Origin of the sequence: Streptomyces sp. NBC_01546 (genome assembly GCF_045208355.1) — a bacterium.
In the GTDB taxonomy this organism is placed as follows: domain Bacteria; phylum Actinomycetota; class Actinomycetes; order Streptomycetales; family Streptomycetaceae; genus Streptomyces.
The window spans coordinates 4,016,142-4,470,172 of sequence record NZ_CP109379.1; the positions used below are offsets into that span (position 1 = coordinate 4,016,142).

The window sequence follows — 454,031 nt, forward strand, 5'->3', positions numbered from 1 at the left end:
GGGGCAGTGCTCATGATCGGCTCCTCCACGCTGTGGTCCACGGGCCCATGCCTGAAGACCACCCTAGGCCGGGTGGCCCTGGAGAGGGCCGAAAACGACCCGAACCCGAGCTGTGCCGGAACGCATCCGCCGGGTCGCCCTCGGCTGTGTCCAGCCTGAAATCGGTGATCGCGACTCGGATCTTGCGACTTGACTGCGCGAACTCGACGGTTCCCGCCTGGCACGCGTAGTCGCCAATTGGGAGGACGCCTCCTCCGCGGACCGCGCTCGGTGGAGGACCTGTCACTCTGCCGAACCCGCCCGGCGTCAGGGTGGGCAGGGCGCGGCCGCGGCTCGACGTCACCCGTGGGCGGGGATCTTTCGCCGTGCTAGACGTCCATACCCACCGAATGGGCCATCCTTGAGCCCGGTGCCGGACTGGCCGAGGTCCGGCCACGGCCCGTTTCCTGGCCGGAGGAGAGGTTTCCATGGCGTCCGGATCAACGCTGACAGCCTGGCTCAGCGGCCTCGACGGCCCGCGCCTGGCAAGCGTGCTCGCGACACGGAACGACACCGCGTCCCCTCCGGAGCCCCGCTCGGTGGGGGAACTGGCGGACCGCCTTCAGCGGCCGGGGTCGGTGGCACTCGCGCTGCCCCTGCTCACCCTGCCCGACTTGCAGGTGGCCGAGGCCGTGGCGGCGCTCGGGACGACCGCGTCGCGCGAGGCCCTGGCGAGGCTGCTGGGAGCGACGGCAGGCGAGGCCGACCTCGCACTGGAAGCGGTCCTGGAGACTCTGGCCGGGCACGCGCTGGTCTGGCCGGACCACAACGGAAGGCTCCACACGGCAGCACCGTTGCGGCAGGCGTGGGACGCGCCGCTCGGGCTGGACGCACCACTTGCGGAGCTGCTGGCGGACATGACCTCCGACGAGCTGCGCGGCATGTTGGCGGCGCTGGGCATCAAGCCGCCCGGCACAAAGCTGCAGCGTATGGCGGCGCTCGTCGCGCACCACAGCGACCCCGAAGTCCTTGCCGAAGTGCTGGCCCGAGCGCCCGCGGTCACACAGAAGCTGCTGGCCCACCGGGCAGGGTCTGCGCCGAGGCAGCCGCAGGCCATCGTGTTCGGGACCCCTGGCCCCGTCCTCGAACCGGGGGCGCGATGGGCACTCGACCGGGGCCTGCTGATCCAGGATCGCCGCCGATACGGTCCCGCGCGTATGCCCGTCGAAGTCGCGCTGGCGTTGCGCGGGCCCACTTGGCACGCCCCCTTCGCCCCGCTTCCGCCGTCCCCTCAGCTGGTGTCCGTCACCCCCGCCGAGGTGGAGCGGGAGGCCGCGGCCGCGGCCACGGTGTTGTTGACCCAGGCCGCCTCGGTCCTCTCGGCCTGTTCCTCGGCTCCGCCCGCCAGACTCAAGTCCGGCGGGATCGGCGCGCGTGAGCTGGCCCGAATCGGCAAGGCCGCCCATGCCGACGATGCCGTGGTCCGCATCACCCTGGAGGCCGCGTACACCGCCGGGCTACTGGCCCGGGTCGGCGACCGCGTAGCACCGACCGAGGCATACGACGTCTGGGCGGAACAGGAGCCCGCAGAGCGGCTTGCCACGCTGCTCCAGGCATGGCGCGAACTGCCGCTCACCCCCACCCAGGCGCGCGACGAGGACAACAAGGCGCTACCTGCCCTCGCGGGAGCACCGCCCTGTAACGGCTGCCGCCAGGCCCGCCACGGGCTGCTTGCCGCAGCAGCACGGCTCCCGGCCGGTCAGGGGGTGAAGAACTCTTCCGATCTCGGACCGGCGGTGGCCTGGCACCGCCCGCTCGCCGACAGCTCACCTACGGACATCACCCCGTTCGCCACGGTGATCCGCGAGGCCGAAATGTTCGGAGTGATCGCCCGAGGCGCCCTGTCGGCTCTGGGTGTTCACCTGCTCGCCTACGACGCGGAAGGACTGACCGCCACCTGCCGACGGCTGCTGCCCCCGGCCGCCGAAACCGCCAGGATCGGCGGCGACCTCACCGCCGTCGTCGCCGGCACACCGGCCGCGCGGGTCGCCGTGGTGCTCGATGCCACCGCTGACCGGGAAACCAGTGGCACGGCCTCGGTGTGGCGGTTCAGCTCCGGCAGTATCCGACGGGCCCTGGACGCCGGCCGCGCCCCAGGGGACATCGCAGCCGATCTGGCCGCCATCACAGCCGAGCCCCTGCCCCAGCCGCTGTCCTATCTCATCGCCGACACCGCAAGGGGCCACGGACGTGTGCGCATCGCCCCGGCCGCCTGCGTCCTCCACGGCGAGGAGCCGGCGCTCCTGGCCGAACTCGCCGCCCACCGGGGGCTCTCCAACCTCGGCCTACGCCAGCTCGCGCCGACTGTTCTGGTCAGTCGTAGCTCGCTCGACACAACCCTCGCAGCGCTCCGCGCCGAGGGCTACGCCCCCGTCGCCGAAACGGCCGGGGGAACCGTACGCGTCGAGAAGGTCCGACCCCAGCGAGCGGCCGCGCCTGTTCCAGCCCCTCGGCAGACCGGCGACAGGCGCGGCACCCGAAGCAAGGCCATCCGCACGTCGAAGGTCCCGGGCGGCGCCGACATTGATGATCTGGCTGTCCGACTGCTGGCCGCACCACCGACCGCGCCGGAACCCGACCCCTTGGGCAGCGGAGTCCCCTTCGGGACGGACACCGAAGAAATCGTCGCCGGATACGCGAAGCACCTGTCGTACAGCGATGTCCGCCAGCTCGCCCAAGCCATCGACGCCGGCACCGCCATCACGGTCGAGTACGTCGCGACCTCGGGCAGTCGCACCGTACGCACCCTGAGCAGCCTGGAACTCGACCCGCCCTACCTGGAAGCCTGGTGTCACCTGCGTGAAGCCGAACGCGTCTTCACGCTCTCCCGCATCCACGGCCTCATGCCCCAGTAGGCCGCTCAGGCGCCCAAGGTCAGCACTGCAGCCCGAGAATCAGCCGGACGGAATCCTCCACACCGTGCACCTCACCCGAAGCCAGCAGCACGAGCCTTCTCCGCAGCCGCGACTTCGCCAGCGTGCGAAGGTCCGCGCGCTGGCCGACATGATCGAGGCCGCTGCTCCACTGAGACACGCCGGCTTCTCGGCTGACGTCGTGGTCCGCCACGGCACCGGTACTTGAGCTGGCTCAGGCACCGGAGACCGGTCTCAGTTCTGGTCTCATTCGTACCTGTCCAGGGCCATCCGGCGAACCCTCTGGGTTAGATTCCGCCCCAGGTCAGGACGGGTACGGCCCCCTCCGGACCCCCGTACGAACATTTGGAAAGCGTGTTGGGGGCAACCCCTCACGAGTTCGAATCTCGTATCCTCCGCCAGTGCCTCACCGGGCACTTGAAGGCCCCGACCGGGAAACCGGCCGGGGCCTTCTGCGTTCCGTGGTTGCGGTTCCGCCTGCACGGTCCCGACGGCCCGCGCCTCGGGCGCGTTCGTGCTCGAGGACGACTGGCCGCAGGCCGCCGTTGATCTTCGTTTCGGCCTACTGGTCGGCGGCTTCCGGGCCGTGGCATCATCGGGCCACGCCGACCGCGTGGGGGATGGAAATGGCGGAGCAGATCAGGTCGCGTCGCAACACGATTCTCCTGGCCGGGACGGCCTTCAGTGCCGCTGCCGTGAGTACGACCGGCGACCTCATCTTCAATGTCTTCGCGCAGCCGACGGCCAGGGTGCTGTCCATCGGTGCCACGTTCGTGGCCGGCTCCCTCGTGGCCTATCAGGTGGTCAAGGCCCGGCGCGAGGAGCGGGAGGAGTCCGGACGTCTCGTGGCGTCGAGCCAGACCCGGCGGCATGAACTGCTCAGAGCGGATCCCTTGGTGGGACGGGAATCCCTCCTGGCCGGATTACTGGCGTTACTCAGGGATGTGCCCGCTCCGACCGGTGGTTCTCTGCCCGTGGACGCCGCGGAGGGCCAGGCGAAGATCGTCGTCGTCCACGGCGCGGCGGGCGTGGGGAAGACCACGCTCGCCCTGAACGCGGCACACCGGGTGAAGGACTCGTACCCCGACGGCCAGCTCTACGTGAACCTGCAGGGCGACGGTGACACGCCCAAGACGAGTGGCGAGGCGCTGGAGCGGCTCCTGGTCAGCCTCGATGTCGCTCGCGACGATCTTCCGGCGGATGTCGACGGCCGTGCCGCCCTCCTCCGCAGCCTCACCAACGACCTGCGGTTGCTGATCGTGCTGGACAACGCCCACCGCACCGAACAGGTACGGCCGCTCCTGCCGGTGGGCGCGGGCTGCTCGGTGCTGATCACCAGCCGAAAGCCGCTCGCCGGTGTGGCCCTGCGCCAGGCCGTGCCGGTCTCGCTGCCGGACGAGAGCGAGGCGTTGGACGTACTGGCCCACTACGCAGGCCGCGAGCGCATCGCCGGTGACCCCGCGGTCGCCCTGCAGATCACCCGCTTCTGCGGCAGGCTCCCGCTGGCGCTGCGCATCGTCGGTTCGAAGCTGGCGCAGCGGCCCGACCTGAGCCTGAGCCGTATGCAGGCGCGGCTGAGCGACGAGAGGCTCCGCCTGAGGGAACTCGTCTTCGACGACGACAGCCTGCACGCGTGTCTGATGCTCACCTACCGGGATCTCGAGGAGTCCACCCGGGCGGCGTTCGGACTCATCGCCTCACTGCCGGCCGGACGGCTCACCGACTGGCACTTCGAGCGCATCGGCCCCGCCGGTGGGGCGGCGTTCGCGACGTGCGACGAGCTGATCGAGGTCAGTCTGATGGAGGCGGCAGAGGGGGGCGAGGGCGAGGAGGGCGGCGAGGCGAGTACCGGTTATCGAGTCCACGATCTGGTCAGGGTCTTCGCAGCCGAGCAGTACGAGCTGCTGCCGCCGCAGCAGCGGCGCCGGCACGAGGAACGTCTGGTCAAGGCATACCGTGATGCCGCCGTCAGCCTGGCCGCGCAGCGTGCGCCGGAACTCGGGGCGGAGGTGCCCTCCGGGAGTATCGGCGATCTGGGCCCGGAGTCGGCCGCCGGCTGGGTATCCGCCGAGCAGGAGCGGCTCCGCTGGGCCATCGGCCGTGCCAGAAGCCTCGACATGAACGCCGAGGCGGCCGAGATCGGTGAAGCGGTGTCCTACTTCCTCGACGACATCGACCTTCCCCCCGCCTCCGCGGACTGGCTGTTCGACGCGTCGCCGTCGGAGACCCGGCCTCGCGTGCTGGCCAGCCTGCGGCGTGCCCGTGCTTCGGCGGCCGTGGCCGAAGGTGCGCCGGACACGGCGCTGACGCTGCTGGCCCGTAACGGACTGGACGACGGCCGGGACGACAGCGCCGACCCGGTCGGGAGTGCACGGGACGAGATGGTCGTCTCGCGCGCGTACGCGGCGAAGAAGGACTTCCGGGAAGCACTGGACCACATGACGACGGCCGTGGACCGGCTGCGTGCGACGGACGACACGTGGCACGTCCTCAACTCGCTGGAGAAACTGGGCGAGTTCCAGAGGTGGCGAGGCAGTCCCGAGTCGGCGGAGCGGAGCCAGCGGGAGGCGCTTCGGCTGGCCGAACGCACCGGTGACCTCAGGGCCAGGGCCCGGCTGCGCCGGACCCTGGCGGAAACCCTCGGATATCTGCGCCGCCCGGAAGAGGCGGCGCCGCTGCTGGAGTCCGCGGTTCACGACTTCCGGGTGCTCAACGACCGCAGGTGGGAAGGCGCCAGTCTCTATGCCCTCGGCAAGATCTACCGCCTCCTCGGCCGACGCGAGGACGCCCGCGAGCGTTACGACCGGGCTGAGGAGATCTTCGGGCCCATGGGCGAACGGCACTGGGTGGGGCGCGTCACCAATGCCCGGATCCGCGTCCTGGCCGGCATGGGACGGCTCGACGAGGCCGAGGCCAGGGCCAGGACGGCGCTGAGCCTGTTCGAACAGGTCGGCGACGAGATGTGGCAGGCGCACACGCAGCGGGACATCGGATGGCTCCACATCAAAGCGGGTCGGCCGGAAACGGCCCTCGAACCGCTCACCCACGCCATCGACGTGACCGAGCGGGCGGGGGACGCCTATGCCGGATCCATGGCCCGGCACCTTCGCGGCGTCGCCTACCGGGAACTCGGCCGGTACCCGGAGACACACGCCGACCTCGAAGCGGCACTCGGCGTCTACCGGGCCGGCTCCTACGAGTGGAACGAGGCGGCCGTCACCCACGACGTGGTCCTCGCACTCCGGGCCGAGGGGAGGACCGCGGAGGCGGACAGCCTGGCCGAGACCACTGCTGCCGCCAACCCGGTCTTCATCCGCATGCGCGGCCGCGACGGGGCCGAGGCCGTTCCCGACGAGGACTGACCGAAGCCGCCCGGTGATCGTCCTGCTCCGGCGGTGAAGCGCCGGTCCCCGGCCGTCAGAAGCCGAGGGCGAGGGCGGCCACGGCCGGGGCGGCGTACAGGAGGGGGAAGGGGACGTGCGCGTAGGAGCGGGCGCGCAGGACCGTGATGACGGCCCCGGTGAAGTAGACGGTGATGCCGACGGCGGCAGCGATGCCGATCGCCGGGACGAACAGGCCGACGACGAGGCCGGCCGCCCCAGCCGCCTTGGCCAGGCCCAGCCAGGTCCACCACGAGGCCGGGACCCCGTACGCGGCGAGCGGCTCGACGACCCACTTGGCGCGGAAGAAGACCGAGGCGGCGGAGAAGCCGACCATGAAAGCGCCGACGAGGGTGAGGACTACGGCGGTGGTGGACATGAGGTTCGCTCCCCTGGCTGGTGCCGGTGCGCTGTCGCCCGGCCTTCACTGCACTGACCCGCCCCGCCGCACGGATGTGACGGCCCGCCGGAAAAGAATTTCGGGGGAGGCCGTAGACCGGCCTCCCCCGCCTTTCATGCCGCGTACGTCGCTCATCCACCGCTACAGGCAGCGCAGCGCAGCGTAGAGATCGAGCTTGTGGTCCAGGCGGGACAGGTCACGGCCCGTCAGGACCTGCACCCGTTCGATCCGGTAGTGCACGGTGTTCACGTGCAGGTGGAGGGCCTCCGCCGTGCGCGCCCAGGAGCAGTTGTTGGCCAGGAAGACCTCCAGGGTCTCCCGCAGCATCCCGTCCCCGAGCGCCCCCAGCGTCCGCGCCCCGAACACCCCGCGCACCTCGGGCGGCACCCCGGCGAGGAGTTCCGCGAGGGTGCCCAGCTGCTCGACCGCCCGCACCGGAACCTCCTCGTCCGCCGCCGTCAGGGCGAACCGGGCCTGGCTCAGCGAGGCCCGCGGCGCGCTCCAGGGCGGCGCGCCTGGTCTGCCGGTCGCGGTAGCGCGCGAAGACCTCGGCGATCTCGTGGAGCACCCGCGGCGGCGCCGCGTCCGGGTCCGGCAGGTACAGCCGCCAGGCGTCGTACGGGGAGCTGTCGGAGCTCTCGGCCTCGATGCCCAGCGAGATCCCCTCCCGGCCGGGCGCGGCCACCGCCTGCCCGGCGGGGAGCGCCGGCGCGGACGGGGTACGGGCCACCGTGCGGTCCCGGAGGGCTGGCTCACCGGGACGGGCACGGCGGTCGCGATGATCGCGACCGGCCCCCCGGCGGCCACTACGCCGACGCGCGGGTCAGCCTGATGCGGGACGGCACGTACGACATCGCGGTGGGCACGGCGGAGTTCGGCAACGGCACCACCACCGTCCACAAGCAGATCACCGCCGGCGCGCTGAACACCACGGTCGACCGGATCGCGGTCCGCCAGTCCGACACGGACGTCGTCCGGCACGACACCGGCGCGTTCGGCTCGGCCGGCACGGTGGTGGCGGCCAAGGCCGTGATGCTGGCGGCGGGCTCCCTCTCCGAACGCCTCCAGACCTTCGCGGCCCGGCACACGGGCGTGGCCCGGCACCTGTGCAAGCTGCAGGCCGAGGCCTTCGACTGCGCGGGCCGCGTCCTCACCCTCAAGGAGCTGTACGAGGCCGCGTACGACACGGGCAAGCTCGACGAGATCGCGGCGGACGGCCACTGGGGCGGCTCTCTCTCTCCCCCCCCCCCGCTCGGTGGCCTTCAACGCGCAGTGGTTCCGCCTCGCGGTGGATCCGGACACCGGCGAGATGAAGATCCTGCGCAGCGTGCACGAGACGGTACCGGTGGACGAGCGCGGCGAGGTGACGACGACGGCGTTGCGCCGCTACCGGCTCCCCCAGTACGCCGACGTCCCGCGCACCGAGGTGCACTTCATGGAGACCTCGGACGCGATCGGGCCGCTGGGTGCCAAGTCGATGAGCGAGAGCCCCTTCAACCCGGTGGCCCCGGCCTTCACCAACGCGCTGCGAGACGCGACGGGCATCCGCTTCACGGAGTTGCCGGTCACCCGCGACGTCGTGTGGCAGAAGATGCAGGCCGGGGCCGACCGCGACCGCTAGCCCTGGGTGAAGTAGCCGAGCAGGTCGGTGATCACGTGGTTGCTGCCGCCCCAGCTGTTGAAGACGCTGACCTTGCCGTCCCCGACCGGGGTCGTGACGTGGTTCGGGACGGTGATGCCGGGGAGCGTGTTCAGGCTGCTCGCATCCGTACGCGGAGTCCCGAACCCGTGGACGGTCAGGAAGCCGGGGCCGGTGGACTCGGTCGCGGTCACGTTCAGGACCGCACCGACCGCGTTCGCGGGGAGACCGGCCACGGTGGTCGTGGCGCCCGGGGCGACCTTGCCCGTGGTGCGGGTGTCGGCCATGCGCTTGGGCACGACGGGGGTGAAGAGGGCCTTGCCGTCCTTGCCGTAGTAGCCGACCGCGTCGACGACCAGATGCGTGGAACCGGAGTTGGTGAACAGCGTGATGGTGCCGTTCGGCCCGACCGGGACGATCGCCTGGTTGGACTTGTCCTTGCCCGGCTCCACGTTCAGGTTCGACGTCGCCGGACGCTTCGCCGGGTCCGGGTAGGCGATGACGTGCGCCTGCTCGGTCGCGCCCGTACCGGTCAGGTTCAGCGCGACCGCCGTGGCATCCGCCGGGATGCCGTTCACACCGGCGACCTTGACGGTGCGGGTCTGGCCACCGCCCAGCGCACCACCGGTGGTACGGGTATCGACGACGCGGGTCGGGGTCACCGGGCCGAACCGCTCCCCGATGTTCGGCTGGTAGTAGCCCACGAAGTCCACGATCAGCGAGGCCCTGCCGGAGTTGAGCTGCGCGGCAACCTTGCCGTCAGCGCCCACCGGGACCGTGACCGTGTTGGACGAGGTACCGCCCGCCTTCACATTGACGTTCGAGGTCACCGGACGGGGCTGACCCGACGGCCAGACACTGAGGTGGGTGTCCTCGGTGGCGCCCGTGACGGTCACGTTGAGGACCGCCGCCGCCATGCTTCCCGAGAGCTCGTGACCCTGTATGGCGAGGCCGACGGGCAGGACCACAGGAGTGGCCACGCCTCCCTGCACGGGCGTGTTGGTGGTACGGGTGTCCAGCAGGCGGAACGGCTCGGTGGCCACGTAGCCGGACGGGGCGTAGTCGACCTTCACGCTCCGCTTGGCCGTGGACTTCGCTCCCTTGGCGTCCTGCACGGTGACCGTCACCTCGTAGGTGCCGGGCAGCTCGTACTCGTGCTTGTACGCCCGCAGGTCGTCGGCGTGACCCTGGGTGCCGTCACCGAAGTCCAGGTCCGTGCCGGTCACCGGCCACGGCGCCGCAGTGCTCGTGGAGTCGACGGAGACGGTCAGCGGACCGTCTCCGGAGAGCGGGTTGGACGAGGTCGGCAGGACCTGCTCGGCGGTGAAGGCCGCGGTCAGCGGACCGGCCGCGGAGGCCTTGACCGGGTGGTCGAAGGAGGTGACCTTCTCGCCGACTCCGGTGACCGCCGTCACCTTGGCCACGTAGTCGCCCGGCTTGCCGTAGACGTGCTCGGCGGTGGTGTTCTTGGTGACGACCGGGGCCGTTCCGTCGCCGAAGTCGTAGTGGTACGTGAGCCCGGCGGGCCAGCGGCTGTTCGGAACGGCCGTCGCCTTCACCGTGGTGCCGACCGGCGCCCACGTCGGCTCGAGACCCAACTGGACGCCCTTCAGGACGTCCTGGGTCTCCACGGCACCGCGTTCGATGAAGCCGCCGTCCCTGCCCGTATTGGGAACGCGCGGGTCGTCCGCCGTCGGCTTCCCGTAGATGTCGGTGGGCAGCACCCCCGGCGCCGTCGGGTCGCCGGAGTCGATGGTCGGGGATCCGTCGTCCGTGCCCGTGTCACTGGGCTTCGCCGTCAGGATGTCGTGCGCGCCCTGTCCCGTGGCCGCCGCGAACGCCGCCGGGGTCTGGTAGCCGGCGCCGCCCCACGTGTAGGGCGTCACCTTGGGATCGGGCCGGGCGATCAGGTTGTAGTCGGCGCGGGTACCCGCCGTCGCGCTCGCCGCGACCTCGATGGTCTTGCTCGGTTCGGCCGACGCGCATTCGACGGGCCAGGTGAGGATCGCGTTGTTGAACAGCGCGGAGGAGGACGAGGTGCCACGGACCGAGAGGGTCGTCCCGCAGCCACCCCGCACGGTGTTGTTGGTGACGGCCGTTTCCGGGGCGTCCACCACGTCGACGGCCCGCTCGAAGTCGCTGTCGATGCGGTTCCGGCCGAGCACGGTGCCCCGGGCCCCACCCTCGACACGGACACCGAGGAGTCGGCTCCGGGTGGCCCGTACGCCCACGCTTCCTTCACCGACCACGAGGCCGACGGCGGAGTCGTTCGAGGCGTAGAGCCGGTCCAGCTCCACATCCGTCGAGCGCTGGACCTGGACGCCACCGTAGCTCTGCAGTCCGCGGACCACCACGTGGGAGGCACCGCTGACGGTCAGGCTCCTGCCGAATTCCAGGTACGCCGCGGAAGAGAAGTTCTCCGCGTCCGCGGTGAAGGTGATCGGCTTGCCCGGCTCCCCGGAGCGGTCGATGACGACGTTCTCGTCATACGTCGTCCATGTCTTGATCCGCACGGTCTGACCGGGCTTGACGAGCTTCGCCGCCGCAGAGATGGTGCAGAAGGGGACCGCCTGCGAACCGGCCCCCGCGTCGGAGCAGTTCGAGTCGGACTCGTTGTTCACGTAGAGATTGGCCGGCGTATCGGCGGCGGTGGCGGCCGGAACGCCGAGAAGGGTGACGAGACCTGCGGTCAGCAGGACCGTCGCGCGAGTGGGACGCACGGGAATTCCTTCGGGAAAGCATGCGAAATGCATGCATTACGGTGCGGCGCCGCGCGACTGCGATGAAACTGCCCCCCAGTGGCAGTCGGGCGCACGCGAATCCGCAGAAACGTTTCGACGATAAGCCATCACCCCGCCCGTGTGGCCGCCGGACTGCCCCAGACCTTCTTGCGGCCATATCCGACATCACCGCCCAAGCTTCGCGAACTCGGCACCTGCTCGCGCCGGGCACTTTCGTTCGAACGGAAAATCCCACCGGATCGCGCGGAATCACGACCCGGTGACGCGCGATTCTTCTTTTGCTTCGCAGTAACAAGAGAAAGAAACTCCAGCCAAACCCCTCCTACCTCCCGCGGCGGCCGGTAACTCACACGAGTGACACGACCGAACTGGGTTGGATTTCGGGGCGGTTGGCTGGCATATGCTCTGGCTCATCCCACCAGAAATGAGACGGCCCCCGCCGGGACGGCAATCCCGAACGAGGGCCTGACCAAAGCGGAAGAAAGCACCTTCCTCATGGCTTCCGAGCACCTTAACGCGCGACCGGTCTTCCCGTCCGGCGTACGCCATGCCAACGTCCGTCACACGTCGCACTACACCGTGATCGGCAACCACCTCGCCCAGCACCGCGAGTTGTCACTGACCGCGATCGGGCTGGCCGTGCACATCCAGTCGCTGCCCGGCGGCGCCCTGGTCGGCATCAAGGATCTGGCCCGCCGGTTCACCGAGGGTGAGGTCCGGATCGCCTCGGCGCTGCGCGAACTGGAGCGCCACGGCTATCTGAGCCGGTCCAAGGAGCACCTGCCGGGCGGAAGGCTCATCACCCGAACGGTGTCCTACAACCGCCCGGGATCCGTCCCCTTGCCGGAACGGGACCTCCCGCCGCCACCGCCGGCACCACCCCCACCACCACCGCCGCCGCCTCCGGCACCCGAGCCCGCCGCACCGGAACCCGCTCCCGAACTCCCCGCACCCGCATCCCCAGCCGTGCCCGCCCCCGCAGTGCCCGCCCCGAATGAGGTCATCCCCTCCCGCCGCAAGGCCGCCAAGGCCCTCCTCGGGCAGCTGCGCCGCATCGACCAGCGGCTCCTCCTCGGCGAGCGGGACATCGAGCGGCTCGCGCCCGGCGTCGAAGCCTGGCTGGAGCGGGGTGCCGCTCCGCAGGCGGTGACTGTCGCGCTCATCGCGAACCTGCCGACCCCGCCGCACAATCCGGCCGGGCTCATCGCCTACCGGCTGGCCCATCAGCTGCCACCGGTCCTCGAACCGGTCCACCGCGAGCTCTCCTTCGTACCCCCGGACCCGTTCCAGACCTGCGAGAGATGCGATCGCGCCTTCCGCAGCCCCACCCGCGGCACGTGCCGCGGGTGCGCCGAGGAGGCCGCGGCCTGAGGCTCTCCGGTCCTGCCAGGTGGAAACGACCAAGACGCACGCATCTGCGGCTATATCAATCTCTCAACCTTGCAGATGAGGTTCCGGAATGAGAGGTCCCGGGCATGACATACGCATGGCCAAACTCATGCTGCACGGAGACCTGGACCACCCGGCGACCCTGAGCGTCGCGGACCTGCGGGAATGGGAACAGCACCGGGCCACGGTCACGTTCGACTGCGCGACCAACGGTCCGCAACACCATGTGTTCGAAGGCCCGCTGCTGCGCGATGTGATCGCGGACGCGGGGCCCGCGTTCGACGCCCGGAGGCGGAAGGACCGAAGCCGCTTCCTGATCGCGATCAGCGGCGGGGACGGGCACCACTCCGTCGTGTCCTGGGCCGAGCTGGACGCCGACTTCGGCGACAGCCCGGTCCTGCTGGCCACCCGGCTCGACGGGGAGGACCTCGACGAGGCGGGCAGCCAGCTGGTGGTTCCGGCTGACCGCTGCGGGGCGCGCTACGTCAGCGCGGTCACACACGTGTGGTTCGGCGCGCTCACGGCGCCGGGGGCAGGCCTGTAACGGTGCCGCGCCCTGCGGACCCCGACGGGTGATCAGACGGTCCGGAGCGAGATCTCGGTCGACTTGATCAGCGCGACGACGGAGGAGCCGGCCGCCAGGCCGAGCGCGTCGACGGCGTCGGCGGTGATGGCGGCGGTCAGCCCGCCGCCGTTCACGTCCACCTTGACGGAGGCCATGGCGGGTCCGGCGGCGACGTCGGCGACCGTGCCGGCGATCTGGTTGCGGATCGACAGGTTCTCGACCGGCCCGGTGGCGAGTGCCACTTCGGTGGCCTTGACCAGCGCCGTGACCGAGGATCCGGTCCCGATGCCGAGCTCCTTGACGGCGTCGGCGGTGATGGCGGCGGTGATCTCCTGGCCGCCCTCGAGGCGGACCTTGACCGCGGCCATGGCCTCACCGGCGGTGACGGCGGTGACGGTACCGGCGAGTTGGTTGCGAATGCTCAGGCTCATGATGCGTTGACCTCTTGCGTAGGCGTCACGTCGCACGACACGGACGGGCCGCACGGAGCGAAGGCATGCCGCCCGCGGACGGCCACCGGGGCGGGCACGCCGACGTGCCCCGGCCGTGAATCACCGGCAAGGGCACGGGGGGCGTTTCGCGCGGTCGGGCGGTTAGGCGGTCGGGCGGTCAGGCGGTCGGCCGGTCAGGCGGCTCAGCCGAACTTCGGCATCTCGCCGACCGTCGTCGACATGTCGATCACCGCGAAGGCCGCACCCTGCTGGTCCGCCACCGCCGCGAAGCGGCCGAACGGGCTGTCCATCGGGCCGAAGTGGAGCTTCCCGCCGTGCTTCTTCGCCTTCTCCACCGCCTCGTCGCAGTTCGGGACCCCGAAGTAGACCTGGATCCACGGCGGCAGGTCCGCCGGGAAGTCCTTGTCCATCTTCATCCGGCCCAGCACCGGATTCTCGGGGCCGCCGAGGCTGAAGACCTTGAAGTCCATGCCGGCCATCTCCGGGTCGTCGCCCGCGTCCATCTGCTGGGCGCTGTACGGGAAGACCTTCGGCAGGAAGGCGTCCGCCTTGGCCGGCTCCCGGGTGAAGACCTCCGCCCAGGCGTACGCGCCCGGCTCGCCCATCTTCTCGAAGCCCTTGTGGTCGCCCGGCTGCCAGACGCCGAAGACCGCGCCGCTCGGCTCCTTCGCGATCAGCATCGAGCCGAAGCTGCCCACCTGCATCGGCCCCATCAGCACCTCTCCGCCGGACGAGGTGACCTTCTCGGCCGTGGCCGCCACGTCGGGCGAGGCGAAGTACAGACACCACTGCGACGGGGCGTCGGCCCCGGGCATCGGGGGCACCACGGCCGCGACGGCCTTCCCCCCGGAGTAGGCCTGCGTGTAGTTGCCGTACTCGCTGCTGGCCTCGCCGAAGGTCCAGCCCAGCACATCGCCGTAGAAGGTCTTCGCGGCCTCCACGTCGGCGAACATCGCGTCCACCCAGCACGGTGCGCCTTCGGTGAACTCAACCATGATCGATCGACTCCTCGGACTCGTAGCTGTCGTCGTAGACACGCTAGGCGCGCGGTGTGCCTCCCGCGCGGGGAACGCGTCCGCGCGGGAGGCTGGAGCCATGGACAAGGACATCACCATTCGGCTGGCGCAGCAGCCGGACGCCGACGCGCTGCTCTCCCGGAGCCCGCTGGCCGCACTCGTCGGGATGCTGCTGGACCAGCAGGTGCCGATGGAATGGGCCTTCTCGGGCCCCTGGACGATCGCCCAGCGGCTCGGCTCCGACGACCTGGACGCGCACGCCATCGCCGCGTACGACCCGGAGGCCTTCGCCGCGCTGCTCTCGCAGAAGCCCGCCGTCCACCGCTATCCGGGGTCGATGGCGAAGCGGATCCAGCAGCTGTGCGCGTACCTGGTGGAGCACTACGGCGGGGACGCCGAGGCCGTCTGGGCCGATGTCGCGACCGGGGCGGAACTGCTGGCGCGCCTCAAGGCACTGCCCGGCTTCGGCGAGCAGAAGGCCCAGATCTTCCTCGCCCTGCTGGGCAAGCGGCTCGGCGTGCGCCCGAAGGGCTGGCGGGAGGCGGCGGGCGGGTACGGACCGGCGAACGTCTACCGCTCGGCTGCCGACATCACGGGCCCCGAGTCCCTGGCCAAGGTCCGGGCGCACAAACAGGAGATGAAGGCCGCGGCCAAGGCCGCGAAGGGCTCGGATTGACCGGCTCGAAGAGTGCTGAATTGACCCCTGAGACCGGTCTATCCAGGCCCTAGATTAGGGGACATGACAGAGATCGCGACCCGCGCCGCCACCGCCGAAGCCATCCAGGACGCCCCCGGCAGCCTCATCACGCTGCTCACGGACACCGCCGAACTCACCTGCAACACCGCCACGTTCGACGAGGGCGCGGCCGGTGCCCCGGTGCACTTCCACACCAAGGCCACCGAGTTCTTCCACGTCACCGCCGGCCGGCTCGACATCCTGGTCGGGGACGAGGTCCAGACCCTCGACGCCGGCGACTTCATCGCGATCCCGCCGGGCGTCAAGCACGCCTTCGCCCCCGCCGCCGGCCACACGGCCAGCGTGTTCGTCGGCTTCACCCCCGGCATGGGCCGCTTCGACTACTACCGTCTCCTCGGCCGGGTCAACGCGGGCGAGGCCACCGTGCAGGACATCAAGGACAGCTCCCCCACGTACGACAACCACTACGCGGAGAGCGCCGCCTGGAGCGGCCGCCGCCGCAGCGCGGAGCCGTAGATCACGTCCGCGTCGAGGCGGCGCAGTTCCTCCGCGATCAGTTCGGCGCCGCTGCGGATCTTCAGGGCAACGCTGCGGTCGGGGCTCCCCGGCAGGATCAGCGTGGCCAGCGCGCCCGCGGGCCGGTCCACCCGCATCTCGCCGCCCGTGGTGCGCAGGCTGACCCGGGTGATCACCGGGCCCTCGCCCGCCACCCGGTCCACCGGCACGCCGAGCCGGTCCTCCAGCCAGCGCGCGAGCAGTTCGGCGCTCGCGTTGCCGGGCTCGCTCTCCACCGCCGCGCCGGTCACCGGCAGCGGCTTCTGGTCCAGGGCGGCCGCCAGCAGGGCCCGCCACGGCGTCAGCCGGGTCCAGGCCAGGTCGGTGTCCCCGGGCCGGTACGCGGCGGCCCGTTCGCCTAGTACGCCGACCGGGTCGAAGGCCGCGGCCGCGTCCGTGATCCGGCGCTGCGCGAGGGAGCCCAGGGAGTCCCGCGCCACGTCGGCGGGGGCGTCGGCCGGCCACCACGCCACGACGGGCGCGTCCGGCACCAGCAGCGGCAGTACGACCGAGCCGGCCTGCTCGGTCAGCTCCCCGTGCAGGCGCAGCAGCAGGGTCTCCCCGGTCCCGGCGTCCGAGCCGACCCGCAGCTCGGCGTCCAGCCGGGTCGCGCGGAGCTTGTGCGAGCCCCGCGAGGTCCGCTTGATCACCGTGATGATGCGGCAGGGGTGCTCGCGCGAGGCCTCGGAGGCCGCGCGCACGGCGTCGTAGGCGTTCTCCTCGTCGGTGACGACGATGAGGGTCAGCACCAGCCCCGTGGTGGGGCTTCCTATGGCCCGGCGGGCTTCGAGCAGCGCCCGGTTGATCTTGCTGGACGTGGTGTCGGTCAGTTCGGTCCGCATGCACCGAGTCTGTCAGCGACGGACCGGTTCCAGTCACCCGGTTCGCTGGATTCCGCCTCGAACGGGGCTTCGGCTCACCGCCGTTTGCGGGCCGTCCCGAAGATCGAGCGCGAGATCTCCCGGCCCACCTGCGTCCCGATCGACCGGGCCAGCGAGCGGAACAGCCCGCTCCCCACCACCTGTTCGGCCAGCGAGGGATCCGGCTTCGGCGCGCTGCGCGCCGTCTTCTCGGCCTCCTTGGCCTGCTTCGCGGCCTCGGCGGCCGCCGCCGCGGCCTCCGCCTCCGCCTCGGCGGCGGCCTGCTCGGCGCTGATCTTCTCGTACGCCGACTCGCGGTCGACCGGCTCCGCGTAGCGCGACCAGAGCAGCGAGGACTTCACCGCCTGGTCCAGGGCCGTCGGCTCGATCGGCCCCATCAGCGACTGCGGGGCCCGCAGCCGGGTCGCCGCGACCGGGGTCGGCGCGCCGTTCTCACTGAGCACGGTGACGACCGCCTCGCCCGTACCCAGCTGGGTGAGCAGCTCCTCCAGGTCGTACGGAGAGTTGGGGAAGGTCTTCACGGTCGCCTTCAGCGCCTTCGCGTCGTCGGGGGTGAAGGCGCGCAGCGCGTGCTGCACGCGGTTGCCGAGCTGGGCGAGCACGTCCCCCGGTACGTCCTTGGGGGTCTGCGTCACGAAGAAGACGCCCACGCCCTTGGAGCGGATGAGGCGCACCGTCTGGGTGATGGAGTCGAGGAAGGCCTTCGAGGCGCCGTTGAAGAGCAGGTGCGCCTCGTCGAAGAAGAAGACGAGCTTGGGCTGCTCCAGGTCGCCGACCTCCGGCAGGTCGTTGAAGAGGTCGGCCAGCAGCCACATCAGGAAGGTGGAGAAGAGCTGCGGCTTGTCCTGGACCGCGGGGAGTTCCAGTACGGAGACCATGCCGCGGCCGTCCGCGGCGGTCCGCAGGAACTCGCTGGTGTCGAACTCCGGCTCACCGAAGAACTCCGCGGCCCCCTGCTGCTCGAAGGCGGTCAGCGACCGCAGGATCACCCCGGCCGTCACCGTGGACAGTCCGCCGATGCCCTTGAGCTCCGGCTTTCCCTTGTCGGAGACGAGGAAGGCGACGACCGCGCGCAGGTCCTTGAGGTCGATCAGCTCCAGGCCCTTGGTGTCGGCGTAGTGGAAGATCAGGCCGAGGGACTGCTCCTGCGTCTGGTTGAGCTGGAGCACCTTCGACATCAGGACCGGGCCGAAGCTGGTGACGGTGGAGCGGACCGGGATCCCGGGGCCGATGCCGCCGAGCGAGTAGAACTCGCTGGGGTATCCGGTGGCCTCCCACTCCTGGGCCACGTCCTTGGCCCGTTCCCCGACCTTCTCGTTCGGCGCACCCGGGGCGCAGATCCCCGAGACGTCGCCCTTGATGTCCGCGAGGAAGACCGGGACCCCGTTGGCCGACAGCTGCTCGGCGATGAGCTGGAGGGTCTTGGTCTTGCCGGTGCCGGTGGCGCCCGCGACCAGCCCGTGCCGGTTCAGCATCGGCAGGGGGATGCGGATCTGGTGGCCCGGCAGGCAGGTGCCGTCCCACAGCAGGGCCCCCAGGTCGAGCGCCGGTCCGGTGAAGGCGTATCCGGCAGCGATCTTGTCGGCCGGGCCCGTCTGATCCGCCACGACGGCCGGGTCGGTGCTCTCGCTCATGAATCACTCCCGAATTGGCGCCCTTCGCCACTTTTGCACCAACGCGGCGAGGCTGCGCTCGCAGGGCCGGGCCCGGTAGGCTTTCCGTGTGATCTTCAAGCGCATCGGTAACGGAAAGCCGTACCCCGACCACGGCCGGGAAAGCACCCGGCAGTGGGCGGATGTCGCGCCGCGCCCGGTCCGGCTCGACCAGCTGGTGACGACCAAGGGGCAGCTCGACCTCGAAACGCTGCTCGCCGAGGACTCCACCTTCTACGGCGACCTCTTCGCGCACGTCGTCAAGTGGCGGGGCGACCTCTACCTGGAGGACGGGCTGCACCGCGCCGTGCGCGCTGCCCTGCAGCAGCGCCAGGTGCTGCACGCCCGCGTCCTCGAGATGGACTGAGCCCTCAGGCGACCCCGCGCGGCGCCGCCCGGCCCTGCCCTGCCGCAGCCCGTCCACGGGCTGCGGCGCTTCGCGTGGATTGCGCCTTTCGGGTCACCATTGACCTATCAGCAGATCATTTAGTAGGCATCGCCACCGGGCGGCACTACGCTGCGCCCATGAGCATGCTCACTCCCCCCGGCATGGGCGGAAAGTACCGCGTCACGGGAGCCGCCTACCCTCGTATGAGTCGTAAGCGGAGCCGTCGTCGGATCGTCTTCGCCGTGCTCGGCTCGGTCCTCGCACTGGCCCTGCTCGGCTACGGGGCCTTGCAGCTCATCGACGTGTTCCAGGGCGACAGCCCGAAGCGGAACACGGCCGCGGGCGCCAAGGACTGTCCGACGAAGGCGGCCGAAGCGGCCGTCAAGGGCGGCCCCGAAGCCGCCTCGGCCGCCTCCCCGAAACCCGCGGTGGTGCTGCCCCAGCCCGCCGACATCACCGTCAACGTCTACAACGCGACCCCGCGCGCGGGACTCGCCAAGGCCGTCGGCGACGAGCTGAAGAAACGCGGCTTCGTCATCGGCAACGTCGGCAACGCCCCCGCCGACTTCGACAAGAAGGTCCCCGGCACCGGGATACTGCTGGGCTCCCCCGCCACCGACAAGGCCGCCTTCAGCGTGCTGGGCACCCAGCTCGCCGGCACCACCCAGCAGACCGACACCCGCGAGACCGCGGACATCGACCTGATCCTGGGCGACGCCTTCAAGGAGCTGAGCACGAAGGAGGACGCGGACAAGGCGCTGGCCCTGCTGGCCAACCCCGCGCCCGCGCCCGCCACGAAGTGCTGATGCGCCGATCCGGTGCCCAGGGCTACTCGGCCGAGCCGTACATGCGGTCGCCCGCGTCGCCCAGGCCCGGAACGATGTAGCCGTGCTCGTTGAGCCGCTCGTCCACCGCGGCCGTCACCACGGTCACCGGCGTGCCCGCCAGTTCGCGCTCCATGATCTCGACGCCCTCGGGCGCGGCCAGCAGCACCACGGCCGTGACGTCGTCGGCGCCGCGCTTGATCAGCTCCCGGATCGCGGCGACGAGCGTGCCGCCGGTGGCCAGCATCGGGTCGACGACGTAGACCTGCCGCCCGGAGAGGTCCTCCGGCATGCGCGTCGCGTACGTGGAGGCCTCCAGGGTCTCCTCGTTGCGGACCATGCCCAGGAAACCCACCTCGGCGGTCGGCAGGAGCCGCACCATGCCGTCGAGCATGCCGAGGCCGGCCCGCAGGATCGGCACGACCAGCGGGCGCGGGTGCGAGAGCTTCACGCCGGTGGTCTTGGCGACCGGGGTCTCGATGTCGGCCTGCTCCGTGCGCACGTCCCGGGTGGCCTCGTACGCGAGCAGGGTCACCAGCTCGTCGGCGAGCCGCCGGAAGGTGGGGGAGTCGGTGCGCTTGTCGCGCAGGGTGGTGAGTTTGTGCGCCACCAAGGGGTGATCGACGACCTGCAAACGCACAACATCCTCCAAAACTCGGCCTGCGACCTGCAAAAACGGCCGCGAGACGCGACCTGCAGCCAAAAGGCTACGCGCTGACGGGGCCCCTGCGCGTCCGTCTGGGGATGCGACCCGCGCGGGAGCCCACCAGGCTGGACTGGTGAGCAACGCACCGGTGATCGCCGCCGTCGACGGATCCGAGCACAGCCTCAGGGCCCTGGACTGGGCCAGGGCCGCGGCGCTGCGGCACGGTACGGGGCTGCTGATCGCCCATGTACTGCCCGACCACGCCCAGTTGTATGCGGGACGCCGGGCCGCGCTGCACGACGCCTCACAGCCGGAGGAGTTCGCCGACCCGGTCAGCGACCGCATCCGGGCCCTGCTGGGCGGCGGCCCCGAGCTGCCGGAGGGGATCACGTACGAGTCGCTGGAGGGCTCCGTCCCCGAGGCCCTGCGGGTGATCGGCGCGGGGGCCCTGATGCTGGTGATGGGCTCCCGGGGGCGCGGCGGCTTCGCCACCCTGCTGCTCGGCTCGAACAGCCGCGCCGTCGCCACGACCGCACCGTGCCCGGTGGTGGTGGTCCCGCACGCGGAGCGGCACGCGCCGGACGCCTCGGAGGAGGAGTCCGCCGGGAAGGTGGTGCTCGGGCTGCACGCCGCGGAGACCCCCGACGACGTCCTGGCCTTCGCGTTCGCGGAAGCCTCCGTGCGGGGGACCACCGTCCAGGTGGTGTCCGCGTACGCCATTCCGCCCGCGCCGACCCTGGTGATCGACAGCCCCTTCGCGGTGATACCGCCGGAGGGCCTGGCGGACGACGGGGACGCCGTACCGGCCGAGCGGGAGATGCTGCGGTCCCAGACGGAGCGGCTGGCGCCGTTCCGCACCCGCCACCCCGACGTCCCGGTCATGCAGGCCGCCGTGCCCGGGGACGCGGCGGGCCGGCTGGTCATGGCCTCCCGGTCGGCGGCGCTGGTCGTGGTGGGGCGCCACCATCCGCGGCGCAAGGCCATGTCGCTGCTGATCGGCTCGGTGGCGCACGCGGTGCTCCAGCACGCCCACGGACCGGTGGCGGTGGTCCCGGCGCTCTCCGACGACGGCACGGACCCGGCCTGACCGGTCTGACCTGCGATGGGGTGGCATCAAACGGCCCGTCCGGGGGAAGGTGGGTGCAGGGGGATGACCGACCAGCCCGGGGTGGTGGCCGATGCCCGACACGCAGCCGAGCGACGAGGTGCCGGAGACCGCGGCGCAGCGCCGAGCACGCCGCGCGCAGTTCCTGCGCGACCTGATGGAGGCGCGCGAACTGCGCGACCGCGTCCAGCCCCGCCGCGCCCGCGCCGCCCGCATGCGGCAGCAAATGCGCATGCGCACGTTCCGCTGGTAGCAATTTCAGCCCCGTCTGGGGGTACCCCCAGACGGAGTCTGGGGGAGTTTGAGGCGCGGGGTCCGGGGCGGAGCCCCGGCAACGGCGCCGCACCGTTGCGACACGAGCGGCCCGCAGGGCAAGCGACACGGCCCCGCCACCCCGACACGCCCCGGCGCCACAACCCCGCGCAGCCCCCGGCAGGGCACGGCACGGGACGACGCAAGCGCGGAAGACCTCTCGCAAAGCCGCCGTTTCTGCCACGATGCCGATTGGGCGGGGCAGTACGGCGAGCACCACGGCCGTTCGACCCCATCCTCCGGCCGGGGGGACCTCCAACCGGCACGCCTAAGACCAGTGGGAGAGTCACGGTGTATTTCGCCGCACTGCTCGCGCGCACCGAAGACGGGTGGGAAGCGAGCGACATGGAACTCGACGACGTCGAGTCCCTCAGTGATCTGATCGATCTCGCCCGGTCCGCCGCTGTCGACGACGACACGGTGGTCGCCCTCATCGAGCAGGAGGACGCCTGGTTCGGCGTCGTCCGCGTGGACGGGGAGGAGGACCCGCGGTACTTCGTGTCGAACGCCTCCGCGGCCGCCCGCAGCTCCTACGGCTCGATGCTGACCAAAGAGCTGCTGGGCAGCGACGAGGAGGACGACGAACTCGACGAGCTGGACCTGGACGGCACCGAAGACGGCGAGGAGGAACCCCTCACCGCCTTCGCCGACGAGACCGACGACGACGAGGACGAGCTGGGAGGGACCGGCGCGGAGCCGGTACCGGCCGGCCCGCTCGGCGACCCCCAGTTGCTGGACGACCTCGGCGTGACCCACAAACAACTGATGACCCTGGACGGGGACGCTCTCTCGGAGATCGCCGAGTCCCTCGGCGCCACCGAGGTCCTGGAGGCAGTCCGCTAGTGCTCCCTCCGCACGACACGCACCACACGCACGACACGCATGACACGCACGACCCCGATCCCGTAAGGGACCCGTGGCGGGACTCCATGCGCCTGGCGCTCCAGGAGGCCGCCCGGGCGGTGCCGGCCGGCGATGTGCCGGTCGGCGCCGTCGTGCTCGGCCCCGACGGCACGGTCCTCGCCACCGGGTACAACGAGCGCGAGGCGACCGGCGACCCCACGGCGCACGCCGAGGTGGTCGCGCTGCGCCGGGCCGCGGCCGCAGTCGGGGAATGGCGGCTTCCGGGGTGCACCCTGGTGGTGACCCTGGAGCCGTGCGTGATGTGCGCGGGCGCGCTCGTGCAGTCGCGCGTCGCCCGGGTCGTCTACGGCGCGGACGACGAGAAGGCGGGCGCGGCCGGCTCGCTCTGGGACCTCGTACGGGACCGCCGTCTCAACCACCGGCCCGAGGTGATCCGCGGCGTCCTCGCCGCGGAGTGCGCCGAGCTGCTGACGGACTTCTTCCGCGACCGGTGACCCGACCGGCTGACCCGACCGGCCGACGGGCCCCGCTGACCGGCCCGGCGGATTCCGATTTCAAAGAATGCGGCTCCTTAGGCTAGGATCCATCTCGGTAGTGTGTCCGAGTGGCCGAAGGAGCTCGCCTCGAAAGCGAGTATGGGGCAACCCATCGGGGGTTCAAATCCCTCCACTACCGCTCCGATCGAGAGCCCCGCCCCGCAAGGGTCGGGGCTCTCGGCGTTCCACCCGCACGTCCCTACGGATGACGCCCGCGTGACCGCCCGCCCCCTCGGCCGTTGTCACGGCATGACCAAGACCCAGCGCATGCTCGCCGCCTTCGCCCTCGCGGGGGCCGCCGCGGGCCTCGCCGCACCCGCCGCCTCCGCCGCACCGCTGGCCCCCCTCACCCTCCCGGACCTCCCGACCGCCCCGGGCATGCCCGCGGGGGCCCAGCCCGCCTCCGTCCAGGAGATCGGCGCAAAGGTCGCCGAGGGCGCGAACCAGCTCAACCAGCTGATGGAAGTGGTGAACCAGACGCAGCAGCTGACCGCCCCCGTACAGCCCGCGGTGGACCTGCTCGGCGGTCTCGAGTAGCGGTACCGCGAGCGGGAGAACGCGAAGAAGGCCCCGACCGGGGTCGGGACCTTCCACGTGTGGACGGGGGAAGTGGCATCGGGGGGACAAGCCACTTCCCCCGATGAGGACGGAACCTGCCAGCCCGAGCCGCAGTCAGGGGGAAGCTTGCGGCTCGGACCCCGCAGTGAGGTCCTGTCCCTCACCCGCCGATTTCCTGCCAGAACCGGTGGGCTCACACCAATCCTGCGCCCCCCGCAACCGCGGACGCACCGGCAAAGGACCCGGAGTACGGGGTCATTGGTCCTTAAAGGAAAGGTGAGTGTCCAAACATGACCGGTTAGACTCACCCGACTTTGCAGTACCGGTTGGGGAGGCCGTCACCGCTCATGGACACCAAGAAGCTCATCACGGGCGCCCTCACGGTCTTCGTGCTCTTCGTGATCATCACCCAGCCCAAGCGTGCGGCCGAGATGGTGGGAATTGGCTTCCAAGGCATATCGGATGCGGCCTCCGGCATCGGCGAGTTCATGACCGAACTGGTGCGCTGAACCCGTACGCTGAAGCGGCTTCCGGATTCTCCGGCCCCCCACTCCGACGGGTGGGGGGTTTTTTGCATACCCACCACTGGGCGCAATGCCCCAATATGCCCAACTTGCCCTCAACACGGTGATATACGGTGCTTGCACACAGTGCACATCTCTTGTGATGCTATGACCGCTTTTGACGGATGAGTTGACTGAAGGGGTGGCGTGACCGTGCCGGCCAGTACAGCGCCTCAGGTGCCACCCCAGCAGGACCCTCAGCAGGACTCCCAGGTGCCGCCCCAGCAGGAGCCCCGACAGGAGCCGCGACAGGAGCCCTCCCCCGAGGAGCCCCCGGCCCCGCCCACGCCCCCGAGACCCCCGAGCAGGGGCGCGGACACCCGGGCCCTGACCCAGGTCCTCTTCGGGCAGCTGAAGGGGCTGCAGCCGGGCACCAGCGAGCACACCAGGGTGCGCGGGGCCCTCATCGAGGCCAACCTCCCGCTCGTCCGTTACGCGGCCGCCCGCTTCCGCAGCCGCAACGAGCCGATGGAGGACGTGGTCCAGGTCGGCACCATCGGACTGATCAACGCCATCGACCGGTTCGATCCGGACCGCGGGGTACAGTTCCCGACCTTCGCGATGCCGACCGTCGTGGGCGAGATCAAGCGCTACTTCCGCGACAACGTCCGCACCGTCCACGTGCCCCGCCGCCTCCACGAGCTGTGGGTGCAGGTCAACGCCGCCACCGAGGACCTCACCACCCTCCACGGCCGCACCCCGACCACCGCCGAGATCGCCGAGCGGCTGCGCATCACCGAGGACGAGGTCCTCTCCTGCATCGAGGCCGGCCGGAGTTATCACGCAACTTCGCTCGAGGCCGCCCAGGAGGGCGACGGCATGCCCGGCCTCCTCGACCGCCTCGGATACGAGGACCCGGAGCTGGCCGGGGTCGAGCACCGCGACCTCGTCCGCCACCTCCTCGTACAGCTGCCCGAGCGTGAACAAAGGATCCTGCTCCTGCGGTACTACAACAATCTGACGCAGTCGCAGATCAGCGCCGAGCTCGGCGTCTCCCAGATGCACGTCTCCCGACTCCTCGCCCGGAGCTTCGCCCGACTGCGATCCGCAAACAGGATCGAGGCGTAACCGGAACGAGTGGAGATCATTCACGCGTTTCCCGACAGAACGGGCTGATCGCCCCCTGGCCTCGTCTGTCGCTGGAGATATATGTCGACTTGGCGCTACAGCGTGTTGCCGACATGTGACATTCTGCTTGAACCGCGTTTGCCGCAGCCCCGCCTCCGGTATTCAGGTGGAGGCTGCGTTCCTCCGACGGACGCGCCGTACGCGACCGTCCGCGACCTCAAGGGGGTGGCATGTCCGTAGACCAGGGCAGCTCCAAGGTGCTCACGCTCGTCAAGAGCGCGACGCCGGCAGCACCGGCAGCGTCTGACCGCTCGGAAGCCATCGACACCCGCACCCTCTCCCGCTCCCTCTTCCATCGCCTTGCCGCCCTGGACGCGGACAGCCCCGACCGGGCGTACGTACGCGACACCCTGATCGAGCTGAACCTGCCCCTGGTCCGGTACGCCGCCGCGCGCTTCCGCAGCCGCAACGAGCCGATGGAAGACATCGTCCAGGTCGGCACCATCGGCCTGATCAAGGCGATCGACCGGTTCGACTGCGAACGCGGAGTGGAGTTCCCGACGTTCGCGATGCCGACCGTCGTGGGCGAGATCAAACGATTCTTTAGGGACACCTCCTGGTCCGTCCGCGTCCCGCGGCGCCTCCAGGAGCTGCGCCTCGCGCTGACCAAGGCCAGCGACGAGCTCGCCCAGAAGCTGGACCGCTCGCCGACCGTCCCCGAGCTCGCCGCCGTCCTGGGCGTCTCGGAGGAGGACGTCGTCGACGGCCTCGCCGTGGGCAACGCCTACACCGCCTCCTCGCTCGACTCGCCCTCCCCCGAGGACGAGGGCGGCGAGGGCTCGCTCGCGGACCGCCTCGGCTACGAGGACACCGCGCTCGAGGGTGTCGAGTACCGCGAGTCCCTGAAGCCTCTGCTCGCCAAACTCCCGGCCCGGGAACGGCAGATCATCATGCTGCGGTTCTTCGCGAACATGACGCAGTCGCAGATCGGCGAGGAGGTCGGCATCTCCCAGATGCACGTCTCCCGGCTGCTCACCCGCACCCTCGCGCAGCTGCGCGTAGGCCTCATCGGCGAGTGATCCGGGCGCACGGGCTTCCCAATTGACGGACCGTCAGGAAAACTGGCGCGATGCGAAAGGGACCTCGCGCGGCCATCCTCCTCGCCCTGTGCTGCACGGCCGCCGCCGGCCTCACCGGCTGCGGCGGCCCGGCACGGGACGGCTACGTCGCCGTGGGCGCCGCGGCCCCGGGCCCCGAACGGGGCGCGGGGGAGAACGTGGCGCCGCAGGGCCAGGTGGAGTTCCAGCCGCTCGGCGGCCCGTCCGCGGCGGGCGGCTCCTCCGTGTCGTCCAGTACGTCGGCCAGTACGCCTGGGTCCCAGGTGCCCGGCGGCTCCGCCCCGGGCGGAGGCACGACCACCGGACCCGGCGGCTCCGTACGCGCCCCGGGCACCGCACCCGGAGCCGGCCCGCCCACCACCGCACCCGGCACACCGGGCAGCCCTGGCACACCCGGCAGCCCCGGCACGCCGAACACGCCGTCGAGCCCGCCCGCCAAGCCCGGCACCACGCCCCCGGCGCCGCCGGCCACTCCGGCGAAGCTGACGCTGTCCACCCCCGTCAGGGCGGCCGCGGACGACCGCTGGTGCGAGCGGGTCACCGTCACCTTCACCAACACCGGGACCGCCGCGGCCCGTTCGGGCACGGTCGGCTTCGCGACGCACATCATCGGCGCCCTCGGCATCGACTGGGCCACGATCACCACCGCCCAGCCGCTGCCCGCACCCATCGCGGGCGGGGCCGCGAAGACGCAGACCTACACGGTGTGCGTGGAGGCGTGGCGGGTGCCACTGGGCATGCACGTGGAGACCCGGCAGGTCACGGCCACCTGGAACTGAGGCCGGAACCGGAACCGGACCCGGGACCTGGCGGGGTCCGGGTCCGCGGTCCGGGTCCGGGTCCGGGTCCGCGGGATCAGTGCAGGACGACCCAGGCGGCCGCGCCGATCACCAGCACCAGCGCGACGGCCAGCCCCAGCCACATGCCCTTCTTCGGGCCTGCGGCCTGCTGCTCCTCCTCGCGGCGCTGGCGACGGGTGGGGGTCTGCCGGGCCGGTGCGGCCTCCTCGACGAACGCTCGGAACATCTGGGTGCTGCCCGCGGGGTCGTAGTTGCCCTCGGGGCCCTGTGAGTTGTGGTTCGCAGCCATGGGGCAGGACCCTAGCCGGTTTTCCGATTCTTTTACCGCCCCACCCCCCGGATTCGTTTGCCTGTAGCAACCATCCGCTTCTATGGTTGCTCTAAGCAACAAGATGGGGGGCTGTCCGGTGGGCACGCAGACGGCGGAGATCACGCGGTACGAGGAGCTGGCCCGCCAGCTCACCGGGATCGGCGCGGTCAAGCGCGACCTCGCCCGCAGCCTGCCCCCGGACTGCCCGCCCGGCGCCGCCGCCGTCCTCACCGTGCTCGACCGGCACGGAGAGATGCGGCTGAGCCGGCTGGCCGAGCTCATGGCCGTCGACATCTCGGTGACCAGCCGCCACGTCACCCACGTGGCCGAGCGCGGCTGGATCGACCGCGAGGCCGACCCGGGGGACGGCCGCTGCCGGATCCTGCGGCTCACCCCGGCCGGGCGGGCGCTCCTCGCCGAGCTCGGCGCCCGCTACACGGCCGCGCTGGAAAGAGCGCTGGCCACGTGGTCCGCCCAGGACATCGACGCACTCAACACCCTGCTGGCCCGACTCCGATCGAGCTTCTAGCCAAAGGAAAGACATGGTTCAGTCGGAGACGACGAACGACAACCCGCCCCCGTCCGTGACCCCGCCCGCGACCGCGCCCGTGGCGACGGCCACGACCATGACCATGACCCACCCGCAGATCATGAAGGCCCTCTCCGGGCTGATGCTCGGCATGTTCGTGGCGATCCTGTCCTCCACGATCGTCTCCAACGCCCTGCCCCAGATCATCAGCGACCTCGGCGGCACGCAGTCCTCGTACACCTGGGTGGTCACCGCTGCCCTGCTGTCGATGACCGCGGCCACCCCGCTGTGGGGCAAGCTGTCCGACCTCTTCAGCAAGAAGCTGCTGGTCCAGATCTCCCTCGTGATCTACGTCCTCGGCTCCGTGGTCGCGGGCATGTCCCAGAACACCGGCACCCTGATCGCCTGCCGCGTGGTCCAGGGCATCGGCGTCGGCGGCCTGTCCGCCCTCGCGCAGATCGTGATGGCCGCGATGATCTCCCCGCGCGAGCGCGGCCGGTACAGCGGCTACCTCGGCGCGGTCTTCGCCGTCGCCACCGTCGGCGGTCCGCTGCTGGGCGGTGTCATCACCGACACCGAGTGGCTGGGCTGGCGCTGGTGCTTCTACGTCGGCGTGCCCTTCGCGATCATCGCCCTGATCGTGCTCCAGCGCACCCTGCACCTGCCGGTCGTACGCCGCGAGGTCAAGGTCGACTGGCTGGGCGCCTTCCTGATCAGCGGGGCCGTCTCGCTGCTGCTGATCTGGGTCACGCAGGCCGGCGACTCGTACGAGTGGATCTCGTGGCAGACCTGGGCGATGACCGGCGGCGCGGTGGCGCTCGGCCTGCTCTTCGTCCTCGTGGAGTCCCGCGCGAGCGACCCGATCATCCCGCTGCGGCTGTTCCGCAACAAGACCATCACCCTCGCCTCGGCGGCCTCGCTGTTCGTCGGTGTCGCGATGTTCTCGGGCACGGTGTTTTTCAGCCAGTTCTTCCAGCTGGCCCGTGGCGAGTCCCCCACGATGTCCGGAATCCTCACGATTCCGATGATCGGCGGGCTCTTCGTCTCCTCCACCGTTTCCGGTCAGGTGATCACCAAGACGGGTAAGTGGAAGGCCTGGCTCGTCGTCGGAGGCGTCCTGCTGACCGCCGGTCTGGGGCTGCTGGGCACCCTGCGGTACGACACCCCGTACTGGCACATCGCGATCTACATGGCGCTCACCGGCCTCGGCCTCGGCATGATGATGCAGAACCTGGTCCTCGCCACCCAGAACCAGGTGGCCCCCGAGGACCTGGGCGCGGCCAGCTCGGTCGTCACCTTCTTCCGCTCGCTCGGCGGCGCCATGGGCGTCTCGGCGCTCGGCGCGCTGATGGCGCACCAGGTCACCGGGTACGTGAAGGACGGCCTGGCCGCGCTCGGCCCGAAGGCCGCGGCGCTCGGCCACGGCGGCACGGGCGGCGGCGCCATCCCGGACCTCGACAAGCTGCCGGCTCCCATCCGTACGGTCATCGAGTCGGCGTACGGGCACGGCGTGGGCGATGTCTTCCTCTACGCGGCGCCCACCGCGCTGCTCGCGCTGCTGCTCTGCCTGTTCATCAAGGAGGTCGCGCTGAAGTCGAAGCCCGAGGCCCACGCTCCGGCGGCCGGTTCCGCCGAGGCGGCCGCCGCCCCCGCGGAGGTAGCGGCCAAGGCCTGAGTGCCAAGACACCTACGGGGTGGCCTTGGCCTCGATGCCTGCGATCAGGACGTCGAGCGCGAGGCAGAAGTCGCCCTCGGGCGCCCGCCGGGCCGCGCCCCCGCAGCCGTGCAGGAACTGCGAGACGGCCAGGTGGGCGCCGGTCCGGGCGGAGTCCGCGAGGCCCGTGGCGTCCAACAGCCGCTGGAGGGCGGCGTCGAAGGCCCGGGCGTGCGGGCCGATGTTCGGATAGGCCGCGGTGAGCGGGGCCACCCAGGGGTGGTCCGTCAGAAGCCGGCGGTAGCCCCGGGCCAGCGACCGCAGCCGGCCGGGCCAGCCCTCAGGGGCGGGCCCGGCCGACAGGGCCAGCTCGCCGAGCGCACGGTCCAGGGCGAGTTCGAGCAGCTCGTGCTTGGTGTCCACGTACCAGTACAGGGACATCGCGGTGACCCCGAGCCCGGCGGCGAGCCGCCGCATCGAGAACCGGGCCAGCCCCTCGGAGTCGAGCAGCCGCACGGTGGCGGCGGTGATCCGCTCCCGGTCGAGCCCGGAGGGCGCCTCGCTGCGGCGTCTGGCGGGTGCGGCGGGCCTGGCGGTCAGCCACACGCTGGACTCGACCGGTAGCGGATCACCGGAATCGGCCGCGATCACCATGGAGGCACCCTCCTCACGCCAGGTGGATCAGCCCGGAATGCCCGGTCCGCCCTCTTGATGCTAGGGGGTGTGGCGCCTGTCGGGCCGGATCAGGACGTGGGAGCCGTCAGGTCGTAGAAGGTGGCTCCGCCGACCGTGCCGGCCTTGAAGGTGGCCTTGATCCAGGTCTCGATGGCGGTGCCGGTGGCTCCGCCCGGGCCGCCCTGGCGCATGCCTCCGGCTGCTTCGCCGGGGCCGCCGCCAGTGGCTCCCCCGGTGCTGCCCTGGGCGATGAACCAGTGGATCTTCCCGTCCCGCACGTACTGCTTGAACTGCTCCAGGGTCGGCGAGGGGTCGCTGCCGTTGAAGCCGCCGATCGCCATCACCGGCGCACCGGTGGCCAGCTGGTAACTCGCCGCGTTCTGCGAGCCGATGGCCGCCGCCGCCCAGGTGTACCGGTCGGCGTCGGCGCTCAGGGCCGCCTTGGCCTCGGCGCTGACCTGGGTACCGCCGAGCAGGCCGCCGGGTCCACCCTGGCCGCCGCCGGCGCGCTCGAGGCCGCGCCCGGCCTGACCGCCCGCACCGCCCGGGCCGCCGTTCTGACCCGCCTGGGGCGCCTGGCCCCCGGCATGCCGCCCTGCGGCGGGTTGTTGCCGCCATGTGGGGCGCCGCCCTGGCCCGCACCACCGGGGACGCCCTGGGGCATCTCGCCGGCCCCGCCCGCACCGCGCATCATGCCGCCGGGTCCGCCCCGGCCGCCCGCCACCGCGGGCCCCGCCGTCACGATGGAGCCGGTGTGCCCGGTGCTCACGGTGGTCAGGCAGTACGCGAGAGGTCCCGCCAGCGCCGCGCCCAGCCCCAGCGCCGCTATGGCCAGCAGCACCCGGCGCCCGGCCCGCGCGGCGAACGGCAGCGCGGCCGCTGCGAGCAGCCCGCCCACCAGCACCGCCCAGCGCAGCCACGGCAGATAGCCGGTGGCACGGCCGAGAAGCACGTACGACCAGACGGCGGTCAGGGCGAGCGTGCCGGACAGGGTGAGGAGCGCGGCCCGGGTGCCCCGCTCCTCCCACAGCACGGCGACGCCCATGCCGATCAGCGCGGCCACGAACGGCGCCAGCGCCACGGTGTAGTACTCGTGGAAGATGCCCTGCATGTAGCTGAAGACGAGCGCGGTGATCAGCATCGAACCGCCCCAGGCCAGGAACGCCGCACGGGCCATGCCCTCCAGCGAGTCGGTGGCCCGGCGGGCCCGCCAGGTGACGACCAGCCCGGCCACGAGCAGCACCAGGGCCGCGGGCATCAGCCAGGAGATCTGACCGCCGATATTGGCCGAGAACAGCCGGTCGATGCCCGTCTCACCCCAGCCGCCGCCTCCGCCGCCGCCACCGGCTCGTCCGCCGCCGCCGACGCTGCCCGTCTCGTTGCCGTTGATCCGCCCCAGCCCGTTGTAGCCGAGGGTCAGTTCCAGGAAGGAGTTGTTCTGCGAGCCGCCGATGTACGGGCGGGAGGAGGCGGGCCACAGTTCCACGATGGCCACCCACCAGCCGCCGGCCACCACCATCGCGAGCCCGGCCAGCAGCAGCTGGCCCAGGCGCCTGCGCAGCGGGGTGGGCGCGCAGACGGCGTACAGCACGGCGAGCGGCGGCAGGATGACGAAGGCCTGCAGGGTCTTGGTGAGGAAGGCGAACCCGACCGCGACACCGGCCCAGAGCAGCCACTTCGTACGCGCCCCGTCGAGGGCGCGCAGGACGCAGTACACGGTGACCGTGAGCAGCAGGGTCAGCAGTGCGTCGGGGTTGTTGAAGCGGAACATGAGCGCGGCGACGGGCGTGAGCGCGAAGGCGGCCCCGCTCAGCAGCGCGGCCCCCGGCCCGAACTGGCGTCGTACGGAGGCGTACAGCACGGCGGTCGTCGCGACGCCCATCAGGGCCTGCGGGACGAGGACCTGCCAGGAGCCGAGCCCGAACAGCCGGACCGACAGCATCATCGGCCACAGGGCGGCCGGGGGCTTGTCGACGGTGATGGAGTTCCCGGCGTCCGAGGAGCCGAAGAAGAAGGCCTTCCAGCTCTCACTGCCCGCCTGCACGGCGGCGGAGTAGAAGGAGTTCGCGTAGCCGGAGGAGCCCAGGTCCCACAGCAGCAGGAGGGCCGTGGCGATCAGGAGCCCGGTGAACGCGGGCCGTTCCCAGCGGGGCCGGCCGGTTCGGGCCCGGGCCTCGGCGGCCGGGAAGAGCGGAAGTGCTGCCGTGGTCATCGACTGTCCTTGGGCGTAGGGAACTCGGGGCCGCGCCGGTCGGGAAAGACCCAGGCGCGGAAGAGCAGGAACCGCAGCACGGTGGCGGCGAGGTTGGCCGTGATCAGTACGGCCAGTTCGGTGCTGTGCGCGGGGTGGGCCGCGGCCGCCCCGAGGGCGGCGAGGGAACCGCTGGTCAGGGCCAGTCCGATGGCGAACACCACCAGCCCCTGGGCCTGGTGGCGCACGGCCCGGTCCCGGCCGCGCACGCCGAAGGTGAGCCGGCGGTTGGCGGCGGTGTTGGCGACGGCGGAGAGCAGCAGGGCGGCGCCGTTGGCGATCTGCGGGCCGGTCCCGGCGCGGAAGGCGGAGTACAGCAGCAGGTACAGCAGGGTCGACAGGGCTCCGACGGCACAGAAGCCGAGGAGCTGGCGGGCCAGCCCGCGGTCCACCCCGGGCAGGGCGGCGCGGTCGCGCGGGTCGTCGCCGAAGGGGCGGGCGAGCCGGTCGAGCGGGAGCGCGCCGACGGCCAGGGCCCGGCCCACCCGCCAGACGCCCTTGAGGTCCTCGGTGGCGGTCCGGACGATGTGAACGGTGGAATCGGGGTCGTCGACCCAGTCGACCGGCACCTCGTGGATCCGCAGCCCGGCGCGCTCGGCGAGCACGAGCAGCTCGGTGTCGAAGAACCAGCCGGAGTCCTCCACCAGCGGCAGCAGCCGCTCGGCGACCTCCCGCCGGATGGCCTTGAACCCGCACTGGGCGTCGCTGAAGCGGGCGGCGAGGGAGGAGCGCAGCAGGAGGTTGTAGGCGCGGGAGACGAACTCCCGCTTCGCTCCCCGCACCACCCGGGAGGAGCGGGCGAGGCGGGTGCCGATGGCGAGGTCGGAATGGCCGGAGATCAGCGGGGCGACCAGCGGCAGCAGGGCGTTCAGGTCGGTGGAGAGGTCCACGTCCATGTACGCGAGGACCGGCGCGTCGGAACCGGACCAGACGGTGCGCAGGGCCCTGCCCCGGCCCTTCTCCTCCAGCCGGGTGCTGCGTACGCAGTCCAGTGCGGCGGCCAGCCCGGCCGCGACCTCGGGGGTGCGGTCGGTGCTCGCGTTGTCGGCGACCGTGATCCGGAAGGGGTAGGGGAAGGTCCGGCTCAGGTGCTCGTGCAGTCGGCGCACGCACGGGCCGAGGTCCTTCTCCTCGTTGAAGACCGGGATCACCACGTCGAGGACGGGCTCGCCGGGCACGGGCGCGAGGGGCGCCCGTGCCGGAAGGGCCCCGGGAGAGGTGTCGGTTCGCATGGTCCGACACTCGCCGGGCGGCCTGTCACCTCTGTGTGGTGAGCCTGTGGCCCGTCTTTGAATCCGGCTGCGGGTCCGGCTGCACGTCCGGCTTCGGGTCCGGCCGCGGGTCCGGCTTCGGGTCCGGCCGCGGGTCCTGCTGCGAGTCGACGGGCACCCGGCCCTCGGACTGGGCGCGCGGCAGCAGGACCTCGAAGCAGGTCCGCCCGGGCTCGCTCCGTACGCCGACCCGGCCGCCGTGCGCGGTGACGACGGCCTGGACGATGGCGAGTCCCAGGCCGGTGGAGCCCGCCGCCCGGGAGCGGGAGGCGTCGCCGCGGGCGAAGCGCTCGAAGACGTGGGGGAGCAGGGCGGGCGGGATGCCGGGCCCGTCGTCCTCGATCCGCAGCCGGACGACGCGTGTTTCACGTGAAACACGCGCGGTGACCGTGGTGCCGGGCGGGGTGTGGGTGCGGGCGTTGGCGAGGAGGTTGACCAGGACCTGCTGGATGCGGGCCGGGTCGCCGCGGACGGGCGCGGGCTCGTCGGGCAGGCAAAGCCGCCAGTGGTGCTCGGGTCCGGCGGCCCGGGCATCGCTGACGGCGTCGATGACGAGGGGGGCCAGGTCGGTGTCGGTGTCCGTGTCCCCGGCGGTGAGCGGGCGGCCCGCGTCGAGCCGGGCCAGCAGCAGCAGGTCCTCGACCAGCCCGGTCATACGGGTGGCCTCGGACTCGATCCGGCCCAGCGCGTGCCGGGTGTCGGGGCCCGGCTCCTCCCGTCCCCGGCGGGTCAGTTCGGCGTAGCCGCGGATGGAGGCCAGCGGGGTGCGCAGTTCGTGGCTGGCGTCGGCGACGAACTGCCGGACCCGCGTCTCGCTCTGCTGGCGGGCCGTGAGGGCGGCGGAGACATGGCCCAGCATCCGGTTGATGGCCGCGCCGACCTGGCCCACTTCGGTGCGGGGGTCGGCCTCGGCATCCGGAACCCGCTCGTGGAGAGCGGGTTCGCCCTTGTGCAGGGGCAGTTCGGAGACCCGGGTGGCGGTGGCGGCGACCCGGCGCAGCGGCCGCAGGGCGACCCCGACCAGGGCCTGCCCGGCGAGGGAGGCCGCGATCAGCCCCGCCAGGGTGACGCAGACCTCCACCGCGATCAGGGTGCGCACGGTGGAGTCGACCTCGTGCAGCGGGAAGCCGAGGACGACGCTTCCGTCGGGCGCGGACAGCACCCGGTACGCCCCGAGCCCCGGAAGGCTCAGGTTGACCGCTTCGGCCCTGCCCGGCCCGGCCGCGCGAGGGGCCTTGGCGAGGACGGCTGTCTGGGCCTCGGTGAGGGGCTGCTGGTTGCCGTGCTCGGGGTCTTCGGCGCGCACGCTGCGGTCGGCCCCGAACACCTTGCCGTCGGAGTCCATGCGGAATCCGACGGCGCCCAGCGGGGTGCCCGGGGAGCCGAGGACGGACTTCCCCTCCCTGAGCGCCTTCTGCATTCCCAGCGGCGAGGCAGCCATGTCGACCGAGATCCGCAGCTGCTCGTCGAGCTTGTCGACCAGGTACGAGCGCAGGGCGAGGGTGGTGACGGACCCGATGGCCGCGCCCACCACGGCGATCAGTGCCACCGCCGAGACGACCAGCCGGGTCCGCAGCGACCAGGGCCGACGGGCACGCGGTCGCCGGTTCGTGCGACGGGCCACTATTCGGCCGGCTTGATCAGGTAGCCGGCGCCGCGCCGGGTGTGGATCAGCGGCGCCATTCCCGGCCCGCTCTCCAGCTTCCGCCGCAAGTAGGAGATGTACAGCTCGACCACATTGGCCTGGCCGCCGAAGTCGTAGGACCACACCCGGTCCAGGATCTGCGCCTTGCTGAGCACCCGGCGCGGGTTGCGCATCAGGTAGCGCAGCAGCTCGAACTCGGTGGCGGTCAGGTGGATCTCCCGCCCGGCGCGGACCACCTCGTGGCTGTCCTCGTCGAGCCGCAGATCGCCGACGGCGAGCACCGAGCCGCCGCGCGCCGCCTGCGCCGCGCCCGAACGCCGGACCAGGCCGCGCAGCCGGGCCACGACCTCCTCCAGGCTGAACGGCTTGGTGACGTAGTCGTCGCCGCCCGCCGTCAGACCCGCGATGCGGTCTTCCACGGAGTCCTTGGCGGTCAGGAAGAGCACCGGGACCTGCGGGAGCTCCCGGCGCAGCTGCCCCAGGACGGCGAGCCCGTCCATGTCGGGGAGCATGATGTCGAGGACCACGACGTCGGGCCGGAACTCCCGGGCCGCCCGTACCGCACCGGCCCCGTCACCGGCGCTGCGGACCTCGCAGCCCTCGTAGCGCAGGGCCATGGACAGCAGCTCGGAGAGCGAGGCCTCGTCGTCGACGACGAGGACCCGGCATGGCCCGCCGTCGGGCCGCACCAGGGCCGTGGGGTTGCTGGTGGACGTGGACGCGTGGGTGGTGGTCGTCGCAGTCATGCATCCACGCTGTCCGGCGCCCCTGAGAGCGTTCTTGTCCCTTCCTGTGAATTTCCTGAGAAACGGAAGGAGCCCGCTGCGGCAGGGCTCAGCCGTGCCGCTGCGGCAGGACTCAGCCGTCGAGCCGGAACAGCCGGGCGCCGTTGTCGTGGCAGACGGCCCGCAGCCAGTCATCACCCAGGCCGAGCCGTTCGAGGGCGGCGAGCTGGTGCTCGTAGGGGTAGGGGATGTTCGGGAAGTCGGTGCCGAGCAGGATCCGGTCGCCGAGGTCGGCGAGCCGCCCGAGGTCGCTCTGCGGGAAGCCGCTCAGCCGCTCGGAGAAGTCGGTGAAGGCCATGGTGGTGTCGAGGCGCACCTCGGAGTACCGGTCGGCGAGGTCCAGGAAGTCGGCGTACTCGGGCATGCCCATGTGGGCCACGATCAGCGGCAGCCGCGGGTGGCGGGCCAGCAGCCGGGCGATCGGCTCGGGCCCGGTGTGCTTGCCCGGGGCGGGACCGGAGCCGCAGTGGATCACGGTCGGGACGCCGGCCTCGGCGAGCAGCCCCCAGACGGGGTCGAGCCGGTCGTCGTTCGGGTCGTAGCCCCCGACCTGGAGGTGTGCCTTGAAGACCCGGGCCCCGGCGTCGAGGGCCTGGCGCACGTACGCGGTCACGCCCTCCTCCGGGAAGAAGGTCGCCGTGTGCAGGCAGTCGGCGGTCCGGGCGGCGAAATCGGCGGACCAGGCGTTGAGCCACGCCGCCATCGCCGGCTTGTGCGGATAGAGCATGGCGGTGAAGGCCCGGACCCCGAACTCCCGCAGGAGCGCGACGCGCTGCTCCTCCTCGTGCCGGTAGGTGATGGGCCACGCGACCCCGGTCAGCGGACCGACCGCGTCGAAGTAGTCCCACACCTTGTCCAGGACCCGCTCGGGCATGAAGTGCGTGTGTACGTCGACCAGTCCGGGCAGCCCGAGCCGCTCCCGGAAGACGCGGACCACCTCAGCCGTTGCGGGCAAAGCCGTGGCTCCGCTCGACGGTCGCGACGTGCAGGGTGTAGCTCTCGTACCAGCCCTCGCGGCCCTGCTTGATGGCGGCCTGGTGCTCCAGGTCCTCCCGCCATGCCCTGAGGGACTCGTGGTCGCGGAAGTAGGCGACGGTGATCCCGAGGCCTCCCGGGTTACGCGCGGACTCGTAGCCGAGGAAGCCCGGGTTCGCCGAGACGATCTCGTTCATCCGTGCCAGGGTCTGCGGGTAACCGCTGTCGTCGTCGGTGCGGACATTGCTGAAAACGGCCATCAGGTAGGGCGGTTCGAAGGCCGGTACGGGCTGAATGCTCATGCCCACCACCCTGTGCGGCGCGCCCCGGCATGTCCATCGGAATCAGCCCCGGCAGGCCAAAGGGATCCAACTTTTGACCATGCCCGGCCAGGCCCGCCAAGCGGCGGCACTCCTCAGAACAGCCCGTCCTGCTCGGCCGGAGGGTGCATCGCGGCAGACGGGATCTCCGCCACCGGCACCGAGGTCACGGCGGCCTCGTCCACCGGGGCCACGAGCTCCCACCCGGCCAGCAGGCGGGTGTCCACCACCAGCCCGCCCGCGAAGTGCAGATCGGGACCGGCCGCACCCACCAGCTGCCCCACGACCACCCCGCCGGGAACCATCTCGGTGATCACCCGGGCGGGATCCGGCAGCCCCTCGAGCCCGAACTCTCCCGCGTGGTCGGCGACTTCGCATCCCACCCGTTCCAGCGAGTCCGGCCAGCCGGTCAGCGCGGCGGCCCGTGCGTGCAGCTCGGCGACCTGCCGGGCCCGTTCCGGCGCAGCCGGCAGGTGTGCCCGTACGGCGCGCTTACGGGCGTACGCGATCCGGTCGGGCACCCCGAGCGCCGCCCGCAGCAGCTCCTCGGTGCGCCGGGTGGCCATCAGCGGCCCGCGCCCCAGCCAGGCCCAGGCCACGGCACCCTGCTCCAGCAGCCGGGCCCGGCCGCGCTCCTCGGCGGTGATGCCGACCTTGACCATCCCGGGCCCGAACCACGCCAGGTAGACCCGGTAGGTGCGCGGATCGGCGGCATTGGTGTCGGCGGCCACGGAGAACGAGCGGTCGAGCCGCGCGCATTCGGGGCACTGCGCGTTCCCGGCGCGGCCGGGCACGGCGGCGCCGGTGGGGCAGGGCGTCCGCTTCCCGGCCCGCCGCACTCCGAGGCAGCGCCGCTCCCCCCGGGCGACGAACGCCAGCCGCTGCCCGTAGGTGAGCAGGCTCGCCCGCTCGCCGCGCCGCTCGCCGTACCAACCGATGGCGGGCTGCCCGTCGTTCCACCGGATTCCGGTGCACCACCAGCTCACAGCGGGAGCGGCCGCTCGAAGAAGGTGTCCAGGACGACGGTGGCGTGCGTACCGCTGACCCCGTCGATGGCGTAGAGGCGCCGCAGGACGTCCTGCAACTGCCCGGTCGAGGCCGTGCGCACCTTGACCAGCACCGACGCACTGCCCGCGATGATGTGCGCCTCCTGGATCTCGGGGATCGCCGCGAACGCGGCGGCGGACTCGCCCATCCAGGCGTTGGAGTCGACCATCACGTAGGCGAGCACCCCGCTGCCGACGGCCGCCGGATCCACCTCGACGGTGGTCCGCCGGATCACCCCGCGCTCGCGCAGTTTGCGGACCCGCTCGTGGGTCGCCCCCGCCGAGAGCCCCACGGCCGCGCCGAGCGCGGCGTACGACTGGCCGGCGTCCTCCTGCAGGCGCAGGACGAGCGCCCGGTCGATGTCGTCCACGCGATCTTCCTCCCATGGGCCCGTCGGCCCTCGCGAAGACGGTACCTGATCCTGCAATCCCACCATCAAACCGAACAAAATTCGGCAATCCACTCTCAGGGGGGATGCTGTCAGGTGCAGGCGACCTCACCTCGTACGAGATCCTGAACGAACCCCGCAAGACCGGCCGCTACCCCAACGGCAACACCCTGGACCCTGAAGGCCGCCTGATCACCTGTGAGCAGGGCAGCCGGCGCGGCGCTCGGCTACCGGGCGACGAACTGCGTCAGGATCGCCTGCACCTCGTAGATGTCGACACCCTTGGTGAAGGTCTTCTCGATCGGCGCCGAGCTCCCGGATATCCAGATCTTGAGCTCTGCGTCGAGATCGAAGTGACCGGCGGTCTCCACGGAGAAGTGCGTGATGCTCCGGTAGGGCACGGAGTGGTACTCGACCTTCTTCCCCGTGAGCCCCTGCTTGTCGATGAGCACCAGCCGCCGGTCGGTGAACAGGATGGTGTCCCGGATCAGCAGATACGCGGCATGCACCTGCTCGCCCTGCCCCAGCAGCCGCGCGTAGTCCCGCTGCGCCGACCCCGGATCCACACTGTGCGCGTTTCCGAACAGTCCCATGAGAGCCCCCCGTGTTCCGGTTTCCGATTCGAGCGATCTTCAAGAACCGTACGGAAGCCGACCCGTAACCCGCGTCCCTCTCCAGAGCCATCTCACCCCTGACCACCCACGGGGTACGCCTCCCCACAAAGGAGGAGACCCGCGCCGCCCGACTCCGCCAGGGCATACGACAAAGGCCCCCAGGATTTCTCCTGGGGGCCTTTGCCCTGCTGTGCACTCGGCAGGATTCGAACCTGCAACCTTCTGATCCGTAGTCAGATGCTCTATCCGTTAAGCTACGAGTGCTTGGCTGCTGGGGTTTTGCGCCCCGTTGGCCTTGCGAGAACAACAATACATGGACCTCGCCGGGACGCGAAATCCATTAGCCAAACCACTTCCGACCTGCGGAAACGCTCTGGAAGAAGATCATCCGGTTGGGCCCGGGAAACCCCGGGCGAACCCGCGCGCGGCCACCCCTGCGACGTTCGGGACGCTTCGGAGGTCGCACAGACGTCGGAACGGACGAAGCGGGCGCCCGAACGCACCGAAGCCCCGGTCCGCATGGACCGGGGCTTCGTGAAGTGCGGAGGCGGAGGGATTTGAACCCTCGATGGGGTGTAAGCCCCAAACCGCATTAGCAGTGCGGCGCCATAGACCGGACTAGGCGACGCCTCCAGCACACCCTCGCGTACGAAGGTGCGTGCAGATGATGACACAGGCGCAGGGCCCCTCACCAATCCGCTCCCACGGTACTAGGAGGGGCGGGCGGAGGGCAAAGCCTTAAACCCCCCTCGGCACGCAACGTCGGCGGACCCACGTCGTTGGTCAGGCGTACGACGTACGGACGACCTGGAGTGCCTCATGCTGCGTCTCGCCGCTTTCGCCGTCACCTCCGCCCTGGCCGCCGCGGCCGCCGGGCCACTGCCCCCGCTGCCCGAGCCCCTGGGCCGGCTGCTCTCGACGCCCGACCGCCTGACGATCACCATGTCCAACACCGGCAACCGGCAGATGGACCGCAAGTACCAACTCGAATGCGGCCCCGCGGGCGGCGACCATCCCTCCGCGGAGCAGGCCTGCGCGAAGCTGGACCGGCTCGCCCAGGAGGGGAAGGATCCCTTCGCGCCCGTCTCCAAGCGGCAGATCTGCTCCGAGCAGTACGGGGGCCCTGCCACCGCCGAGATCACCGGCACCTGGCAGGGGCGCAAAGTGGACGCGCGCTTCAGCCGGACGGACGGCTGCGAGATCAGCCGCTGGCAGGAGTTGGAACCTCTGCTTCCGCCGGGGCGTTCCTGACCTGGGAGGATGCGCGTGACGGGTGGTATCCGCCACACATCGTCCACCTTCCCGGGGGACTGTGGCCTTAGACTCCTCCCGTGACATGCCGGTAGTTGTGGTCAGGGAGGAAGCTCGTCGTGAGCAGCAGGCCATCCCGAGGCGCTGCTCGCCTCGCAGCAATACTCGACGCTCTTCCGGACGCGCTGTTGCTCGTCAACGCCAACGGCACTGTCGTCAACGCGAATTCGATCGCTCTCGAGGTCATGGAGAGCCCGGGCACCGGGCTCGTCGGCCGCGGCGTGCTCGACCTCCTGCCCGAATTCGACTCCAAGCTGATCCCCGGCTCCATGCGCCGGCCCGGCGAGGACGAGGGCGGCCGGGCCAAGCCCGCACGGATGATCGGGCGCCGCACCGACGGCACCGAGTTCCCCGTCGAGGTCACCAGCGCCCACCTCGACGGGCGCGACGCCTACCGCGAGCCGCAGCCCGCCTACACCGGTGACGAGCTGCTGATGCTCGTCGTACGGGACCTCTCGCAGACCGTGGACACCGAGGCCGAGCTGGCCCGCTCCCAGCGTCAGACCGAGATGATCCTGCGGGCCGCCGCCGAAGGCGTCGTCGGCACCGACACCGACGGACGGGTGGTGCTGGTCAATCCGGCCGCCGCCCAGATCCTCGGCTACCGCGCCACCGACCTCGGCAACCGCGAACTGCACGGGCTGGTCCTGCACTCGCGCGCCGACGGCTCGCCGTTCCCCTTCGAGGAGTCCCCGCTCGCCGACACCCTGCGCAGCGGACGCAAGCACCGCGTACGCGGCCAGGTGCTGTGGAACAAGGCCGGGCAGCCGGTCGCCGTGGACCTCACCACCTCGCCCGTACGGGACGGGGAGCAGCTCGTCGGCGCCGTCATGACCTTCACCGACCGGCGGCGCTACGACGCCCTCGCCGCGCGCCACGCACAGCTGCTGGCCGTGCTCGGCGAATCGCTGCGCGGGCCGCTGGACGAGCTGCGCGGGGAACTGGCGACGCTGGCCGCCGATGACGCGGGGCAGCTGTGGCCCGAGGCCAACCAGCTGCTGCACCACCTGGCCGCCGGGTACTCCCGGATGACCACGCTGGTGGACAACGTGCTCGGGTTCCAGCGCCTGGACTCCGGTACCGACCGGCTCAAGAAGAAGAAAGTCCTGATCAACGGCGTGGTCACGGCCGGCGTCGACGGCGCCGTCGAGCTGATCGGCCCGGGCCGTGCGCAGTTCGCCGTCCACGCGCCGACGATCGAGGCCGAGATCGACGCGGACCGGATCGCGACCGCTCTCGCGCACCTGGTCGCGGACGTCGCCGGGGTGGACGCCACCGGCAAGACGCGTCAGGGCAGCGGGTACAGCGACTCGACGATCGTGGTGGCCGCCGCGCAGCGCGGCGATGTCGTACGGATCGAGGTGCGCGGGCCCTACGAGGGCGGCAACCCGGTCCACGAGCCGATCGTACGAGGGATCGTGGCCGCGCACGGAGGCGTGCTGCAGACGGTGGAGGTGCCGGGCGCGCCCGGCGGTGCGTACGTGCTGGAGCTCCCGCTGGGCGCGGGCGCGGGGACGGTCACCCTGCCCGAGCCGCCGGAGGAGCCCCCGGCCGAAACGGCCGCCGCGGGCCGGGTCTCCGGAGGACGCCGGGCCCGTCGCGGCGTGGACGCCTTCCTGGAGGACGACGTCGCCGGTTCCGGCGCGCCCGGGGCCGAGAAGGCCGCCGAGGGCGGCGCCGCGCTGGCGCTGCCGTCCGGGCGACGCCGCGCCGGTGAGGCCGCGGCCGGGGCCGAGACGGGTCCGGAGCTCGCGCAGTCCCCGGTGAATCCGGCGGGGCTGGGCACCGGCCGGCGCCGTGGCCGCGCCGGTGACGGCAGCGGCGAAGGCGGCCCGGGGCAGCCCGTGCCCCCGCAGGGCACCGCCATGCCCGCGCTGCCTCCCGTTCCCACCGTGCCCCCGGTGCCGTTGATGGAGCATCCCGCCGGCGGCGGCGCGCGCTGGGTACGGCCGGTCCGGCGCAGCCCGGTGGTCCCGTGCCGGCGACCGGGCTCGGGCCGACGCCCGCTCCCGCCCAGGCTCCCGCACGGCCCATCGCCCCCGAGGGCGGCTTCGCCCTGCCCGCCGGCCCGACCACCTCTTCCACGGCTCCGCACGATCCCGTGATGGCCGGTTCCGCCCCGCTCCCGCCGAGGCTGAGTCCGAGGCCCCCGGCGGGCGGCGCGGACGCCGGGTGCTGGGCGCGCCCAGCACCGAGGACGAAGCCCCCGCCGTGCCGTCGGCCGTGCCCTCGGCCGCGGCCGAGGGGGACCCCGTACATCCCACCGGGCGGCGCCGGGCGCTGGCGAACGCGCCGGCCTGGCCGGTTCCGGCGGCGCGGACCGCTCCGGAGGACGACGAGGCCGCCTCCGGCCAGGTCGCGGTTCCCGGGGCCAGGCAGCCGCAGGACGCGCCGGCGGAGGGCCAGGCCGCGCAGCCGATCAGCGTGCGTGCCCTCGGCACCCTCGGACAGGGCATCTCCGTGGACCCCGGCGGTTCGGGCTCCGGGCGTCGCCGCCGGCTCTCCGAGCCCGCTCCCCAGGGACGGGCCTTCGCCATAGGAGCCCCCGAGGCGGGCTCCGACGAGGGCCCGGAGCCGCTGGACGGCCCCGGCGGAGCCGTCGAGGTGGTCAACCGACCCGTGCCGCGGCCCGTCGACGACGAGCTGCCGCCCGAGCCGCTGGACAACCCGCGACGGCTGCTGGTGTGGCCCGCACCCGACGTGCAGACGCAGCAGGCGCTCAGCGACCGCGGCTACCGCCCGGTGATCGTGCACTCCCGCGAGGAGGTGGACGCTCAGATCGCCGCGTTCCCCGCCGCGCTGTTCGTCGATCCGCTGACCGGGCCGATCACCCGGACCGCCCTGCAGTCCCTGCGCCAGGCCGCGGTGGCCGCCGAGGTGCCCGTGCTGGTTACGGCCGGGCTGGGGCACGCCACGCGCGAAGCGGCGTACGGCGCCGATCCGGCCGTCCTGCTGAAGGCGCTCGCTCCGCGGGACAGCGAGCAGCACCCCTCCCGGGTCCTGCTGATCGAAGAGCACGACGAGATCGCGACCGCCCTGACCGCCGCGCTGGAGCGGCGCGGCCTCCAGGTCGCGAGGGCGGGCGCCGACACCGACGCCGTGGAACTGGCTACGCGGATACGGCCCAACCTGGTCGTCATGGACCTGATGCAGGTGCGCCGTCGGCGGGCCGGGATCGTGGACTGGCTGCGTGCCAACGGGCAGCTGAACCACACCCCGCTGGTCGTCTACACGACGACCGGCATCGAGCCGTCCGAACTGCCGCGGCTGGCGTCCGGCGAGAGCGTGCTCTTCCTCGCCGAACGGGCCACGACGGCGGACGTACAGGGCCGCATCGTGGACCTGCTGGCCAAGATCGGCACCAACTAGTAATCCTGGCCCGATGGCCATGACCCACACGACCGAGCACACCGTCCCCGCCGACAACGGGGAGGTGAACCTGCTGATCGCACGGCAGGTGGAGCCGGGGCACGAGGAGAACTTCGAGGCCTGGGCCCACGGGATCCTGGAGACGGCCGCGAGTTTCCCGGATCACCTCGGGTACGGGCTGTTCCGCCCGGCGGCCGAGGGCGGTCCGTGGTTCCTCGTCCACCGCTTCCGCAACCAGGCGGCGTTCCAGCGCTGGCAGGACTCCGCGGAGCGGGCGGAGTGGTTCTCGAACTGCCTCGGACACCACCACACGGAAATAGCCCGCCGCGAACTGCACGGCATGGAGACGTGGTTCGCCAAGCCGGGTACGACCCGGCCCGCGCCGCCGCGGTGGAAGATGGCGATCAGCTCGGGGCTGGCCATCTTCCCGATCTCACTGATCGGCAACGCGGTGCTCGGGCCGTACCTGGTGGATCTGCACTTCGCGGTGCGGACGGCGGCCTTCGCCGTCGTCTTCAGCACCCTGATGACCTATGTGGCCATGCCCGCCGTCAGCAAGCTGCTGCGGCCATGGCTCACCAAGGGCTGAGGGCGGTCAGGCCAGCGTCGTGACGTCGAGCGCGCCGTCCGCGTACTGCTTGCGGATCACCTTCTTGTCGAACTTGCCGACGCTGGTCTTCGGGACCGCCTCGATGATCGTCCAGCGCTCCGGCAGCTGCCACTTGGCGATGGACTGGCCGAGGAACGCGCGCAGCCCCACGTAGTCGACGGTCGCGCCCTGCTTGAGGACGACGGTGGCCAGCGGGCGCTCGCCCCACTTGTCGTCGGGGACGGCCACGACCGCGGCCTCGGCGACCTCGGGGTGGGCCATCAGCGCGTTCTCCAGCTCCACGCTGGAGATCCACTCGCCGCCGGACTTGATGACGTCCTTGGCCCGGTCGGTCAGGGTGAGGAAGCCGTCGGGGCTGATGACACCGACGTCGCCGGTCTTGAGCCAGCCGTCCGCGCTGAACTTGTCCTCGGGGCGGGTGGGTTCGCCGGACGCCCCGCCGTAGTAAGCGCCCGCGATCCACGTGCCGCGCACCTCCAGCTCGCCCGCGGATTCGCCGTCCCAGGGCAGGATGCCGCCGTCGGGGCCGACCAGACGGGCCTCGACTCCTGCCGGGAAGCGGCCCTGGGTGAGCCGGTAGGGCCACTCCTCCTCGGCGCTCAGACCGGCCGGCGGGTGCGCCATCGTGCCCAGCGGGGAGGTCTCGGTCATGCCCCAGGCGTGGCAGACGCGGACGCCGAGCTTGTCGTAGGCCTCCATCAGGGAGGGCGGACAGGCCGAGCCGCCTATGGTGACGTGCTTCATCGAGCTCAGGTCGCGCGGGTTGGCGGTGACCTCGGCGAGGAGCCCCTGCCAGATGGTGGGGACGGCCGCGGCGTGCGTCGGCTTCTCCCGCTCGATCATCTCGGCGAGCGGGGCGGGCTGGAGGAACCGGTCCGGCATCAGCATGTTGATGCCGGTCATGAAGGTGGCGTGCGGCAGCCCCCACGCGTTCACGTGGAACTGCGGGACCACGACGAGGGTGGTGTCCTTGTCGGTCAGACCCATCGACTCGGCCATGTTGACCTGCATGGAGTGCAGGTAGATCGAGCGGTGCGAGTAGACGACGCCCTTCGGGTCCCCGGTGGTACCGGAGGTGTAACACATGGCCGCCGCCTGGCGTTCGTCCAGCTCGGGCCAGTCGTAGCTGTCGGGGCGGCCCTCGAGCAGCTCCTCGTACTCGTGCACGCGTACGTCCATGCCCGCGAGCGCGGAGCGGTCGCCGACGCCCGAGACCACGACGTGCTCGATGGTCGGCAGGTGCGGCAGCAGCGGCACCAGCAGGGGCAGCAGGGTGCCGTTGACCAGGACGACCCGGTCGGCGGCGTGGTTGACGATGAAGACCAGCTGCTCGGGAGGGAGCCGCAGGTTGAGGGTGTGCAGGACCGCGCCCATGGACGGGATCGCGAAGTATGCCTCGATGTGCTCCGAGTTGTTCCACATGAGGGTTGCTACACGGTCGTCCTGCTGCACACCGAGCTCGTCGCGCAGGGCATTCGCGAGGCGGGTGGCGCGGGTGCCGATCTCGGCGAAGCTTCGGCGGTGCGGCTCAGCCTCCCCGGTCCAGGTCGTGACCTGGGACTTCCCGTGGATCGTCATCCCGTGCTGGAGTATGCGGGTGACGAGGAGTGGTACGTCCTGCATGGTGCTCAGCAAAGCGTCCTCCCGGTGAGCGCTGCGGCGCTGCGGCGGCTACGGATGCTGCCGATTCTGCGCACGTACCGGTCGGCATGTCACTACCCGGGAGTAGAAACCGCGCCGTGTTTCACGTGAAACATCCTCTCGTTTCACGTGAAACATCGCCCGGCTCAAACGTCATGCTCACCTGACCGGGGTGAGCTCCGGGTCCTCTCGGAGCTTGCCCAGCGCGCGGGAGACGGCGCTCTTCACCGTGCCGACCGAAACCCCCAGCAGCTCGGCGGTCTGCACCTCGCTGAGGTCCTCGTAGTAGCGCAGGACGACCATGGCCCGCTGCCGGTCGGGCAGCCGGGTCACCGCGCGCCACATCGCGTCGCGCAGGGCCTGCGCCTCCGCGGGGTCGGCGGCCGGGGCATCCTCGGTCTCCGGGAGCTCGTCGCAGGCGAACTCGTCCACCTTGCGCTTGCGCCACTGGGAGGTACGGGTGTTGACGAGGGCGCGCCGGACGTATCCGTCGAGGGCGCGGTGGTCCTCGATGCGGTCCCAGGCCATGTACGTCTTCGCGAGGGCCGTCTGGAGCAGGTCCTCCGCATCGCACGGGTTGGCGGTGAGGGAGCGCGCGGTGCGCATCAGGACCGTGCCGCGGGTCCGGACGTACGCCGAGAACGACGGGTACGGCGTCGGGTTCGAGGCGAGCGTGCACACAGGCGTGGTCATGCCTCCACGCTAGGAGCGCCCGCCCGCCCTGGGATCGGCCGCAAGTGCCGAAGGGGGATCCGCCTCAGGTTGTAGGAGTAGGGCAAACCCCACCCTCTGAAGGTGGAGAAGGCAGGGCCCGGCGGAAGGCCGGTCTCAGCCGTCGGCTCCGAGGATCAGCCCGGAGGTCGGCACGCCGGTACCGGCTGTGACCAGTACGTGCTCCGCCCCCGCGACCTGGTTGACGGAGCTGCCGCGCAGCTGGCGGACGGCCTCGGCGATGCCGTTCATGCCGTGCAGGTAGGCCTCGCCCAGCTGGCCGCCGTGGGTGTTGAGCGGCAGTGCGTCCGCGGCCACGAAATCGCCGGCCTCGCCCGGCTTGCAGAAGCCGAACTCCTCCAGCTGCATGAGCACGAACGGGGTGAAGTGGTCGTAGAGGATGCCGACGTCGATGTCCGAGGGCCGCAGCCCGCTGGTCCGCCACAGCTGGCGCGCGACCACGTCCATCTCGGCAAGCCCGGTGAGGTCGTCGCGGTAGAAGGAGGTCATGCCCTCCTGCCGGCGGCCGGCGCCCTGCGCGGCAGCGGTGATCACGGCGGGCGCGTGCCGCAGGTCGCGTGCCCGCTCGGCCGTGGTGACGACGAGGGCCTGGCCGCCGTCGGTCTCCTGGCAGCAGTCCAGCAGCCGCAGCGGCTCCACGATCCAGCGCGAGGCGGCGTGGTCGGCGAGGGTGATGGGCTTGCCGTGGAAGTACGCGGCGGGGTTGTTCGCGGCGTGCCGGCGGTCGGTGACCGCGACGTGCCCGAAGGCCTCCGGGGTGAGGTTGTACGTGTGCAGGTAGCGCTGGGCCGTCATGGCCACCCACGAGGCGGGCGTGAGCAGCCCCCAGGGCAGTGACCAGCCGAGCGCCGCGCCCTCGGCAGAGGGCTCGCGCTGCTGGACTCCGGAGCCGAAGCGGCGGCCGGAGCGCTCGTTGAAGGCGCGGTAGCAGACCACGACCTCGGCGACCCCGGTGGCGACGGCGAGGGCGGCCTGCTGGACGGTCGCGCAGGCCGCGCCGCCGCCGTAGTGGATGCGGGAGAAGAAGGACAGGTCCCCGATGCCGGCCGCCTGGGCGACGGTGATCTCGGGGCTGGTGTCCATCGTGAAGGTGACCATGCCGTCGACGTCGGCGGGGGTGAGCCCGGCGTCGTCGAGGGCGGCATGCACGGCCTCGACGGCGAGCTTGAGCTCACTGCGGCCGGAATCCTTGGAGAACTCGGTGGCGCCGATGCCGGCGATGGCGGCGCGGCCGCCGAGTTCGTCGCGCGTGCGGACGCTCATGCCGGCACCTCCGCGGTGACGGTTCCCGTCACGTGGTGGCCGATGCCGTTGGCGCCGACCACGCGGATCTCGACCGTGGTCCCGGCCACGGCGGTCACGGTGCCCGTCAGGATCATCGTGTCGCCGGGGTAGTTGGGGGCGCCCAGCCGGATCGCCACCCCGCGCAGCACGGCGTGCGGCCCGAGGTGGTCGGTGACGTAGCGGCCGACCAGGCCGTTCGTCGTCAGGATGTTCATGAAGATGTCCGGTGAGCCCTTCTCGCGCGCCAGCGCCGCGTCGTGGTGCACGTCCTGGTAGTCGCGGGAGGCGATCGCACCCGCCACGATCAGCGTGCGGGTGACCGGGATCTCCAGCGGCGGCAGTGTGTCGCCGACCTTCATGCGTGTTCCCCCTCGGCTATCGAAGCTCCCAGCTCGGCCAGCAGCTCGCTGCCGCAGCCCAGATACGCGTCCAGCTGGCGCCCCCACAGGAAGTGCCGGTGGACGGGGTGGTCCAGATCGGCGCCCATGCCGCCGTGCAGGTGCTGGCCCGCGTGCACGACCCGCTTTCCCGCCTCCGAGGCCCACCAGGCCGCCGTCAGCACGTGTTCGCGCGCCGGAAGCCCCTCGTCGATGCGCCAGGCCGCCTCGTACGCGGTGACCCGGATCGCCTCGGTGTCCATGTACGCGTCGGCCGCGCGCAGCATGACCCCCTGGTTGGTGGAGAGCGGCCTGCCGAACTGCTCGCGGGTCGAGGTGTACTCCACCGCCCGGGCCAGCGAGCCCGCGCAGACGCCCGCCTGGAGACCGGCGAAGGCGGTTCGGGCAGCGGCGAGGACCTCGTCGTAGGCCTGTTCGGCGCCGAGTCGTTCCGCCTGGGCGCCGGTCAGGGTCAGCCGTCCCGCCGACCAGGGGGCGGTGGTCTCCACCGGGGAGGTCCGTACGCCGGGCGCGTCCGTCCGTACGATCCACAGCGCCCGGTCCGCGTCCGGGACCAGCACGTGCGTGGCCTCGCGCAGCCAGGGCACGGTGGGGGCGGTCCCGGTGAGCCTGCCGTCCTCCGCTGTGATCCGGCCGCGGGCCGGGAAGGCCCCGGTGGCCACCGCCTCGCCGGTCTCCAGGGCGGGCAGCAGCCGGGCGCGCTGCTCGGCACTGCCGTGCGCGGGCAGCGGGAGCATCCCGTACACGCAGGTGGCGGCGTACGGGACCTGCGCGGTGGTGCGGCCCTGTTCCTCCAGCAGCAGGACCAGTCCCAGCAGGCCGACGTCCTGGACGGCGGCGATCAGCCCGGAGGCGGTGAGGGCCTTCCACAGCTCGGCGTCGCTGCCGGTGCCGGCCGCGGCGAGGCGTTCGTGGGTGGCGAGGTCGCGGAAGATGCGGGCGGCGAGACCGGCCGCGGCTGCCTGCTCCTCGGTGGGGTGGAAGTCCATCAGCCCTCGCCCCCGCGGAAGACGGGGAGTTCGAGGTCGTCGTCGACGCGCAGGAACTCCAGTTGGACGGGCAGGCCGATGCGCACCTTGTCGTAGGGGACGCCGGTGATGTTGCTGACCATCCGGACCCCTTCGGCGAGTTCGACGAGCGCCACGGCGTAAGGAGGGTCGAAGGCGGGGAACGGCGGATGGTGCATGACGACGTAGCTGAAGACCGTGCCTGCGCCGGAGGCCTCGACGGTGTCCCAGTCGGGGGAGGCGCAGGCGTTGCAGCCGGGGAGCCAGGGGAATCGGAGGGTGGCGCAGGCGGTGCAGCGCTGGATCAGCAGCTTGTGGTCCCGGACCCCGTCCCAGAATCCCTCGTTGTCGCGGTTGATCACCGGACGTGGGCGCTGGGCCTTGGGCTTCTTCTGCGGTCGGGCGGCCGGCGCGTACTTGAGGATCCGGAAGCGGTGGGTGCCGGCGAGCTCCCCGTCCGCGTGGATGTCCATGCGGGTGGTCACGAAGTGGCCGGTGCCCAGTTTGGTCGTCTTGCGCGGCGACACGGACTCGATGACGGCGTCGAAGGTGATCGCGTCGCCGGGGCGCAGCGGGCGCAGGTACTCCTGCTCGCAGTCGGTGGCGACGACGGAGGTGAAGCCGGCGGCGTCGAGGAGCGCGAAGAGCTCGTCGTAGGCGGAGGAGCGGTCCGTGTGGCCGGAGAGGCCGCCCATCGTCCAGGCCTGGAGCATGGTGGGCGGAGCGATGGCGTCCGGGCCGGTGTAGGCGGGGTTGGCGTCGCCCATCGCCTCGCACCAGTGGCGGATCATCGGCTGGTTGACCACGTCCTTGCCCCGGCCCGCGGTGGCGGCGGGCTGCCCCTCGAAGGCCGTGAGCAGGGTGTGGAACCGGCCTGCCTCCTCGGCTGTGCCGGCAGCGTCTGCCGTCATCGCTTCCTTCCTTTCATGCCGAGCCGCATCATGGCGACGATCTCCCGCTGGACCTCGCTGACCCCGCCGCCGAAGGTGTTGATCTGGGCGGCCCGGTTCATCCGTTCCAGCTCGCCGCCCGCGAAGGCCGCGGGCCCGCGGACGAGGGCCTCCTCGCCCACCACCTCCTGGCACATCCGGTACACCTCGACGGTGGATTCGGTGCCGAGGAACTTCACGCCGCTGGCGTCGCCGGGGGCCAGGGTGCCGCCGCCCACGTCCTGGACGAGGCGCCAGTTGAGGAGGCGTACGGCGGCCAGCCGGGCGTGCGCCTCGGCGAGCCGGGACCGCACCCAGGGGAGGTCGGCGGGGCGGTCGCCGGTGACCGGGTCCGGGGTGCGGGCATGGGCGAGGGCCGCCTCGTAGAAGTCCTCGGCCTGCATGCCGATGGCGGCGAGGGCCACGCGCTCGTGGTTGAGCTGGTTGGTGATCAGACCCCAGCCGCCGTGCTCGGGGCCGACGAGGTTGCCGGCCGGCACGCGCACGGAGTCGTAGTACGTCGCCGTGGTCGTGAGCCCGCCGACGGTGTCGATGGGGGTCCAGGAGAAGCCGGGGGCGTCGGTGGGGACCAGGATGATCGAGATGCCCTTGTGCTTGGGGGCGTCGGGGTCGGTGCGGCAGGCGAGCCAGATCCAGTCCGCGTTCTGGGCGTTGGAGGTGAAGATCTTCTGCCCGTCGATGACCCAGCCGTCGCCGCCGTCCCTGCCGTTACCGCCCTCATTGCCCTCGCGGACGGCGCGGGTGCGCAGGGCCGCGAGGTCGGTGCCTGCCTCGGGCTCGGAGTATCCGATGGCGAAAACGATCTCGCCCTTGAGGATCCGGGGCAGGAAGTAGTCCTTCTGCTCCTGGGTCCCGTACTTCATCAGGGTCGGGCCGACCGTGTTGAGCGTGACCATCGAGACGGGTGCACCGGCCCGGTAGGCCTCGTCGAAGAAGACGAACTGTTCGTCGGGGCCCCGCCCTTGGCCCCCGTACTCGACGGGCCAGCCGAGACCGAGCAGTTCGTCGGCGCCGATGCGGCGCAGCAGTTCGCGCTGGCGGGCCGGGTCCTCGGGGGCCCCGTCCGGCAGCAGATCCTGGAAGTACTCCCGCAGTTCGGCGCGCAGCCGCAACTGGCCTTCGGTCGGGGCGAGGTGCACGGCGCTGGCCTCCCGGCATCACATCATCGAGTAAACCTGACTGTCCGTCAGATTCACCTGTGGTGTCAAGGTCGGGGAGTGGCTGGGCGGGCATGCGCGAGGGCGCCTGCGCTACCGGACCCCAGCCGGTCCGGTCGCACAGGCGCCCTCATCAGTCGGAACCGCTCAGGCCGCGGCTACCACCAGGGGTGGAAGTTGAGGGCGACGTTCGAGTTGGACTGGTCGATCGCGGTGAAGGCCGAGCCGTTGACCTGCGCGGTGTTGTTCTGGTTGGAGGCGCCGGAACCGGTGGCCACCTGCTGCGATGTGGACGAGTTGCCGTTGTTGTTGCCGCCCACGCCGCTGCCGATGATGCTGGCGACGCTCGCATTCGATCCGTCGTTCGCGAAGGAGCCGTTGTCGGCCGAGGCCGCCCCGCCGAACAGGGCGACGGCGAGGGGGAGCGCGGCGACGGCGGCGATGACGCGGGCGGTACGGATGCTTGCCATGTCTGAATCCTCCAGAAAACCGAAGTGGGACTTGCTCCAAGGCAGTTGGCCGACCGCCTCGGTCGTTCTGCGTGCTGACGACGTCGCGAGATCAGAGTTGCCCACCGAATCCCCGGCGAACCACCCCGGAGTCTGCGATTCCCCCGCAAGCATGAGCAACATCGGATAAACCCCCTTCACGCCCCCGGCGCCCCAGGTCAGCACTCAGGAACCTGCTGCAACGCCTGCCCCACAAGGGATGAAGCGTTCCACCAAACCGCCGTGTCCCGGACATGCCGAAAAGGGCCGCGCCGTCCGGGAACCCCACCGTCTCCCGGGCTTGCGGCCCTGCGATACCAAGCTTTGCGCCCCCTGCACGCCCCCGGCGCCCGCCGGGGCAATCCATCCGTGCCCCGCTCCGGGGCACCACGCGGCGCGATCCTCGGTCACACGTGACCGGGCTCCAGCGCCTGTTCCGACCGTTCTGCCCGGAGGCGGCGCGTACGCCGGCGAATCCGGATCCCGCGACTCCCGCGGGACAAGTACGAGTACAGGTACGGGTACGAGTTCGGACCTACGCCTGCGCCTACGCGGCGAGCGCGAGCACTTCCCGGGCGGCTCCGGCGGGGACTCCGGCGGTGGCTCCGGTCGGGGCGCTGACCTGGGTCAGGGCTCGGGAGGCGGTTCCCGGTCCGGCACCCATGGCCGCGGCGGTGGTCGAGCGACGGACGGACGGGGTCTTGCCGTGCGCCTCGGCGCGGATCCGCTGCTTGATGGTCGGCGGCAGCGATCCGCCCCGCATCATCGCCCGCCAGGTCCGCCGGGCCGTGAAGGCCGGACGGCGCACAGCAGCGGCCGGGGCGTCGGGGGCAGAGACGGAAGCGGCGGCCGGAGCGGCCTTCCCACCGATACCGAGGGAGCCGAGAAGAGCCACGAGGGCTGCGAGGACGGAGGTCCAGATCGAGGTGAGGATGCTGCGCTGAGCCATGACGGGTGCCTCGTTTCAAGATGTTGCGACGGGCGGATCTGAATACATTCGTCATGATGTGCCCGCAACCGCACCACCCCCACAACCCGCGCCGATCTTCCGACAAACACCACTCGGAAGGACCAGCCATCGGAGTCGTCTCCAGCGGCGAAGAAGCGCCTCCGCGGCACCCGGAACCATCCTGACCTGCGCCTTCATGCCACGTCAGGGCCCGGAATCCCGCAGCAGCACGCGCCTGGCACGTCGGCAAGTCGGAAAATACGTCGCGCCTCTTACCCCCTGGCGGGGAACGCTTCCGGCGAGGGGGACGGACATGCACGGGCTCCTCGTTCATCTGGAAGTGTTGCGGGAGCCGGGGTGCACCGACTTCTCACGGGGCTGGGGCGGCGCTCGGGCGGCGCTGGGCGTTCGTCGCCACGGGAGGGAGAGGGATATGCCGGTGATCGGAAGCACGGGCATGACCGGTCGGGGAGTCGAGATGACTCGGGTGGGTGATCGGTGGCGGGTGACCCGGCCGTGGCCTCCCCAGTTGCGCCCGTTTGTGCACAGCTACGCCGGCTACTGGGAGGCGGCGGCCTCGCCCTATCGGGTGCGGCTGGTGCCCACGGGTCGAGCCGTCGTGGTGATCAGCCTCGGGGAACCGTTCGCCCAGGTCTGCCGGCTGGGGGACGCGAGCCCGAACAGCCTGGTGACCGGCTCGCTGGTCGCGGGTCTGGAGGACGGGCCCCGGGTGTGTGACCATCCTGGCGGCCAGGAGGCGATTCGGCTCGAGCTGACCCCGTTGGGCGCCTTTCGGCTGTTCGCCGTGCCGATGAGCGAGTTGACCAACAGGGTGGTCGAGCTCTGCGACGTCCTTGGACCCCAGACCGCAGTGCTGGTGGAGCAGCTGGAAGCCACCAGCGACTGGGGAGCCCGGTTCGACCTGCTGGACATGGCTCTGTCGGCCCGGCTGGCGCATGGCCCGGATCCCGCGCCCGAGGTGAGCCATGCCTGGCACCTGCTGGCCCGTGCCGGCGGGGCGATCCCGGTCGGCCGAATCGCGGCCGAAGTGGGCTGGAGCCAGGGCTACCTCGTCCGCCGGTTCACCGAACAGATCGGCCTGACACCCAAGATGTCCGCCCGCGTGCTGCGCTTCCACCGTGCCGTGAGGCTGCTCACGCGCGAGGACGCGAACCTCACCGAAGTGAGCGCTGTCTGTGGCTTCTACGACCAGGCCCACCTCAACCGCGAGTTCCGCGCCCTGGCCGAGACCACCCCCGGCCAGATGGCCGCTGGCCGCGTGGCGGAGGGAGCCCTCGCCCTGTGAGAGGCGAGGTCAAATTTGTCCAAGCCAGGCCGTCCGCACGTCGATAGTGTCCCCGTTCGTAGTTGCCCAGAGGGGGAGTACTCGATGGAAGACCTGCTGCGCATCCTTGTGTCCGGCGCGATCACCGGCGGCTTGATCGGTTTGGCGGGAGCCCTCGGCGCTCGCAGGCGCAGGCGTCGAGAGGGCGGTGACGCCAACGGCCGCTGAGGTCCCGCTCGCGGCCTGGGCGTGTCGGCTGCTTCCTGGCCCATATGCACTGGTCAGCGCCGGGACGCGGGGGATCCCGGCGCTGACCAGGATGAACGCAGAGGGCGGGCCCCCGGATCGGGGACCCGCCCTCTGACCGGTCAGTTCTCTGACCTGCTGCGGTGGGTGTGGGATTTGAACCCACGGTGACTCGCGCCACGACGGTTTTCAAGACCGTTCCCTTAGGCCGCTCGGGCAACCCACCTGGCCGGTACAGAGTACCGGCCAGGTGGGGATGGCGGGTGCGGGTGAGGGGTCAGGCGGTCTGGGCCTTGTCGTAGGCGGCCTTCGCCTCGTTGCCGAAGTACGGGCCGTACATCCGGTTCGGCAGGAAGGTGTAGCCGAAGCTGTTCACCGAGACCTGGGTGCCGAGGCCGGTGCTCTCGTTGAAGTCCTGGAACCAGGGGCCGCCGCTGGAGCCGCCGGTCATGTTGCAGGCCAGGCTGTGGTCCTTGGTCAGCAGGAAGTCCTTGCCGCTGTTGCCGCTGCAGTAGACGAGCTTGGTGCCGTCGTACGGGGCCGCCGCGGGGAAGCCGAAGGAGTACATCTTCTTGTTGTAGCCACCGTTGAAGAGGATGCCCTGGGCGCCGACGGCCTGGCTCAGGGTCTGGCCGTTCAGCGGGGCGACGACGGCGAGGCCGACGTCCATGTTCATGTCCTCGCTGGCGGCCCACTGGTCGGTGGCGAAGGTCTTGGTGGCCGACCACTGGCCGTAGGGCGCGCTGCCGTTGTTGTAGGCGGGGACGAAGACCCAGTTGGTGTGCCAGGCCCCCTGGTACTTCACGCAGTGGCCGGCCGTGATGACCGTGCTGCCGTTCGCGCTGGTGACCGAGTCGCCGGAGCAGGAAGCGGTCCGGTCTCCCATGGTGAAGAAGACCCGGCCCGAGGTCTTCACCACCGCTCCGGCGCCCGTCCAGGCGCCGCCCGCCTGCGGGAAGGCGGTGGGGGACGCGGAGGCGGCCGTCGGGGCGATGTGGGTGGGGGCGGCCGTGGTGGCGGCCGGCGTACGGGCCGCGCCGGGGGCCGCCGTGACGTCGAGCGGGGTCGCGCCCCGCATCCGCTCGGCGGTCCAGAAGCCCTGGGTGTGCTGCTGCCGGAAGGACGCGGGGGTGTCTGCCGCGACCGAGGGGGAGGCCGCGGTCAGGACCCCCGCGATCAGGGCGCCTGCCGATAAGAGGACGGATGCGGCAATGCGATGACGATTCACGCATGACTCCTTCTGCCGTGCCCGGTCCGGTCCTGTCGGTCGGACCAGGGCAGGGTGGGGGTGAAGAACGGTCGGTGCGGATCGGCTGTGCGGTGTGCCGGGTGCGCTGTGCGGTGTGTGCCGTGCGGTGTTTGCCGTGCGCTCTGCGCTTGCCGGGCAGAGTGGCACGGCCGCGCGTCATTGTCAGGGGGCAGTCAGAACGTTCGGTCGGTTCCGGCCATGAAATGGCCAACTCCCTTCCTTCCCGCGGTCATGCCGTGAGCAGCACGCCCGCGTACGAGACCCCCGCGACCACCACCCAGGCGCCGAGTCCGAGCACCGCGGCCCGCCCGCCGGTCCGGGCCAAGGTCGGCAGGTGCACCGCGCTGCCCAGACCGAACAGGGCCGCCGCGAGCAGGGCCTCCTGCGCGGTGTGCGCCCACTCCAGTGCCAGGTCGGGCAGTGCCCCCGTGGCGCGCAGGGCCGCCGCGGCCAGGAACCCGGCCACGAACAGCGGCACCGGGGCAGGCCGGCGACCCGAGGCCGTGCGCACGCCGCGCCGCCGGGCCCGTACGGAGAAGGCGACGGCCGCCACCAGCGGGGCGAGCAACGCCACCCGCATCAGCTTGACCAGCACCGCCTCGCCGAGGGCACCCGGGCCTGCGGTCTGCGCGGTGGCCACGACCTGGCCGACGTCGTGGACGCTCGCGCCGACCCAGCGCCCGAAGGCGGGGTCGGAGAGCCCCAGGGGCCCTTGCAGCAGGGGAAGCACCGCGATGGCGAGCGTCCCGCACAGGGTCACCAGCGCCACCGAGGCGGCAACGTCCTCCTCGTCGCTGCCCGACACCTCGCTCACCGCGCCGATCGCCGAGGCCCCGCAGATCGAGTACCCGGTGGCGATCAACAACGGCTGGTCGCCGGGGAGTCCGAGGCGACGCCCGAGCCAGAGGGTGCCGAAGAAGGTGGCCGCGACCACCCCGGCCACCATGGCGACCATCGCCCAGCCGAGCCGGAGGACCTGGTCCAGCCCCAGGCCGAGGCCGAGCAGGACGATGCCGATCCGCATCAGCCGCCGCCCCGCCAGGGAGAGGCCAGGACGGGCCGTTCCCCGTACGTAGCCCCGCAGCCCGGGGAGATGCGCCACGGCGATGCCCAGTACCACCGACGCGGTCAGCATAGGCACGGCGGGCACCACCCGGTGGATGCACCAGGCCGCCAGCGCTCCGCCCGCGGCCGCCGCCAACCCCGGCCAGACGGAGGATGTTTCTCCCCCAGCTACCGCTGGGGGTGCCCCCAGTGAAACATGCCGGACCGCCGCGCTCTGGGGGCGGTGGAGGAGCGCCATCAGCCGACGGGGAGCGTGTAGACGCGGCGGATGCTGGTGCCCAGCCGGGAGACGTCGGCTCCGTACACATGCAGGGATATCGCCTTCGTACGACAGGAGTTGCGCACCTTGTGGATGTCGCCGGGCGGGGCGAATCCGCAGACCTCGCCCTGTCCGTTGACCACGTCCTCGGTGGCCACCAGCCGGGCGGCGTCCGGTCCGGGCGAGAGCCGGTAACGGCGTTCGCTCTCCTCGCCCTGGTGCACCCCGGCCACGCACCACGACACGTGGTCGTGGATGCAGGTCTCCTGGCCCGGCAGCCAGACCAACGCCACCACCGAGAAGCTGCCGTCGGACTCGGCGTGCAGGACGTGCTGCCGGTACCGTTCCGGGTCGCCTTCCTGCTGCGCCGGGGTCAGCAGGTCAGGCGCGCCCAGATGCGGGGCAAGGCGTTCGCCCACCAGGTACGCGGTGAGGTCGGGAGCCAGGCCCCGGTCCACGACCGTGCGGATCTCACTGACGAGGGCGGCCATCCTCGTGGTCGTACGGGCCGGCGTGCTGGTGGTGGTCATACCGGCAGCGTCCTGCTGCCGTTTCATCACGTCCAACGACAGTTCTGACCCAAAATCCCAAGCTCTGCTTATGGGTTGGTCAGCAGCCGACCCGGTTCGCGGCCACGCTCTTCAGTGCGCCGAGCACCACGGCCGTCGCCGGAACCCGCAGGTGGTCGCGGTAGACGTAAGCGGCGATGTGGCGGCGGGCGGCGGGCTGGAGCGCCCGCCCGCAGACGCGGTTCAGCGAGAGCGAGGGAAGCACCAGTGCGGGCATCATGGCCACGCCCAGCCCCTGTCCGACCAGGCTCTGCACCACCAGGTTGTCGTCGGTGGCGAACCGGATGTCGGGCACGAAGCCCAGTTCCGCGCACTCGTGCAGCAGGTTGGCCCGGCACCGCGGGCAGCCGGCGATCCACTGCTCCTCGGCGAGGTCGGCCAGGTGTACGGCGCGGCGACGGGCCAGCGGGTGCCCGGTCGGGAGCAGCACCGTCAGCTGGTCCTCCAGCAGCCTGACCTCGGCGACCTCCTCCGGGATCTCCTCGTGCAGTCCGGGATAGGTGAAGGCCAGGGTGATGTCGCACTCCCCGCGCTCCAGTCGGCGCAGCGACTCCGGAGGTTCCCCCTCCAGCAACTCCACCTGCACGCCCGGATGATCCTTGGCCAGGCCGCTCAAGGCCTCTGGGACGAGGGTGACGTTGGCGCTGGGAAATCCGCACAGCCGGACCCGCCCGGTGCGCAGGCGTGCGTACGCCTTCAGCTGCGCCTCGGCGGCGGAGAGGCTGCCGAGGATGGTCTCGGCGTGCCGCGACAGGGACTCCCCGGCCTCGGTGAGCTGCATCTTCCGGCCCACGCGCGTGAACAGCGGGGTTCCGACGGCGCGTTCGAGCGCCTTCATCTGCTGGGTGATGGCGGGCTGGGTGTACCCCAGCACGCGGGCGGCCGCCGAGTAGGAGCCGGAGGCGACCACGGTGTGGAACGTCCGAATGTGCCGGGAATCGAACACCTCTGAAGCATAAGCGGACGTTGGGAGGGGCCGTAGGCGGAATCCCGCCCACGGCCCCTCCCCATCAAGCCAGTCCGCGCTGCGCGGCCGTTACTTGTCTCCGACCCGCGAGCCGAGGGTGATGTCGACCGTGCTCGGCTTTCCGCCGCGCAGGTACGTCAGCTTCACCGTGTCGCCGGGCTGGTACGTCCAGATCATGCTGATGAGGGTCGGGCCGCTGTCGACCGGCTTGCCGCCGAACTCGGTGATGATGTCGCCGGGCTTGAGACCCGCCTTGCCGGCCGGGCCGTTCGGGTCGACCAGGTCGTTGGCGGCCGCGCCCTGCTCGGAGATCTTGGCGCCCTCGGCCTTGGACTGGAGGTCCACGGAGACCGAGATCACCGGGTAGACGGGCTTGCCCGTCTTGATCAGCGACTCGGCGACGTTCTTCGCCTGGTTGATCGGGATGGCGAAGCCGAGGCCGATCGAACCGGCCTGACCGCCGCCGAAGCCGCCGTTGCCCGCCGACTGGATCGCGGAGTTGATGCCGATGACGGCACCGCGCCCGTCGAGGAGGGGGCCGCCGGAGTTGCCCGGGTTGATCGAGGCGTCCGTCTGGAGCGCGCTCATGTACGAGTTCTTGCCGCCGGAGCCGTCCCCGGAGGCGACCGGGCGGTTCTTGGCGCTCACGATGCCGGTGGTGACCGTGTTGGACAGGCCGAAGGGGGCGCCGATCGCAATGGTCGAGTCGCCGACCGCGACCTTTTCGGAGTCGCCGAGCGGCAGCGGCTTGAGGCCGGCGGGCGGGTTCTTCAGCTTCAGGACGGCGACGTCGTAGCCCTGGGCCCGGCCCACCACCTCGGCGTCGTACTTCTTGCCGTCGGAGAAGGTGGCGGTGAGCTTGCCGCCGTTCGCGGCGGAGGCCACGACGTGGTTGTTGGTGAGGATGTGGCCCTGCTGGTCGTAGACGAACCCGGTGCCGGTTCCGCCCTCGCCGTCGCCGGCCGAGGCCTCGATGGTGACCACGCTGGGCAGCGCGCCCGCGGCGAGGCCCGCGATGGAGCCGGCATCCCGCTTGAGTTCCTTCGGGGTGTTGCCCGCGCTGATCGTGGTCGAGCCGGCGCCGCCGTTGCTCCGGTCGGCGGCCCAGTAGCCCACGCCGCCGCCGATGCCGCCGGCCAGGAGTGCCGCCACGAGCACGGCCGCGATCAGGCCGCCCTTGCCCTTCGGCTTGGCCGGCAGGGCGCCGTCCGCACCGAGGGGAGCGCCCCAGGCGCCGCCGCCGTGGCCGCCGCCCGCACCGTAAGCGGGCATCGTGGGCGGGGGCGGCCAGCCCTCGGCTCCGTGGGCGGCCGGGGCCTGAGTCGCCGCGGGGGACTGACCGTACGCCGGAGCAGGAGCCGCGGCCGGAGCAACCGGAGCGGCCGGAGCCGCGGCCGGGGGCTCGGGATCGTGCGGAATCTGCTGGGTCGGCTCGGTTCCGGGCGCCGCCGTATGCGGCAGCTGCTGGGTCACCGGCTCGGCGGCGGCGGGCGCCTGTCCGGCCGCCTGCGTCTCGGAGGCCGGAGCAGGGGGTGCGGACGGGGCCGCGGGGGGTGTGGGGGCCGCGGTGCCCTCGTTCTCGGTGCTCACAGCGCTCTCTCCTCGTCACACACGGCTTCAGAAATCTCTGGCGTATCGGGCCGACTGAACGTTCGACGTACCGCACAAGTTCCTGGGCAAAGCCTTTCCCATGGCCCGTCAGAGCACTGTAAGCCGGACCTGTGCATCTCCTGCCATTCTTTATATCCGGCATTTCGGACGCATCCGCAGGACCTGGTCTCGACGTCGGCCTGCCTGTCGGTGGCACCATGACCCAGTGACCCACGCAACGCCGCGCCCCATCCAGGTCGTCGCCCACCGAGGTGCCTCGGAGGATGCCCCCGAGCACACCCTGGCCGCCTACCGCAAGGCCATCGAGGACGGTGCCGATGCCCTCGAATGCGATGTCCGGCTCACCGCCGACGGCCATCTGGTCCTGGTCCACGACCGCCGGGTGAACCGCACCTCCAACGGCCGCGGCGCCGTCTCCGCCCTGGAGCTGGCCGATCTCGCCGCCCTCGACTTCGGCTCCTGGAGGGACCGCGAGGAGTCCCCCGACTGGGACGCGGACCCCGAGCTCACCTCCGTCCTCACCCTGGAACGTCTGCTGGAGCTGACATCCGATGCCGGACGGCCGGTGCAGCTCGCGATCGAGACGAAGCATCCGACCCGCTGGGCCGGACAGGTGGAGGAGCGCCTCCTCTTCCTGCTCAAGCGCTTCGGCCTGGACGCCCCCGCCGCCGAGGGCCCGCACCCGGTGCGGGTGATGAGCTTCTCGGCCCGCTCCCTGCACCGGGTACGGGCGGCCGCCCCGACGATCCCGACCGTGTACCTGATGCAGTTCATCTCGCCCCGGATGCGCGACGGCCGGCTGCCCGCCGGAGTGAAGATCGCCGGTCCTGGAATGCGGATCGTGCGCAACCACCCCGGCTTCATCCGCAAGCTCCAGGGCGCGGGCCATTCCGTACACGTATGGACAGTGAACGATCCCGAAGACGTTCAGCTGTGCGCTGATCTGGGTGTAGAAGCGATCATCACGAACAGGCCGCGTCAGGTTCTGTCCCAACTGGGGCGCTGACGTCCCGCTTTGCCCACCAACCCCCCGCGCACCGCTGGTAACAGGGTGTGCCCCGGCGCATCCGCTCCGCATCCGGTCGGCACGAATGCGTCAGGGGGCTCCACTTCGACGGTTTCCGGTCCAGGCCATTGGGGCATCCAGACCATGCGTGGGGCTAAGGAGGTTCCGGGGGTGGCGTTGGTGGTGGCACAGGAAGTGCCCACGTCGTCGTGCATGGATGTACGCCATGGTCCTGCGGGCGTGGGCGAGGCGAGACACCGGATGCGTGAGCAGTTGCGCATCAGCGGGGTGTCCGAATCGGTCGTGGACGATGCCGTACTGATCCTTTCCGAACTGCTCAGCAACGCTTGTCGACACGGCAGGCCACTGGGCGCGCGGGAAGTCGGGGACGGGGAGATACGCGCCGCATGGCGCGTCGACATAGCGGGGCGACTGACGGTCGAGGTCACGGACGGGGGCGGACCCACCCGCCCGGTCCCGGCCACGCCTTCGGTCACCGCGCGCGGCGGCCGCGGGCTGAACATCATCAGCGCGCTGGCCCAGGACTGGGGTGTCCGGGATGGAGCGGCGGGTGAGGTCACCGTGTGGGTGATCGTTGCCTGTGGGCCCCGGCACGACGATTTCGCTACGCGCGTTGCGCCCCCGGCGATCGACTTCAGTACGGCGTTCGACGACCTGGATCCGTGAACTCGGGATCCCCGACCGCGAACCGCACGACAATCGAACATCACGACATACGAAGATCACCACAGCAGTACCGGGCATCGCAGAGGCGGCCGTCCGGGAGCGCACGCCGACCGTGCTCCCGGCCGCACCCCACCGGTTCCGGCGGTACGAACGGCTAGGCTCGCGCCCAGACAAGACGCCGTACCGCCGCAACCGGGAGACACGCACGATGGCCAAGAAGCGCCCCGCAGCCAAGACTGCAAAGCCGCAGCTCAACAACGGTGAAATCCCGGTGGTGGGCGCACGCGAGCCCTGCCCCTGCGGATCCGGGCGCCGCTACAAGGCCTGCCACGGCGCAGCCGCCGCACACGCCGTCACCGAGCACGTACGCCGCCCCTTCGAGGGCCTGCCGGGCGAGTGCGACTGGGTCGCGCTGCGCGAGCTCGTGCCCGCGGCCACCGTCCCGCTGTCCCTCAAGGGCGGCCTGCCCGAGGGCGTCCCCTCCGTCACGCTGGTCACCGTGCTCCCCATGGCCTGGCCGGCGCTGCGCCGCGAGGACGGCTCCGTCCTCCTCGGCCTGCAGAACGACTCCTCCACCGGGGACCTCGGCCGCGACATGGCCGACACCCTGGAGCGTGCGCTCGTAGCGGAGCCGGGTACTCCGGTTCCGGCGCGCCGGGTTCCGGCCGAGGGGCCGCGACTTCAGGATCTCCTGGACACCGACGGCGTTTTCGAGCCGGTTGTGCACAGCGGCTTCGAATTCTGGATTCCGGAATCGGAGAGCGCCCAGAGCGCTTCCCCGGAGATCGCCGCGTCGCTGGAACGCGCCAACGCGGCCGCCATCCCCACCGTCAAGCTGACGGGCGTGGACGCGTCCTACTGGTGCGAGACCCCGGAGAAGAACCACCTGCGCTGGGTCATGCCGCACCCCGAGGAGAAGCTGCTCGACGCCCTCGCGCGGCTGCACGCGGCCGGCACGTCCTCGCTCGGCGAGGGCACGAAGCTCGTCGGTTCCTTCCGCGCGCACGGCCTGATGGTTCCGGTCTGGGACCTGCCCACCGGCGTCACGGCCGACGATGTCGAGAAGCCCGCCGCGGAGTTCGCTGAGCGGCTGGCCACGGCTCTGGCCTCGGACGCCCCGCTGACCACGGAAGAGCGCCGGGCGCGCGGCGGGCTCACCAACCGCCAGGTGACCCTCAGCTGACCTGCGACCACGCGCTGATCCGGTGACAGGAGTCACAACTCCCGCTAACCGTCTGCAAATCGGTGTCTGAATATCAGAGATCGAATTTGCGTAGAGGCGATCTCTTGTTACCGTTCTTGTAGCCCGGTCGCTGGTGCATCCCCCGTCGCCAGCGACCGGGCCCTTCCAATTCCGGCGGTACTCAACCGCCACCCGGTGCCGGTGCGTTGCTCCCGGACCGCAGGAGCAGCTGCCCTTCATCATCCGGAACTGCAAATTCCGATACGGCCGAGTAACTGTCCGGCTCCCCCGCCGAGTCCTCTTTCGGCGTCTCGCACAGACCGGGCTCGTCGCCCTCGCCGACCGCGCAACGGATCTGCACCGTACGCCCGGCGGGCCCCATCACCGTCAGCACGGCATCCAGCGCGCGGCCACTCGTGTTTCGGTAGTAACTCCGGCCCCACGTCCGGCCCTCACCGACCAGAATGCAAGTCTGCGCCTCCACACCGTGGGGCGAGGACAGCTCGGGGCCGCACCGGGAATCCGTACGGGGCTGCTCGACGGGGCCGGGCTGCTCGGGCCCGGCCGCCGGTCCCTCCGGCGCCGCCGGACGGGCGGGCGCCGTGGGAGACGTACGCGAAGAGTCCGAAAGCCCGAGGGCCGAGAACAGGCCGCTGCCTTTTCCGTCATCCTGACCGGCGAAATCCGGCCCGGCGATCGCTCCTGCGAGCGGGAGCGACAAGATGATCAGCACACCGGTGCCGATACCGATCAGGCGGAGATTCATTCGCCGAAGATAGCGATGCGGGAATGGGGCGCGGAGATCCCCGCGCCCAATTCCCTTGGAAACCCGTCCCACTGGCACCCGTACGAGTGATCCGCACGAGCGCCGCGCACCGGTGATCCGCCGAATCGGGCAGGTCAGTACGCGAGTCTGCTGCCGCCGCCGGGTGCGCCGCTGCTCGCCTCGACGAGCGCGTCCACGACCGCTTCCACCTGCGGGAGCCAAAGATCCGGCGCGCCCGCAGGCCCGGCCGGCCCCGAAGACGGCTCCCTTTCCCACCGGACCTGGCCACCGCTGGAGGCGGCGGAGGGCGGCAGCAGGAGATAGCCGCCCTCACCGTGGAAGCGCAGCGAGGACGGCACGTGATCCTTTGCGTAAAGGAGTTCGCCGAGCCGTTCCAGCGAATACGGCGACACCAGCAGCGACCACCGGGTGGGCGTCGCCACGACCGGCCCGAGCCGCATGCCTTGCGCGTCCAGCCGTACGAGGGCCCGCGCGGCCGCGGCGGCCGGGAGGCTCACCGCGCACGGAGCGGTCCCGCCGGTGGCCATCAGTACAGGTGCGGTGGGCCGGTTGGTCCACCACCAGGTCACCATCCGGGGATCGGTGGTGGCCGCGAGGAGCCCGGGGTCGAAGGGGTGCGCGCCGGGGACGACGCAGTCGGGGTCGGGGCAGGCGCAGCGCGAACCGTCCGCGGCGGACCGGCCGACGCCGGGCAGCACGGGCCACTGCCAACGGGTGGCGCAGGTGAGCGCCGCGTCGAGGAGAGCTGGCGTGGCGCCGGTCTGTCCGGGGGTGGGGCGCAGGGATTGAAAGCGATCGCGGAGCCGCTGGAGACGCCTTCCGAGGATCTCGCGCATGAGCGCTCGTTCCTTTCCGTTGAACGCCGAGGGCCACATCACACCATGTAAGGGGTGTCTCACCACACGTACACGTTTCGCGTCACTGTCCGCTATAAGCAGGTTCACACGGTTCGTGCAGTTTTCTTACAGGTCCATCAAACGTCCGGCGGGGCTGGAGCGCGACCCGCACAGTTTGTCGAGCCGGTTCGATACCGGCTGCCGCCGCTAAGGACGACGGCCCGCGCCGAACGGTTCCCGGCCCCCGCCGGGCAGGTCGCACGCCGCACCGAAGCAGTACCGGAACCGCGCCAACTGGCCCCCGGTGCTACCGATTACGTACCCGGCCCCCTTGTGAAGCCCGTCCAGTCGACCGCAAAAACCGCCCGCTTCCAGCTTTTTCCGGCCAAGTTCTAGCCTTGGCTGGACAGTGAGTTGCCGTCCCACGGACACCAGGATTCCCACCTGGGCAATGCTGGACATGCATCCGTGTGTGCGTGTAGATGTGGATTCCTTGATGGCGGCGCAGCACGATCTGGGGGTTTGCGATGCTATTTGGCGAATCGCACCAGGTGGAAAGGCGGACGCCATGAGCGCCCCGCATCTGCCGAAAGTGGCTGGAATCGATCCAGCAGTTACGACGTCACCGCACACTGTGGCGCCCCCGCCCGCCCGGACCACCCCCGACCCGGTCCCGGCACCCGGACCGGGCAGTCTCATCCAGGACCGGCTGGCAGGCATGGTCTCGGACCTCACCACCCTCCACGAACTCACCGAGCGCCTGGCCCGCGCCGACGATCTCGACTCCTCCCTCCACGAGTTCCTGCGCGCCGGTGCCGCACTCGTCGGCGCCCGCCGCGGCCTGATCGTCCTGGAGCCCTCCGACGGACTCGGCCCCACGACCACGATCGGCCTCGGCCTCGGCCACGCCGACCTCGGCCACATCGAGACCGTGCCGCGCAGCGCGACCTCGTACGGCCGCATCCTCGACGGGCTCCCCGACGCCCACGGCGGCTCCGAGATGCTCCCCGAACCGGGCGAGCCTCCCGGCGCCGGAGGTTTCGCCGCCCCCGTCGATCCCCGCCACCGCGAGGTGGCCGCCCGCCTCGGATACGCCGCCAGCTACGCGCTCCCGCTGACCGCCGAGGCCACCGGCCGGCTCGGCGCGGCCGTCTGGCTCTACGACGAGCAGGCCGAGCCCAGCGACCGCCAGCGCGACCTCGCCGGGCTGTACGTACGGCACGCCGCCGAGCACCTGGCCCGGATGCTCGAGGTGGAGCGCTCCCGATCGCGCCTGGCCACCCTCACCGAGGAACTGCTGCCCAGCCGGCTCCCCCGGGTCGCCGGGGTACAGCTCGCCGCCCGCCACCACACCGGGCCGCGCGGCGGGGGCGACTGGTACGACGCCCTGCCACTGCCCGAGGGCGCCCTGGGGCTGGCCGTCGGGTCCGTCACGGGTTCCGGGCCCAGCGCCGTCGCCGCCATGGGCCGGCTGCGGGCCTCGCTGCGGGCCTACGCCGTGATGGAGGGCGAGGACCCGGTCGCCGTCCTGTCCGACCTGGAGCTGCTGCTGCGCCTGACCGAACCGGCGCGCTCGGCCACCGCGCTCTTCGCCTACTGCGAGCCCGCCCAGCAGAAGATCATCCTGGCCGGCGCCGGGCACGCCCCGCCGCTGCTCATCGGCGAGCGCCGCACCGAGTACGTGGAGACCTCGCTCTCCGCGCCGCTGGGGATGCTGTCCTGCTGGGAGGCGCCGAGCGTGGAGATCGAGCCCGCACCCGGAGAAACGGTGCTGCTGTACACGGACGGCCTGCTGCGCCGCACCGGCGACCCGATGGACCGGGCCTACGCCCGGCTGCACGCGGCGGCCGCGGCGGTCCCCCGTGCAGCCCGGGAAGACCCGGCCGCCCTCTGCGACCACATCCTGCGGACCGTACTGCCCGAAGGGGAGCCGGCCGACCTCCCCGAGGACATCGTCCTGCTCGCCGCCCGGTTTGAGTGAGCTGGGACTGTTGCGACGAAACCGGCCGTTTGTGCGATAAAGCACACGGGCCTCCTGGCGCTCGCACATACGATGGACGAGGGCCCCACCCCGGTCCGTGCCTGTCGTAGCTGAGGAGAATGACGTGGCTGACGAGCTCACCCCGGAGACCCCGGAAGAAGAGCAGCCCAAGAAGACGCACAAGCAGCGCAAGAACGGTCTGTACCCGGGCGTCAGCGACGAACTCGCCGAGAGCATGCGCACCGGCTGGGCCGACACAGAGCTGCGCGGGCTGGAGCCCATCGCCCAGGCCTCGTACACCGCCGCCCGCCGAGCCGCGCTGTCCGCGCGCTTCCCCGGCGAGCGCCTCGTCGTCCCCGCGGGGCGCCTGAAGACCCGCTCGAACGACACCGAGTACCCCTTCCGCGCCTCGACCGAGTACGCGTACCTCACCGGCGACCAGACCGAGAACGGCGTCCTGGTCCTGGAGCCCACCGGGGAGACCGGCCACACCGCCACCGTCTACCTGCTGCCGCGCTCCAACCGTGAGAACGGCGAGTTCTGGCTGTCCGGCCAGGGCGAGCTGTGGGTCGGCCGGCGCCACTCCCTCACCGAGGCCGAGCAGCTCCTGGGCATTCCCGCCAAGGACGTCCGCGAACTCGCCGAGGCCCTCACCGAAGCCGAGGGCCCGGTCCGGAACGTCCGCGGCCACGACTCCCTCATCGAGTCCGCCCTCACCGACAAGGTGACCAAGGAGCGAGACGAGGAACTGCGCGTCTACCTCTCCGAGGCCCGCGCCGTGAAGGATGACTTCGAGATCGGCGAGCTGCAGAAGGCCGTCGACTCCACCGTCCGCGGCTTCGAGGACGTCGTGAAGGTCCTCGACAAGGCCGAGGCCACCTCCGAGCGCTACATCGAGGGCACCTTCTTCCTGCGTGCCCGCGTCGAGGGCAACGACGTCGGCTACGGCTCCATCTGCGCCGCCGGCCCGCACGCCTGCACCCTGCACTGGGTCCGCAACGACGGCGACGTCCGCTCCGGCGACCTCCTGCTGCTCGACGCCGGCGTGGAGACCCACTCCCTCTACACCGCCGACGTCACGCGCACGCTGCCGATCAACGGCACGTACACCGACATCCAGCGCAAGATCTACGACGCGGTCTACGAGTCCCAGGAAGCCGGCATCGCCGCCGTCAAGCCGGGTGCCAAGTTCCGCGACTTCCACGACGCCTCCCAGCACGTCCTGGCCGAGAAGCTCGTCGAGTGGGGCCTGCTGGAGGGCCCGGTCGAGCGCGTCCTGGAGCTCGGCCTGCAGCGCCGCTGGACCCTGCACGGCACCGGCCACATGCTCGGCATGGACGTCCACGACTGCGCCGCCGCGCGCACCGAGGCGTACGTCGACGGCACGCTGGAGCCGGGTATGTGCCTCACCGTCGAGCCGGGTCTGTACTTCCAGGCCGACGACCTGACCGTGCCCGAGGAGTACCGCGGCATCGGCGTCCGGATCGAGGACGACATCATCGTCACCGAGGACGGCAACCGGAACCTGTCGGCCGGACTGCCCCGCACCTCGGACGAGGTCGAGGCCTGGATGGCGCGCCTCAAGGGCTGACGAGCGAGTCTCGACGCCGTGATGGGCGGGGTCCCGGTGGGGGGTCCCGCCCGTCGGTGTTCCTGCGGCGTTTCCCGCGGTGTTCTACGACACCTTCAGCAGCGCGTCGTCGCGCCACTTCAGCATCTTGTCGAAGCTCACGACCGCGCCGCGGCCGGGCCGGTTGCGGAAGCGGACGTGGTCGGCGAGTTCCTCGATCAGATGCAGGCCACGGCCGTGCTCGGCCAGCGAGGGTCTGAGACGGGCCACCGTCGAGGGCGGGAACCCCGGGCCCGAATCGGTCACCTCGATGCGGCAGCAGTCCCCGTCCAGATAGGCCGTGACGTGGTACGCCTCGGCCTCGTCCGGGAATCCGCCGCACCCGCCGTGCTCCACCGCGTTCGCACACGCCTCGCTCAGCGCCACCGAGAGATCGTAGGAGATGTCCGGGTCCACCCCCGCGGTCTCCATAGTCCCGAGCAGCAGTCGCCTGGCGAGCGGCACGCTCGCGGCTTCGCGCCTCAAGTGGAGAGACCACCAGATGCTCATACGGTTACCTATTGCCGCCCATGAGGGCCCGTAAGCACGCGGAGGGCCTCCGAGAGCTCCATTGCCCCCGTTCGGCCGATGCGGCTCTCCGGGATCCGGTATATGCGACGGTGACCGCCGCCATACTCGGGCAACCCGCCGGACCAGGTCCCATGACGGACTCATGGGACCTTCCGGACCTGCCGTATGGAGGGCCTAAGCGCAGTGCGATGATGGCCCGGCCATGACTGACCCCCACGCGACGCACGCCGGAGCCGGCCTCCGGCTCATCCGGGCCGCGGTGTTCACCGCGGTCTGTGTCGTGCTGTCCGCGGCGGGGCACGCCCTGGCATCCTGCGCCACCGTGCCGTGGTGGTCCCTGTGTCTCGGCTTCCTGGCCGTCTTCGCGGTCGCCGCGCCGCTCGCCGGACGTCGGCGCTCGCTGCCCGGCATCGCCGCCGGGCTGACCGCCGGACAGCTCGCGCTGCACGTGGTGTTCGGCCTCGGCCAGCACAACGCCGCGGCCGCGTCGGCGACCCCGGCACCGGCCACCGCTGCCGACAGCTCGCTCGCCGAGCTCGCCGCCCGGCTGGTGTGCGGGGGCAACTCCGTACCGCTCAGCCCGGCGGACGCCCGGCAGATCCTGACGACCGCCGGGCTGGACCCGGCTGCCCTGGCCGCGGAGGCCTCTCAGGCCGGACAACTCGCCGCACAGGGCCACGGCGCGCACGTCCACGTGGCCCAGGTCGCCACCGAGGCCCCCTCGACCGGGCTGTTCAGCCCGGCCATGCTGCTCGGCCACCTGCTGGCGGCACTGGCCGTCGGCTGGCTTCTCGGCCGCGGCGACGCCGCGCTCTTCCGGCTCGTCGAACTGTCCCGGCTCTCCGCCGAAGCCGCCCCGGTACGCCCGTTGCGGGCCGCGCTGGCCTTCGTACGCGCCCTCGGTACCGGACTCCCGGGCGCGCCCGCCGGTACCCCGCAGGCCCTGCGGACCTCGGGCGCCCCCGCCGCTGCCACCGGCCGGGAAGCACTCCAGCACACGGTCATCAGGCGCGGGCCGCCCACGGCTCTCGCACTCGCAGCCTGAGGCGGCACCCTCCTCCCCGGACACGCCGGGAGCACCGGTGCCGCGCAACTCCGCGCGCGCCCGTGCGCGGAGCGACCGTCACCCCTGCTTCCGTGGAGTGTTCCTGCCATGAAGACCTCTCGCGTCTCCTTCGCCGCCGCCCTCGCCGCCGGTACCGTCCTCGTCCTCGTCCTCTCCGGTCCGGCCTTCGCCCATGTCAGCGTGCAGCCCGGCGAAGCCGCCAAGGGCGGTTACGCGACGATCAACTTCAAGGTCCCCAACGAGCGCGACAACGCGGCGACCACCCAGCTGGAGGTCAACTTCCCGGTCGACCAGCCGCTCACGTCCGTCATGCCGCAGGACGTTCCCGGCTGGACCGTGAACGTCGAGAAGACCAAGCTCGACAAGCCGCTGACCGTGCACGGCAAGCAGATCAACGAGGCCGTCACCAAGGTCACCTGGTCCGGCGGCAAGATCGAGAGCGGCAAGTTCCAGCAGTTCCCGCTCGCCGTGGGCAAGCTCCCCGAGAACGTCGACCAGATGGTCTTCAAGGCGGTCCAGACCTACGACAACGGCGAGGTCGTCCGCTGGATCGAAGAGGCCAAGGAAGGCGCCGCGGAACCGCAGAACCCGGCGCCCGTCCTGAAGCTGACCGCCGCCAAGGGCGCCGACCACCACGATGCCGGCGACAAGAACGCCGACAAGAACGCCAAGGACGCGCAGCACGGCCACGACCAGGCCGACGCCAAGCACGGCTCCGACACGACCGCGCGTGCCCTCGGCATCGCCGGCATCGTCATCGGGCTCGGCGGTGTCGCCTTCGGCGTCGCCTCGCGCCGTCGCTCCGCCTGACCGGCCGCGCCCCGACGCCCTGCCGTTCCCGAACGTCCGTCACATCCCCGATCCCAGGGACATCTCTCGATGCGCACCACACGCGTGACGGTCGCCGCACTCCTCGCGGCGGCCGCACTCACCCTGACCGCCTGCGGCGGCGAACCCGCCAAGACCGGCTCGGTCACCCAGATCGCCGGCGGCCAGAGCAAGAACAAGGCCGCCACCGTGCTGGACCGCCCGTTCACCAAGCCGGAGCTGGTCCTCACCGACACCACGGGCAAGCCGTGGAACCTGCGCGAGCAGACCAAGGGCAAGCCGACGCTCATCTACTTCGGCTACACCAACTGCCCCGACGTGTGCCCGCTGACGATGAGCAACATCGCCGTCGCCAAGAAGGCACTCCCGAAGGCCGACCAGGACAATCTCCAGGTCGTCTTCGTCACCACCGACCCTGAACGGGACACTCCCGACTCCCTCGGCGCGTGGCTCAGGTCCCAGGACCCGTCCTTCACCGGGCTCACCGGGGACTTCGCCACCATCCAGGCCGCCGCGCGCTCGCTCGGCATCGGCATCGAGGCCGCCAAGAAGGAGGCCGACGGCAGCGTCGTCTCCATGCACGGCGCCCAGGTCATCGCGTTCTCGCCCAAGACCGACGAGGGCTACCTCCTCTACGGCGAGGGCACCACCGTCGACGACTACGCCAAGGACCTGCCGAAGCTCATCAAGGGAGAGAACCCGTGAACGCCCGCACCACCCGCACTCTCGCCGCCGCTCTCTCCCTGACGGCAGCGCTCGCCATATCCGGCTGTTCCGGCTCCTCAGGCTCCTCCGACTCCTCCGGCTCCAAGGACGACGCGTCCAAGCCCGCGCCGACGGTCGGCGACGCCTTCATGCCCCAGCCGGTCAACGACAAGATGGCCGGCGCGTTCATGGTCATCAAGAACGACTCCAAGACCGCCGACAAGCTCACCGGAGTCACCTCCACGCTCTCCGACGATCTGCAGATCCACGAGACCAAGGACCAGAAGATGCAGCAGGTCCAGTCCCTGGACGTGCCCGCCAACGGCGAGCTGAAGCTGGAGCGCGGCGGCACCCACATCATGTTCATGGGGCTCAAGAGCACTCCGAAGGTCGGCGACAAGGTCACCGTCGAGCTGCGCTTCGAGAAGGCCGACCCGGTCAAGGTCGAGCTCGACGTGAAGGAACGGACGTACACCGGGCAGGCTCCGACATCCGCCGCCGGCAACGCCCACTGACGGACCGAGGAAGCGACACGCCATGACGGCCACCGCCCCCGCCCCATCCACGGCCCACGCCCGGGTCGCGGCACTTCTGCCGCGGCTGGTGCTGGTCCTCGCAGCCCTGCTGGCAACCCTGTTCACCGCGGCCGCCCCGGCCTCGGCACACGCCGCACTCACCGCGAGCGACCCCAAGGACGGGGCGGTGGTCGCCACGGCCCCCGCCCAGGTCACTCTCTCCTTCTCGGAGCAGGTCGCCCTGGGCGACGACTCCATCCGCGTGCTGGACCCCCAGGGCAAGCGCGTGGACACCGGCGAACTGCGCGACATGTGCAGCGGGAACACCATCCGCTACGGCACCGCACTGCACTCCGGTCTGCCCAACGGCACGTACACCGTCGCCTGGCAGGCCGTCTCCGCCGACAGTCACCCGATCTCCGGCGCCTTCACCTTCTCCATCGGAGCCCCCTCGGCGACCGATGTCACCCTGCCCACCGGGCAGGCGGGCGGCGGGCCCGTCGGCATCGCGTACGGGATCGCCCGCTACGCCGCCTACGCCGGCTTCACCGTCCTCGTCGGCGGCGCCGCCTTCATCCTGCTGTGCTGGCGCCGGGGAGCCGCCGAACAGCCGCTCCAGAAGCTCGTCGTACGCGCCTGGGTGACCCTGACGGCCGCCACCCTCGCCATGCTCGTGCTCCGCGCCCCCTACACCGGGTCCGGGAAGTTCGCCGACGTCTTCGACCTCGAGGGCCTGAAGGCCGTCCTGGAGACCAAGACCGGCGCCTCGCTGATCTCCCGGCTGCTCCTGCTGGGCGCCGCGGCCCTCTTCATCGCGGTCCTCTTCGGCGTCTACGCACGCCAGCAGGGCTCCGCGGCCACGGAGGAGGACGCGGAAGAGGGTGCGACGAAGGACGCGGAGGAGGACGGCGACACCGAGGCCAGGGACACCAGCGACCTCACCTTCGGCCTGGGCATCGGCGGGGCCGTGGTGGCCGCCGGTATCGCCGCCACCTGGGCCCTGTCCGAACACGCCTCCACGGGCGTCCAGCCCGGCATCGCCATGCCCGCCGACATCCTGCACCTGCTGGCCGTCGCCACCTGGCTCGGCGGGCTCGCCGCGCTGCTCGTCGCCCTGCACAAGATCCCCGGGATCGAGCGGTCGGCCGTCCGGCGCTTCTCCCAGGTCGCCTTCGTCAGTGTGCTGGTGCTCGCCGTCACCGGCGTCTACCAGTCCTGGCGCCAGCTCGGCAGCTGGTCGGCACTCACCGGCACCTCGTACGGACAGCTGCTGCTCCTGAAGGTCGGCCTGGTCGCCGTCCTCGTCGGCATCGCGTACGTGTCCCGGAAGTGGACCGCACGGCTCGCCGACGCCCCCGCGGGCAGCGTCGATGTTTCACGTGAAACATCGACCGCCGCAGCCCATGTTTCTCCCCCAGCTACCGCTGGGGGTGCCCCCGGCGAGACATCGCCGGTGACCGTACCTGCCGACCCGCAGCGCGCCGCTCAGCTCGCCCGGCAGCGCGCCGCCCTGGAGAGCGCACGCGAGAAGCGGGTCCGTGACGCCGACCCGGACCGCGCGGGCCTGCGCCGCTCCGTCCTCGCCGAGGCCGGCGTCGCCGTCGCCCTCCTCGCCGTCACCACCGTGCTCACGAGCACCGAGCCCGGACGCACCGTGGAACGGGAGGCGTCCCGCGGCTCCACCTCCACGGCCGTTCCCGACCGCGCCGTGAAGATCACCCTGCCTTTCGACACCGGCGGCCAGAACGGCAAGGGGAACGTCCGGCTCGAACTCGACCCGGGGCGGGTGGGCGCCAACACCCTTCATCTCTGGGCCGACTCCGCCGATGGCACGCCCCTCGACCTCCCCGAGGTCAAGGTGTCCTTCACCCTCCCGGCGAAGGACATCGGCCCCCTGCCCCTCCTGCCCGAACGTGCCGCCCCCGGGCACTGGACGGCGTCCGGTGTCCAGTTGCCGCTCGCCGGCGAATGGCGTATCGACGTGACCGTCCGTACCTCCGACATCGACCAGACGACCGTCCAGAAGACCGTGAAGATCGGCTGACCAGCGTGACCGAGAGCAACCCCGACATCGAGATTTCCCGCCGCCGGCTGCTGGGCACCGTCGGCGCCGCAGGCGCCGCCGGGCTCGCGCTGGGCGCCGCCGGTGGCGCCCTCGCGCACTCCGCGCTCGCCGGCTCCGGGAGCGGTTCCGACTCCGGGGCCGCCGCCCGCTTGTCCTCCCTCGGCGCCACCGAGGTCGCCTTCCACGGCGACCACCAGGCCGGCATCACCACGCCCTTGCAGGCCAAGGGGCACCTCGTCGCCTTCGACCTCGCGGCAGGAGCGGGCCGCACGGAGGCCGCCGCACTGCTGCGGCGCTGGTCCGAGACCTCCCGTCGGCTGATGGCGGGCGAGACCACCTCGTCCGATGACACCGGCATCGCCCTCGACGCCGGTCCGTCCTCCCTGACCGTCACCTTCGGCTTCGGCCACTCCTTCTTCGAGCGCACCGGCCTCACCGCCCGCCGCCCCTCCGCACTGGACCCGCTGCCGGACTTCTCCTCGGACCGGCTCGACGCCCAGCGCAGCAACGGCGACCTGTGGGTCCAGATCGGCGCGGACGACGGGCTCGTCGCGTTCCACGCCCTGCGCGCCCTCCAGAAGGACGCCGGGGACGCCGCCCGCGTCCGCTGGCAGATGAACGGCTTCAATCGGTCCCCCGGCGCCACCGCCTCCCCGAAGACCGCCCGCAACCTCATGGGCCAGATCGACGGCACCGGCAACCCGAAGCCCTCGGAGCCCGACTTCGGCAAAAGGCTCTTCGTGCCCGCGGCCGGCCCCGGGCCCGCCGAGCACGCCTGGATGGCGGGGGGCTCGTACGCCGTCGTCCGGCGCATCCGGATGCTCCTCGACGACTGGGACAAGCAGTCCCTCGCCCAGCAGGAGCAGGTGATAGGCCGTACCAAGGCCACCGGGGCCCCGCTGACCGGCGGCGGCGAGACCACCGAGATGGCGCTCGACAAGATCGGCGCCGACGGCAAGCCGGTCATCCCGTCCAATGCCCATGCCCGGATCTCCGCCCCCGAGCAGAACGGCGGAGCCGCCATGCTGCGACGCCCCTTCTCCTTCCACGACGGGATCGGCGCGGACGGTGCGCCCGACGCGGGACTCCTCTTCGTCTGCTGGCAGGCCGATCCGCTGCGCGGGTTCGTCCCCGTCCAGCGCAAGCTCGACCGCGGTGACGCGCTGTCGTCCTTCATCCGGCACGAGTCCAGCGGCCTCTACGCGGTTCCGCCCGGTCCCCGCACCGGCGAGTACGTGGGGCAGCGGCTGCTCGAAGGGTGAACAGCACCCCGGCGGGCAGCACCCCGGCATTAGGCTGACCGCATGTCGGCCACCCGCTTCACGTATCTCGGTCCCGAGGGCACTTTCACCGAAGCCGCCCTGCGCACACTGCCGGAAGCAGCCACCCGGGAGCTCATCCCGATGGTGTCGGTACCGGCCGCCCTGGACGCCGTGCGCAACGGCGAGGCCGCTGCCGCCCTGGTCCCGATCGAGAACTCGGTGGAGGGCGGTGTCACCGCCACCCTCGACGAGCTGGCTTCCGGCGAGCCGCTGATGATCTACCGCGAGGTGCTACTGCCCATCGCCTTCGCGCTCCTCGTCCGCCCCGGTACCGCCCTCTCGGACGTCAAGACGGTCACCGGGCACCCGGTGGCCCAGCCCCAGGTGCGGAACTGGCTGCGGGCGAACCTGCCCGACGCCGTGTGGGAGTCGGCCGCCTCGAACGCCGACGGCGCCCGGCTGGTCCAGGAGGGCCGCTTCGACGCGGCCTTCGCCGGTGAGTTCGCCGCCGCCACCTACGGGCTCGTCCCCCTGGTCACCGAGATCCACGACGCGGAGAACGCCGAGACCCGGTTCGTGCTCGTCGGACGCCCCGCCCGGCCCGCCGCCCCGACCGGCGCCGACAAGACCTCCGTCGTGCTGTGGCTCGGCGACGACCACCCCGGTGCGCTTCTCGAGCTCCTCCAGGAGTTCGCCGTGCGCGGGGTCAACCTGATGCTGATCCAGTCGCGGCCGACGGGCGAGGGCATCGGCAACTACTGCTTCGCGGTCGATGCCGAGGGCCACATCTCCGACCGTCGCGTGAGCGAGGCCCTCATGGGCCTCAAGCGCACCTGCCCCCAGGTCCGCTTCCTCGGGTCCTATCCGCGTGCGGGCGTCGCTCAGAGTGACGTCCGGGCTCCGCGGCCGGGCACCTCCGACGGCGACTTCACGGCCGCCTCCGACTGGCTGACGCGCTGCCTCGACGGCCGGGCCTGAGGCTTCGTCCACTGTCCACAGAGTTATCCACAGGCCGAGATGGGGACCTGGGGACAAGTCGACAGAGTGGCACGACAAGGTCGACAAATCGGTCGCAGGGCCCAGGTTTCGCGCTGGGGAGCGGAAGGTGAACGGCGTCACCCCCGTATCGCGGATCAACTCTTTGGGGCGAGTCATTCCCACCCGAATGAGTGTGTGAGGGTGGTTTGAACCCCGATTCGCCCCCGCCTCCCGCCGGTCGGTAATGATCTATTTCCGTGTCCACAGATGCGGCGCACAGCCTGTGGATAAGATCTGAGGGAAGGTAATTCCTGTGGACAAGGAACCCCCTCCCGCCCTGCTCAGAGGCTGCACGCCGACTGACGCTGTGCCCCTTTTCGGCGAATGGGCCCGCTTTTATTGACCACCCGAGAAGAGCCACTTCCGGCCAGCCGCCGAGACTTATCCATTTGCGGCAATTGGGACATAGTGACACGCAGCGTGATATCGGTGTGATCCCAGGAACCCCAGCCCGGTAGCCTGGAGGGGTGATTGACCTCCGGCTGCTCCGTGAAGACCCTGACCGTGTCCGCGCCTCGCAGCGCGCCCGTGGAGAGGACGTCGAACTCGTCGACGCACTGCTCTCCGCCGACGAGCGCCGCAGGTCCTCAGGCATGCGCTTCGACGAACTGCGCAATGAGCAGAAGTCGCTCGGCAAGCTCATCCCGAAGGCCTCTCCGGAGGAGCGGGCGGAGCTCCTGAAAAAGGCCGAGCAGCTCAAGCAGGACGTCAAGGCAGCCGAGAGCGAGCAGAACGAGGCGGACGAAGCCGCCAAGAAGCTTCTTCTCCAGCTGGGCAACATCGTCCACGAGGACGTCCCGGTCGGCGGCGAGGAGGACTTCACCGTCCTGGAGACCCACGGCACCATCCGTGACTTCGCCGCGGAGGGCTTCGAGCCCAAGGACCACCTGGAGCTCGGCGAGTCGCTGGGCGCCATCGACGTCGAGCGCGGCGCCAAGGTGTCGGGCTCGCGCTTCTACTACCTGACCGGTGTGGGCGCGCTGCTCGAGCTGGCGCTGGTCAACGCGGCCATCGCCCAGGCCACCGAGGCCGGTTTCATCCCGATGCTGACTCCGGCGCTGGTCCGTCCGCGCGCCATGGAGGGCACCGGCTTCCTCGGCCAGGCCGCGGAGAACGTGTACCACCTGGAGAAGGACGACTACTACCTGGTCGGCACCTCCGAGGTCCCGCTCGCCGCGTACCACATGGACGAGATCATCGAGGCCGACAAGCTGCCGCTGCGTTACGCCGGCTTCTCGCCGTGCTTCCGCCGCGAGGCCGGCACGTACGGCAAGGACACCCGCGGCATCTTCCGCGTCCACCAGTTCGACAAGGTCGAGATGTTCTCGTACGTCGCGCCGGAGGAGGCCGAGGCCGAGCACCAGCGCCTCCTCGAGTGGGAGAAGCAGTGGCTGACGAGCCTGGAGCTGCCGTTCCAGGTGATCGACGTCGCCACCGGTGACCTCGGTTCCTCCGCCTCGCGCAAGTTCGACTGCGAGGCCTGGATCCCGACCCAGGGCAAGTACCGCGAGCTGACCTCCGCCTCGAACTGCGACGGCTTCCAGGCCCGCCGCCTGTCGATCCGCTACCGCGACGGCAAGAAGACCCAGCCGCTGTCCACGCTGAACGGCACGCTGTGCGCCGTGCCGCGCACGATCGTCGCGATCCTGGAGAACCACCAGCAGGCCGACGGTTCGGTGCGCGTGCCCCAGGTACTCCGTCCGTACCTCGGCGGCCGCGAGGTCCTGGAGCCGATCACCAAGTGAGCCCGGCCCCGTTCCCGTACAAGCTCGTCGCGACCGATCTCGACGGCACGCTGCTGCGTGGCGACGACACCGTCTCGGAACGCACCCGTGAAGCGCTCGTCGCGGCCACCGCGGCGGGCGCGGCGCACATCATCGTCACCGGCCGTGCCGTGCCCTGGACCCGGCACGTACTGGACGATCTCGGCTACAAGGGGATCGCCGTCTGCGGGCAGGGCGCGCAGGTCTACGACGCGGGCGCGCACCGGCTGCTGACGTCGGTGACGCTGGACCGGCAGCTCGCCGGTCTGGCGCTGTCGAAGCTCGAGGCCGAGATCGGTCCGCTGGCGCTGGCGGCCAGCCGGGACGGCGTGGACGGCGAGGTCCTGTTCGGGCCCGGCTACCAGGTGCAGGAGGGCCTGCCAGCCGTCTACCTGAAGGACACCGCCGCGGTGTGGACGGCCCCGCTGAACAAGCTGTACATCCAGCACCCGGGCCTGGGCGACGACGAGCTCGTCAAGGTGGCCCGGGAGACGGTGGGCAGTCTGGTCGACATCGTGATGGCCGGTCCCGGGATCGTGGAGATCCTGCCGCTGGGGCTGACCAAGGCCACCGGCCTCTCCCTGGCCGCGCGCCGGCTCGGGGTGAAGGCGGCGGAGACGATCGCTTTCGGCGACATGCCCAACGACATCCCGATGTTCGGCTGGGCGGCGCACGGGGTGGCCATGGCCAATGCCCACGCGGAGCTCAAGGCGGTGGCTGACGAGGTGACGACCTCCAACGAGGAGGACGGCATCGCGGTGGTGCTGGAGCGTCTGCTGGGCGCCGCGTAGCGCGCACGACGTACGTACGAGAGGTCCGGGGCAGCCCGCGCCAGACGGCGCGCTCGAAGTGGCTGCCCCGGACCTTTTGTTGCTCCCCGCACTACTCACTCTGCCCCGGCCGGAATCCCCTTACCAGCGATTTTCCGTGCATCAGCCGTGGATGCGACGGCGGCGCCAGTAGGCGGCGGTCACGACCGCGAGGAGCGGGCCCCACAGCAGCAGCGGCGCGTAGCAGAGGGTCATCAGCCACCAGTAGGACCCGGTGGGGGATCCCGGCGCCGCCATGTTGGCGGACCAGTTGAAGATGCCGAGGACACCGGTCAAGGTGACGGCGGTGGCCCCGAGGGCGGCGGGTATGACGGCCGCGAGGGGTGGGATCCGCCGACCGCCCAGCCGCGGGATCCAGCTCGGCACCACCTCTCCCCAGCGCTGTACGAGGCCGAGGGTGAGCAGGCCGAGGCCTTCGGCGAAGGCACTGAGGGCCACCAGGTAGAAGGACCACACACCGGGGAAGAGCTCTGCCTCCAGTCCGCTGCCCGCTCCCCAGCCGACGGGTATGCCGACCGCGATCGCGACGCGCCACAGGCCGCTGGGGAGCAGGGTGAGGGCGGCCGCGTGGGCGGCCCAGCGGATGGGCCGGCTGACGGCAGGGGCGGCAGCGGCGGCGGTGGGTACAGCGTGTGCGGCGGTGAGTGTGGTCATCGTCCAAGTCCTGTTCTGGAGGCGGTGGGTGATGCCTCAAGCCTGGTCGGACGGGCCCTGCGGAACCATCCGCCGATCGGCAGGCAGGGCGGTGCCCGGGACCGGCCGGTCTCTGCCGAACGGCAGATGGCCGGTGTCCAACGGGGCTCGTAGGGTCGGGGCGTGACCTTGAAACCGAGCGCGCTGTACGCCCCCGTGCTGGCCGCGGCGGCCCTGCTCTCCCTGGTCGGTACGGCCGTGGGCATCCCCGACACGTGGACGCTGGCGGGGATGGCGGTACTGCTGCCGCTGCTGGCTCTGGTGGCGCGCTCGTCGCCTGTGCGTTCGGGGACCGTGGCCGGCGCCCTGGGCGTGGCAGCGGTGATGCTGTGGCCGGTCCCGCTGGTGTGGGCCGACGGATCGTGGCTGGAGATCGCGGGGGCGGCGGCGTTCTGGGCGGTGCCGGCCTTCGGCGCGGTGGCCGTCGGCGGCTACCTGCGCCGCCAGGCGGGCCGGATGCGGCATGCCGTCCGGGACGCGCGACGCGACCAGCAGCTCGAACTGGCCCGCGATCTGCACGACTTCGTGGCGCACGATGTGAGCGCGATCGTGGTGCAGGCGCAGGCGGCGCGGTTCGTGGCCGCGCAGGACCCCGGGCAGGCGGTGCGTGCGCTGGAGCGGATCGAGGCCTCGGGGCTGAGAGCGCTGGAGTCGATGGACCGCACCGTGCACGCCCTGCAGGAGGCCGCGGGCGGACCGACCACTCCGGTACCGGGACTGGCGCAACTGCCGGAGCTGGTGGACCGGTTCGAGGGCGGGACGCTCGATGCCGACCCGGCGGCCGTACGGGAGCTGTCGCGTGAGGCGGACACCACGGCGTACCGGGTGGCCGTCGAGGCCCTGACGAACATACGCCGCCACGCGCCCGGGGCGGTGGCGCGGGTCTCCGTACGCCGTGCCGGGGCCGACGTAGAGGTCAGCGTGGCCAACGCCGCGGCCCCCCGTGGCGCGGGCGGACGGCTGCCCCGCATGCGGCGGAGCGGGACCGGACTGGCCGGACTGCGCGGGCGGGTGGACGCGGCGGGCGGGACGCTGCGGGCCGGAGCGGACGCGGACGGCGGATGGCGGGTTTGCGCGGTCTTCCCGGCGCGGGAGCGCCCTCTCGGGTGATCATGGCGGCGTGACCACGCGCATCCTGATAGCCGATGACCAAGAGGACATCCGCAGCGGTTTCCGGCTGATCCTCGACTCACAGCCGGACATGACCGTGGTGGGCGAGGCAGCGGACGGGGAGAGCGCGGTGGCGCTGGCCCGGGAGCTGCGCCCCGACGTGGTGCTGGCGGACATCCGGATGCCCCGCCTGGACGGGCTGGAGGTGACCCGGCTGCTGGCACCGCAGACGCGGGTCGTGGTGGTGACCACCTTCGACCTGGACGAGTACGTGCACACCGCACTGCGCAACGGGGCCTGCGGTTTTCTGCTGAAACGGTCGGGGCCGGCGCTGCTCATCGAAGGGGTGCGGGCGGCGATGGCCGGGGACACGCTGATCAGTCCGCAGATCACGGTGCGGCTGCTGAGCAAGATCGCCGAGGCGGGGCCGGCCGCCACCGCGCCGCGGGCGCCGCAGCCGCATCCGCTGACCGGCCGCGAGCTGGACATCGTGCGGCTGGTGGCGCGGGGGCTCACCAATGCCGAGATCGGCGCGGAGCTGTTCATCAGCGCGGGGACGGCCAAGACCCACATCGCGAACGTCCAGGCGAAGCTCGGGGCCCGCAACCGGGTGGGGATCGCCGCGTGGGCGTGGGAGCACGGCGTGGCGAAAGCGGAAGCCGATTAGTCACGTTTCACGTGAAACAGGGGTCGTGTTTCACGTGAAACGTGTCGGGTGAGCGGCCAGGCGAGCAGGCCGACGGAGAGCGCGATGGCGTGCCCGAGGTCGGTGAAGGTGCCGCCGGTGAGGAGAGGGAGCCCGAAGAAGGCGACGGCGCCCGCGAGGTAGAGCCACCGCCAGGGGCTGGGGAGCCGGTAGGTGAGGACTCCGACGGCGGCCGCGATTCCGTAGCTGACGCCGATGTCGACGACATGGGTCATGGTGCGCGGGGCGCGGTGGTCCTGGATGGCCATCAGGAGGACCTTCTGGCTGACCAGCGTGGCGACGATGTGGGCGGTCGCGACGATCAGGAGCCAGCGCAGGGTGCCGAGCCAGCGTTCGACGGGGGCTTGGAACAGCTCGAAGAGCACGGCGTAGAGAGCGAGCGAGGCCGGGTTCTCGATCCAGAAGGCACTGCTGAGAAGCGCCCTGACGGGGTATTTGACCAGCTGGTGGATGTTGCTGCTGTTGCGGTGGAGCAGGATGTGCTCCACCCGGTCGGGCGCGATCACGACGACGATGCTGGTGATCGCGATGATCAGCAGCCAGATGTGCGTTCCGGGCGAGGAGCGTATCCAGGACCGCAGGGGCCTGGACGGCTCAGGCTCGGGGTGCTCGATCATGCACCGATGATGACGCGCGAAGCTGTGCCCCGCCTGGCCGGTGGGCCGGGCGGGGCACAGCTTCGCGCGGAGCGTGCCATGGGTCGGCGAGCGGGTCTACTCCTCGCCGGCCAGGGTGAGGCGGCGCAGCTTCTGGCCCGCGTAGACGGTGGCGCCGACGGTGACCACGATGAGCAGGACCGCGGCGGTGGGCAGGCCGACGGTGGCATCGACGTATCCCTCGCCCGCGACCTTCTCGGCCAGGGAAAGGGCCCACTGCTGGACGCTGAGGGTCTTGGCACCGGAGACCAGGCTGCCGAAGAGGGATTCCCAGATCAGGGCGTAGACCAGGCCGAAGACGACCGCGTGCCGGCTGACGGTGCCCAGCAGCAGGAACAGCGCGCTGTAGGCGATCGAGGCCACGAGGGCGGCGATGGTGTAGGCGACGGCGATCTGCTGCCCGTTGCCGTTGAGGATGAAGCCGGCGATCAGGGTGGGGATCGCGGAGAAGGCCATGGTGACGGCGATCGCCACGATCAGCTTGGTCATGATGATCGTCGGTCGCTTCACCGGCTTGGAGAGCAGGTAGACGATCGATCCGTCATCGATCTCGGGGCCGATGGCGCCCGTGCCCGCGATGACTCCGATCAGCGGGACCATCGTCGCGAGGGCGAAACCGCCGAGCAGGTCGGCGGCGACCTTGTCGTCCACACCCGTGAGGGCGCGGACGGCGATGGCGATCACGATCAGCAGGGCGGGCAGCAGGAAGAGGATCAGCGCCCGGCGGCGGCCGAGCAGGGCCCGGTAGGTGAGCCGGGCAACGGTGGGGTCGTACATGGGTGCCAGCTCCTTCAGGCCGCGACGAGGTAGGAGAAGACCGACTCGAGGGACTCGTCGGAAGGCGAGACCGTCAGCAGTCGGATGCCGTGCGCGCGGGCGACCCGCGGCAACAGCTCGGTGAAGCGCCCGAAGTCGACGGCCTGGATCCGCAGGGCGCCCTCCTTCAGGTCGACCTCGATACCGGCCGTGGACGGGTCGGCGATCAGGGCCGCGGCGAGGGCCCGGTCGTCGGAGGAGCGGACGAGGTAGCGGTGCGGGCGGTCCGTCATGAGGCGGCGGATCTTGCGGAAGTCGCCGGAGGCGGCGTGCCGGCCGGCCACGACCACCTCGATGTGCGAGGCCAGCTGCTCGACCTCCTCCAGGATGTGGGAGGAGAACAGGACGGTGCGCCCGTCGTCGCCCATCCGCCGCAGCAGGTCCATCAGCTGCATGCGCTGGCGCGGGTCCATGCCGTTGAACGGCTCGTCGAGGAGCAGCACGGACGGGTTGTGGACCAGGGCGGAGGCCATTTTCACGCGCTGGCGCATGCCCTTGGAGTACGTGGAGATCTTGCGGTCCTGGGCGTACTCCATCTCCACGGTGGACAGCGCCCGCTGGGCCTCCGCATCGCCGAGCCCGTGGAGTTCGGCGTTGGCGACGACGAACTCGCGGCCGGTGAGGAAGTCGTACATGGCCTCGCGCTCGGGCACGACGCCGATCTGCTTGTAGACCTGCTCGTTCTGCCAGATCTGCGTGCCGTCGAGGGTGACGGTGCCGGTGGAGGGGGCCAGGAAGCCGCCCATCATGTTGATGAGGGTGGACTTGCCGGCGCCGTTGGGGCCCAGGAGGCCGGTGACGCCGGGACCGATGCGCATGGTCACGTCGTTGACGGCGACGACGTTCCCGAACCAGCGGGAGGTGTGGTCGATGTCGATGATGGTCACAGCCCGGCCTTCCGGTAGCGGGCCATCAGGGCGGCGTAGGAGCCGGCGATGAGGCCGAGGACGACGAGCAGGTAGACGAAGCCGGTGCCGGCCGAGGGGCCTTCACCACCGGGGAAGGCGGAGGTCGCGCCGAGGAAGGCCGTCTGGACCCCGTCGATCAGGGTGATCGGGGAGAACAGGCCCATCCACTCGATGGCTCCGGTGTTCCCGGTGCTGTAGGCGATCCCCTGGACGGCGGTCACCGCGCCGAACGGGATCAGGAGCACGGCGATGATCGCGGCGACGCCGAACCCGCGGCGCGGGGTGAGCGCGGCCATGACGAGGCCGAGGCCCGAGAACAGCAACGACAGCAGCAGTACCGACACCAGTCCCTGCCCGAATCCCTTGGTCTGGTCACCGAAGTCGAACTTCGCCAGCAGCGAGCCGATCCACATGATCAGCAGCGGGGTGGCGGTGAGGATGAACAGGGCCGAGGCCATGGCGGCGAACTTGGCCACGACGTAGTCGACCCGCTCGATGGGCCGCGAGAAGTAGAGCGGCACGGTCTTGAAGCGCAGGTCCCGGGAGACCGACTGGGGTGCCTGGGAGGCGAGGTAGAGGCCGATGACCACCTGGGTGGTCAGGGCGTACGTCGTGTACTTGATCGGCAGTTCGGTGGAGCCGGGGACCGCGATGGCCACCGCGACGAGGATCAGCGCGGGGACGCACATCACCGCGAAGAGGATCATCGGCAGCACCTTGGACTTGGCGGAGCGGCCGAGTCCGTAGGCGCCTCGCAGGGACTGCGAGAACAGCGACTTGCGGGCGTAGCCGCGGCCGAGCCGGGGACCGTCGTAGGACCGGTAGCCGATGTTGTGGATCTGGGTCGAGGTGTCAGGCGCCATCGGAACCGGCTCCCTTCTGCTGGATGGGCTGCGCGGGCTGTTCGTTGTCGCGGAAGACCTCCGCGATGTGGTGGCGGCGCTGTTCCATGCGGACCAGGCCGATACCGAGGTCCGCGACGGTGTCGCGGACCGTGTCGTACGTGTCCTCGCCCGTGGCCTCGACCAGGAGGATGTGGCCGGCGCCGGGCAGGCCCTGCTCCTCGGCCGCGTGCAGGGCGATGCCCGCCTCGGTGAGGGCCTTGCGCAGGGCGGCGGTGCCGTCCGGGTGCGCGTCGGAGTCGGTGACCTCGACCGCGAGGGTCGTGGTGATCTGGGTGAAGTCGCTGGTGGAGCTGGAGCGCAGCAGCTTGCCGCCGTCGACGACCACGACGTGGTCGCAGGTCCGCTCCAGCTCGCCGAGGAGGTGGGAGGTGACCAGGACGGAGATACCGAAGTCGGTGTAGACGCGGCGGATCAGGCCGAGCATCTCGTCACGGCCGACCGGGTCGAGCCCGTTGGTGGGCTCGTCGAGGAGGACCAGCTGGGGGTCGTGGACGAGCGCCTGGGCCAGCTTCACGCGCTGCTTCATGCCCGTGGAGTAGCCGCCGATGGGGCGGTAGCGCTCCTCGTAGAGCCCCACGTGGCGCAGGGTGTCCGCGGTGCGCTCACGGGCGGCGGTGGGCGGGAGCCCGGACATGCGGGCCATGTGGACGACGAACTCGGTGGCCGAGACGTCGGGTGGCAGGCAGTCGTGCTCGGGCATGTAGCCGACGCGTTCACGGATGGCGCTGCCATGCGTGGTGACGTCGAGGCCGAGCACCGCGGCGCTGCCCTCGGTGGCGGGGGACAGTCCCAGCAGGATCTTGATCAGCGTGGACTTGCCGGCTCCGTTGGCACCCACGAGGCCGGTCACACCAGGCCCGATGTCCAGGGAGAGCCGGTCGAGGGCGGTCACTCGGGGGTACCGCTTGCTCAGGCTTTCGGTCGCGATGACAGTCACGGCTTCGACGTTAGTGGCGCAGCTCCCGCGAAACGTCAGACCTTGAGCTGGATCCGGTCTCAGCCTTCAGGCGTACATGCCCGTACTGGAGGCTGATGTGGACCGGACAACTTTGTCCACAGGTCTGTGCACGGCCCTTGACGTGATCTCCGGTCATTGTCACATTCATCAGTGTCAACTTACGGGCACGTACGGCGACCGAGACGGGTGCTGAACATGGCAGGGGACGATTTTCGCGGGTTCAGGGAAGTGCAGCGCCTCTCCTACGAGTGCGCGGAGACCGTCGCCGCGCAGCTGCGCCCCGGGATGACCGAGCGCGAGGCCGCGCGGATGCAGCGGGAGTGGCTGCGCGAGCGCGGGGTGCGCGACTGGTTCCACCTGCCCTTCGCCTGGTTCGGGGACCGCACCGCCTTCGCGAACTTCCGGATCCCGCTGCAGTTCTTCCCGACGAACCGGAAGCTGGAGCCGGGGATGCCCTTCATCCTCGACATGGCCCCGGTCTACAAGGGCTACGCGGCGGACATCGGGTACTCGGGCAGCCTCGGACTCAATCCGGTGCAGGACCGGCTCATGTCCGATCTGCAGGCCCACCGCACCCTGATCCTGGAGCAGGTGCGGGAGCGCCGCTCCCTGCGCGAGATCTACGAGAACGTCGAGCGGCTCATGAACCGGCAGGGGTACGCCAACCGGCACCGCGCCTACCCCTTCGGCGTGATCGCGCACAAGATCGACCGGGTCAAGGAGCGGCGCTGGTCCCCGACGGCGTTCGGGTTCGGCACCCAGTCCCTGAAGGGGCTGGCCTCCGACGCCCTGCACGGGCACCGTGAGGGATGGTCCCCGCTGTGGAGCCCGTACCACTTCTCCGACCACCCGCCGCAGCCCGGCCTGTGGGCGGTGGAGCCGCATCTGGGCTTCCGGGGCACCGGTGCGAAGTTCGAGGAGATCCTGGTCGTCACCGACTCCCGGGACCCCGAGGAGAGCGCGTTCTGGCTGGACGACGATCTGCCGCACGTGCGGCGCTGGGCTGAGGAGAAGGCGGCATGAGCAGCATGAACGGGACGGGTACGGCGGGACCGGCGGGCGCGCGCGAGCGCTGGGTGAGCACCGGCGGGGTGGAGCTGTGCGTGGCCGAACTCGGCGACGCCGACCAGCCCACGGTGGTCCTGGTGCACGGCTACCCGGACAGCAAGGAAGTCTGGTCGGAGGTCGCCGAGCGGCTGGCCGCCCGTTTCCACGTGGTGCTCTACGACGTACGCGGCCACGGGCGCTCGACCGCGCCGCAGCCGCTGCGCGGCGGCTTCACCCTGGAGAAGCTGACCGACGACTTCCTCGCGGTGGCCGATGCGGTCAGCCCGGACCGGCCGGTCCACCTGGTCGGCCACGACTGGGGTTCGGTACAGGGCTGGGAGTTCGCCACGGTGGCCCGTACCGAGGGCAGGATCGCCTCCTTCACCTCGATGTCGGGCCCCTCCCTCGACCACTTCGGGCACTGGATCAAGAAGCGGATGACCCGGCCCACCCCGCGCCGGGCGGCGCAGCTGCTCGGCCAGGGCGCCAAGTCCTGGTACGTGTACATGCTGCACACGCCCGTGCTGCCGGAGCTCGCCTGGCGCGGGCCGCTCGGCAAGCGCTGGCCGGCGATCCTCCAGCGGTTGGAGAAGGTACCGGCCGGCTCCTACCCGACGGCCTCGTTGCCCTCGGACGCGGCGCACGGAGCCTGGCTCTACCGCGACAACGTGCGCCCCCGGCTGCGCCGGCCGCGCCCGGACGCGTACGCCCACGTACCGGTGCAGCTGATCACCCCGACCGGGGACGCCTTCCTGTCCGAGCGGCTCTACGACGACCTGGAGACGTGGGCCCCGGATCTGGTGCGCCGCACGCTGCCGGCCAAGCACTGGGTGCCCCGGACCCGGCCCGACCAGCTGGCCGCGTGGATCACCGAGTTCGTCACGGCCCGGGAGGAGCCCGCCACGCGGGCACCGGAGCAGAAGGCTCCGGGGAAGTACGCCGACCGCTTCGGCGGCCAGCTGGTCCTGGTCACCGGTGCGGCCAGCGGCATCGGCCGGGCCACCGCCTTCGCGTTCGCCGAGGCAGGGGCCCGGGTGGTGGCCGTGGACCGGGACGCCGAGGGTGCGGCGCGCACGGCGGACATGGCCCGCCTGGTCGGTGCCCCCGAGGCCTGGGGCGAGTGCGCGGACGTCAGCGACGAGCAGGCCATGGAGAAGCTCGCGGCCAAGGTGGCCACGGAGTACGGGATCGTGGACGTCCTGGTCAACAACGCGGGGATCGGGCTGTCCGGGGCCTTCCTCGACACCAGCGCCGAGGACTGGAAGAAGGTCCTCGACGTCAATCTGTGGGGCGTCATCCACGGCTGCCGGATCTTCGGAAAGCAGATGGCCGAGCGCGGTCAGGGCGGGCACATCGTCAACACCGCCTCCGCCGCCGCCTACCTGCCCTCCAGGACCCTGCCCGCCTACAGCACCTCCAAGGCCGCGGTGCTGATGCTGTCGGAGTGCCTGCGCGCGGAACTGGCGTCGAAGTCCATCGGCGTCTCCGCCATCTGCCCGGGCATCGTCAACACCAACATCACCTCCACTTCGCGCTTCGCCGGGGTGGACGAGGCCGAGGAGAAGCGCCGTCAGGAACGCTCCTCGCGGCTGTACGGCCTGCGCAACTTCCCGCCGGAGAAGGTCGCCGACGCGATCCTGCGGGCCGTGGTGCGCAACGAGGCCGTGGTGCCGGTGACTCCCGAGTCCAAGGGCGCCCTGTGGATGTCCCGCTTCGCCCCGCGCACCCTGCGGCGCATCGCGAAGGTGGAGCCCAAGCTGTGACAGCGGCCTCGTACGTGATCAGCCCGCGCCGGGTGGCCTTCGACTGGAAGGCGACACCGCTGCACTGGATACCCGGCGAGCCCACCGCCACCCACGTCATCAACGTGCTGCACCTGCTGCTGCCCGCCGGGGAGCGGTGGTTCGTGAAGGTCTTCAAGGAGGGCCTGCCGCTGGTCACCGACCCCGAGCTGCGCAAGGACGTCAAGGGGTTCATGGGCCAGGAGGCCACGCACAGCGTGCAGCACTCCTACGTACTGCACCACCTCGCCGAGCAGCGGCTGCCGACGGAGGCGTACACGAGGCACGTGGACTTCCTCTTCGAGAAGCTGCTCGGGGAGAGCCCGCCGTTCGGGGCGCCGATCTCGGCGCAGGAGTGGCTGCGCTTCCGGCTCGCGCTGGTCGCCGCCATCGAGCAGTTCACCGCGGTCCTCGGGGACTGGGTACTGCGCGCCGAGGGGCTGGACCGGGCCGGTGCGGACGAGATCATGCTGGATCTGCTGCGCTGGCACGGCGCGGAGGAGGTGGAGCACCGCTCCGTCGCCTTCGACATGTACCAGCACTGCGGGGGAGCGGGCCTGCCCCGGTACGCGCGGCGCATCGAGGGGATGGTCGTGGTCGCACCCGTCCTGGCGTGGCTGTGGGTGTGGGGGGCTTCGTACCTCATGCGCAACGACCCCGAACCGGGCGGCCGGCTGCGCTATTCGCTCCGCGGACACAACCGCGCGGTGGCCAAGGGCCTGCTGCCGACGTGGAGAGAGCTCGGCACGGCCATACCCCGCTACTTCCGGCGGTCGTACCATCCCTCGCAGGAGGGCTCGCTGCGCAGGGCGGTCGAGTACCTTGCGGCGTCACCTGCCGCCCGGGCCGCGGCGGGTGCGGTCGGCCGAGCCGCGATGTCGTAGGGAGCCGGGATTGTCCGAGCAGGCGGTAGCCGAGTACCGGATCGAGGATCTGGCGCACCACAGCGGGGCGACGGTGCGCACGATCCGCGCATACCAGGACCGGGGTCTGCTGCCGAAGCCGGAGCGGCGGGGCCGCTCCAACGTCTACCGGGACACGCATCTGGCGCGGCTGCGCCAGATCGCGGACCTGCTCGACCGCGGCTACACCCTGGCCTCCATCAAGGAACTGCTGGAGGCCTGGGACGCCGGGCGCGGGCTGGGAGGCGTACTCGGGCTGGTCGCCGAGGTGCACGGGCCGTGGACCGACGAGGAGGCGGCCCGCATCAGCCGGGAGGAGCTGAACGAGCGCTTCGGCGGCAGGCCCGACGACGACGCGGTGGACGAGGCCTGCGAACTGGGTGTGCTGGAGCGGATCGCGGGGCGCCCGGACCAGTTCCTGGTGCCCTCGCCGCAGGAGCTGGCGGTGGCGGCCGAGCTGTACGCGGCCGGGGTGCCGCTGTCGGCGATCACGGGGCACTTGCGGGAGCTGCGCGGGCAGGTGGAGCACATCGCCTCGCGGTTCCTGGAGTTCACCACCGAGCACGTCTTCGCGCGCTACCTCGGGCAGGTGCCTCCGACCGACGCGGACGCGGCGGAGGCGGCGACGATGGTGCGGCGGCTGCGGCCGCTGGCCCAGCAGACCGTGGACGCGGAGCTGGCGCGGGCGATGCGGCTGTTCGCGACCCGGCATCTGCAGCGGCACCTGGGGGCGAGCGGGTCACCGCAGCCGTCGGGTCCCTCTCCGGTGGCGCTGCCGGCCGGGACGGTGCGGGCGGTGCAGGACCTCGTCGGCGCCGATCACGTGGCGGAGTTCGTCCGGGCCGCGACGGAGCGGGAGCTCCAGGCCCGGACGATGAACGATCTGGCGCGGCGGGCGGAGCCCGGTCGGTAGTCCACAGGGCGGATCACTCGTTTGCCGTCAAAACCCGCCCAAACGGCTGTGGACAAGTCCCGTTTCCCTGTGGGCAACTGAGGCTGAGAGGTCAGCCGATGGTCTCGTACGCGGCCTTGGTGGGGGTCGTCCCGTCCACCGGCCCGGGCTCGGTCAGGGTCTCCACCGGCACGGGCTTCGCGGACCGGGAGGTTCCGTACAGCAGGCTGGCGAGGGCCAGGCCGAGGATCCCGCCGATCAGCTGCGCCACCACGAAACCGGGGAGCGACTCCGGGGCGATGCCGGTGAAGGAGTCGCTGAAACTGCGCCCGACGGTGCCGGCCGGATTGGCGAAGGAGCCGGAGGAGGTGAACCAGATCGCCGCGGCGATGTACGCGGCGACCGCGGCCGGGATGAGCTTGGGACGCCCAATGCGGCCGAGGCCCTGGATGACGAGGACGAGTCCGGCGGTGGCGACGACCTCGCCGACCAGCAGGTGGCCGCCGTCGCGCACCTGGGTGGCGAAGGTACCGGGGGTCCGGCCGAACATGGCTTCCGCGAGGACCGCCCCGCCGATCGCTCCGGCCGTCTGGGCAGCGGCGTAGGCCAGTGCCTCCCGGCCGTCGAGCCCTTCCCCGCCGGTGCGCCGGGACCACCACGCGGTGAGGGTGACCACCGGGTTGAGGTGGGCGCCGGACAGCGGCCCGAAGAGCGTGATGATCAGCCCGAGTCCGATGGCGGAGGCGAGCGAGTTGGCTATGAGGGCGACACCGGTGTCGCGGCTGAGCTCGGCGGCCTGGATCCCGGAGCCGACCACGACCACGAGCAGGCCGGCCGTGCCGATCAGTTCGGCAGCCGCACGACGTGGCAGAGAGGTATGGGCTGTCATGGTTTCTCCCCCTGAGCAGAAGTGGCAGCGGAAAATGTATTCCGTATCTCGGAATGACGATAGGGGGTGTCCACACCCGGTCGGCACCCCGAAAATCCCTGCCGGAAGGCCGCCCGACCGGGCAGGCTGGGGCCATGGATGACAGACGCACCGTGAAGGTGTCCAAATACGTCTCGAAACACCTGCGACATCAGCCGGAACGGATCGGACTGGTGCTCGACCCCCAGGGCTGGGTCGAGATCGACGACCTGCTGCGCGCGGCCGCCGCCCACGGTTTCGCCTTCAGCCGGGCCGAGCTCGATCACGTCGTCGCCGCCAACGACAAGCAGAGGTTCGCCGTCGACGGCACCCGGATCCGGGCCAGCCAGGGCCACACGGTGGCCGTGGACCTGAACCTTCCGGAGGCCGAACCGCCCGCGTACCTCTACCACGGCACCGTCGCCGCCGCACTGGACGCGATCCGCGCCGAGGGCCTGCGCCCGATGGCCCGCCACCACGTGCACCTGTCCCCCGACCGGGAGACCGCGACCCGGGTCGGCGCACGACGCGGCCGGCCCGTGGTGCTCAGCGTGGACGCGGGCGCGATGCGCGCCGCCGGGCACGTCTTCCGGATCAGCGCCAACGGGGTGTGGCTGGTGGACGCCGTACCGCCGCAGTTCCTGCGCTTCCAGTAGGAACCGGCAGGACGTCCCGGACCGTTCTCGGCCGGCACTTCCCGGGCGTCTTCCCCGGACGGGAATTCACTCAGAGATTGTCGGACCATCCCCCTAATCTGTTGCCCACTCCGGGATCTGTGAGGGGGGGACCTCGCGATCGCCGAACCATCCCCGTACGCACGCGAGGTGACGCCCCATGACGTCCACACCCCACAACTTCCAAGTCGATCTGCGCGGCTTGGTCGACCTACTCTCCCACCACCTCTACTCCAGCCCGCGCGTCTACGTCCGCGAGCTCCTGCAGAACGCCGTGGACGCCGTCACCGCCCGCCAGACCCTCGACCCGCAGGCCGAGATCCGCATCCGGCTGACCGCCACCGGCGGCCGGGTGACCATCGAGGACAGCGGCATCGGCCTGACCGCCGCCGAGGCCCACTCCCTCCTCGCCACCATCGGCCGCAGCTCCAAGCGCGGCGGCGAGCACGGACTGGAGGCGGCCCGGCAGGAGTTCCTCGGCCAGTTCGGCATCGGCCTGCTCGCGTGCTTCGTCGTGGCCCGCCAGATCCGCGTCGTCACCCGGTCCGCCCGCGATCCCCAGGCCCGGCCCGTCGAATGGCTGGCCACGGACGACGGTTCGTACACCGTGCGCGAACTTCCGCACGAGGCACGCCCGGAGCCCGGGACCACCGTCGTCCTCGAGGCCCGCCCGGGCGCCACCGAGTGGACCGTCCCGTCCAAGGTCGGGCAACTGGCCCGCGACTACGGCTCCCTGCTCCCGTACGACATCACCTTCGACGACGGCGAGGGCGGCGAGCCGCGATCGGTCACCGACCGTCCCGCCGTCTGGGACCGGCCCTTCCCCACCCCCGCCGCCCGGCGCGTCGCGCTCGCCGGGCACTGCGCGGAGCTCTTCGGCTTCACCCCGCTCGACAGCATCGACCTCGACCTGCCGGTCGCCGGAGTGCGCGGGGTGGCGTACGTCCTGCCCGAGCCGACCAGTCCCGCCCACCGGGCCGGACACCGTGTCCACCTCAAGGGCATGCTGCTGACCGACCGGGCCGACAACCTGCTGCCGGACTGGGCGTTCTTCGTCCGGGCCGTCCTCGACACGGACACGCTGCGGCCCACCGCCTCCCGCGAGAACCTGTACGACGACGAGACCCTGGCCGCCGTACGGGACGCCCTCGGCAGCCGCGTCCGCGGCTGGCTCGCCGAGCTCGCCGCGAGCGACCCGGAGCGGCTGGCCGCCTTCCTGCGCGTCCACCACCTCGGTGTGAAGTCCATGGCCCGGCACGACCCCGAACTGCTCGGCCTGATGCTGCCCTGGCTTCCGTTCGAGACCAGTGACGGACCGATGAGCCTGGAGCAGTTCGCGGCCGCCCACACCGACGTCCACTTCACGCGCACCGTCGAGGAGTTCCGCCAGATCGCACCGATCGCCGCGGCCCACGGACTCGGCGTCATCAACGCCGGCTACACCTACGACGCGGACCTGCTGGCCCTGCTGCCTTCCGTACGGCCCGAGCTGAAGGTCACCGAGCTGGACGCCGGAGCCGTCACCGAGCGGCTCGACCCGGTGCCCACCGCCGCCGAACTGGAACTCGCCCCCTTCCTCGCCACCGCACGCACCCGCCTGGAGCCGCAGGGCTGCGACGTCGTGCTGCGCGCCTTCCAGCCCGTCGCCGTCCCCGCCCTCTACCTCGACGACCGGCAGGCACGGCAGGAGCGGGACCGGACCGCCGCGCTGGAGAGCGCCGACTCCCTGTGGAGCGGCATCCTGGGCGCGCTGCGCGGCTCCGCGCCCCGCGCCCGCCTGGTCCTCAACCACAACAACCCGCTCATCCGGCGGATCTCCGCGCTCCCCGACGAGGCGCTGACGGGCACCGCCGTCGAGTCGCTCTACGGACAGGCCCTGCTGATGTCCCAGCGGCCCCTGCGGCCCGCCGACTCCACCCTGCTCAACCGGGCCTTCCTCGGGCTCCTGGAATGGGCGACCCACTCCACCGAGGCCCAGGAGGACCAGAAGTGACGAGCCTGACGCGTCAGGAGATCGGGCAGGGGTTGGCGGAGAACCGCCAATCCCCGGGCGGCTCCGCACGCAACGCGCACGCCGAGACCCTGGTCGCCGCCGCCGAGGCGAGCGGCGACCGCGCGCTCTTCCGGGAGACCCTGGACAACCTGATCAACGCCTATCTGTGGAGCTCCGAGTCCTCGAAGCTGCTGGTGCCCTTCGCCCGGCTGCTCCAGGAGTACGACAAGGATCCCGGCGCCTTCTCGGAATGGGACGCGCACTCGTTGTTCTGGCAGTTCAAGTGGGTTGCCACGGCCATCTCCGACTCCCCCGGGATCTCACTGGAGTCGGCCACCGGCTGGCTGGACGAGATGGAGCGGCGATACAGGATCGCGGGCTACAGCGAGCGGCCCGTACGGGAGGCCGAACTCTGGCTCGCCGATGCGATCGGCGACGACGAGCGGGCGGAGCGGGCCTTCAAGCGCTGGCTGGCGGCCGATCGCGACGACATGAGCGACTGCCGCGCCTGCGAGCTCAACGGCCAGGGCCAGTACGCGGTCCTGCGCGGCGACGACGCCCAGGCCCTGGAGATCTGGGCGCCGGTGCTGGCGGGTGAGAACACCTGCGCCGAGGAGCCGCACCGGGTGCTGGCCACCTCCCTGCTGCCGCTGTCGCGGCTCGGCCGGACCGACGAGGCGCGCTCGAACCACCTGCGCGGCTACCGCATGGCGCGTGGCAACGAAAGCCTGCTGCCGGCGGTCGCCAAGCACATCGAGTTCTGCGCGCTGACCGGGAACGAGTCGCGCGGCCTGGAGATCCTGGCCGAGCACGCCTCCCACGTCGGCCCGCTCGCCAATGTCGACGACCAGCTGGCCTTCCACGGCGGCATCCTCGTACTGCTGCGCCGGCTGAGGGAGCTGGGGCACGGGCAGAGCCCGGCCGTCCCCTACGAGGGCGTGCCGCGCACCGTCTCCGAGCTGTACGAGGTGCTGCACGCGGGCGCGCTGGGCATCGCCCGGCAGTTCGACGTGCGCAACGGCACCACCCGGGTCTCGGACCGGTTCCTGGCGCGGATCGGGCGAGAGCCGCTGATCGGCCACCTGCCGCTGGGGGTGCGCAGTGCGGCGCTCGGGCAGGCCGTCAGCCCCGCCGCTCCCGGCTTTTCCACCGCGCCCTCGCCGGCGATGGTGCCCACCGGGTTCGCCGAGCTGGTGGAGCGCGCCCGGCAGGCGCGTGACCTGGGCCATCCAGGCGCCGACGCACTGTGGGCCGAGGTGGCCGTACGGGTGGACGCGCAGCCGGAGCCCGACCCGCTGGTCTCGGCCGACCTGGCGGACCACCGGGCGCTGGCCGCGGCGAAGCGGGGGGCCGAGGAGGCACCGGAGCTGCTGGCGGCGGTGCGCGCGGGCTACCGGGCGCTCGGGCGGGCGGAACGCGCGGCCCTGACCGACCTGCGGCTGGCGAGCGTGGCCGCACAGTCCGGGTCCGCGCCCGCGGAGATCAGGAGGCTGCTCGGCGTGGCCGTGCGGGCCGCGGAGTCGCTGGACGCCGCGGAGCCGCTGCGGACCCGGCGGATCGCGCTCGCGGAACTGACGGCGATCCGCGTGGAGTCGTACCTGCGCTCGGTCGAGGCCACCGGGGACGAGGAGCACGGGCACGGTCATGTCGAGCTGGCGGCCGAGCTGACCGCTTTCGTCGCGGCCTACGAGGGCACGCTGGCGGATCTCACGGCCGAGGCCGAGGAGATGCTGGGGCGGATCGCGCTGTCGCAGGGCGACCTGGAGCGGGCCGTGGATCTGCTGGCGGCTGCCGCGGAGCGGGCGGTCGCGGCGGGCCTGCCGTGGCAGGCGGTGGACGCGCTGGTACTGCGGGCCGGGGTGCTGATGCGGCTGGACCGGCACGGGGAGGCGGAGCAGGCGGCGCGTTCCGCGCTGGAGGGTGCCGCCGAGGTGACCGACGCCGAGGCGCAGGGCGTCGTACGGCTGACCCTGGCGGACATCCTGCTGCGACGGGGGGAGGCGGCCGAGGCCGCGGGGCACGCGTTGACGGGAGCCCACTGGTTCGACCAGGCCGGTCTCACCGCCGACGGCGGGGCGCAGGTCCGGCTGGTTCTGGCCCGGGCGTACGCACAGGACGGGCGGGCCGCCGAGGCGGCGGAGGTGCTGCAGTCGGCCCTGCCGGATCTGCTGGAGCACGGCGAGGAGCAGGCCGTCTTCGCCCGGGAGTTCCTGGGTGATCTGCTGCGGCGGCTGAACGAGTTCCGGCCGGCGGCGGAGCAGTACCTGCTGGCGGCGGAGACGGCCAAGGGGTGGGAGGATCCGCGGCCGCAGGCCGGCCTCGCCCAGTCGGCCGCCGACACCCTGTCCGACGCGGGGCTGGCCACGGAGGCGGTCGCCGCCTACGAACGGGCGCTGGAGCTGCACCGGCTGACGGGGGAGGCGCCGGTTGCCGAGGTGCGGGTCCTGCGCTCGCTGGCCTGGCTGGGGCTGCGCGAGGCGGTCACCGACGCGGCCGTATCGCGGGCCCGGACCTTGATGGACGAGGCGGTCGGCGTACTGGAGGCCGCGCTGACGGCAGAGCCCGGGGCTGCGCACCTGCGGTCCGAACTGGCCCAGACCTGGCACCAGCTGGCGCAGGTCCTCGACCGGCGTGTCAGCGCGCAGGCGGAACACTTCGACGAGGACGAGGACGACGACCGGGACGGGGATGAAGGCGGGGGCGAGGACGAGCCGGAGAAGCTGAGCGAGGCGGAGATCGAGGCGCTGCGTCTGGAGGAGATCGGCCTCTGGGACCGGGCCGCCTCTGCCTATGCGGAGCTCGGACCGGACCATCTGCGGGACCGGTTCCAGTGCCTGAACAACGCCGCCTGGACGGAGCAGGAGCGGGGCCGGGCGGACGCGGGGGCCGCACGGGTCGCCGCGCTGATCGACGAGGTCAAGGCACTGCCCGAAAGCGATGTGCCCGACTGGCTTCTGCCGTCCGCCGAGCGTCTGTTCGCGCAGCTGACCGCCTGAGCCGATTGCCTGAACCGGCTGTCTGAACCGGCTGCCGTCGGTCGTCCCCGCCCCCGCCGAGGGCAGCGGCGACGACCGCGGCAGCGTGGGATCAGCCGTCCAGCTGGGCCGCGGCCTCCGTGGCGATCTTCTCGAAGACCGCCTCGTCCGCGGCGAAGTCGGAGTCCGGGATCGGCGCATGGATCACCAGCTCGGTGAAGCCCAGCTCGAGGTGACGGCCCGCGAAGTCGACGAATGCGTCCACGGACTCCAGCACAGCGTTGGCCTCGGGAGTGAAGCCGGTCAGCAGGATCTTCTCGATCGATGCAGAGTCCCTGCCGATCTCCGCGCAGGCCTTGTCGAGCCGGGCGAGCTGCCCGCGGATGGCCTCCAGCGACTGCTCGGGCGTGCCGTCCTCGAAGAGCTTCGGGTCACCTGTGGTCACCCAGGCCTGGCCGTGCCGCGCTGCGAGCCGCAGGCCGCGCGGCCCGGTCGCGGCGACGGCGAACGGCAGCCTCGGCCGCTGCACACAGCCGGGGATGTTGCGGGCTTCCTCGGCGGAGTAGAAGGTCCCCTCGTGGCTCACCGCGCCCTCGGTCAGCAGCGTGTCCAGCAGCGGTACGAACTCGGCGAAGCGGTCGGCCCGCTCGCGCGGGCTCCACGGCTCCTGGCCCAGTGCGGTCGCGTCGAAGCCGTTGCCGCCCGCGCCGATGCCGAGCGTGACGCGCCCGCCGGAGATGTCGTCCAGGGAGATGAGCTCCTTGGCGAGGGTCACCGGGTGGCGGAAGTTCGGCGAGGTGACGAGCGTGCCCAGGCGCAGTCGCTCGGTGGCGGTGGCCGCCGCCGTCAGGGTGGGCAGCGCGCCGAACCACGGACCGTCGCGGAACGACCGCCAGGACAGGTGGTCGTAGGTGTAGGCGGTGTGGAAGCCGAGCTGCTCAGCCCGGAGCCACTGGTCACGGCCTCCTTCGTGCCATCGACGTACCGGAAGGATCACCGTGCTCAGACGAAGACTCATGCGTTCGAGACTACGGCCGCCTCATGTTTCACGTGAAACATGAGGCCTCCGGCACGGGACAATCCCACCGTGGTCCGGCCGGTCGCGGGCGATGGGCGAAGATGGAGCGGTGACCTCGGCTCCCCAGTGCCCGGACGGGCCAACCCCCACCCCCCGGCTCATCGCCACCGACCTCGACGGCACCCTGCTGCGCGACGACAAGTCCGTCTCGCTCCGCACCGTCGCCGCCCTCGCCGCCGCCGAGGAGGCCGGGATCGAGGTCTTCTTCGTCACCGGACGTCCCGCCCGCTGGATGGACGTGGTCAGCGACCACGTGCACGGCCACGGCCTCGCGATCTGCGCGAACGGCGCGGCGGTCGTCGATCTGCACGCAGGGCGGGAATTCGTGCAGGTCAGAGCGCTTCCCCGAGCTGCTGCCCTGGCCGTCGTAACCGCCCTGCGGACCGCGGCACCGGGCGCCTCCTTCGCGGTCGAGCTGACCACCGGCATCAACTACGAGCCTGCGTACCCGCCGTTCTTCAAGGACCCGGGCGCCCACGTCGCCATCGCCGAGAAGCTCCTCACAGAAGGCACGGACGAGAGCGCCGCGCCCATACTCAAGCTGCTCGCGCACCACGCCGAACTGGCTCCGGACGAGTTCCTCGCGCTGGCCCGCTCGGCTGCCGGCGAGTACGCCTCGATCACCCGCTCCAGCCCGACCGCGCTGCTGGAGATCAGCGGGCAGGGTGTCTCCAAGGCGAGCACCCTGGCGTTGTGCTGCGCCCAGCGGGGCATTTCCCCCGCCGAGGTCGTGGCCTTCGGGGACATGCCGAACGACGTGGAGATGCTCAGCTGGGCGGGCACCTCCTACGCGATGGGCAACGCCCACCCGGATGTGATCGCGGCCGCGTCCGGCCGTACGACCGCCAACAACGAGGACGGGGTCGCCGTCGTCATCGAGCGCATCGTGGCCGACCGGATCGCACAGCGACAGCAGTAGGGACTCCGAGGGGCAGGCCCCGCGGGATCCGGACGACAGCTCTAGAGCGGGGCCTCCCACACCAGGGTGGTGCCGCCGCCGTCCTCGCCGATGCCCGGGCCGTACGAGCTCGCGCCGCCCAGCGACTCGGCCCGCCGGCGCAGGTTCCGCAGCCCGCTGCGCCGCCCGCCCTCGGGGATGCCCACCCCGTCGTCGGCGACCTCCAGCCGGACGCCCGGGCGTCCGTCCGCCAGCGTGATCGTGGAGTCCAGAACCACCTCGATCCGGGACGCGTCGGCGTGGCGGAACGCATTGGACAGGGCCTCGCGCAGCGCGGCGATCAGGTTCTTGCCCACCAGTTCGCCGACGACCGCGTCGATCGGACCCAGGAAGCGGTGCGCGGGCTTGAAGCCGAGCGGCACGGCGGCCATGTTGATCTCCCGCAGCACCCGGGTGCGCAGCCCCGAGGGAGCCTCCGCCGGGCCCTGCTGGAGGGCGAAGATCGCCGTACGGATCTCCTGGATCGTCACGTCCAGCTCGTCCACGGCCTTTCCGACCCCGTCGCGGACCTCGGGGACGATGGACCGGCGCTGGGCGCCCTCCAGCATCATGCCGGTCGCGAACAGCCGCTGGATGACCAGGTCGTGCAGGTCCCGGGCGATCCGGTCACGGTCCTCGAACACGGCGAGCCGCTCCCGGTCGCGCTGCGCCTCGGCCATCATCAGCGCGAGCGCGGCCTGCGAGGCGAACTGCGTGGCCAAGGTCCGCTCGGCCTCGCTGAACGGCCGTTTGCCGCGGGCCCTCGGGGTGACCAGGGCCCCCAGCACCCGGCCGCCGCTGTGCAGCGGCAGCATCATGCAGGGCCCGTACTGGCTGGTCATCTCGCTGATCATGCGCGGATCCGACGCGGCGTCGTCCACGAAGACCGGCTCGCCCTGGAACAGACTGTGCACGACCGGGCTCTCGGCGGGGATCACCACGCCGAGCGAGGTGGCCGGGTTCTCCGCGGAGACGGCGACGATCTCCATCCCGCCTTCCTCGGCCGGCAGCATCACGATCCCGGCCGAGGAGTCGGCCAGGTGGCGGGCCTGCTCGGCCACCACCGCGAGGGCGTCGTCGGCGTCCCCGCCGGACAGCAGGGCCGTGGTGACGGCCACCGATCCGTCGATCCAGCGCTCGCGCTGGGTGGCGGCCTCGTACAGCCGGGCGTTGCCGATGGCGATGCCCGCCTCGGTGGCCAGCACCCGGACCATGTGGACGTCGTAGTCGTTGAACGGGCCGCCGCCGTTCTTCTCGGCAAGGTACAGATTGCCGAAGATCTCCCCCTGCACCCGGATCGGGACACCGAGGAACGTCTTCATGGCCGGGTGGTGCGGCGGGAATCCGGCCGAGCGCGGATCCTTCGTCAGATCGACGAGCTGGACGGTGTCGGGGTGCGAGATGAGCGCCCCCAGCAGTCCCCGCTTCCCGTCCGGACGGTGCCCGATCTTCCCGGCCAGCTCCGAGCTGATCCCGAACGTGACGAAGTCCGAAAGTCCGCGGCCCTCGGTGTCGACGACGCCGATCGCCGCGTAGCGCGCGTCCGCGAGTTCGGCCGCGGTCTCGCAGATCCGGTCCAGCGTGGAGTGCAGTTCGAGTCCGGTACCGACCGACCTCATGGCCTCCAGCAGCTGCGGTACCCGGGCCGTGAGCTCGGTGGACAGGCCTTGCAGACTCCTGGTGGCCTGGGTGGCGGCCTCCAGCGGGTCCGGCGTTCCCGGTGATGGCTCCGGCGATTCCTTGGACTCCTGCACTGACATGCCCTTGAGCCTAGTTAGTCCCGATTAGCGGGGAAAGTCGGCCTGGAGAAAGTCGGCCACGGTCCCGTCGGCTTCCCTTTCCCGCTCCAGCAGCCGCCGCAGCGGTCCCTCGGCGACGGCCAGCTCGGCGTACGCGCCGCGCTGTACGACCTCTCCGCCGTCGAGCACGAGCACCTCGTCGACCGCCTCCAGCCCGGCCAGCCGGTGCGTGATCAGCACGGTGGTACGGCCCTCGGTCGCCGCCAGCAGGTCCGCCGTCAGCGCGTCCGCCGTGGCCAGGTCCAGATGCTCGGCCGGCTCGTCCAGCACCAGTACGGGGAAGTCCGCGAGCAGCGCCCGGGCCAGGGCCAGGCGCTGGCGCTGGCCGCCCGAGATCCGCTCACCGTGCTCGCCGACCAGCGTGTCGAGCCCGTCCGGCAGTCCGTCGGCCCACTCCAGGAGCCGCGCCGCGGCCAGCGCATCCCGCAGCTCCTCTTCACTCGCTCCGGTCCGGGCCAGCCGCAGGTTCTCCCGTACCGAGCTGTCGAAGAGGTGCGCGTCCTGGGCGCAGAGCCCCACGAGCGCGCGGACGTCGTCGCCGTCGAGCGCGCACGCGTCGGTCCCGCCCACGGTGTACGTGCCTTCGCGCGGGTCCAGGAAGCGCAGCAGGACCTGCGCGAGGGTGGTCTTGCCGGAGCCCGAGGGGCCGACGACGGCGATGCGCCGGCCGGCTTCCAAGGTCAGGTCCACGCCCCGCAGCGCGTCTCGCTCCTGGCCGGGGTGCCGCGCGGCAAGCCCCGTCAGCCGCAGCGGGAAGGGCGAGCCGGGGGCTGCGGCGGCCTGCTCCGGCTCGGCCACCGGAGCCGGTGCGTCGATGACCTCGTAGATGCGCTCGGCGCTGCGGCGCACCCGCTGGCGGTACTGGACGGCGAGCGGAAGGCCGTTGACCGCCTCGAAGGCGGCGAGCGGGGTCAGTACGGCGACGGCCATGGCCACCCCGGACAGCCGTCCGTCGTGCACCGCGGTCGCGGCCGCGGCCGCCGAGGCCACGACGGTCAGCCCGCACACGAGGGCGGACAACCCACCGCCCAGCCCGGCCGCGGCCGCTCCCCGCGCGGCGATCCGCGTCAGCACGCCGTCGCTCTGCCTGGCCCGGCCCTTGCGGTCCTCCAGCGCCCCGGCGACGGTCAGCTCGGCGGTGCCGGTGAGCAGATCGGCCACCTGGGTGGCGAGCTCGCCCCGGGCGGGCGCGAGCCGACGCTCGGCACGCCGGGCGCAGGCCCCGCTGACGAGCGGAACGCCGACGCCGGCGAGGAGCAGCCCGACGGCGAGCGCGGCTCCGGCCTCCGGCAGCAGCCAGGTGGTGAAGGCGACCGAGCCGGTGCCGACGAGCACCGCGGTCCCGACCGGCAGCAGCCAGCGCAGCCAGTAGTCCTGCAGTGCGTCGGCGTCGGCCACCAGCCGGGTCAGCAGGTCCCCGCGCCGGTGCTCGCGCAGTCCGGCGGGGGCGATGCGCTCCAGCCTCCGGTACACGGAGACGCGCAGATCGGCGAGCATCCGCAGCACGGCGTCGTGCGATACGAGCCGCTCGGCATACCGGAAGACCGCCCGCCCCATGCCGAAGGCCCGCGTGGCGGTCACGGCCACCATCAGATAGAGCACGGGAGGCTGCTCGGAGGCCCGCGAGATCAGCCAGCCGGACACGGCCATCAGCCCGACGCTGCACCCCACGGCCAGCGCTCCGAGGAACAGCCCGAGCCGGAAGCGGCCTTGCCACGCCTTGGCCACGGCCCGTACCCGGCGCAGCGGATCGCTCCCGCCCGAGTCGGTCCCGCCGACGGCGCGCGCCCGCTCGGCCGCGGCCCCGAGGATCCACTCCCCGGCGTCGGACGCGGACGGCTCCGGAGCCCCGGCCCGGCCGGCCACCGGCCGGGGGAGGCCCGGACGCGGCTCCTGGCGCGGCCATCGCCACCACGCGGTCGGCGACGGCGAGCAGCGCCGGCCGGTGCACGACCAGCAGGACGGTCCGGCCCACGGCCAGCCGCCGGACCGCGTCCACCACGCCGGCCTCGGTCTCGCCGTCCAGCGCCGCGGTCGGCTCGTCCAGCAGCAGCACGGGGCGGTCCGCCAGGAACGCCCGTGCGAGGGCCAGCCGTTGGCGCTGCCCGGCGGACAGTCCCACACCGCCCTCGCCCAGGGAGGTCTCCACCCCGCGCGGCAGTGCGGCCACGAACTCCCAGGCCCCGGCGTCTTCCAGGGCCCGGGTCACCTCTGCTTCCGAGGCTCCCGGGCGGGCCAGCCGTACGTTCTCCCCGATGGTCCCGGCGAACAGGTGCGGGCGCTGCGGCACCCACGCCACCCGCTCCCGCCACTGCTCCGGCGACATCCCGGCAAGGTCCGTGCCCGCGATCCGAACCCGTCCCGCGGTCGGTGCCACGAACCCCAGCAGCACCTGGAGCAGCGTGGACTTGCCGACCCCGCTCGGGCCGGTGAGGGCCACGCACTCCCCCGGTTCGACGGTCAGCGAGACCGGCCCGGGCGAGTCCTGGCCCCGGCCTTCGTACCGGACGGCGACCCCGTCGATCTCGATGCGCAGGGGAGTGCCGCTCGGCAGGGCGGCCCCGCCTGCCGGACGCGCGACGGGGGTCTCCAGGACCTCGAAGATCTCCTCCGCGGCCGCCAGCCCCTCGGCGGCCGCGTGGTACTGCGCGCCGACCTGCCGCAACGGCAGGTACGCCTCGGGAGCCAGGATCAGGATGACCAGTCCGGTGTAGAGGTCCAGTTCCCCGTGGACCAGCCGCATGCCGATGGTCACCGCCACCAGCGCCACCGACAGGGTCGCCAGCAGTTCCAGCGCGAAGGAGGAGAGGAAGGCGATGCGCAGGGTCCGCATCGTCGCTTGCCGGTAGTCGTCAGTGATCTTGCGGATCGACTCGGCCTGGGCCTTGGCCCGTCCGAAGACCTTCAGTGTGGGCAGTCCCGCCACCACGTCGAGGAAGTGTCCCGACAGGCGTGACAGCAACCGCCACTGGCGGTCCATCCGGGACTGGGTGGCCATGCCGATGAGGACCATGAACAGCGGGATCAGGGGCAGGGTGACGACGATGATGGCCGCCGACACCCAGTCCTCGGTGACGATCCGGGCGAGCACCGCCACCGGTACGACCACCGCGAGCCCCAGCTGGGGCAGGTAGCGGGAGAAGTAGTCGTCGAGTGCGTCCACGCCCCGGGTGGCCAGGGCGACCAGTGACCCGGTCCGCTGACCGTTCAGCCAGCCCGGTCCCAGATCCGCGGCCCGGTCCAGCAGCCGGCCCCGCAGTTCCGACTTGACCGCCGCACCGGCCCGGTGCGCGGCCAGCTCCGTCAGCCATGCGATCAGGCCGCGGCCCAGCGCCACCGCCGCGAGCAGCAGCAGCGGCGTCCGGAGTGCGGCCCCGCCCAGCCCCTCCTCGAAGGCACCGACCACGATCTCGGCGATCAGCATCGCCTGACCGACGACCAGCCCCGCCCCCGCAAGGCCCAGGGCCACCACCGCGCCCAGGAAGAGGCGGGTGGAACGGGCGTACCGAAGCAGGCGCGGGTCGATCGGTTTCACGTGAAACATCCCCCAGGCAGGGTCAGTCGGTCAGGCAGGAGGGGCGGGGCGGCGGGGCTCACACGTCGGAACTCAGTGCGCGTCGACGATGTGATGCGTCCCGATCCGCTTGCGGAACACCCAGTACGTCCAGCCCTGGTAGAGCAGGACGAGCGGCGTGGCCACTGCCGCGAGCCAGGTCATGATCTTCAGGGTGTACGGGCTGGACGAGGAGTTGGTGACCGTGAGGTTCCAGGCATCGTCCAGCGAGGACGGCATGACGTTCGGGAACAGCGTCAGGAAGAGCATCGCGACGGCCGCCGCGATGGTGACCCCGGACAGTGCGAACGCCCAGCCCTCGCGGCCCGCCAGGTTGAAGCCGAGGGCCCCCACCAGCGCGAGCACCGCGACCACCATGGCGATCAGGCTCTTGGCGTCGCCGCGCGTGAACTGGGTCCAGGTCAGGAAGACCAGGGCCAGCACCGCGGTCGCCGTGCCCAGCCGGATCGCGAGCCTGCGGGAGCGGTCCCGTATGTCACCGACCGTCTTGAGCGAGGTGAAGACCGCGCCGTGGAAGGTGAACAGGGTCAGGGTGACCAGGCCGCCGAGGATCGAGTAGCCATTGAGCAGGTCGAGGAAGGTGCCGACGTACTCCTTGTTCTGATCGATCTTCACACCGCGGACGATGTTGGCGAAGGCCACACCCCACAGGAACGCGGGGATCAGCGAGGTCCAGAAGATCGCGTGTTCCCAGTTGGTCTGCCACTTGTCCTCGGGGCGCTTGTGCCGGTACTCGAACGCCACCCCCCGGATGATCAGGCAGACCAGGATGATCAGCAGCGGCAGGTAGAACCCGGAGAAGAGGGTGGCGTACCAGTCGGGGAACGCGGCGAAGGTCGCACCGCCCGCGGTGAGCAGCCAGACCTCGTTGCCGTCCCAGACGGGCCCGATGGTGTTGATCAGGACCCGCTTCTCCGTACGGTCACGGGCGAGCAGCTTGGTCAGTACGCCGACTCCGAAGTCGAAGCCCTCCAGGAAGAAGTAGCCGATCCACAGAACGGCGATGAGCACGAACCAGACGTCGTGGAGTTGCATCGTGTGGTCTCCTCAGCCTCAGTACGAGAAGGCCATCGGCCGGTCGGAGTTCTTGTCGTCCCCGCCGATCTTGGTGGGCGGGTTGAGGTCGGCCTCGGTGAGTTCGGGGGGCCCGAGCTTGACGTACTTCACGAGCAGCTTGACCTCGATCACGGCGAGCACCGCGTACAGGAGCGTGAAGCCGATCATGGACGTGAGGACCTCGCCCTGGGAGACACCCGGCGAGACCGCGTCCCGGGTGCGCAGGACGCCGTAGACCACCCAGGGCTGGCGGCCCATCTCGGTGAAGATCCAGCCCCAGGAGTTGGCGATGAGCGGGAAGCCCATGGTCCAGAGCGCGACGATCCAGTACAGCTTTCCCCACTTGGGGCTCAGCGCCTGCTTGTAGAGCACCAGGTTCGGGACCTCGTCCTCCGAGGTCCGCAGCCCCGGCGGCAGCATGAACTTCTTGCGGGTCAGCCAGAGCCCCAGCACGCCGACGCCCAGCGAGGCCATGCCGAAGCCGATCATCCACCGGAAGCCCCAGTAGGCGACCGCGATGTTGGGCCGGTAGTCGCCGGGCCCGAACCTCTCCTGCTCGGCCTTGTTGACGTCGTTGATGCCCGGGACGAAGGAGGTGAAGTCGTCGTTCGCCAGGAAGGACAGCAGGCCCGGGATCTCTATGGCGACCTTGTTGTGGCCCTTGTCGACGTCGCCGTAGGCGAAGATCGAGAAGGGAGCCGGCGCCTCGCCGTCCCAGAGCGCCTCGGCGGCCGCCATCTTCATGGGCTGCTGCTTGAACATCACCTTGCCGAGCAGGTCGCCGCTGATGGCGGTGCCCAGTCCGGCGATGATCATGACGACCAGGCCGAGCCGCAGCGAGCTGCGCATCACGGGGACGTGCTTCTTGCGGGCCAGATGGAAGGCGGCGATGCCGACCATGAACGCGCCACCGACCAGGAAGGCGGCCGTCATGGTGTGGAAGAACTGGGTGAGCGCGGTGTTCTGGGTGAGCACGTGCCAGAAATCGGTGAGCTCGGCCCGGCCGCGCTCCTCGTTGATGCGGTAACCGACCGGGTGCTGCATCCAGGAATTGGCCGCCAGGATGAAGTAGGCGGAAAGGATGGTGCCGATGGACACCATCCAGATGCAGGCCAGGTGGATCTTCTTCGGCAGCTTGTCCCAGCCGAAGATCCACAGCCCGATGAAGGTCGACTCGAAGAAGAAGGCGATCAGCGCTTCGAAGGCCAGCGGGGCCCCGAAGATGTCACCGACGAATCGCGAGTAGTCGGACCAGTTCATGCCGAACTGGAACTCCTGGACGATGCCGGTGACGACACCCATCGCGATATTGATCAAGAAGAGCTTTCCCCAGAACTTCGTGGCCCTGAGGTACTTCTCCTTCTCGGTACGCACCCACGCGGTCTGCAGGCCGGCCGTGAGCGCGGCGAGCGAGATCGTCAAGGGGACGAACAGGAAGTGATAGACGGTGGTAATACCGAACTGCCATCGCGCCAGGGTCTCTGGCGCCAAAGCTAGGTCCACGTCGTCGTCTCCTTCGGTTCGCCGTGGTCGCAGCCGCAGTCTGCCTGTTGTGTCCCACTCAATTCGGGAGGAAGCGGGACACGCTTGTGAACGCGTTCACATTCACAAGCATTATGTCGTACCGGCATCCGGCCCCTTCGGGCGGGGTCCCCCCTAGCCAACAGATTCAACAGATTGTTGAATGCGGCTCATGAAGATACGAATCTCCTGGCCTGCGGGTCAGCTCACCGCAACCCTCGACGAGACCCCGACCAGCAAGGCGCTGGCCGAGGCCCTTCCGATCTCCGCCTCCGCGAACACCTGGGGCGAGGAGGTCTACTTCGACACCGGCGTCTCCGTCGCCCTGGAGCACGACGCCCAGCAGGTCGTCGAGCCCGGCACGGTCGCCTTCTGGACCGAGGGCGACGCGCTCGCCCTGCCCTACGGCCCCACGCCCATCTCGCGCGGAGGCGAGAGCCGCCTGGCGAGCCCGTGCAACGTGCTCGGCTCGTTCGACGGCGACCCCCGCCTGCTGTCCACCGTCCGCGACGGCGATCCCATCCGCGTGGAACTGGCCTGACCAGGCCTACAGCTCCTTGAAGAACGCCTCCGCCGTGTGCAGGAAGAGGTCGTTCGCCTCGGTCTCACCGATCGTGACCCGCAGGCCCTCGCCCGCGAAGGGCCGGACCACCACACCGGCCTTCTCGCAGGCCGCCGCGAAGTCGGCCGTCCGCTCCCCCAGCCGCATCCACACGAAGTTCGCCTGCGTGTCCGGCACGGTCCAGCCCTGCGCGAGGAGCGTCTCGTGCACCCGGTTCCGCTCGCACACCAGCGCCCCGACGCGCCCCATCAGCTCGTCCTCGGCGCGCAGCGAGGCGACCGCCGCGTCCTGCGCGAGCTGGCTGACTCCGAAGGGCACCGCCGTCTTGCGCAGCGCCGCGGCCACCGGCTCGTGCGCCACCGCGAAGCCGACGCGCAGGCCGGCGAGCCCGTACGCCTTGGAGAACGTACGCAGCACGCAGACGTTCGGGCGGTTGCGGTACAGCTCGATGCCGTCCGGCACGTCCGTGTCGCGCACGAACTCGCGGTAGGCCTCGTCCAGCACCACCAGGACGTCCGAGGGCACCCGGTCCAGGAAGCGCTCCAGCTCGGCACGGCGCACGGCGGTGCCGGTGGGGTTGTTGGGGTTGCAGACGAAGATCAGCCGGGTCCGCTCGGTGATCGCCTCGGCCATCGCGTCCAGGTCGTGCACATCGCCCTCGGTCAGCGGCACCCGCACCGAGGTCGCACCCGAGATCTGCGTGATGATCGGGTACGCCTCGAAGGAGCGCCAGGCGTAGATGACCTCGTCGCCCGGGCCGGCCGTCGACTGGATCAGCGACTGGGCCACACCCACCGAGCCGGTGCCGGTGGCGATGTGCTCGACCGGCACCCCGAACCGCTCCGCGATCTCGTTCACCAGGCCGGTGCAGGCCATGTCCGGGTACCGGTTGAAGTTCCCGGCCGCCGCGACCGCGCTCTCCAGCACCCCGCTCAGCGGCGGGTAGGGGTTCTCGTTCGAGGACAGTTTGTACGCGACGGGCCCGCCCGCGGCAGCCGGCTTCCCGGGCTTGTACGTGGGAATGCCATCCAGCTCGGCGCGCAGCCTCGGGCTCTTCTCGCTCACCGCAGGTCCTCCTCGACCATCCCGTCCGACGTCGCCGTCGACTCAATACTGCTCACCTTATGAGGATTCCGCTCTCCCGAGAATGGGGGCGCCGGGAATGCGGGGGAGCGCGCGCATATATGCGCGCGCCGGTGGCCTGCGCCGTGGCGCGCGTCCCTCGTGCAGGTGAGTTGAGACCGACCCGAGACCACACCGTTTTGGCATGCCCGTGGCCGCCGACAAGCTTCACCATAGAGCTGAGGGATCAAATACCTTCATTTCCAAGGTCATTGGGGGTGGCGAACCATGCAGAAACGTGCCTGTCAACGCGTGCATATGCACACGGACCACCCACCCCACCGAGCCCTACTATCGGCTCGCCATGACAGCAGCAGGGAAGCATCAGGTGAGCCGGACCGAGACCACCCGGCGGGCCGCCGGCCGACAGGGCCGGGCAGGCATCAGGGACGTGGCCGCCGCGGCGGGCGTCTCCATCACAACCGTCTCCGACGCGCTCAATGGCAAGGGACGGCTGCCCGACGCCACCCGCCGCCACGTTCGCGAGGTAGCCGACCGGCTGGGCTACCGCCCGTCAGCCGCCGCCCGCACCCTCCGTACCGGCAAGTCGGGCCTCATCGGCCTGACCGTGACGACGTACGGGGATGAACCTTTCACCTTCACCGAATTCGCCTACTTCGCCGAGATGGCCAGGGCCGCCACCTCCGCCGCGCTCGCGCGCGGCTACGCCCTCGTCATCCTCCCCGCCACCTCCCGACACGACGTGTGGTCCAACGTCGCCCTCGACGGCACCGTCGTCATCGACCCCTCCGACCACGATCCCGTCGTCACCGAACTGGTCCGCCAGGGCCTGCCCGTGGTCTCCGACGGCCGCCCGGCAGGCTCCCTCCCCGTCACCGCCTGGGTCGACAACGATCACGAGGCCGCCGTACTGGGCCTGCTCGACCACCTCGCCGCCGCCGGCGCCCGCAGGATCGGGCTGCTGACCGGCACCACCACCGACACCTACACCCGGCTCTCCACCACCGCCTACCTCAGCTGGTGCGAGCGCGTCGGCCAGGACCCCGTCTACGAGTCCTACCCCGCCCACGACCCCTGCGCGGGTGCCGTGGCCGCCGACCGGCTCCTCGCCCGCCCCGACCGGCCCGACGCCGTGTACGGGCTCTTCGACCCCAACGGCACCGACCTGCTCGCCGCCGCCCGGCGCTACGGCCTGCGCGTCCCGGAGGACCTGCTGCTCGTGTGCTGCAGCGAGTCCACCGTGTACGCCAACACCGAACCGCCCATCACCACCCTCTCCCTCAAACCGCGCCGCATCGGCACCGCCGTCGTGCAGCTGCTCATCGACGCGATCGAGGGAGTGGACACCGGACGCCCCGTCGAACAGGTCGTCCCGACCGAGCTCATCATCCGAACTTCGTCACAGCGCAGGCAGCCCCGTACGACCGTCAGCCCGCCCCGTTCTCCGGCCCAGGACTGACCGCCAGACCGTCTGGTCGGCTTGGCCAACAGCCCGGCCGCGGATTTCCGCAACACCGATATCGGGAGAAATCGGCAGGAACGATCGGCTCCGCAAAGGATTCACCACCCCTGGTGCGTCACAGAGCGCGAGCCGCATTCCTATGATGGGCGCACGACATCACGGACCCTCCTCCCTGGAGGTCAGGAGGGTCCGCAGGTGTACGGCAGCGCGACGGTGGTGGAGGGGTCGATGACTCAGGGGGCCGGTCAGGGACCCGCGATGCGGACGGAAACGCTGCGGGACTTCCGGGTGCCGGTCACCGAACCCGTTCCGTACGCCGTATCCGCCGGGCTGCCCGATGAGGCCCCCGTCTACGGCGAGTACCCGGCGTACTACGAGGACGGCGCGCGGAGCGTTCCCCCGCAGCCGGGCTACACGCCGCAGCCGGCCATGCAGCCCGCGGCACCGCCCGTCCCGCATCACGAGGCGTACGAGGTCCACGAAGTGCACGCGGTCACGGAGCCCGAACCCGCATCCGAGCCCGACGACGACTTCGACGGGTACACCCCGACCCACCGCGACCTGCCCGTCATCGGGCGCGGCGCGCTCGGCGGCCCCGGCGACACCGTGCAGGTCCAGTACGTGCCCCAGGACGTGGCGGCCGCCGGTCCCGGCCCGCTCTACGTCGTCGGCGACGTCCACGGCTACCTCGACGAACTCGTCACCGAACTCCACGCCCAGGGCCTCATCGACGCGGAGCGCCGCTGGTCCGCCGGGAACGCCCGCCTCTGGTTCCTCGGCGACTTCACCGACCGCGGCCCCGACGGCATCGGCGTCATCGACCTCGTCATGCGGCTGTCCGCCGAGGCAGCGGCCGCCGGCGGCTACTGCAAGGCCCTCATGGGCAACCACGAGCTGTTGCTCATCGGCGCCAAGCGGTTCGGCGACACCCCCGTCTCCTCCGGCGCCGGCACCGCCACCTTCCAGGCGGCCTGGCTGCTCAACGGCGGCCAGCGCACCGACATGGAGCGCCTGCAGGACGTACACCTGCAGTGGATGTCCCGCCTGGACGCGGCCGTCCTGGAGGAAGGGCACCTGCTCCTGCACTCCGACACCACGGCCTACCTGGACTACGGCGACTCGATCGAGGACGTCAACGACACCATCCACGAACTGCTCAACCGCAACGACGCCGACATCACCTGGGACCTCTTCCGCAAGTTCACCAAGCGGTTCGCCTTCCGCGACGAGGAGACCGGCCCCGGAGCCGTACGCGAACTGCTCGGTACGTACGGCGGCAGCCGCGTCGTGCACGGGCACAGCCCCATCCCCTACCTGCTCGGCGAAGTGGGCACCGAGGACGGTGACGAGTCCCGCGGACCGGAGGCAGTGGACGGCCCCCACGTGTACGCGGCGGGGCTCGCCATCGCGATGGACGGCGGGGTCACGATGGCGGGCAAGCTGCTCGTCGTGCAACTTCCCCTGAGTGACTAAGGGTTGTCACGCAGGGGGTATTTCTGGAAAGCCCCTGTCAACCTGCGGTGTGGGCCCTCTACCATCGCTCTATCCGTAGCAGGCTCTCCTCCGTTTGTGCCGGCGCCCGGGTCTACGCGGGCAAACCGGCCCCCACGGAGCATCGGGGGATGCACATGACCAGCGCTCCGCACCTGCTGACCGAAGACCGACCGGAGTTTGATCGGCTCCTCGACGAGGCGCTGCGCACCGCACACGAACGGCCCGAGCTCGCCGCCCTCGGCGAACGCCTGAACGCCGAACAACTGCGCACCATGGCCCTGGGGGCCAGCGCCCTGCTGACCGCAGCCGCCGCCACCGAGTACGACCACTACGTGAAGGTCCGCGAGGAACGGCGCGACGAGGTCCTCTCCACTCCCGGGACGACGGGGGAGGAGGCCGGCGGACAGGCCGGCGCGGGCGGCGCGGGCCTCGGCGCCGTGATCGTGGTCCTCGCGCCCGTCCTGGCCGGCACCGCCATGCTGATCTTCCTGCTGGTGGGCTACATCCTGAAGATGATCGAGCCCGAACCGGCCTTCGCCGAGACCATGCTGACGGCGGGCTCGTTCTTCGGGGTGCTCACCGTCGCCGCCCTGGTCTTCGCCGTGATCGGCCTGCTGGTGACTGCCATACGCAACGGCGCGACCGAGGTGGCCGCGGACGGGGCCGAGGAGATACCGGACGAGGTCGCGCGGGCCCGCGAGGCCTGGCGGCACGCACTGCTGGAGCGCGGCATCATGCCGTTCCTGCGAGACGCGCTGGCCGACCCGAGCGCGGGAACCGGTTTTCCGGCCCCCCGCAGACGCGGCAGCCGAATGCCCCACCTGGGGTACACGGCTCCTGATTTCACCAGTCCGGGATCCCCCTCCGAGGGCCCCCGGCCCGGCTACACGCCGCCGGACTTCTCGAGTCCGGACTTCGGCGGCCCGGAACACGAACCGCAGTAGAGCCCGCCGGCGGCCGTCGGTGTTTCACGTGAAACCAAGGCGCCGCCCCCGGCCAGACCGGCCGTGGAGCGGCGCCCTTGTCGGTGAGCCGTGCGTCAGTCGGCCAGCGGCAGGTAGACGCGGTTGCCCGACGCCGCGAACTCGGCGGACTTCTCCGCCATGCCCGCCTGGATCTCTTCGGCCTTCAGGTCACCGCCGTGCTCACGGCGGATGTCCTGCGAGATCTTCATCGAGCAGAACTTCGGACCGCACATGGAGCAGAAGTGCGCGGTCTTGGCCGGCTCGGCGGGCAGGGTCTCGTCGTGGAACTCACGCGCCGTGACCGGGTCGAGGGCCAGGTTGAACTGGTCCTCCCAGCGGAACTCGAAGCGGGCGTCGGACAGCGCGTCGTCCCACTCCTGGGCTCCCGGGTGCCCCTTGGCCAGGTCCGCGGCGTGCGCGGCGATCTTGTACGTGATCACGCCGGTCTTGACGTCGTCACGGTTGGGCAGGCCCAGGTGCTCCTTGGGCGTGACGTAGCAGAGCATCGCGGTGCCCCACCAGGCGATCATCGCGGCGCCGATGCCCGAGGTGATGTGGTCGTACGCGGGCGCGACGTCCGTGGTGAGCGGGCCCAGGGTGTAGAACGGCGCCTCCTCGCAGATCTCCTGCTGGAGGTCGATGTTCTCCTTGATCTTGTGCATCGGGACGTGGCCCGGGCCCTCGATCATCGTCTGGACGTTGTGCCGCTTGGCGATCGTGTTCAGCTCGCCCAGCGTCTTCAGCTCCGCGAACTGCGCCGCGTCGTTGGCGTCCGCGATGGAACCGGGGCGCAGGCCGTCACCCAGCGAGTACGTGACGTCGTACGTCGCGAGGATGTCGCAGAGCTCCTCGAAGTTCGTGTAGAGGAAGTTCTCCTTGTGGTGCGCCAGGCACCACGCGGCCATGATCGATCCGCCGCGCGAGACGATGCCGGTCTTGCGACGGGCGGTCAGCGGCACGTAAGGCAGCAGCACGCCGGCGTGGACCGTCATGTAGTCGACGCCCTGCTCGGCCTGCTCGATGACCGTGTCCTTGTAGATCTCCCAGGTCAGGTCCTCGGCACGGCCGTCGACCTTCTCCAGCGCCTGGTAGAGCGGGACGGTGCCGATCGGGACCGGGGAGTTGCGCAGCACCCACTCACGCGTAGTGTGGATGTTGCGGCCCGTCGAGAGGTCCATGACCGTGTCGGCGCCCCACTTGGTCGCCCAGGTCATCTTGTCGACCTCCTCCTCGATGGAGGAGGTGACCGCGGAGTTGCCGATGTTGGCGTTGACCTTCACCAGGAACCGCTTGCCGATGATCATCGGCTCGATCTCGGGGTGGTTCACGTTCGCCGGAAGCACCGCACGACCTGCGGCGATCTCCTCACGGACGACCTCGGGGGAGACGTTCTCGCGGATCGCGACGTACTCCATCTCCGGGGTGATCTCGCCCCGGCGGGCGTACGCGAGCTGCGTGACGGCGGCGCCGCCACGGCCCCGGCGGGGCTGGCGCGGGCGGCCCGGGAAGACCGCGTCGAGGTTCTTGAGCCCACCCCGCGGCGAGGTGTGCTTGATTCCGTCGTCCTCGGGGCGCACGGGACGGCCCGCGTACTCCTCGGTGTCCCCGCGACCGATGATCCAGTTCTCGCGCAGCGGCGCGAGACCGCGGCGCACGTCGGTCTCGATCTGGGGGTCGGTGTACGGACCGGACGTGTCGTAGAGCGTCACGTCCTTGCCGTTGGTGAGGTGGACCTGGCGGACCGGCACCCGGATGTCGGGGCGGGAGCCCGCCACGTACCCCTTGTGCCAGCCCGGCTGGCGCTCGGTCTGGCCGTCGGCGTCCTGGCTGACGGCAGGCGTGCGTGCGTCCTGAATGGTCATGAGACCTATCTCCCTACGCCGGCATTACCCGGTAACAGGTTCGGCGGTCGACGCAGCCTCTTCCCGTACGCATCCGTGATGCTCGTACGGTGATCAGCGCCCTCTCAGCCCGGTGCTCCGAGCTCCCGCGTTGTGCAAAGGTGCCCCCACGCTAGCGTCATCTAGGGCGTGCTGAACAGTGGGCCCCCTCATCTCTTGCGATGATCTGCCAGTGACGACCTCGCCGCAGCCCCCCAACGAGCCCACGGATCCCGCTGGCCACACCGGCCACTCACACTCGGGTTCCGGGCAGTCCGCCGGTCATTCCCACAGCCACGGCCACGGCCCGGCGGCCCCCGTCTCGAAGCACCTGCGCAAGGTCATCGCGGCCGTGCTGATCCCCTTCGCCGCCGCCGTCTTCATCGGCATGGCGGTGCTCTGGCCGGGCGGCGCGCCCGCGCACGAGCGCACCGGCGTCGGCTTCGACCGCCAGACCCAGCAGGGCACGGTCGTCTCGATCGAGCACGTCGACTGCAAATCGGTGAACGCCTCGCAGGTGCCGCCCACCGGCGACACGTCCACCCCAGAGGGCCGCGAGGCCCAGGCCGCGCAGACCGGCGAGTGCAAGAAGGCCACGGTGAAGGTCACCACCGGACCGGACCAGGGCCGCACCTTCGTGGAGATCGTCCAGCCGGGCGCACCACGGCAGTTGACGAACGGCCAGGGGGTGGTGGTCGCGTACGCACCGGACGCCCCGCGGGACCTCCAATACTCGGTGATCGACGTGGACCGCAAGTTCCCCATGGCGCTGCTGGCCGGCATCTTCGCCGTCGCGGTCGTCGTGGTCGGCCGGCTGCGCGGGCTGTTCGCACTGATCGCGCTGGTCATCAGCTTCGGCGTGCTGACCCTCTTCATCCTCCCGGCCATCCTGCAAGGGTCGAACCCGCTCGTCGTCGCGGTCATCGGGGCGAGCGCCATCATGCTCATCGGCCTCTACATGTGCCACGGACTGACCGCCCGCACCTCGGTCGCCGTCCTCGGCACGCTCGTCTCACTGCTGCTGATCGGGCTGTTGGGCTCGGTGTTCATCGACTGGGCGTTCCTCAGCGGCAACACGGACGACAACACGGGTCTGATCCACGGGCTCTACCCGGACATCGACATGAGCGGTTTGCTGCTCGCAGGCGTGATCATCGGATCGCTGGGCGTACTGGACGATGTGACGATCACCCAGACCTCGGCGGTCTGGGAACTCCACCAGGCCGACCCCTCGATGGGGTTGCGCGGCCTGTACCGGGCAGCCATGCGGATCGGCCGCGACCACATCGCATCGGTGGTCAACACCCTGGTGCTGGCGTACGCGGGTGCCGCGCTCCCGCTGCTCCTGCTGTTCTCGATCGCGAACAGCAGCATGGGTTCGGTGGCGACCAGCGAGCTGGTCGCGGTGGAGATCGTACGGACCCTCGTGGGCTCGATCGGTCTCGTGGCCTCGGTCCCCGTGACGACGGCGCTGGCGGCTCTGGTCGTCTCGGCCGACCGGCCGGGGACCCCGGGCACGGGAGCGGCCTCTGAGCCGGTCCGCAGCGGCCGGGGCCGTCGGCGCAAGCGCTGAGAGTGTTCGGGAGGGAAGTGGCGCTCAGCGCGTCGACACGGTGAGTCCGTCAAACCGCAGGTTCAGCCCGCGTTCTGCTCGTTCTGCCGGGATTCGGCCAGGATCTTGCCGAGTGCGTCGTCAAGGTTCTCCTCGAAGTCACCCAGGTTCCGCTCCTGGCCGAGCGGAACGAGCCGGTCGGTGCGGTCGAGGAACGCGACGAGCGGTGCCGCGCTGGCGCGGAACAGGGCCCGGTCGCCGCCGACCTGGAGACGGATGTGGACATCGGACAGTTCCTCGGGATCGGTGGGGGCGATGTGCACATCGCCGTCACCGCACGGCTTGTTGATGCCGTCGAGGAGGAGCTCCCGGCCGAACGCCCAGGTCACGGGCGCATCTCCGGGAAGGTGGAAGGTCAGGCGGACTGCGTAGGGATCACGAGCTTCGTACCGGAGTTCCACCGGAATCCGGAACGAGAGCTCCTCGGAAACGAGGAAGCTCATCATGACCTCTGCCTGTACCGACTCGCGCATTGCCTACCCCGCTGTAGTGGAAGTGGCCAGGAATGGTCCCCCAGGACCCTCTTGACAAGAGTGGTGGAAGCGCTAGCAGATCACAAGGAGTGAGTTTTCAGATACTGATAGAGAACGAGAGGGTGCTCAACAGCGCGCCTACTTCACTCCGTAGCCGATCAACTGCATAGAGCAATCGTGCTTCTTGGTGCAGAGGAAGAGAAATCGCCATGGTCGCGGCGGTATCACCCGCAGTAATCGGGATGGCGGCGCATACCGTGCCGAGGGCATATTCCTGCCGCTCGGTCACTGGCTGCATTCGCTCCAGAGATCCGATCCGGTGTTCAAGAGAGCGTTGATCCGGCACGGTATAAGGGGTGATGGACTCGACCGGGTGCCGGTCGTAATAGTCCTTGCGCGTTTTCTCGTCGAGCTGGCCGAGCAGGCACTGCCCGATGGCGTGCGCGTGGCCGGTCTCGCGGAAGTCGGCCCACTCCTCGCAGGCCGGGCTGGCCGGAGTGTCCGAGACGCCCACGACCTCGATCTCACCCTCGCGGAACACCGCGAAGTAGACGGGGGCCCCGACGGCGTCGCGGAAGTGCGCGAGCGAGTCGAGGATCATGCTGCGACGTTTCTGCTGGAGTCCGCCGCCGGCGAGCCGCCCGGCTGCGTCGCCGAGAACGAAGACTCCGCTCTCCCGGCGCAGGTAGCCCTCGTGCGTCAGGGTGCGCAGCAGGTGGTACGCGGTGGGGAGCGGGAGTCCGGCCTCACGGGCCAGCTGTTTCGCCGGGGCTCCCTCGCTGTGGGAGCCCACCGCTTCGAGCAGCCTCAGCGCCCGCTGCACCGAACCGATCAGAGTCGGCACACCGGCGTTGTGAACCGAAGACAAAGCTCACCCCCAGGCGTGGCGGCGGGCTTGGGGGGCCCGCCCTGCGGGGGCCGCCCCCGCGTATGCCGTGACTCCTGGGGGTGATGCTCAGCAGCTACTTGACATAGCCGCAGTTCAGAGCGGCAGTACCGGCTTTCGGTGCCCAGGGGACGGCACAGATTGCCACTCTATCCACCGATTCCCGTGGTGTGAGCGGTTTCGCCCAGCACGTTCCCCCGCCTGGCCCAATCCGGAACCGTCCGGTCCGAGTCCTTCTACCACTCCCCGGAGGAGGACTTCGCACCCTTGCCGCTGACCTTCTTCACCAAGAAGATCAGGCCGCCGACGAGACCGACGAAGAGCAGCAGCTTGAAGACGAACGAGATCAGGGCGCCCAGGATGCTCGTGATCACACCGCCGAAGACGAACAGCGCCAGCAGCGGGACCGCGACCCACTTGACCCACCAGGGCATGCCTGCGAATACCTCTCGGATGCCGTCCATGTCTTCGACCTCTTCCTCGTCTTCCTCGTCCGTGACTTCCTGCTCTCGATGCTAGGAGGCGGCGGACTCGGGCGGGGGCCCGCGAGCCCCCGGAGTCCCCTGATCCGCCCCCTAGGGGGACCGGGGCCACGACCCTCATCCGGCAGGGAGCCGCTCAGCCCTCCGGCGGGGAGAACACCACCATCACCCGCAGGTCCTCGCTGATGTGGTGGAACTTGTGCGGGACCCCCGCCGGGACGTAGACGACGCTGCCGCGCGCCACCGTCGTCGTCTCCTCCCCGACCGTGATCGAGGCCCGGCCGCTCACGACGAAGTACACCTCGTCCTGGCGGTGCGGCTGCTGCGGATCGCTCTGTCCCGCGTCGAGCGCGTACAGCCCGACCGACATGTTCCGCTCGCGTACGAACTGCAGATAGGCGCCGTCGTTGGCGGCCCGCTCCGCCTCGAGCTCGTCAAGCCGGAAGGCTTTCATCGTTGTTGTGCCCCTTGTACTCGATCGTTCCCTCACATCCGCTGATCTGCGGATGTTCCACCGGGATCTTCTCTGCCACGATCAGACACATGACGAATTTCGTAGTCAAGACGCTCGCCAACGCCGCGGCCCTGGCCGTCGCCATCTGGCTGCTTGCCGGGATAACCCTCGACGACGGGAGCAGCCTGGGCCGCAGGACGCTCACCCTATTGCTGGTCGCCCTCGTGTTCGGCCTGGTCAACTTCATCGTCAAGCCCGTGGTGAAGCTGTTCTCGCTGCCGCTGTTCATCCTCACCCTCGGCCTGTTCACCCTGGTCGTGAACGCCCTGATGCTGCTGCTGACCTCGTGGCTGGCCGACCAGCTCGACCTCAGCTTCCACGTCGACGGCTTCTGGACCGCGATCGTCGGCGGCCTGATCATCTCCATCGTCTCCTGGGCCGTGAACATGGTCCTGCCCGACAAGAACTGAACGGGCTGCCCATGTACCGCGTGTGCTTCGTCTGCACGGGCAACATATGCCGCTCGCCCATGGCCGAGGCCGTCTTCCGCGCCCACGTCGCCGAGGCCGGGCTCGACGCCCTGGTCGAGGTCGACAGCGCCGGAACCGGCGGCTGGCACGAGGGCGACGGCGCCGACCCGCGCACCGTCTCGGTCCTGGAAGCCGCCGGATACGAGCAGGACCACCGGGCCCGGCAGTTCCGGGCCTCCTGGTTCGACCGCCTCGACCTCGTCATCGCTCTCGACGCCGGGCACCTGCGGGACCTGCGGGCGCTCGCCCCCACTGCGCACGACGCCGCCAAGGTCCGCTTGCTGCGGTCCTACGATCCGGCCCCGGCCGCGGAAACCGACGTACCGGATCCCTACTACGGCTCTCTCGACGGGTTCGAGGAGTGTCTGGAGCTGGTCGAGGCCGCGAGCCCCGGTCTGCTGGACGCCGTACGCGAGGCCGTGAAGGAGCCCACCCCATGAACGAGCACACGCACGAGACCGCCGGGCTCGGCGACGGCACGCTTGCCGTCCGTGCCGGGCTGCCCGAGCCCGTCAAGAACGAACCGCCCCTGCCCGGACCGGTCTTCGCCGCCCACTTCCACCTCCCCGGCGACGTCGAAGGCCCGTACACCTACGGCCGCGACACCAATCCGACCTGGACCCTCCTGGAACAGGCCGTAGGAGAGCTGGAAGCCCCCGGCCAGGACGTGCACACCGTCGTCTTCGCCTCCGGCATGGCCGCGGTCTCCGCCGTCCTGCTCTCCCAGGCGCGCACCGGCGACACGGTGGTCCTGCCCGACGACGGCTACCAGGCGCTCCCCCTGCTGCGTACGCAGCTCGAGGCCTACGGAATCCACGTACGCACCGCCCCGACCGGGGACGATGCCCAGCTCGCGGTACTCGACGGCGCCCGGATGCTGTGGATCGAGACCCCCTCCAACCCGGGGCTCGACGTGTGCGACGTACGCCGCCTCGTCGCAGCGGCGCACGCCGGCGGGACCCTGGTCGCCGTCGACAACACCCTCGCCACGCCGCTCGGCCAGCGGCCGCTCGAGCTCGGCGCGGACTTCTCGGTCGCCAGCGGCACCAAGGGCCTGACCGGACACGGCGACGTGCTGCTCGGCTACGTCGTCTGCCGCGACGCGGAACTCGCCGCCCGCGTCCGGCAGTGGCGCAAGATCGTCGGAGCGATCCCGGGTCCGATGGAGGCCTGGCTCGCCCACCGCTCCCTGGCCACCATCCAGCTGCGCGCACAGCGCCAGTGGGCCAACGCACTGGCCGTCGCAGAGGCCCTGGCCGACCGCACCGACGTCACCGGACTGCGCTACCCGGGCCTGGCCTCGGACCCGTCCCACAAGACGGCCGCCCGCCAGATGCGGGGCTTCGGGTCGGTGGTCTCCTTCACGCTGCCCGACCGCGCGCACGCCGAACGCTTCATGGCGGCCCTGCACCTGGTCGAGGACGCGACGAGCTTCGGCGGAGTACGGTCCACCGCCGAGCGGCGCGGGCGGTGGGGCGGCGACGCCGTGCCGGAGGGATTCATCCGCTTCTCGGCCGGCGCGGAGGACACCGAGGACCTCGTCGCAGACGTCCTGCACGCCCTCGATCACGCGGTCCGCGCGGCCGACGGCAGCTGAACGGGCCGTGGAACGGCGGTCCGAGCCTCCCCCCTCGTGGCTCGGACCGCCCTCGGGTTCTGCCCGCGAAGAACCACGTGACAAGGCTAGTTGACTCTGCGTCAGAGTCCAATCACGGTAACGACAGGGGGCTATCGGCATATTTATAGTTGAAGGCCCCCACCGAGAGGTGCCGCGATGGACCTGGCCCTGCTGCGCACCTTCGTCGCCGTACACCGGGCGGGTTCCTTCACCCGGGCTGCCGCACTGCTGGGGCTGTCCCAGCCCGCCGTCACCTCGCAGATCCGCACCCTCGAACGCCAGCTGGGCCGACCGCTGTTCCACCGCCGGGCCCGCGGTGTCACACCGACCGCCGTGGGCGACGAGCTGGCCCACAAGGCCGCCCCGCACCTCGACGCGCTGCTGCGGATCACCGAGGCGGAGCGGGAGGCCGCCGGCGCGTCGCGCACCCTCCACGTCGCCGGGCCCCCCGACTTCCTGTGCCTGCGCGTGCTGCCCGCCCTCGCACCCCTGGTCGGCCAGGGCCACACCCTGCGCGCCGCCCTTCAGACCGGCGCCGAGGAGACCCTGGACGGGCTCGCCGCCGGCCACCACGACCTCGTCGTCACCACCGCCCACCCCCGGGGCGGGCTCTTCACCGCCACCGCGCTGTGGGACGAGGAGCACGTCCTGGTCGCCGCGCCGTACTGGGCCGCCCTCATCGGCACGGACCAGCTGCGCGAAGCCGGTCCCGCCGCTCTCGCGGGCATTCCGTTCGTCGAGGTCCACGAGAGCCTGCCTCTCGTCACCCGTTACTGGGCCGCAGTCTTCGATACCCGGCCCGAGGCCGGTGACGCCGCCGCCACCGTGGTCGCGCCCGACCTGAGGGCCGTACTCGAATGCGTCGAGGCCGGTGCCGGGTTCGCCGTCCTGCCCCGCTACCTGTGCCAGGACTCCCTCGACAGCGGCCGGATCGTGGCCCTCGCGGAGCCTCCGGTGCCGCCGCTGCGCACCTGGTTCCTCGTCGTGCGGGCCGGCAGCCTCGCCCTCGCCCATGTCGCCCGCGCGCACGAGCGGCTGCTGCACGCCGCCGCACGCTGGTGAGCCTCTCTTTCCGGCCTCTGACGCGTTTCAGAAGGGTAGCCGTGGGCCACTCTTCTCCCATGACCGAACGTCCCGTGGTCAAACGCACCGCCCGCGCGATCCTGCTCGACGGTGACGACCTGATCCTCATCAAGCGCACCAAGCCCGGCGTCGATCCGTACTGGCTCACCCCCGGCGGCGGGGTGGAGTCCTCTGACGCCACCGTCGTCGACGCCCTCCACCGGGAGGTCCACGAAGAACTCGGCGCGAAGATCACCGATGTGGTGCCCTGCTTCGTCGACACCGTCGAGCACATCGCCGACGGAGGAGTGACCGGCGTGAAGGTGCAGCACTTCTTCGTCTGCCACCTCGAATCGATGGACCCCAGCCAACGGCACGGCCCCGAGATCGACCATCCCGAGGGCGAGTACGAGATCGTCCGCGTGCCCTTCAGCCGGGTGGGCATCGCCGCCGTCCACCTCGTTCCGCTGTCCCTGCGGCACTACCTCGACGGGAACATCGAGGGCGTACGCGCCATGCACGCCCCCGACCTGGGCTGAGCCCCGACCGGGACCGGCGGGCTGGCCGCCGGTCTCAGCCGGCCACGCCCGCCAGCTCCTCCACCGCGTCGTGCCGGATCCGCTCGCCGGGGATCCCGATCCGCTTGAGCTCGTCGACCCCGCTGCGGATCATCGCGGGCGGCCCGGATATGAACGCGTCGTACGAACTCCACGGCCCGTACTCGCCGACCGCCTGCGGCAGCTGCCCGGCGAGCCAGTCGCCGACCACCGGGCGCACCGACAGCCACGGGTGGGAGCGCTGCAGCCCCAGCAGGGTGTCCTTGTCGTACAGGTCGTGGTCGCTGCGTGCCCCGAAGAACACCTCCACCGGACGCCGTTCACCGTGCTCGGCCACGTCCTCGATCAGCGCCTTGATCGGGGCGATCCCGGTGCCCCCGCCCAGGCACAGCATCCCGTTGTCCGTCGTGTGGTCCACCACCATGGACCCGGCGGGCGGCCCCAGGCGCAGCACGTCCCCCGGGCGGGCGTGGCGCACCAGGGCGTTGGAAACCCAGCCCGCGGGCACGGCCTTGACGTGGAAGGACAACAGCCCGTCGGCGCGCGGCGCCGAGGCGAAGGAGTAGTGCCGCCACACCCGGGGCCACCACGGGGTCTCCAGGCTGGCGTACTGCCCGGCCAGGAAGGCGTACGGCTGGTCGGGGCGGACGGTCAGCACCGCGATGTCCGAGGTGCGCAGGTCGTGCGAGACCACCTCCGCCTGCCACCACGCCGGGGTCCTTGCCTCGTCCTCCGCCGCCGCGTCGATCATGATCTGGGAGATCGCGGTGTAGGCCCGCACCCACGCCGCCTCGGCCTCCGGCCCCCAGGTCGCCTCCGCGTACCGGGCCAGCGCCCCCACGAGGGCCTCGCCCACCACCGGATAATGGCCCGCCATGGTGCCGTACTTGCGGTGCCCGGTGCCCAGCCGCCGCAGATAGGGCACGAGCACCTCGGGATCGTCGATGTGCTCGGCCGCGGTCATCAGGGCCTTCAGCAGCCGGTCGCGCTGGACGTCCATGGCAACGGGGAACATGCCGCGCACTTCCGGGTGCCCGCTGAACACGAGGGCGTAGAAGTACGAGGTCACCTTGTCGGCGACGGGTGCGATTTCCGCGAGGGTCCGGCGGATGAGCACGGCATCCGGTGAGGGCTCGGTCGCCCCGCCCTCGGCGGGTATCCGGGCTGCCCCCCGTCTGGCCGATCTGGTGGGCGGAGCGTCCATGCGGTGCCTCGCTTCGAACATCTCGGTCGGGTTGCACACGCCACGTTCTGTGAATCCGTGGTTCCGGGTTTTACAGCGTGCCAGCCGGTCCAAAGGCCTGTGGGGGAATGCGGGAAATCCGCGTTTCGAACCCACTTTCCTCTTAAGATGCCTCAACTCCCGGGCGCGGCACCCCTGCAAGCTGGTATGCCTCGCGAAGGTCCCGGCCCTCGTAGACGTGTGTGGCGCGCTCCGCCAGATACGGCCGCGCGTTGACCGCCACCGAGACCGGCACCACCTCGAAGAGCACCGCATCGGTCATCGAGTCCCCGTACGCGACACAGTCGCCCCGGCTCACCCCGAACTGCGCGCACAGCCGGTCCGCCACCGTGACCTTGCCCTCGGGCGTCAGGATCCCGGACACCTCCATGGGCCCGGTGAACGGCACCGTCGGGAACACCGAACCGTGCGCGGCATGCGCACCCCACTCCAGCAGCAGTTCCACGAAGAAGGAAGGCGACAAGGAGATCACCGCGCAGTAGTCCCCGCGCTCCCGGATCTCCCGCCACACCTCCTGGATGCCCGCCAGCCACGGGGAACCGTCGAACGCCGCCCGGACGTGCGCGGGCGTCAGCTCCGACCACAGCGCATGGGCGGCCACCGAGAACTCCTGCGGCCTGATCTCCCGTGCGCTGAACGAGCGCTCCAGCTCGGCGATCTCGGCACTCAGGCCGAGCTGTCGGGAGATCTCGACCGGCGCCGCGGAGCCGAACATCAGGGTGCCGTCGAGGTCGAAGAGGTGCAGGAGGGCCATAGCCATCGAGGCTAAACCGTCCGCTCCACGTGCAGCGGCGTGTTTCACGTGAAACATCGGTCCGTTTCACTGGGGGCACCTCCCTGGGGGTCCCCCCGGACGGAGTCTGGGGGAAGTAGCTGGGGGAGAAACATCGGCCTGTTTCACGTGAAACATCTCCCCCCAAATCCTCTGGACGGCTCCCGACTCCATGATCCAGTCTGAGTCGGTGACACCACCACACCTCACCGAGCTGCCCATCCGAGCGCTGACCGCGGACGATCTCCGCCACTGCGCCGACCTGTCCGAAGACCGCGGCTGGCCCCGCGAGGACCACAAATGGCGCCTGCTCCTCACCGCCGGAAACGGCTACGGTGTCGACGCCCCGGACGGTCAGGGACTGGCTGCAGCCTGCATCGTCACCCGGTACGGCGGCACACCCGCCGAACCGGAGCTCGCCGCCATCGGCATGGTCCTCGTCGCCGGCCGCTACTCCCGCCGGGGCCTGGGCCGCCGCCTCATGACGCACGTCTGCGACGACGTCCTCAAGGGCATCCCCCTCACTCTGCACGCCACGCCCTACGGCCGCCCGCTCTACGAGGAGCTCGGCTTCGAGACCACCGGCCGCGCCGAGATGCTGAAGGGCACCTTCCGCCCCGGCCCCGCGGCCAACGCGTCCGGCAACGGCACCGTCCGGCCCGCCACCGCCGAGGATCTGCCGAGGATCGTCCGGCTGGACACCGAGGTCTTCGGCACCGACCGGACCCACATGATCACCAGGCTTCCCGCCTTCACCGACCGACTGCTCGTCGCCGAGGACCGTGCGGGCACCCTCACCGGCTACGCCGCGATCTGGCCCAACATGGAGACCCATGTCATCGGCCCGCTGATCGCCCGCGACACCGCCGGAGCCCAGGCGCTCGTCACCGCCCTCGCCGCCACCACCGACCGGCCGCTGCGCACCGATGTCGACGTACGCCACGAGGAGCTCGTCTCCTGGCTCAAGGACCGCGGGCTCGGCTCCGTGGCCTTCAACACCGTCATGACCCGAGACATCCCGGGCCTGCCCGGCGACTGGACCCGCCGCTGGGCCCCGCTCACCGTGGCCGCGTGCTGAGAGAGGAACACCCACCGTGACCGACACCCCCGAGCCGGCCATCCGTCCCGCCGCCGAGGCCGATCTGCCCGCCATCGTCGCCATGCTGGCCGACGACCCCCTCGGCGCCACCCGGGAATCCCCGGAGGACCTCACCCCGTACCTCGCGGCGTTCAAGCGCCTGTCCGAGGACCCGAACCAACACCTCGTCGTCGCCGTCCGCGCGGACCGCGTCGTGGGCACGCTCCAGCTGACGATCGTCCCGGGCCTCTCCCGCAAGGGATCCACCCGCTCCATCATCGAGGGCGTCCGCGTCCACGCGGACGAGCGCGGCAGCGGCCTGGGCACCCGCTTCATCGAATGGGCGATCGAGAAGTCCCGCGCCGAGAACTGCGACCTCGTCCAGCTCACCTCGGACGCGACCCGCACCGACGCCCACCGCTTCTACGAGCGGCTCGGCTTCGCCCCCTCCCACGTCGGGTTCAAACTGCCCCTCTGACCGGCCGAACCCGCAGACCGGGCCGCCGTGTCGGCGGCCCGGCCTACGATCGGGAGGATGAGCCCCAGCCTGCCTCTCGTCACCACCACCGAGCGCCGCCATCGCCTCGGCCGACGCCACCGCCTGGCTCCCTCGACCCGCGCCGCCATGGTTCCCGAGGCCGCCGACGCCGTCGTCGCCCTGCACGCCACCGACGCCGCGACCGTCTTCCTCTCCACCCGCGCCCGGCTCGCCGAAGGAAGCGCGGACATCATCGAGCAGGCACTCTACGAGGACGTGAGCCTCGTCCGGCTGCTGAGCATGCGCAACACGCTCTTCGCGGTCTCGACCGGCCTCGCCCCGCACGTCGACTCCTCCACCGCCCGCGCCATCGCCGTCAAGGAGCGCCGCACCCTCCTCAAGCACCTCGACGAGGACGGCCAGGGGCTGGACGCCGCCTGGCTGGCCCAGGCCGAGACCGCGGCGCTCGACGCCCTCGACAGCCGCGGGCCCTGCACCGGCAGCCAGCTGTCCGCCGCCGTACCGGCACTGCGCCAGAAGATCACCATCGGCAGGGGCAAGAAGTACGAGACGGAGACCGGCGTCGCCACCCGGGTCATCCGTCTGCTGGCCGCCGACGGCCGGATCCGCCGCGACCGCCCGCGCGGCTCGTGGACCTCCAGCCAGTTCCGCTGGGTCCACACCGAGCCCTGGCCCGCCGTACCCGCGACCGAGGCCCGCGCCGAGGTCGCCCGCCGCTGGCTCCACGCGTACGGGCCGGCCACCGAGGCCGACCTCAAGTGGTGGACCGGCTGGACGCTCGGCGACGTCCGCAAGGCCCTCACGGCCGTGGGCCCCGACCAGGTGCGCCTGGAGGACGGGACCACCGCCCTCGTCAGCCCCGGCGACACCGCACCCGAACCGGCCCCGGAACCCTGGGCCGCGCTGCTCCCCGGCCTCGACCCCAGCGGCATGGGCTGGGCCGACCGCGGCTTCCATCTCGACCCCGCCCACCGGCCCGCCCTGTTCGACTACGCCGGCAACATCGGCCCCACGGTGTGGTGGAACGGCGAGATCGTCGGCGGCTGGGCCCAGCGCGGCGACGGCGAGATCGTCTGGCGGCTGCTGTCAGACCCCGGCCGGGCCGCCGAGAAGGCGATCACCGCCGAGGCCGCCCGCCTCGCCGACTGGGTCGGCGACGCCCGTATCACCCCGCGCTTCCGCACCCCGCTGGAACGCGAACTCGTCGCCTGAGCCGGGCCGTCAGCCGATGCCCCGCCAGCCCTGCGGGTCCACCCCGCCGGGCACCGGGGCCTGGGCGTCGTACGGCTCCCGGGTGAACACGAAGGACGCCAGATCGAGATGGCTGACCGAACCGTCGGCGCGCCGTACCGCCCGCAGCGTCTCCCCCGCGTAGTACCCGGACAGGCCCGTCCAGGTGCCGTCCGGCTCCGCCCGGAAGCGCGCGGAACGCCCCGTCGCGCCCACCGGTCCCAGCTCCAGCGATCCGTCCGCCTTCAGCCGCACCACTTGGGCCGACGTCCCCCAGTACCAGGGCCCGCACACCTCCAGCGGCACCTGGGCGGCCTCCGCGAACGGCCGCCACGGCTGCGGGAACCGAGGCTCGGCCTCCGCGACGACCGCCACCAGGTCCGCGGCCACCGACGCGGCCGGCAACCCCGAGGTGCAGTTCGCCAGCACCACGGCCGCCACGTCGTCCGCCTCGCTCAGCCACAGCCCCGCGACGAACCCCGGAAGCGATCCGCTGTGCCCCGCCAGCCGGCGCCCGTCCTGGGCCATCAGCTGCATCCCCAGCCCGTAGCCGCACTCGGCGATGCCCGGCTCCGGCGGCGCCGCCGACGTGCGCATCTCCCGTACGGACTCCGCGCCCAGCACCCGCTCGTCCCCCCGCAGCAAGAAGTCCGCGAACCGCGCCAAATCCCTTGTCGTGGACCACAGCTGACCGGCCGGAGCCATCAGCCCCAGGTCCTCCAGCGGCTCGGGCATCATCAGGTCCGCCCACGGGTGCACCGCCCAGCCACCCGCATGCGGGGACTGCGGCGACCCGCTCGTCCGGTCCAGCCCCAGCGGCTCCAGCACCTCGGCCTTCAGCACTTCTTCCCACGGCTTCCCGCGCAGCGCCTCGACCAGCGAACCCAGCAGCGTGTACCCGGGGTTGGAGTAGTGGTGCCTGCTCCCCGGCGAGTGCCGGAACGGATCGTCCCCCAGCACGTCGGCGAGCTCGGGCCGCAGCGCACCGGGAGTGCGCTCCCACCACTCGCCGGGCGTCTCCGCTGCCAGACCACCGGTGTGGGCCAGCAGTTGGGCAATGGTCACCTCACCGGCACCGGTACCCGGCAGGTGCTTCTCCAGCGGATCCGCGAGCCCGAGCAGGCCCTCGTCCCTCAGCCGCATCACCAGAACGGCGGTGAAGGTCTTGGTGATCGACCCGATCCGGTACTGGACGTTCCCGTCCGGGCCGTGGCCCTCCACCGAGGTCCGGGAGCCCTCCCAGACCACCTCCCCGCCTCGCACCACGGCCGCCACCACGGACGGGGCCCGCCCGTCGCTCTGCGCCACGGCGATCCGGTGCCGCAGCGCACGCCGGGTGGCGGGAAGGAGTTCCAGGTCCTCAGAGATCTCATCCATGATCGGATTCTATGAACTCGCGTCCCTGAGCCGGGTGGTCATCGATCGCGCACCGATGGGTTTCCCGCGGCGCGCCGGTCTGTACGCGTGAGACCGACTCACGGAAGGCTGGCGCCATGCGGAAACTGATCTACGGCATGAACCTGACCCTGGACGGCTACATCGCCGCGCCCGGCGACGACATCGGCTGGAGCGTGCCGAGCGACGAGCTGTTCCAGTTTTGGTCCGACCAGTTGCAGGCCACCGACCTGTCGCTGTACGGGCGCAAGCTGTGGCAGACGATGAGCTCCCACTGGCCGACCGGCGACCAGCAGCCCAACGCCACCCCGGCGGAGATCGAGTTCGCGCGCCGCTGGCGGGACATGTCGAAGGTGGTGTTCTCCTCGACGATCGACAAGGTCGACTGGAACACCCGCCTGGTCACCGGCGACGCGGTCGCCGAGATCACCCGGCTCAAGGCCGAGGACGGCGGCCCGATGGACATCGGCGGCGCGACGCTCGCCGGGGCGGCCATGCGGGCCGGGCTGATTGACGAGTACGTGCTGGCCACCGCGCCGGTCCTGGTGGGCGGCGGCACGCCGTTCTTCACCGCGCTGGACAACTGGGTGAACCTGAACCTGGTGGAGACGCGGACGTTTCCCGGCGGCGTGATCCTGACCAGGTACGAGACGAGGCGCTGAGCGCCCGTCCTGGGTGACCCGGACGCTACGTGTTGGCCATGTCCACGAACCGCGAGTAGTGACCCTGGAAGGCGACCGTGATCGTCGCCGTGGGGCCGTTACGGTGCTTCGCCACGATCAGGTCCGCCTCGCCCGCGCGGGGTGACTCCTTCTCGTACGCGTCCTCGCGGTGCAGCAGGATCACCATGTCCGCGTCCTGCTCGATCGAGCCCGACTCACGCAGGTCGGAGACCATCGGCTTCTTGTCGGTGCGCTGCTCCGGGCCACGGTTCAGCTGGGAGAGCGCGATCACGGGGACCTCGAGCTCCTTCGCCAGCAGCTTGAGGTTTCGGGACATGTCCGAGACCTCCTGCTGACGGCTCTCGGGACGGCGCGAGCCACCCGACTGCATCAGCTGGAGGTAGTCGATGACCACGAGCGAGAGGTCGTTGCGCTGCTTGAGCCGGCGGCACTTGGCCCGGATCTCCATCATCGACAGGTTGGGGGAATCGTCGATGTAGAGCGGGGCGGCGGACACGTCCGGCATCCGCCGGGCCAGCCGGGTCCAGTCGTCGTCCGTCATCGTGCCCGAGCGCATGTGGTGCAGAGCCACCCGGGCCTCGGCCGAGAGCAGGCGCATCGCGATCTCGTTGCGACCCATTTCGAGGGAGAAGATCACGCTCGGCAGGTTGCTCTTGATGGAGCAGGCGCGCGCGAAGTCCAGCGCGAGCGTGGACTTGCCCATCGCGGGACGGGCGGCGATGACGATCATCTGGCCCGGGTGCAGGCCGTTGGTCAGCGAGTCGAGGTCCGTGAAGCCGGTGGGCACACCCGACATCTGGCCGCTGCGCGAGCCGATCGCCTCGATCTCGTCGAGGGCGCCCTCCATGATGTCGCCCAGCGGCAGGTAGTCCTCGGAGGTCCGCTGCTCGGTGACCGCGTAGATCTCGGCCTGGGCGCTGTTGACGATCTCGTCGACGTCCCCGTCGGCCGCGTAACCCATCTGCGTGATCTTCGTACCGGCCGCGACCAGGCGGCGCAGGACGGCCCGCTCGTGGACGATCTCCGCGTAGTACTCGGCGTTGGCCGCCGTCGGGACCGACTGCACGAGCGTGTGCAGGTACGAGGCCCCGCCGACCTTGCTGATCTCCCCGCGCCGGGTCAGCTCGGCGCCGACGGTGATCGGGTCGGCCGGCTCCCCCTTGGCGTACAGGTCGAGGATGGCCTGGTAGATCGTCTCGTGGGAGGGCCGGTAGAAGTCGTGGCCCTTGAGGACCTCGACGACATCGGCGATCGCGTCCTTGGACAGCAGCATGCCGCCGAGCACCGACTGCTCGGCGTCGAGGTCTTGCGGGGGGACGCGCTCGAAGCCGCCGCCGGCGCCGCCGCCGTCCCAGGAGCCGCCCTCACGGCCCCGGTCGTGCTGCTCGTCCCCGCGTCCGCGGCCCTCGCCGTTGCGGCGGGGACGGGGGGGCAGACGGTCACCTGGACCGCTGTCGGCCCAGGGGTCGTCCAAGGGCTCGGGCATGCTCACCGGGCCACCTCCTCCGTCCGCAACGCGGACCTCGCCGTGCCACTCTTTCTACGACACGGCTCTGACATATGGGGCACCCGAATCGGCTCTCGGCGAGTCGGGCAACGCACCACGGTAGGGCCGATGGCAGCGTCAGCCAATCTTGTTATCCACAGGCTGTGTGGATGAGATGTGGACGACGGCGCCAATGCTGTGGGTAAGTCCCCGGAAGCTGTGCACGGACCGGGGGACGACGCTGTGGACAAAATCACCTACCCCACCCTGTCACCCCATCTGACCTGGCATTTCCCACCTCGGCGACTGTGGCCCGGAAAAATCTTGGCCACTGTCTCAAGATCGCCTCCAACGGGTGGGGAGGAACGCGCAAGTCAGCGCGTTGGTAAGGATCCAAAGGCGGTTGTATCTATTACCTGTGGAAGATTAGATTGAGCACATGACACAGGCCCCCGTCGCACCGAAGGCAGCGCCGAGACGGCACGACCGAGAGATCTTCGCGCTCGCCGTCCCCGCCTTCGGCGCCCTCGTCGCCGAACCCCTCTTCGTGATGGCCGACAGCGCCATCGTCGGGCACCTCGGGACGCCCCAGCTGGCCGGCCTCGGCATCGCCGCGGCTCTGCTCACCACTGCCGTGAGCGTCTTCGTCTTCCTCGCCTACGCCACCACCGCGGCCGTCTCCCGCAGGGTCGGAGCGGGCGACCTGCAGGCGGCCATCCGGCAGGGCATGGACGGCATCTGGCTCGCTCTCCTGCTCGGCGCGGCCGTCATCGCCGTGGTCCTGCCCGCCGCCCCCTGGCTGATCTCCCTCTTCGGGGCCTCCGACACCGTCGCCCCGTACGCGATCACGTATCTGCGGATCTCCGCGCTCGGCATCCCCGCCATGCTCATGGTCCTGGCCGCCACCGGTGTCATCCGCGGCCTCCAGGACACCCGTACGCCGCTCTACGTCGCGGTCGGAGGCTTCGCCCTCAACGCGGGCCTGAACGTCCTCCTCGTCTACGGTGCGGGCCTCGGCATCGCCGGCTCCGCCTGGGGCACGGTCATCGCCCAGTGCGCCATGGCCGCCGCCTACCTCGTCGTCGTCGTACGCGGAGCCCGGCGGCACGACGCCTCCCTGCGCCCCGACCTCGCGGGGATCCGGGCCTGTGCACAGGCCGGCGCACCCCTGCTGGTCCGCACCCTGTCACTGCGGGCCATCCTGATGATCGCGACCGCTGTGGCCGCCCGCCTCGGCGACGCCGACATCGCCGCCCACCAGATCCTGCTCGCCCTGTGGAGCCTGCTCGCCTTCGCCCTGGACGCCATCGCGATCGCCGGGCAGGCCATCATCGGCCGCTATCTGGGCGCGAGTGACACCGAGGGCGCCAAGGCCGTCTGCCGCCGCATGGTGCAGTGGGGGATCGCCGCGGGGATCGTGCTCGGCCTGCTGGTCGTGCTGGCCCGCCCCGTGTTCATTCCGCTGTTCACCAGCGATCCGGCCGTCGAGGAGGCGTTGCTGCCCGCCCTGCTGGTCGTCGCGCTCTCCCAGCCCGTGTCCGGCATCGTCTTCGTTCTTGACGGCGTCCTGATGGGTGCGGGCGACGGCCGCTACCTGGCCTGGGCGATGCTGGTGACGCTGGCCGTGTTCACCCCGGCAGCGCTCCTGGTACCGGCACTGGGCGGCGGCCTGACGACGCTCTGGTGGGCCATGACGCTAATGATGCTGGTCCGGATGGTCACCCTTCAGCAGCGCGCTCGCTCGGGCCGGTGGCTGGTCGCGGGGGCCACCCGCTGAGGCGATGTTTCACGTGAAACATCGCCTCCCCTCCGGGCATGTTTCACGTGAAACATCGCCGGCACCGCTGCCGCATCCGGCAACGACGAAGGGCCGCACCCCAGCGGGGTGCGGCCCTTCGTGTGCGCAGCCCTTAGGCGGCGACGACCTCGATGCCCACGTTCGCGGCCACGTCGGCGTGCAGACGCACGGAGACCTGGTACGAACCGAGGGTCTTGATCGGGGAGCCCAGCTCAACGCGGCGCTTGTCGACCTTCGGGCCGCCCGAGGACTCGATCGCCGTGGCGATGTCGGCCGGGGTCACGGAACCGAAGAGACGACCGGCGTCACCCGCGCGGGTGGCCAGACGGACCTTCACACCCTCGAGCTTGGCCTTGATCTCGTTGGCCTGCTCGATGGTCGCGATCTCGTGGATCTTGCGGGCGCGGCGGATCTGCGCCACGTCCTTCTCGCCACCCTTGGTCCAGCGGATCGCGAAACCACGCGGGACCAGGTAGTTGCGAGCGTAACCGTCCTTGACGTCGACGACATCGCCGGCGGCACCGAGGCCAGAAACCTCGTGGGTCAGGATGATCTTCATTAGTCGGTCACCCTTTCCTTATCGCGCGGTGGACGTGTAGGGCAGCAGCGCCATCTCACGGCTGTTCTTGACGGCCGTGGCGACGTCACGCTGGTGCTGCGTGCAGTTGCCGGTAACGCGGCGGGCACGGATCTTGCCACGGTCGGAAATGAACTTCCGCAGCATGTTCGTGTCCTTGTAGTCCACGTACGCGGTCTTGTCCTTGCAGAAAGCGCAGACCTTCTTCTTAGGCTTGCGCACAGGCGGCTTCGCCATTGTGTCTCTCCTGTGAAATCAAGAAGTGGGGGTGCGAGCTGCCCTAGAAGGGCGGCTCGTCCGAGTAGCCACCGCCGGAGCCACCGGAGCTTCCGCCCCAGCCGCCACCGCCGCCGCCCTGCTGCTGCTGGCCGCCGGCCGGCGCGCTGGACGCCCACGGGTCGTCGGAGGGAGCTCCGCCGCCCTGAGGGGCGCCGCCGCTGGGGGCTCCGCCCCAGTTGCCGCCGCCGCCACCCTGCTGCTGACCGCCGCCGCCGTACCCACCCTGGCCACCGCGACCGCTGGTCTTGGCGACCTTGGCCGTGGCGGTCTTCAGGCTGGGGCCGACTTCCTCGACGTCCAGCTCGTAGACCGTGCGCTTGACACCCTCACGGTCCTCGTACGACCGCTGCTTCAGCCGGCCCTGCACGATGACGCGCATGCCCCGCTGAAGGGACTCGGCGACGTTCTCCGCCGCCTGACGCCAGACCGAGCAGGTCAGGAACAGGCCTTCGCCGTCCTTCCACTCATTGGTCTGCTTGTCGAAGATGCGGGGAGTGGACGCGACACGGAACTTCGCGACCGCCGCACCCGAGGGGGTGAAGCGCAGCTCGGGGTCGTCGACGAGATTGCCGACGACCGTGATGACGGTCTCGCCTGCCATGGATGAACCTCTCGGCGGGGATTGCTGCTGGGCTGCTGTGCTACTCGGTCCCGATTACCGCTGAACCGAAGTTCAGTGGGTCTCGGGGCGAAGGACCTTGGTCCGGAGAACCGACTCGTTCAGGTTCATCTGTCGGTCAAGCTCCTTGACGACCGCAGGCTCGGCCTGAAGGTCGATGACCGAGTAGATGCCCTCGGGCTTCTTCTTGATCTCGTAAGCGAGACGACGACGGCCCCAGGTGTCGACCTTCTCGACCTTTCCGTTGCCCTCACGGACGACGGAAAGGAAGTTCTCGATCAGCGGGGAGACAGCGCGCTCCTCGAGATCGGGGTCGAGGATGACCATCACTTCGTAGTGACGCATGTGGAACCCACCTCCTTTGGACTCAGCGGCCACGGTCGTTCCGTGGCAGGAGGGTCGTGATGCGTGCGCACGGCATCCGCAGAGCAGACACCGCGCAGACCGTACAGACTACCTGCTCGACTCCTTCCGGTTGAAATCCGGCAGGAGAGGTCCACAATCTGTATCCATCGGGTGTGCTCGGTGCTATGCCCCCGGCCCCCGCCGGAGGTGGCTCCGCAGCACCGTCTGCTTCAGCCAGGAGGTGCCTTCCGATGGCACAGGCCATGCGACCCCAGTCCTCACCCCCGCCGATCTCCCTCTTCTCGACCGACGGCAAGCCCCACCCGCTGCAGGACACCCTGATGGCGGTCACCTTGTTCCTCGGAGCCGTGGCGTTCATCACGGCGTTCTTCCACAACCTGCACCTGCTCACCTCGTGGGCCGGACTGATCGGGATCCTGACCGGCGCGTACGGACAGTTCGTCTCCGTCACGACACGCGAGCGCTTCGCGCTGATCATCGGCCTTGGCGCGTCTGCCATCGGCTTCTTCATCGGCATGTTCCACGGCGGCCTCTTCGGCGGCTGGCTGGGCTGACCGGGGTACCTCCGCGGCAGGGGCGCCGCCCACACCGGCCCGGGCCTGCGGCCCGTCCCCCAGATGGGTGGCGCCCCCGTCGCAGTAGGCTTCGCGCCATAGCCAGCGAAGCCGCCGGAGGAGACACCCCGCATGAGCCTGTCCCTGAGCACCATCAGCCGAGAGCAGCATCTGGCCTACCTCCAGAGCCTGCCGTCGGCTAGCCACTGCCAGGTCCCGGCATGGGCCGACGTCAAGAACGAGTGGCGTTCGGAGAACCTCGGCTGGTTCGACAAGTCCGGTGAACTCGTCGGTGCGGCACTGGTGTTGTACCGCCAGCTGCCCAAGGTGAAGCGGTACCTCGCGTACCTCCCCGAGGGCCCGGTCATCAACTGGTACGCCCCGAACCTGGAGGAGTGGATCCAGCCGATGCTGGCCCACCTCAAGAACCAGGGCGCCTTCACCGTGAAGATGGGTCCGCCCGTCGTCATCCGCCGCTGGAACTCCGCCGCCATCAAGGCCGGAATCCAGGACCCCGACGTCAAGCGCCTGCGCGACGTGGAGGCTTCGGTCATCGAGCCCCGCGCCTTCGAGGTGTCCGACAAGCTCCGCCGCATGGGCTGGCAGCAGGCGGAGGACGGCGGCGCCGGATTCGGTGACGTCCAGCCCCGCTACGTCTTCCAGGTGCCGCTGGCCAACCGCTCGCTGGACGATGTCCTCAAGGGCTTCAACCAGCTGTGGCGCCGCAACATCAAGAAGGCCGAGAAGGCCGGCGTCGAGGTCGTCCAGGGCGGCTACGAGGACCTGCCGACCTGGCAGCACCTGTACGAGATCACGGCCGAGCGCGACAAGTTCCGCCCGCGCCCGCTCAGCTACTTCCAGCGCCAGTGGACGGCCCTCAACTCCGAGGACCCCAACCGGATGCGGCTGTACATCGCGAAGCACGAGGGGGAGCCGCTGGCCGCCGCCACGATGCTCACCGTCGGCCAGCACGTCTGGTACTCGTACGGCGCCTCCGCCAACCACAAGCGCGAGGTGCGCCCCTCCAACGCGATGCAGTGGCGCATGCTGCGCGACTCGTACGCACTCGGTGCGAGCGTCTACGACCTGCGCGGCATTTCTGACACGCTGGACGAGAACGACCACCTGTTCGGTCTGATCCAGTTCAAGGTCGGCACGGGCGGCGAGGCCGTCGAGTACGTCGGCGAGTGGGACTTCCCGCTCAACAAGGTGCTGCACAAGGCGCTCGACATCTACATGTCGCGTCGCTGATCCCACCCCCACCCACCCACGCACCGCTGCACCCGCAGCTTTTCAGGAGAGGTTCCGGACGGGCATGGCGCTCACGCTCTACGTCGACACCGCGCGCTGGCGTGCGCACCAGAAGCAGATCCAGGACCAGTTCCCGGGAATGATCCCGGTCTGCAAGGGCAACGGGTACGGCTTCGGCCACGAGCGCCTGTGCGAGGAGGCGACCCGGCTGGGCGCCGACGTACTGGCCGTCGGGACGACCTACGAGGCGGCCAGCATCAAGGACTGGTTCGGCGGCGACCTGCTCGTCCTCACCCCGTTCCGGCGGGGCGAGGAGCCGGTGCCGCTGCCCGACCGGGTCATCCGCTCGGTGTCCTCGCTGGACGGGGTCCGCGGTCTGGTCGGCGCCCGCGTGGTCATCGAGTGCATGAGCTCGATGCGCCGCCACGGCGTCTCCGAGCAGGACCTGGGACAGCTGCACGCGGCGATCGAGGACGTCCGGCTGGAGGGCTTCGCCCTGCACCTGCCGCTGGACCGCCCGGACGGCTCGGACGCCGTCGAGGAGGTCATCGGCTGGATGGACCGGCTGCGCGCGGCCCGGCTGCCGCTGCACACCATGTTCGTCAGCCACCTGCGGGCCGAGGAGCTCGCACGGCTTCAGCAGCAGTTCCCGCAGACCCGCTTCCGCGCGCGGATCGGCACCCGGCTGTGGCTGGGCGACCACGACGCGACCGAGTACCGCGGCGCGGTCCTCGACGTCACGCGGGTGGCCAAGGGCGACCGCTTCGGCTACCGCCAGCAGAAGGCCGCTTCCGACGGCTGGCTGGTCGTCGTGGCCGGCGGTACCTCGCACGGAGTGGGCCTGGAGGCCCCCAAGGCCCTGCACGGCGTGATGCCGCGCGCCAAGGGCGTCGCCAGGGCGGGCCTGGCCACGGTCAACCGGAACCTGTCGCCCTTCGTGTGGGCGGGCAAGCAGCGCTGGTTCGCGGAGCCGCCGCACATGCAGGTGTCGATCCTGTTCGTGCCCTCGGACGCGGCCGAGCCCAAGGTGGGCGACGAGCTCGTGGCACACCTGCGCCACACCACCACGCAGTTCGACCGGGTGCTCGACGCCTGACCGGCCGCTCGCCGGCCGGTCCGTGACCGGCCGGCTCGCCGGGGTCAGTCCTTGGGGAGCGTGCCCCAGTCGACCCGCTGTCCCTCCGAGGGCGTCGCGTACCGCGGCGCCCTCGCCGCGTCCGACAGGACGAACACGTCCTCGGCCCCGTCCAGGACGCCGCCGGAGGGGTCGTCCGAGCCGTCCCGGCGCACGACGTCCCGTTCGGGCATCAGGATGTCGCGGACGATGACCGCGCACAGGTAGAGGGTGCCCAGCAGGTGGGCGGCGATCGCCACCTGGTAGCCCTCCGTGGGCAGGCCCTGGTGCTTGTCCCCGCTGCTCGTGTAGGCCAGGTAGAACCAGATCCCGAGGAAGTAGACGACCTCGGTGGCCTGCCAGATCAGGAAGTCCCGCCAGCGCGGCCGGGCCAGCGCGGCGAGCGGGATGAGCCACAGCACGTACTGCGGCGAGTAGACCTTGTTGCACAGGATGAAGGCGGCGACGACCAGGAAGGCCAGCTGCGCGAACCGGGGGCGCCGGGGGGCGGTCAGGGTGAGCAGCCCGATGGCCCCGCACAGCAGGAGCGTCAGCCCGGTCGCGTACGTGTTGGCGCCGTCCAGCGGGTTGCCCGAGCGCTGGGAGATCAGCAGCCACACGGAGCCGAAGTCGATGGGCCGCTCCTGGCTGAAGGTGTAGAACTTCGTCCAGCCCTCCCAGGCGAAGGCCATGACGGGCAGGTTCACCAGCAGCCAGGATCCGGCCGCGCCGAGGGCGGCGGCGCCGAAGGCCCGCCACTTGCCGGCCCGCCAGCAGAGCACGAACAGCACCCCGAGCAGCAGCACGGGGTAGAGCTTCGCTGCGGTGGCCAGGCCGATGAACACGCCGAAGAGCACCGTCCGGCCCCGGGACCACATGAGCATTCCGGCGGCGGTCAGGGCGATGGCCAGCAGGTCCCAGTTGATCGTCGCGGTGAGCGCGAAGGCCGGCGCGAGGGCGAACATCAGGGCGTCCCAGGGCCGGCGGCGGTGGGTCCGGGCGACGCATACGGCGATGACCGCCGCGCAGGCCATCAGCATGCCCGCGTTGACCATCCAGTACATCTGTTCGCGGTGCTGCATGGAGCCGCTGCCGGGGGTCAGCCAGGAGGCGATCTCCATGAAGAGCCCGGTGAGCACCGGGTACTCCAGGTACTCCATGTCGCCGGGGAGCCGGTCGAAGTACGGGGTCAGGTTGTCGGCGAAGCCGCGTACCGCGTACAGGTGCGGGATGTCGGAGTAGCAGGCGTGGGTGTACTGGGAAGTCGCCCCCCGGAACCACGCCCAGTCGTAGCAGGGCAGCTTCTGCACCATGCCCAGCGCGAACATGCCGATGGCGATGAGGGCCACCACCCGGACGGGCCCCAGCCAGTGGCCGCCCAGCCGGGCGTGGCGGCCGATCGGGCCGCCGAGGAACTCACTGCCCGCTGCGGCGACCTCGTCCTGCTGGGTGGGCAGTACGGGGCTCTCCTCGTGCACCTTGGTCATGGGCTCATCCTGCCGTACCGGGCCGGACATGGGGGAAGGCCGTCGCACCCTGTGCGACGGCCTTCCCCGAGTCAGCAGGCGGTCCCGGTCAGTCGGCCGCCGCTCCGGTCGGCCAGCCCGTGGTGCCGCCTGGGCGGCCGGGTTTGGCGGTGTTCGACGGGGACGGCGATCCGCTGGGGCCGCCGATGACCCCGCCGTTGGTCCCGCCGTTCGTTCCCCCGGTGGAGGTACCGCCGGTGGTGTCCGGCTCGCAGTACAGCTCCCACGGCTTGCAGGTGGGCTTGCCGCCCCGGGACGGGCTCGGGGACACCGGCGGCGGAGAGCTCGACGGCGGCATCGAGGGAGACGGGGACGGCGAAGCCGGGGCCGAGGGCGTGGGCGAGGGCGCTCCGGCGGAGTCCGCCGTGACGCCGATGTCCTCGGCTTCCGGGAACTTCTTGACCGGGGCGTCCTTGAGCGCTTCGCGCATGTACTCGGTCCAGATCACGGCCGGGATGTCACCACCGTGGATGGAGTCGACGCCACCGACGTGGTTCATGGAGATCAGCTTCTTGTCCGCCGAGTTGGGATCGGTACGGAAGAGGGCGACGGAGGTGGACAGCTCCGGCGTGTAGCCGACGAACCAGGCCGACTTGTTCTGGTCGGTGGTTCCGGTCTTGCCCGCGGCGGGCCGGCCCAGCTTCTTGACCTTGGTGCCGGTGCCGTTCTGGACCACGTTCTCGAGGACCTTGGTGACGTTGTCGGCGACGTCGTTGTCCATGGCCCGCTGTTCCTTGGGCGCCTCGAACCCGCTCAGCGCCTCGCCGTTCTTCTCGACCTTGGTCACGGAGAACGGCTCGCGGTGCATACCGGAGGCGGCGAAGGTGGCGTACGAGTCGGCCATGCGGATGGCACTCGGGGTCGAGGTGCCCAGTGCGAACGAGGCGGTGTTGTCCTTGTCCATCGAATCCTCGAGGATCCCGGTCGACTTGGCCACGTCACGCACCTTGGCGTGACCGACGTCGAAGACGAGCTGGGCGAAGGGGACGTTGATGGACTTCTCCATCGCCTCGTTGAGGGTCACGTAGCCGAAGGCCGTGGGGCTCTCGTTCTTCTGCCGGAACGGCTTGCCGTCGGGGCCCGCCAGGGGGCTGCCCTGACGGTTCTTGATCACGGTGAGGTCGTCGGCCATGTACTTGCTGTCGGGCGAGATGCCCTGGCCGTTGGAGTTCTGCGTGCCGTACTCCATCGCGGCCGCCAGGACGTACGGCTTCCAGGTCGAGCCGACGGGGACACCGATGGTGTTGGCGTTGTTGCTGAAGTGCTTCTGGTCCCAGCCGGGCCCGCCGTACAGGGCCACGATCGCCCCGGACTTCACATCGACGGAGGCGGCGCCGAACTGCACGAAGGTGTCGTACTCGGGGCGCTTCTTCTCGTCGAGGAAGTCGTTGCGGGTCTCCTCGACGGCCTTGACCAGGGCGTCCACCCTCGGCTTCTGGAAGGTGGTGTGGATCTGGTAGCCGCCCAGAGCCATCTGCTCGGCGGTGATGTTCTTGGTCTTCATCACGTACTGCTTGGCCGTCTCGACCAGGTAGCCGATCTGCCCGGTCATGCCGCGGGCCTGCTCCGACTCGACGCGCGCGGGGAAGTCCGTGTACTTCGCCCGCTCGTCCTTGGCCATCCGGCCCACCTCGACCTCGCGGTCCAGGACCCAGGCCCAGCGCTTCCTGGCCCGGTCCTCGTTGAGGGCGGGGGTGGCCGCGGCGCCGATGCCGCCGTCCGGGTTGTACAGGTTGGGGCCCTTGAGCACGGAGGCCAGGAAGGCGCACTCGGAGGGGTTCAGGTCGTGGCTGTCCTTGCCGAAGTAGGCGCGGGCCGCTGCCTGGATGCCGTAGGCGTCCCGCCCGTAGTAGGCGGTGTTGAGGTAGCCGGCGAGGACCGTGTCCTTCTCCTCGGAGACACCCAGCCTGAGCGCGATGAAGAGCTCGGTGACCTTTCGCTTGAGCGTCTGGTCGGAGTCCAGGTAGGTGTTCTTCACGTACTGCTGGGTGATGGTCGAGCCGCCCTGGGTGGAGCCGCCCGTGGCCATGTTCCACACGGCCCGGCCGATGCCCATCGGGTCGACGCCCTTGTCCGTCTCGAAGGACTCGTTCTCCGCCGCGATCACGGCGTCCCTCATCGCCCGGGGGATCTTGTCGATGGTCACGATCTGCCGGTTCATCGAACCGCCGGTCGCGACCATCTGGGTCCCGTCCGACCAGTAGAAGACGTTGTTCTGCGCCTGGGCCGCCTTGTTGGGGTCGGGCGTGCTCACCATGGCGATGCCGATGCCGGCTCCGGCGGTGATGATCGCGAAGAACCCCAGTGCCGTGCCGGACACCAGCTTCCAGGACGGCAGGAAACGCTTCCAGCCGTCCCGATCGGACCGCGGGTAGTTGATGAGGCGCTTGTCAGGGCGCCCCGTGCCACGGGCTGCCCGGCCGGAGCCTCTGCCGCGGCCGGCGGACCCTCTCTGGGCGGCCCGGCGGGCCTCGGCGCGGCTGCCGGGGGCGGACGGTTCCGCATACGGCCCGCTGGGCGAGGCGGTGGGCACGTCACGTCCGGATCCGGCGCCCCGGCCGGGACGCTGCTGGGCAGCCCGGCGGGCCGAGGCTCGCCCACCACCTTGGGGCTGCGACGGTTTGCGGCGGTGCTCGCTCATCGAACGACTACTCCTCGGGCAGGCGAGTGGCCTGGAAGCGGCAGGTGAATTCCGGATCCCCCATGTCCTGGCGCACAGACTACGCACGGTCAAAACCCGACCAGTGCCGAAGTTCACCCCAAATCAGGCAACTTGCATCGTACGAATTGGTGATGTGATGCCGGTCACCACGTCACCACTTGTCGCCGGACGCGCACCGTTCTATCGTCTGGATGTATCGAGTCGATACATCAGCTCGGCATAAAGACTCTGAGCCAGAGCTCGGAGTCAGAGTCGGAGGAGAGGCAGGCGGATGAGCAGGCGCTCAGGCATCCTCGAATTCGCCGTCCTCGGCCTGCTTCGCGAATCCCCCATGCACGGGTACGAGCTGCGCAAGCGGCTCAACACCTCGCTCGGGGTGTTCAGGGCCTTCAGCTACGGGACGCTCTATCCCTGCCTCAAGACGCTCGTCGCCAACGGCTGGTTGATCGAAGAGCCGGGCAACGCCCCGGAAGACGCGCTCGCCGCTTCACTCGCAGGGCGGCGCGCCAAGATCGTCTACCGGTTGACGGCCGCGGGCAAGGAGCACTTCGAGGAGCTCCTCTCCCACACGGGACCCGACACCTGGGAGGACGAGTCCTTCGCCGCCCGCTTCGCCTTCTTCGGCCAGACCGAACGAGACGTACGCATGCGGGTACTGGAGGGCCGCCGCAGCCGGCTGGAGGAGCGTCTGGAGAAGATGCGCGCCTCACTGGTCCGCACGCGGGAACGCCTCGACGACTACACGCTTGAGCTGCAGCGGCACGGCATGGAGTCCGTGGAGCGCGAAGTGCGCTGGCTGAACGAGCTCATCGAGAGTGAGCGGGCGGGACGGGATCGGAGACGACCCGGTCCGTCCGACGAAACAGAAAAATGAGGCCTGCATCTCGCAGACCTCGTCCGAGAACAAACAGGGAGCAACCGGAATGGGTTCGGTTCGCGTAGCCATCGTCGGCGTAGGCAACTGCGCCGCCTCGCTGGTGCAGGGCGTCGAGTACTACAAGGACGCCGACCCGGCGGCCAAGGTCCCCGGTCTGATGCACGTCCAGTTCGGCGACTACCACGTGCGTGACATCGAGTTCGTCGCCGCGTTCGACGTCGACGCGAAGAAGGTCGGCCTCGACCTTTCGGACGCCATCGGCGCCAGCGAGAACAACACCATCAAGATCTGCGACGTCCCGAACGCCGGTGTGACCGTCCAGCGCGGCCACACCCTGGACGGCCTGGGCAAGTACTACCGCATGACCATCGAGGAGTCCGCCGAGGCTCCGGTCGACGTGGTGCAGATCCTCAAGGACCGCCAGGTCGACGTCCTGATCTGCTACCTGCCCGTCGGCTCCGAGGCCGCGGCGAAGTTCTACGCCCAGTGCGCCATCGACGCCAAGGTCGCCTTCGTCAACGCCCTCCCGGTCTTCATCGCCGGTACCAAGGAGTGGGCCGACAAGTTCACCGAGGCCGGTGTCCCGATCGTCGGCGACGACATCAAGTCGCAGGTCGGCGCCACCATCACGCACCGCGTGATGGCCAAGCTGTTCGAGGACCGCGGTGTCCGGCTTGAGCGCACCATGCAGCTCAACGTCGGCGGCAACATGGACTTCAAGAACATGCTCGAGCGCGACCGCCTCGAGTCGAAGAAGATCTCCAAGACGCAGGCCGTCACCTCGCAGATCCCCGACCGTGAGCTCGGCGAGAAGAACGTCCACATCGGCCCGTCCGACTACGTCGCGTGGCTCGACGACCGCAAGTGGGCCTACGTCCGCCTCGAGGGTCGCGCGTTCGGCGACGTCCCGCTGAACCTCGAGTACAAGCTCGAGGTGTGGGACTCCCCGAACTCCGCCGGTGTCATCATCGACGCCCTGCGCGCCGCGAAGATCGCCAAGGACCGCGGTATCGGCGGCCCGATCCTGTCGGCGTCCAGCTACTTCATGAAGTCCCCGCCGGTGCAGTACTTCGACGACGAGGCCTACGCGAACGTCGAGAAGTTCATCAAGGGCGAGGTCGAGCGCTAGTCGAGCCCCAAGGGGTCCGCAAGGACACCTGGACTTCGACTGTTCTTCCGCGGAGGGTCCCCGGGCAATATGCCCGGGGACCCTCCGCGTATGTGACCCTTGCCCTCATGCCTGTCGTACGTGATCTGCGCGTACTCCTGCGCCTGAGGGATTTCCGCAACCTGCTCGCCGTACGGCTGCTCTCGCAGGCGGCGGACGGCGTCTATCAGGTCGCGCTCGCCACCTACGTCGTCTTCTCCCCCGAGAAGCAGACCTCACCGGCGGCCATCGCCTCGGCCATGGCGGTACTTCTGCTGCCGTATTCGGCGATCGGCCCGTTCGCCGGGGTGCTGCTCGACCGCTGGCGCCGCCGCCAGGTCTTCCTCTACGGCAACCTGTTGCGGGCCTTCCTCGCCTGCATCACCGGAATGCTGATCGTCGCCCAGGTCCCCGACTGGCTGTTCTACGCGTCGGCGCTGTCCGTGACCGCCGTCAACCGCTTCGTCCTGGCCGGGCTCGCCGCGTCCCTGCCACGAGTCGTCGGCCCCGACCAGCTGGTCACCGCGAACGCCCTTTCCCCGACCGCCGGCACCCTCGCGGCGACCGCCGGCGGGGGACTGGCCTTCCTCGTCCGGCTGCTGGCCGCCGACGCCGACGCCCTCGTCATCCTCCTCGGCGCCGGGCTCTACCTGCTCGCGGCCCTCGTCTCCCTGCGCCTGGCCATCGGCCTCCTCGGGCCCGACCACCCCCCGGGCGTGCTCCACCCGTCGGTCGCCGAGGGCGTCGCACTCACCGTCCGGGGCATGGCCGCGGGACTGCGCCATCTCGCCTCACGCCGGGAGGCCGCCCAGGCACTCACCGCGATGACCATGATGCGGTTCTGCTACGGAGCCCTGTTCGTCATGCTGCTGATGCTCTGCCGCTACTCGTGGTCGGACAACGAGGCCGAGGGGCTCGCCCTGCTGGGGATCGCGGTCGGCGTCTCCGGGGCCGGGTTCTTCACGGCCGCCGTCGTCACTCCCTGGCTGGTGGGCCGGCTGGGCCCCCTCGGCTGGATCACCGCCTGCTCCGCGGGCGCCGCGGTCCTGGTCCCGGCGCTCGGCCTGTTCTTCGCCCCCGCACCGATGCTGATCGCCGCGTTCGTCCTCGGCCTCGCCACCCAGGGCGCCAAGATCTCCACCGACACGGTCGTGCAGTCCCGGGTGGACGACGACTACCGCGGCCGCGTCTTCTCCGTCTACGACGTGCTCTTCAACGTCGCCTTCGTCGGCGCCGCGGCGGTGGCCTCCCTCATGCTCCCCGCCAACGGACAGTCCGTGGCACTGATCCTCTGTGTGTCCGCCCTCTACGCCGCCACCGCGGTGCTGCTGGGCCGCCAGGAGCGACGTTTCACGTGAAACATTGCCGCCCCCACGCCGCAGGGGTCGATGTTTCACGTGAAACATCGACCCCTGCGGTCCTGCGTCACGCCTGCGCGGCCCACCACTCCTTGAGGGCGGCGACGGCCGCATCGTGCCCCATCGGGCCGTTCTCCAGCCGCAGCTCCAGCAGGAACGCGTACGCCTTCCCGATCACCGGGCCGGGGCCGACGTCGAGCACCCGCATGATCTCGTTGCCGTCCAGGTCGGGCCGGATCGCGTCCAGCTCCTCCTGCTCCTGCAGCTGCTCGATGCGCTCCTCCAGCCCGTCATAGGTCCGGGAGAGCGCGTTGGCCTTGCGCTTGTTGCGGGTGGTGCAGTCGGACCGGGTCAGCTTGTGCAGGCGCTCCAGCAGCGGGCCGGCATCGCGGACGTAGCGCCGCACCGCGGAGTCCGTCCACTCGCCGTCGCCGTAGCCGTGGAAGCGCAGGTGCAGCTCCACCAGCCGGGACACGTCCTTGACGATGTCGTTGGAGTACTTCAGAGCCGTCAGACGCTTCTTGGTCATCTTTGCGCCCACCACCTCGTGGTGGTGGAAGGAGACCCTGCCGTCGCTCTCGAAGCGCCGGGTACGGGGCTTGCCGATGTCGTGCAGCAGGGCCGCGAGCCGCAGCACCAGGTCCGGGCCGTCCTCCTCCAGCGCGATCGCCTGCTCCAGCACGATCAGCGAGTGGTCGTAGACATCCTTGTGACGGTGGTGTTCGTCACTCTCCAGCCGCAGCGCGGGCAGCTCGGGCAGGACCCGGTCGGCCAGCCCGGTGTCCACGAGCAGGCCCAGACCCTTGCGCGGGTTCGCGGAGAGGACCAGCTTGTTCAGCTCGCCCTGCACCCGCTCCGCCGAGACGATCTCGATCCGGTCGGACATGGCCTTCATGGCCGCGACGACCTCGGGAGCGACCTCGAAGTCCAGCTGCGCGGCGAACCGCGCCGCCCGCAGCATGCGCAGCGGATCGTCGGAGAACGAGTCCTCCGGGGTGCCGGGGGTGCGCAGCACACCGGCGGCCAGATCCTCCAGACCGCCGTGCGGGTCGATGAACTCCTGCTCCGGCAGAGCCAGCGCCATGGCGTTGACGGTGAAGTCGCGCCGGACCAGGTCCTCCTCGATCGAGTCGCCGTAGGAGACCTCGGGCTTGCGCGACGTACGGTCGTAGGCCTCCGAGCGGTACGTCGTCACCTCGATCTGGAAGTTCCAATCAGCGTCTCCGACGCGGGCAGCCTTCTGCGCCCCGACCGTGCCGAAGGCGATACCGACGTCCCACACCGAGTCGGCCCACGGCCGGACGATCTTCAGAACGTCCTCGGGGCGGGCGTCGGTGGTGAAGTCGAGATCGTTGCCGAGACGCCCGAGCAGCGCGTCGCGGACGGAACCGCCGACCAGGGCGAGGCGGAAGCCCGCCTTCTGGAAACGGCGGCCGAGCTCGTCGGCGACAGGGGCTACCCGCAGCAGTTCACTCACCGCGCGGCGCTGCACCTGACTCAGGGCACTGGGGTTGTCTTCGTTGGCGTTCGGCACAACAGAAAAGGGTACGTGCCCCGCCCGGCGCGGGCTTCCCCGTTTTACGGCGACCCCGGTACACCGCTGCGCCGGGGCTGAGCCGATCATGTGGAGCAAGGAGCGGCACTCGCGCACAGCGGGTCTCGTTACCATGCCTGGACGCACATACGACGAACACCGACACTTCGAGGGACGGGCTAGCGCGTGGCCGAGGCGGCAGACATCCTGGGGACGCCCCCCACTCCTGTCCGGCGCCGATGGCTGCGGCGCGCGGTGGTCCTGCTCGCCGGGACCCCCGTCCTCGCCGCTCTGGTCTACTCACCGGCCCCCAAGGCCCAGGCCGCCCAGGCGGCCAGCGTCGACGTCCAGCTGGACTCGATGACCCCCGCCGCCCCGGTCAAGGGCGACACCCTGACCATCTCCGGCACCGTGGTCAACAACGGCTCCGAGACGATCAACGACGCACACGTGGGTCTGCGGGTCGGCCCCCTCCTCGCGGACCGGTCCTCGATCGACGAGGCGGCGGACCGCACCGGCTTCCGCGCCGGCACGGACCCCGGGGAGATCGACCCGGCCCACGCCGTGAAGATCGCCTCGCTGCCCTCGAAGGTCAACCAGTCCTTCACTCTCACGGTCCCGGTGAACAAGCTGGAGCTGGACAAGGACGGCGTCTACCAGCTCGGCGTCTCCCTGTCCGGGGTGACCGAGAGCCGCCCGTCCGAGCAGGTCCTCGGTATCAAGCGCACCTTCCTGCCCTGGCAGCCGGAGGCCGCGTCCAAGCGGGGCCAGCTCACCTACGTGTGGCCGCTGATCTCCACCACCCACGTGACCGCGGAAACCGGCTCGGACGAAACCCAGACCCCCGTCTTCCTCGACGACTCCCTCGCCGAAGAGCTCAGGTCCGGCGGCCGGCTGGAGCGGATGGTCGCGCTCGGCAAGGACCTGCCCATCACCTGGGTCATCGATCCCGACCTGCTGTACACGGTTGACGCGATGACCAAGGGCTACCGGGTCCGCGTCCCGGGCGGAAAGCCCGTCCAGGGCAAGAACAAGGCCGTCGCCGAACAGTGGCTGAGCTCCCTGGAAGCCGCCGTCCAGGGCAAGAAGGTCGTGGCCCTGCCCTTCGCGGACCCCGACCTCGCCTCCCTCGCCCACCGGGGCAAGGACGTCTCGGGCACCCTGGGCCAGCTGCGGCCCGCCACCGACAAGGCGAAGCAGGCCGTCGAGACGGTCCTGCACGTCCCCGCGTCCACCGACTTCTCCTGGCCCGTGGACGGCGCCATCGACCCCTCGATCGTCAACGTCGCCACCTCGGCCGGTGCCCACAACATCCTCACCCGCAGCGACAGCCTCTCGGAGAGCGGAGCCCTCGGGTACACCCCCTCGGCCGCCCGCCCCATCGGCGCGGGCGCCACCGCCGTCGTCGCCGACGCGGAACTCTCCACGGCCTTCGACGGCGACATGCTCAGCTCCGGGAACTCCACCCTCGCCCTGCAGCGGTTCCTCGCCGACACCCTCGCCCTGAACCTGCAGAAGACCGACGAGCAGCGCAGCTTCGTCGTCGCCCCGCAGCGGATGCCCAGCGTCAGCCAGGTGGAGACGATGGCCCAGGCCATCCGCGCCCTCCAGGCCGGCCGCTGGACCCAGCCCAGCGACCTCGAGGCCGCGGCCGCGGCCAAACCCGACCCCGCGGCCGCCACCCAGGTGCCGGGCGCCGGGCAGTACCCCGAGGACCTGCGCAAGCAGGAGCTTCCGGTGCCCGCGTTCGAGAAGATCCGGACCACCCAGAACACCCTCGACCACTTCAAGGTGATCCTCGCCGCACCCGACCGCGTCGAGATCCCCTTCGGCAACACCACGAACCGGGAGATGTCCACCTCCTGGCGCGGCCACCCCGTGGAGGCCGCCCTCTACCGGGACCAGGTCCAGGACTACCTGATCGGCCTCACCGAGAAGGTCAAGGTCGTCCCCAAGTCCGACGCCACCCTGTCCGGACACAGCGCCACCATCCCGGTCAGCGTCCAGAACAGCCTGGTCCAGGACGTCCACGACCTCGTCCTGCGGGTGAAGTCCGCCAACCCGACCCGCCTGATGTTCGGCGACAAGGGCGAGGCCGAACAGCAACAGCAGGTCACCGTCCAGGGCGACCACACCCAGACCGTCAAGTTCACCGCCAACGCCACAGCGAGCGGCCCCGTCGAGGTCACCGCGCAGCTCTTCACCAAGGACGGCGTCCCCTACGGCAAGGAACGAAAGTTCACCGTCGACGCCACCGAGATCACCCCCACTGTCATGCTCGTCATCGCCGGCGGTGTGCTCCTCCTCGTCCTGGCGGGCATCAAGATGTACGCCAGCCGCAAGCGCGTCGCGGCACGCGCGGCCGCCGAGGAGAGCACGCAGCCGAGTGACGAGTCCCCGGACACCGGACCGCAAAGCACCGACGGGTCCGGCACGGGTGAGACAGTGGACCGTTGAGCGATGCCGTGGCCGATCGGCCTGGGGACGATGAGGTGGGGTTTCGATGAACGCGCCGTACGACGGTGACCGCGCGCAGGGCACTGGTGGGCCCGCGCCCTCCCAGGGCACTGCCCCGGGCACCCCGGTGCCCGGGCAGGTTCCCGCGCCTGCGCCCGCGCCGGACCGCGACCCATATGTCCAGGACGCCTACGACTACGACCCGTACCGGGCGCAGGACCTGTCCGCACAGGACCCCGTGGCCGAGGTCCTCTACGACCGGGCCGCACACCCCCCGCCGCCGCCCGGCACCTACCAGGAGCCCGGCCCGCTCTACGCGGCGCCCACCGCGCCCTCCTACGCCCCCGATCCGCACGTCTGGGCCCAGACCCCGCCGCCCGAGCCGGACGGGCCCTCCCGCCACCTGCCCTACGGCGACCACGCCACCACCACCCAGTTCGTCGGCGTGGACTCCCTCGTCACCCAGGCGTCCGACGAACAGGCCGAACCCGACGCCTTCGCCCACCTGTACCGCGACCAGGAGGCGGCCCCCCGCACCCCCGCCGAGGACGCCCCCGTCGCCGCCCCGGCCCCGGCCAAGCCCGCCGGACGCGCGTCCAGCCTGCTGAAGTCCAGCGCGCTCATGGCCGCCGGCACGATCGTCTCCCGCATCACCGGCTTCCTGCGGACCCTGGTCATCGCCGGTGCCATCGGCGTCGGCACCTTCAACGACACGTACCAGATCGCCAACACCCTGCCCACGATGATCTACGTGCTGGTCGGCGGCGGCGCCCTCAACGCCGTCTTCATCCCGCAGCTGGTCCGGGCCATGAAGAACGACAGCGACGGCGGCCAGGCGTACGCCAACCGGCTGCTGACCCTCGTCGTCGTCCTGCTGGCCGCGATCACCACCATCTGCGTCCTCGCCGCACCGGTGTTCATCACGATGATGTCGCCGAAGATCGCTTCCGACCCCCAGCAGATGGACGTCGCGGTCGCCTTCGCCCGCTACTGCCTGCCCACCATGTTCTTCATGGGCGTCCACGTGGTCCTCGGTCAGATCCTCAACGCCCGCGGCCGCTTCGGCGCGATGATGTGGACCCCGGTCCTCAACAACATCGTCGTCATCGCCACCTTCGGCGCCTTCATCTGGGTCTTCGGCGGCTTCACCACCTCCGGCGTCAACGCCACCACCGTCACCGCCGACGGTGTCCGCCTCCTGGGCCTCGGCACCCTGTTGGGCCTCACCGTCCAGGCCCTCGCCATGCTGCCCTACCTGCGCGATGCCGGCTTCAAGCCGCGCCTGCGCTTCGACTGGAAGGGCCACGGCCTCGGCAAGGCCGCCCGCCTGGCCAAGTGGACGTTCTTCTTCGTCCTCGCCAACCAGATCGGGCTCGTCGTCGTCACCCAGCTCGCCACCTGGGCCGGTTCCGTCGCCGAGAAGCAGGGCCACCCCGGCACCGGCATCACCGCCTACAACTACGCGCTGCTGCTGTGGCAGATGCCGCAGGCCATCATCACCGTCTCCGTCATGACGGCCGTCCTGCCGCGCATCTCCCGATCCGCCCACGACGGGGACGCCGCCGCCGTCCGCGACGACATCTCCTACGGGCTGCGCACCTCCGCCGTCGCGATCGTGCCCTGCGCCTTCGCGTTCCTCGCCCTCGGCGTCCCGATGGCCACCCTGCTCTACGCCGGCTCCGGCGCCGGCGCCCAGAACATCGGCTACGTCCTGATGGCCTTCGGCCTCGGACTGATCCCGTACTCGGTCCAGTACGTGGTCCTGCGCGGCTTCTACGCCTACGAGGACACCCGGACGCCCTTCTACAACACCGTCATCGTCGCCGCCGTCAACGCGGCAGGCTCCGCGGCCTCCTTCTTCGTCCTGCCCGCCCGGTGGGCCGTCGTCGGCATGGCCGCCGCCTACGGCCTCGGCTACGCAGTAGGCGTGGGCGTCGCCTGGCGCCGCCTCAAGACCCGCCTCGGCGGCGACCTCGACGGCGCCCACGTGATGCGCACCTACGCCCGCCTCACGGGCGCCTGCGTCCCCGCGGCCGCCGTGGCCGGCGCCGCCGCCTACGGGGTCACTCACTGGCTGGGCAGCGGAGTGGCCGGTTCCGCCGCCTCCCTCGTGGCCGGCGGCATCGCCCTGGCGGCCGTCTTCCTCATCGCCGCCAAGCGGATGCGGATCGAAGAACTCAACTCGATGGTCGGAATGGTCCGCGGACGACTGGGGCGCTGATCCGCACAACCGTCGCCCCCCTTCGTGTGTCGTGCATAGCGTCGGACTGTGGGCACAATTGGCTTGGCTTCGCAGATTGGCCGACAGCGCGCAACGAATGGGGAGGCGGGAACGACGGTGGCGGAACGTAGCACGGCTGCCGTCGACGTGGCCGACAACAGTGGCGACAAGCCGCTGGCCGCGAAAGCGGACAAGGCCACGGCCGACGGGGTGGACACCCAGAACGGACGAGCCGCGGACGGACCCATGACCGAAAAGGACGGCGAACGCACGCCCGCGGCCCCCGCGGCCGCACCAGAACTCCACAGCGGCCACAAACTCGCCAGACGCTACCGGCTCGAAGAGTGCGTCACCCGTGTGGACGGATTCAGCAGCTGGCGTGCGATGGACGAGAAGCTGCGCCGGGCCGTCGGGGTCCACCTGCTGCCCGCCGACCACCCGCGGGCCCGTTCCGTCCTGGCCGCCGCACGTTCCTCCGCCCTGCTCGGCGACCCCCGGTTCGTCCAGGTACTCGACGCCGTGGAAGAGAACGACCTCGTCTACGTCGTCCACGAATGGCTGCCCGACGCCACCGAACTCACCGCGCTCCTCGCCGCGGGCCCCCTGGAGCCCCACGAGGCGTACCAGCTCGTCAGCCAGATCTCCCAGGCCATGACCGCGGCCCACCGCGAAGGCCTCGCCCACCTGCGCCTGACACCCAGCGCGATACTGCGCACCTCCACCGGCCAGTACCGCATCCGCGGCCTCGCAGTGAACGCCGCCCTGCGCGGGATCACCAGCGAGACACCGCAGCGCGCCGACACCGAGGCCATCGGCGCACTCCTGTACGCCGCACTCACCCAGCGCTGGCCGTACGAGAACGACGCCTACGGCCTCACCGGCCTGCCCAAGGGCGTCGGCCTGATCGCCCCCGACCAGGTACGCGCCGGGGTCCACCGGGGCCTGGGCGAGCTCGCCATGCGCGCCCTCGCCAACGACGGGGCCACCGCCTCCCGCCAGGAACCCGCCTGCACCACCCCCGAGGAGCTGGCCAAGGCCGTCGCCGCGATGCCCCGCATCAAGCCGCCGGAGCCCGCCTTCACCGCCCCGCCCGAGTACCAGCACACCACCTACCAGCAGGGCAGCTACGGCCGCCCCACGCCGGGTACGCCCCCCACCCAGTCCGTCACGGCCGTCCCCCCGCCGCCCCCGCCGCCCCCGCTGAACAGCCGCACCGGCCGGGCCCTGAAGTGGGGCGTCGCCGCCCTGCTCATCGCCGCCCTCGGCCTCGGCAGTTGGCAGCTGGCCGACACCCTCCTGCGCGGCAACAACGGGGGCTCCGGCAACAGCGGCTCCAACCAGCAGACCGAGCCCACCGACGCCCCCAAGGAGATCAAGCCGGGCAAGCCGCTGCCCATCGGCAACGCCACCGTCTTCGGCAAGGAGCCGATCAAGGCGGAGGACGCGGACAAGGCGGTCGACCGCAACGCCGACACCGCCTGGGTCACCAAGGTGTTCTACGGCTACGCCAACTTCGGCAACCTGGACAGCTACGACGACGGCAGCGGCATCGTTGTCGACCTCGGCAGCGTCCAGGACGTGGCCGGCCTCGACGTCGACCTGTATGCGGCTGGACACAAGGTCGAGGTGCGGGCCGCCTCCCCGGAGGCTTCCTCAGCCCGCTCCCTCTCGGACTTCCCCCACGAGGTCGTCAAGCCGAGCACGACAGGGAAGGACCTGAAGACCACCCTGGAGACCCCGGTGAAGACCCGCTTCCTGCTGGTCCACATCACGGCCCTGCCCTCTGACGGAAGCGGCGCCTACCGCGGCGGCATCAAAGAGATCAAGGTGCTCGGCACGGCCGAATAGGACCGGCCGCGAGGACAGCCACCGGGCCCGGGCAGGCCCTCGTATTCGTCCCGCCCGACCCGTACGCTCCCTTCCGGGAGGGGAGGTGTGATGCACGACGCGGCGACCGGCGGGGACAGCGACCAGGAATTGCTGGCGCTGCACGTCGCCGGAGACCCCGACGCCTTCGGTGAGCTCGTCCGCAGGCACCGGGACCGGCTGTGGGCGGTGGCCCTGCGCACCCTCGGCGACCGCGAGGAGGCCGCCGACGCGGTACAGGACGCCCTCGTCTCCGCCTACCGGGCCGCCCACACCTTCCGCGGGGACTCCGCCGTCACCACCTGGCTGCACCGCATCACCGTCAACGCCTGCCTCGACCGGGCCCGCAAGGCCGCCTCCCGCAAGACCTCGCCCCTCGACGACACGGAGCGCCTGGAGCGCCTCCTGGAGCCCCACGAGTCCGCCGAGGCCCCCGCGGAGCGCCAGGACCTCCACCGCCAGCTCCTGGCCGCCCTCAGCACCCTCCCTGCCGAACAGCGGGCCGCGCTCGTCCTCGTCGACATGCAGGGATACCCCGTTGCCGAAGCCGCCGACATCCTCGACGTCCCCACCGGCACCGTGAAGAGCCGCTGCGCACGCGGCCGCGCGAAACTCCTCCCGATGCTCACTCATCTGCGCACGAATGCCGGGGATAACACCGCCACCGAGCGGGGAAGGAACCGGACGCCGGGCACAGCCGTCCCACCAGCGGCAGAACCCAGGCAGCCAGACCCAGACGCAGTGAAGGGCGGAGGTGGACGACCGTGACCCCCACGACCGGCACGACCGGCACGATCCGGCACCCGGACGTCTCGGAGATCTCCGACCTGACCGAAGGACTCCTCTCCCCGACCCGCAGCGCCGAAGTCAGACACCACCTCGGCGGCTGCACCCTGTGTGCCGACGTCCGCGCCTCCCTGGAGGAGATCCGCGCCGTCCTGGGCACCCTCCCGGGCCCGGCCCGGATGCCCGCCGACATCGCGGGCCGCATCGACGCGGCCCTCGCCGCCGAGGCCCTCCTCGACTCCACCACCCCCCAGGCTTCCGACGAGGACAGTCGGCCCGCATCCGCATCCGCTGCCCGTCCCCGCCCGACCGACCGCGATGTTTCACGTGAAACATCGCCCGCCGGCCACCCGAACGGCTCAAGCGGCCCTGGGCGACGCCGCGCCCGCCGCCGGATCGCCGTACTCACGGGCCTGGCCGGGGCCGCCGCCTGCGCGCTCGGAATCTTCCTGTTCAGCGACCTGTCCGGCCCGCCCTCCCAAGACGCAACCGCTCGCCGGGAAACGACGAGCTCCGCCGCCCAGCCCCCCACCGACGGCGCCTACACCTCCCAGGGCCTGCGCAGCAGCGTCAAGCAGCTCCTCGACTCCGGGCAGGGCGCCAAGGCGGCCACCCAGGGGGAACAGAACAACACCTACGGGATGGAGAACACCCCGGCCCCCGGGATCGCCCCCAACGACCGCCAGGCGGCCTCCGTCCCCGCCTGCGTCCAGGAGGCCACCGGCCGCCCGGAGACCCCGATCGCCTCCGAGCGCGGCAGCTACCAGGGCACTCCGGTCCTCCTGCTCGTCCTGCCGCACCCGGGCGACTCCTCCCGTGTGGACGCCTACCTCGTCGACACCGGCTGCGAGAACACCACCCCGGCCACCCCCGGAAAGGTCCTGCTGACGAACACCTATCCCCGGTAACCGACACGTAAGGACTGCAGGGGACAGCAGGGGAATGCATGCGCCGTAGGATCCGTTGGGTGGGGTGAGAGTCCGAACCGGCCCCCGGTAGGCAGCACGCAGTCCGCAGAGACGAGGAAGAAACCCGTGAGCGACGTTCGAAACGTGATCATCATCGGCTCCGGGCCGGCCGGTTACACGGCCGCCCTGTACACCGCACGCGCTTCGCTCAAGCCGCTGGTATTCGAAGGCGCCGTCACCGCCGGTGGCGCGCTGATGAACACCACCGAGGTGGAGAACTTCCCGGGGTTCCAGGACGGCATCATGGGACCCGACCTCATGGACAACATGCGCGGCCAGGCCGAGCGGTTCGGCGCCGAGCTGGTCCCGGACGACATCGTGTCCGTGGACCTCACCGGTGAGATCAAGACCGTCACCGACACCGCCGGCACCGTGCACCGCGCCAAGGCCGTCATCGTCACCACCGGCTCCCAGCACCGCAAGCTCGGCCTGCCCAACGAGGACGCCCTCTCCGGCCGCGGCGTCTCCTGGTGCGCCACCTGCGACGGGTTCTTCTTCAAGGACCACGACATCGCCGTCGTCGGCGGCGGCGACACCGCGATCGAGGAAGCGACCTTCCTCTCCCGGTTCGCCAAGTCCGTCACGATCGTCCACCGTCGCGACAGCCTGCGCGCCTCGAAGGCCATGCAGGACCGCGCCTTCGCCGACCCGAAGATCAAGTTCGCCTGGGACAGCGAGGTCGCCGAGATCCACGGTGAGCAGAAGCTCTCCGGCCTCACCCTGCGCAACACCAAGACCGGCGAGACCTCCGCGCTGCCCGTGACCGGCCTCTTCATCGCCGTCGGCCACGACCCCCGCACCGAGCTGTTCAAGGACCAGCTGGAGCTCGACGACGAGGGCTACCTCAAGGTCGACGCCCCCTCCACCCGGACCAACGTGACCGGCGTCTTCGGCGCCGGCGACGTCGTGGACCACACCTACCGTCAGGCCATCACCGCCGCGGGCACCGGTTGCTCCGCCGCCCTCGACGCCGAGCGCTTCCTCGCCGCCCTCGCGGACGCCGAGAAGGCCCACGCGACCGTCTGACCCGCTTCATCCCCACACCCCACCCCGCAGGAAAGAAGGAGGCCCGCCGTGGCTCTCAAGACCGTGACCGACACCGATTTCGACGCCGAGGTACTGGCCAGCGACAAGCCGGTGCTGGTGGACTTCTGGGCCGAGTGGTGCGGCCCGTGCCGCCAGATCGCGCCGTCGCTCGAGGCCATCGCGGCCGAGTACGGCGACCAGATCGAGATCGTCAAGCTCAACATCGACCAGAACCCGGCCACGGCTGCCAAGTACGGCGTCATGTCCATCCCGACCCTGAACGTGTACCAGGGCGGCGAGGTCGTCAAGACCATCGTGGGTGCCAAGCCGAAGGCCGCCATCCTGCGCGACCTCGAGAACTTCGTCCAGGTCAAGACCGTCTGACGAGGCACATGTTTCACGTGAAACGGGGCCGCCCCTTTGAGGGGCGGCCCCGTTTCACGTATTCGGCTCACAACGGGCGCAGCACCGGCTCCTTGCGCGCCGCACCCAGCAGCCGGTCCAGCGCCAGCTCCACGTCTTCCTTCCACGACAGCGTGGAGCGCAACTCCAGCCTCAGCCGCGGATGCGCGGGGTGGGGCCGTACCGTTTTGAAGCCCACCGCGAGCAGGTGGTCCGCCGGAAGCAGGCAGGCCGGCCCCTCCCACCGCGCGTCCCCGAACGCCTCGATGGCCCGGAACCCCCGCCGCAGCAGGTCCTTCGCCACCGTCTGGACCATCACCCGGCCGAGCCCCTGCCCCTGATATCCCGGCATGATCCATGCGGTGATCAGCTGCACGGCGTCCGGCGACACCGGACTGGTCGGAAACGCCGTGGCCCGCGGCACGTACGCCGGCGGCGCGTACAGCACGAACCCGACCGGAACCTCGTCCACGTAGACCACCCGGCCGCACGATCCCCACTCCAGGAGGACGGCGGAGATCCAGGCCTCCTTCTCCATCGCCGGCGTACCCGCCTTCACGGCGGCCTCACCACTGACCGGATCCAGCTCCCAGAACACGCAGGACCGGCAACGACGAGGCAGATCCTGGAGGTTGTCCAGCGTGAGCGGTACCAGCCGACGACCCATGAACGCATCGTATCCACTGGCCCCCACTCTTTCGACAGGCACAGCTCCGACAGGCGCAGCTTCGGGGCACAGCTTCGGGGCACAGCTTCGACAGGACGCCAGAGGGGCGGACCGCGTCGGTTCTCACCGGCACGATCCGCCCCTCGGCGGCCCAGGTGTCACTCCCCGGACAGACCCTGCTCCAACACCCGGCCCTCGCCCGGCGCCAGCGTGCCCAGAATCCGCTCCAGGTCCTCCATCGACGCGAACTCGACGGTGATCTTGCCCTTCTTCTGACCCAGATCGACCTTCACCCGCGTCTCGAACCGGTCCGACAGCCGCGTCGCCAGCTCATTGAGCGCCGGAGCCACCCGGGCACCCGCACGCGGACCCTTCGGCTTCACCGCGCTGGAGGGCTCCGACGCCATCAGCGTCACGATCTCCTCCACCGCACGCACCGACAGCCCCTCGGCCACGATCCGGTGCGCCAGACGGTCCTGCTCCTCGGAGTCCTCCACAGACAAGAGCGCCCGCGCATGACCCGCCGACAGCACCCCCGCAGCCACCCGGCGCTGCACCGAAGGCGACAGCTTCAGCAGCCGAAGCGTGTTCGACACCTGGGGACGCGAGCGGCCGATCCGGTCCGCCAGCTGGTCATGCGTGCAGTTGAAGTCCTGGAGCAGCTGGTCGTACGCCGCAGCCTCCTCCAGCGGATTCAGCTGAGCCCGGTGCAGGTTCTCCAGCAGCGCGTCCAGCAGCAGCTTCTCGTCATCCGTCGCCCGGATGATCGCCGGAATGCTCTCCAGACCGGCCTCCCGGCAGGCCCGCCAGCGCCGCTCGCCCATGATCAGCTCATAGCGGCCCGGAGTCGACTGCCTCACCACCACCGGCTGAAGCAGACCCACCTCCTGGATGGAGGTCACCAGCTCGGCCAGTGCGTCCTCGTCGAACACCTCACGCGGCTGCCGCGGGTTCGGCGTGATCGCGTCCATCGGAAGCTCCGCGAACGTCGCTCCGGCCACCACATTGGCCTCCGGCGCCTCCGGCACCGGCTCGCTCACCGGCGCGACCGCGAGCGATGTTTCACGTGAAACATCGGCCTGCACCAGCGAAGCCAGCTTCGCCGCCGCGATCCCGCGCTCCGAGGTCAACACCGGCACCGCCGACGGAGACGTCGACCCGCCACCGCCCGCCGGCGGCGTCTTCTCCTGCGGGGCCGCGGGAATCAGCGCACCGAGCCCCCGCCCCAGACCTCTACGTCGCTCGCTCACTGGATCCCCTCCGCCACACTCTGCGTGCTGTTGTTCACACCCGCGCCCAGATGGGCTTGCTGGGCGTCGTACTGCATTCCGACCCCACGGAACGCGATCTCCCGCGCCGCCTCCAGGTAGGAGAGCGAACCGCTGGAACCCGGGTCGTACGTGAGCACCGTCTGCCCATAGCTCGGCGCCTCGGAGATGCGCACCGACCGCGGAATGCTCGTCCGCAGCACCTCCTTGCCGAAGTGACTGCGCACCTCGTCCGCCACCTGCGAGGCCAGCCGGGTCCTGCCGTCGTACATCGTCAGCAGGATCGTCGACACGTGCAGCGTCGGATTCAGGTGGGCCCGCACCAGATCGACGTTGCGCAGCAGCTGCCCCAGCCCCTCCAGCGCGTAGTACTCACACTGGATCGGGATCAGCACCTCCGCCCCCGCCACCAGGGCGTTGACGGTCAGCAGCCCCAGCGAAGGCGGGCAGTCGATCAGGATGTAGTCGAGCGGCTGCTCGTACGCCTGGATCGCCCGCTGCAGCCTGCTCTCACGGGCCACCAGCGACACCAGCTCGATCTCCGCACCCGCCAGATCGATGGTGGCCGGGGCGCAGAAGAGCCCCTCCACATCCACCACGGGCTGGACGACCTCCAGCAGGGGCCTGCTGTCCACCAGCACGTCGTAGATCGACGGCACATCCGCGTGGTGGTCGATCCCCAGAGCGGTGGAGGCATTGCCCTGCGGGTCGAGGTCGACCACCAGGACCCGCGCCCCGTGCAGTGCCAGCGAGGCCGCCAGATTCACGGTCGTCGTGGTCTTGCCCACGCCGCCCTTCTGGTTGGCGACCACGATGACCCGGGTCTGCTCCGGCCGGGGCAGACCCTCGCCGGCGCGCCCCAGCGCCTCGACCGCCAGCTGGGCGGCTCGGCCGATGGGGGTGTCGTTGTCTACAAGGGGAGGGGGCGATGTTTCACGTGAAACATCGTCTCCCGCCGATTCAGAGCGGGGACCGGGGACCGGGTCGGCCATCGGCCCCGCGAGGTTGGCGTCGGACCGCACGGTGTCACTCTCCTCGACATCAGGCTCGCGATGAACAGAGCCTCCCATGTCACCGGGGTCGCGAACCAGCGGGGCCCGTACTCCTGTGGATGAATCCACCGATGTGGACAACTCCGTCCCCCTCGCATCCTTGCGATTGCGGGGGGACGCAGCCGCACGACCGCGGCTGATGATTCCGTGCAGCAGAGAGCGACGTTTCACGTGAAACACGATGCCCGGGGGAAGACTTCAGGCCGCTACGACACTCCGAAATCCATACCTATAGGGCCCAACACAGCCGAAATCTCCTGCGGAACCCCAAGAATCAGAGCCTCAGCGGCGCCGACGCGTGCGTCCCACTCGGGCCGCCTTCGCCCGCTTCGCAGCGAACCTCACCCCGCCGGGACTCTCTCCGACCTCCACGCGCACCACAGTCGACAGAGGGTCCACCACACCCTCACCCACGTGCAGCACTGAGGTCTTCACCACACCGAGCTTCGTCAGCGCGGTCTTGGCCGACACCAGCTCCTCCTCGGCGGTATCACCCTTGAGCGCCAGCATCTCCCCGTACGGACGCAGCAGGGGCACACCCCAGGCGGCCAGCCGGTCCAGCGGAGCCACCGCCCGAGCCGTCACCACGTGCACCGGCTGCAGCTTCCCGAGAACCTCCTCGGCCCGCCCGCGCACGACCGTGACGTGGTCCAAGCCCAGCAGCTCCACGGCCTCCTGGAGGAAGGTCGTCCGCCGCAGCAGCGGCTCGAGCAACGTGATCTTCAGATCACGCCGCACCAACGCCAGCGGGATGCCGGGCAGACCCGCACCCGAGCCCACGTCGCACACGGTGACGCCCTGGGGAACCACCTCCGACAGCACAGCGCAGTTCAGCAGATGCCGCTCCCACAGCCGCGGCACCTCACGCGGCCCGATCAGGCCCCGCTTCACTCCCGCATCGGCCAGCAGCTCCGCGTAGCGCACAGCTTCCGGGAAAAACTCACCGAACACCGCGCGCGCCTCTTCAGGCGCCGGGGGAAGCTCAGCTGCCTCCGTCACGGGGACCGTCCCTTCCGTACCGCATGGTTCTGAAGAACCACGTCTTCAAGATGGCGCGTCGTTCACATGCCAGGCTGACAAACTTCGGCCCCGTCTGCGACACAGACGGGGCCGAACACTCTCGCTACCGGTCAGGCCGGGAGCACAACGACGAAGCGCTGCGGCTCCTCGCCCTCGGACTCGCTCCGCAGACCGGCCGCAGCCACGGCGTCGTGGACGACCTTGCGCTCGAACGGGGTCATCGGGGCCAGCTTCAGGGGCTCGCCGGACGCCTTCACGTCCGCCGCGGCCTGAGCGCCCAGCGCCGCCAGCTCCTCGCGCTTCTTCGCGCGGAACCCGGCGATGTCCAGCATCAGCCGGCTGCGGTCACCGGTCTCGCGGTGCACCGCGAGGCGGGTCAGCTCCTGCAGAGCCTCCAGAACCTCACCGTCGCGGCCCACGAGCTTCTGCAGGTCACGGCCGGCCGAGTCACTGACGATCGACACCGCGGCCCGGTCGGCCTCGACGTCCATGTCGATGTCGCCGTCCAGGTCAGCGATGTCCAGCAGACCCTCAAGGTAGTCGGCCGCAATCTCACCCTCCTGCTCGAGGCGGGTCAGGGTGTCGCCACTCTCAGCGGCGGCGGTGGTGGTGCCTTCCGTCACGGGAGGGACTCCTTCTTACTTCTTGGAGGGCTTGCTGGGGGGCGTCTGACGCTTCGACTTCGGCTGCCGCTTGGGCTGCTGCCGCTTCGTGGCGACACCACCGCTCGCCGCATCCGAATCCACGGTGGCTTCAGCACTCTTGGTCACGGAGCCGTCCGCCTGAGCGGCCATGCCCTGCTTGGTCAGCGCGGAGATGAACTTGCGCTCGTTGTCGTTGCGGTCCGGGCCCTTGGCCACGATCGCCGCGACGATCTTCTTCTTGCCCCGGCCCTTGACGTCACCATGCGAGCTGACGTGCTTCAGCAGGCGGGTCAGGTACTGGTCCTGGGCCTTGCTGCCCGGCGTCGGGTTCTGGTTGATCACGTACATCTGCTGACCCATGGTCCACACGTTCGTGGTCAGCCAGTAGACGAGAACACCGACGGGGAAGTTGATGCCCATGACCGCGAAGATCACGGGGAAGATGTACATCAGCATCTTCTGCTGCTGCATGAACGGCGTCTTGACCGACAGGTCGACGTTCTTCGCCATCAGCTGACGCTGGGTGTAGAACTGCGACAGCGACATCAGGACGATCATGATGGCGGTGACGACACGCACATCGGTGATCGAGGCGCCCAGGGAAGCGGCCTTCTCGGCGCTGTCCGTGAACTTCGCGGCCAGCGGGGCCCCGAAGATGTGCGCCTGACGCGCGCTCTCCAGCAGCTCCTGGTTGATGACGCCGATCGTCTTCCCGTTGGCGATGGCCGACAGCACGCTGTAGAGCGCGAAGAAGAACGGGGACTGCGCCAGGATGGGAAGGCACGAGGAGAGCGGGTTGGTACCCGTCTCCTTGTACAGCTTCATCATCTCTTCGGACTGACGCTGCTTGTCGTTCTTGTAGCGCTCCTGGATCGCCTTCATCTTCGGCTGGAGCGCCTGCATGCCACGCGTCGCCTTGATCTGCTTCACGAAGAGCGGGATCAGGCAGATACGGATCAAGACCACCAGGGACACGATGGACAGGCCCCAGGCCCACCCACTGTCCACACCGAAGATCGCCCCGTACAGCTTGTGGAACTGGACGATGACCCACGAGACGGGTGTGGTGATAAAGCTGAACAGATTGGCAATCGTGTCCACTAATCAGGCTCCTTGAGCATTGCGAGATCTACGCAACGCACTGCGCAGCTGCTCGTGCCAACGCGGGCGTTTACGGGGTGGGACATGGTCCACGCCGCCGGGCGACCACGGATTGCACCGCAGGATCCGCCAGGCGGTCAGGACCGTCCCCTTGACCGCACCATGCCGGTCGATGGCCGTGTACCCGTAGTGCGAGCACGACGGGTAGTAGCGGCACACCGGCCCGAGCAGCGGACTGATCGTCCACTGGTACAGCTTGATCAAAGCGAGCAGCGGGTACTTCATCGAGCCACGCCTCCCAGGAGCCGCACCAGAGCGGCATCCAGGTCCCGGGCCAGCTCGTCGGCGCCGGCATCACCCGCTCCGGGCAACGCACGTACCACCACCAGGCTACCGGCGGGCAGCTGAGACAGCCGCTCCCGGACCAGATGGCGCAGACGGCGCTTCACCCGGTTACGTATGACGGCATTGCCGACAGCTTTGCTGACGACGAAACCCGCACGCGCCGAGGGATCGATCTCCCCCGACTCGTGCGGGTCCGTTGCACCGCTTGTACGTAGGTGGACGACGAGGAGCGGGCGACCAGCCCGACGCCCTCGGCGTACCGCGCTCGCGAAGTCCTCGCGCCGCCTCATCCGATTTTCGGGAGACAGCACGACGTCACGACCTGCGTGTTGTTACGCGGAAAGGGCGGCGCGGCCCTTGCCACGACGGTTCGCGAGGATCGCGCGACCGGCACGGGTACGCATCCGCAGGCGGAAGCCGTGGGTCTTGGCACGACGGCGGTTGTTCGGCTGGAAGGTGCGCTTGCTCACTCGGGGGCTCCAGAGAATAAATCGTTGTGGCGGGACATCGCCTGGCTGTCACCGTGCGCCCACGAGGAAACTCGCGTGTTCGCCCGAGTGGCACCGCTAAACGATCACAATCAGTGATCTTCGCCCATCGGTAGGCAGGCGGCAGCAGCCATCGACAACTCGACCTCGTTACGGTACGCGCGGCTACGCCATCCGGTCAAACCGAGGCGATGCTGCCCCACACTGTGCACAGGCTGTGGACAACGACTTGAACCGTACCCGCTGGCCTGACTACCGTTGTCTGACCCTGGATTTTTTGTCCCGACCGTCCCAAAGAACCACACATTCGTGGGACCCCTGTGAGAGAGCGTGCTCTGTGGCTGACGTACCTGCCGATCTTGCCGCAGTGTGGCCAAGGGTGCTCGAAAAGCTCCTCGGGGAGGGACAGCCGGGGATCGAGCCCAAGGACAAGCAGTGGGTCGAGCGATGCCAGCCCCTGGCACTCGTCGCCGACACCGCACTGCTCGCCGTCCCCAACGAGTGGGGCAAGCGCGTCCTCGAAGGCCGCCTCGCCCCGCTGATCAGCGACGCCCTCAGCCGCGAATGCGGCCGCCCCATCCGGATCGCCATCACCGTGGACGACTCCGCCGGCGAGCCCGCGCCCCCGGCCCCGCCCGCCCAGCAGCAGGGCGGCTACGAGCCGTACCCCGGCCAGCGCCCCGGCGGCGGCCCCGGCGGCCCGGGCGGCCCCTCCGACGACCAGCTCCCCACCGCCCGCCCCGCCTACCCGGACTACCAGCAGCCGCGCCCCGAGCCCGGCGCCTGGCCGCGGGGCGGCCAGCAGGACGACTACGGCTGGCAGCAGCCCCGCCTCGGCGGCTTCCCCGAGCGCGACCCGTACGCCTCCCCGCAGCCGGGCTACCTCCAGCAGTCCGAGCCCTCCGGCTACGACCAGGGCTCCTACGAGCAGCAGAAGTACGAGCAGTCCCCGTACGAGTCCCAGCAGCAACACCAGCAGCATCAGCCGCACCAGTCACATCAGTACGAGCAGCAGAAGTACGAACAGCAGCAGTACGAGCAGCCAGCGCCCCGCCAGGCCCCCGGCCGGTCCGCTGCCGCCCCGGCCCCGTCCGGCGGCTCCCCCTCGGGCCCGCTCGAACCGACCGCCCGGCTGAACCCCAAGTACCTCTTCGACACCTTCGTCATCGGCGCCTCCAACCGCTTCGCGCACGCCGCCGCGGTGGCCGTCGCCGAGGCACCCGCGAAGGCGTACAACCCCCTCTTCATCTACGGGGAGTCGGGGCTGGGCAAGACGCACCTGCTGCACGCCATCGGCCACTACGCGCGGAGCCTGTACCCCGGCACCCGCGTGCGGTACGTGAGCTCCGAGGAGTTCACCAACGAGTTCATCAACTCCATCCGCGACGGCAAGGGCGACGCGTTCCGCAAGCGCTACCGCGAGATGGACATCCTGCTCGTCGACGACATCCAGTTCCTCGCGAGCAAGGAGTCGACGCAGGAGGAGTTCTTCCACACCTTCAACACGCTCCACAACGCCAACAAGCAGATCGTGCTCTCCTCCGACCGGCCGCCCAAGCAGCTCGTCACCCTGGAGGACCGGCTCCGCAACCGCTTCGAGTGGGGCCTGATCACCGACGTCCAGCCGCCCGAGCTGGAGACCCGCATCGCGATCCTGCGCAAGAAGGCGGTCCAGGAGCAGCTCAACGCCCCGCCGGAGGTACTGGAGTTCATCGCCTCCCGCATCTCGCGCAACATCCGCGAGCTGGAGGGGGCGCTGATCCGGGTCACGGCCTTCGCGAGCCTCAACCGGCAGCCGGTCGACCTGGGCCTCACCGAGGACGTCCTCAAGAACCTGATCCCGGGCGGCGAGGACAGCGCTCCGGAGATCACGGCCACCGACATCATGGCGGCCACCGCCGACTACTTCGGGCTCACCGTGGACGACCTGTGCGGCTCCTCGCGCAGCCGGGTCCTGGTCACCGCCCGGCAGATCGCCATGTACCTGTGCCGGGAGCTCACCGACCTGTCCCTGCCCAAGATCGGGGCGCAGTTCGGCGGCCGCGACCACACCACCGTCATGCACGCGGACCGCAAGATCCGCGCCCTGATGGCAGAGCGCCGCTCCATCTACAACCAGGTCACGGAGCTCACCAACCGCATCAAGAACGCCTGAGCCGGCCTCCCCGGACGCCCGGGGAGAGCCTCGCCGGGCCCTTTCAAACGCATCTCGAGGGCGCTCCCGGACCATGCCGGGGGCGCCCTTCTTCGTCCGCGCGCCCCTGACCTGTTCGAATACGCCCCCGGGGGAGCAACTCATCCACAGATTCACGGACTTTCTGCCGTCCACACCCTGGGGACGGCCCGCGTCGCCCACAATCTGTCCACAGGGGTGCCGGTTGAGGGCCCATCAGGCCAGGTCAGCAGCCTGTGGAATTGTGCGCAAGCTCCATCCACAGGCTGTGGACAGATTTTTCGTCCACAGCACTGTCCACGATGTTGTCCACCACCAACCCACAGGTTCGCTGATCCTGTGCACAGGATCAGATGTCTTCTCCACACCGTTGTCCACTGTTCGGCAACATGCCACCCCCTCTCACCGCCCCGAGTGAAAGCCGTCACACGGAGGTGGACGTTTGGGTTGTGGAGTACTGGGGGAAAGCTGGGGACGCACCTGTGGAGTAGTGGAGGTCGTCTGGGGACGGCCTGTGCAGAAGTTTTCGTTCTCCACAGGAACACCGTGTTGTCCACCGGTGCCACCCACAGGGTGTGGGGATAAAAAACGCGGGTTGACCTGCGAGAACAGCGTTATCCACCGTTTCCACAGGCCCTACTACTACCCCCATAGAGAGTTAGCCCGGTTTCGGTTTTCAAGCAGGACCTGTGCACAACTCGGTGGGCAGCCTCCTCGACGCCTCGCCCCCGACTTGACCGCCAGCCGCACCGAGTGTCGGCGCCGTACGTCAGACTGGTCCCCGGCATCGGTCGAGGCATCGACGAGCCGAGGACGAAGGCCGGCAGACGAGCGATCAACAGCAGGAGGCGGTTCCGGTGAAGATCCGGGTGGAGCGCGACGTACTCGCGGAGGCGGTGGCTTGGGCGGCCCGTAGCCTCCCGGCCCGGCCGCCGGTGCCCGTTCTCGCGGGCCTGCTGCTGAAGGCCGAAGAGGGCACCCTCAGCCTCTCCGGCTTCGACTACGAGGTCTCGGCCCGCGTCTCCGTCGAGGCGGACGTCGAGGCGGACGGCACGGTCCTGGTCTCCGGCCGGCTGCTCGCCGACATCTGCCGCGCCCTCCCCAACCGCCCGGTGGAGATTTCCACAGACGGTGTACGGGCGACCGTGGTCTGCGGCTCCTCGCGATTCACCCTCCACACCCTGCCTGTGGAGGAATACCCGGCGCTGCCGCAGATGCCGACCGCGACCGGCACCGTGCCCGGCGAGGTCTTCGCCTCCGCCGCCGCCCAGGTCGCCATCGCCGCCGGCCGCGACGACACGCTGCCCGTGCTGACCGGTGTCCGCATCGAGATCGAGGGCGACCGCGTCACCCTGGCCTCCACCGACCGCTACCGCTTCGCGGTCCGCGAGTTCCTGTGGAAGCCGGAGAACCCGGACGCCTCCGCCGTGGCCCTGGTGCCCGCGAAGACGCTCCTGGACACCGCCAAGTCCCTGACCAGCGGTGACACGGTCACCCTGGCGCTGTCCGGCTCCGGTGCCGGTGAGGGCCTGATCGGTTTCGAGGGCGCCGGCCGCCGCACCACCACCCGCCTGCTCGAGGGCGACCTGCCGAAGTACCGCACGCTCTTCCCGACGGAGTTCAACTCCATCGCGGTGATCGAGACCGCCCCGTTCGTCGAGGCCGTCAAGCGCGTGGCCCTGGTCGCCGAGCGCAACACCCCGGTCCGCCTGAGCTTCGAGCAGGGCGTGCTGATCCTCGAGGCCGGTTCCTCGGACGATGCACAGGCTGTGGAGCGCGTCGACGCCAAGCTGGAGGGCGACGACATCTCGATCGCCTTCAACCCGACCTTCCTGCTCGACGGCCTGAGCGCGATCGACTCGCCCGCCGCGCAGCTCAGCTTCACCACGTCCACCAAGCCGGCGCTGCTCAGCGGCCGCCCGGCGGTCGACGCCGAAGCCGACGAGGCGTACAAGTACCTGATCATGCCGGTACGCCTCTCTGGCTGATTCTTCGCAGGTCAGGCCCGGTTTCGCGCCCCGCGAGACCGGGCCTGACCGCGTTCTTCCCGCAGCCCGGGGCCGTGCGCGCCCCGTGGAGCCCGGCGGCCCGGCCGGGCGTAGGCTCGGGGCCTGGGATGTCCTCCGGGAAGCAGGAGGCCCCGGCAAAGACGGCCACAACGCTTAAGGAACCACCTGATGGAGCTTGGTCTCGTCGGTCTCGGCAAGATGGGCGGCAACATGCGCGAGCGCATCCGCCGCGCAGGCCACACCGTCATCGGATACGACCGCAACCCGGACCTTGCCGATGTCCACAGCCTGCGGGAACTTGTGGACAGCCTGCAGGCCCCCCGCGTCGTGTGGGTGATGGTCCCGGCAGGTGCGGCGACGCAGTCCACCGTCGACGAGCTCGCGGAGCTGCTCTCGATCGGCGACATCGTCGTCGACGGCGGCAACTCCCGCTGGACCGACGACGAGAAGCACGCCGCGGAGCTGGCCACCAAGGGCATCGGCTTCGTCGACTGCGGTGTCTCCGGCGGCGTGTGGGGCCTGGAGAACGGCTACGCGCTGATGTACGGCGGCGAGAAGGACCATGTGGGCCGGGTCCAACCGATCTTCGACGCGCTCAAGCCCGAGGGTGACTTCGGCGCCGTACACGCCGGCAAGGTCGGTGCGGGCCACTTCGCGAAGATGGTTCACAACGGCATCGAGTACGCCATGATGCAGGCCTACGCCGAGGGCTGGGAGCTCCTGGAGAAGGTGGACTCGGTCACCGACGTCCGCGAGGTCTTCCGCTCCTGGCAGGAGGGCACGGTCATCCGGTCCTGGCTGCTGGACCTGGCCGTGAACGCCCTCGACGAGGACGAGCACCTCCAGCAGCTGCGCGGCTTCGCGCAGGACTCGGGAGAGGGCCGCTGGACGGTGGAGGCGGCGATCGACAACGCCGTTCCGCTGCCCGCGATCACCGCCTCGCTGTTCGCGCGGTTCGCCTCGCGCCAGGACGACTCCCCGCAGATGAAGATGATCGCCGCGCTGCGCAACCAGTTCGGCGGCCACGCGGTCGAGAAGAAGTAGTCGACAAGAGACACCGTGCGGCTCGGAGCAGCCGCACAGCACCACACAGAGCAGCAGGAAGCCGGGGGAGGTCGGCGCCGTATGCATGTTTCGCATCTCTCGCTGGCCGACTTCCGCTCGTACGCCCGGGCCGAGGTTCCCCTCGACCCGGGCGTCACGGCTTTCGTGGGCCCCAACGGCCAGGGGAAGACCAATCTCGTCGAGGCGATCGGCTACCTGTCGACGCTGGGCAGCCACCGGGTCTCCTCGGACGCGCCGCTCGTACGGATGGGCGCGGACCGGGCGATCATCCGCGCGGCCGTCACCCAGGGCGAGCGGCAGCAGCTGGTGGAGCTGGAGCTGAATCCGGGCCGGGCGAACCGTGCCCGGATAAACCGGTCCTCGCAGGTCAGGCCGCGGGACGTGCTGGGGATCGTGCGGACGGTGCTGTTCGCGCCGGAGGACCTGGCCCTGGTGAAGGGCGATCCGGGTGAGCGGCGGCGGTTCCTGGACGAGATCGTCACCGCGCGCTCCCCGCGGATGGCGGCGGTCCGCTCGGACTACGAGCGGGTGCTGAAGCAGCGCAACACCCTGCTGAAGTCGGCGGCGATGGCGCGTCGGCACGGCGGCCGGACCATGGACCTGTCGACCCTGGACGTGTGGGACCAGCACCTGGCGCGCGCGGGCGCGGAGCTGCTGGCGCAGCGGCTGGACCTGATCGCGACGCTGCTGCCGCTGGCGGACAAGGCGTACGAGCAGCTCGCGCCCGGCGGCGGCCCGCTGGGGCTCTCGTACAAGTCCTCGGCGGGCGAGCCGGTGGACAGCGGGGCGGCGCGGAGCCGCGAGGCGATCTACGAGGTGCTGCTGGCGGCCCTGGTGGAGGTGCGCAAGCAGGAGATCGAGCGGGGCGTGACGCTGGTCGGTCCGCACCGCGACGACCTGCTGCTGCGGCTGGGGGAGCTGCCGGCCAAGGGCTACGCGAGCCACGGGGAGTCGTGGTCGTACGCGCTGGCCCTGCGGCTGGCCTCGTACGAGCTGCTGCGCTCGGAGGGCGCGGAGCCGGTGCTGATCCTGGACGACGTGTTCGCGGAGCTGGACGCGCGGCGCCGGGAGCGGCTGGCCGAGCTGGTGGTGCCGGGCGAGCAGGTGCTGGTGACGGCGGCGGTGGACGATGACGTTCCGGGTGTGTTGGCGGGGGCGCGGTTCGGGGTGTCCGGTGGTGAGGTGACCCGGCTGTGAGCGATCAGGACAAGGAGCCGCGCGGCGAGCCCCGCAAGGCGCCGGAGCCTTCCGGTGTGGATCTGGCGCGCCAGGCCCTCGCCGCGGCGCGGGAGCAGGCGCGGGCGCGGGGCAACGCGGCGGGCGGGAAGAAGCGTCAGCAGCATCCGGGGCTGCGGTCGGGTGCCCGTGCGGACGGCCGGGATCCGATGCCGTTGATGGCGGCGCTGGACCGGTTGCGCACGGAGCGCGGCTGGGAGATGCCGATGGCGGTGGCGGGTGTGATGGAGCGCTGGCCGGAGATCGTCGGTCCGGAGATCGCGGCGCACTGTGAACCGGAGCGGTACGAGGATCGTGAACTGGTGGTCCGGTGTGATTCCTCGGCGTGGGCGGCGCAGCTGAAGCTGCTGGCTCCGCAGCTGGTGGCGCGGCTCAACGCGGATCTGGGGCAGGGCACGGTGCGGCTGATCAAGGTGCAGGGCCCGGGTGGGCGGCCGAAGGGGTACGGGCCGTGGCGGGCGCCGGGGAGCAAGGGCCCGGGGGATACCTACGGCTGAGTAGGCCGGGGCGACGGTGGTGTCCCTCACGGTAGTGGGAGGTTGACAGGCCGAAGCGCTGGATGCCCGCGTGAGCCTCTTTGAGCCCCTTCCCGGATATGGGGAGTCGGAAGGTGGAGGTTCAGGGCGGCACATGCGGACTCAGGTACCGGCAAACCCCCATTCATGTCGGTGGTACCGGTAGACTGGGGGAAATCCCGCCCGTTCGCGGGATCACGCAGACAACGCAGATCGACGCGGCCGCTCCTCCGGCGCACTCGCTGGTCCGGAGTACGGGCTGCGCTGTGCCAGAAAGGGCGCTTCGTGGCCGATTCCGGCGACTCCAACGAGAAGAATTACGACGCCAGTGCCATCCAGGTCCTCGAGGGCCTGGATGCGGTCCGCAAGCGGCCCGGTATGTACATCGGCTCGACCGGTGAGCGCGGCCTGCACCACCTCGTGCAGGAGGTCGTGGACAACTCCGTCGACGAGGCCATGGCCGGGCACGCGGACACGATCGACGTGACGATCCTCCCCGACGGCGGCGTGCGCGTGGTCGACAACGGCCGAGGCATCCCGGTCGACATCGTGCCGTCCGAGGGCAAGCCGGCGGTCGAGGTCGTCCTCACGGTCCTGCACGCGGGCGGCAAGTTCGGCGGTGGCGGTTACGCCGTCTCCGGCGGTCTGCACGGCGTGGGCGTGTCCGTGGTGAACGCGCTGTCGACGAAGGTCTCGGTCGAGGTCAAGCGCGACGGCTACCGCTGGACGCAGGACTACAAGCTGGGCGTGCCGACGGCGCCGCTGGCGAAGAACGAGGAGACCGACGCTCACGGCACGACCGTGACGTTCTGGGCCGACCCCGACGTCTTCGAGACGACCGACTACTCCTTCGAGACGCTCTCGCGGCGCTTCCAGGAGATGGCCTTCCTGAACAAGGGCCTGACCCTGACGCTGACGGACGAGCGCGAGTCGGCGAAGGCCACGGTCGGCGCCGACGACCCCGAGGCGGAGTCGGCGGAGCCCGCGGCGCGGACGGTCAAGTACCACTACGAGGGCGGCATCGTCGACTTCGTGAAGTACCTGAACTCGCGCAAGGGCGAGATGATCCACCCGACCGTCATCGACGTCGAGGCCGAGGACAAGGAGCGCATGCTCTCGGTCGAGATCGCGATGCAGTGGAACTCGCAGTACACGGAGGGTGTCTACTCCTTCGCGAACACGATCCACACCCACGAGGGCGGTACCCACGAGGAGGGCTTCCGCGCGGCGCTGACCGGTCTGGTCAACCGCTACGCGCGCGACAAGAAGCTGCTGCGCGAGAAGGACGACAACCTCGCCGGCGAGGACATCCGCGAGGGTCTGACGGCGATCATCTCGATCAAGCTGGGCGAGCCGCAGTTCGAGGGCCAGACGAAGACCAAGCTGGGCAACACGGAGGCGAAGACCTTCGTGCAGAAGGTCGTGCACGAGCACCTGAACGACTGGTTCGACCGGAACCCGGTCGAGGCCGCGGACATCATCCGCAAGTCGATCCAGGCGGCCACGGCGCGCGTCGCGGCCCGCAAGGCCCGTGACCTGACGCGTCGCAAGGGTCTGCTGGAGAGCGCCTCGCTGCCGGGCAAGCTGTCCGACTGCCAGTCGAACGACCCGACGAAGTGCGAGATCTTCATCGTCGAGGGTGACTCGGCCGGTGGCAGCGCGAAGTCCGGCCGCAATCCGATGTACCAGGCCATCCTGCCGATCCGCGGCAAGATCCTGAACGTCGAGAAGGCCCGTATCGACAAGATCCTCCAGAACACCGAGGTCCAGGCGCTGATCAGCGCCTTCGGCACGGGTGTGCACGAGGACTTCGACATCGAGAAGCTCCGCTATCACAAGATCATCCTGATGGCGGACGCCGACGTCGACGGCCAGCACATCAACACCCTGCTGCTGACCTTCCTGTTCCGCTTCATGCGGCCGCTGGTCGAGGCGGGTCACGTGTACCTGTCCCGCCCGCCGCTGTACAAGATCAAGTGGGGCCGGGACGACTTCGAGTACGCGTACTCGGACCGTGAGCGCGACGCCCTGGTCGAGCTCGGCAAGCAGAACGGCAAGCGGATCAAGGAAGACTCGATCCAGCGCTTCAAGGGTCTGGGCGAGATGAACGCCGAGGAGCTGCGCGTCACCACCATGGACGTGGACCACCGTGTGCTCGGCCAGGTCACCCTGGACGACGCGGCGCAGGCCGACGACCTGTTCTCGGTGCTGATGGGTGAGGACGTCGAAGCCCGGCGCTCCTTCATCCAGCGCAACGCCAAGGACGTTCGCTTCCTCGACATCTGAGTCGGCTCAGCTGACCGCCTGAAAGGACCTTTGACCAGCAATGGCCGACGAAACCACGCCCACTGCCGAGAACACCGAGGAAGAGCAGCCCGTCGTACGCATCGAGCCCGTGGGGCTCGAGACGGAGATGCAGCGCTCCTACCTCGACTACGCGATGTCCGTCATCGTCTCGCGCGCGCTGCCCGACGTGCGGGACGGCCTCAAGCCGGTCCACCGCCGTGTGCTGTACGCGATGTACGACGGCGGTTACCGGCCCGAGAAGGGCTTCTACAAGTGCGCCCGTGTCGTGGGCGACGTCATGGGCACCTACCACCCGCACGGTGACTCCTCGATCTACGACGCCCTGGTCCGCCTGGCCCAGCCGTGGTCGATGCGCATGCCGCTGGTGGACAGCAACGGCAACTTCGGCTCTCCGGGCAACGACCCGGCGGCCGCGATGCGCTACACCGAGTGCAAGCTGATGCCGCTGGCCATGGAGATGCTCCGGGACATCGACGAGGAGACCGTCGACTTCACGGACAACTACGACGGCCGCAACCAGGAGCCGACGGTCCTGCCGGCGCGTTTCCCGAACCTGCTGGTCAACGGCAGCGCCGGTATCGCGGTCGGTATGGCGACGAACATCCCGCCGCACAACCTCCGCGAGGTCGCGGCGGGCGCGCAGTGGGCGCTGGAGCACCCGGAGGCCTCGCACGAGGAGCTGCTGGACGCGCTGCTCGAGCGGATCAAGGGCCCGGACTTCCCGTCGGGCGCCCTGGTCGTGGGCCGCAAGGGCATCGAGGAGGCGTACCGGACCGGTCGCGGCTCCATCACGATGCGCGCGGTGGTGGAGGTCGAGGAGATCCAGAACCGCCAGTGCCTGGTGGTGACGGAGCTTCCGTACCAGACCAACCCCGACAACCTCGCGCAGAAGATCGCGGACCTGGTGAAGGACGGGAAGATCGGCGGCATCGCCGACGTCCGTGACGAGACCTCGTCGCGGACCGGCCAGCGCCTGGTGATCGTCCTGAAGCGCGACGCCGTCGCCAAGGTCGTGCTGAACAACCTGTACAAGCACACCGATCTGCAGACGAACTTCGGCGCGAACATGCTGGCGCTGGTGGACGGCGTGCCGCGCACGCTGTCGATCGACGCCTTCATCCGCCACTGGGTGCAGCACCAGATCGAGGTCATCGTCCGCCGTACGCGCTTCCGCCTGCGCAAGGCGGAGGAGCGCGCGCACATCCTGCGCGGTCTGCTCAAGGCGCTGGACGCGATCGACGAGGTCATCGCGCTGATCCGGCGCAGCAACACGGTCGAGATCGCGCGCGAGGGCCTGATGGGCCTGCTGGAGATCGACGAGATCCAGGCGAACGCGATCCTGGAGATGCAGCTGCGGCGCCTGGCGGCGCTGGAGCGGCAGAAGATCGTCGCCGAGCACGACGAGCTCCAGGCCAAGATCAACGAGTACAACGCGATCCTGGCCTCGCCGGAGAAGCAGCGCTCGATCGTCAGCGAGGAACTGGCGGCGATCGTCGAGAAGTTCGGCGACGACCGGCGTTCCAAGCTGGTGCCCTTCGACGGCGACATGTCCATGGAGGACCTGATCGCCGAAGAGGACATCGTCGTCACGATCACGCACGGCGGCTACGTGAAGCGCACCAAGACCGAGGACTACCGCTCGCAGAAGCGCGGCGGCAAGGGCGTGCGCGGCACGAAGCTGAAGCAGGACGACCTGGTCGACCACTTCTTCGTCTCGACCACGCACCACTGGCTGCTGTTCTTCACGAACAAGGGCCGGGTCTACCGGTCCAAGGCGTACGAGCTGCCGGACGCCGGCCGGGACGCGCGCGGGCAGCACGTGGCGAACCTGCTGGCCTTCCAGCCGGACGAGAAGATCGCCCAGATCCTCGCGATCCGCGATTACGACGCGGCGCCGTACCTGATCCTGGCCACCAAGGGCGGCCTGGTGAAGAAGACGGCGCTGAAGGACTACGACTCGCCCCGTTCGGGTGGTGTCATCGCGATCAACCTCCGTGAGACGGAGGACGGCAGCGATGACGAGCTGATCGGCGCGGAGCTGGTGTCCGCTGCGGACGACCTGCTGCTGATCAGCAAGAAGGCGCAGTCGATCCGCTTCACGGCGACCGATGACGCGCTGCGCCCGATGGGCCGCGCCACCTCGGGCGTGAAGGGCATGAGTTTCCGTGAAGGTGACGAACTGCTCTCCATGAGCGTGGTGAGGCCGGGTACGTTCGTCTTCACCGCGACCGACGGCGGCTACGCCAAGCGGACGCCGGTCGACGAGTACCGCGTCCAGGGTCGTGGCGGTCTGGGCATCAAGGCCGCGAAGATCGTGGAGGACCGCGGGTCGCTCGTCGGGGCACTCGTGGTGGACGAAACGGACGAGATTCTCGCCATCACGCTCGGCGGTGGTGTGATTCGTACGCGCGTCAACGAAGTCAGGGAGACCGGCCGTGACACCATGGGCGTCCAGCTGATCAACCTGGGCAAGCGCGATGCCGTGGTGGGCATCGCCCGTAACGCCGAGGCCGGTCAGGAAGCTGACGAGGTCGAGGCCGACGAGATCGAGACCGAGACCGAGGCAGCCGACGGACAGGCCGCCGAGGCCGCCGAGGGCACGCAGCCTTCGGCCGGGGAGCACGAGGAGTAAGTCGTGAGTGGAGCCACGGGCGCCGGACCGGCCATGACTGGAGAGAACGGTGCCCGTGGCCCTGCCGCGGACTCCCAAGGGGGGACTGTGACGGATACCCGAGGAACGCAGCCGCAGCCGCAGGCCGGCGCGGCCCCCGCGCAGCCGTACCACCCGCCGCAGGCCTACTCGGCGCCCTCGGGCCCGGGTGTGCCGCGGGCCGGCGGGGCGGGCACCGCGCAGCGCAAGCCGCGTACGGGGGCCCGTATCGCGCCCAGGACGCGCAAGGCGCGGCTGCGGGTGGCCAAGGCCGACCCGTGGTCGGTGATGAAGGTCAGCTTCCTGCTGTCGATCGCGCTGGGCATCTGCACGATCGTGGCGGCGGTGGTGCTGTGGATGGTCATGGACGCGATGGGTGTCTTCTCGACCGTCGGCGGCACGATCAGCGAGGCGACCGGCTCGAACGAGAGCAACGGCTTCGACCTCCAGTCGTTCCTGTCGCTGCCGCGCGTTCTGATCTTCACCTCGGTCATCGCGGTGATCGACGTGGTGCTGGCGACGGCGCTGGCGACGCTGGGCGCGTTCATCTACAACCTGTCGGCGGGCTTCGTCGGCGGTGTGGAGCTCACGCTCGCCGAGGACGAGTGACCTGCGCAGACGCATCGCAGGAACCGATTTTGGAGCTCCCGGGTCTGTGCGCTAACCTTCAGGAGTCAGCGCGCAGCGCGGATGGGGCTATAGCTCAGTTGGTTAGAGCGCATCCCTGATAAGGATGAGGCCACAGGTTCAAATCCTGTTAGCCCCACAGTGTCGAAGACCCTCAGGCCCAAGGCCTGGGGGTCTTCGTCGTAGGGCCAGTTGGCGGGTTCACAGATAACCGATCGGTATCGGTCGGTGTGTATTGTTGGCTGCCAGAAGTCCCCTACGTCAACGAAAGACGAGGTCGCGCGGTGAAGAAGCTGCTCCTGGTCGCACTGGCCGCCATCGGCGGGCTCCTCGTGTACCGCCAGATCCAGGCGGACCGCGCCGAGCAGGACCTGTGGACGGAGGCAACTGACTCCGTGCCCTCTGGTTCCGGTGTGTGAGACCGAAGGCTGATCTCATGAAGCCCCGGCTGCCGCTGCGGCCGGGGCTTTGTGCTGTTCTGTGACAAAAAGTTACGTTATGCAAAGATTTGGCTTGCGCTAGCAAACTCGGGGTGGGCGTGATGGGTCGGGTACGGACGACGATGCGGACGGGAGCCGCGGCGGGGGCGGTGGCCCTGGTCCTGGCGGGCGGTCCGCAGGGCGCCGCCTACGCGGAGGGGACCGCGCCGCAGCCGGTGCCGACGTACCGCGCCGCCGACGGCGCGAAGGCGGTGGAGGGCAAGCCCTCCACCGCGGACGCCCCCCTGCTGGAGGCCGGGCAGGTCTACACGGACACGATCGGGCCCGGCGAGCGCGTCTACCGGCTCTACCTCGACGACAAGTCGAGCGTGTACGTCTCCGCCGTCGTCCGGCCTCCCCGGGGTGTCAAGGTCGCCTACAGCGACGGCATCGAGGTGGAGGTCATGACCAAGGAAGGCCGTGCCTGCCCGAACAACAACGGCCATGCGGTCTTCGGCTACGACCCCGTCCCCCTCAGCGAGGTCGGCGTCCGGCGGCTGGAGGAGGACGCCGAATGCCAGCAGGGCGGCACCTACTACGCCAAGGTCACCCGTACCGCGGCCAAGGACAGCGACCAGAGCCCGTGGCCCGTGGAGCTCCGGCTCCAGCGCGAGCCCGCTCCGGCCGCCGGCAGCGCGCCCACCACCGCTCCCAGCGTCTGGCCCTCGGCCTCCCCGACCCTGCCCGGCAGCGAGCCGGTCGCCCGCACCGGCGGCACCGGCTTCAACGACGCCCGCGCGCTGGACGGCGGGGTGTGGCGTGACGAGCTGCGGCCAGGGCAGACCCGCTTCTACCGCGTCCCCCTCGACTGGGGGCAGCAGCTGGGCTTCAGCGCCGAACTCGCCGCAGCCAAAATGACCAAGTCGTACGGCAGCGCCTCAAACGGCCTCACCGTCTCGCTCTACACGCCCTACCGGGGTCTGGTCGTGTCCGAGGACGCGTCCTACGACGGCAAGCAGGCGGCCGTCACCCTGCCGAAGGCGGCTCCGGTGGCGTACGAGAACCGCTTCTCCGACGACACCAAGGTGCGGCCGGTCCGGGTGGCCGGCTGGTACTACATCGCGGTGACCATGGGTGGGAAGGTCGCCGAGTTCACCGAGGACGCGACCCCCGTGCCGCTGACCCTGCGCACGGACGTCATCGGGTCCCCCGCCAAGGCGCCCGCGTACAAGGAGAGCCTGGCCGCGGGCGGCTTCGGGGTCGGGGCCGAGGACCGGGCCGCCGCCAAGGAGGGGCTCACCGCCCCGGAAGCCTCCGACGCCGCCAGTACCCACTCCGCGATGCGGGTGGTGGCGGGCGCCGGGTTCGGCACCGGGACCCTGCTGCTGCTCGTGCTGGGCGGCTGGATCCTGCTCGCCCGGCGGGGCCGCGGAGCCGCTACATCCGGGTGAGGGCCCATACGCCGACGGCGAAGCAGAGCAGCGCCGTGGCGAGGATCCCGGCCTTCACCTTCGCCGCGGGCGGGGCGATCGCTCCGCCGGTCCGGGCGGGCGGCGCGGGCGGGGCCTGGGGCGCCGGCGGAGCGAGGTGGAAGCTCCCGGTCTCCAGGGGCCCGTACGAGGCCACGGGGACGGTCTGTGCGGTCGCGCCCGGATCGCTGCGGGTCGCCTCCGCCACCGTGGTCGGGGTCGTGTACGGGGACGGGTGCGGGGACCCGTACGGCGACGGGGTCGGCGTCGGGCTCGGAGGCGTGTGCGGGGCCGCGGGTCCGGTGGGCACCGCGGCGGCCGTGGGCGCCTCGGTGCCGCTGCCGGGCGTGCCCGCCGCCGCGGCCGACGGCCCCTGAGGTCCGAAACCGGCGGGGAGCGGTCCGAGTTGGTCGAACACCTCCACCGGACCCTCGTCCGGCGCGGCCGGAGCGAGCAGCTCCACGGCCTCGGCAAGGGCCTTGCGCGCCCCTGTGGCCGTCTTGAAGCGGGTGTGGGGGTCCGGCTGCAGCAGATTGGCGATGACGTCCCAGAGGGGCGCGGGAACGCCTTCCGGTGCGCCGGGGGTGCCGTGCGCGAGGAAGTGCTCCACCAGGGCCTGGGAGTCGGGCTTGCGCCCCTGGAGCAGGTACAGGGCGACCAGCCCGACGGCGAAGAGGTCGGCGGGGAAGTCGGGCTCGGCACCCAGCAGTTGTTCGGGGGCGAAGTAACCCGGGGTGCCGACGACGTAGTTGGTCTCCGTCAGCCGGGGCTCACCCTTGCGCATGGAGATGCCGAAGTCGGACAGCCGCAGGTGCGGCCGCCCGGTTCCGGTGGCCTCCATCAGGATGTTGGCCGGTTTGATGTCGCGGTGGACGACGCCTTCCGCGTGTACCGCGGCCAGCCCCGACAGGAGCTGGTCGAGCAGGGTGCAGACGAACCGGGGCGGGAGGGGACCGTAGTCCCCGATCACATGGCCGAGGGAGCCGCCGCTGACCAGGTCCATGGTGAACAGGACCTTGTCGTCGTCGGCCGCCCAGCTGGCGGGGGCCAGTACGTGCGGGTGATCGATCCGCAGGGCCTGTTCCCGTACGAACCTCAGGAGCGTGTGGGCGTCGCTCTGAAGCAGAACCTTCGCGGCGACGTACCGGCGGCGCCGGTGGTCCCAGGCACGCCACACGGCACCCGCGCCGCCGCGCCCGATCGGATCGATCAACTCGTATCGACCGGCGAAGATCTCACCCATCGCTGTGCCCGTCCCCCGTCACCCGTAGTCGCCCTGGCCCGCCGTCGTGCGTGTCAGTTCTGGTGGGCCTCGTAGTGGGCCACCGCGTCGGCGGTGCGGCCCGCGCCGTACACCCGGAGGAACTCTGCCAGTTCCGGGTGGCTGGGGGCGAGTGTGTCCGCGGCGTCGATGATGTCGCCCGCCGCGGAGACCGAGCGCAGCAGCGACTGGATCTCACGGACGATGCGCTTGACGGTGGGTGCGCCCGAACTGATGGGGGTCTGGCCGCTGTTGCTGAGGACGGAACCTCCCTGGGTCTTCTTGATCTCGTCCATCCGGTCGGTGGCCTCCGCCGCGCTGACGCTCCCGTCGGCCACCTGGCCGGCGAGGTCCTGGAGGGCCTGGACGCGCTGCACCACGGCAGGGTTACCGATCTTGGCGCGCTGGCCGCTCATCAGCTGGGACAGCATGGGCGCCGACAGTCCGAGGACGGCAGCGAGGCGAGCCTGGTTCAAGCCGAGGTCATCTATGAGCCGGCGAAAGAGCGCTCCCAGCGGCTCCCCGTACCAACTGCGCTGAAGCTCTCTGGCTCTGGCCGTGGCCTCTTGCTGTACTGCGTCCACTCTTCCTACTCCCCTTCGCTGGTGCGAACCTCGCGAGCATCTTACGGAGCGTGGTCGCAGGGCGGGAGTCCCTATCATTTTGCGAGATGAGGGGGTACACCCGGTACTCTGTTCTGCGGAACACCCGCTCCCCGCAAGGGGACAGGCGTGTCCGGACCCATGGGGCCTTAGCTCAGTTGGTAGAGCGCTGCCTTTGCAAGGCAGATGTCAGGAGTTCGAATCTCCTAGGCTCCACTCTCAAACCCCCCTTGACCTGCGAAATCGCGGTCAAGGGGGGTCTTTTTTACGTTCGGGGTGCGGGGCTCGGCAGGCCCGGGGCAGCGGGCTAGAGATCGATCCAGTAGCGGCGCTTGGGGCCGATCAGGGTTTCGCGGACGTCTTCCAGGACCCCGCCGCCCCGCTCGATCGTGCGCACCGACGCGGTGTTGTCGGGGTCGCAGGTCAGCAGGACCCGGTCCATCCCCATCACCCGTGCCTCGTGGAGCACCGATTCCAGTGCCCGGCCGGCCACCCCGCGCCCCCGCGCCGAGGGTCGCACGCTGTATCCGATGTGGCCGCCGGCGTCGAGGAGGAACGCGTTCAGGTGGTGGCGCAGGTCGATGGCGCCCAGGTAGGTGTCGCCCTCGGCGATCCACCAGTACGTCGCGTGGACCCGGCCCTGCTCGACCGGCACCGTACGGTCCGCGGAGCGGTGCAGTTTGTCCACCCAGGCCGCGAAGCCCTCGGGGCTGTCGACGTCGTCTTCCGAGCCGAGACCGGCCCCGTCCATGTGGGCGTCGTCGCCCCACTCCTCTTGGGCGGCGAGCCAGGAGGAGTGCAGTCGGGGGGTGGGCGGTATCAGCTCGGGCATGCCCGGGACGCTACCAGCCGGGCCGGAGCCGGCCGGTGGGCGAGGCGTCACCGGCCGGGCGATGTTTCACGTGAAACATCGCCCGGCAGGAGGGTCGCCGCCAGGGCGATGGCGGCCAGCAGGAGCGCGGCGCCCAGGGCGAATGCCAGGTGGTAACCGCTGGTGAGGGCCTCGGCCGGGGTGCTGCCGGACCGTGCCGAGGACTCCGTACGGGAGGCCGCCAGGGTGGAGAGGACCGCCACACCGAGGGCCATGCCGATCTGCTGGGTGGTGTTGAACAGCCCCGAGGCCAGTCCCGCGTCGTTGCCGTCGGCGCCGGACATGCCCAGCGTGGTGAGGGCCGGCAGGGCCAGGCCGAAGCCCGCGGCCAGCAGCATCACCGGCAGCAGGTCGGTGGCGTAGTCGGCGTGCACGGGCAGCCGGGTCAGCAGCCCCAGGGCCAGGACGAGCAGCGCGAGCCCGGCCAGCAGGACGTTCCGCTCCCCGAAGCGGGCGTTCAGCCGGGCCGAGACGCCCAGGGAGACGGCGCCGATCACCAGGGCGGCGGGCAGCATGGCCAGGCCGGTGGCGGCGGCTCCGTAGCCCAGGACCTTCTGCAGGTAGAGGGCGACCAGGATCTGGAAGGAGAACAGCGCGGCCACCATCAGCATCTGGACCAGGTTCGCGCCGACCACGGTCCGCGAGCGGAAGATCCGCAGGGGCACCAGCGGGGTGCGGGCCTTCGCCTGGCGCAGTGTGAAGGCGGCGAGCAGGGCCAGGGAGAGTGCCCCGAGGCCGAGGGTGTGCGGGGAGGTCCAGCCGTACTGCTCCACCTTGACCACGGAGTAGATGCTGGTCATCAGCCCGCCGGTGACCAAGGCCGCGCCGAGTACGTCGGCACCCGCACCCAGCCCCAGGCCCCGGTCGGCGGGGAGCGCGGGCAGGGCCAGGAGCAGCGCGGCGAGCCCGATGGGCAGGTTGATGAAGAAGATCCAGTGCCAGTCGAGTGCGTCGGTCAGAACACCGCCGAGCACCTGGCCCAGGGAGGCGCCGGCCGCGCCGGTGAAGGAGAACACCGCGATCGCCTTGGCGCGTTCACGGGGCGCGGTGAACAAGGTGATCAGGATGCCGAGGCTGACGGCGGAGGCCATCGCGCTGCCGATGCCCTGGAGGAAGCGGGCGGCTATCAGCACCGTCGGCGAGGCCGCGAAGCCGGCGAGCACCGAGGCGCCGGTGAAGACGGCGGTGCCGGCCAGGAACATCCGCTTGCGGCCGAGCAGGTCGCCGAGGCGTCCGGCGAGCAGCAGCAGGCTGCCGAAGGCGATCAGGTACGCGTTCACGACCCAGCTCAGGCTCGCGGGTGAGAAGCCGAGGTCGCTCTGGATGGCGGGCATCGCCACGGTGACGATGCTGCCGTCGAGGATCGTCATCAGCATGCCGGTCGAGAGCACGGTGAGCGCGGTCCAGCGGGAGCGCAGCCCGCGCGGGGCGGCTGCGGCCGTCGGGTCGGTCGTCGGGGAAGGGCCGGTGGTCGGGGAAGGGCCGGTCGTACGGGAAGGGGCGGAGGCGGACGTGGAAGCGGCAGGCATCGGTCTCTCCAGTCAGTGAGGGCGACTGGTGCGACCGTAGCAGATGGTTTCGTTGCAGACTATTTTCTTCGGATCGAATTGTTAGTGTGGAGGCATGACTGCCATGGCACCCACCCGGACCGAGCCCGACCTCTCCTTCCTCCTGGACCACACCAGCCATGTACTGCGCACCCGCATGGCGGCCGCCCTCGGAGAGATCGGGCTCACCCCCCGGATGCACTGCGTCCTCGTCCACGCCCTGGAGGAGGAGCGGACCCAGATCCAGCTCGCCGAGATCGGCGACATGGACAAGACGACGATGGTCGTCACCGTGGACGCCCTGGAGAAGGCCGGACTGGCCGAGCGCCGCCCGTCCACCAAGGACCGCCGGGCCCGGATCATCGCCGTCACCGAGAAGGGCGCGGCCGTCGCCGTGGACAGCCAGCGGATCGTCGACCAGGTCCACGCGGACGCCCTGGCCTCCCTCGCCGACGCGGACCGCACCGCCCTGCTGCGGGTCCTCGGCCTCCTCGTCGAAGGCGACCTCGCAACCGCCTCCGACAGCCCCCGCCCGGCGCGCCGCGCCCGTCAGTGACGGGCGGCCGACCGCCCGGTCCCGTCCCCCGGACGGCCCAGTCACAGGGCCGCCCGGCGCCCGCTGTCAGACAGTGGGGGGAGGCGCCGCGCCCCAAGGCGCCGCCCAGGGGGAAAGACCACGCCGGAGGCGTACACACATGGGACTCTTCGACTTCCTGAAGTCCGACAAGAAGAAGGCACACGACGCCGCCGAGAAGGCGAAGGAGCAGGTCCAGCAGCAGGCGTCGGCGGCGACACCTTCCAAGAGCCAGGCGGCCGACGCGGCATCGGCCACCCGGGCCGCCGCCGAGCGGATGGCCGCCGCCGCGCCGCCGAGGCCCGCCCCCGCGACCCCGACCCCCGGCTCGGCCGCGCACAAGGCCGTCCCCGCGCCCCCAGGCCCGCCGCGATGCCCAAGCCCGGGGCGGCCGCCGCGGCGGCGCCGGGCGCCGCGCACACCCCGACCCCCGGCTCGGCCGCGCACAAGGCCGTTCCGGCGGCGCCCAAGCCGATGCCCACCGCCAAGAAGCGCACGTACACGGTCAGGTCCGGCGACTCGCTCGCCATGATCGCCCGCCGCGAGCTCGGCAACGAGGCCCGCTGGCGCGAGCTCTACGCCATGAACAAGGGCGTCATCGGTTCCAACCCCGACCTCATCCGCCCGGGCATGGTGCTGACGCTCCCCCACTGACCCCGCCGCGCCGACCGACAGCGCGAGGGCCCGGATCCATCAGGATCCGGGCCCTCGCGCCGATCGCTCCACCGCCGGTCAGAGCGACTTGTCGTCGTTTGCCGGCCCCGCCTCGCGCTCCTTCGCCGCCAGCTCGTCGTCGAAGCTCGCCGGCTCGGCATCGCGCGCCGGCACCTCCGTGGCGGCCGGCGGCTCGACGAGCCAGTCCGGGTTCGACTGCTGGTCCCACCACTTCCACGCCGCGAAGGCGACCGCCGCCAGGACGCCGACCACGGCGACCCCGCGCAGCGCCCGGCCGCAGCGCGCCCGCCGCTCGTTGCGCCGCACCAGCCGCTGGATCTCCTGCGGCGTCACCTGACCGCGCAGCGCCGCGAACGCGGCCACCGACCGCGAGGCGGCCTCCTCGGCCACCGGCGTGGCCGCCGCGATCGCGCTCTCGATCCGCGGCTGCGTGTAGTCGGCAGCCTGACGCGCCGCCAGGCGCGTCTGCTTCACCGCCTGCGTCGCCGCCCGGTCCACGTTCGGCGGCACGTGCGCACGCGCTGCCTTCATCCGCGGGTGCAGATGGGTGTCGTAGGTCGTACGCGCCTGCCGCGCGGCCTCGTTGGCCGCGTACGACAGCTTCGGCGCGAGCAGCTCATTCGCCTCGTGCGCGTACTGCGCCATGGCGTCCTTGGCGGTCCCTGCGTACGGTGCCACCACTTCCGACGCGTGCCGCACGGTCTCCCTGGCGCTTTCCGCTGCCGCGAGCACGCTGTCCTTGCGGGTCACAGGATTCCTCCTTCTCGGTGGCGGACACAGTTCACCTTTCCACCCTTTGTCGGATCATGCCTGGCATAACGCCTCCGGGCATGCGTGACAGGGCATACGGGTGGAGCATTTCTATGCGCTACTGCCCTCCGTGGGAGGATCGGAACCGACAGTGATGACTATGGAAGGCAGATCTGTGGCCGAGAAGCTCTACGCCACCCTGAAGACCAGCCACGGCGACATCGAGATCGAGCTGCTGCCGAACTTCGCTCCGAAGACCGTCCGGAACTTCGTGGAGCTCGCCACGGGCGCCCGCGAGTGGACCCGCCCCACCGACGGCCAGAAGACCACGGACCCGCTGTACGACGGCACCGTCTTCCACCGCGTCATCAGCGGTTTCATGATCCAGGGGGGCGACCCGCTGGGGAACGGCACCGGCGGTCCCGGCTACCAGTTCGCCGACGAGTTCCACCCCGACCTGGCCTTCACCAAGCCCTACGTGCTCGCCATGGCCAACGCCGGCCCGGGCACCAACGGCTCGCAGTTCTTCATCACCGTCGCGCCCACCGCCTGGCTGACGCGCAAGCACACCATCTTCGGCGAGGTCACCGACAAGGCCGGCCAGACGGTCGTGGACAAGATCGCCTCGCTCCCCACCAACGCGCGCACCGAGCGCCCGCTGGAGGACGTGATCATCAAGTCGGTCGTCATCGAGAAGCGCTGACACCGCCCGCCTGACACCGCGCGCCCGCGTACCCGGCGCCGGGAACCTTTCCGCCCCGCCCGTCCGTCCTGCATGCATACGAAGTGTGGGGTCATACCGGACCGGCGGGGCGCCCCCCTGCCCGGCCGCCGATCGAGGGGACCGATGGACACCGACCGTCTGCCGGGCTGCTACCGCCACCCGGACCGAGACACGGGGATCAGCTGCACCCGCTGCGAGCGCCCCATCTGCCCCGAGTGCATGATCAGTGCCTCGGTCGGCTTCCAGTGCCCCGAATGCGTCCGCGAGGGCTCCGGCACCGGCCACCGGCCGACCGCGAACGCGCCGCGCACCCTCGCGGGCGGGGTGGTCGCCGCCGACCCCCAGCTGGTCACCAAGATCCTGATCGGCATCAACGCCGCCGTGTTCCTCGCCGGGCTGGCCGCCCCCGCGATCGTGGTCCGGCTCGAGCTGCTCGGCCGGTACGTGGAATTCTTCGGCGCCCCCGTCGAAGGAGTCTCCACCGGCCAGTACTACCGCCTGCTGACCTCGGTGTTCCTGCACGTCGAGTGGTGGCACATCATCGGCAACATGATCGGCCTGTGGGTGATCGGCGGCCCGCTGGAAGCGGCGCTGGGCCGCTCCCGCTATCTCGCCGTCTACCTGCTCTCGGGGCTGGGCGCCAGCGCCTTCGTCTATCTGCTCACCGAGCCGAACACCCCGACACTCGGCGCGTCCGGCGCCGTCTTCGGCCTGCTCGGCGCCACCGTCGTCCTCGCGCGCCGGCTGCGCTACGAGATGCGACCGGTGATCGTGATGGTCGTGCTGATGCTGGCCCTGACCTTCGTACCGCTCGGCGGCAGCCTCAACGTGTCCTGGCAGGCGCACGTCGGCGGCCTGGTCACGGGCGCCCTGGTGGGCCTGGGCATGCTGAGACCCGCCGCCGGCCGGAACCGCACACTCATCCAGTGGGGGACCTGTGTGGTGGTGTTCCTGCTGGCGGCAGCGGTGATTCTGCTCCGGACCGCGGAACTCACCTGATCACACCGGCGTCAACTCTCCACAGAGTTATCCACAGATCTTCTGTCTTTTCCTCAGGTGTGGATGACGCTGTGGATAACTCATGGGGAGAGCTTTTCTCAGGGAAGGTTTGGTGCTACTTCCACTGCGTGGAGACGCCGAATCCCGCCGCGATGAAGCCGAAACCGACCACAATGTTCCAATTGCCCAGCGATTCGATCGGCAGCTGGGTTTCGGTCACGTAGAAGACGACGATCCACGCGAGTCCGATCAGGAAAAGTGCCAGCATGACCGGGGCGACCCAGCTGCGGTTGGTCAGCCTGATGGCCTGCGGCTGCCGCGTGGGCGGCGGCGTGTAGTCATCCTTCTTGCGGATACGTGACTTCGGCACGAGGGGCTCTCCTGTCGATGCGCTGGGGACCTTGCCTGCCCCGGGCGTCCGTTAGCGTAGTGGACCTGTGGCGTTGAAGGAGAAGGGTACGTTGAGCAATTCCGACGACTCCTCCGTGGGTCCCCGTCGCCGGGCCAGACCGGTCCGGCTGCTGACGGCCGCCGTCTTCGCCCTGGCCGGGCTGCTCTTCGTCACCAGTTTCAACACCTCCAAGGGTACGAACATCCGGACCGACGCATCGCTCCTCAAGCTGTCGGACCTCATCGAAGAACGCAGTCAGAGCAATGCGGAGCTCGAGGAGAGCCTCGGACCGGTACGCGACCGTGTCGACGCCCTCGCCGACCGTGACGACGGCAGCACCAAGGCCGAGGACGCCAAGCTGGCCGCCCTGCGCGTGGCGTCGGGCACCGAGGAGCTGACCGGCAAGGGCCTGACCGTCACCCTCAACGACGCCCCGCCGAACGCCACCGCGCGCATCCCCAACGTTCCCGAGCCGCAGCCCAACGACCTGGTGATCCACCAGCAGGACCTCCAGGCCGTGGTGAACGCCCTGTGGCAGGGCGGGGCCCAGGGCATCCAGGTCATGGACCAGCGGCTCATCTCCACCAGCGCGGTCCGCTGCGTCGGCAACACCCTAATCCTCCAGGGCCGGGTGTACTCGCCTCCCTACAAGGTCTCGGCGGTCGGCGACCCGGGCGCGTTGCGCAAGGCCCTCGCCGCCTCCCCGGCCCTGCAGAACTACCAGCTGTACGTCAACGCGTACGGGCTCGGCTGGAAAGTGGACGAGCACAAGGCGCTGACACTTCCCGGCTACTCCGGCACAGTGGACCTCCACTATGCGAAGCCGGTGGAGCCCTCGTCCTGAGGCATTGCGGCCCGACGTCGTACTGCGCCTGGTGGTACGGACGTTCAGCGAGGTGTGCCTGACAGCCGGCACGCTGATCGTGCTCTTCGTGGCCTACGTCCTGCTGTGGACCGGGGTCAAGGCCGACCGGGCCATGGACGGCGAGATGACCCGGCTGCGCGACGACTGGGCGGCTGCCGCGGCCGCGGCGCCGGCCGCGGCGCCGGAACCGGCCCCGGCACCCTCCCCGAAGCCCGCCGAGCCGGTCCGCCACCCCGCCGGCCAGGCCTTCGCCGAGATGTACATCCCGCGCTTCGGCAAGGACTGGAACAAGCCCGTCCTGGAGGGCACGGGCACCGAACTGCTGAAGAAGGGCCTGGGCCACTACCCCGGCACCGCCGCGCTCGGCGCCACCGGGAACTTCTCGGTGGCGGGCCACCGGCGCACGTACGGGGACCCCTTCAAGGACTTCCCCCAGCTGCGTCCCGGGGACGCCGTGATCCTCAAGGACGCGACCACCTGGTACACGTACACGGTGCGCGGCGGGCCGCTGCGCACCCTGCCCACGGACATCGGGGTGGTCGACCCCGTGCCCGGCAAATCGCCGTTCACGACGCCCGGCAGGTATCTGACGCTGACGACCTGCGACCCCGAGTGGGGCCACAGCCACCGGCTGGTCGTCTGGGCGGAACTGACCGGCACGCGCGCCGTGGGGCAGGGCGGGCCGGAGGGTTTGCCGAGGTGACCCACCCCGCCGGGCCGCTGCCTTTAGTCTGTTGGCGTACCGCCCCTGCGGTGCGTGGAACGAACGTGGACGAAAAGGAAACAGGCGGCATGTACGGCTGGATCTGGCGGCATCTGCCGGGCAACGCGTGGGTACGCGCGCTGATCTCACTCGTACTGGTCCTCGCGGTGGTGTTCGTGCTGTTCCAGTACGTCTTCCCGTGGGCCGAGCCGCTCCTTCCGTTCAACGATGTGACCGTGGACGAGGGATCGGGAGCCACTCCGTGAGCGCGCGCATTCTGGTTGTGGACAACTACGACAGCTTTGTCTTCAACCTGGTCCAGTACCTCTACCAGCTCGGCGCCGAATGCGAGGTGCTGCGCAACGACGAGGTCGAGCTCTCGCACGCGCAGGACGGCTTCGACGGCGTGCTGCTCTCCCCCGGGCCTGGGACGCCGGAGGAGGCGGGGGTCTGCGTCGACATGGTCCGGCACTGCGCCGAGACGGGCGTACCCGTCTTCGGGGTGTGCCTCGGCATGCAGTCGATGGCGGTCGCGTACGGAGGGGTCGTGGGCCGGGCGCCCGAGCTGCTGCACGGCAAGACCTCGCCCGTGGTGCACGAGGGCCTGGGGGTGTTCGAGGGACTGCCGTCGCCGTTCATCGCGACCCGGTACCACTCCCTCGCCGCCGAGCCCCAGACCCTGCCCGAGGTGCTGGAGGTCACGGCGCACACGGAGGACGGGATCATCATGGGCCTGCGCCACCGGGAGCACGACGTCGAGGGTGTGCAGTTCCACCCCGAGTCGGTGCTGACCGAGTGGGGGCACCGGATGCTCGCGAACTGGCTGGTGCGGTGCGGTGACGCGGGTGCCGTGGAGCGCTCGGTGGGGCTGGCCCCGGTGGTGGGCAAGGCCGTCGCGTGACCGCGCTCGCGCCGTCCGCGCCCACAGGGGGCCGGGCCGCGCGACGCAGGGCAGCGCAGGAGGCCGCGAAGCGGGCCGCCCGGCAGTCCCGGAGGCGGGGCGGGCGGCGGCGCAGGCGGCCGGCCTCGGGCGGCCCGGTGGTCATCGCGAGCCGGCTGGGCGGGGAACTGTTCATCACGCTGGGCCTGGTGATGCTGCTGTTCGTCGCCTACCAGCTCTGGTACACGAACATCGTGGCGGGGCGGGCGGCGGACGGCGCCGCGGGCACGCTCGAGCAGACGTGGCAGCGGGACCCGGGCACGGGGACCGACGGGGCGGCCGCGCCGCCCGTGACGGCGTTCGAGCCCGGCCAGGGGTTCGCGATCCTGCACATCCCGAAGCTGGACGTGAAGGTTCCGGTGGCGGAGGGGATCAGCAAGCCGAAGGTGCTGGACCGGGGCATGGTCGGGCACTACGGCGAGGGCTCGCTGAAGACGGCGATGCCGGCGGACAAGCAGGGGAACTTCGCGGTGGCGGGCCACCGCAACACCCACGGGGAGCCGTTCCGCTTCATCAACCGGCTGGTGCCGGGGGATCCCGTGGTGGTCGAGACGCGGGACGCGTACTACACGTACGAGATGACCTCGGCGCTGGCGCAGACGCCGCCGACGAACGTGGCGGTGCTGAAACCGGTGCCGGAGGGTTCCGGTTTCACCGAAGCGGGCCGGTACATCACGCTGACCACCTGCACCCCGGAGTTCACCAGCACCTACCGGATGATCGTATGGGGCAGGATGACCGATGAACGCCCCCGCAGCCAGGGCCCGCCGCCCGCGCTGACCAGCTAAGGACGAATCAGCAGTGTCTCGTGCCCGCCGCCGCGCCGCGGCACCGCCCGCCGGCAGCCGCAGTGTGCTCGCCGGGTTCCTGAGCCTGCTGGGCGAGCTCCTGATCACGCTGGGGCTGGTGCTGGGCCTGTTCGTGGCGTACTCGCTGTGGTGGACGAACGTGCTCGCGGACCGGCAGGCGTCGGCGCGGGGCGACGCGATCCGCCAGCAGTGGCAGACGCCGGCCCAGCCGGCGGCCCCGGGCGCGCTGGACACCAAGGACGGCATCGGGTTCCTGCACGTTCCGGCGATGAAGAACGGCGAGGTGCTGGTCAAGCCGGGCACGGACCCGGACGTCCTCGACGACGGAGTGGCGGGCTACTACGAGCAGCCGGTGAAGTCGGCGCTGCCGTGGGACGAGAAGGGCAACTTCTCGCTCGCCGCGCACCGGGACGGCCACGGCGCGAAGTTCCACAACATCGACAAGGTGAACAACGGCGACGCGATCGTCTTCGAGACCAAGGACACCTGGTACGTGTACAAGGTCTTCGCGGAGCTGCGCCAGACGTCGAAGTACAACGTGGACGTGATCAGCCCGGTCCCGAAGGAGTCGGGCAAGACGGCCCCGGGCCGCTACATCACGCTGACCACCTGCACGCCGGTGTACACGTCGAAGTACCGGTACATCGTGTGGGGCGAGCTGGTCCGGACGGAGAAGGTGGACACGAAGCGGACGCCTCCGGCGGAGCTTGGCTGAACTGGTCACGTTGTGTAACTGAGCTCCATTAAGGCGCTCAGTTACAGGGCCCTGTGGACAAGTCGGGATGACTGAGTTGCTCGAAGCAACTCAGTCACTAGCGCAGGACCTGGAGCTGGACCCCCGCGCTCCAAGCCTCCAGAAGGCCCCTGTGGACGGCTGTGACGCCTCCCTGGGCGGCGATGGCCAAGGGCTTCACGGGTGAAGGCGCAGGTGGCCACGTAGAGGGCCACATCGGCCTGGTGGAGGACCTTCGAGGCGCCGAGGAACTTCTGCATCTCGCCGCTGAGCACGTGCCGGAAGGGCGCGAAGTTCTTGCACTGGACGGCTACCGACCGGCCGTCGGCGGTGCGAGCAGTGATGTCGACCCCGCGGTCGCCCCCGTGCCCGCCGTACACCTCGACGTCGGTGCACCCGTCTCGGCGCAGCAGCCCGGCGACGTGCAGCTCGAACTCCTTCCAGGTCATGGAGTCGATGGTGCCGATGACCCCGGTGAGGGCCCGTACGTCCTGGCCGCGCTGGAGCTGGCTGAGCTGGAGGTCGTGCTCGACGAGGCGCTGCTGGATCTGCTCCACGTCATTGCGGAGGCCGAGGAGTTCCTGACGCTGCTCGCCGGAGGCGTCGACGAGCGCATTGAGCATCGGGACGACGGTCTTGCCCAGCAGCTTGGTGAAGTGATCCGCTCGTCGAGCGATTCGATGTCGTTGGGGACAGGTTGTGGCCGGGACGACTGCTCACTGTCCAGCAGGTAGATGCGGACGTTGCGGGCGACCTCGCTGTCGCGCAACAGCATTGCGACGTTGAGGATGGTCCGACGGGTGTAGACGGCCAGATGAACACGCCCACCACGGCCCTGTGGATAACTCTCTTTTGAAAGCGACAGGTTGTCGCTTTCAAAACTTTCCAGGTCAGCGCCCTTGAGTGTGCGCATGCCGTTCCCGGTGAGCTCCTCGCGGTGACGCAGGCGCAGCCGGTTGATGACCTTCTCGGCGACCTCGAAGTACGCCGCCACCATCGCCGTCGTCACGTGCAGCCCGTCCGGCAGCAGTGACAGCGTCTTCACCTTGTCCAGGACGTGCGTCCGTTCCAGCACGCTCGTGCGCAGGGTCCGGGACTCCAACAGCACCGATTCGTTGATCATGATCCGTCCCTCCCGGGCGGAGCCCGATACCCCACCCCGTCCGGGTTAACGAATTTCGTACATATGAAGACACGTACGAAATGGGTCCGGCCCCTCTCCCACAGGAGAGGGGCCGGACCCATTGCCGTGCTGGTGGCGGTCAGCCGCCGAGGCCTCCGAAGAAGCCGCCGCCGCCGTTGTTGCCTCCGTTGTTGCCGCCGCCGTCCATGGTCATCACGTTGATCACCGTGCCCGTCGGGACCGGGCGGCCGGCCTGCGGGTCCGAGGACAGGACGCGGGCGTTGTCGTCCGTCGGGCCGGAGAGTACGGCGCCGAAGACCAGGCCCCTGGAGGCCAGCTCCCCCTTGGCCTGGGCGACCGTCTTGCCGATCAGGTTCGGCACCTGGACCTGCTGCGCGGCCTTGGCGATGGTCACGTTGACCGTCTTACCGACCTCCAGCTGCGTCCCTGCCTGGGGCTGCTGGTCGATGACCGTCTTCGGTGCGGCTCCGGGGGAGTCGACCTCCGTCACGCTGCCGAGCTTGAGGTTGACGGCCTTGAGCGCCTTCTCCGCGTCGTCCTTGGTCTTGCCCCTGAGGTCCGGGACGATCGACTTGGACTGTTCCTTGGCGACCGTCAGCGTGATGACGGTGTTCTTCTCCGCCTCACCGCCGGCCTTCGGGTTCTGGTCGAGGACGGTTCCCGGGGGACGCTCGGACTCCTGGGCCTTGCGGTCGACCTGGAAGCCCTTTTCCTTCAGCGCCGCCTCGGCCTGTTCGTACGTGAGGTTGACCACGCTGGGGACCGCCACCTTGGGCGCGCCCGTGGAGACCGTCACCGTGACGGTGGAGTCCTTGTCGACCTTGGTGTTGGGCTCCGGGTTCTGTTTGCAGACGTTGCCCTTGGGCTGGTCGGCGCAGGCTTCGTCGGCTCCCTTGACCACCTTGAGGCCGACGTTCTCGCCGCTCTTCTGGGCCTGCTCGAGGGTGGAGCCGATGAGCTTGGGCACGCTGGGCCGGTTGTCGGCGCCACCGCTGAAGAGGGAGCGGCCGATCAGGATCGCGCCGACCAGGACGAGGACGCCGGCCGCCACGAGCAGGACCGTGGAGGCCTTGCTCTTCTTCTGGCGGCGGTGCGGGCCCTGGTCGTAGCCGCCGTGGTTCTGGTCGCCGTACCCGTACCCGCCGTCGCCCGGGGGCATCGGCGGCATCATCGAGGTCTGGCCGGCGTCGGTGGTGCGCAGGGCGGTGGTGGGCTGGTCGTAGCCCTGGTGTCCGTAGCCGCCCTGGTCGTGCGGGTAGCCGTAGCCGGCCGCGCCCATGGCGGCGGTGGCGGCTACGGGCTGGCCGTCGAGGCAGGCCTCGATGTCGGCGCGCATCTCGTCGGCGGACTGGTACCGGTAATCGGGGTCCTTGACGAGGGCCTTCAGCACGATCGCGTCCATCTCGGGCGTGATCTCGGGGTCGAAGTTCGACGGCGGCTGCGGTTCTTCCCGTACGTGCTGGTAGGCGACGGCCACGGGGGAGTCGCCGACGAACGGGGGCCGGACGCTGAGCAGCTCGTAGAGCAGGCAGCCGGCGGAGTAGAGGTCGGAGCGTGCGTCGACCTGCTCGCCCTTGGCCTGTTCCGGGGAGAGGTACTGGGCGGTGCCGATGACGGCGGCGGTCTGCGTCATGGTCATGCCGGAGTCGCCCATGGCGCGGGCGATGCCGAAGTCCATGACCTTGACCTGGCCGGTGCGGGTCAGCATCACGTTGGCGGGCTTGATGTCGCGGTGCACGATGCCGGCGCGGTGCGAGTACTCGAGGGCCTGGAGGATGCCGATGGTCATTTCCAGGGTGCGCTCGGGCAGCAGTTTGCGCCCGGAGTGCAGCAGCTCGCGCAGGGTGGATCCGTCGACGTACTCCATCACGATGTACGGGATGGAGATGTTGTCGACGTAGTCCTCGCCGGTGTCGTAGACGGCGACGATCGCCGGATGGTTCAGGGACGCGGCCGACTGGGCCTCGCGCCGGAACCGGGCCTGGAAGGACGGGTCGCGGGCGAGATCGGCGCGCAGGGTCTTGACGGCGACGGTACGGCCGAGCCGGGTGTCGTGGGCGAGGTAGACCTCGGCCATGCCACCACGGCCGAGCACGTGGCTCAGCTCGTACCGGCCGCCGAGGCGACGCGGCTCTTCCATAACGTTGCAGCCCTCTCCGTCAGTCCCGACCGCACCTGTGTGTGGTCCGGCGGTGTGCTGTTCGCGCAAAGGCTACCGGCCGATCGTCTGTGATCGGTTCGCGGCCACAGGCTGATACTGGACCGGTACCGTACGCTCGGATCCGGCCGGGATCAGTGACGTGGATCACGTGGTTCCGGCGGTCCGTCATCCCTGGGTCATCCCTGGCTCTTCAGTACGGCTTCCATGACGGCCTTCGCGACGGGGGCGGCGAGGCCGCCGCCGCTGATGTCCTCGCGGTCCGCTTCGCTGTCCTCGATGACGACGGCGACGGCGACGGGGGAGCTGCCGTCCTTGCCCTCCGCGTAGGAGATGAACCAGGCGTAGGGGCGCTTCTTGTTGCCCTCGCCGTGCTGGGCGGTTCCGGTCTTGCCGCCGACCTTGACGTCCTTGATCTTGGCCTTGGTGCCGGTGCCGTTGTCGACGACGTTGACCATCATCTCCTGGACCTTCTGCGCGTTGGCGGCGGAGAGGGGCCGGCTCATTTCCTGCGGCGAGTGCTTCTCGATCATGTCGAGGTTCGGCGCGGTGAGGTGGTCGACCATGTACGGCTTCATCAGCTTGCCGTCGTTGGCGATCGCGGCGGTGACCATGGCCATCTGCAGCGGGGTGGCGGCGGTGTTGAACTGCCCGATGGAGCTCTGGGCGTTGCCGTCCTTGCCCATCTTCTTGTCGTAGACGCTGGCGAAGGCTCGGACCGGGATGTCGATCTTGTCGTTGTTGAAGCCGAACTTCTCCGAGGTCTCCACCATCTTGTCGCGGGTGACCTTGTCGCCCATGTTCGCGAAGACGGAGTTGCAGGAGACTTCGAGCGCCTTGTTGAGGCTCGCTTCCTTGCAGCCCTTGGCGTGGTTGATCATCTCGGTCTTGGTGCCGGGCAGGAAGTACGGGTCCGGGGTGTCCGTCGGGGCGTTGATGTCGGTGACGACGCCGTGTTCGAGGGCGGCGGCGGCGGTGACAACCTTGAAGGTGGAGCCGGGCGGGTAGGTCTCGCGCAGGGCGCGGTTGACGAGGTTCTTGTCCTCGCTGTCCTTGAGCTCGACCCAGGCCTTCTCGTCGTCCTTGGAGTTGCCGGCGAAGCGGCTGGGGTCGTACGAGGGGGTGGAGACGAGGGCCAGGATGGCGCCGGTGCGCGGGTCGATGGCGGCGACCGCGCCCTTCTTCTTGCCGAGTGCCTCGAAGGCGGCCACCTGGGCGTCGGGGTTGAGCGTGGTGACGACGTTGCCGCCCTGCTTCTTCTCCCCGGTGAACATGCCGATGGTGCGGTCGAAGAACAGCCGGTCGTCGTTGCCGGTGAGGATGCCGTCCTCGAGGGATTCGAGTTGGGTGGAGCCGAAGGCCTGCGAGGCGTACCCGGTGACGGGGGCCCAGAGTTCGCCGTTGGTGTAGGTCCGCTTGAACTTGTAGTCGCTGCCGTTGGTGACCTTCGAGCCGGTGATCGGCTCGCCCTTGACGATGATGTTGCCGCGTTCGGTGGCGTACTGGGCGATCTGGACCCGGCGGTTTTCCTTGCGGGTGCTGAGTTCCTCGGCCTGGACGTACTGCAGCCAGTTGGTCCGGATCAGCAGCGCGAGGACGAGCAGCCCGCAGAACAGCGAGATGCGGCGCAGGGGCTTGTTCATGACGGGCGGACCACCTGGGTCATCTCGGAGTCGGGGGACGGGGCGGGGGCCGGGGCAGGTCGGCGTGCGGTGTCGCTGATCCGGATGAGGATGGCGATGAGGACCCAGTTCGCGAGGACGGAGGAGCCGCCGGAGGCGAGGAAGGGCATCGTCATGCCGGTGAGGGGGATGAGGCCCATGACTCCGCCGGCGACGACGAAGATCTGGAGGGCGAAGGCGCCGGAGAGGCCGATGGCGAAGAGCTTGCCGAAGGGGTCGCGGGCGGCGAGGGCGGTGCGGACGCCCCGCTCGATGATGAGGCCGTAGAGCAGGAGGAAGGCCATCACGCCGGTGAGGCCGAGTTCCTCGCCGACGGTGGAGAAGATGAAGTCGGAGTTGGCGGCGAAGCCGATGAGGTCGGAGTTGCCCTGGCCCCACCCGGCGCCGAGGACGCCGCCGGAGCCGAAGCTCATGATCGACTGTCCGACCTGCTCGCAGGCGCCGGAGGTGGTGTAACAGGCGAAGGGGTCGAGCCAGGCGGTGACGCGGACCTTGACGTGGCTGGCGAAGGTGGCGACGACGACGGCGCCGCCGACGGACATGAGCAGGCCGATGACGATCCAGCTGGTGCGCTCGGTGGCGACGTACAGCATGATCACGAACATGCCGAAGAAGAGCAGCGAGGTGCCGAGGTCGTTCTCGAAGACGAGGACGAGCAGGCTCATCGCCCAGATCATCAGGATGGGGCCGAGGTCGCGGCCGCGCGGCAGGTAGAGGCCCATGAAGCGGCGGCTGGCCAGGGCCAGGGCGTCACGTTTCACCATGAGGTAGCCGGCGAAGAAGATGGCGATGACGATCTTCGCGAACTCGCCGGGCTGGATGGAGAAGCCGCCGACGCTGATCCAGATCTTGGCGCCGAAGACGTCGGCGCCGAGGCCCGGGATGACGGGCAGGATCAGCAGGATCAGGGCGCCGGCCATGGAGATGTACGTGAAGCGCTGCAGGACGCGGTGGTCCTTGAGGATGAGCAGCACGGCGGCGAACAGGGCGATGGCCAGCGCCGTGTACATCATCTGGCGGGGTGCGGAGGGGGTGAAGGCACCGAAGGAGCGCTTGGCGAGGTTCTGCAGCCGTTCGGACTGGTCGAGTCGCCAGATCAGTACGAGGCCGAGCCCGTTGAGGAGGATGGCCAGCGGCAGCAGCAGCGGGTCGGCGTACTTGGCGTAGCGGCGTACGACGACGTGCGCGACCCCGGCGAGGGCGGCGAGGCCCAGGCCGTAGAGCACCATGCCGGGCGGCAGGCTGCCGTTGATCGCGAGGCCCACGTTGGCGTAGGCGAACATCGGGATGACCACGGCGAAGCCGAGCAGCAGGAGCTCGGTGTTCCGCCGGCTCGGCGCCTCGATGGCGCCGATGGTGGTCGTGTTGGTGACAACGCTCATGGTGTGGCAGGCCCCCTGTGCCCGCGGGTGTCTACTGCTTTCCGCACAGGCTGACCACTTGCTGCTCCGCGGGAGTCAGAGTGGAGCCGGGTGTTTGGTTCTGCGCCTCGGCGTTGCGGCGTTCCTCGTCCTTCTTGCAGGCGGAGACCTGGACGCCGAGGTCGTCGAGCTTCTCGCGGGCGCCGTCGAGGCTGCCTTCGCTGATGGTGGCCTCGACCTGCTTGCGCTTGAAGGGCGGGAGGTACTTCAGTTCGATGTCGGGGCGGTCGGTCTCCACCTTGGAGAGCTCCAGCGGCCCGAGCTTCTGGCTGATGCCGCGGAAGAGCGCGACGTGCTCGCCCTTGACGCCGACGTAGAACTGGGTCTGGGTCCAGCGCCAGCCCGCGTAGAGGCCGCCGCCGACGACGCCGGCGACGAGGAGCAGGGTCAGCGTACGGGTGGCCCACTTGCGCCCTTTGCCGCGGCGCCTGCGGGGGTGGTCGTACGTGTCCTCGTACTCGGAGTCGCCGTCGTAGGCCTCGGCTTCGCCGAAGCTGCCGTACGCGCCGCCGGCCTGGCCCTGGTCGGAGTAGCCGTAGCCGTTGGCCTCGCCGCTGCCGGGGGGGCCGAAGGCGCCGGCGGGCGGGCCGGCCTGGCGGCCGAGACCCGAGGCGCGGCCGGCCGGGGTCTGCATGGCGTTGCCGCCGTCGAAGAGCTGGTGCTGGTTCTCGGCGACCGCGCCGACGACGACCGGGGTGTCGTTGACCTGGGCGGCGAGGGTGTCTCCGCTGTCGGTGTCGAGGACGTCGGCGACGATGCAGGTGATGTTGTCGGGTCCGCCGCCGCGCAGGGCGAGCTGGATGAGCGACTGCACGGTCTCGCGGGGGCCGTGGTAGTCGGCGAGGGTCTCTTCGAGGGTCTGGTGGGAGACCACGCCGGAGAGTCCGTCGGAGCAGATGAGGTAGCGGTCGCCGGCGCGGACCTCGCGGATGGAGAGGTCGGGTTCGACGATGTCGCCGCTGCCGAGGGCCCGCATCAGCAGCGAGCGCTGCGGGTGCGTGGTGGCTTCCTCTTCGGTGATGCGGCCCTCGTCGACGAGGCGCTGCACCCAGGTGTGGTCCTGGGTGATCTGCGTGAGGACGCCGTCGCGCAGCAGGTAGGCGCGGGAGTCGCCGACGTGGACGAGGCCGAGGCGCTGGCCGGTCCACAGCAGGGCGGTCAGGGTGGTGCCCATGCCCTCGAGCTGGGGATCCTCCTCGACCATGACGCGCAGCTGGTCGTTGGCGCGCTGCACTGCCGTGGCGAGGGAGGTGAGGATGTCGGAGCCCGGGACGTCGTCGTCGAGCTGCACGAGGGTGGAGATCACCTCGGAGCTCGCGACCTCGCCGGCGGCCTGGCCTCCCATGCCGTCGGCGATCGCGAGGAGGCGTGGCCCGGCGTAGCCGGAGTCCTCGTTGCCCTCGCGGATCATGCCTTTGTGCGATCCGGCGGCGAACCGCAGGGACAGACTCATGCGCACCTCGCCGGTCGGCTCCGGGTACAACCGGTCTCGAGCCACACTGCCCACCCTCCGGTCGGGAGCGCGCACGTGTCCGTGTCCTCGGTGGGACGGATCACCGCCGCGCGCTCGCTCCGCTCGCTCATTCTCGTACTACTTCCGCAGCTCGATGACGGTCTTGCCGATGCGGATCGGGGCGCCCGGCGGAATGGGCGTCGGGGTGGTCAGCCGGGTCCGGTCGAGATACGTGCCGTTGGTGGACCCGAGATCCTCGACGATCCACTGGCCGTCACGGTCGGGATAGATCCTGGCATGGCGGCTGGACGCGTAGTCGTCGTCCAGCACGATGGTGGAGTCGTGGGCGCGGCCCAGCGTGATCGTCTGGCCGGCGAGGGCCACCGTGGTTCCCGTGAGGGTGCCCTCGGAGACGACGAGCTTGGTGGGCGCACCGCGGCGCTGGCGCTGCTGCGGTGGCGCGGCCTGCCGGCCGGCCTGCTGCGGGGCGGTGCCCGCGCCGCCGCGGCGTGAGCCGCGCTGCGTGACTCTCGTTCCGAAGAGGTCGCTGCGGATGACCTGGACGGCCACGATGACGAACAGCCACAGAACGGCTAGGAAACCCAGCCGCATGACCGTCAGGGTCAGCTCTGACATTGCCCCCGCTTCACCCTTCGGCTTGCCGGTAAATGATGGTCGTGCTGCCCACGACGATCCGCGAGCCGTCGCGGAGCGTAGCGCGGGTGGTGTGCTGCCCGTCCACCACGATGCCGTTGGTGGATCCGAGATCCTGGATCGTCGAGGGCGTTCCGGTCCGGATCTCACAGTGCCGGCGCGATACGCCGGGGTCGTCGATCCGCACGTCGGCTTCGGTGCTTCGGCCGAGTACGAGCGTGGGGCGCGAGATCTGGTGGCGGGTGCCGTTGATCTCGATCCAGTGGCGCCGTGGGGCGCCCGAGGTCGGTACGGGTGCTGCCGGGCCCGGTCCGCCGGCGGGCCGGCGGGCGCCTGGTCCGCCGGGGGGCGGGGCGCTGGGCATGGGCGGGGCGGCGACCGGCGGGTAGCCGTAGCCGCCCTGGCCGGCCTGGCCTGCCGGACCGCCCTGCGGCCGGCCCTGGGGGGCCTGCGGCTGGGAGGTGCTGGAAGCCAGGGTACGGCTGCGGACCCGGTAGAGCCCGGTGTCGAGGTCGTCGGCCTTCTCCAGGTGGACCTTGATGGGGCCCATGAAGCTGTAGCGCTGCTGCTTGGCGTAGTCGCGGACGAGGCCCGCGAGCTCGTCGCCGAGCTGCCCGGAGTAGGGGCTCAGGCGGTCGTAGTCGCCGGCGCTGAGCTCGACGATGAAGTCGTTGGGGACGACGGTCCGCTCGCGGTTCCAGATGGTTGCGTTGTTGTCGCACTCCCGCTGGAGGGCGCCGGCGATCTCCACCGGCTGGACCTCGGACTTGAACACCTTGGCGAAGGTGCCGTTCACCAGACCTTCGAGTCGCTGCTCGAACCGCTTCAGAACTCCCATGGGGCACCTCCTCCGTCGTTGTCGCCCTGTACTGCTTACTGATCGTATCCACGCGTGGCGGATTCGGGTGGTTCCCCATCGGTCCTGTGAGGACGAGTGTTGGTCCTCACAGGGGATCGTAGGGGGGCCTCAGGGACAGTGTCCCGCACCGGGAGCGGAGTGTGGGAGGGGCCGTCCTCCGAGGGGTGCGGGGGTGCGGGGAAAGCGATGTGATTCCACCCCGTCCTACGTGCTAATGTTTCGACGTCGCCAGGGGAACGGCCCGAAAGGGAAGAACCACTGGGGAGCTGCTCGGGCGAGTGGCGGAACGGCAGACGCGCTGGCTTCAGGTGCCAGTGTCCTTCGGGACGTGGGGGTTCAAATCCCCCCTCGCCCACATCGACGAAACGGTCGTCATCGCGAAAGCGGTGGCGGCCGTTTCGTGTTTCCGCATGTGCGGATCTCCGGTTTTTCGGATCTCCGGTTTTTCGGAGATCAACTGCCGTGCCCGGTGCGGGCCGTGTGGCCTCCGGACGGCCAAGGAGTGATCCAGGACACGTGGTTCGCGGTCGGCCGTCCGACTTTCGTCGCTCGGGGCGCGACGAAAGAGGGCGGCCGGTGGTGTGCCGGGGTGTCTAGGGTCGGTCGGGTGGATGCGAAGGCGATGACGCGTGCGGGCTGGGACTGGCTGAGGGGGCCGGAGCCCTGGACCCGGCGGATGCTCGTGGGTGACCTGGCGATCGCCGGGGTGCTGGCGCTGCTCGGTCTGGGCGTCGACGAGCTCGACAACGGGTCCGGGCGGCGGATGCTGGCGAGCGCCTTGGTCGTGATCGTGCTCACGCTGCTGCGGCGCAGGCTGCCGGCGGCGACGCTGGTGGTGGGTTCGGCGGTGAGCGTGTTCCTGCCCGGCTCGTTCCTGGTCACGTGTCTGCTGGGCTGGTCGGCGGGGCGCCGGATCGTCGGGGTGGGGCGCGCGGGGGCCGCCTTCACGCTGGCGTTCGTGGCGTCGGTCGGCCTCGGGGTGATCCACGAGTGGTCGCAGATGCGGCCGCTGCTGGTGATGGTGTTCTCCACGCTGATGTTCCTGGCGACGACGGTGATGCCGGGTCTGGCCAGCCGGTACTGGTCGCAGCGCCGGACGCTGCTGCGCGCGCTCCAGGAGCGCAACGGGCAGCTGATGCGCGAGCGGGCGATGGTCGCGGGGCAGGCGAGGCTGCGCGAGCGGCAGCGGATCGCGCAGGACATGCACGACAGCCTGGGCCACCAGCTGGCGCTGATCTCGGTGCACACCGGTGCGCTGGAGGTGGATCCGAAGCTCACCGACCGGCAGCGGGAGGCGGTGGGTGTGCTGCGGCAGGCCTCGGTGGCGGCGATGCACGAGCTGCGCGAGGTCGTCGGGATCCTGCGGGACGGGGTCGAGGCGCCCGTTCCGGTGGAGGAGGCGGCGCAGCCCGCGGCGCGAGGGGTGGCCGGGATCGCGGGGGTCGTGGAGGCGGCGCGGGGCGCGGGGACCGACGTACGGATGTCCACCTCGGGTCAGCCGCGGCCGCTGGTGGCTGCCTGCGACCACGCGGCGTACAGGATCGTGCAGGAGGCCCTGACGAACGCGTACAAGCACGCGCCGGGGGCGCCGATCACGGTGGAGCTGCGGTACGAGGACGATTCGCTGGTGGTGGAGATCGCCAACGGGCCGGCGGCCGGTCCGGGGGCCGGCGAGGTGGTGTCGGGCGGGCAGGGGCTGACGGGGCTGCGCGAGCGGGCGCGGCTGGTCGGCGGGATGGTGCACGCGGGCGGGACCGAGGGCGGCGGGTTCCGGGTGGCCGGGGTGCTGCCGTACGGGGCGGAGCCGGCCGGGGCGGGGGACGTGGCCGACGACTTCGGGCAGCAGGCGCAGGCGCGGGGGCTGCGGGGTGTGCCGCCGATGGACTGGGCGGCGGTGGACCGGGAGCTGGCCGTACCGGGGCGCAGCCGGACCGGCGGGTTCGCGCTGGGCTGCGGCATCGCCTTCGCGGCGGTGGTGCTGATGGTGATCGTGCTGGGGGCGGGGGTGCTGCTGGTGGTGGGCGCGATGGGCGACTCGATGGTCGACCGTGCCGTCTTCGACTCGGTGCGGGTGGGAGAGTCGGAGCAGGCTGTCCGGGACCGGCTGCCGTCCGGCGAGAATTTCCTGACGCCCGGGGCGGACCGCAAGGGGCCGCCGCGGCCGGAGGGTTCGGAGTGTCTGGCGGTGCTGGCGAAGGATCAGCCGTCGGCGCTGGGGACGGACATGATCTTCCGGTTCTGTTTCGAGGACGGCAAGCTCGTGGACAAGCAGGCTTACGAGGTCAAGCAGTAGGAGCACGGGTGACAGCCGAAGTGATCCGCGTGGTGATCGCAGACGACGAGCCGCTGATCCGGGCGGGGATCAGGATGATCCTGACCTCGGCGTCGGACATCGAGGTCGTGGCGGAGGCGGCGAACGGCAGGGAGGCGGTGGATCTGGCCCGCGCGCACGCGCCGGACGTGGTGCTGCTGGACATCCAGATGCCGGTGATGGACGGGCTGACCGCGCTGGGGGAGCTGGGGCGGGCCGCGCCGGAGGTGCGGGCGCTGATCCTGACCACCTTCGGGGAGAAGGAGAACGTGCTGCGGGCGCTGGGCCAGGGCGGTGCGGGGTTCCTGCTGAAGGACTCGGCGCCGGGCGAGCTGATCGGTGCCGTACGGGCGGCCGCGGCGGGCGACGCGTACCTGTCACCGGCGGCGACCCGGCACGTGGTCGACCAGCTGGCGTCGGGGAAGGCCGTCGTACGGGGCGAGGAGGCCCGGCGGCAGGTCGCGGAGCTGAGTGAACGCGAGCGCGGGGTGCTCGCGTTGTTGGGGGAGGGGCTGTCGAACGCGGACGCGGGGCGGCGGCTGCACATGAGCGAGGCGACGGTGAAGACGTATGTGAGCCGGATCCTGGCGAAGCTGGGCTGCGAGAACCGGGTTCAGGCGGCGTTGCTGGCCAGGGACGCCGGGCTGTAGATACCGTCAGCCCGTTCGAAGGCGATCAACGTACGGGTGGGGGCGGCGCAATGGCGGCGGTAGTGGGACAGCGGATCCCGGAGGTGGCGGGGTTCGCGCCGCGGGTGGCGGCGGGATCGCCGAAGCAGGACGGCAAGGCGCTGCGCCTGCGGGTGCCGCGGGCGGCGCACGCCGCCTTCGAGGCGCCGGCCGGCCGCCCGGACGCGGTGCGGGCGGTGGAGGAGTCCAATGCCGGCCGGGTCGCCGAGCTGACGCCGATACGGGTGGGCCGGATGGCGGCGAACCCGTTCGCGTTCCTGCGGGGCGCGGCCGGACTGATGGCCCACGACCTGTCGGGCGGGCCGGTGACCGGGGTCGGCGCGCAGATCTGCGGCGACGCGCACGCGGCGAACTTCGGGCTGTACGGGGACGCGCACGGCCGGCTGGTCATCGACCTGAACGACTTCGACGAGACCGTCTTCGGCCCGTGGGAGTGGGACGTGAAGCGGCTGGTGACCTCGCTGGTGCTGGCCGGGCGGGTGGCGGGCGCGGGCGAGGACACCTGCCGGCAGGCCGCACTGGACGCGGTGGGCGCCTACCGGCGGACCATGCGGCTGCTGTCCCGGCTGCCCGCCATGGAGGCGTGGAACGCCATCGCGGACGAGGAGCTGGTCTCGCACACCGATGCCCGGGATCTGCTGGGCACCCTGGAGCGGGTCGCGGAGAAGGCCCGCAACAACACCTCCGCGCGGTTCGCCGCGAAGTCGACGGAGGCCGGACCGGACGGCATCCGACGCTTCGTGGACGCGCTGCCCGTGCTGCGCCGGGTCGGGGACGGGGAGGCCGAGGCCGTGGCGGCCTCGCTGGGCCCGTACCTGCAGACCCTGCAGGGCGACCGGCTGCCGCTGATGGCCCGGTACGCGATCCACGACGTGGCCTTCCGCGTGGTGGGGACGGGCAGCGTCGGCACGCGTTCGTACGTGGTGCTGCTGCTGGACCACCGGGGCGAGCCGCTGGTGCTCCAGGTGAAGGAGGCGCGGCCCTCGGTGCTGCTGCCGCACCTGCCCGCGCTGGGCTTCGTCTCGCCGCCGGAGGAGCACGAGGGGCGCCGGGTGGTGGCCGGGCAGAAGCGGATGCAGGTGGTCTCGGACATCATGCTGGGCTGGACCACGGTGGAGGGGCGCCCCTTCCAGGTGCGCCAGTTCCGCAACCGCAAGGGCAGTGTGGATCCGGCGGCGCTGACCCCCGCCCAGCTCGACGACTACGGGCGGATGACCGGGGCGCTGCTGGCCCGGGCGCACGCGCACAGCGTCGATCCGCGGCTGCTCGCCGGGTACTGCGGAAAGAACGAGGAGCTGGACGAGGCGATGGCCGCCTTCGCGGTGGCCTACGCGGACCGGACCGAGGCCGACCACGCAGATCTGGTGGCGGCGGTGCGCACGGGGCGGATCGCGGCGGAGGCCGGGGTCTGAGGGCTTTCGCCCGGGGTCTGGGGCCTTTCGCCCGGCGTGGCGGGCCGTAGGCTGGCCGGGTGAGCGAGCAGACCGAACACACAGTCCCCGACGACGAACGACCCGAGGCGCGCCTGGAGCGGGCCGTGCGGGCCGCCGAGCAGGCGCTGATCGAGTTCGAGATCGCGGTGGAGACCTTCCGGGTCGAGGTGGAGAACTTCTCCCGCCTGCACCACCAGAAGCTCGGCCCGATGTATTCGCGGCTCGACGAACTCGACGCGTTGATCGCCGAGGCGAAGGCGGCCCGCACCGGGGACCCGGAGGACCTGAGGCGGGCGCGGGACGCGCGCTCGCTGGTCATGCCGATGCCCGGGGTGGACGAGCTGTTCCACGACTGGCTGGACTCGGACGGGATCTCCGACGACGCGGCCGCGATGCTCACCGAGCGGTCGGTGCGGCCGCCCGAGCGGGTGCGTCCCTCGGAGGAGGTGCGCCGCCTCTACCGCGAGCTGGTGCGCCGGGCCCATCCGGACCTCGCCCAGGACGAGGCCGAGCGGGAGCGCCGCGACGGCTTCATCGCGCGGGTCAACGCCGCGTACGGGCGGGGCGAGGAGCAGCTGCTGCGCGAGCTGGCCGAGGAGTGGGCGGCCGGTCCGGCGCCCGAGCGGGCGGAGCCGGAGGAGAGCGGGGAGCTGTACGCCCGGCTGGAGTGGCTGGCGCGCCGCAAGGAGCTGCTCTCGCTCGTGGCCAAGGAGCTGGAGGACAGTGCGATCGGGTCGATGCTGAGGATGGCTCCCGAGGACCCGGACCGGCTGCTGGAGGAGATCGCGGAGCAGCTGCTGGCGCAGGTCTCCGGGCGTGAGGCGGAGCTGGCGGCTGCGCTTGCCGCCTCGAACGCCGGCGGGGGCGAACCCGGCGTCGGCTAGGTTGGAATCACTGTTTGCGATGAGAGAAGGCGACGTATGAACTTCGGACCGCTTCCCTCGGTGGACGCCGCCGCGGTGCCCTCCGAAGGCTTTGTCCTGGACGTCCGCGAGGACGACGAATGGGCTGCCGGCCACGTCGAGGGTGCTCTGCACATTCCGATGAGCGACTTCGTGGCCCGCTTCGGCGAGCTGACCGAGGCCGTCGACGACGGTCGCCGGGTGTACGTGATGTGCCGGGTCGGCGGTCGTTCCGCGCAGGTGACCCAGTACCTGGTGCGCCAGGAGATCGACGCGGTGAACGTCGACGGCGGGATGCAGGCCTGGGAAGGTGCCGGGCGCCCGATGGTGACGGACAACGGGAACCCGGCCTTCGTGCTGTAGCTGTTCCTGTCAGGCGAGGGGGTGGGCGGCCAGCAGGTCGCCCAGGGCCTCCTCGTGCGCTGCGGCCGGGCCGAGCTGGAGCTCGAGCTGCTTGGCCCAGGCGTGGTAGCGGTGCAGCGGGTAGTCGGTGTCGGCGCCGAAGCCGCCGTGCAGGTGCTGGGCGGTCTGCACGCCCCGGCGTACGCCCTCCGAGGCCCAGATCTTGGCGACCGCGACGTCTCCGGAGCTCGGCAGCGGGCCGCCGGCGCCGCCGGTCGCGGCGTCGAGCCGCCAGGCGGCCTGCCAGAGGGTGACCTCCATGGCGCGCAGGTCGATGTAGCGGTCGGCGGCCTGGACGGCGACGGCCTGGAAGGTGGCCACCGGGAAGCCGAACTGTTCGCGCTTGCTCGTGTACTGGCTGGTCATGGTGAGGACGCCCTCGCCGAGGCCGAGGGCCAGGGCGCAGGTTCCGGTGGCGAGGAGCTGGCGCAGCCGTTCCCAGGCGTCCGGGGTATCGATGAGGTGTGTCGGGGCCACCCGTACGCCGTCCAGGGCGAGTTCGGCGAGGCGCTCCCCGGTGGTGGAGACCTGCTCGGCGAGGGCGAGGCCCTCGGCGGTGCGCGGGACGAGGGCGAGGACGGCCTCGCCCTCGCCGGTGTGGGCCGGTACGGCGATCCAGTCGGCGCTGTGTGCCCAGGGGACGGCGGTCTGCGTGCCGTCCAGGGTCCAGCCGTCTTCGTCGCGGCGGGCGGTGACGGCGAGTTCGGCCGGGTCGTGGCCGGAGCGGCCGTGGGCGGCGGCGGTCAGCACGAGGGTGCCGCGCCCGGCGCCGGGCAGCAGGGCGGCGGCCAGTTCGGGGCTGCCGTGGGCCTGTACGGCCATGGCGGTGGCGCAGTGTTCCAGCAGCGGCACCCGGGCCAGTACCTTCGCGGCCTCGCGCAGCACCAGGCACAGGGCGACGGTGTCGAGGCCGGCGCCGCCGTGCTCCTCGGCGAGGACCAGGCTCAGCAGGTCGGATCCGGCGAGCCTGGCCCACAGCGGGCGGTCGAAGTCGTCGGCGACGGCCCCGGGGGTGAGCGCGGGGCTGGGCACGCCGTCGGGTGCGACGTCCGCGAAGACGGCCTTCGCCGCCTCGACGGCCGCCTGCTGCTCCTCGGTGAAGGTGAAGTCCACTGCCTGTCCTCCCGCGCGCGTTCAGGTCTGACGGTGCGTCAAGATAGAACACGTTCTGGAAATTGGACAGAGGAACTTCCCCTAGCGGTCGAAGTCGATCTCCACTTCCTCCGTCACCGGGTGCGACTGGCAGGCCAGCACGAACCCGGCCTCCGTCTCCTCCGCCTCCAGCGCGAAGTTCCGGTCCATCCGGACCTCGCCCGTCACCAGGAACGCCCGGCAGGTGCCGCACACCCCGCCCTTGCAGGCGTACGGGGCGTCCGCGCGGTTGCGGAGCACCGCGTCCAGCAGGGATTCCCCGTCGCGCACCGGCCAGGTGCCGGAACGGCCGTCCAGGCGTGCGGTGACCCGCCCGTGGGAGGGGGTCGAGGCGGTGACGGCGCGGGCCGTCGCCGTGCTGTCCTCGACGTGGAAGATCTCCTCGTGCACCCGGGTCCGGGCGACGCCGAGCGCGCCCAGTGTCCGCTCTGCACCCTGCACCAGGCCGTACGGTCCGCACAGGAACCAGCCCGTCACCTCCGCCACCGGCAGCAGCGCGGGCAGCAGGGCGGCCAGCCGCTCCTCGTCCAGGCGTCCGGAGGGCAGTCCGGAATCCTGCTCCTCCCGGGAGAGGACCGTGACCAGCTGGAACCGCGCCGGATACCGGTCCTTGAGGTCGGCGACCTCCTCCAGGAACATCGTCGAAGCCGCCGTACGGTCGCTGCGCACGAGGCAGAAACGGGCGTCGGGGCGGGCGGCCAGCAGGCTCGCGGCGATCGACAGCACGGGGGTGATCCCGCTGCCGCCGACGATCGCGGCGTAGTGCCCGGCGGCCGGGGCGGCGGCCGGATCCAGGACGAACCGCCCGGCCGGGACCATCACGTCCAGCACGTCGCCGACGGCGATCTCCTTGTGCGCGAAGGTGGAGAACTCGCCGCCCTCCACCAGCCGCACGCCGACCCGCAGCTGGGCCGGGCCCGGGCCGTCGGGTGCCGGGGCGGGGGAGCAGATCGAGTAGGTGCGGCGGACCTCCGTACCGCCCTCGGGGGCGGTGCGGCGCAGGGTCAGGTGCTGGCCGGGGGCGTGGCGGTAGTCCTCGCGCAGTTCCTCGGGAACCCGCAGGGTCAGTGCCACCGAGTCGTCGGTGAGCCGTTCGACCGCAGCCACCGTCAGCGGGTGGAACGCGCCGTGGCGGGGTGCGGCCATCTACAGCTCCTTGAAGTGGTCGAACGGTTCGCGGCAGGCGGTGCAGCGGCGCAGCGCCTTGCAGGCGGTGGAGGAGAACCGGCTGAGCAGTTCGGTGTCGGTGGACCCGCAGTGCGGGCAGCGGACCGACAGGGTCAGCGGGACCGGCCCGCCGGCCGCGTGCGGGCGCGGCGGGGCGATGCCGAACTCGGCGAGCTTGCGGCGGCCCTCGGCGCTGATGTCGTCGGTCGACCAGGCGGGAGCCAGCACGGTTGTCACCCGCACCTCGGGTATCCCGTGGCCGGTCAGGACCCGCTCGATGTCGGCGGACATGGCCTCGATGGCCGGGCAGCCGGTGTAGGTGGGGGTGAGGGTGACCTCGGCGCGGCCGTCCTCGTCCACCCGCACCCCGCGCACCACGCCGAGCTCGCCCAGGGTGAGCACGGGCAGCTCGGGGTCCGGGACGGACCCGGCCAGCTCGGCCAGCTCCGCCTCCAGGCGCGTCGTACCGGCGTGGGCGGTCACCATGACGCCCCCGGGTGGCTGCGGTGCAGGTGCTGCATCTCGGCGAGCAGCAGGCCGAAGGGCTCGGTGTGCAGGCCCTGGCGCCCGGCTCCGGCCGCCCAGGCGCCGGTGCGCGGCCCCTCGGGCAGCGTGAGCCCGGCCCGCTCCAGTACGCCGGTCACGGCGGCCAGCCAGCGCCCTTCCAGGGCGGCCCAGTCCAGGCCGTCGAGGCCGTCCACCGGCTGGAACATCTCGCCGGTGTACTTCCACAGGGCGTCCAGGGCGGCGCGGATGCGCCTGCGGCTCTCCTCGGTGCCGTCGCCGAGCCGCAGGGTCCACTGCTCGGCGTGGTCGCGGTGGTACGCGGTCTCCTTGACGGCCTTGGCCGCCAGCGGCGCGAACGGGCCGTCCCCGCGCGCCAGCTCCCCGTAGAGCTCGTGCTGGTAGAAGGAGAAGAAGAGCTGGCGGGCGATGGTGTGGGCGAAGTCGCCGTTGGGCTGCTCGACCAGCTGGAGGTTGCGGAAGGAGCGCTCCTCGCGCAGGAACGCCAGCTCGTCCTCGTCACCGGCCATGGTCAGCAGGATGCGGGCCTGGCCGAGCAGGTCGAGGGCGATGTTCGCGAGCGCGACCTCCTCCTCCAGCACGGGGGCGTGCCCCGCCCATTCGCCGAGGCGGTGGGAGAGGATCAGGGCGTCGTCGCCGAGGGCGAGGGCCGCCGACGGCATGACATCGGTGCTGGTCACAGGTGGCTCACCCCCTCCGGGATGTCGTAGAAGGTCGGGTGCCGGTAGGGCTTGTCGGCGGACGGGGCGAAGAAGGGGTCGCGCTCGTCCGGCGAGGAGGCGGTGATCTCGGTGGAGGGCACCACCCAGATGGAGATGCCCTCACCGCGCCGGGTGTAGAGGTCGCGGGCGTTGCGCAGGGCCATCTCCGCGTCCGGGGCGTGCAGGCTTCCCGCGTGCGTGTGCGAGAGGCCGCGCCGCGAGCGCACGAACACCTCCCACAGGGGCCAGTTCTGCGTCATACCCGTGCCTCCTCGTTCTTTTCGGCGTGTGCCGCCTGCTTTTCCGCATACGCCGCGGCCGCGTCGCGCACCCAGGCGCCTTCCTCGTGTGCCGTGCGCCGCTGGCTGAGGCGCTGCTCGTTGCACGGGCCGTTGCCCTTGAGCACGTTCCAGAACTCCGCCCAGTCGATGGCGCCGAAGTCGTGGTGGCCGCGCTCCTCGTTCCACTTCAGGTCCGGGTCGGGCAGCGTCAGGCCCAGGGCCTCCGCCTGCGGGACGGCGATGTCCACGAACCGCTGGCGCAGCTCGTCGTTCGAGTGCCGCTTGATCCGCCAGGCCATCGACTGCGCCGAGTGAGCCGACTCGTCGTCCGGCGGGCCGAACATCATCAGCGAGGGCCACCACCAGCGGTCGACCGCGTCCTGGGCCATGGCGTGCTGCGCCTCGGTGCCCTTGGACAGGGTCATGAGGAGCTCGAAGCCCTGGCGCTGGTGGAAGGACTCCTCCTTGCAGATCCGGACCATGGCGCGGGCGTACGGGCCGTAGGAGCAGCGGCAGATCGGCACCTGGTTGGTGATCGCCGCGCCGTCCACCAGCCAGCCGATGGCGCCGACGTCCGCCCAGGTCAGGGTGGGGTAGTTGAAGATCGAGGAGTACTTCTGCTTCCCCGCGTGGAGCTTGTCGAGCAGCTCGTCGCGGCTCGTGCCCAGGGTCTCCGCGGCGCTGTAGAGGTACAGCCCGTGGCCGGCCTCGTCCTGCACCTTGGCCATCAGGATCGCCTTGCGGCGCAGCGAGGGCGCCCGCGTGATCCAGTTCGCCTCGGGCTGCATGCCGATGATCTCGGAGTGGGCGTGCTGGGCCATCTGACGCACCAGGGAGGCGCGGTATTCCTCGGGCATCCAGTCGCGCGGCTCCACGCGCTCCTCCGCCGCGACGGCCGCGTCGAACGCCGCCGCGAGCTGTGCGCCCAGGTCAGCATCCATGCCTGTGCCATCCGTCCCGTCTGTCCCGAGGGCCGTTTCCGGCCCCGTCTCCGGGGTCACTGCCACCATCGCGGTCCCCTGCCTGCGTGTGTCGGCCGACCGTCCGGCCAACCGACCGACCGATCGTTCGGTTCATCCTCTTCAATGGTGAGTCGGCGGCCCGTAGGGTGTCAACCTCTGAGGTCAACCCTGTGGATGCCGGACGATCGGGGCGGGATGGATTCGAACGAGCGGGAGCCCGCCGCGGGGGCCGCTCCCCCGCCCCCGCGGGCACCCGGAATCGCGGGTCTCTCCTCCCCCTACCGGGTGGTCGTCGCGCTGGCCCTCGGGGCCGTCGCCGTGGCCGCCTGCGGGCATCTCGCGTTCGTTTTCCTGCACGTCGCCCCGTCCAACACGGTCAGCAAGCAGCACGCGCGGACGGTGGACGACTGGATCTACCCCGAGTTCGAACAGAACTGGAAGCTCTTCGCGCCCAACCCGCTGCAGCAGAACATCGCGGTGGAGGTGCGCGCGCAGATACGTACGGCCGGCGGCGAGCTCGTCACCACCGACTGGCGCAACCTGAGCGCCGAGGACGGCGCGGCCATCCGGCACAGCCTGCTGCCGAGCCACACGGAGCAGAACGAGCTCCGCCGGGCCTGGGACTTCTTCACCGGCTCCCACGACGAGGAGAACAAGCCGAACGGCGAGCGCGGTGAGCTGTCCGAGCAGTACCTGCGGCGGATCGCGGTGAACCGGCTCGCCCCGGCCCACCCCGGCGGGCACATCCTGCGGATCCAGCTGCGCTCGGCGACGACGGCCGTGGCCGCGCCGAAGTGGAGCGACGAGACGACCGACACCGAGACGTACTACCGGGAGCTGCCGTGGTGGACGGTGTGAGAACCGCTCTGGCGGCCGCTCTGGCGAAGGTCACCGGGCAGGCCATGGGCCCGTACCAGAGCGCCGTGATCCGCATCGGCTTCGCCGGGACCTGGCTCTTCTTCCTGCTGCGCGAGTTCCCGCACCGCGGCGAGCTCTACGGGCCGGACGGGCCGTGGAGCTGGGCGCTGGCGGAACGGCTGACCGCCTCGAACGGGGCCTTCACGGTCCTGATGTGGTCCGACTCGAGGCTGTGGTTCGAGATCGTCTACGCGGTGGCCGTGCTGGCGAGCGTGGGGCTGCTGCTGGGCTGGCGGACACGGGCCACGTCCGTGCTGTTCATGGTCGGGGTGCTCTCGCTGCAGAACCGCAGCGTGTTCATGGGTGACGGCGGGGACAACGTCATCCACCTGATGGCGGTCTACCTGGTGCTGACCCGGTGCGCGCAGGTGTGGTCGCTGGACGCGCGGCGGTCCCGGCTGCGGGGCTCGGCTGCCGCGGGAGCCGCCGGGCCGGTGCTGTGGGCCGCGGCGGGTCTGGTGTTCGCGTACGGGGCGGTGACCGGGCGCTTCAGCGCGGGCTGGCTGTCGGCGTTCGCGGCGGTGTGGGTGGTCTGCGGGCTGTGGTGGCTGGTGGACCGGTACGAGGAGGACGGGGAGGGCCGGGCGGCCCTGGACGTGCTGGCCAACCTGCTGCACAACGCCGGGATGCTGGTGATCATGGCGGAGGTGTGCCTGATCTACGCGACGGCGGGCTGGTACAAGATCCAGGGATCGCGGTGGCAGGACGGGACGGCGCTGTACTACCCGCTCGGGCTGGACTACTTCACCCCGTGGCCGGGGCTGTCCGCGCTGCTCGCGAGCAGCGGGACGATGGTCATGCTGCTGTCCTACGGGACGGTGGCGGTGCAGGTGGCGTTTCCGTTCACGGTGTTCAACCGGCGGATCAAGAACGTGCTGCTGGCCGTGATGATGCTGGAGCATGCCGGGATCGCGGTGCTGCTGGGGCTGCCGTTCTTCTCCTTGGCGATGATCGCCGCCGACGCGGTCTTTCTGCCGACGGTGTTCCTGGTCTGGCTGGGAGCCAGGGTCGCCGCGCTGCGGCCCGCGCGGAGCGCGGCTGCGCCGGCCCCGGCCCCCGCGGAGCCGAGCCCGGCCCTCCCCGGCTGACCGGGGCGCGGGCCAGCGCCGCGCAGCGGTGCGGGCCGGGACCGTAGGGTTCGGAGACATGAGTGACGAGCAGAGCCCCGAAGAGGTCGTGCGGCAGTGGCGGGAAGCCGTCGGGCAGGACGGGCTCGTGCTGCTGGACGGGTTCCACGCGCTGAAGCACGCCCTGCGGTTCGGGGCCGAGGTGCGGATGGCCGTCGCCGAGGATCCCGGCGCCGTACGGGCGCTCGCCGGTGAGCTGGCTCCGGACGTCGAGGCCGACGTGGCCCGGCTCGTGCGGGCGGCGCCGCTGAAGGGGCTGCTGGCCCGCGTGCACCCCACCGGGGTCGCGGCCCTGGCCGTACGGCCCGACCGGGCGGCGGGCCTCGCGGCCCTGCGCCGGCTGCCGCGCCCCGCGCCCGTCGTCGTCCTCGACAACCCCCGCAACCTCGGCAACGTCGGAGCAGTCGTCCGCCTCGCCGCCGGCTTCGGCGCCACCGGCGTGGTCACCCGCGGCGACCTCGACCCCTGGCATCCGAACGTGGTCCGGGCCGGGGCCGGGCTGCACTACGCCACCACCGTCGAGCGCCTCGGGCTGGACGAACTGCCGCCCGGGCCGCTCTACGCGCTCGACCCGGAGGGTGAGGACATCCGCACCCTCACCCTCCCGGACGACGCGCTGCTCGCCTTCGGCTCGGAGCGCCACGGCATCTCACCCGAGCTGCGGCAACGAGCCGACCATCTGGTGTCCCTGCCGATGCGCCCGCAGGTCTCCAGCTACAACCTGGCGACCTCGGTTGCCATGACCCTCTTCCACTGGGGCGGACCGACCGCTGTCTAGCAGTTGATTCCCCAGAGGGAAGCGGTCTCGTTCGTCCTGATCTTGTGCCATCCGCTGTACCAGACCACCGGGTAGTTGTAGGCGCCCCCGTAGATCACGCCGCTGACCGAGCAGCCACCGGAGATGTACACGCCGTCGACATCGGTCCCGTTGCCGCCGAGGGACGTCCCGGACGGAACGTAGCGGGCGTTGGCCCAGCGGTCGTTGTCGTTGTTCCCCCATTCCAGGGTGGCGTACAGGCCGCGCCCGGTGGTGTTGTTCAGCGTTCCGCAGCCGTACCACTCGCACCCTCCCGTGATTCCCTCCGTCGCGGCGTTCGCGGACGGTGCCGTCGTCAGGAAAAGACCGGCGACCATGGCTGCGACAACGGTGACCGACCGCGCCGAGCGGCGCAGTTTGAGCAGAGACATTTCGGTTTCCCCTCCGTGGTGGTGCATTTCGCTTGGACACAGCCTGTGTCAATTCCCGGCGCCACCGCAACGGATTGGACTAGGCTGGGAGCCTGGGATGGTATGGCCATCTTGACCTGCGGAGATACCGCGCCCTGGGACGGATGTCCGGCGCGGAGGGGGGATCTGCCTTGGGTGAGTCGGATCGGCGGCGGTTCGCGGACCTGCTGACGGAATTGAAGGACCGGCGGGGGCTGAGCTTCGAGGCCCTGGCCCGCAAAGCGCATATGAGCCGCTCGTCGGTCCATCGCTATTGCCGGGGAATTATCGTTCCCGTGGAATTCGGTACGGCCGAACGCCTAGCCCGGATTTGCGGCGCGAGTTCCCGGGAATTGTCTGATCTGTATCGGTACTGGGCGGCCGCTTCCCTGTCGGCGCCCTCCTTATCCGCGACGGAAACGCCTCCGCCTCCGCCTCAGCCTCAGCCCCTGGCCCCGCTCCCGGTGCCGGCTCAGGCCGAGGCCCCCGAGCAGGAGTCCTCCGCGCGGAGCCGCCACCCCGGCCTGAGACCGGCCGTCATCTCCTTGGCGCTGCTCGTGCTCTGCGTGGTCGCGCTGGGCGGGTCCGGGCGGGTGCCCCGGCCGGTGCCGGCGACCGGGTCTTCCGGCCGCGGTCTGGCGGTCGACGCGTGGAGCCAGGCGCCGACCGCCGTGCCCGACCGGATGTTCGGGATGACGCTCAACTCCTCGACGGGTGCGATGCCGACCTTCCAGGTCGACACGGTCAGGCTGTGGGACAGCCGGACCCGGTGGTCGAACATCCAGTCGAAGCGTGGCGAGTTCGACTGGTCGATTCTCGACCGGCTCGTGGACGGCGCCAACCGGGCCGGGCTGCCCGTGCTGTTCACGATGGGGGGCACCCCCGCGTGGGCGAGTCCGAACGGTCCGCGCACGGCGTACGACGACGGTTCACGGACCAGCCCGCCCGATGACCTAGCGGACTGGAAGGCCTTCGTCGCGGCGGTGTCGGGACGCTATCGGGGGCGGATCGCGGCCTATGAGCTGTGGGTCATGGGCAACGACGCGCGGTACTTCAGCGGGAGCCCGGAGACCCTGGTCGAGATGACGCGTACCGCGAAGGCCGTCCTCGACGCCGCCGATCCCGACGCGACGGTGGTCTGCCCGTCCATGGGCCGGCTCTGGGAGGACGAGGGGCGGCAACTGCTGGAGCGCTTCGCGCGGTTGCGCGGCTACGACCACTGCGATGTGGCCGGGGTCAAGCTGTATCAACGCAGCGCGGAGGACCCGCCCGAGCAGATGCTGGGCCTGGCCGCGGAGATCGACCGCGCGTTTCACCGGGGTGGTGCACATCCCCCGGTGTGGAGTACGGGCACCACGTACGAGATTCCGCTCCAGAAGCCGCTCGACGAGCCGACGGCGTCGGCGTACGCGGTCCGGTTCTTTCTCGTCGGCCTGTACGCGCGCTACCAGCGCATGTACTTCTACAACTGGGGAGGCACCAAGATCCCCATCGTGATGCAGCCCGAGGGGCAGCCGCCGACGGCCGCGGCCCTGCACGTGGAGGAGGCGCGCCGCTGGGTGCACGGGGCGCGGATCCGCTCGTGCGGGAGCGGCCTGGCCGCCGGATTGCCGGAGGGCGTCTGGCAGTGCCGGCTCGACCGGGACGGCTCCGATGCGGCCATCCTCTGGAATCCCACCGGCACCGCCCGGGTGCCCGTGCCCCGCCAGGTGTCGCAGGTGCATCACCTGGACGGTTCGACTTCGGCCGTCCGTGCCGATCGGACGGCCGAAGTCGGCCCGCTACCCGTGCTGCTCGGCGATGTCCCCTAGGCCTGGCGGCGGACCTCCACCACGCGGAAGCGGTTGGAGACGAACGCGCCGTCGCACAGGGCCGCGTTGGCCGCCGGGTTGCCGCCCGAGCCGTGGAAGTCCGAGAACGCCGCGGTCTGGTTGACGTACACCCCGCCGGTCAGGTTCAGCGAGAGCTGCGCGGACTCCTCCAGGCAGACCTCCTCGATCGCCCGCTCGGTGTCCGCGGACGTCGTGTAGGCGCCCACCGTCATCGCGCCCTTCTCCCGCACCGTGCGGCGCAGCAGCTCCAGCGCGTCCGCCGTGGAGTCCACGGCCACCGCGAAGGAGACCGGGCCGAAGCACTCCGAGAGGTACGCCGCGTCCGGGTCGGGCTTGGACGCGTCCAGCTTCACCATCACCGGCGTGCGGACCACCGCGTCCGGGAACTCCGGGTTGACGACCTCGCGGGAGGCCAGCGCGACCTCGCCCAGTGAGGCCGCCGCCTCCAGCCTCGCCTTGACGTCCGGGTTGACCAGGGCGCCGAGCAGGGCGTTGGCCCGCGCGTCGTCACCCAGCAGGCCGCCGACCGAGGCGGCGAGATCGGCGACGACCTCGTCGTACGTCTTGTGCCCGGCGTCCGTGGCGATGCCGTCGCGCGGGATCAGCAGGTTCTGCGGGGTGGTGCACATCTGGCCGCTGTAGAGGGAAAGGGAGAACGCGAGGTTCGACAGCATGCCCTTGTAGTTGTCCGTGGAGTCCACGACCACCGTGTTGACGCCGGCCTTCTCGGTGTAGACCTGCGCCTGGCGGGCGTTGGCCTCCAGCCAGTCGCCGAACTCCGTCGACCCGGTGTAGTCGATCAGCTTGATCTCGGGGCGGAGCGCGAGGGTCTTGGCGATGCCCTCGCCCGGCCGCTCCACGGCCAGCGCCACCAGGTTCGGGTCGAAGCCGGCCTCGGCGAGGACCTCGCGGGCCACCTGGACCGTGAGTGCCAGCGGGAGGACGGCCCGCGGGTGCGGCTTGACCAGCACCGGGTTGCCGGTGGCCAGCGAGGCGAACAGGCCCGGGTAGCCGTTCCAGGTGGGGAAGGTGTTGCAGCCGATCATCAGGGAGATGCCGCGGGGGACCGCCGTGAAGGTCTTGCCGAGCTCCAGCGGGTCCCGCTTGCCCTGCGGCTTCGACCAGTCGGCCTGCCCGGGGACCCGGGTCTGCTCCTCGTACGCGTAGGCCACCGCCTCCAGGCCGCGGTCCTGCGCGTGCGGTCCGCCCGCCTGGAACGCCATCATGAACGCCTGGCCGCTGGTGTGCATGACCGCGTGCGCGAACTCGTGCGTCCGGGCGCCGATCCGCGACAGGATCTCGATGCAGACCACGGCGCGGGCCTCCGGTCCGGCGTCCCGCCAGGCGGCCATGCCGGCCTTCATCGCGGGCAGCAGCACGTCCGGGTCCACGTGCGGGTACTCGACGCCCAGCTCCGGGCCGTACGGGGACACCTCGGCGCCCGTCCAGCCGTCGGTGCCGGGCTGCCCCAGGTCCAGCCGGGTGCCGCGGACGGCCTCGAAGGCGGCGAGCCCGTCGGCCGGCGCGGTCTCGCCGTACGCCTTGGGGTGCTCGGGATGCGGGGACCAGTAGGCACGGCTGCGGATCACCGACAGGGCCTGGTCCAGGGTGGGCCGGTGCTTGGCGGACAGCTGGGGGACGGTGAGCTCGGCGGCCATCAGGGACCAACTCCTCGTTGAGCCGGGCGAAGAACAGCAGACTGGAGTTAGAGTAACCGAACGATCGGTCGGGACAAGAGGGCCCGGCAGACCTGTGGATAAGTCGGTGCGGGAGGATCAGGACATGACAGCAATCGAGCGGTCCCGCACTGTGGCGGTCATCGGCGCGGGCACCATGGGCCAGGGCATCGCCCAGGTCGCCCTTCTCGCAGGTCACCGCGTGCTGATCTACGACATCGACGCGGCCCTGGCCGCCGACGGCGTCGGCTTCGTGCAGGACCGTGTCGAGCGGATGGCCGCCAAGGGCCGCCTCGATCGCGCCGAGGCCGAGGACGCGATCGGCCGAATCGCTTCGGCAGGTGTCCTCGCGGACCTCGCCGGGGCCGCCCTCGTCATCGAGGCCGTGGTCGAGAACGTCACGGTCAAGCAGGCGCTCTTCGCCGCACTCGAAGAGGTGGTTTCGCCGGACGCGCTGCTGGCCACCAACACCTCCTCGCTCTCCGTCACCGAGCTCGCCGCCGGTCTCGCGCACCCCGGCCGCTTCCTCGGCCTGCACTTCTTCAACCCGGCCCCGCTGCTCCCCCTCGTCGAGGTGATCAGCGGTTTCGCGACCGACCCGGCCGCCGCCGAGCGCGCGTACCGCACGATCCTCGGCTGGGGGAAGACGCCGGTCCGCTGCGCCGACACCCCCGGCTTCATCGTCAACCGGATCGCCCGCCCCTTCTACGCCGAAGCCTTCTCGGTGTACGAGGAGCAGGGCGCCGACCCGGCCACCATCGACGCCGTGCTCCGCGAGAGCGGCGGCTTCAAGATGGGCCCGTTCCAGCTGACCGACCTGATCGGCCAGGACGTCAACGAGGCCGTGACCCGCTCGGTGTGGGAGTCCTTCTTCCGCAGCCCCAAGTTCACCCCCTCCCTCGCGCAGCGTCGGCTGGTCCAGTCGGGCCGCCTCGGCCGCAAGTCGGGGCACGGCTGGTTCCCGTACGGCCCGGACGCCGTGCTCCCGGAGCCGCACACCGCCGCCCCCGAGGACGCCCCGGCCAAGGTCACCGTGGTCGGCGACCTCGGGCCCGCGGCCGAGCTGGCCGACCTGCTGGAGGAGGCCGGGATCGCGGTCACCGCCGCCGGGCACGGGGGCCCGTACATCCAGCTGCCCGGCGAGGGCCAGCTGGTGCTCGCGGACGGGAAGACCTCCGTCGAGTTCGCGGACGTCGTCTACTTCGACCTCGCTTTCGACTACCGGGGGGCCACCCGGATCGCGCTCTCCGCCAGCGAGGACACGAGCGAGCGGACCCTCGCCGAGGCCGTCGGCCTGTTCCAGAAGCTGGGCAAGAAGGTCTCCGTCATCGGCGACGTCCCCGGCATGATCGTCGCCCGGACGGTCGCGATGCTGATCGACCTCACGGCCGACGCGGTCGCGCGCGGCGTGGCCTCCGCCGAAGACATCGACACGGCGATGCGGCTCGGCGTCAACTACCCGCTGGGACCGGCCGAATGGCACGACCGGCTGGGCCGGGACTGGGCCTACGACCTGCTCCACCACCTCGACGAGCGCTGTCCCGGCGGGCGGTACGCGCCCTCGCTGGCGCTGTTCAGGCTGGGTTACGCCGCAGGGGAAGAAGAAGACGAGACGGGGGAGAGCGAATGACGACGGCGAAGCGGGACACCTACACCCCCGAGACGCTCCTGTCGGTCGCCGTCCAGGTCTTCAACGAGCGCGGCTACGACGGCACCTCGATGGAGCACCTGTCCAAGGCCGCCGGCATCTCGAAGTCCTCGATCTACCACCACGTGGCGGGCAAGGAGGAGCTGCTGCGCCGGGCCGTGAGCCGCGCCCTCGACGGGCTCTTCGCCGTCCTGGAGGAGCCGGGCGCGGTACGGGGGCGGGCGGTCGAGCGCGTCGAGTACGTCACGCGCCGCACGGTGGAGGTGCTCGTCGGCGAGCTGCCGTACGTGACCCTGCTGCTGCGCGTGCGCGGAAACACCCGCACCGAGCGCTGGGCCCTGGAACGCCGCCGCGAGTTCGACCACCAGGTCGCGGAGCTCCTCAAGGCCGCCGCCGACGACGGTGACCTGCGGGCGGACGTGGACATCCGGCTCGCCACCCGCCTTCTCTTCGGCATGGTGAACTCCCTGGTCGAGTGGTACCGCCCGCACCCCGGGACGGGCCCCGACCAGCTCGCGGACGCGGTGGTGCACATGGCCCTCGACGGCCTGCGGACGGTCCGCTGACCCCCGTCGGGTGGACGTGAGACGTACGGCGCCCCGGGACGGCCTCCAGGCCCTTCCCGGGGCGCTGTCACACGTGCGGCCTACTCCTCGGCGAGTGCCGGGGGCCCGGACGGGCCCGGGCCCGGGTCCAGGAGATCCGTTTCCTCGAACACCAGCAGGGTGCGCGTGGACAGCACCTCCGGGATGGACTGGAGGCGGGTCAGTACCAGTTCGCGCAGGGTGCGGTTGTCCGGGGTGTGCACCAGCAGCAGGACGTCGAAGTCTCCGCTGACCAGGGCGATGTGCGCGGCTCCCGGGAGCTCGCGGAGCTTCTCGCGGACCGTCCGCCAGGAGTTCTGGACGATCTTCAGCGTGATGTAGGCGGAGGCGCCCTGGCCTGCCCGTTCGTGGTTGACGCGGGCCGTGAAGCCCCGGATCACCCCGTCGTCTATGAGCCGGTTGATGCGGGCGTAGGCGTTGGCGCGGGACACGTGGACCTGTTCGGCGACCGACCGTATGGACGCGCGGCCGTCCGCCTGGAGCAGCCGCATGATCGACCGGTCGATCGGGTCCAGGGGGCGGGGCGGAACGGAAGGTGCCGGTGCCGGCGGATTGATCTGCCCAGGGGTGCCCCCCGGGGGAACCGGTCCGGAACCCGCTCCGGCCATTTGTTCATCCGGCATTGCCCGATGCCTCCCTCTCCTGGACGTCCTGCATCCATACCAGGGCCCCGGCGCCAGTTTGTCCACAGCCTGGAGCCGCCTGTAGCCAAATTGCGCGGACAACCGAACAATCGGTAGGTGAGGCGCCTCACATTCCCCCAGCTACCGCTGGGGGTACCCCCAGAGCGTCCAATCGACTTCCCACGAGGAGGTGTACGCCGCCATGACGGTCCAAGAGCTGCCCGGTGCCGGTGCATCCCACCGTCCCACCCCGCCGCCCGCCTGGAGGCCCCGTACGGACGCCGCGCCGCTGCTGCCGGACGCCGAGCCCTACCGGGTTCTCGGCACGCCGGCGGCCGACCGGCTCGACCCCGCGCTGATGCGCCGCTGCTACGCCGAGCTGGTGCGCGGCCGCCGCTACAACGCGCAGGCCACCGCGCTGACCAAGCAGGGGCGGCTCGCCGTCTACCCGTCCACCGTGGGCCAGGAGGCCTGCGAGATCGCGGCGGCGCTGGTCCTCGAGGAGCAGGACTGGCTCTTCCCGAGCTACCGCGACACCCTCGCGGCCGTGGCGCGCGGCCTGGACCCCGTGCAGGCGCTGACCCTGCTGCGCGGCGACTGGCACACCGGATACGACCCGCGCGAGCACCGGATTGCCCCGCTGTCCACCCCGCTCGCCACCCAGCTGCCGCACGCGGTGGGGCTGGCGCACGCCGCCCGGTTGCGCGGCGACGACGTCGTGGCCCTGGCCATGGTCGGCGACGGCGGCACCAGCGAGGGCGACTTCCACGAGGCCCTGAACTTCGCCGCCGTCTGGCAGGCGCCGGTGGTCTTCCTCGTGCAGAACAACGGCTTCGCGATATCCGTCCCGCTCGCCAAGCAGACCGCCGCCCCGACGCTGGCCCACAAGGCCGTGGGCTACGGGATGCCCGGCCGGCTGGTCGACGGCAACGACATCGCGGCGATGCACGAGGTGCTGACCGAGGCCGTCCGGCGGGCCCGGGCCGGCGGCGGTCCGACCCTGATCGAGGCCGTCACGTACCGGATGGAGGCCCACACGAACGCCGACGACGCCACCCGCTACCGCGGCGACGCCGAGGTCGAGGCCTGGAAGGCGCACGACCCGGTCGAGCTGCTGGAGCGCGAGCTGACCGCGCGCGGGATCCTCGACGAGGCGGGCATCCAGGAGGCGCGCGACGAGGCCGAGACGATGGCCGCTTCGCTCCGCGAGGGGATGAACGCGGATCCGGTGCTGGACCCGATGGACCTCTTCGCGCACGTGTACGCGGAGCAGACCGGCCGGCTGCGCGAGCAGGCGGCCCTGTTGCGCGCCGAGCTGGACGCGGAGGGAGACGCATGACCACGGTGGCGGAGAAGTCGGCCAGGGCGGCGGGCAAGCCCGCGACGATGGCCCAGGCCCTGACGCGCGCGATGCGCGACGCGATGGCCGAGGACCCCACGGTCCACGTCATGGGCGAGGACGTCGGGGCCCTGGGCGGGGTCTTCCGGATCACGGACGGGCTGGCGAAGGAGTTCGGCGAGGACCGCTGTACGGACACCCCCCTCGCGGAGGCCGGGATCCTGGGCGCGGCGGTCGGCATGGCCATGTACGGGCTGCGGCCGGTCGTGGAGATGCAGTTCGACGCGTTCGCGTACCCGGCCTTCGAGCAGCTGATCTCGCACGTGGCCAAAATGCGCAACCGCACGCGGGGCGCGATGCCGCTGCCGATCACCATCCGGGTGCCGTACGGCGGCGGGATCGGCGGGGTGGAGCACCACTGCGACTCCTCCGAGGCGTACTACCTGGCGACGCCCGGCCTGCACGTGGTGACCCCGGCGACGGTCGAGGACGCGTACGGGCTGCTGCGCGCGTCCATCGCGAGCGACGACCCGGTGGTCTTCCTGGAGCCCAAGCGGCTCTACTGGTCGAAGGCCGACTGGTCGCCGCAGGCTCCGGCGGCGGTGCCGGGGATCGGCAAGGCCCTGGTCCGGCGGGCGGGCACGAGCGCGACGCTGATCACGTACGGGCCTTCGCTGCCGGTGTGCCTGGAGGCGGCCGAGGCGGCGCGCGAGGAGGGCTGGGACCTGGAGGTCGTGGACCTGCGCTCGCTGGTCCCGTTCGACGAGGACACCGTCGTGGAGTCCGTACGCCGGACCGGGCGCGCGGTGGTCGTCCACGAGGCCGCCGGCTTCGGCGGACCGGGCGCCGAGATCGCCGCCCGGGTGACGGAGCGCTGCTTCCACCACCTGGAGGCGCCGGTGCTGCGGGTGACGGGCTTCGACATCCCGTACCCGCCGCCGATGCTGGAGAAGTACCACCTGCCCGGTGTGGACCGGATCCTGGACACCGTGGCCCGCCTGCAGTGGGAGAACTGATGCCGCAGGTCATGGAATTCAAGCTGCCCGACCTCGGTGAGGGCCTGACCGAGGCCGAGATCGTGCGCTGGCTGGTGGCGGTGGGCGATGTCGTCGCCATCGACCAGCCGGTCGTCGAGGTCGAGACGGCCAAGGCGATGGTGGAGGTGCCCTGCCCGTACGGAGGTGTGGTCACCGCCCGCTTCGGCGAGGAGGGGCAGGAGCTTCCGGTCGGGGCCCCGCTGATCACCGTGGCGGTGGGGGCGGAGGCGCTCCCGGAGGCCCCGGCGGCCGAAGCCGAAGGCTCCGGCAACGTGCCCCGGCCCCTGATCGGCTACGGCACGGACCACTCGCGCCCGGCGCGTCGGCGACGGGTGCGACCCGTCACCGCCGAGGTCTCGGCGCCGACCGCAGCGCCGGTCACCGTGCCGGTCCCCGTGCCGGCCGCGGCACCCGCCGCGGCCGGTCCGGCCGGTCCGGTCCCCGTGATCTCGCCGCTGGTGCGGAAGCTGGCCAAGGACCACGGGGTCGACCTGCGCGCGCTGCGCGGGTCGGGTCCGGAAGGGCTGATCCTGCGGGCGGACGTCGAGGCGGCGCTGTCGGCGCTGCGCGCGCCGGAACCCGTGGCGGCCCCTGCCGCATCCGTGGCGCAGGGCGAGCGGATCCCGCTCAAGGGGGTGCGCGGGGCGGTCGCCGAGAAGCTGTCGCGCAGCCGCCGGGAGATTCCGGACGCGACCTGCTGGGTCGACGCGGACGCCACCGAGCTGATGGCGGCCCGGGCGGCGATGAACGCCGCGGGCGGTCCCAAGATCTCGGTGCTCGCCCTGCTGGCGCGGATCTGCACGGCCGCACTGGCCCGCTACCCGGAGCTCAACTCCACCGTGGACCTCGAGGCGAAGGAGATCGTCCGGCTGCCGGCCGTGCACCTGGGCTTCGCCGCGCAGACCGAGCGGGGCCTGATGGTCCCGGTGGTCCGGGACGCGCAGAGCCGCAACCCGGAGTCGCTGTCGGCGGAGTTCGCCCGGCTGACGGAGCTGGCGCGGGCCGGGAAGCTGACGCCGGCGGACCTGACGGGCGGGACCTTCACCCTGAACAACTACGGGGTGTTCGGGGTCGACGGCTCCACGCCGATCATCAACCACCCCGAGGCGGCGATGCTCGGCGTCGGCCGGATCATCCCCAAGCCGTGGGTGCACGGCGGGGAGCTGGCCGTGCGGCAGGTCGTCCAGCTGTCGCTGACGTTCGACCACCGGGTCTGCGACGGCGGCACGGCGGGCGGCTTCCTCCGCTACGTCGCCGACTGCGTCGAATCCCCGGCGGTCCTGCTGCGCAGCCTGTAGCCGTCCGGCGGGGCGGGGGTGGGTGCGGGTTCCGCTGCGCGGAGCCTCACCCACCCCGTCGGCCTGCCTGGACGGGCCCCCGCCGCGCTCAGACCGTGAGCAGGAGTTTGCCCACGTGGCTGCCGGACTCCATGACCCGGTGGGCCTCTGCGGCCTCCGCGATCGGGAACGTCGCGTGCACCACCGGGCGCACCCGGCTCGCCGACACGAGCGGCCACACGTGCTCCCGTACCGCCGCCACGATCGCGGCCTTCTCCTCCAGCGGGCGCGCCCGCAGGGAGGTGGCGGTGATCGCGGCCCGCTTGGACAGCAGCGCGCCGAGGTTCAGTTCGGCCTTCACCCCGCCCTGGAGTCCGATGATCGCCAGGCGGCCGTTCACGGCGAGGGCCTCCACGTTCCGGGACAGGTACTTCGCGCCCATGATGTCCAGGATCACGTCCGCCCCGGCCCCGCCCGTCGCCGCCCGCAGCTCCGCCACGAAGTCCTGCTCGCGGTAGTCGATCAGGATGTCGGCGCCGAGCTCCTTGCAGCGCGCCAGCTTCTCCGGGCCGCCGGCCGTCACCGCGACCGTCGCGCCCACCGCCTTCGCCAGCTGGATCGCCATCGTCCCGATCCCGCTGGCCCCGCCGTGCACCAGCAGGGTCTCGCCGGGGCGCAGGCCCGCCACCATGAACACGTTGGACCACACGGTCGCGACGACCTCGGGCAGCGCGGCCGCCGTCACCAGGTCCACGCCCGCCGGGACCGGCAGCAGCTGGCCCATCGGGACGGCCACCTTCTGCGCGTAGCCGCCGCCCGCCAGCAGGGCGCACACCTCGTCGCCCACCGACCAGCCGGACACCCCCGGCCCCATCGCGGAGATCCGCCCGGAGCACTCCAGGCCGGGGTGGCGCGAGGCGCCGGGCGGGGGATCGTAGAACCCCTGGCGCTGGAGGACGTCGGCGCGGTTCACGGCGCTCGCCGCGACCTCGACGAGGACCTCGCCCTCGCCCGCCACCGGATCGGGTACGTCGCTCCAGATGAGGGCCTCGGGACCGCCGGGCTGCTCGATGGTGATCGCATGCATGGCCCGGAGGCTACGCGATCTACTCGGCGGAGGGCAGTGTCACCGGCGGTGAAGTCGGCGGCGTCGCACGGACGATGGTGATGAGACGGTCCGTCAGCTGGATCGGGCTCGCGTGCGGATCGTCGTAAGCCAGCAGCCGGTGCCCGCGCAGCACGCTGATGACCAGGTCGGTCGTCTCGCGCACCGATTTGCCGACCTCGGACCGGGTGGCCGGCCGTTCGATGAGGTCGAGGCCGCTGCCCTGTTGGATCAGGTCCTCCATCACGGTGCCCGCGCTCGGGCTGAGGACCGAGAGGCCCAGCAGCCGGCCCGCCGCGCTCGCGCTCGTGATCACCGCGTCCGCGCCCGACTGGCGCAGCAGCGGAGCGTTCTCCTCCTCGCGCACCGCCGCGACGATCTTCGCGCCGCGGTTCAGCTGCCGCGCCGTCAGCGTGACCAGCACCGCCGTGTCGTCCCGCTGGGTGGCGATGACGATCTGCCGGGCCTTCTGCAGTTCGGCCCGCAGCAGGACGTCGGAGCGGGTGGCATCGCCGACCACGCCGGTGAAGCCCTCCGCGTTGGCGATGTCGATCACCTTGGCGCTCGGGTCGACGATGACGACCTGGTCCCTGCTGAGGCCGGTGGCCAGCAGCGTCTGCAGGGCCGAGCGGCCCTTGGTGCCGAAGCCGACGACCACGGTGTGCTCACGCAAGTTCTTCCTCCAGCGGCTCAGCCGCCACTCTTCCCTCGTCCGCTCCGTGAGGACTTCCAGGGTGGTACCGACCAGGATGATCAGGAACAGCACGCGCAGCGGGGTGATCAGCAGGATGTTGATCAGTCGCGCGCTGTCGCTGTACGGGACGATGTCGCCGTAGCCGGTCGTCGACAGAGTCACGGTGGCGTAGTAGAAGCAGTCGAGGAGATCGACCTGCTCGTTGGCGTTGTCGTGGTAGCCGTCGCGGTCGAGCCACACGATGAGGACCGTGAGGAAGAGCACGAAGAGGGCCATCAACAGGCGTTTGGTGACCTGCCGCAGGGGCTGCTCGACGATCCGTTTGGGCAGCTTGATGCGCCGGGAGACGAGCTTCTCGTCGGCTCCCCGGGCCATGGCGTCGTGGCCGTGCAGTTTCACGTGAAACATCCTCCGGAGGCCCAGGGCAGATCGAGGATCTCCAGCTCCTGCCCGGACCGCGCGCCGTGCGGCGGTACGACGGCCAGCGCGTCGGCGGCGGCCACGCCGCGCAGCATCGCGGGACCGTTGAAGCGCAGCGGCTGGGCGTGCTCGCCGCTCAGCAGGACCGGGACCAGCCGGGTGTCGTGCGGGTGGCCCGGAACGTCGCCCTGGACCGTCGCCGTGTAGCGGGGGCGCGGGCGGCGGCCGGCGAGGGCGCGCAGCAGCGGTTCGGCCAGCGTCAGCAGCCCGGAGACAGCGGCGAGGGGGTTCCCGGGCAGCCCGACCAGGTGCCGGCCGTCGGCCCGGTTCCCGATCCTGGCCAGCAGCATCGGGTGGCCGGGGCGTACGGCGACGCCGTCGATCAGGAGTTCGGCGTCGGCCCGGCGCAGCACGGGGTGGACGTGGTCGACCGGCCCGGAGGCGGTGCCGCCGGTGGTGACGACGACGTCGGCGGAGGAGGTGGTGACGGCCTTGAGGAGGGCTTCGGCCCCGGCGGGGTCGTCGCCGAGCCGCCGCGTGCCGATGACCTCGGCGCCGAGCCGGGTGAGCCAGGGGCCGAGCATGGGGCTCAGCGCGTCCCGGATCAGCCCGTCGCGCGGGCGGCCTTCGGTGAGGAGCTCGTCGCCGAGCACCAGGATCTCCACGCGGGGGCGGGGCCGGGTGGTCAGCCCGTCGTACCCGGCGGCTGCGGCGAGGCCCAGCACGGCGGGGGTGACCAGGGATCCGGCGGGCAGCAGCAGGTCGCCGGAGCGGCACTCCTGGCCGCGCGGGCGGATGTCCTGGCCCGTGAGGACGGGCCGGTCGGCGAAGAGCTGGGCGCCGCTCTCGCGGCAGTGCTCGCTGCGGATGACGGCGGTGGTGTCTGCGGGGATCCGGGCGCCGGTGGCGATCCGTACGGCCTCGCCGTCCGCGAGGGGGTCGGGCCGCTCGGAGCCGGCCAGCACCCCGCCGCCGGCGCGGACGCTCCACGGGCCGGGACCGGCGACGGCCCAGCCGTCCATGGCGGAGGTGTCGAAGGACGGCAGGTCGGTCAGGGCGTCCAGGGGCGTGGCCAGCACCTCGCCGAGGGCGTCCGCGAGGGGGACCTGGCGGGTGCGGGCCCGCACTCCGTCACCGGCGCGGGCAGCCGTGTCCCGGGCCCGCGGCCAGGGGCAGGCGCGGTGGACGCCGCCGGCGCCGCCGCCCCCGTCCGGGGTGCGGCTGACCAGGGCCAGGGCCTCGTCGAGGGCCTGGTCGGCGGGGTTGGCGGGGGTCATCCGGAGCCGTTCTCTTGGGATGCGGCGGGGGAGTCGGCGGCGTTCGCCTCGGCCGCCCAGCGCAGCGCCAGGTCGGCGGCCTTGCGGGAGGCCTCGGCGACGGCCTGGGCGGGGTCGGCCCCGGCTGCCTCGGCCCGCGCCGCCGCGTAGCCGACCAGGAAGGTGGTCAGCGGTGCGGCGGGGCGGTCGACGCCGTGGGCGGCGTCACGGGCGAGGTCGAGCAGGGCCTTGACGTCGACGGGGAGGTCGATGCCCAGCTCGCTCTTGACGGCGGTGATCCATTGGTCCAGCACGGTTCCATGCTCCCTGATCCGGGCGCGGGCGGCGGCGAGATCGTCCCAGGTGTCGCAGTCGAAGGAGGCGAACGGCGGTGCCGCGACGCGAGTGAGGTCGAGTTCGGCGGTGAGGGCGCGCAGCGGGAGCCCGGCGAGGCTGCCGTGTTCGGTGGCGAGGAGGGCCAGCTCGCGGCGGAGCGGCTCGCCGCGGTAGACCGCGATGAGCGGCTGGTCCCGGCCGTCCTGGTCGCGCAGCAGGGCGCCCTCGTGTCCGCCGGGCGCGGTCAGCAGGGCCCGTACGGTCTCGCGGTCCAGGAAGGGCAGGTCCGCGGAGAGGACGAGGACCAGCTCGGCGGTGGTCCGCCGCAGTCCGGCGTCCAGCGCGGCCACGGGTCCGCCGCCGGGGGGATCCTCGAGGGTCCACTGGACCGGGCGGGCGGTGGGGCGGCGGCCGCCGACCACGATGGTGGTCCGGGCGTCGGTGCACGCGTCGAGGACGCGGTCGAGGAGGGGGCGGCCGCCGACGCTCAGCGCGGGCTTGTCGGCCCCGCCGAGTCGCTGCGCGGCGCCGCCGGCCAGCACGATGGCGTCGTAGCTCATGCCCCAGAGTATGCGTGGCCATGTCCATGGCGGGGAGCCCTGCTTACCTGCGGCTCGTCTGCCCGCCGGCGTTCAAGACCCGGGGCTCCGCCCCAGACCCCACGCCTCAAACTCCCCCAGACTCCGTCCGGGGGGACCCCCAGGCGGGGCTGGAATCGTCCAGCCCCGCCGGGTTCAGTGGCTAGAGGTACGGGCCCGAGCGGACCGCTCCGTGGTGGCCGTCGTCTTCGTCGTCGTGGGAAGCGCCCGGCGGGAGTGCGCGGCGCATCTGTTCGAGCTGGGCCCGCGCCGCCATCTGCTGCGCGAACAGGGCCGTCTGGATGCCGTGGAAGAGGCCCTCCAGCCAGCCCACCAACTGCGCCTGGGCAATGCGCAGTTCGGCTTCCGAGGGGATGGCCTCCTCGGTGAACGGGAGGGACAGGCGCTCCAGTTCCTCCACGAGCTCCGGGGCCAGACCGTCCTCCAGCTCCTTCACCGAGGCGGCATGGATGTCCTTGAGCCGGACCCGGCTCGCCTCGTCGAGAGGCGCGGCGCGTACCTCTTCCAGGAGTTGCTTGATCATGCTGCCAATCCGCATGACCTTGGCGGGCTGTTCGACCATCTCCGTCACCGGGACCTCGCGCGACTCGTCATCGGCGCCGCCGACCGGCATCCCGTCCTGCCCCACGATCAGGCCGTGCGGGGGGCTGTCCTGCGACCGTTCACTCCTCGGCATCTCCATGCCGTCATTCTCTCGCACACCTGCGTACTCACACGGTGTGCCCCCGTACAGGCGTGATCCACCCTGTACGGAGGCACTGTGTCACTCCGCGTGTGCTATCCGGCGGCGCGTCGCGCGAGCGCCCCGCCCGAGCGGGTCACCAGCGCCGCGAGCAGTCCCGCGCCCAGCGGCACGAGCACGATCAGCGCGCCCAGGGTCTCCCACGGCACGGCGATCGGGACGTACGCCCCGGGGCCCTCGGAGCCGACGTGACCCATGGCGATGCCGTTCTCGTAGAGGCGCTCCAGATCCCGCCGCTCGAGGAGCCGCAGGCCCACCGCGGGCAGCACCCCGGCTGCCGAGCCCAGCACGACCCCCATCAGGGCCACGACCGCGCACTGGAAGCCGCTGAGCGTCCGCCGGACCCGCGGGGCCGCGCCGACCGCCGCCAGGGTCTTCAGATCGGCCTCGGCGTCGGCCTGGGCGAGCCCGGTGGCGATACCGGCCGCGCCGATGGTGACCAGGCCCGCGAAGACGGTCAGGATGAGCAGGACGAGGTCGTTGTTGCCCTGGTAGCCCACCTCGATCTCCACGCCGGCGTCCACCCCGATCTGGTCGAACGTGCCGTCCAGCCGCTGCCGCTGCTCCGTCGTGGCCGTCCCGTCGAGGGTGAAGTACGAGCCGAACGCCGCGGTCGTCAGCCCGGCCTTCTTGGCCGTGTCGGGCGGCAGCACCACCTTGAGGCCGTAGCCCGAGACGCCCTCGGGCACCTGGTAGGCGGCGAAGACCTTGTCCTCGCCCGGCGGCTCCTCGTTGCGCGCCCCCGTGCTCTGGGCCTTCTCCTCGTCGGTGATCAGGCGGATGGTGACCTTGTCGTCCTTGACGTTGCGCCTGTCGAAGGAGACCGCCCGGCCCGCCTTGAGGGCGGAGACCGCACCCGGGTCGGTGACCGCCAGTGCGGTCAGCAGTTTCTCGTCGGCGACGACGGTGGCGTTCGCCTTGCCGAACCGGGCTTCCACGCACCGCCAGTCGTTGCGCAGCTCCCGGGCCTGTTCCGTGGTGAAGGACGCCGGCCCGTTGGGGGCCTCGTAGAGCGGGCAGCGCTGCTCCTTGGGCGTGATGAGCTCCGCCCGGCCGCAGTCCTGCTCCGTGCTGTAGCCGTCGCAGCCGGGCCTGCCCACCACGATCCGGTCCACGTCCGCCCGTACGGCCAGCGGAAACTCCTTGGCGAGCGCCTCGCGTACGGCGGGCACGTCCTTGTGGTCGGCGTTGTCGTTGACGGTCACCATGCCCGAGCCGTACGGGTAGGAGGCGACGTACTCGTGCCGGTTCTGCAGGTCCCGGCTGTGCTCGTAGGTGGCCACCGCGACGGTGCCGGCGACGGCTGCCAGTACGGCGGCCACGGCCGGTGCCGTACGCCCCCGGTTGCGCACGGCGTCGCGCAGCGCGAGCCGCGGCGACAGCGGCAGCCACCGCCCCAGCCGCCCGCAGAGGCCGACCAGGACCGGGGTGAGGGCGACGATGCCGAGCTCGGCGATGGCGCTGCCGCCGGCCACGACGGTGGATCCCATCCCCGAGGCAACGCCGCCGAGGGCGATCGCGGCGCCGCCCGCGACGGCGAGCAGGCCGAGGACGGGCAGGATCCGGTTGGCGCGGCGGACCCCGCGGCGGCCGGTCAGCGAGGCCAGCACGGTCTGCCGGGACGCGGTGAACGCCGGGACGATCGCGGACAGCAGGCCGGTCACGACGGCGAGCAGCGCGATGGCGGCCAGTTCCAGCGGCCGTACCTCGAAGCCGCCGAAGCGCTTGCCGAGGAACTCCTCCAGGAGCGGGCGCAGACCGATCGTGAGGGCCACCCCGATGGCGGTGCCGATGACGGCTGCCGCCGCGCCGATGACCAGGCCGCCAGAGAGCACGATGGAGCGGATGTGGCGCCGGTCGCCGCCGTTGGCCCCGACCAGTCCGAGCTGGCGGCGAGAGCGGCGGGCGCCCACGGCGAAGGCCGGTCCGGCGAGCAGGCAGATCTCCAGCATGGCGAGGCCGACGACGGTGGCCAGCACGGCCAGTTCGGTGGCCCGGGTGCTGCCGGAGAGTTCGAACTGCTCCTTGGGCTGCTGCTGGTAGAGCGGCACCTCGGAGTCGGCCGGCGGGTCGAGCATGACGGCTCTGGAGAGGACGGTCACGCCCTTGGTGTTGGCCTCCTTGACCATGTTCCACGTGAAACCGTCGCCGCCGACCTTGACGAGGTAGGAGTCCTGGGCCCGTACGCCGTTCGCACCGGAAGCCTGCAGGGCCGTGTCGAGCGGGCCGATCAGGGTCCCCGGCGGGGCGATGATCTCGTCCTTCCCGAGGTCGGAGGGCAGCTCGTAGGCGCCGACGATCTTGTACGAGGCGGTGCCGCCGCGCGGGGTGACCGAGGAGCCGACGAACCGGCCGGAGTGCTCGAGGAAGGCGTTGGTGGCGATGACCTCGCCCGCGCCCTCGGGGAGCCGGCCGCGGTCGATCGTGATCAGGCCCGCCGTCAGCGGGCTGCGCACGTCGAGTTCGCGGAAGTCGATGCCGAGCACCCCGTGGGCGGTGTGGATCTTGGCGTAGGCGCGGCTGTCCTTGAGGGACTGCGCGCCCTGCGGGACCGCCTTGGTGAGCGAATCGGGGTCGGCCTCGCCCCCCTTGGAGGGGGAGTAGGTGTCGTAGCCGCCGACGGGCGCGTAGCCGGGGCCCGTCGGCTCCTGGTAGATGGCCGTGCCCATGTGCGAGGAGTCCAGCCGCGCGTCGGCGCCGCCCAGCTTCCGGGTCAGTTGCTGTTCCACGGTCAGCTCGCCGCTGCGGAAGGTCAGGTCGGCGGCGCTGACCCCGACGATGGGCAGGGCGATCATCGACAGGACGAGGGCGCTGCGGCCCTTGGCGCGCCAGGCGTCGCGGCGGGCGATCCGCAGGGCCGCGACCCAGGAGTGGTACCGGCCTTGGAGCGAGAAGGTCACTGGCCGGCCGCCTGCCCCGAGAGGAGGGAGTCGGCGCGGCTGCGCAGGGTCTCGTCGACCACGGTGCCGTCGCGCAGGAAGACCACGCGGTCCGCCCAGGCCGCGAACCGCGGTTCGTGGGTGACCAGGATCCCGGCCGCGCCCGCGTCGCAGCGGGCGCGCAGCAGGGCGAGGACGGACTCGCCGGTCTCGGAGTCGAGGGCGCCGGTGGGTTCGTCGGCGAGGACCAGGCGGCGGTCGCCGACGAGGGCGCGGGCGATGGCCACGCGCTGCTGCTGGCCGCCGGACATCTCGTCGGGGAAGCGGTCGGCGAGCTCGCCCAGGCCCATCTCCTCCAGCGCGGCGAGGGCGGAGGTCCGGGCCTTGCGGGCGGAGACGCCGTCGAGTTCACGGGGCAGGGCCACGTTCTCGGCCGCGGTGAGGGCGGGTATCAGGTTGTAGTCCTGGAAGACGTACCCGATGCTGCGGCGGCGCAGCGCGGCCAGCTGCTTGCGGCTCGCCGTGGTGATGTCGGTGCCTTCGACGACGACCCGGCCGCTGCTCGGGGTGTCGAGTCCGCCGGCCAGGGTGAGCAGCGTGGACTTGCCGGAGCCGGACGGGCCCATGACGGCGACGAGTTCGCCCGGGTACACGGAGAGGTTGATGCCGCGCAGGGCGTGCACCTCGGTGGCGCCGCTGCCGTGCGTGCGGACGAGCTGGTCCAACTGCAGTACGGGCTGGTGGGGCTGATGCTGGTCGGGCATGAAGGGTCCCCCCTGGGACGGTGGTTCAGCTCCGCCGCGTGCGGGCGGTGCGGGGCCGGTCGGTGGTGGTCGGGGCGATTGGTTCGGCTCCGGTGGCGGCCTGGGGCGGTGCGGGCTCGGCGGCTCTCCCGTCGGCCGGCAGGGAGAGCCGGACGAGCCGGGCTTCGCAGTGGTCGAGCCAGCGGGCCTCGGCCTCGGTCTGGAAGATCAGCTGTTCCAGCACCAGCAGCCAGGCCACGTCGTCGCGTTCGCGGGACTGCCCGCCCTCGACCGCGGCGAGCGCCGTGGCCTTGAGCCGGGTGTAGTCCTGCATCGCCTTGATCGTGGCGTGCCGCTGGGACTGGATGACGGCGCGGATGTCCACGCCGGGGGAGCCCACGGCCATGGCGAGCTTGATGGACAGCTCGTCGCGGGGCGGGTTGGCGCGGTCGACGGGGCGTTCGTACCACTGGCGCAGTTCGGCGCGTCCGTCGTCGGTGATGGCGTAGAGCGTGTGCCCGGCGGTGTCCTCGCCGCCGGGGGCGACCAGGCCGTCGCGTTCCAGGCGGGCGAGGGTGGTGTACACCTGCCCGACGTTGAGCGGCCAGGTGGAGCCGGTGCGGGATTCGAACTCGGTGCGCAGCTGGGAGCCGTACCGAGGACCCCGTTCCAGCAGGGCGAGAAGCCCGTGACGGATCGACATACCGAGTATGTATACCGAGTATGTTCACTCCCGGCAACCATCTCCGGTCGTACGCCGGAAGGGGGACGCCGCCGCTACAGGCCCTTGCGCAGCCGCATGCCCATGTACCCCAGACCCAGTCCCATCAGGGCGAATCCAGTGCCCAGCGGGAGTATGTGGGCGGCCAGGTCGGCGGCCCGCTCGTTCGGCTCGGTGCCCAGGGCCGTGACCGCCGAGGGCGGGGTCGGCGCGACCCGCGGCGGCGGCTCGGGGGGCTCGGGGCGCGGATGCGGCCGTACGGGCAGGGGGCGGGAGGCCACGAGCATCTCCGGGTTGGCGGGCTCGGTGACGGGCCTCCCGGGCCGCGGCCGTCCGGCCCCGGCGGCGCTGCCGGCCAGCCCCTCGCGAGGGGCTTCGGTACTCCCCCAGCTACCGCTGGGCGGGGCCCCCAGACGCCTGGTGCGGGGGCGGCGGGCGCGGCGGCGCCGGGGGCCGGTGCGAGAGCCCGGGCGTGTGCGGGAGCGGTGGAGGTGAGCGCGGCGGCGGCCAGCGCGGCACAGGTCAGCCAGCGCGGCGGACGGAAGCCTTGGATCACGGGGTGCCCCTCCCGTCCTGAGCAGCCGGGGTGTCTCGCTCAGATTTACATAGTGGGGCAAAAGCGGCATCCCGGGCTCCTCATCGAGGTGCCCGGGATGCCGGTGTGTCGCGCAGTGCTTGGGGTCGGACTAGCCCGGGTTGCCGGTGGACACGGTCAGCGTGTACTCCGTGCCCTCCTTGTCGATCTTGTCGTCGGGCTGCGGGCTCTGCTCCAGCACCATGTCCTTGCCGTACACGGCCTCGTCCTTCTCGACGATCTTGTACTTGCCGCCCGAGGCCTGGATGCACTCCTTCACGGAGAGCAGGTTCTTGTAGCGCAGGTCCGGCGCCTGGTACTTCCCCGCTTCGCTGTAGTGCTTCGTCGGCTCCTTGCACTTCTTCGGGTCGATCGTGCGGGTGAGGTCCGGACCCTTGAACCCGGGCTTCGCGGAGCCGGATGCCGACGTCGAGGCTCCCGGGGTCCCCCCGTCCTTGCCCTTGTCGTCGTCGCCGTTCATCGAGATCGCGGCGATCAGACCGCCGACCGCCAGCAGGGCCACCGCGACCGCGCCCACGACCACCGGCATGTTCCGCTTGTCGCCGCTCCCGGCCTGGACCGACGTGCTCGCTGGGGAGATCGTGTACGGCGGCGGGGTCTGCGGCGCGTACTGCTGCTGCGGCGCGGGCGTGTGCGGGTAGGCGTAGCCGCCCTGCGCGTGCGACTGCGGGGCGGGCGTCGGCGCGTACGGGGACGGCACCGGCGTGTGCGGCGCCTGGTACGGATGCTGCACGGACTGCGGCGGCGCCTGGAACCCGGAGTCCACCGGCGGGAACACGGCCGAGGCCACGCCCGCGCCGCTGCCGCCCGTGGCGGCGCCCTGGATGATCACCGGAGCCCCCGTCTGCCCGGAGCCCAGCACGCGCGCGACCTCGTCGCCCATGGCCGCGGCCGTGGGGAAGCGCTCGTTCGGGTTCTTCTTCAGCGCCCGCGCGACCAGCGCGTCCATCGCCGGGGTCACCGACCGGTTGATGGAGGACGGAGCGACCGGCTCCTCCTGCACGTGGGCGTACGCGATGGCCAGCGGCGAGTCGGCGTCGAACGGAATCCGCCCGGTCAGCAGCTGGAACAGCATGATGCCGACCGAGTACAGGTCGGAGCGGGCATCGACCCCGCGCCCCAGCGCCTGCTCGGGCGACAGGTACTGCGGGGTGCCGACGACCATGCCGGTCTGCGTCATCGAGGTGACCCCCGACTGCATGGCGCGGGCGATGCCGAAGTCCATCACCTTGACCACGCCGCGCTTGTTCACCATGACGTTGCCGGGCTTGATGTCGCGGTGGACCAGGCCCATCTCGTGGCTGGTCTCCAGCGCGGCCAGCACATCGGCCGTCACCTTCAGCGCCTTGTCCGCCGGCATGGCCCCGTGCTGCCGGATGTCCGCGTCGAGCACCGAGCCGAGCGGCCGGCCCTCCACGTACTCCATGACGATGTACGGCATCACCGAGCCGTCGCCCGCGCCGGTGCCGAACGTCACCTCGCCTTCACCGGTATCGAATACCGAGACGATGTTCGTGTGCGACAGTTTGGCAACAGCCTGCGCCTCGCGGCGGAAGCGCTCGCGGAACGACGCCTCGCGGCCGAGGTCGCTGTGCAGGGTCTTGATGGCGACCTGCCGGTCGAGCGCCGAGTCGTACGCCAGGTACACGGAGGCCATGCCTCCCGCACCGAGCAAGTCCCTTAGCTGGTAACGGCCACCGGCCAGAGAGCCGCCCGCGTACTGGCCCTGAGTGCCGTCCTGGCTCATGACTGTTGCTTCCCCTCGGGATGTGTCCCTACGCCTCTGGCTGAGCGCATGTCGCGCCCAGTCTGCCGGAGGGCAAGCACACGTCAAGCCAGGTGCCCGTTCCGTGACCACACGGGCACAGGGCGCCTTGTCCGAACGGTGACCGGTTCCGAGGCTGTAGCGTTCATCGGAGCATCAAAGAAGAGGACACCGCTGAGCGGCGGCCGAGAGAGACGACGGCGAGGACTGATGGCACCCGAACCCGAGGGAAACGGCGCCGGGATGGCCGACGGTCCTGAGCACTGGGGCGCCGGCGGCCTGGTGGGAGACGGCCGTTACCGGCTGACCCACCGGCTCGGCCGTGGCGGCATGGCCGAGGTGTTCGCCGCCGAGGACGTGCGTCTGGGCCGCACCGTGGCCGTCAAGCTGCTCCGCGCCGACCTGGCCGAAGACCCGGTTTCCAAGGCCCGTTTCACGCGCGAGGCGCAGTCCGTCGCCGGGCTCAACCACCATGCCGTCGTCGCCGTGTACGACTCGGGCGAGGACCGGGTCGGCCCGAACACCGTCCCGTACATCGTGATGGAGCTGGTCGAGGGCCGCACCATCCGCGACCTGCTGATCAGCGCCGAGGCCCCGGGCCCCGAGCAGGCGCTCATCATCACCTCGGGCGTGCTCGAGGCGCTCGCGTACTCGCACCAGCACGGAATCGTGCACCGCGACATCAAGCCGGCGAATGTGATCATCACGGACACCGGTGCGGTGAAGGTGATGGACTTCGGCATCGCCCGCGCCCTGCACGGCGTCCAGTCGACGATGACCCAGACCGGCATGGTCATGGGCACTCCCCAGTACCTGTCGCCCGAGCAGGCCCTCGGCAAGGCCGTGGACCACCGCTCCGACCTGTACGCCACCGGCTGCCTTCTCTACGAACTGCTCGCGCTGCGGCCCCCGTTCACCGGGGAGACCCCGCTGTCGGTGGTCTACCAGCACGTGCAGGACGCGCCGATCCCGCCCTCGCAGCTGCCGGAGGGCGCCCAGATCCCGCAGGAGCTCGACGGGCTCGTCATGCGGTCGCTGGCCAAGGACCCGGACGACCGGTTCCAGAGCGCCGAGGAGATGCGCGGGCTGGTCCAGTACGCGCTCCAGATGCTGCACGACCAGGGGCCGAACACCGGCACCTGGAACACCGGCCCGGTCACCATGGCCCTGCCGCACGGGCGGGGCGGGGCTGCGGCCACCACGGCCATGCCGGTGGGCGGGACCGGCGGGCAGCAGAAGTACCCCGCGAACGCCTCGACCTCGCAGTTCCAGCGGCCGATGGTGCCGCCGCTGAACCCGGACGACGGCTCGGCCTTCCCGGGCGGCGGCAACGGCCAGGGCGGCCACGGCCACGGCGGCGGCTACGACGGCTACGAGGACCGCGGCGCAAGCCGCTGGAAGATGTGGCTGTTCGCGGTGCTCGCGGTCATCGCGGTGGCGGGCGGCGTGGCGTACGCCGTCAACAGCGTGGCCAACAAGGGCAAGGACGACAACGGTCCGTCGACGCCCGTCACGAGTTCCTCCGGCCAGCCGAGCACGTCCAAGACCCCGGAGAACACGCCGTCGCAGCCGAGCCCGGACAACACCCCCTCGCACAGCGAGCCCTCGTTCACGCCGAGCCGCAGCCGGACGCCGAGCTCCACCCCGTCGTTCACGCCGTCGACGTCCCCCTCGACGTCCCCGTCGGGTTCGGCGTCCACGGCGACGAAGTCCCCGTCCTCCGCGCCGTCGAAGACCCCGTCCTCCACGCCGTCGAAGCCCGTGGAGACCGGCGGCGGGCTCCTCGACGAGTGACGCGCTCCGATACGTGAACGGGCCCGGCGGAATCAATTCCGCCGGGCCCGTTCACGTATCAGAGCGCGTGCTGGTACTGCATGACCGGATTCCCCGCGAGGGAGTGCACGGTGACGAACTGCGGTTCGATGCGCATGTAGACGGGGTCGAAGACCGCTCCGTCGACGAAATGCGGACCGGGTCCGAAAAGTTCCAGTTCGGCGTTGGTCGGTTCGACCGTCCGTGCGGTTCCGGTGAACTGCACGGACCACAGGCGCGGGTCCCGGGAATTGAAGTTGTCGGCCCCGTAGGCGACCACACTGCCGTTGCACGCCTGGTGGTGGCCGAAGCCGGAGTGCATTCTCAAGGCGACCTTGCCGTCCACCACGATGTGGCGGGCGAGCGCGAGGAAGGGCAGCGCACGCATGCTGGTGGCCACCCGGCCGTAAGGCACCCGGCGCAGCAGTTCGATGGCGTGGAGATCCTCTGGGGACATGCCGTCCACTCTCCGGTACCGACGGGCGGTCGGAAAAGAGGATCCCGCCCCGATGATCGGGGACGTTGGTCCCGAATAGAACCGACTACGGTCAGCTGCGCTTCTCGGCCTGCAGGCGGGCCACGTAGGCGGCGGCCTGCGAGCGGCGCTCCATGCCCAGCTTGGAGAGCAGGCTCGACACGTAGTTCTTGATCGTCTTCTCGGCCAGGTGCAGCCGCTCGCCGATGACGCGGTTGGTCAGGCCCTCGCCGATCAGGTCGAGGATCTTCCGCTCCTGGTCGGTGAGGTGGGAGAGGCGGTCGTCGCCCTTGCCGTTCTTGCCGTCGCGAAGCCGCTCCAGTACCCGTGCGGTGGCCACCGGGTCCAGCAGCGACCTGCCCGCCGCCACGTCCCGTACGGCGCTGAGCAGCTCATTGCCGCGGATCGCCTTCAGCACGTAGCCCGAGGCGCCGGCCATGATCGCGTCGAAGAGGGCTTCGTCGTCGGCGAACGAGGTCAGCATCAGGCACTTGATGTCCTCGTTCCGGGAGCGCACCTCGCGGCACACCTCCACACCACTGCCGTCGGGAAGGCGGACGTCGAGGACGGCGACGTCGGGGCGGGTGGCGGGAATGCGGACCAGGGCGTCGGCGGCGGTACCGGCCTCGCCGACGATCTCGATGTCCTCTTCGACCGACAAGAGCTCATGGACGCCCCGACGTACCACTTCGTGGTCGTCCAGGAGGAATACCTTGATTTTTCCGTCTTCGCGCACGAAGTCAGTTTCACACACTCACCCCTTCCCTGCCGGAGTTACCCGGGATAACGTGCCGTTGTTCCCGGCCCCTGCAAGGCTGTGACCAGTGGTTGTTCCCGCGTTGGCGGATTTACTTGGAAATCCAAGCAAAATCCCAGGTCAAACGGGGTTTCGCAGATATGCGAAGCACTGGGTAACGTGCATTGCGCAGGGCACTCGCCGGGGCACCTGTCACGCCTGAATCCCGTACGCAGCGCGCACCCACCCCGTGCGCGGGTACAGGTTCAGGTGAGCCGCACTGGACCCCGGAGAACCCGGGTGCCGGACCGACGGAGGAGCACACGTGACCGTGGAGAGCACTGCCGCGCGCAAGCCGCGACGCAGCAGCGGCACCAAGCGGGCGGCAGGCGCGGCCAACGCCGCCAAGCCCGCCGCTGCCACCGCGCAGACGCAGGACGCCGAACCTCAGCTCGTACAGCTGCTGACGCCCGAAGGGGACCGGGTGGACAACGCGGAAAACGCGGAGTTCGCCCCCTTCGTCGCCGACATCACCACCGAGGACCTGCGCGGGCTGTACCGCGACATGGTCCTGACCCGCCGTTTCGACGGCGAGGCGACCGCGCTGCAGCGCCAGGGCGAGCTGGGCCTGTGGGCCTCGCTCCTCGGCCAGGAGGCCGCCCAGATCGGCTCCGGCCGGGCGCTGCGCGACGACGACTACGTCTTCCCGACCTACCGTGAGCACGGTGTGGCCTGGTGCCGTGGCGTCGACCCGACCAACCTCCTCGGCATGTTCCGCGGTGTGAACCACGGTGGCTGGGACCCGAACACCAACAACTTCCACCTGTACACGATCGTCATCGGCTCGCAGACGCTCCACGCGACCGGTTACGCGATGGGCGTGGCCAAGGACGGCGCGGACTCCGCGGTCATCGCCTACTTCGGCGACGGCGCGTCCAGCCAGGGCGACGTCGCCGAGGCGTTCACCTTCTCGGCCGTCTACAACTCGCCCGTGGTGTTCTTCTGCCAGAACAACCAGTGGGCGATCTCCGAGCCGACCGAGCGCCAGATGCGCGTGCCGCTCTACCAGCGCGCGCAGGGCTTCGGCTTCCCGGGCGTCCGCGTGGACGGCAACGACGTGCTGGCCTGCCTGGCCGTGACCCGCTGGGCGCTGGAGCGGGCCCGCCGCGGCGAGGGCCCGACCCTGGTCGAGGCGTTCACGTACCGGATGGGCGCGCACACCACCTCCGACGACCCGACGAAGTACCGGCGGGACGAGGAGACGGCGGCCTGGGAGGCGAAGGACCCGATCCTGCGCCTGAAGGCCCACCTGCTCGCCACCGGCGGCGCCGACGAGGCCTTCTTCGCGGAGCTCGAAGTGGAGAGCGAGGCGCTGGGCAAGCGGGTGCGCGAGGTCGTACGCGCCATGCCCGACCCGGACACCATGGCGATCTTCGAGAACGTCTACGCGGACGGGCACGCGCTCGTCGACGAGGAGCGCGCGCAGTTCGCCGCCTACCTCGCGTCCTTCGAGGGTGGGGAGTGACCACCATGGCCATCGAGAAGATGTCTATCGCGAAGGCGCTCAACGAGTCGCTGCGCAAGGCCCTGGAGACGGACCCGAAGGTCCTGATCATGGGCGAGGACGTGGGCAAGCTGGGCGGTGTCTTCCGGATCACCGACGGGCTGCAGAAGGACTTCGGCGAGGAGCGGGTCATCGACACCCCGCTCGCCGAGTCGGGCATCGTCGGCACCGCCATCGGCCTCGCGCTGCGCGGCTACCGGCCGGTCGTCGAGATCCAGTTCGACGGGTTCGTCTTCCCGGCGTACGACCAGATCGTCACGCAGCTCGCGAAGATGCACGCGCGCGCCCTGGGCAAGATCAAGATGCCGGTCGTCGTGCGCATCCCGTACGCGGGCGGCATCGGCGCGGTCGAGCACCACAGCGAGTCCCCCGAGGCGCTCTTCGCGCACGTGCCGGGCCTCAAGGTGGTCTCCCCGTCCAACGCGAGCGACGCGTACTGGATGCTCCAGCAGGCGATCCTCAGCGACGACCCGGTGATCTTCTTCGAGCCGAAGCGCCGCTACTGGGACAAGGGCGAGGTGGACGTCGATGCCATCCCGTACCAGCTGCACAAGGCGCGCGTGGCGCGCGAGGGCTCCGACATCACCCTGGCCGCCTACGGTCCGATGGTGAAGGTCTGCCTGGAGGCGGCGGCCGCGGCCGCCGAGGAGGGCAAGTCGGTGGAGGTCGTCGACATGCGGTCGATGTCCCCGGTCGACTTCGACGGGATCCAGGCCTCGGTGGAGAAGACCCGCCGGCTCGTGGTCGTCCACGAGGCGCCGACCTTCCTCGGTATGGGCTCGGAGATCGCCGCTCGCATCACGGAGCGGTGCTTCTACCACCTGGAGGCGCCGGTCCTGCGCGTGGGCGGCTTCCACGCCCCGTACCCGCCGGCCCGCCTGGAGGACGAGTACCTGCCGGGCCTGGACAGGGTGCTCGACGCCGTCGACCGCTCGCTGGCGTACTGAGGAGCCACGTTCATGACCATCCGCGAATTCAAGATGCCCGACGTGGGCGAGGGCCTCACCGAGGCCGAGATCCTCAAGTGGTACGTCCAGCCGGGTGACACGGTCACCGACGGTCAGGTCGTCTGCGAGGTCGAGACGGCCAAGGCCGCCGTGGAACTGCCGATCCCCTTCGACGGTGTCGTGCACGCGCTCCTCTTCGAGGAGGGCACCACGGTCGACGTCGGCCAGGTGATCATCTCGGTGCAGACGGAGGGCGGCGAGCCCGCCGCCGTCGAGACGGCCGAAGCCCCGGTCCAGGAGGCGGCCCCGGCCGTCGCCCCCGCCGTGGCCGAGGCCGAGCCTGCCCCCGCGGCGCGCCAGCCCGTCCTGGTGGGCTACGGAGTCTCCACCGCCTCCACGAAGCGCCGCCCGCGCAAGGCTCCGGCGCCCGCCGTGGCCGCGCAGAACGGCACGGCGGCTCCCGTGGCCGCGGCGGCCCGCGGCTCCGGCTCCGGCCGCCCCGGTGCTCCCCGCGGTCCCGGCCCAGCCGGCCGGTGAGCGGCCGCTGGCCAAGCCGCCGGTGCGCAAGCTCGCCAAGGACCTCGGCATCGACCTGGCCCTGGTGGTGCCCACCGGCGACGGCGGGGTCGTGACCCGGGAGGACGTCCACGCGGCGGCCGCCGCGGCGATCACCCCGCAGGCCGCGCCGGCCCCGGCCCCCGTGCAGGCTGCGGTGGCTCCGGCTGCGGTTCAGGCCCCGGCAGCCGAGGTGGCGTCGGCACGGGAGACCCGTATCCCGGTCAAGGGCGTCCGCAAGGTCACCGCCCAGGCCATGGTCGCCTCCGCCTTCACCGCGCCGCACGTCACCGAGTTCATCACGCTCGACGTGACCCGCACGATGAAGCTGGTCCAGGAGCTGAAGGACGACCCGGACCTGGCGGGGCTGCGGATCAACCCGCTGCTCCTCATCGCCAAGGCCGTCCTGGTGGCCATCCGCCGCAACCCGGACGTCAACGCGTCCTGGGACGAGGCGGCCCAGGAGATCGTGCTCAAGCACTACGTCAACCTGGGCATCGCGGCGGCCACCCCGCGCGGGCTGATCGTCCCGAACATCAAGGACGCGCACGCCAAGACGCTCGGCGAGCTGTCGACGGGTCTGTCCGAGCTGGTCGCCACGGCCCGCGAGGGCAAGACCTCCCCGGCGGACATGCAGAACGGCACCATCACCATCACCAACGTCGGCGTCTTCGGCGTCGACACCGGTACGCCGATCCTGAACCCGGGCGAGTCCGCGATCCTCGCGGTCGGAGCGATCAAGCTGCAGCCGTGGGTCCACAAGGGCAAGGTGAAGCCGCGTCAGGTCACCACCCTGGCCCTGTCGTTCGATCACCGTCTCATCGACGGCGAGCTCGGCTCCCGCTTCCTGGCCGACATCGCGGCGGTCCTGGAACACCCCCGCCGCCTGATCACCTGGGCGTGACGGGCGACGACGCACATCCCGAAGGCCGGCCCCGCGACACGGGGCCGGCCTTCGGCCGTTTCCGGTAGGCGGCAGGTACGCGGCAGGTACGGAAACCCCTGGCCAGCGCGGTCACCAAGTGTGATCATCGCCGGATGCGCTTTCGACCTGCCACCGCAGACCCGGCCGACCTGGACCGCGCCGTCGCCTATCCGGCCGACGGTCCCGTCCCCGCCCTGACCGCCGAGCGGATCCGTGAGGAGCTCGCCGGGAACCGGTTCCGCCCCGAGTGGATCTGGTTCGCCGAGGACGAGGACGGGGAGGTCCTGGCCCGCGCCCTGTGGTGGGGCCGCCCCGACAGCGAGCAGCCCATCGCGCTCGACTGCCTCCAGGTGCGGGCCTCGGTGGCCGACCCGGCCGCACTGGCCGCCGGGCTGCTCGCCGCCGGCCACGCCGCCTTCGGCGGGCTCCCGCTCTACAACCTCTCGCTGCCCCGCGATTGGCGGACCGACCCGGCGATGGCCGACGCGGTCGCCTGGCGGCAGAAGGCCGCGTACGAGAGCGGTCTGACCACCGAGATCGAGCGCCTGCGCTACGAGTGGACCCCAGCCGCCGGGAGCCCGGCCGAGCCCTCCGGGCGGCTGGTTTTCCGCGAGGGCACGGACGAGGAGTTCCTGGAGGCGTTCATGCGCCTGTCGGCCGGCAGCCTCGATCTGCACACGCAGACCGAGCTCCAGTCGATGGATGCGGAGCAACTGGCCCGCGACGACATCGAGTTCTACCGGGACTGCCCCGGCGAGCGCTCGTGGTGGCGCCTCGCCGAACTCCCCGACGGCACCCTCGCGGGCCTGGCCGTCCCCTCCGCGACCCCGTACCACCGCAACGTCGGCTACCTGGGCGTCGTACCGGAGCAGCGCGGCCAGGGCCTGATCGACGAGATCCTGGCCGAGATCACCCGCTTCCACGCGGCCGAGGGCGCGGAGCGCATCACCGCGACCACCGACACCGTGAACGCCCCGATGGCGGCCGCCTTCGACCGGGCCGGCTACGAGGTGACGGAGATCCGCCTCGTCCTGGAGGGCCCGGCACGGTGACGGGGCGGACCCGGTAGCCTCCCGGCGTGCCGATAGCCGAGTTGCAGGTGTACTCCGTCGAGGAGGCCGACGTCACGGGCGGCGTGTGCGTGGTCCGCTGCGTCGGCGGGGTGGCGCGGGCGGGCCAGGTCTACGCGGTGGGGGAGCTACGGCTCGGGCTGCGCCGCATCGAGCGGTACGGGCGCACCGTCGGCTTCTTCGACGCCGGGCACGTCGCGAAGGTCCATCTCACCGGCGCGGTGGTCGCGTTGCTCAGCCGGGGGCAGGTGCTGACCGCGGTGCCGCCGGACGGGCACTCGCTGGAGGAGCTGGAGGAGTGGCTGGCCACCGGCCCGCCGCTGGGCGACGAACCCCACCCGCGGACGCTGCGCACCCTGGCGGTGGGGTGGATGCGGGACGACCAGGTGCCGGACGGGATCCGGCTCCGCTGGGGCCGGGTGGCGCTCGCCGCGACCGACCGCTGCGCGGAGGCCGAGGGCACGGACGGTCTGGCCCGGGGGGCCGAACTGGCCGCCGTACGGGGCTACCTGATCCGGGAGTTCGGCCCGGAACGCGGCGGCGATCCGGCGGCCCTGTGCCGGGAGCTGCTCGCGCTGATCGACCTGACCCCGCAGGAGGCGGCGGCGCGGGGCCGGATCTGGCGGGACCTCCCGCCCGAGGACATCCTGCACCTGCGCCGTATCAAGATGCTGATCGCCTGGATGACCCTCGTGCGCCCCCACCTCCCGGACGCCGACCCGCTCGCGGAGGCGGTCGACGCGTGGTCGGCGGCCCGCCCGCACCTGCCCTGACCGGGAGCCTGTCGTACCGCGCTGAGCTGGGGATACGCTCCCCTGCCAAGGGGTTCTCGCCCGCGGCGTCTTCGTACTGCCCAAGCGAGGCGCGCGGGATCCGGCCGATGTGGACCGGGTGATGGCCCTCTTCGACCGGACCCTGCGCCGGATCTGACAGCCCTGCCTCTAGCTCCCGGCCTTGGCGGCGTTGCCGAGGACCTTGGTCGGGGTGATGCGGACGACCACGCGGACGTTGTCGGCCGGGGCGTCCTGGTACTCCTTGCCGGCGCCCGGGCCGAGGTACTCCTCGGCGATGCGGACGGCGACCGCGCGGCCCGCGTCCTCGGCGACGGTGGCCGTGCCGCGGATCTCGGCGTAGAGGAAGGGATTGGCCAGGTCGAAGACGGTCAGGCCGACCCGCCCGTCGCGGACGATGTTGCGCTCCTTGCGACGGCCCTGCTCGGTGGAGATCAGCAGATCGGCGCCCTCGCGGGACACCCAGACCACGGAACTCTGCGGACTTCCGTCGGGGTTGATGGTCGACAGGACGGCGGGGTGCGGCGCGTCCAGCAGTCCGCGCACGGTCTCGTTCAGCTCAACAGTCATGCCTGAGAGGCTAAATGCCGTGACGGGGTGGCCGCCGGGAGTGCGCCGAGCCGGATGCGTCTTCGTCACGTCCAGGGGAGGTTGAGCCACGGGCTGCCGGGATCGGTCGTCAGCGCGCGGTGCGTGGCGACCATCTCCTCGTACCAGTGCCCGAACTCCTCCTCGTCGAAGTGCAGGCAGCGCCCGAGGACGAAGCCGGCGGACAGGTCCTCCCAGGAGCGGTAGGCGAGCTTGCAGGCCCGGCCGGCCCGTACGACGGCGTCCTCGGTCTCCTCGAGGCTGCCGAAACGGGCGCCGAGACCCCAGCGGGCCATCTGTGAGGCCCGGCCGTAGTCCCAGGCCTCGACGGACCGGACGTACTTCCCCTCGGCGAGCAGCCCATCGGCCCGGAAGCGCTGTTCGTAGCGGGCGATGCGGCCGATGACCCGCTGGATGCCCGCGATCTCGCCCTCGACCTCGGCGGCCGGGCGCGGCTCGGCCATGGTGACGCCGTCGGGGGTGATCCGGGGCTCGGCGGCCCGGTCGGCGTTCGCCCGGAGGATGGACGCGGTGGCGTGCCGCCAGTGCTCGATGTCCACGGGCCCGGCGAACTCCTTCTCGAGGGCGCGGCGGACGCGGAGGGCGAACTCCCATACGGAGCTGACCATGTCGGCGGTCAGCAGCTGCTCGGTGCTCTCCAGCCACTCCTCGCGGCTGGTGATGCCCCACCATTCCTTGAGCTTCCGTCGCTCGGCGCTGTAGCCGCGGCCGTGAAAGCCGATGGCGTTCCAGAACATGCCGTTGTTCACGGACAGGTGCGCTCCGCAGGCCAGCCCGAAGGCGACGGGCCCGTGCAGCGGCCCGCCGAGGTGCAGGGCGTGGACCTTGTGCCGCTCCAGGCCGGTGGAGCGCGGTTTCCGGCCGTGGTGGAAGGCCCATGTGGCGCGGTGGGCCGGGGTGGCGGGGAGGAAGACCTCGAAGGGGGTGCCGGGGTTGACGGCCAGGTACGCGGGCCCACCGGTGGCCGGGAAGGCGTCGACGAACCAGCCGAGGCACTCGCTCTCGAAAACCAGGTCGGGGGTCGGGACGGGCAGCATGCCGGCCGTGAAGGCGACGTAGGCCTCGGCGCCGACCTGGGGGAAGTAGGTGCGTTCACGCCGGATCAGGTCGGGATGCGCGTCCTGGTAGGCGCGGGACTGGGGGATGAAGAGTTCGGTGAGGGCGAGGACGTCGAAGAAGGCGCCCCAGTCGCCGCGTGCCCTGGTCTCGTGCAGCTCTCGTTCTATCGCGCTCGGAGCGGTCCAGTTCCCCATGCGGAAACCCTAGCCGGAGCCATCGATCGCCAGTTCGGCCCATACCCGAGCCTCCGACAGGTCCGCGACGCCCTGGACGGTTCCGGTAACGGAAACCGGCCCGGCGGCCGGCGAGCCCCCGTGTGCCTCCGCGCGACCGTGCGGACCCCCTTGACGGGGTTCGGGCGCGGGGAGACGCTCCCACGTCGGGGATCCGAACGGGTGCAGCTGGGGGGCCGCCATGCCGGAGGAATCTGTCCAGACAGCGGGGGAGTTGCGGGCACGGCTCGCGGCGCGCGGGGCGCGGTGGTCGGTCCTCGAGCACCTGGCCGACGAGGAGCCGGTGCCGCGGCCCTCGCTCGGTCTGGAGCCCGGGAGGAACCTGACCCCCGCCGAGGCGGTACGGTCCGCCGACCTGCGAGCACTCATCGGGCGCGAGAGCGGCAATCCGCACCTCACCCGGCGGCGGGCCGCCCACGGGCTGCTGCCCGGCACCCGGGCGGGTGTCCGGCCCGCGGCCGTCGACTGGCGCAGCCGCTGGGGCCGGTCCTGGATCACCAAGGTGAAGGACCAGAACCCGTGCGGTTCCTGCTGGGCCTTCGGCGCCGCCGGGCTGGTGGAGTCCATGGCCCGCATCGAGCACTGCGTGTGGGCGGAGCGCTCCGAGGGAGACGTGCACGACGGGCTGAGGTTTTCCTGCGGGCAGGGGTCGAACCCCGAGACCGCCCTGGACTGGATCAGGACCAACGGCGGGCTGGCCGACCCGGACTGCTGGCCGTACGGCACCCCGCCCGCCGGCCTGCCCGCCGCCCGGCGCGAGGCCTGGCGCGCCGAGTACACGCCCAGCTGGGACCGTTCGGGCCGGACCGTCCGGATCACCGACTACGTCCGCCTCGGCGACGTCGAGCAGCAGAAGGTCTGGCTGGACACCGTCGGCCCGCTGACCGCCTGCTTCGACGTGTACGACGACTTCTTCGCCCTCGGCGCCGGGGTCTACCACCGCACCGGCGACCGACTCGCGGGCGGCCACTGCGTGTTGATCGTCGGGTACGACGACGCGGCCGGCTGCTGGCTGTTCAAGAACTCCTGGGGCACGGGCTATCACGTCGGCGGCTACGGCCGGATCGCCTACGGCGAGGTGAACATCGACTACTGGGCCAAGTGCGGCCTGCGCGACACCAACATCGACCCGTGGAGCAAGCGCCGCCTGCACACCGGCAACGTCTACGAGAGCGGCAACGGCCGCGCCCACCGCAACTTCGAGCTGCTCGCGCGGGCCGGCGGGGGCCGTCTCCAGCACTGGTGGCGCGAGGGCGACGCCCCCTTCGGGTGGGCCCGCGCGGGCACCTTCGCGAACGACGCCTCGGGCCCGCCCGCCTTCACCGGCTCCACCTACAACCGGAACATGGAGTCCCTGCACGTGACCACCGGGGGCCGGCTGCGCCACTGGTACTACGAGCAGTCCGCCGGTGTGTGGCGCGACGGCGGCGCGTTCGGCCCGGGCGACGCGTCCGTCGGCTCGACCCCGGCGTTCATCCAGAGCGATTACGGCAAGCCAGGCAACTTCGAGGTGGTCGTGCGGACCGCGGACGGCCGCCTGAACCACTGGTGGCGGATCAACGGCGCCCCCTGGACCTGGAACGACGGCGGCTGTTTCGCCTCCGGCATCGCCCACTACGGCCCCGCCCTCGTCCAGACCCGCTCCCGCCGCCTCGACCTCGTCGCGGCCCGCGCCGACGGCCGGATGCAGCTGTGGTGGCGCGACGACGGATGCGGCTTCGTCTGGCGGGCCGGGGAGGTCTTCGGCGAGGGGGCGGCCTCCGCGCCCTGCCTGATCGAGGGGCAGTACGGGGCGGTGGACGAGGACACCGCCGGGAACTACGAGCTGTGCGTGGCCGTCGCCGGCGGGCGCGTCGAGCACTGGTGGCGCGGCAACGCGAGCGGCTCGGACTGGAGCCGCAGCGCGGTCTTCGGGCACGACGTCCGGGCGGTCACCGGGATGCTCCAGGGCAGTTTCGGGTTCAACCTGGAGGTGATCGTCCTGCGCACCGACCGCCTGCTCCAGCACTACTGGAGGGACGGTGCCGGCTGGCACGAAGGGCCGGTGATCGGCCCCGGCTGAGAGGACCGAGGCGCGTGGAGGTACGGAGCGTCGTGCTGAGCCCCGGTGAGCCGTACGAGCTGCGGCTGACCGGGCGCGGGGCGCGCGGGTACGTGTGGACCTGGCAGATCACCGGCGACGCGGACGTGGTGGCGGTGTCGGAGGCGCCGACGGCCTCCGAGGAGGAGCTCCCGGCTCCGGGGGCGGCGGTGGAGCGGACGTATGTCGTACGGGGCCGTCCCCCGGGCGGCGGCCGGGCCCGGATCCGGTTCGCGCAGATCCGGCCGCCCTACCCGGACGAGGCCCCGTACGACGAGTTCGTCCTGGACGTGGAGGTCACCTGAGCACCCACCGCTGTACGGATTCCAGCGGGCCCCGGTCGAAGCGGCGCAGCCACAGCCACGACCCGGCGGACAGGGCGAGCCCGACGGCCGCCCACAGGCCCATCACCCACCAGGGGCCGGTCCCGGCGAGCCGGCCGGCGAGGCCCAGTCCGAAGCCGTAGCAGAGCAGCATGCACAGCAGGTTCTGGGTGACGTAGCAGGTCAGGGCGGTGCGGCCGACCGAGCCGAGGGCGGTGGTGACGGGCCGCGGGATCCACAGCCGGTCCAGGGCGACGCCGATCAGGCCGATGTAGCCGATGGCGACGAGCGGCGCGATCCCGTAGCGGCCCAGGACGAAGAAGGCGTCGCCGCCGAGGGTGGTCGCGGCGTTCAGGGGCAGTCCGAGGCCGAGGCCCCAGACCGCCATCCGGGCCCGCAGGCGCCGGCCCGCGCCGGTGGGGCCGAAGGCCCCCGCGCGGTGCAGCCGGACGCCGAGGAGGAAGAGGAACACCAGCAGGCCGAAGGAGAAGACGGGCTCGATGCGCAGCGCGAGGAAGTGCTCCAGCCGGAAGGCGATCTGGGCGCCGTAGCCTCCTTGCGCGTACAGCTCGACGGCGGCCGCCTCCGGCGCCTTCGGCGTGCCGTCGCCGGGCCGGGCGACGGCCGCCAGGGTCACCAGGGAGACCAGGGTCAGGTGCACGGAGGCGGCCGCCCACATCGCGCGCCGGCGGACCTTCTCGGAGCGGGCGAGCAGCCAGGCGACGAGGAGGGCGGTGACGGCGTACCCCATCAGCACGTCCCATGCGAAGACGAGGACGAAGTGGACGGTGCCCTCGGCGAAGAGGAAGGCGGCGCGCCGCGGGTAGCGGCCCGGCCACGGCTCGCCGCGGCGGGCGGCGGAGTCGTACTGGATGGCCAGGCCCACCCCGAACAGGACCGTCAGCAGCGCCAGGAACTTGCCGTCCGCGAGGAAGCGGAAGACGCTCTCGGCGATTGTCGCGGCGGAGGGGTCGGCGAGAGGGTCGGGGGAGGAGAACCCGCCCTGGAGCACGCTCCACTCCGAGCCGGGGGAGGCGAAGATCCAGACGTTGGTCATGAGCGTGCCGAGGATGGCGGCGCCGCGCAGTACGTCGAGGAGGGGGAGCCGGGCGGTCGTCGGGTTCACCGGGACGGTGGTCAGGGTGTCGGTGTCGGCCATGACTTCAGCGTCCCGGCGCGCGGGGCTCCGTACCTCGTGCGGGTGGACGAAAGCGCGGTACATCCTTCGATGCAGTCTTGGATACTGAGACGTGACACGGCTGTACACAACATGTATCTATGCTGTGCCCATGTCAGCACCCGCACCCGCCGCCGACCGTGTCTACCGGCACATCAAGCAGGGCGTTCTCGACCGCCGGTACGAAGGCGGCACGCTCCTCACCGAGGGCGAGGTCGCCGAGGCCGTGGGCGTCTCCCGCACGCCGGTGCGCGAGGCCTTGCTGCGCCTGGAGACCGAGGGGCTGATCCGGCTCTACCCCAAGAAGGGCGCGCTGGTCCTGGCCGTGTCGGCGCAGGAGATCGCGGATGTCGTCGAAACCCGGCTGCTGGTCGAGGAGTTCACCGTACGGCGGGCCGTTCCGGCCCCGGCCGCGCTGCTCGGGCGGCTGGAGGAACTGCTGCGCGCGCAGGAGCGGCACGCGGACAGCGGGGACCTGGCGGCTTTCGCCGTCGAGGACCGCTGCTTCCACGCCGAGATCGTCCGGCACGCCGGCAACCAGATCCTCTCCCGGCTCTACGACCAACTGCGCGACCGGCAGCTGCGGATGGGCGTCGCGGTGATGCACGCCCATCCGGACCGGGTCGCGCAGAACCTCGTCGAACACCGCGAGATCCTGACGGCGCTGCGGGCGGGCGACGCGGACCGCGCGGCGGCGTGCGTACGGGCGCACCTGGGCCGGGTCGGATCCCTGATGCGCGGGGACGCCCGGTGAGCGCCCTCGATCCTCCGGGCGGGCGGAAGGCCGTCGCCGTCTGGTCCATCGGCGTCGCCGTCTACTTCGTGGCGGTGATCTTCCGTACCAGCCTGGGCGTGGCCGGACTCGACGCCGCCGACCGCTTCCACGTCAACGCCTCGGCGCTGGCGACCTTCTCGCTGCTCCAGCTCCTGGTGTACGCGGGGATGCAGATACCGGTGGGGCTGATGGTGGACCGGCTCGGCACCAAGAAGGTGCTGACGCTCGGAGCCGTCCTCTTCACCACCGGACAGCTCGCCTTCGCGCTGTCCCCCTCGTACGAGATGGCGCTGGCCGCCCGGGCCCTGCTGGGCTGCGGCGACGCCATGACCTTCATCTCGGTGCTGCGGCTCGGCACCCGGTGGTTCCCGTCCCGGCGCGGGCCGCTGATGGCGCAGCTGGCGGGGCTGGTCGGGATGGCGGGCAACCTCGTCTCCACGCTGGTGCTGGCGCCCGTCCTGCACGGGGTCGGCTGGGTGCCGGCCTTCGCGGGGAGCGCGGCGGCGGGGCTGGTGGTCCTGGTCCCGCTGGTGCTGTTCCTGCGCGACCATCCGGAGGGACACGCTGCGGGGGACGCGGCGCCGCCGGTCGCGCGGGGCGCCGGCGGGGGCTTCGTCCGCCGCCAGATCCGCGAGTCCTGGAGCGAACCGGGCACCCGGCTCGGTCTGTGGGTGCACTTCACCACGCAGTTCCCGGCGATGGTCTTCCTGCTGCTGTGGGGCATGCCGTTCCTGGTCGAGGCGCAGGGCCTGTCCCGGACCACCGCGGGCGGCCTGCTCACGCTGGTGGTCGCCTCCAACATGACGCTGGGCCTCGTCTACGGCCAGATCGTCGGCCGCCGCCAGTCCTCGCGGATACCCCTCGCCCTGGGCACGGTGGGCCTGACGGCCCTGCTCTGGGCGGCGGTCCTCGTCTACCCGGGCGACCGGGCCCCGATGTGGCTGCTGATCACCCTGTGCCTGGTGCTGGGGTCCTGCGGACCGGCGTCGATGATCGGCTTCGACTTCGCCCGCCCGGCCAACCCGGCGGACCGCCAGGGCACGGCCTCCGGGATCACGAACATGGGCGGCTTCATCGCCTCGATGACCACCCTGCTGGCGGTGGGTATCCTCCTGGACGCCACCGGCGACAACTACCGCATCGCGTTCTCGACGGTGCTCGTCCTGGAGGCGCTCGGCGTCACGCAGATCCTCCGGCTGCGCGGCCGGGCCCTGTCCCGCGAGGCCGCCGGAGGCCGTGCCGTGGTCCCCGCGCCGCGGGCCCCGCAACCGGAGCAGGCCGCTCGTGAGTGTCCCCTTCCGGAGACGTCGGGGCGCGGGCCACAGTAGGGGGATCTGCCGGAATGTGGACCAGAGCGTCCGCCGCCACCGTGCCGGTGGCGGACCGATTCGAGTGGTTCAACGAACTCGTCGCCTCCGCCCTGATCCCGACGGCCATCAAGAGCGAGGAGTCCGCCGACTTCCGGGCCGAGGCGGCGATGCTGGACCTCGGCGTCACCCAGGTGTCCACCTTCGCGCACTCGCCCCTGAGCTCGCGCCGCACGCCCGCCCTGATCCGGCGCGGGGACCCGGAGCAGTACCAGCTGGCGCTGATCACCGGGGGCCGGTGGTGGATGTCCCATAGCGGCGGCGACGAGGAGTTCGGCGTCGGCGACATGATCCTCTGGGACACCTCGCGTCCCCAGGAGACCGTCGCCCACCCCGGGGACGGCCCGAGCCGGTCGGTCATCCTCCATCTGCCGAAGGACGTCCTGCCCCTGCGGTCGGGCCGGGTCGACCGGCTGCTCGGCCGGCGCATCGCCTCGGACAGCGGCATGGCGGCCGTCCTGGCCGGGTTCATCGCCTCGCTCCGCGAGCACGGCTCCGCATGCGAGCCGCAGGAGCTGCGCCGACTGGGCTCGGTGGCCGTCGATCTGGCCGCCGCCTGCCTGGCCCACCGCCTCGACGCCTACGGGGAACTCCCCGCCGAGGCCCGCGCGCGGGCCCTGCGCGAACGGATCGACGCCTTCATCGAGCACAACCTCGGGGACCCGGCGCTCACCCCGGGCCTGATCGCCGCCGCGCACGGCATCTCCGTACGGAGCCTGCACATGCTCTTCGGCGAGGAGGGGGAGAGCGTCTCGGCCGCCGTCCGGCGCCGTCGCCTGGAGCGCGCCCGCGCCGATCTGGCCCGCCCGGAGCTGGCCGGCCGGCCCGTCCACGACATCGCGGCCCGCTGGTGCTTCACCAGCGCCCCGGCCTTCAGCCGCGCCTTCCGCGCGGCCTACGGGCTCAGTCCCACCGAGTTCCGCAGCGCGGCCGCGCTCAAGGCCGGAACACCGCGCTGAAACCTGCGCCCCGGGCGGGGCGGACCCCCGTCCCACCCCGCCCGAACGTGCGCAGCGAGGTCGAGACTAGGGAAGGGCGACCACCGGGTGTGTGCCGTGCGCGCAGAGTTTGTTGATCTTGCGCGCAGGCACAGGCCGGCGATTACGGCGTCACGGCGAACGCCGCCAGGATGGCCTCGGCCAGCTGCGCGTCGCCCTCGATCTTCACCCGGTCCGCGACGGTGTGCGCGCGGACCCGGCCCGCGGCGAGGCGGACGTACGTCTCCCAGTCCAGCGTGAGCGTCACGGCCGGCCCCAGCGACGGGGCCTTGTCGACCGTCCCCCGCCCCTCGGCGTCGACCCGTACCGTCCGCATGAACTCCAGCGCACCGTGCACGTCGATCACCACGGCCGAGTTCGCCGGGGCGCCCGCCCGCTTCGCGACCACCTTCGGCAGCCCGGAGAGCAGGATGTCCCGGGCCACGTACGCACCCGGTGAGTCCCAGTTGCCCGGCACGCCCAGCGCCGCCCGCAGGTCCTGCTCGTGGATCCAGACGTCGAACGCCCGCAGCCGCAGCGCCTGCTCCAGCGTCACCTGGTCGCCCAGCGGGCCCCGCACCATCGTGGCCGGATCCCGCTTCTCGTTCCGCAGCTGCCGCGACCGCCGGATGACGGTGTACTCGAGCTCCGAGGTCATCTCCGGCGCGGTGTGGTGCCGCCGTACGTCGACCTGCACCTCCATGTACCGGCTGAACTCGTCCACCACGTGCCGCAGGTCCCGGGCCACGGTGTGGATCGGCCGCGGGTCTCCGAGCTGCTCGCATTCGATCCCGATGATGTGCGAGACGACGTCACGGACCGACCAGCCGGGGCACGGCGTCGCCCGGTTCCACTCGCCCTCCGTCAGCGGGAGGACCAGCTCGGATATTGCCTCGATGGAGTGCGTCCACGCGTCGGCATAGGGCTGAAGGCTGGGATGGACGGTCAACGGGACCCCTCGCGGTGCTGTTCAGTGGCGCGTTCTGGAAGCTCTGGACATCAGACTCGGTTTCCAAAACTACGCTGCCGGTGAGCACCCCGGCAGTGCTTTCGTGTGACGATCGTAGGCCCGAGTTGAAGGCTGGAATGCCAGGACGGTGGTAATGTGCGCGCCTCGCTGATTCAAATCGCGGTGAACGAGGGCGAGTCGGTTGATTCCCGGCGTGCCCGCGCGGCCGAACTCGTACGGGAGCAGGCAGGCTCCGACCTCGTCGTGCTGCCCGAACTGTGGACGGTCGGGGCGTTCGCGTACGAGCAGTTCGAGACCGAGGCGGAGCCGCTGGACGGCCCGACCTACGCGGCCATGTCCGAGGCCGCCCGCGACGCCGGGGTCTGGCTGCACGCGGGCTCGGTCGTGGAGCGGGCGGGCGACGGCTCGCTCTACAACACCACCCTCGTGCTCTCCCCGGAGGGCGAGCTGGCCGCCACCTACCGCAAGATCCACCGGTTCGGCTTCGACCAGGGCGAAGCGGTGCTCATGGCGGCGGGCGACTCCCTGACCACGGTGGAGCTGCCGGAACAGACCCTCGGCATCGCCACCTGCTACGACCTGCGCTTCCCCGAACTGTTCCGCGGCCTGGTCGACGCCGGGGCCACCACGATGGTCGTCGCCGCCGGATGGCCCGCGCGGCGCCGGTCGCACTGGACCCTGCTCAGCCGGGCGCGGGCGGTCGAGGACCAGTCGTACGTCCTGGCGTGCGGGCTGGCCGGCACCCACGCGGGCGTCGAACAGGCCGGGCACAGCCTGGTGGTGGACCCCTGGGGCGAGGTCGTGGCCGAGGCGGGACCCGGCGAGGACGTCCTCACGGTCGACCTCGACCCGGACAAGGTCACCGACACCCGCGCCCAGTTCCCGGCCCTCAAGGACCGCATGCTGGGGATCCGGACCCCGGCCGCCCGGTGACCGGGGACGCGGCGCCGGACCACGGCCTGCGGCGGCGCGAGCCCGCCGACCTCGACGCGTGCGCCGGGGTGCTCGCCGCCGTCCACGCGCACGACGGCTACCCGGTGAACTGGCCCGACCGTCCCGCGCAGTGGCTCGACCCGCCCTCCCTGCTCGCCGCCTGGGTGGCGGCATCCGGCGGCCGCGTGACCGGCCACGTCGGCCTGTCCCGCAGCGGAGCGGGAGACGCGGCGCCGGCCCTGTGGAGCCGCCGCGCGGGTGTCCCCGTCGACCGCACCGCGGTGATCAGCCGGCTGTTCGTCTCGCCCGGGGCCCGCGGCCGGGGAACCGGCGCCCTGCTGCTGGAGCGGGCCGCGCGGGACGCGCGCGAACGCTCGCTGCATCCCGTGCTCGACGTCCTGGCCTCCGACACGGCGGCGGCAGCCCTCTACGAAAGCCTGGGCTGGAGCCGCCTGGCCACCGTGGAGCAGCGGTGGAGCCCGGAGCAGACGGTGCGCGTGCACTGCTACGCGGCGCCGGCCTGACGATCTCACCCGCACCCCGGTCCTCCTCCTCGTCCCCGGGCCGGCAGCACTGATCCGTGGCCGCGATAGGTTGCCGTCATGCCCCTGCTCTACGTGACCGACCTGGCGTACCCGGCGCGCGGCCGCCGCTACGGCGACGAGGACACATTCCTCACCGCCCGGCTGCGCGAGCACTTCCCGCTGGCCCTGTGCCATCCGCGCGACGCGGAACGCCTGCTGCCCGGCTTCGACGCCGTGGTCGTCCGCAACAGCGGTCCGGTCCTGCACTACCAGGAGGCCTACGACTCCTTCCGGGCCGCCGCGTTCGCCTCCGGCACCCCGGTCTACAACCCGCTCACGGGCCGCGGCGACATGGCGGGCAAGCAGTACCTGCTCGACCTCACGGCCGCCGGGTACCCGGTCATCCCGACCGTCGACGACCCGGCCCGGCTGTCGGAACTGCCCCAGGTGCCGCAGTACGCGGTCAAGCCCAAGCAGGGCGCGGACTCCATCGGGCTCACCTTCACCGCCACCCCCACGGGCCCGGCCGGCGAGGTCCTCATCCAGCCCCGCATCGACTTCGCGTACGAGGTGTCCTTCTACTTCGTCGACGACGCCTTCCAGTACGCGCTCCACGCCCCGGACCCGGACCGCCGCTGGGAGCTGGTGACCTACGAACCCACCGACGCGGACCTGGCGTTCGCCCGCACCTTCATCGAGTGGAACACCCTCTCCCACGGCATCCAGCGGGTGGACGCCTGCCGCGCGCCCTCGGGCGAACTGCTCCTGGTCGAGCTGGAGGACCTGAACCCGTACCTCTCCCTGGACCTCGTCCCGCCCGCGGTCCAGGACGCCTTCATCACATCACTCACGGGATCTCTCCACTCCTTCCTCACCTGATGTCAGACCCGGGTGCGAGGCTCTGTTCATGGACAAGCAGACCTTCTGGAAGCTGATCGACACGGCGCGCGCGGAGGCGGCGCAGGACCTGGTGGCGGAGCGTGCGGCGGTGTTGCTCGCACGCCTCCCGGAGGCGGAGATAGCCGCGGCCCAGCAGGTGCTGTGGGATCTGCTCGCGGAGTCCTACCGCAATCCCCTCTGGGCCGCGGCCTACGTGATCAACGGCGGCTGCTCGGACGACGGCTTCGACTACTTCCGGGGCTGGCTGCTCACCCAGGGGCAGGAGGCCTTCGAGGCGGCCCTGGCCGACCCGGACTCCCTGGCGTCCCACCCCGCGGTGCGCGAGGCCGCCCGGGAGGGCCTGGAACTGTCCGACGAGGAGGCCCTCTCCATCGCCTGGACCGCCTACGAGACCGCCACGGGCCGGGAACTCCCGGCGGACTCCTTCACGATCAGCTACCCGGCGCTGGACCCGTCCTGGGACTTCGACTTCGACGACACCGAGGAGACCACGGCCCGCCTCCCCCGGCTGAGCGCCCTCTTCGACTAGGCCGGGCTCCTTCGTACGGGCGTGACCGGGCGTTCATGCGCGGATGGCAAGCTTGAAGCATGAACGATGCCGCCCCGGCGCACACCCCCGCGCCCGCGCCCCGACGTGCCCGTGTCCGTGCCCCCGAGCTGATCGGCGAGGGGGGCTGGCTGAACACCGGTGGGAAGCCGTACACCCTCGCTGACCTGCGAGGGCGGATTGTGATCCTGGATTTCTGGACCTTCTGCTGCATCAACTGCCTGCACGTCCTCGACGAGCTGCGCGAGCTGGAGGAGAAGCACCGCGACACCGTCGTGATCATCGGGGTGCACTCGCCGAAGTTCGTGCACGAGGCCGAGCACGCCGCCGTCGTCGATGCCGTCGAGCGGTACGAGGTGCACCACCCGGTGCTGGACGATCCGGAGCTCGCGACCTGGAAGCAGTACGCCGTGCGGGCCTGGCCCACGCTCGTGGTGATCGACCCCGAGGGGTACATCGTCGCGCAGCACGCCGGTGAGGGGCACGCGCACGCCATTGAACGGCTCGTCGAGCAGCTGGAGGCCGAGCACGAGGCCAAGGGGACGCTGCGGCGCGGCGACGGGCCGTACGTGGCGCCCGAGCCGGTGGCGAGCGATCTGCGGTTCCCCGGGAAGGCGCTGGTGCTGCCCAGCGGGAACCTCCTGGTGTCGGACTCGACGCGGCACCAGCTCGTGGAGCTGGCCGCCGACGCGGAGAGCGTCGTACGGCGCATCGGGAGCGGCGAGCGCGGGTTCAGCGCCGAGAGCTTCAGCGAGCCGCAGGGGCTGGCGCTGCTGCCCGACGGGAGCGTCGTCGTCGCCGACACCGTCAACCACGCGCTGCGCCGCTTCGACCCGGCCACCGGGTCCGTCGAGACCGTCGCCGGCACCGGCCGGCAGTGGTGGCAGGGCTCGCCCACCTCGGGGCCCGCGCTCGAGGTGGACCTGTCCTCGCCGTGGGACGTGGCTTGGTGGCAGGACAAGGTCTGGATCGCCATGGCCGGTGTCCACCAGCTGTGGACCTGGGACCCGCAGACGGGCACCGTCCAGGTCGCGGCGGGCACGACCAACGAGGGCCTGCACGACGGGCCGGCCGACGAGGCCTGGTTCGCCCAGCCCTCCGGGCTCGCGGCGGCCGGGGACCGGCTCTGGATCGCCGACTCCGAGACCAGCGCGCTGAGGTACGTCCACCCCACCGATGCCGGCTACGCCGTCACGACCGCCGTCGGCACCGGGCTGTTCGACTTCGGGCACCGGGACGGGGACGCCGGCCAGGCCTTGCTCCAGCACCCGCTCGGGGTCACCGCGCTGCCCGACGGCTCGGTCGCGGTGTGCGACACCTACAACCACGCGCTGCGCCGGTACGACCCCGCCACCGGCGAGGTCTCGACGCTCGCCACCGACCTGCGCGAGCCCAGCGACGCCGTGCTGTGCGGTGCGGACATCGTGGTCGTCGAGTCCGCCCGGCACCGGCTGACCCGGCTGCGGCTTCCGGAGGACGCGGTACGGGTGGACGCGGTCGCCCACCGGACGCAGCGCGCCGCCACCGAGGTGGCGCCCGGCACGCTCCGCCTCGACGTGGTGTTCCAGGCTCCGAGCGGGCAGAAGCTCGACACCCGCTACGGGCCGTCCACCCGGCTGCTGGTCTCCTCGACCCCGCCCGAGCTGCTCGCGACGGGCGAGGGCGCCGGGACCGACCTGTTCCGGGAGCTCGCGCTGAACCCGGAGGTCACCGAGGGCGTGCTGCACGTCTCCGCGATGGCGGCGTCCTGCGACGACGACCCGTCCAACGAGTACCCGGCCTGCCACGTCCACCAGCAGGACTGGGGCGTGCCCGTCCGCGTCACCGCCGACGGCGCCTCCCGCCTGCCCCTCGTCCTCGCCGGGATGGACGACGAGGGGTGACGTCCCGCCTTTGACGTCCCGCCTCTGACGACCGGCCTTCCTGGGGGCTCAGCCCTCCAGGAAGGCCACCAGGGCGTTGGCGAGGAGGTACGGGTCGTCCGCGCCGCACAGTTCGCGGGCGCTGTGCATCGACAGGATCGCGACGCCGATGTCGACGGTCTGGATGCCGTGGCGGGCGGCGGTGATCGGGCCGATCGTCGTGCCGCACGGCATCGAGTTGTTGGAGACGAAGGTCTGCCACGGCACCCCGGCCCGCTCGCACGCGCTCGCGAACACCGCGCGCCCGCTGCCGTCCGTCGCGTACCGCTGGTTGACGTTGACCTTCAGGATCGGACCGCCGTTGGCCCGGGGGTGGTGCGAAGGGTCGTGGCGCTCCGCGTAGTTGGGGTGCACGGCGTGGCCGGTGTCCGAGGACAGACAGATGGTTCCCGCGAAGGCTCTCGCGCGGTCCTCGTACGAGCCGCCGCGCGAGAAGACTGAACGTTCCAGCACGTTGCCCAGCAGCGGTCCGTCCGCGCCGGTGTCCGACTGCGAGCCGTTCTCCTCGTGGTCGAAGGCGGCCAGCACCGGGATGTGCTCCAGCTTTCCGGCGCTGGACGCCGCGGACGCGGCCGCCAGCGCCGCGATTCCCGCGTGCACCGACAGCAGGTTGTCCATCCGGGGACCGGCGAGCAGTTCGCGGTCGCGGCCGAGGTAGGCGGGCGGCTCGATCGAGTGGACCATCAGGTCCCAGCCGGCCACCGAGCCCTGTTCCAGGCCCTCTTCCTCCTCGAGGAACGCGATCAGGTCGCCCTCCTGCACATCGCCCAGGCCCCAGATCGGCTGCATGTGCCGCTGCTTGTCGAGCTTGAGGCCGTCGGTGTTCACCGACCGGTCCAGGTGCACGGCCAGTTGGGGCACGCGCAGCAGCGCGCGGTCCACGTTCACCAGGCGCTCGCTGCCGTCGCGCAGGGACAGCCGCCCGGCCAGGCCCAGGTCGCGGTCGAGCCAGGTGTTGAGCAGGGTCCCGCCGTAGATCTCGACGGCGATCTGCCGCCAGCCCTGGGAGCCGGTGTCCGGCAGGGGCTTGACCCGCAGGTTGGGGGAGTCCGTGTGCGCGCCGATGATCCGGAAGGGAGTGTGGGCGCTCGCGCCCTCGGGGACGAACCAGGCGATGAGCGCGCCGCCGCGGAGCACGAACTTGCCCCCGGTACTCGCATCCCAGGCGTCCGTTTCCGACAACTGCCTGAAGCCTGCCTTTTCCAGCCGCTCGGCCGCGTTGGCCACGGCGTGGTACGGCGACGGACTGGCCGTCAGGAAGGTCATCAGATCGTCGGTGTGGCCGCGGTCGAAGCGGGCGGGAGAGCTCATGTGGTTCACCTTAACGACGGTCGTGTTCGCCATGGCCGGACTGCGGCTGATAGCCGAGAGGTCGGGGACCGCGAGGTGTGTGATCTGCGGTCCCGTCAATTCTCAGCCCGGCGGACGCTCGAATCGGCGGTGCAGCTGTCTGCGCTCGCCCCGGCGGATGCGCGGGAGCATCTCCGGGGTCTGCGCGGAGCGCTGCGCGCGCCTTTTGCGTCCGGCGCAGAAGATACAGCCCTCACCTGGGGGTGCGTCGGGGTCGATGGGCGCCCCTGGGTGCTCGGAGCAGCCGGAGGCGTTGCGCGGCCGCGACAGCTCGCGGGCGACGATGAAGGCGCGGTGGAGGTCGTCGGCGATCCGGACGAAGTCCTCCGCGGGCGAGGACAGGCCGAGGTGGAAGCGCTGGTCCTCGACGGTGCGCAGGTACGAGCGCAGCGTCTCGAGGCTGTACGGGCCCTCCGGCACGGGGTAGCCGAGGCGCCGCTGCTCCGCGGCGGGCGCGGGACCGGCGGGCCGGCCGCCCTGCAGCCGCCGCCCGAGCCGGCGCCGGTCGTTGCAGATGAGGCAGCGGCCCCAGCCGTCGGGGGCCTCGGGGTCGAGGGCGCCGTTGGGGTGCTCCGGGCAGCCGGTGTAGCTCTTGGCGGGGGCCAGCCCGGCGGCGGTCTGGAAGGCGACGTACAGCGCGTCGGCGATCCCGTCGTACTCGGCGGGGTGCGCGCCGTCGTACAGCTCCCGGAGGTGGTCGCCGAGGCTTCCCAGGCTCGCCTGCAGCTCCTTGAGGGCGTACGGCCGCCCGGTCGGGACGGAGTACCCCCTGCTGTGCTGCTCCTGTGGACTCATACGTATGAGCGTCCCATGAACGACTGACAACGGAAGAACGCGCAGGTAAGCGAGTGGCCGGGCCCCCGTGGAGGGGGACCCGGCCGCTGGGCGCGAAGCTCGCTTAGAAGGCGGCCTCGTCGAGCTCCATCAGGGAGTTGTCGACGGACTCGGCGAGCGAGCGGGCGACCGAGACGCCGGGCAGGACCTGCGACGCGAAGAACTTCGCGGCGGCGATCTTGCCGGTGTAGAACGGCACGTCCTTGGCGGAGGCGGTGGCGAGCTTCTCGGCGGCCACGGCCGCACCCTTGAGCAGCAGGTATCCGACGACGACGTCGCCGGAGGCCATCAGCAGGCGGGTGGTGTTCTGGCCCACCTTGTAGATGTTCTTGACGTCCTCGCCGGTGGCGGTGAGGTCGACGATCATCTGGCCGACGATGGCCTCGAGGTCCACGGCGGCCTTGGCGAGCGCGTCGCGGGCGCCGGCCAGCTCCTCGCCGCCGACGGCCTCGGCCAGGAACTTCTTGATCGTCTCGGAGAGGATGTTCAGGGAGGCGCCCTGGTCGCGGACGATCTTCCGGAAGAAGAAGTCCTGGCCCTGGATCGCCGTGGTGCCCTCGTAGAGGGTGTCGATCTTGGCGTCCCGGATGTACTGCTCGATCGGGTATTCCTGCAGGTAGCCGGAACCGCCGAAGGTCTGCAGCGACTGGGCGAGCTGCTCGTAGGACTTCTCCGAGCCGTAGCCCTTCACGATCGGCAGGAGCAGGTCGTTCAGACCGATCTCGGCAGCGGCGTCCTCGCCCGCGGCCTGCTTCAGCTGGATCGCGTCCTGGACGGAGGCGGTGTACAGCACCAGGGCGCGCATGCCCTCGGCGTACGCCTTCTGCGTCATGAGCGAGCGGCGCACGTCGGGGTGGTGCGTGATGGTGACCTTGGGCGCCGTCTTGTCCATGAAGTTGGCCAGGTCCGGACCCTGCACGCGCTCCTTGGCGTACTCCAGCGCGTTGAGGTAGCCGGTGGAGAGGGTGGCGATGGCCTTCGTGCCGACCATCATCCGGGCGAACTCGATGATCATGAACATCTGGCGGATGCCGTCGTGCTTGTCACCGATCAGCCAGCCCTTGGCGGGGTGCTGGTCGCCGAAGGTCATCTCGCACGTGTTGGAGGCCTTGAGGCCCATCTTGTGCTCGACGTTCGTGGCGTAGACGCCGTTGCGCTCGCCCAGCTCGCCGGTCTCCCAGTCGAAGTGGAACTTCGGGACGAGGAAGAGCGACAGGCCCTTGGTGCCCGGGCCGTGGCCCTCGGGGCGGGCGAGGACGTAGTGGAGGATGTTCTCCTCCATGTCGTGCTCACCGGACGTGATGAAGCGCTTCACGCCCTCGATGTGCCAGGAGCCGTCGGCCTGCTGGATCGCCTTGGTGCGGCCGGCGCCCACGTCCGAGCCGGCGTCCGGCTCGGTGAGGACCATGGTGGAGCCCCAGCGCTTCTCGACGGCGATCTCGGCGACCTTCTTCTGCGCCTCGTTGCCCTCTTCGAAGAGGATGCCGGCGAACGCCGGGCCGGAGGAGTACATCCAGATGGCCGGGTTCGAGCCGAGCAGCAGCTCCGCGTACGCCCAGATGAGTGAACGGGGCGAGGTGGTGCCGCCGATCTCCTCGGGCAGGCCCAGGCGCCAGTACTCGGAGTCCATGAAGGCTTCGTAGCTCTTCTTGAAGGAGGCCGGGACCGGCGCGGTGTTGGTGGCCGGGTCGAAGACCGGCGGGTTGCGGTCGGCGTCCTCGAAGGAGGCGGCCAGCTCGTTCTCCGCGAGGCGGGTGAGCTCGGACAGGACGCTCTTGGCGGTCTCGGTGTCCATCTCCTCGAACGGACCGGTGCCGTACAGCTTGTCGCGGCCGAGCACCTCGAAGAGGTTGAACTCGATGTCGCGGAGATTCGACTTGTAGTGCCCCATGGCGACGGCTCCGTTAAGGCTCGGGAAGACAGGTTCCTCGTACATACCAATCGGTAACCTCATGATGCTACCCACCGGTAATAAGACGCAACCCTTGGCGGGCAACTGTGACCAGGGTCAAGCGTGGCGCGATTGCGTCTCTGGGGGCCGGGGCCGGTCGGTAGGCTTCGCTCCATGTACGGCTACGACCAGAACGTGAGCGCAGGGCAGCAGTACGCCGCCCCGCAGCAGATGGGCGGCGGGTACGGCGAGCAGCCGCTCTACCCCGAGCCCTCGCCGCCGTCGCTCGCCGACGCGGTACGGGCCTTCACCACCGGATCGCTGTCGGCGGAGGACTTCCAGCAGATCTTCGCCACCTCGAAGGTCTACTGCCCGCGCGGCGAGACCCCGGGCTTCCTGGCGCTGCACAACACCCAGCAGCCGGTCATCCCGATGTTCACCACGCTCAAGGAGCTGCGCCGGTACGCCGGCAAGGAGTCCAAGTACTTCGTGATCACCGGTGCGGAGGTGATCGACCTGCTGCCCACCGGGTACGGATTCGTCCTCGACATGGAGGGTGACCACCGGATGGTCTTCGACGCGAAGGCGGTCGAGCAGATGGTCGACTTCGCGATGCGCCGCATGTATGGCTGACCGCCCTTGCTGCGCAGGCGGCTGACCTGCGCTTTCTCGTCCACGGCCCCCGGGGGAATGTCCCCGGGGGCCGCTCTGTTCTGTGGGGTGTGGCAGAAAGTTCGAGTTTCAACTAAACTCGACGCAGAAGGAGGTCCTGACCATGCCCGCAGTGACTGTTGAGAACCCGTTGACGCTTCCGCGAGTGGCCGAGCCGCAGGCGGTCGTCCCGCGCAAGGTGCTGGCCGTCACCACCGCTCCCGGTGGGTTCGAGGGTGAGGGATTCCCGGTGCGCCGCGCGTTCGCGGGGATCAACTACCAGTACCTCGACCCGTTCATCATGATGGACCAGATGGGCGAGGTGGAGTACGCCCCGGGCGAGCCCAAGGGCACCCCGTGGCACCCGCACCGCGGCTTCGAGACCGTCACCTACCTGATCGACGGAACCTTCGTCCACCAGGACAGCAACGGCGGCGGCGGAGTCATCAACGGCGGTGACACGCAGTGGATGACCGCCGGTTCGGGCCTGCTGCACATCGAGGCCCCGCCGGAGTCCCTCGTGGTCAGCGGCGGCCTCTTCCACGGCCTCCAGCTGTGGGTCAACCTGCCGGCCTCCGACAAGATGATGCCCCCGCGCTACCAGGACATCGGCGGCGGCCAGGTCCAGCTGCTGACCACCCCGGACGGCGGCGCCCTGCTCCGCGTGATCGCCGGCGAGCTGGACGGTCACGACGGCCCGGGCATCACCCACACCCCCATCACGATGATCCACGCGACCGTCACCCCGGGCGCGCAGATCACCCTGCCGTGGCGCGAGGACTTCAACGCCCTGGCGTACGTACTGGCCGGGCGCGGCTCGGTCGGCGAGGACCGCCGGCCGGTCCACACCGGGCAGACGGCGGTCTTCGGCGAGGGCGGCTCGCTCACGGTGCGGGCGGACGAGTCCCAGGACTCCAACGCTCCGGATCTGGAGATCGTGCTCCTCGGCGGACGTCCGATCCGCGAGCCGATGGCGCACTACGGGCCGTTCGTCATGAACAGCAAGCACGAGCTCCAGCAGGCCTTCGACGACTTCCAGGCGGGGCGGCTGGGCACCATCCCGACCACCGCCCGGGAGCGGACCAAGTCGGCGGACCAGCACTCCTAGGACACCCCTCCTAGCGGCGCAGGGCCTCGGCCGGTTCGGTACGCGAGGCCCGCCACGCCGGGTAGAGCCCGGCCAGGACCCCGGTGACCAGTCCGATCAGCGGCGCCACGGCGACGGTGGCCGGCGACATCACCGGGGTCCAGTCGCGCAGGGCCGACACCGCGACCACGGTGAGCGTGCCGAGCGAGGTGCCGACCAGGCCGCCCACCGCGCCCTGGGCCGCGGACTCGGCCAGGAACTGGACCATGATGTGCCGGCCGCGCGCACCGAGGGCCCGGCGCAGGCCGATCTCCCCGGTCCGCTCCAGCACCGCCACCAGCGTGGTGTTCGCGATCCCCACCGCGCCGATGACCAGGCAGATCGCCGCCAGCAGCAGGAACAGCTGGTCCAGGTCGGTGGTCACCCCCGACCGCAGCGACCGCGGATCGGGCGGCGGTACGGGCCCCAGCCAGTCGGGATGGTCCGGGCGCAGGGCGGGCGGCAGCTCCCCGGCCACCTGGCGGGCCGCGCCCAGCTCGGTCACCACCAGCATCCGGGCCCGCTGGGAATTGTCCGGCGGCCCCCACAGCTTCTCGGCGGTCCGCCGGGGCACCACCACCGACAGCAGCAGGTCCGCCTTGCGGTCGGCGCCGGTGGCGATGCCGATCACGGTGAACGGGTGGTCGCCGATGAACACCGCCGGGCGGCTCTCCAGAGTGGTGATGCCCAGGCGGGCGGCCATCGCCGAGCCCACCACCGCCACCTGTTCGGCGCGCCCGTCGTGGAAGTCGTCGAAGCCCCGTCCGGAGCCGAGGGTCAGCCCGGCCGCGCGCAGCATTCCGGGGGAGGCGGCGACCACCGGGATCCGCTCGCCCGTGGCCCCGGCCACCGGGGCCGACCGTACGGTGCTGCGGCCGAGCGGGACCGGCCAGAACACCCCGGCGGCCGTGACCCCGTTCAGCGCTCCCGCGCGGGCGTCGGCGTCCGCGGGGAAGGCGTTCGGCACCTGCTGCGCGAGCTGTGGATCGCCGCGGCCGGCCGTGTCCTCGACCCCGACCTCGGTGGCCGTCATGGCGTTGAACCGGCTGTCGATCTGCGAGGACGCGGTGGCTGTGAGGCCCAGGATCGCCACGAAGGTGCCCACGCCCAGCACCGTGCCGAGGCCCGTGAGGGCGGAGCGGGCGGGGCGCTGGAGCATCCCGGCGAGTGCCTCGGCGAGCAGGTCGCGCGGCGAGAGGCGGGAGGGCGTGATGCCGGCCGCGGCGCCGGTGTCCTTCCGTTTCCACCTCACCGTTTTCCACCTCACCGTTTTCCACCTCACCGTTTCCACCTCACCGTTTCCACCTTGCTGTTGTCATCGGCGGACGACCTCGCCCAGCATCCCGTCGCGGATGGACACGGTCCGCCGGCCCCGCTCGGCCACCCGCGGATCGTGCGTGATGACCAGCAAGGTCAGCCCGTCGGCGTGCAGTTCGTCCAGCAGGGCCAGTACGGAGTCGGCCGTGGCGGTGTCCAGGTTTCCCGTCGGCTCGTCGCACAGCAGCAGCGACGGCCCGGCGACCAGGGCGCGGGCGATGGCCACGCGCTGGCGCTCACCACCGGACATCCGGGTCGGCAGATGGCCGGTGCGGTGTCCGAGGCCGACCCGGTCGAGCGCGGTACGGGCCCGGCCGGCGCGCTCCGCCCGCGGGACGCCGTTGTAGACCATGGCGAGGAGCACGTTCTCCAGGGCGCTGCGGTGCGGCAGGAGGTGGAAGGACTGGAAGACGAAGCCGATGCGCTGACCGCGCAGGGCGGTCCGGTCGCGGTCGCGCAGGGCGCCGGTGTCGATGCCGTCGAGCAGGTACCGGCCGCCGGTCGGGGCGTCGATGAGCCCGGCGACGTTCAGGAAGGTCGACTTCCCGGAGCCGGAGGGGCCGACGACCGTGACGTACTCGCCGCGCTCCACGGTCAGTTCGCAGGGCCGCAGCGCGTGGACGGGCGGCGGTCCGGGGTAGGTGAGCCCGACGCCCTCGAAGCGGACGACCGGGGGGAGGCCGGCACCGGTCATGGCTTCGCCTGGGCGACCAGCACCCGGTCGCCGTCGGCCAGCGCGCCCCCGCCGACCGGATCGACCTGGACCATCCCGTCGGCGGACATCCCGGCCCGGACCTCGACCCGGCGCCGGTCCCCCTGGGCCCCCGGGTCCTTGCCGAGCACCGTGACGGTGGTCCGGCCGTCCGCGCCCGCCGAGATGGCGGACAGCGGCACGATCAGCACCGGCTCCCCCGAGGAGGCCGCGGTCACGGTGAGCCGTACGCCCTGCCCGGTGAGCTGGGCGTCGAGGGCCTGGTCGGGTTTGACCGTCAGGGCGTAACCGCCGGGATTCTGCGGGGCGTCGGGGGCCGCCTGGCCGGAGCCGCCGCCCGTCGGGGCGGTACCGGCCGCCGCCGGGGTGGGGTCGGCGGCCACCGATTCGACCGTGGCGGTGGCGCTCAGGCCGGTGGCCTCGGACAGCAGCTGGACCTTCATCCCCGGTTTCACGAGGTCCTTCTGGTGGGCCGGGAGGGAGGCCCGGATGACGGGGGCGCCCGCCGAGACGCTCAGCAGGGACTCCGGGACGGGTTCGCCGACCGATGCCTTCACCGCGTCCACCCGCGCGGGGAAGCCCTTGACGAAGAGCAGCTCGTCGGCCGGGACCATGGGGCCGGCCGCCGCCCGGGCCGTGTCCAGCCGGGACTTGGCCTTGGCCAGGTCCTGCTGGGCGAAGGTGAGCTGCAGCTGGGCCTCCGAGGCGTCGCCGCCGCCCTCCTTGGCCTTCTTCAGGGCGTTCTTCGTCGTGGTGACCTGCCGCTCGGCCGCGTCCGCCGCGTCCTCGGCCGCCCGTACGTTCTCCGCGTCGGCCGGATCGGCGGGCCGCGGGGCGTATCCGAGCGCGGTGTAGAAGGCGGTGACCGCCGCCTTCGTCCCGGAGCCGTAGGTGCCGGCCGGGTCCGCGCCGGTGGGGTGCCCCAGCGCCTTGAGTCCCTGCTGGAGCTGGCCCACGTCCTTGCCGGTGGCGCCGGGCTTCAGGTCCCGGTACACGGGCAGCGCGCCGGCCAGCGCGAACACGGGCCGCCCCGAGACCTCCAGGAGTACCTCGCCGGCCTGCACGGCCGTACCGGGCTGCTTGTTGACCCGGGTGACCACGGGCTTCGCACCCGCCGCGGCCCCCGTGCCCGCGCCGGGCGTGACGGCCAGGGTCTGCTCGGCGGTCACGGTGCCGCGTACGACCACCGACGAGGTGAGCACCCGCCGTTCCACCCGGTCGGCGAGCACGGAGGCGGGCGGCGGCGCGGCGTCGGCGGCGACCTGCGAGGGGGAGCGGATGGTGGTGGCGACGACGACCCCGGCCCCGGTGAGCACGACCGCGCCGGCGACGACCCAGATCAGGATGCGGCGGCGGCTGCCGAGCGAGGGCGGCGCGCCCGCCTCTCCGGCAGCGTCGGCCGCACCGGCCGTGCCCGCCTCTCCGGGAGAGTCGGGTTCTTCATGTTTCACGTGAAACCCACTTCTCGTTTCAACAGTTCTCGCCGATTACGTCGACGGAGCCGACCTTCCAGGGGGCGCCCTCGCGTTCGCGGATCATGGTGAAGGCGCCCTGCTGGGAGGGCTTGTCCTCCAGCTGGTCGACCGGCCGGCCGGTCGCGGAGTCGTGGATCAGCCAGCGGTCCAGGTCGACGCAGTCGATCAGCACCCGGGTGTGCTCACCGGTGGTCTCCATGCCGGTGACGCGGTGGCCGACCTCGCCGAGCAGAACCTGCCCCGCCTCCTTCGACTGGGCGAGGTTGTCGCGCAGCTCCCGCAACTGGCTTCCGGTGGCCACCTGTTCCAGGCCCGGATCCTGTGGATCGGGTGTCCGGTTCGCCGCGAGCCAGGTGGTCCAGTACGTGTCGTACGCCCGCGTCACGTCCTCGCTCGGCGGCCCGGCCGAGGAGCGGGGCGAGTCGTCCGCCCCGGGGGTGCCGGAGGCGGCCGCGGTGCACCCGGTGGCCAGGGCCAGTACCAGGACCAGCAGAGACGCGGGCAGAACGGCTGCCGGGGCCCTCACGCGGAACCGTCCTGGAGGACCTTCTGGGCGAACCTGACCTGCTCGCCCAGGCGCTTCTTCTCCTGGTCCAGGCCCTCCTTGTGGCGTTCGACCAGGCCGTTCTGGTAGGCCGTGAGGACGGCCGTCCAGGTGTCGGTGAGCTTGGTCCGCTGCTTGCAGGACACGTCCGTGGTGGCGGCGGTGATCTCCTCGGAGGTGACCGGCCCGGTCCACCGGGTGCCCTCCATCTGCTGGAGCTCCCAGGGGGTGCTCACCTGGAAGCCCGCCTCGCGCATGCAGCTGCTCCACTGGGTGATGCCCGCGGTGATCCGGCTGTCTCCCCGGGCCCGGTCGCCGGCCTGCTGGACGAGTTCGTCGAGCAGTTTGGTGCCGCTCTCGCTGCTCTTCGGATAGAGCTTGCGGGTGGCCTCGCCCGAGCAGCCGCCTTCGGGGGCGCCGGGGTGCGCCGGCGCCCCGTCCTGCGGTCCGAAGAGGGCGGCCGTCTCGTTCGGGTCGCGTTTTGTGCCGGCCTCCGATCCGCGTTCCGGTAATGCGCCGGACCGGTAACCGGATTTCTTCGCGGATTCCGCGTCCACCAGGCCGATTCCGCTGGTGGTCGGCTTGGAAGTGGTGTTGGCGTAGGTACTTGAATTCTTGAACGAAGCGAATCCGACGCGACGCATACAGGATTCCGTGAGGATGTCCTGCGCCTGCTCCATCACCTTCTGCTGCGCCTTGTCGAAGGAGTAGGCGTCGAGGGGGAGCGCGGCGTTCGCGGGGTCCGGCTGCGGGGTGACGGTCACCTGCGGTTCGGCCGAGGGCCCGGCCGATCCGCCCTGTTCCGGGCCCGCCGGGCCGGCGGTGCAGGCGCTGAGCGCCGCGGCCGCGACGGCGCCGGCGATCAGCAGGGGCAGCCGTTGGCGCGCGTGGAGCACGATCAGCCTTTCCGTGGTGGGACGGGGGCCGTACACTGCCCGGCGCGCCCGGGGCCGGGACCGATTCCAGCGGTCCCGGCCCCGGGTACGCGCGGGCGCCTGATCAGCAGGGGTTCTTGGCCCACTTGGTGAGCAGGGTCATCGAGGTGTACCCGGTGACGTTGGTGTTGTTGTTGCGGTGCTTGTCCCACCACCTGTTGCCGTTGATGACGGTGCCCGACTTGTAGCAGATGGGCGTGATGGTGTGGCTCCGGTAGCCGAGGCCGTTGACCGCCGACGAGGTCGTGGAGTTGGCGCGGATCCGCACCCCGTCCTCGGTGTAGTCGCCGGCGTGGGCGGCGGTGACCGACCCCATGACGATCGCAACGGTGGAAAGCGCCACCGCGCTGAGCTTTGCTGCCTTGCGCACGCTGTCTCCTCTTTGATGATCGGACACGTCCATGTGCAGCCCGAGAGGAATTCCAGCGTTCGGATCCCCCCGGTCCGGAGAGAGACGATGGCACGAACATTTATCTCGTGCCAGGGGATATCGGGGATCCGGTCCGAGAGAGGCCGGAATTCTTCTTCCCCCGCCCGCACGGACGTTCACAGGCGTGGTGATCCATTTCCCCGTAGTCGCAGGAGAGCGCCCGCCGGAAATGCGACGGTCCCCGATTCTCCGCGAACGGATGATCGGGGACCGCTTCGGGGTTGGCCGGAAATATTCGTTACCCGGCGCGCTCCACACCCTCGGTCTCCTCGGTGCCCCCGGGTCCGTCGGCACCGTCGGCTTCCGAGTACCGGGCCCGCAGTTCCGAGATGATCCCGAAGGCGGCCGCGGTCAGCGGGACCGCGAGCAGCATCCCCAGGATCCCGGCGACGCTCGCCCCCGCCGTGATGGCCACCATGACCATGGCCGGGTGCATCTGCACCGTCCGGCTCTGCACCATGGGCTGGAGCACGTACCCCTCGATCATCTGGACCACCAGCACGAGCCCGAGCACCCACAGGCCGATGATCCAGCCCCGGTCGGCGAGGGCGACGAGGACCGCCACGGCGCCCGAGAGGAACGCGCCGAGGTAGGGGATGTAGGCGGTCACGAACACCAGGGAGGCCAGGCCCACCGCGCCCGGCACGTCGAGCACCAGCAGACCCACGCCGATCAGCACGGCGTCGACCAGGGCCACGAAGGTGGTCCCGCGCATGAAGCCCTCGACGGCCTCGAAGGCGCGCCGCCCCATCGCCTCGATCAGGTCGCCCGAGCGGCTCGGGACCAGCGAGCGCAGCGTCCCCACGGCCCGGTGGGAGTCGCGGAGGAAGAAGAAGATCAGCACCAGCGCCAGCAGGGCCATCGCGATCATCGTCCCCACCACGCTGAGCCCGGCGACCACGCCCGAGGCGGCCGTGCCGCCGAACTTTTCGATCAGGTCCCTGGAGTTCTTCGCGACGTCCTCGAGCGAGGTGCCGAGCGCTCCGAAGTGCTCCGCGACGCTCGCGCCGGCCCGCCGGAGCGCGTCGACGATCTCGTTGCCGGTCTCGATGAGCGCGAGGACGACGACGTACGAGGCCCCGCCGACGACGGCCACCACGGCGAGGCAGGTGAGGGCCGCGGCGAGCGAGCGGTTGACCTTCATGCGGACCAGCCGCCGGTGCATCGGCCCGAGCAGGGCCGTGCCGAGCACGGCGAGCAGTACGGGCGTGACGACCGCCCGGAAGACGGTGCACAGCCATACGACGACGGCGAGTACGGCGGTCACGACGAGCACGACGGCGCACCAGGCGACGAGGCGCCGCACGGGCTCGGGCAGCAGGGGAGCGGGAGTCGGACTCGGAGTCGGCACGGCTGTATCCAAGCACGGCTGCCGTCCGCCGGCCGGGGGTCAGAGCAGCAGGTCGGTATCGGTTCCGGGCTTCGACCGCTCGTAGAGCTCGAACCAGATGGACTTGCCCTCACCGCGCGGGTCCACGCCCCAGGTGTCGGCCAGCATCTCCATCAGCAGCACCCCGCGGCCGCTGGAGGCCATCTCGCCCGGGTGCCGCTTGTGCGGGAGCTCGTCGCTCCCGTCCGCGACCTCGATGCGCAGCCGGCGCTCGCCCAGCTCGCCCACGGCCTCCGCGACCAGCAGCGCGTCGCCGTCGGTGTGCGTGAGTACGTTCGTCACCATCTCGGAGACCACGAGCACCGCCGAGTCCACCTGCTCGGCGTCGGCCCAGTCGTGCAGCAGCTCCCGGATCTGCTGCCGGGCGCCCGCGATCCGTTCCGGTTCGGCCTGGGCCACGGTCAGCATCGTGCGGCGGGCCGGGCGGACCGGGTGCAGCGGCGGGGCGCCGCAGCCGCAGCCCTCGCCCTCGCGGCACAGGAGCACCACGGCTATGTCGTCCTCGCGGCGGTCGGCCAGCGGGCCGGTGGTGTGGTGCGAGGACGGCCCGTGAACGGCCTGGACGAGCAGGTCGGCGAGCTTCTCCAGCGACTCCGACCCGTGCGTCTCGGACTCCAGGATCGCGCGCAGCCGCGCCCATCCGGTGTCCAGGTCGTGCCCGCCGGTCTCGATCAGCCCGTCGGTGCACAGCATCATCGTCTCGCCGGGTTCCAGGGTGAACCGGCTGGTGGGGTAGTCGGTGTCGGGAACGATGCCGAGGGGGAGTCCGCCCGCGGTGGGGCGCATCAGGACGGTGCCGTCGGGCATCCGGATCGCGGGCTCGGGGTGGCCGGCGCGGGCCACCTCCAGCATGCCGGTCCGCGGGTCGCACTCCACGTACAGGCAGGTCGCGAACCGGGGGCTCTGGAAGTCCGGGTCCTCGTCCGAGTCGGACTCCTGCGAGGAGCAGATCCCGGCGAGGAAGCGGGAGGCCCGGGAGAGCACCGCGTCCGGACGGTGGCCCTCCGAGGCGTACGCCCGCACCGCGATCCGCAGCTGGCCCATCAGCCCGGCCGCGCGCACGTCATGGCCCTGGACATCGCCGATGACCAGCGCGAACCGTCCCGAGGGCAGCGGGATCATGTCGTACCAGTCCCCGCCGACCTGGAGCCCGCCGCCGGTCGGCACGTACCGGGCGGCGATCCGCATGCCGGGGATCTCGGGGCCGAGCTGCGGCATCATCGACCGCTGGAGGCCGGTGGTGAGTTCCCGCTCGGATTCGGCCACCCCGGCACGCTGGAGGGCCTGCGCGAGCATCCGGGCCACGGTGGTCAGGACGGAGCGTTCGTCGGGGGAGAAGGACACCGGGTGCTTGAAGGCGGCCATCCAGGCGCCCATGGTGCGGCCGGCCACGATCAGGGGCAGGAAGGCCCAGGACACCCGGCCGAAGCGCTGGGCGAGCGGCCAGGTGGCCGGGAAGCGCCGCTTGTAGTCCTCCGGGCTGGGCAGGTAGATCGCCCGGCCGGTACGGACCACCTCCGCGGCCGGGTAGTCCGTATCCAGCCGCATGTCCGCGAAGGGGGCCTCGTCCCCGACGTCGTGCCCGTGGTGCCCGATGATCGACAGCCGGTCGCCGGCCACGCCGAAGACCGCCAGTCCGTCCGGGCTGAAACCGGGCATGGACAGGGAGGCCGCGACCCGCAGCACCTCCGCGGTGGAGCGGGCCTCGGCCAGCGCCCGCCCCGCGTCCAGCAGGAAGGCCTCGCGGGAACGCCGCCAGTCGCCGGTGATCGGGGTGTGCACGGCGGTGGTGCCGGGCTGCGGCTCGGCGATCTCCTGGATGGTGCCGATCAGCTCGTAGTCGACGCGGCCGTCGGTGCCGCGGTTCTCCACCGGTTTGGAGCGGCTGCGCACGGTCCGCAGGACCCGGCCGTCCTCGTCCATGATCCGCAGCCGGGCCTCGGCGAGCGTGCCCTCGGCGACGGCCAGGGTCACGATGCCGTTGATCTCGTTCCAGTCCACCGGGTGGAACCGCGACCGTACGGCGACCTCCGGCAGCACCACCGGGTCGGCGGGCAGCCCGAGGAGCCGGGCGGCCTCGCTGTCGAGGGTGACCGTCCCGGAGGCGTTGTCCCATCGCCACAGACCCGTCGCGATGGCGGCCAGGACATCCTCGGTGCGCACTCGGTCATCTTTACAGGTCATCGGTCTTACGTGCCTGTTCACCCGGTGCACCGGGTGCGTTCGGGCAGGCCCGGCGGGCGTGCCCGACCCGCCCCCCGCCCGGACGGTAACCTTGTGAGGGTTGAATCCACCCTGGTATCGCGAAGAACTGGATGACTGATGCATCGGTACAGGTCCCACACCTGCGGCGAGCTCCGCGCCTCTGACGTCAACGCCGACGTCCGGCTGAGCGGCTGGCTGCACAACCGTCGAGACCTGGGCGGCATCCTCTTCATCGATCTGCGTGACCACTACGGCATCACGCAGCTCGTGGCCCGTCCCGGCACCGCCGCGAACGAGGCGCTGAGCAGCGTCACCAAGGAGACGGTCGTCCGCATCGACGGCAAGGTCGTCTCGCGTGGCGCGGACAACGTCAACCCCGAGCTGCCCACCGGCGAGATCGAGATCGAGGTCTCCGACGTCGAGGTGCTCGGCGGGGCCGCCCCGCTGCCCTTCACCATCAACACCGACGACGGTGTGAACGAGGAGCGGCGCCTGGAGTACCGCTTCCTCGACCTGCGCCGCGAGCGCATGCACCGCAACATCATGCTGCGCTCGGCCGTGATCGCCTCCATCCGCTCCAAGATGGTGGCCCTCGGCTTCAACGAGATGGCGACCCCGATCCTCACCGCGACCTCCCCCGAGGGCGCCCGTGACTTCGTCGTCCCGTCCCGCCTGAACCCGGGCAAGTTCTACGCCCTGCCGCAGGCCCCGCAGCAGTTCAAGCAGCTGCTGATGATCTCCGGCTTCGACCGGTACTTCCAGATCGCGCCCTGCTTCCGCGACGAGGACGCCCGCGCCGACCGCTCGCCGGGCGAGTTCTACCAGCTCGACGTGGAGATGTCCTTCGTCGAGCAGGAGGACGTCTTCCAGCCGATCGAGCGCCTGATGACCGAGATCTTCACGGAGTTCGGCAAGGGCCGCGAGGTCACCTCCCCCTTCCCGCGGATCCCGTTCCGCGAGTCGATGCTGAAGTACGGCAACGACAAGCCCGACCTGCGCGCCAAGCTGGAGCTCGTCGACATCACCGACGTGTTCGAGGGCTCGGAGTTCAAGGCGTTCGCCGGCAAGCACGTGCGCGCGCTGGCCGTCCCGGACACCGCCGCGCAGCCGCGCAAGTTCTTCGACGGCCTCGGCGAGTACGCGATCTCGCTGGGCGCCAAGGGCCTGGCCTGGGTCCGCGTCGGCGAGGACGGTGCCCTGACCGGACCGATCGCCAAGTTCCTCACCGAGGAGAACGTCAAGGTCCTCACCGAGCGCCTGGGCCTGGTCCCCGGCCACGCCGTGTTCTTCGGCGCGGGCGACTTCGACGAGGTCTCCAAGATCATGTCCGGGGTCCGCGTCGAGGCGGCCAAGCGCGCCGGCCAGTTCGAGGAGAACGTCTTCCGCTTCTGCTGGATCGTCGACTTCCCGATGTACGAGAAGGACGAGGAGACCGGCAAGATCGACTTCTCCCACAACCCCTTCTCCATGCCGCAGGGCGGCATGAAGGACCTGGAGGAGAAGGACCCGCTCGACATCCTCGCCTGGCAGTACGACATCGTCTGCAACGGCATCGAGCTGTCCTCCGGCGCCATCCGCAACCACGAGCCCGAGGTCATGCTGAAGGCCTTCGAGATCGCGGGCTACGAGGCCGAGACCGTCGAGCGCGAGTTCGCCGGCATGCTGCGCGCCTTCCGTCTCGGCGCCCCGCCGCACGGCGGCATCGCCCCGGGCGTGGACCGCATCGTGATGCTGCTGGCCGACGAGCCGAACATCCGCGAGACCATCGCCTTCCCGCTGAACGGCAACGCGCAGGACCTGATGATGGGTGCGCCGACCGTGCTGGAGGAGTCCCGTCTGCGCGAGCTGAACATCGCGCTGCGCAAGCCGGTGGAGACGAAGGCGGCCGACGCCAAGCCGGTCACCGAGGCCGTCCACCCGGACGCCGCGCGGTAGTTGGACCGGTCCTAGGACCGGATGTGCCGAAGGGCCCGGGATCGATGATCCCGGGCCCTTCGGCCGTTTCCGTACGAGCTGCTGCTCGCTAGAACCGCTCGAGGATGCCCTTGAGGAGGGCGGCGGAGGTCAGTTCGCGCGGGGCGGGGCCGGCGTGGAAGAAGCCGGCGTTCTCGGCGTCCAGCTTGCGCAGGAAGTCGAAGGCCTTGGCGTCGTGGTCGCCGAACGCGACGAACTGCCAGTGGATGCCGGGGGCGGTGGTGGCCGCCTCGGCCAGGGCGGCCTTGGCGGGCTGCCGGTTGTCCGGGGCGCCGTCGGTCTGGAAGACGACGAGGGCCGGGCCCTCGCCGCCGTCCTTCTGGTAGCGCTCGAGGACGGCCTCGACGGCGACGTGGTAGCTGGTGCGGCCCATCCGGCCGAGCTCGGCGTGGCGGGTCTCGACCCAGGCCTCGTCGTGGCCGTCGAGGGCCAGGTCGGCGGTGCCGTCCAGCTCCGTGGAGAAGAACACGGTGTGGACCGTGGCCTCGTCGTCGAGGTGCGCGGCGAGGGCGAGCGCGTGGTCGGCGAGGTACTGGGCGCTGCCGTCCTTGTAGAACCCGCGCATGGATCCGGAGCGGTCCAGGACGAGGTACACCTTGGCGCGCGCCCCGGCCTTGTCCTTGCCCCGGAGCACCTGCCCGGCGGCCTTGTAGGCCCCGGCGACCCCGGGAGCCCGCTTGCGCACCGCGGCCGCGGCGTGCGCGGGCCCGCCGACGGTCTCGGCCTCGGCCTCGGCCTCGACCTCGGGCACGTCGACCTCGGCCTCGGCGGCCAGCGGCTCGACCTCGGCCTCCGGCTCGGGGGCGGCCTCGGGCTCGGCCTCGGCCACAGGCTCGGGGGCGGCCTCGGGCTCGGCTTCGGCGGCCAGGGGCTCGGCCTCGGCCTCGGCCTCGGCCTCGGGCTGGTTCTCGGCCTCCGGCGCGGCGGCCTCTGCCTCCGCGGCCAGGGGCTCGACCTTGACCTCGGCCTCGACCTCGGCCTCGACCTCGGCCTCGGGCTCCGCCTCCGGCGTCGCTACGACGGCCTCCGCGGCCACCGGCTCGGCCTCGGGCTGCGCCTCCGGCACGACCTCCGGCTCCGCCGCCGGGGCAGCGGCTTCGGCTTCGGCCTGCTCCGCGGGAGCCTCGGCCACCGGCTCGGCGGCTTCCTGCTCAACCGCCGGAGGCACCGGCTCGGCGGCCTCCGGCTGAACCGCCGGAGGCACCGGGCGGCGGGCCTCCGGGACCGTGGGGTCCGCGACCGGGGACGGGTCCGGGGCCGGAGCCGTCAGGACCGTGCCAGGCTCGCGGTCCCGCGGTGCGGACTGCGGTGGAACGGTGGGGTTGTCGAAGGACGCGGCCACCAATTCGGCCGCCACGTCCAGGGGGGTGCGTTCCGACTGGCTCGGGAGGTTCGCCGAGGGGGCGTCCGAAGTCTCCGGAACGGGTTCCGCAGACCGTCCGAACACCTTGCGCAACAAGCTCCGAATACCCATGGGCCAGGCCTTTCGCATGAGTGCGTGCGTCATTTGTCCGTGCTGCGCGGATGATCCCTGCCCAGAGTGGACACGTAAGGTTATCGGCCGCCCGGCTGGATCTTCGGGAGGGGCACCTTTCGTGGCGTCCGGCTCCCAGCCACGCGCACACCGCGTCCGAACTTCCGCCCCGACGTGCCGGGTTCACCGATCGTTCATCCCCGCGCCGCCGCTTCGGCGCAACCCGGGCCTAGCCTCACCGCTGGATTGTTCCGACACGTTGTCGGCGCCCACGCAGCTACTCGGAGGACACTCGTGCGCAAGCTCCTGCCGCTCATCGGCAACCCGCATGGGAGCGGCCGTTCCGCTCTCACCTGCCGCTACCGCTGTGGCGACGCATGCTTCCACGAGGTGCCCAACACCAGCGACAACGAGTACGCGGGCGATGTCATAGCCCGCGCGTACTCCCGCCGCGCGATGCTGCGCACCGCCGCCGTCGTGACGGTCGCCACCGCCGCCGGTACCGCCATCGCCCTCAGCGGCCCGGGCCAGTCCGCCAACGCCGCCCCCGCCGGTGAGGCCGAGGCCGCCGGCGCCGGCAAGAGCGGCGAGGCCGCCCGCGGTCTGCGCTTCAAGCCCGTCGCGCCGAACACCGCCGACCAGGTCACCGTCCCCGAGGGCCACGAGCAGAACGTGGTCATCCGCTGGGGCGAGCCGATCCTCAAGGGTGCCCCGGGCTTCAACGCCGACAAGCAGACCGCCGCCGCGCAGGCCGGTCAGTTCGGCTACAACAACGACTTCCTGAGCCTCCTCCCGCTCGGCGACAAGTACGAGCGCCAGCAGCTCCTCGTGGCCAACCACGAGTACACGGACGAGATCCTCATGTTCAAGGGCTACGACCCGGCCAAGCCGACCCGCGAGCAGGTGGAGATCGCCTGGGCCGCGCACGGCCTGTCCGTGGTCGTCGTCCAGGAGGACCACCGCAGCGGCAAGCTGACCGCGGTCACCCGCCACCAGCTCAACCGCCGCCTGACCGCCACCAGCGAGTTCAAGCTGACCGGCCCGGCCGCGGGCAGCGCCCTGCTGAAGACCTCCGTCGACGCCACCGGCACCAAGGTGCTCGGCACCCTCAACAACTGCGCCGGCGGCACCACCCCGTGGGGCACCACCCTCCACGGCGAGGAGAACTTCAACCAGTACTTCGGCAACGCCGGCCAGGTCACCGACCCGACCGCGGCCGCCCGCCTGAAGCGCTACGGCGTGACCGCCGGCGCCACCGAGCGCAAGTGGGAGCTGTTCGACAAGCGCTTCGACGTGGCGCAGGAGCCCAACGAGTCGCACCGCTTCGGCTGGGTCGTCGAGCTGGACCCGTACGACGTGAACTCCGTCCCGCGCAAGCGCACCGCGCTCGGCCGCTTCAAGCACGAGGCCGCGCAGCCCCGCCTGACCGAGGACGGCCGCCCGGTCGTCTACATGGGCGACGACGAGCGCTTCGACTACTTCTACAAGTTCGTCTCGTCGAAGCAGATGAAGAAGGGCGACTCGCGCGCGGCGAAGGAGCACAACCTCACGCTGCTCGACGAGGGCACCCTCTACGTCGCCAAGCTCACCGGCGACTCCCCGGCCGCCGAGCTCGACGGCACCGGCAAGCTCCCCGCCGACGGCGAGTTCGACGGCACCGGAGTCTGGATCAAGCTCGCCACGGGCAACGTCTCGCACGTCGAGGGCATGACCGCCGAGGAGGTGTACGTCTTCACGCGCCAGGCCGCCGACAAGGTGGGCGCCACGAAGATGGACCGCCCCGAGGACGTCGAGCCCTCCCCGCGCACCGGCCGCGTCTACATCGCGCTGACCAACAACACCGACCGCGGCAAGCCGGGCAAGGAAGGCGCGACCGAGGCCAACCCGCGCAACCTGAACAAGCACGGCCAGATCCTGGAGCTCGCCGAGAACTTCGACAACCCGGCCGGCGACGGCTTCGCCTGGCGGCTCTTCCTGGTCGCCGGTGACCCGAACGACCCGGCGACGTACTTCGCGGGCTTCCCGAAGGACAAGGTCAGCCCGATCTCCTGCCCGGACAACGTGGCCTTCGACCCGCACGGCAACCTGTGGATCTCCACGGACGGCAACCAGCTCGGCTCGCACGACGGCCTGTTCGGCGTGGCGACCTCCGGTGAGCGCCGCGGTGAGCTGAAGCAGTTCCTGACCGTCCCGCGCGGCGCCGAGACCTGCGGCCCGCTCATCCAGGACAAGCGCGTCCTGGTGTCCGTCCAGCACCCGGGCGAGATCGACGGCGCGTCCGTCGAGAAGCCGCAGTCGGTGTGGCCCGACGGCCCCGGCAAGATCGTCCGCCCGGCCGTCGTCTCGGTCTGGCGCAAGGACGGCAAGAACATCGGCGTCTGAGCCGTCCGATGAGCACGCTCGACTGACCGGCTCGAGGGGATGTCGCACGCCGGCATCCCCCCGGGCCGGTCAACTCGCTTCCGGCAGCCGTCCGACGGGCAGCCTGAGGGTGGTCACCGCGCCCCCGTCGGGCGCGTTGGCGAAGGTCAGCTCGATCTCCAGGACGGCCGCCTGGCCGGCCACGATCGTCAGCCCCAGCCCGTGGCCCCGGCCGCGCCCCGGGTCTCCGGTGCGGAACCGCTGAGGGCCCTGCTCGATCAGCTCGGACGGATATCCGGGGCCGTGGTCGCGGACCGCCACCACCGGGCCCTCCACGGTCACCTCGACCGGCGGCCGGCCGTGCTTGTGGGAGTTGACCAGCAGGTTGGCCAGGATCCGGTCCAGGCGGCGCCGGTCGGTGAGCACCACCGCGTCCCGGACCACCCGTACCGTCGCGTCCCGCCCGCTCCCGGTGACCGCCCGGCGTATTGCCCGGCCCAGCTCCACCCGGGCGAGTTCGGCCCGTTCGACGCCCGAGTCCAGCCGGGAGATCTCCAGCAGGTCCTCGGTGAGCAGGTGCAGGGCCTTGAGCCGGTCGTTGATCATTTCCTTGGGGCGGCCCGCCGGCAGCAGCGCCGCCGCGGCGAGCGAGCCCGTGAGCGGGGTGCGCAGTTCGTGCGCCACATCCGCGGTGAACCGTTTCTCCGCCTCCAGCCGGTCCTGGAGTGACCCGGCCATCGAGTCCAGCGCCTGCGCCACGTCCCGTACCTCGTCCCGGGAGCGGGCCGGCCGCCGGTCGTCCCCACCCCCACCACCGTCGTCGGCCGGGAGACCCACCCGCGCGTCCAGGTCCCCGGCGCTGATCCGGCGGGCCACGGCGGCCGTGGTCGCGAGCCGCCGGCTGATCCGGTCGGCGAGGAACAGACCGGCCAGCGCGACCACACCGGCCGCGACGATCGCGGAGGCGAGGATCGCCGTGTCGATGTCCCGCAGCCGGTCGCGGGTGTTCCCGTACGGGATCCAGATCGCCAGGGTTTGCTCGTCGGCCGGTGCGGCCGCCCACATGACCGGCTCGTCGCCGCGGTGGCCGACCATGCTGCCGGTGTCCCCGCGCGCGACCAGCTCGCGCAGCCGCTCCGGCAGGCCGGGCGGGTCCAGGGCGACGTTCACGTCGCCGTGGGAGGTGCCGTACTCGTAGTGGCCGAGGGCGTGGTCCAGCTCCGCGTCCGCCTTCGTGCGGACCTCCCCGACGATCTGCCGGGCGACCACGTTGTGCACCAGGATCCCGAGCGCGGCGGCGACCATGCAGCACACTGCCGTGGTGGTCAGGGCGATCTTCCAGCGCAGGCTGCTCAACGCGCGCATCGCGACCCGTCCCCGCTCAGGGGCACGTCCGTGACGGCCGGGCACTCGTCGAGGGTCAGCTGCGAAAGGTTCATGACCCCGGCCTTGGGGTCCCACTCGTAGTCGGAGACGGCCACGTACTTCGGGTTCGAGGTGGGCTCACGCACCGCGAGGTGCTCGGCGGCCACCTCCACGCCCTCCAGCACCGCCCGCCGGGACAGCACCCGGGTTATGGAGCCGTCGTCCCGGACGGTGTAGACGCGCAGTTCGCTGAGCCGGCCGTCGATGTCCAGGGCGGTGATCAGTTCCTCCCGGCCGTTGCCCGTCAGGTCGTGCAGCACGCCGGGGCGCACCGGGCAGTCGGGGCCGCCGTCCACAGCCTGTGTGCAGAGCGCGAGCCGCTGCACCGCCCGGGGATCGACGAGCCTGCCGGTCCCGCCGTCCTGTGCGGTGGCGGCGGTGATGTCGGCGCGTACGACGGCCAGCGCGTCCACGCCGCGCATGCTCGGCCCCGGCGCCTTGGGGAGCCCCGGCACCACGGCGGCCGTCCCCGGCTGCTGGCCGGGGCCCGGCGGGGCGGGCCGGATGTCCTTCCACAGGGTCTTCGGGGCGTGCACCGTGCCGAGGTCGCCCTGGCTGTGCAGCCCCTCCACGTCGGCGCACCCGGCGGTGGCCGCCAGGACGGCGGCGAGGACCATCACGACCGGGGCGCGGTGCATGTACCGATGCTCTCCCGCCGGGTGGGCCGCGGCCCGGCCGATGGGCCGTTCGGGGGACCCGTCCCGGACACGCCCTGGGGTCAGCGCCCCGGGTGGGCGATGGCGAGGGCCGCGGCGATCTCCTGGTGGACCGGGGCGAGGACCCTCGACTGCTCGCCCTCCGGCTCCGCGTCGACCCGTACCGGGGTCGTGCTGCTGCGCACCCGCTCGGCCAGTTCGCGCAGCTGCCGCACGATCCCCTCCACCTCGCCCGCCACGGGCGGCTCCGCCCCGTGGTTGACCCGGACCCGGGCGGCGGTGGTCGCGTCCACGATGCGCTCGACGGCCACCACGAGCGGCCACCAGGCGGCGGCCCGGGCCCCTGTCGGCGGGGGCTCGGTCAGGGCCCGCTGGAACTCGCTGCGCACGCCAGACAGGTCCCGGTAGATCCGCCGCCTGGCGTGCACGCGGGCGGTGCGTGCCGCCGCGAGCGCGGCCTCGTCCGCGACCGGCGCGAAGGCCCGCTCGACGTACCGGGCGGCGTCGTCCACGGTGTCGGCGAGCCGGTCCCCGATCCGGGTGTGCCAGCTTTCCGGCCACAGCACGTAGCCCGCGACGAGGGCGATGGCGCAGCCGATCAGACTGTCCAGCAGGCGCGGCCGGATCAGGTCGAAGCCCTCGTGGTTGAGCTGGTCCGAGAGCAGCAGGATCACCGGGGTGATCGCGGCGGTCTGGAAGGCGTACCCCTTGACCGAGAAGGCGGGGATCAGCGCGGCGAGCACCATCATCACCGGCACGTCCCACCAGCCCCGCGGCACCTCGGCCAGCACGGCGGCGGCGACGACCAGCCCGGCCGCGGTGCCGACCGCGCGCAGCACGGCCCGCGAGAACACCGAGCCGAAGTCGGGCTTGAGGACGAAGGTGACGGTCAGCGCGACCCAGTAGGACCGCTCGACCTCGACCACGGAGACGAGCGACTGCGCGAGCCCGATGCACAGCGCGAGCCGCAGTCCGTACCGCCAGGAGGCCTCGGAGAACATGGTGTCGCGCACCGCGCGCCGGGCCCGGACCCGCAGGGCGGCCGGCCGGCCGAGCCGGTCGTCGACGTTGTGCAGATCGGGTTCGGGGAGGTACACGATGGCCGCCGCGTGCCGCAGGGCCGAGTCGACGGCCCGCTCGGCCGGGGTGTGCGGTGCGGGCAGCTCGAGTACGGGGGTTCCGGTGCGGCCCTCTTCGACGGCGTCGGCCAGGTCCCGTACGGCCGCCGGGATCTCGGGCGGCAGCGGTCGGCCGCGCAGGTGTGCGGCGGGGGCGGCCTCCACCAGCGGGATCACCACGTTGAGCTGGGCCAGCATCCGCACCAGCGAGGGGCTGCGCCCGTGCACCCGGGCACGTCGGCCCAGCACCAGGTCGTAGGCCTGGTTCAGGGACTGGGTGACCTGCTGGCGGCGCTCCTCGTAGACGGGGCCGGGTCCGCCCGCGGCCTCGAGGGAGTCGGCCAGGGCCCGGTAGGTGGCGGCGACGGCCGTGCGCTCCGGCAGGCGGCCGCGCAGCGGCCAGCCCAGCAGGGACAGCGCGAGCACGAACAGCCCGCCCGCGCTCAGCAGCAGGGGGGCCGTCCACCAGGGCTGCGGCAGCGGCAGCCCGGCGCCGATCACGGCGTTGAGCAGGAGCAGCAGCCCGGAGACGGAGGCGACCGTGCCGATCGAGGAGATCATCCCGGAGACCAGGGCGACGAGGGTGAGGACGCCGACGGCCAGCCAGCCGTGTCCGAAGACCAGGGTGCCCACCGCCACGCCCACGGCGCCGAAGAGCTGCGGAACGGCGATGTTCAGGATCCGCATCCGGTAGGCGTCGGCGGTGTCGCTGATGACCCCGGACAGGGCGCCCATGGACACGAGCGCGCCGTACTCGGGCTCGTCCAGGGCGAATCCGACGGCGAGCGGGGCGGACAGCGCGACCGCCGCGCGCGCCACGGCGGCCCAGGGGATCGGCGCGCTGCTCGGCCGCAGCCCTTTGAGCAGCCAGGCGGGCGGGGCCATCGGATGGTGCCGGTCTCGCCCGGACGGTATGTGTTCGGTGCGTTCGGTGCTCATTCCGCTTCCGTGCCGCCGCTCGCGAATCGGTTCTTCTGGGCTCTTCTGCGTCGTTCTGCGTACGTTGGTACCTTCCGAGCTTATGGGGTGCGGCGCAGTCGGCCCGTCAGCCAGGCGCCGAGCGCGGCGGCGAGCCCGATCGCCAGCACCACCCAGGCGGTGGTGCGCAGGAACGCGGTGAGCGCGTCGTACACCGCTCCGGCGGCCTGCCGGTCGATGTCGGCCGGCAGATCGTCCAGCGTGATCCGGCGGCAGACGCTCACGGCGATCCACAGCAGGGCGGCCCCGGCGGCGAGTCCCAGCCCGGTGGCCATCACGGCCTGCCGGCGGCGGACGGCGACCGCGATGGCGGCCGCGGCCAGCACCACGGTCAGCACGGGGAGCCAGACGCCGGCGATCTGGAGCATGCGGAAACCCTTCCGGAGCGCGCCGAGGTTGTCGTACTCCATGACCTTGACGGATATGTGGGTCACCGGGATGCGGTCGGCGAACGGCACGCCGTCGGCGACGAGTTCCCCCTTGACCTGGGCGATGACGGGCGCGAGGTCGATGGTGACGGCGTCTCCGTGGCCGGTGGTGAGTGCCTCGACGAAGGCGGCGTGGGCGGCGCGGTTGGCCGCGTCCCAGGCGGTGCGGTAGGCGGGGGTGCCGGCGAAGGAGCCCAGGGCTTCGCCGAGCAGGGCGTCGACCCCGCTCTGGAAGGGGCCCGCGTCGATCTGTCCGGCGAGGGCGCGGGTGGCCTGGGTGACCACGACGCCCTGGACGGCGGGGTTTCCGGCGAGCGGGGACATGGCGGCGGTGTAGCGGTCGGCGTCGCCCAGCTCGCGGTCGGCCCAGTACGCGGCGGCGCTCGCGGGCACCAGGAGGGCCACGAGCGCGATCAGTACCGCCGACAGGATGGTGCGCACGTCACCAGGGAATGCCGGGGCGGGACCCGGCGCGAGCGGTGTTGCTGCGGGTGGGTGGCGCGGCGCCCTTGCGGTTGAAGATCCTGGACATTTAATATCCAGGATATGAGGATGAGCGAGGGCGTCGAGTGGGCGCTGCACAGCTGCGTCAACCTGGCGTGGAGCGGACCGGACCGGGCCGTGTCGGCGGCGCGGCTGGCCGCGTGGCACGACCTGCCCGCGGCCTACCTGAACAAGCAGCTCCAGGCGCTGGCCCGGGCGGGCATCGTCACCTCCGCCTCCGGCCCCCGCGGCGGCTTCCGGCTGGCCCGCCCGCTCGCCGCCATCTCGCTCATGGACGTGGTCGCCGCCGTCGAGGGTCCCGAGGAGGCCTTCCGGTGCGCGGAGATCCGGCAGCAGGGGCCCGGGCGCCCGGAGCAGGGGGCGGCCGCCGAGTGCGCCATCGCGCACGCCATGACCCGGGCCGAACTGGCCTGGCGCAAGGCCCTGGCGGCGCAGGACCTCGACGAGATCCGGCAACAGGCCGAACGGCAGGCCCCCGAGGCCCCGGAGCGGCTCCGCGCCTGGCTCGCCGCGCAGTAGTCACACCACACGTACGGAATCGGAAGCCAAGGAGCTCGGCATGACGCGCAGCATCATCAACCCGGCAGGACTCCACACCCCGACCGGCTACGGCTACAGCCACATCGTGTCCGCCCCCGGCGAGCAGGTCTTCATAGCCGGCCAGTACGGCTCCGACGACAGCGGTCACGTGGTCTCCGAGGACTTCGCCGACCAGGTCGCGCAGGCCTTCGCCAACCTCCGCACCGCCCTCGCCGCCGTCGGCCTCGGCCCGGCCGACGTGGTCCGCATCGGCACGTACATCGTCGGCCACGACGAGCGGAAGCTGGCGGTCCTCCTCAAGGAGCTGGACGCCACCTGGGGCACGGAGCTGCCCGCGCAGACCCTGATCGGGGTGGCCGCGCTCGCCCTGCCCGGCATGCTCTTCGAGGTCGACGCGGTGGCGGTGCGCCCCGTCTGACCGGCCCGGGCGGTTGATCCACTTGCCGGTCGGGGGCGGCGGGTGTGCCCTGGATGATGGGAGAGAGGAGCCCGTCATGGCACATGCGGCACCCACCGCCTCCCGGCGGTACCACCACCGTCCGACCGCGGCGGCCACGGACCACACCGCCAGGAACGCCCTCGTGCGGGCCCTGCTCGCCGGCCTCGTCTACGGGGTCTGGGCCGCTTTTATCAAGCGCCAGATGGGCCCGGTGGACGCGGGCAACGTCTTCTACGGGATCCTGTGCGGCGCGATCTTCGCCGGCATCATGTTCGCCCTCCACCAGGTCGGTCCCCGGCTGATGCGCGAGGTCCACGCCACCGCGTACGGAGCCTTCACCGGCATCGCCGCGGGCTACCTGCACAGCCTGACCAACTCCAGCGTGCTGAAGTCGACCGTCGTCGGTCTCTTCGTCGGCATCGGCGTCGGGGCGACCGCCTTCTACCGGTACTACACGCGCGAGGACTGAGTCCCGCGGAAACTGTGGGTCGCACCGGTTCCCGTGCCCGTGGTCGAACCTCACCTGACCACTCTCCGTTGCCGAGGGCGCGGGAACCGGTGCTCTTCCATGCCTACGCGGCGGAGTCCGCGGGGGCGGGCTGCTGCGGTTCGCTCTCGGGCTCGGCGGCCGAGGCCGGGGTCTGCGACGCGGCCGGGTCGGCGCTCTGGCGTACCGGCGGCGTGAACCGGGCGGCCTCGGCGCGGAGCATGGCGTTCAGGGCGGCGTACGGGTCGATGGGCATGGCGGAACCTCACGGTGCTCAGGGGTGTGGGGGGACTGCGCTGCTACGGGGCTTCGGCCCGCTCAGCAGCGCAGGACCACACTCCGCACCGTCCGTGCGGACAGCGCCGGTCCGGCCGTCCGCCACACGGGCGCGGCCACGGGCCGGTCCGGATGTTTCACGTGAAACACCGGCACGGGAGTCCGCCGTACGCCGGGCACCCCGCGCGGCAGCGACCGTACGGCGGCCCGCGCCTCGGGTTCGGCGGCCGGATCGGACTGTCCCTCGGTGGGCTCGGCGGGGGCGGTGGAGGAGGGCCGGGACTCGGCGACCGTCGCCGCGGCCGGACCGGCGCCGAACACGCACAGCAGCACGACGCAGGCCGCCGTCAGGGCCTGGGTCAGGGCCCTGGCCAGGGCCGTGCGCGCGTATCGCCTCCCGCTCATGCGAGGGGTGTGCCCCGACACGCCGGGCGACTCCCGGCCGGGTGCCCAGAAGCCCCCGACCGGCGGAACGAAGACGGCCCCACGGCCGACACGGGGCGGGCGGGTCAGCGGCCCCGGCGCTGCCCCGTCAGCCGGGCCAGTACGGCGGTTTCGCCGCCGACCAGGCGCAGTTGGGACCGACCGGCCCGGTCCTCGCGGCCGCCGGACGCGCCCGGGGAGAGCCGGATGACGGTGAACACGGCCGTCCGGCCGTCGTCGCGGGAGATCTCGACGGTCCGGCCCCGCTGAAGCCCGGCGAGGTCCAGGCCGGCTCCGGTGATCACGGCGGTTCCGGCCGACCCGGGTGCCGGTCCGCCGGTCTGCCAGGAGGCTTCGTCCCGGCCGTCGTTCCCGTCGGTCCCGTCGGGACGGTTGGTCGAGCCGGTCGCGCCTGTCCTCCCGGTCCCGTCGGGCGAGCCGGTCACCGGAACGTCGATGCCCAGGCTCGGGACGCGCAGCCGCAGCGGCCGTGCGGCCCGCAGGGGTCCGGTGACCGGCCGCAACGGGCCCGCGGCCGTCCTCGGCGACCGTGCGCCGTGCCCGGGGACGTGCTCACCGGCATGCTCCCGCTGCCGGGCCAGGCGCCGGTGGTCGGACAGTCCCAGCGCCCGCGAGGGCAGTGCGTCGTCGGTGGTCGCGGCCGCGGGGGCGGCGCCCTCGGTGCGTTGCAGCGCCCCGATCCCGGTGGCCAGCAGAACCACCGTCAGCGCGGTGACGACCGACTTGGCGCGGGGCATGCGAGTCCCTCCGGTCCGGCTCGGGCGGCCGGGTCATGTGAGCAGTGGATACCTCCTCTGCCCGCCGGCACCCGGTGAAACACGGGAGACTGACGGAACGTCACGGGCGTGTCGCCAAATGATCCCGGCGTTTTCCCAGCTGGCGGCCGGTCCGGTCGCCGAGCCCCGGGGATGGAGCACCGTACGCCCGAACGGGTGGGATGCGCACGAGCGCCACGAGCGCCCCGAGCGCCACGAGCGGCCGCCGGTGGACGGCGGTCGACGTCAGGTCGTGACCAGCGTCGCCGTCGCCACGCCCATCAGGACCGCCGCGAGGTGGACCGCCGGGTGGCCGTAGTCGCCGGACCACAGGTGGCGGGCCAGGCCGCCCAGCGCGGCCAGGGCCGCGATCACGCCGATCTGGCCGAAGAGTGTGACGGCGGTGAAAGGGGCCAGGAGCAGCAGGAAGGAGTTCAGCCAGAAGGGGGCAGCGCCCGTCCAGCCCCGCCATTCCCTGATCGCCGTCGGCATGAACTACCGGCCCCCTCGTCCACTCGTCGTCAGATCGTCGGCTGCACAGCCTTCTTGGCTGCGGCGATCGGCACAAGGGCCCGTTTCGGCTAGAGAACCGGAAGGGCGGCTGGAACTCGTCCACGCAGCGCAGCGGCCCGGACCCCGCGACGCGGTCCGGGCCGAACGGAGCGGCAAACGGAAGGTGTTACGCGACGATCCAGTCGGAGGTGGCGATCACCGGCTGCACGCCGTCGCGGTGGACGGTGCCCTCGATGAGGCCGTACATCCGGTCCGCCGCGAAGTAGACCTCGTTGTCGTTCTTGAGGCCGAAGGGCTCCAGGTCGACGAGGAAGTGGTGCTTGTTGGGGAGGTGGAGGCGTACCTCGTTGACCTTGGGGCAGTTGTCGAGCACGCGCTCGGCCATCTGGTTCAGGGTCTGCTGCAGCGAGTACGAGTACGTCTCCGCGAAGGCTTCCAGCATGTTCTTGCGGACCTTCTTGTACGACTGGTCCCAGTCGTAGGAGGCGTCGTCGGCGGCCAGCGCCGAGTGCGCCCAGCGCGCGGTGACCTTGGTCGCCAGGATGCGGTCGTACGCCTCCTGGAGGGTCGTGTACTTGTCCTTGATGTAGCCGTGGAACTCGGAGTTGGTCGAGTTCATCACCGTCAGGTCCTTCAGACCCGAGATGACCTGGAGGCCCGTCGTCTCGCTGTACGTGATCTGCGCGGTGCGCACCTCCTGGCCCTTGCGGACGAAGGAGTGCTGCTCCTTGCGCGTCGGGACCGGGATGCGGTCCCACACGTACTCCTCGATGCGGATCTGAGCCTCGCGGATCGGCTGCTGCGAGGAGACGAAGTGCTTGGCGAGGAGGATGCCGAAGGCCTCGGGGGAGTCGATGCCGTGTTCCTTGCCGAAGGCGTACACCGTGTTCTTGGTGGTGTCCGTCGGCAGGCAGTTGGCGTTGTCGCCGGTCAGGTGGACGTCGCGGAACTCACCGCGGAGCGCGACCGACACGTTGAGGTCGCGGATCTCGTGCCACGAGCCGTCGCCGCCCTTGCGGGTGACCTTGACGATGCGGTTCTCGGCCTTGCCGTACTGGTTCTGCGCGAGGACGTGCTTGCTCATGCCTGTCTTCCTTCGGCTTCGGGAACACGGAGTCCGGTCGTCTGGATCCCGTACGCCCGGCGTCCAGCGCCCGCCCGAAGGCGTCCCGCTCCCCGCCGTTCGGCCCCCGGAGGACCGCCCCGGGACTGACGTGCATCCCGGTCCGTAGGTGCTTGTTCGTACTCACGGATTGCAGCATGTGTACGGCGGGTTAACCACCGTACGGATCCTCCGAACACCAGCACCCACGGATTGGGCGACCCCACAGATCCGCAGGTCAGACCATGTGCGCATCCGCGACCGAGAGGGCCTCGTCGAGGATCTCCAGACCCTTGGCGACGTCCTGCGCCGAGATGTTGCAGGCCGGTGCGACGTGGATGCGGTTGCCGGCGACGAGCGGCCAGAGCCCGCCCTTCTTGCAGGCGGCCCCGAAGGCGGCCATCGGCGCGTTGTCCGCCCCGGAGGCGTTGTACGGAACCAGCGGCTCGCGCGTCGCCGCGTCCCGTACGAGTTCCAGGGCCCAGAAGGTGCCCAGGCCGCGGACCTCCCCGACCGAGGGGTGCCGCTCGGCGAGCGCGCGCAGCCCCGGGCCGAGCAGCTCGGCGCCGGTGCGGGCGGACTGCTCGACGATGCCCTCCTCCTCCATGACGTTGATCGTCGCGACGGCGGCGGCGCAGGCCAGCACGTGTCCGGAGTACGTCAGCCCGCCCGGGTAGGGCCGGCGCGCGAAGGTGTCGGCGATGGCGGCCGAGATGGCGACCCCGCCGAGCGGCACGTATCCGCTGGTCACGCCCTTGGCGAAGCACAGCAGGTCGGGGACGACGTCCCAGTGCTCGGAGGCGAACCACCTGCCGGTGCGCCCGAAGCCGACCATGATCTCGTCGAGGATGAAGACGATGCCGTAGCGGTCGCAGAGCGCGCGGACGCCGGGCAGGTAGCCGGCCGGGGGCACGAGGACGCCCGGGGCGCCGCCGACGGTCTCCAGGATGATCGCGGCGATGGACTGGGGGCCCTCGAAGACGATGGTGTCCTCGAGGTGGCGCAGGGCCCGCTCGCACTCCTCGGCCTCGGTGGCCGCGTAGAAGGGCGAGCGGTAGGCGAAGGGGCCCCAGAAGTGCACGACGCCTGCGGTCGCGGTGTCGTTGCCGAAGCGTCGGGCGTCACCGGTCAGGTTGATCGCGGTGGAGGTGGCGCCGTGGTACGAGCGGTACGCGGACAGCACCTTGGGCCGGCCGGTGTGCAGCCGGGCCATGCGGACGGCGTTCTCGACGGCCTCGGCCCCGGCGTTGGTGAAGAAGATCTTGTCGAGGTCGCCCGGGGTGCGCTCGGCGATCAGCCGCGCCGCCTCGGAGCGGACGTCGACGGCGAAGCCGGGCGCGACCGTGCACAGCCGCGCCGCCTGCTCCTGGATGGCCGCGGCGACCTTCGGGTGCTGGTACCCGATGTTGGTGTAGACGAGGGCGCTGGAGAAGTCGAGGTAGCGGTTGCCGTCGTAGTCCCAGAAGTACGATCCCTCGGCCCCGGCGACGGCGAGCGGGTCGATGAGTTCCTGCGCCGACCAGGAGTGGAAGACATGCTTCCGGTCGGCGGCTTTCACAGCGTCCTTCGCGGCGGCGAGGTCGTGAGCTTCTGCGTTCATGAAACGAGCGTAGTTGTCCAGGATGTGGACGGCGGGTCGCCTCCGGCGTCGACGGCGCTCGAGCGGATTGGATCTTAAATTATCGTATGGCGGAACTTTATTTCCGACATACGAAATTTCAGGGGAGGGGTTTCAGGCGGCGGCCGCCCTAGGATTGGCAGCCCGGGGTAGGGGTACATGCGGCGCGGAGAGGCGCGGAGACGGGAGGCCCTGTGGCCGAGCAGACGCGGAGGCTCGTTCTCGGCGGCGCCACGACCGGTGTCGTGGGCCGGTGCCGGGACTTCACCCGCAGGGCGCTGACCGACTGGCAGTGGCCGGGGGAGGCCGAGTCCGTGGAAGACGTGCTGCTGCTGGTCTCCGAGGTGATCACCAACGCCTGTCTGCACGGCGGCGGCCCCCGGGAGCTGGTCCTGCGGCACAGCCCCGAGCGGCTGCGCGTGGAGGTCAGCGATGACAGCCCCGAGCCGCCGAGGCGGCGGCCGCCCGGCGACCGCGCACTGCCGGGAGGACACGGGCTGATCGTGCTGGAACGACTCGCCCGCAGCTGGGGCTCGGTGCCGTCGCAGGACGGCCGGCCGGGCAAGACCGTCTGGCTGGAGGTCCCGGCGGGCGGCCGCCCCCAGAACACCCCCTAGCCGGCCGCGGGTACCGCCTCGTCCTCGTCGTCCGTCCCGTCCGTCCCGTCCGTCCCGTCCGTCTCGTCGGGGTCGGTGAGCAGCCCGGTGCGCAGCTGCTCCAGGGTGCGGGTCAGCAGGCGGGACACGTGCATCTGCGACAGGCCCAGCCGGTCGCCGATCTCGGACTGCGTCAGCTCCTGCCCGAACCGCAGGGAGAGCAGGGTGCGGTCCCGCTCGGGCAGGCGGGCCAGGATCGGCTTGAGGGACTCCAGGCACTCGATGCGGTCGTACGCCGGCTCCTCCTCGCCGAGGGACGGCGGGTCGGCGCCCGAGTCCCGGTCGCCGTCCTCCTGGGCCGGCGCGTCCAGGGAGCGCGCGGAGTACGCGGACGCGGCCTTGCGGCCCTCCGCCAGCTCCTCGGGCGTGACGCCCAGCTGCCTAGCGAGCTCGGCGTCCGTGGGCTCGCGGCCGAGTTCCTGCTCCAGGACGTCGTGCGCCTTGGCCGTGTCGATCCGCAGCTCCTGGAGCCGGCGGGGGACCTTCACGGCCCAGCTGGTGTCCCGGAAGAACCGCTTGATCTCCCCGGTGATCGTCGGCATCGCGAACGAGGTGAACTCCACCCCGCGCTCCGGGTCGAAGCGGTTGATGGCTTTGATCAGGCCGATCGTGCCGACCTGGACGATGTCCTCCATCGGCTCGCTGCGGCCGCGGAACCGCCGGGCGGCGTACTTCACCAGGCTGAGGTTCAGCTCGACCAGGGTGTTGCGGACGTAACTGAACTCGGCGCTGCCCTCCTCCAGCTCGGCCAGCCTCCGGAACAGGGACACGGACAGGGCCCTGGCCTCGTGGGTTGCGACGTCTGTGAGGTCTGTACGGTGCATGGCGCTGCGCTCCTCCGACGAGCGGCCCCGGGGGACACCCGGGGGTGCGTCGTCGCGCTGTCTCGCGCTGTCTCAGGGGATATACCCGCCGAAATTGCCGCGTACCCCACCCAACCGCCTGCCATGGGCCGAGGGGCGATCCCGCCCCGTATCAGCGATCTGTCAGCGGCTATCAGGGGCTCTCAGTGGCTCTCAGCGGTCTCTCCGCGGTCTGTCAGGGCCCCCGCTCATGGTGACGACATCACAACGGAGCGACCGCGAAACGAGTGGACACCATGACCCAGATCCCGACCCGCGCGACCCGGCCGGCGGCCATCGCCGCCACCGGGCTCCGCAAGTCCTACGGGGCCAAGACCGTCCTCGACGGCATCGACCTGCACGTCCCGGCGGGCACGATCTTCTCCCTGCTCGGCCCGAACGGCGCCGGGAAGACCACCACCGTCCAGATCCTCTCCACCCTCATCGCCGCCGACGCCGGCCAGGTCCGCGTCGCCGGGCACGACCTGGCCGCCGCGCCCGACGCCGTACGCTCCGCCATCGGCGTCACCGGCCAGTTCTCGGCGGTCGACAAGCTGCTCACCGCCGAGGAGAACCTCCGCCTGATGGCGGACCTGCGCCACCTCGGCAAGGCGGCCGGCCGCCGCCGGGCCACCGAGCTGCTGGAGGCCTTCGACCTGGCCGACGTGGGCGGGAAGGTGGCCATGACCTTCTCGGGCGGAATGCTGCGCCGCCTCGACCTGGCGATGACCCTGATGGGCGGCCCGCAGATCATCTTCCTCGACGAGCCGACCACCGGCCTCGACCCGCGCAGCCGCCGCGCGATGTGGCAGATCATCCGCGGGCTCGTCGCCGACGGGGTCACCATCTTCCTGACCACCCAGTACCTGGAAGAGGCCGACCAGCTCGCCGACCGCATTGCCGTCCTGGACGGCGGAAAGCTCGTCGCCGAGGGCACCGCGCACGAGCTGAAGCGGCTGGTCCCGGGCGGGCACATCCGCCTGGAGTTCACCGACGCGGCCGGCTTCGAGCGCGCCGCCCGCACCCTCGGCGAGGTCTCCCGCGACGAGGAGAACCTCACCCTCCGCGTCCCCAGCGACGGCGGCGTGCGCTCGCTGCGCTCCCTGCTCGACCGGCTCGACGCCCAGGCGATCGAGGTCGGCGGCCTCACCGTGCACACCCCCGACCTCGACGACGTCTTCCTCGCCCTGACCGGGCAGACCATCCCGACCCAGGACAAGGAGTCCGTGCGATGACCACCCACGCCGCCCCCGCCCCCGCCAAGCACCTGTTCCGCGACTGCACCACGATGCTGCGCCGCCAGCTGAAGCACGCCCTGCGCTACCCCGGCCTCTCCATCGGCACCATCGCCGTACCGGTCGTCTTCCTGCTCCTCTTCGTCTACGTCCTCGGCCGCCCCCTCGCAGCGGGCATCGGCACGGGCGCCGCCTATGTCAATACGGGCTACATCAACTACTTGGCCCCCGGCATCCTCCTGATGACCGTGACCGCCGCCTCCACCTCCACCGCGGTCTCCGTCTGCACCGACCTCACCGAGGGCATCGTCGCCCGCTTCCGCACCATGGCGATCTCCCGCTCCTCGATCCTCGTCGGGCACGTGGTCGGCAGCTTCATCCAGACCATGGTCAGCGTCGGCATCGTCATCGGGCTCTCGCTGCTGATGGGCTTCCGCCCGAACGCGGGCCTCACCGGCTGGCTCGCCGCGCTCGGCCTGATCGCCCTGCTCACCTTCGCCGTCACCTGGCTGGCGGTCGCGCTCGGCACGCTCAGCAAGACCCCCGAAGGCGCCAGCAACATCGTCATGCCGCTGGCCCTCCTGCCCTTCATCGGCAGCGCGTTCGTCCCCACCGACTCGATGCCCACCGTGGTCCGCGTCTTCGCCGAGTACCAGCCCTTCACCCCGGTCATCGAGACCATCCGGGCCCTGCTCATGGACACCCCGGCCGGCAGCGACGGGATCGCCGCCGTCGCCTGGTGCGTCGGGATCGCCGCGGCCGCCTGCCTCTGGGCGAACAAGCTGTTCAACCGCCCAGCGTGACCCGCGCCAGCTCCCGTACGTCCTCCATGGCCACTCCGCTCCCGCGATGCGCCGCCTCGGCGAAGTACTCCTCGTACTTCTCCCCGAGCGCGGCGCGCGCCGCGTTCTCCACCCGCTGCGCGTCGGGCCGCGAACGGTCCGGCCCTCCCCGCACCGCCAGGGCCGTCGCCAGCAGCCGCGCGGCCTCCCGCGGCCGGTCCAGCCGCACCGCCTGGTCCGCCACGCCGACCAGCACCTGGGCGACCGTCGGGGCGTGCAGGGAGCCCACCGCCAGGTCCAGGGCCTCGGCCCGGTGCGTGGCTGCCGACGTCAACTCGCCCTCGGCGGCGTCCAGATGGCCGAGGGTGTCGAGCAGCAGCGCATGGAACACCTGGTGGACGGCGACCCCCCGGATGCCTTCCCGGGCCCGTGCCACATCGGCCCGCGCCTGAGCCGGCTCCCCGCTCCAGCGCGCCAGATCCGCCCGGCCGTGCGCCGTCGTGGCCAGCGCCTCCGGCCAGCCGGCGGCCCGGGCGTCCCGCTCCGCCCGCGCCATGGCCGCGGCGGCGGCCGCCGGGTCCCCGGCCAGCCAGTACAACTGGGCCTGCTTGACCCGTGCGTGCAGTTGGTCCTCGACGATCCCCATCTCGCCGATCACCGCGATGGCCTCCTCGTAGTGCCCCAGCGCCGCGCCGAAGTCGCCCCGCTGGGCGACCAGATCGGCCAGTACGGTCAGCGCGAAGGAGATCCCCCACCGCTCCCCGACCCCCCGGAACCCGGTCAGGGCCTCCTCGATCTCGGCCTCCGCCTCGGCGGGCCGGCCGCCCTCCCCCAGCCGGGTCCGGGCGCCGCCCAGCAGGGCCTGCGCCCGTACCCACGGGTCCTCGTCGGCCAGCAGCCCGGCCCAGGCGTCCACCGACGAGGTCCCCCGCTCGCCTTCGCCGCCCAGCAGCCGCTGAAGCGGCTCCATGAACCGGACCACCGGATGCCGGCTGCCCGTCCGTCCGGCGAGCAGCAGCCCCCGGCTCAGCGTGTCCGCGGTCTGCTTGTCGTCACCGAGGCCGGCCGTGGCGAACAGCACGGCCAGCGCGCAGGCCAGCGCCCGGTGCTCCTCGTCCTCGGCCGACTCGGGCTCCCCGCCGGGCAGCGGCAACGCCAGGGCCCGGCCCGCCAGTTCGTTGCCCTCCGCCTTGTGGCCGCTGAGCCACCAGTACCACCCGGCCGCCGCGACCAGCCGTACGGCCTCCCGCGCCTCGCCCGCCGCGATCGCGCCGCGCAGCGCCGCGTTGAGGTTGTCGTGCTCCGCGGTGAGCCGCGCGAGCCACTCCAGCTGCTCGGCCCGGCGCAGGTACGGGTCCGCCGTCCGCGCCAGCTGTGTGAAGTACGCGGCGTGCGCCCGCCCGATCCGCTCCTGCTCCCCGGCCTCCGCGAGCCGCTCCAGACCGTACGCCCGGATCGTCTCCAGCATCCGGTAGCGCCCGTCTCCGGCCGTCACCAGCAGGGACTTGTCGGCGAGCGAGGTGAGCAGGTCCAGTACGCCGTACGCCTCGACCGGGCCGCCCGCGCACACCCCCTCGGCGGCCTCCACCGTGGCGCCGCCCGGGAAGGCGGCCAGCCGGCGCAGCAGCGCCCGCTCCGCCTCCGTGAGCAGCTCCCAGCTCCAGTCGACCACCGCGCGCAGGGTCTGGTGCTGTCGCGGAGCCGTCCGCGCCCCGCCGGTCAGCAGCCGGAACCGGTCGTCGAGCCGGGCGGCCAGCTGCCCGGCGCTCATCGTGCGCAGCCGGGCCGCGGCCAGTTCGATGGCGAGCGGCATCCCGTCCAGCGCCCGGCAGATCCGGATCACCTCGGCGGCCGTCTCCTCGCTGACCGTGAAGTCGGAACGGGCCGCCGCCGCCCGGTCGTTCAGCAGTCGGACCGCCTCGTACGACATGGCCTCGGCCGCGTCCGCGCCCTGGGGCGGCAGGGCCAGCGGGCGCACCGGCCACAGCGCCTCGCCGGTGAGGCCGAGCGGCTCCCGGCTGGTCGCCAGGATGCGCAGCCCGGGGCATTCGCCGAGCAGCCGGTCGGCCATCGCGGCGGCCGCCTCGACGAGGTGCTCGCAGTTGTCGAGCACCAGCAGGGCGGTACGGGTGCGCAGCGCCGAGCCGAGCCGGTCCAGCGGGTCGCCCGCCGCCGGCGCGTGCTCCCGCAGGCCCAGTGCGGACAGCACGGCCTGCGGTACGTCGGCCCCCGCGCTCAGCGGCGCCAGCTCCACCAGCCAGACGCCGTCGGGGAACCGGCCGAGCAGCGGGCGCGCGCTCTGGAGGGCCAGCCGTGTCTTGCCGGCGCCGCCCGGCCCGGTGAGCGTGGTGAGCCGGAACCGGCCGATCAGGGCGTCCACCCCGGCGAGGTCCTCGTCCCGGCCGACGAAACTGGCCAGCGCGGCCCGCAGGTTGGTCGGCGGCGGCGGCGGCGGGGCGTCGGCGGCCCCGGCGGCTTCCGGTGCGGCCGCCGCCGGGCCGGGAACGGGAACGGCAACGGCAACGGCGGCTGGAACGGCTGCGGGCGGCGCGGTCAGCTCGCCGCGCAGTACGGCGGTGTGCAGCGCCGACAGCTCCGGTGACGGGTCGGCGCCGAGTTCCTCGGCGAGGACCTCGCGCGCCCTGCCGTACGCGGCCAGCGCCTCGGCGGGCCGTCCGGCCGTGACCAGGGCCCGCATCAGCGCCCCGACGAGCCCTTCCCGCAAGGGGTGTTCGGCGACCAGGGAGCTCAGCTCGCCGGTCAGCTCCCGGCCGCGCCCCACCCGCAGATCGGCCTCGATGCGGTCCTCCAGGACCGCCATGCGCAGCTCGGTGAGCCGGGTCACCGGCGCCCGGAAGAAGTCGGAGGCGGCCACGTCCAGCAGCGCCGGCCCGCGCCACAGCCCGAGCGCCTGCCGCAGCAGCGCCGCGGCCTCGCCGGGGTCGGCGGCCAGCGCGCCGCGTCCGGCCGCGGCCAGCCGCTCGAAGCGGACCACGTCCACCTGGTCCGGTTCGAGGACGAGGCGGTAGCCCGCCGGATGCGATGCGACCTCCACGCCGGGCAGCGCCCGCCGCAGCCGGGACACCAGCCCCTGCAGGGCGTTCGCGGCGCCCATCGGGGGATCGCTCTCCCAGATCCCGTCGATCAGCAGCTCGGAGGCCACCACCCGGCCGGGTTCCAGCGCCAGCAGGATCAGCAGGGCCCGCAATCGCGCCCCGCCGACCCCGACGCCGCCCCCGTCTTCGCCCCGTACCTCCAGGGCCCCCAGCATCGAAACGCGCATGGCGCCATTCTGCGGGAGGCCCGTCCGGCGGGTGGGTGCGGTGCGGCGGCGGGAGTTATTTGTCCGAGTAGCTGAAGTCCCCGACCGTCCACGCGCTGACGTCCTCGAGGGCGATCCGGTACATGCCGCCGGTCTCGGGGATGCCCAGGGTGCCCTGGAGGATGCGCGCCACGTGGAAGTGCAGGTGCGAGGGTGCCCCGGCGGCGGGCGCGGCCCGGCCCGCCGGTCCGGAGGCTCTGAAGACCTCGGCGAACGGGGCCAGCTGGTCCGAGTCCTGGAGGACCTCGGCGACACGCTGGCGCCAGACGCTTTCGGGGGCGAGGCGGCCGGTGATGACGGCGCCGTGGACGACGACGGTCAAGGACATCTGATTGGTTTGCTCCGACTCGACCATGGCAGCGAGATCGATGAGCAGGTCGTCAGGGGTCGACATGGGCCGGACTCTAGCAAGCGCGGACGTCATCGGAAGCCGCACCAGGTCAGCGCGTCAGGCCGCCATCCCGGGTCCGTGGCGGCGCTCCTGGGAGGGGCGGCCGCGCCGGCCGCGGGAGCCGCGGGCGCCGCGTACGGGCCGGTCCTGACGGGGCGAGGTGATGGTGACGGGGATGCCGGAGGGCGCCTGGGCGCCGGTGATCCGGCTCAGTGCCTCCTCGCCCGAGCGGACCTGAGTGGTCTGCGGGACGATCCCGGCGGCCGCCATCAGGCGGGTCATGTCGCGCCGCTGGTTGGGGGTGACCAGGGTGACGACGCTGCCGGACTCGCCGGCGCGGGCGGTGCGGCCGCCGCGGTGGAGGTAGTCCTTGGGGTCGGTCGGCGGGTCGACGTTCACGACGAGGTCGAGGTTGTCGACGTGGATGCCGCGCGCCGCCACGTTGGTCGCCACCAGCACGGTGACGTGCCCGGTCTTGAACTGGGTCAGGGTCCGGGTGCGCTGCGGCTGCGACTTCCCGCCGTGCAGCGCGGCGGCCCGTACACCGCTGTTCAGCAGGTGCTCGGTCAGCCGGTCGACGGCGTGCTTGGTGTCCAGGAACATGATCACCCGGCCGTCGCGGGCCGCGATCTCGGTGGTGGCGGCGTTCTTGTCGGCGCCGTGGACGTGCAGCACGTGGTGCTCCATCGTGGTGACCGCGCCGGCCGAGGGGTCGACGGAGTGCACGACGGGGTCGGTCAGGTAGCGACGGACCAGCAGGTCGACGTTGCGGTCGAGGGTGGCGGAGAAGAGCATCCGCTGACCCTCGGGGCGCACCTGGTCGAGCAGGGCGGTGACCTGCGGCATGAAGCCCATGTCGGCCATCTGGTCGGCCTCGTCCAGGACGGTGATGGCGACCTGGTTCAGCCGGCAGTCGCCGCGTTCGATGAGGTCCTTGAGCCGTCCGGGTGTGGCGACGACGACCTCGGCGCCGCCGCGCAGCGCGCCGGCCTGCCGTCCGATGGGCATGCCGCCCACGACGGTGGCGGTACGGAGCTTCAGGGCGCGGGCGTACGGGGTGAGGGCGTCGGTGACCTGCTGGGCCAGCTCGCGGGTGGGGACGAGGATGAGGGCCAGCGGCTGGCGGGGCTCGGCGCGCTGTCCGGCGGTGCGAGCCAGCAGGGCGAGGCCGAAGGCCAGGGTCTTGCCGGAGCCGGTGCGGCCGCGGCCCAGTACGTCGCGCCCCGCAAGGGCGTTCGGCAGGGTGGCGGCCTGGATCGGGAAGGGCACGGTCACGCCCTCGGAGCCGAGCGCGGCGAGCAGCGGTTCCGGCATGTCGAGATCCGCGAAGGCCTCGACGGCGGGAAGCGCGGGGGTGAGCGTCTTGGGGACGGCGAATTCCCGCTGTACGGCGGGCCGGCGGCCGCCGTGGCCCGAGCGGGCGGGGGCGTGGCGATTGTTCGTGCGCGTGGTGGTGCGGTTCATGCAGAACCTTTCCTCGATGCGGCGCGTATCGAGGAATTCCTGAAGGGATTCGCGAGAACGAGCCGTGAAAAACAACAAGCTGGGGCCCGCACCCGAAGGTGCGGGCCCCAGCTGTGTGGGCGTCAGCGTCAGGCGGGAACGATGTTCTCGGCCTGCGGGCCCTTCTGGCCCTGCGTGACGTCGAAGGTAACCTTCTGGCCTTCCTGAAGCTCACGGAAGCCAGAAGAGGCGATGTTCGAGTAGTGGGCGAAGACGTCAGCGCCGCCGCCCTCCTGCTCGATGAAGCCGAAGCCCTTTTCCGCGTTGAACCACTTCACGGTGCCAGATGCCATATGAATTCTCCTTTGGGGCAGTGCCCGGAATCGCACTGTGCGAAAGCCGGCGTCGCCGTGATGATTGCCCCGACCGGAAACTTCACCGGTAAATAAAAAGAGCGCCCACCGAAAAATCCGGTGAGAGCACTTGTAAGTTTTTTGGGAACCACAACTGCAACTGAGATCACCGTAGCACAGAGGGGCGCCGTGAGCAGGGAAACTGCTAATTCTGCACCGGCAGGAACAGATAACCGCCTGCGGAAGTCATATAAGCGATGTCGGTGATTCAGGAATTTTCGCGTCCGCGGCGCACCGCCTCGTTCAGCCGGAGGGCTTCGTCGAGCTGGTCCTCGAGTGCGATGATCCGACAGGCCGCCTCCACGGGCGTGCCGCCGTCGACCAGCTCCCTGGCCCGCGCCGCGATGCGCAACTGGTAGCGGGAGTAGCGTCGGTGACCGCCCGCCGAACGGAGCGGAGTGATGAGGCGGGCCTCGCCGAGGGCGCGGAGGAAGGCGGGGGTGGTGCCGAGCATTTCCGCGGCCCGGCCCATCGTGTAGGCGGGGTAGTCGTCGTCGTCGAGACTGTCGGCCAGCGGGGACTTCTCAGAGGTCACTCAAGAGACGCTAACCCTGATGGCAGACCATGTCTACTCCGCCCATGGCAGATTTCCTCCGGTATTGACCTCTGAAGTTATGCGCTTCCGACACCACTTTTTCGCGTACCGCCCGGTCTAGGCGCCCACGGCCGCGTGCTTGCGCGCCACCGAGACCATGAGGGACCGGAGCCGTTCGACGTACAGCCGCATGTTCTCGTGGGCGGCGGCGGTGTCCGGGTAGCGGGCGGCGAACTGCAGGCCTTCGTGGATCCGGGTGATCCACGCGCACACCTGGTCGCCGTACGAGACCCGGATCAGGCCGTACGCCTTGAGGTCCTGCCACCGCTCCGATCCGGCGATGCCGCGCGCGTCGACGAAGGAGACGATCGAGTACAGGTCCGGAGAAGTGGGCCGGAAATCGGAGCCCAGCAGGCGCAGAACCCGCGCGATCGGCATCCGGGACAGCGCCCGGTTCTCCCGCAGCGCCGAGCGGACCATCGCCAGCGCGTCGTCGAAGTCCGCCGCCCGCCCCACCGGGACCTCGATCGGCGCACCGCCCACGTACCAGCCCACCGACTCCGACCACTGGGAGTTCGCCCGGGTGTGGAACGGCACGACGGTGCGGTACACCTGCTGTCCTGCGAGCTCGCGGACGATGAGCCCGGTGGCCGCGAGGATGCCGATCAGGCTTCCGCCGTACGGACGGCAGTAGGCCTCGAAGGCCGCCGCGTCCGCCTCGTCCACGAGCATGTCGTGCGTGAACTTCTGGGTGGGCAGCGGGCCTTGGGGGTCGAGACCGAGGTCTACGGGGAAGTTGGGCAGCTTTCCGTCGCACCGGGCGATGAACTCCCGCCAGCGGGCCACGATCGCGTGCGTGTCGTCGATCAGGTCGGCGTGCGTGCGCTCCGTCGCGCAGAAGTCGACGTAACTGGCGACCGGGGCCGTGTCCACGGAGCGGCCCTCGAGGCCCGCCTCGTAGAGCGCGTGGATCTCGGCGGGGATGCGCTGGATCGAGTACGCGTCGACGTTGCTGTGGTCGAACGCCATGTAGACGCTCGTGCCCGCGTCCCTGACGACCGCGGTGTAGATGAAGTTCGGCCAGGTGAGGGCGTTCGCCGCGACGTCGAACCGGTCCTGCAGGTACCGGGTCAGCGTGACCGGGTCGGCGAAGTGGCCGACGTCCTCGCGGTGCAGCTCGACGGCGTCGGCGTCCAGGGTGTAGCGCCGCATGTCGTCGCCGACCCAGCGGAACCCGCTGCGCAGCGTCTCGTGCCGGAGCGTCCAGGCCCGCAGCGCGCCTTGGAGGACCTCGAGATCGACCTGTCCCGGGACGTCGAACGCGGCGCCGAGCCAGGTCGGTACGACCAGGCCGTCCTCCTGTACCGAGCGCGCCGTGCGCACGTGGGACTCCTGTACGTACGCGGGCGGGCGGCTGTCCTCCGACAAGCCGGTCGCCGCCTCGACCGTCGCCGGGTGCAGCGTCCATTCCACGAGACGTCCTGCCCGGATCTCGCAACGCTGGATGTCGGTCATTCGCACGGGGCACTCCGCATCACTGGGCATCGCTCACATGGCACAACGGGACCAACGAGGCGGGTGAGCCGAAAGAAACGCGGCCGCCCGGCGTCCGGGAGGCAGCAGCGGGGGACGACTCCGTCAGGAGTCACCCCCTTCGGGGGTTCCCCGCCTGCGCACCCCGATCTGTACCGCGCCGAAGAGGACCTTGGCGATCACACCCACCACGATCAGATCGGCGACCATCTGCAGGGTGGTCAGCACGCGGCCGACCCCTGTGGTGGGCACGATGTCCCCGAATCCCACGGTCGCGAACACCGTGACCGTGAAGTAGAGCGCGTCGGTCCGGTTCAGCGACTCCGAGAACGATCCCGGCACTCCCCCGGCGAGCAGGTAGTACGTGGCGGAGAACAGCACCAGGAACAGCGGCACGGCCGTGGCGAGCGCCTCCATCGCCCGCAGCCGCGGATATTCCGCACGGGTGACGGCCGCGACCTGCCACCCGACCAGCCACCCGAACAGTCCCAGGCCGATCACGAGCGAGACGACGGTGGCGACACCGAATCCGTGGTCCAGGGGAGTCAGGTAGTAGAACGCGGTGATCAGGACCGCCCAGGTCACCGACCGGAGCGTATGACCCGCCACGACGCGTCGGCGCCGCCGGGCTGCGTTGCGTTCCATGGCTTCAGGAGAACGGCCCGGAGCCCATCCCGCGACCGGAGCGGGCCCCGGGCGCGTGGTGGAACATGCGGCCTCCTCCGGTCCCGGTCCCGATGCAACCACGGAAGGGCGGTCACCGCCGTCGGGCGGCCTGTTCGGTTGCGCCCACCGTGTCCCGCACCGTGGTGGACGGGTGATAGCTGGCCACGAGTGGAGGCGTCGGCATGCGGGCCGCCCGTGTGGCCCCCAGGATGGGCGCGATCCCGTCCGCCTCTGCAGTCAGGAGCTGTTTCCCATGCTGGAGCGCAAGCTGCGCAAGGACCGCACCGAGGTCACCTTCGTCCTTCCGGCGGACACACCGCCCGGGCCGGTGAGCGTGGTCGGCGACTTCAACGACTGGCAGCCAGGGGCGCACACCCTGAAGCCGCGCAAGGACGGGAAGCGGGCCGTCACGGTCGAATTGCCGTGTGAAAGCGCGCATTCCTTCCGGTACCTGGCCGCCGGCGACTACTGGTTCAACGACGAGAGCGCCGGCGACCGGGACGGCCCCAACAGCCGTCTGCACACGTGAGGACCCCGCACGGCTAGCCTCCTCCTCATGCTGCGCATCTCCGAGTACGAGACGCTCGCCTCCCAGCCCGGCGCGACGTCATGACGGCGGGTACGTTCCGGCGTCTGGTCGTCCTGCGGCACGCCAAGTCCGCCTGGCCGCCGGACGTCCCCGATGCCGAGCGGCCGCTCGGCCCGCGGGGTCTGCGCGACGCCCCGGCCGCCGGCCGCTGGCTGCGCGAGGGCGACTGCGAGCCCGACCTCGTCGTGTGTTCGCCCGCGCGCCGCACCCGCCAGACGTGGGACCTGGCCGCGGCCGAGTCCGGCGTCAGCGCGCCGGTGACCTACGAGGAACGGGTCTACGGGGCGAGCACCGAGGAGTTGCTGGACCTCGTACGGGAGACCCCCGCGCAGGTGCGGACGCTGCTGCTCGTCGGGCACAACCCCGGCGCGCAGGAGCTGGTCCTGTCGCTCGCCGGCGAAGGGGACGCACGCGGGCTGGAGCAGGCCCGTACGAAGTTCCCGACGTCCGCGATCGCGGTGCTGCGCGTACCCGGCTCCTGGTCGTCCCTCGTACCGGGCGCCGCCCGGCTGACCGACCTCGTCGTGCCCCGGGGCGCGAAGCCCTGAGCGGCGGGAAGCCCTGAGCGGCGGAAGCCGGCCGGGCCTCACTCGCCGATGCGTACCAGCGCGAGCGTGATGTTGTCCGGGCCCCCGGCGTCGATGGCCGCCTTCCACAGCTCGAAGGCGGCCTTGCCGTCGTCGTGCACCCGCAGCAGATCGTCGATGGCTTCCTCGGGCACCGGGTCGGTCAGCCCGTCGCTGCACACCAGGTAGCGCTCACCGGTGGACAGCGCGAAGTCCGCCACATGGGGAGTGATCTCGCTGTGGGCGCGGCTGCCGCCGAGCACCTGCGTGACGGCCGAGGTGGTGCGATGACCCGGTGCCGGCGGCGGGCTGTCGTCCACGCTGAGCTGGCGCAGCCCGTCCCCGGTCGCGTGGAACACCTTGCTGTCACCGACGTTGAAGGCCAGCAGCGACTCCTCCAGTACGAGGGCACCGGCGACCGTGGTCCCCATGGCGGTCAGCTCCGGACGGCCTTCGGCGGCCGAGTACACCGCGCGATTGCACAGGTCCAGGGCGTCGCGGACGGCCTGGCCGCCGTCCATCGAGGGGCCGAGCATGGAGAGGTGGCGGACGACCAGCTCACTGGCGACCTCGCCGGCCGGCTGCCCGCCGAGCCCGTCGGCGACCGCGACGACGAGCGGTCTGCCGAGGGGGAACACGAGCGTCTGGGGGCTCTCGGTCGCGGTCCCGCACAGTGTCCACGGTCCGATGACCAGGCTGTCCTCGTTGTGATCGCGCACGAGCCCCACATGGCTCAGGGCGGTCACTGCTATGTACGGCACCTCGACGTCCCGCCTCTCCGCAACGGCGAACGCTGTCCCTCCCCATTGTCGCGCTGCTCGGCGTGCGGCGCGTGACCTCCCGGAGCAGGCTGGTCCTGGGGCCCGAGGAAAGGACTGCGGGAGATGTTCGCGAGGCTGAGCACCTACCAGGGATCACCGGTTCCCGCAGAGGGAGACGTGACCGCGAATTCGGAGGCGATCGTCCAGCAGGTCAAGGACGCGCCCGGCTTCCGCGGCGTGTACTACCTCGTCGACCGTGCCTCGGGAGAGGCCATGTCGCTGACCTTGTGGGAGGACGAGCGGACCATGCGGGACAGCGAGGAGCAGGCCGCCCGGATCCGCGAGGAGACGGCCCGGCGCGAGGGCCAGCGGATCGTCTCGGTCGAACACTTCGAGGTCGGCTTCAGCCACTTGCAGCCGTAAGGCCGTCCGGCAGCAGCCCGTGGGCTGCCGAAGAGGTCTCGTCGGAGTGCGTGCCGGTGCCGGCGGGCGTTCTGCTGGCGGCCAGCCAGGAGCGGGCGGGTCCGGCGGGCGTTGCCGTGTCCACGGTGAGGTGGAGGCGGGTGGCGCCGTCGAGGGCGGGGTAGCTGCGCTGTTCCGTGCCCTCGAAGCAGTGGCGAAGCGCCTCCGCGACCGCGCGGGCGGCTTCGGGCGTGTGCGCGATGATCCGGACCTCGGCATGTCCGAGCGACGGCAGAGTCTGGGTGCCTATGTACTTCACGCTGGCGTGTTCCCTTTCGTAGCGGGCAGAGAAGTCGGCGGATGGGCTGGGCAGCCCATCCGCCGGCCCCGGTCGGGAGGAAGGTCTGTTCCTCACCGGTCGGCATCGTGCGGTGGGCTCGACGACTGGTGCCGTCCGGCTGACCGGGAGCTTTCGGCAGGGGCCGGCGGGATCCCCGAGGGGGACATGCAGGCCCCGCCTTCGTCCTCCCAGGTGGCTTCGCGGCGCCGGGCGTCACCGGCTCCGCGCCCGATGGCGGATTCGTTGGCCATCAGGACACCTGCGCCGAGGGCGCTGCCCGGGATCGCGGCGGCGGCCATCAGCCGGGCCGCGGCCGTGGGTTCGGTCTCGGGCGGGATCACCAGCAGGTCCCAGCGGCCGACGGTGTAGGAGAGCAGGATCAGCTGGTCGGGATCCTGTTCGGTGAACCAGCCCACGTGCAGGGTGCGCCCCGCCACCTGCACCGTGTGCGGGATGGCGGGCCAGCGGGTGGGGTTCACGGTGACGCGGGTGATGCGCCCCCAGGGCTCGTCCAGAGCGGCGGCGAGCGCCGGAAGCTCGGCTTCGAGGTCACGGGAGTAGGGCCACCAGGCCCCGTCGAGCCGCCCTGCGAGAGCGGTCTTCGGAGTGAGGGACAGGCGTGCCGGACGCATCGCTACGGCGAGGCTCTCGGCGCGGTCAAGGGTCGTGATCATGTCGCGGACCCGTCCCCGGGCCGTTCATGAACGGCCCGGCGCAGTGATCGCCGGAAACGACGTCCGCGTGGGAGGCGGGTGTGCGAAATACTCCCGGTGTCTTCACCGTACTCCGGTTCGCGGTCCAGGAACCCGCTTCTGACCAGCTATTTTCCGGCTTGCCCCGGAAGCCTCAGCGGCCGAGGTACCGCTCGACGGCTTCGGCGACGGCCTCGGGGGACTCCTCCGGTGCGTAGTGCCCGGTGTCCGGGAGCACCTCGAGCTGGGCGTTCGGGTACCACTGCATCCAGGTGGCCCGCATGGCCTCGGGCCCCAGCGCGGGGTCGTTCGCACCGGCGAGGAGGAGGACCGGGACCGGATTGCCCTTCACCCGCTCGTGGAAGTCGACGCGCGCCCAGGAGTCCAGGTACGTGCGGAAGGCCGTCGCCGAGGAGCCACCCACCGAGCGGCCCACCATCCCGTCCAGCCAGGCGTCGTCGTGCAGCCCGCCGCTGGTGTTGTCGAGGATGGCCCTGCGGTTGGCGGGACTCTTCGCGGCACCGGCGAACAGCTCCCAGGTCTCCCCTTCGAGCGGGAAGCCGGACGCGGGAACCGCCGAGATGCCGATGAGCGAGCGGATCCGCGAGGGGGCGTCCAGCAGCATCAGCTGGGCCGCCTTGGCGCCCATGGAGTGGCCGATGACCGAGAAGGACTCCCAGCCCAGATGGTCGGCGACGGCGAGGGCGTCCCCGGCGACCTCCTCCATCGTGAACGCGCCGTCGGTGTCGATCGCCTCCCCGTACCCGCGGCAGTCCAGGAACGCGTAACTGAACGCGTCCCCGTCCAGGTGCTCGCGCATCGGGTCGAAGCTCGACCGGTCGCCGAACCAGTTGTGCAGCAGGAGGGCTCGTTCGGAGCCGGTACCCAGTACGTCGTGCGGAATGACCTGTCCTGTCACAACATCCCCTGCTCATCAGGTGACCGGCGGTCACCGGCGGTCAAGTCTCGCGATCTCCGCAGGCCGACGGCAACGCGACACCCCGCGCAGCGCGGCGGATGGCGCCGGGGCCGGCTCGGCGGGCACGTAGAGTGAGGATTCATGTCTCTGGGTGAGGTGTGACGGCGCTGTCGCGGCACTGGGCGGATCGCCTTTCGTGAGGAGTGCCGATGAGCAGCCAGTGGGCTTTGGCGGTGGCCGGGGGCGTGGTGGCCGGCTACGGGGCGTTTTCGCGGCGGCTGTCGACGACCGTGATCTCCGGGCCCTTGCTGTTCATGGTGTCCGGCTTGGCGATCGGCGGCCCGCTGGGCTTCGACCTGATGAACCGGGCCAAGGATCCCGAAGTCACCCGGACCCTGTTGGAGGCGGCGCTGGTCCTTGTGCTGTTCACGGACGCGGCCTCGATCCGGGCCGGGGACCTGCGGCGGGAGGAGTTCCTGCCGCTACGGCTGCTCGCCGTGGGCATGCCGGTCACGATCGCGTTGGGGTGGCTCGTCGCGTGGCCCTTGCTGCCGGGGCTCGGCATGTGGGAGCTGGCACTGATCGGCATCATCCTGGCGCCGACGGATGCCGCGCTCGGGCAGCAGGCCGTCTCCAACAAGCGGGTTCCGGCGCTGGTCCGCGGCGGCCTGGGGGTCGAATCGGGCCTGAACGACGGCCTGGCGCTGCCGTTCTTCGTGCTGGCACTGGCGGCGGCGGGTGAGGGCCACGGGCATCCTGGCGTCCTCGAGACGTTCCTGCGTGCGCTGCTGCTGAGCGGTGCGGTCGGAGTCGCGGTCGGCTCGGCCGGGGCGGGCCTGCTCCGCCGGTCGGTGGCCCGGGGCTGGAGCAGCCCCGAATGGCGGCCGTTCCTGACGATCGCCGTCCCCGTCGTCACCTACGCGCTGTGCGTCGTGGCCGACGGCAGCGGCTTCATCGGTGCCTGGGTCGCCGGTGTGGCGTTCGGCATCCGGCTTCGCCCGGCACCGGGGGGCGACGGCGCCCGCGCGGACGGTCCGGATCCCGCGGAGAGCACGATCTTCGCCGAGCGCCTCGGTCTCCTCCTCGCCTCGCTGAGCTTCCTGGTCTTCGGCGCGGTGATTCTGGGACCTGCCCTTCAGCACCTCACGTGGCGGACGGCGGTCTACGCGCTGATGAGCCTGACCGTCATCCGGATGCTGCCGGTCGCCCTCTCGCTGATCGGCACGGGCCTGCGGCCGGCCTCCGTCGCCTACATCGGCTGGTTCGGCCCGCGGGGGCTCGCCTCCCTGGTGTTCGGGCTGATCGCCTTCGAGGAACACCTGCCCGGGACGACCCTGATGGGCGACGTCATCGCCCTGACCGTGGGTCTCAGCATCCTCCTGCACGGCGCCTCGGCCCCGTTCTTGGGAAATCGCTACGGCGACTGGTTCGCGAGCACGCTCCGCGCCGAACCGGCTCTGCGCGAGAACGCACTCGCGGCAGACGGCGCCGACGGTTCACCAACTGCCCGTGAATAACCCGAAGCTGACTGCTGATCACCGTCGATGGGGTGGCCGCACCCGATCAGATCGCTGTCCCTGGAGGTTGTGCGGTGTCCGAACTCGGCGGCCCGGGTCCCTCACCCGGCTCCGTACCCCCGCCCCCGGCCCACGCGCCTCGCCCCCCGCTTCCCCCGCTGCCGGCCCAGGCGCCGGGCCCCGGCCAGAACCGGGGCCCCGTGATCGGCGCGCTGATCACGGCCGCGGCCACCATCGCGGCCGCGGTCATCGCCGCCGTCGCGATGGGCGGCAACGACGACAAGCCCGCGGCGCAGCCGGGCCCCGCCGCCGTCACTTCCGCCCAGCCGCCGCCGCTTCGCCCACCCCCTCCCCGGTGGCCTCGAAGCCGGTCCAGTCCTGCCGTCCCAGAGCCCGGCTCCGAAGGCGCAAGCGGACCGCGGACACGCCGTTCACCACCACCGAGTGACCCGCCCCCGAACCGAGAGGGCCGGGTCGCTTGCGGCCGTTCAGTTCATCGGGATGATGTCGGGGGCGCCGAGCCGTACCGCGTCGGCGGTCCGGTCGTCCGGCTGCTGCTGGGCCTCGCGCTCGGCGGCCACGCGCTTGAGGTAGTGGTCGACCTCGCGGTCCTGGTGCGCCCGGTCCCATCCCAGGTGGGGCGCCATCAGCTGGGCCACGGTCGGCGCCGCGTCCACCCCGCGGTCCCAGGACTCGATGGAGATCCGGGTGCGCCGGGCGAGGACGTCCTCCAGGTGGCGGGCTCCCTCGTGGGTCACCGCGTACACGGCCTCGACCCTCAGGTAGTCGTCGGAGCTCGGCAGTGCCTCGCCGAGCGCGGGGTCGGCCGCCACCAGGGCGAGCAGTTCGGGCGCCAGGGAGCCGTAGCGGTTCAGGAGGTGCTCGATGCGGGCGACATGGAGCCCGGAGCGCTCGGCGAGCCGGTGCCGCGAGTTCCACAGCGCCGGATAGCCGTCGGCGCCCAGCAGCGGAACGCGGTGCGTGACGCAGTCGGGGACCTTCTCGTCCAGGGCGCGGACGGCCTCGTCGACCGCGTCCTTGGCCATCACCCGGTACGTGGTGTATTTGCCGCCCGCCACCACGACGAGTCCGGGCACCGGATGGGCGACCAGGTGCTCCCGGGACAGCTTGCTGGTCTCCGCCGCCTCGCCGGACAGCAGGGGGCGCAGGCCGGCGTAGACGCCCTCGACGTCCTCGGGGACCAGGGGGGTGGTCAGGACGCTGTTGACGTGTTCCAGCAGGTAGGTGACGTCCTTGGAGCTGAGGGCGGGGTGGGCCTTGTCGAGCGTCCAGTCCGTGTCGGTGGTCCCGATGATCCAGTGCCGGCCCCAGGGGATGACGAACAGCACGCTCTTCTCGGTGCGCAGGATCAGACCGGTGCGGGAGTTGATGCGGTCACGGGGGACGAGCAGGTGGACGCCCTTGGAGGCGCGGACGTGGAACTGGCCGCGGGTGCCGGCCATGGCCTGGGTGTCGTCCGTCCACACCCCGGTCGCGTTGATGACCTGCTTGGCCCGCACCTGCGTCTCGTCGCCGCTCTCCAGGTCCGTGACGACGGCGCCGACCACCCGCTCGCCCTGTCGCAGGAAGCGGCTGACGCGGGTGCGGTTGGCGGTCAGTGCCCCGTACGAGGCGGCCGTACGGGCGAGGAACAGGGTGTGCCGGGCGTCGTCGACCTGGGCGTCCCAGTACTGGATGGCGCCCACCAGGGCGTCGGAGCGCAGGGCGGGCGCCTCGCGCAGGGCCCGGTGCTTGCTCAGGTGGCGGTGGTGGGGCAGGCCGCCGGAGGTGCCGGAGGCCCGGGCCATCGCGTCGTACAGCAGCACGCCGCTGCCGACGTACGGGCGCTCCGTGACGCGGTGTTGCAGGGGGTAGAGGAACGGCACCGGACGTACCAGGTGGGGGGCAAGGTACCGGAGCAGGAGGCCCCGTTCCTTGAGTGCCTCGGCGACGAGGCGGAAGTCGAGCATCTCCAGGTAGCGCAGGCCGCCGTGGATGAGTTTGCTGGAGCGGCTGGACGTGCCCGAGGCCCAGTCGCGGGCTTCGACGAGCCCGACGCTCAGGCCCCGGGTGGCGGCGTCCAGGGCGGCCCCGCTGCCGACGACGCCGCCTCCGACGACGAGGACGTCGAGTTCGCCCTGTCCCATGCCGGCGAGGGCCTGTGCGCGGGCCCGGGGTGAGAGGGCCACCGGATCGACCATGGTCTCCTCCTCAGTGCTGCGGGCGCGCGCGGCCGATCCGGCCGGATCGGCCGGATCGGCCGGAACCTATTCGACCTTGGCCCAGTCGAGCGTGCGCTCCACCGCACGCTTCCAGCCCTCGTACCCTTCCGCGCGCCGTTCCTCCGACCACTCGGGCGCCCAGCGCTTGGACTCCTGCCAGTGGGTGCGCAGTTCGTCCGTGTCGCGCCAGAATCCGGTGGCGAGTCCGGCCGCATAGGCGGCGCCGAGCGCGGTGGTCTCGGCGACGACGGGACGGCTGACCGGTACGCCGAGGATGTCGGCCTGGGTCTGCATGCACAGGTCGTTGGCCGTGACTCCGCCGTCGACCTTGAGCACGTCGAGGTGGACGCCGGAGTCCTGTTCCATGGCTTCCACCACGTCGCGGCTCTGGTAGCAGATGGCCTCCAGGGTGGCCCGCGCCAGGTGTCCGTTGTCGTGGTAGCGGGCCAGACCGACGATCGCGCCGCGGGCGTCGGAGCGCCAGTACGGGGCGAACAGGCCGGAGAAGGCGGGCACGAAGTAGATGCCGCCGCTGTCCTCGACGGTGCGGGCCAGGCGTTCGCTCTCGGCGGCGTCACCGATGATCTTCAACTGGTCGCGCAGCCATTGCACGGCCGAGCCGGTGACCGCGATGGAGCCCTCGAGCGCGTACACCGCGGGGCTGTCGCCGAACTGGTACGCCACGGTGGTCAGGAGCCCGTGCTGCGAGCGGACCAGCTCCGTCCCGGTGTTGAGCACCAGGAAGTTGCCGGTTCCGTACGTGTTCTTCGCCTCGCCGGGCGCGTAGCAGACCTGCCCGACGGTGGCCGCCTGCTGGTCGCCGAGGACACCGGTGATGGGAATGGCCTCGCGCAGCGGCCGCGAGGTGCGGGTCTGTCCGTAGGCCTCCGGGTGGGAGGACGGGTTGATGGTGGGCAGCATGGCCCGGGGTACTCCGAAGAAGCCGAGCAGTTCGTCGTCCCAGTCGAGGGTCTCCAGGTCCATGAGCATGGTGCGGCTGGCGTTGGTGACGTCGGTGGCGTGGATGCCGCCGTCGGGTCCGCCGGTGAGGTTCCACAGCACCCAGCAGTCGGTGTTGCCGAAGAGGGCGTTGCCCTGCTCGGCGGCCTCCCGTACGCCGTCGACGTTCTCCAGGATCCATTGGATCTTGCCGCCGGAGAAGTAGGTGGCCGGTGGCAGCCCTGCTTTACGGCGGATCACGTCGCCCTGGCCGCCGCGCTCCAGTGCCGCGGCGATGGAGTCGGTACGGGTGTCCTGCCAGACGATGGCGTTGTAGTACGGGCGGCCGGTGCGGGGGTCCCAGACGACGGTCGTCTCGCGCTGGTTGGTGATGCCGACGGCCGCCAGGTCGGAGGCGTCGAGGTTTCCGTGCCGGAGGGCGTTCTGGATCACCGAGTTGGTGCGTTCCCAGATCTCCACCGGGTCGTGTTCGACCCACCCCGAGCGCGGGAGGATCTGGGAGTGCTCCAGCTGGTGCCGCGCCACCTCGCTGCCGGCGTGGTCGAAGATCATGAAACGGGTGCTCGTGGTCCCCTGGTCCACTGCGCCGACGAAGTCAGCCATGGGGTGCCTCCTCCTCTTGGGGATGCCGTGTGTGGGGCTGTCCGTCCGGGACGGGATGGACGGTACGAACGGACGTGCCGTGCCGTGTTCCGCCCGCCCCGGATCCGGTCAGCTCTCGTCCGGTGCCGGTACGCGTCCGGGAGGCTCCGGTTCGGCGGTCGGCAGGAACCGGCCGATGAGGAGCTTGTAGATACCCGCACCCAGCACACCGCCGATGAACGGGCCGATGATCGGCACCCAGAAGTAGAGGTTCCCGTACTGATCTCTCCATGCCCCTCCGTACCCGGTGAGGAAGCTGGCCAGCCGGGGGCCGAGGTCACGGGCCGGGTTGATCGCGTACCCGGCGTTGGTGCCCCACGCCATGCCGATGGCCACGACGATCAGGCCGACGATGAACGGGGCCAGGTTGGCGCCCGGGGGCGTGCCCAGCAGGTCCGTGACCGCGAAGATCAGCATCAGCAGGATCGCGGTGCCGATGATCTGGTCGCGCAGTGCGCCCCACTCGGTCACCGGCAGGTTGGTGTTTCCGTTGGCCGGGAGCGTGGAGAAGACGCCCTGCGTCTTGATGGTGTGTCCGGGGTCGGCCTTGGCCAGCGCCTCGGTGTAGTTCCAGCGGACGATCAGGGCCGCCACGAAGGCTCCGGCCAGCTGGGCCAGCGCGTAGGGGGCGACCATCTTCCACGGGAAGCCCTTGAAGGCCGCGAGGGCGAGGGTCACCGCGGGATTGAGGTGGGCGCCGCTCAGCCTTGCCGCGACGTAGACGCCCAGGGTCACGCCGAGACCCCAGGCCCAGGCGATGCTGTCGTGGTTTCCGAGGCCGCCCGCGGGGTCCGTCAGGGCTCCGCCGGCGACCACCTGGGCCACGACACCACAGCCGAAGAGGATGAGGATCATGGTGCCGGCGAATTCGGCAGAGAGTTCGCCGATCAGCCCATGCGCTTTGAGGCGCTCCTTCATGGGTGCCCGCTTCCCGCCGGTCCGAAGACCGGCATTCGACTGCCCCGAGCCCCCCGGTTCAGCGTAAGACGGGTCGCCCGTACCGGAAAGGCGAGGACGGTCCGGTCCCCCGGAGGCCGGTCCCCACTTCGGATTCCCCGGTCCTTCCCCGAGGCGGTCGCCCGAGCTCTCGCGGATGTCCGCGGCGTGGCAGCACACTGTTCGTATGGATCGCCGGCTCCGACCGGGAGGCACACGATGAAGATGTTGATCAACAGTCCGCAGACCGTGGTCGCCGACGCCCTGCGAGGGCTGGCCGCGGCCCACCCGGAACTGGACGTGGACGCCGACGCCCGGGTCGTCGTACGGCGGGACGCGAGTCAGGGCGGGCGGGTCGGTCTCGTCTCCGGTGGCGGCTCCGGACACGAGCCCTTGCACGCCGGCTTCGTCGGACCCGGAATGCTGTCCGCCGCCTGTCCGGGCGAGGTGTTCACTTCCCCCGTGCCCGACCAGATGCTGCGGGCGGCCAAAACCGTGGACTCCGGCCAGGGGGTGCTGTTCGTCGTCAAGAACTACACCGGGGACGTACTGAACTTCGACATGGCCGCCGAACTCGCCGAGGAGGACGGAATCCGGGTCGAGCGGGTGCTGGTCAACGACGACGTCGCCGTGACCGACAGCCTCTACACGGCCGGGCGTCGCGGCACGGGGGCCACGCTCTTCGTCGAGAAGATCGCCGGGGCGGCGGCGGAGGAGGGCGCGCCGCTGGAGCAGGTCGCCGCGGTCGCCCGGCGGGTCAACGAGGCCTCGGGCAGCTTCGGCGTGGCGCTGAGCGCCTGCACCACCCCCGCCAAGGGCAGCCCCACCTTCGACCTGCCGGACGGCGAGCTGGAGCTGGGCATCGGGATCCACGGAGAGCCGGGCCGGGAGCGGCGCGCGATGATGCCGGCGCGGGAGATCGCCGAGGTCGCGGTGGGTTCCGTACTGGACGACATGGCGAATGCGGCCCCTGTCGACGGGCCGGTACTGGCCCTGGTGAACGGGATGGGCGCGACGCCGCTGCTGGAGCTGTACGGCTTCCACGCGGAGGTGGCCCGGGTGCTGGCGGATCGGGGTGTCCCGGTGGCCCGGACCCTCGTGGGGAACTACGTCACCTCGCTGGACATGGCGGGGTGCTCGGTGACGCTGTGCCGGGCCGACGAGGAAATGCTGCGGCTGTGGGACGCGCCGGTGCAGACGGCAGCGCTGCGCTGGGGCCGCTGACGCCCTAGGCGGCCCCCCTCTCCCGGGCAGTCGGCGATTGCCTGAGGGCGAGGACGATGAGCAGGGCGAACGCGGCGAGGGCGGTGAGCGTGCGCAGGTTGTTGAAGAGTTCCCAGCGCCGCAGGATCTCCGCGTGATCGACCGGTGCCGAGGTGAGTGCCCACTCCTTGATCCGGCCGTTGATCGGCACGTTGCCGAGCCGGGTTATCAGGAAGGACGCGAGGGTCAGCAGGCCTGCCGTACCCGCGATCAGCCGGGCGCGGCCGCGTGTCAGGGCCGCGAGAGTGAGGGAGCTCAGCGTCGACACGGCCATCGCCGCCTGCATGGTGATGCCGTTCATCTTCATCAGCTCGGCGTGGAACGACAGCCGCATGTCGAGCGGTACGGCATTGAAGGTGGGGACCAGGTTGGCCGCGCCGTAGCCGAATGCGCCGGCGAGGAGGCCGGTGGCGAGCAGGGCGAGTCCCTGGAGAAGTCGGATGCGCGTGTTCGCCGGCTCCATGAAGATCAGATCTCTCCGCTCTCGGTCCACGCGCGGAGTTTCTCCGGGTTGCGGACGGCCCAGATACGGGTGATGCGGCCGTCGGTGACGTCGAGGGCGGCGACGGTCACGGGGATGCCGGAGAGGTGGGCCACCAGTCCGGGGCGGCCGTTGACCGTCCGTTCCAGGAGCGTCAGTCCAGGGGCCTTGTCGGCGATGTGGATCAGGTACTCGGCGATGCTCTTGCCGCCTTCGACGGGGCGCAGCACGGTGCCGACCAGGCCGCCGCCGTCGGCGGTCATCGTGGCGTCGGGGTCGAGGAGGGCGACGAGGGCCTCGATGTCCTTGGATTCCCAAGCCTCTTTGAAGTCCCGTACCAGGACGGCCTGGCCGACTGCGGGGGTCGCCGGGGTCCGTGCGGCGCGGACGCGCCGGCGGCCGGAGGACGCCAGCTGCCGGCAGGCCGCGGGTGTGCGGCCGACGATTTCGGCGACTTCGGCGAAGGGGTAGCGGAAGACGTCGTGGAGGATGAACGCGACGCGCTCGGCCGGTGTCATGGATTCGAGTACGACGAGGAAGGCCATGTGCACCGACTCGTCGAGGGTGATCCGGTCGGCGGGGTCGGCCGGTTCGGTCCCGCCGTCGTCCGCTCGCCCGCTGATCCACTCCCTGCGGTCGGGCAGCGGCTCGGGTATCCATGCGCCGACGTAGCGTTCGCGGCGGGCCCGTGCCGAGCCGAGCACGTCGAGGCAGATACGGCTGGCGACCGTCGTGAGCCAGGCACCGGGCGAGGCGATGGCCGCCTGTTGCTGCCGTGACATGGCGTACCAGCGGGTGTAGGTCTCCTGCACGGCGTCCTCGGCCTCGGCCAGCGAACCCAGCAGCCGGTAGGCGAGGTTGATCAGCTGGCGCCGCTCGCCGACGATCGCGCTCAGGTCGGGCTCGGACGGTTCGTGCCCTGACTCGGATGGGGTGCTCATGTCGCGACTGCTCCCTGGTTCATCTCGTCTGTTTCCGCTCTCGGCACTTCGACCGGCACTTCGCTCGGCACTTCGACGAAACACCGCACCGGATTGTGAGGCCGACGCCTCACCTCACATTTCGCGGGCCTGCGTCGTCGGACCACCGAGACGCTATCGACCCACCGCCGCGAGGCAGAAGAAGGGACCACATCATGGCCGTACAGACGACGACAGCACCGGGCAGATCCACGTTTCTGCAGGTCGCGATCGGCTTGCAGACCTTGACCCTGTTCTTCCAGGCGGTCACCGCCGGACTGTTGCTGTCCACGTCCTACGGTGAGGTGCTGCACGGCGTGGGAGCGCGCGTGATGTACGGCGCGTCGATGCTGTACGTGCTCGCCGCGATCCTGGCGTGGCGGCCGGGCGGCGGCTCGCCGCGCCCCATCCTGTACGCGTCCGGCTTCCTCGCGCTCGCCTCCGTGCAGGTGGTCCTCGGCATCGCGCACATGCCGACGCTCCATGTCCCCCTGGGCGTCCTGATGTTCGGCCTGAGCGTGCTGGCGCTGGGCCAGGCGCTGTCCCGCGCTCTCGGCGTCAGCCCACTGCGACGTACCGTGTGACGCGCCGGCGGCCCTTCCCCCTCCCCCCCCCGCACCCGGAACGCATTCCCTTGCCAGGACGCGGACCGGGCCCGGATACGATCTCAACTTCGTGATCATCGAGGGGGAATTGATGGCGACCGCCGACCATGCCGTGCTGAGTCCGCTGGGGCCGAACGATCCACAGGAGATCGCCGGTTACCGGCTGCTCGCGCGGATCGGCGAAGGCGGAATGGGATCGGTCTACCTGTCCCGAACCCGAGGCAACCAGCCGGTCGCACTGAAGGTCATCCGGCGCGAGTTCGCCCAGGAGCAGGACTTCCGTGCCCGCTTCGAGCATGAGGTCCAGGCAGCGCGCCGGGTGCAGGGCTACCACATCGTGCCGGTCGTGGACCACGACACCAGCGGTGAACAGCCCTGGCTCGCCAGCACCTACGTACCGGGCCTGGCGCTGGACGACGCGCTCGCCGCCCATGGGCCGCTCCCGATGCCCGCCGTGTTCCAGCTGATCGGCTGCACCGCGCAGGCTCTGCATTCCGTACACGCCGTCTCGGTGATACACCGCGACCTGAAACCCAGCAACATCCTGCTGAGTTCGAACGGCCCCTGGGTGATCGACTTCGGTATTGCGCGCGCCACCGACGCCACCCAGCTCACGCGCAGCGGTGGGTTCATCGGGACACCGCAGTACATGTCGCCCGAGCATGCGCTGGGCCGCCAGGTCACCCCGGCGACCGACATCTTCGCGCTGGGACTGATCGCCGCGGTCGTGGCCACCGGTCGCCACCCGTACGGCGACGGCTCGGGAATCTCGATCGCCGCCTCGATCGCCAACACTCCGCAGCAGGCGCCGGATCTGAGCGGCTACCCGGATCCGCTACGGCCGTTGCTGGAGCGCTGCCTGGCGGCCGATGCTTCCCAGCGGCCCGGGCCTGCCGAGCTGGCCGAGTGGTGCCAGCGGGCGGCGGGCCGGCCACTGCGTGACTTCAAGGACTGGCTGCCCGCCGGGCTCACGGCGGAGATCGCGCGGCGGGAGCAGCTGTCGCAGACGCCGCCGCAGCCTCAGACCCCGCCGCAGGCGCCCCCGCAGACCCCGCCGCAGCCCTCGTACAACCCGACCTACGTACCGACGCAGGCGTCCGGGCCGGGTCAGCCGATGCAGGGGACAGCGGTCCCCCAGGCGGCGATATACGGCGCCGCCACTGCCACAGCGTCCGTTCCCACCCCCGTCCCCGTTCCCGTCCCCGTTCCCCCGAACCGTGGCCGCAGCCGGATGCCCCTGGTCGTCGGCGCGGGGATCCTGGCCGTCGTCCTGGCCGCGGGCGGCACCTGGTACGTCACGCGCGCAGACGACAAGAGCGGGAATGGGAGCAAGGGCGGGGACAAGGCGGCGGACCAGCCGAAGCCCTCTTCGTCCGAGCCGCAGACCCAGCCCCCGGCGTCCGGGCAGCCTCAGACTCCTGCCGCCCCCGGTTACACGGTGGTGTTCAACGACAAGTCGTTGAAGCTCCTGGCTCCCAGGGAATTCGGCAAGTACAACGACGTGGACCTCGACTTCCCGAAGGTGGCGCCGTTCGGAGAGATCGCGAGCAGCAACCGGGAGCTGCAGATGGGATTCGACGCCGTCGAGAGCCGAACGACGTTCGGCAAGAGCAAGGGCCCCACCCCGGAGCAGTGCGCGACCGGAGCCGCCACGAACCCGATTCCCGACAAGCTGAACAGTGCTGCCCTGACCGGAGCGGACAGCACCATCGTTCAGGGCGATCTGCTCTGCACGGTTACGTCGAAGGGCAATCTGGCGATGGTGAAGATCGTCGGCATCGAGCCCTCGACCAGCAAGCAGTACGACATCCCGACCTACCTCACCGAAGTGACGCTCTGGAAGCGGCAGTCGTAGCGGCGGGGTCAGGCCGCTGCCTCCGCCTGTGCGCGGCTCCGGGTCTCCTGCCGTACGACACGGCGGCGCCGCGACGGCATGCCCAGGGTCGGGTTGGCGACGCCCCAGGCCGCGCCCTTGCAGATGAGTTCCTTGAAGCGGGCGGCCACGCGGCCCGTCAGGGCGCTGTCGACCGCTCGGTCGTCGGCGGTGACGGACTGGATCAGCCCGTCCTTGCGGCCGAGGGAGATGCACTGCTTGGAGTAGTGGATGGAGACGTGGGGGACCTTGGTGTCGGTGAGGCGGGCGGCGACGGCGTCGGCGGCCTGCCAGGCCATGGGGACACCCGAGGCGCAGGACATGCGCAGCGGCTTGTCGCCCGGGCCCATCGCCATCGCCGCGTCGCCCACGGCGTACACGTCCGGGTGGGACACCGAGCGCATCGTGCTGTCGACCACGATCTGGCCGCGGTCGGTGACCTCCAGGGCGGTGGCCCGGGCGATCGGGTGGACGGCGAAGCCGGTGGTCCAGACCGTGACGTCGGCGGGGATGGTCCGGCCGCCGGCGGTCGTCACGCCGTCCGCCTCCACGGCGTTGACCGCGGTGTGTTCGTGGACCGTGATGCCGAGCTTGTCCACCACCTTCCGCAGGTGGGCGCGGCCCTTCTCCGAGAGCCAGTCGCCGAGGGCGCCGTGGGCGGCCAGGGCGACGTCGAGGTCCGGGCGGGCCTCGGCGATCTCGGTCACGGCCTCCAGGCCCGTCAGGCCGCCGCCGACCACGACCACGGGCCGGCCGGCGTCCAGGGCGGCCAGGCGATCGCGGAGGCGGCGGGCGCCGGGGCGGCTGGAGACCTCGTGGGCGTGTTCGGCGGTGCCGGGGACGCCCCCGTCGTTCCAGCCGCTGCCGAGGGCGTAGACCAGAGTGTCGTACTCCAGCTCCTCCAGTTGCTCCAGTTCCTCCCGCTCGGGGCCGTTCGCGGCGGCGACCGTGACCGTCTTGCGGTCCACGTCCACGCCGGTGACCTCTCCGAGCTTCAGCTCCACACCCGTGTCGGCGAACATCTCGCCGAACGGGCGGGGCTTGAGGTCCTGGCCGGCCGCGAGCTGGTGCAGCCGGACGCGCTCGACGAAGTCGGGCTCGGGGTTGACGAGGGTGATGGCGACGTCCTGGCGGTGCAGCCGCTTGGCGAGGCGGCCGGCGGCGAGGGCACCGGTGTAGCCGGCTCCGAGGATGACGATGCGGTGCTGCATGTCCGTGCTCCTGTCTGGGCGGGGGCCGCCGTTGTCCGGCGTGGTTTCGCCTCTTGAACCGGACAGCCCCCCGTTCCCTGACAGGATTCGAATGTGACCTGCGTCACACCTCCTCAGAGGGTGAGGAGCGGGCCCTCCCCGTGGTCCGCGGCGGCCCACAGCTCGGTCGCGCGGACGAGTTTGTCGGGGTTGGCCTGGCTGCGGATCGCGACGATGCCCTCCGCGGCGACCTCCAGGCAGATGATCCCGACGACCCGGCCGTCCACGACCGCCACGATGGCGGGCTCGCCGTTCGCGGTCGTGGCGTAGATGTCGGGCGCGCCGCCGACATGGGCCCGCTTGGCCGCGCCGGGCTTGAACAGGCCGCGCATGAACGTGGCGACTGCGAGCGCGCCCTCGAACGCCTTCGTACGCGCCGGAACCTTCCCGCCGCCGTCGCCGACCGCGACGGCGTCCTGGGTGAGCAGGCGCACGAGGGGTTCGGTACGGCCGGTGGTCGCCGCTGCCAGGAACTCCTCGACGATCCTGCGGGCGGCGGCCGCGTCGATCTCGGTGCGCGCCTTGCCGTCCGCGATGTGCTTCTTGGCCCGGTGGTAGATCTGCTGGCTGGCGGCCTCGGTGATGTCCAGGATCTCGGCGATCTCCCGGTGCGGGTGCTCGAAGGCCTCGCGCAGCACGTACACCGCCCGCTCGCCCGGCGACAGGCGCTCCAGCAGGACGAGGACGGCGTACGACACGGACTCGCGCTGCTCGGCGGTGTCGGCCGGGCCGAGCATCGGGTCCCCGGCGAGCAGCGGCTCGGGGAGCCATCTCCCCACGTACGTCTCGCGCCGGGCACGTGCCGAAGTGAGCATGTTGAGGCACCAGTTGGTGAGGACCTTCGTCAGCCAGGCCTCAGGCACCTCGATCCGCCCGACGTCGGCCGCCTGCCAGCGCAGGAACGTCTCCTGCACGGCATCCTCCGCCTCACTCGCCGAGCCGAGCAGCCGGTAGGCAATGGCCTCCAGCCGGGGCCTGGCACTCTCGAACCGGTCCACGTCACTCATGATCAAGGCCATACTCGCGATCCTAGGCGCCCCGGGATTGGAACGGCAGGCGAGACAGCACTCCCCGGTGCGCGGCCAGTTGTACGCGACGAAGACGCCTGACGAGGCCTGGCAACGACGAAGCCCCAGGCCGCTGACCTGGGGCTTCTTGTCTGAGCGGATGACGGGAATCGAACCCGCGCCATAAGCTTGGGAATCACTCGGCACTTGGGCGCGCGTATGCCCTCTGACCTGCGGAAACGTTCGCCGACGACCCCGCGCAGCGGGGGCCCGCGCCCCTGCGTCGTTGTGCGCCTCCGTCACGGGAGTCGCTGCGCCGCACTTTGGCCGCGGTGTCAGTCAACGGGCCGTAGCGCGCGCTCGGAGCGCAGCGCTGCCCAGGCGGCCACGGCGGCCAGGGCCGCGACCCCGGCGAGGGCGAGGCCGCCGGTCAGGGGTGCGGGATCGGACGGGGCCTGATTCCAGAGGTAGAGCTGGTATTGGGCCTCGGCGGGCAGGTTCAGCAGATCGGCGATCCAGCGGTGCGGCAGGAACGGCGCCGCCGGAAGCAGCACGAGTGGCGCCGTCACCAGCAGGGGACCGATGCCGAGCGCGAGGGTCCCGATGACGCTGCGCAGCAGGGCCGCCGCGAGGGCGGCCAGGGAGATGAAGAGGAGTTGGACGAGGAGGGCGGCGGCGATCGCGCCTGCGGCCTGGCCCCAGGTCGCGAACTCGACGGGCAGGGGAGGTGACGTGTGGACGGCCCCGTCGGCGAACGCGGGGGGCACTGCGCGGGGCCGCACCGGCCACAGCCGGGCGTATGCCGAGGTGCTCAGCCACAGCAGCACGCCGGTGACGATCTGGCTGGCGAGTGACAGGGCGAGTGCGGCGCCGACCTTGCGGGCCCACAGCACCCCGACCCGGTTCTCGAACAGGCGCAGGGCGCTCCAGGTGCCGCCTTCCAGGGTCTGGCCGAGCCCCGTGGCGACGACCACTGCCGTGAGGACGAGACCCAGCAGGGTCGCGAACTGCCATGCCGCCGCTCGCAGCGCCGACGGGAGCGAGGTGAGCGCCGACACCGAGGGGTCGAGCACCCCGTACGGGGCTCCCGCCATCCAGAGCCGGCCGACAAGGGCCAGGGCCAGCAGCATCACAGCCGCGGTCGCTCCCCATACGGGAGCGGTCCACAGGGCTCGCAGCTCGCCGGCCCAGGCGGTCCCCTCCCCGCGCGCCGGCCGCCGCCGGGTACCGGCCATCAGGCGCGGTCCCGGGTCCGGTTGAGGCGGTCCAGTCCGAGCCAGAGCAGACCGATGAGGGCCAGGGTCGGCAGGACGCGGAGCAGGACGGGGGCCGTGGAGGGGTCGGTGGAGATCCAGAAGTGGTCCCAGACCCCGTCCACCGCACCGAAGCCGACGAGGTCGGCCAGCGCGCCGCCGGGGAGCCAGGCGCCGAGCCCCGGGGCGGCGGAGGTGCGGACCACCAGGACGAGCAGCAGCATCCCGGCGAGGAAGGTGCGCATCGGCTGGCGCAGCAGTGCGCCGAGGGCGACCGCGACGGCTGCGGCCCCGGCCAGCACGGCTGCCCCGGCCAGTACGCCGAGTGCGGTGTCGGCGAGGACGGTGCCGAGGGCGCCGGGCGAAGGCAGCGTGTAGGCGTTGCGGCCGTAGAGCAGGCCGAACGCGGCTGTAACGGCGGCCGACACGCACAGCAGCACCAAACTCCACGCCCAGACGGCCAGGGCCTTGGCGGCGAGCAGCCTGCTGAGGCGGGACTCGTAGAGGAGGAGCGGCACGATGCTGCCCCGGCTCCACTCGCCGGCGACGGAGAAGGCCGCCAGCATGACGAGGAGCGCGAGCCCGGGAACGGACGTCAGCAGCCGTACGGTCCACAGCAGCGAGCCCACCGGGTGCTGGGCGTGCGCGGCACGGACTCCTTCAGCGGTGAACCTGTCCTGGATCCGCTCCAGCCCGACGGCCTGCAGGGGCACTTCGGCGAGGCACTTGGCCTTCTGCTCCGGGGTGTTCTGCTTGGAATCACACGATCGGGGGAGGTAGTCGAGGTTGGCCTGCACCTGCGTGATGTTGTACGAGGCCATGTTCTGGCTCACCCAGGCGCAGTAGAGGGAGCCGAAGACGAACAGCGCGGCGAGGGTGAGGGCGAGCGGGTGCCGCAGCAGCCGCCGGGTCTCCGCCCGAACGAGGCGGTTCACTGGCGGCCGCCGTTCCCGACGAGCCCGAAGAACCAGTCCTCGAAGGCGGCCGGACCGCTTTCCGGGTCGTAGCCGAGCGCGTCGAGAGTGCCGGCGGCGACGACGCGGCCCTGGGCGAGCATGATCACGCGGTGGCAGATCCGCTGGATCTCGTCGAGCTGGTGGCTGGAGACGAGGACGGCGGCCCCGCGCGCGGCCTCCTCGGCCACGATCCGCCGCACCATGCGCAGTCCCTCGGGGTCGAGCCCGTTGGTGGGCTCGTCGAGGATCAGCAGATCGGGCTGCTTGAGCAGCGCCGCGGCGATGGCCAGCCGCTGCCGCATGCCCTGCGAGTACGTCCCGAGGCGGCGGTCGGCGGCGCCGGTCAGGCCGACGCGGTCGAGCGTACGGGCGATCCGTCCGCCGTCGGGAAGCCCGGCGGTGTCGAGCAGGGTGCGCAGCATGGCGCGTCCGGTGGACCACCGGTGGAAGGCGGGCGCGTCGAGCGCGGCTCCGAGCCGGTCGAGCTGCCGCGGCCGCATGGGCAGGGACTCCCCGAACAGCCGCACCTCACCGGAATCGGGGCTGGACAGCCCGGTGATCAGCCGCATCAGGGTGGTCTTGCCGGCGCCGTTGAGCCCGAGGAGGCCGACGATCTCGCCGGCCTCCAGGCTGAGATGAACCCCTTCCAGCACGGAGTGCTTCCGGAAGCTCTTGGTCACTTCGTGACAGGAAAGGACGCTCATCGTCTGAGATTACTTCCAGTTGTAGACGACGCGACCCGACGAGTGGATGAAGGCCGGAGCGTTTGCGATCTGCATGTAGTACTTGCCGGCGGGGGCGTTGCCGAACTCCTTCCAGAACGTGCCGTTGTCGCAAGACCAGTCACGCCAGGCCACCCACTTGTCGGGTGCCCAGTCGATGTCAATCTTGAAGTCGTAGCCGACCCGGCCCTGAGCGCCGTTGCTCGTGGCGCACCCGTCCTGCGTTGCCGACTGGCTGTTGCCCGGGGCCGTCCAGCGGCCGGTCTCCGCACCCACGCCCTCGTCGGTGAAGGAGAAGTTCTTGACCTGCGTGTACGCGGCGAAGGCGTTCGGCGCGAGTGCGCCAACGAGTCCTGCTGCGAGCGATGCCGTCACCACGGCCGACTTCATGCGAGTACGCATGGGGGTTCCCTCCCGATTGCTCCACCTTCCCCGGTGGAGTCTGTGCACTGCGTGCCGTCATCGACACCCAGCCGTAGATGATCTTCAGCATCTCTTTGATTTTGGTCAAATTGAGGCATGATCAAGCCAAATTTCGATCGTTGCGTTTGATAATCCGGTGGCCCGTTCGGGGTGCCTCGGCGGGTCGCCAAAGGTGAACTCGCCGTCGTGTCCGGGTAGTCGGCTGCTCGTGGGGTCGTGGACCCGCGGCAGTGCCGGCCGGCGCATGGCGCAGTCGGAGCGCAGGCGCCGGAGGATCTCGACGGCAGGTCGTTCAGCCACGGAGACCGTGCTCTATGGGAAGGCGACCGTGCGGGCGCGGGACCGGCTGCGCCGGGATGCTGACCTGCCGGGCGGCCCGGATCAGCCACGACGGACCACTGCCGGTTCTTGAGGGAACCGTCATTCGCCTGTTCCTGGACGAACTGCTCGCGTCGTCCGACTCACCGCTGCCGGGCTCGTCCTGCGCCGACCGCCAGCGCACCCCCAGTCATGATCGTTTGCGGGCGCAGCCCTGCACATGCAGCAAAGGCATCCTCCCCCGCAGGCCTGCCGCCCGAGATGGTGTTTGGGCAGGTGGGAGCGGTCGCTCCAACACGTTGGACGTTCCCGTCGCCCCCAAACTGTGGCAGCGGACACGGCCTTCGTGTCGAGGCGGATGGGCCTTGGAGCTGAGGTCCTCCCGCCCGTAATCAGGCAGCGGAGGTGCACGGAGGCGTGCCGGCCGTGCGGCGCGAGGTATTGAACTTGTCGTACGCGACCCCTCGTGAGCCACGACCTGTGGACGACTCGAGGACGTCGCCGGCGGCCCGGCGCCAGAGGTCCTCGAGTTCACGCTTGCCGGTCCGGCCGAGGCGATCGGGATTCGGTGGCGGTTGATGGTCTTCCTCGGTGCCTGCGGGCCGATGCGGCCGGAGGAGCAGGCGGGTCTTCGGCGGAAGGACGTGGAAGGCGCGTTGACTACCAACACTCGGACCATGAGCGGCAGAAGGAGGTCGCCGGGGGACCGGACGGGATGGTGCGGGCAGCCCGGAAGAAGGCCGCCGAGCAGGCCGCTCAGGGGTCAAGTGGTGCGGGACTCCTGAGCGCGCCTGGACAACGACGAAGCCCCAGGCCGCTGACCTGGGGCTTCGTTCAAGAGCGGATGACGGGAATCGAACCCGCGCCATAGTCTTGGGAATCACTCGGCACTTGGGCGCGCGTATGCCCTCTGACCTGCCAGAATGTTCGCCAGCTGACCTGCCCCGGCTGCTTCTGGGAACCCCGTGTTGACCGCTCTTCACCGCCCCTACTGGCACGTTGTGGCACGGAGCGGGCGCCGCCGGCGCCGTTTCTCCCTGCCGTAGCCCTATGCGCCGCCGACCGCAGCAGGGTCGACGGAGTCGACGTCTTCCATGAAGGACAGCATCCGGGCGTTGACCACGTCGGGGTGGTCGATCTGAGGGCCGTGCCCCGTCGCGGTGATGATCTCGGCGCGGGCTCCGGGAATAAGGCGCGGTACGCGTTCCAGCTGCCGCTTGGGGTGTACGAGCAGGCTGTGCTTGCCCATGATGACGTAGAGCGGGGTCCGGATGGATCGCAGCGCATCCTCGGCCAGCGGCAGCGGTGCGGGGCGGCGGATCCGGTACGCGCGGGCGCCGAGCTGGATCCACTTGCGCATCTCGGGGATGGCTATGACCGGCTGGTCCAGCCACTTGGCGAGCCGGGGGCGCAGTGCCTTCGGGGCGAAGGTGGCGAACAGGCTCACGAAGACCCAGGCGAAGAAGCGCAGGCCGACCTTCTCCAGGCCGCCGGGGTCGAGGGCGGTGACCGAGGCGAGCCGTCCGGGCTGCCGGTGGGCCTGGTTGAGGACGAGCCAGCCGCCGTATGAGGAGCCGACGAGGTGGACCCGGTCGAGGCCGAGCGCGTCGAGGGCCTCGTCCATCCACTGGGCGGCGCGCTCGGGCTGCCACATGGGCTCGCGGTGGACGCTGCGGTTGGCGTCGCCGGGGGTGTCGAGGGCGTAGACGGGGCGGTCGAGGCTGAGCCCGGGGGTGTTGGGGTACCACATGGCCGAGCTGTAGCCGGCGCCGTGGATCAGGACGATCGGGGTCCGGGACTCGGCAGCGGGGTCCGAGGGCCCGTACCGGTAGACGTGGGTGGTGCCGAAGCTCGTCTCGACGTCCGTCTCGGAGCGGACGGGTGCCCCCATCGCGTAGAGCACGTCCTCGGCGGCGAAGTAGCGGTCGCGCAGGGCGTCGTTGACGTAGTGGCCGACATCGCGGCGTACGCGGGCGGTGTTCTCGGGCACGGCGGCACCTCCTGTGAAGATCCGTTCTTCGTGGTCGACCGTACCATCAATGTGGTACATCGGTATCATGAAGGGGTTCGGGCAGCAGAGCGCGAACCCCCTATCGACAGGCGGAGACACGGGAACATGCCGAAGCGTGTGGATCACGAGGAGCGGCGCGCCCAGATCGCCGAGGCGCTCATCCAGGTCGCGGGGCGGCGCGGACTGCATGCCGTCGGCATGCGGGACGTGGCCGCGGAAGCCGGCGTGTCGCTCCGGCTCGTGCAGTACTACTTCGAGACCAAGGAGAAGCTGCTCTTCTACGGCCTTCGGCACCTGACCGACCGCTTCACGGAGAGGGTGGGCGCCCGCTTGGCCGCCGTCGGCCCGGACCCTGGGCCGCGCGCCACGGTGGAGGCGCTGCTGTTGGCCTCGCTGCCGACCGACGAGGAGAGCCGTACCTTCCACCTGCTGTACAGCTCCTACGCGATCCTGTCCGTGACCGACGGGGCGCTGGCCGCTCAGCCCTTCATCGACAACCCCGACACCGCGGAGAACGCCCTGACCGGACTCCTCGAGCAGGCGCAGGAGGTCGGCCTGGCCGACGCGGACGCCGACGCGCGCACGGAGGCGATCAGCCTGCTCGCCATGGCGGCGACCATGGGCACCAGCATCCTCGTGGGCCAGCGGAGTCCGGAGTCGGCGATCGCGGTGCTCCGCCACCACCTGGACCGGATCTTCGCGACTGCCGACACGTCCGAGAGGTGAGCGGGATCGAACTGACGTGTCGCGAAGTACTCGCCCGCGGACCCTGGGGTGTCGATCTGGGCCGGCCCGACGGAGGTGGAGTCGGGCGGGGTGTCGAATCGGGGATGAGGGGCAAGGCCCGCGATGCGGTCGGCGTGCCGAACGGGTTCCGCTTCAAACGACCTGCGCCACACCGGAAGCACCCTCGCCGCCGATACCGGTGTCAAGCTGAAGGACGTCATGGTCCGCGCGGGCCAGTCCTCGGAGCGGGCCCAGCTGATCCACCAGCACTCCACCAAGGAGCATCAGCGCAGGCTCGCCGACGACATCGACGCCACCGTCCGGCTCCAGCGGAAGCCTGCTGACCGGGGCGCCCCCTGGGCGACTTACACCCCTGCAAGGCCGGTCCCCCGGCGGCGGCGCACGCCGGTGTTGCGCGAGCAAGCGGGCCAATCTGCCGATGCCCATGCAACCCCCTCCTGCGTACAGGGCTGCCTCACCCGGGTCGTTCGTCTGGAGAGGGTCCCATCGGAGCAGACTCACAGGACCGGTGTGACTGGCGGGGCGTTGTTGGGTGTGCCGAGCTGGTTCCCTCGGTCAGGCGGGGGCAGGCTAAGAAGTGCACCGGCCGGGCTGTGATCGTGCGAAGGGACCTGAGGATGATCCAGGCAGCGGACATTCGCGAGTGGCGTACCCGTGAGGTGGTCGACTTGGGCGGGCACAGGATCGGCGCGCTGGAGGCCGTCTACGTGGACACCAGCACGGACGAGCCGGCCATGGCCACCGTGCTGGTGGGGCTGCCCACCCGGCACCGGCTGGTCTTCGTTCCGCTGGACGGCGCGATCGTCGGGCCGGGGTACGTCAAGGTCGGCTACGACAAGGCGCTCGTGAAGAAGAGCCCTTCGATGGGCACGGATGACGTCCTGCCCGCCGAGGAAGAGGCAGCCATCTTCCAGCACTACGGCCTCGCCTACCGGCCCGGTGCGGGCGGCGAGCGGTTGCTCGCCCGCCGCTGAGCCACATTCGCCCGAGGAGGTGTCCACGTCGTGAAGGTCTTCTTGATCCTGGTCATCGTGGCGATGGTGTTGGGCATCATCGGCGCTGTCGCCGAAGGCATGCTCTATCTGCTGTTCATCGGCATCCTGGTCTTCGTGGCGGCCCTGGTCTACCTGGGCATGCGCGGGCGTCGCTCCGGACGCCGCCACATCCGCTGAGACGGCTGGGTGACCTTCTGCACCAGGCCTGTGCTGCGGGGATAGCGGTGGGTGACCGTTCGGGATGCGCGGGGGTGGGGGCGCTGTTTCGCTGGTGGCATCCGCTCTCCCCCAGATCCCAGGAGTGATCATGAGCGTTGCAGGCGAGCCCGGCAGCCGTGCCCAGCAGATGCGTGACCAGGCGGCGAAGCTCGAGCAGGCTGCGGAGCGTGCCACCGACCCGGCGGAGCGTCAGCGGCTGAAGGACAAGGCCCTGCGGCTCTCGGAGCAGAGCAAGAAGGAGAGCGAGCGGGGCCTCGGGGACGTCGACCCCATGTGACGGCCCTGCGGCATGTACCGGCCGGTGGCTGCCCGCGCGATCCTCTCTGGCGTGAGGGAGGCACCGGCCGGTGTTTTGCGTCCAGCGCCTCGGTGGGCGGTACTCGTTGCCGTCAGGGCCGGTGGTCAGGTGCTGAGCAGGCGGTCGAAGAAGGACCGGTACTGGCGCAGGGCCAGGCGCAGGTCCTCGGTGGCGACGCTCGCGGCAGCGGAATCCGCCTCTCCCGTCGAGTCACTGGACGTCGTCGCACGGATGGTCAGGGACCGCCTGAACGCTGCTGCGGTTTCGTTCCTGATCGTCGACTTCACCGGGGCGTCAGTGGTGCGGCTCGGGGCAGCCGACAGCGTCGAGTCCGACGAGCCCCCTGAGCGCGTCGCGCTGCCCGGCACCTTCTACGCGGACGTGTTGCGCACACAGCGGCTGGCCCTCCAGCGAGAGGGCTCCGTCACCGATGCCATGGGCCACGACGTGGAAGCCGCGCTCCTCGCCACCCTCGCAGTGGGCGCCCTCCGCAGGGCCAGGCGTGCCGGCGCCGCGCTCGAAGTGCAGGCCTTGGAGGCCGACCGGGCCGTCATCGACCACGGCAGGCGGGGCTTCGTCACCGGGTGGATCTCCCCTCCGGTATCCAGCTGCGTAGCCCCTACCGGGTGCAGCGGCTGGACTTGCAAGCGGGTGACCGCCTCGTGATGCTCACCGACGGCATGCTTGAGCGCCGCGCCGTGGAGGTCGACCTGCCCTCCCTGATCGTGCGCACGGGCGATCTCCACCCCTGCCAGGCCTCCCGCGCTCTGGTCGCGGAGATTCTTCACGCCCACGGCGGCCGTCTCCAGGACGACGCGACGGTCATGTGCCTGGACTGGCACGGTACCCACCAGGTCACACGCAGCGCTGACGCCGGGGCGGACCTGGCGGAGGCGTCCGCACCCGGATAGCACTTCTTCGACGACCGAGGCCCGCCGATCCCGACGGGCACGCTCGGTTCAGGCCGAGGGCGGCGGCGCGGATGATTCGGCGGCGCGGCGGTACTCGGCGTTGATGCGCTGGGCTTCCTCGAGCTGGTCCTCGAGGATGATGATGCGGCAGGCGGCCTCGATGGGGGTGCCCTGGTCGACGAGTTCCCGGGCGCGGGCCGCGATGCGCAGCTGGTAACGGGAGTAGCGGCGGTGGCCGCCCTCGGAGCGGAGCGGGGTGATCAGGCGGGCTTCTCCGAGGGCGCGGAGGAAGCCCTGGGTGGTGCCGATCATGTCTGCCGCCCGGCCCATGGTGTAGGCGGGGTAATCGTCGTCGTCGAGACGGCCGAACGAGTCGTCTGCTGTCATTGAACCTCTCTCATGGAACGCGTGGAGGGGCCCTGGTGCCGTACGGCACCAGGGCCCCGAAGGAACTACTACACCATCTGTCGGCCCTGATACTGCGCCGACCCTGTGTTTCCGCCGACCCGACCGAGATGCTGCCGGGAGTGCGGGGATCGCGGTTGCTTGACCGGAGACCACCTCGCTATCGATGTCCTGCGGTACCCGGGCTCAGCCTTTCGGCCCGGGCGATCCTGATGGTGCTCGGCTCCTCCGTTCTTCCCTCGGTGATCAATTGCTTACTGCTGGTACTGCTCTACTGCGTACTGCCGGTGGCCTGACCTAGCGCCACCCTTCGGCAGCCAGCCCCGTCGCCCGTCCTGCGTCTTCTCTGGCTTAGAACCCCACTGCCGAACTTCCCGGTGCGCGCGCCCGCAGCCGACGCCTTCACCGAGGTGCTGCTCACTGACTTCACTGCTGGGTACTGCTCGCGGCGGCCCCTGATCACTGCGGGTCACCCGGTCCGGTCGTCAGCCCCGTCGCCGTCCTGCAACAACCCTGGCTTCGGAACTCCACCACCGCACCGTCCTGCGAACTGCAACTGCGGTTACTGCTGCCCGGCAGTTCGTCTCTGCCAGGCCCTGCTGTCTCTCTGGGCTACGAGAGAAACCATAACCACGCCACCGCGCAATGTCTACTCCAGCCGTCATAGATTTTCGTGCCCGCCGAGGAGAGCTAGACCTTCACGGTCGGCCCAGGATGCGCAGAGCAGCCTGCACAGCAGGTCAGGGGGTCGGGAGGTTCGCAACCGAGCGCGTGGGGTCCCCCCACGTCTCGTCGATTGGCGTCGTGCTTCGACTGCTCTTCGATCCCTTCTTGGAGACCCGAGTCGGGTTGGGGTGCAGTGGGGTGGGGCACAGGAATCAGGTAGGCAAGGGCCGGACGTGGACGATGCAGAGACCAGGGTGACCTGATGAACACGATGGCCGAGAGCGTCACAACCGTGCTTTCCGCGGCGGCTGTTGCAGATGCACGCGATGCCGCGCGAGCCTTCCTCGACCGTCTCCGTCAGCCGGCGATGGCCACAGAAGTCGCAGACACCGTGGTCTTGGTCGTGTCCGAGCTCGCCACGAACGCCGTGCGCCACGGCGGGGGCACCTGCACCTTGGAACTGAGGGCCGACGCGGAGAGCATCGAGGTGGCCGTTCACGACTCCAGCCCGCACGCGCCGCGTATGCGCACCCCTGACCTGTACGGCGGTACCGGTGGATTCGGCTGGCCCATGGTTAACCGCCTCGCCCGAGCGACCGCTGTCACCTGTCGGGCCTCCGGCGGGAAGACGGTGAGTGCTCTTCTCGACCGGTAGTCCTCCGATCGGGTACGCAGGAGGGCCCGACCGGCGTGTGCCGGTCGGGCCCTCCTCGCTGTTCGGTGTCGGCTCGCGCCGGTCCTGTCCGTCAGACGGTCACCGGGATGCCGAGCATCGCGGAAGCCTGCCGGAGCGGGCTGAGGACGCGCGTGGGCGCGGCAACCCGGGGGAGGGCGCGGCAGGTGAACCCGAGCTGGGTCATGGCCCGGAGGACTTCACCGGCGCTGAAGTCACGGCGGTCCTGGCGGGTGATGACCTGACCGACCTGCTTGACGGGGTAGGTACGGCGGCCGATGGTCACGGATTCGCCGGTGACCTGCTCGGGTTTGACGCCCTTCATCGACTCCAGGACACCGCTCTTGGTCAGGTCGAACGGGAAACGGGCGATGACGCAGCGCATGTTGCCTCACAGGAAGAAGAAGGGGACGGTCGTGCTGCGGTGAGCTGGTTCAGCGGGCAAGGGCGAGGACGCCCAGAGCACTGCCCTGGTCATCGACGACGGGCAGGGCATCGAGCCTGCGGTAGCGCATCGCGTGTTCGGCTTCGGCCATCGTGGTCATGGGCGAGGTGAACGGACCGCGGTCGCCGAGAACATCGCGGAGACGGACCTGGTCGGTGTACGCCGCGCTGTCGCGGATGGCCGTGAGCTGAGCCTGCGTGACCAGCCCGGTGCACAGGCCGTCCTCGTCGCAGACGAGCAGATGACCCGCGCGGGCGCCGGCCATGACGGCCAGGGCCACCTCGACCGTCATGTCGTCACAGACCTGCGGACCGGCCGCCTCCATCGCGTCGTCCACCGTCCGGTGCACAGGGTTGGCGTCCGCCGAGCGGGGCTGCATCTGGACCAGCGTCAAAACGTGCCTCCTGCAGAGATGGATCCGTTTCCTGATCACGTGCTTCTCAGGCCGCCGCATCAAAGGCGGACTGCCGCACGCTCACGCGTCGGACTGTCGAAGCGGGCCGACGCCTGCCACGGGAGGCCGCGCTGCGCTTGGCGCGTTCGACGACCGGTGCCGCGATGACGACGGGGATGCCGGAGGGGGCCTGGGCGCCGGTGATCCGGTTCAGGGCCTCTTCGCCGGAGCGGACCTGGGTGGTCTGCGGGGTGATGCCGGCGGCCTGCATGAGGCGGGTCATGTCGCGCCGCTGGTTGGGGGTGACCAGGGTGACGACGCTGCCGGACTCGCCGGCGCGGGCGGTGCGGCCGCCGCGGTGGAGGTAGTCCTTGGGGTCGGTCGGCGGGTCGACGTTCACGACGAGGTCGAGGTTGTCGACGTGGATGCCGCGCGCGGCCACGTTGGTCGCGACCAGCACGGTCACGTGGCCGGTCTTGAACTGTGCGAGGGTGCGGGTGCGCTGGGGCTGCGACTTCCCGCCGTGCAGGGCGGCGGCCCGTACACCGCTGTTCAGCAGGTCCTGGGTCAGCCGGTCGACGGCGTGCTTGGTGTCCAGGAACATGATCACCCGGCCCTCGCGCGCCGCGATCTCCGTCGTCGTGCGGTGCTTGTCGGCGCCGTGGACGTGCAGCACGTGGTGCTCCATCGTCGTCACCGCACCGGCCGAGGGGTCCACCGAGTGCACGACCGGGTCGGTCAGGTAGCGACGGACCAGCAGGTCGACGTTGCGGTCCAGGGTGGCGGAGAACAGCATCCGCTGCCCCTCGGGACGCACCTGGTCCAGGAGGGCGGTGACCTGCGGCATGAAGCCCATGTCGGCCATCTGGTCTGCCTCGTCCAGGACGGTGATCGCGACCTGGTTCAGCCGGCAGTCACCGCGGTCGATCAGGTCCTTCAGCCGGCCGGGCGTGGCCACGACGACCTCCGCGCCGCCGCGCAGCGCTCCGGCCTGCTTGCCGATCGACATGCCGCCGACGACCGTGGTCAGACGCAGCTTCACGGCGCGGGCGTACGGGGTGAGGGCGTCGGTGACCTGCTGGGCCAGCTCGCGGGTGGGGACGAGGATGAGGGCCAGCGGCTGGCGGGGCTCGGCGCGCTGTCCGGCGGTGCGAGCCAGCAGGGCGAGGCCGAAGGCCAGGGTCTTGCCGGAGCCGGTGCGGCCGCGGCCGAGCACGTCACGGCCCGCGAGGGTGTTGGGCAGGGTGGCGGCCTGGATCGGGAAGGGCACGGTCACGCCCTGCGCGCCGAGGGCCGCCAACAGCTCGGCCGGCATGTCGAGATCGGCGAAGGCCTCGACGGCGGGCAGCGCGGGAGTGATCGTCTTCGGCGGGGCGAACTCGCCTTGGATCGCGGCGGGCCGGCGGCCGTAGCCGCCCGAGCGGCTCGGACCTCCGGAACGGCTCGGGGCCGACGAGCCGAAGCGGCTGCCCCGCTCCGAACCGGCGGCAGCGCCGAAAGCGGGGCCGCCGGTGCGGCTGCGGGTGCGAGAGGAACGGTCGTTCGTACGTGTGCGGTTCATTCAGAACCTTCCTTGATGTGGCGCGTATCAAGGAATTCCCGCAGCAGAAACGCAGCGCAGGGAATCACAAGAACGGGCCGAATGGAATGCGAAAGCGACTCTGGCCTACAGAGATTCTGTACGGGCGCATGCGCTGAGATGGGGCGGCGCCATGTGGACGCGAAACCAAGAAAAGCCGAATGGGGTGAAGCGTCGAGGAGGCTGTAACCCTGAATAATCTGTCCCGCAGGTGACATCACTGCGGGAAATACGTGCAGCTGGGGCCCGCACCCCGAGGGATGCGGGCCCCAGCTACGAAATGCGCGTCAGTGTCAGGCGAGAACGATGTTCTCGGCCGTCGGGCCCTTCTGGCCCTGCGCGATGTCGAAGGTGACCTTCTGGCCTTCCTGCAGCTCGCGGAAGCCCTGGGCGGCGATGTTCGAGAAGTGGGCGAAGACGTCGTCGCCGCCACCGTCCTGCTCGATGAAGCCGAAACCCTTAGCCGCGTTGAACCACTTCACGGTGCCAGATGCCATGTCATATCTCCTTTGGGGCAGTACACCAGCATCCGCACTGTACGGACACCGTGTCGCCGCGATGATGCCCCGCCGGAAAATGACCCGGAAATATGAAGCACTCGAATGTGGCGCGGAGGCCGACTGGAGCGCTTGAAGTTTTTGGGTACCAAAACTGCAACCGAGATCGACAGTAGCACGCTGCAGCGGTTTGTGTGCGTTAAATATCTCCATCGTGTGCGCGGCGGAAAAACTCTCCCTGCGGGGTCCATTAAACTCTCTGACCGCGGGGATAGATATTGATTCCCCCCGAGTGCAGCGTTTTGGGAGCAAGGGCGTCCGCCAGCTGCGACGTCCAGTCCATGGGGACGTGAGCCTGCGGGGTGGGTCCGCAGCGCCTGACCGTCACTGCGGTCGTTCGCGAAGCCGTTCTCGCAGGTGGAGGAGAACCTCGGTGTCGGCGACGTCGACCAAGGCTGCCAACAGGATCCGGATACGAACGTCATCGCCATGGTGCACAGCCCGCACGATGGCCTCGACGGTGGCAGCCGCCTCAGCGGGAAGGCATGGTGGGCCGGCCGTGGCCCACACGTGAACGGCAGCCGCCCCCGAGTCCCGGGGCGCAGCTCTCTTCGAGACTTGCATCAGTGGGGACCGGTGTGTGAAGCCTGTCCCGCTGAGAGGCGTGGCACTCTCGTCGCGAGCACCGTTGGCGGGGAGGGTGGCGTGGGTGATGGCCGAGCTGAAGTTCGAAACCGTCGTGTGCCCGCAATGCGCGGCCTGCCCGGTCACTGGGCAGGCCCGTACCATCGCCGCCGACCGGCGCCGGGTGACGGTGACGTGGCACCTCCCTTCCTGCCCGCACTACGCCGCCGATCGCGTGTTGGCGGGGAAAGAGGACTAGGTAGTCCCGCGGCGAGACTGCGCCGACCCTTCCGGCCAACCACCCCTTTGGGAAAGCGAATTCGCGCGGCAGCGGCCGTGGAGTGACGCAGGTCCTCGAGAACGCGTTCTTGCGATCCGAGATCGGCGGGGCCCGTGTGGTGCAAGTGGTGCGCGAAAGGCCCTCCGGGCAGGGCATTTCCGCCAGTTGGGGCACGCAGAGGGCACGGCAGAGTCTGAGAGGTCTGGACAACGAAGAAGGCCCAGGTCGCTGACCTGGGCCTTCTTTAAAGAGCGGATGACGGGAATCGAACCCGCGCTATAAGCTTGGGAAGCTCATGTTCTACCATTAAACTACATCCGCGTAGCGTTCCAGTTGCCTGGAGCGGTATCTTCGCCCACTCTACCCCATGATCGACCCCCGGTGAATCTGCCGTGGGGTCGTTGTCGTGTGTGGTGTGCACGGAGGCGTGTGGGGGCGGGAGTTGGGGCGTACCGTGTGGGTTCGGAGCGGCGGCTGGAGTGGGTCCCGATCATCCCCTAATGTGGCGATTCGTCGCAGTACAGCTCGTTGGGGAAAGGGACTCGATGGAGCACACCGTCGTCCGTTGTGCCGAAGGGCACGTTTTCAGTACCGCCTCCTTCCCGCTGCAGCACCTCGGTGCCGGCCGGATCGGGCCGGGGCGGTTGCTGCGGTGTCCGCGGTGCGCGCGGTTGAGGCATGCCGTGCCCGTGGGGGCAGCGGTCAAGCGATAGCGGACGGGCGCGCGGGCGCCGCTCTCGATTGGGGGTGGCCCGCGCGCTCTGCGTATCCTCGGGACGTGCTTCTCTCTGACAAAGACATCCGGGCCGAGATCGACAGCGGACGGGTTCGCATCGACCCGTTCGAGGAGTCGATGGTGCAGCCCTCCAGCATCGACGTACGCCTCGACCGGTTCTTCCGGGTGTTCGAGAACCACCGGTACGCCCACATCGATCCGGCGACCGAGCAGGCGGACCTGACCCGGATGGTCGAGCCGGAGGGTGACGAGGCCTTCATCCTGCACCCCGGTGAGTTCGTGCTCGCCTCCACCTACGAGGTCATCTCGCTGCCCGACGACATCGCCTCCAGACTGGAGGGGAAGTCCAGCCTGGGCCGCCTCGGTCTGGTGACGCATTCGACGGCCGGGTTCATCGACCCGGGGTTCTCGGGCCACGTGACCCTGGAGCTGTCGAACCTCGCCACGCTGCCGATCAAGCTCTGGCCGGGCATGAAGATCGGGCAGCTGTGCATGTTCCGGCTCAGCTCGCCCGCGGAGTTCCCGTACGGCAGTGAGCGGTACGGGTCCAGGTACCAGGGGCAGCGCGGGCCGACCGCCTCGCGCTCCTTCCAGAACTTCCACCGCACCCAGGTGAGGCACGAGGCATGAGCGACGACGCAGTGCGCGAGAATCTTGACTACGCGGGGTTCGGGCGGGCGGTGCGGGAGCTCGCGCAGACGATCGCCGACGACGGCTACGAGCCCGACATCATCCTGAGCATCGCCCGGGGCGGGGTGTTCGTCGCCGGCGGCCTGGCGTACGCGCTCGACTGCAAGAACATCCACCTCGTGAACGTGGAGTTCTACACCGGCGTCGGCACCACGCTGGAGATGCCGGTCATGCTGGCGCCCGTGCCCGAGGCGATCGACTTCACCGACAAGAAGGTGCTGATCGCCGACGACGTCGCCGACACCGGCAAGACGCTCAAGCTGGTCCACGACTTCTGCCTGGGCCACGTGGCCGAGGTGCGGTCCGCCGTCATCTACGAGAAGTCCCACTCGCTCGTGAAGTGCGAGTACGTGTGGAAGAAGACCGACGAGTGGATCAACTTCCCCTGGTCGGTCGAGCCGCCCGTCGTGAAGCGTGAGGGCCAGGTCCTCGACGCCTAGTCCGGCTGGTCCGGCTGGTCCGGCACAAGACGAAAAAGGGCCCGCCGCGCATCCGTTGCGCGGCGGGCCCTTTCGCGTCGGTCGCTAGATCGTGCCCAGCTTGATGATCGAGAGCAGCGCGATCAGCTGGATCGCGGACGCGCCCAGCGCCTTCGGCCACGGCAGGTCGTGGGACTTGCTGATCAGCGAGGTGAACAGGGCGCCCGCCGCCACCCAGGTGGCCCAGCCCAGGACCTGGACCAGCCCGTTGTCGCCGCCCAGGAACACGGCGAAGATCAGGCGCGGGGCGTCCGTCAGCGACATGACCAGCATGGACAGGCCCACGGTGGGCTGCCAGGAGCCGTCGCCGCCCAGCTGGCGGGCCAGCGTGTGGGTGACCGCGCCCAGGAGCAGCCCGCAGATGACGAAGGCCGCGCCCGCCGAGAGGACGATCGGTACGGCCTTGGACAGGGTCGCGTTGATCACGTCCTTGCGGGCGTCGTCGAGGCCGAAGACCGCGAGGAGCCCGTAGAGGAAGGTCACGGTCAGCGCCGGACCCCAGACGGCGTAGTCGCGCATCTGGAGGAAGGTCTGGCCCGGCCGCATCACGATGCCGCGGAGGAGTTCCTTCCACGGCAGCCGCGGGCCGGCCGGGGCGGCCGCGGCCGCGCCCGCCTGGTACGTCGCGCCCTGGCCGTACGGGTCCTCACCGACGGCGAAGACCTGGGTGTGCCCCGGGTTGTCGTTGGTGTAGCCGCCGTGACCACCGTGACCGCCCTGGCCTCCGTGACCGTACGGGGCCTGCGGCGGCTGCTGCTGGCCGTACGGGTCGAAGTACTCGGGCTCGCCGTGCCCCCCGGCGCCCGGCTGCGGCCACTGCTGCTGCGGTGGCGAGCCTGCGGGAGGGTAGGGCTGCTGGCCGTACGGAGGCGGTTGCTGCTGTCCGTACGGCTGCTGCTGCGGGGGTTGTTGCGGGGTGCGGTTGTTGTCCCGGCCGCGTCCGATCCTGAATCCAGCCACGTGATCGAAAGTACCTGGTCCTGCCGGGCCCCGTGGACGGGCGGCTGGAACAGGGGGCCTTTGCGGCTGACCTGTGACATCCCCTAGGGGACGGTGGGGTGTCCGGTTTACGTGGCTGTGCCGCATTCTGCGGGTCTTCGTTACGTTCCCGACGGAATACCCACATATCCGGACCGTAGCTTCGTGTCTGTCGACGCCACGCAGAGAACGAGCACGAGAAGAGCAGCCATCATGCGCAGCACCCGCCGCACCACCCTCCGTACCGCCGCCGTCGTCGCCGGCACGGCCGCCGTCCTGGCCCTTCCGGTCGGATCCGCCTTCGCGGACTCCCCGGCCGTCCCGGAGCCGGAGGTGCTGCCCGGCATCGAGCAGCCGCAGGTCGACCCGTCCGTAGAGCCGTCCGTCGAGCCGTCCGTTCAGCCCTCCGTCGAACCGTCCGTTCCGCCGGCCAAGCCGACCGCCGGCGTCCGGGCGTACGTCACCACCGTGAAGCTGGCGGACGGCTCGACGGCCAAGGTCTACAAGATCGGCGACAACCACTTCGAGGCGGACATCTTCGCCGGCTCCACGAAGCTGGACACGCTGGTCAGCAAGGGCGGCGCAGCCGCGTACGGCCAGAACAACGGCCTGCACGTCGTGCTCCAGCCGAACGGCACGGTGACCTCCTGGATCGACGGCGGGCAGCAGCCGAAGCCCGTGGAGAAGCCCAAGCCGCAGGTCAAGCCCGAGGTCAAGAAGGAGAGTTCGGTGCGGATCACCATGCCCGACGGCCGCATCGCCAAGCTGGTCGACGGCTCGAACGGCAAGCACGTCGACATCTCGATGCGGAACGGGAACTCCCTCGGCACCATCGACCTGAAGCACCCGAGCACGCAGAACGACGGCTGGACGTACAAGCTCGTCCAGGACGGCAAGCGCGTGAAGTTCGTCGTCATCGACGGCAAGGGCGGCGGGAACAGCTGGGTGTACGACTTCGACGGCAAGCTGATCGAGCAGTACACCGTGCAGAAGGGCGTGAAGAACGACGTGAAGAAGGACGCCAAGAAGGACGAGGCCAAGCCCGCCGTCGGGAAGGTCGTTCCGAAGGGCGGCGTGAAGGCCGGCGCGGAGGGGGTCACCCCGCCGAATGGCGACACCCCGAAGCTGCTCGCCGCCGGCGGCGGGATGGCCGCGGCGGGTGCGGCCGGTCTCGGCTTCGCGATGCTGCGCCGCCGGTCCTCCTGACACGGCGGAACGGCCGGTCCCCCGAGTGGGGGACCGGCCGTTCCGTGTCTGCGGGGTCAGCCGGGGACTACTTGGCGTCCTCGGTCTTCGCCTCGGTCTCAGCCTCGGCCTCGGACTTGGCCTCAGCCTTCGGCTCGGGGTCAGGCTCCGGCTCCGGCTCGGCCTCCACCGGCTCCGGCGTCTTCACCGAGTCCAGCAGCAGCTGCGCCACGTCCACGACCTGGACGTGCTCCTTCGCCTGGCCGTCGTTCTTCTTGCCGTTGACCGAGTCGGTCAGCATGACCAGGCAGAACGGGCAGGCGGTGGAGACGATGTCGGGGTTCAGGGACAGGGCCTCGTCGACGCGCTCGTTGTTGATGCGCTTGCCGATCCGCTCCTCCATCCACATCCGCGCGCCACCGGCGCCACAGCAGAAGCCCCGCTCCTTGTGGCGGTGCATCTCCTGCTGGCGCAGGCCCGGCACGGCCGACATGATCTCGCGCGGCGGCGTGTAGACCTTGTTGTGCCGGCCCAGGTAGCACGGGTCGTGGTACGTGATCAGGCCGTCCACCGGCGTGACCGGCGTGAGCCGGCCCTCGTCGATCAGGTGCTGGAGCAGCTGCGTGTGGTGGATGACCTCGTACTCGCCGCCCAGCTGCGGGTACTCGTTCGCGATGGTGTTGAAGCAGTGCGGGCAGGTCGAGACGATCCGCTTCGCCGACTTCGGCTTCCGGGTCGACGGATCTTCATCGTCTTCACCGAACGCCATGTTCAGCATGGCCACGTTCTCCTGGCCCAGCTGCTGGAACAGCGGCTCGTTGCCCAGGCGGCGAGGCGAGTCACCGGTGCACTTCTCGTCGCCGCCCATGATCGCGAACTTGACGCCCGCGATGTTCAGCAGCTCCGCGAAGGCCTTGGTCGTCTTCTTGGCCCGGTCCTCGAGAGCGCCCGCGCAGCCGACCCAGTACAGGTAGTCGAACTCCGAGAGGTCCTCCGCGTCCTTCCCGATGATCGGGACCTCGAAGTCGACCTCCTTGGTCCACTCGACGCGCTGCTTCTTGGCCAGGCCCCAGGGGTTGCCCTTCTTCTCCAGGTTCTTGAGCATCGTGCCGGCCTCCGAGGGGAAGGCGGACTCGATCATCACCTGGTAGCGGCGCATGTCGACGATGTGGTCGATGTGCTCGATGTCGACCGGGCACTGCTCCACGCACGCACCGCAGGTCGTGCAGGACCACAGCACGTCCGGGTCGATGACGCCGTTCTCCTCGGCCGTCCCGATCAGCGGGCGCTCGGCCTCCGCCAGAGCAGCCGCCGGGACGTCCTTCAGCTGTTCCGCAGTCGCCTTCTCGTTGCCCTCCATGTCCTTGCCGCCACCGGCCAGCAGGTACGGGGCCTTGGCGTGCGCGTGGTCGCGCAGGGACATGATCAGGAGCTTCGGGGACAGCGGCTTGCCGGTGTTCCAGGCCGGGCACTGCGACTGGCAGCGACCGCACTCCGTACACGTGGAGAAGTCGAGGATGCCCTTCCAGGAGAACTGCTCGACCTGGGAGACGCCGAAGACGTCGTCCTCGCCCGGGTCCTCGAAGTCGATCTCCTTGCCACCGCTGGTCATCGGCTGGAGGGCGCCGAGCGCGACCGCGCCGTCGGCGTTCCGCTTGAACCAGATGTTCGGGAAGCCGAGGAAGCGGTGCCAGGCGACACCCATGTTGGTGTTGAGCGAGACGACGATCATCCAGATCAGCGAGGTGCCGATCTTGATCATCGCGGTGAAGTAGATGGCGTTCTGCAGGGCGCCGAGCGAGAGGCCCTTGAAGGCCAGGACCAGCGGGTACGACACGAAGTACGCCGGCTCGTACGAGTCCACGTGGTGGATCGCGCCCTCGAGGCCGCGCAGGCACAGGATCGCGAGGCCGATGGTGAGGATGATGTATTCGACGAAGTACGCCTGCCAGGCCTTCGAGCCGGTGAAGCGCGACTTGCGGCCGGCCCGGGAGGGAAGGCTGAGCAGCCGGATGACCATCAGGACGACGATGCCCACGACCGTCATCAGGCCGATGAACTCGATGTACATCTCGAACGGCAGGAAGCCGCCGATGATCGGCAGCGTCCAGTCGGCCTGGAAGAGCTGGCCGTACGCCTGCGCCAGCGTGGGCGGCAGGGTAAGGAAGCCGATCGCGACGAACCAGTGCGCGAAGCCGACGATGCCCCAGCGGTTCATGCGGCTGTGCCCGAGGAACTCCCGGACGAGGGTGAGGGTTCGGGCCTTCGGGTCGTCCGTCCGGCTGCCTGCCGGGACGGGCTGGCCGAGCTTCACGAACCGGTAGATCTGCGCCACGGCTCGGGCGAGCAGCGCGACGCCGACCACGGTCAGGACCAGCGACACGATGATCGCGGCGAGTTGCATGGGAGGGCTCCTCGGGCGGCATTACTAAGCGGTAACTTATGTAGTCAAGGCTTGAGGTTACCCATTCCCGACGCCGCAATGTAGCCGAGCGTGCGGTGATCTGTGTCGCTCAGGCATGCCTGTGTCGACAGGCCGCCCGCGGTGTCTGCGCCAGGATCGCCAGGTCCATCCCCAGCCAGTGGTTCTCCACATAGTGCCGGTCGAGCAGTGCCATCTCCTCCCAGGGTAGGTCGGAGCGCGCGCTGACCTGCCACAACCCGGTCATTCCGGGCCGTACGAAGAGCCGCTCGGGGCGGTCCGTACGGGGCTCCGGGCGCGGCCCGACCAGGGACATCTCCCCGCGGAGCACGTTGAGCAGCCGGGGCGCCCCGTCCAGTGCGCACCACTCCAGGGCCGCGCCGAGGCGGCCCGCGCCCTCCGTGCGGAGTCCCCAGGTCCGGAACGGCCGTCCGCCGAGGCCGGCCGCCGGTTCCCGTACGAGGGCCCGCCCGCCCTGGATCGCGTACAGCAGCCCCGTCGCCACCGCGAGGGGGACGGCGAGCGCGATGAGCAGGATCACCGCTCCGGCGAGGTCCAGCACCCGCTTGGCCGAAGGCCTGGCCGGCCGTAGGGCGGGGAGGCTGAGCAGGAGAGGCATGTCAGCACGGTGCCGTACGCCTCAGCCGGTCCCCGGGTGCCGCGCGGCGGCGGTTACCCGTTCGGGCGCGGGGTTCGGGGTGGAGCCCCGGGTAGTTGCGCGTAAGGGGGGCCTAAAGGTTGAGCCGGACAGACTCAGCTCTGTTGACGCAAGCGCGACGATGCGGCATGGTTGAGTCTGTTGCACTCAAGTCAGCTGGAGGAATTGAAATGGCACGTGCGGTCGGCATCGACCTGGGCACCACTAACTCCGTCGTCAGCGTTCTGGAAGGCGGCGAGCCCACCGTCATCACCAACGCCGAGGGCGCCAGGACCACGCCGTCCGTCGTCGCCTTCGCCAAGAACGGCGAGGTCCTCGTCGGCGAGGTGGCCAAGCGCCAGGCGGTCACGAACGTGGACCGGACCATCCGCTCCGTCAAGCGCCACATGGGCACTGACTGGAAGATCAACCTGGATGGCAAGGACTTCAACCCGCAGCAGATGAGCGCCTTCATCCTGCAGAAGCTGAAGCGCGACGCCGAGGCGTACCTGGGCGAGAAGGTCACGGACGCGGTCATCACCGTCCCGGCCTACTTCAACGACTCCGAGCGTCAGGCGACGAAGGAGGCCGGTGAGATCGCGGGCCTCAACGTCCTGCGCATCGTCAACGAGCCGACCGCCGCCGCCCTGGCCTACGGTCTCGACAAGGACGACCAGACCATCCTCGTCTTCGACCTCGGTGGCGGCACCTTCGACGTGTCGCTCCTGGAGATCGGCGACGGTGTCGTCGAGGTCAAGGCCACCAACGGTGACAACCACCTCGGTGGCGACGACTGGGACCAGCGCGTCGTCGACTACCTGGTGAAGCAGTTCGCCAACGGCCACGGCGTCGACCTGTCCAAGGACAAGATGGCGCTCCAGCGTCTGCGCGAGGCCGCCGAGAAGGCGAAGATCGAGCTGTCCTCCTCCACGGAGACCTCGATCAACCTGCCCTACATCACGGCTTCCGCCGAGGGCCCGCTGCACCTGGACGAGAAGCTCACCCGCGCCCAGTTCCAGCAGCTGACCGCGGACCTGCTCGACCGCTGCAAGACCCCGTTCCACAACGTCATCAAGGACGCCGGCATCCAGCTGTCCGAGATCGACCACGTGGTCCTGGTCGGCGGCTCCACCCGCATGCCGGCCGTCGCCGAGCTCGTCAAGGAGCTCACCGGCGGTCAGGACGCCAACAAGGGCGTCAACCCGGACGAGGTCGTCGCCATCGGCGCCACCCTCCAGGCCGGTGTGCTCAAGGGTGAGGTCAAGGACGTCCTGCTCCTCGACGTGACCCCGCTGTCCCTGGGTATCGAGACCAAGGGCGGCATCATGACCAAGCTGATCGAGCGCAACACCACGATCCCGACCAAGCGCTCCGAGATCTTCACGACGGCCGAGGACAACCAGCCGTCCGTCCAGATCCAGGTCTACCAGGGCGAGCGCGAGATCGCGGCGTACAACAAGAAGCTCGGCATGTTCGAGCTGACGGGCCTGCCGCCGGCCCCGCGTGGCGTCCCGCAGATCGAGGTCTCCTTCGACATCGACGCGAACGGCATCATGCACGTCACGGCCAAGGACCTTGGCACGGGCAAGGAGCAGAAGATGACCGTCACCGGCGGCTCCTCGCTCGGCAAGGACGAGGTCGACCGCATGCGCCAGGAGGCGGAGCAGTACGCGGACGAGGACCTGCGTCGCAAGGAGGCGGCCGAGTCCCGCAACCAGGGCGAGCAGCTCGTCTACCAGACGGAGAAGTTCGTCAAGGACAACGAGGACAAGGTCCCGGCCGACGTCAAGACCGAGGTCGAGGCCGCCGTCACCGAGCTGAAGGAAAAGCTCAAGGGCGAGGACACCGCCGAGATCCGCACCGCGACCGAGAAGCTCGCCGCGGTCAGCCAGAAGCTCGGCCAGGCCATCTACGCCGACGCCCAGGCCGCTCAGGGCGCCGCGGGTGCCGCCGGTGACGCGGGTCAGGCCAAGGCCGACGACGACGTCGTCGACGCCGAGATCGTCGACGACGAGAAGCCGAAGGGCGGCGCTGCCTGATGTCGGAGGAGACCCCGGGCTTTGACGAGAAGCCCGAAGTCCCCGTCGACGGCACGCCCGACGAGCCGAAGGCCGCCGACTCCGCCACGGAGGAGGCGGCGGCCCCGGCCGGGGACGCAGCACAGGATGTAGCGCTGCTCGCGCAGCTGGACCAGGCCCGTACGGCGCTCGGTGAGCGCACCGCGGACCTCCAGCGGCTCCAGGCGGAGTACCAGAACTACCGCCGCCGGGTGGAGCGGGACCGGATCGCCGTCAAGGAGATCGCGGTCGCGTCCCTCCTGACGGAACTCCTCCCGACCCTGGACGACATCGGCCGGGCGCGGGAGCATGGCGAGCTGGTCGGCGGCTTCAAGTCGGTGGCCGAATCGCTGGAGACCGCCGCGGCCAAGATGGGTCTGCAGCAGTTCGGCAAGGAGGGCGAGCCCTTCGACCCGACGATCCACGAGGCCCTGATGCACTCGTACGCGCCGGACATCACGGAGGACACCTGCGTGGCGATCCTTCAGCCGGGGTACCGGATCGGCGAGCGTACGATCCGCCCCGCGCGGGTCGCGGTGGCCGAGCCCCAGCCGGGCGCGGCCCCCAAGTCCGAGTCGGCCGAGGCCGACACGCCGTCGGACAAGGACACGGATGCCCCCGACAAGGGCTGATGTTGAACAAGTAGAGGCACGAGAGGAGGGACACCGGGGATGAGCACCAAGGACTTCGTCGAGAAGGACTACTACAAGGTCCTCGGTGTCCCGAAGGACGCCACCGAGGCCGAGATCAAGAAGGCGTACCGGAAGCTCGCGCGCGAGTTCCACCCGGACGCCAACAAGGGCGACGCCTCGGCCGAGGCGCGCTTCAAGGAGATCTCCGAGGCGAACGACATCCTCGGTGACGCGAAGAAGCGCAAGGAGTACGACGAGGCGCGCGCCCTGTTCGGCAACGGCGGCTTCCGCCCCGGGCCGGGCGGGGCCGGCGGCTCGTTCAACTTCGACCTCGGCGACCTGTTCGGCGGACAGCAGCCGGCGGGCGCGGGCGGCGGCTTCGGCGGCGGCCTGGGCGATGTCTTCGGCGGCCTGTTCAACCGCGGCGCCGGCGCCGGTACGGGAACCCGTACCCAGCCGCGCCGCGGCCAGGACATCGAGTCGGAGGTCACCCTCTCCTTCACGGAGGCGGTGGACGGGGCCACGGTCCCGCTCCGGATGTCCTCGCAGGCCCCCTGCAAGGCCTGTTCGGGCACCGGCGACAAGAACGGCACGCCCCGGGTGTGCCCGACCTGCGTCGGCACCGGCCAGGTATCGCGGGGCAGCGGCGGCGGGTTCTCGCTGACCGACCCCTGCGCGGACTGCAAGGGCCGCGGCCTGATCGCGGAGACCCCCTGCGACGTCTGCAAGGGCAGCGGGCGCGCCCGCAGCTCGCGCACCATGCAGGTCCGGATCCCGGCAGGCGTCTTCGACGGCCAGCGGATCCGGCTGCGCGGCAAGGGCGCGCCGGGCGAGCGCGGCGGTCCCGGCGGTGACCTGTACGTCGTCGTGCACGTCGACTCCCACCCGGTGTTCGGCCGCAAGGACGACAACCTGACGGTGACCGTCCCGGTGACCTTCGCCGAGGCGGCGCTGGGCGCCGACATCAAGGTCCCGACCCTGAACGGCCCCTCGGTGACGCTGAAGCTGCCGCCGGGCACCCCCAACGGCCGCACCATGCGGGCCCGCGGCAAGGGAGCGGTCCGCAAGGACGGCACCCGCGGCGACCTGCTGGTGACGGTGGAGGTCGAAGTTCCGACCGAGCTGTCGGACAAGGCCCGCGAGGCGCTGGAGATGTACCGCGAGGCGACGGAGTCGCAGGACCCGCGCACCGCGCTGTTCGAGTCCGCGAAGGGAGCATGACATGGACGGTCGCCGACGACAGTCCTCCCGATTGGGTGGGGGCTACCAGCTCACCGATGAGACCCCGGTCTACGTGATCTCGGTGGCCGCCCAGCTCTCGGGCCTGCATCCGCAGACCCTCCGCCAGTACGACCGTCTCGGCCTGGTCTCCCCGGACCGTACGGCCGGCCGCGGCCGGCGCTACTCGGCCCGTGACATCGAGCTGCTCCGCACGGTGCAGGCGCTGTCCCAGGACGAGGGCATCAACCTGGCGGGCATCAAGCGGATCATCGAGCTGGAGAACCAGGTCGCCGCGCTCCAGCAGCGCGTGGCCGAGCTCTCCGCGGCTGTCGACGGCGCGGCCGTGGCCATGCAGCAGCGCGAGGCCCAGGTGCACGCGTCCTACCGGCGCGACCTGGTTCCGTACCAGCCTCCGCAGCCGGGCAACGCCCTGGTGGTGTGGCGGCCCAAGCGGCCGATGGACTGACGCCCGCCCACAGCGTGCAGGAAGGCCCCGCCCGGCTCACCGGGCGGGGCCTTCCGCGTTCCCGTTCGCGTTTTCCCGTTCCCGTTCCCGTGAGCGGTCAGGGCCGGGGCTCCCGGGCGGGGCCCGAGACCTGGCCCAGGATGCCCGACTGGGCTATGAGGAAGCCGAGTTGGGCGCGGCTGCCGCTGCCCAGGGCGGTGGCCAGCTTGGCGATGTGCGCGCGGCAGGTCCGTACGTTCATGCCCAGGCGGCGCGCGATGGCCTCGTCCACGTGCCCCTCGACGAGGAGTTGCGCGATGGAGCGCTGAACGCCCGAGATCCCCGAGGGCGTCGGATCGTACCGGATCTCCTCCAGCAGCGGCGTGGCACGGCGCCAGAGCTGCTCGAACACCTTGATGAGGTATTCCACGAGACCGGGGTGGCGCAGTTCGAGGGCGACGCTGCGGTCATCGCTGGCGGGGATGAAGGCGACGGTGCGGTCGAAGACGATGAGGCGCTCGATGAGTTCCTCGAGGGTGCGGATCTCCACCTTGCCCGCGGATATCCGCTCGACGTAGGCGAGCGTTCCCTGGCTGTGCCGGGCGGTGTGCTGGTAGAGGGTGCGGATGCTGACCCCGCGGTCGGTCAGCGGCTGGTCGCGCTCCAGGGCCTGTGTGAGGGCGTCTATGGGGCGGGCTCCGCCGGGCTGGACGGTGAGCATCTCCGTGTGGCATTCGGCGGTGGCCAGGTTCAGTGCCGCGTTGATGCGGTCGAACCCCTCGAGCACGGTGATCGCGTGCGTGGGCGCGGGAGTCAGCGCGCTGATGGCCATGAATGGCTCAAACGCTTCCGCCAGCTCGATGGACGTCCTGCGGCGTTGCAGGATCTCCCGCTCGATAGGGTGCAGCCGCTGGGTGAGTGCGACGGTGGGGGGAACCGGGCGCAGCCAGTTCGCGTCATCTGGATCCGGGTGCAGCAGCGCGAATTCCAGCAGGCAGGGAGTGTATTCGACCTCCGCGCGGGCGATGCGCCCCGAGCTGAGCGCAGTGGCGTAGAGCTCGGCGCCGAGAGCGCACAGTTCCGTCACTGGGTGGGGATGTGTCTGTTCCGCACCATTTTTCGGCATATCTCCCACCCCCAGGGTCTTGCATCTACAGGAACATGATGCACCGCCACGGTGGCGTCGGCGTGGCTCGATAAGTCATCGTCTGTCATGCGGGGGAGAGGAATCCATCCAGTGAGGACGAAGTCGACGATGTACAAGAGATTGCTTCGCTCGGTGGTTGCCGTTGCTCTCTCCACGGTTGTGGCTTACGGGGTGGCCGGCGGCAACACAGCCACGTTGGCGGGGATATCGGACGATAGCGGCTGGACCAGTGCTCCGGTGGACAGCGGGTGGACGCTCGGCCCTCTGGACAGTGGGTGGACCAACCTGCCGGAGAAGGTCGTCGCATGACCCCCGACGACCGCGGCTTCCGCCGCGAAATGGCCTCCGCTTACCGGTCGGGATGGCAGTTCATCGACCTGGCCACGGCGATCCCGTACCCCGGGGATTCGCTGATGGTCACCCTGTTCGGTCAACCGATCGTCGTCGTGCGCGAGGAGGACGAGGACGTACGTGCCTACCGGTGCCTGCGCCGCCCGCGGGGCGCGCCGCAGCCCGTCCGCTGCGAGGTGCGCTACGGAATGGTCTTCGTCAATCTTGATCAGCGCGATCACCAGCTCTTCGAACCCGACATCACCACCGCCACCCCCCGCAGTGCCTGAAGCGATTCCCCCGTCGTTGCAGATCGCTCAGGCGCTTCCCCCACACAACGGCGCCATCGTGGACCTGACCACGATGGCGCCGTTGTGATGTCCGCGTCCAGTAGTTGAACCGGACAAGATGTGGAGGGGCAGACCGGCCGCCGGCCTGGTCCCGGGCTCAGGCCCGGCCCATGGCCCGGTCCAGCGTGATCTCCATGACCACCCGGTCGGGATTGGGTGAGGGCGTCCGCCCGTAGCGCTCCGCGTAGCGCGCCACCGCGTCGGCGACCGACGCCTCGTCCGTACGGATCACCGCGCGCCCCTCGAGGGTGGCCCAGCGGCGTCCTTCCATCTGGCAGACCGCGACCCGGGCCGCGCCCGGCTGCGCCGCCAGGATGTTGCGGATCTTCTTGCTGTGCTTGTTGCTGATCACCCGGGCCAGACCGGCCTCCGGGTCGTACGTCACGCCCACCGGCACCACGTGGGGCGTCCCGTCCGGGCGCGGCGTGGTCAGCGTGCAGACGTGCCGCTCCCGCCAGAAGGCGAGGTACTCGGGCGTCGGGTTGAGTACGTCATGGGACATGGCCCGAAGGGTACGGGGCCCGGGCGCGTCGGGGGTACCGCGGCCTGCCTTGAGTGGAATAGACTCAACTTTGCGTAGGTTGTTTATGTCATAGTTCTGTCCAGCCTCCGGAGAGGAGCACATCACCCGTGGATGCCGAGCTGACCAACAAGAGCCGGGATGCGCTGAACGCGGCCACCAGCCGGGCCGTCAAGGACGGCCACGCGGACCTGACCCCCGCGCACCTGCTGCTGGCGCTCCTCGCCGGCGAGGACAACGAGAACATCACCGACCTCCTCGCGGCCTCCGACGCCGACCAGGCCGCCGTACGGGCCGGCGCGGAGCGGCTGCTCGCCGCCCTGCCCAGCGTCACCGGGTCCACGGTCGCGCCCCCGCAGCCCACCCGCGACCTGCTCGCCGTACTCGCCGAGGCCGACGCCCAGGCGGGCAAGCTCGGCGACGACTACCTCTCCACCGAACACCTGCTCATCGCCCTCGCCGCCAAGGGCGGCGCGGCCGGTGAGCTCCTTTCCGCACAGGGCGCGAGCGCGAAGAAGCTGCTGGACGCCTTCCAGAACGCACGAGGAGGGCGGCGGGTGACCACCCCCGACCCCGAGGGTCAGTACAAGGCGCTGGAGAAGTTCGGCACCGATTTCACGGCGGCAGCCCGTGAGGGCAAGCTCGATCCGGTCATCGGCCGGGACCACGAGATCCGGCGCGTGGTGCAGGTGCTCTCGCGGCGTACGAAGAACAACCCGGTGCTCATCGGCGAGCCGGGCGTCGGCAAGACGGCCGTGGTCGAGGGCCTGGCCCAGCGCATCGTCAAGGGCGATGTCCCGGAGTCGCTGAAGAACAAGCGGCTCGTCTCCCTCGACCTGGGCGCCATGGTCGCGGGCGCGAAGTACCGGGGTGAGTTCGAGGAGCGGCTGAAGACCGTCCTGGCGGAGATCAAGTCGAGCGACGGCCAGATCATCACCTTCATCGACGAGCTGCACACGGTCGTCGGCGCGGGCGCCGGCGGCGACTCCGCCATGGACGCGGGCAACATGCTCAAGCCCATGCTGGCGCGTGGTGAGCTGCGGATGGTCGGCGCGACGACGCTGGACGAGTACCGCGAGCGCATCGAGAAGGACCCGGCGCTGGAGCGGCGTTTCCAGCAGGTGCTGGTCGCCGAGCCGTCCGTCGAGGACACCATCGCGATCCTGCGCGGGCTCAAGGGCCGCTACGAGGCCCACCACAAGGTGCAGATCAACGACAGTGCGCTGGTCGCCGCCGCGACCCTCTCCGATCGGTACATCACCTCCCGCTTCCTCCCGGACAAGGCGATCGACCTCGTCGACGAGGCCGCGTCCCGGCTGCGCATGGAGATCGACTCCTCCCCCCTGGAGATCGACGAGCTCCAGCGTGCGGTGGACCGGCTGCGGATGGAGGAGCTGGCGCTGAAGAACGAGTCCGACCCGGCCTCGCTGGAGCGCCTGGAGAAGATCCGCAAGGATCTCGCGGACAAGGAGGAGGAGCTGCGGGGCCTGACCGCCCGCTGGGAGAAGGAGAAGCAGTCCCTCAACCGGGTCGGTGAGCTCAAGGAGCGCCTGGACGACCTGCGCGGCCAGGCGGAGCGCGCGCAGCGCGACGGGGACTTCGACACCGCTTCCAAGCTGCTCTACGGGGAGATCCCGACCGTGGAGCGCGAGCTGGCCGAGGCCACCGAGGCCGAGGCGGAGGTCTCGAAGGACACGATGGTCAAGGACGAGGTCGGCCCCGACGACATCGCCGACGTGGTGGGTGCCTGGACCGGCATCCCGGCCGGCCGCCTCCTGGAGGGGGAGACGCAGAAGCTGCTGCGCATGGAGGACGAGCTGGGCCGCCGTCTGATCGGCCAGGGCGAGGCCGTGCGGGCCGTGTCGGACGCGGTGCGCCGCACCCGGGCCGGCATCGCGGACCCGGACCGGCCGACCGGCTCGTTCCTGTTCCTGGGCCCGACGGGCGTCGGCAAGACGGAGCTGGCCAAGGCCCTGGCGGACTTCCTCTTCGACGACGAGCGGGCCATGATCCGCATCGACATGTCGGAGTACGGCGAGAAGCACTCCGTGGCCCGCCTGGTCGGCGCGCCGCCCGGCTACGTCGGCTACGAGGAGGGCGGCCAGCTGACCGAGGCCGTCCGGCGCCGCCCGTACAGCGTGGTGCTGCTGGACGAGGTGGAGAAGGCCCATCCCGAAGTCTTCGACATCCTGCTCCAGGTCCTGGACGACGGCCGTCTCACGGACGGCCAGGGCCGCACGGTGGACTTCCGCAACACGATCCTGGTGCTCACCTCGAACCTGGGCAGTCAGTTCCTGATGGATCCGGTCACGCCCGCGGAGCAGAAGAAGCAGCAGGTGCTGGACGTGGTCCGGGCGAGCTTCAAGCCGGAGTTCCTCAACCGCCTGGACGACCTGGTGGTCTTCTCCGCGCTGTCCGGGCCCGAGCTGGGCCGCATCGCGGAGCTCCAGATCGACCGCCTCGCCAAGCGGCTGGCCGACCGGCGCCTGACCCTGGAGGTCACGCCGGAGGCGCTGGCCTGGCTGGCGGACAAGGGCAACGACCCGGCGTACGGCGCGCGGCCCCTGCGCAGGCTGATCCAGACGGCGATCGGCGACCGGCTCGCGAAGGAGATCCTCTCCGGCGAGGTCAGGGACGGCGACACCGTACGGGTCGACGTGGCGGGCGAAGACCTGCTGGTCGGCAAGGCGCTGTGACCTCCTGAGCCGCCACCCGTGTCCGCCCGGAGCGGATCGTGCGTCCGGGGGTGGACACGGGGTAGGCGGGATGGGGGAGGATGCAGGTATCCGCACGAAGGGAAAACACGGTGAGCATCGACCCGGCCTCGATTCCGAACTTCGGAGGGCAGCAGCCCGATCCGCAGGCCACAGGACCGGCGGGCCCCGTCGTCCCCGACCAGGATCTGGTCAAGCAGCTGCTGGAGCAGATGGAGCTCAAGTACGTCGTCGACGACGAGGGTGACCTCGCGGCGCCGTGGGAGGAGTTCCGCACGTACTTCATGTTCCGCGGCGAGGACGAGCAGCAGGTCTTCTCGGTGCGGACCTTCTACGACCGTCCGCACAAGATCGAGGAGAAGCCGCAGCTTCTCGAGTCGATCGACGACTGGAACCGCCGCACCCTGTGGCCGAAGGTCTACAGCCACACCCACGACGACGGCTCGGTCCGTCTGATCGGTGAGGCGCAGATGCTGATCGGCACCGGCGTCAGCCTGGAGCACTTCGTGTCCTCCACGGTCAGCTGGGTCCGCGCCTCCATCGAGTTCGACAAGTGGCTCGTCGAGCAGTTCGGCCTGGAGAAGGAGATCGACTCCTCCGCCGAGGGCGACGACGACGGCGACAGCGACGGCAACAACTAGAAGCAGGTTCTAGAGCGGTACGCGGGCCACGAGCAGCAGATACAGCCCGTAGCCGTAACTGAGCCCGGCCAGCGCCGCGGTCACCACGACCGCGGTGCGGGGCCGGGCTCTGGCCATGACGGCCGCCACCGGCAGCAGCAGCGGGAAGGCCGGGAGCAGGAACCGCGGCTTCGACTCGAAGAACCCGGCCCCGCCGTACGCGATCACCAGCAGTATCGCCGTGTACGCGAGCAGCGGCAGCGGGGTCCGGTCCAGCACCAGCAGCATCGCCAGCAGCCCGGCGGCGGCCAGCAGGACCACGGTCACGGTGGTCGCCAGCGGTACGTGCCCGCCGGTCAGCACCCGCTCCGCGGAGCGCAGCGCACCGGCCCCGAAGTCGAAGCGGGATCCCCAGCGCCGCTGCACGGTGAAGTACCCGCCGAGCGGATCGCGCAGCCGCACCCCGACGGCCAGGACGTATGCCGCCCAGCCCGCGGGGGCCAGCAGCCCGGCCACCCACACCTCGGGCGCGCGGGACCGGCGGCTCAGGATCTCGTGCAGGGCCATCACCGAGACGGCGGCGGCGACCGCGAGCCCGGTCGGCCGGGTCAGTCCGGCGAGCACGGCGAGGCCGGCCGCCCAGAGCCAGCGGCCGCGCATCAGGGCGTAGAGCGCCCAGGCGGCGAGCGCGGCCAGCAGCGCCTCGGTGTAGGCCAGGCTCAGCACCACCGCGTGCGGCAGCGCCGCCCACAGCCCCACGAGCAGCAGCCCGGCTCGCGGCCCGATCACCCACTCGCCGATCCGGTAGACGCCGAGGGCGGCGACGGCGGCGCAGATCCAGGCGACGAGGATGCCGGCCGGGATCAGCCCGCCGGGCAGCACGGCGCCGACCAGCCTTATCAGCGTCGGGTAGAGCGGGAAGAAGGCGTAGTCGCTCTGGATGAAGCCGGTGCCGGTGACGGGGTCGGCCCACATCTGGGTGCGCCCGTAGCCGTTGGCGGCGATCCCGAGGTACCAGACGGAGTCCCAGGACTTGCCGAGCACCCGGAGCGGGTCCTTGCCCGCCCACCAGGATCCGAGGGTGAGGACCAGTACCCCGGCGCCGCGTACGGCGGCGAACACCCCGAGCGCGATGACCGTCGCCGGCGCGGCCGACCGCACCGCCTTGACGGCACGCATCTCCAGCGGCGACGCGGACACCGAGACTCTGCCCGTAGCCATGTATCCCGACTTTCCTGCTCTTCGTGAGTACGCTCATCCGACGATGAGAGCCGCGGGCACGTTCAAGGCCGTCAGCTTCACACCGGCCTCGGTCACCCCGCAACCACACTTGGTAAACAGCGAGGGTCCAGACGTCCAAGGCCCTGTCCGCCCGGACAGGGCCTAGAGGCGGCGCAGGCGGGCCACCGCCTCGCTGAGGACGTCGGTCCGCTTGCAGAACGCCCAGCGGACCTGGGTGGCTCCGGCGGACTTGTCGTCGTAGAAGACCTGGTTCGGGATGGCGACCACGCCGCAGCGTTCGGGCAGGGCGCGGCAGAAGGCCAGGCCGTCCTTCTCGCCGAGCGGGGTGATGTCCGTGGTGATGAAGTACGTGCCCTGCGGGCGGTAGACCTCGAAGCCGGCCGCCGCGAGGCCGTCGGCGAGGAGGTCGCGCTTGGCGGCCAGGTCCGCGCGGAAGCCCTCGTAGTACGCGTCGGGCAGGGCCAGGGCTTCGGCGATCGCGTACTGGAAGGGGCCGGAGGAGACGTAGGTGAGGAACTGCTTCGCCGAGCGGACCGCGGTGACCAGCTCCGGGGGCGCCGTGACCCAGCCGACCTTCCAGCCCGTGAAGGAGAACGTCTTCCCGGCGGAGGAGATGGTGACCGTGCGCTCGCGCATGCCCGGGAACCCGGCCAGGGGGGTGTGGGCGCCCTCGAAGACCAGGTGCTCGTAGACCTCGTCCGTGACGACCAGGAGGTCGCGCTCCACGGCGAGGGCGGCGACGGCGGCCAGCTCCTCGTGGGTCAGGACCGTGCCCGTCGGGTTGTGCGGGGTGTTCAGCAGGATCAGGCGGGTGCGCGGGGTGACGGCGGCGCGCAGTTCGTCCAGGTCGAGGGCGAAGGCCCCGGCGTGCGGGCGCAGGGTGACGGGGACGCGCACCGCGCCGGCCATCGCGATGCAGGCCGCGTACGAGTCGTAGTACGGCTCCAGGGCGATGACCTCGTCACCCGGTTCGAGGAGGGCGAGGAGCGCGGCCGCGATGGCCTCGGTGGCGCCGGCCGTGACCAGGACCTCGGTGTCCGGGTCGTAGGAGAGGCCGTAGAAGCGCTGCTGGTGCGCGGCGATCGCGGCGCGCAGCTCGGGGACGCCGGGGCCCGGCGGGTACTGGTTGCCGAGGCCCGTGAGGACCGCGCGGGAGGCCGCCTCGGCGATTTCGGCGGGGCCGTCGGTGTCGGGGAAGCCCTGGCCCAGGTTGATCGACCCGGTGCGGGCGGCCAGCGCCGACATCTCCGCGAAGATCGTGGTGCCGAAGGCCGCCAGACGGCGGTTGAGGAACGGGCGGTCGCTGCTCACGGGTGCGCTCATGGGCGCCATCCTGGGGGCAACCTCTGGACTTGCTCAAGTGTGCTTTGGGCCGCGTGGCCTGCGGGCATCCCCCCTTCACACGGGACGCGGGGATCCCGTCCCCCGGGAAGACCGGGGCGTGAGAGAGGGGGCGGGCATCGTGTTCGTCTTCATTGTGATCGGGCTTCTCTTCGTTGCGTTCGTCGTGACCATGGCGATCCGTTCGGCCGGCTCCGGCTCCGGCTCCGGCTCCGGTCGCGGCTCCGGCAGCAGCACGAGCAGCAGCTGGTGGGCCGGCGGGGGCGACTCCTCGTCGGGTTCTTGTTCGAGTGGATCGTCCTCGTCCTGCGGCGGATCTTCGTCCTCCTGCGGCGGTGGCGGGGGATGCGGTTCCAGCTGACACGGGGCAGCTGGCACCGCGTGGATGAAGGCGCCCGGCGGTCTGATTTCCGCCGGGCGCCCTCTCCTTGGCGCATGCATCACGACGCGCGGGGCACATGTTGTTGAACACGTGAACTGTGGAGCCCCCGGGGGGATGTAAACCCCGTCAAGTTGGGTAAAAACGCTGTGAGTGCCGTGCCTTTCATGATTCCCTCGGTTGAGTAGACCAGTCCTCGGACCTCCCTGGACTTCCTGTGGACCCGTGCCGGTGTCCCCCCACCCGTTGACTACCGCTGGCGGGCCCCGGCCCATCTCCCTCGCGCGTTTGCGGAGCCGACTCATGCTCACGACCCTCCAGACCACCTATACCGACACGCGTGCCGCCGATCTCGCCTGGGCCCTGGGTCGGGAGCGGCTGCCCGCCCTGGCCGTACTGAACCTCCAACTGTCCGGTGCGAAGGTGGAGTTGCGCCTGCTCGGCGCCTCTCATCAGGTGCTCCTGGAGGAGGGTGAGGTGCTCTGCTCGGAGACGGTCGCCTGCATGCCCGGCAGCAGTACGCCGCTGCCGCTCGGCGTGGCCAAGCGGGTGGGCGACTGGGAGTACGAGTTCGCCGCCCGGGTCGAGACCCTCTCCCGCGGTTCCTTCGCGGGGCGGGCGCAGGAGCTGCTCGCGCTGGTCGCCGACCACCCGAACGGACTAGCGGGCACCTTCCCGGGCAGTCCGCACGCGTTCACCGCCATGCTGGCGCAGCATCACGAGGGCCAGATGCGCTGGCGGACCTGGCACGCGTACCCGCAGGAGGGTCAGCTGGTGGCCACCAGGACCCGGGTCGGCGTACGGATGGGCGCCGCTTCCGCGGCCCCCGTCGAGTCGCCCGCGCTGCTCTAGCGCGCGCCAGGGGCCGCGTTCCTCCGGGGGCGCGGGCATTGCCACGTGGTTACGCCAACTGGCCGGATCAGTACGCCACTTGCACCCATGTGGGTGACCGGATGCGGGTGGGCGGTGACGTACGGTTCGCTGCATGATCGACCGTTCCGTCCCGCGCCGGGTACTCCCGGCTCCGGAGCCTCGGGGCGCGGCGACCGTCCCGGCCGCCCTGCCCGTACGGCCCCGGACCGGCCGACTCCTCGTCCTGGCCACCGTGTTCGTCTGCGCCGCCTGCGGGCTCGTATACGAACTGGAGCTGCTCGCCCTGGGCACCTACCTCATCGGCGATTCCGTCACCCAGGCGTCGGTCGTGCTGTCCGTCATGGTCTTCGCCATGGGCGTCGGCTCCCTGCTCGCCAAACGGCTGAGGCACCGGCCGGCCTTCGGCTTCTGCGCCATCGAGGCCGGGCTCGCGCTGCTCGGCGGGCTCTCGGCCGTGGCGCTGTACGCGAGCTTCGCCTGGCTGGGTGAATCCCGCCCGGCCCTCGTCGCCTTCTCCTTCGCCATCGGCGTCCTCATCGGCGCCGAGATCCCGCTCCTGATGGCCCTCATCCAGCGCATCCGCAGACAGGACGCGGGCGGGGCCGTCGCCGACCTGTTCGCCGCCGACTACGTGGGCGCCCTGGTCGGCGGCCTCGCCTTTCCGTTCCTGCTGCTGCCGGTGCTCGGCCAGCTCACCGGAGCCATGCTCACCGGCACGGTCAACGCGGTCGTCGGCGGCGGGCTCGTGCTCTGGCTGTTCCGCCGCGACCTGAGCCGGCGTGCCCGCTGGACGCTGGTCGCCGCCAACGTGAGCGTGCTGTCCGTGCTCGCCTGCGCGACCGTCCTGGCCGACGACTTCGAGCGGGTCGCCCGCGGCGCCGTCTACGGCGCGGAGGTGCGGGTCGCCGTCCAGACCGGGGTGCAGGAACTGGTGCTCACCGGGCCCCCGACCGGCTCCCCCCGCTCGCTCGACCTGTACCTCGACGGGCGGCTGCGGGTCAGCGGCTACGACGAGTACCGCTACCACGAGGCCCTCGTCCACCCCGCCATGACCGGCCCGCACACCCGGGTCCTGGTCCTCGGCGGCGGAGACGGGCTCGCCGCCCGCGAGGTGCTGCGCTACCGCGACGTCGCCTCCGTCACCGTCGTCGAACTCGACCCCGGCGTGGTCCGGCTCGCCCGCACCGATCCGATGCTCTCCGCGCTCAACGCCGGCGCGTACGAGGACCCGCGCCTCGGGGTCGTCACGCAGGACGCGTTCCGCTGGCTGCGCGGACCGGCCGCCCGGGACCGGTTCGACGTGATCGTCTCCGACCTCCCCAACCCGGGCATCACCCCCAGCACGAAGCTGTACTCGCAGGAGTTCTACGGGCTGGCCGCGCGGGCCCTGCGGCCCGGGGGCCGGATCGCCGTGCACGCCGGACCGCTGGCCACGCGCCCGCGCACCTACTGGACCGTGGAGTCCACCCTGCGGGCGGCCGGTCTGCAGACCTCCCCCTACAGCGCGGGCGGCCGCCTCTCGGGCTTCGCCGCCGGACCCGACCGCTCCCCCCTGCGCGGCAGCGACGCGCCCCCGCAGGACTGGGGCTTCGTACTGGCCTCCCGCGAGCAGGCGCCCCCGCTGCGGGTGGACCGTGACACGCCGGGGCTGCGCTCGCTGTCGACCCGCTCGCTCCAGGACGCCGCGCGCGACGCCGAGCGCACCCGGATGCCGGGACTTCCGCCGTCGACCCTGCCGCACCCGCGGTATTCGTGACCCGGTGCGGCTCTCGTCGGTAGGCTCGACCGCATGGAGCATCAGGTGTTCGTTCCGGTACCGGCAGACAGCCTCCGCGCCGTGCTGCGCGACCCCGTCCGGGTGGCCCGGTGCGTGCCGGGGCTCCAGCAGGACGCCGACACCGAGTCCGGACCCCTCTCCGGCCGGCTGAAGATCCGGGTCGGCGGGAACACCGTGACCTACCGGGGCGCGCTGGCCGTCACCGAGCGGGACCCGGACCACTTCGCCGTCGCCGGCGAGGGCACGGAGGTCCGGGGCAGCGGGACCGTGAAGCTCGCCCTCGCGCTGCGGCTCACCCCGGAGGGGGACCACCGGACCCGGCTCGACTTCACGGCCGGGGCCACCGCCGACGGGCGCGCCGCCGGATTCACCGCCGGGGCCACCGCCACCGCCGTGCAGCGGCTGCTGGAGCGGGCCGCCGAGCAGCTCGCCGAGGCGGCCCGGGGCGAGGCCGCCGGCCCCGAGGTGAACGATCCGGTGGCCGACGCCGAGGAGGCCGAGGGCGACGGGTCCGCCGGGTCCGACGACGATGCCACCGAGGTCACCGCCTCCGTGTTCGAGGCCGAGGTGCCGCCGCCGTCCCTGGACCCCTTCCTGGCCGGCGGGTTCGAGGAACTCGACGACCTCGGTGATCTCCCGCGGCCCCCGGCCGAGGCCGCCCACGCCCGCCGCACCATGATCGGCCGCAGCGCGGAGGAGGTGGACCACGCGCCCCCGCGCGGCCGGTACGCCCCCGTCCCCGCGCCCGCCGCCACCACGGCCGGCGACAACCTGCGCTGGCTCGCCCCCGCCGCCGCCCTCGCCCTGGCCTCGGCGGTCGTCATCGGCCGCGCCCTGCGCCGCCGCCGCTGAGCCCAGTCCCATTACGCTCGACCGCATGAGTACGCAACTGAGCGCCGGCGGCGCCGAGCTGACCATCGACCAGGAGAACGGCTGCCGGATCAGCAGTCTGCGTGTCGACGGGATCGAGCTGCTGCGCCAGGGCCCGCACTTCGGGGCCTTCCCGATGGTCCCCTGGTGCGGCCGGACCGCGGAGGGGCGGTTCCGTGACGGTGGGGTCGTCCACCAGCTCCCCGTCAACCACCCCCCGCACGCCATCCACGGCCTCGGCCGCGACACCGCCTGGCGCCGGGGCCGGCTCACGGACACCGAGGCGGCGTTCTTCTTCGACCTCGCCGACCCGTGGCCGTGGCCCGGCCGGGTCACGCAGACCTTCGAGCTGACCGCCGACGGGCTGACGCTCGGCGTGGGCGTCGAGACGTACGGCGACTCCTTCCCGGCCCAGGCCGGCTGGCACCCCTGGTTCCGCCGCAACCTCGGCACCGGCGAGGACGTACGGCTCGACTTCGAGGCCGAGTGGCAGGAGGAGCGCGGCGACGACCACCTCCCCACCGGCCACCGCACCGCCCCGAAGCCCGGCCCCTGGGACGACTGCTTCGGCATGCCGAACGGCGTCGACGTCACCCTCACCTGGCCCGGCGCGCTGGAGCTCAAGGTCACCAGCCGTGACGAATGGGTGGTCGTCTACGACGAGGAGGCCGAGGCCGTCTGCGTCGAACCGCAGTCCGGCCCGCCGAACGGGCTGAACACCCACCCGCGCCTGGTCACCCCCGTCGACCCGCTGGAGATCTCCACCACGTGGACCTGGCGGCGGCTCTCGTAGAGCCGAATTAAGCTCATGGGCATGAGTGACGTACGCGATGCGCTTCTGCAGCAGATCAAGGACAAGGCCGTCGTGCACGGCAAGGTGATCCTCTCCTCCGGCCGGGAGGCCGACTACTACATCGACCTCCGCCGGATCACCCTCGACGGCGAGGCGGCCCCGCTGGTCGGGCAGGTCATGCTCGACCTCACCGCCGACCTCGACTTCGACTGCGTCGGCGGTCTGACCCTGGGCGCCGACCCGGTCGCGACCTCGATGCTGCACGCCTCCGCCGCGCGCGGTCAGCGCCTGGACGCCTTCGTCGTCCGCAAGGCGCAGAAGGCCCACGGCATGCAGCGCCGCATCGAGGGCACCGACGTGAAGGGCAAGCGCTGCCTGGTCGTCGAGGACACCTCCACCACCGGCGGGTCCCCGCTGACCGCCGTCGAGGCGGTCCGTGAGGCCGGCGGCGAGGTCGTGGCCGTCGCCACGATCGTCGACCGCGGTGCGGCCGGCGCCATCGCCGAGGCGGGGCTCCCGTACCTCACCGGCTACCGCCTCGAGGACCTCGGCCTCTCCTAGGCACAGCTCCACAACTCGGGGCGAAGGTCCTGAGAACTCCCTGATCAGGCCCTGACCTGCTCCTTTTCGGGTCGCCGGGATGTTTCACGTGAAACATCCCGGCGGGTTCCGGCCGCAGTGGCCGACGGCCGGGGTGGAGTGTCGCGCGGAGTCTGGAAAGATAGGCGCGACGATGACGTCGCCCCCAGGTCAGGGCCCGCAATAAGCACACTCCCCGCACATCCAAGGAGCGGACAGATGCCCATCGCAACCCCCGAGGTCTACAACGAGATGCTCGACCGGGCGAAGGCAGGCAAGTTCGCCTACCCGGCCATCAACGTGACCTCCTCCCAGACCCTGCACGCTGCGCTGCGCGGCTTCGCGGAGGCCGAGAGCGACGGCATCATCCAGATCTCCACCGGTGGTGCGGAGTTCCTGGGTGGCCAGCACAACAAGGACATGGTCACCGGCGCGGTCGCCCTGGCCGAGTTCGCGCACATCGTCGCGGCGAAGTACGACATCACGGTCGCGCTGCACACGGACCACTGCCCCAAGGACAAGCTGGACGGCTACGTACGTCCGCTCCTGGAGGTCTCCGCCGAGCGCGTGGCCCGCGGTCTGAACCCGCTCTTCCAGTCGCACATGTGGGACGGCTCCGCCGAGACCCTGGCCGACAACCTGGCCATCGGCCAGGAGCTGCTCGCCAAGGCCGCTGCCGCGAAGATCATCCTCGAGGTCGAGATCACCCCGACCGGCGGCGAGGAGGACGGCGTCAGCCACGAGATCAACGACGAGCTGTACACCACCGTCGACGACGCGATCCGCACCGCCGAGGCCCTGGGCCTGGGCGAGAAGGGCCGCTACCTGCTGGCCGCCTCCTTCGGCAACGTCCACGGCGTCTACAAGCCGGGCAACGTGGTCCTGCGTCCCGAGCTCCTCAAGGACCTCCAGGCGGGCGTCGCCGAGAAGTACGGCAAGGCCTCGCCGTTCGACTTCGTCTTCCACGGCGGCTCGGGCTCCTCGGCCGAGGAGATCGCCACCGCGCTGGAGAACGGCGTCGTGAAGATGAACCTCGACACCGACACCCAGTACGCCTTCACCCGCCCCGTCGTGGACCACATGTTCACCAACTACGCGGGTGTACTGAAGGTCGACGGCGAGGTCGGCACCAAGTCCAAGTACGACCCCCGCACCTGGGGCAAGGCCGCCGAGGCCGGCATGGCCGCGCGCGTCACCGAGGCCTGCGCGAACCTGCGTTCCACGGGCACCAAGCTGAAGTAGGCGCCCGCGCGCTTACGTTCGCGCGGTGACGTTCACGCGCGTTCCTCCGAAGGGCCCGTCCCGCCGTCCCACGACGGCGGGGCGGGCCCTTCGGCCGTCGCCCTCCGGCAGTCGCGCCCCGCGATACCCCAGACTGGGGGCATGTCCATTCACCAGAACCTGCTCGGGGGCCCCGCCCCCACCCACCTCCCCGACGAGCCCGGCCGTGAGGCCCTGGCGTCCGGCACCCCCGCCGTCGAGGTGGCGGCCGCGCACCCCACCTCCTCGCTCGCCTGGGCGACCCTCGCCGACGAGGCCTTCGCCGCCGGCCGGACGGTCGAGTCGTACGCGTACGCCCGTACGGGCTACCACCGCGGCCTCGACGCCCTGCGCCGCGCCGGCTGGAAGGGCCACGGCCCCGTGCCGTGGGAGCACGAGCCGAACCGCGGCTTCCTCCGCGCCCTGAACGCCCTGGCCCGCGCCGCCGAGGCGATCGGCGAGAAGGAGGAGTACGAGCGCTGCTCGACCTTCCTGCGCGACTCCTCGCAGACGGCGGCGGACGCACTGCAGGCCTGAGGCCCGCCCGGCGGGGAGTGTGACCTGCGACACTCCCCGCTAGAGCCCCGGCGCGACGGCGTCCTATGATGCGAGCAGGGGACCGGGGCTCCACTTGCCTCACGGAAGGAGCGGACCGCTACCCGGAAGCACGTGTCGAGGAGACAGCGATGTCGAACACCCTTGATGCCTCCGGAGCCGGTTCGGACACCCCGAACCTCGACTTCGATGGCACGACCCCCTACGAGGACTACGTCCAGGCGGACGTCCTCACCCACCTCCAGCACCTCCGCTCGGACGACCCGGGCGAGATGGTCTTCCTGGTCACGACCCAGGTCATGGAGCTGTGGTTCACGGTCATAGTCCACGAGTGGGAAACCGCCGCGAAGGCTCTGCGCGAGGACCGCGTCCCGGTCGCGATGGACGCGCTGAAACGATCCCTCCGCGAACTCGAGGCCCTCAACGCCTCCTGGCGCCCGCTCGCCCAGCTCACTCCGGGCCAGTTCAACGCCTATCGCGCCGCGCTGGGCGAGGGCTCCGGTTTCCAGTCGGCGATGTACCGCCGGATGGAGTTCCTGCTCGGCGAGAAGTCCGCCTCCATGCTGGTCCCGCACCGCGGCGCCCCGCGCGTCCACGCGGAGCTGGAGAAGGCCCTGCACGAGCCCAGCCTCTACGACGAGGTCCTGCGCCTGCTGGCCCGCCGCGGCCTCCCGGTCCCGGCCGCGGTCCTGAACCGCGACCTCTCGCAGCGCTACGAGCCTTCGGCCGAGGTCGAGGCCGTCTGGACGGCCCTGTACGCCGCCCCGGACGAGCACCCGGACCTGCACCGCCTCGGTGAGGTCCTCACGGACGTCGCCGAACTGGTCTGGCGCTGGCGCAACGACCACCTGGTGGCGACCCGCCGCGCGATGGGCGCGAAGACGGGCACGGGCGGCTCGGCGGGCGTGACCTGGCTGGAGAAGCGCGCCACGAAGAACGTCTTCCCGGAGCTCTGGACGGCGCGCAGCCATGTCTGAGCCGATGCGGACACCTGATCTCCAGGCCCGCGCCACGGCCCTGGACACCGCCGACGAGCTGGCCAAGCTCCGCGACCGGTTCACCCTCCCCGAGGGTGTCGTCTACCTGGACGGGAACAGCCTCGGCGCGCTCCCGGCCGCCGTCGCGCAGACCACCGCCGACGTCGTCCAGCGCCAGTGGGGCGAGCTCCTCATCCGTTCCTGGGACGAGAGCAACTGGTGGACCGCCCCCGAGCGGATCGGCGACAAGCTCGCCCCGCTCATCGGCGCGGCCCCCGGCCAGGTGGTCGTCGGCGACTCCACCAGCGTCAACCTGTTCAAGGCCCTGGTCGGCGCAGCCCGCCTGGCCGAGCCGGGCCGGACCCGGATGCTGGTCGACGCCGCCACCTTCCCCACCGACGGCTACATCGCCGCGTCGGCGGCCAGGATGACCGGCCTCGAGGTGGTCCCGGTGGACCCGTCCGCCGCCGCGCAGGCGATCGGCGAGGACACCGCCGTGGTCCTGCTCAACCACGTCGACTACCGCTCCGGCCGGCTCCACGACCTTCCGGCGTTGACGGCGGCCGCCCGCGCCGCCGGCGCGGTCACGGTCTGGGACCTGTGCCACTCCGCCGGCGCCCTCCCCGTCGGCCTCGACGCGCACGCCGTCGACCTCGCGGTCGGCTGCACGTACAAGTACCTCAACGGCGGCCCCGGCGCCCCGGCGTACCTCTACATCGCCGACCGCCACCAGGCCGCCTTCGACTCCCCGCTCCCCGGGTGGAACGGCCACGCCGATCCCTTCGCCATGACGCCGGACTTCACCCCGGCCGACGGCGTGCGGCGCGGCCGTGTCGGCACCCCGGACATCCTGTCCATGCTGGCACTGGAGGCGGCGCTCGACGTCTGGGACGGCGTGTCCGTCGAGGCCGTGCGCGCCAAGTCCCTCGCCCTGACCGACTTCTTCCTCGAATGCGTGGCGGCGTACGTCCCGCAGGGCCGGGTCGAGTCGGTCACCCCGGCCGAGCACGCGCACCGCGGCAGCCAGGTCTCGCTGCGCACCGAGAACGCCCGTGAGGTCATGGGCGAGCTCATCGCGCGCGGCGTCATCGGGGACTTCCGGGCCCCCGACGTCCTGCGCTTCGGCTTCACCCCGCTCTACGTCGGATTCGCCGACGCGGAGCGTGCGGCCCGGACACTGGGTCACATTTTCGGGTGACCCCGTAGCGAAACGTCACATCACCGGGCGGGCGGGGCTACGGCTCCGCCCGCTCCGGCACATCCCGGGCCCGGCACGGAACGGCTCGTTCCAGACTGATACGGTCCCGCTCTGCCGGACCACCGGAACATCTGTCCCCGCTGTCCCACGCGTTACCGAGAGGTTGAGCCGATGACGGACCCCGCCGCAGTGGAACGGGACGCCGCCGAGGCCGCCTCGGCCTTCTCCCATCCGGCGGTCGCGCCGGACGCGACCGCCGCGTACGGGGAACACCCCGACCAGGTCGTCGACTTCTACGCCCCGCGCGGCGCGGGCGAGGGCCCGGTTCCGCTGGTCGCCCTGCTGCACGGCGGTGCGTGGCGGGCCCCGTACGACCGTCAGCACGTGACCCCGTTCGCCGACTTCCTGGCCCGGCAGGGTTTCGCGGTCGCCAACATCGAGTACCGGCGCGGCCGTTCCCTGCCGCAGCAGGGGGCGGAGGGCCCGGTCGCGGGGCGCTGGCCGGAGACCTTCGACGACGTCGCCGCCGCGCTGGACGCCCTCCCGGGCCTCGCCGCGGCCGCCCTGCCGCAGGCCGACGTCCGCCGCCTGGTCCTCACCGGCCACTCGGCCGGCGGCCACCTCGCGCTGTGGGGCGCGGCCCGGCACGTGCTGCCGTACGACTCCCCGTGGCGGCTGCCTTCCCCGCCGCTGCTGCGCGGCGTGGTGGCGCTGGCCCCGATCGCGGACTTCGCGGTGGCGGAGGAACTGGGCGTGTGCGGTGGCGCGAGCGCGCAGCTGCTGGGCGGCCCGGAGCACTTCGCGCCCCGGCTGCCGTTCGCCGACCCGGCGTCCCTGCTCCCGACGGGCATCGCGACTGCGGTGGTCCAGGGCCGCGAGGACATCGTGGTACCGCCCGCGGTGGCGGAGTCGTACGTGGCGGCCGCGGCGAAGGCGGGGGAGATGGTGGGCCTGACCCTGCTGGACGGGGTCGGTCACTTTCCGCTGATCGACCCGGCGGCGGACGCGTGCGCGGTGGTGGCCGAGGAGATCTCGCAGCTGGCCTGGTAGGGCCCGGCCGCGCGGAGCAGTACGGACTGGGCCGACCGATAATCGGTTCAGGTCGGGACAGAGCCGGGCCAATTCCCTCGCCCGGCCCGATCCCCCGGTGATCCCACCCCCGCTGCTATGTAGGCTGTGCGCGAGCTCCACGCTGAGCGCGTTCAAAAGCTAAAAAACGGGGGGTTCGGTGCGCAATCGCCGACTCGCAATGTCCGCTGCCGCCGTCGTGGCGGCAAGCATCGGTTTCATACCCGGCGCGGCTCAGGCCGCTGATCCGGTCAAGCCCGCCGCGCAGGCGGCGGGAGCACCCGCCGCCGACCCGGCAGAGGGTGCCGCGGCCGGGACCTTCACCAGCACCGCCACCGGCAGCAGTGCGCAGCTGAGTGTCTTCCTGAGCGCCCGGATGTCGTCGGCGTACGGCTTCGAGCTGACGACCTCGCTCAACAGGGGTACCCCGCCGCTGGACACCACCGTCGACTGGGGTGACGGGACCACGGAGACGATCGTCGCCTCCGGTTCTTCGGAGACGCGGACCAAGCACACCTACAAGCAGCTCGGCGAGTACACGATCAAGGCCACTGCCGTCGATCCGGTACTCGGGACGCAGGGCACCACGGAGGTCCGGGTCAAGACCCTGGGCTCGGAGTTCACCCCGTACGGCCCCACCCGACTGCTGGACACCCGCAGCGGCACGGGCGCCGTCAAGGGCAAGGCCGAGGCGTACTCCTCGACCCGTCTGAAGGTCGCGGGGAACGGCGGCATCCCCACCGGGGTCACCGCCGTCGCCCTCAACGTGACCGCCACCAACACCACCAGCGGCGGGCACGTCAGCGTCTTCGCCTCCGGTACCACGCGGCCGACCGCGTCGAACATCAACTTCGAGGCCGGGCAGACCGTCCCGAACCTGGTGATCGCGAAGGTCGGCGCAGACGGCTACGTCGAGCTGTACAACGGCGGCTGGGAGCCGGTCGATCTGATCGCGGACGTCACCGGCTACTTCGTCCAGAAGGAAGCCGGCGGGTACGCCCCGCAGGCGCCGTCCCGGGTCGTCGACACCCGCTACGGGACCGGCACGCAGCGCGGTCCGGTCGCCGGCCAGGGGTCCTTCACCGTCAAGGTGGCCGAACCGGGCGCCACCGCCGTCGCGCTGAATGTGACGGTCACCAACCCGCAGGAGGCCGGTCACCTGACCGTCCACCCGGCCGGGCAGGCGGCGCCGACCACGTCCAACGTGAACTTCACCGCCGGGCAGACGGTCGCCAACTCGGTGATCGTGCCGGTCGGCAAGGACGGCGAGATCACCGTCCGCAACGGCGCCTGGGCCCCGTCCGACGTCATCGTGGAGCTGGTCGGCACGTACAGCACCGCGAGCAACGGTGCCTACGTGGCGGTCACGCCCGTCCGGCAGATCGACACGCGCGAGAGCTGGTCCAAGGGGCCGTGGCCCACGCGCGGGTACCTCTGGCAGGCCTTCTCGCTGGAGCAGGAGGCCTGGGTGCTGAACACCACGGTCACCAACACGCACGGCGCGGGCTTCCTCTCGGTCGCACCGGACCCCAACGCCAGCATCGACTACTACGACAAGACCGCCGTCACCCCGGAACGTCCGGTGTCCTCCACCCTGAACTGGACGGCGGGCAAGACCGTCGCCAACCTGGTTCAGGCGAGCGCCGGTGACAACGGCATCGTCGACTTCTGGAACCAGGGCTGGGACCGCGCCGACCTGGTCGTCGACATCTTCGGCTACTACGACAACTCGTAGCCGAGCAGTGCTTTGAGGCGTCCCGGGACCGGCCAGTCGGCCCGTCGGCCGTTCCCGGGACGCCGTATCCCTCAATCCGCACGCACGTGAAAAGAAATGGGGTTCGGTGCGCAACCGCCGACTCGTCATGTCCGCTGCCGCCATCGTCGCGGCCGGCATCGGTTTCATACCCGCCACGGCCCAGGCCGCCGATCCGGTCAAGCCGGCCACGCACGGTGTGGCCGCCTCCGGCGTCGACCTGGACAAGGCCGCGGCGTCGAGCTTCAAGAAGTTCAGCAGCCCTGCCGACCGCTCGGTCCGCAAGAGCCTGCCGGGGGCCCAGAACAAGGCCGCCGCCACCGCCCAGGCCGAGGGTGCCGTCGCCGGCAACCCGGACCTGGCGATGGTCCTGAACGCCGGCAGCGACACCGCGCACGGTCTCGCCCTGTCCACCGAGATCATCAGCGCACCCGCGTTGCTCAGCATCACCATCGAGTGGGGCGACGGCAAGAAGGACACGACCACCGCCGGTGGGTCCACCACGCTGGAGAACCGGCACACGTACGCGGAGCTCGGCGAGTACACCGTCAAGGTCACCGTGACGGACACCGCGAACCAGGTCGAGGTCGTCAACACGCTCCCGATCCAGACCGCGGGCTCGGACTTCACCCCGTACGGGCCGACCCGTCTCCTGGACACCCGTAGCGGCATCGGTGCCACCAAGGGCAAGGTCCCCGCGCGCGGCACGGCCCGCCTGAAGGTCGGCGGCAACGGCGGCATCCCGAACGGCGTCACCGCCGTCGTCCTCAACGTGACCGTCACCAATGCCACCCAGGCCGGTCACGTCACCGTCTTCGGCTCGGGCCACGACCAGCCGACCACCTCGAACGTCAACTTCGAGGCCGGTCAGACCGTCCCGAACCTGGTCATCGTGCCGGTCGGCAAGGACGGCTACGTCGAGCTGTTCAACGGCGGCTGGGAGTCGATCGACCTGCTCGCCGACGTCACCGGCTACTTCACCCGGTCCGCGTCCAGCGGCTACACGTCGATGACGCCGGCCCGCTTCGTCGACTCCCGTACGGGCCTCGGCACGGCCAAGGGACAGGTCGCAGGCCAGGCGGTCTTCAGCACGCAGATCAGCGGCCTGCAGGGGGTGCCCCAGGGCGTCAGCGCCGTGGCGCTGAACGTGACGGTCACGAACCCGAAGGAGACCGGTCACCTGACCGTCTTCCCGAGCGGTCAGTCGGCGCCGTCCACGTCCAGCCTGAACTTCACCGCCGGCCAGACCATCGCCAACTCGGTGATCGTGCCGGTCGGCGCTGACGGGAAGATCAGCCTCCGCAACGGCGCCTGGGCCGGGGCCGACGTCATCGTCGACGTCGTCGGCTACTACAGCCTGGCGAGCAACGGCTCCTACATGCCGCTGGAGCCGGGCCGGATGCTCGACACCCGTGACCCCGAGAGCCCGATCTACGGGGCGCTGCCGGCCCGCCAGTACTACGCCCTGGAGATCTCCGGCGACGAGCCCGGCATCGCCGGCTACGTGCTGAACACCACGGTCACCAACACCCAGGGCGCCGGCTTCCTCTCGGTCGCCCCGGACGTGAACCGGATCGACGACTACAACAACGGCACCGCGGTCCCGGTCGCGCGGCCCGGAGCCTCGACCCTCAACTGGACGGCGGGCAAGACCGTCCCGAACCTGGTCCAGGCGAGCGCCGGCTCCGTCGGCGTCGTCGACTTCTGGAACCAGGGCTGGGAGCCCACGGACCTGATCGTCGACATCTTCGGCTACTACGAGACCAAGTAGCAGCACGCACCAGCGCCCCGGGACCGGCCGTCGAGGCCGGACCCGGGGCGCTGTTCTACCTCCGACACACATACGCACCTGAACAGAAAAATGGGGGGCCGGTGCGCAATCGCCGACTCGTAGTTTCCGCTGCCCTCGTGGCGGCGGGTATCGGTCTGATCCCGGGCATGGCCCAGGCAGCAGGTCCGGTGGCACCCGCAGGGCACGGCGTGGCCGCGTCCGCAGGGACTCTGGGCAAGGCCGGGGTGCAGGGCAAGGCTGAGCCGGTCCGCAGTGCCGCGGACCGTACGGTCGTCACGTCCCAGGCGGACGCGGCGGGCAACCCGGACCTCGCGATCGAGCTGCACGCCCACAACAACTCCGCGCACGAGATCCTGCTGGTCAACAACGTCAAGAGCGCGACTGCCGCGCTCGACGTCACCATCGCCTGGGGCGACGGGGCCACGGACACCTACGCCGCGTCCGGTGCCGACGTGCAGAGCAAGACCCACATGTACGCCGAGGTCGGCACGTACCCGGTCAAGGTCACGGTGAAGGACACGACGAACAACGTCACGGCCGTGAACGAGGTCAAGTTCGTCACGGCGGGCAGCGAGTTCACCGCGCACGCGCCCACCCGGCTGCTGGACACCCGCGAGGGCGTCGGAGCGGCGAAGGCCAAGGTCGGTGCGAAGGGCATGGTGGCCCTGAAGGTGGGCGGCAGCGCCAAGATCCCCGCCGACGTCGCCGCCGTGGCGCTCAACGTCACCGTCACCAATGCCACGGACGCGGGCCACATCGCGGTCCAGCCCGGCAAGGACTACCTCCCGCCCAAGACGTCCAACCTCAACTACGTCGCGGGCCAGACCGTCCCGAACATGGTGATCGTGCCGGTCGTCGACGGCTACGTACACATGGTCAACGGCGGCTGGGGGCCGGTCGATCTGATCGCTGACGTCACCGGCTACTTCACCCACTCCGCGGCCGACGGCTACGCCCCCCTGACCCCGGTCCGCGCCGTCGACACCCGCCAGGGCCTGGGCACGGCCAAGGGCCAGGTCGCCGGATACGGCACTTTCGGCGTCGAGATCGCCGGGCGCAACGGCGTCCCGAAGGGCGTCTCCGCCGTGGCGCTGAACCTGACGGCCACCAACCCGCAGGAGGCCGGTCACCTGACCGCCTACCCCAGCGGGCAGACGGCGCCGTCCACGTCCAGCGTGAACTTCTCCGCCGGCCAGACGGTCGCCAACTCGGTGATCGTGCCGGTCGGCGCTGACGGGAAGATCGCCATCCGCAACGGCAGTTGGAAGCCCGCGGACGTGGTGATCGACGTCGTCGGTTACTACAGCCCCGACAGCACTGCCGCCTTCCGGCCGGCGGACGAGCCGTTCCGGTTCATCGACACCCGCGAGGACGCCTGGTACCGCACCGCCGGGCCGGTGCCGGCGCGCGAGTACCTCCTCCTGCCGCTCATGGGCGATTCGACCGAGCCCGTCACGGCCTGGGTGGTGAACGCCACGGTCACCAACACGCGCGGTGCGGGCCACCTGTCGGTCGCTCCCGACCCGAACACGTGGACCGACTACCAGAAGGGCCTCCAGGTCAGGCCGGAGCGGCCGGGCTCCTCCTCGCTGAACTGGACGGCGGGTGCGACCGTCCCGAACCTGGTCCAGACGTCCGGGGGCAAGGGAGACGTCATCGACTTCTGGAACCAGGGCTGGGAGCCGGTCGACGTGATCGTCGACTGCCTCGGCTACTACGACACCAAGTAGAACCAACTTCCGAACCTGATCGAGCATCGACAGAAACAGGGGGGACCGGTGCGCAATCGCCGACTCGTAGTCTCCGCCGCCCTCGTGGCGGCGGGTTTTGGCCTGATCCCGGGCACCGCCCAGGCGACGGGTCCCGCTCCGGCGGGTCCCGCGCCCGCGGGCCACGGGAAGGCCGCTCCGGGCGTGGACCTGGACAAGGCCCGGGCTGCCGCCGCCCTGACCTTCGCGAGCCCTGCCGACCGTACGGTCCGTACGCTCCGTACGGCGCCGTCGGGCGGCCAGAACAAGGCCGCCGGGGCTGGGGCAGACGCAGGGGCGCAGGCACAGGCCGCCGAAGGGAATCCGGGCCTCGCCGTCGCACTGGCCGGATCGAGCCAGACCGCGCACGGACTCGACCTGGAGTCGACCCTCACGAGCGCCGAGGCCTCGCTCGACATCAGCATCGCCTGGGGCGACGGGACCGCGGACCGGGTCACCGCCTCCGGCTCGACCGTGCTGACCAACAGCCACAGCTACGCCGAGGTCGGCACCTACACCGTCACGGTCTCCGTGTGGGACGCGACGAACAAGGTCTCGGCCGTGAACAAGACCGAGATCGTCACGGCGGGCTCCGACTTCACGCCCCACGCCCCCACCCGGCTGCTGGACACCCGGGACGGGACCGGCGCGGCGAAGGCCAAGGTCGGGCCGTACGGAATGACCGCCTTGAAGATCGGCGGCGTCGGCAAGATCCCGGCCGGCGTCACCGCCGTGGCGATCAACGTCACGGTCACCAACGCCACCTCCGCCGGGTACGTCGCGGTCCAGCCAGGCAAGGACTTCTTCCCGCCCACCACGTCGAACGTGAACTACGTGGCCGGCCAGACCGTCCCGAACCTGGTGATCGTGCCGGTCCACGAGGGCTATGTGCACCTGGTCAACAGCGGTGCCGGATCGGTCGACCTGATCGCGGACGTCACCGGCTACTTCGGCCGGACGGAGTCCAGCGGCTACACCTCGCTGGCTCCGGTCCGTTTCGCCGACACGCGTGAGGGCCTCGGCACGATCAAGGGCCAGGTCCCCGGCTACGGGACGTTCGGACTGGACATCGCCGACCGCCGGGGCGTTCCGAAGGGCGCCACCGCGGTGGCCCTGAACATGACCGTCACCAACCCGAGGGACGCCGGGCACCTGACCGCCTTCCCGAGCGGGCAGGCGGCGCCGTCGACGTCCAGCGTGAACTTCTCGGCCGGTCAGACGGTCGCCAACTCGGTGATCGTGCCGATCGGGTCCGACGGCAGGATCAGCATCCGCAACGGCGGCTGGGCCCCGACCGACGTGGTGGTCGACGTCGTCGGCTACTACAGCCCCGACAGCAAGGCGGCCTTCATGCCGCTCGTCCCGAACCGGCTCCTCGACACCCGCAGGTGGGCCTACGGTCCGCTGCCGGCCCGCGGCTACGTTCCCCTGCCGATCTTCACCGGTTACCCCGGTATCGAGGGCTACGTGCTGAACGCCACGGTCACCACGACCCGCGGGGACGGCTTCCTGTCGGTCTCGCCGGACCCGAACACCTGGGACCTGTACGAGAACGGCACCGCGGGCCGGCCCGAGAGGCCCGTCTCGTCCACGCTCAACTGGACGGCGGGCTCGACCGTCCCGAACCTCGCCCAGGCGAGCGCGGGCAAGGGCAGCGTCATCGATTTCTGGAACCAGGGCTGGGACGACATCGACCTCGTCGTCGACATGTTCGGCTTCTACGAGAAGAACTGATCCACCGGCGGACACGGGGAAGGGGCGGCGGGCGCGGGTGCGCCTGCCGCCCCATCGGGGGTACTGCCTAGAGGAACGAGTTGATCTCGATCGTCTCGGTGCGGCCCGGGCCGACGCCGATCGCGGAGATCGGGGCGCCCGACATCTCTTCGAGGGCCTTGACGTACGCCTGGGCGTTCGCCGGAAGGTCCTCGAAGGTCTTCGCCTTGGTGATGTCCTCCGACCAGCCGGGGAGGTATTCGTAGATCGGCTTCGCGTGGTGGAAGTCCGTCTGCGAGTACGGGAGCTCCTCGACGCGCTTGCCGTCGATCTCGTACGCGACGCACACCGGGATCTGCTCCCAGCCGGTCAGCACGTCCAGCTTGGTCAGGAAGAAGTCGGTCAGACCGTTCACGCGGGTGGCGTAGCGCGCGATCGGCGCGTCGAACCAGCCGCAGCGGCGGTCACGGCCGGTGGTCACGCCGCGCTCGCCGCCGATGCGGCGCAGGTCCTCGCCGTCCTGGTCGAACAGCTCGGTCGGGAACGGGCCGGCGCCGACGCGGGTCGTGTACGCCTTCAGGATGCCGATCACGCGGCTGATCTTCGTCGGGCCGACACCCGTACCGGTGCAGGCGCCGCCCGCGGTCGGGTTCGAGGAGGTGACGAAGGGGTACGTGCCGTGGTCGACGTCGAGCAGGGTGCCCTGGCCGCCCTCGAAGAGCACGACCTTGTCCTGGTCCAGCGCGTTGTTGAGGATCAGGGTGGTGTCGGCGACGTAGCCCTTGATCTGGTCCGCGTACTGGAGCATCTCCTCTACGATCGCGCCGGCCTCGATCGCGCGGCGGTTGTAGAGCTTCGCGAGGAGCTGGTTCTTGCCCTCGAGGGCCGCTTCGACCTTCTGGGTGAGGATCGACTCGTCGTAGAGGTCCTGGACGCGGATGCCGATGCGGTTGATCTTGTCCGCGTAGGTCGGACCGATGCCGCGGCCGGTCGTACCGATCTTGCGCTTGCCGAGGAAGCGCTCGCCGACCTTGTCGAGGGTGACGTTGTACGGCGTGATCAGATGCGCGTTGCCGCTGATGAGCAGCTTGGAGGTGTCGATGCCGCGCTCGTTCAGGCCGCGCAGCTCGGAGAGCAGGACGGCCGGGTCGACGACGACACCGTTACCGATGACCGGGGTGCATCCGGGGGAGAGGATGCCGGAAGGGAGAAGGTGCAGTGCGTACTTCTGGTCGCCTACGACAACCGTGTGGCCGGCGTTGTTGCCACCCTGGTAGCGCACTACATAGTCAACGGATCCACCGAGCAGGTCGGTGGCCTTTCCCTTGCCCTCGTCACCCCACTGAGCTCCGAGCAGCACAAGAGCGGGCACAGGCGTACACCTCTTCCGGATGGGGCATGTCCAAGGTCAGGGGGCGTACGACGATGTACACCGCAGGCTGAGCCGTCGGACCGGTACCCCGGAATAGACGAAGGCCCTGGCGCAATAGCGCAAGGGCCTCTTGCACAAAGATGCTACCCGAGGAAGGACCGAGGTGTCGGCTCCAGAGCCCACCATGAGCCACGCGGGCGCGCCGGTAGGCGGCCTGCTCGTGCTCGTCGACCCGGTCGCCCGCCGTCTTGACGGCGAGTCCGTGCGGATCGCGAAGGATGTTTTGTCAGCGGGCGCGGCAGCGAAAATCTGCCTCCCGGACTCGCAGGAGGAATTTGCGCGGGCGCTAGCCCGCCGGGGTCAACGGCGGCTGGTGATCGTGGGCGACGACCGGGCTCTGGTGCGCGCCGTGGGGCTGCTGCACCGGGAACGGGGGCTGGCGGAGGGGCCCCTTTCGCTGGTCCCGGTGGGTCCCGCGGGGTCGCTGGGGCTGGCCGGGGCGCTCGGCGTGCCGCTGTCCGCCGTCGCCGCGGCGCGGGCGGTGCTGGAGGGGTCGGTACGGATGTGCGACCTCCTGGTGGACGACAGCGACGGGGTGGTCCTGCAGTCGCTGCGCATCCCGCCGCTGCGGGCGGCGGCGGCAGCCAGGCCTCCGGCCGGGCCCTCGGTCTGGAGCGCCTACCGCTCGCTGGTGCGGACGCTGGTCCGCCCGGTGGCCGGGCCGGGCGTTGACGCGGCCCGGCTGCGGCTGCGGGTGGAGGCGGACGGGGTGGTCCTGGCGGATGTGGACCGGCCGGTGGAGGAGGTCTCGGTGACCACCGGGGAGGATGGCGGCCTCGCGGAGGTCGTCGTCCGTACGGGTGGTGGCGGCGCCGGTTCGGAGGTGTCGGCGCGCGCGAAGACGGTCTCGGTGTCGGGCACGGACTTCCGCTACCGGGCCGACGCGGCGATGACCGGGCCGGTCCGGCGCCGCACCTGGACCCTGCACCCTTCGGCGTGGGCGCTCACCGTTCCCCGGTGAGGCCCCGGTGAGGCCCCAGTGAGGGCGCCGGTGAGCCGGGCGGGCCCTGCGGGACCCGGCCCGGTCCGCCGGGCCGGGCGGGCGCGCCCTGCCCGGCCTCAGCCCAGGTTCAGGGTCTTGCGGTAGTCCCGCCAGCGGTCCATCAGACCCAGCAGCTCGCTCTGCATGAACTCGAAGAACGCCGCCGTCTCGGCGATGCGCGCCCCGGCCGGGGAGTCGGCGCCCAGGCCTGCGGCGCCCTCGCGCAGGGTCTTCTCCCACAGGGTCACCATCTGGTCCTTCCGCGTGAAGGTCTCGTACCAGAGCTCGTTGTGCAGGACGTACCGGTCCCGCCGGGAGCCCGGTTCGCGCTCGCGGCTGACCATGTTGACCTGGGTCAGGTAGGACACGGCCCCCGACACCGCCGCCGGGCTGATCTGGAGCGCCTCGCCGAGCTCCGCCGAGGTCATCGCGCCCTGGTCGCTCGCCAGCAGCCGCGCGAAGACCCGCGCGGCCATCCGCTGCATCCCCGCCTCGGTCAGCTGCGCGGCGAACCGCTCCACGAAGCGGGAGACCGCCTCTTCGTTCCGTACTGCCGGTGCCGCCGGTACCGCCATGTCGTCCGCCACCTTCCAAACTTTATACGATTCCCTAACTTCACAAGTTTGTGAAAGTAGCGTACGTTCAGAAGCATGACGAAGGCAATCAGCGTCGCCGGACTCCACAAGGCGTTCGGCCGCACCCGCGCACTGGACGGACTCGACCTCTCCGTCGCCACCGGCGAGGTCCACGGCTTCCTCGGCCCCAACGGCGCCGGGAAGTCCACGACCATCCGGGTCCTGCTGGGCCTGCTGCGCGCCGACTCCGGCACCGCCGAGCTCCTCGGCGGCGACCCCTGGGCCGACGCCGTGGCCCTGCACCGCCGCGTCGCCTACGTGCCCGGCGACGTCACCCTGTGGCGCAACCTCTCGGGCGGCGAGGTCATCGACCTCTACGGGCGGCTGCGCGGAGGCCTCGACCGGGCCCGGCGCGCCGAGCTGACCGAACGGTTCGAGCTGGACCCGACCAAGAAGGGGCGTACGTACTCCAAGGGCAACCGGCAGAAGGTCGCCCTCGTCGCCGCCTTCGCCTCCGACGTCGACCTGCTCATCCTCGACGAGCCCACCTCGGGCCTCGACCCGCTGATGGAGGAGGTCTTCCAGTCCTGCGTCGCCGAGGCCCGCGCCGCCGGGCGCACCATCCTGCTCAGCTCGCACATCCTCAGCGAGGTCGAGACCCTCTGCGACCGGGTCAGCATCATCCGCAAGGGCCGCACCGTCGAGACGGGCACGCTCGCCGGCCTCCGCCACCTCACCCGTACGGCGATCAGCGCCGAGCTCGCCGGTCCGCCGAACGGCATCGCGCACCTGCCGGGCGTGTACGACGTGCAGGTGCAGGGCCTGAAGGTCAGCCTCCAGGCCGACACCGACAAGCTGGACGCCGTCCTGCGCTCCCTGACCGCATCGGGTGTGCGGTCGCTGACCTCGACCCCGCCCACGCTCGAAGAACTGTTCCTGCGCCACTACACCGAGGACTCCGCACGCACCGACGGGGCGAACGAACGATGAAGAACCAACTGGCGGGCACCGGCGCGCTGCTGCGCCTCGCCCTGCGCCGCGACCGCGTGATGATGCCGGTCTGGGTCCTGGTCACCGCCCTGCTGGTGGTGAGCATGCCGGGCTCGCTGGGGAGCGTGTACGGCACCGCCGCCGAACGCGCGCAGGCCGCCGCCTCGATGAACGCCAACAGCTCGATGCGCGCCCTGTACGGGCCGGTCTTCGGCGACTCGATCGGCGGGCTGACGGCCTGGCGGATCGGCGTCTACGGTGCGGTGCTCGCGGCGGTGATGAGCCTGATCGTCGTCGTCCGGCACACCCGCGAGGAGGAGGAGACGGGCCGTCAGGAGATGATCTCCGCCGCGATGGTGGGGCGGCGCGCGCCGCTGACCGCCGCCCTGCTCGCCGCCCTCGTGGCCAACGTGTGCGCCGCCCTGCTCATCGCGGGCGGACTCGCGGGGCAGGGCGCGCCGGGGGCCCTGGCCCTCGCGCTGGCCATCGCCGGTACCGGCATGCTCTTCGCCGGCATGGCCGCCATCGCGGCCCAGCTGACCGAGACGGCCCGGGCGGCCAAGGGGATCACGGCCGCCGTGCTCGGCGCCGCCTTCGTCCTGAAGGCGGCGGGCGACGCCGGTACGGCCGGCGGGACTTCGGCGCTGACCTGGGCCTCGCCGCTCGGGTGGGTGGAGAACGTACGGGCCTTCGCCGTCGAGCGGTGGTGGGTACTGGTGCTGCTCGCCGCCGCCGTGGTGGTGCAGGCGGGTGTGGGGTACCTGCTCGCCGAACGGCGTGACGTGGGGCTGAGCTTCCTGCCGCCCCGGCCGGGCCCGGCCGAGGGGCGGCTGGGTACGGCGGGCGCGCTGGCCTGGCGTTTGCAGCGCGGCAGCCTGATCGGCTGGAGCCTTGGATTCCTGGTCGCCGGTGTCGTGTTCGGCGGTATGGCCGACGGCGCCGCCGACGTGGTCGGAGGCAATGAGAAGACCCGCGAGATCATCGAGCGGATGGGCGGGCAGGGCGGGCTCACGGATGCCTTCCTCGCGACGATGGCCGGGATGTTCGGCCTGGTGGCGGCCCTGTACATCGTCTCGGCGGTGCTGCGACTGAGCGGCGAGGAGTCGGGCCAGCGCGCCGAACCGCTGCTCGCGAACGCGGTCGGCCGGCTGCGCTGGGCGGGCGGTCACCTGGCCGTGGCCTTCGGCGGGTCGGCGCTGATCCTGCTGCTGGCGGGGCTCGGCCTGGGCATCGGGCACGGGCAGGATGCGGGGGCGGCCGTAGGTGCCACGCTCGCCCAGCTCCCGGCGGTGTGGGTGATCGGGGCGCTGGCCGCCCTGCTGTACGGCGCGGTCCCCCAGTACGCGGTGGCCGCCTGGGCGGTGGCCGGGACCGCGCTGGTGCTGGGCTGGATCGGCCCGGCGCTGAACCTTCCGGGGGCGGTCCTGGACCTCTCGCCCTTCGCCCACCTGCCGAAGCTGCCGGGCGCGCAGGCCCTGACCTGGGCCCCGCTGCTGACGCTGACCGCCCTCGCCGCGGCCTTCACGGCAGCCGGCCTGGCCGCCCTCCGCCGCCGGGACCTGGCCGCCTAGGTCTCGCCCGCGTAAGGCGCCCCGCCTAAAACTCGACGAGCAATCGCTCCAGTCCCCGGATGACGTACCCGTCCCGCCACTGCGGCTCCTCGACGAGCTTCAGGGGCGGGACTCCGGCTGCCAGCAGCGCCCCGAAGGAGGCCTCCAGCTCCCGGCGCGCCAGCGGCGCACCCAGGCAGTAGTGGATCCCGGCCCCGAAGGCCAGGTGCGGATTGTCGGCCCGTACGAGGTCCAGTTCGTCGGGATCGGCGAACCGTGCGGGATCCCGGTTCGCGGACCCGAAGAGCAGTGCGACCTCGGCTCCGCGGGGGATCGCGGTGTCCCCGATCCGGATGTCGTCGAGGACCCAGCGCTCGAACATCTGGAGGGGCGTGTCGTAGCGCATGAGTTCATCCACAGCTGTGGACAACTTTTCGGGATGCGGATCCGTGCGCAGCGCGGCGAGCTGCCCGGGATTGCGGAACAGCGCCCACCAGCCGTTGACGGTGGTGTTGACGGTGGCCTCGTGCCCGGCGTTCAGCAGGAGCACGCAGGTGGAGATCATCTCCTGCTCGCTGAGCCTCCCGTCCTCATCGTGAGCGGAGATCAACCCGGAGATCAAATCCTCGCCGGGGCGTGCGCGCCGCTCGGCGATCAGCCCGCGCAGGTACGCACTGAACTCGACGCTCGCCCGCACCGCACGCCGCGCCGTCTCCTCGTCCGGCCGGAGCTCGAACATCCCGCAGATATCCGCCGACCAGGGCCGCAGCAGCCCCCGGTCCGCCTCCGGCACGCCCAGCAGCTCCGCGATCACCGCCACGGGCAGCGGTTCGGCGACCACGGTGAGCAGATCCCCGCCCCCGTCCGCGAGCAGCTGCCCCACCAACTCCCCGGCCATCCGCTGTACGGCCGGCACCAGCCGCTCCACCGTCCGCGGGGTGAAGGCCTTCGCGACCAGCCTGCGCACCCGCGCGTGCGCGGGATCCTCGAGGTCCAACAGGCCGTTCCCGTTGAGCACGTGAAAGGCCTCGTGCTCCGCCGGCGGGGCCTCGCGCCCGAACTCCTCGTGCGAGAACCGGTGCAGATAGGTCCTCCCCAGCCGCCGGTCCCGCAGCAGCGCACTCACATCGGCGTAGTGAGGCACCAGCCACTGCCCGGTGGCCTCGCACCACACCGCCCGCCCCTGCTCCCGCAACTCCCGGTACGCCGGATACGGATCGGCGACGAACGCGGCATCCCACGGATCAAAGCCCATTCCCGCAGCCTACGACGGAGTCACCAGCCGGGTCTCGTAGGCGAACACCGCCGCCTGGGTTCGGTCCCGCAGGCCCAGCTTCACCAGGATCCGGCTCACGTGGGTCTTGATCGTGGACTCCGCGACGATCAGCCGGCCGGCTATCTCCCCGTTGGACAGACCCTGCGCGATCAGCACCAGCACCTCCTTCTCCCGCTCCGTCAACTCGCCCACCCCCGCCGGATCCGCGACCCTCGGGGTCTCGGCGAGCTTCGAGAACTCCGCGATGAGCCGCTTGGTCACCGACGGCGCCAGCAGCGCCTCCCCGGCAGCCACCACCCTTACGCCGTCGGCCAGCTGACGGGCCGACGCATCCTTGAGCAGGAACCCGGAGGCCCCGGCCCGCAGCGCCTGGTACACGTACTCGTCGAGGTCGAAGGTCGTCAGGACCAGCACCTTCGCGTCCGTGTCGGCCGCCACGATCTCCCGCGTCGCCTCCAGCCCGTTCATCTGCGGCATCCGGATGTCCATCAGCACCACATCCGGACGGAGCGCCGCGACCTGCGCGATGGCCTCACGGCCGTCGACGGCCTCGCCGACGACCTCGATGCCCTCCATCGCGTTCAGCAGGACGGAGAACCCCTCCCGCACCATCATCTGGTCGTCGACTATCAGCACCCTGATCGTCATGCCGCCCCCGTCTCCTTCTGCGACGGGGACCCGGACCCGCCCCCGGAGCCCGATTCCGCCACCGGCTCAGTACGGTTGCGCACCGGTATGAACACCGCCACCTCGTACCCGCCCGCCGCCGTGCCGCCGGCCGTCATCTCCCCCTCCAGCATCGCCACACGCTCCCGCATCCCGGTGATCCCGTGCCCGGCCCCCGGCGAGGGCCGCACGTCCCCGGTCGCCGCCCCGTTGACCACGCGTATCCCCAGGCCGCCCAGCACGTACGAGACCTCTACCGAGGCGGTCGCCCCCGGCGCGTGCCGCAGCGTGTTGCTCAGGGCCTCCTGGATGATCCGGTACGCCGACAGCTCCACACCCTGCGGCAGCTCCCGCACCGCGCCCGTGACCGTCTTCTCCACACTCAGCCCGGCCTCCCGCACATTGGCCAGCAGCCCGTCCAGCGAGGCCAGCGTCGGCTGCGGGGCGTCCGGAGCCTCGTAGTCCGCGGAGCGCACCACGCCCAGCACCCGCCGCAGCTCCGTCAGGGCCGCCACCGCGTTCTCCCGGATGGTGACGAACGCAGCCTCCAGCTCCGGCGGCGGGTTCTTCACCCGGTACGGCGCGGCCTCCGCCTGGATGGCCACCACCGACATGTGGTGCGCCACCACGTCGTGCAGCTCCCGCGCGATCGTGGTCCGCTCCTCCAGCAGGGTCCGCTTGTCCCGCTCGACAGCCGTGACCTCCTGCTGCGCGCTCACCTCCGCCTTGGCGGAGCGGCGTATCTGGACGCTGCTCGCGATCGCCAGCGCGAAGGCAGAGGTCACCGCCATCTGCGGCAGGCCGGTCCCGTACCCGTTCCCGAGCAGCACCGACATCGTGAAGCCGAGCGCGAGGGTGAGCGTCCACATCCAGGCCGCGACCCGCGGACCGGTCCGCAGGGTGACGAGGACCATGACCACGAGGTAGGAGAGGAAAGCGCCCGGGCTCCAGGGCCAGTCCGGGCCTCCACCGACCACGGCGAGCACCAACGTCATCGCCACGGCCGCCCACCATGCGGCCACCGGCCGCACCAGCGTCATGAGGACCGGGACCGCGGCTATGAGCCCCATGGCGAACCTGCCGGCTTCGCCGATGTAGGGCGAGTGCGTGGTGCTCGTGAACACCAGGACGAAGAACGCCAGCGCCCCCACCGCCGCATACTGCCTCCACGGCGCGTGCCGGCGTATCACCTCGGGAAGCCTCCGCACGAAGCGCCCGGGCGTCTCCACCAGCGGCAGAGGCCGGTAGGCGAAGGCATCGGTGAAGAGGTCCTGGCGCAGGGTCTCGATCACCCCCGATGCCAGTCGGATTTCAGGCGTCCGGGCTGTTCCCCCGGTGGTCGTCTCGGTCATACGCACAACCGTAGGTCCGTGCCACCCTGGTCCGCGTCGCCACCGAAGGGGATTTCCCCAGGTCCCCCTCAGGTACTACACGGGTGACATCAATAGCCCGTCGGACGGACCAGCCCCGTCTCGTACGCGAACACCGCCGCCTGGGTCCGGTCCCGCAGGCCCAGCTTCACCAGGATCCGGCCCACATGGGTCTTCACCGTCTGCTCGGCCACGGTCAGGTGCGCCGCGATCTCCGCATTCGACAGGCCCTGGGCCACGAGCGACAGGACCTCGGTCTCCCGCTCGGTCAGCTCGTCGATCCGCGCCCGCGACGGCGCGCGCGGCGCCCCGAGCCGGGAGAACTCCGTGATCAGCCGCTTCGTGATGTTCGGCGAGAGCAGCGCCTCGCCGGCCGCCACCACCCGCACCGCCTCCGCGAGCTGGTCGGCCGAGGCGTCCTTGAGCAGGAACCCGGAGGCCCCGGCCCGCAGCGCCTCATACACGTACTCGTCGAGGTCGAAGGTGGTCAGCACCAGCACCTTCACGGCGGCGTCGGCGGCGCCCGTGATGACGGACGTGGCCTCGATGCCGCCCATCCCCGGCATGCGGATGTCCATCAGCACCACGTCCGGTCCCAGTTCACCGACCTTGGCCACGGCATCGGCCCCGTCGACGGCCTGGCCGACCACCTCGATGTCGGGCTGGGCGTTGAGAAGCACGGTGAAGCCCTGCCGGACCATCATCTGGTCGTCGGCGATCATCACCTTGATCGGGGTGCTCATGAATCCCTCGTCGTCTCGGGTGCGGAGCCGCCGGGCACGTCCTGCGGATCCATCGGAAGTACGGCGGTCACCTCGTACCCGCCGCTGGGCAGCGGACCGGCGGCCAGTTCGCCCCCCAGCATGCCTGCCCGCTCCCGCATCCCCAGCAGCCCGTGCCCCGCACCCGGCGAAGGCGGGGCCTGCCGGGTCGGCGCGGTGTTGGCGATGCACAGGTGCAGGTCACGCGGCCCGTACGCGATGCCGACCTCCACGCGTGAACCGGGCGCATGGCGCAGGCAGTTGCTCAGCGCCTCCTGCACGATCCGGTACGCGGTGAGCTCCACGCCGGGCGTCAACGGCCGGCGTATGCCCGCGATCTCGGTGGTGACGTTCAGACCGGCCCCGCGCACGTTGTCCACGAGGCCGTCCAACTCGGCGAGGGTGGGCTGGGGTTGGTGGGGGTTCGCCGGATCGTCGGGGTTCTCGGATCGCAGCACTCCCAGGACGCGGCGCAGCTCGGTCAGGGCCTCCAGCGCGTTCTCCCGGATGCCCGTGAGGTTCTCCTTGAGCTCCTCCGACGGGTTCTCCACCAGGTGCGGGGCGACCTGCGCCTGGATGGAGATCACCGACATGTGGTGCGCGACGACGTCGTGCAGTTCTCGGGCGATGCGGCTGCGCTCCTCCAGCAGGGTCCGCCGGGCCCGCTCCTCCTCGGTGAGGGACTCCTGCTCGACGAGCTTGCCGCGGGTCAGGCGCGTCGCGCGCAGCGCGTAGCCGAGGACGCCGACGAAGCCGAAGAGGAGGGCCATGCCCGCGACCAGCGTCTGACTGTTCGGTGGCCTGAAGGCCGTTTCGGCCAGCCCGGAGTAGAGGATCGAGACGCCGACGACCGCGATCGTCACCCGGGGCGGCACCCGCAGGGCCACCAGGAGGATCAGCGGTGCGAACGTGAAGGCCCCGGCGGGTGTCCACGGCCAGGACTGGCCCTGACCGACGTGTCCGTAAATCGTCCACGCGACCAGGGCGGCGGTGACGAGGCCGAGCCACCAGCCGGCGAGGGGCCGGAACATCCCGAGCACGATGGAGGCACCGGTCAGGAGCGCCATCGCGACGACCGGGCCACCCGTGACCCCGTAGTGGTCCTCGAGCTGTTGGACCGTGAGGGCGCATGACACCACGGCCCCGTAGACGACGAGCACATGCGGCAGCCAGGCCAGCCAGCGCGGCCGCGACATGCGGGGAAGCGGGTCCCACTCCAGGGTGAGCAGCTCCCGGGCCAGGCCGCGCAGCGCGGGACGCCCGCTACGGCTTTTGAGGGCGTCGGGTACCGGGGACTCGCTCGGCTTGGTCACGGGCTCCAGCCTAGGCATGGGTGATTTCCTTGACGGGGGCCGTCGCCTGGTGGTGGGAGCCGGCGACGACGCGGGTGCTGCTGGTCCCCGGCTTCGGGCGCCCGCCCCGCTCGTACGTACGGAACGCGGCCCAACACACCGTCAGGGCGGCGGCGAACACCGGCAGCCACAGCAGTCGGGCCGGTATCCACAGCAGGGAGTCGGGAACGGTGTGCAGCCCGGGCAGGTCCGCCGGGGCCAGCAGCCCGAGGGCGGTGACGGCCATCATGGCGGTCTGGTGCCAGAGGAAGATCGTCATGGCGGAGAGGTTCACCAGAGCCACCTTCGCCCAGGCTCCCGGCCGCCGCATGGCCCGGGCCAGCGGCTCGCGCACCAGCAGGGCCAGCCCGCACTGGGCCAGGCCGAAGGCGACCGCGGCGAGCGTCGGCGGGTTCAGGTTCGATACGGCGGCCCCGGGGACACCGACCATCGAGGCCGGGTAGCCGCCCCACAGGATCAGCGCGGCCGTGGCCACGGTGCCTGCGGCGAGCAGCAGGAGCGCGGTCCGGCGCCGGGCGAACGCGCCCCGGGACCAGGCGGCGCCCAGGGTGTAGGGGACGAGCCAGCCGGCGGCCACGTTGACCCAGCCGGTCCACTCGGGCCCGCCGAGCCCGAAGCGCCACAGGTCGACCCCGGCCACCACGGCCAGCGGCCACAGCGGATGGAGCCGGGCCACGAGCGGGGTCGCCGCGGTCAGCGCGGCGAACACCAGCAGGAACCACAGCGGCGACAGCACCAGCTTGACCAGCGTCTGGACGGTGGTGACTTCCACTCCGCCGATCAGCATCCCGCCCGCCGCGACCGTCCACAGGGTGAGCACGGCGGCGACCGGGCGGAACAGCCGCCCCAGTCGCCCGGCGACCCAGGTGCGGTACGAGTCCCCGCGCTCCCGCGCCGAGGCGTAGCCCCGGGCGGCGACATGGCCGCCGACGAGGAAGAAGACGGCGAGTGTCTGGAACACCCAGGAGACCGGGGCCAGCCAGCTCGTGTACGCCAGCGGACTGGTGTTGCTCAGCCCGCCGTTGGCGGTGGTCAGGGCGGTGACCAGCCAGTGGCCCAGGACCACGCCGAGGATCGCGAAGGCCCTTAGCGCGTCCACGGTGCGGTCGCGGTCGGCCGGGGTGGCCGCGTCGATGCCCTTGGCCAGGACGGACCAGCGGGTGCGGAGCTCACGCATGGGAAGCCTCCGAGGCGGTGGTGGTGGCGGGGGCGGCGGTGTCGGCGGTCGCGGTGCCGAGGACGATGGCGGCCAGGCTGTCCAGGGACTCGGTGCCGGGCTTGAGGTAGTCGCTGTGCCCGGCGGCGCCGGCGGCGAAGGCCCGTGCTCCGAAGGCGGGGTCGACGGGGTCGGTGCCGAAGCCGATCGCGCCGAGCCGGGCGTGCGGGACGTTGCCGATCCAGTCGTCGCTGCCACGCCCGGCCCAGACCCGGGCCCCCGCCGGGAGGTCCCGGGCGGCATCGGCCCCGGTGCCCGGGCTGCCGAACAGGACCATGTCGGCGACCGCGGGCCCGGTCCCCGTACGGGCGCAGACCACCGAGCCGTAGGAGTGGCACAGGAGGGAGAGGCGGGCGCCGGGACCCGATACGTCCCCCAACCGGTCGAGGAAGGGCCCCAGTTCGGCGGCGGCCTCGTCGGCGCGAGCGGCGGTCAGGACGGTCGTGCTGACCGTGCCGGGGGTGTCGTACCCCAGCCAGGCGACCACGGCGGAGCGCGGATGCTCGGCCTGGAGGCGCTGCTGAAGGGAGACGGCCCCGGCACGGAACCTTTGGTAGGTGTCGAGCGTCGTGTCGGACCCGGGCACCAGGACGGTGACCCGGTCGGCGGTTTCCAGATCGCCGAACACCTCGACGGCCCGGCCCCGCCCGCGGCCGTCGAAGGCGAGGAACTGCGCCGTACCGGCCGCCTCCATGGCGCGCAGCTTCGCGGCCCGCCCGGTGCGTCCGGCGTCCGTGGCCAAACGGGCCGCTTCGGCGAGGTTGGCACGGTTGGCCGTGTACCGGTCGCGGGGCGCGGCGTCCTCGGCGAACGCCACGGGTATGGGCGCGGGGACGTCGGGAGAGGCGGCTGCGGACACCGGCAGCACGACGGCCGCCGCGACCAGCGCTGCCAGCAGGGTGCGGCGCAGCCGGCCGGTCGACCCGCCGCCGGTCGCCCCGCCGCCGTGCGCCGTCGCAGTGGCCCTCTTGGTGCTCGTCGCCGTCCCCGCCGCCATGGTCTCTTCCTTCGGTCAGGAAGAGCCGTCAGCGCCCTTCTCTGCATCCGAAGTTAGAAATCGCGACCCCTCGTCGGCGTCCCGCTCCAGAGCCGTGTTCCTGCGTAGCTCTCAGGTATGACAGGGGCTACCTGAGAGTCAGGTCCGAGGTCGAAGTCCCTGGTGAGAGTGGTCGGTTAGGGTCGATGGATGACCGCAACCGACTGGCGTCACGACCGCATAGGCAGTGCTCACCGGGGGCAGAACCCGACCGTCCTGCGCCGCCTCGACGCGGGCTTCGCCGTGATCGGGGACCGGCAGTTCCTGCCCGGGTACTCCGTCCTGCTGACCGACGATCCCGCCGTGACCCGGCTCTCCGACCTGCCCCGGGCGCGCAGGACCGCGTACCTCACCGACATGGAACGGCTTGCCGAGGCCGTAGAACGGGCCTGCCGCCGCCTCGATCCCGCGTTCCGCCGCGTGAACATCGAGATCCTGGGCAACACCGACCCGTACCTCCACGCCCACATCTGGCCCCGCTACGACTGGGAGCCCGCCGACCGCGTCCGGCTGCCCGTCTGGTTGTACGGGAAGGAGTACTGGCGGGACGGACGGTACGAGCTGAGCCACCGCCACGACGGTCTGCGGGCCGCCATCGGGGAGGAGCTGGACGCCCTCGGAGCCCGGTCCCTCGGAGCTCAGTCCCTCGGAGCCCGGTCCCTCGGAGCTCAGTCCGCCGCCAACGGTTCCACGTAGCCCGCCCGCCAGCGGGGTGCCGGGTCCTGGCCGGGGCTGGTCCAGTACTCCCGCGCTCCGACGATCTCGCCGTCCCGCACCGTCCAGAGGGAGACGGCCCGGTAGAGCACGTGGTCCTGGGGCATCTCCACCTCGGTGACGAAGAGGTCCCCGTCCGCGAGTGCCCCGCGGGGCCGGGTGGGGTGCGGCGGTGCCGGGTCGGCTGCGCGGGGGGCGGGCTGCGCCCGAGGCATCTGGGGCTCCGCCCCAGACCCCGCGCCTCAAACTCCCCCAGACTCCGTCCGGGGGGACCCCCAGGCGGGGCCGGTTGGTGGTGCGGGCGGAGGTGTGGACAGGGTGTCCAGGGCCGCCGTCAGGCGTTCGAGGACGTGGACCGTTTCCGTGAAGGCGGCATCGCCCAGTTCTTCTGCCAGGCGGGTGGCCAGGGAGACGTGGCCCGGGGTGATGCGGGCGATCGCCGCGCGGCCCGCTTCCGTCGGGCGCAGGAGTTTGGCGCGGCGGTGTGCCGGGTTCGGGACGTACTCCGCCAGGCCCTCGGCGGCGAGCAGGTCGGCGATGCGCTGGACGCTCTGCCGCGTGATGCCCATGGCACGGGCGATGCCCGCGACAGGGAGGGGCTCGCGGAGTACGGCTCCGAGCACCTGCCACCAGGCTGCGGTCAGGCCGGCCGGGCGGGCCAGCTCCTCCGACACCGCGAGGAACTGGCCGTTCAGCCGGAACACACCGAGCGCGGTCCGGCTCAGCAGGTCCTGCCGGGCCCGGACGGGGAGTTCCTCCGGCTCAGGCATCGCCCGCCGCCTCCGCCGCCATCAGGACCGGGTACGCGCTCGCGTCCGAGTCGTGGAACAGCCGGTACCAGGCGTCCAGCACATCCGGCTTGTACACGTCCAGGCGGGCGAAGACCTCGCGGGCGAAGGCCACCGGTTCCGTCGGCCCCGCCGTGATCAGGTCGCCGTCCGTCACCGCGTCGGCCTCGACGTAGCGCTCGGCGCCCCCGTAGCCCGGCTGCTCGGCCAGGTAGAAGGAGGCCGCGCTGGTGTGGGCGCGCCCGTCCAGCAGGCCCTCCCGGGCCAGGCCGGCCGTGGCTCCGCAGATCGCCGCGACCGGCACGCCGGCGTCCAGGAACTCCCGGGCCTTCGCCGCGAACGGCGCCAGCTCCTCGCCGGTGTCCCACAGCGAGGCGCCGGTGAGGATCAGCAGGGAGGAGTCCTGCGGCCGCAGATCGGCCAGGGCCAGGTCGGGCTGGATGCGGACGCCGCCCATGGTGGTGACCGGCCGCTCCGCGGCCGGGCCGACGGTACGGACCCGGTGGCCGCGCTGGGTCAGGTGCGCGGTGGTGTGACCGGTCTCCCAGTCCGCGTACGTGTCGTAGACCGCGAGGTGGACGGGCTTGCGCGGGGTCTCGTTCATCGTGATCGCCTCCGGCGTTGACGTTCAGGACCTGCTCTGAGCTGCTCTGACCTGTTCTATGACAAGAGACTGTCATGATGACAGGATGCTGTCAATTGCTCGGAAGGGCAGGCGCGTGGCAGACAGACTGCCGAGACCGGCCCCCCACCCCCATACAGTCCGCCGATATCCCTCCTCACCTGCGCACTTCTAGCGTGACGCCATGACCCCTCATGTCACCTCGCACACCCTCGCCGCAGTGAAGGACGCCGACCGGAAGCACGTCTTCCACTCCTGGTCCGCCCAGGCCCTCATCGACCCGCTCGCCGTGGCCGGGGCCGAGGGGTCGTACTTCTGGGACTACGACGGCAAGCGCTTCCTCGACTTCTCCTCCCAGCTGGTCAACACCAACATCGGCCACCAGCACCCCAAGGTCGTCGCCGCCGTCCAGGAGCAGGCGGCCCGGCTCTGCACCCTCGCGCCCGGCTTCGCCGTCGACGTTCGCTCCGAGGCCGCACGCCTCATCGCCGAGCGGACCCCCGGCGACCTGGACAAGATCTTCTTCACCAACGGCGGCGCCGAGGCCGTCGAGAACGCCGTCCGCATGGCCCGGCTGCACACCGGCCGGCAGAAGGTGCTCTCCACCTACCGCTCGTACCACGGCGCCACCGCCGCCGCGATCAACCTCACCGGCGACCCGCGCCGCTGGCCCTCCGACACGGCCGCCGCAGGCGTCGTGCACTTCTGGGGCCCGTACCTTTACCGCTCCGCCTTCCACGCCACCACCGAGGCCGAGGAGTGCGAGCGGGCCCTCGCCCACCTCGCCGACACCATCGCCTTCGAGGGACCGCAGACCATCGCGGCGATCATCCTGGAGAGCGTGCCCGGCACCGCCGGGATCATGACCCCGCCGGCCGGCTACCTCGCGGGCGTACGCGAGCTCTGCGACCGCCACGGCATCGTCTTCATCCTGGACGAGGTCATGTCGGGCTTCGGCCGCACCGGCAAGTGGTTCGCCGCCGACCACTGGGGCGTCACCCCCGACCTGATCACCTTCGCCAAGGGCGTGAACAGCGGTTACGTGCCGCTCGGCGGCGTCGCCATCTCCGCCGCCATCGCCGAGACCTTCGCCACACGCCCCTACCCGGGCGGACTCACGTACTCCGGCCACCCCCTGGCCTGCGCCGCCGCCGTCGCCACGATCAACGCGATGGAGGAGGAGGGCATCGTCGAGCACGCCGCCCACCTCGGCGCGAACGTGATCGGCCCGGCGCTCGCCGAGATCGCCGAGCGGCACCCCTCCGTCGGGGAGGTCCGCGGGCTGGGCACGTTCTGGGCCCTGGAACTCGTACGGGACAAGGAGACGCGCGAGCCCCTCGTCCCGTACAACGCCGCCGGTGCGGCCAACACGCCGATGGCCGAATTCGCGGCGGCCTGCAAGGCGTCCGGGCTGTGGCCCTTCGTCAACATGAACCGCACCCACGTCGTCCCCCCGTGCACCATCACGGAGGCTGAGGCGAAGGAGGGGCTGGCACTGCTGGACGAGGCACTGACGGTCGCCGACCGCCACACCACGTCCGGATAGCGGTCGGTACATTCGCATACCGATCTTCAACCGCTCTATTTCGGCCTCGCTGCCTGGCCTAAGGTGTCCGGAGTTCACCTAAGGAGACGGACCCCTATGCCAGGCAGCGGCGCTGTCACCCGCAACACACTTCGCCAGCAGATCGCGGACGCGCTGCGTGACGAGGTGCTCGCGGGACGCCTGCCGCCCGGGACCGAGTTCACCGTCAAGCAGATCGCCGAGCAGTACGAGGTCTCCGCGACCCCGGTCCGCGAGGCACTGGTCGACCTCTCGGCCCAGGGCCTGCTCGAACTGGTCCAGCACCGCGGCTTCCGGGTGCGGATCTTCTCCGTGGACGACTTCCGGGGAATGATCGAGGCCCGCTCGCTGGTCGTGGACGGGATCTTCCGCAGGATCGCCGAGCGCGGCACCGCCATCGGCTCCGGCGAGCTGCTGGTGTCCGTGCGGCGCCGGGCCGAGGAGGCGCGGCGGGCCGCGCAGAGCGGTTCGCTCGAAGTGCTGATCGGCTACGACCTGCGCTTCTGGCGGGAGCTGAGCGGGCTGGTCGGCAACACCTACATCTCCGAGTTCCTGCACCGCATCCGGGTGCAGTGCTGGGTCTTCGCCGTACCCCACCTCCAGCGCGACCCGCAGCGGCTGCGGGCGGCGCTCTGGGACGGGCACAGCGACCTGGTGGACGCGGTGACCCTCGCCGACGCGGACGCGGTACGGCGCATCGTGCAGGGGTACAACCAGCACGGCCTGGACTGGGCCGCCGGACTCTAGCCGTACGGTTCTGCAGTCGTACGGCGTCTGCCGTCGTGTGGCGTCTGCAGTCGTACTGCCGTCGTACGGTTCTGCCGTCGTACAGGTTCTGCGCACCCCTTCGCGGAGCGTGTCCGGAGCACTACTCTGGCCGGATCGGCGCCAACGACTGATCGGAGCCCGCGTGGCCTGTGACCTGTGGCTGGTCCCTCTTGTCGACGTGCTGTGCCACAGCCCCGACAACCCCTTCGCGGAAGAGATCGCCTCGTACGACAAGGCGCTCGGCGAGGCCGGACTGCCGTCCGTGCCCGTGTTCGCCTACATGCCGGGCCTGAGCGGCGACGTGGCCCCGGTCGCCGGCTTCGACTACGACGCCCTGCATTTCCTGCGGCGGGCGTACCTGCTCCAGATCTGCGGGCTGCCGGTGACCCCGGTGGACGAGCTGGGCGGGGACTACGAGCAGCTGCTGGAGATGTTCGAGCCGACCGCGCAGCAGTCGCATCTGGTGTGGCACTACGACCACGCGGGGGCTTACGTGCCGGTGGACTTCGCGGCTCCGCTGGCGAACGAGGAGCTGTTGGCCGGTGGAGGGCCGCTGGGGTCCGCGCAGGGGTTGCTGCGGGAGCTGGCGTTCGTGGCTCCCGCCATCGGGATAGATCCCGGGAATCCGCCTGCCGCGCCGGCGCCGCCGGGGCGGCCGACGTCGTTGGAGGAGCCGGCGGGGCCGATTCCGTATGACGACAGTCCGTTCGCGCGGGAGCGGCACGTGTGGCTGGGGTTGCACGCCGCCGCCACGCGGAGTCTGGGGCAGGGCTCCATGATCATCTTCAGTTGAGCAGGGGGTCTGCGGCGGAGCTCGGAGATCGGGGCTCCGCCCCGGACCTCCCCCAGACTCCGTCCGGGGGACCCCCACGCCTCGGGCGCCGACAGGCCGAACCGGTCAGCGGGGCTGTTCCGGGGGGCGCTGGCGGGGCATGTTGGGGCGGGTGCCCGGGGGCAGGGGGAAACGGGCCGGGGGGACGTACGCGTCCGAGCGGGCTCCGTTGGCGCCCAGGGACTGCATCACCAGCGGGGCGGGGCCGGAGCTGAATTCCACCATCCACTCCGCGGTCTCGGAGCGCACCAGCTCCGTCACGTCCTCCGAGAAGCGGCGCAGCACCGTCAGGCACCGCTCGGCGGCCTCGCTGGCCGTGCCCTCCGTCGGCCCGAGCACCTCCCGTACGTTCTCCGAGGCCCAGTCGAACTGGAGGGTCTGGAGTCGGCGCTGCACCGCCTGGGCCGTGGCGACGTCCCGCATCCAGCCCGAGGTCAGGCCGAAGAACCGGTCGCAGGCCAGGCAGGCCGCAGCCAGCAGCAGGGACAGGTACCCGTACGCCGACGCGCCCGGCGCCGAGCCCGTCAGCTCCAGCAGCGGCATCGCGGCGCCCGTGACGGCGCCCGCGGCGGCCCCGACGCGCAGCACGCGCGCACCACGGCGCTTCCACGCCCGGTCGGACAGGTACCACTCGGCGGTGCGCAGCGCATCGGCCTCGACCCGGCGGTAGAGCTCGTCGAGCCGCTCGGCAGGCTCGCCCCAGTCCCCGAGGGGGAACGGCCGCCCGGTCAGATCGCCCGCCGCCATCGGTCCGCTGCCCTCCTCCCGGGGATCCCGGGGTGGCCCCTCGGGCTGCATCTCCGGCTGGCTCACCCGGCACTCCCTCTGCCTGCGCTGACGTGTGGTGGTGCGCGTGTGCGCAATGATGCGCATGCTCTTCCTACCTTCGAATGAGGCGCGATGGGCAAGGTATCCCAGGATTTCCGCCCGCAAGGAGGTCTCCATCAGGTACGCGTACGTCCTGTCTCTCACTCGAAAGAGTTGGTCCTCACGGCGTAGGGCGCAGCGCGCGGGGAGCACGTAGGCTCGGATTGACCAAGCGTCCCGACGGCATGGAGTGAGTGACCTGTGATTCCCGGTGGTGGCCAGCCCGACATGCAGCAGCTGCTCCAGCAGGCCCAGAAGATGCAGCAGGACCTCGCAGCGGCCCAGGAAGAGCTGGCCAGGGCCGAGGTGGAGGGCCAGGCCGGCGGCGGCCTCGTCAAGGCGACCGTCACCGGCTCCGGTGAGCTGCGTGCCCTGGTGATCGACCCGAAGGCCGTGGACCCCGAGGACACCGAGACGCTCGCCGACCTGGTGGTCGCGGCCGTCCAGGCGGCCAACGAGAATGCCCAGGCGCTCCAGCAGCAGAAGCTGGGCCCGCTGGCCCAGGGACTGGGCGGCGGCAGCGGCATCCCCGGCCTCCCCTTCTAGCATTCCCACCGCACACGAACGAAAGAAGGCAGTCCGTTGTACGAAGGCGTGGTCCAGGACCTGATCGACGAACTGGGCAGGCTGCCCGGCGTCGGGCCCAAGAGCGCGCAGCGGATCGCCTTCCACATCCTGCAGGCCGAGCCCACCGACGTCCGCCGCCTCGCGCACGCGCTGCTCGAGGTGAAGGACAAGGTCCGGTTCTGCGCGGTGTGCGGGAACGTGGCGCAGGAGGAGCGGTGCGGCATCTGCCGCGACCCGCGCCGCGACACCACGGTCATCTGTGTCGTGGAGGAGCCGAAGGACGTCGTCGCGATCGAGCGGACGCGTGAGTTCCGGGGCAAGTACCACGTCCTGGGCGGCGCGATCAGCCCGATCGAGGGCGTCGGCCCCGATGACCTGCGGATCCGCGAGCTGCTGTCGCGCCTCGCGGACGGCGAGGTGACCGAGCTGATCCTCGCCACCGACCCGAACCTGGAGGGCGAGGCGACCGCCACCTACCTCGCCCGCATGATCAAGCCCATGGGCCTGAAGGTCACCCGCCTGGCCAGCGGGCTCCCCGTCGGGGGAGATCTGGAGTACGCGGACGAGGTCACGCTCGGGCGGGCCTTTGAAGGAAGGCGACTTCTCGATGTCTGACGCAACGCTGCACGCCCTGGGCCAGGACCCGGACGACTTCGCCGCTTCCATCGCGGACCAGATCGAGTCGTTCATCGTCGCGGTCACCGAGGTGGCCAAGGGCGAGGACCCGGACAGTGCGGTGCCCTTCCTCCTTCTGGAGGTCTCCCAGCTGCTGCTGGCGGGCGGCCGGCTGGGCGCGTACCAGGACGTGCTGCCCGACGAGCGGTACGAGCCCGACCTCGGCCCGGAGCCGGACGTGGACGACCTGCGCGAGCGGTTCGCGGTGATGCTGGAGCCGGTCGACGTCTACTCCGAGGTCTTCGACCCGTACGAGCCGCGCAAGGCCCCGGTCGCGCACCGGATCTCCGACGACCTGGCCGACGTGGTCGCCGACCTGCGGCACGGGCTCATCCACCACCAGGCGGGCCGGATCACCGAGGCGCTGTGGTGGTGGCAGTTCTCGTACTTCACCAACTGGGGCCCGACGGCCTCGGCCACTCTGCGTGCCCTCCAGTCGCTGATCGCGCACGTACGGCTGGACCAGCCCCTCGCCGCCCTGGACGGCCTGGACACGGACGAGGACCTGGCGGAGGACGAGCTCGCCGAGCAGGCCGGAGAGGTGATGGCCCAGGAGCTCGGCGGTCTCGGCCGCGCGTGAGCGCCTGGGCGAGTGCGCAGGTGGGCGCCTAAGTGAACGCGCAACCGAGCGCGCAACCGGGCGCGTAACCGACTGCCCCGCGGGGGGAACCCATCGTTTGATCTTTACGTCTCATGATGTGGTACGAAGCGGTCGGATCCCGGTCGCTCGTTACACTGCACCAGCAATGAGACGGACTGAGCGAGGAGCGCACGTGGGCCTTGTCGTGCAGAAGTACGGAGGCTCCTCCGTAGCCGATGCCGAAGGCATCAAGCGTGTTGCCAAGCGGATCGTGGATGCCAAGAAGAACGGCCACCAGGTGGTCGTCGTGGTTTCCGCGATGGGCGACACGACGGACGAGCTGATCGATCTCGCCGAGCAGGTTTCTCCCATGCCTGCCGGGCGCGAATTCGACATGCTGCTGACCGCCGGAGAGCGGATCTCCATGGCCCTGCTGGCCATGGCGATCAAAAACCTGGGCCACGAGGCCCAGTCGTTCACCGGTAGCCAGGCAGGCGTGATCACCGACTCGGTCCACAACAAAGCGCGCATCATCGATGTCACGCCGGGCCGTATCCGCACCGCACTGGACGAGGGCAACATCGCCATCGTCGCCGGCTTCCAGGGCGTGTCCGCGGACTCCAAGGACATCACCACCCTCGGCCGTGGCGGCTCGGACACCACCGCCGTCGCGCTCGCCGCGGCGCTGGACGCCGAGGTTTGCGAGATCTACACCGACGTCGACGGCGTCTTCACCGCGGACCCCCGCGTCGTGAAGAAGGCGAAGAAGATCGACTGGATCTCCTCCGAGGACATGCTGGAGCTCGCGGCCTCCGGTTCCAAGGTGCTGCTGCACCGCTGCGTCGAGTACGCGCGCCGCTACAACATCCCGATCCACGTCCGCTCGTCCTTCTCCGGACTGCCGGGCACCTGGGTCAGCAACGAGAATCCGCAAGGGGACGCGCAGGTGGAGCACGCCATCATCTCCGGAGTCGCTCACGACGTCTCCGAAGCCAAGATCACGGTCGTCGGCGTCCCGGACAAGCCGGGCGAGGCCGCGGCGATCTTCCGCGCGATCGCGGACGCCGAGATCAACATCGACATGATCGTGCAGAACGTGTCGGCGGCCTCGACGGGGCTCACCGACATCTCCTTCACGCTGCCCAAGACCGAGGGCCACAAGGCCATCGACGCCCTGGAGAAGGCGAAGGGCCAGATCGGCTTCGACTCCCTGCGCTACGACGACCAGATCGGCAAGATCTCCCTGGTCGGCGCGGGCATGAAGACGAACCCGGGCGTCACCGCCTCCTTCTTCCAGGCGCTGTCCGACGCGGGCGTCAACATCGAGCTGATCTCCACCTCCGAGATCCGCATCTCCGTCGTGACCCGCCAGGACGACGTCAACGAGGCCGTCCGCGCCGTGCACACGGCCTTCGGCCTCGACTCCGACAGCGACGAAGCCGTCGTCTACGGAGGCACCGGACGATGACCGCCGACCGGTCCTCCGGCCCGGCGCTCGCCGTGGTCGGGGCGACCGGAGCAGTCGGGTCGGTCCTGCTCCAGATCCTGTCCCAGCGGGCGGACGTCTGGGGCGACATCCGCCTGATCGCCTCCGCGCGCTCGGCCGGCCGGGTGCTGGCCGTCCGCGCGGAGGAGAGCGAGGTGCTCGCCCTCACCGAGGACGCCTTCGACGGCCTCGGTCCGGGCGACATCGCGCTGTTCCTGACCCCGGCCGAGATCTCGGCCCGGTGGGCTCCCGTCGTCACCGCGCGCGGGACCGTCGTCGTGGACCAGTCCGCGGCCTTCCGGGAGGACCCCGAGGTGCCGCTGGTGGTGCCCGAGGTCAACGGGCACGCCGTACGGATCCGCCCGCGCGGGATCGTCGCCGGCCCCGACTGCGTGACCGCCGCGATGATCGCGGCCCTGGGCGCGCTGCACGCCGAGTACTCCCTCACCGACCTGGCCGTCTCCACGTACCAGGCCGCGAGCGCCGCCGGCCGGGCCGGCTCCGAGGTGCTGCGCCGCCAGCTGTCGCTGGTCGCCGGGACCTCCCTGGGCGAGCACACCGGAGACGTACGCCGTGCGGTGGGCGAGGACACCGGCCCCTTCGCGGCTCCGCTGGCCCTCAACGTCGTGCCGTGGTCCGGTGAGCTGCGCGAGGACGGCTGGTCGTCGCACGAGCTGGCCGTACGGGCGCAGACGCGCCGGATCCTGGATCTGGCGGGGCTGCCGATCGCCGTGACCTGCGTGCAGGTTCCCGTGGTGACCGGGCATTCCCTGACCGTGCGGGCCCGCTTCGAGAACGAGGTGGACGCCGCGCACGCCCGGCAGATCCTGGACGCCGCGCCCGGTGTGGTCCTCGTGGACGACCCGGCGGCGGGGGAGTTCCCGACGCCGGCGGACGCCGCCGGAACGGATCCGGCCTGGGTCGGGCGGGTGCGGGTCTCGCTCGACGACCGGTGCGGGCTGGAGTTCTTCGTGTGCGCCGACAATCTCCGCAAGGGCGCCGCCCTGAATGCCACTCAGATCGCGGAACTGATCGCGGGTGAATTTGCGTAATTCGCTTTGTAGGATCGGTACTGATCCCTTGATCAAGGTGATGGCCCGACTGCCGTCTCGATAGACGGGGCAATCGGGAAGAGCGGGTACGCATGAGGGCAATGGGGATATTGCTGTGGCGGCAGCCTCGCGCGTACAACCCTGACGGGGGGACGCGTGTCCTACAGGCGTGGCAGAGGCACTGCTCGAACTGGCCGTCCTACCGGCGCGCACCGGGTTCATCCCGTCGCACCGGGGCTCCCGTGCGCCCGGCGGCGGTCTTCCTGTGATCGTTCCCGTCCCGCCGGCCGGGCCGTCCGAGGCGCCCGTACGGGCTGCCGTACCGACCCGGGGCGGCCGCGTGCCCGCACCGCGCGACAGCGCTGAGGCGGGCGGGAAGCCCGCGGAGGCCGAGTCGGTCACCGAGGCGGTCACCGAGGCCGAGACCGTGACCGAGGTCGTGGCGGGCACCACCGTCGACCACCTCACGGAGACCTACCAGGCGCACTACCGCTCGCTCCTGGGCCTCGCCGCGCTGCTCCTCGACGACACCGCCTCCTGCGAGGACGTGGTCCAGGAGGCGTTCATCCGCGTGCACTCGGCCCGCAACCGGGTCCGTGACCGCGACAAGACGCTGGCGTACCTGCGCCAGACCGTCGTGAACCTCTCCCGGTCCGCCCTGCGCCGGCGCATCCTCGGCCTCAAGCTGCTGTCGAAGCCGATGCCGGACATGGCGAGCGCCGAGGAAGGCGCCTACGACCAGCTGGAGCGGGACGATCTGATCAAGGCGATGCGCGGACTGCAGCGCCGCCAGCGAGAGGTGCTCGTGCTGCGTTACTTCGCGGACATGACGGAAGCCCAGGTCGCCGAGACGCTCGGGGTGTCACTCGGCTCGGTGAAGGCGTACGGATCGCGGGGCATTGCCGCGCTGCGGGTGGCGATGGAGGCTGCGCAGTCATGAGGGACGACCACACCGCGCCGGGCGGCGCGAGCGAGGAAGAGGCCCTGCGGGGCCTGCTGCGCGGGGCAGTGGGGGGCCTGGAGCCCTCCGATGGCGCGCTGGAGCGGCTGCGGTACGCCGTCCCCGCCCGCCGGACCCTCAAGCGACAGGCCTTCATCGGCGCCGCGGCCGTCGCCCTGCTCGCCGGGACCGCCATCCCGGCCGCCATGCACATGACCGCCGGCGAGGGCGCCTCCACCGAGCACTCGGCGATGGCCGGACACGGGGCGGAGGCCGGCGAGAAGCCGGGCGCCGCACCCGCCGACCCGCACCAGAACGGATCCGGGACCCAGCCCAGGGCCACCCGGTCCGGCAGCGGCGCGCCCGACGCGGGCGGCACCACCGGGCAGCCGGACCCGACGGCTTCCGGTTCCCCGGCCGGCGGGGTGACCGTCGGCCCGACGAGCAGCGGCACCGCCCCGGCACGGTCGTGGGCAGCGGCAACGGCCCGCAGCCGCCTGCGGCCGCGCCGGGTGTGCCCGGGTGCGGCGCCGAACAGCTGGGGGTGGTGGGCGCGGCCCGCGCCCCGGAGGCCGACGGCAAGGTCTACGGCAGTTTCAAGGTCACCAACGTCTCGGCGCAGGGCTGCGCCGTCGCCGGCCCGGACACCGTGACGGCGGCCGCCGCGGCCGGTGCCCCGACCGGCCCGGGCTCCGGGGTCGCCGTGGTCGGTCACACGGCGGGGGACCCCGCGAGCGGGCTGCTGCCCGATCCGTCGGCGGAGGCGCCGGTGCTGGTGCTCCAGCCGAACACGGCGTACGAGGTCCGCTTCGCCTGGGTGCCGTCGGGGGAGCCGTGCGCCGCGGCGAGCCCGGAGGCGGGGGCGAAGCCGCCGCAGGGCCAGTCCGCCGACATGCCCGCTGCCGACCCGGACACGGGGACCACGCCCCCGGCGGCGCCGGGCGTGGCGGTGTCCCACACGCCCCCGACGGGTTCCCCGGTCACGCGGACGACCCTTCCCGAGGCCTGCGGGGGCACGGTGTACCGCACGGGAGCGATCCCGGTGGACGCCCCGAAGCCGCAGCCGTAGCCGCAGCAGGGGACCCGGATCCGGACAGGGCTTAGGCGGTCTCGGCGCTCTCGCGGGTCTCGGCGGGGACCAGGCCCGCCTCCGTGTCGCGGAGGGTTTCCAGCTCGCGGCGGTAGAGGCGGAACCACATGAAGAGCACGAAGGCGACGAAGACGAACCACTCGCCGGTGTAGCCGAGGTTCTGGAAGGCCTTCAGGTCGAGCCCGGTGTTGTTCGGGGCCGCGGCGGGCACCGGGGTCATGCCGTCCGACGGGGTCTGCACGGTCAGCCAGGCGTCGTACAGGCCGTACGGGACGAGGTTGACCAGCGAGGCCGCCCCGATCACGCCGAGCTGCCCGGCCGGGAGGCCGCCCTGGGCGTGGACCCCCTTGGTGCCGGAGTTCTCCGAGGCCTGGAGCGCGCCGGTGACCTCGACGCGGCCGGCCGGCGCGGCCGGGGCCTTCGCCGGGTCGGCCGTCCCCGGCAGCCAGCCCCGGACCACCGGGACGGCCTTGCCGGAGTCGGTCTTCAGCAGGGTCAGCACGTAGAAGCCGGTCGCGCCGTCCAGCCGGCGCTCGGGGACCAGCAGCTGGTCGCCGTACTCCCCGGACGCGGAAGCCAGCCGTCCGGAGGTCTTCTTGTCCACCGGGAGCAGCGAGTCCAGCGGCGCGGCCGTCTGGCCGGCGGGCCGCCCGGAGGTCGCCTCGCGGTGGCTGTCGACGCGGTCCTCGAACCGGCCGAGCTGCCAGGACCCCATGAACAGGCAGAAGGGGACGGCGAGCGCGACGAAGACGTTGATCCCCCACCAGCGCGGGGTCAGGAGAAACCGGTGCACCCCACCACCGTACGGGGGTGCACCGGCCGTCCCGCCGGGTGGGGCCCCTCCCAGCGGTAGCTGGGGGAGTCAGCGCGGGAGGTGCTTGAGCGCGAACTCCAGTTCCATCCGGACCTGCTTGATCCGCTCCTCCACGACCAGCGAGCCGTGCCCGGCGTCGTAGCGGTACACCTCGTGCACCGCGCCGCGCGCCGCCAGCCGGTCCACGTAGTTCTCGACCTGCCGGATCGGGCAGCGCGGGTCGTTGACGCCCGCCGCGATGTACACGGGAGCCTTCACCGCATCGACGTACGTCAGCGGCGAGGAGGCCTCGAAGCGGTCCGGGACCTCCTCCGGCGTGCCGCCGAAGAGGGTGCGGTCCATGGACTTCAGCGCCTCCATCTCGTCGTGGTAGGCCGCCACGTAGTCGGCGACCGGTACGGAGGCCAGGCCCACCGCCCAGGCCCCGGGCTGCGTGCCGAGGCCCAGCAGCGTCAGGTAGCCGCCCCAGGAGCCGCCCGAGAGCACCAGCCGGGCCGGGTCCGCCAGGCCGGAGGTCACCGCCCATTCGCGGACCGCCGCGATGTCCTCCAGCTCGATCAGGCCGACCCGGTGCTTGAGGGCGTCCGTCCAGGCGCGGCCGTATCCGGTCGAGCCCCGGTAGTTGACCCGGACGACCGCGAAGCCGTGGTCCAGCCAGGCCGCCGGGGTCGCCGCGAAGGCGTCGCTGTCGTGCCAGGTGGGCCCGCCGTGGATCTCGAAGACCGTCGGGAAGGGGCCGTCGCCGTGCCCGGCCGGCCGCTGCGCGAGCGCGTGGATCCGCCCGCCGGGGCCCTCCACCCACACGTCCTCCACCGGCACCGAGCCGGGCGCCCGGAAGCCGGGAGGGTCCAGGACGATCCCGCCCGAGGTGGACCGTACGGCCGGGGGCTCGGCCGCCGAGGACCACTGGTACTCCACCGTCCCGTCGGGGCGCGCCGTGGCACCCGACACCGTCCCCGGCGGCGTGTCCACGCGTACGAGCGCCCGCGCGGCCAGGTCGTACCGCCAGAGCTCGCTGCGCGCCTCGAAGCCGTGCTCGATCAGCAGGGCGGAGCCGTCCGGGTACCACTCGGCGCTGACGTCGCCGGGCAGCTCGATCGCGAGCTCCTCCTCGGCGCCGGTGGCCACGTCCCACACCATCGGCTCCCAGCGGCCGCGCCGCTGGTGGCCGACCAGCAGCCGGGTGTCGCCCGCGACCGGCGCGAAGCCCAGTACCTCCAGGCCCAGGTCTTCGGCGCCGCCCCGGGAGTCGTCCAGCTCGGCGACGGTGGCGCCGTCGAGGGTGACCACGCGCAGCGCGGAGTGCATGGCGTCACCGTGCTCGGTGTGCTCGATGGCGACCAGGGTCCCGTCGTGGGACAGGTCTCCGACCCCGGCCGACTCCCGGTGCCGGTAGATCACGGCGGGCGCGGTGCCGTCCGGCCGGACCACGTGGATGGTCGTGCCGTCCTCGTCGGTGGAGCGGCCCACGACGGCCGTCCCGTCGCGGCCGATGGCCAGCCCGGCGTGGTAGGAGGGCTCCAGTCCAGGGGTGGCCGGCTCGTCGGGGCCGCCCGCGAAGGGCTGGCGCACCCAGGTGCCGAACTCGTCGCCGTCGGTGTCGGAGAACCACCAGATCCACTCGCCGTCGGGGGTGAGGGTGCCGTCGGTGGTGCCGTTGGGCCGGTCGGTGGCCTGCCGCTGGGCGCCGGTGGCGCGGTCCCAGGCGTAGAGCTCGAAGGTCCCGGTCGCGTTGGAGACGAAGAGCGAACGGTCCGGGGCGTCCTCGGCCCACTCGGGCAGCCCGACGCGCGGCGCCCGGAACCGCTTCTCCCACGCGGGCATGTTCAGATCGGTGTCGCTGGTCATGCCCCCCATTCTTGCCGCACGCCGCGCCGGGATGCCGACTGCTCCGAACGGGCGCACAGTGGAACCCGAGTACGCCTGTTCCGTGTCCCGAGGAGGAGTGATCATGGCCAAGAAGGCTCGCACCGGTCACCACGGCCACCAGGATTCCGAGCGTGCGATGGCGAAGAACACCGCGGCCGAGGCGCGCGCCAAGGCCGCCGTCAGAGACGTGCAGTCGCTCTCCGCGAAGACGCGGGGCATGCAGCAGAAGGCTCAGGCCAAGCGCGGCTGAGTCCGGCACCGGTCACCGGCCCGCGCCCTCCCACGAGGTCGCGGGCCGTGTGCGTACGCTGACCGCATGCGGATGATCGTCCGGGGTGCCCGGCTGCTGCACGCTCACGGCCTGTCCGACGTGGAGGTCGCCGAGGACGGGCGGATCGCGCGGGTGATCCCGTACGACGACCAGAAGGAGCCGCCGGCCACGGGGACCCTCATCGAGGCCCACGGCTCGCTGCTCACCGCTCCCTTCGTCGAGCCGCACATCCACCTCGACACGGCCCTGACGGCCGGCGAACCGCGCCCCAACGCCTCCGGCACCCTCTGGGAGGGCATCGCCTGCTGGAGCGAGCGCAAGCAGACCCTGACCCGCGAGGACGTGATCGCGCGGGCCACCGAGGTGCTGCGCTGGCAGGCGGCGCAGGGGGTGCTGCACGTACGGACCCACTGCGACGTGACCGACCCGGCGCTCACCGCGCTCGACGCGCTGCTGGAGGTGCGCGACCGGGTCCGGGACGTCATGACCTTGCAGATCGTGGCCTTCCCGCAGGAGGGGATCGTCTCCTTCCCGGACGGCGAGGCGCTGCTGCGCGAGGCCGTGACGCGCGGGGCGGACGTCGTCGGCGCCATCCCGCACTTCGAGGACACCCGGGAGGACGGGGTCGCCTCGCTGAGCATCGCGTTCGCGCTGGCCGAGGCGCACGGGCTGCGCGTGGACGCGCACTGCGACGAGATCGACGACGAGCAGTCCCGCTTCGTGGAGGTGCTGGCCACCCTCGCGCTGCGCTCCGGCCTGCGCGAGCGCGCCACGGCCTCGCACACGACGGCGATGGGCTCCTACAACGGCGCCTACAGCTACAAACTCCAGCGGCTGCTGTCGCGTTCGGGCATCAACCTGGTCTCCAACCCGTTCGCCAACCTCAACCTCCAGGGCCGCTTCGACGCCTATCCCAAGCGGCGCGGGCTCACCCAGGTCAAGGAGATGCTGGCGGCGGGGGTCAACGTGGCCTTCGGCCACGACGACGTCATGGACCCCTGGAACGCGCTCGGCACCGGCAACCCGCTCCAGACCGCCCTGGTCGGGCTGTACGCCGCCCAGCTCACCGGCGCGGACGAGATCCCGCTGGCCTTCTCGATGGTGACGGAGCGTGCGGCGCGGGTCCTGGGACTGTCGGACACGGAGTACGGCATCAGGGAGGGCGCGCCCGCCTCCTTCGTCCTGCTCCCGGCCCCGACGCCGGAGGAGGCGATCCGCCGCCAGGTCCGGCCCCGGTACGTCGTCTCGCGCGGCACCGCCCTGGCCGAGACCCCACCCGCCCCGACGGTGCTCTCCTGGCCGGGCGAGCCCCCGGCGGAGGTCGGCTTCAGCCGGTCACGGTAGGCGTCCAGCCAGGTCGGAGCCGTAGTTCACCGTGTGAGAACCGGGTTCGCGCGACCAGGTCGGATAGCGTGCCCGCATGTCGTGGGACGAGGACGGAACACCGCACCCGCTCGCACTGCGCCGCACCGGCCGCAGCGAACTGGAGCCGGACCGGCTGCCCGAGGTCCGGGAGCTGGAGGTGCTCGGCTGGGAGCCCGCGCCCGAGGAACTGCGCTGGGCCTTCCTCCCGTACGTCTGGCCCCCGGAGGCCCGCACCTGGATCCCGGACCGCTCCACGCACTGGGCGGTGGAGACCTCGCTGGACGGCCACGGCCACATCACCGGGGTCGAGGCCGCCCCGCTCCCCGAGGCCGACCTGCACGACCTCGACGGGGAGGCCTCGACCGTCCTCGCCGACCTCGGCCTCCCGCCGCGCCCCGGGGGCCGGCTGTGGCTGCTCCGCCCCGTCGGCCCGTTCGCCACCGTCGCCGAACTCCTCGGCCACCTCGACGCGCTGGCTGCCGGTCGAGAGGTGGAAGCCCGGGCCTCCACGGAGTTCCTCTCCCTGGTCAGCGCCGAACTCGAAGCGCTCGCGGCAGGCTAGTGTCGTGACCGGAAAGCATCAGTTCGTCGGGACCCGGAGGCTTCCGTAGCGTTCCATGCGCTGCCAGTGCAGGCGGGATCCCGCGATCGCGGTGAACACCGACTGGATGACGACCAGGTACATGAGCTGGCGGTAGACGAACTGCTGGAGCGGCAGGCTCCACAGCGGCCCGGGCCGTTCCTTGTCGAGGTGGAAGGCGTAGAGCCCCATCACGACCTGGAGGAGCAGGAAGGCGCACCACAGGCCGATGATGCGGGCCGGATCGAGGAAGACCAGGCCGAAGACGGCGAAGATGTCCACGACCGGCGCGAGCAGCGGCAGCAGGACCTGGAACATCAGCAGGTAGAGCAGACCGCGGCGGCCCAGCTTTCCCGCCTGGCCCCGCTGGGTGAGGGCGCCCCGGTGCTTCCACATGGCCTGCAGGGTGCCGTAGCACCAGCGGTAGCGCTGCTTCCACAGTGCCCCGAGCGTGGCGGGGGCCTCCGTCCAGGCGATGGCCCGCTCCTCGTAGACCACTCGCCAGCCGTCGCGGCACAGCGCCATGGTGAGGTCGGTGTCCTCGGCGAGGGTGATGTCGCTGACCCCGCCGATCCGCAGCAGCGCCTCGCGGCGGAACGCGCCGACGGCGCCTGGCACGGTGGGCATGCACTCCGCGAGGTCGAAGAGGCGCCGGTCGAGGTTGAAGCCCACCACGTACTCGATGTGCTGCCAGCGCCCGAGCAGGCCGCCGCGGTTGACCACCTTCGCGTTGCCCGAAACGGCGCCGACCCGCCGGTTGGCGAAGGGCTGGACGAGCATGCGGACCGCGTCCGGCTCGAAGACGGTGTCGCCGTCCACCATGACGAGCAGGTTGCACGAGGCCGCGGCTATGCCGGTGTTCAGCGCCGCCGGCTTGCCCGCGTTCTGCTGGCGGATGACCCGTACGCCCCGCAGGTTCAGGGCCTCGACGATGTCGGCGGTGCCGTCGGTGGAGCCGTCGTCGACCACGATGACCTCCACCTGGTGGTCCGACGCGAGCAGGGAGCGTACGGCCGCCTCGATGCCGGCGCTCTCGTTGTAGGCGGGGACGATGACGCTGACCGGCTCGGTGACCGGCCTGCCCCACGGCCTGCGGCGGGTACGGACATGACGGCGCGCGGCGACGAACACCGCGATCGCGCGCAGCACGCTGATGGCGCCGGCCGCCCACAGCAGCCAGCCGAGGGCGTCGAGCACCCAGCCGCTGGCGCGCAGCGCGTCGATGAGGGCGAGCCCCTGCCACTCGTCGAGGGCGGAGGCAGGCTTCACGGGTGCGGGAAGGCCGACCGCGTCGCTGACCGTGGCGAAGCGGAAGCCCGCCTTCTTGAGGTCGGGCAGGAGCTGCTCCAGTGCCGCGACGGTCTGCGAGCGGTCGCCGCCCGCGTCGTGCATCAGCAGGATCTGGCCGTCCGTGCCCTTGGGGGTGGAGTTGGCGACGATCTGCGCGATGCCCGGGCGGCGCCAGTCCTGGCTGTCCTGCGTGGTGAGGACGGTGAGGTAGCCCTCCTGCCCGGCCTGCACGACGGTGTCCCAGTCGGCGTCGCCCAGCGCCTCGTTGGTCGAGGAGAAGGGCGGCCGCAGCAGCGGGGTGGTGACGCCGGCGGCGCCGGCGATGACGAGCTGGCTCTCGCTCAGCTCCAGGGAGCGCCGCCACGCGGAGGCGGCGCCGAGGTCGGTGTGGGTGAAGGTGTGGACGCCGATCTGGTGGCCGTCCTCGACGATCCGCCGGGCCAGCTCGGGATGGGCCGACACCTGGGCACCGACGGTGAAGAACGTGGCCGGCACCTGGTTGCGGCGCAGGACGTCGAGGATCTTCGGAGTCCAGACCGGGTCGGGACCGTCGTCGAACGTCAGGGCGATCGTGCGGGGCCCGGGACCGGCCACCCGCCCGGCGGCGCCCTCGATGACCGGGCCCCCCGAGCGGATCTGCTCCGGCACGGACGCCGACGAACCGGCCTCGCGCGGCGCCCCGTCGGCGGTGGTGTCGAACATGTGGTGGGCGTAGCCCTGGAGCAGCAGCGCCGCCGAGAGGGTGCTGACCAGGGCGGTCAGCAGCAGCCAGTGGGTGCGCAGGGGGACGTTGCGCACGGTGCTGTGCCGCCCGCGGGGGAGGCGGCGGCGCCGGTTCTTCGACACGGGAGGGAGTGCTTCCTGCCTGCTGGGATCTGGTCGGGGTCTACGGGCGGGCGGTGGGTTTGCCGCCGCCGTGGCCGGGCCGGTCCGTCGGCTTGCCCTGGCCGGCTGATCCGGAGCCCGGCGACGCCCCGTTCCCGTTCCCGTTGGCGGAGGGGAGCGCCGGGCCCGCTGTCGGGGCGGCGCCGGACCCGGTCGTGGTGACGGTGCCGGGGCCGGTGGGCGCGGGGGCCTGGGAAGTGGCGCCGGCGGGGGCCGCGGAGCGGCGCGGTCCGGCGGAGGCGGACGGGCCGGGCCCGGCTGCGGGGGCCTTGCTCGGGGCGGCGTCCGCACCACGGGGGGCGGGCAGGAACGGCGAGCGGAGCGTCGGGCCGCCGGACAGCGAGCTGAGCACGAGGACCACGTACGCGGCGGCGGGCACGACGAGCAGCCACCCCAGGCGGCGGACCCTGCGCTGGCGCCGCCCCGAGGAGTCCACGAACACCGGCCTCGGCTCGGCCGCTTCGGCCGCGCTAGGGGAGGCCACGTGGATACGCGGAAGCTCCAGCGTGTCGTCGTCCGCGTAACCCGGTTGTGGTCGCATCGGTGGGGTCTGCCTCTACGGGTTGGGGTGGGTGGTCGGGGCGTCGTCGCGGGGCTGGGGCGGCATCGGGCCGCCGGGTGTACGGGTCGCTTTCGGATGTCCGGGCGGCTTGCCCGCCTCGTGCTTCCCGGACGGCTTCCCGGACGGCTTCGCGGAGGCGGAGGTCGAAGCGCCGCGTGGTCCGTCCGTCGGCTGGGCGGCCGGCGAGCTGCCGGGGGTTTCGCCCTGCTCGCCGAGGACGGGGGCGCAGTAGCCCGGGACGGCGGTCGGCCCTCCGGCCGCGGCGACCAGCGGGGCGAAACGGCGCTCCGCGAGCACCTCTGCGGGCCTCGGCGTGTGCGGGGCGGCGTCCGCGGCGTAGGCACGGCAGAGTTCGGCGAGAGCGGCGGGCGCCGCCTCCGGCGAGTCGGCGAGTGCCCGGGGGAGTTGTCCGGGCTCGGAGGCCGGTGCGGAAGCGGAGGGGACCGGGGCGCTGCTCGCGGGTTCGCCGCCCAGGGCGGCGGGCAGATTGCCCGTCCCGGCGGCGACGGCGACACCGCCGAGGGCGGCGGCCGCCACGGTGGCAGCGGCCTTCGCGCACAGGAGCATCGCCGGGGTGAGCATGTTCCGCTTCCTGGGAGTGGCCACGGGGGTGGACGCAGTGGTGGATATCTGGGCAAGATGGGCAGACCGGAAAGCCGCCATGGCCGCCTGCTCGCCGGGCAGTTCACCGTCGCCCGCGGGCGCGGAGACGGCGGTGAGCAGTCCCGCGAGGGCGTCGTCGTCGGGTGCCGCGGCGGCCCCGGCCCCGCCGAGCAGCTGCTCGGCCGTGTCGCGGTCGATCCGGCGGGATCGGTTGGTGCTCATCTCGCATCCTTCAGCGTCGGAGACGTCGTCGGTGTCACTTCCGGGGCGAAAGTTCCTCCGGGAGGCTGCTGAGCACCGCCGGGGTCCGCCTCCTGCTGTTCGAGCAGCTTGGCGAGCTTGCGCAGGCCCCGGTGCGCGGCCGTGCGCACCGCACCCGCCCGTTTGCCGAGCACGCGCGCCGCGCTCTGCGCGTCCAGGTCCATGACCACGCGCAGCAGTACGGCCTCGCCCTGGTCGCGGGGCAGCCGGGCTATCAGGGCGAGCGCGTCGGCGGCGGCGACCGTGGCCAGCGCGCTCGACTCGGTGTCCTCAGGCGCCCGCCGGTCGAGCAGGTACTCGACCGGCAGGTCGGCTGTCGGGCGTCGGCGCCGGCGGCGCAGCAGGTCCAGCGCCCGGTTGCGGCCGATCGTCGTCACCCAGCCCCGGAACCCGTCGAAGTCCCCGTTGAACGTCCCCAGGTCGCGGGTGACCTGCAGCCAGGTCTCGGATGCGACGTCCTCGGCCTCCTCCCCGACCAGCACGGTCAGATAGCGCAGCAGCCCCGGCTGCACCTGCCGGAAGAGCGCCCGGAAGGCGGCCTCGTCCCCGCGTTGCGCTGCTCTGACCTCCCCGGACCTGTCTCCCGGGCGTCCTGCTTCGCTGTCGGCCTCGCCGAACTCCTCCGCACTGTGCACGCGGGACATGATGCGGCACATGAATCCGGCAGTTCGCCCGATGATCCGGATATCAGCCGGTGTTCACGCGAGGAGCACGGCGCCAAGGCCTGGCCAAAGCCCGGGGGGTTGGGCAAGGATCACGTCCGCACCAAGCCACGCACGTTCTTCCCGCACATCACGCCCTTCACAGGAGGATGTTCATGCCTCGCCGTATACCCAGCGGCCTGATGGTCGCGGCCGCCGCCACCGCGGCACTCGCCCTGGCCGCACCCGCCTCGGCGTCCGCGTCCGCCCCGGTCGCATCCCTCCCCCAGGGCCGCGTCTTCATGGTCAACCCCGTCCAGTCCTCCGGCGACCAGGCGCTTGCCGACGCCAAGGACTCCGCCACCTCCGTGCCCGCCTCCGCTTACGCCACGGCCGCGCTGCGCAACCTCGACGCGAGCGGCGGGCTGTCGGGGAAGTGGGCTCACGTCAGGTCGGACACCGGCGCCTCCGCGAAGACCGCGAACGCCGCCTCGTACGACCGCCACGACGACCAGTTCGAGCAGGTCATGGCCTACTTCTGGGTCAACGAGGCGCAGGAGTACCTGCAGGGCCTGGGCTTCGGCAGTGAGCTTCCCGGGGCCAACGACCGGGTCCAGCCCGTGCGCATCAACCAGTGGGGCGCCGACAACTCCTTCTTCACCGACAAAAAGGACGAGATCCGCTTCGGCAAGGGCGGCGTCGACGACGCCGAAGACGCCGAGGTGATCGTCCACGAGTACGGGCACGCGGTCCACGAGGCCCAGGTCCCCGGCTTCGGCACCTCCCCGGAGGCCGGGGCGATCGGCGAGGCCTTCGGCGACTACCTGGCCGTCGAGGTCGGCACGCACGCCGTCGCCCGGTACGGCTGGGTCCGTACGGCCGACGAGGCGTGCGTCGCCGACTGGGACTCGATCGCCTACAGCGCCGCCCCGCACTGCCTGCGCCGGATCGACGGTTCCAAGGTCTACGCGGACCGGGTGGGCGAGGTCCACGCGGACGGCGAGATCTGGTCCCGCGCGCTGTTCGACATCCGGGGTGCCCTGGGAGCCAGGACCGCCGACCGCGTCATCGTCAACGCGCAGTTCGGCTTCGCGGCCGACACCAGTTTCACGGACGCGGCGCTGAAGACCATCGCGACCGCCGAGCGCATGTACGGCAAGGGTGCGGCGGACGCGGTGCGCGGCGCGTTCCGGGCCCGTCAGATCCCGGGCGTCTAAGGGCGGTTGGCGGATGCCGCTCGGCCCCGGAGCCCAACGGGCCCCGGGGCCAAGCGGAATGGTCCGTTTTTGACCGTTGAGCGGACATGTAAGTCCTCTTTCCGGACAACAGCTGGTCAAATTCTTGTTGCATACCTGTCAATCGGGCCCTCCTTCCTGGCAATCTCGCTGCCGCCCCCACGGCAACGAATGGAGACCGAGTGCCCCACCACATGTCCTCATCCCCCGCCTCCCGACGCCGGATCCGCGTGCTGCGCACCGCCGCCCTCGTCGGCTCCGCCGCGATGGTCGCGCTCGCCGTCCAGAGTGGTTCCGCCAACGCGGTCGCCGACCGCGAGGACGGAGCCACCGCCGTCCAGCTGTCGACCGCCGCGCGCGGCCAGGCCATCGTCGCCGCGCAGACCGAAGCGGTCGGTACCGCGCGCGCCATCGGCCTCTCCGACCAGGAGCGCCTCGTGGCCCGCGACGTGGTCAAGGACGCGGACGGTACGGTCCACACCCGCTACGAGCGCACCTACGCGGGCCTGCCCGTCCTCGGCGGCGACCTGGTCGTCCACCAGAAGAAGGACGGCAGCCGCAAGACCACCAAGGGCACCGAAGCCCGCATAGCCCCCGCCGCCGCCCGCTCCCTGAAGGCCGCGCCCGCCGGCGCCCGCCAGGTGGTCTGGGCCGCGACCGGCACGCCCGTCTTCGCCTACGAGGCCGTCGTCACCGGCACCCAGCCGGACGGCACCCCGAGCGAGCGCCACGTCATCACCGACGCGGCAACCGGCGCCGAGCTCTGGGCATACGAAGCCATCGAGACCGGCAGCGGGACCAGCCAGTACTCCGGCTCCGTCACGCTCGGCACCACCCAGAGCGGGTCGGCGTACAACCTGACCGACGCGGGCCGCGGCGGCCACAAGACCTACGACCTGAACGGCGGTACCAACGGCACCGGCAGCCTGTTCACCGACGCCGACGACAAGTGGGGCGACGGGCTGGCGACGAACCGGCAGACCGCCGCCGTCGACGCCCACTACGGCGCGGCCGTCACCTGGGACTTCTACCAGGCCGAGCTCGGCCGCAACGGCATCGCCGGCGACGGCAAGGCCGCGTACTCCCGGGTCCACTACGGCAACGCGTACGTCAACGCGTTCTGGTCCGACAGCTGCTTCTGCATGACCTACGGCGACGGCGCGGGCAACCTCAAGCCGCTCACCTCGCTGGACGTGGCCGGCCACGAGATGAGCCACGGCCTGACCGCCTCCACCGCCAAGCTGAACTACAGCCGCGAGTCCGGCGGCCTCAACGAGGCCACCAGCGACATCCTCGGCACCTCGGTGGAGTTCTTCGCCAACAACCCGGCCGACGCCGGTGACTACCTCATCGGCGAGAAGATCGACATCCGCGGCAACGGCACCCCGCTGCGCTACATGGACAAGCCGAGCAAGGACGGCGCCTCCGCCGACTACTGGTCGAAGACCGTCGGCCGGCTCGACGTCCACAACTCCTCGGGCGTCGCGAACCACTTCTTCTACCTGCTCGCCGAGGGCAGCGGCGCGAAGACGATCAACGGCGTGTCCTACGACTCCCCGACCTACGACGGCTCCACCGTCACCGGCATCGGGCGGACCAAGGCCTACAAGATCTGGTACAAGGCCTTGTCCAGCTACATGACGTCGACCACCAACTACGCGGGAGCCCGCACCGCGACCCTCCAGGCGACGGCCGACCTGTACGGCGCGTCCGGCACCGAATACCAGCAGGTCGCGGCCGCGTGGACGGCCGTCAACGTCAAGTGACGCCCTGACAGCCCGGTGCCGGGGCAGGGCTCCATCGCCTCGGCACCGGGCTGTTCCGGCAGCGCCTCGCCCAACCGGCCCGCGGACCCGTCAGTGCCCGGAGGAGAGTTCGCCGCTGAGGGTGCCGTGGATCCGGGCGCTGGCCTCGTTCAGGCCGGTGATCTCGACGGCCTTGCCCCGCTGGGCGTACCGGTGCTCGATCGCGTCCAGCGCGGCCACCGAGGACGCGTCCCAGACGTGGGCGCCGGTGAGGTCGATGACCACCCTGTCCGGGTCGCCGGCGTAGTCGAACTGCCCGACCAGGTCGTTGGAGGAGGCGAAGAACAGCTCGCCGGTCACGCAGTAGACGACCTGGCCGCCGTCCGGATCGAGGACGGAGGTGACGTTCGCCAGACGGGCGACCCGCTTCGCGAAGATGACCATCGCGGTGACGGAACCCACCACGACGCCCACGGCCAGATTGTGGCTGACGACCACACACACGACGGTGACGACCATGACGGCGATCTCACCGGCCGGCATCCGCTTGAGGGTCTTCGGTGCGATGGAGTGCCAGTCGAACGTCGCGAAGCACACCATGACCATGACCGCGACGAGCGCCGCCATCGGGATGTCGGAGACGACCGGCCCGAAGACGATGCACAGCACCATCAGGAAGGTGCCCGCGAGGAAGGTCGACAGCCGGGTGCGGGCTCCGGACACCTTCACGTTGATCATCGTCTGGCCGATCATCGCGCAGCCACCCATGCCGCCGAAGAACCCGGTGACGATGTTCGCGATGCCCTGGCCGATGGACTCCCGCGTCTTCGAGGACCGGGTGTCGGTGATCTCGTCGACCAGCTTCGCCGTCATCAGCGACTCCATCAGCCCGACGAGGGCCATGGCCAGCGCGTACGGGGCGATGAGGGTCAGCGTGTCCACGGTGAACGGCACGTCCGGCAGGCCCGGCACGGGCAGCGCGCCCGGCAGCGCGCCCTTGTCGCCCACGGTCGGGACGGCGATGCCCGCGGCCACGGTGATCACGGTGAGGATGACGATGGACACGAGCGGAGCCGGCACCGCCTTCGTGACCTTCGGGAAGAACACCATCAGCGCCAGCCCGGCCGCCATCAGCGGGTAGACGGCCCACGGGACGTCGTGCATCTCGGGCACCTGGGCCATGAAGACCAGGATGGAGAGGGAGTTGACGAAGCCCACCATCACCGAGCGCGGGATGAACCGCATCAGCTTCGCCACGCCCAGCGCGCCCAGCACGATCTGGAAGACACCGGCCAGGATCACCGCCGCGATCAGGTAGCCGAGCCCGTGCTCCCGGTTCAGGGGAGCGATCACGAGGGCCACGGCGCCGGTCGCGGCGGAGATCATCGCCGGACGCCCGCCGACGAACGCGATCACGACGGCCATCGTGAACGAGGCGAACAGCCCGATCGCCGGATCCACTCCGGCGATGATCGAGAACGAGATCGCCTCGGGGATCAGCGCGAGCGCGACTACCAGACCGGCGAGCACCTCGGTCCGGAAGACCTTCGGCGAGAGCCAGACCGGCCGTATCGGACGAAGCAGGCCGCGCAGCCGCGCGGACCCGGACACAGGGGAAGAAGACACGGGGGCACAGACCTCGGGTTCGGGTGCACCCGAACCGGCAGGCGGGCGCGCGGAAAATGCAGGAAGGGCCTGATCCGCACTGCGGATCAGGCCCTTGACCTGGTCTTACGAAGTCGGGGTGGCGGGATTTGAACCCACGACCTCTTCGTCCCGAACGAAGCGCGCTGCCAAGCTGCGCTACACCCCGATCGCCGCCCTTGCAGCGCTTGCTGCCCTGGCGACATCGATTACTTTAGCGGACCCTCGGCCGGAGACGAAATCCGGTTTTCGCGGAGGGCCCGCTCGGCCGGCGCGGGCGCCGGGCGGCGGCGGTCCGCCGCGACCAGGGCGAGGCCGAGTGCGTAGAAGACGATGCCCAGGACGACCGCGTTGAGGGCGACCCGGCCGTAGCCGTACTGGGCCACGTCGATGAAGGGGTACGTGTACCGGCTCTTCGTGCCGGGGGCGAGCAGCGCGCCCCGGACCAGCGCGAAGGTCACGTACGCGAGCGGGTAGGCCAGCCACTGGACGGCGTGTGAAGAAGCTGAGCACGACCGGGACGCTGCCGTACGCGCACTCGATGGCGAGCCCCGTCACCGCCGCGGCGGAGATCAGGGCGCGGAAGGCGGCCGGGACGATGCGATGGGGTGCGGTCATCCCGTCGACGTACCTACGCCTGCGCCTTCGGCGTCAGCGTCAGGAGCGTGGCTTCCGGCGGGCAGGCGAAGCGGACCGGGGTGAACCGGTTGGTGCCGCAGCCCGCCGAGACGTGGAGGTACGCGCGGTGGCCGCCCGCCTCGTGCGTGGACAGGCCCTTCACCCGTTTGGTGTCCAGGTCGCAGTTGGTGACGAGCGCCCCGTAGAAGGGGATGCACAGCTGCCCGCCGTGCGTGTGCCCGGCGAGGATCAGCGGGTACCGGTCGGCGGTGAAGGACTCGAGGACGCGCAGGTACGGGGCGTGCACCACGGCCATCGAGAAGTCCGCGTCCGGCTCCGGACCGCCCGCGACCTGCTCGTAGCGGTCGCGCTTGATGTGCGGGTCGTCCAGCCCGGTGAAGGCCAGCTCCAGGCCCTCCACCTTCAGCCGCGCCCGGGTGTTGGTGAGGTTCAGCCAGCCCGCCGCGTCGAAGGCGTCCCGCATCTCCTCCCACGGGTTGTGGACGGCCCCGACGACCGGCTTGTTGCCGTTCAGCCCGTGCCGGCCCTGCGCCTTCTCGAGCAGGTAGCGCCCGGGGTTGCGCAGCCGCGGCCCGTAGTAGTCGTTCGATCCGAAGACGTACACGCCCGGGAAGTCCATCAGGGGCCCCAGGGCGTCGAGCACCTCCGGGATGCCCTCGGTGTCGGAGAGGTTGTCGCCGGTGTTCACGACGAAGTCGGGGCGCAGGCCCGCCAGGGACTGCAGCCATGCGCGCTTCTTGCGCTGCCCGCCGACCATGTGGATGTCCGAGACCTGGAGCACGCGCAGCGGGCGCATCCCCTGGGGGAGGACGGGCACCGTGATCCGGCGCAGTCGGAAGGACCGAGCCTCGAAACCGGCGGCATAGGCCACGCCCGCGGCCCCCACCGCGGCGATTCCGGCAGCTGCCTTCAGGGGGACTCCGTAACGCGCACGCATGGCCCCATCGTCGCAGACCCGGAAAACCTGCGGGCGCCACCGCCCCCGCAGGTGGCAGACTCAGGTGCATGACCACGCTCAAGGCCAAGCTCCAGGAAGACCTCACGACCGCCATCAGGGAGCGGAACGAGCTGCACTCGTCCACCCTGCGACTGACCCTCTCCGCCATCACCAACCAGGAGGTCGCGGGCAAGGAAGCACGCGTGCTCTCCGACGACGAGGTCCTCAAGGTGATCGCCAAGGAGGCCAAGAAGCGCCGCGAGGCCGCCGAGGCCTTCGCCCAGGGCGGGCGTCCCGAGCAGGCCGCGCGGGAGACGGAGGAGGGCGAGTTCCTCGACACCTACCTGCCCAAGCAGTTGAGCGACGACGAGCTCGTCGCGATCGTGACGCAGGCCGTCGAGGAGGCCAGGGCGGCGGGCGCCGAGGGGCCGCGCGCCATGGGCGCCGTCATGAAGATCGTGAACCCGAAGGTCGCCGGGCTGGCCGAGGGCGGGCGCGTCGCCGCCGTCGTCAAGCAGCAGCTGTCCTGAGCCGTACGGCCCAGAAGCGGCGCGCACGGAAGCCGCGCCCACAGGCCGTACGCACAGACGCCGTACACACAGAGGGGCCCTCAGCCGGATCCGGCTGAGGGCCCCTCTCGTTCCGCTGCCGCCTACTGGGTGTCGCGGCCGCCGATCAGGCCCGGTTGGATCGTGATCCCGGGGAACGGGTTGTCCGGGGTGGGGCCGCCGGTCGTACCGCCGGGCCGTCCGCCGGGCTTGTTGTCACCGCCGGGCTTGCCGGGCTTCCCGGGCTTGCTCGGGTTCGTGGTCGGCCGTCCGCCGGGGTTGCCGCCGGGGAGCACGGGTTCCGGGATGCTGACCGTGGTGAAGACGGGGGACTCGCGTCCGGCCAGTGCGCCGGTGACCGCGTCCTTCCAGATCGGGCCGGGCAGACCGCCGCCGAAGACCTTCTCGTAGGGCTTGCCGCCGATCTCGATGTTCTCCATCGTGATCTTCTTCGCGCCGCCCGAGCCGACCCACACCGCACCCGAGATGTTCGGGGTGTAGCCCACGAACCAGGCGTTGTACCGGGAGTCCGTCGTACCGGTCTTGCCCGCGCTGTCGCGGTCGGTCAGACCGGCCCGCTCACCGGTACCGGAGTCGACCACTCCGCGCAGCAGGGTGTTGATGGTGTCGGCCGTCTCGGTCGCCATCGCGCGCTCGCACTTGGCCTTCGGCACGGCGAGCGCCTTGCCGTGCGCGTCGGTGATCGACTCGATGGCGACCGGGGTGCAGTAGACACCGCGGTTGGCGAAGGTCGCGTACGCGTTGGCCATCGTCAGCGGGGAGAGCTCGGCGGAGCCCAGCGCGATCGAGGGGGCTTCCACCAGCTTCTCGCCGTTGGCGGAGATCACGCCGAGCTTCTGCGTCATCTCCGTCACCGGGCAGAGGCCGATCTCCGAGATCATCTGCACGAAGTAGGTGTTGATGGACTTCTCCATCGCCGTCCTCATCGCGTACGGACCGACCTCGTCCTCGGTCTCGTTCTCGGCCGTCTGCAGCTTGCCGTTCGAGAGCGGCAGGTTGAGCCAGTTGGTGCCGTCGCACTTCTGGACCGGGCTCGGGTAGTCCATCTTGTTCGGCGCCGGGTACACCTTGGTCGCCGGCATGCCCCGCTCTATGGCGGCGGCCGCGATGAACGGCTTGAACGTGGAGCCGACCTGGAAGCCGAAGTTCGAGCCGCCCATCCGCTTGTCCACGGAGTAGTTGATCTGCGTCTCGTTCTTCCCGAAGCCGTACGGCTTGGACTGCCCCATCGCCAGCACCCGGCCGGTGCCCGGCTGGACCATGGTCACAGCCGTCGCGATCGAGTCCTCCTGGTAGACGTGGTCCTTGATCGACTCGTTGGCCGCGTCCTGCGACTGCGGGTCCAGGGTGGTGCGGACCGTCAGGCCGCCCTGGTTCCAGACCTTGGCCCGCTCCTCGCGCGTCTTGCCGAAGGCCGCGTCGGTCAGGAAGGTGTTGCGGACGTAGTCGCAGAAGAAGCCCGCGCCCTTGACCGCGGTGATGCAGCCGTTCTTGGGCCTGGTCACCTTCAGCGTGACGGGCTTCGCCTTCGCCGCGTCCGCCTCCGCCTGCGAGACGTCCTTGATGTCGGCCATCCGCTGGAGGACGATGTTGCGGCGCTTCATCGCCTCCTGCCCGTCGTTCACCGGGTCGTACCGGCTCGGCGACTGGACGACGCCCGCGAGCATCGCGGACTCCTCCAGGGTCAGGTCCTTGGCCGGCTTGCTGAAGTAGCGCTGGGCCGCGGATTCGATTCCGTACGCCTGCTGGCCGAAGTACGTGATGTTGAGGTAGTTCTCGAGGATCTTCTTCTTCCCGAGTTCCTCCTCGACCTGGATCGCGTACTTCAGCTCGCGGATCTTGCGGCCGAGGCTCTTCTCCTGGGCCTCGCGCACCTTGGTCTCGTCGTCGCCGGCCTCTTCGACGAACACGTTCTTCACGTACTGCTGCGTAAGCGTGGAGGCGCCCTGTGCGGCGCCGCCCTCCTGTGCGTTGCGGTTGACCGCGCGCAGGATGCCCTTCAGGTCGACCGCACCGTGCTCGTAGAAACGCGAGTCCTCGATGGCGACGATTGCCTTCTGCATGTACGGGGAGATCGCCGTGAGGGGAACCACCTGCCGGTCACGCGAATAGACAGTGGCGATCAAGCCACCTTCGGAGTCCAGAATCGTGGTCCGCTGGCTCAGCGGCGGAGTCTTGAGATTGGCCGGGATCTCATCGAATCCCTCGACCGTGCCCTTGGCCGCGAGCCCCAGGGCGCCTGCCGCCGGAATCGCCATGCCGGCCAGCACAACTCCGGAGAGAACGGACACCCCGAGGAACTTGGCGGCCTGCTGGCTCCCGGTGAGCCCGCCGCCCGAGCGCTTCTTTCCCATGGAGGGCAGCCTACGTTCTCATTCGCCGGACACGTGCGAATGCCTTGGCCTAAGCTGTCCTCAACTGTCACAGCAGCGCGGTCCGACATCAACCCCTCGGCTTGATTTTCACCCTTCCCGAATGGGGTGGACTCATGTCCGAATCCCGCCCTCTGTGTTGAGTGCGCACCCCTGACGACTCGGTGATTTCACCCGAATCGCCGGAATGGTCGGGCATGTCGTCCGATCACTCCGTCGGGTGATCTGCCGCTTACCCATAGTCCGTTCGGACCATTCAAGATTGGGCCCGTCGGGGGTGTTGCACTGTGCTCGCCTTCCGTAACGTCCTCAACTGGCAGCGGTGAATATGCCGCTGCCGCCGTGGGGGAGCCTCGATTCGGGAGAGGACGGCGCCGGGATGGGCTGGGTTACCGACTGGAGTGCGCAGGCAGCCTGCCGCACTACCGATCCGGATGAACTGTTCGTTCAAGGAGCGGCACAGAACAGGGCCAAGGCGGTGTGCACCGGATGTCCGGTGCGGACCGAGTGCCTGGCCGACGCGCTCGACAATCGTGTCGAGTTCGGTGTGTGGGGCGGAATGACCGAGCGGGAACGTCGTGCGCTGCTGCGCCGGCGTCCCACCGTCACCTCGTGGCGACGGCTGCTCGAAACCGCCCGCACGGAGTACGAGCGCAGTACGGGCATCCTGACCATGGATGCCGATGAGGAGATCGACGTTCCGTACGAGACGTACGCGGCAGCCGGGTAGATCACCCGGACGCCACGTCGTACGAGCGCCGAATGCCTATGCTCCGGCCGGAACCCCGGCCGCGAGTCGTTCTCCGATGGCCCGCAGCCCGGCGAGGTCGTGCACATCGCCGGGCAGGGCCGCCACTTCGGCCACTGCCACCTCGGGGTGCAGTGAGGTGAAGCGATCGCGTGTGCGCTGTTCACGCGCGATCACCTGCATCCGTTCGGCATGCAGCCGGAGCAGTCCTGCCGTGATCTCGTCCACGTCGGAGGCGGGGGAGCCGTCGTCGGCGGAGTCACGAAGTCCAGCTTTCCCGGACTCCTGATCGACAATGCCGCCTTCTTCAAGATTCTCTGCGGCGGCCAGGGCCCGCTCGGCGGACAGCTGGTCGGCGCCGCTGCCGTGCACCCGGTTCAGTACCAGACCGGCCAGCGGCATCTTCTCCGCGGCCAGCCGCTCCACGAAGTACGCCGCCTCGCGCAGGGCGTCCGGTTCGGGAGCCGCGACCACGAGGAAGGCCGTACCGGGAGCCTGGAGCAGCTTGAAGGTGGCGTCCGCGCGCGTGCGGAAACCGCCGAACATGGTGTCCATCGCGGCCACGAAGGTCTGGACGTCCTTGAGCAGCGAGGCACCCATCAGCTTGCTCAGGGTGCCCGTCATCATCGACATGCCGACATTCAGGAACTTCATGCCGGCCCGGCCGCCCACCTTCGCCGGAGCCATCAGCACCCGGATGAACCTCCCGTCCAGGAAGGACCCGAGCCGCTTCGGCGCGTCGAGGAAGTCCAGCGCGGACCGGCTCGGCGGGGTGTCCACGATGATCAGGTCCCAGTCGTCCCTGGCCCGCAGCTGCCCAAGCTTCTCCATCGCCATGTACTCCTGCGTGCCCGCGAAGCCGGCCGACAGCGACTGGTAGAAGGGGTTGGCGAGGATGGCCTCGGCCCGCTCGCCGTCCGCGTGCGCCTCGACGATCTCGTCGAAGGTCCGCTTCATGTCCAGCATCATGGCGTGCAGTTCGCCGTCGGTCCCGGTCCCCACCCCGGTGACCTTGCGCGGGGTGTTGTCCAGCGAATCGATCCCCATCGACTGCGCCAGCCGCCGCGCCGGGTCGATGGTGAGCACGACCGCCTTGCGCCCGCGCTCGGCCGCCCGTACGCCCAGGGCCGCGGCGGTGGTGGTCTTGCCGACCCCGCCCGCCCCGCAGCACACGATGATCCGGGTCTGCGGGTCGTCCAGCAGCCCGTCGACCCCCAGCCGCGGCGGAGTGTCCAGGCCCACGGTGTCCACCCCCTCGCTCATTCGGCCACCGACTGCTTCCGCAGTTCCTTGGCCAGCTCGTACAACCCGGCCAGATCCATCCCCGCGCCGAGCAGGGGCAGTTCGTACGTCGGCAGGTTCAGCCCCGCCAGTACGGTGCGCTGCGCGCGCTCCAGCTCCACCCGGCCCGCGTGCTCGGCGGCCTGTGCGAGCAGCGGGTCCACCAGCCGCTCGGCCAGTCCGCCGCGGCGCGCGCCGCCCAGGCCCGCACGGGACAGCGCCTGGGCCACTCCGGCCCGGTGGTCCTCGGCCGCGGACCTCAGGGTGTCCTCGTCCAGATGGTGCGGGCGCACCATGTTGACGACGACCCGGCCCACCGGAAGCCCGGCTTCCCGGAGTTCCGCGATGCCGTCCGCGGTCTCCTGGACGGGCATTTCCTCCAGGAGGGTGACCAGGTGCACGGCCGTCTCGGGGGACTTGAGCACCTTCATGACGGCCTGGGCCTGGTTGTGGATCGGCCCGAACCGGGCCAGGCCCGCCACCTCGTCGTTGACGTTCAGGAACCTGGTGATCCGCCCGGTCGGCGGCGCGTCCATGATCACGTGGTCGTAGACGAACCGGCCCGCCTTGTCCTTGCGCCGCACCGCCTCGCAGGCCTTGCCGGTCAGCAGCACGTCGCGCAGCCCGGGGGCGATGGTCGTCGCGAAGTCGATGGCGCCGAGCTTCTTGAGCGCGCGGCCCGCCGAGCCGAGCTTGTAGAACATCTGGAGGTAGTCCAGCAGCGCCCGTTCGGCGTCGATGGCGAGCGCGAAGACCTCACCACTGCCGCCTGGCGCCACGGCGATCTTCCGCTCCTCGTAGGGGAGCGCCTCGGCACCGAAGAGCTGCGCGAGCCCTTGCCTGCCCTCGACCTCCACCACAAGAGTCCGCTTGCCCTCGCGTGCGAGGGCAAGCGCGAGTGCCGCGGCGACCGTGGTCTTGCCGGTGCCGCCCTTGCCGCTGACCACCTGGAGCCTGCTCACAGCGTCCGAGCCTAATTCCTTCGCCCCGGACCGCAGGCACTACCCTCGCTCCCATGACCAAGAAGTTCGAATACGCGACCGTCCCGCTGCTGGTCCACGCCACCAAGCAGATCCTGGACACCTGGGGCGAGGACGGCTGGGAGCTCGTCCAGGTCGTGCCCGGGCCGAACAACCCCGAGCAGCTCGTGGCCTACCTCAAGCGGGAGAAGGCATGAGCGGCGTCGTCGAGGCGAAGCTGGCCGAGCTCGGCCTGACCCTGCCCGAGGTCGTCCCGCCGCTGGCCACGTACCAGCCGGCCGTGCGGTCGGGCTCGTACGTGTTCACCTCGGGCCAGCTCCCGATGATCAAGGGCAACCTGCCGGTCACCGGCAAGGTCGGCGCGGAGGTCTCGGCGGAGCAGGCCAAGGAGCTGGCCGCCACGTGCGCGCTGAACGCCCTGGCCGCCGTCAAGTCGATCGTCGGCGACCTCGACAAGATCGCGCGTGTCGTGAAGGTCGTCGGCTTCATCGCCTCGGCCCCCGACTTCACGGCCCAGCCGGGCGTGCTGAACGGTGCGAGTGAACTCCTGGGCGCCGTCCTCGGCGACAAGGGCGTCCACGCCCGCAGCGCGGTCGGCGTGGCGGTCCTCCCGCTGGACGCCCCGGTCGAGGTCGAGATCCAGGTCGAGCTGGTGGCCGGAGCCTGATCCCGCCGTTTTTCCGTACGGGGCCGGGTGGCGCGCTGCGCCATTCCGGCCCCGTCGGCGTTCGAGGCGCGGGTCCGGGGCGGAGCCCCGGCAGCGGCGTCGCAGCCGGACACCCGGGCCGCCGCCCGGGATGACCCTCGAACATCGGGCCGGATGGCCGTAGCATCCCGGCATGCCGAATGGTCAGCAGCAGCCCCAGGCCCAGCCCCCCGCCGGAGGCCAGTGGTACCCGCCGGAGTGGCCCGACCGCATCCGCGCGCTCGCGGACGGTTCCCTCGTCCCGGTGGACCCGAGACGCGCCGCCACCGTGATGCTGCTGCGCGACACCCCCGCCGGACCCGTCGTGCACATGCTGCGCCGACGGGCCTCCATGGCCTTCGCCGGAGGCGCGTACGCCTACCCCGGCGGCGGGGTCGACCCGCGCGACGAGGAGCACCAGGTCGGCTGGGCGGGCCCGAGCCGGGACGACTGGGCCCGCCGCCTCGGCACGGACGCCCGTACCGCGCAGGCCATCGTCTGCGGCGCGGTACGGGAGACCTTCGAGGAGGCGGGCGTGCTGCTCGCCGGCGAGACTCCGGACACCGTCGTCGGCGACACCACCGGCGACGACTGGGAGGCCGACCGGCAGGCGCTCGTGGCGCGGGAGCTGTCCTTCGCGGAGTTCCTGGACCGCCGCGGCCTGCGGCTGCGTTCCGACCTGCTCGGGGCGTGGGCGCGCTGGATCACCCCGGAGTTCGAGCCGCGCCGCTACGACACCTGGTTCTTCGTCGCCGCCCTCCCCGAGGGCCAGCGCACCCGCAACGCCTCCACCGAGGCCGACCGGACCGTGTGGATCCGCCCGGCCGACGCCGCCGACGGGTACGACAAGGGCGAGCTGCTGATGATGCCGCCCACCATCTCCACCCTGCGTTCCCTGGAGCCGTACGGGAGCGCCGCCGAGGCGCTCGCCGCGGCCGGTGCGCAGGACCTGACCCCCGTACTGGCCCAGGCCTCGCTGGAGAACGGCGAGCTGGTGCTCAGCTGGCCGGGCCACGACGAGTTCACCAAACGAGTGCGCCTCGGAGGCTCCTCATGACCGACGCCGCCGCACTGCCCGGCCAGCCCCGCGGAATCGTCACTTCCGGGCCCGCCACCTCCCGCGCGGTCAACATCCTGGCCCCCAACGCCTCCGCGATGACCCTGGACGGCACCAACACCTGGCTGCTCTCCGAGCCCGGATCCACCCAGGCCGTCGTCATCGACCCCGGCCCGCTGGACGAGTCCCACCTCCGCGCGGTCATCGACACCGCCGAGCAGGCCGGGAAGCGGATCGCCCTGACCCTGCTCACCCACGGCCACCCCGACCACGCCGAGGGCGCCGGCCGCTTCGCCGAGCTCACCGGCACCAAGGTCCGCGCCCTGGACCCGGCCCTGAGGCTGGGCGACGAGGGTCTGGCCGCCGGGGACGTGATCAGGACCGGTGGCCTGGAGCTGCGCGTGGTCCCGACCCCCGGGCACACCAGCGACTCGCTCTGCTTCCACCTGCCCGCCGACCGGGCCGTCCTGACCGGGGACACCGTCCTCGGCCGCGGCACCACCGTCGTCGCGCACCCCGACGGCCGGCTGGGGGACTACCTGGACTCCCTGCGGCGTCTGCGCTCGCTCGCCGTGGACGACGGCGTGCACACCGTCCTGCCGGGCCACGGGCCGGTCCTGGAGGACGCCCAGGGCGTCGTGGAGTACTACCTGGCCCATCGCGCACACCGCCTCGCCCAGGTCGAGACCGCCGTCGAGGACGGCTTCGTCACCCCGCAGGCGGTCGTCGCCCACGTGTACGCGGACGTGGACCGCTCCCTGTGGCCGGCCGCGGAATGGTCCGTACGGGCGCAGCTGGAGTACCTCCAGGAGCACGGGCTGATCCCCGGCGGCCCCGAGTAGGTCCCTTTCCCCGGGCCCGGCTAGCCCCGGCGCTTCTTGGCGCCGTGCCGGGCCGTGTACTCGTCCGCGAGCCAGGGCCCGAGGTCCTCGATGTAGGTGCGCAGCACGGCCGGGTCCGCGACCGGATCCAGGGCCACGGCGGCCGCCGCCCGCATCTGGGCCGCGCGCTCCGGGTAGTACGTCCCGAAGATCTCCGCGGACTCGGCGAGATCGCTGGTCCAGCCGCCCCACCGCGGCATGACCAGGGTGAATCCGGTGCGCACCAGACGCCGCGAGAAGATCCGGCTCAGCTTGCGGTACTCGTCCGGGGCCGAGGCCTCCCGCACCCTCGTCCGCCACGTGGGCAGCAGGCCGGCCAGGTCGCCGTTGGTCTCCCGGGCGAGCAGGCTGTCCGGGCGGTAGCGCGGCAGGTGCTCGGCCAGGTCGGCGCCGAGCAGCGGGGTGCACAGGCAGGCGAGGAACCAGCCCAGGTCGAAACGTTCCGCCTCGCTGAGCATGGCGGCCTTGTCCTGGAGCAGGATGCCGACCCCGTCGATCTCCGGGAAGTCCTCGTCGAGCCCGCGCGCCAGCACGTCGGCGGCGTCCCGGTCCTCGCCGGCGGGCTCGTGGTGCAGGACGAGCAGCAGGTCGAGGTCGGACCGCCCGGGCCGGGCCGTCCCGCGCGGCACGGAGCCGTACAGGTAGGCGCTGTGCAGCCGCCGCCCGTACGCCTCGCCGACCCGCTCCCGCGCGGCGGCGACGACGCCCCTGAACTCCCCCTGCACCTTGCCGAGGGACCCCTCCCGCTCGAAGTACCCGTACGCGTCCAGGCCTCTGTGCTCCATGCCTCCACTGTGCCTGGTTCCTCGGCAAATCCAGCCGCAACGGCGCAGCTTCCGAACGCACGAAGGCCCCGCCCGAGGAACGGGCGGGGCCTTCACGAAGCCAAGGGCGTCAGCGCGACCGCTTCGCCAGCCGCTCAACGTCCAGCAGGATCACGGCGCGAGCCTCGAGGCGGAGCCAGCCGCGGCCCGCGAAGTCGGCCAGCGCCTTGTTCACGGTCTCGCGAGAGGCGCCGACGAGCTGCGCGAGCTCCTCCTGCGTGAGGTCGTGCACCACGTGGATGCCCTCCTCCGACTGCACGCCGAACCGGCGCGACAGGTCGAGGAGCGCCCGCGCCACGCGGCCGGGGACGTCGGAGAAGACCAGGTCGGACATCTGGTCGTTGGTCTTGCGCAGGCGCCGGGCGACGGCGCGCAGCAGCGCGGTCGCGACCTCGGGCCGGGCGTTGAGCCAGGGCTGGAGGTCACCGTGCCCGAGGCCGAGCAGCTTGACCTCGGTCAGCGCGGTGGCGGTGGCGGTGCGCGGGCCCGGGTCGAACAGCGACAGTTCGCCGATCAGCTCACCGGGGCCGAGGACGGCCAGCATGTTCTCGCGGCCGTCGGGGGAGGTGCGGTGGAGCTTCACCTTGCCCTCGGTCACGACATACAGCCGGTCGCCGGGATCGCCCTCGTGGAACAGGGCGTCACCGCGTGCGAGGGTCACCTCGCCCATGGAGGCGCGGAGCTCCGCGGCCTGCTCGTCATCGAGCGCCGCGAAGAGCGGGGCGCGCCGCAGAACGTCGTCCACGAGTCTCTCTCCTATGTCGACCAGCTCAGGGGACCGGTCTCCCATTTTGCCGGACGGCTCAAACAGTGCGATCAATCACTACTAAGGATGCCGGACGGACGCGCGTGCTGTGTGGTGAGAGACCAATCAGGGTGGTGTTACCTGAGGTCCGGGCGGGTGTCAGCGGCCGGGCTTAGGCTGGCCGGGTGTCCAATAAGCCGGTGAGAGCACAGGCCAAGGGGTCCGCAGGAGTGATGGCGGCCCATAATTCAGCCGTGGGCGAACAAGCCCCCGTGAAGGTGTCCGCGAAGGCTCCGCCCGCCTCCGAGGGTAAAGGTTCGGCCAAGAAACCGGCCGTGAAGCCCTCCGCGGCGAGGCCGGAATCCCGGCTGGCCATGGTGCGCCGGGCGCGCCGCATCAACCGCGAGCTGGCCGAGATCTATCCGTACGCCCATCCGGAGCTCGACTTCCGCAACCCGTTCGAGCTGCTCGTCGCGACCGTGCTGTCCGCGCAGACCACGGACCTGCGGGTGAACCAGACGACCCCGGCCCTCTTCGCCGCCTACCCGACCCCCGAGGACATGGCCGCGGCCGCTCCGGAGGATCTGGAGGAGCTGATCCGGCCGACCGGGTTCTTCCGGGCGAAGTCCAGGTCCCTGCTCGGGCTGTCGCAGGCCCTGCGGGACAACTTCGGCGGGGAGGTGCCGGGCCGGATCGAGGACCTGGTCACCCTGCCCGGAGTCGGCCGCAAGACGGCCAACGTGGTCCTCGGCAATGCGTTCGGAGTTCCGGGGATCACCGTGGACACGCACTTCGGCCGGCTGGTGCGCCGCTGGAAGTGGACCGAGCAGGAGGACCCGGAGAAGGTCGAGGCGGAGATCTGCGCGATCTTCCCCAAGAGCGAGTGGACGATGCTCTCGCACCGCGTCGTCTTCCACGGCCGCCGGATCTGTCACGCGCGCAAGCCCGCCTGCGGGGCCTGCCCGATCGCCCCGCTCTGCCCGGCGTACGGGGAGGGCGAGACGGACCCGGAGAAGGCGCGGAAGCTGCTGAAGTACGAGAAGGGCGGCCAGCCGGGCCAGCGCCTGACCCCGCCCCCGGACTACCCGGGCCTCCCGGCCCCGCCCCTGGGCTCCGCACCGGCGTGAATCCGGCCTCGCCGGCGATCGGGGCGTGGGGTTGAGGGCGAGACCCGGCAGCTGCGCCGCACCTGTGGAACGAATCGGTACCCGCACCGCGTTTGGCGTTGTGGGAAAACACGGACAGGGATGCCTATGACTGGGGCTACGCAGAACCGCCGGGCCGACGCCGACGCGTCCGAGGCGTCGTACGGCGGCCGGAGCGGCGAGCGTGACGGGACGGCTCTGAGCACCGACGGCCTGCCCGCCTGGCTGGATCCCGTCGTCGAGGCCGCCCGGACCATCGAGCCGCCCCAGCTGAGCCGGTTCCTGCCGCCCGAGGACGGCCGCGGGCGGCAGTCCGCCGTGCTCGTCCTGTTCGGCGAAGGGGCCCGCGGGCCCGAGCTGCTGCTCATGGAGCGCGCCGGCACCCTCCGCTCGCACGCGGGCCAGCCGTCCTTCCCCGGCGGCGCCCTCGACCCGGAGGACGGCGATCCGCACACCACCGGCCCGCTGCGCGCCGCGCTGCGCGAGGCCGAGGAGGAGACCGGGCTCGACCCGTCCGGCGTCCAGCTCTTCGGGGTGCTGCCCCGGCTCTACATCCCGGTCAGCGAGTTCGTCGTCACCCCGGTCCTCGGCTGGTGGCGCACCCCGAGCCCGGTCGGCGCCGTTGACCCGGCCGAGACGGCCCGCGTCTTCACGGTGCCCGTGGCCGATCTCACGGACCCCGAGCACCGGGTCACGGCCGTCCACCCGAGCGGTCACCTCGGGCCCGGTTTCACCGTCGAATCCGCTCTGGTCTGGGGCTTCACCGCCGGGGTGATCGACCGGCTCCTGCACTTCGCCGGGTGGGAACGGCCGTGGGACCGCTCACGTCACGTCCCGCTCGACTGGCGCGCGTGAGACGGTGACCCACGTGAACGTGCTGGACATCCTGTTGCTGCTCGCTGCCGTGTGGTTCGCGATCGTCGGCTACCGCCAGGGGTTCGTCGTCGGCATCCTGTCGGTGATCGGCTTCCTCGGCGGTGGCCTCATCGCCGTGTCCCTGATCCCGCTGATCTGGGACCAGGTGACGGACAACGGCACCCGGGTGTCCACCACGGTCGTCGTGATCGCCGTCGTCGTGATCATCGTCTTCGCCTCGATCGGCCAGGCCCTCACCACCCACCTCGGAAGCCGGCTCCGCCGCCACATCACCTGGTCACCGGCGCGCGTGCTCGACGCGACCGGCGGAGCGCTGGTCAACGTGGTCGCGATGCTGCTGGTGGCCTGGCTGATCGGCTCCGCGCTCGCCGGGACGTCACTTCCCACGCTGGGCAAGGAAGTCCGTAATTCCAGGGTGCTCCTGGGCGTGTCGCGGGTGCTGCCCGCACAGGCGAACACGTGGTTCTCGGACTTCAGTTCGACCCTGGCGCAGAACGGCTTCCCGCAGGTGTTCAGCCCGTTCTCCAACGAGCCCATCACCGAGGTGAAGGCGCCCGATCCGGCGCTCGCCAGCAGCCCGATCACCGAGCAGGCCAAGCGTTCGATCGTGAAGGTCGTCGGCACCGCGCCCAGTTGCAGCAAGGTGCTGGAGGGCACGGGCTTCGTCTTCGCGCCCGGCAAGGTGATGACCAACGCGCACGTCGTCGGCGGGGTCGGCGAGCCGACCGTGCAGATCGGCGGCGAGGGCAAGCTGTACGACGGCAAGGTCGTGCTCTACGACTGGGAGCGCGACATCGCCGTCCTGGACGTGCCCAAGCTGAAGGCGCCGGCGCTGGAGTTCACCGACAGGGACGCGGGGAGCGGCAGCGACGCGATCGTCGCCGGTTTCCCGGAGAACGGCGCGTACGACGTCCGCTCCGCCCGCGTCCGCGGCCGGATCAACGCCAACGGCCCGGACATCTACCACCGGGGCACCGTCCGGCGCGACGTCTACTCGCTGTACGCGACGGTCCGCCAGGGCAACTCCGGCGGCCCGCTGCTGACGCCCGACGGCAAGGTGTACGGGGTCGTGTTCGCGAAGTCCCTCGACGACCCGAACACCGGCTACGCCCTGACCGTGGACGAGATCCGCGACGACATCCGGATCGGCCGGAGCGCCGAACAGCGGGTCGACAGCCAGGGCTGCGCCCTCTGAGACCGAGACGCCGGGCCCGCGAGGGACCGGCTGGTCATGGGGTCTCTACGTCCGCGGATGACGCAGGCGCGCCGAGACCCAGAGGGCCCGGCGGCGCAGGATGCGTGGAATCCCGAGGCGGAGGTCGTGGCCGTGCCGGCCGGTCCTCCCGTGGGCGCCCGGCGTAGTTGCCGAGCGGCGTTCGTGTGCGGTGTCACCGTAGTCGTGCGTCCAGCCCATACTCCGAGCTGTGCCCGTGCCCCATGGTCGGTAACCCCGTACGAGGCGGCCAATTGGCCTATGCGCGAGGCAATTGAATGCTCGTCATACCGATCAGCGGTCCGGTTCGGGGTCCTTGAGCCAGTTCACCAGCTCGGTCGAGAAGGCCACCGGGTCCTCCTCATGCGGGAAGTGCCCGAGCCCGTCGAACAGCCGCCACCGGTACGGGGCTTCGACGTACTGCCCGGATCCGGCCGCGCTCCGCGTGCGCATCACCGGGTCGAGCGAGCCGTGCAGGTGCAGCGTCGGCACGCGCACCGGCCGCTTCATGCGCCGGTTGAACTGGAGGCCGTCGGGCCGTGCCATCGACCGCATCATCCACCGGTACGGCTCGATCGAGCAGTGTGCGGTGGAGGGGATGCACATCGCCCGCCGGTACACGGCGAGTGCCTCCTCGTCGGCGCCGTCCTCCTGGAGCCGCGGGCCCGACCAGTCGCGGATCAGCTCCCCCACGAGGGCGCCGTCGTCGGCGACGAGCTGCCGCTCGGGGACGAACGGCCGCTGGAAGCCCCAGATGTGCGAACTCGCCCGGGTCTGACCGAAGTCGGACAGCATCGCCGAGCGCCAGCGGCGCGGATGCGGCATGGAGGAGACGACCAGGCGGCGCACCAGCTTGGGCCGCATCACGGCCGCGGTCCAGGCGAGGTAGCCGCCCAGATCGTGCCCGACGAGCGCGGCGTCCGGCTCGCCGAGGGACCGTACGACCCCGGTGATGTCGAGCGCCAGATTGGCGGGGTCGTAACCGCGCGGGGTGCGGTCGCTGCCGCCCACTCCGCGCAGGTCCATCGCGACCGCCCGGTAGCCGGCGTCGGCGAGCGCGGTCAGCTGGTGCCGCCAGGTCCACCAGAACTGCGGGAAACCGTGCAACAGCAGCACCAGCGGCCCGTCACCGAGCTCGGCGACGTGGAAGCGGGCGCCGTTGGCGGCGACGTCCCGGTGCGTCACCGCCTGACCGCCGGGCAGATCGAGCCGGATCGCCGAGGCGGCGGTGGGCGGATTGCTGGGGTCCGGCGAGGGGGCTGTCATGAGGACGAGCGTGCCACACCCACAGCCTTGTCACTCACCGGTCGCTCGTGGGGCTTGACGGTGGCGACGAGGGCGGCGGTCTGCCTGACCGCTTCGATGGTCTTCACCGGCGGCTTGACCTTCTTGAACTTCACGTAGGCGAGGAGCCCGACCAGGCCCGCGAGCAGCCAGAACGCGACGCCGACGATGAGGAAGGACCAGGCGAGCCCGAGCCCGAGGTTATGGATCCCGTAGGCCGCGGCGAAACTCAGTACGGGGAGGGAGAAGAGCAGGAGCACGCCCGCGGCGATCGCGGCACCGCTGCCGATGCCCGCGCGCTTGACGTCCTGCTTGATCTCCACCTTCGCGAGGGCGATCTCGTCGTGCACCAGGGCCGACATCTCGGCGGTGGCCGAGGCGACCAGCTGGCCGAGTGTGCGCTCGGCTCCTTGCGCCCCTTGGTCCACTGCGCTCATCGCTCTCTCCTTTTGTCGTCTGCCGCGTCTGTACGCCGTCCTTCGTCAGATCATGCCGGACGGTCGCCCCCGATGCTGGACCCGGCCGCCGCTTCGGCCTGGCGGCGGTGCTCCGCGGCCTTCTCCTCGTGGATCTTCGCCATCCGCAGGTGGTACGCCGGGGTGTGCTCCTCGTAGATGTCCGGGATGCCGTCGTGGTCCTCGTCGCGCTCCTCGGCCTCGGTCAGCGCCCGGTACTTGCGGTCGCGGAGCTTGAGCAGGACGCAGGCGATCACAGCGGCGATGAGGGAGCCGATGAGGACGGCGGCCTTGATCTCGTCGGTGAGGATCGGGTCGCCGGCGAAGGCGAGTTCGCCGATCAGCAGCGAGACGGTGAATCCGATCCCGGCGAGCGAGGCGACGGCGAGTACGTCCGGCCAGGCGAGGTCGTCGTTCAGTTCGGCCTTGGTGAAGCGGGCGGCCAGCCAGGTGCCGCCGAAGATGCCCACCGTCTTGCCGACGACCAGGCCGAGGACCACACCGAGGGTCTCGGGCCGGGTGAACACCTGGCCGATGGCCTCGTCGGAGAGGGAGACCCCGGCGGCGAAGAGCGCGAAGAGCGGTACGGCGAGACCGGCCGAAATCGGCCGTACGAGGTGCTCGATGTGCTCGCCGGGGGACTGGGTCTCACCCTCCTTGCGGGTGCAGCGCAGCATCAGGCCCATGGCGACACCGGCGATGGTGGAGTGGACACCGCTGTTGTACATCAGGCCCCAGACGGCCAGGGCGAGCGGAACGTAGATGTACCAGCCGCGGACGCCCCGGCGCAGCAGGAACCAGAACAGCGCGAGGCCCACGACCGCGCCGCCGAGGGCCGGGAAGTCGATCTCGCTGGTGAAGAACACCGCGATGATGATGATCGCGAAGAGGTCGTCGACGACGGCGAGGGTGAGCAGGAACGCGCGCAGGGCGGAGGGCAGTGAGGTGCCGATGACCGCGAGGACGCCGAGCGCGAAGGCGATGTCGGTGGCGGTCGGGACCGCCCAGCCGCTCATGGAACCGTCGCCGAAGATGTTGACGAGGGCGTAGACCCCGGCGGGGGCGGCCATGCCGCATATCGCGGCGATGACGGGGAGGGCGGCGGCCTTCGGTTCGCGCAGGTCGCCCGCGACCAGTTCGCGCTTGAGCTCGATGCCGGCCACGAAGAAGAAGATCGCCAGCAGGCCGTCGGCGGCCCAGTGCTGGATCGAGAGGTCCAGGCCGAGGAACGCGGGGCCGATGTGGAAGTCCCGGACGGTCTGGTAGCTCTCCGTCAGGGCGGGGGTGTTCGCCCAGATCAGGGCGGCGACGGCGGCCACGAGAAGCAGAACACCGCCGACGGTCTCGGTGCGCAGGGCGTCGGCGACGAACCGGCGCTCGGGCAGCGAGAGCCGTCCGAGGAACTTGCGGCTCTGGTGGTCGGTGGGGTTGGGCGCGGCCACGGGTGGGACACCTCCGGTTGGTCGACGGCATGACGAATGCAGTTGCCGACCAGACTTCCCGGCGCACCTAGAGAGTTAAAGATGTCAAATATTGACGTTTCTCTTACTTTACAGGGTGCGCGCAGTCGTATCGGGTGATCTTCACCTTAAATGCGAGGGGGGTGTCCGGCGCGCTGTGCGCCGGACACCCCCCTGAGCCGATCGGCCCGTCGGTCCTGCTCGGTCCTGCTCAGTCCTCGCTGGAAGCGGAGGGCAGCTTGCTCTGGATCAGGTCCATGACCGAGGAGTCGGCGAGCGTGGTGACGTCGCCGACCGTGCGGTTCTCCGCCACGTCGCGCAGCAGGCGGCGCATGATCTTGCCCGAGCGGGTCTTCGGCAGCTCCTGGACCGGCAGGATCCGCTTCGGCTTGGCGATCGGGCCGAGCGTGGCGCCCACGTGGTTGCGCAGCTCGGCGACCAGGGTGTCGGTCTCCGAGGCGCTGCCGCGCAGGATGACGAAGGCCACGATGGCCTGGCCGGTGGTCTCGTCGTTGGCGCCGACCACGGCCGCCTCGGCGACCGAGGGGTGCGAGACGAGCGCCGACTCGACCTCGGTCGTCGAGATGTTGTGGCCGGACACGAGCATCACGTCGTCCACCCGGCCGAGCAGCCAGATGTCGCCGTCCTCGTCCTTCTTGGCACCGTCGCCCGCGAAGTACTTGCCCTCGAACCGCGACCAGTAGGTGTCGATGAACCGCTGGTCGTCGCCCCAGATGGTGCGCAGCATCGACGGCCACGGCTCGGTCAGGACCAGGTAGCCGCCTCCGCCGTTCGGGACCTCGTTCGCCTCGTCGTCCACGACGGTGGCGGAGATCCCGGGCAGCGCGCGCTGCGCCGAGCCCGGCTTGGTCTCCGTGACGCCGGGCAGCGGGGAGATCATCATCGCGCCGGTCTCGGTCTGCCACCAGGTGTCCACGATCGGGCAGCGGTCGCCGCCGATGTGCTTGCGGTACCAGATCCAGGCCTCGGGGTTGATCGGCTCGCCGACCGAGCCCAGTACGCGCAGACTCGACAGGTCGAACTTCGCGGGGATGTCGTCGCCCCACTTCATGAACGTACGGATGGCCGTGGGCGCCGTGTAGAGGATGGTGACGCCGTACTTCTGCACGACCTCCCAGAACCGGCCCTGGTGCGGGGTGTCCGGCGTGCCCTCGTACATCACCTGGGTGGCGCCGTTCGCGAGCGGCCCGTAGACGATGTACGAGTGCCCGGTCACCCAGCCGATGTCGGCGGTGCACCAGTAGACGTCGGTCTCCGGCTTCAGGTCGAAGACCGCGTGGTGGGTGTACGCGGCCTGCGTGAGGTAGCCGCCGGAGGTGTGCAGGATGCCCTTCGGCTTACCCGTGGTCCCCGAGGTGTAGAGGATGAAGAGCGGGTGCTCGGCGTCGAAGGCCTGGGGGGTGTGCTCGGCGGACTGCCGGCCGACCACGTCGTGCCACCAGACGTCCCGGCCCTCGGTGAAGGCGGTCTCCTGGCCGGTGCGCTGCACCACCAGCACGTGCTTGACCTGCGGGCACTTGCCGACGGCCTCGTCGATGGCCGGCTTCAGGGCGGTGGGCTTGCCGCGGCGGTAGCCGCCGTCGGCGGTGATGACCAGCTTGGCGTCCGCGTCCTGGATGCGGGAGGCGACGGCGTCGGCGGAGAAGCCGCCGAAGACCACGGAGTGCGCGGCGCCGATACGGGCGCACGCGAGCATCGCCACGACCGCCTCGGGGATCATCGGCAGGTAGACGGCGACGCGGTCCCCGGCCTGGACGCCCAGTTCGGTCAGGGCGTTGGCGGCCCTGGAGACCTCGTCCTTGAGCTCGGCGTAGGTGATCGCGCGGCTGTCGCCGGGCTCGCCCTCGAAGTGGATGGCGACACGGTCGCCGTTGCCGGCCTCGACGTGCCGGTCCACGCAGTTGTACGCGACGTTCAGCTTGCCGTCCGCGAACCACTTCGCGAAGGGCGGGTTCGTCCAGTCGAGCGTCTCGGTCGGCTCCGTGGCCCAGGTCAGCCGCCGGGCCTGCTCGGCCCAGAAGCCCAGCCGGTCCGCGTCGGCCTGTGTGTACGCAGCCTCTTTCACATTGGCGGCGGCGGCCAGATCGGCGGGCGGTGCGAACCGCCGCTCCTCCTTGAGCAGATTGGCCAGGCTTTCATTGCTCACGACATATCCCTTTCCCAGGGTGTCCGTTGTGTCCCCGGCATAGCTCATCAGTCAGCGGCCCGGGTGACAAGAGGTAGCCGAGAATTGGTTTAGACCTATAGCACGTCCAGGTGCGTGCGACGGCCCCTTCCCGCTGCAGGGTGCGGAAAGGGGCCAAGCGATTGCACGGATACCGGAGGGTATCGGTTCGAACGTGCCGTGATGTCGTCGTGAATCAGGCGCTCTGGCCGACCGTGTCGAAGACCCGGCAGTCGAAGAAGTCCTCGCCCTCGGACAGCAGATAGGCCTGGGCCTCGCCCACGTGGAAGTACATCCCGTGCAGCTCCAGCGTGCCCTCGGCGAGCCGCCTGGCCACCGATTCGTGGGCCCGCAGGTGCTCCAGCTGCTGCACAACGTTGGTCAGGCACAGCTGCTCCACGGCGTCCGCCGGGAGTCGGCCCGAGATCCTGGCCCAGGCGTGGTGCCGGCTGGCCATCCGCTCCAGGCTGGGCAGCCCGTGCCGGAGCCAGCGGCGCAGCGGGGTCATGGGGGCTCCGGGGGAGGAGTTGAGCAGCGCCTGCATGGCTCCGCAGCCCGAGTGCCCGCACACCGTGATGCTGTCGACCTGGAGCACGTCCACCGCGTACTCGATGGCCGCAGCGACGGAGTCGTCGGTGGACTCGGCGCCCGGCAGCGGGACGAGGTTGCCGACGTTGCGGACCGTGAACAGGTCCCCCGGTCCACTGGCCGTGATCATGCTGGTCACCAGGCGGGAGTCCGCACAGGTGAGGAAGAGCTGGGAGGGCCGCTGCCCCTCGCGGGCCAGGCGGGCCAGCTCGTCCCGTACGTGCGGTGCGGTGTCGCGCTGGAAGGCGCCGATCCCGTTGGCCAGCTGACCGGCGCCGCGCCGCCGCGCAGGCGGCGCCGGGGCTGCCGGTACGACAGCGGTGGCCTGGTCCGCAAGGGTGTCGGCAGCCTGGTGGTCGCAGTGGTTCTGCCACGGGGTCCAGGGACGGCAGCACTGGTGCCCGCCGCGCTGCGGGGTCCGCGGGCCGAGGTCGGAGCGCTGGGCCCCGTCGGCTCGGCGGCCGGTGACCTCCACCGATCCGCCGTGGGCAAGGTGGGAGTCCTGCCAGTCCTGCAGCGTCTCGTATGCCGCGTGGTCCATGAACGAGCCGTCCAGCTCGACCACCACACGCCCGTCGTGCGGAATCTGGTTCAGCACCCGGCTCAGCCGCGGCACCGCGAGGAAGGTCAACTGCCCGCGCGCCCACACCCGGTGGACACCGGTGTCCAGCTGTTCCACCGTGATCCGGGTCCTGGCCAGCCGGTGCAGGGCCAGGGCGACCGCCACCGCGATGCCGATGGCCACGCCCTCCAGGACCCCGCCGAGGACCACTCCCACGATGGTCGTGCCGTAGACCACGATCTCGCCGTGCCGGGTGACGGTACGCAGGTGCGTGGCGCTCACCATCTGCACGCCCACCGCCATCACCAGCGCGGCCAGCGCGGCCAGCGGGATCAGGTCGAGGGCGGGGACGAGCAGTCCCGCCGCGAGCAGTACCCACAGGCCGTGCAGCATGACCGACCGCCGGCTGACGGCACCGGACTTGACGTTCGCCACGCTGCGCATGGCCCCGCCCGCGACGGGCAGTCCGCCGAGCGCGCCGGAGACGATGTTCGCCGCGCCCTGTCCCCGCAGTTCCCGGTTGAGGTCGGCGCGCGGCGGGCGGTTGCCCGTACCCCGCTCGGAGGCGATCAGTTTATCGGTCGCGACTGCGGAGAGCAGGGACTCGACGCTGCCGACCAGGGTGACGGTCAGGACGGCGGCGATGATGCCGAGGACCGGGCCCTCGGGGAGCTCGGGCAGGGCGTGGCTGCGCCAGGACGGCAGGTCCACCCGGGGCAGGCTGAGGCCGGTCAGGGCGGCGAACGCGGTGGCCGTCGCCACGGCGGCGAGCGCGGCCGGCACCTTGCGCAGGGCGCGGCCGGCCCGCCCGGGCAGCTTCGGCCAGCTGAACAGGACGAGCAGTGTCAGCACGCTGACGCCGAGCGCGACCGGATGCAGATCGGCCAACTGGTCCGGCAGCCCGATGACGTTGGCGACGGCGGAGCTCTGCGGAGTGCCGCCGAGCACGATGTGCAGCTGGGCCAGCGCGATGGTCACGCCGATGCCGGCGAGCATGCCGTGCACGATGGCCGGGCTGACCATGAGCGCCGACCGGGCGGTGCGCAGCAGGGCGAGGCCGAGCTGGCAGAGGCCAGCGAGCACGGTGACGGCACAGGTGGTACGCCACCCGTAGTGCTGGATCAATTCGGCGCTGACGACCGTGAGTCCGGCCGCGGGTCCGCTCACCTGGAGCGGGGCGCCGCCGAGCCGTCCGGCGACGATCCCGCCGACGGCCGCGGCGACCAGCCCGGCCTGGAGCGGGGCCCCGGTGGCCAGGGCGATGCCGAGGGAGAACGGCAGGGCGATCAGGAAGACGGCGATGGAGGCGGAGAGGTCCGCGGGCAGGTCCTTGCGGGCCTGCTCGCGGGACTTGGAGCGGATCGCTTTGGCGCAGATCTCCTGGGCCTGGAGCTCTTGCGCCCGGATCTCTTCGTCTGTGGGTGTGGGTGAGGTGGCTGTCATAAGGTCCCGTCTCCTCTGGGGGAGGGATGAAGCGGCGGGAGTCTCAACACTCGGTAAATGGATGGTAATGGAGAGTAAAGGCCCGTGGTGGGCAATACGGGCAAATGGCCTATGAATTAACCCTCCAGGGTGATTAAGCATTTTGTACGGCTTGTCACATCTTCTTCATGGCGGACCGCATGGGACGTTGCGGCGCGGAAGTCCTGCGACGGAACTGCGAGGGAGAGGTGGGGCGGATGATCGCCGCCACGAAGAAGATCGCCGGTGGCCTGGTCGCCACGGCGCTGGTCCTGGGAGTGGCCGGGTGCAGCGGCTCGGAGCACGCCAAGTCCCCGGCCCCCGGCCCCGAGAACGCCCGGAAGGGCGCCGCCGCCCCCGAGGCCCCCGGCAGCGTCAACCGGCCCATCGGCGACGGTTCGACCGCGTACACCGGCGCGCAGCCGAAGGTCCAGACGGCCCAGAAGCTGAAGCCCGGTGAGAAGCCCCCGCAGTTCGTGGTGTTCTCGTGGGACGGGGCCGGCGAGGACAGCCAGAAGCTCTTCTCGCACTTCCGCGAGGTCGGCAAGAAGTACAACGCCCGGATGACGTACTTCCTCAGCGGCGTGTACATGCTCCCGGAAGAAAAGCGTTCCCTCTATACCGCCCCGCAGCACGAGTCCGGCCGCTCCGACATCGGCTTCGGCGACCTCCAGGGCATCAAGGACACCGCCACCCAGGTGCGCGGGGCCTGGCTCGAGGGCAACGAGATCGGCACCCACTTCAACGGCCACTTCTGCGGTCCCGACGGCGGCGTCGGCACCTGGTCCGTGGCCGAGTGGAAGAGCGAGATCAGCCAGGCCAAGTCCTTCGTCAAGAACTGGAAGACCAACGCGGGCCTGAAGGACATGCAGGCGCTCCCCTTCGACTACGACAAGGAGCTCGTCGGGGCCCGCACCCCCTGCCTCGAAGGCCAGAAGAACTTCATGCTGGCGGCGAAGGACCTGGGCTTCCGCTACGACTCCAGCGGCATCAGCAAGCAGATCTGGCCCAAGAAGACGGACGGTCTCTGGGACATCCCGCTGCAGCTGGTGCCCGTGCCGGGCCGCGCCTTCGAGACCCTGAGCATGGACTACAATTTCATGACAAATCAGTCCGGAACGACCTCACAGGGCGACCCCTCGCAGCACGCGTACTGGGGCGACCAGATGCGCGACGGCCTGCGCGAGGCCTTCGACCGCGTCTACCAGGGCAACCGGGCGCCGCTGATCATCGGCAACCACTTCGAGTCCTGGAACGGCGGCACCTACATGCGCGCCGTCGAGGAGTCCATCAAGGGCATGTGCACCCAGAAGGAGGTCCGCTGCGTGCCGTTCCGCGAGCTGGCGGACTGGCTGGACGCACAGGACCCCAAGACCGTGGAGTGGATGCGCACCCTCGACGTCGGCGAGACGCCGAAGGAGGGCTGGGCGAAGTTCCTGACCGCGGGGCCGCCGCCCGCACCGCCGGCGGCCCCCGCCGCGGTCAAGCCGGCTGAGGAGTCGGTCGAAGCCGGGGCGGACGAGGACTGACGAGAGCCTCGGCTCCGTCTTCTCCCGCTACGGCCCCCGCGGCCCCTTCGCGCAGCACGAAGCCGGGGTCGACCTGGTCCGCCAGGTCGACCCCGGTCTTGGCGTTGCCCCAGCTCTCCGCGTTCTTCAGGTGGAACCGCACCATCTGCTCGGTGTACCGCTCCCAGTCGCGGTGCGCGTACGAGTCGTCGGCCGCGTCCTGGAGGGACTGGAGGGCGAGCCGGTTCGTCGCCTCCAGCAGCTCGAAGGCGGCCGGCCGGCCCTTCTCCATGGCCCGCACCCAGTCGGAGTGCCCGACGGTGACCAGCAGGTCCTCGCCGACCTCGTCCTGGAGGAACTCGATGTCCTCCGGGCCCTGCACCTTGTTGCCGACGACCTTGAGCGAGACTCCAAAGTCCCGCGCGTACTCCTTGTACTGGCGGTAGACGGAGACGCCCTTGCGGGTCGGCTCGGAGACCAGGAAGGTCACGTCGAAGCGGGTGAACATGCCGGAGGCGAAGGAGTCGGAGCCCGCGGTCATGTCGACGACGACGTACTCGTCGGGGCCGTCGACGAGGTGGTTCAGGCAGAGCTCGACCGCCCCGACCTTGGAGTGGTAGCAGGCCACGCCCAGATCGGCCTCGGTGAACGGCCCCGTGGCCATGAGCCGTACGGGCTCCTCGTCGAGCAGGAGCGTGCGCGCGCAGGCCTCGTACACCGGGTTGTCCTCGGTGACCCGCAGCAGGCGCGAACCCCGGCCGGGCGGCGTGGTCTTGATCATCGTGTCGGCGGACGCGATGCGGGGGTTGGAACCCCGCAGGTAGTCCTTGATCAGGGGCAGGTGCGCCCCCAGGGCGGGCAGTTCGGCGGCCTCGTCCTCGCCGAGCCCGAGGGCGGTGCCCAGGTGCTGGTTGATGTCGGCGTCCACCGCGACGACGGGGGCTTCATTGGCGGCGAGGTGGCGGATGAAGAGGGAGGACAGCGTCGTCTTGCCGCTGCCGCCCTTTCCCACGAAAGCGATCTTCATGTTCACCAAGCGTAGTGGGTTGACAGCGGTGAGTTGTCAAGGTGAGTGAAGAAGACCACTCCAAGGAGGGGTCGGTGCCACGGGCGCGCAGTGCGTAGGCTCCCTACTTATGAGTAGCACTTCTGACCCGTTGGCCGCCCTGGCCGGGCTGCCGGGTGTCGCCGAGTCCGTGGATTCCGTACGCAAGGCCGTGGACCGGGTCTACGGGCACCGGGTCATGCGCCGCCGCAGCGGCGAGATCACCTCGGAGGCCGCGCTGCGCGGTGCCCGCGGGAGCGCGGCCCTGTCCGGCGCGGACTGGGCGCTGGAAGAGGTGCGGCGCCGGACCGACTTCGGTTCGGAGCCCGAGGCGCTGACGGTGGGCGCCGCGCTGCGGCTCACGGCGGAGGCCGGTCAGCTGCTGAGCATCTGGCGCCAGTCGCCGCTACGGGTTCTGGCGCGGCTCCACCTGGTCGCGTCGGGGTCGACGACGGACGGGGACGTGGTGGGCCGGCCCCGCCTGGCGGGCGAGCCGGTGGACGAACCGCTGGTTGAGCTCCCGCTGCCGAGCGCCGAGGAGGTCGCGGGCCGGCTGGACGGCCTGTCCCGCCTGATCATCGCGGGCGGCTCCGCCCCGGCGCTGATCACGGCGGCGGTGGTGCACGGGGAGCTGCTGGCCCTGCGCCCCTTCGCCACCTACAACGGCCTGGTGGCGCGGGCGGCCGAGCGCATCGTCCTGATCAACAGCGGTCTGGACCCGAAGGCGATCTGCCCGGCGGAGGTCGGTCACGCGGAACAGGGACGGGACGCGTACCTGGCCGCCTTCGAGGGTTACGTCTCCGGGACCCCGGAGGGGATGGCCGCCTGGATCGCCCACTGCGGCCGCGCGATCGAACTCGGTGTGCGCGAGTCGACGGCGGTCTGCGAGGCGCTGCAGCGCGGCGCGGCCTGAGGTTTCCCGAGGTTCCCTGCGGTTCCGGAGGTTTTTTGCCCGGACATGGGTTGCGGCGACACCGTCTTGCTTTGGTGTCGCCGCTGGCACTTACGCCCAGTTACCAAGCGTCCTCGAAGGTTGCCCATCAGGTCGGGAACTTTGCCCGTCACCTGGTGCGGCTGGCCCGTAATCGACGGGTCGACGTCGCGTGGGTGCTCGGCGTTCATGCTTCGGTCCGTGGGCCTTACTGCGTTTTAAAGATGATCCTCTCGGATGTTCTTTGGTCTCGCGGGCCGTTGCTTTATTTGTACTCCGCTTGAGAGCCATGCGAAACCCCTGGCTCCACTTTTTACTTTCCAGGGCGAGCCGGGGCGAACCGGACAGCCTGTATCGCCCCAGGTCAGGACATTCAGGCGGACGTGGCGGCGGCCAGCGCATTCGCCCGGCGCCGGCTCGCGTACCAGACCAGCCCGGCGGTGGCGGCCGCCGCGCCCACGGCGGCTGCGGCGACGAGCGCGGGCCGCGCGGACAGCGACAGTCCGGGCAGCCGCTGCTTCAGCCGCACGGGACGGTTGAACACGAGCACCGGCCACTCCCGTGCCAGCGCCTCCCGGCGCAGCGCGCGGTCGGGATTGACGGCGTGCGGGTGTCCGACCGCCTCCAGCATCGGGATGTCGGTGGCCGAGTCGCTGTAGGCGTAGCAGCGGTCGAGGTCGTATCCCTCGGACTCCGCGAGCTCGCGGACGGCTTCCGCCTTCGTGGGTCCATAGGCGTAGTACTCGATCTCGCCGGTGAAGCAGCCGTCCTCGCCCACGACCATGCGCGTGGCGACGACGCGGTCGGCGCCGAGCATCTCCCCGATCGGCTCGACCACTTCCGCGCCGGAGGTCGACACGATCACCACGTCGCGCCCCGCGGTGTGATGGGCCTCGATGAGGGACGCGGCCTCGTCGTAGATGATCGGGTCGATGAGGTCGTGCAGGGCTTCCGCGACGATCTCCCGGACCTGCTGCACGTTCCACCCCTTGCAGAGGGCGGAAAGGTACTCGCGCATCCGTTCCATCTGATCGTGGTCGGCGCCGCCGGCCAGGAAGATGAACTGCGTGTACGCGGTGCGCAGCACGGCTCGCCGGTTGATCAGGCCGCCCTGGTAGAAGGACTTGCTGAACGTCAGGGTGCTCGACTTCGCAATGACCGTCTTGTCCAGGTCGAAGAAGGCTGCGGTACGAGGCGAGGAGTGCGGCAAGGGCTGATTTTCCACGCTCCGAGCATATGCGCCCACCATTCGGCGTAAGGTGTGGCGCGTGGGTTTGCCTGAGAAGGCTCTCGGGTACACCATGGAAGTCACGGATCGTTCGCGACCGTGCTAACCCGGTCTGGCTCCTCCCCCCCCGAGTCGGACCGTGGGGACGACCCCCGCTCTCCCCCCCGGCGGGGGTCGTCGCATGTCCGGACGCGGTTCGCGTCCCTGCCTTCGGCCCCAAGTGACCATCCCTGCGGCCCTCCTTGTCTCGCGGCGCCTCCACGGCGAAGGCCCTCACCTGTCCAGACTCGTGACGGAGCGTAGTGGTTCCGGCGCGCTCCGGAACTCACCTGCGAGGGTGATCGGGTTATTCACAATCGACTCGTTGTCCACAGTTTTCGAGCAAGATCCACTTCCTTTTGCTGATCGCTGCACGGTGATTCCAGCCGCGAAGTCCGCGGTGCTGGATTTTGCAGGGAGAAGGGGGCGGAGATCGTGGCTCGATCGAAGTCGTGTGAAACACCGGAGTCCGTGGCGACCGGGGCGGGGACCACGTCCGGGGCGCCGGTCGGGGGAGGTGGCGGACGTCCACTGATCATCACCGAGGATCCCCTGCTGCTCGACGACCTGCTGCGGCTGTGCGCCGCCGCGGGCGCCGAGCCGCACGTGCACCACGAGGTGCCGGAGCCGAGCGATGCGGGCGGCCCCGGCGGGAGTGTCGGCTGGGAGTCCGCGCCGCTGGTGCTGGTCGGGGACGACGCGGCCCGGCGGGTGCGCGGGGCGCCGCGCAGGGACGGCGTGTTCCTCGTCGGCCGGGACCTGGACGACCCCCTCGTGTGGCAGCGGGCGGTGGAGATCGGCGCCGAGGAGGTGCTGAGGCTCCCCGACGCCGAGAGCCGCCTGGTCGACCGCATCGCCGACGTGGTGGAGGGAGCCGGGCGGCCCGCACTCGCCGTCGGAGTGATCGGCGGCAGCGGCGGGGCCGGGGCCTCCACCCTCGCCTGCGCACTCGCCGTACGGGCCGCGCGCACCGGCGAGCGGACCATCCTCATCGACGGGGACCCGCTGGGCGGCGGCATGGACGTCCTGCTCGGGGGCGAGGCCGCCGAGGGCCTGCGCTGGCCCGACTTCGCGGGCTCGCGAGGACGGGTCGGCGCGGGAGCCCTGGAGGAATCCCTGCCCGAACTGCACGCCCTGCGCGTGCTCAGCTGGGACCGCGGGGACCGGGTGGTGGTGCCGCCCGCCGCGATGCGGTCGGTGGTGGCCGCAGCGCGCCGCCGGGGCGGGGTCGTGGTGGTCGACCTCCCGCGGAGGGTGGACGAAACCGTGGCCGAGGTGCTGGCCCAGCTCGACCTGGTGCTGATGGTGGTGCCGGGCGAACTGCGGGCGGTTGCCGCCGCGGGCCGGGTCGCGGCCGGAGTACGGATGGTGGCCCGGGACGTCCGCGTCGTCGTACGGGGGCGCTGCCCGGGCGGCCTCGAACCGGAGGCCGTGGCCGCGCTCCTGGGAGCGCCGCTGGCCGGTGAGGTGCCGCTCGAGGTGGGGCTCCCGGGCCGGGTGGCCGAGGGGGAACCACCGGGGGCGCAGGGGCGGGGAGCGCTGGCCCGCTTCTGCGACGGCTTCTGGCAGCACGCGCTCGGCTCCGCCCAGGGGGTGCCGGCATGAGCGCCGTGCTGCTGGACGCGGTGCGCCGGCGGCTCGCCGAGACCGGGGCGGAGCCGACCCCGGCGCGGGTGGCGGCGGCCCTGCGGGCGCAGGGCCGACTGCTGGGTGACGCGGAAGTGCTCGGTGTCGCCGCCGAGTTACGGTCCGAGCTGGTCGGCGCGGGCCCGCTGGAGCCACTGCTCGCCGACCCGGAGGTCACCGACGTGCTGGTGGCGGCCCCCGACCGGGTGTGGGTGGACCGGGGCGGCGGGCTGGAGCTGACCGGGGTGACCTTCGAGGGCCCCGAGGCCGTGCGCAGGCTCGCCCAGCGGCTGGCCGCCGTGGCGGGACGCCGGCTGGACGACGCCCGGCCCTGGGTGGACGCCCGGATGCCGGACGGCACCCGGCTGCATGCGGTGCTCCCACCGGTGTCGGTCGGGTCTGCCTGCCTTTCGCTGCGCGTGGTACGGCCGCGGGCCTTCACGCTGGAGGAGCTCGTCGCGGCGGGCACACTGCCGCCCGGCGGACACCGGCTGCTCCGGGAAATGGTCGAGGCCCGGCTGTCCTTCCTCGTCTCGGGCGGGACCGGAACGGGCAAGACCACCCTGCTCAGTGCCCTGTTGGGCTTGGTCGGCCCAGGTGAGCGGATCGTGCTGGCCGAGGATTCGGCCGAGCTGCGCCCCGACCATCCGCACGTGGTGCGGCTGGAGACCCGGCCCGCCAACCAGGAGGGCGCGGGCCTGGTCACGCTGGCCGATCTGGTGCGGCAGGCGCTGCGGATGCGCCCCGACCGGCTGGTGGTCGGCGAGGTCCGTGGACCCGAGGTCGCGGATCTCCTGGCGGCTTTGAACACGGGACACGAGGGAGGCTGCGGCACGGTCCATGCCAATGCCGCCGCCCACGTGCCGGCCCGACTCGAGGCCTTGGGGACGGCCGCCGGGCTCGACCGGGCCGCCCTGCACAGCCAGTTGGCGGCAGCGCTGACCCTGGTGGTCCACCTCGTAAGGGACCGGGAAGGGCGGCGCCGGGTGGCCGAGGTGCACGTGCTGGAGCGGGATGCCGCCGGGCTGGTGGTCACCGTACCGGCGCTGCGCTGGGCCGCGCGGGGCTTCGTACGGGAGCGGGGCTGGGAGCGGCTGCGTCCGTTGCTGCGAGGTGTCCGGTGAGCCCCGGGGCGGCGCTGCCCGTGCCGGTGTTCGCCGGGGTGCTGTGTGCCGGGGCGGCCGCCTGGGGGCTGACCGGCGGAGACCGGGTGTCGCGGCGGGCCCGGGTGGTGCTGGCCGGGGGTGGTCCGGTGGTGCCTCGCGGGCCGGCCCCCCTGGAGTGGCTGCTGGTCGCCGTACGGGTCCGGTCGGCGCGGTGGCGGGAGTGGGCCGGCCTCGGGGCCGGGCTGCTGGTCGCGGTGCTCGGCGGGTCGGTGATCCCCGTGCTGGCCGGGGCCGCCGCGGTGCCGCTGGTGCGGCGGTGGCTGCGGGCACGGGCGCGGGAGCGGGCCCGGGCGGCGAGGGCAGCCGAGGTCGTGGCGCTGTGCGGTGCGGTGGTGGGGGAGCTGCGGGCGGGAGCCCAGCCCGGGCAGGCCCTGACGGCCGCGATACGGCGGACGGCGCCCGGCCCCGGTGGTCCCGGGGCGGCGGAGGCAGGGGTGCTGGCCGCCGCGGCGTTCGGCGGGGACGTGCCGGGGGCGATGCGCCAGGCGGCCCGCGAGCCCGGCGCGGAGGGACTGGCGGGGATGGCTGCCTGCTGGCGGGTCTCGGTGGACGGCGGTGCGGGCCTGGCCGCCGGGCTGGACCGGCTGGAAGGCGCTCTGCGGGCCGAGCGGGACCGGCAGGAGTCGCTGCGGGCCCAGCTGGCGGGGGCGCGGTCCACGGCGGTGGTGCTCGCCCTGCTGCCCCTGGTGGGCCTGCTGATCGGCACCGGGCTGGGTGCGGATCCGCTGCGCGTGCTGCTGCACACCCCGATCGGGTGGGGCTGCCTGGTCGCGGGCGCACTGCTGGAGGCGCTGGGGCTGCTGTGGTGCCGGCGGATCGTACGGATGGGGGAGCGGTGATGGGCGGTTTCGCGGTCCACAGGCTGGGGATCGTGCTGTGTCTGGCGGTGGCGGCGCTGACTGCGGTGTCCGCGCTTGCGGCGCGGCTGCGGGAGCGGCGGGCCCGGCGCAGGATCGGGCTCCTGCTCGGGGTGCGGCCGGGCCCGCGGGAGCCGGTGTGGCGTGCCCGGTTGCGCGGCGCGGCGCCCGGGCGGGTGGGCCGCGCCGGCCGGGGCGCTGCTGGCGGGCTGGGTGCTTGTCGGCGGTGTGGCCGGTGTGGCCGTCGGTGGTCTGGCGGCGCTCGGAGCGCGGCGCTGGCAGACCAGGGCGCGCCCGCCGGCGGGGGTGGATCCGCGGGAGGTGGAGCGTCAGCTTCCGTTCGCCGCCGATCTGTTGGCCGCGTGTCTGGCGGCCGGGGCCGGTCCGGTGGAGGCCGCCGAGGTCGTGGGGGAGTCGCTGGGCGGCCCGGTGGGCGAGCGGCTGGCGCGGGCCGGGGCGGAGCTGCGGCTCGGCGGTGAACCGGGAGCCGGGTGGGGGAGGTTGGCGGAGATACCGGGCGCCCGTGCCCTCGCGGAGTGCCTGGAGCGGGCAGCCCGGACGGGGGCTCCCGCATCGGAACCGGTCTCCCGGCTCGCGTCGGCCCTCCGGGAGGACCGGGGCCGGCAGGCGGGCGCGAGGGCGCAGCGGGCGGCGGTGCTCATCACGGCCCCGGTGGGGCTGTGTTTCCTCCCCGCATTTCTGGCGATCGGGGTCGCACCGGTGGTGATCGGAATGGCCTCCGGCCTTCTCTCGAACACCTGACGTCACATTAACCACTTGCATCAACAACGGAAATCAACAGGAGGTTGCCATGAGGATCATCTGGTTTCGTGTGCGGACGGCACTGCGCGGTCGCGGAGGCGATGCGGGGATGTCCACTTCGGAATACGCCATGGGCACGATCGCGGCCTGTGCGTTCGCCGCTGTTCTGTACAAGGTGGTGACGAGTGAAGTGGTCTCCACGGCCCTTCAGTCGACCATCGGGAAGGCACTCGATGTGCCGTTCTGAGGGCGACTCCGGAGCAGGGCGGAAAAGGGGAGACCGGGGATATGTGACGGCGGAGGCGGCCCTGGTGATTCCGGCTCTGGTCCTCTTCGCCGCGCTGCTGGTGTGGGCGCTGATGGCGGCGGCCGCGCAGATCCGGTGTGTGGACGCGGCCCGGGCCGGCGCCCGGGCGGCGGCCCGGTCGGAGCCCGCGGAGGTGGCGGTGGCGGCGGCCCGGGCGGCCGCGCCGTCGGGGGCTCGAGTGGAGCTGGAGCGGGAGGGAGACCTCTGGCGGGTACGGGTGGCGGCCCCGGCTCCGGGCCCGCGCGGACTGCCGGTACGGCTCGGGGCGCAGGCGGTGGCCCTGGCGGAGGACAGCGTGGAGCCGCCGCCGTGAGCCGGGACCGGGGTTCGGCGACCGTGTGGGCGGTGCTGGTGGCGACGGTGCTGGGGGCGGTGTTCGGCGGTGTGCTGCTGCTCGGTCAGGCGGTGGTGGCCCGGCATCGGGCGGCGGCCGCCGCGGACCTGGCGGCCCTCGCGGCGGCGGCGTACTGGGCCCACGGGCCGGAGACGGCCTGTGCCGCGGCGCTGCGGGTGGCCCGGGCGCAGGGCGCGGCCCTGGCCGCCTGCAGCCTCCGGGGCGAGGTCGCGGAGGTCACGGCCCGCCCGGCGGCCGGGACCTTCACCCCGGCGATCCGGGCCCGTGCGGGTCCGCCTCGGGAGGGGATTGCGCCAGGAGGCGGGTGAGGAGGCGGATGGCGCCGCGCTTGTGGAGCGGGTCGTTGCCGTTGCCGCACTTGGGCGACTGGATGCAGGAAGGGCAGCCGGCCTCGCATTCGCAGGCCGCGATGGCGTCGCGGGTCGCCGTCAGCCAGGCGCGGGCCGTGTGGAAGGCCCGCTCCGCGAATCCGGCGCCGCCGGGGTGGCCGTCGTAGACGAAGACCGTGGGGAGGAGGGTGTCGGGATGCAGCGGCACGGAGACGCCGCCGATGTCCCAGCGGTCGCAGGTGGCGAACAGCGGGAGCAGGCCGATGGAGGCGTGCTCGGCGGCGTGCAGGGCGCCGCCGAGAATCTCCGGGTTGATCCGGGCCTCGTCGAGCTGGTCCTCGGTGACCGTCCACCACACGGCCCGGGTGCGCAGGGTGCGGGGCGGCAGGTCCAGCTTGGTCTCGCCCAGCACCTCGCCGGTGATCAGCTTGCGGCGCAGGTAGGAGACGACCTGGTTGGTGACCTCGACCGAGCCGTAGCAGAGCCGGGCCGGGCCCCAGGGGACCTCGGTCTCGGTCTCCAGGACGGAGATGGAGGTGGTGTCGCGGGCGGTGGTGGAGAAGGGCGGGTTCGCCTCTTCCACGAGGGCCACCGAATCCTCGAGGTCCAGGCGCTTCACGAGATACGTGCGGCCCTGGTGCAGGTGGACGGCCCCGTCGTGGACGGCGGTGTGGGCGGCCGACTCGTCGACCGTGCCCAGCAGCCGCCCGGTCGAGGCCTCGACGATCTGCACCGGGCGGCCGCCGCCGCCCCGGATGTCGGTCAGGTCCGAGGCCCGCTCCCGGCGGGTCCAGTGCCAGGCCGTGGCCCGCCGGCGGAGCAGTTTCGCCGCTTCGAGCTGGGGGAGGAGGTCCTTGGTCGCCGGGCCGAAGAGCTCCAGGTCCGTATCGGTCAGCGGGAGCTCCGCCGCGGCCGCGCACAGGTGGGGGGCGAGGACGTACGGGTTGTCGGGGTCCAGCACGGTGGCTTCCACGGGCTGCCGGAACAGCGCCTCGGGGTGGTGGACGAGGTAGGTGTCCAGCGGGTCGTCGCGGGCGATCAGCACGGCCAGGGCGCCCTGGCCCGAGCGCCCGGCCCGGCCCGCCTGCTGCCACAGGGAGGCCCTGGTGCCCGGGTACCCGGTGATCAGGACGGCGTCCAGGCCCGAGACGTCCACGCCCAGCTCCAGGGCGGTCGTGGCGGCCAGGCCCAGCAGCTCGCCCGAGTGCAGGGCCCGCTCCAGGGCCCGGCGCTCCTCGGGCAGGTAGCCGCCCCGGTAGGCGGCGACCCGCCGGGCCAGCGAGCGGTCCACCTCGGAGAGTCGTTCCTGGGCGATCACGGAGATCAGCTCGGCGCCGCGCCGGGAGCGCACGAAGGCGACCGTACGGACCCCCTGGAGGACCAGGTCGGTCAGCAGGTCCGCGGTCTCGGCCGTGGCCGTACGGCGTACGGGCGCGCCCTTCTCGCCCCGCAGCTCGGTGAGGAGCGGCGGCTCCCAGAGGGCGAAGACCACCTCGCCGCGCGGCGAGGCGTCGTCGGTGATCTCGATCACGCGGGTTCCGGTCAGCCGGGAGGCTGCCGCCGCCGGGTCGCTGGCCGTGGCCGAGGCCAGCAGGAACACCGGATCGGAGCCGTAGCGGGCGCACAGCCGCCGCAGCCGGCGCAGCACCTGGGCCACGTGCGAGCCGAAGACCCCGCGGTAGGTGTGGCACTCGTCGATCACGACGTAGCGCAGGGCCTTCAGGAAGGAGGACCAGCGCGGGTGGGCCGGGAGGATGCCGCGGTGCAGCATGTCGGGGTTGGTGAGGACGTAATTGGCGTACTGACGCACCCATTCGCGTTCTTCTACCGGCGTGTCGCCGTCGTACACGGCGGGGCGGACGGCGTTGCCGAGCGGGGCGGCCAGTTCCCGTACGGCGCGCCGCTGATCGGCCGCCAGGGCCTTGGTGGGGGCCAGGTACAGGGCGGTGGCACCCCTGCCGTTCGGGGCCTCGGCGCCGTCCGCGAGGGCGGAGAGCACGGGCGCCAGATAGGCCAGCGACTTGCCCGAGGCGGTGCCGGTGGCGACGACCACGGACTCGCCGTCCAGGGCGTGCTCGGCCGCCGCGGCCTGGTGTTCCCACGGATGGCCGATCCCGGCTGCCTCAATTGCGGCTACGACATCCGTTCGGATGCGGTCGGGCCAGACTGCATGACGGCCCTCCCGAGGGGGCAAGTGCTCCGTATGGGTGATGCGCGCAGCCCGGGAAGACCCCCGTGACAGCCGGTCGAGGACCGTGCCGGGGGTGGGTCGAGGGTCCGCGGGTGCCGTGGGCCGACCGGGACGGTGAGTATTGGCCATTGGAACCGAGTGTGTCACTGGCGTGCGGGACAATGGTCCCAAGGCGTCGTGCGCGCCTGCCGGTAAGTGATTGAATGCCATCGCGGCAGCCAATCCCTCGCCTACCTTCGGGTGGGGAGGCCCCTGGGGGGCGCCGCTCGATAGCAAGGTGCTGGAGGATCCGTGGACCTGTCCCTGTCGACTCGCACTGTCGGCGACCGTACGGTCGTAGAGGTCGGTGGCGAGATTGATGTGTATACCGCGCCCAAGCTGCGCGAGCAGTTGGTCGAGTTGGTGAACGACGGCAGCTACCACCTGGTTGTCGACATGGAGCGAGTGGACTTCCTCGACTCCACCGGACTTGGTGTGCTCGTGGGAGGCCTCAAGCGCGTCCGCGCGCACGAGGGTTCGCTGCGTCTGGTGTGCAACCAGGAGCGCATCCTGAAGATCTTCCGCATCACTGGTCTGACCAAGGTGTTCCCGATCCACACCTCCGTGGAAGACGCCGTCAACGCCACCGACTGACGGCTCCCGAAGACTGGGAGCCGAAGAGGAGAGCGGGGGTACCGGGCCGCTGATGGCCCGGGCCCCTGTCCAGGCACGCCCGTAGTCCGAGGGGGACGCGCATGGCCACAGTTGAACTGCGCTTCAGCGCCCAGCCCGAACACGTCCGGACGGCCCGCTTGGTCGCGGCCGCCGTGGCGCGCCGGGCCGGAGTGGAGGAAGCCGTCCTCGACGAGGTCCGCCTCGCCGTGGGCGAGGCCTGCTCGCGTGCCGTCGGACTGCACCGCAGCAACGGACTGACCGCGCCCGTCCGGGTCGTCCTGACCGAGGAGGAGAAGGTGTTCTCCATCGAGGTCGGCGACGAGGTTCCCGGACCGGGCGGCGGCCCGGCCGATGCCGTGTCCGGCATCGCGGCCGTCCTGGACCCCGACATCGAGGGCGAGGACGAGATGGGCCTCGCCGTGATCAGCGGGCTCGTCGACGACGTCGAGGTGACCAGTGGGGAATCGGGCGGGACCATCCGGATGAGCTGGCCCGTCGCGGGGGGCTCCGACCTGCCGTAGATCCACAGCGCGCGGATTCCTTCGTATCTTCCGATCTTTATCAAGGCCCTGCTGAGCAGGGCCTTTTCCATTTCCCTAGATCAATGACCGGGCGTCAATGCCTTTGCCCCATTACTTCTTTCGGGGGTAATGGAGTGACGCGATCTATTGCTGAGGAGCGAGAGCACGCCAATTCCGTTTCCTGCGCACTGTTTTGATCAGGGTGCGCTCCCTACAATCCGTCCACATCTTGAGCTCATCACGTCAAGGAGGACGAATGACGGGGCTCTTCACCCCTATCGCGCCGGATCGCACCTCTGATCTGGCAGCCGCAGTACTCACCGATGAGAATCGGCTCATCGTGATCGTCATCGCGGCCGTGGCACTGGCCGCGCTCGTCGTCGCGCAGATCCTGGTCCGCCAGGTGCTCGCCGCCGACGAGGGAACCGACAGCATGAAGAAGATCGCCGCGGCGGTTCAGGAGGGCGCCAACGCCTACCTGGGCCGTCAGCTGCGCACCCTCGGCGTCTTCGCCGTCGTGGTGTTCTTCCTGCTCTTCCTGCTCCCCGCCGACACCTGGTCACAGCGGGCGGGACGTTCCGCCTTCTTCCTCGTGGGCGCCCTCTTCTCGGCGGCCACCGGCTACATCGGCATGCGGCTCGCGGTCCGCGCCAACGTCCGCGTGGCCGCCGCCGCACGCGAGGCCACCCCCGCCGAGGGCGAGCCCGCCAAGGACCTGACCGAGGTCTCCCACAAGGCGATGAGAATCGCCTTCCGTACGGGTGGCGTGGTCGGCATGTTCACCGTCGGCCTCGGCCTGCTCGGCGCCTCCTGCGTCGTGCTGGTCTACGCGGCCGACGCGCCCAAGGTCCTGGAGGGCTTCGGGCTCGGCGCCGCGCTGATCGCGATGTTCATGCGTGTCGGCGGCGGCATCTTCACCAAGGCCGCCGACGTCGGCGCCGACCTGGTCGGCAAGGTCGAGCAGGGCATTCCGGAGGACGACCCGCGCAATGCCGCGACCATCGCCGACAACGTGGGCGACAACGTCGGCGACTGCGCCGGAATGGCCGCCGACCTCTTCGAGTCGTACGCCGTCACCTTGGTGGCCGCGCTGATCCTCGGCAAGGCCGCCTTCGGCGACCTGGGCCTGGCCTTCCCGCTGATCGTCCCCGCGATCGGCGTGATCACGGCCATGATCGGCATCTTCGCGGTCTCCCCGCGCCGCAGCGACCGCAGCGGCATGACCGCCATCAACCGCGGCTTCTTCATCTCCGCCGTGATCTCCCTGGTGCTGGTCGCGATCGCCGTCTACGCCTACCTGCCGGCCACCTACAAGGAGCTGGAGGGCGTCGAGAGCGCCGCGATCCTGAACCACTCCGGCGACCCGCGCGTGCTGGCCGTCGTATCCGTGGCGATCGGCATCGTCCTCGCGGCCCTGATCCAGCAGCTGACCGGCTACTTCACCGAGACCAACCGCCGTCCCGTCCGGGACATCGGCAAGTCCTCCCTCACGGGAGCGGCCACCGTCATCCTCGCCGGCATCTCGGTCGGCCTGGAATCCGCGGTCTACACGGCGCTGCTGATCGGCCTCGGCGTCTACGGGGCGTTCCTGCTCGGCGGTACGTCGATCCTGCTCGCGCTCTTCGCGGTGGCCCTGGCCGGCACCGGCCTGCTCACCACCGTCGGCGTCATCGTCGCCATGGACACCTTCGGGCCCGTCTCCGACAACGCTCAGGGCATCGCCGAGATGTCCGGCGACGTCGAGGGCGCCGGGGCGCAGGTGCTGACCGACCTGGACGCGGTGGGCAACACCACCAAGGCCATCACCAAGGGCATCGCCATCGCCACGGCCGTGCTCGCCGCGGCCGCGCTGTTCGGCTCGTACAACGACGCGATCGCCACCGCGGTCAGGGAAGTCGGAGCCAAGGCCGGGGAGATGAACCTCAGCCTGGACATCGCGCAGCCCAACAACCTCGTGGGGCTGATCCTGGGCGCGGCGGTCGTGTTCCTGTTCTCGGGCCTGGCCATCAACGCGGTCGCCCGCTCCGCGGGCGCCGTGGTCTACGAGGTGCGCCGCCAGTTCCGCGAGCACCCCGGGATCATGGACTACTCCGAGAAGCCCGAGTACGGGCGCGTCGTGGACATCTGCACCAAGGACGCGCTGCGCGAGCTCGCCACGCCCGGCCTGCTCGCCGTCCTCACCCCGATCGCCGTGGGCTTCTCCCTCGGTGTCGGCGCCCTCGGCTCCTTCCTCGCGGGCGCCATCGGCACGGGCACGCTCATGGCGGTCTTCCTCGCCAACTCCGGCGGCGCGTGGGACAACGCGAAGAAGCTCGTCGAGGACGGCCACCACGGCGGCAAGGGCAGCGAGGCCCACGCGGCGGTCGTCATCGGCGACACGGTCGGCGACCCGTTCAAGGACACCGCCGGTCCGGCCATCAACCCGCTGCTCAAGGTCATGAACCTGGTGGCGCTGCTCATCGCCCCGGCCGTCGTGCAGTTCAGCTACGGCGCGGACGCCAGTCCGACCGTACGGGCGGTCGTCGCGGTCCTCGCGATCGGCGTCATCGTCGGCGCGGTGTACATCTCCAAGCGCCGCGGCATCGCCGTCGGCGACGAGACCGAGGGCGGAGCCGCCGAGCGGGTGGGCCAGCCGGCCGACCCCGCGACGGTCTCCTGACCCGAGGCACGACAGCGGCAGGGGCAGGGCCGGGCAGGGCCGGCCGTACGCCCGAAGGGCGGACAGGCGGCGCGGACTGACGCGCCGTCTGTCCGCCTTTGTGCGTCCCCGGATGGCGGCCGTGTATCTTCCGGGCCGAGAGCCTTCGAAGGGACCAATCCGGTGAACAAGAAGTTTGCGGCCGCATTGTCGGGCGGTGCGGCACTGATGCTCGTGCTGTCCGGCTGCGGTGGGGACGACGGCGACAAGAAGGCCGACGCCTGGGCCAAGAAGGTCTGTGACCAGTGGCAGCCCGAACTCAACAAGGTCGAGTCGGCCAACGCCGAGATCAAGCGCGTGGCGACGGAGAGCAGCAAGCCCGAGGAGGTCCAGAAGACCGACTCGGCGGCGTTCGCGACCATGTCCGAGTCGTACAAGACCATGGGGACCGCGCTGCAGCAGGCGGGAGTTCCGCCGGTCAAGAACGGCCAGGCCACCCTGGACGCGGCGGCCAAGGGCTTCGAGGAGACCTCCAAGGGCTACGCCGACCTGAAGGCCAAGATGGACGCCCTCGACGTCAAGGACCAGACGAAGTTCGCCGAGGGCCTCAAGGAGCTCGCGGGCGGCCTTCAGGAGGCCACGAAGGGCGGCAAGGACGCACTCGCCCAGCTCAACGCGGGCGGCCTGGACAAGGCGATGAACACCCAGAAGGGCTGCCAGGTCGCGGCGCCCTCGCCGTCGCCCAAGTAACCCGGTGAGCCGGTGAGCTGACGACGGCGGTGAGCTGACGGCGGCCGGGGCGGCCGTGTCCCGGAAGGGGGCCCGGCCGCCCCGTCGCACGCCCGGCCAGGGCACGTCGCGCCGATGCCCGCGGCGATGCCCGCGCCGACGCCAGCGCGGGCGCACGCATTGTCCGCCCCAGCGGCCACAATGGTGGGGTGAGTACCACCAGCCTTCCCTCGCCCGACCACACCGCCGAGCTGCGCACCGCACTGCTGGCCGCCGGCTTCACCGCCGACGGGCTGCTCGACCTGCTCGGCGCCCCCGCCTACGCCGCGCTCGCCCGCAGCGAGACGGTCCCCGCCCTGCGCGCCACCCGCGTCGGCGGCGACGGCCCGCTCGCCACGCTGGTCCGGCTGTTCCTGCTCCAGCAGCCCGTCCCGTACGTGCACGCCGCGGGCGCGCTGCCCGTCGAGGCGGCCCTCGCCGACGGCTGGCTGCGGCGGGAGGGCGACGAGGTGCACGCCACCGTCGACGTGCGCCCGTACGGCGGTCCGGACGGCGAGGACTGGTTCATCGTCTCAGACCTCGGCTGCGCCGTCGGCGGGGCCGGCGGGATCGGCAGCCGGGAGGAGGGGGTGGTCCTCGGGGTCGGCGGCGCGTCCACCACCCTGGCCGGGATCACCGTCCGCATCCCGGTGGGTTCCGCCCTCGACCTCGGCACCGGATCGGGCATCCAGGCGCTGCACGCGGCGCAGCACGCCACCCGGGTCACGGCCACCGACGTCAACCCCCGGGCACTGGAATTCACCCGGCTGACGCTGGCGCTGTCCGGCGCCCCGGAGGCCGAACTGGTCACCGGGTCGCTCTTCGAGCCGGTCGGGGACGCGACGTACGACCTGATCGTGTCCAACCCGCCGTTCGTGATCTCGCCCGGCGCCCGCCTCACGTACCGGGACGGCGGCATGGGCGGCGACGACCTGTGCCGGACCCTGGTCCAGGAGGCCGGCGCGCACCTCAACCCCGGCGGGTACGCGCAGTTCCTGGGGAACTGGCAGCACGTGGAGGGCGAGGACTGGCACGACCGGGTCCGCTCCTGGGTGCCGCGCGGCTGCGACGCGTGGATCGTGCAGCGTGACGTGCAGGACGTGACGCAGTACGCCGAGCTGTGGCTGCGCGACGCGGGCGACCACCGCACCGACCCCGCCGAGTACGCGCGGCGGTACGAGGACTGGCTGGACGAGTTCGAGGCCCGCAAGACGAAGTCCGTCGGCTTCGGGTGGATCACCTTGCGCCGGACGGACGAGGCCGAGCCCTCGATCGTGGTGGAGGAGTGGCCGCACTCGGTGGAGCAGCCGCTCGGCGAGACCGTCCTGGCCCACTTCGCCCGGCAGGACTACCTGCGCGAACACGATGACGCGGCTCTGCTGGAGGGCTACTTCCTGCTGGCCGGAGAGGTGGTGCAGGAGCAGGTCGGCGCGCCCGGCGCGGAGGACCCGGAGCACGTCGTGCTGCGGCAGAACCGCGGAATGCGCCGCGCGACCAAGGTCGACACGGTCGGAGCGGGCTTCGCCGGAGTGTGTGACGGCTCACTGAGTGCGGGCCGGATCCTGGACGCGATCGCGCACCTGGTGCAGGAGGATCCGATCGTCCTGCGGGACCGGACCCCGGAGGCGATCCGGATGCTGGTCGAGCAGGGCTTCCTGGAGCCCGTCACGGGCCCCGGGCAGTAGCCGAACCCGGGATGTAACCCTGGGTTCGCCCGCCGTACCCAAACGGCTGGGAGGCTCTCGCGGAGCGGGATCCGGGGGGATCCCGGGAGCGGCCCAGGGGTAGGGAGAGCGGCATGGAAAGCGGCCCGGCGATCTTCGCGGGTGCGGTGTTCCTGCTGTTCGGGGCCGCTCTGCTGGCCTGGACGGGGGCGCGCGCCCTGCGCGGCGCGCCGGTGGCCGAGGGCGTGCGCCCCGTCGTGGCCGTGCCGCTGGCACTGCTCGCCGGCGGGGTGTCGCTGGCCCTCGGGGCGTGGTGTCTCACCAGGCTCTGACACGGGCCCCGGCCGGTCTGATCCGGCCGCGAAAGCCGACGTGAGAGCGGGTGCGGGGGCGGGGCCAGACGGCCCCCCGGACACTCGGCCCGGTGACCGGAAGGGGCCCGGCGCGGCATCCGGGCGGCAGAAATGGCACTTGTCGGGTTACCGTTCGAGTGGCCGTTGCGGGCTTGTGCCGTTTGACACGGGGGCGGGTTGTACCGTCACACTCCGCAGCGTCGCCGTACTGCGACCGAGTGCCGACCGGAGAGAAGAGCCAAGTTGTCCCCGACTAGCGAGACCGCAAAGGGCGGCCGCCGACTCGTCATTGTCGAGTCCCCTGCCAAGGCGAAGACGATCAAGGGCTACCTCGGCCCGGGATACGTCGTCGAGGCGAGCGTCGGGCACATTCGCGACCTCCCGAACGGCGCGGCCGAGGTTCCCGACAAGTACACCGGCGAGGTCCGCCGCCTCGGCGTGGACGTCGAGCACGACTTCGCGCCGATCTACGTCGTCAACGCGGACAAGAAGGCGCAGGTCCGCAAGCTGAAGGACCTGCTGGCCGAGTCCGACGAGCTCTTCCTCGCCACCGATGAGGACCGCGAGGGCGAAGCCATCGCGTGGCACCTGCAGGAAGTCCTCAAGCCCAAGGTCCCCGTCCACCGGATGGTCTTCCACGAGATCACCAAGGACGCGATCCGCGACGCCGTCGCCAACCCGCGCGAGCTGAACCAGCGCATGGTCGACGCCCAGGAGACCCGCCGCATCCTCGACCGCCTCTACGGCTACGAGGTCTCGCCGGTCCTGTGGAAGAAGGTCATGCCGCGGCTGTCGGCCGGGCGCGTCCAGTCGGTGGCCACCCGCATGGTCGTCGAGCGGGAGCGCGAGCGCATCGCCTTCCGCTCCGCCGAGTACTGGGACCTGACCGGCACCTTCGGCACCGGCCGCACCGGTGACGCCTCCGACCCCTCGACGCTGGTCGCCCGCCTGAACACGGTGGACGGCAAGCGCGTCGCGCAGGGCCGCGACTTCGGCTCGAACGGGCAGCTCAAGAGCGAGGTGCTGCACCTCGACGAGGCGAACGCCCGGTCGCTCGCCGCCGCGCTGGCGGACACCTCGTTCGCCGTCCGCTCGGTCGAGTCCAAGCCGTACCGCCGCTCCCCGTACGCGCCGTTCCGTACGACGACGCTCCAGCAGGAGGCCTCGCGCAAGCTGGGCTTCGGTGCGAAGGCGACCATGCAGGTGGCCCAGAAGCTGTACGAGAACGGCTTCATCACCTATATGCGTACGGACTCCACGACGCTCTCCGACACCGCGGTGTCGGCGGCGCGGGCACAGGTCACGCAGCTCTACGGGGCCGACTACCTGCCGGAGAAGCCGCGCGTCTACGCGGGCAAGGTCAAGAACGCCCAGGAGGCGCACGAGGCGATCCGGCCTTCGGGTGATCGTTTCCGCACTC

Annotated in this window: 418 protein-coding genes, 9 tRNA genes, 9 pseudogenes and 1 riboswitch (2 of these 437 cut by a window edge); of the genes and pseudogenes, 223 read left to right on the forward strand and 213 right to left on the reverse strand. The window is 71.1% G+C overall.

Translation table 11 applies throughout. The features are described from left to right. Positions 1–14, reverse strand: the 5' portion of a protein-coding gene (locus tag OHA89_RS18315) for a hypothetical protein (RefSeq protein WP_266608738.1). The gene continues 262 nt to the left of window position 1, outside the view; the window shows 14 of its 276 coding nt (coding positions 1–14); its start codon is at positions 12–14; its stop codon lies beyond the left edge, outside the window. A 453-nt stretch (positions 15–467) separates the two neighbouring features. Here OHA89_RS18315 and OHA89_RS18320 point away from each other — a divergent pair, with 453 nt between their 5' ends. After that, a complete protein-coding gene (locus tag OHA89_RS18320; RefSeq protein WP_406366652.1) occupies positions 468–2,894 on the forward strand; it encodes a helicase-associated domain-containing protein in 2,427 nt (808 codons plus the stop codon). A gap of 19 nt (positions 2,895–2,913) precedes the next feature. Here the strand turns inward: OHA89_RS18320 and OHA89_RS18325 are convergent, their stop codons facing one another. Beyond that, positions 2,914–3,105, reverse strand: coding sequence for a hypothetical protein (locus OHA89_RS18325; RefSeq protein ID WP_266608742.1), 192 nt, complete (start codon positions 3,103–3,105; stop codon positions 2,914–2,916). A 502-nt stretch (positions 3,106–3,607) separates the two neighbouring features. On the opposite strand from OHA89_RS18325, the gene OHA89_RS18330 reads away from it, so the two are divergent. Then, positions 3,608–6,274 (forward strand): tetratricopeptide repeat protein, encoded by a 2,667-nt coding sequence (locus OHA89_RS18330; RefSeq protein ID WP_406366654.1) that lies wholly within the window; start codon positions 3,608–3,610, stop codon positions 6,272–6,274. Between the two features lie 55 nt (positions 6,275–6,329). Here the strand turns inward: OHA89_RS18330 and OHA89_RS18335 are convergent, their stop codons facing one another. Both OHA89_RS18335 and OHA89_RS18340 read right to left on the reverse strand, forming a co-directional pair. Then, on the reverse strand, positions 6,330–6,671 hold the full coding sequence (locus OHA89_RS18335) for a DoxX family protein (RefSeq protein WP_215150772.1): 342 nt from the start codon (positions 6,669–6,671) through the stop codon (positions 6,330–6,332). Positions 6,672–6,833: 162 nt separating this feature from the next. Beyond that, complete coding sequence (locus OHA89_RS18340; protein WP_406366655.1) at positions 6,834–7,127, reverse strand: PucR family transcriptional regulator; 294 nt, start codon at positions 7,125–7,127, stop codon at positions 6,834–6,836. A 301-nt stretch (positions 7,128–7,428) separates the two neighbouring features. Here OHA89_RS18340 and OHA89_RS18345 point away from each other — a divergent pair. Beyond that, a pseudogene (locus OHA89_RS18345) lies at positions 7,429–8,313 on the forward strand (xanthine dehydrogenase family protein molybdopterin-binding subunit); the annotation flags it as partial. Here OHA89_RS18345 and OHA89_RS18350 read toward each other — a convergent pair. Beyond that, a complete protein-coding gene (locus tag OHA89_RS18350) occupies positions 8,310–11,051 on the reverse strand; it encodes a PKD domain-containing protein (RefSeq protein ID WP_406366657.1) in 2,742 nt (913 codons plus the stop codon). The pseudogene OHA89_RS18345 and the gene OHA89_RS18350 sit on opposite strands and share 4 nt — an antisense overlap. Before the next feature lie 516 nt (positions 11,052–11,567). Between OHA89_RS18350 and OHA89_RS18355 the strand changes: the two genes are divergently transcribed. Further along, complete coding sequence (locus OHA89_RS18355; RefSeq protein ID WP_266608749.1) at positions 11,568–12,443, forward strand: helix-turn-helix domain-containing protein; 876 nt, start codon at positions 11,568–11,570, stop codon at positions 12,441–12,443. A 115-nt stretch (positions 12,444–12,558) separates the two neighbouring features. Next, positions 12,559–13,005, forward strand: a complete 447-nt coding sequence (locus OHA89_RS18360; RefSeq protein ID WP_266608751.1) for a molybdopterin-dependent oxidoreductase — start codon at positions 12,559–12,561, stop codon at positions 13,003–13,005. A gap of 32 nt (positions 13,006–13,037) precedes the next feature. On the opposite strand, the gene OHA89_RS18365 is transcribed toward OHA89_RS18360, so the two are convergent. Both OHA89_RS18365 and OHA89_RS18370 read right to left on the reverse strand, forming a co-directional pair. After that, positions 13,038–13,457 carry a molybdopterin-binding protein gene (locus OHA89_RS18365; RefSeq protein ID WP_266608753.1) on the reverse strand — a complete coding sequence of 140 codons (420 nt, stop codon included), beginning with the start codon at positions 13,455–13,457 and terminating at the stop codon, positions 13,038–13,040. Between the two features lie 203 nt (positions 13,458–13,660). Continuing rightward, the gene (locus tag OHA89_RS18370) at positions 13,661–14,473 is read right to left on the reverse strand and encodes a VOC family protein (RefSeq protein WP_257555256.1); all 813 of its coding nucleotides are present in this window, start codon (positions 14,471–14,473) and stop codon (positions 13,661–13,663) included. A gap of 100 nt (positions 14,474–14,573) precedes the next feature. Between OHA89_RS18370 and OHA89_RS18375 the strand changes: the two genes are divergently transcribed. After that, positions 14,574–15,170, forward strand: a complete 597-nt coding sequence (locus OHA89_RS18375) for an HhH-GPD-type base excision DNA repair protein (RefSeq protein WP_266608755.1) — start codon at positions 14,574–14,576, stop codon at positions 15,168–15,170. Positions 15,171–15,233: 63 nt separating this feature from the next. Next, positions 15,234–15,707, forward strand: a complete 474-nt coding sequence (locus OHA89_RS18380) for a cupin domain-containing protein (RefSeq protein WP_215146227.1) — start codon at positions 15,234–15,236, stop codon at positions 15,705–15,707. Here the strand turns inward: OHA89_RS18380 and opcA are convergent. Together opcA and OHA89_RS18390 are read right to left on the reverse strand one after the other, a co-directional pair. Further along, entirely contained in the window at positions 15,656–16,588 is a 933-nt protein-coding gene (gene opcA / locus OHA89_RS18385; RefSeq protein WP_266608758.1) for a glucose-6-phosphate dehydrogenase assembly protein OpcA, read from the reverse strand. The genes OHA89_RS18380 and opcA overlap by 52 nt on opposite strands. 74 nt (positions 16,589–16,662) lie before the next feature. After that, the gene (locus OHA89_RS18390; protein WP_406366660.1) at positions 16,663–18,261 is read right to left on the reverse strand and encodes a helicase HerA-like domain-containing protein; all 1,599 of its coding nucleotides are present in this window, start codon (positions 18,259–18,261) and stop codon (positions 16,663–16,665) included. 88 nt (positions 18,262–18,349) lie between these two features. Between OHA89_RS18390 and OHA89_RS18395 the strand changes: the two genes are divergently transcribed. Both OHA89_RS18395 and OHA89_RS18400 read left to right on the forward strand, forming a co-directional pair. Further along, positions 18,350–18,646, forward strand: coding sequence for a type II toxin-antitoxin system VapB family antitoxin (locus tag OHA89_RS18395; RefSeq protein ID WP_017240525.1), 297 nt, complete (start codon positions 18,350–18,352; stop codon positions 18,644–18,646). Positions 18,647–18,804: 158 nt separating this feature from the next. After that, positions 18,805–19,473 (forward strand): LytR C-terminal domain-containing protein, encoded by a 669-nt coding sequence (locus tag OHA89_RS18400; RefSeq protein ID WP_374199298.1) that lies wholly within the window; start codon positions 18,805–18,807, stop codon positions 19,471–19,473. Between the two features lie 22 nt (positions 19,474–19,495). On the opposite strand, the gene upp is transcribed toward OHA89_RS18400, so the two are convergent. Beyond that, positions 19,496–20,131 (reverse strand): uracil phosphoribosyltransferase, encoded by a 636-nt coding sequence (gene upp / locus OHA89_RS18405; protein WP_215146234.1) that lies wholly within the window; start codon positions 20,129–20,131, stop codon positions 19,496–19,498. Positions 20,132–20,270: 139 nt separating this feature from the next. On the opposite strand from upp, the gene OHA89_RS18410 reads away from it, so the two are divergent. The 10 genes from OHA89_RS18410 to OHA89_RS18455 all read left to right on the forward strand — a co-directional run bounded on the left by OHA89_RS18410 (position 20,271) and on the right by OHA89_RS18455 (position 27,040). Continuing rightward, a complete protein-coding gene (locus tag OHA89_RS18410; protein ID WP_257555259.1) occupies positions 20,271–21,224 on the forward strand; it encodes a universal stress protein in 954 nt (317 codons plus the stop codon). 91 nt (positions 21,225–21,315) lie between these two features. Continuing rightward, entirely contained in the window at positions 21,316–21,495 is a 180-nt protein-coding gene (locus OHA89_RS18415) for a hypothetical protein (RefSeq protein WP_215146236.1), read from the forward strand. A 350-nt stretch (positions 21,496–21,845) separates the two neighbouring features. Next, positions 21,846–22,397 carry a hypothetical protein gene (locus OHA89_RS18420; protein ID WP_215146238.1) on the forward strand — a complete coding sequence of 184 codons (552 nt, stop codon included), beginning with the start codon at positions 21,846–21,848 and terminating at the stop codon, positions 22,395–22,397. 86 nt (positions 22,398–22,483) lie between these two features. Continuing rightward, the gene (tadA, locus tag OHA89_RS18425; protein WP_266608766.1) at positions 22,484–22,912 is read left to right on the forward strand and encodes a tRNA adenosine(34) deaminase TadA; all 429 of its coding nucleotides are present in this window, start codon (positions 22,484–22,486) and stop codon (positions 22,910–22,912) included. A 96-nt stretch (positions 22,913–23,008) separates the two neighbouring features. Next, positions 23,009–23,093: transfer RNA gene (locus OHA89_RS18430), tRNA-Ser, on the forward strand. Between the two features lie 110 nt (positions 23,094–23,203). Then, entirely contained in the window at positions 23,204–23,491 is a 288-nt protein-coding gene (locus tag OHA89_RS18435; protein WP_215146242.1) for a hypothetical protein, read from the forward strand. 368 nt (positions 23,492–23,859) lie between these two features. Beyond that, on the forward strand, positions 23,860–24,021 hold the full coding sequence (locus OHA89_RS18440) for a hypothetical protein (protein WP_215014193.1): 162 nt from the start codon (positions 23,860–23,862) through the stop codon (positions 24,019–24,021). A 207-nt stretch (positions 24,022–24,228) separates the two neighbouring features. Further along, positions 24,229–25,143, forward strand: a complete 915-nt coding sequence (locus OHA89_RS18445; RefSeq protein ID WP_374199299.1) for an RNA polymerase sigma factor SigF — start codon at positions 24,229–24,231, stop codon at positions 25,141–25,143. 230 nt (positions 25,144–25,373) lie between these two features. Continuing rightward, positions 25,374–26,222: an RNA polymerase sigma factor SigF gene (locus tag OHA89_RS18450; RefSeq protein ID WP_215146247.1), complete on the forward strand. Its 849-nt coding sequence runs from the start codon at positions 25,374–25,376 to the stop codon at positions 26,220–26,222. Positions 26,223–26,272: 50 nt separating this feature from the next. Then, positions 26,273–27,040, forward strand: a complete 768-nt coding sequence (locus OHA89_RS18455; RefSeq protein WP_406366663.1) for a hypothetical protein — start codon at positions 26,273–26,275, stop codon at positions 27,038–27,040. 76 nt (positions 27,041–27,116) lie between these two features. On the opposite strand, the gene OHA89_RS18460 is transcribed toward OHA89_RS18455, so the two are convergent. Further along, entirely contained in the window at positions 27,117–27,350 is a 234-nt protein-coding gene (locus OHA89_RS18460) for a hypothetical protein (protein WP_215146251.1), read from the reverse strand. A 103-nt stretch (positions 27,351–27,453) separates the two neighbouring features. On the opposite strand from OHA89_RS18460, the gene OHA89_RS18465 reads away from it, so the two are divergent. Continuing rightward, complete coding sequence (locus OHA89_RS18465) at positions 27,454–27,900, forward strand: MarR family winged helix-turn-helix transcriptional regulator (RefSeq protein ID WP_266612316.1); 447 nt, start codon at positions 27,454–27,456, stop codon at positions 27,898–27,900. A 103-nt stretch (positions 27,901–28,003) separates the two neighbouring features. Continuing rightward, entirely contained in the window at positions 28,004–29,575 is a 1,572-nt protein-coding gene (locus tag OHA89_RS18470) for an MDR family MFS transporter (protein WP_323186054.1), read from the forward strand. Between the two features lie 12 nt (positions 29,576–29,587). On the opposite strand, the gene OHA89_RS18475 is transcribed toward OHA89_RS18470, so the two are convergent. The 12 genes and pseudogenes from OHA89_RS18475 to OHA89_RS18530 all read right to left on the reverse strand — a co-directional run bounded on the left by OHA89_RS18475 (position 29,588) and on the right by OHA89_RS18530 (position 40,158). Then, a complete protein-coding gene (locus tag OHA89_RS18475) occupies positions 29,588–30,208 on the reverse strand; it encodes a TetR/AcrR family transcriptional regulator (protein ID WP_266608774.1) in 621 nt (206 codons plus the stop codon). An 89-nt stretch (positions 30,209–30,297) separates the two neighbouring features. Then, a pseudogene (locus OHA89_RS18480) lies at positions 30,298–32,441 on the reverse strand (glycosyltransferase family 39 protein). Next, entirely contained in the window at positions 32,438–33,712 is a 1,275-nt protein-coding gene (locus OHA89_RS18485) for a bifunctional glycosyltransferase family 2/GtrA family protein (RefSeq protein ID WP_266608778.1), read from the reverse strand. Before OHA89_RS18485 ends, OHA89_RS18480 begins: the two are co-directional and overlap by 4 nt. A 25-nt stretch (positions 33,713–33,737) precedes the next feature. Next, on the reverse strand, positions 33,738–35,375 hold the full coding sequence (locus tag OHA89_RS18490) for an ATP-binding protein (RefSeq protein ID WP_406366666.1): 1,638 nt from the start codon (positions 35,373–35,375) through the stop codon (positions 33,738–33,740). Continuing rightward, positions 35,375–36,142, reverse strand: a complete 768-nt coding sequence (locus tag OHA89_RS18495; protein WP_285443920.1) for a response regulator transcription factor — start codon at positions 36,140–36,142, stop codon at positions 35,375–35,377. The genes OHA89_RS18490 and OHA89_RS18495 overlap by 1 nt, the downstream gene beginning before the upstream one ends. A 112-nt stretch (positions 36,143–36,254) precedes the next feature. After that, a complete protein-coding gene (locus OHA89_RS18500; RefSeq protein WP_266608782.1) occupies positions 36,255–37,136 on the reverse strand; it encodes an amidohydrolase family protein in 882 nt (293 codons plus the stop codon). Further along, entirely contained in the window at positions 37,120–37,458 is a 339-nt protein-coding gene (locus tag OHA89_RS18505; protein ID WP_215139710.1) for an antibiotic biosynthesis monooxygenase, read from the reverse strand. Before OHA89_RS18505 ends, OHA89_RS18500 begins: the two co-directional genes overlap by 17 nt. A 113-nt stretch (positions 37,459–37,571) precedes the next feature. Beyond that, on the reverse strand, positions 37,572–38,462 hold the full coding sequence (locus OHA89_RS18510; protein WP_406366668.1) for a DUF2797 domain-containing protein: 891 nt from the start codon (positions 38,460–38,462) through the stop codon (positions 37,572–37,574). Next, positions 38,459–38,893 (reverse strand): Lrp/AsnC family transcriptional regulator, encoded by a 435-nt coding sequence (locus OHA89_RS18515; protein ID WP_266608786.1) that lies wholly within the window; start codon positions 38,891–38,893, stop codon positions 38,459–38,461. The genes OHA89_RS18510 and OHA89_RS18515 overlap by 4 nt, the downstream gene beginning before the upstream one ends. A 245-nt stretch (positions 38,894–39,138) precedes the next feature. Continuing rightward, positions 39,139–39,504 carry a PH domain-containing protein gene (locus OHA89_RS18520; RefSeq protein WP_257555274.1) on the reverse strand — a complete coding sequence of 122 codons (366 nt, stop codon included), beginning with the start codon at positions 39,502–39,504 and terminating at the stop codon, positions 39,139–39,141. 212 nt (positions 39,505–39,716) lie between these two features. Further along, a tRNA-Arg gene (locus OHA89_RS18525) sits at positions 39,717–39,789 on the reverse strand. A gap of 278 nt (positions 39,790–40,067) precedes the next feature. Next, positions 40,068–40,158, reverse strand: a tRNA-Ser gene (locus tag OHA89_RS18530). 186 nt (positions 40,159–40,344) lie between these two features. Between OHA89_RS18530 and OHA89_RS18535 the strand changes: the two genes are divergently transcribed. From OHA89_RS18535 to OHA89_RS18545, 3 genes and pseudogenes are all read left to right on the forward strand, one after another. Then, on the forward strand, positions 40,345–40,776 hold the full coding sequence (locus OHA89_RS18535; protein ID WP_257555276.1) for a subtilase-type protease inhibitor: 432 nt from the start codon (positions 40,345–40,347) through the stop codon (positions 40,774–40,776). 119 nt (positions 40,777–40,895) lie between these two features. Next, positions 40,896–44,205: pseudogene (locus OHA89_RS18540) on the forward strand (PAS domain-containing protein). Positions 44,206–44,218: 13 nt separating this feature from the next. After that, on the forward strand, positions 44,219–44,794 hold the full coding sequence (locus OHA89_RS18545) for an antibiotic biosynthesis monooxygenase (RefSeq protein WP_406366670.1): 576 nt from the start codon (positions 44,219–44,221) through the stop codon (positions 44,792–44,794). 6 nt (positions 44,795–44,800) lie between these two features. On the opposite strand, the gene OHA89_RS18550 is transcribed toward OHA89_RS18545, so the two are convergent. From OHA89_RS18550 to OHA89_RS18590, 9 genes are all read right to left on the reverse strand, one after another. Next, positions 44,801–46,450, reverse strand: a complete 1,650-nt coding sequence (locus OHA89_RS18550; protein ID WP_266608793.1) for a long-chain fatty acid--CoA ligase — start codon at positions 46,448–46,450, stop codon at positions 44,801–44,803. A 165-nt stretch (positions 46,451–46,615) separates the two neighbouring features. Further along, positions 46,616–47,149: a SigE family RNA polymerase sigma factor gene (locus OHA89_RS18555; RefSeq protein WP_215139718.1), complete on the reverse strand. Its 534-nt coding sequence runs from the start codon at positions 47,147–47,149 to the stop codon at positions 46,616–46,618. A 135-nt stretch (positions 47,150–47,284) separates the two neighbouring features. Beyond that, positions 47,285–48,451 (reverse strand): lipid-transfer protein, encoded by a 1,167-nt coding sequence (locus OHA89_RS18560; protein WP_266608796.1) that lies wholly within the window; start codon positions 48,449–48,451, stop codon positions 47,285–47,287. Next, complete coding sequence (locus OHA89_RS18565; RefSeq protein WP_215139720.1) at positions 48,448–48,831, reverse strand: MaoC family dehydratase; 384 nt, start codon at positions 48,829–48,831, stop codon at positions 48,448–48,450. Before OHA89_RS18565 ends, OHA89_RS18560 begins: the two co-directional genes overlap by 4 nt. Next, on the reverse strand, positions 48,828–49,859 hold the full coding sequence (locus tag OHA89_RS18570) for an acyl-CoA dehydrogenase family protein (RefSeq protein WP_406366672.1): 1,032 nt from the start codon (positions 49,857–49,859) through the stop codon (positions 48,828–48,830). Before OHA89_RS18570 ends, OHA89_RS18565 begins: the two co-directional genes overlap by 4 nt. Then, on the reverse strand, positions 49,859–50,788 hold the full coding sequence (locus tag OHA89_RS18575) for a bifunctional MaoC family dehydratase N-terminal/OB-fold nucleic acid binding domain-containing protein (RefSeq protein ID WP_266608800.1): 930 nt from the start codon (positions 50,786–50,788) through the stop codon (positions 49,859–49,861). Before OHA89_RS18575 ends, OHA89_RS18570 begins: the two co-directional genes overlap by 1 nt. Next, positions 50,785–51,966, reverse strand: coding sequence for an acyl-CoA dehydrogenase family protein (locus tag OHA89_RS18580; protein ID WP_266608802.1), 1,182 nt, complete (start codon positions 51,964–51,966; stop codon positions 50,785–50,787). The genes OHA89_RS18575 and OHA89_RS18580 overlap by 4 nt, the downstream gene beginning before the upstream one ends. A 176-nt stretch (positions 51,967–52,142) precedes the next feature. Further along, complete coding sequence (locus OHA89_RS18585; protein ID WP_266608805.1) at positions 52,143–52,454, reverse strand: hypothetical protein; 312 nt, start codon at positions 52,452–52,454, stop codon at positions 52,143–52,145. A gap of 565 nt (positions 52,455–53,019) precedes the next feature. Continuing rightward, on the reverse strand, positions 53,020–53,421 hold the full coding sequence (locus tag OHA89_RS18590; protein WP_406366673.1) for a DUF6344 domain-containing protein: 402 nt from the start codon (positions 53,419–53,421) through the stop codon (positions 53,020–53,022). Positions 53,422–53,854: 433 nt separating this feature from the next. On the opposite strand from OHA89_RS18590, the gene OHA89_RS18595 reads away from it, so the two are divergent. Together OHA89_RS18595 and OHA89_RS18600 are read left to right on the forward strand one after the other, a co-directional pair. Continuing rightward, a complete protein-coding gene (locus tag OHA89_RS18595; RefSeq protein ID WP_406366674.1) occupies positions 53,855–54,727 on the forward strand; it encodes a helix-turn-helix domain-containing protein in 873 nt (290 codons plus the stop codon). 84 nt (positions 54,728–54,811) lie between these two features. Next, the gene (locus OHA89_RS18600) at positions 54,812–54,934 is read left to right on the forward strand and encodes a hypothetical protein (RefSeq protein WP_257555289.1); all 123 of its coding nucleotides are present in this window, start codon (positions 54,812–54,814) and stop codon (positions 54,932–54,934) included. A 159-nt stretch (positions 54,935–55,093) separates the two neighbouring features. Here OHA89_RS18600 and OHA89_RS18605 read toward each other — a convergent pair. The 6 genes from OHA89_RS18605 to OHA89_RS18630 form a co-directional block, all read right to left on the reverse strand. Further along, a tRNA-Ser gene (locus OHA89_RS18605) sits at positions 55,094–55,178 on the reverse strand. 51 nt (positions 55,179–55,229) lie between these two features. Next, on the reverse strand, positions 55,230–56,180 hold the full coding sequence (locus OHA89_RS18610; RefSeq protein WP_266608811.1) for a serine protease: 951 nt from the start codon (positions 56,178–56,180) through the stop codon (positions 55,230–55,232). A 250-nt stretch (positions 56,181–56,430) separates the two neighbouring features. Further along, complete coding sequence (locus OHA89_RS18615) at positions 56,431–57,504, reverse strand: YeiH family protein (protein WP_266608813.1); 1,074 nt, start codon at positions 57,502–57,504, stop codon at positions 56,431–56,433. Beyond that, positions 57,504–58,055 (reverse strand): cysteine dioxygenase family protein, encoded by a 552-nt coding sequence (locus OHA89_RS18620; protein ID WP_257555293.1) that lies wholly within the window; start codon positions 58,053–58,055, stop codon positions 57,504–57,506. The genes OHA89_RS18615 and OHA89_RS18620 overlap by 1 nt, the downstream gene beginning before the upstream one ends. 79 nt (positions 58,056–58,134) lie before the next feature. Next, positions 58,135–59,040 carry a LysR family transcriptional regulator gene (locus OHA89_RS18625; protein WP_215139730.1) on the reverse strand — a complete coding sequence of 302 codons (906 nt, stop codon included), beginning with the start codon at positions 59,038–59,040 and terminating at the stop codon, positions 58,135–58,137. Positions 59,041–59,130: 90 nt separating this feature from the next. Then, entirely contained in the window at positions 59,131–60,651 is a 1,521-nt protein-coding gene (locus OHA89_RS18630; protein ID WP_406366675.1) for a S1C family serine protease, read from the reverse strand. Positions 60,652–60,877: 226 nt separating this feature from the next. Here OHA89_RS18630 and OHA89_RS18635 point away from each other — a divergent pair, with 226 nt between their 5' ends. From OHA89_RS18635 to OHA89_RS18645, 3 genes and pseudogenes are all read left to right on the forward strand, one after another. After that, positions 60,878–61,678: a glycerophosphodiester phosphodiesterase family protein gene (locus tag OHA89_RS18635; RefSeq protein WP_257555295.1), complete on the forward strand. Its 801-nt coding sequence runs from the start codon at positions 60,878–60,880 to the stop codon at positions 61,676–61,678. Between the two features lie 85 nt (positions 61,679–61,763). After that, positions 61,764–62,365 (forward strand): annotated as a pseudogene (locus OHA89_RS18640) (ATP-binding protein). A 208-nt stretch (positions 62,366–62,573) separates the two neighbouring features. After that, on the forward strand, positions 62,574–63,548 hold the full coding sequence (locus OHA89_RS18645; protein WP_215139733.1) for a DUF5926 family protein: 975 nt from the start codon (positions 62,574–62,576) through the stop codon (positions 63,546–63,548). A gap of 181 nt (positions 63,549–63,729) precedes the next feature. Here OHA89_RS18645 and OHA89_RS18650 read toward each other — a convergent pair whose 3' ends face one another. Beyond that, the gene (locus tag OHA89_RS18650; protein WP_266608818.1) at positions 63,730–64,314 is read right to left on the reverse strand and encodes a hypothetical protein; all 585 of its coding nucleotides are present in this window, start codon (positions 64,312–64,314) and stop codon (positions 63,730–63,732) included. 134 nt (positions 64,315–64,448) lie between these two features. Beyond that, positions 64,449–65,171, reverse strand: a complete 723-nt coding sequence (locus tag OHA89_RS18655) for a bifunctional DNA primase/polymerase (RefSeq protein ID WP_257555297.1) — start codon at positions 65,169–65,171, stop codon at positions 64,449–64,451. A gap of 451 nt (positions 65,172–65,622) precedes the next feature. On the opposite strand from OHA89_RS18655, the gene OHA89_RS18660 reads away from it, so the two are divergent. Both OHA89_RS18660 and OHA89_RS18665 read left to right on the forward strand, forming a co-directional pair. Further along, entirely contained in the window at positions 65,623–67,152 is a 1,530-nt protein-coding gene (locus tag OHA89_RS18660) for a PP2C family protein-serine/threonine phosphatase (RefSeq protein ID WP_266608820.1), read from the forward strand. Positions 67,153–67,276: 124 nt separating this feature from the next. After that, the gene (locus OHA89_RS18665) at positions 67,277–68,743 is read left to right on the forward strand and encodes an aminopeptidase P family protein (RefSeq protein WP_257555298.1); all 1,467 of its coding nucleotides are present in this window, start codon (positions 67,277–67,279) and stop codon (positions 68,741–68,743) included. Between the two features lie 84 nt (positions 68,744–68,827). On the opposite strand, the gene OHA89_RS18670 is transcribed toward OHA89_RS18665, so the two are convergent. After that, entirely contained in the window at positions 68,828–69,271 is a 444-nt protein-coding gene (locus OHA89_RS18670) for an ATP-binding protein (protein WP_215139738.1), read from the reverse strand. Between the two features lie 223 nt (positions 69,272–69,494). On the opposite strand from OHA89_RS18670, the gene OHA89_RS18675 reads away from it, so the two are divergent. The 9 genes from OHA89_RS18675 to OHA89_RS18715 all read left to right on the forward strand — a co-directional run bounded on the left by OHA89_RS18675 (position 69,495) and on the right by OHA89_RS18715 (position 79,325). Continuing rightward, on the forward strand, positions 69,495–70,337 hold the full coding sequence (locus OHA89_RS18675) for a hypothetical protein (RefSeq protein ID WP_406366677.1): 843 nt from the start codon (positions 69,495–69,497) through the stop codon (positions 70,335–70,337). A gap of 108 nt (positions 70,338–70,445) precedes the next feature. Then, on the forward strand, positions 70,446–71,168 hold the full coding sequence (locus OHA89_RS18680) for a YcnI family protein (RefSeq protein ID WP_406366678.1): 723 nt from the start codon (positions 70,446–70,448) through the stop codon (positions 71,166–71,168). A gap of 69 nt (positions 71,169–71,237) precedes the next feature. After that, positions 71,238–71,891 carry an SCO family protein gene (locus OHA89_RS18685; RefSeq protein WP_257555302.1) on the forward strand — a complete coding sequence of 218 codons (654 nt, stop codon included), beginning with the start codon at positions 71,238–71,240 and terminating at the stop codon, positions 71,889–71,891. After that, positions 71,888–72,406, forward strand: a complete 519-nt coding sequence (locus OHA89_RS18690) for a copper chaperone PCu(A)C (protein WP_266608827.1) — start codon at positions 71,888–71,890, stop codon at positions 72,404–72,406. The genes OHA89_RS18685 and OHA89_RS18690 overlap by 4 nt, the downstream gene beginning before the upstream one ends. Before the next feature lie 22 nt (positions 72,407–72,428). Further along, positions 72,429–74,450: a copper resistance protein CopC gene (locus tag OHA89_RS18695; RefSeq protein WP_266608829.1), complete on the forward strand. Its 2,022-nt coding sequence runs from the start codon at positions 72,429–72,431 to the stop codon at positions 74,448–74,450. Next, the gene (efeB, locus tag OHA89_RS18700; protein ID WP_406366680.1) at positions 74,375–75,733 is read left to right on the forward strand and encodes an iron uptake transporter deferrochelatase/peroxidase subunit; all 1,359 of its coding nucleotides are present in this window, start codon (positions 74,375–74,377) and stop codon (positions 75,731–75,733) included. Before OHA89_RS18695 ends, efeB begins: the two co-directional genes overlap by 76 nt. 42 nt (positions 75,734–75,775) lie before the next feature. Then, a complete protein-coding gene (gene pheA / locus OHA89_RS18705) occupies positions 75,776–76,711 on the forward strand; it encodes a prephenate dehydratase (protein WP_257555306.1) in 936 nt (311 codons plus the stop codon). A 527-nt stretch (positions 76,712–77,238) separates the two neighbouring features. Continuing rightward, positions 77,239–78,516 (forward strand): serine--tRNA ligase, encoded by a 1,278-nt coding sequence (gene serS / locus OHA89_RS18710; protein ID WP_215139746.1) that lies wholly within the window; start codon positions 77,239–77,241, stop codon positions 78,514–78,516. Then, positions 78,513–79,325 (forward strand): HAD family hydrolase, encoded by an 813-nt coding sequence (locus OHA89_RS18715; RefSeq protein ID WP_257555307.1) that lies wholly within the window; start codon positions 78,513–78,515, stop codon positions 79,323–79,325. The genes serS and OHA89_RS18715 overlap by 4 nt, the downstream gene beginning before the upstream one ends. Positions 79,326–79,466: 141 nt before the next feature. On the opposite strand, the gene OHA89_RS18720 is transcribed toward OHA89_RS18715, so the two are convergent. Continuing rightward, positions 79,467–80,018 (reverse strand): hypothetical protein, encoded by a 552-nt coding sequence (locus tag OHA89_RS18720; RefSeq protein ID WP_266608834.1) that lies wholly within the window; start codon positions 80,016–80,018, stop codon positions 79,467–79,469. Positions 80,019–80,180: 162 nt separating this feature from the next. Between OHA89_RS18720 and OHA89_RS18725 the strand changes: the two genes are divergently transcribed. After that, positions 80,181–81,167 (forward strand): sensor histidine kinase, encoded by a 987-nt coding sequence (locus tag OHA89_RS18725; protein WP_406366681.1) that lies wholly within the window; start codon positions 80,181–80,183, stop codon positions 81,165–81,167. A 10-nt stretch (positions 81,168–81,177) separates the two neighbouring features. Then, complete coding sequence (locus OHA89_RS18730; RefSeq protein WP_266608838.1) at positions 81,178–81,834, forward strand: response regulator transcription factor; 657 nt, start codon at positions 81,178–81,180, stop codon at positions 81,832–81,834. Here OHA89_RS18730 and OHA89_RS18735 read toward each other — a convergent pair. From OHA89_RS18735 to OHA89_RS18755, 5 genes are all read right to left on the reverse strand, one after another. Then, complete coding sequence (locus tag OHA89_RS18735; RefSeq protein WP_257555311.1) at positions 81,831–82,490, reverse strand: rhomboid-like protein; 660 nt, start codon at positions 82,488–82,490, stop codon at positions 81,831–81,833. The genes OHA89_RS18730 and OHA89_RS18735 overlap by 4 nt on opposite strands. 96 nt (positions 82,491–82,586) lie before the next feature. Next, positions 82,587–83,306, reverse strand: coding sequence for an ABC transporter permease (locus OHA89_RS18740; RefSeq protein WP_215139751.1), 720 nt, complete (start codon positions 83,304–83,306; stop codon positions 82,587–82,589). A gap of 14 nt (positions 83,307–83,320) precedes the next feature. Then, positions 83,321–84,232 carry an ABC transporter ATP-binding protein gene (locus tag OHA89_RS18745; protein WP_266608840.1) on the reverse strand — a complete coding sequence of 304 codons (912 nt, stop codon included), beginning with the start codon at positions 84,230–84,232 and terminating at the stop codon, positions 83,321–83,323. Further along, positions 84,229–85,116, reverse strand: coding sequence for an ABC transporter permease subunit (locus tag OHA89_RS18750; RefSeq protein ID WP_215139753.1), 888 nt, complete (start codon positions 85,114–85,116; stop codon positions 84,229–84,231). Before OHA89_RS18750 ends, OHA89_RS18745 begins: the two co-directional genes overlap by 4 nt. Beyond that, the gene (locus OHA89_RS18755; protein ID WP_215139754.1) at positions 85,106–86,095 is read right to left on the reverse strand and encodes an ABC transporter ATP-binding protein; all 990 of its coding nucleotides are present in this window, start codon (positions 86,093–86,095) and stop codon (positions 85,106–85,108) included. The genes OHA89_RS18750 and OHA89_RS18755 overlap by 11 nt, the downstream gene beginning before the upstream one ends. A gap of 216 nt (positions 86,096–86,311) precedes the next feature. Between OHA89_RS18755 and OHA89_RS18760 the strand changes: the two genes are divergently transcribed. The 4 genes from OHA89_RS18760 to OHA89_RS18775 are packed head-to-tail and all read left to right on the forward strand — an operon-like array spanning position 86,312 to position 90,759. Beyond that, positions 86,312–87,139: a M24 family metallopeptidase gene (locus OHA89_RS18760; protein ID WP_215139755.1), complete on the forward strand. Its 828-nt coding sequence runs from the start codon at positions 86,312–86,314 to the stop codon at positions 87,137–87,139. Next, positions 87,136–88,926 (forward strand): SDR family oxidoreductase, encoded by a 1,791-nt coding sequence (locus OHA89_RS18765; RefSeq protein ID WP_266608843.1) that lies wholly within the window; start codon positions 87,136–87,138, stop codon positions 88,924–88,926. The genes OHA89_RS18760 and OHA89_RS18765 overlap by 4 nt, the downstream gene beginning before the upstream one ends. Then, complete coding sequence (locus OHA89_RS18770; RefSeq protein ID WP_406366683.1) at positions 88,923–89,828, forward strand: metal-dependent hydrolase; 906 nt, start codon at positions 88,923–88,925, stop codon at positions 89,826–89,828. The genes OHA89_RS18765 and OHA89_RS18770 overlap by 4 nt, the downstream gene beginning before the upstream one ends. Before the next feature lie 10 nt (positions 89,829–89,838). Then, positions 89,839–90,759 (forward strand): MerR family transcriptional regulator, encoded by a 921-nt coding sequence (locus OHA89_RS18775; protein ID WP_215139757.1) that lies wholly within the window; start codon positions 89,839–89,841, stop codon positions 90,757–90,759. A 91-nt stretch (positions 90,760–90,850) separates the two neighbouring features. On the opposite strand, the gene OHA89_RS18780 is transcribed toward OHA89_RS18775, so the two are convergent. Continuing rightward, a complete protein-coding gene (locus tag OHA89_RS18780; protein ID WP_266608847.1) occupies positions 90,851–91,627 on the reverse strand; it encodes an aquaporin in 777 nt (258 codons plus the stop codon). Positions 91,628–91,761: 134 nt separating this feature from the next. Here OHA89_RS18780 and OHA89_RS18785 point away from each other — a divergent pair, with 134 nt between their 5' ends. From OHA89_RS18785 to OHA89_RS18795, 3 genes are all read left to right on the forward strand, one after another. Next, on the forward strand, positions 91,762–92,301 hold the full coding sequence (locus OHA89_RS18785; protein ID WP_215139759.1) for an RNA 2'-phosphotransferase: 540 nt from the start codon (positions 91,762–91,764) through the stop codon (positions 92,299–92,301). 178 nt (positions 92,302–92,479) lie between these two features. Continuing rightward, positions 92,480–94,312, forward strand: a complete 1,833-nt coding sequence (locus OHA89_RS18790; RefSeq protein ID WP_266608849.1) for an HSP90 family protein — start codon at positions 92,480–92,482, stop codon at positions 94,310–94,312. Then, positions 94,309–97,308, forward strand: a complete 3,000-nt coding sequence (locus OHA89_RS18795; RefSeq protein ID WP_406366686.1) for a tetratricopeptide repeat protein — start codon at positions 94,309–94,311, stop codon at positions 97,306–97,308. The genes OHA89_RS18790 and OHA89_RS18795 overlap by 4 nt, the downstream gene beginning before the upstream one ends. Before the next feature lie 91 nt (positions 97,309–97,399). Here OHA89_RS18795 and OHA89_RS18800 read toward each other — a convergent pair whose 3' ends face one another. Continuing rightward, positions 97,400–98,305 carry an LLM class flavin-dependent oxidoreductase gene (locus OHA89_RS18800; protein WP_266608853.1) on the reverse strand — a complete coding sequence of 302 codons (906 nt, stop codon included), beginning with the start codon at positions 98,303–98,305 and terminating at the stop codon, positions 97,400–97,402. Between the two features lie 91 nt (positions 98,306–98,396). On the opposite strand from OHA89_RS18800, the gene OHA89_RS18805 reads away from it, so the two are divergent. After that, the gene (locus OHA89_RS18805; RefSeq protein ID WP_266608855.1) at positions 98,397–99,284 is read left to right on the forward strand and encodes a Cof-type HAD-IIB family hydrolase; all 888 of its coding nucleotides are present in this window, start codon (positions 98,397–98,399) and stop codon (positions 99,282–99,284) included. 41 nt (positions 99,285–99,325) lie between these two features. Here the strand turns inward: OHA89_RS18805 and OHA89_RS18810 are convergent, their stop codons facing one another. The 4 genes and pseudogenes from OHA89_RS18810 to OHA89_RS18825 all read right to left on the reverse strand — a co-directional run bounded on the left by OHA89_RS18810 (position 99,326) and on the right by OHA89_RS18825 (position 107,234). Beyond that, on the reverse strand, positions 99,326–101,062 hold the full coding sequence (locus OHA89_RS18810; RefSeq protein ID WP_215139764.1) for a GAF domain-containing sensor histidine kinase: 1,737 nt from the start codon (positions 101,060–101,062) through the stop codon (positions 99,326–99,328). A 24-nt stretch (positions 101,063–101,086) separates the two neighbouring features. Further along, positions 101,087–104,636: pseudogene (cydD, locus tag OHA89_RS18815) on the reverse strand (thiol reductant ABC exporter subunit CydD). A gap of 72 nt (positions 104,637–104,708) precedes the next feature. Next, positions 104,709–105,710 carry a cytochrome d ubiquinol oxidase subunit II gene (gene cydB / locus OHA89_RS18820; RefSeq protein WP_266608860.1) on the reverse strand — a complete coding sequence of 334 codons (1,002 nt, stop codon included), beginning with the start codon at positions 105,708–105,710 and terminating at the stop codon, positions 104,709–104,711. 18 nt (positions 105,711–105,728) lie between these two features. Then, positions 105,729–107,234 carry a cytochrome ubiquinol oxidase subunit I gene (locus OHA89_RS18825; protein ID WP_266608862.1) on the reverse strand — a complete coding sequence of 502 codons (1,506 nt, stop codon included), beginning with the start codon at positions 107,232–107,234 and terminating at the stop codon, positions 105,729–105,731. A gap of 190 nt (positions 107,235–107,424) precedes the next feature. On the opposite strand from OHA89_RS18825, the gene OHA89_RS18830 reads away from it, so the two are divergent. Beyond that, the gene (locus tag OHA89_RS18830) at positions 107,425–107,793 is read left to right on the forward strand and encodes a cyclophilin-like fold protein (protein ID WP_215139768.1); all 369 of its coding nucleotides are present in this window, start codon (positions 107,425–107,427) and stop codon (positions 107,791–107,793) included. A 6-nt stretch (positions 107,794–107,799) separates the two neighbouring features. Here the strand turns inward: OHA89_RS18830 and hisC are convergent, their stop codons facing one another. Then, on the reverse strand, positions 107,800–108,879 hold the full coding sequence (gene hisC, locus OHA89_RS18835) for a histidinol-phosphate transaminase (protein WP_266608864.1): 1,080 nt from the start codon (positions 108,877–108,879) through the stop codon (positions 107,800–107,802). Between the two features lie 361 nt (positions 108,880–109,240). Here hisC and OHA89_RS18840 point away from each other — a divergent pair, with 361 nt between their 5' ends. The 3 genes from OHA89_RS18840 to OHA89_RS18850 all read left to right on the forward strand — a co-directional run bounded on the left by OHA89_RS18840 (position 109,241) and on the right by OHA89_RS18850 (position 112,797). Beyond that, complete coding sequence (locus OHA89_RS18840; protein ID WP_215013179.1) at positions 109,241–110,356, forward strand: LacI family DNA-binding transcriptional regulator; 1,116 nt, start codon at positions 109,241–109,243, stop codon at positions 110,354–110,356. A gap of 216 nt (positions 110,357–110,572) precedes the next feature. Further along, positions 110,573–111,832 carry a metallophosphoesterase gene (locus tag OHA89_RS18845; protein WP_266612319.1) on the forward strand — a complete coding sequence of 420 codons (1,260 nt, stop codon included), beginning with the start codon at positions 110,573–110,575 and terminating at the stop codon, positions 111,830–111,832. A 149-nt stretch (positions 111,833–111,981) separates the two neighbouring features. Next, complete coding sequence (locus OHA89_RS18850) at positions 111,982–112,797, forward strand: hypothetical protein (protein ID WP_215139771.1); 816 nt, start codon at positions 111,982–111,984, stop codon at positions 112,795–112,797. Positions 112,798–112,892: 95 nt separating this feature from the next. Here the strand turns inward: OHA89_RS18850 and thiC are convergent, their stop codons facing one another. Then, on the reverse strand, positions 112,893–114,680 hold the full coding sequence (gene thiC / locus OHA89_RS18855) for a phosphomethylpyrimidine synthase ThiC (RefSeq protein WP_257555330.1): 1,788 nt from the start codon (positions 114,678–114,680) through the stop codon (positions 112,893–112,895). Beyond that, positions 114,674–114,819, reverse strand: a riboswitch (TPP riboswitch). It overlaps the preceding gene by 7 nt. Before the next feature lie 72 nt (positions 114,820–114,891). Here thiC and OHA89_RS18860 point away from each other — a divergent pair. Beyond that, positions 114,892–116,271: a YibE/F family protein gene (locus OHA89_RS18860; protein WP_266608871.1), complete on the forward strand. Its 1,380-nt coding sequence runs from the start codon at positions 114,892–114,894 to the stop codon at positions 116,269–116,271. 62 nt (positions 116,272–116,333) lie between these two features. Here the strand turns inward: OHA89_RS18860 and OHA89_RS18865 are convergent, their stop codons facing one another. The 4 genes from OHA89_RS18865 to OHA89_RS18880 form a co-directional block, all read right to left on the reverse strand. Then, positions 116,334–116,783 (reverse strand): SsgA family sporulation/cell division regulator, encoded by a 450-nt coding sequence (locus OHA89_RS18865; RefSeq protein ID WP_215139773.1) that lies wholly within the window; start codon positions 116,781–116,783, stop codon positions 116,334–116,336. Between the two features lie 97 nt (positions 116,784–116,880). Next, positions 116,881–117,618 (reverse strand): helix-turn-helix domain-containing protein, encoded by a 738-nt coding sequence (locus tag OHA89_RS18870; RefSeq protein ID WP_322975620.1) that lies wholly within the window; start codon positions 117,616–117,618, stop codon positions 116,881–116,883. 287 nt (positions 117,619–117,905) lie between these two features. Further along, positions 117,906–118,133, reverse strand: a complete 228-nt coding sequence (locus OHA89_RS18875; RefSeq protein ID WP_215139775.1) for a DUF5326 family protein — start codon at positions 118,131–118,133, stop codon at positions 117,906–117,908. Positions 118,134–118,287: 154 nt separating this feature from the next. Further along, positions 118,288–118,605, reverse strand: a complete 318-nt coding sequence (locus OHA89_RS18880) for a cupin domain-containing protein (protein WP_215139776.1) — start codon at positions 118,603–118,605, stop codon at positions 118,288–118,290. 89 nt (positions 118,606–118,694) lie between these two features. On the opposite strand from OHA89_RS18880, the gene OHA89_RS18885 reads away from it, so the two are divergent. The 5 genes from OHA89_RS18885 to OHA89_RS18905 all read left to right on the forward strand — a co-directional run bounded on the left by OHA89_RS18885 (position 118,695) and on the right by OHA89_RS18905 (position 122,354). Beyond that, positions 118,695–119,075, forward strand: coding sequence for a phage holin family protein (locus OHA89_RS18885; protein ID WP_215139777.1), 381 nt, complete (start codon positions 118,695–118,697; stop codon positions 119,073–119,075). Positions 119,076–119,086: 11 nt separating this feature from the next. Beyond that, positions 119,087–119,575, forward strand: coding sequence for a low molecular weight protein-tyrosine-phosphatase (locus OHA89_RS18890; protein ID WP_215139778.1), 489 nt, complete (start codon positions 119,087–119,089; stop codon positions 119,573–119,575). Then, complete coding sequence (locus OHA89_RS18895; protein WP_406366688.1) at positions 119,572–120,732, forward strand: cystathionine gamma-lyase; 1,161 nt, start codon at positions 119,572–119,574, stop codon at positions 120,730–120,732. The genes OHA89_RS18890 and OHA89_RS18895 overlap by 4 nt, the downstream gene beginning before the upstream one ends. A gap of 177 nt (positions 120,733–120,909) precedes the next feature. Continuing rightward, positions 120,910–121,815, forward strand: a complete 906-nt coding sequence (locus OHA89_RS18900) for a LysR family transcriptional regulator (RefSeq protein WP_266608878.1) — start codon at positions 120,910–120,912, stop codon at positions 121,813–121,815. 59 nt (positions 121,816–121,874) lie between these two features. Next, entirely contained in the window at positions 121,875–122,354 is a 480-nt protein-coding gene (locus OHA89_RS18905; RefSeq protein WP_215139781.1) for an NUDIX domain-containing protein, read from the forward strand. Positions 122,355–122,388: 34 nt separating this feature from the next. Here the strand turns inward: OHA89_RS18905 and OHA89_RS18910 are convergent, their stop codons facing one another. Both OHA89_RS18910 and OHA89_RS18915 read right to left on the reverse strand, forming a co-directional pair. Next, complete coding sequence (locus OHA89_RS18910) at positions 122,389–123,816, reverse strand: globin domain-containing protein (protein WP_266945840.1); 1,428 nt, start codon at positions 123,814–123,816, stop codon at positions 122,389–122,391. After that, positions 123,719–124,369 carry an HAD family hydrolase gene (locus OHA89_RS18915; protein WP_406366690.1) on the reverse strand — a complete coding sequence of 217 codons (651 nt, stop codon included), beginning with the start codon at positions 124,367–124,369 and terminating at the stop codon, positions 123,719–123,721. The genes OHA89_RS18910 and OHA89_RS18915 overlap by 98 nt, the downstream gene beginning before the upstream one ends. Positions 124,370–124,577: 208 nt before the next feature. On the opposite strand from OHA89_RS18915, the gene OHA89_RS18920 reads away from it, so the two are divergent. From OHA89_RS18920 to OHA89_RS18930, 3 genes are read left to right on the forward strand one after another with little or no spacing between them, the layout of a single operon-like run. Next, positions 124,578–125,465 (forward strand): GNAT family N-acetyltransferase, encoded by an 888-nt coding sequence (locus OHA89_RS18920; protein WP_266608882.1) that lies wholly within the window; start codon positions 124,578–124,580, stop codon positions 125,463–125,465. Positions 125,466–125,481: 16 nt separating this feature from the next. Next, a complete protein-coding gene (locus OHA89_RS18925; RefSeq protein ID WP_266608884.1) occupies positions 125,482–125,943 on the forward strand; it encodes a GNAT family N-acetyltransferase in 462 nt (153 codons plus the stop codon). 57 nt (positions 125,944–126,000) lie between these two features. Further along, a complete protein-coding gene (locus OHA89_RS18930) occupies positions 126,001–127,176 on the forward strand; it encodes a winged helix DNA-binding domain-containing protein (RefSeq protein ID WP_406366692.1) in 1,176 nt (391 codons plus the stop codon). Between the two features lie 9 nt (positions 127,177–127,185). Here OHA89_RS18930 and OHA89_RS18935 read toward each other — a convergent pair whose 3' ends face one another. Further along, the gene (locus tag OHA89_RS18935) at positions 127,186–128,571 is read right to left on the reverse strand and encodes a serine hydrolase (RefSeq protein ID WP_257555345.1); all 1,386 of its coding nucleotides are present in this window, start codon (positions 128,569–128,571) and stop codon (positions 127,186–127,188) included. Positions 128,572–128,687: 116 nt separating this feature from the next. Between OHA89_RS18935 and OHA89_RS18940 the strand changes: the two genes are divergently transcribed. Continuing rightward, positions 128,688–129,251: a dihydrofolate reductase family protein gene (locus OHA89_RS18940; RefSeq protein ID WP_266608888.1), complete on the forward strand. Its 564-nt coding sequence runs from the start codon at positions 128,688–128,690 to the stop codon at positions 129,249–129,251. A 25-nt stretch (positions 129,252–129,276) separates the two neighbouring features. Here OHA89_RS18940 and dnaB read toward each other — a convergent pair whose 3' ends face one another. Further along, entirely contained in the window at positions 129,277–130,746 is a 1,470-nt protein-coding gene (gene dnaB / locus OHA89_RS18945) for a replicative DNA helicase (protein WP_215139829.1), read from the reverse strand. Between the two features lie 451 nt (positions 130,747–131,197). Here dnaB and OHA89_RS18950 point away from each other — a divergent pair, with 451 nt between their 5' ends. Continuing rightward, positions 131,198–132,535 carry an MATE family efflux transporter gene (locus tag OHA89_RS18950; RefSeq protein ID WP_266608890.1) on the forward strand — a complete coding sequence of 446 codons (1,338 nt, stop codon included), beginning with the start codon at positions 131,198–131,200 and terminating at the stop codon, positions 132,533–132,535. Between the two features lie 133 nt (positions 132,536–132,668). On the opposite strand, the gene rplI is transcribed toward OHA89_RS18950, so the two are convergent. The 4 genes from rplI to rpsF all read right to left on the reverse strand — a co-directional run bounded on the left by rplI (position 132,669) and on the right by rpsF (position 134,376). Further along, positions 132,669–133,115, reverse strand: a complete 447-nt coding sequence (gene rplI / locus OHA89_RS18955; protein ID WP_215139788.1) for a 50S ribosomal protein L9 — start codon at positions 133,113–133,115, stop codon at positions 132,669–132,671. Positions 133,116–133,133: 18 nt separating this feature from the next. After that, positions 133,134–133,370: a 30S ribosomal protein S18 gene (rpsR, locus tag OHA89_RS18960; RefSeq protein ID WP_005315025.1), complete on the reverse strand. Its 237-nt coding sequence runs from the start codon at positions 133,368–133,370 to the stop codon at positions 133,134–133,136. Between the two features lie 43 nt (positions 133,371–133,413). Next, complete coding sequence (locus OHA89_RS18965) at positions 133,414–134,013, reverse strand: single-stranded DNA-binding protein (RefSeq protein WP_215139789.1); 600 nt, start codon at positions 134,011–134,013, stop codon at positions 133,414–133,416. 72 nt (positions 134,014–134,085) lie between these two features. Then, on the reverse strand, positions 134,086–134,376 hold the full coding sequence (gene rpsF / locus OHA89_RS18970; RefSeq protein WP_004950685.1) for a 30S ribosomal protein S6: 291 nt from the start codon (positions 134,374–134,376) through the stop codon (positions 134,086–134,088). 251 nt (positions 134,377–134,627) lie between these two features. Here rpsF and OHA89_RS18975 point away from each other — a divergent pair, with 251 nt between their 5' ends. The 3 genes from OHA89_RS18975 (at position 134,628) to OHA89_RS18985 (ending at position 137,298) form a co-directional block, all read left to right on the forward strand. Continuing rightward, positions 134,628–134,951, forward strand: coding sequence for a hypothetical protein (locus tag OHA89_RS18975; protein ID WP_257555353.1), 324 nt, complete (start codon positions 134,628–134,630; stop codon positions 134,949–134,951). A gap of 132 nt (positions 134,952–135,083) precedes the next feature. Continuing rightward, entirely contained in the window at positions 135,084–136,202 is a 1,119-nt protein-coding gene (locus tag OHA89_RS18980) for a peptidoglycan bridge formation glycyltransferase FemA/FemB family protein (RefSeq protein WP_215139791.1), read from the forward strand. Positions 136,203–136,266: 64 nt separating this feature from the next. Then, positions 136,267–137,298 carry an alanine racemase gene (locus tag OHA89_RS18985; RefSeq protein WP_215139792.1) on the forward strand — a complete coding sequence of 344 codons (1,032 nt, stop codon included), beginning with the start codon at positions 136,267–136,269 and terminating at the stop codon, positions 137,296–137,298. Between the two features lie 44 nt (positions 137,299–137,342). Here the strand turns inward: OHA89_RS18985 and OHA89_RS18990 are convergent, their stop codons facing one another. After that, the gene (locus OHA89_RS18990; protein WP_406366693.1) at positions 137,343–138,803 is read right to left on the reverse strand and encodes a glycosyltransferase family 87 protein; all 1,461 of its coding nucleotides are present in this window, start codon (positions 138,801–138,803) and stop codon (positions 137,343–137,345) included. A gap of 88 nt (positions 138,804–138,891) precedes the next feature. After that, entirely contained in the window at positions 138,892–141,483 is a 2,592-nt protein-coding gene (locus OHA89_RS18995; protein WP_266608899.1) for a transglycosylase domain-containing protein, read from the reverse strand. Positions 141,484–141,775: 292 nt separating this feature from the next. Here OHA89_RS18995 and OHA89_RS19000 point away from each other — a divergent pair, with 292 nt between their 5' ends. The 3 genes from OHA89_RS19000 (at position 141,776) to OHA89_RS19010 (ending at position 144,886) form a co-directional block, all read left to right on the forward strand. After that, the gene (locus OHA89_RS19000; protein WP_215139795.1) at positions 141,776–142,378 is read left to right on the forward strand and encodes a PadR family transcriptional regulator; all 603 of its coding nucleotides are present in this window, start codon (positions 141,776–141,778) and stop codon (positions 142,376–142,378) included. Positions 142,379–142,427: 49 nt separating this feature from the next. Further along, complete coding sequence (locus tag OHA89_RS19005; RefSeq protein WP_215139796.1) at positions 142,428–143,510, forward strand: inositol-3-phosphate synthase; 1,083 nt, start codon at positions 142,428–142,430, stop codon at positions 143,508–143,510. A 107-nt stretch (positions 143,511–143,617) separates the two neighbouring features. Beyond that, complete coding sequence (locus tag OHA89_RS19010; RefSeq protein ID WP_406366695.1) at positions 143,618–144,886, forward strand: MFS transporter; 1,269 nt, start codon at positions 143,618–143,620, stop codon at positions 144,884–144,886. Positions 144,887–144,953: 67 nt separating this feature from the next. Here OHA89_RS19010 and OHA89_RS19015 read toward each other — a convergent pair whose 3' ends face one another. Continuing rightward, a complete protein-coding gene (locus OHA89_RS19015; protein WP_257555361.1) occupies positions 144,954–146,420 on the reverse strand; it encodes a CCA tRNA nucleotidyltransferase in 1,467 nt (488 codons plus the stop codon). A 186-nt stretch (positions 146,421–146,606) separates the two neighbouring features. Between OHA89_RS19015 and OHA89_RS19020 the strand changes: the two genes are divergently transcribed. The 7 genes from OHA89_RS19020 (at position 146,607) to trxA (ending at position 156,128) form a co-directional block, all read left to right on the forward strand. Further along, the gene (locus tag OHA89_RS19020) at positions 146,607–148,877 is read left to right on the forward strand and encodes a DUF6049 family protein (RefSeq protein ID WP_257555363.1); all 2,271 of its coding nucleotides are present in this window, start codon (positions 146,607–146,609) and stop codon (positions 148,875–148,877) included. 46 nt (positions 148,878–148,923) lie between these two features. After that, on the forward strand, positions 148,924–151,098 hold the full coding sequence (gene murJ, locus OHA89_RS19025) for a murein biosynthesis integral membrane protein MurJ (protein WP_266608907.1): 2,175 nt from the start codon (positions 148,924–148,926) through the stop codon (positions 151,096–151,098). Positions 151,099–151,215: 117 nt separating this feature from the next. Continuing rightward, positions 151,216–152,946, forward strand: a complete 1,731-nt coding sequence (locus tag OHA89_RS19030; RefSeq protein ID WP_266608909.1) for a protein kinase family protein — start codon at positions 151,216–151,218, stop codon at positions 152,944–152,946. Between the two features lie 90 nt (positions 152,947–153,036). After that, positions 153,037–153,732: an RNA polymerase sigma factor SigM gene (sigM, locus tag OHA89_RS19035; RefSeq protein ID WP_215139802.1), complete on the forward strand. Its 696-nt coding sequence runs from the start codon at positions 153,037–153,039 to the stop codon at positions 153,730–153,732. After that, positions 153,729–154,658 carry a hypothetical protein gene (locus OHA89_RS19040; protein WP_266608912.1) on the forward strand — a complete coding sequence of 310 codons (930 nt, stop codon included), beginning with the start codon at positions 153,729–153,731 and terminating at the stop codon, positions 154,656–154,658. The genes sigM and OHA89_RS19040 overlap by 4 nt, the downstream gene beginning before the upstream one ends. 126 nt (positions 154,659–154,784) lie before the next feature. Beyond that, a complete protein-coding gene (gene trxB / locus OHA89_RS19045; RefSeq protein WP_215139804.1) occupies positions 154,785–155,744 on the forward strand; it encodes a thioredoxin-disulfide reductase in 960 nt (319 codons plus the stop codon). Positions 155,745–155,792: 48 nt separating this feature from the next. Then, positions 155,793–156,128, forward strand: a complete 336-nt coding sequence (gene trxA / locus OHA89_RS19050) for a thioredoxin (RefSeq protein WP_215139805.1) — start codon at positions 155,793–155,795, stop codon at positions 156,126–156,128. Between the two features lie 67 nt (positions 156,129–156,195). Here the strand turns inward: trxA and OHA89_RS19055 are convergent, their stop codons facing one another. From OHA89_RS19055 to rpmH, 9 genes are all read right to left on the reverse strand, one after another. Further along, positions 156,196–156,813, reverse strand: a complete 618-nt coding sequence (locus tag OHA89_RS19055) for a GNAT family N-acetyltransferase (protein WP_215139806.1) — start codon at positions 156,811–156,813, stop codon at positions 156,196–156,198. Between the two features lie 158 nt (positions 156,814–156,971). Next, positions 156,972–158,063, reverse strand: coding sequence for a ParB/RepB/Spo0J family partition protein (locus OHA89_RS19060; protein ID WP_215139807.1), 1,092 nt, complete (start codon positions 158,061–158,063; stop codon positions 156,972–156,974). Continuing rightward, a complete protein-coding gene (locus OHA89_RS19065) occupies positions 158,060–159,151 on the reverse strand; it encodes a ParA family protein (RefSeq protein ID WP_322975539.1) in 1,092 nt (363 codons plus the stop codon). Before OHA89_RS19065 ends, OHA89_RS19060 begins: the two co-directional genes overlap by 4 nt. 264 nt (positions 159,152–159,415) lie before the next feature. Further along, the gene (gene rsmG, locus OHA89_RS19070) at positions 159,416–160,132 is read right to left on the reverse strand and encodes a 16S rRNA (guanine(527)-N(7))-methyltransferase RsmG (protein ID WP_257555368.1); all 717 of its coding nucleotides are present in this window, start codon (positions 160,130–160,132) and stop codon (positions 159,416–159,418) included. A gap of 131 nt (positions 160,133–160,263) precedes the next feature. Beyond that, positions 160,264–160,776, reverse strand: coding sequence for a R3H domain-containing nucleic acid-binding protein (locus tag OHA89_RS19075; protein WP_030755362.1), 513 nt, complete (start codon positions 160,774–160,776; stop codon positions 160,264–160,266). A 15-nt stretch (positions 160,777–160,791) separates the two neighbouring features. Further along, positions 160,792–161,898, reverse strand: coding sequence for a membrane protein insertase YidC (gene yidC / locus OHA89_RS19080; protein WP_257555369.1), 1,107 nt, complete (start codon positions 161,896–161,898; stop codon positions 160,792–160,794). Positions 161,899–161,901: 3 nt separating this feature from the next. Continuing rightward, entirely contained in the window at positions 161,902–162,183 is a 282-nt protein-coding gene (gene yidD, locus OHA89_RS19085; protein WP_075970728.1) for a membrane protein insertion efficiency factor YidD, read from the reverse strand. Continuing rightward, positions 162,180–162,554 (reverse strand): ribonuclease P protein component, encoded by a 375-nt coding sequence (gene rnpA, locus OHA89_RS19090; protein WP_215139811.1) that lies wholly within the window; start codon positions 162,552–162,554, stop codon positions 162,180–162,182. Before rnpA ends, yidD begins: the two co-directional genes overlap by 4 nt. Positions 162,555–162,575: 21 nt before the next feature. Then, positions 162,576–162,713 (reverse strand): 50S ribosomal protein L34, encoded by a 138-nt coding sequence (gene rpmH / locus OHA89_RS19095; protein ID WP_008741645.1) that lies wholly within the window; start codon positions 162,711–162,713, stop codon positions 162,576–162,578. Positions 162,714–163,068: 355 nt separating this feature from the next. Between rpmH and dnaA the strand changes: the two genes are divergently transcribed. From dnaA to OHA89_RS19150, 11 genes are all read left to right on the forward strand, one after another. Then, positions 163,069–164,886 (forward strand): chromosomal replication initiator protein DnaA, encoded by a 1,818-nt coding sequence (gene dnaA, locus OHA89_RS19100; protein WP_266608918.1) that lies wholly within the window; start codon positions 163,069–163,071, stop codon positions 164,884–164,886. 875 nt (positions 164,887–165,761) lie between these two features. Then, a complete protein-coding gene (gene dnaN, locus OHA89_RS19105) occupies positions 165,762–166,892 on the forward strand; it encodes a DNA polymerase III subunit beta (protein ID WP_406366697.1) in 1,131 nt (376 codons plus the stop codon). 189 nt (positions 166,893–167,081) lie between these two features. Next, entirely contained in the window at positions 167,082–167,957 is an 876-nt protein-coding gene (gene gnd / locus OHA89_RS19110) for a phosphogluconate dehydrogenase (NAD(+)-dependent, decarboxylating) (RefSeq protein WP_257555376.1), read from the forward strand. A gap of 81 nt (positions 167,958–168,038) precedes the next feature. Continuing rightward, positions 168,039–169,175, forward strand: coding sequence for a DNA replication/repair protein RecF (gene recF, locus OHA89_RS19115; protein WP_257555377.1), 1,137 nt, complete (start codon positions 168,039–168,041; stop codon positions 169,173–169,175). Next, entirely contained in the window at positions 169,172–169,711 is a 540-nt protein-coding gene (locus OHA89_RS19120) for a DUF721 domain-containing protein (RefSeq protein ID WP_215139815.1), read from the forward strand. Before recF ends, OHA89_RS19120 begins: the two co-directional genes overlap by 4 nt. Before the next feature lie 282 nt (positions 169,712–169,993). Beyond that, entirely contained in the window at positions 169,994–172,015 is a 2,022-nt protein-coding gene (gene gyrB, locus OHA89_RS19125) for a DNA topoisomerase (ATP-hydrolyzing) subunit B (RefSeq protein WP_257559377.1), read from the forward strand. 40 nt (positions 172,016–172,055) lie between these two features. Next, entirely contained in the window at positions 172,056–174,668 is a 2,613-nt protein-coding gene (gene gyrA / locus OHA89_RS19130; protein WP_266608924.1) for a DNA gyrase subunit A, read from the forward strand. 3 nt (positions 174,669–174,671) lie between these two features. Beyond that, the gene (locus OHA89_RS19135) at positions 174,672–175,295 is read left to right on the forward strand and encodes a DUF3566 domain-containing protein (protein ID WP_374199200.1); all 624 of its coding nucleotides are present in this window, start codon (positions 174,672–174,674) and stop codon (positions 175,293–175,295) included. A gap of 83 nt (positions 175,296–175,378) precedes the next feature. After that, positions 175,379–175,452: transfer RNA gene (locus OHA89_RS19140), tRNA-Ile, on the forward strand. A 145-nt stretch (positions 175,453–175,597) separates the two neighbouring features. Beyond that, positions 175,598–175,732, forward strand: coding sequence for a DLW-39 family protein (locus OHA89_RS19145; RefSeq protein WP_208809277.1), 135 nt, complete (start codon positions 175,598–175,600; stop codon positions 175,730–175,732). Between the two features lie 122 nt (positions 175,733–175,854). Continuing rightward, positions 175,855–177,183 carry a hypothetical protein gene (locus OHA89_RS19150; protein WP_266608928.1) on the forward strand — a complete coding sequence of 443 codons (1,329 nt, stop codon included), beginning with the start codon at positions 175,855–175,857 and terminating at the stop codon, positions 177,181–177,183. Here OHA89_RS19150 and OHA89_RS19155 read toward each other — a convergent pair. Next, entirely contained in the window at positions 177,170–178,444 is a 1,275-nt protein-coding gene (locus OHA89_RS19155; protein WP_406366699.1) for a protein kinase domain-containing protein, read from the reverse strand. The genes OHA89_RS19150 and OHA89_RS19155 overlap by 14 nt on opposite strands. Positions 178,445–178,497: 53 nt before the next feature. Further along, positions 178,498–179,046, reverse strand: coding sequence for a DNA-binding protein (locus tag OHA89_RS19160; protein WP_215139819.1), 549 nt, complete (start codon positions 179,044–179,046; stop codon positions 178,498–178,500). A gap of 161 nt (positions 179,047–179,207) precedes the next feature. Here OHA89_RS19160 and OHA89_RS19165 point away from each other — a divergent pair. After that, positions 179,208–179,280, forward strand: a tRNA-Ala gene (locus tag OHA89_RS19165). A gap of 91 nt (positions 179,281–179,371) precedes the next feature. Here OHA89_RS19165 and OHA89_RS19170 read toward each other — a convergent pair. Continuing rightward, positions 179,372–179,896: a GNAT family N-acetyltransferase gene (locus tag OHA89_RS19170; protein ID WP_257555388.1), complete on the reverse strand. Its 525-nt coding sequence runs from the start codon at positions 179,894–179,896 to the stop codon at positions 179,372–179,374. 47 nt (positions 179,897–179,943) lie between these two features. Beyond that, positions 179,944–181,311 (reverse strand): MFS transporter, encoded by a 1,368-nt coding sequence (locus OHA89_RS19175; protein ID WP_406368531.1) that lies wholly within the window; start codon positions 181,309–181,311, stop codon positions 179,944–179,946. A gap of 247 nt (positions 181,312–181,558) precedes the next feature. Here OHA89_RS19175 and OHA89_RS19180 point away from each other — a divergent pair, with 247 nt between their 5' ends. Beyond that, the gene (locus tag OHA89_RS19180; RefSeq protein WP_215139822.1) at positions 181,559–182,038 is read left to right on the forward strand and encodes a MarR family winged helix-turn-helix transcriptional regulator; all 480 of its coding nucleotides are present in this window, start codon (positions 181,559–181,561) and stop codon (positions 182,036–182,038) included. 390 nt (positions 182,039–182,428) lie between these two features. Next, positions 182,429–182,710 carry a LysM peptidoglycan-binding domain-containing protein gene (locus OHA89_RS19185; protein ID WP_406366700.1) on the forward strand — a complete coding sequence of 94 codons (282 nt, stop codon included), beginning with the start codon at positions 182,429–182,431 and terminating at the stop codon, positions 182,708–182,710. 78 nt (positions 182,711–182,788) lie between these two features. Here the strand turns inward: OHA89_RS19185 and OHA89_RS19190 are convergent, their stop codons facing one another. Then, the gene (locus OHA89_RS19190; protein WP_266608933.1) at positions 182,789–183,481 is read right to left on the reverse strand and encodes a DUF5324 family protein; all 693 of its coding nucleotides are present in this window, start codon (positions 183,479–183,481) and stop codon (positions 182,789–182,791) included. Between the two features lie 175 nt (positions 183,482–183,656). Here OHA89_RS19190 and OHA89_RS19195 point away from each other — a divergent pair, with 175 nt between their 5' ends. Together OHA89_RS19195 and OHA89_RS19200 are read left to right on the forward strand one after the other, a co-directional pair. Beyond that, positions 183,657–184,184 (forward strand): peptidylprolyl isomerase, encoded by a 528-nt coding sequence (locus OHA89_RS19195; RefSeq protein ID WP_257559380.1) that lies wholly within the window; start codon positions 183,657–183,659, stop codon positions 184,182–184,184. 144 nt (positions 184,185–184,328) lie between these two features. Further along, positions 184,329–185,204 (forward strand): rhomboid family intramembrane serine protease, encoded by an 876-nt coding sequence (locus tag OHA89_RS19200; protein WP_266608934.1) that lies wholly within the window; start codon positions 184,329–184,331, stop codon positions 185,202–185,204. Between the two features lie 115 nt (positions 185,205–185,319). Here the strand turns inward: OHA89_RS19200 and crgA are convergent, their stop codons facing one another. After that, positions 185,320–185,574, reverse strand: a complete 255-nt coding sequence (crgA, locus tag OHA89_RS19205; RefSeq protein ID WP_257555397.1) for a cell division protein CrgA — start codon at positions 185,572–185,574, stop codon at positions 185,320–185,322. A gap of 91 nt (positions 185,575–185,665) precedes the next feature. Here crgA and OHA89_RS19210 point away from each other — a divergent pair, with 91 nt between their 5' ends. The 6 genes and pseudogenes from OHA89_RS19210 (at position 185,666) to OHA89_RS19235 (ending at position 189,627) form a co-directional block, all read left to right on the forward strand. Then, positions 185,666–186,439 (forward strand): DUF881 domain-containing protein, encoded by a 774-nt coding sequence (locus tag OHA89_RS19210; protein WP_266608935.1) that lies wholly within the window; start codon positions 185,666–185,668, stop codon positions 186,437–186,439. 4 nt (positions 186,440–186,443) lie between these two features. Continuing rightward, complete coding sequence (locus OHA89_RS19215) at positions 186,444–187,163, forward strand: class E sortase (protein WP_266608936.1); 720 nt, start codon at positions 186,444–186,446, stop codon at positions 187,161–187,163. Positions 187,164–187,228: 65 nt separating this feature from the next. Further along, positions 187,229–187,429 carry a hypothetical protein gene (locus tag OHA89_RS19220; protein ID WP_215145083.1) on the forward strand — a complete coding sequence of 67 codons (201 nt, stop codon included), beginning with the start codon at positions 187,229–187,231 and terminating at the stop codon, positions 187,427–187,429. Continuing rightward, positions 187,426–188,064, forward strand: a complete 639-nt coding sequence (locus tag OHA89_RS19225) for an aminodeoxychorismate/anthranilate synthase component II (RefSeq protein ID WP_215144999.1) — start codon at positions 187,426–187,428, stop codon at positions 188,062–188,064. The genes OHA89_RS19220 and OHA89_RS19225 overlap by 4 nt, the downstream gene beginning before the upstream one ends. Before the next feature lie 149 nt (positions 188,065–188,213). Continuing rightward, positions 188,214–188,891, forward strand: a pseudogene (locus OHA89_RS19230) (class E sortase); the annotation flags it as partial. A gap of 13 nt (positions 188,892–188,904) precedes the next feature. Continuing rightward, a complete protein-coding gene (locus OHA89_RS19235) occupies positions 188,905–189,627 on the forward strand; it encodes a class E sortase (RefSeq protein ID WP_266608937.1) in 723 nt (240 codons plus the stop codon). Positions 189,628–189,668: 41 nt separating this feature from the next. Here OHA89_RS19235 and OHA89_RS19240 read toward each other — a convergent pair whose 3' ends face one another. The 7 genes from OHA89_RS19240 to OHA89_RS19270 all read right to left on the reverse strand — a co-directional run bounded on the left by OHA89_RS19240 (position 189,669) and on the right by OHA89_RS19270 (position 198,995). Then, positions 189,669–190,268: a restriction endonuclease gene (locus OHA89_RS19240; RefSeq protein WP_406366701.1), complete on the reverse strand. Its 600-nt coding sequence runs from the start codon at positions 190,266–190,268 to the stop codon at positions 189,669–189,671. Positions 190,269–190,907: 639 nt separating this feature from the next. Continuing rightward, the gene (pknB, locus tag OHA89_RS19245) at positions 190,908–192,929 is read right to left on the reverse strand and encodes a Stk1 family PASTA domain-containing Ser/Thr kinase (RefSeq protein WP_266608938.1); all 2,022 of its coding nucleotides are present in this window, start codon (positions 192,927–192,929) and stop codon (positions 190,908–190,910) included. Positions 192,930–193,126: 197 nt separating this feature from the next. After that, the gene (locus OHA89_RS19250; protein ID WP_266608939.1) at positions 193,127–194,590 is read right to left on the reverse strand and encodes a penicillin-binding protein 2; all 1,464 of its coding nucleotides are present in this window, start codon (positions 194,588–194,590) and stop codon (positions 193,127–193,129) included. Then, positions 194,587–196,011, reverse strand: a complete 1,425-nt coding sequence (locus tag OHA89_RS19255) for an FtsW/RodA/SpoVE family cell cycle protein (protein ID WP_257555413.1) — start codon at positions 196,009–196,011, stop codon at positions 194,587–194,589. The genes OHA89_RS19250 and OHA89_RS19255 overlap by 4 nt, the downstream gene beginning before the upstream one ends. Before the next feature lie 31 nt (positions 196,012–196,042). Further along, on the reverse strand, positions 196,043–197,503 hold the full coding sequence (locus OHA89_RS19260) for a PP2C family serine/threonine-protein phosphatase (RefSeq protein WP_266608941.1): 1,461 nt from the start codon (positions 197,501–197,503) through the stop codon (positions 196,043–196,045). Positions 197,504–197,641: 138 nt separating this feature from the next. Next, a complete protein-coding gene (locus tag OHA89_RS19265; RefSeq protein WP_215145016.1) occupies positions 197,642–198,139 on the reverse strand; it encodes an FHA domain-containing protein in 498 nt (165 codons plus the stop codon). A 10-nt stretch (positions 198,140–198,149) separates the two neighbouring features. Then, the gene (locus tag OHA89_RS19270; protein WP_257555416.1) at positions 198,150–198,995 is read right to left on the reverse strand and encodes a DUF3662 and FHA domain-containing protein; all 846 of its coding nucleotides are present in this window, start codon (positions 198,993–198,995) and stop codon (positions 198,150–198,152) included. 293 nt (positions 198,996–199,288) lie between these two features. Between OHA89_RS19270 and OHA89_RS19275 the strand changes: the two genes are divergently transcribed. The 6 genes from OHA89_RS19275 to OHA89_RS19300 all read left to right on the forward strand — a co-directional run bounded on the left by OHA89_RS19275 (position 199,289) and on the right by OHA89_RS19300 (position 204,714). Continuing rightward, positions 199,289–199,371: transfer RNA gene (locus OHA89_RS19275), tRNA-Leu, on the forward strand. Positions 199,372–199,623: 252 nt separating this feature from the next. Next, on the forward strand, positions 199,624–201,309 hold the full coding sequence (locus tag OHA89_RS19280; protein ID WP_266608942.1) for a sensor histidine kinase: 1,686 nt from the start codon (positions 199,624–199,626) through the stop codon (positions 201,307–201,309). Positions 201,310–201,317: 8 nt separating this feature from the next. Beyond that, positions 201,318–201,977 carry a response regulator transcription factor gene (locus OHA89_RS19285; RefSeq protein ID WP_308296702.1) on the forward strand — a complete coding sequence of 220 codons (660 nt, stop codon included), beginning with the start codon at positions 201,318–201,320 and terminating at the stop codon, positions 201,975–201,977. 50 nt (positions 201,978–202,027) lie between these two features. Then, positions 202,028–203,428, forward strand: coding sequence for a DUF2252 domain-containing protein (locus tag OHA89_RS19290; protein WP_266608943.1), 1,401 nt, complete (start codon positions 202,028–202,030; stop codon positions 203,426–203,428). 59 nt (positions 203,429–203,487) lie between these two features. Next, a complete protein-coding gene (locus OHA89_RS19295; RefSeq protein ID WP_215145021.1) occupies positions 203,488–204,333 on the forward strand; it encodes a J domain-containing protein in 846 nt (281 codons plus the stop codon). A gap of 36 nt (positions 204,334–204,369) precedes the next feature. Continuing rightward, the gene (locus tag OHA89_RS19300; RefSeq protein WP_266608944.1) at positions 204,370–204,714 is read left to right on the forward strand and encodes a rhodanese-like domain-containing protein; all 345 of its coding nucleotides are present in this window, start codon (positions 204,370–204,372) and stop codon (positions 204,712–204,714) included. Positions 204,715–204,723: 9 nt separating this feature from the next. Here the strand turns inward: OHA89_RS19300 and OHA89_RS19305 are convergent, their stop codons facing one another. From OHA89_RS19305 to paaA, 6 genes are all read right to left on the reverse strand, one after another. Continuing rightward, complete coding sequence (locus tag OHA89_RS19305; protein ID WP_406366702.1) at positions 204,724–205,866, reverse strand: acyl-CoA dehydrogenase family protein; 1,143 nt, start codon at positions 205,864–205,866, stop codon at positions 204,724–204,726. An 81-nt stretch (positions 205,867–205,947) separates the two neighbouring features. Next, complete coding sequence (locus OHA89_RS19310; protein WP_257555425.1) at positions 205,948–207,051, reverse strand: 2Fe-2S iron-sulfur cluster-binding protein; 1,104 nt, start codon at positions 207,049–207,051, stop codon at positions 205,948–205,950. Continuing rightward, entirely contained in the window at positions 207,052–207,558 is a 507-nt protein-coding gene (paaD, locus tag OHA89_RS19315; RefSeq protein ID WP_215145026.1) for a 1,2-phenylacetyl-CoA epoxidase subunit PaaD, read from the reverse strand. Next, entirely contained in the window at positions 207,552–208,259 is a 708-nt protein-coding gene (paaC, locus tag OHA89_RS19320) for a 1,2-phenylacetyl-CoA epoxidase subunit PaaC (RefSeq protein ID WP_215145081.1), read from the reverse strand. Before paaC ends, paaD begins: the two co-directional genes overlap by 7 nt. A gap of 14 nt (positions 208,260–208,273) precedes the next feature. Further along, entirely contained in the window at positions 208,274–208,558 is a 285-nt protein-coding gene (gene paaB / locus OHA89_RS19325; RefSeq protein WP_030009045.1) for a 1,2-phenylacetyl-CoA epoxidase subunit PaaB, read from the reverse strand. Further along, entirely contained in the window at positions 208,555–209,589 is a 1,035-nt protein-coding gene (gene paaA / locus OHA89_RS19330; protein ID WP_374199283.1) for a 1,2-phenylacetyl-CoA epoxidase subunit PaaA, read from the reverse strand. Before paaA ends, paaB begins: the two co-directional genes overlap by 4 nt. 147 nt (positions 209,590–209,736) lie before the next feature. On the opposite strand from paaA, the gene OHA89_RS19335 reads away from it, so the two are divergent. Genes OHA89_RS19335 through OHA89_RS19345 form a run of 3 tightly spaced genes read left to right on the forward strand, consistent with a single transcriptional unit; the run spans position 209,737 to position 212,364 of the window. Next, a complete protein-coding gene (locus OHA89_RS19335) occupies positions 209,737–210,399 on the forward strand; it encodes a DUF5819 family protein (protein ID WP_257555429.1) in 663 nt (220 codons plus the stop codon). A gap of 44 nt (positions 210,400–210,443) precedes the next feature. Further along, positions 210,444–211,547 (forward strand): HTTM domain-containing protein, encoded by a 1,104-nt coding sequence (locus OHA89_RS19340; protein ID WP_266612329.1) that lies wholly within the window; start codon positions 210,444–210,446, stop codon positions 211,545–211,547. 58 nt (positions 211,548–211,605) lie between these two features. Beyond that, positions 211,606–212,364: an RNA methyltransferase gene (locus tag OHA89_RS19345; protein ID WP_266608945.1), complete on the forward strand. Its 759-nt coding sequence runs from the start codon at positions 211,606–211,608 to the stop codon at positions 212,362–212,364. Here OHA89_RS19345 and OHA89_RS19350 read toward each other — a convergent pair. After that, positions 212,361–212,774 carry a hypothetical protein gene (locus OHA89_RS19350; protein WP_266608946.1) on the reverse strand — a complete coding sequence of 138 codons (414 nt, stop codon included), beginning with the start codon at positions 212,772–212,774 and terminating at the stop codon, positions 212,361–212,363. The genes OHA89_RS19345 and OHA89_RS19350 overlap by 4 nt on opposite strands. Before the next feature lie 143 nt (positions 212,775–212,917). Here OHA89_RS19350 and OHA89_RS19355 point away from each other — a divergent pair, with 143 nt between their 5' ends. Further along, entirely contained in the window at positions 212,918–214,603 is a 1,686-nt protein-coding gene (locus tag OHA89_RS19355) for a helix-turn-helix domain-containing protein (RefSeq protein WP_406366703.1), read from the forward strand. On the opposite strand, the gene paaN is transcribed toward OHA89_RS19355, so the two are convergent. Beyond that, positions 214,600–216,282 (reverse strand): phenylacetic acid degradation protein PaaN, encoded by a 1,683-nt coding sequence (gene paaN, locus OHA89_RS19360; RefSeq protein WP_257555435.1) that lies wholly within the window; start codon positions 216,280–216,282, stop codon positions 214,600–214,602. The genes OHA89_RS19355 and paaN overlap by 4 nt on opposite strands. Positions 216,283–216,406: 124 nt before the next feature. On the opposite strand from paaN, the gene OHA89_RS19365 reads away from it, so the two are divergent. Both OHA89_RS19365 and OHA89_RS19370 read left to right on the forward strand, forming a co-directional pair. Next, a complete protein-coding gene (locus tag OHA89_RS19365) occupies positions 216,407–217,930 on the forward strand; it encodes a 3-hydroxyacyl-CoA dehydrogenase (RefSeq protein ID WP_266608948.1) in 1,524 nt (507 codons plus the stop codon). Continuing rightward, on the forward strand, positions 217,927–218,514 hold the full coding sequence (locus OHA89_RS19370) for a TetR/AcrR family transcriptional regulator (protein ID WP_215145042.1): 588 nt from the start codon (positions 217,927–217,929) through the stop codon (positions 218,512–218,514). The genes OHA89_RS19365 and OHA89_RS19370 overlap by 4 nt, the downstream gene beginning before the upstream one ends. 80 nt (positions 218,515–218,594) lie before the next feature. Here the strand turns inward: OHA89_RS19370 and OHA89_RS19375 are convergent, their stop codons facing one another. Further along, positions 218,595–219,176, reverse strand: a complete 582-nt coding sequence (locus tag OHA89_RS19375) for an Lrp/AsnC family transcriptional regulator (protein WP_266608949.1) — start codon at positions 219,174–219,176, stop codon at positions 218,595–218,597. Between the two features lie 202 nt (positions 219,177–219,378). On the opposite strand from OHA89_RS19375, the gene pdhA (OHA89_RS19380) reads away from it, so the two are divergent. From pdhA (OHA89_RS19380) to OHA89_RS19390, 3 genes are read left to right on the forward strand one after another with little or no spacing between them, the layout of a single operon-like run. Further along, positions 219,379–220,515, forward strand: a complete 1,137-nt coding sequence (pdhA, locus tag OHA89_RS19380; protein ID WP_257555439.1) for a pyruvate dehydrogenase (acetyl-transferring) E1 component subunit alpha — start codon at positions 219,379–219,381, stop codon at positions 220,513–220,515. After that, a complete protein-coding gene (locus OHA89_RS19385; protein ID WP_257555441.1) occupies positions 220,512–221,531 on the forward strand; it encodes an alpha-ketoacid dehydrogenase subunit beta in 1,020 nt (339 codons plus the stop codon). Before pdhA (OHA89_RS19380) ends, OHA89_RS19385 begins: the two co-directional genes overlap by 4 nt. After that, positions 221,531–222,850 carry a dihydrolipoamide acetyltransferase family protein gene (locus OHA89_RS19390; protein WP_406366705.1) on the forward strand — a complete coding sequence of 440 codons (1,320 nt, stop codon included), beginning with the start codon at positions 221,531–221,533 and terminating at the stop codon, positions 222,848–222,850. The genes OHA89_RS19385 and OHA89_RS19390 overlap by 1 nt, the downstream gene beginning before the upstream one ends. A gap of 88 nt (positions 222,851–222,938) precedes the next feature. Here the strand turns inward: OHA89_RS19390 and OHA89_RS19395 are convergent, their stop codons facing one another. From OHA89_RS19395 to OHA89_RS19440, 10 genes are all read right to left on the reverse strand, one after another. Then, positions 222,939–223,916: an NAD(P)H-quinone oxidoreductase gene (locus tag OHA89_RS19395; protein WP_406366707.1), complete on the reverse strand. Its 978-nt coding sequence runs from the start codon at positions 223,914–223,916 to the stop codon at positions 222,939–222,941. Positions 223,917–223,935: 19 nt separating this feature from the next. Continuing rightward, positions 223,936–225,036 (reverse strand): TrkA family potassium uptake protein, encoded by a 1,101-nt coding sequence (locus OHA89_RS19400; RefSeq protein ID WP_257555444.1) that lies wholly within the window; start codon positions 225,034–225,036, stop codon positions 223,936–223,938. Continuing rightward, a complete protein-coding gene (locus OHA89_RS19405) occupies positions 225,024–226,325 on the reverse strand; it encodes a molybdopterin molybdotransferase MoeA (protein ID WP_406366709.1) in 1,302 nt (433 codons plus the stop codon). Before OHA89_RS19405 ends, OHA89_RS19400 begins: the two co-directional genes overlap by 13 nt. Continuing rightward, positions 226,322–227,200: an NTP transferase domain-containing protein gene (locus tag OHA89_RS19410; RefSeq protein ID WP_266608953.1), complete on the reverse strand. Its 879-nt coding sequence runs from the start codon at positions 227,198–227,200 to the stop codon at positions 226,322–226,324. The genes OHA89_RS19405 and OHA89_RS19410 overlap by 4 nt, the downstream gene beginning before the upstream one ends. Positions 227,201–227,381: 181 nt before the next feature. After that, entirely contained in the window at positions 227,382–227,921 is a 540-nt protein-coding gene (locus OHA89_RS19415) for a bacterial proteasome activator family protein (protein ID WP_257555447.1), read from the reverse strand. Positions 227,922–228,016: 95 nt separating this feature from the next. After that, on the reverse strand, positions 228,017–230,776 hold the full coding sequence (locus OHA89_RS19420; protein WP_257559383.1) for an FtsX-like permease family protein: 2,760 nt from the start codon (positions 230,774–230,776) through the stop codon (positions 228,017–228,019). A gap of 101 nt (positions 230,777–230,877) precedes the next feature. After that, positions 230,878–231,624 (reverse strand): ABC transporter ATP-binding protein, encoded by a 747-nt coding sequence (locus OHA89_RS19425; RefSeq protein ID WP_266608954.1) that lies wholly within the window; start codon positions 231,622–231,624, stop codon positions 230,878–230,880. A 25-nt stretch (positions 231,625–231,649) separates the two neighbouring features. After that, on the reverse strand, positions 231,650–232,306 hold the full coding sequence (locus tag OHA89_RS19430) for a PadR family transcriptional regulator (RefSeq protein WP_257555449.1): 657 nt from the start codon (positions 232,304–232,306) through the stop codon (positions 231,650–231,652). 74 nt (positions 232,307–232,380) lie between these two features. Beyond that, complete coding sequence (locus tag OHA89_RS19435) at positions 232,381–232,605, reverse strand: hypothetical protein (protein WP_406366710.1); 225 nt, start codon at positions 232,603–232,605, stop codon at positions 232,381–232,383. Between the two features lie 405 nt (positions 232,606–233,010). After that, on the reverse strand, positions 233,011–234,666 hold the full coding sequence (locus OHA89_RS19440; RefSeq protein WP_406366711.1) for a protein kinase domain-containing protein: 1,656 nt from the start codon (positions 234,664–234,666) through the stop codon (positions 233,011–233,013). Positions 234,667–234,894: 228 nt separating this feature from the next. On the opposite strand from OHA89_RS19440, the gene OHA89_RS19445 reads away from it, so the two are divergent. Then, positions 234,895–236,478 carry a protein kinase domain-containing protein gene (locus OHA89_RS19445; protein ID WP_266608957.1) on the forward strand — a complete coding sequence of 528 codons (1,584 nt, stop codon included), beginning with the start codon at positions 234,895–234,897 and terminating at the stop codon, positions 236,476–236,478. Positions 236,479–236,536: 58 nt separating this feature from the next. Here the strand turns inward: OHA89_RS19445 and OHA89_RS19450 are convergent, their stop codons facing one another. After that, complete coding sequence (locus tag OHA89_RS19450; protein WP_266608958.1) at positions 236,537–236,953, reverse strand: pyridoxamine 5'-phosphate oxidase family protein; 417 nt, start codon at positions 236,951–236,953, stop codon at positions 236,537–236,539. 91 nt (positions 236,954–237,044) lie between these two features. Next, complete coding sequence (locus OHA89_RS19455; protein WP_257555454.1) at positions 237,045–237,707, reverse strand: response regulator transcription factor; 663 nt, start codon at positions 237,705–237,707, stop codon at positions 237,045–237,047. Between the two features lie 325 nt (positions 237,708–238,032). Here OHA89_RS19455 and pdhA (OHA89_RS19460) point away from each other — a divergent pair, with 325 nt between their 5' ends. The 5 genes and pseudogenes from pdhA (OHA89_RS19460) (at position 238,033) to OHA89_RS19480 (ending at position 243,541) form a co-directional block, all read left to right on the forward strand. Continuing rightward, a complete protein-coding gene (gene pdhA, locus OHA89_RS19460) occupies positions 238,033–239,232 on the forward strand; it encodes a pyruvate dehydrogenase (acetyl-transferring) E1 component subunit alpha (protein WP_215145075.1) in 1,200 nt (399 codons plus the stop codon). A 5-nt stretch (positions 239,233–239,237) separates the two neighbouring features. Next, complete coding sequence (locus OHA89_RS19465; protein WP_266608959.1) at positions 239,238–240,218, forward strand: alpha-ketoacid dehydrogenase subunit beta; 981 nt, start codon at positions 239,238–239,240, stop codon at positions 240,216–240,218. 12 nt (positions 240,219–240,230) lie between these two features. After that, positions 240,231–241,677: pseudogene (locus tag OHA89_RS19470) on the forward strand (dihydrolipoamide acetyltransferase family protein). 134 nt (positions 241,678–241,811) lie between these two features. Next, complete coding sequence (locus tag OHA89_RS19475; RefSeq protein ID WP_266608961.1) at positions 241,812–242,750, forward strand: GNAT family N-acetyltransferase; 939 nt, start codon at positions 241,812–241,814, stop codon at positions 242,748–242,750. A gap of 26 nt (positions 242,751–242,776) precedes the next feature. Then, positions 242,777–243,541, forward strand: coding sequence for a hypothetical protein (locus OHA89_RS19480; protein WP_266608962.1), 765 nt, complete (start codon positions 242,777–242,779; stop codon positions 243,539–243,541). A 168-nt stretch (positions 243,542–243,709) separates the two neighbouring features. Here the strand turns inward: OHA89_RS19480 and OHA89_RS19485 are convergent, their stop codons facing one another. Both OHA89_RS19485 and OHA89_RS19490 read right to left on the reverse strand, forming a co-directional pair. Continuing rightward, positions 243,710–244,129, reverse strand: coding sequence for a PPOX class F420-dependent oxidoreductase (locus OHA89_RS19485; RefSeq protein ID WP_257555460.1), 420 nt, complete (start codon positions 244,127–244,129; stop codon positions 243,710–243,712). Between the two features lie 65 nt (positions 244,130–244,194). Further along, a complete protein-coding gene (locus tag OHA89_RS19490; protein ID WP_266608964.1) occupies positions 244,195–245,421 on the reverse strand; it encodes a DUF1266 domain-containing protein in 1,227 nt (408 codons plus the stop codon). Between the two features lie 220 nt (positions 245,422–245,641). Here OHA89_RS19490 and OHA89_RS19495 point away from each other — a divergent pair, with 220 nt between their 5' ends. Together OHA89_RS19495 and OHA89_RS19500 are read left to right on the forward strand one after the other, a co-directional pair. Further along, on the forward strand, positions 245,642–247,522 hold the full coding sequence (locus tag OHA89_RS19495) for a C1 family peptidase (protein ID WP_266608965.1): 1,881 nt from the start codon (positions 245,642–245,644) through the stop codon (positions 247,520–247,522). A 14-nt stretch (positions 247,523–247,536) separates the two neighbouring features. Beyond that, positions 247,537–247,845, forward strand: coding sequence for a protease inhibitor I42 family protein (locus tag OHA89_RS19500; protein ID WP_215146073.1), 309 nt, complete (start codon positions 247,537–247,539; stop codon positions 247,843–247,845). Here OHA89_RS19500 and OHA89_RS19505 read toward each other — a convergent pair. After that, positions 247,838–249,022, reverse strand: coding sequence for a DUF418 domain-containing protein (locus OHA89_RS19505; protein WP_406366713.1), 1,185 nt, complete (start codon positions 249,020–249,022; stop codon positions 247,838–247,840). The two genes, OHA89_RS19500 and OHA89_RS19505, sit on opposite strands and share 8 nt — an antisense overlap. 130 nt (positions 249,023–249,152) lie before the next feature. Here OHA89_RS19505 and OHA89_RS19510 point away from each other — a divergent pair, with 130 nt between their 5' ends. Genes OHA89_RS19510 through OHA89_RS19520 form a run of 3 tightly spaced genes read left to right on the forward strand, consistent with a single transcriptional unit; the run spans position 249,153 to position 252,141 of the window. Further along, on the forward strand, positions 249,153–249,794 hold the full coding sequence (locus tag OHA89_RS19510; protein WP_215146077.1) for a GntR family transcriptional regulator: 642 nt from the start codon (positions 249,153–249,155) through the stop codon (positions 249,792–249,794). Further along, complete coding sequence (locus tag OHA89_RS19515; RefSeq protein ID WP_406366715.1) at positions 249,791–251,143, forward strand: nitrate/nitrite transporter; 1,353 nt, start codon at positions 249,791–249,793, stop codon at positions 251,141–251,143. The genes OHA89_RS19510 and OHA89_RS19515 overlap by 4 nt, the downstream gene beginning before the upstream one ends. Before the next feature lie 14 nt (positions 251,144–251,157). Continuing rightward, positions 251,158–252,141, forward strand: coding sequence for a helix-turn-helix domain-containing protein (locus OHA89_RS19520; RefSeq protein WP_266608969.1), 984 nt, complete (start codon positions 251,158–251,160; stop codon positions 252,139–252,141). Positions 252,142–252,283: 142 nt separating this feature from the next. Here the strand turns inward: OHA89_RS19520 and OHA89_RS19525 are convergent, their stop codons facing one another. Continuing rightward, positions 252,284–253,108 (reverse strand): maleylpyruvate isomerase family mycothiol-dependent enzyme, encoded by an 825-nt coding sequence (locus OHA89_RS19525; protein ID WP_257555468.1) that lies wholly within the window; start codon positions 253,106–253,108, stop codon positions 252,284–252,286. Between the two features lie 156 nt (positions 253,109–253,264). Between OHA89_RS19525 and OHA89_RS19530 the strand changes: the two genes are divergently transcribed. From OHA89_RS19530 to OHA89_RS19550, 5 genes are all read left to right on the forward strand, one after another. Then, positions 253,265–254,062 carry a carbon-nitrogen family hydrolase gene (locus OHA89_RS19530; protein WP_406366716.1) on the forward strand — a complete coding sequence of 266 codons (798 nt, stop codon included), beginning with the start codon at positions 253,265–253,267 and terminating at the stop codon, positions 254,060–254,062. Beyond that, positions 254,059–254,586, forward strand: a complete 528-nt coding sequence (locus OHA89_RS19535) for a GNAT family N-acetyltransferase (protein WP_406366717.1) — start codon at positions 254,059–254,061, stop codon at positions 254,584–254,586. The genes OHA89_RS19530 and OHA89_RS19535 overlap by 4 nt, the downstream gene beginning before the upstream one ends. A gap of 78 nt (positions 254,587–254,664) precedes the next feature. After that, positions 254,665–255,465, forward strand: a complete 801-nt coding sequence (locus OHA89_RS19540; RefSeq protein ID WP_406366718.1) for a hypothetical protein — start codon at positions 254,665–254,667, stop codon at positions 255,463–255,465. 28 nt (positions 255,466–255,493) lie between these two features. After that, positions 255,494–256,015: a DUF4240 domain-containing protein gene (locus OHA89_RS19545; protein WP_257555472.1), complete on the forward strand. Its 522-nt coding sequence runs from the start codon at positions 255,494–255,496 to the stop codon at positions 256,013–256,015. A 59-nt stretch (positions 256,016–256,074) separates the two neighbouring features. After that, entirely contained in the window at positions 256,075–257,916 is a 1,842-nt protein-coding gene (locus OHA89_RS19550) for an NHL domain-containing thioredoxin family protein (protein WP_266608976.1), read from the forward strand. Between the two features lie 48 nt (positions 257,917–257,964). Here OHA89_RS19550 and OHA89_RS19555 read toward each other — a convergent pair whose 3' ends face one another. The 3 genes from OHA89_RS19555 to OHA89_RS19565 all read right to left on the reverse strand — a co-directional run bounded on the left by OHA89_RS19555 (position 257,965) and on the right by OHA89_RS19565 (position 262,030). Further along, entirely contained in the window at positions 257,965–259,266 is a 1,302-nt protein-coding gene (locus OHA89_RS19555; RefSeq protein WP_215146090.1) for a M18 family aminopeptidase, read from the reverse strand. Between the two features lie 102 nt (positions 259,267–259,368). Beyond that, positions 259,369–260,100 carry a hypothetical protein gene (locus tag OHA89_RS19560; protein WP_215146092.1) on the reverse strand — a complete coding sequence of 244 codons (732 nt, stop codon included), beginning with the start codon at positions 260,098–260,100 and terminating at the stop codon, positions 259,369–259,371. Between the two features lie 103 nt (positions 260,101–260,203). Next, positions 260,204–262,030, reverse strand: coding sequence for an acyl-CoA dehydrogenase (locus OHA89_RS19565; protein WP_215146149.1), 1,827 nt, complete (start codon positions 262,028–262,030; stop codon positions 260,204–260,206). Positions 262,031–262,204: 174 nt separating this feature from the next. Here OHA89_RS19565 and OHA89_RS19570 point away from each other — a divergent pair, with 174 nt between their 5' ends. Further along, entirely contained in the window at positions 262,205–262,663 is a 459-nt protein-coding gene (locus OHA89_RS19570; RefSeq protein WP_215146094.1) for an SseB family protein, read from the forward strand. A gap of 142 nt (positions 262,664–262,805) precedes the next feature. Then, positions 262,806–263,789 carry a pirin family protein gene (locus OHA89_RS19575; RefSeq protein WP_215146096.1) on the forward strand — a complete coding sequence of 328 codons (984 nt, stop codon included), beginning with the start codon at positions 262,806–262,808 and terminating at the stop codon, positions 263,787–263,789. Positions 263,790–263,799: 10 nt separating this feature from the next. Here the strand turns inward: OHA89_RS19575 and OHA89_RS19580 are convergent, their stop codons facing one another. From OHA89_RS19580 to OHA89_RS19615, 8 genes are all read right to left on the reverse strand, one after another. After that, positions 263,800–265,059 (reverse strand): ABC transporter permease, encoded by a 1,260-nt coding sequence (locus OHA89_RS19580; RefSeq protein WP_266608983.1) that lies wholly within the window; start codon positions 265,057–265,059, stop codon positions 263,800–263,802. 63 nt (positions 265,060–265,122) lie between these two features. Further along, a complete protein-coding gene (locus tag OHA89_RS19585) occupies positions 265,123–265,818 on the reverse strand; it encodes an ABC transporter ATP-binding protein (RefSeq protein WP_257555475.1) in 696 nt (231 codons plus the stop codon). After that, positions 265,815–267,287, reverse strand: coding sequence for a peptidoglycan-binding protein (locus tag OHA89_RS19590; protein ID WP_406366719.1), 1,473 nt, complete (start codon positions 267,285–267,287; stop codon positions 265,815–265,817). The genes OHA89_RS19585 and OHA89_RS19590 overlap by 4 nt, the downstream gene beginning before the upstream one ends. Before the next feature lie 19 nt (positions 267,288–267,306). Beyond that, positions 267,307–267,837, reverse strand: a complete 531-nt coding sequence (locus OHA89_RS19595; protein WP_266943945.1) for a hypothetical protein — start codon at positions 267,835–267,837, stop codon at positions 267,307–267,309. Then, the gene (locus tag OHA89_RS19600) at positions 267,834–268,751 is read right to left on the reverse strand and encodes a hypothetical protein (protein WP_266608989.1); all 918 of its coding nucleotides are present in this window, start codon (positions 268,749–268,751) and stop codon (positions 267,834–267,836) included. The genes OHA89_RS19595 and OHA89_RS19600 overlap by 4 nt, the downstream gene beginning before the upstream one ends. A gap of 103 nt (positions 268,752–268,854) precedes the next feature. Then, positions 268,855–269,160 (reverse strand): hypothetical protein, encoded by a 306-nt coding sequence (locus tag OHA89_RS19605; RefSeq protein ID WP_215146106.1) that lies wholly within the window; start codon positions 269,158–269,160, stop codon positions 268,855–268,857. 298 nt (positions 269,161–269,458) lie between these two features. After that, the gene (locus tag OHA89_RS19610; protein WP_406366720.1) at positions 269,459–270,571 is read right to left on the reverse strand and encodes an AI-2E family transporter; all 1,113 of its coding nucleotides are present in this window, start codon (positions 270,569–270,571) and stop codon (positions 269,459–269,461) included. Between the two features lie 39 nt (positions 270,572–270,610). Beyond that, positions 270,611–272,773, reverse strand: coding sequence for a SpoIIE family protein phosphatase (locus OHA89_RS19615; protein ID WP_406366722.1), 2,163 nt, complete (start codon positions 272,771–272,773; stop codon positions 270,611–270,613). 159 nt (positions 272,774–272,932) lie between these two features. Between OHA89_RS19615 and aspS the strand changes: the two genes are divergently transcribed. Continuing rightward, entirely contained in the window at positions 272,933–274,750 is a 1,818-nt protein-coding gene (aspS, locus tag OHA89_RS19620; protein WP_215146110.1) for an aspartate--tRNA ligase, read from the forward strand. Between the two features lie 88 nt (positions 274,751–274,838). On the opposite strand, the gene OHA89_RS19625 is transcribed toward aspS, so the two are convergent. Then, positions 274,839–276,146, reverse strand: coding sequence for a VWA domain-containing protein (locus OHA89_RS19625; protein ID WP_406366724.1), 1,308 nt, complete (start codon positions 276,144–276,146; stop codon positions 274,839–274,841). Positions 276,147–276,557: 411 nt separating this feature from the next. On the opposite strand from OHA89_RS19625, the gene OHA89_RS19630 reads away from it, so the two are divergent. Next, entirely contained in the window at positions 276,558–278,645 is a 2,088-nt protein-coding gene (locus OHA89_RS19630; protein ID WP_257555483.1) for a PhoX family phosphatase, read from the forward strand. Positions 278,646–278,714: 69 nt separating this feature from the next. Here OHA89_RS19630 and OHA89_RS19635 read toward each other — a convergent pair whose 3' ends face one another. The 4 genes from OHA89_RS19635 to OHA89_RS19650 form a co-directional block, all read right to left on the reverse strand. Then, positions 278,715–279,989: a HAMP domain-containing sensor histidine kinase gene (locus OHA89_RS19635; RefSeq protein WP_266608998.1), complete on the reverse strand. Its 1,275-nt coding sequence runs from the start codon at positions 279,987–279,989 to the stop codon at positions 278,715–278,717. Then, a complete protein-coding gene (locus OHA89_RS19640) occupies positions 279,977–280,687 on the reverse strand; it encodes a hypothetical protein (RefSeq protein WP_266609000.1) in 711 nt (236 codons plus the stop codon). The genes OHA89_RS19635 and OHA89_RS19640 overlap by 13 nt, the downstream gene beginning before the upstream one ends. Positions 280,688–280,767: 80 nt before the next feature. Next, on the reverse strand, positions 280,768–282,708 hold the full coding sequence (locus OHA89_RS19645) for an FUSC family protein (protein ID WP_266612331.1): 1,941 nt from the start codon (positions 282,706–282,708) through the stop codon (positions 280,768–280,770). A gap of 134 nt (positions 282,709–282,842) precedes the next feature. Next, positions 282,843–283,670 carry a hypothetical protein gene (locus tag OHA89_RS19650; protein WP_266609002.1) on the reverse strand — a complete coding sequence of 276 codons (828 nt, stop codon included), beginning with the start codon at positions 283,668–283,670 and terminating at the stop codon, positions 282,843–282,845. Between the two features lie 111 nt (positions 283,671–283,781). Between OHA89_RS19650 and OHA89_RS19655 the strand changes: the two genes are divergently transcribed. From OHA89_RS19655 to OHA89_RS19665, 3 genes are all read left to right on the forward strand, one after another. Then, positions 283,782–284,252 (forward strand): RrF2 family transcriptional regulator, encoded by a 471-nt coding sequence (locus OHA89_RS19655; protein ID WP_406366727.1) that lies wholly within the window; start codon positions 283,782–283,784, stop codon positions 284,250–284,252. 40 nt (positions 284,253–284,292) lie between these two features. Next, complete coding sequence (locus OHA89_RS19660) at positions 284,293–284,691, forward strand: RidA family protein (protein WP_215146121.1); 399 nt, start codon at positions 284,293–284,295, stop codon at positions 284,689–284,691. 76 nt (positions 284,692–284,767) lie between these two features. Further along, positions 284,768–285,181, forward strand: a complete 414-nt coding sequence (locus OHA89_RS19665) for a hypothetical protein (RefSeq protein ID WP_257555489.1) — start codon at positions 284,768–284,770, stop codon at positions 285,179–285,181. Between the two features lie 103 nt (positions 285,182–285,284). On the opposite strand, the gene OHA89_RS19670 is transcribed toward OHA89_RS19665, so the two are convergent. From OHA89_RS19670 to OHA89_RS19695, 6 genes are all read right to left on the reverse strand, one after another. Beyond that, positions 285,285–285,455, reverse strand: a complete 171-nt coding sequence (locus OHA89_RS19670) for a hypothetical protein (RefSeq protein ID WP_406366729.1) — start codon at positions 285,453–285,455, stop codon at positions 285,285–285,287. A 62-nt stretch (positions 285,456–285,517) separates the two neighbouring features. Then, complete coding sequence (locus OHA89_RS19675) at positions 285,518–285,880, reverse strand: hypothetical protein (protein ID WP_266609008.1); 363 nt, start codon at positions 285,878–285,880, stop codon at positions 285,518–285,520. A gap of 104 nt (positions 285,881–285,984) precedes the next feature. Next, positions 285,985–286,656, reverse strand: coding sequence for a class F sortase (locus tag OHA89_RS19680; protein WP_406366731.1), 672 nt, complete (start codon positions 286,654–286,656; stop codon positions 285,985–285,987). Between the two features lie 264 nt (positions 286,657–286,920). Next, a complete protein-coding gene (locus tag OHA89_RS19685) occupies positions 286,921–287,166 on the reverse strand; it encodes a hypothetical protein (protein ID WP_215146131.1) in 246 nt (81 codons plus the stop codon). A 187-nt stretch (positions 287,167–287,353) separates the two neighbouring features. Further along, positions 287,354–288,271 (reverse strand): factor-independent urate hydroxylase, encoded by a 918-nt coding sequence (gene pucL, locus OHA89_RS19690; protein WP_406366733.1) that lies wholly within the window; start codon positions 288,269–288,271, stop codon positions 287,354–287,356. Between the two features lie 256 nt (positions 288,272–288,527). Continuing rightward, positions 288,528–289,889 carry an aspartate aminotransferase family protein gene (locus OHA89_RS19695; protein WP_266609013.1) on the reverse strand — a complete coding sequence of 454 codons (1,362 nt, stop codon included), beginning with the start codon at positions 289,887–289,889 and terminating at the stop codon, positions 288,528–288,530. Positions 289,890–290,101: 212 nt separating this feature from the next. Here OHA89_RS19695 and OHA89_RS19700 point away from each other — a divergent pair, with 212 nt between their 5' ends. Continuing rightward, positions 290,102–290,524, forward strand: a complete 423-nt coding sequence (locus OHA89_RS19700; RefSeq protein ID WP_266609015.1) for an ATP-binding protein — start codon at positions 290,102–290,104, stop codon at positions 290,522–290,524. On the opposite strand, the gene OHA89_RS19705 is transcribed toward OHA89_RS19700, so the two are convergent. Further along, the gene (locus tag OHA89_RS19705) at positions 290,521–291,387 is read right to left on the reverse strand and encodes a SigB/SigF/SigG family RNA polymerase sigma factor (RefSeq protein WP_406366734.1); all 867 of its coding nucleotides are present in this window, start codon (positions 291,385–291,387) and stop codon (positions 290,521–290,523) included. The genes OHA89_RS19700 and OHA89_RS19705 overlap by 4 nt on opposite strands. A 275-nt stretch (positions 291,388–291,662) precedes the next feature. On the opposite strand from OHA89_RS19705, the gene OHA89_RS19710 reads away from it, so the two are divergent. Together OHA89_RS19710 and OHA89_RS19715 are read left to right on the forward strand one after the other, a co-directional pair. Then, positions 291,663–292,640 carry an ATP-binding cassette domain-containing protein gene (locus OHA89_RS19710; protein ID WP_266609019.1) on the forward strand — a complete coding sequence of 326 codons (978 nt, stop codon included), beginning with the start codon at positions 291,663–291,665 and terminating at the stop codon, positions 292,638–292,640. After that, positions 292,637–293,443, forward strand: coding sequence for an ABC transporter permease (locus OHA89_RS19715; RefSeq protein ID WP_266609021.1), 807 nt, complete (start codon positions 292,637–292,639; stop codon positions 293,441–293,443). The genes OHA89_RS19710 and OHA89_RS19715 overlap by 4 nt, the downstream gene beginning before the upstream one ends. Here OHA89_RS19715 and OHA89_RS19720 read toward each other — a convergent pair. The 7 genes from OHA89_RS19720 to OHA89_RS19750 all read right to left on the reverse strand — a co-directional run bounded on the left by OHA89_RS19720 (position 293,427) and on the right by OHA89_RS19750 (position 301,704). Next, positions 293,427–296,705, reverse strand: coding sequence for a BTAD domain-containing putative transcriptional regulator (locus OHA89_RS19720; RefSeq protein WP_406366736.1), 3,279 nt, complete (start codon positions 296,703–296,705; stop codon positions 293,427–293,429). The genes OHA89_RS19715 and OHA89_RS19720 overlap by 17 nt on opposite strands. A gap of 55 nt (positions 296,706–296,760) precedes the next feature. After that, positions 296,761–297,138 (reverse strand): hypothetical protein, encoded by a 378-nt coding sequence (locus OHA89_RS19725; protein ID WP_215146144.1) that lies wholly within the window; start codon positions 297,136–297,138, stop codon positions 296,761–296,763. Positions 297,139–297,192: 54 nt separating this feature from the next. Further along, positions 297,193–298,599, reverse strand: coding sequence for a DEAD/DEAH box helicase (locus OHA89_RS19730; protein WP_406366737.1), 1,407 nt, complete (start codon positions 298,597–298,599; stop codon positions 297,193–297,195). A gap of 128 nt (positions 298,600–298,727) precedes the next feature. Beyond that, the gene (locus OHA89_RS19735; RefSeq protein WP_030011983.1) at positions 298,728–298,931 is read right to left on the reverse strand and encodes a cold-shock protein; all 204 of its coding nucleotides are present in this window, start codon (positions 298,929–298,931) and stop codon (positions 298,728–298,730) included. 268 nt (positions 298,932–299,199) lie between these two features. After that, positions 299,200–299,463 carry a MerR family transcriptional regulator gene (locus OHA89_RS19740; protein ID WP_266612332.1) on the reverse strand — a complete coding sequence of 88 codons (264 nt, stop codon included), beginning with the start codon at positions 299,461–299,463 and terminating at the stop codon, positions 299,200–299,202. A gap of 180 nt (positions 299,464–299,643) precedes the next feature. Continuing rightward, positions 299,644–301,041 carry a condensation domain-containing protein gene (locus OHA89_RS19745; protein WP_266609028.1) on the reverse strand — a complete coding sequence of 466 codons (1,398 nt, stop codon included), beginning with the start codon at positions 301,039–301,041 and terminating at the stop codon, positions 299,644–299,646. 123 nt (positions 301,042–301,164) lie between these two features. Beyond that, positions 301,165–301,704 carry a potassium channel family protein gene (locus tag OHA89_RS19750; RefSeq protein WP_406366738.1) on the reverse strand — a complete coding sequence of 180 codons (540 nt, stop codon included), beginning with the start codon at positions 301,702–301,704 and terminating at the stop codon, positions 301,165–301,167. A gap of 274 nt (positions 301,705–301,978) precedes the next feature. On the opposite strand from OHA89_RS19750, the gene OHA89_RS19755 reads away from it, so the two are divergent. Both OHA89_RS19755 and OHA89_RS19760 read left to right on the forward strand, forming a co-directional pair. Continuing rightward, positions 301,979–302,254, forward strand: coding sequence for an isoamylase early set domain-containing protein (locus OHA89_RS19755; RefSeq protein ID WP_215149434.1), 276 nt, complete (start codon positions 301,979–301,981; stop codon positions 302,252–302,254). A gap of 80 nt (positions 302,255–302,334) precedes the next feature. Next, positions 302,335–302,862 carry a histidine phosphatase family protein gene (locus OHA89_RS19760; RefSeq protein ID WP_266609032.1) on the forward strand — a complete coding sequence of 176 codons (528 nt, stop codon included), beginning with the start codon at positions 302,335–302,337 and terminating at the stop codon, positions 302,860–302,862. Positions 302,863–302,900: 38 nt separating this feature from the next. Here OHA89_RS19760 and OHA89_RS19765 read toward each other — a convergent pair whose 3' ends face one another. Next, the gene (locus OHA89_RS19765; RefSeq protein ID WP_257555505.1) at positions 302,901–303,641 is read right to left on the reverse strand and encodes a PP2C family serine/threonine-protein phosphatase; all 741 of its coding nucleotides are present in this window, start codon (positions 303,639–303,641) and stop codon (positions 302,901–302,903) included. 177 nt (positions 303,642–303,818) lie between these two features. Here OHA89_RS19765 and OHA89_RS19770 point away from each other — a divergent pair, with 177 nt between their 5' ends. Next, on the forward strand, positions 303,819–304,064 hold the full coding sequence (locus OHA89_RS19770) for a hypothetical protein (RefSeq protein ID WP_257555507.1): 246 nt from the start codon (positions 303,819–303,821) through the stop codon (positions 304,062–304,064). On the opposite strand, the gene OHA89_RS19775 is transcribed toward OHA89_RS19770, so the two are convergent. The 3 genes from OHA89_RS19775 to OHA89_RS19785 form a co-directional block, all read right to left on the reverse strand. After that, positions 304,045–304,362: a hypothetical protein gene (locus tag OHA89_RS19775; RefSeq protein WP_406366739.1), complete on the reverse strand. Its 318-nt coding sequence runs from the start codon at positions 304,360–304,362 to the stop codon at positions 304,045–304,047. The genes OHA89_RS19770 and OHA89_RS19775 overlap by 20 nt on opposite strands. Positions 304,363–304,454: 92 nt before the next feature. Beyond that, complete coding sequence (locus OHA89_RS19780) at positions 304,455–305,057, reverse strand: DUF5994 family protein (RefSeq protein ID WP_266609034.1); 603 nt, start codon at positions 305,055–305,057, stop codon at positions 304,455–304,457. 172 nt (positions 305,058–305,229) lie between these two features. Beyond that, entirely contained in the window at positions 305,230–305,994 is a 765-nt protein-coding gene (locus OHA89_RS19785; RefSeq protein ID WP_257555510.1) for an alpha/beta fold hydrolase, read from the reverse strand. Positions 305,995–306,203: 209 nt separating this feature from the next. Between OHA89_RS19785 and OHA89_RS19790 the strand changes: the two genes are divergently transcribed. Then, entirely contained in the window at positions 306,204–307,511 is a 1,308-nt protein-coding gene (locus OHA89_RS19790; RefSeq protein WP_266609038.1) for a sodium:proton antiporter, read from the forward strand. 488 nt (positions 307,512–307,999) lie between these two features. Here OHA89_RS19790 and OHA89_RS19795 read toward each other — a convergent pair whose 3' ends face one another. The 3 genes from OHA89_RS19795 to OHA89_RS19805 form a co-directional block, all read right to left on the reverse strand. Continuing rightward, entirely contained in the window at positions 308,000–309,712 is a 1,713-nt protein-coding gene (locus OHA89_RS19795; protein WP_266609040.1) for a glycerol-3-phosphate dehydrogenase/oxidase, read from the reverse strand. Positions 309,713–309,778: 66 nt separating this feature from the next. Then, positions 309,779–311,296: a glycerol kinase GlpK gene (gene glpK, locus OHA89_RS19800; protein ID WP_257555514.1), complete on the reverse strand. Its 1,518-nt coding sequence runs from the start codon at positions 311,294–311,296 to the stop codon at positions 309,779–309,781. Between the two features lie 108 nt (positions 311,297–311,404). Further along, complete coding sequence (locus OHA89_RS19805; protein ID WP_266609042.1) at positions 311,405–312,253, reverse strand: MIP/aquaporin family protein; 849 nt, start codon at positions 312,251–312,253, stop codon at positions 311,405–311,407. Positions 312,254–312,490: 237 nt separating this feature from the next. Here OHA89_RS19805 and dhaK point away from each other — a divergent pair, with 237 nt between their 5' ends. Continuing rightward, positions 312,491–313,495 (forward strand): dihydroxyacetone kinase subunit DhaK, encoded by a 1,005-nt coding sequence (gene dhaK / locus OHA89_RS19810; RefSeq protein WP_406366742.1) that lies wholly within the window; start codon positions 312,491–312,493, stop codon positions 313,493–313,495. 4 nt (positions 313,496–313,499) lie between these two features. On the opposite strand, the gene OHA89_RS19815 is transcribed toward dhaK, so the two are convergent. Together OHA89_RS19815 and sigJ (OHA89_RS19820) are read right to left on the reverse strand one after the other, a co-directional pair. Further along, positions 313,500–314,027, reverse strand: coding sequence for a DUF1772 domain-containing protein (locus OHA89_RS19815; RefSeq protein ID WP_406366743.1), 528 nt, complete (start codon positions 314,025–314,027; stop codon positions 313,500–313,502). Further along, complete coding sequence (gene sigJ, locus OHA89_RS19820; protein WP_266944000.1) at positions 314,003–314,956, reverse strand: RNA polymerase sigma factor SigJ; 954 nt, start codon at positions 314,954–314,956, stop codon at positions 314,003–314,005. Before sigJ (OHA89_RS19820) ends, OHA89_RS19815 begins: the two co-directional genes overlap by 25 nt. 194 nt (positions 314,957–315,150) lie before the next feature. On the opposite strand from sigJ (OHA89_RS19820), the gene OHA89_RS19825 reads away from it, so the two are divergent. Both OHA89_RS19825 and OHA89_RS19830 read left to right on the forward strand, forming a co-directional pair. Then, positions 315,151–315,558, forward strand: a complete 408-nt coding sequence (locus tag OHA89_RS19825; RefSeq protein WP_266609048.1) for a hypothetical protein — start codon at positions 315,151–315,153, stop codon at positions 315,556–315,558. 91 nt (positions 315,559–315,649) lie between these two features. After that, positions 315,650–317,434, forward strand: coding sequence for a serine/threonine-protein kinase (locus tag OHA89_RS19830; protein WP_406366745.1), 1,785 nt, complete (start codon positions 315,650–315,652; stop codon positions 317,432–317,434). A gap of 8 nt (positions 317,435–317,442) precedes the next feature. Here OHA89_RS19830 and OHA89_RS19835 read toward each other — a convergent pair whose 3' ends face one another. The 7 genes from OHA89_RS19835 to OHA89_RS19865 form a co-directional block, all read right to left on the reverse strand. After that, entirely contained in the window at positions 317,443–318,663 is a 1,221-nt protein-coding gene (locus tag OHA89_RS19835; protein WP_266609052.1) for an NAD(P)/FAD-dependent oxidoreductase, read from the reverse strand. Between the two features lie 113 nt (positions 318,664–318,776). Continuing rightward, on the reverse strand, positions 318,777–319,721 hold the full coding sequence (gene sigJ, locus OHA89_RS19840) for an RNA polymerase sigma factor SigJ (RefSeq protein ID WP_257555522.1): 945 nt from the start codon (positions 319,719–319,721) through the stop codon (positions 318,777–318,779). 323 nt (positions 319,722–320,044) lie between these two features. Continuing rightward, positions 320,045–320,944: a hypothetical protein gene (locus OHA89_RS19845; protein ID WP_257555523.1), complete on the reverse strand. Its 900-nt coding sequence runs from the start codon at positions 320,942–320,944 to the stop codon at positions 320,045–320,047. Then, positions 320,944–321,897, reverse strand: a complete 954-nt coding sequence (locus tag OHA89_RS19850; protein WP_266609055.1) for an ABC transporter permease subunit — start codon at positions 321,895–321,897, stop codon at positions 320,944–320,946. Before OHA89_RS19850 ends, OHA89_RS19845 begins: the two co-directional genes overlap by 1 nt. Continuing rightward, positions 321,894–322,622, reverse strand: coding sequence for an ABC transporter ATP-binding protein (locus tag OHA89_RS19855; RefSeq protein WP_266609057.1), 729 nt, complete (start codon positions 322,620–322,622; stop codon positions 321,894–321,896). The genes OHA89_RS19850 and OHA89_RS19855 overlap by 4 nt, the downstream gene beginning before the upstream one ends. A 9-nt stretch (positions 322,623–322,631) precedes the next feature. Then, a complete protein-coding gene (locus tag OHA89_RS19860) occupies positions 322,632–323,042 on the reverse strand; it encodes a hypothetical protein (protein ID WP_257555526.1) in 411 nt (136 codons plus the stop codon). Between the two features lie 1,387 nt (positions 323,043–324,429). After that, a complete protein-coding gene (locus OHA89_RS19865; protein WP_266609059.1) occupies positions 324,430–325,371 on the reverse strand; it encodes an alpha/beta fold hydrolase in 942 nt (313 codons plus the stop codon). A gap of 126 nt (positions 325,372–325,497) precedes the next feature. Between OHA89_RS19865 and OHA89_RS19870 the strand changes: the two genes are divergently transcribed. The 5 genes and pseudogenes from OHA89_RS19870 to OHA89_RS19890 all read left to right on the forward strand — a co-directional run bounded on the left by OHA89_RS19870 (position 325,498) and on the right by OHA89_RS19890 (position 328,562). Next, complete coding sequence (locus tag OHA89_RS19870) at positions 325,498–326,118, forward strand: TetR/AcrR family transcriptional regulator (RefSeq protein WP_406366748.1); 621 nt, start codon at positions 325,498–325,500, stop codon at positions 326,116–326,118. A gap of 638 nt (positions 326,119–326,756) precedes the next feature. Next, positions 326,757–327,113 (forward strand): PRC-barrel domain-containing protein, encoded by a 357-nt coding sequence (locus tag OHA89_RS19875; protein ID WP_266609063.1) that lies wholly within the window; start codon positions 326,757–326,759, stop codon positions 327,111–327,113. A gap of 30 nt (positions 327,114–327,143) precedes the next feature. Beyond that, positions 327,144–327,311 carry a hypothetical protein gene (locus tag OHA89_RS19880; RefSeq protein ID WP_257555530.1) on the forward strand — a complete coding sequence of 56 codons (168 nt, stop codon included), beginning with the start codon at positions 327,144–327,146 and terminating at the stop codon, positions 327,309–327,311. Between the two features lie 130 nt (positions 327,312–327,441). After that, positions 327,442–327,630: a DUF6381 family protein gene (locus OHA89_RS19885; protein WP_266609065.1), complete on the forward strand. Its 189-nt coding sequence runs from the start codon at positions 327,442–327,444 to the stop codon at positions 327,628–327,630. Positions 327,631–327,882: 252 nt separating this feature from the next. Then, positions 327,883–328,562: pseudogene (locus OHA89_RS19890) on the forward strand (SpoIIE family protein phosphatase). Between the two features lie 48 nt (positions 328,563–328,610). On the opposite strand, the gene OHA89_RS19895 reads toward OHA89_RS19890, so the two are convergent. Beyond that, on the reverse strand, positions 328,611–328,949 hold the full coding sequence (locus tag OHA89_RS19895; RefSeq protein ID WP_257555532.1) for a helix-turn-helix domain-containing protein: 339 nt from the start codon (positions 328,947–328,949) through the stop codon (positions 328,611–328,613). A 946-nt stretch (positions 328,950–329,895) separates the two neighbouring features. Here OHA89_RS19895 and OHA89_RS19900 point away from each other — a divergent pair. Beyond that, entirely contained in the window at positions 329,896–330,288 is a 393-nt protein-coding gene (locus OHA89_RS19900; RefSeq protein WP_266609067.1) for an ATP-binding protein, read from the forward strand. A gap of 91 nt (positions 330,289–330,379) precedes the next feature. Here OHA89_RS19900 and OHA89_RS19905 read toward each other — a convergent pair whose 3' ends face one another. The 4 genes from OHA89_RS19905 to OHA89_RS19920 form a co-directional block, all read right to left on the reverse strand. Further along, on the reverse strand, positions 330,380–330,691 hold the full coding sequence (locus tag OHA89_RS19905; protein WP_266609069.1) for an SCO5918 family protein: 312 nt from the start codon (positions 330,689–330,691) through the stop codon (positions 330,380–330,382). A gap of 49 nt (positions 330,692–330,740) precedes the next feature. Continuing rightward, a complete protein-coding gene (locus OHA89_RS19910; protein ID WP_266609071.1) occupies positions 330,741–331,145 on the reverse strand; it encodes a CBS domain-containing protein in 405 nt (134 codons plus the stop codon). Positions 331,146–331,191: 46 nt separating this feature from the next. Further along, positions 331,192–332,706, reverse strand: coding sequence for a DEAD/DEAH box helicase (locus tag OHA89_RS19915; protein ID WP_266609072.1), 1,515 nt, complete (start codon positions 332,704–332,706; stop codon positions 331,192–331,194). A 311-nt stretch (positions 332,707–333,017) separates the two neighbouring features. After that, the gene (locus OHA89_RS19920; protein ID WP_257555539.1) at positions 333,018–333,221 is read right to left on the reverse strand and encodes a cold-shock protein; all 204 of its coding nucleotides are present in this window, start codon (positions 333,219–333,221) and stop codon (positions 333,018–333,020) included. Positions 333,222–333,933: 712 nt separating this feature from the next. Between OHA89_RS19920 and OHA89_RS19925 the strand changes: the two genes are divergently transcribed. Then, the gene (locus OHA89_RS19925; protein WP_266609075.1) at positions 333,934–334,104 is read left to right on the forward strand and encodes a hypothetical protein; all 171 of its coding nucleotides are present in this window, start codon (positions 333,934–333,936) and stop codon (positions 334,102–334,104) included. A 271-nt stretch (positions 334,105–334,375) separates the two neighbouring features. On the opposite strand, the gene OHA89_RS19930 is transcribed toward OHA89_RS19925, so the two are convergent. Next, a tRNA-Gly gene (locus OHA89_RS19930) sits at positions 334,376–334,446 on the reverse strand. Between the two features lie 457 nt (positions 334,447–334,903). Between OHA89_RS19930 and dcd the strand changes: the two genes are divergently transcribed. Together dcd and OHA89_RS19940 are read left to right on the forward strand one after the other, a co-directional pair. Then, a complete protein-coding gene (dcd, locus tag OHA89_RS19935) occupies positions 334,904–335,491 on the forward strand; it encodes a dCTP deaminase (RefSeq protein ID WP_215143211.1) in 588 nt (195 codons plus the stop codon). Next, positions 335,488–335,991: a phosphoribosyltransferase gene (locus OHA89_RS19940; protein WP_215143213.1), complete on the forward strand. Its 504-nt coding sequence runs from the start codon at positions 335,488–335,490 to the stop codon at positions 335,989–335,991. Before dcd ends, OHA89_RS19940 begins: the two co-directional genes overlap by 4 nt. Before the next feature lie 84 nt (positions 335,992–336,075). On the opposite strand, the gene OHA89_RS19945 is transcribed toward OHA89_RS19940, so the two are convergent. Continuing rightward, positions 336,076–336,990 (reverse strand): Yip1 family protein, encoded by a 915-nt coding sequence (locus OHA89_RS19945; protein WP_257555543.1) that lies wholly within the window; start codon positions 336,988–336,990, stop codon positions 336,076–336,078. Between the two features lie 231 nt (positions 336,991–337,221). On the opposite strand from OHA89_RS19945, the gene OHA89_RS19950 reads away from it, so the two are divergent. Beyond that, positions 337,222–338,214, forward strand: a complete 993-nt coding sequence (locus tag OHA89_RS19950) for a hypothetical protein (RefSeq protein WP_266609167.1) — start codon at positions 337,222–337,224, stop codon at positions 338,212–338,214. A gap of 67 nt (positions 338,215–338,281) precedes the next feature. On the opposite strand, the gene OHA89_RS19955 is transcribed toward OHA89_RS19950, so the two are convergent. Together OHA89_RS19955 and OHA89_RS19960 are read right to left on the reverse strand one after the other, a co-directional pair. After that, entirely contained in the window at positions 338,282–340,597 is a 2,316-nt protein-coding gene (locus OHA89_RS19955; protein ID WP_406366753.1) for a (Fe-S)-binding protein, read from the reverse strand. A gap of 109 nt (positions 340,598–340,706) precedes the next feature. Beyond that, a complete protein-coding gene (locus tag OHA89_RS19960; protein ID WP_266609171.1) occupies positions 340,707–341,234 on the reverse strand; it encodes a sugar transferase in 528 nt (175 codons plus the stop codon). Positions 341,235–341,443: 209 nt separating this feature from the next. Here OHA89_RS19960 and dnaK point away from each other — a divergent pair, with 209 nt between their 5' ends. Genes dnaK through OHA89_RS19980 form a run of 4 tightly spaced genes read left to right on the forward strand, consistent with a single transcriptional unit; the run spans position 341,444 to position 345,628 of the window. Continuing rightward, positions 341,444–343,291, forward strand: coding sequence for a molecular chaperone DnaK (gene dnaK, locus OHA89_RS19965; protein ID WP_266609173.1), 1,848 nt, complete (start codon positions 341,444–341,446; stop codon positions 343,289–343,291). Then, complete coding sequence (grpE, locus tag OHA89_RS19970; RefSeq protein WP_215143223.1) at positions 343,291–343,941, forward strand: nucleotide exchange factor GrpE; 651 nt, start codon at positions 343,291–343,293, stop codon at positions 343,939–343,941. The genes dnaK and grpE overlap by 1 nt, the downstream gene beginning before the upstream one ends. Positions 343,942–343,980: 39 nt before the next feature. After that, positions 343,981–345,162 (forward strand): molecular chaperone DnaJ, encoded by a 1,182-nt coding sequence (gene dnaJ / locus OHA89_RS19975; RefSeq protein ID WP_215143225.1) that lies wholly within the window; start codon positions 343,981–343,983, stop codon positions 345,160–345,162. Between the two features lies 1 nt (position 345,163). Beyond that, positions 345,164–345,628, forward strand: a complete 465-nt coding sequence (locus OHA89_RS19980; protein ID WP_215143227.1) for a heat shock protein transcriptional repressor HspR — start codon at positions 345,164–345,166, stop codon at positions 345,626–345,628. Positions 345,629–345,725: 97 nt separating this feature from the next. Here the strand turns inward: OHA89_RS19980 and OHA89_RS19985 are convergent, their stop codons facing one another. Then, positions 345,726–346,733 (reverse strand): helix-turn-helix transcriptional regulator, encoded by a 1,008-nt coding sequence (locus OHA89_RS19985; RefSeq protein ID WP_215143228.1) that lies wholly within the window; start codon positions 346,731–346,733, stop codon positions 345,726–345,728. Positions 346,734–347,059: 326 nt separating this feature from the next. Between OHA89_RS19985 and OHA89_RS19990 the strand changes: the two genes are divergently transcribed. Beyond that, on the forward strand, positions 347,060–347,374 hold the full coding sequence (locus OHA89_RS19990; RefSeq protein WP_073917230.1) for a (2Fe-2S)-binding protein: 315 nt from the start codon (positions 347,060–347,062) through the stop codon (positions 347,372–347,374). Between the two features lie 157 nt (positions 347,375–347,531). Here the strand turns inward: OHA89_RS19990 and OHA89_RS19995 are convergent, their stop codons facing one another. After that, positions 347,532–347,936 carry a pyridoxamine 5'-phosphate oxidase family protein gene (locus tag OHA89_RS19995; RefSeq protein ID WP_257555549.1) on the reverse strand — a complete coding sequence of 135 codons (405 nt, stop codon included), beginning with the start codon at positions 347,934–347,936 and terminating at the stop codon, positions 347,532–347,534. Positions 347,937–348,064: 128 nt separating this feature from the next. Between OHA89_RS19995 and clpB the strand changes: the two genes are divergently transcribed. Then, positions 348,065–350,650, forward strand: coding sequence for an ATP-dependent chaperone ClpB (gene clpB / locus OHA89_RS20000; protein ID WP_266609179.1), 2,586 nt, complete (start codon positions 348,065–348,067; stop codon positions 350,648–350,650). Positions 350,651–350,760: 110 nt separating this feature from the next. Beyond that, positions 350,761–351,309, forward strand: a complete 549-nt coding sequence (locus OHA89_RS20005; RefSeq protein ID WP_257555551.1) for a YbjN domain-containing protein — start codon at positions 350,761–350,763, stop codon at positions 351,307–351,309. Positions 351,310–351,318: 9 nt separating this feature from the next. Here OHA89_RS20005 and OHA89_RS20010 read toward each other — a convergent pair whose 3' ends face one another. Next, on the reverse strand, positions 351,319–352,509 hold the full coding sequence (locus OHA89_RS20010) for a hypothetical protein (protein WP_266609181.1): 1,191 nt from the start codon (positions 352,507–352,509) through the stop codon (positions 351,319–351,321). Between the two features lie 162 nt (positions 352,510–352,671). Beyond that, a complete protein-coding gene (locus OHA89_RS20015; protein WP_406366757.1) occupies positions 352,672–353,862 on the reverse strand; it encodes a pyridoxal phosphate-dependent aminotransferase in 1,191 nt (396 codons plus the stop codon). 691 nt (positions 353,863–354,553) lie between these two features. On the opposite strand from OHA89_RS20015, the gene OHA89_RS20020 reads away from it, so the two are divergent. From OHA89_RS20020 to OHA89_RS20085, 14 genes are all read left to right on the forward strand, one after another. Continuing rightward, positions 354,554–355,102 (forward strand): DUF2617 family protein, encoded by a 549-nt coding sequence (locus OHA89_RS20020; protein WP_266609185.1) that lies wholly within the window; start codon positions 354,554–354,556, stop codon positions 355,100–355,102. 133 nt (positions 355,103–355,235) lie between these two features. Beyond that, on the forward strand, positions 355,236–356,879 hold the full coding sequence (locus OHA89_RS20025; protein WP_266609187.1) for a polyamine aminopropyltransferase: 1,644 nt from the start codon (positions 355,236–355,238) through the stop codon (positions 356,877–356,879). Between the two features lie 33 nt (positions 356,880–356,912). Further along, on the forward strand, positions 356,913–357,752 hold the full coding sequence (locus tag OHA89_RS20030; RefSeq protein ID WP_406366759.1) for an SRPBCC domain-containing protein: 840 nt from the start codon (positions 356,913–356,915) through the stop codon (positions 357,750–357,752). 25 nt (positions 357,753–357,777) lie between these two features. Then, positions 357,778–358,563, forward strand: coding sequence for an aldose 1-epimerase (locus OHA89_RS20035; RefSeq protein ID WP_406366760.1), 786 nt, complete (start codon positions 357,778–357,780; stop codon positions 358,561–358,563). Positions 358,564–358,584: 21 nt separating this feature from the next. Further along, positions 358,585–359,124 carry an orotate phosphoribosyltransferase gene (gene pyrE, locus OHA89_RS20040; RefSeq protein WP_215143244.1) on the forward strand — a complete coding sequence of 180 codons (540 nt, stop codon included), beginning with the start codon at positions 358,585–358,587 and terminating at the stop codon, positions 359,122–359,124. A 237-nt stretch (positions 359,125–359,361) separates the two neighbouring features. After that, the gene (fbaA, locus tag OHA89_RS20045) at positions 359,362–360,384 is read left to right on the forward strand and encodes a class II fructose-bisphosphate aldolase (protein WP_215143246.1); all 1,023 of its coding nucleotides are present in this window, start codon (positions 359,362–359,364) and stop codon (positions 360,382–360,384) included. Between the two features lie 141 nt (positions 360,385–360,525). Then, positions 360,526–360,939, forward strand: a complete 414-nt coding sequence (locus tag OHA89_RS20050) for a DUF3151 domain-containing protein (RefSeq protein WP_215143248.1) — start codon at positions 360,526–360,528, stop codon at positions 360,937–360,939. A gap of 149 nt (positions 360,940–361,088) precedes the next feature. Further along, on the forward strand, positions 361,089–361,934 hold the full coding sequence (locus OHA89_RS20055) for a tryptophan 2,3-dioxygenase family protein (RefSeq protein WP_215143250.1): 846 nt from the start codon (positions 361,089–361,091) through the stop codon (positions 361,932–361,934). Beyond that, positions 361,927–363,132, forward strand: a complete 1,206-nt coding sequence (gene kynU, locus OHA89_RS20060) for a kynureninase (protein ID WP_406366762.1) — start codon at positions 361,927–361,929, stop codon at positions 363,130–363,132. Before OHA89_RS20055 ends, kynU begins: the two co-directional genes overlap by 8 nt. 171 nt (positions 363,133–363,303) lie before the next feature. Further along, positions 363,304–364,182, forward strand: coding sequence for an alpha/beta hydrolase family protein (locus OHA89_RS20065; protein ID WP_406366763.1), 879 nt, complete (start codon positions 363,304–363,306; stop codon positions 364,180–364,182). A 199-nt stretch (positions 364,183–364,381) separates the two neighbouring features. Beyond that, positions 364,382–365,935: a PKD domain-containing protein gene (locus OHA89_RS20070; protein ID WP_406366764.1), complete on the forward strand. Its 1,554-nt coding sequence runs from the start codon at positions 364,382–364,384 to the stop codon at positions 365,933–365,935. A gap of 106 nt (positions 365,936–366,041) precedes the next feature. Next, the gene (locus tag OHA89_RS20075; protein WP_406366765.1) at positions 366,042–367,724 is read left to right on the forward strand and encodes a hypothetical protein; all 1,683 of its coding nucleotides are present in this window, start codon (positions 366,042–366,044) and stop codon (positions 367,722–367,724) included. 167 nt (positions 367,725–367,891) lie between these two features. Continuing rightward, entirely contained in the window at positions 367,892–369,475 is a 1,584-nt protein-coding gene (locus OHA89_RS20080; protein WP_406366766.1) for a hypothetical protein, read from the forward strand. A gap of 48 nt (positions 369,476–369,523) precedes the next feature. Further along, positions 369,524–371,227: a PKD domain-containing protein gene (locus OHA89_RS20085; RefSeq protein ID WP_406366768.1), complete on the forward strand. Its 1,704-nt coding sequence runs from the start codon at positions 369,524–369,526 to the stop codon at positions 371,225–371,227. Between the two features lie 67 nt (positions 371,228–371,294). Here OHA89_RS20085 and OHA89_RS20090 read toward each other — a convergent pair whose 3' ends face one another. Next, positions 371,295–372,578 (reverse strand): adenylosuccinate synthase, encoded by a 1,284-nt coding sequence (locus OHA89_RS20090; protein WP_215143263.1) that lies wholly within the window; start codon positions 372,576–372,578, stop codon positions 371,295–371,297. 184 nt (positions 372,579–372,762) lie between these two features. Here OHA89_RS20090 and OHA89_RS20095 point away from each other — a divergent pair, with 184 nt between their 5' ends. Further along, positions 372,763–373,599: a diacylglycerol kinase gene (locus OHA89_RS20095; RefSeq protein WP_257559388.1), complete on the forward strand. Its 837-nt coding sequence runs from the start codon at positions 372,763–372,765 to the stop codon at positions 373,597–373,599. Positions 373,600–373,697: 98 nt separating this feature from the next. Here the strand turns inward: OHA89_RS20095 and OHA89_RS20100 are convergent, their stop codons facing one another. Further along, positions 373,698–374,195 carry a GbsR/MarR family transcriptional regulator gene (locus OHA89_RS20100; protein WP_257555568.1) on the reverse strand — a complete coding sequence of 166 codons (498 nt, stop codon included), beginning with the start codon at positions 374,193–374,195 and terminating at the stop codon, positions 373,698–373,700. A gap of 75 nt (positions 374,196–374,270) precedes the next feature. Here OHA89_RS20100 and OHA89_RS20105 point away from each other — a divergent pair, with 75 nt between their 5' ends. Then, positions 374,271–375,185: an ABC transporter ATP-binding protein gene (locus tag OHA89_RS20105; RefSeq protein WP_266944059.1), complete on the forward strand. Its 915-nt coding sequence runs from the start codon at positions 374,271–374,273 to the stop codon at positions 375,183–375,185. Then, positions 375,182–376,756 carry an ABC transporter permease gene (locus tag OHA89_RS20110; protein WP_266609197.1) on the forward strand — a complete coding sequence of 525 codons (1,575 nt, stop codon included), beginning with the start codon at positions 375,182–375,184 and terminating at the stop codon, positions 376,754–376,756. Before OHA89_RS20105 ends, OHA89_RS20110 begins: the two co-directional genes overlap by 4 nt. 25 nt (positions 376,757–376,781) lie before the next feature. On the opposite strand, the gene OHA89_RS20115 is transcribed toward OHA89_RS20110, so the two are convergent. The 7 genes from OHA89_RS20115 to OHA89_RS20145 form a co-directional block, all read right to left on the reverse strand. Next, positions 376,782–377,990, reverse strand: coding sequence for a cytochrome P450 (locus OHA89_RS20115; RefSeq protein WP_266609198.1), 1,209 nt, complete (start codon positions 377,988–377,990; stop codon positions 376,782–376,784). A gap of 9 nt (positions 377,991–377,999) precedes the next feature. Further along, positions 378,000–378,659 (reverse strand): response regulator transcription factor, encoded by a 660-nt coding sequence (locus OHA89_RS20120; protein WP_215143273.1) that lies wholly within the window; start codon positions 378,657–378,659, stop codon positions 378,000–378,002. After that, complete coding sequence (locus OHA89_RS20125) at positions 378,656–380,029, reverse strand: sensor histidine kinase (RefSeq protein WP_266609199.1); 1,374 nt, start codon at positions 380,027–380,029, stop codon at positions 378,656–378,658. The genes OHA89_RS20120 and OHA89_RS20125 overlap by 4 nt, the downstream gene beginning before the upstream one ends. 89 nt (positions 380,030–380,118) lie before the next feature. Further along, the gene (locus tag OHA89_RS20130) at positions 380,119–380,790 is read right to left on the reverse strand and encodes a response regulator transcription factor (RefSeq protein ID WP_266609200.1); all 672 of its coding nucleotides are present in this window, start codon (positions 380,788–380,790) and stop codon (positions 380,119–380,121) included. After that, the gene (locus OHA89_RS20135) at positions 380,787–382,121 is read right to left on the reverse strand and encodes a sensor histidine kinase (RefSeq protein ID WP_266609201.1); all 1,335 of its coding nucleotides are present in this window, start codon (positions 382,119–382,121) and stop codon (positions 380,787–380,789) included. The genes OHA89_RS20130 and OHA89_RS20135 overlap by 4 nt, the downstream gene beginning before the upstream one ends. A gap of 10 nt (positions 382,122–382,131) precedes the next feature. After that, positions 382,132–383,337, reverse strand: a complete 1,206-nt coding sequence (locus OHA89_RS20140; protein ID WP_266609202.1) for an acyltransferase — start codon at positions 383,335–383,337, stop codon at positions 382,132–382,134. Continuing rightward, positions 383,330–384,373 (reverse strand): alpha/beta hydrolase, encoded by a 1,044-nt coding sequence (locus tag OHA89_RS20145; RefSeq protein ID WP_406366769.1) that lies wholly within the window; start codon positions 384,371–384,373, stop codon positions 383,330–383,332. Before OHA89_RS20145 ends, OHA89_RS20140 begins: the two co-directional genes overlap by 8 nt. A 189-nt stretch (positions 384,374–384,562) precedes the next feature. On the opposite strand from OHA89_RS20145, the gene OHA89_RS20150 reads away from it, so the two are divergent. After that, entirely contained in the window at positions 384,563–385,108 is a 546-nt protein-coding gene (locus OHA89_RS20150) for an HIT family protein (RefSeq protein WP_406366770.1), read from the forward strand. Here the strand turns inward: OHA89_RS20150 and OHA89_RS20155 are convergent. Genes OHA89_RS20155 through OHA89_RS20165 form a run of 3 tightly spaced genes read right to left on the reverse strand, consistent with a single transcriptional unit; the run spans position 385,081 to position 386,518 of the window. After that, positions 385,081–385,341 carry a hypothetical protein gene (locus OHA89_RS20155; protein ID WP_266609205.1) on the reverse strand — a complete coding sequence of 87 codons (261 nt, stop codon included), beginning with the start codon at positions 385,339–385,341 and terminating at the stop codon, positions 385,081–385,083. The genes OHA89_RS20150 and OHA89_RS20155 overlap by 28 nt on opposite strands. 27 nt (positions 385,342–385,368) lie before the next feature. Then, positions 385,369–385,896: a MarR family winged helix-turn-helix transcriptional regulator gene (locus OHA89_RS20160; RefSeq protein WP_266609206.1), complete on the reverse strand. Its 528-nt coding sequence runs from the start codon at positions 385,894–385,896 to the stop codon at positions 385,369–385,371. Further along, complete coding sequence (locus OHA89_RS20165; RefSeq protein WP_266609207.1) at positions 385,889–386,518, reverse strand: DJ-1/PfpI family protein; 630 nt, start codon at positions 386,516–386,518, stop codon at positions 385,889–385,891. The genes OHA89_RS20160 and OHA89_RS20165 overlap by 8 nt, the downstream gene beginning before the upstream one ends. A gap of 202 nt (positions 386,519–386,720) precedes the next feature. On the opposite strand from OHA89_RS20165, the gene OHA89_RS20170 reads away from it, so the two are divergent. The 3 genes from OHA89_RS20170 (at position 386,721) to OHA89_RS20180 (ending at position 389,661) form a co-directional block, all read left to right on the forward strand. Continuing rightward, complete coding sequence (locus OHA89_RS20170; protein ID WP_257555581.1) at positions 386,721–388,082, forward strand: aspartate aminotransferase family protein; 1,362 nt, start codon at positions 386,721–386,723, stop codon at positions 388,080–388,082. Positions 388,083–388,178: 96 nt separating this feature from the next. Continuing rightward, on the forward strand, positions 388,179–388,847 hold the full coding sequence (locus tag OHA89_RS20175; RefSeq protein ID WP_266609209.1) for a GntR family transcriptional regulator: 669 nt from the start codon (positions 388,179–388,181) through the stop codon (positions 388,845–388,847). A 163-nt stretch (positions 388,848–389,010) separates the two neighbouring features. Next, on the forward strand, positions 389,011–389,661 hold the full coding sequence (locus OHA89_RS20180; RefSeq protein ID WP_136217620.1) for a hypothetical protein: 651 nt from the start codon (positions 389,011–389,013) through the stop codon (positions 389,659–389,661). A 105-nt stretch (positions 389,662–389,766) separates the two neighbouring features. Here OHA89_RS20180 and OHA89_RS20185 read toward each other — a convergent pair whose 3' ends face one another. Next, positions 389,767–390,513 carry an SLATT domain-containing protein gene (locus OHA89_RS20185; RefSeq protein WP_215143303.1) on the reverse strand — a complete coding sequence of 249 codons (747 nt, stop codon included), beginning with the start codon at positions 390,511–390,513 and terminating at the stop codon, positions 389,767–389,769. A 255-nt stretch (positions 390,514–390,768) separates the two neighbouring features. Between OHA89_RS20185 and OHA89_RS20190 the strand changes: the two genes are divergently transcribed. From OHA89_RS20190 to OHA89_RS20220, 7 genes are all read left to right on the forward strand, one after another. Next, positions 390,769–391,113 (forward strand): YbaB/EbfC family nucleoid-associated protein, encoded by a 345-nt coding sequence (locus OHA89_RS20190; RefSeq protein WP_215143305.1) that lies wholly within the window; start codon positions 390,769–390,771, stop codon positions 391,111–391,113. Between the two features lie 36 nt (positions 391,114–391,149). Beyond that, the gene (recR, locus tag OHA89_RS20195) at positions 391,150–391,749 is read left to right on the forward strand and encodes a recombination mediator RecR (RefSeq protein WP_215143307.1); all 600 of its coding nucleotides are present in this window, start codon (positions 391,150–391,152) and stop codon (positions 391,747–391,749) included. Beyond that, on the forward strand, positions 391,742–392,389 hold the full coding sequence (locus OHA89_RS20200; protein WP_215143309.1) for a DUF5063 domain-containing protein: 648 nt from the start codon (positions 391,742–391,744) through the stop codon (positions 392,387–392,389). Before recR ends, OHA89_RS20200 begins: the two co-directional genes overlap by 8 nt. A 193-nt stretch (positions 392,390–392,582) precedes the next feature. Continuing rightward, positions 392,583–393,857 (forward strand): aspartate kinase, encoded by a 1,275-nt coding sequence (locus OHA89_RS20205; RefSeq protein ID WP_215143311.1) that lies wholly within the window; start codon positions 392,583–392,585, stop codon positions 393,855–393,857. Beyond that, positions 393,854–394,927 carry an aspartate-semialdehyde dehydrogenase gene (locus OHA89_RS20210; protein WP_266609211.1) on the forward strand — a complete coding sequence of 358 codons (1,074 nt, stop codon included), beginning with the start codon at positions 393,854–393,856 and terminating at the stop codon, positions 394,925–394,927. The genes OHA89_RS20205 and OHA89_RS20210 overlap by 4 nt, the downstream gene beginning before the upstream one ends. A 169-nt stretch (positions 394,928–395,096) precedes the next feature. After that, a complete protein-coding gene (locus OHA89_RS20215) occupies positions 395,097–395,867 on the forward strand; it encodes a SigE family RNA polymerase sigma factor (RefSeq protein WP_406366771.1) in 771 nt (256 codons plus the stop codon). Then, positions 395,864–396,520 carry a hypothetical protein gene (locus OHA89_RS20220; RefSeq protein WP_406366772.1) on the forward strand — a complete coding sequence of 219 codons (657 nt, stop codon included), beginning with the start codon at positions 395,864–395,866 and terminating at the stop codon, positions 396,518–396,520. Before OHA89_RS20215 ends, OHA89_RS20220 begins: the two co-directional genes overlap by 4 nt. 58 nt (positions 396,521–396,578) lie before the next feature. Here OHA89_RS20220 and OHA89_RS20225 read toward each other — a convergent pair whose 3' ends face one another. The 3 genes from OHA89_RS20225 to OHA89_RS20235 form a co-directional block, all read right to left on the reverse strand. Beyond that, complete coding sequence (locus tag OHA89_RS20225) at positions 396,579–396,851, reverse strand: hypothetical protein (RefSeq protein WP_406366773.1); 273 nt, start codon at positions 396,849–396,851, stop codon at positions 396,579–396,581. A gap of 116 nt (positions 396,852–396,967) precedes the next feature. Next, positions 396,968–397,750, reverse strand: coding sequence for an SURF1 family protein (locus OHA89_RS20230; protein ID WP_266609213.1), 783 nt, complete (start codon positions 397,748–397,750; stop codon positions 396,968–396,970). 69 nt (positions 397,751–397,819) lie between these two features. Beyond that, positions 397,820–399,619, reverse strand: coding sequence for a prolyl oligopeptidase family serine peptidase (locus OHA89_RS20235; protein ID WP_266609214.1), 1,800 nt, complete (start codon positions 399,617–399,619; stop codon positions 397,820–397,822). Between the two features lie 103 nt (positions 399,620–399,722). Between OHA89_RS20235 and OHA89_RS20240 the strand changes: the two genes are divergently transcribed. The 3 genes from OHA89_RS20240 to OHA89_RS20250 all read left to right on the forward strand — a co-directional run bounded on the left by OHA89_RS20240 (position 399,723) and on the right by OHA89_RS20250 (position 401,838). Continuing rightward, a complete protein-coding gene (locus OHA89_RS20240; RefSeq protein WP_215143325.1) occupies positions 399,723–399,890 on the forward strand; it encodes a hypothetical protein in 168 nt (55 codons plus the stop codon). A gap of 66 nt (positions 399,891–399,956) precedes the next feature. Beyond that, the gene (codA, locus tag OHA89_RS20245; RefSeq protein ID WP_323186009.1) at positions 399,957–401,255 is read left to right on the forward strand and encodes a cytosine deaminase; all 1,299 of its coding nucleotides are present in this window, start codon (positions 399,957–399,959) and stop codon (positions 401,253–401,255) included. Between the two features lie 76 nt (positions 401,256–401,331). Beyond that, positions 401,332–401,838, forward strand: a complete 507-nt coding sequence (locus tag OHA89_RS20250; RefSeq protein WP_266609215.1) for a DUF5956 family protein — start codon at positions 401,332–401,334, stop codon at positions 401,836–401,838. Between the two features lie 18 nt (positions 401,839–401,856). Here the strand turns inward: OHA89_RS20250 and OHA89_RS20255 are convergent, their stop codons facing one another. From OHA89_RS20255 to OHA89_RS20270, 4 genes are read right to left on the reverse strand one after another with little or no spacing between them, the layout of a single operon-like run. After that, a complete protein-coding gene (locus OHA89_RS20255; RefSeq protein ID WP_266609216.1) occupies positions 401,857–403,992 on the reverse strand; it encodes a bifunctional polysaccharide deacetylase/glycosyltransferase family 2 protein in 2,136 nt (711 codons plus the stop codon). A gap of 40 nt (positions 403,993–404,032) precedes the next feature. Beyond that, positions 404,033–404,572: a hypothetical protein gene (locus tag OHA89_RS20260; protein WP_266609217.1), complete on the reverse strand. Its 540-nt coding sequence runs from the start codon at positions 404,570–404,572 to the stop codon at positions 404,033–404,035. Between the two features lie 15 nt (positions 404,573–404,587). Further along, the gene (locus OHA89_RS20265) at positions 404,588–405,418 is read right to left on the reverse strand and encodes a hypothetical protein (protein ID WP_406366775.1); all 831 of its coding nucleotides are present in this window, start codon (positions 405,416–405,418) and stop codon (positions 404,588–404,590) included. Further along, positions 405,415–406,101: an RNA polymerase sigma factor gene (locus tag OHA89_RS20270; protein ID WP_406366776.1), complete on the reverse strand. Its 687-nt coding sequence runs from the start codon at positions 406,099–406,101 to the stop codon at positions 405,415–405,417. Before OHA89_RS20270 ends, OHA89_RS20265 begins: the two co-directional genes overlap by 4 nt. Positions 406,102–406,274: 173 nt before the next feature. Here OHA89_RS20270 and OHA89_RS20275 point away from each other — a divergent pair, with 173 nt between their 5' ends. Both OHA89_RS20275 and OHA89_RS20280 read left to right on the forward strand, forming a co-directional pair. After that, positions 406,275–407,315, forward strand: a complete 1,041-nt coding sequence (locus OHA89_RS20275; protein WP_406366777.1) for a M4 family metallopeptidase — start codon at positions 406,275–406,277, stop codon at positions 407,313–407,315. Between the two features lie 212 nt (positions 407,316–407,527). After that, on the forward strand, positions 407,528–409,099 hold the full coding sequence (locus OHA89_RS20280) for a M4 family metallopeptidase (RefSeq protein ID WP_266609221.1): 1,572 nt from the start codon (positions 407,528–407,530) through the stop codon (positions 409,097–409,099). Positions 409,100–409,189: 90 nt separating this feature from the next. Here the strand turns inward: OHA89_RS20280 and OHA89_RS20285 are convergent, their stop codons facing one another. From OHA89_RS20285 to OHA89_RS20300, 4 genes and pseudogenes are all read right to left on the reverse strand, one after another. Then, entirely contained in the window at positions 409,190–410,689 is a 1,500-nt protein-coding gene (locus tag OHA89_RS20285; RefSeq protein ID WP_406366778.1) for a SulP family inorganic anion transporter, read from the reverse strand. 128 nt (positions 410,690–410,817) lie between these two features. Further along, positions 410,818–410,891 (reverse strand) — tRNA-Pro (locus OHA89_RS20290). A gap of 40 nt (positions 410,892–410,931) precedes the next feature. Beyond that, positions 410,932–411,210, reverse strand: a pseudogene (locus OHA89_RS20295) (Pr6Pr family membrane protein); the annotation flags it as partial. A 143-nt stretch (positions 411,211–411,353) separates the two neighbouring features. Next, entirely contained in the window at positions 411,354–412,298 is a 945-nt protein-coding gene (locus OHA89_RS20300; protein ID WP_215143413.1) for a metallophosphoesterase, read from the reverse strand. A 68-nt stretch (positions 412,299–412,366) separates the two neighbouring features. Here OHA89_RS20300 and OHA89_RS20305 point away from each other — a divergent pair, with 68 nt between their 5' ends. Further along, entirely contained in the window at positions 412,367–412,828 is a 462-nt protein-coding gene (locus tag OHA89_RS20305; protein ID WP_215143415.1) for a GatB/YqeY domain-containing protein, read from the forward strand. 122 nt (positions 412,829–412,950) lie between these two features. Here OHA89_RS20305 and OHA89_RS20310 read toward each other — a convergent pair whose 3' ends face one another. Continuing rightward, positions 412,951–415,221 carry a transglycosylase domain-containing protein gene (locus OHA89_RS20310; protein WP_215143417.1) on the reverse strand — a complete coding sequence of 757 codons (2,271 nt, stop codon included), beginning with the start codon at positions 415,219–415,221 and terminating at the stop codon, positions 412,951–412,953. A gap of 397 nt (positions 415,222–415,618) precedes the next feature. On the opposite strand from OHA89_RS20310, the gene OHA89_RS20315 reads away from it, so the two are divergent. Further along, on the forward strand, positions 415,619–415,969 hold the full coding sequence (locus OHA89_RS20315; protein WP_257559391.1) for a WhiB family transcriptional regulator: 351 nt from the start codon (positions 415,619–415,621) through the stop codon (positions 415,967–415,969). Positions 415,970–416,005: 36 nt separating this feature from the next. Here OHA89_RS20315 and OHA89_RS20320 read toward each other — a convergent pair whose 3' ends face one another. Beyond that, entirely contained in the window at positions 416,006–417,250 is a 1,245-nt protein-coding gene (locus OHA89_RS20320; protein WP_257555598.1) for an ArsA family ATPase, read from the reverse strand. Then, complete coding sequence (locus tag OHA89_RS20325; RefSeq protein ID WP_257555599.1) at positions 417,247–418,230, reverse strand: ArsA-related P-loop ATPase; 984 nt, start codon at positions 418,228–418,230, stop codon at positions 417,247–417,249. The genes OHA89_RS20320 and OHA89_RS20325 overlap by 4 nt, the downstream gene beginning before the upstream one ends. Before the next feature lie 53 nt (positions 418,231–418,283). Here OHA89_RS20325 and OHA89_RS20330 point away from each other — a divergent pair, with 53 nt between their 5' ends. From OHA89_RS20330 to OHA89_RS20345, 4 genes are all read left to right on the forward strand, one after another. After that, on the forward strand, positions 418,284–418,445 hold the full coding sequence (locus OHA89_RS20330; protein ID WP_007264966.1) for a DUF4177 domain-containing protein: 162 nt from the start codon (positions 418,284–418,286) through the stop codon (positions 418,443–418,445). After that, positions 418,442–418,915, forward strand: a complete 474-nt coding sequence (locus OHA89_RS20335; protein WP_215143423.1) for a RidA family protein — start codon at positions 418,442–418,444, stop codon at positions 418,913–418,915. The genes OHA89_RS20330 and OHA89_RS20335 overlap by 4 nt, the downstream gene beginning before the upstream one ends. Positions 418,916–419,087: 172 nt before the next feature. Further along, complete coding sequence (locus OHA89_RS20340) at positions 419,088–419,990, forward strand: NUDIX hydrolase (protein ID WP_266609225.1); 903 nt, start codon at positions 419,088–419,090, stop codon at positions 419,988–419,990. After that, positions 419,987–420,832: an MBL fold metallo-hydrolase gene (locus OHA89_RS20345; RefSeq protein WP_266609226.1), complete on the forward strand. Its 846-nt coding sequence runs from the start codon at positions 419,987–419,989 to the stop codon at positions 420,830–420,832. The genes OHA89_RS20340 and OHA89_RS20345 overlap by 4 nt, the downstream gene beginning before the upstream one ends. Positions 420,833–420,852: 20 nt before the next feature. On the opposite strand, the gene OHA89_RS20350 is transcribed toward OHA89_RS20345, so the two are convergent. Together OHA89_RS20350 and OHA89_RS20355 are read right to left on the reverse strand one after the other, a co-directional pair. Further along, on the reverse strand, positions 420,853–421,656 hold the full coding sequence (locus OHA89_RS20350; RefSeq protein WP_266609227.1) for a nucleotidyltransferase domain-containing protein: 804 nt from the start codon (positions 421,654–421,656) through the stop codon (positions 420,853–420,855). Positions 421,657–421,765: 109 nt separating this feature from the next. Beyond that, the gene (locus OHA89_RS20355) at positions 421,766–422,440 is read right to left on the reverse strand and encodes a Crp/Fnr family transcriptional regulator (RefSeq protein WP_003981529.1); all 675 of its coding nucleotides are present in this window, start codon (positions 422,438–422,440) and stop codon (positions 421,766–421,768) included. Between the two features lie 233 nt (positions 422,441–422,673). Here OHA89_RS20355 and nth point away from each other — a divergent pair, with 233 nt between their 5' ends. The 3 genes from nth to OHA89_RS20370 all read left to right on the forward strand — a co-directional run bounded on the left by nth (position 422,674) and on the right by OHA89_RS20370 (position 425,656). Then, the gene (nth, locus tag OHA89_RS20360; RefSeq protein ID WP_257559392.1) at positions 422,674–423,567 is read left to right on the forward strand and encodes an endonuclease III; all 894 of its coding nucleotides are present in this window, start codon (positions 422,674–422,676) and stop codon (positions 423,565–423,567) included. A gap of 120 nt (positions 423,568–423,687) precedes the next feature. Beyond that, a complete protein-coding gene (locus OHA89_RS20365) occupies positions 423,688–424,440 on the forward strand; it encodes an NUDIX hydrolase (RefSeq protein WP_406366779.1) in 753 nt (250 codons plus the stop codon). A gap of 13 nt (positions 424,441–424,453) precedes the next feature. Then, entirely contained in the window at positions 424,454–425,656 is a 1,203-nt protein-coding gene (locus tag OHA89_RS20370; protein WP_215143432.1) for a MarP family serine protease, read from the forward strand. 312 nt (positions 425,657–425,968) lie between these two features. On the opposite strand, the gene OHA89_RS20375 is transcribed toward OHA89_RS20370, so the two are convergent. The 5 genes from OHA89_RS20375 to OHA89_RS20395 all read right to left on the reverse strand — a co-directional run bounded on the left by OHA89_RS20375 (position 425,969) and on the right by OHA89_RS20395 (position 433,651). Further along, positions 425,969–426,940 (reverse strand): alpha/beta fold hydrolase, encoded by a 972-nt coding sequence (locus tag OHA89_RS20375; protein ID WP_215143434.1) that lies wholly within the window; start codon positions 426,938–426,940, stop codon positions 425,969–425,971. Then, positions 426,937–427,395, reverse strand: coding sequence for a phage holin family protein (locus OHA89_RS20380; protein ID WP_215143436.1), 459 nt, complete (start codon positions 427,393–427,395; stop codon positions 426,937–426,939). The genes OHA89_RS20375 and OHA89_RS20380 overlap by 4 nt, the downstream gene beginning before the upstream one ends. Before the next feature lie 50 nt (positions 427,396–427,445). Continuing rightward, the gene (nhaA, locus tag OHA89_RS20385) at positions 427,446–428,855 is read right to left on the reverse strand and encodes a Na+/H+ antiporter NhaA (RefSeq protein WP_257555606.1); all 1,410 of its coding nucleotides are present in this window, start codon (positions 428,853–428,855) and stop codon (positions 427,446–427,448) included. Between the two features lie 229 nt (positions 428,856–429,084). Continuing rightward, positions 429,085–431,088, reverse strand: coding sequence for an acetate--CoA ligase (gene acs, locus OHA89_RS20390; protein WP_266609229.1), 2,004 nt, complete (start codon positions 431,086–431,088; stop codon positions 429,085–429,087). A 166-nt stretch (positions 431,089–431,254) separates the two neighbouring features. Further along, on the reverse strand, positions 431,255–433,651 hold the full coding sequence (locus OHA89_RS20395; protein WP_266609230.1) for a SulP family inorganic anion transporter: 2,397 nt from the start codon (positions 433,649–433,651) through the stop codon (positions 431,255–431,257). Positions 433,652–433,887: 236 nt separating this feature from the next. Here OHA89_RS20395 and OHA89_RS20400 point away from each other — a divergent pair, with 236 nt between their 5' ends. Further along, entirely contained in the window at positions 433,888–435,198 is a 1,311-nt protein-coding gene (locus OHA89_RS20400; RefSeq protein ID WP_266609231.1) for a hypothetical protein, read from the forward strand. Here OHA89_RS20400 and OHA89_RS20405 read toward each other — a convergent pair. Next, positions 435,152–436,204 (reverse strand): ATP-binding protein, encoded by a 1,053-nt coding sequence (locus tag OHA89_RS20405; RefSeq protein WP_406366780.1) that lies wholly within the window; start codon positions 436,202–436,204, stop codon positions 435,152–435,154. The two genes, OHA89_RS20400 and OHA89_RS20405, sit on opposite strands and share 47 nt — an antisense overlap. A 109-nt stretch (positions 436,205–436,313) precedes the next feature. Here OHA89_RS20405 and OHA89_RS20410 point away from each other — a divergent pair, with 109 nt between their 5' ends. Next, a complete protein-coding gene (locus OHA89_RS20410; RefSeq protein ID WP_215143444.1) occupies positions 436,314–437,135 on the forward strand; it encodes an oxidoreductase in 822 nt (273 codons plus the stop codon). 391 nt (positions 437,136–437,526) lie between these two features. On the opposite strand, the gene OHA89_RS20415 is transcribed toward OHA89_RS20410, so the two are convergent. Then, on the reverse strand, positions 437,527–438,402 hold the full coding sequence (locus OHA89_RS20415; RefSeq protein ID WP_266609234.1) for an HAD family phosphatase: 876 nt from the start codon (positions 438,400–438,402) through the stop codon (positions 437,527–437,529). 489 nt (positions 438,403–438,891) lie between these two features. Between OHA89_RS20415 and ssd the strand changes: the two genes are divergently transcribed. The 7 genes from ssd to OHA89_RS20450 all read left to right on the forward strand — a co-directional run bounded on the left by ssd (position 438,892) and on the right by OHA89_RS20450 (position 443,801). Next, positions 438,892–440,025: a septum site-determining protein Ssd gene (ssd, locus tag OHA89_RS20420; protein WP_266609235.1), complete on the forward strand. Its 1,134-nt coding sequence runs from the start codon at positions 438,892–438,894 to the stop codon at positions 440,023–440,025. Continuing rightward, positions 440,022–441,170, forward strand: coding sequence for a TadA family conjugal transfer-associated ATPase (locus OHA89_RS20425; protein WP_266609236.1), 1,149 nt, complete (start codon positions 440,022–440,024; stop codon positions 441,168–441,170). The genes ssd and OHA89_RS20425 overlap by 4 nt, the downstream gene beginning before the upstream one ends. Beyond that, the gene (locus tag OHA89_RS20430) at positions 441,167–442,051 is read left to right on the forward strand and encodes a type II secretion system F family protein (RefSeq protein ID WP_266609237.1); all 885 of its coding nucleotides are present in this window, start codon (positions 441,167–441,169) and stop codon (positions 442,049–442,051) included. Before OHA89_RS20425 ends, OHA89_RS20430 begins: the two co-directional genes overlap by 4 nt. Positions 442,052–442,213: 162 nt before the next feature. After that, positions 442,214–442,831, forward strand: a complete 618-nt coding sequence (locus OHA89_RS20435; protein WP_406366781.1) for a type II secretion system F family protein — start codon at positions 442,214–442,216, stop codon at positions 442,829–442,831. Between the two features lie 49 nt (positions 442,832–442,880). Then, positions 442,881–443,078 carry a DUF4244 domain-containing protein gene (locus OHA89_RS20440; RefSeq protein ID WP_257555616.1) on the forward strand — a complete coding sequence of 66 codons (198 nt, stop codon included), beginning with the start codon at positions 442,881–442,883 and terminating at the stop codon, positions 443,076–443,078. After that, entirely contained in the window at positions 443,065–443,451 is a 387-nt protein-coding gene (locus tag OHA89_RS20445; protein ID WP_406366782.1) for a TadE family type IV pilus minor pilin, read from the forward strand. The genes OHA89_RS20440 and OHA89_RS20445 overlap by 14 nt, the downstream gene beginning before the upstream one ends. Further along, positions 443,448–443,801 carry an Rv3654c family TadE-like protein gene (locus tag OHA89_RS20450; RefSeq protein WP_215149393.1) on the forward strand — a complete coding sequence of 118 codons (354 nt, stop codon included), beginning with the start codon at positions 443,448–443,450 and terminating at the stop codon, positions 443,799–443,801. The genes OHA89_RS20445 and OHA89_RS20450 overlap by 4 nt, the downstream gene beginning before the upstream one ends. Here OHA89_RS20450 and OHA89_RS20455 read toward each other — a convergent pair. Then, the gene (locus OHA89_RS20455; protein ID WP_266609240.1) at positions 443,737–446,223 is read right to left on the reverse strand and encodes a DEAD/DEAH box helicase; all 2,487 of its coding nucleotides are present in this window, start codon (positions 446,221–446,223) and stop codon (positions 443,737–443,739) included. The genes OHA89_RS20450 and OHA89_RS20455 overlap by 65 nt on opposite strands. Before the next feature lie 81 nt (positions 446,224–446,304). Between OHA89_RS20455 and bldG the strand changes: the two genes are divergently transcribed. From bldG to topA, 7 genes are all read left to right on the forward strand, one after another. Next, entirely contained in the window at positions 446,305–446,646 is a 342-nt protein-coding gene (gene bldG, locus OHA89_RS20460; protein ID WP_069920854.1) for an anti-sigma factor antagonist BldG, read from the forward strand. Positions 446,647–446,747: 101 nt separating this feature from the next. Then, on the forward strand, positions 446,748–447,188 hold the full coding sequence (locus OHA89_RS20465; protein WP_215149391.1) for an ATP-binding protein: 441 nt from the start codon (positions 446,748–446,750) through the stop codon (positions 447,186–447,188). Between the two features lie 256 nt (positions 447,189–447,444). Then, a complete protein-coding gene (locus OHA89_RS20470; protein ID WP_266609241.1) occupies positions 447,445–449,847 on the forward strand; it encodes a sodium-translocating pyrophosphatase in 2,403 nt (800 codons plus the stop codon). A 162-nt stretch (positions 449,848–450,009) separates the two neighbouring features. Beyond that, the gene (locus OHA89_RS20475; RefSeq protein WP_215149389.1) at positions 450,010–450,576 is read left to right on the forward strand and encodes a small secreted protein; all 567 of its coding nucleotides are present in this window, start codon (positions 450,010–450,012) and stop codon (positions 450,574–450,576) included. A gap of 188 nt (positions 450,577–450,764) precedes the next feature. Continuing rightward, a complete protein-coding gene (locus OHA89_RS20480) occupies positions 450,765–452,279 on the forward strand; it encodes a class I SAM-dependent methyltransferase (protein WP_257555622.1) in 1,515 nt (504 codons plus the stop codon). 113 nt (positions 452,280–452,392) lie between these two features. Then, positions 452,393–452,590, forward strand: coding sequence for a hypothetical protein (locus tag OHA89_RS20485; protein WP_215149387.1), 198 nt, complete (start codon positions 452,393–452,395; stop codon positions 452,588–452,590). Positions 452,591–452,854: 264 nt separating this feature from the next. Further along, positions 452,855–454,031, forward strand: partial view of a type I DNA topoisomerase gene (topA, locus tag OHA89_RS20490; RefSeq protein WP_257555623.1) — the 5' end (the start) only. The gene runs 1,646 nt beyond the window's last position; 1,177 of the gene's 2,823 nt are visible here — the first part of the coding sequence; the start codon lies at positions 452,855–452,857; the stop codon falls past the right edge of the window.

Coding starts and splice junctions, on each gene's coding strand:
- OHA89_RS18320 (WP_406366652.1), top strand. CDS start 468: ATGGCGTCCGGATCAACGCTGACAGCCTGGCTCAGCGGCCTCGACGGC.
- OHA89_RS18335 (WP_215150772.1), bottom strand. CDS start 6,671: ATGTCCACCACCGCCGTAGTCCTCACCCTCGTCGGCGCTTTCATGGTC.
- OHA89_RS18355 (WP_266608749.1), top strand. CDS start 11,568: ATGGCTTCCGAGCACCTTAACGCGCGACCGGTCTTCCCGTCCGGCGTA.
- OHA89_RS18360 (WP_266608751.1), top strand. CDS start 12,559: ATGGCCAAACTCATGCTGCACGGAGACCTGGACCACCCGGCGACCCTG.
- OHA89_RS18365 (WP_266608753.1), bottom strand. CDS start 13,457: ATGAGCCTGAGCATTCGCAACCAACTCGCCGGTACCGTCACCGCCGTC.
- OHA89_RS18370 (WP_257555256.1), bottom strand. CDS start 14,473: ATGGTTGAGTTCACCGAAGGCGCACCGTGCTGGGTGGACGCGATGTTC.
- OHA89_RS18375 (WP_266608755.1), top strand. CDS start 14,574: ATGGACAAGGACATCACCATTCGGCTGGCGCAGCAGCCGGACGCCGAC.
- OHA89_RS18380 (WP_215146227.1), top strand. CDS start 15,234: ATGACAGAGATCGCGACCCGCGCCGCCACCGCCGAAGCCATCCAGGAC.
- opcA (WP_266608758.1), bottom strand. CDS start 16,588: ATGCGGACCGAACTGACCGACACCACGTCCAGCAAGATCAACCGGGCG.
- OHA89_RS18390 (WP_406366660.1), bottom strand. CDS start 18,261: ATGAGCGAGAGCACCGACCCGGCCGTCGTGGCGGATCAGACGGGCCCG.
- OHA89_RS18400 (WP_374199298.1), top strand. CDS start 18,805: ATGAGCATGCTCACTCCCCCCGGCATGGGCGGAAAGTACCGCGTCACG.
- OHA89_RS18415 (WP_215146236.1), top strand. CDS start 21,316: ATGCCCGACACGCAGCCGAGCGACGAGGTGCCGGAGACCGCGGCGCAG.
- tadA (WP_266608766.1), top strand. CDS start 22,484: ATGCGCCTGGCGCTCCAGGAGGCCGCCCGGGCGGTGCCGGCCGGCGAT.
- OHA89_RS18435 (WP_215146242.1), top strand. CDS start 23,204: ATGACCAAGACCCAGCGCATGCTCGCCGCCTTCGCCCTCGCGGGGGCC.
- OHA89_RS18440 (WP_215014193.1), top strand. CDS start 23,860: ATGGACACCAAGAAGCTCATCACGGGCGCCCTCACGGTCTTCGTGCTC.
- OHA89_RS18450 (WP_215146247.1), top strand. CDS start 25,374: ATGTCCGTAGACCAGGGCAGCTCCAAGGTGCTCACGCTCGTCAAGAGC.
- OHA89_RS18455 (WP_406366663.1), top strand. CDS start 26,273: ATGCGAAAGGGACCTCGCGCGGCCATCCTCCTCGCCCTGTGCTGCACG.
- OHA89_RS18460 (WP_215146251.1), bottom strand. CDS start 27,350: ATGGCTGCGAACCACAACTCACAGGGCCCCGAGGGCAACTACGACCCC.
- OHA89_RS18465 (WP_266612316.1), top strand. CDS start 27,454: ATGGGGGGCTGTCCGGTGGGCACGCAGACGGCGGAGATCACGCGGTAC.
- OHA89_RS18470 (WP_323186054.1), top strand. CDS start 28,004: ATGACCCACCCGCAGATCATGAAGGCCCTCTCCGGGCTGATGCTCGGC.
- OHA89_RS18475 (WP_266608774.1), bottom strand. CDS start 30,208: ATGGTGATCGCGGCCGATTCCGGTGATCCGCTACCGGTCGAGTCCAGC.
- OHA89_RS18485 (WP_266608778.1), bottom strand. CDS start 33,712: ATGCGAACCGACACCTCTCCCGGGGCCCTTCCGGCACGGGCGCCCCTC.
- OHA89_RS18495 (WP_285443920.1), bottom strand. CDS start 36,142: ATGACTGCGACGACCACCACCCACGCGTCCACGTCCACCAGCAACCCC.
- OHA89_RS18505 (WP_215139710.1), bottom strand. CDS start 37,458: ATGAGCATTCAGCCCGTACCGGCCTTCGAACCGCCCTACCTGATGGCC.
- OHA89_RS18520 (WP_257555274.1), bottom strand. CDS start 39,504: ATGGGACTGTTCGGAAACGCGCACAGTGTGGATCCGGGGTCGGCGCAG.
- OHA89_RS18535 (WP_257555276.1), top strand. CDS start 40,345: ATGCTGCGTCTCGCCGCTTTCGCCGTCACCTCCGCCCTGGCCGCCGCG.
- OHA89_RS18545 (WP_406366670.1), top strand. CDS start 44,219: ATGGCCATGACCCACACGACCGAGCACACCGTCCCCGCCGACAACGGG.
- OHA89_RS18555 (WP_215139718.1), bottom strand. CDS start 47,149: ATGACCACGCCTGTGTGCACGCTCGCCTCGAACCCGACGCCGTACCCG.
- OHA89_RS18560 (WP_266608796.1), bottom strand. CDS start 48,451: ATGAGCGTCCGCACGCGCGACGAACTCGGCGGCCGCGCCGCCATCGCC.
- OHA89_RS18565 (WP_215139720.1), bottom strand. CDS start 48,831: ATGAAGGTCGGCGACACACTGCCGCCGCTGGAGATCCCGGTCACCCGC.
- OHA89_RS18570 (WP_406366672.1), bottom strand. CDS start 49,859: ATGGACTTCCACCCCACCGAGGAGCAGGCAGCCGCGGCCGGTCTCGCC.
- OHA89_RS18575 (WP_266608800.1), bottom strand. CDS start 50,788: ATGACGGCAGACGCTGCCGGCACAGCCGAGGAGGCAGGCCGGTTCCAC.
- OHA89_RS18585 (WP_266608805.1), bottom strand. CDS start 52,454: ATGGCAAGCATCCGTACCGCCCGCGTCATCGCCGCCGTCGCCGCGCTC.
- OHA89_RS18590 (WP_406366673.1), bottom strand. CDS start 53,421: ATGGCTCAGCGCAGCATCCTCACCTCGATCTGGACCTCCGTCCTCGCA.
- OHA89_RS18595 (WP_406366674.1), top strand. CDS start 53,855: ATGCCGGTGATCGGAAGCACGGGCATGACCGGTCGGGGAGTCGAGATG.
- OHA89_RS18600 (WP_257555289.1), top strand. CDS start 54,812: ATGGAAGACCTGCTGCGCATCCTTGTGTCCGGCGCGATCACCGGCGGC.
- OHA89_RS18615 (WP_266608813.1), bottom strand. CDS start 57,504: ATGGCGCTCCTCCACCGCCCCCAGAGCGCGGCGGTCCGGCATGTTTCA.
- OHA89_RS18620 (WP_257555293.1), bottom strand. CDS start 58,055: ATGACCACCACCAGCACGCCGGCCCGTACGACCACGAGGATGGCCGCC.
- OHA89_RS18645 (WP_215139733.1), top strand. CDS start 62,574: ATGGCCAAGAAGCGCCCCGCAGCCAAGACTGCAAAGCCGCAGCTCAAC.
- OHA89_RS18650 (WP_266608818.1), bottom strand. CDS start 64,314: ATGAATCTCCGCCTGATCGGTATCGGCACCGGTGTGCTGATCATCTTG.
- OHA89_RS18655 (WP_257555297.1), bottom strand. CDS start 65,171: ATGCGCGAGATCCTCGGAAGGCGTCTCCAGCGGCTCCGCGATCGCTTT.
- OHA89_RS18660 (WP_266608820.1), top strand. CDS start 65,623: ATGCTGGACATGCATCCGTGTGTGCGTGTAGATGTGGATTCCTTGATG.
- OHA89_RS18670 (WP_215139738.1), bottom strand. CDS start 69,271: ATGAGCATCTGGTGGTCTCTCCACTTGAGGCGCGAAGCCGCGAGCGTG.
- OHA89_RS18675 (WP_406366677.1), top strand. CDS start 69,495: ATGACTGACCCCCACGCGACGCACGCCGGAGCCGGCCTCCGGCTCATC.
- OHA89_RS18680 (WP_406366678.1), top strand. CDS start 70,446: ATGAAGACCTCTCGCGTCTCCTTCGCCGCCGCCCTCGCCGCCGGTACC.
- OHA89_RS18685 (WP_257555302.1), top strand. CDS start 71,238: ATGCGCACCACACGCGTGACGGTCGCCGCACTCCTCGCGGCGGCCGCA.
- OHA89_RS18695 (WP_266608829.1), top strand. CDS start 72,429: ATGACGGCCACCGCCCCCGCCCCATCCACGGCCCACGCCCGGGTCGCG.
- efeB (WP_406366680.1), top strand. CDS start 74,375: ATGGCGTATCGACGTGACCGTCCGTACCTCCGACATCGACCAGACGAC.
- pheA (WP_257555306.1), top strand. CDS start 75,776: ATGTCGGCCACCCGCTTCACGTATCTCGGTCCCGAGGGCACTTTCACC.
- OHA89_RS18720 (WP_266608834.1), bottom strand. CDS start 80,018: ATGACCACACTCACCGCCGCACACGCTGTACCCACCGCCGCCGCTGCC.
- OHA89_RS18735 (WP_257555311.1), bottom strand. CDS start 82,490: ATGATCGAGCACCCCGAGCCTGAGCCGTCCAGGCCCCTGCGGTCCTGG.
- OHA89_RS18740 (WP_215139751.1), bottom strand. CDS start 83,306: ATGTACGACCCCACCGTTGCCCGGCTCACCTACCGGGCCCTGCTCGGC.
- OHA89_RS18750 (WP_215139753.1), bottom strand. CDS start 85,116: ATGGCGCCTGACACCTCGACCCAGATCCACAACATCGGCTACCGGTCC.
- OHA89_RS18760 (WP_215139755.1), top strand. CDS start 86,312: ATGGCAGGGGACGATTTTCGCGGGTTCAGGGAAGTGCAGCGCCTCTCC.
- OHA89_RS18765 (WP_266608843.1), top strand. CDS start 87,136: ATGAGCAGCATGAACGGGACGGGTACGGCGGGACCGGCGGGCGCGCGC.
- OHA89_RS18780 (WP_266608847.1), bottom strand. CDS start 91,627: ATGACAGCCCATACCTCTCTGCCACGTCGTGCGGCTGCCGAACTGATC.
- OHA89_RS18785 (WP_215139759.1), top strand. CDS start 91,762: ATGGATGACAGACGCACCGTGAAGGTGTCCAAATACGTCTCGAAACAC.
- OHA89_RS18790 (WP_266608849.1), top strand. CDS start 92,480: ATGACGTCCACACCCCACAACTTCCAAGTCGATCTGCGCGGCTTGGTC.
- OHA89_RS18800 (WP_266608853.1), bottom strand. CDS start 98,305: ATGAGTCTTCGTCTGAGCACGGTGATCCTTCCGGTACGTCGATGGCAC.
- OHA89_RS18805 (WP_266608855.1), top strand. CDS start 98,397: ATGGGCGAAGATGGAGCGGTGACCTCGGCTCCCCAGTGCCCGGACGGG.
- OHA89_RS18810 (WP_215139764.1), bottom strand. CDS start 101,062: ATGTCAGTGCAGGAGTCCAAGGAATCGCCGGAGCCATCACCGGGAACG.
- cydB (WP_266608860.1), bottom strand. CDS start 105,710: ATGCAACTCCACGACGTCTGGTTCGTGCTCATCGCCGTTCTGTGGATC.
- OHA89_RS18830 (WP_215139768.1), top strand. CDS start 107,425: ATGAAGATACGAATCTCCTGGCCTGCGGGTCAGCTCACCGCAACCCTC.
- OHA89_RS18840 (WP_215013179.1), top strand. CDS start 109,241: ATGACAGCAGCAGGGAAGCATCAGGTGAGCCGGACCGAGACCACCCGG.
- OHA89_RS18850 (WP_215139771.1), top strand. CDS start 111,982: ATGCACATGACCAGCGCTCCGCACCTGCTGACCGAAGACCGACCGGAG.
- thiC (WP_257555330.1), bottom strand. CDS start 114,680: ATGACCATTCAGGACGCACGCACGCCTGCCGTCAGCCAGGACGCCGAC.
- OHA89_RS18865 (WP_215139773.1), bottom strand. CDS start 116,783: ATGCGCGAGTCGGTACAGGCAGAGGTCATGATGAGCTTCCTCGTTTCC.
- OHA89_RS18875 (WP_215139775.1), bottom strand. CDS start 118,133: ATGGACGGCATCCGAGAGGTATTCGCAGGCATGCCCTGGTGGGTCAAG.
- OHA89_RS18880 (WP_215139776.1), bottom strand. CDS start 118,605: ATGAAAGCCTTCCGGCTTGACGAGCTCGAGGCGGAGCGGGCCGCCAAC.
- OHA89_RS18885 (WP_215139777.1), top strand. CDS start 118,695: ATGACGAATTTCGTAGTCAAGACGCTCGCCAACGCCGCGGCCCTGGCC.
- OHA89_RS18890 (WP_215139778.1), top strand. CDS start 119,087: ATGTACCGCGTGTGCTTCGTCTGCACGGGCAACATATGCCGCTCGCCC.
- OHA89_RS18895 (WP_406366688.1), top strand. CDS start 119,572: ATGAACGAGCACACGCACGAGACCGCCGGGCTCGGCGACGGCACGCTT.
- OHA89_RS18900 (WP_266608878.1), top strand. CDS start 120,910: ATGGACCTGGCCCTGCTGCGCACCTTCGTCGCCGTACACCGGGCGGGT.
- OHA89_RS18905 (WP_215139781.1), top strand. CDS start 121,875: ATGACCGAACGTCCCGTGGTCAAACGCACCGCCCGCGCGATCCTGCTC.
- OHA89_RS18915 (WP_406366690.1), bottom strand. CDS start 124,369: ATGGCCCTCCTGCACCTCTTCGACCTCGACGGCACCCTGATGTTCGGC.
- OHA89_RS18930 (WP_406366692.1), top strand. CDS start 126,001: ATGAGCCCCAGCCTGCCTCTCGTCACCACCACCGAGCGCCGCCATCGC.
- OHA89_RS18935 (WP_257555345.1), bottom strand. CDS start 128,571: ATGGATGAGATCTCTGAGGACCTGGAACTCCTTCCCGCCACCCGGCGT.
- OHA89_RS18940 (WP_266608888.1), top strand. CDS start 128,688: ATGCGGAAACTGATCTACGGCATGAACCTGACCCTGGACGGCTACATC.
- OHA89_RS18950 (WP_266608890.1), top strand. CDS start 131,198: ATGACACAGGCCCCCGTCGCACCGAAGGCAGCGCCGAGACGGCACGAC.
- rplI (WP_215139788.1), bottom strand. CDS start 133,115: ATGAAGATCATCCTGACCCACGAGGTTTCTGGCCTCGGTGCCGCCGGC.
- rpsR (WP_005315025.1), bottom strand. CDS start 133,370: ATGGCGAAGCCGCCTGTGCGCAAGCCTAAGAAGAAGGTCTGCGCTTTC.
- OHA89_RS18965 (WP_215139789.1), bottom strand. CDS start 134,013: ATGGCAGGCGAGACCGTCATCACGGTCGTCGGCAATCTCGTCGACGAC.
- rpsF (WP_004950685.1), bottom strand. CDS start 134,376: ATGCGTCACTACGAAGTGATGGTCATCCTCGACCCCGATCTCGAGGAG.
- OHA89_RS18975 (WP_257555353.1), top strand. CDS start 134,628: ATGGCACAGGCCATGCGACCCCAGTCCTCACCCCCGCCGATCTCCCTC.
- OHA89_RS18980 (WP_215139791.1), top strand. CDS start 135,084: ATGAGCCTGTCCCTGAGCACCATCAGCCGAGAGCAGCATCTGGCCTAC.
- OHA89_RS18985 (WP_215139792.1), top strand. CDS start 136,267: ATGGCGCTCACGCTCTACGTCGACACCGCGCGCTGGCGTGCGCACCAG.
- OHA89_RS18990 (WP_406366693.1), bottom strand. CDS start 138,803: ATGACCAAGGTGCACGAGGAGAGCCCCGTACTGCCCACCCAGCAGGAC.
- OHA89_RS18995 (WP_266608899.1), bottom strand. CDS start 141,483: ATGAGCGAGCACCGCCGCAAACCGTCGCAGCCCCAAGGTGGTGGGCGA.
- OHA89_RS19000 (WP_215139795.1), top strand. CDS start 141,776: ATGAGCAGGCGCTCAGGCATCCTCGAATTCGCCGTCCTCGGCCTGCTT.
- OHA89_RS19005 (WP_215139796.1), top strand. CDS start 142,428: ATGGGTTCGGTTCGCGTAGCCATCGTCGGCGTAGGCAACTGCGCCGCC.
- OHA89_RS19010 (WP_406366695.1), top strand. CDS start 143,618: ATGCCTGTCGTACGTGATCTGCGCGTACTCCTGCGCCTGAGGGATTTC.
- murJ (WP_266608907.1), top strand. CDS start 148,924: ATGAACGCGCCGTACGACGGTGACCGCGCGCAGGGCACTGGTGGGCCC.
- sigM (WP_215139802.1), top strand. CDS start 153,037: ATGCACGACGCGGCGACCGGCGGGGACAGCGACCAGGAATTGCTGGCG.
- OHA89_RS19055 (WP_215139806.1), bottom strand. CDS start 156,813: ATGGGTCGTCGGCTGGTACCGCTCACGCTGGACAACCTCCAGGATCTG.
- OHA89_RS19065 (WP_322975539.1), bottom strand. CDS start 159,151: ATGGGAGGCTCTGTTCATCGCGAGCCTGATGTCGAGGAGAGTGACACC.
- yidD (WP_075970728.1), bottom strand. CDS start 162,183: ATGAAGTACCCGCTGCTCGCTTTGATCAAGCTGTACCAGTGGACGATC.
- gnd (WP_257555376.1), top strand. CDS start 167,082: ATGGAGCTTGGTCTCGTCGGTCTCGGCAAGATGGGCGGCAACATGCGC.
- recF (WP_257555377.1), top strand. CDS start 168,039: ATGCATGTTTCGCATCTCTCGCTGGCCGACTTCCGCTCGTACGCCCGG.
- gyrA (WP_266608924.1), top strand. CDS start 172,056: ATGGCCGACGAAACCACGCCCACTGCCGAGAACACCGAGGAAGAGCAG.
- OHA89_RS19150 (WP_266608928.1), top strand. CDS start 175,855: ATGGGTCGGGTACGGACGACGATGCGGACGGGAGCCGCGGCGGGGGCG.
- OHA89_RS19155 (WP_406366699.1), bottom strand. CDS start 178,444: ATGGGTGAGATCTTCGCCGGTCGATACGAGTTGATCGATCCGATCGGG.
- OHA89_RS19170 (WP_257555388.1), bottom strand. CDS start 179,896: ATGCCCGAGCTGATACCGCCCACCCCCCGACTGCACTCCTCCTGGCTC.
- OHA89_RS19175 (WP_406368531.1), bottom strand. CDS start 181,311: ATGCTGATGACGATCCTCGACGGCAGCATCGTCACCGTGGCGATGCCC.
- OHA89_RS19180 (WP_215139822.1), top strand. CDS start 181,559: ATGACTGCCATGGCACCCACCCGGACCGAGCCCGACCTCTCCTTCCTC.
- OHA89_RS19185 (WP_406366700.1), top strand. CDS start 182,429: ATGCCCAAGCCCGGGGCGGCCGCCGCGGCGGCGCCGGGCGCCGCGCAC.
- OHA89_RS19200 (WP_266608934.1), top strand. CDS start 184,329: ATGGACACCGACCGTCTGCCGGGCTGCTACCGCCACCCGGACCGAGAC.
- OHA89_RS19240 (WP_406366701.1), bottom strand. CDS start 190,268: ATGCTCAATGCGCTCGTCGACGCCTCCGGCGAGCAGCGTCAGGAACTC.
- pknB (WP_266608938.1), bottom strand. CDS start 192,929: ATGGAAGAGCCGCGTCGCCTCGGCGGCCGGTACGAGCTGAGCCACGTG.
- OHA89_RS19250 (WP_266608939.1), bottom strand. CDS start 194,590: ATGAACAAGCCCCTGCGCCGCATCTCGCTGTTCTGCGGGCTGCTCGTC.
- OHA89_RS19255 (WP_257555413.1), bottom strand. CDS start 196,011: ATGAGCGTTGTCACCAACACGACCACCATCGGCGCCATCGAGGCGCCG.
- OHA89_RS19260 (WP_266608941.1), bottom strand. CDS start 197,503: ATGAGTCTGTCCCTGCGGTTCGCCGCCGGATCGCACAAAGGCATGATC.
- OHA89_RS19265 (WP_215145016.1), bottom strand. CDS start 198,139: ATGTCAGAGCTGACCCTGACGGTCATGCGGCTGGGTTTCCTAGCCGTT.
- OHA89_RS19270 (WP_257555416.1), bottom strand. CDS start 198,995: ATGGGAGTTCTGAAGCGGTTCGAGCAGCGACTCGAAGGTCTGGTGAAC.
- OHA89_RS19290 (WP_266608943.1), top strand. CDS start 202,028: ATGGCGGCGGTAGTGGGACAGCGGATCCCGGAGGTGGCGGGGTTCGCG.
- OHA89_RS19300 (WP_266608944.1), top strand. CDS start 204,370: ATGAACTTCGGACCGCTTCCCTCGGTGGACGCCGCCGCGGTGCCCTCC.
- OHA89_RS19310 (WP_257555425.1), bottom strand. CDS start 207,051: ATGGCCGCACCCCGCCACGGCGCGTTCCACCCGCTGACGGTGGCTGCG.
- paaD (WP_215145026.1), bottom strand. CDS start 207,558: ATGGTGACCGCCCACGCCGGTACGACGCGCCTGGAGGCGGAGCTGGCC.
- paaC (WP_215145081.1), bottom strand. CDS start 208,259: ATGCCGTCGGCGGCCCTCGCCCTCGGCGACGACGCCCTGATCCTCTCC.
- paaB (WP_030009045.1), bottom strand. CDS start 208,558: ATGACGCAGAACTGGCCCCTGTGGGAGGTGTTCGTGCGCTCGCGGCGC.
- paaA (WP_374199283.1), bottom strand. CDS start 209,589: ATGGTGGCAGTGACCCCGGAGACGGGGCCGGAAACGGCCCTCGGGACA.
- OHA89_RS19335 (WP_257555429.1), top strand. CDS start 209,737: ATGGATTCGAACGAGCGGGAGCCCGCCGCGGGGGCCGCTCCCCCGCCC.
- OHA89_RS19340 (WP_266612329.1), top strand. CDS start 210,444: ATGGGCCCGTACCAGAGCGCCGTGATCCGCATCGGCTTCGCCGGGACC.
- OHA89_RS19345 (WP_266608945.1), top strand. CDS start 211,606: ATGAGTGACGAGCAGAGCCCCGAAGAGGTCGTGCGGCAGTGGCGGGAA.
- OHA89_RS19350 (WP_266608946.1), bottom strand. CDS start 212,774: ATGTCTCTGCTCAAACTGCGCCGCTCGGCGCGGTCGGTCACCGTTGTC.
- OHA89_RS19355 (WP_406366703.1), top strand. CDS start 212,918: ATGTCCGGCGCGGAGGGGGGATCTGCCTTGGGTGAGTCGGATCGGCGG.
- paaN (WP_257555435.1), bottom strand. CDS start 216,282: ATGGCCGCCGAGCTCACCGTCCCCCAGCTGTCCGCCAAGCACCGGCCC.
- OHA89_RS19365 (WP_266608948.1), top strand. CDS start 216,407: ATGACAGCAATCGAGCGGTCCCGCACTGTGGCGGTCATCGGCGCGGGC.
- OHA89_RS19370 (WP_215145042.1), top strand. CDS start 217,927: ATGACGACGGCGAAGCGGGACACCTACACCCCCGAGACGCTCCTGTCG.
- OHA89_RS19375 (WP_266608949.1), bottom strand. CDS start 219,176: ATGCCGGATGAACAAATGGCCGGAGCGGGTTCCGGACCGGTTCCCCCG.
- pdhA (WP_257555439.1), top strand. CDS start 219,379: ATGACGGTCCAAGAGCTGCCCGGTGCCGGTGCATCCCACCGTCCCACC.
- OHA89_RS19385 (WP_257555441.1), top strand. CDS start 220,512: ATGACCACGGTGGCGGAGAAGTCGGCCAGGGCGGCGGGCAAGCCCGCG.
- OHA89_RS19390 (WP_406366705.1), top strand. CDS start 221,531: ATGCCGCAGGTCATGGAATTCAAGCTGCCCGACCTCGGTGAGGGCCTG.
- OHA89_RS19395 (WP_406366707.1), bottom strand. CDS start 223,916: ATGCATGCGATCACCATCGAGCAGCCCGGCGGTCCCGAGGCCCTCATC.
- OHA89_RS19400 (WP_257555444.1), bottom strand. CDS start 225,036: ATGTTTCACGTGAAACTGCACGGCCACGACGCCATGGCCCGGGGAGCC.
- OHA89_RS19405 (WP_406366709.1), bottom strand. CDS start 226,325: ATGACCCCCGCCAACCCCGCCGACCAGGCCCTCGACGAGGCCCTGGCC.
- OHA89_RS19410 (WP_266608953.1), bottom strand. CDS start 227,200: ATGAGCTACGACGCCATCGTGCTGGCCGGCGGCGCCGCGCAGCGACTC.
- OHA89_RS19415 (WP_257555447.1), bottom strand. CDS start 227,921: ATGGAGATGCCGAGGAGTGAACGGTCGCAGGACAGCCCCCCGCACGGC.
- OHA89_RS19420 (WP_257559383.1), bottom strand. CDS start 230,776: ATGATCGCCCTGCCCATCGTCGGGGTCAGCGCCGCCGACCTGACCTTC.
- OHA89_RS19425 (WP_266608954.1), bottom strand. CDS start 231,624: ATGCCCGACCAGCATCAGCCCCACCAGCCCGTACTGCAGTTGGACCAG.
- OHA89_RS19430 (WP_257555449.1), bottom strand. CDS start 232,306: ATGTCGATCCGTCACGGGCTTCTCGCCCTGCTGGAACGGGGTCCTCGG.
- OHA89_RS19440 (WP_406366711.1), bottom strand. CDS start 234,666: ATGAGCCAGGACGGCACTCAGGGCCAGTACGCGGGCGGCTCTCTGGCC.
- OHA89_RS19445 (WP_266608957.1), top strand. CDS start 234,895: ATGGCACCCGAACCCGAGGGAAACGGCGCCGGGATGGCCGACGGTCCT.
- OHA89_RS19450 (WP_266608958.1), bottom strand. CDS start 236,953: ATGTCCCCAGAGGATCTCCACGCCATCGAACTGCTGCGCCGGGTGCCT.
- OHA89_RS19465 (WP_266608959.1), top strand. CDS start 239,238: ATGGCCATCGAGAAGATGTCTATCGCGAAGGCGCTCAACGAGTCGCTG.
- OHA89_RS19475 (WP_266608961.1), top strand. CDS start 241,812: ATGCGCTTTCGACCTGCCACCGCAGACCCGGCCGACCTGGACCGCGCC.
- OHA89_RS19485 (WP_257555460.1), bottom strand. CDS start 244,129: ATGACTGTTGAGCTGAACGAGACCGTGCGCGGACTGCTGGACGCGCCG.
- OHA89_RS19490 (WP_266608964.1), bottom strand. CDS start 245,421: ATGGGGAACTGGACCGCTCCGAGCGCGATAGAACGAGAGCTGCACGAG.
- OHA89_RS19495 (WP_266608965.1), top strand. CDS start 245,642: ATGCCGGAGGAATCTGTCCAGACAGCGGGGGAGTTGCGGGCACGGCTC.
- OHA89_RS19505 (WP_406366713.1), bottom strand. CDS start 249,022: ATGGCCGACACCGACACCCTGACCACCGTCCCGGTGAACCCGACGACC.
- OHA89_RS19510 (WP_215146077.1), top strand. CDS start 249,153: ATGTCAGCACCCGCACCCGCCGCCGACCGTGTCTACCGGCACATCAAG.
- OHA89_RS19520 (WP_266608969.1), top strand. CDS start 251,158: ATGTGGACCAGAGCGTCCGCCGCCACCGTGCCGGTGGCGGACCGATTC.
- OHA89_RS19540 (WP_406366718.1), top strand. CDS start 254,665: ATGCCCCTGCTCTACGTGACCGACCTGGCGTACCCGGCGCGCGGCCGC.
- OHA89_RS19545 (WP_257555472.1), top strand. CDS start 255,494: ATGGACAAGCAGACCTTCTGGAAGCTGATCGACACGGCGCGCGCGGAG.
- OHA89_RS19550 (WP_266608976.1), top strand. CDS start 256,075: ATGAACGATGCCGCCCCGGCGCACACCCCCGCGCCCGCGCCCCGACGT.
- OHA89_RS19555 (WP_215146090.1), bottom strand. CDS start 259,266: ATGAGCTCTCCCGCCCGCTTCGACCGCGGCCACACCGACGATCTGATG.
- OHA89_RS19560 (WP_215146092.1), bottom strand. CDS start 260,100: ATGAGTCCACAGGAGCAGCACAGCAGGGGGTACTCCGTCCCGACCGGG.
- OHA89_RS19565 (WP_215146149.1), bottom strand. CDS start 262,030: ATGGGGCACTACAAGTCGAATCTCCGCGACATCGAGTTCAACCTCTTC.
- OHA89_RS19570 (WP_215146094.1), top strand. CDS start 262,205: ATGTACGGCTACGACCAGAACGTGAGCGCAGGGCAGCAGTACGCCGCC.
- OHA89_RS19575 (WP_215146096.1), top strand. CDS start 262,806: ATGCCCGCAGTGACTGTTGAGAACCCGTTGACGCTTCCGCGAGTGGCC.
- OHA89_RS19585 (WP_257555475.1), bottom strand. CDS start 265,818: ATGACCGGTGCCGGCCTCCCCCCGGTCGTCCGCTTCGAGGGCGTCGGG.
- aspS (WP_215146110.1), top strand. CDS start 272,933: ATGCATCGGTACAGGTCCCACACCTGCGGCGAGCTCCGCGCCTCTGAC.
- OHA89_RS19635 (WP_266608998.1), bottom strand. CDS start 279,989: ATGCGCGCGTTGAGCAGCCTGCGCTGGAAGATCGCCCTGACCACCACG.
- OHA89_RS19640 (WP_266609000.1), bottom strand. CDS start 280,687: ATGCACCGCGCCCCGGTCGTGATGGTCCTCGCCGCCGTCCTGGCGGCC.
- OHA89_RS19645 (WP_266612331.1), bottom strand. CDS start 282,708: ATGGCCCCGCCCGCCTGGCTGCTCAAAGGGCTGCGGCCGAGCAGCGCG.
- OHA89_RS19655 (WP_406366727.1), top strand. CDS start 283,782: ATGAGCGAGGGCGTCGAGTGGGCGCTGCACAGCTGCGTCAACCTGGCG.
- OHA89_RS19660 (WP_215146121.1), top strand. CDS start 284,293: ATGACGCGCAGCATCATCAACCCGGCAGGACTCCACACCCCGACCGGC.
- OHA89_RS19665 (WP_257555489.1), top strand. CDS start 284,768: ATGGCACATGCGGCACCCACCGCCTCCCGGCGGTACCACCACCGTCCG.
- OHA89_RS19670 (WP_406366729.1), bottom strand. CDS start 285,455: ATGCCCATCGACCCGTACGCCGCCCTGAACGCCATGCTCCGCGCCGAG.
- OHA89_RS19675 (WP_266609008.1), bottom strand. CDS start 285,880: ATGAGCGGGAGGCGATACGCGCGCACGGCCCTGGCCAGGGCCCTGACC.
- OHA89_RS19680 (WP_406366731.1), bottom strand. CDS start 286,656: ATGCCCCGCGCCAAGTCGGTCGTCACCGCGCTGACGGTGGTTCTGCTG.
- OHA89_RS19685 (WP_215146131.1), bottom strand. CDS start 287,166: ATGCCGACGGCGATCAGGGAATGGCGGGGCTGGACGGGCGCTGCCCCC.
- pucL (WP_406366733.1), bottom strand. CDS start 288,271: ATGAGCAAGCACGTCCTCGCGCAGAACCAGTACGGCAAGGCCGAGAAC.
- OHA89_RS19695 (WP_266609013.1), bottom strand. CDS start 289,889: ATGAACGCAGAAGCTCACGACCTCGCCGCCGCGAAGGACGCTGTGAAA.
- OHA89_RS19705 (WP_406366734.1), bottom strand. CDS start 291,387: ATGCACCGTACAGACCTCACAGACGTCGCAACCCACGAGGCCAGGGCC.
- OHA89_RS19710 (WP_266609019.1), top strand. CDS start 291,663: ATGACCCAGATCCCGACCCGCGCGACCCGGCCGGCGGCCATCGCCGCC.
- OHA89_RS19715 (WP_266609021.1), top strand. CDS start 292,637: ATGACCACCCACGCCGCCCCCGCCCCCGCCAAGCACCTGTTCCGCGAC.
- OHA89_RS19720 (WP_406366736.1), bottom strand. CDS start 296,705: ATGCGCGTTTCGATGCTGGGGGCCCTGGAGGTACGGGGCGAAGACGGG.
- OHA89_RS19725 (WP_215146144.1), bottom strand. CDS start 297,138: ATGTCGACCCCTGACGACCTGCTCATCGATCTCGCTGCCATGGTCGAG.
- OHA89_RS19730 (WP_406366737.1), bottom strand. CDS start 298,599: ATGAACCGCACCACCACGCGCACGAACAATCGCCACGCCCCCGCCCGC.
- OHA89_RS19735 (WP_030011983.1), bottom strand. CDS start 298,931: ATGGCATCTGGCACCGTGAAGTGGTTCAACGCGGAAAAGGGCTTCGGC.
- OHA89_RS19740 (WP_266612332.1), bottom strand. CDS start 299,463: ATGGGCCGGGCCGCGGAAATGCTCGGCACCACCCCCGCCTTCCTCCGC.
- OHA89_RS19745 (WP_266609028.1), bottom strand. CDS start 301,041: ATGACCGACATCCAGCGTTGCGAGATCCGGGCAGGACGTCTCGTGGAA.
- OHA89_RS19750 (WP_406366738.1), bottom strand. CDS start 301,704: ATGGAACGCAACGCAGCCCGGCGGCGCCGACGCGTCGTGGCGGGTCAT.
- OHA89_RS19755 (WP_215149434.1), top strand. CDS start 301,979: ATGCTGGAGCGCAAGCTGCGCAAGGACCGCACCGAGGTCACCTTCGTC.
- OHA89_RS19760 (WP_266609032.1), top strand. CDS start 302,335: ATGACGGCGGGTACGTTCCGGCGTCTGGTCGTCCTGCGGCACGCCAAG.
- OHA89_RS19780 (WP_266609034.1), bottom strand. CDS start 305,057: ATGATCACGACCCTTGACCGCGCCGAGAGCCTCGCCGTAGCGATGCGT.
- OHA89_RS19790 (WP_266609038.1), top strand. CDS start 306,204: ATGAGCAGCCAGTGGGCTTTGGCGGTGGCCGGGGGCGTGGTGGCCGGC.
- OHA89_RS19795 (WP_266609040.1), bottom strand. CDS start 309,712: ATGGTCGATCCGGTGGCCCTCTCACCCCGGGCCCGCGCACAGGCCCTC.
- glpK (WP_257555514.1), bottom strand. CDS start 311,296: ATGGCTGACTTCGTCGGCGCAGTGGACCAGGGGACCACGAGCACCCGT.
- OHA89_RS19805 (WP_266609042.1), bottom strand. CDS start 312,253: ATGAAGGAGCGCCTCAAAGCGCATGGGCTGATCGGCGAACTCTCTGCC.
- dhaK (WP_406366742.1), top strand. CDS start 312,491: ATGAAGATGTTGATCAACAGTCCGCAGACCGTGGTCGCCGACGCCCTG.
- sigJ (WP_266944000.1), bottom strand. CDS start 314,956: ATGAGCACCCCATCCGAGTCAGGGCACGAACCGTCCGAGCCCGACCTG.
- OHA89_RS19825 (WP_266609048.1), top strand. CDS start 315,151: ATGGCCGTACAGACGACGACAGCACCGGGCAGATCCACGTTTCTGCAG.
- OHA89_RS19835 (WP_266609052.1), bottom strand. CDS start 318,663: ATGCAGCACCGCATCGTCATCCTCGGAGCCGGCTACACCGGTGCCCTC.
- sigJ (WP_257555522.1), bottom strand. CDS start 319,721: ATGGCCTTGATCATGAGTGACGTGGACCGGTTCGAGAGTGCCAGGCCC.
- OHA89_RS19845 (WP_257555523.1), bottom strand. CDS start 320,944: ATGGCCGGTACCCGGCGGCGGCCGGCGCGCGGGGAGGGGACCGCCTGG.
- OHA89_RS19855 (WP_266609057.1), bottom strand. CDS start 322,622: ATGAGCGTCCTTTCCTGTCACGAAGTGACCAAGAGCTTCCGGAAGCAC.
- OHA89_RS19860 (WP_257555526.1), bottom strand. CDS start 323,042: ATGCGTACTCGCATGAAGTCGGCCGTGGTGACGGCATCGCTCGCAGCA.
- OHA89_RS19870 (WP_406366748.1), top strand. CDS start 325,498: ATGCCGAAGCGTGTGGATCACGAGGAGCGGCGCGCCCAGATCGCCGAG.
- OHA89_RS19875 (WP_266609063.1), top strand. CDS start 326,757: ATGATCCAGGCAGCGGACATTCGCGAGTGGCGTACCCGTGAGGTGGTC.
- OHA89_RS19885 (WP_266609065.1), top strand. CDS start 327,442: ATGAGCGTTGCAGGCGAGCCCGGCAGCCGTGCCCAGCAGATGCGTGAC.
- OHA89_RS19895 (WP_257555532.1), bottom strand. CDS start 328,949: ATGACAGCAGACGACTCGTTCGGCCGTCTCGACGACGACGATTACCCC.
- OHA89_RS19900 (WP_266609067.1), top strand. CDS start 329,896: ATGAACACGATGGCCGAGAGCGTCACAACCGTGCTTTCCGCGGCGGCT.
- OHA89_RS19905 (WP_266609069.1), bottom strand. CDS start 330,691: ATGCGCTGCGTCATCGCCCGTTTCCCGTTCGACCTGACCAAGAGCGGT.
- OHA89_RS19915 (WP_266609072.1), bottom strand. CDS start 332,706: ATGAACCGCACACGTACGAACGACCGTTCCTCTCGCACCCGCAGCCGC.
- OHA89_RS19920 (WP_257555539.1), bottom strand. CDS start 333,221: ATGGCATCTGGCACCGTGAAGTGGTTCAACGCGGCTAAGGGTTTCGGC.
- OHA89_RS19925 (WP_266609075.1), top strand. CDS start 333,934: ATGGCCGAGCTGAAGTTCGAAACCGTCGTGTGCCCGCAATGCGCGGCC.
- OHA89_RS19940 (WP_215143213.1), top strand. CDS start 335,488: ATGAGCGACGACGCAGTGCGCGAGAATCTTGACTACGCGGGGTTCGGG.
- OHA89_RS19950 (WP_266609167.1), top strand. CDS start 337,222: ATGCGCAGCACCCGCCGCACCACCCTCCGTACCGCCGCCGTCGTCGCC.
- OHA89_RS19955 (WP_406366753.1), bottom strand. CDS start 340,597: ATGCAACTCGCCGCGATCATCGTGTCGCTGGTCCTGACCGTGGTCGGC.
- OHA89_RS19960 (WP_266609171.1), bottom strand. CDS start 341,234: ATGCCTCTCCTGCTCAGCCTCCCCGCCCTACGGCCGGCCAGGCCTTCG.
- dnaK (WP_266609173.1), top strand. CDS start 341,444: ATGGCACGTGCGGTCGGCATCGACCTGGGCACCACTAACTCCGTCGTC.
- grpE (WP_215143223.1), top strand. CDS start 343,291: ATGTCGGAGGAGACCCCGGGCTTTGACGAGAAGCCCGAAGTCCCCGTC.
- dnaJ (WP_215143225.1), top strand. CDS start 343,981: ATGAGCACCAAGGACTTCGTCGAGAAGGACTACTACAAGGTCCTCGGT.
- OHA89_RS19980 (WP_215143227.1), top strand. CDS start 345,164: ATGGACGGTCGCCGACGACAGTCCTCCCGATTGGGTGGGGGCTACCAG.
- OHA89_RS19985 (WP_215143228.1), bottom strand. CDS start 346,733: ATGCCGAAAAATGGTGCGGAACAGACACATCCCCACCCAGTGACGGAA.
- OHA89_RS19990 (WP_073917230.1), top strand. CDS start 347,060: ATGACCCCCGACGACCGCGGCTTCCGCCGCGAAATGGCCTCCGCTTAC.
- OHA89_RS19995 (WP_257555549.1), bottom strand. CDS start 347,936: ATGTCCCATGACGTACTCAACCCGACGCCCGAGTACCTCGCCTTCTGG.
- OHA89_RS20010 (WP_266609181.1), bottom strand. CDS start 352,509: ATGGCTACGGGCAGAGTCTCGGTGTCCGCGTCGCCGCTGGAGATGCGT.
- OHA89_RS20015 (WP_406366757.1), bottom strand. CDS start 353,862: ATGGCGCCCATGAGCGCACCCGTGAGCAGCGACCGCCCGTTCCTCAAC.
- OHA89_RS20020 (WP_266609185.1), top strand. CDS start 354,554: ATGCTCACGACCCTCCAGACCACCTATACCGACACGCGTGCCGCCGAT.
- OHA89_RS20025 (WP_266609187.1), top strand. CDS start 355,236: ATGATCGACCGTTCCGTCCCGCGCCGGGTACTCCCGGCTCCGGAGCCT.
- OHA89_RS20030 (WP_406366759.1), top strand. CDS start 356,913: ATGGAGCATCAGGTGTTCGTTCCGGTACCGGCAGACAGCCTCCGCGCC.
- OHA89_RS20035 (WP_406366760.1), top strand. CDS start 357,778: ATGAGTACGCAACTGAGCGCCGGCGGCGCCGAGCTGACCATCGACCAG.
- pyrE (WP_215143244.1), top strand. CDS start 358,585: ATGAGTGACGTACGCGATGCGCTTCTGCAGCAGATCAAGGACAAGGCC.
- fbaA (WP_215143246.1), top strand. CDS start 359,362: ATGCCCATCGCAACCCCCGAGGTCTACAACGAGATGCTCGACCGGGCG.
- OHA89_RS20050 (WP_215143248.1), top strand. CDS start 360,526: ATGTCCATTCACCAGAACCTGCTCGGGGGCCCCGCCCCCACCCACCTC.
- OHA89_RS20055 (WP_215143250.1), top strand. CDS start 361,089: ATGTCGAACACCCTTGATGCCTCCGGAGCCGGTTCGGACACCCCGAAC.
- kynU (WP_406366762.1), top strand. CDS start 361,927: ATGTCTGAGCCGATGCGGACACCTGATCTCCAGGCCCGCGCCACGGCC.
- OHA89_RS20065 (WP_406366763.1), top strand. CDS start 363,304: ATGACGGACCCCGCCGCAGTGGAACGGGACGCCGCCGAGGCCGCCTCG.
- OHA89_RS20070 (WP_406366764.1), top strand. CDS start 364,382: ATGTCCGCTGCCGCCGTCGTGGCGGCAAGCATCGGTTTCATACCCGGC.
- OHA89_RS20080 (WP_406366766.1), top strand. CDS start 367,892: ATGGCCCAGGCAGCAGGTCCGGTGGCACCCGCAGGGCACGGCGTGGCC.
- OHA89_RS20095 (WP_257559388.1), top strand. CDS start 372,763: ATGAGCCACGCGGGCGCGCCGGTAGGCGGCCTGCTCGTGCTCGTCGAC.
- OHA89_RS20100 (WP_257555568.1), bottom strand. CDS start 374,195: ATGGCGGTACCGGCGGCACCGGCAGTACGGAACGAAGAGGCGGTCTCC.
- OHA89_RS20105 (WP_266944059.1), top strand. CDS start 374,271: ATGACGAAGGCAATCAGCGTCGCCGGACTCCACAAGGCGTTCGGCCGC.
- OHA89_RS20110 (WP_266609197.1), top strand. CDS start 375,182: ATGAAGAACCAACTGGCGGGCACCGGCGCGCTGCTGCGCCTCGCCCTG.
- OHA89_RS20115 (WP_266609198.1), bottom strand. CDS start 377,990: ATGGGCTTTGATCCGTGGGATGCCGCGTTCGTCGCCGATCCGTATCCG.
- OHA89_RS20120 (WP_215143273.1), bottom strand. CDS start 378,659: ATGACGATCAGGGTGCTGATAGTCGACGACCAGATGATGGTGCGGGAG.
- OHA89_RS20125 (WP_266609199.1), bottom strand. CDS start 380,029: ATGACCGAGACGACCACCGGGGGAACAGCCCGGACGCCTGAAATCCGA.
- OHA89_RS20130 (WP_266609200.1), bottom strand. CDS start 380,790: ATGAGCACCCCGATCAAGGTGATGATCGCCGACGACCAGATGATGGTC.
- OHA89_RS20140 (WP_266609202.1), bottom strand. CDS start 383,337: ATGCGTGAGCTCCGCACCCGCTGGTCCGTCCTGGCCAAGGGCATCGAC.
- OHA89_RS20145 (WP_406366769.1), bottom strand. CDS start 384,373: ATGGCGGCGGGGACGGCGACGAGCACCAAGAGGGCCACTGCGACGGCG.
- OHA89_RS20150 (WP_406366770.1), top strand. CDS start 384,563: ATGACCGCAACCGACTGGCGTCACGACCGCATAGGCAGTGCTCACCGG.
- OHA89_RS20155 (WP_266609205.1), bottom strand. CDS start 385,341: ATGCCTCGGGCGCAGCCCGCCCCCCGCGCAGCCGACCCGGCACCGCCG.
- OHA89_RS20160 (WP_266609206.1), bottom strand. CDS start 385,896: ATGCCTGAGCCGGAGGAACTCCCCGTCCGGGCCCGGCAGGACCTGCTG.
- OHA89_RS20165 (WP_266609207.1), bottom strand. CDS start 386,518: ATGAACGAGACCCCGCGCAAGCCCGTCCACCTCGCGGTCTACGACACG.
- OHA89_RS20170 (WP_257555581.1), top strand. CDS start 386,721: ATGACCCCTCATGTCACCTCGCACACCCTCGCCGCAGTGAAGGACGCC.
- OHA89_RS20175 (WP_266609209.1), top strand. CDS start 388,179: ATGCCAGGCAGCGGCGCTGTCACCCGCAACACACTTCGCCAGCAGATC.
- OHA89_RS20200 (WP_215143309.1), top strand. CDS start 391,742: ATGTCTGACGCAACGCTGCACGCCCTGGGCCAGGACCCGGACGACTTC.
- OHA89_RS20210 (WP_266609211.1), top strand. CDS start 393,854: ATGACCGCCGACCGGTCCTCCGGCCCGGCGCTCGCCGTGGTCGGGGCG.
- OHA89_RS20220 (WP_406366772.1), top strand. CDS start 395,864: ATGAGGGACGACCACACCGCGCCGGGCGGCGCGAGCGAGGAAGAGGCC.
- OHA89_RS20235 (WP_266609214.1), bottom strand. CDS start 399,619: ATGACCAGCGACACCGATCTGAACATGCCCGCGTGGGAGAAGCGGTTC.
- OHA89_RS20240 (WP_215143325.1), top strand. CDS start 399,723: ATGGCCAAGAAGGCTCGCACCGGTCACCACGGCCACCAGGATTCCGAG.
- codA (WP_323186009.1), top strand. CDS start 399,957: ATGCGGATGATCGTCCGGGGTGCCCGGCTGCTGCACGCTCACGGCCTG.
- OHA89_RS20250 (WP_266609215.1), top strand. CDS start 401,332: ATGTCGTGGGACGAGGACGGAACACCGCACCCGCTCGCACTGCGCCGC.
- OHA89_RS20260 (WP_266609217.1), bottom strand. CDS start 404,572: ATGCGACCACAACCGGGTTACGCGGACGACGACACGCTGGAGCTTCCG.
- OHA89_RS20265 (WP_406366775.1), bottom strand. CDS start 405,418: ATGAGCACCAACCGATCCCGCCGGATCGACCGCGACACGGCCGAGCAG.
- OHA89_RS20270 (WP_406366776.1), bottom strand. CDS start 406,101: ATGTCCCGCGTGCACAGTGCGGAGGAGTTCGGCGAGGCCGACAGCGAA.
- OHA89_RS20275 (WP_406366777.1), top strand. CDS start 406,275: ATGCCTCGCCGTATACCCAGCGGCCTGATGGTCGCGGCCGCCGCCACC.
- OHA89_RS20280 (WP_266609221.1), top strand. CDS start 407,528: ATGTCCTCATCCCCCGCCTCCCGACGCCGGATCCGCGTGCTGCGCACC.
- OHA89_RS20300 (WP_215143413.1), bottom strand. CDS start 412,298: ATGCGTGCGCGTTACGGAGTCCCCCTGAAGGCAGCTGCCGGAATCGCC.
- OHA89_RS20305 (WP_215143415.1), top strand. CDS start 412,367: ATGACCACGCTCAAGGCCAAGCTCCAGGAAGACCTCACGACCGCCATC.
- OHA89_RS20310 (WP_215143417.1), bottom strand. CDS start 415,221: ATGGGAAAGAAGCGCTCGGGCGGCGGGCTCACCGGGAGCCAGCAGGCC.
- OHA89_RS20315 (WP_257559391.1), top strand. CDS start 415,619: ATGGGCTGGGTTACCGACTGGAGTGCGCAGGCAGCCTGCCGCACTACC.
- OHA89_RS20320 (WP_257555598.1), bottom strand. CDS start 417,250: ATGAGCGAGGGGGTGGACACCGTGGGCCTGGACACTCCGCCGCGGCTG.
- OHA89_RS20330 (WP_007264966.1), top strand. CDS start 418,284: ATGACCAAGAAGTTCGAATACGCGACCGTCCCGCTGCTGGTCCACGCC.
- OHA89_RS20335 (WP_215143423.1), top strand. CDS start 418,442: ATGAGCGGCGTCGTCGAGGCGAAGCTGGCCGAGCTCGGCCTGACCCTG.
- OHA89_RS20340 (WP_266609225.1), top strand. CDS start 419,088: ATGCCGAATGGTCAGCAGCAGCCCCAGGCCCAGCCCCCCGCCGGAGGC.
- OHA89_RS20345 (WP_266609226.1), top strand. CDS start 419,987: ATGACCGACGCCGCCGCACTGCCCGGCCAGCCCCGCGGAATCGTCACT.
- OHA89_RS20350 (WP_266609227.1), bottom strand. CDS start 421,656: ATGGAGCACAGAGGCCTGGACGCGTACGGGTACTTCGAGCGGGAGGGG.
- nth (WP_257559392.1), top strand. CDS start 422,674: ATGGCGGCCCATAATTCAGCCGTGGGCGAACAAGCCCCCGTGAAGGTG.
- OHA89_RS20365 (WP_406366779.1), top strand. CDS start 423,688: ATGCCTATGACTGGGGCTACGCAGAACCGCCGGGCCGACGCCGACGCG.
- OHA89_RS20375 (WP_215143434.1), bottom strand. CDS start 426,940: ATGACAGCCCCCTCGCCGGACCCCAGCAATCCGCCCACCGCCGCCTCG.
- OHA89_RS20380 (WP_215143436.1), bottom strand. CDS start 427,395: ATGAGCGCAGTGGACCAAGGGGCGCAAGGAGCCGAGCGCACACTCGGC.
- acs (WP_266609229.1), bottom strand. CDS start 431,088: ATGAGCTATGCCGGGGACACAACGGACACCCTGGGAAAGGGATATGTC.
- OHA89_RS20395 (WP_266609230.1), bottom strand. CDS start 433,651: ATGACAGCCACCTCACCCACACCCACAGACGAAGAGATCCGGGCGCAA.
- OHA89_RS20400 (WP_266609231.1), top strand. CDS start 433,888: ATGATCGCCGCCACGAAGAAGATCGCCGGTGGCCTGGTCGCCACGGCG.
- OHA89_RS20405 (WP_406366780.1), bottom strand. CDS start 436,204: ATGAAGATCGCTTTCGTGGGAAAGGGCGGCAGCGGCAAGACGACGCTG.
- OHA89_RS20410 (WP_215143444.1), top strand. CDS start 436,314: ATGAGTAGCACTTCTGACCCGTTGGCCGCCCTGGCCGGGCTGCCGGGT.
- OHA89_RS20415 (WP_266609234.1), bottom strand. CDS start 438,402: ATGGTGGGCGCATATGCTCGGAGCGTGGAAAATCAGCCCTTGCCGCAC.
- OHA89_RS20425 (WP_266609236.1), top strand. CDS start 440,022: ATGAGCGCCGTGCTGCTGGACGCGGTGCGCCGGCGGCTCGCCGAGACC.
- OHA89_RS20440 (WP_257555616.1), top strand. CDS start 442,881: ATGAGGATCATCTGGTTTCGTGTGCGGACGGCACTGCGCGGTCGCGGA.
- OHA89_RS20445 (WP_406366782.1), top strand. CDS start 443,065: ATGTGCCGTTCTGAGGGCGACTCCGGAGCAGGGCGGAAAAGGGGAGAC.
- OHA89_RS20455 (WP_266609240.1), bottom strand. CDS start 446,223: ATGGCATTCAATCACTTACCGGCAGGCGCGCACGACGCCTTGGGACCA.
- OHA89_RS20465 (WP_215149391.1), top strand. CDS start 446,748: ATGGCCACAGTTGAACTGCGCTTCAGCGCCCAGCCCGAACACGTCCGG.
- OHA89_RS20470 (WP_266609241.1), top strand. CDS start 447,445: ATGACGGGGCTCTTCACCCCTATCGCGCCGGATCGCACCTCTGATCTG.
- OHA89_RS20485 (WP_215149387.1), top strand. CDS start 452,393: ATGGAAAGCGGCCCGGCGATCTTCGCGGGTGCGGTGTTCCTGCTGTTC.